Annotated in this window: 447 protein-coding genes, 12 pseudogenes and 1 other annotated feature (2 of these 460 only partly in view); of the genes and pseudogenes, 212 read left to right on the top strand and 247 right to left on the bottom strand. The window is 66.4% G+C overall.

Translation table 11 applies throughout. The features are described 5' to 3' along the window. From K0O64_RS15980 to K0O64_RS15970, 3 genes and pseudogenes are all read right to left on the bottom strand, one after another. Positions 1-443 (bottom strand): IS3 family transposase gene (locus K0O64_RS15980; protein ID WP_096311543.1). Its coding sequence is split into 2 segments (ribosomal slippage): positions 1-152 and positions 152-443, totalling 1,161 coding nucleotides (it extends 717 nt beyond the left edge of the window); the frame shifts between segments, so codons are not numbered across the junction. 68 nt (positions 444-511) lie between these two features. Then, positions 512-1,651: pseudogene (locus K0O64_RS15975) on the bottom strand (IS3 family transposase); the annotation flags it as partial. Then, positions 1,223-1,352, bottom strand: a sequence feature (AL1L pseudoknot). It overlaps the preceding pseudogene by 130 nt. A gap of 351 nt (positions 1,652-2,002) precedes the next feature. Further along, the gene (locus K0O64_RS15970) at positions 2,003-2,653 is read right to left on the bottom strand and encodes an Rv1733c family protein (RefSeq protein WP_217353530.1); all 651 of its coding nucleotides are present in this window, start codon (positions 2,651-2,653) and stop codon (positions 2,003-2,005) included. 665 nt (positions 2,654-3,318) lie between these two features. Between K0O64_RS15970 and K0O64_RS15965 the strand changes: the two genes are divergently transcribed. The 3 genes and pseudogenes from K0O64_RS15965 to K0O64_RS29915 all read left to right on the top strand — a co-directional run. After that, positions 3,319-4,842, top strand: coding sequence for a PucR family transcriptional regulator (locus K0O64_RS15965; protein ID WP_071949798.1), 1,524 nt, complete (start codon positions 3,319-3,321; stop codon positions 4,840-4,842). 177 nt (positions 4,843-5,019) lie between these two features. Further along, the gene (locus tag K0O64_RS15960) at positions 5,020-6,282 is read left to right on the top strand and encodes an NAD(P)/FAD-dependent oxidoreductase (protein ID WP_096311542.1); all 1,263 of its coding nucleotides are present in this window, start codon (positions 5,020-5,022) and stop codon (positions 6,280-6,282) included. Positions 6,283-7,459: 1,177 nt separating this feature from the next. Then, positions 7,460-7,607 (top strand): annotated as a pseudogene (locus K0O64_RS29915) (amino acid dehydrogenase); the annotation flags it as partial. Between the two features lie 1,187 nt (positions 7,608-8,794). On the opposite strand, the gene K0O64_RS15955 reads toward K0O64_RS29915, so the two are convergent. The 3 genes and pseudogenes from K0O64_RS15955 to K0O64_RS15945 all read right to left on the bottom strand — a co-directional run bounded on the left by K0O64_RS15955 (position 8,795) and on the right by K0O64_RS15945 (position 11,432). Beyond that, positions 8,795-9,274 carry a GreA/GreB family elongation factor gene (locus K0O64_RS15955; protein WP_096311541.1) on the bottom strand — a complete coding sequence of 160 codons (480 nt, stop codon included), beginning with the start codon at positions 9,272-9,274 and terminating at the stop codon, positions 8,795-8,797. A 316-nt stretch (positions 9,275-9,590) separates the two neighbouring features. Further along, positions 9,591-10,052 (bottom strand): annotated as a pseudogene (locus K0O64_RS15950) (GreA/GreB family elongation factor); the annotation flags it as partial. A gap of 114 nt (positions 10,053-10,166) precedes the next feature. Then, on the bottom strand, positions 10,167-11,432 hold the full coding sequence (locus K0O64_RS15945) for an NAD(P)/FAD-dependent oxidoreductase (RefSeq protein ID WP_096311540.1): 1,266 nt from the start codon (positions 11,430-11,432) through the stop codon (positions 10,167-10,169). A gap of 1,066 nt (positions 11,433-12,498) precedes the next feature. Here K0O64_RS15945 and K0O64_RS15940 point away from each other — a divergent pair. Continuing rightward, positions 12,499-12,987 (top strand): annotated as a pseudogene (locus tag K0O64_RS15940) (MDR/zinc-dependent alcohol dehydrogenase-like family protein); the annotation flags it as partial. A 3-nt stretch (positions 12,988-12,990) separates the two neighbouring features. Here K0O64_RS15940 and K0O64_RS15935 read toward each other — a convergent pair. Then, positions 12,991-13,737, bottom strand: a complete 747-nt coding sequence (locus K0O64_RS15935; protein WP_096311538.1) for an alpha/beta fold hydrolase — start codon at positions 13,735-13,737, stop codon at positions 12,991-12,993. Positions 13,738-13,854: 117 nt separating this feature from the next. On the opposite strand from K0O64_RS15935, the gene K0O64_RS15930 reads away from it, so the two are divergent. The 3 genes from K0O64_RS15930 to K0O64_RS15920 all read left to right on the top strand — a co-directional run bounded on the left by K0O64_RS15930 (position 13,855) and on the right by K0O64_RS15920 (position 18,491). Next, positions 13,855-15,321, top strand: coding sequence for an acetyl-CoA acetyltransferase (locus K0O64_RS15930; RefSeq protein ID WP_096311537.1), 1,467 nt, complete (start codon positions 13,855-13,857; stop codon positions 15,319-15,321). Between the two features lie 90 nt (positions 15,322-15,411). Next, positions 15,412-17,724: a Rossmann-fold NAD(P)-binding domain-containing protein gene (locus tag K0O64_RS15925; RefSeq protein ID WP_174714129.1), complete on the top strand. Its 2,313-nt coding sequence runs from the start codon at positions 15,412-15,414 to the stop codon at positions 17,722-17,724. A gap of 23 nt (positions 17,725-17,747) precedes the next feature. Then, positions 17,748-18,491 (top strand): SHOCT domain-containing protein, encoded by a 744-nt coding sequence (locus K0O64_RS15920; protein WP_125477444.1) that lies wholly within the window; start codon positions 17,748-17,750, stop codon positions 18,489-18,491. Here K0O64_RS15920 and K0O64_RS15915 read toward each other — a convergent pair. The 6 genes from K0O64_RS15915 to K0O64_RS15890 form a co-directional block, all read right to left on the bottom strand. Beyond that, entirely contained in the window at positions 18,477-19,205 is a 729-nt protein-coding gene (locus K0O64_RS15915; protein WP_096311535.1) for a DUF72 domain-containing protein, read from the bottom strand. The genes K0O64_RS15920 and K0O64_RS15915 overlap by 15 nt on opposite strands. A gap of 3 nt (positions 19,206-19,208) precedes the next feature. Next, on the bottom strand, positions 19,209-19,850 hold the full coding sequence (locus K0O64_RS15910) for an endonuclease (RefSeq protein ID WP_096311534.1): 642 nt from the start codon (positions 19,848-19,850) through the stop codon (positions 19,209-19,211). A gap of 62 nt (positions 19,851-19,912) precedes the next feature. Continuing rightward, a complete protein-coding gene (locus K0O64_RS15905) occupies positions 19,913-20,728 on the bottom strand; it encodes an LLM class F420-dependent oxidoreductase (RefSeq protein ID WP_096311533.1) in 816 nt (271 codons plus the stop codon). 39 nt (positions 20,729-20,767) lie between these two features. Beyond that, a complete protein-coding gene (locus K0O64_RS15900) occupies positions 20,768-21,100 on the bottom strand; it encodes a TfoX/Sxy family protein (RefSeq protein ID WP_096311532.1) in 333 nt (110 codons plus the stop codon). Between the two features lie 57 nt (positions 21,101-21,157). Continuing rightward, entirely contained in the window at positions 21,158-23,479 is a 2,322-nt protein-coding gene (gene lon / locus K0O64_RS15895; protein WP_096311531.1) for an endopeptidase La, read from the bottom strand. 205 nt (positions 23,480-23,684) lie between these two features. Continuing rightward, positions 23,685-24,683 (bottom strand): esterase family protein, encoded by a 999-nt coding sequence (locus tag K0O64_RS15890; protein ID WP_071944355.1) that lies wholly within the window; start codon positions 24,681-24,683, stop codon positions 23,685-23,687. A 224-nt stretch (positions 24,684-24,907) separates the two neighbouring features. Between K0O64_RS15890 and K0O64_RS15885 the strand changes: the two genes are divergently transcribed. Then, positions 24,908-25,324 carry a DUF1810 domain-containing protein gene (locus K0O64_RS15885; protein ID WP_096311530.1) on the top strand — a complete coding sequence of 139 codons (417 nt, stop codon included), beginning with the start codon at positions 24,908-24,910 and terminating at the stop codon, positions 25,322-25,324. Here the strand turns inward: K0O64_RS15885 and K0O64_RS15880 are convergent. The 4 genes from K0O64_RS15880 to K0O64_RS15865 are packed head-to-tail and all read right to left on the bottom strand — an operon-like array spanning position 25,319 to position 29,536. Further along, positions 25,319-26,626, bottom strand: a complete 1,308-nt coding sequence (locus K0O64_RS15880; protein ID WP_096311529.1) for an alpha-amylase family protein — start codon at positions 26,624-26,626, stop codon at positions 25,319-25,321. The genes K0O64_RS15885 and K0O64_RS15880 overlap by 6 nt on opposite strands. Continuing rightward, positions 26,623-27,102: a nucleoside deaminase gene (locus K0O64_RS15875; protein WP_096311528.1), complete on the bottom strand. Its 480-nt coding sequence runs from the start codon at positions 27,100-27,102 to the stop codon at positions 26,623-26,625. Before K0O64_RS15875 ends, K0O64_RS15880 begins: the two co-directional genes overlap by 4 nt. A gap of 11 nt (positions 27,103-27,113) precedes the next feature. After that, entirely contained in the window at positions 27,114-27,830 is a 717-nt protein-coding gene (locus K0O64_RS15870; RefSeq protein WP_225933462.1) for a rhomboid-like protein, read from the bottom strand. Positions 27,831-27,847: 17 nt separating this feature from the next. Next, positions 27,848-29,536 carry a tetratricopeptide repeat protein gene (locus K0O64_RS15865; protein ID WP_096311527.1) on the bottom strand — a complete coding sequence of 563 codons (1,689 nt, stop codon included), beginning with the start codon at positions 29,534-29,536 and terminating at the stop codon, positions 27,848-27,850. Positions 29,537-29,616: 80 nt separating this feature from the next. On the opposite strand from K0O64_RS15865, the gene K0O64_RS15860 reads away from it, so the two are divergent. After that, positions 29,617-29,988, top strand: a complete 372-nt coding sequence (locus K0O64_RS15860) for a cupin domain-containing protein (protein ID WP_425574785.1) — start codon at positions 29,617-29,619, stop codon at positions 29,986-29,988. Here K0O64_RS15860 and K0O64_RS15855 read toward each other — a convergent pair. Further along, entirely contained in the window at positions 29,985-31,568 is a 1,584-nt protein-coding gene (locus tag K0O64_RS15855; RefSeq protein ID WP_071944367.1) for a SulP family inorganic anion transporter, read from the bottom strand. The two genes, K0O64_RS15860 and K0O64_RS15855, sit on opposite strands and share 4 nt — an antisense overlap. Positions 31,569-31,718: 150 nt before the next feature. Here K0O64_RS15855 and K0O64_RS15850 point away from each other — a divergent pair, with 150 nt between their 5' ends. The 4 genes and pseudogenes from K0O64_RS15850 (at position 31,719) to K0O64_RS15835 (ending at position 34,408) form a co-directional block, all read left to right on the top strand. Next, entirely contained in the window at positions 31,719-32,342 is a 624-nt protein-coding gene (locus K0O64_RS15850; protein WP_071944369.1) for a PaaI family thioesterase, read from the top strand. 19 nt (positions 32,343-32,361) lie between these two features. Next, a complete protein-coding gene (locus K0O64_RS15845; RefSeq protein ID WP_071944371.1) occupies positions 32,362-33,072 on the top strand; it encodes an EthD domain-containing protein in 711 nt (236 codons plus the stop codon). After that, positions 33,069-33,512 (top strand): annotated as a pseudogene (locus K0O64_RS15840) (TIGR03618 family F420-dependent PPOX class oxidoreductase). Before K0O64_RS15845 ends, K0O64_RS15840 begins: the two are co-directional and overlap by 4 nt. A 140-nt stretch (positions 33,513-33,652) precedes the next feature. Then, entirely contained in the window at positions 33,653-34,408 is a 756-nt protein-coding gene (locus tag K0O64_RS15835) for an enoyl-CoA hydratase/isomerase family protein (protein ID WP_071944372.1), read from the top strand. A 1-nt stretch (position 34,409) separates the two neighbouring features. Here K0O64_RS15835 and K0O64_RS15830 read toward each other — a convergent pair whose 3' ends face one another. After that, complete coding sequence (locus tag K0O64_RS15830; protein WP_071944374.1) at positions 34,410-34,598, bottom strand: (2Fe-2S)-binding protein; 189 nt, start codon at positions 34,596-34,598, stop codon at positions 34,410-34,412. A gap of 161 nt (positions 34,599-34,759) precedes the next feature. On the opposite strand from K0O64_RS15830, the gene bfr reads away from it, so the two are divergent. Next, positions 34,760-35,239 carry a bacterioferritin gene (gene bfr, locus K0O64_RS15825; RefSeq protein ID WP_071944376.1) on the top strand — a complete coding sequence of 160 codons (480 nt, stop codon included), beginning with the start codon at positions 34,760-34,762 and terminating at the stop codon, positions 35,237-35,239. 1 nt (position 35,240) lies between these two features. On the opposite strand, the gene K0O64_RS15820 is transcribed toward bfr, so the two are convergent. Next, complete coding sequence (locus K0O64_RS15820) at positions 35,241-36,146, bottom strand: FkbM family methyltransferase (protein ID WP_125477443.1); 906 nt, start codon at positions 36,144-36,146, stop codon at positions 35,241-35,243. 81 nt (positions 36,147-36,227) lie between these two features. Between K0O64_RS15820 and K0O64_RS15815 the strand changes: the two genes are divergently transcribed. The 4 genes from K0O64_RS15815 (at position 36,228) to K0O64_RS15800 (ending at position 40,374) form a co-directional block, all read left to right on the top strand. Further along, positions 36,228-36,725: a carboxymuconolactone decarboxylase family protein gene (locus K0O64_RS15815; RefSeq protein WP_071944380.1), complete on the top strand. Its 498-nt coding sequence runs from the start codon at positions 36,228-36,230 to the stop codon at positions 36,723-36,725. Positions 36,726-36,771: 46 nt separating this feature from the next. Continuing rightward, positions 36,772-38,121 carry a type I glutamate--ammonia ligase gene (locus K0O64_RS15810; protein WP_071944382.1) on the top strand — a complete coding sequence of 450 codons (1,350 nt, stop codon included), beginning with the start codon at positions 36,772-36,774 and terminating at the stop codon, positions 38,119-38,121. Further along, a complete protein-coding gene (locus K0O64_RS15805) occupies positions 38,122-39,228 on the top strand; it encodes an amidohydrolase family protein (protein ID WP_071944384.1) in 1,107 nt (368 codons plus the stop codon). It begins immediately after the preceding gene. A gap of 96 nt (positions 39,229-39,324) precedes the next feature. Beyond that, the gene (locus tag K0O64_RS15800; RefSeq protein ID WP_071944386.1) at positions 39,325-40,374 is read left to right on the top strand and encodes a PE-PPE domain-containing protein; all 1,050 of its coding nucleotides are present in this window, start codon (positions 39,325-39,327) and stop codon (positions 40,372-40,374) included. On the opposite strand, the gene K0O64_RS15795 is transcribed toward K0O64_RS15800, so the two are convergent. The 6 genes from K0O64_RS15795 to K0O64_RS15770 all read right to left on the bottom strand — a co-directional run bounded on the left by K0O64_RS15795 (position 40,371) and on the right by K0O64_RS15770 (position 46,012). Beyond that, positions 40,371-41,267 carry a hypothetical protein gene (locus K0O64_RS15795; RefSeq protein ID WP_071944388.1) on the bottom strand — a complete coding sequence of 299 codons (897 nt, stop codon included), beginning with the start codon at positions 41,265-41,267 and terminating at the stop codon, positions 40,371-40,373. The two genes, K0O64_RS15800 and K0O64_RS15795, sit on opposite strands and share 4 nt — an antisense overlap. Before the next feature lie 568 nt (positions 41,268-41,835). Continuing rightward, positions 41,836-42,234: a hypothetical protein gene (locus K0O64_RS15790; RefSeq protein ID WP_071944390.1), complete on the bottom strand. Its 399-nt coding sequence runs from the start codon at positions 42,232-42,234 to the stop codon at positions 41,836-41,838. Positions 42,235-42,299: 65 nt separating this feature from the next. Continuing rightward, a complete protein-coding gene (locus K0O64_RS15785) occupies positions 42,300-42,770 on the bottom strand; it encodes a limonene-1,2-epoxide hydrolase family protein (protein ID WP_071944392.1) in 471 nt (156 codons plus the stop codon). After that, positions 42,760-44,556, bottom strand: a complete 1,797-nt coding sequence (locus K0O64_RS15780) for an N-acyl-D-amino-acid deacylase family protein (protein ID WP_174714128.1) — start codon at positions 44,554-44,556, stop codon at positions 42,760-42,762. Before K0O64_RS15780 ends, K0O64_RS15785 begins: the two co-directional genes overlap by 11 nt. A gap of 66 nt (positions 44,557-44,622) precedes the next feature. Further along, on the bottom strand, positions 44,623-45,510 hold the full coding sequence (locus K0O64_RS15775; protein ID WP_071944396.1) for an SDR family oxidoreductase: 888 nt from the start codon (positions 45,508-45,510) through the stop codon (positions 44,623-44,625). Next, complete coding sequence (locus K0O64_RS15770; protein ID WP_071944398.1) at positions 45,500-46,012, bottom strand: flavin reductase family protein; 513 nt, start codon at positions 46,010-46,012, stop codon at positions 45,500-45,502. Before K0O64_RS15770 ends, K0O64_RS15775 begins: the two co-directional genes overlap by 11 nt. A gap of 67 nt (positions 46,013-46,079) precedes the next feature. Between K0O64_RS15770 and K0O64_RS15765 the strand changes: the two genes are divergently transcribed. Beyond that, complete coding sequence (locus tag K0O64_RS15765) at positions 46,080-46,994, top strand: dienelactone hydrolase family protein (RefSeq protein ID WP_071944400.1); 915 nt, start codon at positions 46,080-46,082, stop codon at positions 46,992-46,994. Here the strand turns inward: K0O64_RS15765 and K0O64_RS15760 are convergent. Continuing rightward, positions 46,991-47,341, bottom strand: a complete 351-nt coding sequence (locus K0O64_RS15760) for a hypothetical protein (protein WP_096311526.1) — start codon at positions 47,339-47,341, stop codon at positions 46,991-46,993. The two genes, K0O64_RS15765 and K0O64_RS15760, sit on opposite strands and share 4 nt — an antisense overlap. Positions 47,342-47,443: 102 nt before the next feature. On the opposite strand from K0O64_RS15760, the gene K0O64_RS15755 reads away from it, so the two are divergent. Continuing rightward, positions 47,444-48,580, top strand: a complete 1,137-nt coding sequence (locus K0O64_RS15755; protein ID WP_071949802.1) for a glycosyltransferase — start codon at positions 47,444-47,446, stop codon at positions 48,578-48,580. A 39-nt stretch (positions 48,581-48,619) separates the two neighbouring features. Next, positions 48,620-49,045: a hypothetical protein gene (locus tag K0O64_RS15750; protein ID WP_083542608.1), complete on the top strand. Its 426-nt coding sequence runs from the start codon at positions 48,620-48,622 to the stop codon at positions 49,043-49,045. Here K0O64_RS15750 and K0O64_RS15745 read toward each other — a convergent pair. Both K0O64_RS15745 and K0O64_RS15740 read right to left on the bottom strand, forming a co-directional pair. Further along, the gene (locus tag K0O64_RS15745; RefSeq protein WP_071944402.1) at positions 48,998-50,308 is read right to left on the bottom strand and encodes a cytochrome P450; all 1,311 of its coding nucleotides are present in this window, start codon (positions 50,306-50,308) and stop codon (positions 48,998-49,000) included. The two genes, K0O64_RS15750 and K0O64_RS15745, sit on opposite strands and share 48 nt — an antisense overlap. Before the next feature lie 41 nt (positions 50,309-50,349). Next, the gene (locus K0O64_RS15740) at positions 50,350-51,630 is read right to left on the bottom strand and encodes a cytochrome P450 (RefSeq protein ID WP_071944404.1); all 1,281 of its coding nucleotides are present in this window, start codon (positions 51,628-51,630) and stop codon (positions 50,350-50,352) included. A 68-nt stretch (positions 51,631-51,698) separates the two neighbouring features. Between K0O64_RS15740 and K0O64_RS15735 the strand changes: the two genes are divergently transcribed. Genes K0O64_RS15735 through K0O64_RS15725 form a run of 3 tightly spaced genes read left to right on the top strand, consistent with a single transcriptional unit; the run spans position 51,699 to position 53,604 of the window. Continuing rightward, the gene (locus tag K0O64_RS15735) at positions 51,699-52,367 is read left to right on the top strand and encodes a YoaK family protein (protein ID WP_071944406.1); all 669 of its coding nucleotides are present in this window, start codon (positions 51,699-51,701) and stop codon (positions 52,365-52,367) included. Then, a complete protein-coding gene (locus tag K0O64_RS15730) occupies positions 52,364-53,386 on the top strand; it encodes a pyridoxal-phosphate dependent enzyme (RefSeq protein ID WP_071944408.1) in 1,023 nt (340 codons plus the stop codon). Before K0O64_RS15735 ends, K0O64_RS15730 begins: the two co-directional genes overlap by 4 nt. Before the next feature lie 29 nt (positions 53,387-53,415). Further along, on the top strand, positions 53,416-53,604 hold the full coding sequence (locus tag K0O64_RS15725; RefSeq protein ID WP_071944410.1) for a hypothetical protein: 189 nt from the start codon (positions 53,416-53,418) through the stop codon (positions 53,602-53,604). A gap of 1 nt (position 53,605) precedes the next feature. On the opposite strand, the gene K0O64_RS15720 is transcribed toward K0O64_RS15725, so the two are convergent. Both K0O64_RS15720 and K0O64_RS15715 read right to left on the bottom strand, forming a co-directional pair. Next, positions 53,606-54,109, bottom strand: coding sequence for a nuclear transport factor 2 family protein (locus K0O64_RS15720; protein WP_071944412.1), 504 nt, complete (start codon positions 54,107-54,109; stop codon positions 53,606-53,608). A gap of 41 nt (positions 54,110-54,150) precedes the next feature. Beyond that, the gene (locus tag K0O64_RS15715; protein ID WP_071944414.1) at positions 54,151-54,606 is read right to left on the bottom strand and encodes an SRPBCC family protein; all 456 of its coding nucleotides are present in this window, start codon (positions 54,604-54,606) and stop codon (positions 54,151-54,153) included. Between K0O64_RS15715 and K0O64_RS15710 the strand changes: the two genes are divergently transcribed. Further along, a complete protein-coding gene (locus K0O64_RS15710; protein ID WP_321189710.1) occupies positions 54,605-55,060 on the top strand; it encodes an SRPBCC family protein in 456 nt (151 codons plus the stop codon). The two genes, K0O64_RS15715 and K0O64_RS15710, sit on opposite strands and share 2 nt — an antisense overlap. Here the strand turns inward: K0O64_RS15710 and K0O64_RS15705 are convergent. Continuing rightward, a complete protein-coding gene (locus K0O64_RS15705; protein WP_071944418.1) occupies positions 55,047-55,871 on the bottom strand; it encodes a polysaccharide deacetylase family protein in 825 nt (274 codons plus the stop codon). The genes K0O64_RS15710 and K0O64_RS15705 overlap by 14 nt on opposite strands. A gap of 135 nt (positions 55,872-56,006) precedes the next feature. Here K0O64_RS15705 and K0O64_RS15700 point away from each other — a divergent pair, with 135 nt between their 5' ends. Both K0O64_RS15700 and K0O64_RS15695 read left to right on the top strand, forming a co-directional pair. After that, complete coding sequence (locus tag K0O64_RS15700; RefSeq protein ID WP_071944421.1) at positions 56,007-56,888, top strand: TIGR03854 family LLM class F420-dependent oxidoreductase; 882 nt, start codon at positions 56,007-56,009, stop codon at positions 56,886-56,888. An 18-nt stretch (positions 56,889-56,906) separates the two neighbouring features. Beyond that, positions 56,907-57,917 (top strand): DUF4331 family protein, encoded by a 1,011-nt coding sequence (locus K0O64_RS15695; RefSeq protein ID WP_071944423.1) that lies wholly within the window; start codon positions 56,907-56,909, stop codon positions 57,915-57,917. Here K0O64_RS15695 and K0O64_RS15690 read toward each other — a convergent pair. Beyond that, positions 57,914-58,480 (bottom strand): chorismate mutase, encoded by a 567-nt coding sequence (locus K0O64_RS15690; RefSeq protein ID WP_071944425.1) that lies wholly within the window; start codon positions 58,478-58,480, stop codon positions 57,914-57,916. The two genes, K0O64_RS15695 and K0O64_RS15690, sit on opposite strands and share 4 nt — an antisense overlap. Positions 58,481-58,536: 56 nt before the next feature. On the opposite strand from K0O64_RS15690, the gene K0O64_RS15685 reads away from it, so the two are divergent. Beyond that, positions 58,537-59,307, top strand: a complete 771-nt coding sequence (locus tag K0O64_RS15685; RefSeq protein WP_071949804.1) for a class I SAM-dependent methyltransferase — start codon at positions 58,537-58,539, stop codon at positions 59,305-59,307. Positions 59,308-59,309: 2 nt separating this feature from the next. On the opposite strand, the gene K0O64_RS15680 is transcribed toward K0O64_RS15685, so the two are convergent. Further along, entirely contained in the window at positions 59,310-60,380 is a 1,071-nt protein-coding gene (locus K0O64_RS15680; protein ID WP_071944429.1) for a S1C family serine protease, read from the bottom strand. A gap of 160 nt (positions 60,381-60,540) precedes the next feature. Between K0O64_RS15680 and K0O64_RS15675 the strand changes: the two genes are divergently transcribed. From K0O64_RS15675 to K0O64_RS15650, 6 genes are all read left to right on the top strand, one after another. After that, entirely contained in the window at positions 60,541-60,780 is a 240-nt protein-coding gene (locus K0O64_RS15675; protein WP_071944433.1) for a hypothetical protein, read from the top strand. Positions 60,781-60,954: 174 nt separating this feature from the next. Further along, on the top strand, positions 60,955-61,809 hold the full coding sequence (locus K0O64_RS15670; protein ID WP_071944435.1) for a cyclopropane mycolic acid synthase family methyltransferase: 855 nt from the start codon (positions 60,955-60,957) through the stop codon (positions 61,807-61,809). 185 nt (positions 61,810-61,994) lie between these two features. After that, a complete protein-coding gene (locus K0O64_RS15665) occupies positions 61,995-62,564 on the top strand; it encodes a lipoprotein LppJ family protein (RefSeq protein ID WP_083542609.1) in 570 nt (189 codons plus the stop codon). A 95-nt stretch (positions 62,565-62,659) separates the two neighbouring features. Then, positions 62,660-63,004: a ferredoxin gene (gene fdxA / locus K0O64_RS15660; RefSeq protein WP_071944438.1), complete on the top strand. Its 345-nt coding sequence runs from the start codon at positions 62,660-62,662 to the stop codon at positions 63,002-63,004. A gap of 70 nt (positions 63,005-63,074) precedes the next feature. Next, positions 63,075-64,430, top strand: coding sequence for a DUF7159 family protein (locus K0O64_RS15655; RefSeq protein WP_434085464.1), 1,356 nt, complete (start codon positions 63,075-63,077; stop codon positions 64,428-64,430). A 150-nt stretch (positions 64,431-64,580) separates the two neighbouring features. Continuing rightward, positions 64,581-65,336 (top strand): L,D-transpeptidase, encoded by a 756-nt coding sequence (locus K0O64_RS15650; RefSeq protein WP_096311524.1) that lies wholly within the window; start codon positions 64,581-64,583, stop codon positions 65,334-65,336. On the opposite strand, the gene K0O64_RS15645 is transcribed toward K0O64_RS15650, so the two are convergent. Further along, positions 65,326-66,012 carry a sterol desaturase family protein gene (locus K0O64_RS15645; RefSeq protein WP_096311523.1) on the bottom strand — a complete coding sequence of 229 codons (687 nt, stop codon included), beginning with the start codon at positions 66,010-66,012 and terminating at the stop codon, positions 65,326-65,328. The genes K0O64_RS15650 and K0O64_RS15645 overlap by 11 nt on opposite strands. Continuing rightward, positions 66,009-66,731 (bottom strand): FadR/GntR family transcriptional regulator, encoded by a 723-nt coding sequence (locus K0O64_RS15640; RefSeq protein WP_071944442.1) that lies wholly within the window; start codon positions 66,729-66,731, stop codon positions 66,009-66,011. The genes K0O64_RS15645 and K0O64_RS15640 overlap by 4 nt, the downstream gene beginning before the upstream one ends. Positions 66,732-67,037: 306 nt before the next feature. Here K0O64_RS15640 and K0O64_RS15635 point away from each other — a divergent pair, with 306 nt between their 5' ends. Then, positions 67,038-68,093 (top strand): IS110 family RNA-guided transposase, encoded by a 1,056-nt coding sequence (locus K0O64_RS15635; RefSeq protein WP_071945967.1) that lies wholly within the window; start codon positions 67,038-67,040, stop codon positions 68,091-68,093. Between the two features lie 66 nt (positions 68,094-68,159). Here the strand turns inward: K0O64_RS15635 and K0O64_RS15630 are convergent, their stop codons facing one another. The 3 genes from K0O64_RS15630 to K0O64_RS15620 all read right to left on the bottom strand — a co-directional run bounded on the left by K0O64_RS15630 (position 68,160) and on the right by K0O64_RS15620 (position 70,858). After that, entirely contained in the window at positions 68,160-68,705 is a 546-nt protein-coding gene (locus K0O64_RS15630; protein WP_096311522.1) for a YceI family protein, read from the bottom strand. 29 nt (positions 68,706-68,734) lie between these two features. Then, on the bottom strand, positions 68,735-69,982 hold the full coding sequence (locus K0O64_RS15625; protein WP_096311521.1) for a cytochrome P450: 1,248 nt from the start codon (positions 69,980-69,982) through the stop codon (positions 68,735-68,737). A gap of 108 nt (positions 69,983-70,090) precedes the next feature. Continuing rightward, complete coding sequence (locus K0O64_RS15620; RefSeq protein ID WP_096311520.1) at positions 70,091-70,858, bottom strand: MmyB family transcriptional regulator; 768 nt, start codon at positions 70,856-70,858, stop codon at positions 70,091-70,093. Between the two features lie 87 nt (positions 70,859-70,945). Here K0O64_RS15620 and K0O64_RS15615 point away from each other — a divergent pair, with 87 nt between their 5' ends. Continuing rightward, positions 70,946-71,233 carry a hypothetical protein gene (locus K0O64_RS15615; protein ID WP_071944449.1) on the top strand — a complete coding sequence of 96 codons (288 nt, stop codon included), beginning with the start codon at positions 70,946-70,948 and terminating at the stop codon, positions 71,231-71,233. 1 nt (position 71,234) lies between these two features. Here K0O64_RS15615 and K0O64_RS15610 read toward each other — a convergent pair whose 3' ends face one another. Both K0O64_RS15610 and K0O64_RS15605 read right to left on the bottom strand, forming a co-directional pair. Then, positions 71,235-71,426 carry a ferredoxin gene (locus K0O64_RS15610; protein ID WP_096311519.1) on the bottom strand — a complete coding sequence of 64 codons (192 nt, stop codon included), beginning with the start codon at positions 71,424-71,426 and terminating at the stop codon, positions 71,235-71,237. Beyond that, the gene (locus K0O64_RS15605; RefSeq protein WP_071944454.1) at positions 71,423-72,703 is read right to left on the bottom strand and encodes a cytochrome P450; all 1,281 of its coding nucleotides are present in this window, start codon (positions 72,701-72,703) and stop codon (positions 71,423-71,425) included. Before K0O64_RS15605 ends, K0O64_RS15610 begins: the two co-directional genes overlap by 4 nt. A 113-nt stretch (positions 72,704-72,816) precedes the next feature. Between K0O64_RS15605 and K0O64_RS15600 the strand changes: the two genes are divergently transcribed. Both K0O64_RS15600 and K0O64_RS15595 read left to right on the top strand, forming a co-directional pair. Continuing rightward, positions 72,817-73,395, top strand: a complete 579-nt coding sequence (locus K0O64_RS15600; RefSeq protein WP_071944456.1) for a TetR/AcrR family transcriptional regulator — start codon at positions 72,817-72,819, stop codon at positions 73,393-73,395. Positions 73,396-73,444: 49 nt separating this feature from the next. After that, complete coding sequence (locus tag K0O64_RS15595) at positions 73,445-74,155, top strand: SDR family NAD(P)-dependent oxidoreductase (protein ID WP_071944462.1); 711 nt, start codon at positions 73,445-73,447, stop codon at positions 74,153-74,155. Here the strand turns inward: K0O64_RS15595 and K0O64_RS15590 are convergent. Beyond that, the gene (locus K0O64_RS15590; RefSeq protein ID WP_096311518.1) at positions 74,152-74,790 is read right to left on the bottom strand and encodes a hypothetical protein; all 639 of its coding nucleotides are present in this window, start codon (positions 74,788-74,790) and stop codon (positions 74,152-74,154) included. The two genes, K0O64_RS15595 and K0O64_RS15590, sit on opposite strands and share 4 nt — an antisense overlap. Before the next feature lie 489 nt (positions 74,791-75,279). On the opposite strand from K0O64_RS15590, the gene K0O64_RS29910 reads away from it, so the two are divergent. Beyond that, entirely contained in the window at positions 75,280-75,531 is a 252-nt protein-coding gene (locus K0O64_RS29910) for a hypothetical protein (protein ID WP_225933461.1), read from the top strand. Here the strand turns inward: K0O64_RS29910 and K0O64_RS15580 are convergent. From K0O64_RS15580 to K0O64_RS15570, 3 genes are read right to left on the bottom strand one after another with little or no spacing between them, the layout of a single operon-like run. Further along, complete coding sequence (locus K0O64_RS15580) at positions 75,493-76,305, bottom strand: ANTAR domain-containing protein (RefSeq protein ID WP_096311517.1); 813 nt, start codon at positions 76,303-76,305, stop codon at positions 75,493-75,495. The two genes, K0O64_RS29910 and K0O64_RS15580, sit on opposite strands and share 39 nt — an antisense overlap. A 10-nt stretch (positions 76,306-76,315) precedes the next feature. Then, positions 76,316-76,627, bottom strand: a complete 312-nt coding sequence (locus K0O64_RS15575; protein WP_071944471.1) for an STAS domain-containing protein — start codon at positions 76,625-76,627, stop codon at positions 76,316-76,318. Then, positions 76,627-76,809 carry a hypothetical protein gene (locus K0O64_RS15570; protein WP_217353529.1) on the bottom strand — a complete coding sequence of 61 codons (183 nt, stop codon included), beginning with the start codon at positions 76,807-76,809 and terminating at the stop codon, positions 76,627-76,629. Before K0O64_RS15570 ends, K0O64_RS15575 begins: the two co-directional genes overlap by 1 nt. Before the next feature lie 214 nt (positions 76,810-77,023). Between K0O64_RS15570 and K0O64_RS15565 the strand changes: the two genes are divergently transcribed. Next, positions 77,024-77,467, top strand: coding sequence for a hypothetical protein (locus K0O64_RS15565; RefSeq protein ID WP_071944472.1), 444 nt, complete (start codon positions 77,024-77,026; stop codon positions 77,465-77,467). Between the two features lie 51 nt (positions 77,468-77,518). Here K0O64_RS15565 and K0O64_RS15560 read toward each other — a convergent pair whose 3' ends face one another. Both K0O64_RS15560 and K0O64_RS15555 read right to left on the bottom strand, forming a co-directional pair. Next, positions 77,519-78,643, bottom strand: coding sequence for a nitronate monooxygenase (locus K0O64_RS15560; RefSeq protein WP_071944474.1), 1,125 nt, complete (start codon positions 78,641-78,643; stop codon positions 77,519-77,521). Between the two features lie 108 nt (positions 78,644-78,751). Then, complete coding sequence (locus K0O64_RS15555; RefSeq protein ID WP_096311516.1) at positions 78,752-79,201, bottom strand: hypothetical protein; 450 nt, start codon at positions 79,199-79,201, stop codon at positions 78,752-78,754. A gap of 75 nt (positions 79,202-79,276) precedes the next feature. On the opposite strand from K0O64_RS15555, the gene K0O64_RS15550 reads away from it, so the two are divergent. Beyond that, positions 79,277-79,573 carry a hypothetical protein gene (locus K0O64_RS15550; protein WP_164520079.1) on the top strand — a complete coding sequence of 99 codons (297 nt, stop codon included), beginning with the start codon at positions 79,277-79,279 and terminating at the stop codon, positions 79,571-79,573. On the opposite strand, the gene K0O64_RS15545 is transcribed toward K0O64_RS15550, so the two are convergent. Together K0O64_RS15545 and K0O64_RS15540 are read right to left on the bottom strand one after the other, a co-directional pair. After that, positions 79,570-79,911, bottom strand: coding sequence for an aminopeptidase (locus K0O64_RS15545; protein WP_096311515.1), 342 nt, complete (start codon positions 79,909-79,911; stop codon positions 79,570-79,572). The two genes, K0O64_RS15550 and K0O64_RS15545, sit on opposite strands and share 4 nt — an antisense overlap. A 150-nt stretch (positions 79,912-80,061) precedes the next feature. Further along, positions 80,062-81,135, bottom strand: a complete 1,074-nt coding sequence (locus K0O64_RS15540; RefSeq protein ID WP_071944482.1) for an NAD(P)H-dependent amine dehydrogenase family protein — start codon at positions 81,133-81,135, stop codon at positions 80,062-80,064. A 107-nt stretch (positions 81,136-81,242) separates the two neighbouring features. On the opposite strand from K0O64_RS15540, the gene K0O64_RS15535 reads away from it, so the two are divergent. Beyond that, positions 81,243-81,986 (top strand): glucose 1-dehydrogenase, encoded by a 744-nt coding sequence (locus tag K0O64_RS15535; RefSeq protein WP_071944484.1) that lies wholly within the window; start codon positions 81,243-81,245, stop codon positions 81,984-81,986. Here K0O64_RS15535 and K0O64_RS15530 read toward each other — a convergent pair. Beyond that, positions 81,983-82,807 carry an HAD family hydrolase gene (locus tag K0O64_RS15530; RefSeq protein ID WP_071944486.1) on the bottom strand — a complete coding sequence of 275 codons (825 nt, stop codon included), beginning with the start codon at positions 82,805-82,807 and terminating at the stop codon, positions 81,983-81,985. The two genes, K0O64_RS15535 and K0O64_RS15530, sit on opposite strands and share 4 nt — an antisense overlap. A 56-nt stretch (positions 82,808-82,863) precedes the next feature. Between K0O64_RS15530 and K0O64_RS15525 the strand changes: the two genes are divergently transcribed. Then, positions 82,864-83,289, top strand: coding sequence for a TIGR03618 family F420-dependent PPOX class oxidoreductase (locus tag K0O64_RS15525; RefSeq protein WP_220045604.1), 426 nt, complete (start codon positions 82,864-82,866; stop codon positions 83,287-83,289). Here the strand turns inward: K0O64_RS15525 and K0O64_RS15520 are convergent. Together K0O64_RS15520 and K0O64_RS15515 are read right to left on the bottom strand one after the other, a co-directional pair. Then, positions 83,286-84,179: a DMT family transporter gene (locus K0O64_RS15520; RefSeq protein ID WP_071944488.1), complete on the bottom strand. Its 894-nt coding sequence runs from the start codon at positions 84,177-84,179 to the stop codon at positions 83,286-83,288. The genes K0O64_RS15525 and K0O64_RS15520 overlap by 4 nt on opposite strands. A gap of 95 nt (positions 84,180-84,274) precedes the next feature. After that, entirely contained in the window at positions 84,275-87,031 is a 2,757-nt protein-coding gene (locus tag K0O64_RS15515; protein WP_225933460.1) for a glycoside hydrolase family 2 protein, read from the bottom strand. 202 nt (positions 87,032-87,233) lie between these two features. Between K0O64_RS15515 and K0O64_RS15510 the strand changes: the two genes are divergently transcribed. Genes K0O64_RS15510 through K0O64_RS15500 form a run of 3 tightly spaced genes read left to right on the top strand, consistent with a single transcriptional unit; the run spans position 87,234 to position 89,662 of the window. Continuing rightward, positions 87,234-87,899, top strand: a complete 666-nt coding sequence (locus K0O64_RS15510; RefSeq protein ID WP_071944490.1) for a GNAT family N-acetyltransferase — start codon at positions 87,234-87,236, stop codon at positions 87,897-87,899. Positions 87,900-87,912: 13 nt separating this feature from the next. After that, positions 87,913-88,377, top strand: a complete 465-nt coding sequence (locus K0O64_RS15505) for a hypothetical protein (protein ID WP_071949809.1) — start codon at positions 87,913-87,915, stop codon at positions 88,375-88,377. A gap of 19 nt (positions 88,378-88,396) precedes the next feature. Further along, the gene (locus tag K0O64_RS15500; RefSeq protein ID WP_071944492.1) at positions 88,397-89,662 is read left to right on the top strand and encodes a competence/damage-inducible protein A; all 1,266 of its coding nucleotides are present in this window, start codon (positions 88,397-88,399) and stop codon (positions 89,660-89,662) included. Here the strand turns inward: K0O64_RS15500 and K0O64_RS15495 are convergent. Next, entirely contained in the window at positions 89,659-89,916 is a 258-nt protein-coding gene (locus tag K0O64_RS15495) for a hypothetical protein (protein ID WP_125477441.1), read from the bottom strand. The genes K0O64_RS15500 and K0O64_RS15495 overlap by 4 nt on opposite strands. Before the next feature lie 544 nt (positions 89,917-90,460). Here K0O64_RS15495 and K0O64_RS15490 point away from each other — a divergent pair. Further along, a complete protein-coding gene (locus K0O64_RS15490) occupies positions 90,461-90,988 on the top strand; it encodes a hypothetical protein (RefSeq protein ID WP_071944498.1) in 528 nt (175 codons plus the stop codon). A gap of 68 nt (positions 90,989-91,056) precedes the next feature. On the opposite strand, the gene K0O64_RS15485 is transcribed toward K0O64_RS15490, so the two are convergent. The 3 genes from K0O64_RS15485 to K0O64_RS15475 all read right to left on the bottom strand — a co-directional run bounded on the left by K0O64_RS15485 (position 91,057) and on the right by K0O64_RS15475 (position 94,006). Next, positions 91,057-91,971: an alpha/beta fold hydrolase gene (locus K0O64_RS15485; RefSeq protein ID WP_071944500.1), complete on the bottom strand. Its 915-nt coding sequence runs from the start codon at positions 91,969-91,971 to the stop codon at positions 91,057-91,059. Positions 91,972-92,033: 62 nt separating this feature from the next. Further along, a complete protein-coding gene (locus tag K0O64_RS15480; protein WP_071944502.1) occupies positions 92,034-93,503 on the bottom strand; it encodes an amidase in 1,470 nt (489 codons plus the stop codon). Between the two features lie 53 nt (positions 93,504-93,556). Further along, positions 93,557-94,006 (bottom strand): hypothetical protein, encoded by a 450-nt coding sequence (locus K0O64_RS15475; protein ID WP_071944504.1) that lies wholly within the window; start codon positions 94,004-94,006, stop codon positions 93,557-93,559. Positions 94,007-94,224: 218 nt separating this feature from the next. Here K0O64_RS15475 and K0O64_RS15470 point away from each other — a divergent pair, with 218 nt between their 5' ends. Next, on the top strand, positions 94,225-94,860 hold the full coding sequence (locus K0O64_RS15470; protein ID WP_220045603.1) for a hypothetical protein: 636 nt from the start codon (positions 94,225-94,227) through the stop codon (positions 94,858-94,860). Between the two features lie 212 nt (positions 94,861-95,072). On the opposite strand, the gene K0O64_RS15465 is transcribed toward K0O64_RS15470, so the two are convergent. Further along, on the bottom strand, positions 95,073-95,906 hold the full coding sequence (locus K0O64_RS15465; RefSeq protein WP_071944507.1) for an AraC family transcriptional regulator: 834 nt from the start codon (positions 95,904-95,906) through the stop codon (positions 95,073-95,075). A gap of 24 nt (positions 95,907-95,930) precedes the next feature. On the opposite strand from K0O64_RS15465, the gene K0O64_RS15460 reads away from it, so the two are divergent. Further along, a complete protein-coding gene (locus tag K0O64_RS15460) occupies positions 95,931-97,193 on the top strand; it encodes an amidohydrolase family protein (RefSeq protein ID WP_071944509.1) in 1,263 nt (420 codons plus the stop codon). 63 nt (positions 97,194-97,256) lie between these two features. Here K0O64_RS15460 and K0O64_RS15455 read toward each other — a convergent pair whose 3' ends face one another. Continuing rightward, a complete protein-coding gene (locus K0O64_RS15455; RefSeq protein ID WP_071949810.1) occupies positions 97,257-98,114 on the bottom strand; it encodes an endonuclease domain-containing protein in 858 nt (285 codons plus the stop codon). A 183-nt stretch (positions 98,115-98,297) separates the two neighbouring features. Between K0O64_RS15455 and K0O64_RS15450 the strand changes: the two genes are divergently transcribed. The 3 genes from K0O64_RS15450 (at position 98,298) to K0O64_RS15440 (ending at position 101,951) form a co-directional block, all read left to right on the top strand. Then, entirely contained in the window at positions 98,298-98,795 is a 498-nt protein-coding gene (locus K0O64_RS15450) for a lipoprotein LpqH (RefSeq protein WP_071944511.1), read from the top strand. Between the two features lie 100 nt (positions 98,796-98,895). Further along, positions 98,896-100,578, top strand: coding sequence for a hypothetical protein (locus K0O64_RS15445; RefSeq protein ID WP_071944513.1), 1,683 nt, complete (start codon positions 98,896-98,898; stop codon positions 100,576-100,578). Further along, entirely contained in the window at positions 100,575-101,951 is a 1,377-nt protein-coding gene (locus tag K0O64_RS15440; protein ID WP_071949811.1) for a CHAT domain-containing protein, read from the top strand. The genes K0O64_RS15445 and K0O64_RS15440 overlap by 4 nt, the downstream gene beginning before the upstream one ends. Positions 101,952-101,956: 5 nt before the next feature. On the opposite strand, the gene K0O64_RS15435 is transcribed toward K0O64_RS15440, so the two are convergent. Further along, positions 101,957-102,616, bottom strand: coding sequence for a hypothetical protein (locus K0O64_RS15435; protein WP_125477440.1), 660 nt, complete (start codon positions 102,614-102,616; stop codon positions 101,957-101,959). Positions 102,617-102,682: 66 nt separating this feature from the next. Here K0O64_RS15435 and K0O64_RS15430 point away from each other — a divergent pair, with 66 nt between their 5' ends. After that, entirely contained in the window at positions 102,683-104,002 is a 1,320-nt protein-coding gene (locus tag K0O64_RS15430; RefSeq protein WP_071944517.1) for a hypothetical protein, read from the top strand. Continuing rightward, entirely contained in the window at positions 103,999-105,129 is a 1,131-nt protein-coding gene (locus K0O64_RS15425; protein ID WP_071944519.1) for a hypothetical protein, read from the top strand. Before K0O64_RS15430 ends, K0O64_RS15425 begins: the two co-directional genes overlap by 4 nt. Here K0O64_RS15425 and speB read toward each other — a convergent pair. Further along, positions 105,126-106,121: an agmatinase gene (gene speB, locus K0O64_RS15420; protein ID WP_071949812.1), complete on the bottom strand. Its 996-nt coding sequence runs from the start codon at positions 106,119-106,121 to the stop codon at positions 105,126-105,128. The two genes, K0O64_RS15425 and speB, sit on opposite strands and share 4 nt — an antisense overlap. A 122-nt stretch (positions 106,122-106,243) precedes the next feature. On the opposite strand from speB, the gene K0O64_RS15415 reads away from it, so the two are divergent. Further along, positions 106,244-106,642, top strand: a complete 399-nt coding sequence (locus K0O64_RS15415) for a nuclear transport factor 2 family protein (RefSeq protein WP_071944521.1) — start codon at positions 106,244-106,246, stop codon at positions 106,640-106,642. Between the two features lie 3 nt (positions 106,643-106,645). On the opposite strand, the gene K0O64_RS15410 is transcribed toward K0O64_RS15415, so the two are convergent. Beyond that, positions 106,646-107,770 carry a GGDEF domain-containing protein gene (locus K0O64_RS15410; protein WP_071944523.1) on the bottom strand — a complete coding sequence of 375 codons (1,125 nt, stop codon included), beginning with the start codon at positions 107,768-107,770 and terminating at the stop codon, positions 106,646-106,648. A gap of 177 nt (positions 107,771-107,947) precedes the next feature. After that, positions 107,948-108,694, bottom strand: coding sequence for a peroxide stress protein YaaA (gene yaaA / locus K0O64_RS15405; protein WP_071944525.1), 747 nt, complete (start codon positions 108,692-108,694; stop codon positions 107,948-107,950). A 127-nt stretch (positions 108,695-108,821) separates the two neighbouring features. On the opposite strand from yaaA, the gene K0O64_RS15400 reads away from it, so the two are divergent. Continuing rightward, positions 108,822-110,102, top strand: a complete 1,281-nt coding sequence (locus K0O64_RS15400) for a sensor domain-containing diguanylate cyclase (protein ID WP_071944527.1) — start codon at positions 108,822-108,824, stop codon at positions 110,100-110,102. 47 nt (positions 110,103-110,149) lie between these two features. Next, a complete protein-coding gene (locus K0O64_RS15395) occupies positions 110,150-110,779 on the top strand; it encodes a nitroreductase family protein (RefSeq protein ID WP_071949813.1) in 630 nt (209 codons plus the stop codon). Here K0O64_RS15395 and K0O64_RS15390 read toward each other — a convergent pair. From K0O64_RS15390 to K0O64_RS15380, 3 genes are read right to left on the bottom strand one after another with little or no spacing between them, the layout of a single operon-like run. Then, on the bottom strand, positions 110,770-111,906 hold the full coding sequence (locus K0O64_RS15390; RefSeq protein ID WP_071944529.1) for an alkaline phosphatase family protein: 1,137 nt from the start codon (positions 111,904-111,906) through the stop codon (positions 110,770-110,772). The genes K0O64_RS15395 and K0O64_RS15390 overlap by 10 nt on opposite strands. A gap of 21 nt (positions 111,907-111,927) precedes the next feature. Beyond that, positions 111,928-112,695 (bottom strand): molybdate ABC transporter substrate-binding protein, encoded by a 768-nt coding sequence (modA, locus tag K0O64_RS15385; protein ID WP_071949814.1) that lies wholly within the window; start codon positions 112,693-112,695, stop codon positions 111,928-111,930. Beyond that, positions 112,695-113,159 carry a TOBE domain-containing protein gene (locus K0O64_RS15380; protein WP_198044365.1) on the bottom strand — a complete coding sequence of 155 codons (465 nt, stop codon included), beginning with the start codon at positions 113,157-113,159 and terminating at the stop codon, positions 112,695-112,697. The genes modA and K0O64_RS15380 overlap by 1 nt, the downstream gene beginning before the upstream one ends. A gap of 56 nt (positions 113,160-113,215) precedes the next feature. Here K0O64_RS15380 and K0O64_RS15375 point away from each other — a divergent pair, with 56 nt between their 5' ends. From K0O64_RS15375 to K0O64_RS15365, 3 genes are all read left to right on the top strand, one after another. Further along, positions 113,216-114,001: a CDP-diacylglycerol diphosphatase gene (locus tag K0O64_RS15375; protein ID WP_083542903.1), complete on the top strand. Its 786-nt coding sequence runs from the start codon at positions 113,216-113,218 to the stop codon at positions 113,999-114,001. Between the two features lie 176 nt (positions 114,002-114,177). After that, on the top strand, positions 114,178-115,296 hold the full coding sequence (locus K0O64_RS15370) for a YeiH family protein (protein WP_071944535.1): 1,119 nt from the start codon (positions 114,178-114,180) through the stop codon (positions 115,294-115,296). Between the two features lie 128 nt (positions 115,297-115,424). Next, positions 115,425-115,775: a hypothetical protein gene (locus tag K0O64_RS15365; protein WP_071944537.1), complete on the top strand. Its 351-nt coding sequence runs from the start codon at positions 115,425-115,427 to the stop codon at positions 115,773-115,775. Here K0O64_RS15365 and K0O64_RS15360 read toward each other — a convergent pair. Continuing rightward, positions 115,757-116,242 (bottom strand): Rv1352/Rv1906c domain-containing protein, encoded by a 486-nt coding sequence (locus K0O64_RS15360; RefSeq protein ID WP_425574787.1) that lies wholly within the window; start codon positions 116,240-116,242, stop codon positions 115,757-115,759. The two genes, K0O64_RS15365 and K0O64_RS15360, sit on opposite strands and share 19 nt — an antisense overlap. A gap of 128 nt (positions 116,243-116,370) precedes the next feature. On the opposite strand from K0O64_RS15360, the gene K0O64_RS15355 reads away from it, so the two are divergent. Then, entirely contained in the window at positions 116,371-117,300 is a 930-nt protein-coding gene (locus K0O64_RS15355; protein ID WP_083542613.1) for a homocysteine S-methyltransferase family protein, read from the top strand. 9 nt (positions 117,301-117,309) lie between these two features. On the opposite strand, the gene K0O64_RS15350 is transcribed toward K0O64_RS15355, so the two are convergent. Both K0O64_RS15350 and K0O64_RS15345 read right to left on the bottom strand, forming a co-directional pair. Then, on the bottom strand, positions 117,310-117,663 hold the full coding sequence (locus tag K0O64_RS15350; protein ID WP_321189709.1) for an STAS domain-containing protein: 354 nt from the start codon (positions 117,661-117,663) through the stop codon (positions 117,310-117,312). Positions 117,664-117,912: 249 nt separating this feature from the next. Further along, positions 117,913-118,875 carry an LLM class flavin-dependent oxidoreductase gene (locus K0O64_RS15345; RefSeq protein ID WP_071944543.1) on the bottom strand — a complete coding sequence of 321 codons (963 nt, stop codon included), beginning with the start codon at positions 118,873-118,875 and terminating at the stop codon, positions 117,913-117,915. Positions 118,876-118,987: 112 nt separating this feature from the next. On the opposite strand from K0O64_RS15345, the gene K0O64_RS15340 reads away from it, so the two are divergent. Then, complete coding sequence (locus K0O64_RS15340; protein WP_071944545.1) at positions 118,988-119,578, top strand: restriction endonuclease; 591 nt, start codon at positions 118,988-118,990, stop codon at positions 119,576-119,578. Here K0O64_RS15340 and K0O64_RS15335 read toward each other — a convergent pair. From K0O64_RS15335 to K0O64_RS15325, 3 genes are read right to left on the bottom strand one after another with little or no spacing between them, the layout of a single operon-like run. Next, complete coding sequence (locus K0O64_RS15335) at positions 119,554-120,798, bottom strand: sulfotransferase family protein (protein ID WP_071944547.1); 1,245 nt, start codon at positions 120,796-120,798, stop codon at positions 119,554-119,556. The two genes, K0O64_RS15340 and K0O64_RS15335, sit on opposite strands and share 25 nt — an antisense overlap. Further along, a complete protein-coding gene (locus K0O64_RS15330; protein ID WP_071944549.1) occupies positions 120,795-121,871 on the bottom strand; it encodes a DUF1214 domain-containing protein in 1,077 nt (358 codons plus the stop codon). The genes K0O64_RS15335 and K0O64_RS15330 overlap by 4 nt, the downstream gene beginning before the upstream one ends. Continuing rightward, positions 121,868-122,491: a TetR/AcrR family transcriptional regulator gene (locus K0O64_RS15325; protein WP_071944551.1), complete on the bottom strand. Its 624-nt coding sequence runs from the start codon at positions 122,489-122,491 to the stop codon at positions 121,868-121,870. Before K0O64_RS15325 ends, K0O64_RS15330 begins: the two co-directional genes overlap by 4 nt. Positions 122,492-122,625: 134 nt before the next feature. Here K0O64_RS15325 and dsbE point away from each other — a divergent pair, with 134 nt between their 5' ends. Genes dsbE through K0O64_RS15310 form a run of 3 tightly spaced genes read left to right on the top strand, consistent with a single transcriptional unit; the run spans position 122,626 to position 124,314 of the window. Beyond that, entirely contained in the window at positions 122,626-123,105 is a 480-nt protein-coding gene (gene dsbE / locus K0O64_RS15320; protein WP_425574788.1) for a disulfide bond-forming protein DsbE, read from the top strand. Between the two features lie 8 nt (positions 123,106-123,113). Continuing rightward, positions 123,114-124,106, top strand: coding sequence for a cytochrome c biogenesis CcdA family protein (locus K0O64_RS15315; protein WP_083542614.1), 993 nt, complete (start codon positions 123,114-123,116; stop codon positions 124,104-124,106). After that, positions 124,015-124,314, top strand: a complete 300-nt coding sequence (locus K0O64_RS15310; RefSeq protein ID WP_396929041.1) for a hypothetical protein — start codon at positions 124,015-124,017, stop codon at positions 124,312-124,314. Before K0O64_RS15315 ends, K0O64_RS15310 begins: the two co-directional genes overlap by 92 nt. Before the next feature lie 82 nt (positions 124,315-124,396). Here K0O64_RS15310 and katG read toward each other — a convergent pair whose 3' ends face one another. The 3 genes from katG to K0O64_RS15295 all read right to left on the bottom strand — a co-directional run bounded on the left by katG (position 124,397) and on the right by K0O64_RS15295 (position 127,406). Then, complete coding sequence (gene katG / locus K0O64_RS15305) at positions 124,397-126,619, bottom strand: catalase/peroxidase HPI (RefSeq protein ID WP_071944557.1); 2,223 nt, start codon at positions 126,617-126,619, stop codon at positions 124,397-124,399. A 51-nt stretch (positions 126,620-126,670) separates the two neighbouring features. Then, the gene (locus K0O64_RS15300; protein ID WP_071944559.1) at positions 126,671-127,111 is read right to left on the bottom strand and encodes a Fur family transcriptional regulator; all 441 of its coding nucleotides are present in this window, start codon (positions 127,109-127,111) and stop codon (positions 126,671-126,673) included. Positions 127,112-127,178: 67 nt separating this feature from the next. After that, positions 127,179-127,406 (bottom strand): hypothetical protein, encoded by a 228-nt coding sequence (locus K0O64_RS15295; RefSeq protein ID WP_125477439.1) that lies wholly within the window; start codon positions 127,404-127,406, stop codon positions 127,179-127,181. A gap of 129 nt (positions 127,407-127,535) precedes the next feature. Here K0O64_RS15295 and K0O64_RS15290 point away from each other — a divergent pair, with 129 nt between their 5' ends. The 4 genes from K0O64_RS15290 (at position 127,536) to K0O64_RS15270 (ending at position 131,135) form a co-directional block, all read left to right on the top strand. Next, positions 127,536-128,423 carry a mycobacterial-type methylenetetrahydrofolate reductase gene (locus tag K0O64_RS15290; RefSeq protein WP_071944563.1) on the top strand — a complete coding sequence of 296 codons (888 nt, stop codon included), beginning with the start codon at positions 127,536-127,538 and terminating at the stop codon, positions 128,421-128,423. 9 nt (positions 128,424-128,432) lie between these two features. After that, positions 128,433-129,389 (top strand): enolase C-terminal domain-like protein, encoded by a 957-nt coding sequence (locus tag K0O64_RS15285; RefSeq protein WP_220045602.1) that lies wholly within the window; start codon positions 128,433-128,435, stop codon positions 129,387-129,389. A gap of 43 nt (positions 129,390-129,432) precedes the next feature. Further along, positions 129,433-129,576 (top strand): hypothetical protein, encoded by a 144-nt coding sequence (locus K0O64_RS15280; protein ID WP_156909752.1) that lies wholly within the window; start codon positions 129,433-129,435, stop codon positions 129,574-129,576. Positions 129,577-129,713: 137 nt separating this feature from the next. Beyond that, positions 129,714-131,135, top strand: coding sequence for a recombinase family protein (locus tag K0O64_RS15270; protein WP_220045601.1), 1,422 nt, complete (start codon positions 129,714-129,716; stop codon positions 131,133-131,135). 1,136 nt (positions 131,136-132,271) lie between these two features. Here K0O64_RS15270 and K0O64_RS15265 read toward each other — a convergent pair. Both K0O64_RS15265 and K0O64_RS15260 read right to left on the bottom strand, forming a co-directional pair. Next, positions 132,272-132,634: a hypothetical protein gene (locus tag K0O64_RS15265; RefSeq protein ID WP_220045600.1), complete on the bottom strand. Its 363-nt coding sequence runs from the start codon at positions 132,632-132,634 to the stop codon at positions 132,272-132,274. Then, positions 132,634-133,857, bottom strand: a complete 1,224-nt coding sequence (locus K0O64_RS15260; protein ID WP_220045599.1) for a phage major capsid protein — start codon at positions 133,855-133,857, stop codon at positions 132,634-132,636. Before K0O64_RS15260 ends, K0O64_RS15265 begins: the two co-directional genes overlap by 1 nt. A 327-nt stretch (positions 133,858-134,184) precedes the next feature. Between K0O64_RS15260 and K0O64_RS15255 the strand changes: the two genes are divergently transcribed. Further along, entirely contained in the window at positions 134,185-137,805 is a 3,621-nt protein-coding gene (locus tag K0O64_RS15255) for a DEAD/DEAH box helicase (protein WP_220045598.1), read from the top strand. A gap of 612 nt (positions 137,806-138,417) precedes the next feature. On the opposite strand, the gene K0O64_RS15250 is transcribed toward K0O64_RS15255, so the two are convergent. The 5 genes from K0O64_RS15250 to K0O64_RS15230 form a co-directional block, all read right to left on the bottom strand. After that, complete coding sequence (locus tag K0O64_RS15250) at positions 138,418-138,597, bottom strand: hypothetical protein (RefSeq protein ID WP_220045597.1); 180 nt, start codon at positions 138,595-138,597, stop codon at positions 138,418-138,420. Then, the gene (locus K0O64_RS15245) at positions 138,598-138,888 is read right to left on the bottom strand and encodes a hypothetical protein (RefSeq protein WP_220045596.1); all 291 of its coding nucleotides are present in this window, start codon (positions 138,886-138,888) and stop codon (positions 138,598-138,600) included. It abuts the gene before it with no gap. A 13-nt stretch (positions 138,889-138,901) separates the two neighbouring features. Then, positions 138,902-139,402 (bottom strand): hypothetical protein, encoded by a 501-nt coding sequence (locus K0O64_RS15240; protein WP_220045595.1) that lies wholly within the window; start codon positions 139,400-139,402, stop codon positions 138,902-138,904. 901 nt (positions 139,403-140,303) lie between these two features. After that, complete coding sequence (locus K0O64_RS15235; protein WP_096311504.1) at positions 140,304-141,284, bottom strand: MOSC domain-containing protein; 981 nt, start codon at positions 141,282-141,284, stop codon at positions 140,304-140,306. Between the two features lie 17 nt (positions 141,285-141,301). Next, complete coding sequence (locus K0O64_RS15230) at positions 141,302-142,300, bottom strand: DUF3533 domain-containing protein (protein WP_225933458.1); 999 nt, start codon at positions 142,298-142,300, stop codon at positions 141,302-141,304. Positions 142,301-142,401: 101 nt separating this feature from the next. Between K0O64_RS15230 and K0O64_RS15225 the strand changes: the two genes are divergently transcribed. From K0O64_RS15225 to K0O64_RS15215, 3 genes are all read left to right on the top strand, one after another. Beyond that, on the top strand, positions 142,402-143,745 hold the full coding sequence (locus K0O64_RS15225) for an aldehyde dehydrogenase family protein (protein WP_225933750.1): 1,344 nt from the start codon (positions 142,402-142,404) through the stop codon (positions 143,743-143,745). A 113-nt stretch (positions 143,746-143,858) separates the two neighbouring features. Then, positions 143,859-145,481, top strand: coding sequence for a cytochrome bc1 complex cytochrome b subunit (qcrB, locus tag K0O64_RS15220; protein WP_096311503.1), 1,623 nt, complete (start codon positions 143,859-143,861; stop codon positions 145,479-145,481). A gap of 34 nt (positions 145,482-145,515) precedes the next feature. Continuing rightward, positions 145,516-146,445: a zinc-dependent alcohol dehydrogenase gene (locus K0O64_RS15215; protein WP_096311502.1), complete on the top strand. Its 930-nt coding sequence runs from the start codon at positions 145,516-145,518 to the stop codon at positions 146,443-146,445. 4 nt (positions 146,446-146,449) lie between these two features. Here K0O64_RS15215 and K0O64_RS15210 read toward each other — a convergent pair whose 3' ends face one another. Continuing rightward, the gene (locus K0O64_RS15210) at positions 146,450-148,972 is read right to left on the bottom strand and encodes a glycogen/starch/alpha-glucan phosphorylase (protein WP_096311501.1); all 2,523 of its coding nucleotides are present in this window, start codon (positions 148,970-148,972) and stop codon (positions 146,450-146,452) included. 132 nt (positions 148,973-149,104) lie between these two features. Between K0O64_RS15210 and K0O64_RS15205 the strand changes: the two genes are divergently transcribed. From K0O64_RS15205 to K0O64_RS15195, 3 genes are all read left to right on the top strand, one after another. After that, positions 149,105-149,653, top strand: a complete 549-nt coding sequence (locus K0O64_RS15205; RefSeq protein ID WP_096312867.1) for a cysteine hydrolase family protein — start codon at positions 149,105-149,107, stop codon at positions 149,651-149,653. 80 nt (positions 149,654-149,733) lie between these two features. Continuing rightward, on the top strand, positions 149,734-150,918 hold the full coding sequence (locus K0O64_RS15200; RefSeq protein ID WP_096311500.1) for an acyl-CoA dehydrogenase family protein: 1,185 nt from the start codon (positions 149,734-149,736) through the stop codon (positions 150,916-150,918). Positions 150,919-150,973: 55 nt separating this feature from the next. Then, positions 150,974-151,321 (top strand): hypothetical protein, encoded by a 348-nt coding sequence (locus tag K0O64_RS15195; RefSeq protein WP_096311499.1) that lies wholly within the window; start codon positions 150,974-150,976, stop codon positions 151,319-151,321. Here K0O64_RS15195 and K0O64_RS15190 read toward each other — a convergent pair. Then, a complete protein-coding gene (locus K0O64_RS15190; RefSeq protein WP_096311498.1) occupies positions 151,318-152,703 on the bottom strand; it encodes an aspartate aminotransferase family protein in 1,386 nt (461 codons plus the stop codon). The two genes, K0O64_RS15195 and K0O64_RS15190, sit on opposite strands and share 4 nt — an antisense overlap. A 17-nt stretch (positions 152,704-152,720) precedes the next feature. Further along, on the bottom strand, positions 152,721-154,238 hold the full coding sequence (locus K0O64_RS15185) for a CoA-acylating methylmalonate-semialdehyde dehydrogenase (RefSeq protein WP_096311497.1): 1,518 nt from the start codon (positions 154,236-154,238) through the stop codon (positions 152,721-152,723). Positions 154,239-154,318: 80 nt separating this feature from the next. Here K0O64_RS15185 and K0O64_RS15180 point away from each other — a divergent pair, with 80 nt between their 5' ends. Continuing rightward, entirely contained in the window at positions 154,319-155,878 is a 1,560-nt protein-coding gene (locus tag K0O64_RS15180) for a PucR family transcriptional regulator (RefSeq protein WP_096311496.1), read from the top strand. Between the two features lie 71 nt (positions 155,879-155,949). Here the strand turns inward: K0O64_RS15180 and K0O64_RS15175 are convergent, their stop codons facing one another. Next, positions 155,950-156,777, bottom strand: coding sequence for a formate/nitrite transporter family protein (locus tag K0O64_RS15175; RefSeq protein ID WP_071944589.1), 828 nt, complete (start codon positions 156,775-156,777; stop codon positions 155,950-155,952). Positions 156,778-156,860: 83 nt separating this feature from the next. On the opposite strand from K0O64_RS15175, the gene K0O64_RS15170 reads away from it, so the two are divergent. Beyond that, complete coding sequence (locus K0O64_RS15170; RefSeq protein WP_071944591.1) at positions 156,861-157,640, top strand: hypothetical protein; 780 nt, start codon at positions 156,861-156,863, stop codon at positions 157,638-157,640. A gap of 230 nt (positions 157,641-157,870) precedes the next feature. Next, positions 157,871-158,356: pseudogene (gene ripD, locus K0O64_RS15165) on the top strand (NlpC/P60 family peptidoglycan-binding protein RipD); the annotation flags it as partial. Between the two features lie 2 nt (positions 158,357-158,358). On the opposite strand, the gene K0O64_RS15160 reads toward ripD, so the two are convergent. The 3 genes from K0O64_RS15160 to K0O64_RS15150 form a co-directional block, all read right to left on the bottom strand. Continuing rightward, on the bottom strand, positions 158,359-159,075 hold the full coding sequence (locus K0O64_RS15160; protein ID WP_217353527.1) for an alpha/beta hydrolase fold domain-containing protein: 717 nt from the start codon (positions 159,073-159,075) through the stop codon (positions 158,359-158,361). A 258-nt stretch (positions 159,076-159,333) separates the two neighbouring features. After that, positions 159,334-159,624, bottom strand: a complete 291-nt coding sequence (locus tag K0O64_RS15155; protein WP_096311494.1) for a DUF4193 domain-containing protein — start codon at positions 159,622-159,624, stop codon at positions 159,334-159,336. A gap of 174 nt (positions 159,625-159,798) precedes the next feature. Continuing rightward, on the bottom strand, positions 159,799-160,584 hold the full coding sequence (locus K0O64_RS15150; RefSeq protein WP_096311493.1) for an acyl-CoA thioesterase: 786 nt from the start codon (positions 160,582-160,584) through the stop codon (positions 159,799-159,801). Between the two features lie 59 nt (positions 160,585-160,643). Here K0O64_RS15150 and K0O64_RS15145 point away from each other — a divergent pair, with 59 nt between their 5' ends. Beyond that, a complete protein-coding gene (locus K0O64_RS15145; protein WP_096311492.1) occupies positions 160,644-162,500 on the top strand; it encodes a fatty acyl-AMP ligase in 1,857 nt (618 codons plus the stop codon). 28 nt (positions 162,501-162,528) lie between these two features. Beyond that, positions 162,529-163,293 carry a transporter substrate-binding domain-containing protein gene (locus K0O64_RS15140; RefSeq protein ID WP_164520077.1) on the top strand — a complete coding sequence of 255 codons (765 nt, stop codon included), beginning with the start codon at positions 162,529-162,531 and terminating at the stop codon, positions 163,291-163,293. 5 nt (positions 163,294-163,298) lie between these two features. Here the strand turns inward: K0O64_RS15140 and K0O64_RS15135 are convergent, their stop codons facing one another. Together K0O64_RS15135 and K0O64_RS15130 are read right to left on the bottom strand one after the other, a co-directional pair. Continuing rightward, positions 163,299-164,072: an enoyl-CoA hydratase/isomerase family protein gene (locus tag K0O64_RS15135; protein ID WP_096311490.1), complete on the bottom strand. Its 774-nt coding sequence runs from the start codon at positions 164,070-164,072 to the stop codon at positions 163,299-163,301. A gap of 495 nt (positions 164,073-164,567) precedes the next feature. Then, positions 164,568-164,774: a hypothetical protein gene (locus K0O64_RS15130; protein ID WP_164520076.1), complete on the bottom strand. Its 207-nt coding sequence runs from the start codon at positions 164,772-164,774 to the stop codon at positions 164,568-164,570. Between the two features lie 22 nt (positions 164,775-164,796). Between K0O64_RS15130 and K0O64_RS15125 the strand changes: the two genes are divergently transcribed. Further along, positions 164,797-166,380 carry a carbohydrate-binding domain-containing protein gene (locus tag K0O64_RS15125; RefSeq protein ID WP_220045593.1) on the top strand — a complete coding sequence of 528 codons (1,584 nt, stop codon included), beginning with the start codon at positions 164,797-164,799 and terminating at the stop codon, positions 166,378-166,380. A 3-nt stretch (positions 166,381-166,383) separates the two neighbouring features. Here K0O64_RS15125 and K0O64_RS15120 read toward each other — a convergent pair whose 3' ends face one another. The 6 genes from K0O64_RS15120 to K0O64_RS15095 form a co-directional block, all read right to left on the bottom strand. Next, positions 166,384-167,217, bottom strand: a complete 834-nt coding sequence (locus tag K0O64_RS15120) for an acyl-CoA thioesterase domain-containing protein (protein ID WP_164520074.1) — start codon at positions 167,215-167,217, stop codon at positions 166,384-166,386. Positions 167,218-167,367: 150 nt separating this feature from the next. Continuing rightward, positions 167,368-167,703 carry a thiocyanate hydrolase gene (locus K0O64_RS15115; RefSeq protein ID WP_096311487.1) on the bottom strand — a complete coding sequence of 112 codons (336 nt, stop codon included), beginning with the start codon at positions 167,701-167,703 and terminating at the stop codon, positions 167,368-167,370. Continuing rightward, positions 167,700-168,410, bottom strand: a complete 711-nt coding sequence (scnC, locus tag K0O64_RS15110; RefSeq protein ID WP_220045592.1) for a thiocyanate hydrolase subunit gamma — start codon at positions 168,408-168,410, stop codon at positions 167,700-167,702. The genes K0O64_RS15115 and scnC overlap by 4 nt, the downstream gene beginning before the upstream one ends. Positions 168,411-168,421: 11 nt before the next feature. Next, the gene (locus K0O64_RS15105; RefSeq protein ID WP_096311485.1) at positions 168,422-169,258 is read right to left on the bottom strand and encodes an SH3-like domain-containing protein; all 837 of its coding nucleotides are present in this window, start codon (positions 169,256-169,258) and stop codon (positions 168,422-168,424) included. A gap of 110 nt (positions 169,259-169,368) precedes the next feature. Then, complete coding sequence (locus tag K0O64_RS15100; protein WP_096312866.1) at positions 169,369-169,869, bottom strand: isoprenylcysteine carboxyl methyltransferase family protein; 501 nt, start codon at positions 169,867-169,869, stop codon at positions 169,369-169,371. 11 nt (positions 169,870-169,880) lie between these two features. Beyond that, positions 169,881-170,987: a type III polyketide synthase gene (locus K0O64_RS15095; protein WP_220045591.1), complete on the bottom strand. Its 1,107-nt coding sequence runs from the start codon at positions 170,985-170,987 to the stop codon at positions 169,881-169,883. A gap of 261 nt (positions 170,988-171,248) precedes the next feature. Between K0O64_RS15095 and K0O64_RS15090 the strand changes: the two genes are divergently transcribed. Then, positions 171,249-171,755, top strand: coding sequence for a DinB family protein (locus K0O64_RS15090; protein ID WP_096311483.1), 507 nt, complete (start codon positions 171,249-171,251; stop codon positions 171,753-171,755). A 12-nt stretch (positions 171,756-171,767) separates the two neighbouring features. Here the strand turns inward: K0O64_RS15090 and K0O64_RS15085 are convergent, their stop codons facing one another. Then, a complete protein-coding gene (locus K0O64_RS15085) occupies positions 171,768-174,113 on the bottom strand; it encodes a Tex family protein (RefSeq protein WP_071944613.1) in 2,346 nt (781 codons plus the stop codon). 119 nt (positions 174,114-174,232) lie between these two features. Here K0O64_RS15085 and K0O64_RS15080 point away from each other — a divergent pair. The 6 genes and pseudogenes from K0O64_RS15080 to K0O64_RS15055 all read left to right on the top strand — a co-directional run bounded on the left by K0O64_RS15080 (position 174,233) and on the right by K0O64_RS15055 (position 177,405). Continuing rightward, positions 174,233-174,658, top strand: a pseudogene (locus tag K0O64_RS15080) (pyridoxamine 5'-phosphate oxidase family protein). Positions 174,659-174,738: 80 nt separating this feature from the next. Then, complete coding sequence (locus K0O64_RS15075; protein WP_071944615.1) at positions 174,739-175,035, top strand: hypothetical protein; 297 nt, start codon at positions 174,739-174,741, stop codon at positions 175,033-175,035. A gap of 173 nt (positions 175,036-175,208) precedes the next feature. Then, positions 175,209-175,823, top strand: a complete 615-nt coding sequence (locus K0O64_RS15070; protein ID WP_156909754.1) for a hypothetical protein — start codon at positions 175,209-175,211, stop codon at positions 175,821-175,823. Between the two features lie 100 nt (positions 175,824-175,923). Further along, positions 175,924-176,190: a hypothetical protein gene (locus tag K0O64_RS15065; protein ID WP_071944617.1), complete on the top strand. Its 267-nt coding sequence runs from the start codon at positions 175,924-175,926 to the stop codon at positions 176,188-176,190. 126 nt (positions 176,191-176,316) lie between these two features. Further along, positions 176,317-176,787: a DUF5078 domain-containing protein gene (locus K0O64_RS15060; protein WP_071944619.1), complete on the top strand. Its 471-nt coding sequence runs from the start codon at positions 176,317-176,319 to the stop codon at positions 176,785-176,787. 90 nt (positions 176,788-176,877) lie between these two features. Next, on the top strand, positions 176,878-177,405 hold the full coding sequence (locus K0O64_RS15055) for a hypothetical protein (protein WP_071944621.1): 528 nt from the start codon (positions 176,878-176,880) through the stop codon (positions 177,403-177,405). Between the two features lie 4 nt (positions 177,406-177,409). Here K0O64_RS15055 and K0O64_RS15050 read toward each other — a convergent pair whose 3' ends face one another. Continuing rightward, a complete protein-coding gene (locus K0O64_RS15050; protein ID WP_174714125.1) occupies positions 177,410-178,030 on the bottom strand; it encodes an FKBP-type peptidyl-prolyl cis-trans isomerase in 621 nt (206 codons plus the stop codon). Positions 178,031-178,410: 380 nt separating this feature from the next. Between K0O64_RS15050 and K0O64_RS15045 the strand changes: the two genes are divergently transcribed. Both K0O64_RS15045 and K0O64_RS15040 read left to right on the top strand, forming a co-directional pair. After that, positions 178,411-179,598: a S1C family serine protease gene (locus K0O64_RS15045; protein WP_425574789.1), complete on the top strand. Its 1,188-nt coding sequence runs from the start codon at positions 178,411-178,413 to the stop codon at positions 179,596-179,598. Between the two features lie 241 nt (positions 179,599-179,839). Beyond that, positions 179,840-180,883, top strand: a complete 1,044-nt coding sequence (locus K0O64_RS15040) for an alpha/beta fold hydrolase (RefSeq protein WP_071944627.1) — start codon at positions 179,840-179,842, stop codon at positions 180,881-180,883. A 19-nt stretch (positions 180,884-180,902) separates the two neighbouring features. Here the strand turns inward: K0O64_RS15040 and K0O64_RS15035 are convergent, their stop codons facing one another. The 4 genes and pseudogenes from K0O64_RS15035 to K0O64_RS15020 form a co-directional block, all read right to left on the bottom strand. Further along, a complete protein-coding gene (locus tag K0O64_RS15035; RefSeq protein ID WP_071949823.1) occupies positions 180,903-182,147 on the bottom strand; it encodes a glycosyltransferase in 1,245 nt (414 codons plus the stop codon). Next, positions 182,138-183,097: a phytoene/squalene synthase family protein gene (locus tag K0O64_RS15030; RefSeq protein WP_071944629.1), complete on the bottom strand. Its 960-nt coding sequence runs from the start codon at positions 183,095-183,097 to the stop codon at positions 182,138-182,140. The genes K0O64_RS15035 and K0O64_RS15030 overlap by 10 nt, the downstream gene beginning before the upstream one ends. Before the next feature lie 7 nt (positions 183,098-183,104). Further along, positions 183,105-184,186 (bottom strand): annotated as a pseudogene (locus K0O64_RS15025) (polyprenyl synthetase family protein). 70 nt (positions 184,187-184,256) lie between these two features. Then, positions 184,257-186,500, bottom strand: a complete 2,244-nt coding sequence (locus K0O64_RS15020; protein WP_225933457.1) for an MMPL family transporter — start codon at positions 186,498-186,500, stop codon at positions 184,257-184,259. A gap of 238 nt (positions 186,501-186,738) precedes the next feature. On the opposite strand from K0O64_RS15020, the gene K0O64_RS15015 reads away from it, so the two are divergent. The 4 genes from K0O64_RS15015 to K0O64_RS15000 all read left to right on the top strand — a co-directional run bounded on the left by K0O64_RS15015 (position 186,739) and on the right by K0O64_RS15000 (position 189,886). Further along, positions 186,739-187,662, top strand: coding sequence for a TIGR03564 family F420-dependent LLM class oxidoreductase (locus K0O64_RS15015; protein ID WP_071949824.1), 924 nt, complete (start codon positions 186,739-186,741; stop codon positions 187,660-187,662). Positions 187,663-187,806: 144 nt separating this feature from the next. Continuing rightward, the gene (locus K0O64_RS15010; protein WP_425574786.1) at positions 187,807-188,583 is read left to right on the top strand and encodes a cutinase family protein; all 777 of its coding nucleotides are present in this window, start codon (positions 187,807-187,809) and stop codon (positions 188,581-188,583) included. A 204-nt stretch (positions 188,584-188,787) separates the two neighbouring features. Beyond that, positions 188,788-189,573 carry an alpha/beta fold hydrolase gene (locus K0O64_RS15005; protein ID WP_096311480.1) on the top strand — a complete coding sequence of 262 codons (786 nt, stop codon included), beginning with the start codon at positions 188,788-188,790 and terminating at the stop codon, positions 189,571-189,573. Between the two features lie 4 nt (positions 189,574-189,577). Continuing rightward, the gene (locus K0O64_RS15000; RefSeq protein ID WP_071944637.1) at positions 189,578-189,886 is read left to right on the top strand and encodes a hypothetical protein; all 309 of its coding nucleotides are present in this window, start codon (positions 189,578-189,580) and stop codon (positions 189,884-189,886) included. Here the strand turns inward: K0O64_RS15000 and K0O64_RS14995 are convergent. Continuing rightward, positions 189,883-191,256 carry an NAD(P)/FAD-dependent oxidoreductase gene (locus tag K0O64_RS14995; RefSeq protein ID WP_096311479.1) on the bottom strand — a complete coding sequence of 458 codons (1,374 nt, stop codon included), beginning with the start codon at positions 191,254-191,256 and terminating at the stop codon, positions 189,883-189,885. The two genes, K0O64_RS15000 and K0O64_RS14995, sit on opposite strands and share 4 nt — an antisense overlap. Positions 191,257-191,427: 171 nt before the next feature. On the opposite strand from K0O64_RS14995, the gene K0O64_RS14990 reads away from it, so the two are divergent. Beyond that, entirely contained in the window at positions 191,428-193,698 is a 2,271-nt protein-coding gene (locus K0O64_RS14990; RefSeq protein WP_096311478.1) for a putative bifunctional diguanylate cyclase/phosphodiesterase, read from the top strand. 41 nt (positions 193,699-193,739) lie between these two features. Here the strand turns inward: K0O64_RS14990 and K0O64_RS14985 are convergent, their stop codons facing one another. The 4 genes from K0O64_RS14985 to K0O64_RS14970 form a co-directional block, all read right to left on the bottom strand. Next, a complete protein-coding gene (locus K0O64_RS14985; protein WP_220045590.1) occupies positions 193,740-194,951 on the bottom strand; it encodes a thiolase family protein in 1,212 nt (403 codons plus the stop codon). Positions 194,952-194,986: 35 nt separating this feature from the next. Continuing rightward, entirely contained in the window at positions 194,987-195,385 is a 399-nt protein-coding gene (locus K0O64_RS14980) for a Zn-ribbon domain-containing OB-fold protein (RefSeq protein WP_071944645.1), read from the bottom strand. Between the two features lie 116 nt (positions 195,386-195,501). Further along, positions 195,502-195,942, bottom strand: coding sequence for a thiol-disulfide oxidoreductase DCC family protein (locus K0O64_RS14975; protein WP_096312865.1), 441 nt, complete (start codon positions 195,940-195,942; stop codon positions 195,502-195,504). A 40-nt stretch (positions 195,943-195,982) separates the two neighbouring features. Beyond that, on the bottom strand, positions 195,983-198,376 hold the full coding sequence (locus K0O64_RS14970) for a putative bifunctional diguanylate cyclase/phosphodiesterase (protein WP_071944647.1): 2,394 nt from the start codon (positions 198,374-198,376) through the stop codon (positions 195,983-195,985). A gap of 211 nt (positions 198,377-198,587) precedes the next feature. On the opposite strand from K0O64_RS14970, the gene K0O64_RS14965 reads away from it, so the two are divergent. Next, a complete protein-coding gene (locus tag K0O64_RS14965) occupies positions 198,588-199,379 on the top strand; it encodes an SDR family oxidoreductase (RefSeq protein WP_071944649.1) in 792 nt (263 codons plus the stop codon). 204 nt (positions 199,380-199,583) lie between these two features. Here the strand turns inward: K0O64_RS14965 and K0O64_RS14960 are convergent, their stop codons facing one another. The 4 genes from K0O64_RS14960 to K0O64_RS14945 form a co-directional block, all read right to left on the bottom strand. After that, positions 199,584-200,153, bottom strand: a complete 570-nt coding sequence (locus tag K0O64_RS14960; RefSeq protein WP_071944651.1) for an HD domain-containing protein — start codon at positions 200,151-200,153, stop codon at positions 199,584-199,586. A 90-nt stretch (positions 200,154-200,243) separates the two neighbouring features. Beyond that, positions 200,244-201,017, bottom strand: a complete 774-nt coding sequence (locus K0O64_RS14955; protein ID WP_071949828.1) for a DUF1906 domain-containing protein — start codon at positions 201,015-201,017, stop codon at positions 200,244-200,246. Positions 201,018-201,134: 117 nt separating this feature from the next. Further along, positions 201,135-202,517 (bottom strand): sodium/glutamate symporter, encoded by a 1,383-nt coding sequence (locus tag K0O64_RS14950; protein WP_071944653.1) that lies wholly within the window; start codon positions 202,515-202,517, stop codon positions 201,135-201,137. Positions 202,518-202,617: 100 nt separating this feature from the next. Then, a complete protein-coding gene (locus tag K0O64_RS14945; protein ID WP_096311477.1) occupies positions 202,618-203,919 on the bottom strand; it encodes a cytochrome P450 in 1,302 nt (433 codons plus the stop codon). A 147-nt stretch (positions 203,920-204,066) separates the two neighbouring features. Here K0O64_RS14945 and K0O64_RS14940 point away from each other — a divergent pair, with 147 nt between their 5' ends. The 5 genes and pseudogenes from K0O64_RS14940 to K0O64_RS14920 all read left to right on the top strand — a co-directional run bounded on the left by K0O64_RS14940 (position 204,067) and on the right by K0O64_RS14920 (position 211,750). After that, a complete protein-coding gene (locus tag K0O64_RS14940) occupies positions 204,067-204,276 on the top strand; it encodes a DUF3072 domain-containing protein (protein ID WP_096311476.1) in 210 nt (69 codons plus the stop codon). Positions 204,277-204,393: 117 nt separating this feature from the next. Next, positions 204,394-206,956: pseudogene (gene nirB / locus K0O64_RS14935) on the top strand (nitrite reductase large subunit NirB). Positions 206,957-207,086: 130 nt separating this feature from the next. Next, positions 207,087-208,490 carry an IS1380 family transposase gene (locus K0O64_RS14930; protein WP_071942689.1) on the top strand — a complete coding sequence of 468 codons (1,404 nt, stop codon included), beginning with the start codon at positions 207,087-207,089 and terminating at the stop codon, positions 208,488-208,490. Positions 208,491-208,982: 492 nt separating this feature from the next. Continuing rightward, positions 208,983-211,427 (top strand): SpoIIE family protein phosphatase, encoded by a 2,445-nt coding sequence (locus K0O64_RS14925; protein ID WP_083542904.1) that lies wholly within the window; start codon positions 208,983-208,985, stop codon positions 211,425-211,427. Continuing rightward, complete coding sequence (locus K0O64_RS14920) at positions 211,427-211,750, top strand: STAS domain-containing protein (protein WP_071944663.1); 324 nt, start codon at positions 211,427-211,429, stop codon at positions 211,748-211,750. The genes K0O64_RS14925 and K0O64_RS14920 overlap by 1 nt, the downstream gene beginning before the upstream one ends. 23 nt (positions 211,751-211,773) lie before the next feature. Here K0O64_RS14920 and K0O64_RS14915 read toward each other — a convergent pair whose 3' ends face one another. After that, complete coding sequence (locus K0O64_RS14915; protein ID WP_071944665.1) at positions 211,774-212,256, bottom strand: SRPBCC family protein; 483 nt, start codon at positions 212,254-212,256, stop codon at positions 211,774-211,776. Positions 212,257-212,319: 63 nt separating this feature from the next. Between K0O64_RS14915 and K0O64_RS14910 the strand changes: the two genes are divergently transcribed. Further along, positions 212,320-213,861, top strand: a complete 1,542-nt coding sequence (locus K0O64_RS14910) for a phospholipase D family protein (RefSeq protein WP_220045589.1) — start codon at positions 212,320-212,322, stop codon at positions 213,859-213,861. Between the two features lies 1 nt (position 213,862). Here the strand turns inward: K0O64_RS14910 and K0O64_RS14905 are convergent, their stop codons facing one another. After that, the gene (locus K0O64_RS14905) at positions 213,863-214,321 is read right to left on the bottom strand and encodes a hypothetical protein (RefSeq protein ID WP_071944669.1); all 459 of its coding nucleotides are present in this window, start codon (positions 214,319-214,321) and stop codon (positions 213,863-213,865) included. 62 nt (positions 214,322-214,383) lie between these two features. Then, positions 214,384-215,118, bottom strand: coding sequence for a polysaccharide deacetylase family protein (locus tag K0O64_RS14900; RefSeq protein ID WP_096311473.1), 735 nt, complete (start codon positions 215,116-215,118; stop codon positions 214,384-214,386). 171 nt (positions 215,119-215,289) lie between these two features. Here K0O64_RS14900 and K0O64_RS14895 point away from each other — a divergent pair, with 171 nt between their 5' ends. Beyond that, on the top strand, positions 215,290-215,598 hold the full coding sequence (locus K0O64_RS14895; RefSeq protein ID WP_125477437.1) for a hypothetical protein: 309 nt from the start codon (positions 215,290-215,292) through the stop codon (positions 215,596-215,598). Between the two features lie 36 nt (positions 215,599-215,634). Here the strand turns inward: K0O64_RS14895 and K0O64_RS14890 are convergent, their stop codons facing one another. Next, on the bottom strand, positions 215,635-216,354 hold the full coding sequence (locus K0O64_RS14890) for a GAP family protein (RefSeq protein WP_071944675.1): 720 nt from the start codon (positions 216,352-216,354) through the stop codon (positions 215,635-215,637). Positions 216,355-216,972: 618 nt separating this feature from the next. Further along, a complete protein-coding gene (locus K0O64_RS14885; RefSeq protein WP_125477436.1) occupies positions 216,973-218,424 on the bottom strand; it encodes a sensor domain-containing diguanylate cyclase in 1,452 nt (483 codons plus the stop codon). Positions 218,425-218,578: 154 nt separating this feature from the next. Here K0O64_RS14885 and K0O64_RS14880 point away from each other — a divergent pair, with 154 nt between their 5' ends. Both K0O64_RS14880 and K0O64_RS14875 read left to right on the top strand, forming a co-directional pair. Then, positions 218,579-218,797, top strand: coding sequence for a three-helix bundle dimerization domain-containing protein (locus tag K0O64_RS14880; protein ID WP_071944677.1), 219 nt, complete (start codon positions 218,579-218,581; stop codon positions 218,795-218,797). 525 nt (positions 218,798-219,322) lie between these two features. Further along, positions 219,323-219,715 carry a nitroreductase family deazaflavin-dependent oxidoreductase gene (locus K0O64_RS14875; protein ID WP_071949832.1) on the top strand — a complete coding sequence of 131 codons (393 nt, stop codon included), beginning with the start codon at positions 219,323-219,325 and terminating at the stop codon, positions 219,713-219,715. 255 nt (positions 219,716-219,970) lie between these two features. Here the strand turns inward: K0O64_RS14875 and K0O64_RS30305 are convergent, their stop codons facing one another. The 6 genes from K0O64_RS30305 to K0O64_RS14845 form a co-directional block, all read right to left on the bottom strand. Next, on the bottom strand, positions 219,971-220,288 hold the full coding sequence (locus K0O64_RS30305; protein WP_081479066.1) for a PASTA domain-containing protein: 318 nt from the start codon (positions 220,286-220,288) through the stop codon (positions 219,971-219,973). A gap of 56 nt (positions 220,289-220,344) precedes the next feature. Continuing rightward, entirely contained in the window at positions 220,345-221,844 is a 1,500-nt protein-coding gene (locus tag K0O64_RS14865) for a site-specific integrase (RefSeq protein WP_005144200.1), read from the bottom strand. Further along, a complete protein-coding gene (locus K0O64_RS14860) occupies positions 221,837-222,172 on the bottom strand; it encodes a helix-turn-helix domain-containing protein (protein WP_005144202.1) in 336 nt (111 codons plus the stop codon). Before K0O64_RS14860 ends, K0O64_RS14865 begins: the two co-directional genes overlap by 8 nt. Next, complete coding sequence (locus K0O64_RS14855) at positions 222,169-222,336, bottom strand: hypothetical protein (RefSeq protein WP_230985998.1); 168 nt, start codon at positions 222,334-222,336, stop codon at positions 222,169-222,171. Before K0O64_RS14855 ends, K0O64_RS14860 begins: the two co-directional genes overlap by 4 nt. A 110-nt stretch (positions 222,337-222,446) precedes the next feature. Then, positions 222,447-223,802 carry an IS256-like element ISMgi5 family transposase gene (locus K0O64_RS14850; RefSeq protein ID WP_220045588.1) on the bottom strand — a complete coding sequence of 452 codons (1,356 nt, stop codon included), beginning with the start codon at positions 223,800-223,802 and terminating at the stop codon, positions 222,447-222,449. 27 nt (positions 223,803-223,829) lie between these two features. Next, positions 223,830-224,768 carry a tyrosine-type recombinase/integrase gene (locus K0O64_RS14845; protein ID WP_225933456.1) on the bottom strand — a complete coding sequence of 313 codons (939 nt, stop codon included), beginning with the start codon at positions 224,766-224,768 and terminating at the stop codon, positions 223,830-223,832. 1,530 nt (positions 224,769-226,298) lie between these two features. Between K0O64_RS14845 and K0O64_RS14840 the strand changes: the two genes are divergently transcribed. Beyond that, positions 226,299-226,706 (top strand): nuclear transport factor 2 family protein, encoded by a 408-nt coding sequence (locus K0O64_RS14840; RefSeq protein WP_071949833.1) that lies wholly within the window; start codon positions 226,299-226,301, stop codon positions 226,704-226,706. On the opposite strand, the gene K0O64_RS14835 is transcribed toward K0O64_RS14840, so the two are convergent. Further along, complete coding sequence (locus K0O64_RS14835; protein WP_071944686.1) at positions 226,703-227,317, bottom strand: TetR/AcrR family transcriptional regulator; 615 nt, start codon at positions 227,315-227,317, stop codon at positions 226,703-226,705. The two genes, K0O64_RS14840 and K0O64_RS14835, sit on opposite strands and share 4 nt — an antisense overlap. Before the next feature lie 112 nt (positions 227,318-227,429). On the opposite strand from K0O64_RS14835, the gene K0O64_RS14830 reads away from it, so the two are divergent. The 6 genes from K0O64_RS14830 (at position 227,430) to K0O64_RS14805 (ending at position 231,586) form a co-directional block, all read left to right on the top strand. Beyond that, complete coding sequence (locus K0O64_RS14830; protein ID WP_071944688.1) at positions 227,430-228,134, top strand: hypothetical protein; 705 nt, start codon at positions 227,430-227,432, stop codon at positions 228,132-228,134. Continuing rightward, positions 228,131-228,883, top strand: a complete 753-nt coding sequence (locus K0O64_RS14825; RefSeq protein ID WP_071944690.1) for a hypothetical protein — start codon at positions 228,131-228,133, stop codon at positions 228,881-228,883. Before K0O64_RS14830 ends, K0O64_RS14825 begins: the two co-directional genes overlap by 4 nt. Beyond that, complete coding sequence (locus K0O64_RS14820) at positions 228,880-229,488, top strand: cytochrome c oxidase subunit 3 family protein (protein WP_071944692.1); 609 nt, start codon at positions 228,880-228,882, stop codon at positions 229,486-229,488. The genes K0O64_RS14825 and K0O64_RS14820 overlap by 4 nt, the downstream gene beginning before the upstream one ends. 4 nt (positions 229,489-229,492) lie before the next feature. Beyond that, positions 229,493-229,771 carry a cytochrome C oxidase subunit IV family protein gene (locus K0O64_RS14815; RefSeq protein WP_071944699.1) on the top strand — a complete coding sequence of 93 codons (279 nt, stop codon included), beginning with the start codon at positions 229,493-229,495 and terminating at the stop codon, positions 229,769-229,771. An 87-nt stretch (positions 229,772-229,858) separates the two neighbouring features. Further along, positions 229,859-230,077, top strand: a complete 219-nt coding sequence (locus K0O64_RS14810) for a hypothetical protein (RefSeq protein WP_071944701.1) — start codon at positions 229,859-229,861, stop codon at positions 230,075-230,077. Positions 230,078-230,458: 381 nt separating this feature from the next. Then, positions 230,459-231,586 carry a sodium:solute symporter family protein gene (locus K0O64_RS14805; protein WP_198044371.1) on the top strand — a complete coding sequence of 376 codons (1,128 nt, stop codon included), beginning with the start codon at positions 230,459-230,461 and terminating at the stop codon, positions 231,584-231,586. On the opposite strand, the gene K0O64_RS14800 is transcribed toward K0O64_RS14805, so the two are convergent. Continuing rightward, the gene (locus K0O64_RS14800; RefSeq protein ID WP_083542619.1) at positions 231,525-231,926 is read right to left on the bottom strand and encodes a DUF1801 domain-containing protein; all 402 of its coding nucleotides are present in this window, start codon (positions 231,924-231,926) and stop codon (positions 231,525-231,527) included. The genes K0O64_RS14805 and K0O64_RS14800 overlap by 62 nt on opposite strands. A gap of 172 nt (positions 231,927-232,098) precedes the next feature. Here K0O64_RS14800 and K0O64_RS14795 point away from each other — a divergent pair, with 172 nt between their 5' ends. Beyond that, entirely contained in the window at positions 232,099-232,284 is a 186-nt protein-coding gene (locus tag K0O64_RS14795) for a long chain fatty acid-CoA synthetase Faa4p (RefSeq protein WP_071944705.1), read from the top strand. 39 nt (positions 232,285-232,323) lie between these two features. Here the strand turns inward: K0O64_RS14795 and K0O64_RS14790 are convergent, their stop codons facing one another. The 5 genes from K0O64_RS14790 to K0O64_RS14770 are packed head-to-tail and all read right to left on the bottom strand — an operon-like array spanning position 232,324 to position 235,811. Then, positions 232,324-232,767, bottom strand: a complete 444-nt coding sequence (locus K0O64_RS14790; protein WP_071944707.1) for a Zn-ribbon domain-containing OB-fold protein — start codon at positions 232,765-232,767, stop codon at positions 232,324-232,326. After that, a complete protein-coding gene (locus tag K0O64_RS14785; RefSeq protein WP_071944710.1) occupies positions 232,764-233,960 on the bottom strand; it encodes a thiolase family protein in 1,197 nt (398 codons plus the stop codon). The genes K0O64_RS14790 and K0O64_RS14785 overlap by 4 nt, the downstream gene beginning before the upstream one ends. Then, positions 233,957-234,706: a potassium channel family protein gene (locus tag K0O64_RS14780; RefSeq protein WP_071949835.1), complete on the bottom strand. Its 750-nt coding sequence runs from the start codon at positions 234,704-234,706 to the stop codon at positions 233,957-233,959. The genes K0O64_RS14785 and K0O64_RS14780 overlap by 4 nt, the downstream gene beginning before the upstream one ends. A gap of 17 nt (positions 234,707-234,723) precedes the next feature. Continuing rightward, positions 234,724-234,960 carry a hypothetical protein gene (locus K0O64_RS14775; RefSeq protein ID WP_071944712.1) on the bottom strand — a complete coding sequence of 79 codons (237 nt, stop codon included), beginning with the start codon at positions 234,958-234,960 and terminating at the stop codon, positions 234,724-234,726. A 2-nt stretch (positions 234,961-234,962) separates the two neighbouring features. Then, positions 234,963-235,811, bottom strand: a complete 849-nt coding sequence (locus K0O64_RS14770) for a sulfurtransferase (protein ID WP_071944714.1) — start codon at positions 235,809-235,811, stop codon at positions 234,963-234,965. A gap of 331 nt (positions 235,812-236,142) precedes the next feature. On the opposite strand from K0O64_RS14770, the gene K0O64_RS14765 reads away from it, so the two are divergent. Continuing rightward, positions 236,143-237,273 (top strand): DmpA family aminopeptidase, encoded by a 1,131-nt coding sequence (locus tag K0O64_RS14765; RefSeq protein ID WP_220046452.1) that lies wholly within the window; start codon positions 236,143-236,145, stop codon positions 237,271-237,273. 2 nt (positions 237,274-237,275) lie between these two features. Here K0O64_RS14765 and K0O64_RS14760 read toward each other — a convergent pair whose 3' ends face one another. After that, positions 237,276-238,088 carry an acyl-CoA thioesterase domain-containing protein gene (locus tag K0O64_RS14760; protein ID WP_071944719.1) on the bottom strand — a complete coding sequence of 271 codons (813 nt, stop codon included), beginning with the start codon at positions 238,086-238,088 and terminating at the stop codon, positions 237,276-237,278. A 64-nt stretch (positions 238,089-238,152) separates the two neighbouring features. Between K0O64_RS14760 and K0O64_RS14755 the strand changes: the two genes are divergently transcribed. After that, positions 238,153-239,601 (top strand): MFS transporter, encoded by a 1,449-nt coding sequence (locus tag K0O64_RS14755; protein WP_071944721.1) that lies wholly within the window; start codon positions 238,153-238,155, stop codon positions 239,599-239,601. On the opposite strand, the gene K0O64_RS14750 is transcribed toward K0O64_RS14755, so the two are convergent. Then, the gene (locus K0O64_RS14750) at positions 239,602-240,468 is read right to left on the bottom strand and encodes an EamA family transporter (RefSeq protein ID WP_071949838.1); all 867 of its coding nucleotides are present in this window, start codon (positions 240,466-240,468) and stop codon (positions 239,602-239,604) included. A 100-nt stretch (positions 240,469-240,568) separates the two neighbouring features. Here K0O64_RS14750 and K0O64_RS14745 point away from each other — a divergent pair, with 100 nt between their 5' ends. From K0O64_RS14745 to K0O64_RS14735, 3 genes are read left to right on the top strand one after another with little or no spacing between them, the layout of a single operon-like run. Continuing rightward, entirely contained in the window at positions 240,569-241,036 is a 468-nt protein-coding gene (locus K0O64_RS14745) for a MarR family winged helix-turn-helix transcriptional regulator (RefSeq protein WP_071944723.1), read from the top strand. Between the two features lie 49 nt (positions 241,037-241,085). Continuing rightward, positions 241,086-242,249 (top strand): sulfotransferase family protein, encoded by a 1,164-nt coding sequence (locus K0O64_RS14740; RefSeq protein WP_071944726.1) that lies wholly within the window; start codon positions 241,086-241,088, stop codon positions 242,247-242,249. Beyond that, positions 242,239-243,546, top strand: coding sequence for a DUF1214 domain-containing protein (locus K0O64_RS14735; protein ID WP_071944728.1), 1,308 nt, complete (start codon positions 242,239-242,241; stop codon positions 243,544-243,546). The genes K0O64_RS14740 and K0O64_RS14735 overlap by 11 nt, the downstream gene beginning before the upstream one ends. Before the next feature lie 5 nt (positions 243,547-243,551). Here the strand turns inward: K0O64_RS14735 and lhgO are convergent, their stop codons facing one another. From lhgO to K0O64_RS14720, 3 genes are read right to left on the bottom strand one after another with little or no spacing between them, the layout of a single operon-like run. Then, entirely contained in the window at positions 243,552-244,754 is a 1,203-nt protein-coding gene (gene lhgO / locus K0O64_RS14730) for an L-2-hydroxyglutarate dehydrogenase (protein ID WP_071944730.1), read from the bottom strand. A 5-nt stretch (positions 244,755-244,759) separates the two neighbouring features. Further along, a complete protein-coding gene (locus K0O64_RS14725; RefSeq protein ID WP_071944732.1) occupies positions 244,760-246,175 on the bottom strand; it encodes a mechanosensitive ion channel domain-containing protein in 1,416 nt (471 codons plus the stop codon). After that, positions 246,175-248,382 (bottom strand): adenylate/guanylate cyclase domain-containing protein, encoded by a 2,208-nt coding sequence (locus tag K0O64_RS14720; RefSeq protein WP_083542908.1) that lies wholly within the window; start codon positions 248,380-248,382, stop codon positions 246,175-246,177. Before K0O64_RS14720 ends, K0O64_RS14725 begins: the two co-directional genes overlap by 1 nt. A 170-nt stretch (positions 248,383-248,552) precedes the next feature. Here K0O64_RS14720 and K0O64_RS14715 point away from each other — a divergent pair, with 170 nt between their 5' ends. After that, a complete protein-coding gene (locus tag K0O64_RS14715; RefSeq protein WP_071944734.1) occupies positions 248,553-249,407 on the top strand; it encodes an alpha/beta fold hydrolase in 855 nt (284 codons plus the stop codon). An 87-nt stretch (positions 249,408-249,494) separates the two neighbouring features. Here K0O64_RS14715 and K0O64_RS14710 read toward each other — a convergent pair whose 3' ends face one another. Then, positions 249,495-251,099 carry a flavin-containing monooxygenase gene (locus K0O64_RS14710; protein ID WP_071944736.1) on the bottom strand — a complete coding sequence of 535 codons (1,605 nt, stop codon included), beginning with the start codon at positions 251,097-251,099 and terminating at the stop codon, positions 249,495-249,497. A gap of 118 nt (positions 251,100-251,217) precedes the next feature. Between K0O64_RS14710 and K0O64_RS14705 the strand changes: the two genes are divergently transcribed. From K0O64_RS14705 to K0O64_RS14695, 3 genes are read left to right on the top strand one after another with little or no spacing between them, the layout of a single operon-like run. Next, a complete protein-coding gene (locus K0O64_RS14705) occupies positions 251,218-252,399 on the top strand; it encodes an acyl-CoA dehydrogenase family protein (RefSeq protein WP_071949842.1) in 1,182 nt (393 codons plus the stop codon). A gap of 14 nt (positions 252,400-252,413) precedes the next feature. Further along, positions 252,414-253,322: a biphenyl-2,3-diol 1,2-dioxygenase gene (gene bphC / locus K0O64_RS14700; RefSeq protein WP_071944738.1), complete on the top strand. Its 909-nt coding sequence runs from the start codon at positions 252,414-252,416 to the stop codon at positions 253,320-253,322. A gap of 1 nt (position 253,323) precedes the next feature. Continuing rightward, a complete protein-coding gene (locus K0O64_RS14695) occupies positions 253,324-254,781 on the top strand; it encodes an FAD-dependent oxidoreductase (protein WP_071944740.1) in 1,458 nt (485 codons plus the stop codon). 15 nt (positions 254,782-254,796) lie between these two features. Here the strand turns inward: K0O64_RS14695 and K0O64_RS14690 are convergent, their stop codons facing one another. From K0O64_RS14690 to K0O64_RS14670, 5 genes are read right to left on the bottom strand one after another with little or no spacing between them, the layout of a single operon-like run. Next, complete coding sequence (locus K0O64_RS14690; RefSeq protein ID WP_071944742.1) at positions 254,797-255,768, bottom strand: NAD-dependent epimerase/dehydratase family protein; 972 nt, start codon at positions 255,766-255,768, stop codon at positions 254,797-254,799. After that, on the bottom strand, positions 255,765-256,616 hold the full coding sequence (locus K0O64_RS14685) for an enoyl-CoA hydratase (RefSeq protein WP_071944744.1): 852 nt from the start codon (positions 256,614-256,616) through the stop codon (positions 255,765-255,767). Before K0O64_RS14685 ends, K0O64_RS14690 begins: the two co-directional genes overlap by 4 nt. Positions 256,617-256,642: 26 nt before the next feature. Next, on the bottom strand, positions 256,643-257,476 hold the full coding sequence (locus K0O64_RS14680) for a mycofactocin-coupled SDR family oxidoreductase (protein WP_071944746.1): 834 nt from the start codon (positions 257,474-257,476) through the stop codon (positions 256,643-256,645). Continuing rightward, positions 257,473-258,276, bottom strand: coding sequence for a mycofactocin-coupled SDR family oxidoreductase (locus tag K0O64_RS14675; RefSeq protein WP_071944749.1), 804 nt, complete (start codon positions 258,274-258,276; stop codon positions 257,473-257,475). Before K0O64_RS14675 ends, K0O64_RS14680 begins: the two co-directional genes overlap by 4 nt. After that, positions 258,277-259,890, bottom strand: coding sequence for a flavin-containing monooxygenase (locus K0O64_RS14670; protein WP_071944751.1), 1,614 nt, complete (start codon positions 259,888-259,890; stop codon positions 258,277-258,279). It lies immediately after the preceding gene. 132 nt (positions 259,891-260,022) lie between these two features. On the opposite strand from K0O64_RS14670, the gene K0O64_RS14665 reads away from it, so the two are divergent. The 6 genes and pseudogenes from K0O64_RS14665 to lipP1 all read left to right on the top strand — a co-directional run bounded on the left by K0O64_RS14665 (position 260,023) and on the right by lipP1 (position 265,964). Continuing rightward, positions 260,023-260,343: a 2Fe-2S iron-sulfur cluster-binding protein gene (locus K0O64_RS14665; RefSeq protein WP_083542621.1), complete on the top strand. Its 321-nt coding sequence runs from the start codon at positions 260,023-260,025 to the stop codon at positions 260,341-260,343. 100 nt (positions 260,344-260,443) lie between these two features. Continuing rightward, a pseudogene (locus tag K0O64_RS14660) lies at positions 260,444-261,629 on the top strand (acyl-CoA dehydrogenase family protein). Positions 261,630-261,637: 8 nt separating this feature from the next. Further along, positions 261,638-262,546 (top strand): biphenyl-2,3-diol 1,2-dioxygenase, encoded by a 909-nt coding sequence (gene bphC, locus K0O64_RS14655; RefSeq protein ID WP_071944753.1) that lies wholly within the window; start codon positions 261,638-261,640, stop codon positions 262,544-262,546. Next, positions 262,543-264,012 (top strand): FAD-dependent oxidoreductase, encoded by a 1,470-nt coding sequence (locus K0O64_RS14650; RefSeq protein WP_096311471.1) that lies wholly within the window; start codon positions 262,543-262,545, stop codon positions 264,010-264,012. Before bphC (K0O64_RS14655) ends, K0O64_RS14650 begins: the two co-directional genes overlap by 4 nt. A 186-nt stretch (positions 264,013-264,198) precedes the next feature. Next, a complete protein-coding gene (locus tag K0O64_RS14645; RefSeq protein ID WP_071944757.1) occupies positions 264,199-265,044 on the top strand; it encodes an IclR family transcriptional regulator in 846 nt (281 codons plus the stop codon). Further along, positions 265,041-265,964: a LipP1 family hormone-sensitive lipase gene (gene lipP1 / locus K0O64_RS14640; RefSeq protein WP_071944759.1), complete on the top strand. Its 924-nt coding sequence runs from the start codon at positions 265,041-265,043 to the stop codon at positions 265,962-265,964. The genes K0O64_RS14645 and lipP1 overlap by 4 nt, the downstream gene beginning before the upstream one ends. Here the strand turns inward: lipP1 and K0O64_RS14635 are convergent. Then, the gene (locus tag K0O64_RS14635; RefSeq protein WP_071944761.1) at positions 265,941-267,179 is read right to left on the bottom strand and encodes an NADH:flavin oxidoreductase; all 1,239 of its coding nucleotides are present in this window, start codon (positions 267,177-267,179) and stop codon (positions 265,941-265,943) included. The genes lipP1 and K0O64_RS14635 overlap by 24 nt on opposite strands. Before the next feature lie 74 nt (positions 267,180-267,253). Here K0O64_RS14635 and K0O64_RS14630 point away from each other — a divergent pair, with 74 nt between their 5' ends. After that, positions 267,254-268,240 (top strand): Dabb family protein, encoded by a 987-nt coding sequence (locus K0O64_RS14630; RefSeq protein ID WP_083542622.1) that lies wholly within the window; start codon positions 267,254-267,256, stop codon positions 268,238-268,240. Positions 268,241-268,254: 14 nt separating this feature from the next. Here the strand turns inward: K0O64_RS14630 and K0O64_RS14625 are convergent, their stop codons facing one another. Together K0O64_RS14625 and K0O64_RS14620 are read right to left on the bottom strand one after the other, a co-directional pair. Continuing rightward, a complete protein-coding gene (locus tag K0O64_RS14625; RefSeq protein WP_071944763.1) occupies positions 268,255-269,142 on the bottom strand; it encodes an SDR family NAD(P)-dependent oxidoreductase in 888 nt (295 codons plus the stop codon). Beyond that, on the bottom strand, positions 269,139-271,064 hold the full coding sequence (locus K0O64_RS14620) for a flavin-containing monooxygenase (RefSeq protein ID WP_071944765.1): 1,926 nt from the start codon (positions 271,062-271,064) through the stop codon (positions 269,139-269,141). The genes K0O64_RS14625 and K0O64_RS14620 overlap by 4 nt, the downstream gene beginning before the upstream one ends. A gap of 101 nt (positions 271,065-271,165) precedes the next feature. On the opposite strand from K0O64_RS14620, the gene K0O64_RS14615 reads away from it, so the two are divergent. From K0O64_RS14615 to K0O64_RS14560, 12 genes are all read left to right on the top strand, one after another. After that, positions 271,166-272,773 carry an acyl-CoA synthetase gene (locus tag K0O64_RS14615; protein ID WP_071944767.1) on the top strand — a complete coding sequence of 536 codons (1,608 nt, stop codon included), beginning with the start codon at positions 271,166-271,168 and terminating at the stop codon, positions 272,771-272,773. Continuing rightward, complete coding sequence (locus tag K0O64_RS14610; RefSeq protein ID WP_071944769.1) at positions 272,766-273,872, top strand: zinc-binding dehydrogenase; 1,107 nt, start codon at positions 272,766-272,768, stop codon at positions 273,870-273,872. The genes K0O64_RS14615 and K0O64_RS14610 overlap by 8 nt, the downstream gene beginning before the upstream one ends. Positions 273,873-273,898: 26 nt before the next feature. Beyond that, a complete protein-coding gene (locus tag K0O64_RS14605; protein WP_071944772.1) occupies positions 273,899-275,323 on the top strand; it encodes an aldehyde dehydrogenase family protein in 1,425 nt (474 codons plus the stop codon). Next, complete coding sequence (locus K0O64_RS14600; RefSeq protein WP_071944774.1) at positions 275,320-276,096, top strand: crotonase/enoyl-CoA hydratase family protein; 777 nt, start codon at positions 275,320-275,322, stop codon at positions 276,094-276,096. The genes K0O64_RS14605 and K0O64_RS14600 overlap by 4 nt, the downstream gene beginning before the upstream one ends. Positions 276,097-276,104: 8 nt before the next feature. Beyond that, positions 276,105-277,247 carry an acyl-CoA dehydrogenase family protein gene (locus tag K0O64_RS14595; protein ID WP_071949846.1) on the top strand — a complete coding sequence of 381 codons (1,143 nt, stop codon included), beginning with the start codon at positions 276,105-276,107 and terminating at the stop codon, positions 277,245-277,247. Further along, positions 277,244-278,308, top strand: coding sequence for an acyl-CoA dehydrogenase family protein (locus K0O64_RS14590; protein WP_071944777.1), 1,065 nt, complete (start codon positions 277,244-277,246; stop codon positions 278,306-278,308). Before K0O64_RS14595 ends, K0O64_RS14590 begins: the two co-directional genes overlap by 4 nt. 71 nt (positions 278,309-278,379) lie before the next feature. Next, on the top strand, positions 278,380-278,865 hold the full coding sequence (locus tag K0O64_RS14585) for a nuclear transport factor 2 family protein (RefSeq protein ID WP_071944779.1): 486 nt from the start codon (positions 278,380-278,382) through the stop codon (positions 278,863-278,865). Then, entirely contained in the window at positions 278,862-279,725 is an 864-nt protein-coding gene (locus tag K0O64_RS14580; protein ID WP_071944781.1) for an SDR family NAD(P)-dependent oxidoreductase, read from the top strand. The genes K0O64_RS14585 and K0O64_RS14580 overlap by 4 nt, the downstream gene beginning before the upstream one ends. 1 nt (position 279,726) lies before the next feature. Then, complete coding sequence (locus tag K0O64_RS14575) at positions 279,727-280,764, top strand: alpha/beta hydrolase (RefSeq protein ID WP_083542623.1); 1,038 nt, start codon at positions 279,727-279,729, stop codon at positions 280,762-280,764. Then, the gene (locus K0O64_RS14570; RefSeq protein WP_071944783.1) at positions 280,751-281,827 is read left to right on the top strand and encodes a hypothetical protein; all 1,077 of its coding nucleotides are present in this window, start codon (positions 280,751-280,753) and stop codon (positions 281,825-281,827) included. The genes K0O64_RS14575 and K0O64_RS14570 overlap by 14 nt, the downstream gene beginning before the upstream one ends. 19 nt (positions 281,828-281,846) lie before the next feature. After that, positions 281,847-282,629: an SDR family NAD(P)-dependent oxidoreductase gene (locus tag K0O64_RS14565; protein ID WP_071944785.1), complete on the top strand. Its 783-nt coding sequence runs from the start codon at positions 281,847-281,849 to the stop codon at positions 282,627-282,629. Between the two features lie 17 nt (positions 282,630-282,646). Beyond that, positions 282,647-283,099: a nuclear transport factor 2 family protein gene (locus K0O64_RS14560; protein WP_071944788.1), complete on the top strand. Its 453-nt coding sequence runs from the start codon at positions 282,647-282,649 to the stop codon at positions 283,097-283,099. Between the two features lie 18 nt (positions 283,100-283,117). Here K0O64_RS14560 and K0O64_RS14555 read toward each other — a convergent pair whose 3' ends face one another. After that, on the bottom strand, positions 283,118-284,050 hold the full coding sequence (locus K0O64_RS14555; RefSeq protein WP_071944790.1) for a hypothetical protein: 933 nt from the start codon (positions 284,048-284,050) through the stop codon (positions 283,118-283,120). A gap of 191 nt (positions 284,051-284,241) precedes the next feature. On the opposite strand from K0O64_RS14555, the gene K0O64_RS14550 reads away from it, so the two are divergent. Continuing rightward, the gene (locus tag K0O64_RS14550) at positions 284,242-284,844 is read left to right on the top strand and encodes a TetR/AcrR family transcriptional regulator (RefSeq protein WP_096311470.1); all 603 of its coding nucleotides are present in this window, start codon (positions 284,242-284,244) and stop codon (positions 284,842-284,844) included. 21 nt (positions 284,845-284,865) lie between these two features. Here the strand turns inward: K0O64_RS14550 and K0O64_RS14545 are convergent, their stop codons facing one another. Both K0O64_RS14545 and K0O64_RS14540 read right to left on the bottom strand, forming a co-directional pair. Continuing rightward, positions 284,866-285,144: a ferredoxin gene (locus tag K0O64_RS14545; RefSeq protein ID WP_071949847.1), complete on the bottom strand. Its 279-nt coding sequence runs from the start codon at positions 285,142-285,144 to the stop codon at positions 284,866-284,868. Next, the gene (locus tag K0O64_RS14540; RefSeq protein ID WP_071944794.1) at positions 285,144-286,292 is read right to left on the bottom strand and encodes a 3-ketosteroid-9-alpha-monooxygenase, oxygenase component; all 1,149 of its coding nucleotides are present in this window, start codon (positions 286,290-286,292) and stop codon (positions 285,144-285,146) included. Before K0O64_RS14540 ends, K0O64_RS14545 begins: the two co-directional genes overlap by 1 nt. Positions 286,293-286,431: 139 nt before the next feature. On the opposite strand from K0O64_RS14540, the gene K0O64_RS14535 reads away from it, so the two are divergent. Beyond that, positions 286,432-288,138, top strand: a complete 1,707-nt coding sequence (locus K0O64_RS14535; protein WP_071944796.1) for a 3-ketosteroid-delta-1-dehydrogenase — start codon at positions 286,432-286,434, stop codon at positions 288,136-288,138. Here the strand turns inward: K0O64_RS14535 and K0O64_RS14530 are convergent. Next, positions 288,135-288,797 (bottom strand): PadR family transcriptional regulator, encoded by a 663-nt coding sequence (locus tag K0O64_RS14530; protein WP_071944797.1) that lies wholly within the window; start codon positions 288,795-288,797, stop codon positions 288,135-288,137. The genes K0O64_RS14535 and K0O64_RS14530 overlap by 4 nt on opposite strands. Before the next feature lie 184 nt (positions 288,798-288,981). On the opposite strand from K0O64_RS14530, the gene K0O64_RS14525 reads away from it, so the two are divergent. Continuing rightward, positions 288,982-289,545, top strand: coding sequence for a PaaI family thioesterase (locus tag K0O64_RS14525; protein ID WP_083542624.1), 564 nt, complete (start codon positions 288,982-288,984; stop codon positions 289,543-289,545). A 117-nt stretch (positions 289,546-289,662) separates the two neighbouring features. Further along, entirely contained in the window at positions 289,663-290,151 is a 489-nt protein-coding gene (locus K0O64_RS14520) for an Rv2253/PknI dimerization domain-containing protein (protein WP_164520073.1), read from the top strand. A gap of 24 nt (positions 290,152-290,175) precedes the next feature. On the opposite strand, the gene K0O64_RS14515 is transcribed toward K0O64_RS14520, so the two are convergent. From K0O64_RS14515 to K0O64_RS14480, 8 genes are read right to left on the bottom strand one after another with little or no spacing between them, the layout of a single operon-like run. Beyond that, positions 290,176-291,696, bottom strand: coding sequence for an MCE family protein (locus K0O64_RS14515; RefSeq protein WP_071944799.1), 1,521 nt, complete (start codon positions 291,694-291,696; stop codon positions 290,176-290,178). Continuing rightward, positions 291,696-292,904, bottom strand: a complete 1,209-nt coding sequence (locus K0O64_RS14510) for an MCE family protein (RefSeq protein ID WP_071944801.1) — start codon at positions 292,902-292,904, stop codon at positions 291,696-291,698. The genes K0O64_RS14515 and K0O64_RS14510 overlap by 1 nt, the downstream gene beginning before the upstream one ends. Beyond that, on the bottom strand, positions 292,901-294,337 hold the full coding sequence (locus K0O64_RS14505; RefSeq protein ID WP_071944803.1) for an MCE family protein: 1,437 nt from the start codon (positions 294,335-294,337) through the stop codon (positions 292,901-292,903). Before K0O64_RS14505 ends, K0O64_RS14510 begins: the two co-directional genes overlap by 4 nt. Further along, a complete protein-coding gene (locus K0O64_RS14500; protein WP_071944805.1) occupies positions 294,334-295,431 on the bottom strand; it encodes an MCE family protein in 1,098 nt (365 codons plus the stop codon). The genes K0O64_RS14505 and K0O64_RS14500 overlap by 4 nt, the downstream gene beginning before the upstream one ends. Next, positions 295,431-296,456, bottom strand: coding sequence for an MCE family protein (locus K0O64_RS14495; RefSeq protein ID WP_071944807.1), 1,026 nt, complete (start codon positions 296,454-296,456; stop codon positions 295,431-295,433). Before K0O64_RS14495 ends, K0O64_RS14500 begins: the two co-directional genes overlap by 1 nt. Further along, complete coding sequence (locus K0O64_RS14490; protein ID WP_096311468.1) at positions 296,453-297,694, bottom strand: MCE family protein; 1,242 nt, start codon at positions 297,692-297,694, stop codon at positions 296,453-296,455. The genes K0O64_RS14495 and K0O64_RS14490 overlap by 4 nt, the downstream gene beginning before the upstream one ends. A 9-nt stretch (positions 297,695-297,703) precedes the next feature. Beyond that, positions 297,704-298,552 carry an MlaE family ABC transporter permease gene (locus K0O64_RS14485; RefSeq protein WP_071942584.1) on the bottom strand — a complete coding sequence of 283 codons (849 nt, stop codon included), beginning with the start codon at positions 298,550-298,552 and terminating at the stop codon, positions 297,704-297,706. Then, positions 298,552-299,358, bottom strand: coding sequence for an MlaE family ABC transporter permease (locus K0O64_RS14480; RefSeq protein ID WP_071949849.1), 807 nt, complete (start codon positions 299,356-299,358; stop codon positions 298,552-298,554). Before K0O64_RS14480 ends, K0O64_RS14485 begins: the two co-directional genes overlap by 1 nt. A 298-nt stretch (positions 299,359-299,656) precedes the next feature. On the opposite strand from K0O64_RS14480, the gene K0O64_RS14475 reads away from it, so the two are divergent. Continuing rightward, positions 299,657-301,219, top strand: a complete 1,563-nt coding sequence (locus K0O64_RS14475) for an FAD-binding protein (RefSeq protein WP_096311467.1) — start codon at positions 299,657-299,659, stop codon at positions 301,217-301,219. On the opposite strand, the gene K0O64_RS14470 is transcribed toward K0O64_RS14475, so the two are convergent. From K0O64_RS14470 to K0O64_RS14430, 9 genes are read right to left on the bottom strand one after another with little or no spacing between them, the layout of a single operon-like run. Beyond that, on the bottom strand, positions 301,206-301,721 hold the full coding sequence (locus K0O64_RS14470) for an Rv2253/PknI dimerization domain-containing protein (RefSeq protein WP_096311466.1): 516 nt from the start codon (positions 301,719-301,721) through the stop codon (positions 301,206-301,208). The genes K0O64_RS14475 and K0O64_RS14470 overlap by 14 nt on opposite strands. A gap of 23 nt (positions 301,722-301,744) precedes the next feature. Continuing rightward, the gene (locus K0O64_RS14465; protein ID WP_071944817.1) at positions 301,745-303,340 is read right to left on the bottom strand and encodes an MCE family protein; all 1,596 of its coding nucleotides are present in this window, start codon (positions 303,338-303,340) and stop codon (positions 301,745-301,747) included. Further along, positions 303,340-304,641, bottom strand: coding sequence for an MCE family protein (locus K0O64_RS14460; RefSeq protein WP_096311465.1), 1,302 nt, complete (start codon positions 304,639-304,641; stop codon positions 303,340-303,342). Before K0O64_RS14460 ends, K0O64_RS14465 begins: the two co-directional genes overlap by 1 nt. Continuing rightward, positions 304,638-306,113, bottom strand: a complete 1,476-nt coding sequence (locus tag K0O64_RS14455; protein ID WP_083542625.1) for an MCE family protein — start codon at positions 306,111-306,113, stop codon at positions 304,638-304,640. Before K0O64_RS14455 ends, K0O64_RS14460 begins: the two co-directional genes overlap by 4 nt. After that, a complete protein-coding gene (locus K0O64_RS14450) occupies positions 306,110-307,207 on the bottom strand; it encodes an MCE family protein (protein WP_071944824.1) in 1,098 nt (365 codons plus the stop codon). The genes K0O64_RS14455 and K0O64_RS14450 overlap by 4 nt, the downstream gene beginning before the upstream one ends. After that, the gene (locus K0O64_RS14445) at positions 307,207-308,232 is read right to left on the bottom strand and encodes an MCE family protein (protein ID WP_071944826.1); all 1,026 of its coding nucleotides are present in this window, start codon (positions 308,230-308,232) and stop codon (positions 307,207-307,209) included. Before K0O64_RS14445 ends, K0O64_RS14450 begins: the two co-directional genes overlap by 1 nt. Beyond that, positions 308,229-309,416 (bottom strand): MCE family protein, encoded by a 1,188-nt coding sequence (locus tag K0O64_RS14440; protein WP_071944828.1) that lies wholly within the window; start codon positions 309,414-309,416, stop codon positions 308,229-308,231. Before K0O64_RS14440 ends, K0O64_RS14445 begins: the two co-directional genes overlap by 4 nt. A gap of 13 nt (positions 309,417-309,429) precedes the next feature. Next, positions 309,430-310,278 carry an MlaE family ABC transporter permease gene (locus K0O64_RS14435; protein ID WP_096311464.1) on the bottom strand — a complete coding sequence of 283 codons (849 nt, stop codon included), beginning with the start codon at positions 310,276-310,278 and terminating at the stop codon, positions 309,430-309,432. Beyond that, positions 310,278-311,084: an MlaE family ABC transporter permease gene (locus K0O64_RS14430; protein WP_096312863.1), complete on the bottom strand. Its 807-nt coding sequence runs from the start codon at positions 311,082-311,084 to the stop codon at positions 310,278-310,280. The genes K0O64_RS14435 and K0O64_RS14430 overlap by 1 nt, the downstream gene beginning before the upstream one ends. A 343-nt stretch (positions 311,085-311,427) precedes the next feature. Between K0O64_RS14430 and K0O64_RS14425 the strand changes: the two genes are divergently transcribed. Further along, positions 311,428-312,234, top strand: a complete 807-nt coding sequence (locus tag K0O64_RS14425; protein WP_096311463.1) for an SDR family NAD(P)-dependent oxidoreductase — start codon at positions 311,428-311,430, stop codon at positions 312,232-312,234. On the opposite strand, the gene K0O64_RS14420 is transcribed toward K0O64_RS14425, so the two are convergent. Continuing rightward, the gene (locus K0O64_RS14420) at positions 312,235-312,819 is read right to left on the bottom strand and encodes a TetR/AcrR family transcriptional regulator (protein ID WP_096311462.1); all 585 of its coding nucleotides are present in this window, start codon (positions 312,817-312,819) and stop codon (positions 312,235-312,237) included. A gap of 65 nt (positions 312,820-312,884) precedes the next feature. Here K0O64_RS14420 and K0O64_RS14415 point away from each other — a divergent pair, with 65 nt between their 5' ends. The 13 genes and pseudogenes from K0O64_RS14415 (at position 312,885) to K0O64_RS14355 (ending at position 324,936) form a co-directional block, all read left to right on the top strand. Next, positions 312,885-314,027, top strand: coding sequence for an acyl-CoA dehydrogenase family protein (locus K0O64_RS14415; protein ID WP_096311461.1), 1,143 nt, complete (start codon positions 312,885-312,887; stop codon positions 314,025-314,027). A gap of 300 nt (positions 314,028-314,327) precedes the next feature. Then, positions 314,328-315,446, top strand: coding sequence for an ABC transporter ATP-binding protein (locus tag K0O64_RS14410; RefSeq protein WP_096311460.1), 1,119 nt, complete (start codon positions 314,328-314,330; stop codon positions 315,444-315,446). 59 nt (positions 315,447-315,505) lie between these two features. Beyond that, a complete protein-coding gene (locus tag K0O64_RS14405) occupies positions 315,506-316,690 on the top strand; it encodes a polyamine ABC transporter substrate-binding protein (RefSeq protein WP_096311459.1) in 1,185 nt (394 codons plus the stop codon). Between the two features lie 4 nt (positions 316,691-316,694). Continuing rightward, the gene (locus K0O64_RS14400; protein ID WP_096311458.1) at positions 316,695-317,570 is read left to right on the top strand and encodes an ABC transporter permease; all 876 of its coding nucleotides are present in this window, start codon (positions 316,695-316,697) and stop codon (positions 317,568-317,570) included. Next, complete coding sequence (locus K0O64_RS14395) at positions 317,567-318,430, top strand: ABC transporter permease (protein WP_071944843.1); 864 nt, start codon at positions 317,567-317,569, stop codon at positions 318,428-318,430. Before K0O64_RS14400 ends, K0O64_RS14395 begins: the two co-directional genes overlap by 4 nt. A gap of 62 nt (positions 318,431-318,492) precedes the next feature. Next, on the top strand, positions 318,493-319,149 hold the full coding sequence (locus K0O64_RS14390; protein ID WP_071944845.1) for a DedA family protein: 657 nt from the start codon (positions 318,493-318,495) through the stop codon (positions 319,147-319,149). Positions 319,150-319,207: 58 nt separating this feature from the next. Then, positions 319,208-319,498 carry a transposase gene (locus K0O64_RS14385; protein WP_096310540.1) on the top strand — a complete coding sequence of 97 codons (291 nt, stop codon included), beginning with the start codon at positions 319,208-319,210 and terminating at the stop codon, positions 319,496-319,498. Continuing rightward, positions 319,495-320,427, top strand: a complete 933-nt coding sequence (locus K0O64_RS14380) for an IS3 family transposase (RefSeq protein WP_096311457.1) — start codon at positions 319,495-319,497, stop codon at positions 320,425-320,427. Before K0O64_RS14385 ends, K0O64_RS14380 begins: the two co-directional genes overlap by 4 nt. Positions 320,428-320,493: 66 nt before the next feature. After that, a complete protein-coding gene (locus K0O64_RS14375) occupies positions 320,494-321,255 on the top strand; it encodes a hypothetical protein (protein WP_425574798.1) in 762 nt (253 codons plus the stop codon). Positions 321,256-321,329: 74 nt separating this feature from the next. Continuing rightward, positions 321,330-322,847 carry an HD domain-containing phosphohydrolase gene (locus K0O64_RS14370; RefSeq protein ID WP_071944849.1) on the top strand — a complete coding sequence of 506 codons (1,518 nt, stop codon included), beginning with the start codon at positions 321,330-321,332 and terminating at the stop codon, positions 322,845-322,847. Between the two features lie 52 nt (positions 322,848-322,899). Further along, positions 322,900-323,724 (top strand): methanethiol S-methyltransferase, encoded by an 825-nt coding sequence (gene mddA, locus K0O64_RS14365; protein ID WP_071949852.1) that lies wholly within the window; start codon positions 322,900-322,902, stop codon positions 323,722-323,724. Positions 323,725-323,734: 10 nt separating this feature from the next. Further along, positions 323,735-324,556, top strand: coding sequence for a DUF1206 domain-containing protein (locus K0O64_RS14360; protein ID WP_096311456.1), 822 nt, complete (start codon positions 323,735-323,737; stop codon positions 324,554-324,556). Between the two features lie 14 nt (positions 324,557-324,570). Beyond that, positions 324,571-324,936: pseudogene (locus K0O64_RS14355) on the top strand (DUF488 domain-containing protein). On the opposite strand, the gene K0O64_RS14350 reads toward K0O64_RS14355, so the two are convergent. Together K0O64_RS14350 and K0O64_RS14345 are read right to left on the bottom strand one after the other, a co-directional pair. Beyond that, on the bottom strand, positions 324,908-325,699 hold the full coding sequence (locus tag K0O64_RS14350; protein ID WP_071944851.1) for a ketosteroid isomerase family protein: 792 nt from the start codon (positions 325,697-325,699) through the stop codon (positions 324,908-324,910). The pseudogene K0O64_RS14355 and the gene K0O64_RS14350 sit on opposite strands and share 29 nt — an antisense overlap. Next, the gene (locus K0O64_RS14345; protein ID WP_071944853.1) at positions 325,699-326,256 is read right to left on the bottom strand and encodes a nicotinamidase; all 558 of its coding nucleotides are present in this window, start codon (positions 326,254-326,256) and stop codon (positions 325,699-325,701) included. Before K0O64_RS14345 ends, K0O64_RS14350 begins: the two co-directional genes overlap by 1 nt. A gap of 57 nt (positions 326,257-326,313) precedes the next feature. Here K0O64_RS14345 and K0O64_RS14340 point away from each other — a divergent pair, with 57 nt between their 5' ends. After that, positions 326,314-329,244: an aminotransferase gene (locus K0O64_RS14340; RefSeq protein WP_071944855.1), complete on the top strand. Its 2,931-nt coding sequence runs from the start codon at positions 326,314-326,316 to the stop codon at positions 329,242-329,244. Between the two features lies 1 nt (position 329,245). Here K0O64_RS14340 and K0O64_RS14335 read toward each other — a convergent pair whose 3' ends face one another. After that, complete coding sequence (locus K0O64_RS14335; protein WP_071944857.1) at positions 329,246-329,956, bottom strand: MBL fold metallo-hydrolase; 711 nt, start codon at positions 329,954-329,956, stop codon at positions 329,246-329,248. Between the two features lie 189 nt (positions 329,957-330,145). On the opposite strand from K0O64_RS14335, the gene manT reads away from it, so the two are divergent. From manT to mmpH, 3 genes are read left to right on the top strand one after another with little or no spacing between them, the layout of a single operon-like run. Next, positions 330,146-331,420 carry an MMP alpha-(1->4)-mannosyltransferase gene (gene manT, locus K0O64_RS14330; protein WP_071949854.1) on the top strand — a complete coding sequence of 425 codons (1,275 nt, stop codon included), beginning with the start codon at positions 330,146-330,148 and terminating at the stop codon, positions 331,418-331,420. Further along, entirely contained in the window at positions 331,414-332,145 is a 732-nt protein-coding gene (locus K0O64_RS14325) for a class I SAM-dependent methyltransferase (RefSeq protein ID WP_071944859.1), read from the top strand. Before manT ends, K0O64_RS14325 begins: the two co-directional genes overlap by 7 nt. Continuing rightward, positions 332,129-333,205, top strand: coding sequence for an MMP endo-(1,4)-3-O-methyl-alpha-D-mannosidase (mmpH, locus tag K0O64_RS14320; RefSeq protein WP_071944861.1), 1,077 nt, complete (start codon positions 332,129-332,131; stop codon positions 333,203-333,205). The genes K0O64_RS14325 and mmpH overlap by 17 nt, the downstream gene beginning before the upstream one ends. Here mmpH and K0O64_RS14315 read toward each other — a convergent pair. Then, complete coding sequence (locus tag K0O64_RS14315; RefSeq protein ID WP_071944863.1) at positions 333,195-333,875, bottom strand: class I SAM-dependent methyltransferase; 681 nt, start codon at positions 333,873-333,875, stop codon at positions 333,195-333,197. The genes mmpH and K0O64_RS14315 overlap by 11 nt on opposite strands. Positions 333,876-333,957: 82 nt before the next feature. Between K0O64_RS14315 and K0O64_RS14310 the strand changes: the two genes are divergently transcribed. The 4 genes from K0O64_RS14310 (at position 333,958) to K0O64_RS14295 (ending at position 336,755) form a co-directional block, all read left to right on the top strand. Continuing rightward, the gene (locus K0O64_RS14310) at positions 333,958-334,530 is read left to right on the top strand and encodes a TetR family transcriptional regulator (protein ID WP_071944865.1); all 573 of its coding nucleotides are present in this window, start codon (positions 333,958-333,960) and stop codon (positions 334,528-334,530) included. A 36-nt stretch (positions 334,531-334,566) separates the two neighbouring features. Beyond that, positions 334,567-335,067, top strand: coding sequence for a DUF6328 family protein (locus tag K0O64_RS14305; RefSeq protein WP_071944867.1), 501 nt, complete (start codon positions 334,567-334,569; stop codon positions 335,065-335,067). A gap of 43 nt (positions 335,068-335,110) precedes the next feature. Further along, complete coding sequence (locus K0O64_RS14300) at positions 335,111-336,028, top strand: DoxX family protein (protein ID WP_071944869.1); 918 nt, start codon at positions 335,111-335,113, stop codon at positions 336,026-336,028. Between the two features lie 88 nt (positions 336,029-336,116). Then, positions 336,117-336,755, top strand: coding sequence for an RDD family protein (locus K0O64_RS14295; RefSeq protein WP_083542626.1), 639 nt, complete (start codon positions 336,117-336,119; stop codon positions 336,753-336,755). A 9-nt stretch (positions 336,756-336,764) separates the two neighbouring features. Here the strand turns inward: K0O64_RS14295 and K0O64_RS14290 are convergent, their stop codons facing one another. Beyond that, positions 336,765-338,201, bottom strand: coding sequence for a GntP family permease (locus K0O64_RS14290; RefSeq protein ID WP_220046451.1), 1,437 nt, complete (start codon positions 338,199-338,201; stop codon positions 336,765-336,767). Positions 338,202-338,206: 5 nt separating this feature from the next. After that, entirely contained in the window at positions 338,207-338,701 is a 495-nt protein-coding gene (locus tag K0O64_RS14285; protein WP_096311453.1) for a gluconokinase, read from the bottom strand. Positions 338,702-338,840: 139 nt separating this feature from the next. On the opposite strand from K0O64_RS14285, the gene K0O64_RS14280 reads away from it, so the two are divergent. Beyond that, on the top strand, positions 338,841-339,548 hold the full coding sequence (locus tag K0O64_RS14280) for a FadR/GntR family transcriptional regulator (protein WP_425574797.1): 708 nt from the start codon (positions 338,841-338,843) through the stop codon (positions 339,546-339,548). Between the two features lie 9 nt (positions 339,549-339,557). Here the strand turns inward: K0O64_RS14280 and K0O64_RS14275 are convergent, their stop codons facing one another. Then, on the bottom strand, positions 339,558-340,091 hold the full coding sequence (locus K0O64_RS14275) for a DUF4333 domain-containing protein (RefSeq protein WP_071944875.1): 534 nt from the start codon (positions 340,089-340,091) through the stop codon (positions 339,558-339,560). 32 nt (positions 340,092-340,123) lie between these two features. Between K0O64_RS14275 and K0O64_RS14270 the strand changes: the two genes are divergently transcribed. Then, positions 340,124-341,011 carry an SCO6745 family protein gene (locus tag K0O64_RS14270; protein WP_220046449.1) on the top strand — a complete coding sequence of 296 codons (888 nt, stop codon included), beginning with the start codon at positions 340,124-340,126 and terminating at the stop codon, positions 341,009-341,011. 1 nt (position 341,012) lies between these two features. Here K0O64_RS14270 and K0O64_RS14265 read toward each other — a convergent pair whose 3' ends face one another. The 4 genes from K0O64_RS14265 to K0O64_RS14250 form a co-directional block, all read right to left on the bottom strand. Beyond that, positions 341,013-341,336 carry a DUF3140 domain-containing protein gene (locus tag K0O64_RS14265; protein ID WP_220046448.1) on the bottom strand — a complete coding sequence of 108 codons (324 nt, stop codon included), beginning with the start codon at positions 341,334-341,336 and terminating at the stop codon, positions 341,013-341,015. A gap of 3 nt (positions 341,337-341,339) precedes the next feature. Beyond that, positions 341,340-341,558 (bottom strand): hypervirulence associated TUDOR domain-containing protein, encoded by a 219-nt coding sequence (locus K0O64_RS14260; protein ID WP_071944881.1) that lies wholly within the window; start codon positions 341,556-341,558, stop codon positions 341,340-341,342. Between the two features lie 394 nt (positions 341,559-341,952). Continuing rightward, positions 341,953-343,938, bottom strand: a complete 1,986-nt coding sequence (locus tag K0O64_RS14255) for a DUF7064 domain-containing protein (protein ID WP_220046447.1) — start codon at positions 343,936-343,938, stop codon at positions 341,953-341,955. Positions 343,939-344,017: 79 nt separating this feature from the next. After that, positions 344,018-345,538 (bottom strand): carboxylesterase/lipase family protein, encoded by a 1,521-nt coding sequence (locus tag K0O64_RS14250; protein ID WP_220046446.1) that lies wholly within the window; start codon positions 345,536-345,538, stop codon positions 344,018-344,020. A 76-nt stretch (positions 345,539-345,614) separates the two neighbouring features. Here K0O64_RS14250 and K0O64_RS14245 point away from each other — a divergent pair, with 76 nt between their 5' ends. Next, the gene (locus K0O64_RS14245) at positions 345,615-346,313 is read left to right on the top strand and encodes a hypothetical protein (RefSeq protein WP_096311451.1); all 699 of its coding nucleotides are present in this window, start codon (positions 345,615-345,617) and stop codon (positions 346,311-346,313) included. Here K0O64_RS14245 and K0O64_RS14240 read toward each other — a convergent pair. The 5 genes from K0O64_RS14240 to K0O64_RS14220 form a co-directional block, all read right to left on the bottom strand. After that, on the bottom strand, positions 346,310-347,236 hold the full coding sequence (locus tag K0O64_RS14240) for a cation diffusion facilitator family transporter (RefSeq protein WP_220046445.1): 927 nt from the start codon (positions 347,234-347,236) through the stop codon (positions 346,310-346,312). The two genes, K0O64_RS14245 and K0O64_RS14240, sit on opposite strands and share 4 nt — an antisense overlap. Beyond that, positions 347,233-347,598: an ArsR/SmtB family transcription factor gene (locus K0O64_RS14235; protein ID WP_096311449.1), complete on the bottom strand. Its 366-nt coding sequence runs from the start codon at positions 347,596-347,598 to the stop codon at positions 347,233-347,235. The genes K0O64_RS14240 and K0O64_RS14235 overlap by 4 nt, the downstream gene beginning before the upstream one ends. A gap of 19 nt (positions 347,599-347,617) precedes the next feature. After that, on the bottom strand, positions 347,618-348,715 hold the full coding sequence (locus K0O64_RS14230; RefSeq protein ID WP_220046444.1) for an LLM class flavin-dependent oxidoreductase: 1,098 nt from the start codon (positions 348,713-348,715) through the stop codon (positions 347,618-347,620). Positions 348,716-348,785: 70 nt separating this feature from the next. Next, positions 348,786-350,402 carry a RecQ family ATP-dependent DNA helicase gene (locus K0O64_RS14225; RefSeq protein WP_220046443.1) on the bottom strand — a complete coding sequence of 539 codons (1,617 nt, stop codon included), beginning with the start codon at positions 350,400-350,402 and terminating at the stop codon, positions 348,786-348,788. A gap of 41 nt (positions 350,403-350,443) precedes the next feature. Next, positions 350,444-350,773: a hypothetical protein gene (locus K0O64_RS14220; RefSeq protein WP_071944897.1), complete on the bottom strand. Its 330-nt coding sequence runs from the start codon at positions 350,771-350,773 to the stop codon at positions 350,444-350,446. Between the two features lie 124 nt (positions 350,774-350,897). Between K0O64_RS14220 and K0O64_RS14215 the strand changes: the two genes are divergently transcribed. Continuing rightward, positions 350,898-351,236 carry an RNA polymerase-binding protein RbpA gene (locus tag K0O64_RS14215; RefSeq protein ID WP_047330568.1) on the top strand — a complete coding sequence of 113 codons (339 nt, stop codon included), beginning with the start codon at positions 350,898-350,900 and terminating at the stop codon, positions 351,234-351,236. Positions 351,237-351,240: 4 nt separating this feature from the next. Here the strand turns inward: K0O64_RS14215 and K0O64_RS14210 are convergent, their stop codons facing one another. From K0O64_RS14210 to cobN, 7 genes are all read right to left on the bottom strand, one after another. After that, positions 351,241-352,014, bottom strand: a complete 774-nt coding sequence (locus K0O64_RS14210) for a polyprenol monophosphomannose synthase (RefSeq protein WP_220046442.1) — start codon at positions 352,012-352,014, stop codon at positions 351,241-351,243. Beyond that, positions 352,011-353,747 carry an apolipoprotein N-acyltransferase gene (gene lnt, locus K0O64_RS14205; RefSeq protein ID WP_220046441.1) on the bottom strand — a complete coding sequence of 579 codons (1,737 nt, stop codon included), beginning with the start codon at positions 353,745-353,747 and terminating at the stop codon, positions 352,011-352,013. Before lnt ends, K0O64_RS14210 begins: the two co-directional genes overlap by 4 nt. Beyond that, on the bottom strand, positions 353,740-355,332 hold the full coding sequence (locus K0O64_RS14200) for an amidohydrolase (RefSeq protein ID WP_096311445.1): 1,593 nt from the start codon (positions 355,330-355,332) through the stop codon (positions 353,740-353,742). The genes lnt and K0O64_RS14200 overlap by 8 nt, the downstream gene beginning before the upstream one ends. A 43-nt stretch (positions 355,333-355,375) precedes the next feature. Beyond that, positions 355,376-355,846, bottom strand: a complete 471-nt coding sequence (locus K0O64_RS14195; protein ID WP_083542909.1) for an FxsA family protein — start codon at positions 355,844-355,846, stop codon at positions 355,376-355,378. 67 nt (positions 355,847-355,913) lie between these two features. Next, complete coding sequence (locus K0O64_RS14190) at positions 355,914-356,312, bottom strand: PPOX class F420-dependent oxidoreductase (RefSeq protein WP_096311444.1); 399 nt, start codon at positions 356,310-356,312, stop codon at positions 355,914-355,916. A 19-nt stretch (positions 356,313-356,331) separates the two neighbouring features. Next, the gene (locus K0O64_RS14185; RefSeq protein ID WP_096311443.1) at positions 356,332-356,730 is read right to left on the bottom strand and encodes a PPOX class F420-dependent oxidoreductase; all 399 of its coding nucleotides are present in this window, start codon (positions 356,728-356,730) and stop codon (positions 356,332-356,334) included. 9 nt (positions 356,731-356,739) lie between these two features. Then, positions 356,740-360,312 (bottom strand): cobaltochelatase subunit CobN, encoded by a 3,573-nt coding sequence (cobN, locus tag K0O64_RS14180; protein ID WP_096311442.1) that lies wholly within the window; start codon positions 360,310-360,312, stop codon positions 356,740-356,742. Positions 360,313-360,408: 96 nt separating this feature from the next. On the opposite strand from cobN, the gene K0O64_RS14175 reads away from it, so the two are divergent. Both K0O64_RS14175 and K0O64_RS14170 read left to right on the top strand, forming a co-directional pair. After that, complete coding sequence (locus K0O64_RS14175; protein ID WP_096311441.1) at positions 360,409-361,344, top strand: TauD/TfdA dioxygenase family protein; 936 nt, start codon at positions 360,409-360,411, stop codon at positions 361,342-361,344. After that, positions 361,310-361,525, top strand: coding sequence for a hypothetical protein (locus K0O64_RS14170; RefSeq protein WP_220046440.1), 216 nt, complete (start codon positions 361,310-361,312; stop codon positions 361,523-361,525). The genes K0O64_RS14175 and K0O64_RS14170 overlap by 35 nt, the downstream gene beginning before the upstream one ends. A 229-nt stretch (positions 361,526-361,754) precedes the next feature. Here the strand turns inward: K0O64_RS14170 and K0O64_RS14165 are convergent. From K0O64_RS14165 to K0O64_RS14145, 5 genes and pseudogenes are all read right to left on the bottom strand, one after another. Continuing rightward, a pseudogene (locus K0O64_RS14165) lies at positions 361,755-362,946 on the bottom strand (DUF58 domain-containing protein). Beyond that, positions 362,943-363,905 (bottom strand): AAA family ATPase, encoded by a 963-nt coding sequence (locus K0O64_RS14160; protein WP_096311439.1) that lies wholly within the window; start codon positions 363,903-363,905, stop codon positions 362,943-362,945. The pseudogene K0O64_RS14165 and the gene K0O64_RS14160 overlap by 4 nt, the downstream one beginning before the upstream one ends. Continuing rightward, positions 363,902-364,378 carry a hypothetical protein gene (locus tag K0O64_RS14155; RefSeq protein WP_096311438.1) on the bottom strand — a complete coding sequence of 159 codons (477 nt, stop codon included), beginning with the start codon at positions 364,376-364,378 and terminating at the stop codon, positions 363,902-363,904. The genes K0O64_RS14160 and K0O64_RS14155 overlap by 4 nt, the downstream gene beginning before the upstream one ends. After that, positions 364,375-365,310, bottom strand: coding sequence for a DUF4129 domain-containing protein (locus tag K0O64_RS14150; RefSeq protein ID WP_225933713.1), 936 nt, complete (start codon positions 365,308-365,310; stop codon positions 364,375-364,377). Before K0O64_RS14150 ends, K0O64_RS14155 begins: the two co-directional genes overlap by 4 nt. Before the next feature lie 23 nt (positions 365,311-365,333). Next, entirely contained in the window at positions 365,334-366,794 is a 1,461-nt protein-coding gene (locus tag K0O64_RS14145) for a flavin-containing monooxygenase (RefSeq protein ID WP_096312860.1), read from the bottom strand. Between the two features lie 30 nt (positions 366,795-366,824). Here K0O64_RS14145 and cobG point away from each other — a divergent pair, with 30 nt between their 5' ends. Next, on the top strand, positions 366,825-367,943 hold the full coding sequence (gene cobG / locus K0O64_RS14140) for a precorrin-3B synthase (RefSeq protein ID WP_096311436.1): 1,119 nt from the start codon (positions 366,825-366,827) through the stop codon (positions 367,941-367,943). Here the strand turns inward: cobG and K0O64_RS14135 are convergent. Continuing rightward, positions 367,898-368,506 (bottom strand): CGNR zinc finger domain-containing protein, encoded by a 609-nt coding sequence (locus tag K0O64_RS14135; protein ID WP_164520072.1) that lies wholly within the window; start codon positions 368,504-368,506, stop codon positions 367,898-367,900. The two genes, cobG and K0O64_RS14135, sit on opposite strands and share 46 nt — an antisense overlap. Positions 368,507-368,569: 63 nt before the next feature. Between K0O64_RS14135 and K0O64_RS14130 the strand changes: the two genes are divergently transcribed. The 4 genes from K0O64_RS14130 (at position 368,570) to K0O64_RS14115 (ending at position 373,018) form a co-directional block, all read left to right on the top strand. After that, positions 368,570-369,469, top strand: a complete 900-nt coding sequence (locus K0O64_RS14130; RefSeq protein ID WP_096311434.1) for a DMT family transporter — start codon at positions 368,570-368,572, stop codon at positions 369,467-369,469. Positions 369,470-369,478: 9 nt separating this feature from the next. Continuing rightward, on the top strand, positions 369,479-370,105 hold the full coding sequence (locus K0O64_RS14125; RefSeq protein ID WP_071944931.1) for a precorrin-8X methylmutase: 627 nt from the start codon (positions 369,479-369,481) through the stop codon (positions 370,103-370,105). Continuing rightward, entirely contained in the window at positions 370,102-371,556 is a 1,455-nt protein-coding gene (locus K0O64_RS14120; protein ID WP_220046439.1) for a precorrin-2 C(20)-methyltransferase, read from the top strand. Before K0O64_RS14125 ends, K0O64_RS14120 begins: the two co-directional genes overlap by 4 nt. 118 nt (positions 371,557-371,674) lie before the next feature. Beyond that, positions 371,675-373,018, top strand: coding sequence for an HNH endonuclease signature motif containing protein (locus tag K0O64_RS14115; RefSeq protein ID WP_220046438.1), 1,344 nt, complete (start codon positions 371,675-371,677; stop codon positions 373,016-373,018). Here the strand turns inward: K0O64_RS14115 and K0O64_RS14110 are convergent. The 4 genes from K0O64_RS14110 to K0O64_RS14095 are packed head-to-tail and all read right to left on the bottom strand — an operon-like array spanning position 372,994 to position 376,437. After that, complete coding sequence (locus tag K0O64_RS14110) at positions 372,994-373,737, bottom strand: cobalt-precorrin-6A reductase (RefSeq protein ID WP_071944937.1); 744 nt, start codon at positions 373,735-373,737, stop codon at positions 372,994-372,996. The two genes, K0O64_RS14115 and K0O64_RS14110, sit on opposite strands and share 25 nt — an antisense overlap. Next, positions 373,737-374,492 carry a precorrin-4 C(11)-methyltransferase gene (cobM, locus tag K0O64_RS14105; RefSeq protein ID WP_071949857.1) on the bottom strand — a complete coding sequence of 252 codons (756 nt, stop codon included), beginning with the start codon at positions 374,490-374,492 and terminating at the stop codon, positions 373,737-373,739. The genes K0O64_RS14110 and cobM overlap by 1 nt, the downstream gene beginning before the upstream one ends. Next, positions 374,489-375,691 carry a precorrin-6y C5,15-methyltransferase (decarboxylating) subunit CbiE gene (gene cbiE, locus K0O64_RS14100; RefSeq protein WP_220046437.1) on the bottom strand — a complete coding sequence of 401 codons (1,203 nt, stop codon included), beginning with the start codon at positions 375,689-375,691 and terminating at the stop codon, positions 374,489-374,491. Before cbiE ends, cobM begins: the two co-directional genes overlap by 4 nt. Beyond that, positions 375,688-376,437 (bottom strand): SDR family NAD(P)-dependent oxidoreductase, encoded by a 750-nt coding sequence (locus K0O64_RS14095; protein WP_220046436.1) that lies wholly within the window; start codon positions 376,435-376,437, stop codon positions 375,688-375,690. The genes cbiE and K0O64_RS14095 overlap by 4 nt, the downstream gene beginning before the upstream one ends. Before the next feature lie 35 nt (positions 376,438-376,472). On the opposite strand from K0O64_RS14095, the gene K0O64_RS14090 reads away from it, so the two are divergent. Beyond that, on the top strand, positions 376,473-376,883 hold the full coding sequence (locus tag K0O64_RS14090) for a F420-dependent biliverdin reductase (protein ID WP_071944940.1): 411 nt from the start codon (positions 376,473-376,475) through the stop codon (positions 376,881-376,883). On the opposite strand, the gene K0O64_RS14085 is transcribed toward K0O64_RS14090, so the two are convergent. Further along, positions 376,880-378,004, bottom strand: coding sequence for a M24 family metallopeptidase (locus K0O64_RS14085; RefSeq protein ID WP_220046435.1), 1,125 nt, complete (start codon positions 378,002-378,004; stop codon positions 376,880-376,882). The genes K0O64_RS14090 and K0O64_RS14085 overlap by 4 nt on opposite strands. 35 nt (positions 378,005-378,039) lie before the next feature. On the opposite strand from K0O64_RS14085, the gene K0O64_RS14080 reads away from it, so the two are divergent. Next, positions 378,040-378,888, top strand: coding sequence for a hypothetical protein (locus K0O64_RS14080; protein WP_071944944.1), 849 nt, complete (start codon positions 378,040-378,042; stop codon positions 378,886-378,888). Here the strand turns inward: K0O64_RS14080 and K0O64_RS14075 are convergent. Next, entirely contained in the window at positions 378,876-379,265 is a 390-nt protein-coding gene (locus K0O64_RS14075; RefSeq protein WP_071944946.1) for a VOC family protein, read from the bottom strand. The genes K0O64_RS14080 and K0O64_RS14075 overlap by 13 nt on opposite strands. A gap of 29 nt (positions 379,266-379,294) precedes the next feature. On the opposite strand from K0O64_RS14075, the gene K0O64_RS14070 reads away from it, so the two are divergent. After that, positions 379,295-380,248 carry a 5'-3' exonuclease gene (locus K0O64_RS14070; RefSeq protein WP_220046434.1) on the top strand — a complete coding sequence of 318 codons (954 nt, stop codon included), beginning with the start codon at positions 379,295-379,297 and terminating at the stop codon, positions 380,246-380,248. A gap of 29 nt (positions 380,249-380,277) precedes the next feature. On the opposite strand, the gene K0O64_RS14065 is transcribed toward K0O64_RS14070, so the two are convergent. The 7 genes from K0O64_RS14065 to pafA are packed head-to-tail and all read right to left on the bottom strand — an operon-like array spanning position 380,278 to position 388,525. After that, a complete protein-coding gene (locus K0O64_RS14065; RefSeq protein ID WP_220046433.1) occupies positions 380,278-381,039 on the bottom strand; it encodes a DUF4333 domain-containing protein in 762 nt (253 codons plus the stop codon). A 56-nt stretch (positions 381,040-381,095) separates the two neighbouring features. Next, on the bottom strand, positions 381,096-383,900 hold the full coding sequence (locus K0O64_RS14060; RefSeq protein ID WP_083542910.1) for a DEAD/DEAH box helicase: 2,805 nt from the start codon (positions 383,898-383,900) through the stop codon (positions 381,096-381,098). After that, positions 383,884-384,819: a twin-arginine translocase subunit TatC gene (gene tatC, locus K0O64_RS14055; RefSeq protein WP_071944952.1), complete on the bottom strand. Its 936-nt coding sequence runs from the start codon at positions 384,817-384,819 to the stop codon at positions 383,884-383,886. Before tatC ends, K0O64_RS14060 begins: the two co-directional genes overlap by 17 nt. Before the next feature lie 45 nt (positions 384,820-384,864). Beyond that, on the bottom strand, positions 384,865-385,128 hold the full coding sequence (gene tatA / locus K0O64_RS14050; protein WP_071949860.1) for a Sec-independent protein translocase subunit TatA: 264 nt from the start codon (positions 385,126-385,128) through the stop codon (positions 384,865-384,867). Positions 385,129-385,157: 29 nt separating this feature from the next. After that, entirely contained in the window at positions 385,158-386,132 is a 975-nt protein-coding gene (locus K0O64_RS14045) for a helix-turn-helix transcriptional regulator (protein WP_220046432.1), read from the bottom strand. After that, positions 386,129-387,118, bottom strand: a complete 990-nt coding sequence (locus tag K0O64_RS14040) for a helix-turn-helix transcriptional regulator (RefSeq protein WP_220046431.1) — start codon at positions 387,116-387,118, stop codon at positions 386,129-386,131. The genes K0O64_RS14045 and K0O64_RS14040 overlap by 4 nt, the downstream gene beginning before the upstream one ends. Before the next feature lie 48 nt (positions 387,119-387,166). Further along, positions 387,167-388,525 carry a Pup--protein ligase gene (gene pafA / locus K0O64_RS14035; RefSeq protein WP_096312858.1) on the bottom strand — a complete coding sequence of 453 codons (1,359 nt, stop codon included), beginning with the start codon at positions 388,523-388,525 and terminating at the stop codon, positions 387,167-387,169. Between the two features lie 116 nt (positions 388,526-388,641). Here pafA and K0O64_RS14030 point away from each other — a divergent pair, with 116 nt between their 5' ends. Both K0O64_RS14030 and K0O64_RS14025 read left to right on the top strand, forming a co-directional pair. Next, entirely contained in the window at positions 388,642-388,914 is a 273-nt protein-coding gene (locus tag K0O64_RS14030) for a DUF7162 family protein (protein WP_071944960.1), read from the top strand. Beyond that, entirely contained in the window at positions 388,911-390,623 is a 1,713-nt protein-coding gene (locus tag K0O64_RS14025) for an alpha/beta hydrolase (protein WP_220046430.1), read from the top strand. Before K0O64_RS14030 ends, K0O64_RS14025 begins: the two co-directional genes overlap by 4 nt. Here K0O64_RS14025 and K0O64_RS14020 read toward each other — a convergent pair. From K0O64_RS14020 to dop, 5 genes are all read right to left on the bottom strand, one after another. Next, positions 390,620-391,600 carry an NAD-dependent epimerase/dehydratase family protein gene (locus K0O64_RS14020; protein WP_225933748.1) on the bottom strand — a complete coding sequence of 327 codons (981 nt, stop codon included), beginning with the start codon at positions 391,598-391,600 and terminating at the stop codon, positions 390,620-390,622. The genes K0O64_RS14025 and K0O64_RS14020 overlap by 4 nt on opposite strands. Continuing rightward, positions 391,597-392,349 (bottom strand): proteasome subunit alpha, encoded by a 753-nt coding sequence (gene prcA, locus K0O64_RS14015; protein ID WP_220046429.1) that lies wholly within the window; start codon positions 392,347-392,349, stop codon positions 391,597-391,599. Before prcA ends, K0O64_RS14020 begins: the two co-directional genes overlap by 4 nt. Continuing rightward, complete coding sequence (prcB, locus tag K0O64_RS14010) at positions 392,350-393,228, bottom strand: proteasome subunit beta (RefSeq protein WP_220046428.1); 879 nt, start codon at positions 393,226-393,228, stop codon at positions 392,350-392,352. Continuing rightward, on the bottom strand, positions 393,225-393,419 hold the full coding sequence (locus K0O64_RS14005) for a ubiquitin-like protein Pup (RefSeq protein ID WP_036337615.1): 195 nt from the start codon (positions 393,417-393,419) through the stop codon (positions 393,225-393,227). The genes prcB and K0O64_RS14005 overlap by 4 nt, the downstream gene beginning before the upstream one ends. Before the next feature lie 71 nt (positions 393,420-393,490). Continuing rightward, positions 393,491-394,999, bottom strand: a complete 1,509-nt coding sequence (dop, locus tag K0O64_RS14000; RefSeq protein WP_220046427.1) for a depupylase/deamidase Dop — start codon at positions 394,997-394,999, stop codon at positions 393,491-393,493. A 102-nt stretch (positions 395,000-395,101) separates the two neighbouring features. Between dop and K0O64_RS13995 the strand changes: the two genes are divergently transcribed. The 4 genes from K0O64_RS13995 (at position 395,102) to K0O64_RS13980 (ending at position 398,450) form a co-directional block, all read left to right on the top strand. After that, entirely contained in the window at positions 395,102-396,247 is a 1,146-nt protein-coding gene (locus tag K0O64_RS13995; protein WP_220046426.1) for a hypothetical protein, read from the top strand. Next, on the top strand, positions 396,244-397,407 hold the full coding sequence (locus tag K0O64_RS13990; RefSeq protein WP_220046425.1) for a hypothetical protein: 1,164 nt from the start codon (positions 396,244-396,246) through the stop codon (positions 397,405-397,407). Before K0O64_RS13995 ends, K0O64_RS13990 begins: the two co-directional genes overlap by 4 nt. Then, a complete protein-coding gene (locus K0O64_RS13985) occupies positions 397,391-398,002 on the top strand; it encodes a hypothetical protein (protein WP_071944975.1) in 612 nt (203 codons plus the stop codon). Before K0O64_RS13990 ends, K0O64_RS13985 begins: the two co-directional genes overlap by 17 nt. Before the next feature lie 157 nt (positions 398,003-398,159). Continuing rightward, a complete protein-coding gene (locus tag K0O64_RS13980; protein ID WP_071944976.1) occupies positions 398,160-398,450 on the top strand; it encodes a DUF732 domain-containing protein in 291 nt (96 codons plus the stop codon). 24 nt (positions 398,451-398,474) lie between these two features. Here K0O64_RS13980 and arc read toward each other — a convergent pair whose 3' ends face one another. Beyond that, complete coding sequence (arc, locus tag K0O64_RS13975; RefSeq protein WP_071944978.1) at positions 398,475-400,280, bottom strand: proteasome ATPase; 1,806 nt, start codon at positions 400,278-400,280, stop codon at positions 398,475-398,477. Between the two features lie 147 nt (positions 400,281-400,427). On the opposite strand from arc, the gene K0O64_RS13970 reads away from it, so the two are divergent. The 3 genes from K0O64_RS13970 to K0O64_RS13960 are packed head-to-tail and all read left to right on the top strand — an operon-like array spanning position 400,428 to position 401,779. Next, complete coding sequence (locus tag K0O64_RS13970) at positions 400,428-400,922, top strand: MTB12 family secreted protein (protein ID WP_220046424.1); 495 nt, start codon at positions 400,428-400,430, stop codon at positions 400,920-400,922. 11 nt (positions 400,923-400,933) lie between these two features. Continuing rightward, positions 400,934-401,482, top strand: coding sequence for a lipoprotein LppK (gene lppK / locus K0O64_RS13965; RefSeq protein WP_220046502.1), 549 nt, complete (start codon positions 400,934-400,936; stop codon positions 401,480-401,482). Continuing rightward, complete coding sequence (locus K0O64_RS13960) at positions 401,483-401,779, top strand: DUF503 domain-containing protein (RefSeq protein WP_071944983.1); 297 nt, start codon at positions 401,483-401,485, stop codon at positions 401,777-401,779. Here K0O64_RS13960 and K0O64_RS13955 read toward each other — a convergent pair. Further along, positions 401,776-402,630: a tRNA (adenine-N1)-methyltransferase gene (locus K0O64_RS13955; RefSeq protein ID WP_071944985.1), complete on the bottom strand. Its 855-nt coding sequence runs from the start codon at positions 402,628-402,630 to the stop codon at positions 401,776-401,778. The genes K0O64_RS13960 and K0O64_RS13955 overlap by 4 nt on opposite strands. A gap of 77 nt (positions 402,631-402,707) precedes the next feature. Between K0O64_RS13955 and K0O64_RS13950 the strand changes: the two genes are divergently transcribed. Then, positions 402,708-403,616, top strand: coding sequence for a RecB family exonuclease (locus K0O64_RS13950; protein WP_071944987.1), 909 nt, complete (start codon positions 402,708-402,710; stop codon positions 403,614-403,616). Here K0O64_RS13950 and K0O64_RS13945 read toward each other — a convergent pair. The 3 genes from K0O64_RS13945 to K0O64_RS13935 are packed head-to-tail and all read right to left on the bottom strand — an operon-like array spanning position 403,508 to position 407,086. Next, on the bottom strand, positions 403,508-405,142 hold the full coding sequence (locus tag K0O64_RS13945; protein ID WP_071944989.1) for a nitric oxide reductase activation protein NorD: 1,635 nt from the start codon (positions 405,140-405,142) through the stop codon (positions 403,508-403,510). The genes K0O64_RS13950 and K0O64_RS13945 overlap by 109 nt on opposite strands. Next, positions 405,135-405,920 carry a CbbQ/NirQ/NorQ/GpvN family protein gene (locus K0O64_RS13940; RefSeq protein WP_071944991.1) on the bottom strand — a complete coding sequence of 262 codons (786 nt, stop codon included), beginning with the start codon at positions 405,918-405,920 and terminating at the stop codon, positions 405,135-405,137. The genes K0O64_RS13945 and K0O64_RS13940 overlap by 8 nt, the downstream gene beginning before the upstream one ends. Further along, positions 405,917-407,086, bottom strand: a complete 1,170-nt coding sequence (locus K0O64_RS13935; protein WP_071944993.1) for a spirocyclase AveC family protein — start codon at positions 407,084-407,086, stop codon at positions 405,917-405,919. Before K0O64_RS13935 ends, K0O64_RS13940 begins: the two co-directional genes overlap by 4 nt. A gap of 70 nt (positions 407,087-407,156) precedes the next feature. Here K0O64_RS13935 and K0O64_RS13930 point away from each other — a divergent pair, with 70 nt between their 5' ends. From K0O64_RS13930 to K0O64_RS13915, 4 genes are read left to right on the top strand one after another with little or no spacing between them, the layout of a single operon-like run. Further along, positions 407,157-407,759, top strand: coding sequence for a TetR/AcrR family transcriptional regulator (locus tag K0O64_RS13930; RefSeq protein ID WP_071944995.1), 603 nt, complete (start codon positions 407,157-407,159; stop codon positions 407,757-407,759). 47 nt (positions 407,760-407,806) lie between these two features. Continuing rightward, entirely contained in the window at positions 407,807-408,121 is a 315-nt protein-coding gene (locus tag K0O64_RS13925) for an ArsR/SmtB family transcription factor (RefSeq protein ID WP_071944997.1), read from the top strand. Further along, on the top strand, positions 408,118-408,624 hold the full coding sequence (locus K0O64_RS13920; RefSeq protein ID WP_071944999.1) for an SRPBCC family protein: 507 nt from the start codon (positions 408,118-408,120) through the stop codon (positions 408,622-408,624). The genes K0O64_RS13925 and K0O64_RS13920 overlap by 4 nt, the downstream gene beginning before the upstream one ends. Then, positions 408,618-409,262 (top strand): flavodoxin family protein, encoded by a 645-nt coding sequence (locus tag K0O64_RS13915; protein WP_071945001.1) that lies wholly within the window; start codon positions 408,618-408,620, stop codon positions 409,260-409,262. Before K0O64_RS13920 ends, K0O64_RS13915 begins: the two co-directional genes overlap by 7 nt. Here the strand turns inward: K0O64_RS13915 and K0O64_RS13910 are convergent. From K0O64_RS13910 to K0O64_RS13875, 8 genes are all read right to left on the bottom strand, one after another. Further along, positions 409,172-410,047, bottom strand: a complete 876-nt coding sequence (locus K0O64_RS13910; RefSeq protein WP_071945003.1) for a helix-turn-helix transcriptional regulator — start codon at positions 410,045-410,047, stop codon at positions 409,172-409,174. The genes K0O64_RS13915 and K0O64_RS13910 overlap by 91 nt on opposite strands. Before the next feature lie 27 nt (positions 410,048-410,074). After that, complete coding sequence (locus K0O64_RS13905) at positions 410,075-410,881, bottom strand: SDR family oxidoreductase (RefSeq protein ID WP_071945005.1); 807 nt, start codon at positions 410,879-410,881, stop codon at positions 410,075-410,077. A gap of 159 nt (positions 410,882-411,040) precedes the next feature. Continuing rightward, on the bottom strand, positions 411,041-412,429 hold the full coding sequence (locus K0O64_RS13900) for a prolipoprotein diacylglyceryl transferase (protein ID WP_071945007.1): 1,389 nt from the start codon (positions 412,427-412,429) through the stop codon (positions 411,041-411,043). After that, on the bottom strand, positions 412,426-413,238 hold the full coding sequence (gene trpA / locus K0O64_RS13895; RefSeq protein ID WP_071945009.1) for a tryptophan synthase subunit alpha: 813 nt from the start codon (positions 413,236-413,238) through the stop codon (positions 412,426-412,428). Before trpA ends, K0O64_RS13900 begins: the two co-directional genes overlap by 4 nt. Then, the gene (gene trpB, locus K0O64_RS13890; protein WP_164520071.1) at positions 413,235-414,473 is read right to left on the bottom strand and encodes a tryptophan synthase subunit beta; all 1,239 of its coding nucleotides are present in this window, start codon (positions 414,471-414,473) and stop codon (positions 413,235-413,237) included. Before trpB ends, trpA begins: the two co-directional genes overlap by 4 nt. 36 nt (positions 414,474-414,509) lie before the next feature. After that, positions 414,510-415,328 carry an indole-3-glycerol phosphate synthase TrpC gene (trpC, locus tag K0O64_RS13885; protein ID WP_071945013.1) on the bottom strand — a complete coding sequence of 273 codons (819 nt, stop codon included), beginning with the start codon at positions 415,326-415,328 and terminating at the stop codon, positions 414,510-414,512. An 81-nt stretch (positions 415,329-415,409) separates the two neighbouring features. Further along, positions 415,410-416,009, bottom strand: a complete 600-nt coding sequence (locus tag K0O64_RS13880; protein WP_071945015.1) for a TIGR02234 family membrane protein — start codon at positions 416,007-416,009, stop codon at positions 415,410-415,412. Beyond that, the gene (locus K0O64_RS13875) at positions 416,009-417,529 is read right to left on the bottom strand and encodes an anthranilate synthase component I (RefSeq protein WP_071949861.1); all 1,521 of its coding nucleotides are present in this window, start codon (positions 417,527-417,529) and stop codon (positions 416,009-416,011) included. The genes K0O64_RS13880 and K0O64_RS13875 overlap by 1 nt, the downstream gene beginning before the upstream one ends. Positions 417,530-417,582: 53 nt before the next feature. On the opposite strand from K0O64_RS13875, the gene K0O64_RS13870 reads away from it, so the two are divergent. Together K0O64_RS13870 and K0O64_RS13865 are read left to right on the top strand one after the other, a co-directional pair. Continuing rightward, the gene (locus K0O64_RS13870) at positions 417,583-418,047 is read left to right on the top strand and encodes a peroxiredoxin (RefSeq protein WP_071945017.1); all 465 of its coding nucleotides are present in this window, start codon (positions 417,583-417,585) and stop codon (positions 418,045-418,047) included. Positions 418,048-418,056: 9 nt separating this feature from the next. Then, positions 418,057-418,845, top strand: coding sequence for an ABC transporter ATP-binding protein (locus tag K0O64_RS13865; protein ID WP_071945019.1), 789 nt, complete (start codon positions 418,057-418,059; stop codon positions 418,843-418,845). On the opposite strand, the gene K0O64_RS13860 is transcribed toward K0O64_RS13865, so the two are convergent. From K0O64_RS13860 to hisD, 10 genes are all read right to left on the bottom strand, one after another. Beyond that, on the bottom strand, positions 418,837-419,448 hold the full coding sequence (locus K0O64_RS13860; protein ID WP_071945021.1) for a TetR/AcrR family transcriptional regulator: 612 nt from the start codon (positions 419,446-419,448) through the stop codon (positions 418,837-418,839). The two genes, K0O64_RS13865 and K0O64_RS13860, sit on opposite strands and share 9 nt — an antisense overlap. Continuing rightward, positions 419,441-420,688, bottom strand: coding sequence for a cytochrome P450 (locus K0O64_RS13855; RefSeq protein ID WP_071949862.1), 1,248 nt, complete (start codon positions 420,686-420,688; stop codon positions 419,441-419,443). Before K0O64_RS13855 ends, K0O64_RS13860 begins: the two co-directional genes overlap by 8 nt. Positions 420,689-420,836: 148 nt before the next feature. Further along, complete coding sequence (gene hisI, locus K0O64_RS13850; protein WP_071945023.1) at positions 420,837-421,184, bottom strand: phosphoribosyl-AMP cyclohydrolase; 348 nt, start codon at positions 421,182-421,184, stop codon at positions 420,837-420,839. 72 nt (positions 421,185-421,256) lie between these two features. Next, positions 421,257-422,030, bottom strand: coding sequence for an imidazole glycerol phosphate synthase subunit HisF (gene hisF / locus K0O64_RS13845; protein ID WP_071945025.1), 774 nt, complete (start codon positions 422,028-422,030; stop codon positions 421,257-421,259). Then, positions 422,030-422,833, bottom strand: coding sequence for an inositol monophosphatase family protein (locus tag K0O64_RS13840; protein WP_071945027.1), 804 nt, complete (start codon positions 422,831-422,833; stop codon positions 422,030-422,032). The genes hisF and K0O64_RS13840 overlap by 1 nt, the downstream gene beginning before the upstream one ends. Next, the gene (gene priA, locus K0O64_RS13835) at positions 422,833-423,567 is read right to left on the bottom strand and encodes a bifunctional 1-(5-phosphoribosyl)-5-((5-phosphoribosylamino)methylideneamino)imidazole-4-carboxamide isomerase/phosphoribosylanthranilate isomerase PriA (protein WP_071945029.1); all 735 of its coding nucleotides are present in this window, start codon (positions 423,565-423,567) and stop codon (positions 422,833-422,835) included. The genes K0O64_RS13840 and priA overlap by 1 nt, the downstream gene beginning before the upstream one ends. Next, positions 423,568-424,200, bottom strand: coding sequence for an imidazole glycerol phosphate synthase subunit HisH (hisH, locus tag K0O64_RS13830; RefSeq protein WP_071945031.1), 633 nt, complete (start codon positions 424,198-424,200; stop codon positions 423,568-423,570). It lies immediately after the preceding gene. Then, positions 424,197-424,805, bottom strand: a complete 609-nt coding sequence (hisB, locus tag K0O64_RS13825; protein ID WP_071945033.1) for an imidazoleglycerol-phosphate dehydratase HisB — start codon at positions 424,803-424,805, stop codon at positions 424,197-424,199. The genes hisH and hisB overlap by 4 nt, the downstream gene beginning before the upstream one ends. Next, positions 424,802-425,929, bottom strand: a complete 1,128-nt coding sequence (locus K0O64_RS13820) for a histidinol-phosphate transaminase (RefSeq protein WP_071949863.1) — start codon at positions 425,927-425,929, stop codon at positions 424,802-424,804. Before K0O64_RS13820 ends, hisB begins: the two co-directional genes overlap by 4 nt. A 5-nt stretch (positions 425,930-425,934) precedes the next feature. Beyond that, a complete protein-coding gene (gene hisD / locus K0O64_RS13815; RefSeq protein WP_071945035.1) occupies positions 425,935-427,263 on the bottom strand; it encodes a histidinol dehydrogenase in 1,329 nt (442 codons plus the stop codon). A gap of 78 nt (positions 427,264-427,341) precedes the next feature. Here hisD and rhtB point away from each other — a divergent pair, with 78 nt between their 5' ends. Further along, a complete protein-coding gene (gene rhtB / locus K0O64_RS13810) occupies positions 427,342-427,977 on the top strand; it encodes a homoserine/homoserine lactone efflux protein (RefSeq protein WP_071945037.1) in 636 nt (211 codons plus the stop codon). Positions 427,978-427,987: 10 nt separating this feature from the next. Next, positions 427,988-428,401, top strand: coding sequence for a nitroreductase family deazaflavin-dependent oxidoreductase (locus tag K0O64_RS13805; protein ID WP_071949864.1), 414 nt, complete (start codon positions 427,988-427,990; stop codon positions 428,399-428,401). A 12-nt stretch (positions 428,402-428,413) separates the two neighbouring features. Here the strand turns inward: K0O64_RS13805 and nadC are convergent, their stop codons facing one another. The 3 genes from nadC to nadA are packed head-to-tail and all read right to left on the bottom strand — an operon-like array spanning position 428,414 to position 431,879. After that, complete coding sequence (nadC, locus tag K0O64_RS13800) at positions 428,414-429,271, bottom strand: carboxylating nicotinate-nucleotide diphosphorylase (RefSeq protein WP_071945039.1); 858 nt, start codon at positions 429,269-429,271, stop codon at positions 428,414-428,416. Further along, a complete protein-coding gene (locus K0O64_RS13795) occupies positions 429,268-430,833 on the bottom strand; it encodes an L-aspartate oxidase (protein ID WP_071945041.1) in 1,566 nt (521 codons plus the stop codon). The genes nadC and K0O64_RS13795 overlap by 4 nt, the downstream gene beginning before the upstream one ends. Beyond that, positions 430,830-431,879 (bottom strand): quinolinate synthase NadA, encoded by a 1,050-nt coding sequence (nadA, locus tag K0O64_RS13790; protein ID WP_071945043.1) that lies wholly within the window; start codon positions 431,877-431,879, stop codon positions 430,830-430,832. The genes K0O64_RS13795 and nadA overlap by 4 nt, the downstream gene beginning before the upstream one ends. A gap of 48 nt (positions 431,880-431,927) precedes the next feature. Between nadA and K0O64_RS13785 the strand changes: the two genes are divergently transcribed. Further along, entirely contained in the window at positions 431,928-432,620 is a 693-nt protein-coding gene (locus tag K0O64_RS13785) for an NUDIX hydrolase (protein ID WP_071945045.1), read from the top strand. Positions 432,621-432,663: 43 nt separating this feature from the next. After that, positions 432,664-433,998, top strand: coding sequence for a lipase family protein (locus K0O64_RS13780; protein WP_071945047.1), 1,335 nt, complete (start codon positions 432,664-432,666; stop codon positions 433,996-433,998). Here the strand turns inward: K0O64_RS13780 and K0O64_RS13775 are convergent. The 3 genes from K0O64_RS13775 to bioB are packed head-to-tail and all read right to left on the bottom strand — an operon-like array spanning position 433,964 to position 435,776. Beyond that, positions 433,964-434,560, bottom strand: a complete 597-nt coding sequence (locus K0O64_RS13775; RefSeq protein ID WP_071945049.1) for a DUF2567 domain-containing protein — start codon at positions 434,558-434,560, stop codon at positions 433,964-433,966. The two genes, K0O64_RS13780 and K0O64_RS13775, sit on opposite strands and share 35 nt — an antisense overlap. After that, entirely contained in the window at positions 434,557-434,784 is a 228-nt protein-coding gene (bsaP, locus tag K0O64_RS13770) for a biotin synthase auxiliary protein BsaP (RefSeq protein WP_096312856.1), read from the bottom strand. Before bsaP ends, K0O64_RS13775 begins: the two co-directional genes overlap by 4 nt. Next, the gene (bioB, locus tag K0O64_RS13765) at positions 434,784-435,776 is read right to left on the bottom strand and encodes a biotin synthase BioB (protein ID WP_174714187.1); all 993 of its coding nucleotides are present in this window, start codon (positions 435,774-435,776) and stop codon (positions 434,784-434,786) included. The genes bsaP and bioB overlap by 1 nt, the downstream gene beginning before the upstream one ends. Positions 435,777-435,847: 71 nt before the next feature. Between bioB and K0O64_RS13760 the strand changes: the two genes are divergently transcribed. Next, positions 435,848-436,426, top strand: coding sequence for a TetR family transcriptional regulator (locus K0O64_RS13760; RefSeq protein WP_071945055.1), 579 nt, complete (start codon positions 435,848-435,850; stop codon positions 436,424-436,426). Further along, the gene (locus tag K0O64_RS13755; protein ID WP_071945057.1) at positions 436,423-436,758 is read left to right on the top strand and encodes an MmcQ/YjbR family DNA-binding protein; all 336 of its coding nucleotides are present in this window, start codon (positions 436,423-436,425) and stop codon (positions 436,756-436,758) included. Before K0O64_RS13760 ends, K0O64_RS13755 begins: the two co-directional genes overlap by 4 nt. Here K0O64_RS13755 and K0O64_RS13750 read toward each other — a convergent pair. The 4 genes from K0O64_RS13750 to K0O64_RS13735 all read right to left on the bottom strand — a co-directional run bounded on the left by K0O64_RS13750 (position 436,751) and on the right by K0O64_RS13735 (position 440,474). Continuing rightward, positions 436,751-437,272, bottom strand: a complete 522-nt coding sequence (locus tag K0O64_RS13750; RefSeq protein ID WP_096311408.1) for a 2'-5' RNA ligase family protein — start codon at positions 437,270-437,272, stop codon at positions 436,751-436,753. The genes K0O64_RS13755 and K0O64_RS13750 overlap by 8 nt on opposite strands. A 1-nt stretch (position 437,273) precedes the next feature. Continuing rightward, positions 437,274-437,951, bottom strand: a complete 678-nt coding sequence (bioD, locus tag K0O64_RS13745; protein WP_096311407.1) for a dethiobiotin synthase — start codon at positions 437,949-437,951, stop codon at positions 437,274-437,276. Then, complete coding sequence (locus K0O64_RS13740; protein WP_096312855.1) at positions 437,948-439,096, bottom strand: 8-amino-7-oxononanoate synthase; 1,149 nt, start codon at positions 439,094-439,096, stop codon at positions 437,948-437,950. The genes bioD and K0O64_RS13740 overlap by 4 nt, the downstream gene beginning before the upstream one ends. Positions 439,097-439,181: 85 nt before the next feature. Then, entirely contained in the window at positions 439,182-440,474 is a 1,293-nt protein-coding gene (locus tag K0O64_RS13735; protein ID WP_096311406.1) for an adenosylmethionine--8-amino-7-oxononanoate transaminase, read from the bottom strand. A 127-nt stretch (positions 440,475-440,601) separates the two neighbouring features. On the opposite strand from K0O64_RS13735, the gene sucT reads away from it, so the two are divergent. The 4 genes from sucT to treZ are packed head-to-tail and all read left to right on the top strand — an operon-like array spanning position 440,602 to position 448,967. Further along, positions 440,602-442,743 (top strand): acetyltransferase SucT, encoded by a 2,142-nt coding sequence (sucT, locus tag K0O64_RS13730; RefSeq protein ID WP_096311405.1) that lies wholly within the window; start codon positions 440,602-440,604, stop codon positions 442,741-442,743. A gap of 41 nt (positions 442,744-442,784) precedes the next feature. Further along, complete coding sequence (gene glgX, locus K0O64_RS13725; RefSeq protein WP_096311404.1) at positions 442,785-444,929, top strand: glycogen debranching protein GlgX; 2,145 nt, start codon at positions 442,785-442,787, stop codon at positions 444,927-444,929. A 17-nt stretch (positions 444,930-444,946) separates the two neighbouring features. Next, positions 444,947-447,250 (top strand): malto-oligosyltrehalose synthase, encoded by a 2,304-nt coding sequence (gene treY / locus K0O64_RS13720; protein WP_096311403.1) that lies wholly within the window; start codon positions 444,947-444,949, stop codon positions 447,248-447,250. Next, complete coding sequence (gene treZ / locus K0O64_RS13715) at positions 447,243-448,967, top strand: malto-oligosyltrehalose trehalohydrolase (RefSeq protein WP_096311402.1); 1,725 nt, start codon at positions 447,243-447,245, stop codon at positions 448,965-448,967. Before treY ends, treZ begins: the two co-directional genes overlap by 8 nt. Here treZ and K0O64_RS13710 read toward each other — a convergent pair. Beyond that, positions 448,964-449,812: an oxidoreductase gene (locus tag K0O64_RS13710; protein WP_096311401.1), complete on the bottom strand. Its 849-nt coding sequence runs from the start codon at positions 449,810-449,812 to the stop codon at positions 448,964-448,966. The two genes, treZ and K0O64_RS13710, sit on opposite strands and share 4 nt — an antisense overlap. Positions 449,813-449,939: 127 nt before the next feature. On the opposite strand from K0O64_RS13710, the gene K0O64_RS13705 reads away from it, so the two are divergent. From K0O64_RS13705 to K0O64_RS13695, 3 genes are all read left to right on the top strand, one after another. Next, positions 449,940-450,773, top strand: coding sequence for a helix-turn-helix transcriptional regulator (locus K0O64_RS13705; protein ID WP_096311400.1), 834 nt, complete (start codon positions 449,940-449,942; stop codon positions 450,771-450,773). A gap of 487 nt (positions 450,774-451,260) precedes the next feature. Next, a complete protein-coding gene (locus tag K0O64_RS13700; RefSeq protein ID WP_217353570.1) occupies positions 451,261-451,527 on the top strand; it encodes a type II toxin-antitoxin system Phd/YefM family antitoxin in 267 nt (88 codons plus the stop codon). Beyond that, complete coding sequence (locus K0O64_RS13695; protein ID WP_217353569.1) at positions 451,527-451,922, top strand: type II toxin-antitoxin system VapC family toxin; 396 nt, start codon at positions 451,527-451,529, stop codon at positions 451,920-451,922. The genes K0O64_RS13700 and K0O64_RS13695 overlap by 1 nt, the downstream gene beginning before the upstream one ends. A gap of 3 nt (positions 451,923-451,925) precedes the next feature. On the opposite strand, the gene ilvA is transcribed toward K0O64_RS13695, so the two are convergent. After that, positions 451,926-452,434, bottom strand: the 3' portion of a protein-coding gene (ilvA, locus tag K0O64_RS13690) for a threonine ammonia-lyase IlvA (protein WP_096311396.1). The gene runs 784 nt beyond the window's last position; only the last 509 of its 1,293 coding nucleotides appear in the window; its start codon lies beyond the right edge, outside the window; its stop codon occupies positions 451,926-451,928.

Genomic DNA, 452,434 nt, shown 5'->3' with positions numbered 1-452,434 from the left:
GTTGATCAGATGCGCATCGTCCCAATCACGCTGTGACACGGGCGCTTTGCGCCATTTGTAGAACGCCTGGGTGGAGAATCCCAGGACCCGGCAGGTCACCGTGACGGGTATCCCGTCGGCGGCAAGGTCAAGGACCAGCGGGTACATCATTTTGGGTTGGCGTCCCGCGACAAGTATCCGACCGCGCGGCGCATCACCTCGGCTTCCTGCTCGAGGAGCTTGATCCGCTTGTGCGCCTCACGCAGCTGCGCTGCTACGTCCTCGCCGGCTGCGGCAGGACCGGGCCGGTCGACACCGTCCTCGCGGTCGGCAATCTTGAGCCAGCGGTGCAGGCAGGCCTCCGAGATCCCGAAGTCCTTCGCGATCTGACGCAACGGCGCCTCACCCTTGCGGGCCACGGCGATGACATCAGCACGGAACTCGGCAGGAAACGGCTTCGGCACGAGATTGATCCTTCCAGCGAGGACGAATCCTCACAGGTCAGGAGTCAACCAAACCGGGGGCAGTCCCCCCAGCTCAGCGTGGCCAGTTCTACGTCCTCGACGGTCTTCCAGGGTCCGGTGCGGGCAGGGCCGTAGATCAGTTCGGCCTTGTAATAGCCGTTGACCGTCTCGGCGAGAGCGTTATCGAAACTGTCTCCGACGGTGCCGATCGAGGGCACGGCCCCGATCTCGGCGAGCCGCTCGCCGTAGCGGATAGAGGTGAACTGCGACCCCGCATCAGAGTGACATCTCAAGCCCAGCAACGTACTTCCCCGCGACCACCGGGCCATCTCCAACGCATCGAGAACCATCGAGGTGCGCATGTTGCTGGCCACTCGCCACCCCACGATCATCCGCGAATGCGCATCGACAATGAAGCACACATACGCCACACCGGCCCAGGTCGGCACGAACGTCAGATCGGTAACCCAGAGCTGGTTGGGCGCGGTTGCGGTGAAGTCGCGCTTGACCAGATCCGGGTGCCGCGGCGCACCCGGAGCGGGCTTGGTCGTGCGGACCTGTTTGCCGCGACGAACCCCTTCGATGCCGGTGGCCCGCATCAAGCGGGCCACCTGATCGCGACCGACGTCGTGGCCGGCCCGGCGGGCGGTTTTCCACAGCTTGCGGGCTCCATAGACGCAGTAATTGTCCTTCCAGAGCTGGCGCAACGCCGGCCCCAGCACAGCGTCACGCTGCGCCCGCACCGATGGCCGGCGGCTCTTGGCGTCGTAGTAGGTGCTCGGGGCCACCTGCAGGCCTGCGCTGCGCAGGACGGTGCAGATGGGCTCGACCGAACGCCTCCCGGTTGGCGTCGATGAAGGCCACTATTTCTTGTGTTGGCGGTCGAGCTCCGCCCCGAAGAAACTCGCCGCACGCTTCAGAATTTCGTTGGCCCGCTTGAGTTCTCGAATCTCTTGCTCGAGTTCTTTCACCTTCGCAGATTCCGTTGTCGTCACACCCGGTGCGTGGCCGTCATCGATGTCGGCCTGGCGCACCCAGGAGCGCACCGATTCCATCCCGTACCCGAGCTGGCGGGCCACCCGCGCCACCGTGCCCTGCTCGGTCCCCAGCTCTTCGCGCAGCGTGCGGACCATACGCACCGCCGCGGCCTTCTCCTCTGAGCTGTAACGGCGCGTCGTGGGCTTCCCGGGCGACTGTTCCTTCGGCATACCTGCATCCTCGTTTCCAAGGTCAGGAGCCTCCAACATTTCCAGGGCGATTCATGGGGCCCACTGTTCTCGTCGTCGATTACCCGCTCTCGATGGTCCCGGGCCGTCACGATAGGGCTTCGAGCAGGGGCGGAAGTTCGATGGACAGTTGGTTGACTCGAGGGCCACCAGCCGCCGTGTACGAAACCGGCAGAGCGCTGCGCGCCGGTTTTAAGCACAATCGGGGACGTGCGATCGGCAATCGCCGGTGTGGTTGCCCGAAGTCCGTAGTGGGGTGCGGGCACGAGTGAGTTCCCTTTGTCGTTGTGCGTGAGATGAATTGGCTCGGTGAGGATGCAGCGGTCGTCTGGTCTAGGGCTGGCCGCTGGGTCCGCCGGGGCGGACCAGGGTATCGATGCCGTGTCGCCAACCGATGGCGCGGATGCGGTTACACACTGCTCGCGTACCGGCCAGGAGAATCGCTGCAGCAGCGGCGACACCTGCCCACAGCGCGACTGCTGCAGTCACAGCATCCAATGCGGCGCGGCTGGTCGGCGTGGGTTTGTCGGCGAGAGCGCCGGTGACGTCGACCCAGATCGCGATGTGGTCCCCGGATTTGCTTGCATTGGGCGCCGTGACTGCGCCTCTGTGCTCGCTGCCGAAAGCCGACCATCGGGCCTGCATGGTGGCATCGCCAGTCCGCGAGATATATTGGGCGGCAGTGTCGTCGGTGATCGTCGCAGTGGTGATGTGACGTGTGTGGGCCTGCTGCGCGTAGACGTCGCGGCGTGAATCGTAAACCGCGGTGCCCACCGCACCGGTAAGGGGCACGGCCAGCAGAGACAGCACGATGGCGAGCGTCAATACCAGTGCCTCGATCCGATCGGTGCCCCGTACCAAGGGATTACGGCTCACCAACTCGAAGACCGACCAGCGTGGCAGACGCATCGTGAAGGTCTCCAGGACGTCGTCAGGTGTCGTCTGGATGCTGATTGGTCGGTCATGCGGACGGGGAGCGGCCATTTAAATCCCCTGTTGGCGAGTCGATTTGGAGTTTGTCGGTGTGAATTGTCGACGCGTGGAAGACACGGGGCTCGCGAGTCCATTTTACGGCCTCAGTGGCCAGCCCCGGTTCGCGACTCTCAGCGATGCGGCGACGGTCCCGCACGACGCGCAACGGTGCGACCGCCGATCGCACTAGCCGATTACGGTCGTCCATGAGGTCTCCTGCACCAATCGCGTCTATTGCTTAACCCGTTCCATCGTGGTGGGAATTAGTGGCTCAGGTGTTGCCCGGCTAAGACAACGCCGCTGCGGTGCTTTGTCGAATCTCGACAGCGGCGCTAGCCACTCGAGTCGATCGTTGGTTACGTGGGCAGCCGGTAACGCACGGCGTTTCGTGCACGCCAAGACACCGATCCGGGCGAGCCCGGTCCGCCCCCGTACTTCGAATTGGTCGCAAGGTCGTTAACTGAGACGATCGGCGCGGTCACCGAGTCGTTGAGCGGCCAGCGCCGGACTGTGTGCAGTGACTAACTAGGTGGCCTTATCGCCTGCCGGGCGGTCATCCCAAGCGTGTCATGACCTGGGATAGCATTGATCGTTCTTACCGGATCGGTGAAGAAGCGTTAGCCGTTCGGCGGTGTCGTTTCCTGATCACGATGATCAGTTCGGGATGGGAGCGGATCGTGATCACTTTAGACCGCTTGGTGAACGTGCTCGGTAGTTACGGGGTGCGCTTGCGTTGGTCGTCGGTGCCCAGGTCCACTGAGCTGAGCAGCGTGGTAATCCACGAGCCGGCCGAGCACCGCACGGTGGTGGGCGATGTGTTGCTGGCCATTGGTGCCGGCTCGATCAGGGAAGCGGTGCGGTGGGCGGCTGCGGCACGTGCGGTCGTGGTGTTGATGCGCGGCGCTGAGGAACCGACCACATTCGACGATGACGTCGAGGCGGGCGCAGTGATGGTAGTCGACGAGGCGGTGTCGTGGAGCGAGTTGGCCGCCGTGGTCTATGGGCTGGTGTTGGAGGGCCGCGAAACAGAATCGGGCCGCGGCCCCACCGATTTGTTCGCACTAGCCGACAGCCTGGCAGAGGCCATCGGCGGTGCGGTCGTCATCCACGATCGACTGTTGCGGGTGTTGGCATATTCCAGGCAACAGCAGCACGCTGACTCAGCACGGATCGCGACCATCTTGGAACGACAAACGCCGGAGCCGTTGCGCGAATTCTTCGCCGCCCGTGGCGTCTTCGCGCATCTAGAGGTTTCTGACGAGCCGTTGTTTGTCGCCGAGGATGCCGAACAAGGCTCGATCGGGCGCATGGTGGTGGCGGTGCGCTCGGGCCGAGAACTCATCGGGTCGGTGTGGGTAGCGTGCCCGGCACCACTGGATGCCGCCGCGGGCACCGCCTTGACAGATGGCGCGCACACGGTGGCCCTGCACGTGTTGCGGTCGCGCGCCAGCGCCGACCTTGAGCGTCAGGTCGAATCCGAACTGGTGATCCGGTTGCTGGAGGGCGCCGCTGATAGCGCCACGCTCGCCAGCAGGTTGGGTATGACACACGGCCGATTGCGGGTGATCGCCCTGCAGGCGTTCGTCGGCGCGGACCGTGATGCGGCCCTGCTGTTGGCTTTCGAGCGTGCCACCACCGGGTTTGGGTGGTCACGGCCGGGCCGTAGCGCTTTGGCCGGCAACACCGTCTACACCTTGCTGCCCGGCGAGCAGTCATCGCTGGCGCGTCAGTGGATCACCGGTTTGCAGGCGGCGTTACCCGAACGAACGACGGTGTGGGCCGGTATCAGCGGTGCCGCCGAGGTGGGCGATCTGGCCGCCGCTCGTCTGGAGGCCGATGAGTGTCTGGCGCTACACGAGGTGTCTTCTCGAGTAACACCCCCCGCATACGACGAGTCCTGGGATGAAATCCTGCTGCAGCGGCTACGTACCGTGGCGCGCTCCGGTCGGACCCCGGACCGGGGACCGGTGGCCGATCTACGCCGTCACGACCGCGCCAACGCCACCGACTACGTGCTCACTTTGCAGGCGTGGCTGGAAGCTCAGGGCGACCCCGCCGAGGCTGGTAAGCGTTTGGAGGTCCACGAAAACACCGTGCGTTACCGCATGCGCAAGATGGCTGAGATCACCAACCTGCCCTTAGATGACCCCCGAAAGCGGCTGGCCATGATGATCGAACTAGCGGCTACCGACACCGCATAGCACTGTCCTTGCGTCGCTGAAAGCCGCGGTCGCGGAATGTAAATCACGATCACCGGACGCGTTGTTGGAGCACGACAACGGTCGACTCCACCGTTGTCGGGTCCCCGCAAGCCCTGCAGCACCCGTCCACGCCAGCATGGAAGTACCAGTCAAGAAGCCTAGGCGTGGAGGTGTGTGATGGTCGGCGGCCAACGGATCGACAGCGGCCCCCGATCGGCGATCGTCGTCGGTGCGGGCATCGTCGGGTTGTCGACAGCGTGGTTCTTACAGGAGCGCGGAGTCGACGTCACCGTCGTGGACTGCGCCGGGGTGGCCGCCGGCGCGTCGGCAGGCACCGCCGGCTGGATCGCCCCGGGCCTAGCGTTGCCGCTGAACTCTCCGGGCGTGCTGCGCCACGGACTGCGGGCCCTCCGCGACCCGACGGCTCCCTTACACATTCCGTTGACCGCCGACATCGGGCGCCGGACCTTCTTCTCACAGTTCCTCAGTCACTGCCAGCGCGAATCGTGGAAACGAGCCCTCCGGGCCAATGTGGCACTCAACGAGGACTGCATCGAGGCTTTCGACGTGCTCATCGCCAACGGTGTCGATGCGCCAGTGACCGACACACCTATCACCGCGTTGTTTAGCAGCACCGAAGAAGCCGACCACGCGCTATGGCAGCTACGCCAGCTCGAAAAAGCCGGGCAGCCAACCGATGTCACCGGTTTGTCGGGTGAGGCCTTACGTGAGCAGGTGCCTCTTGTCTCACCGGCAATCACCGTCGGGCTCAACGTCAACACCCAGCGCGTCATTGACCCGCGCCGATCTGTCGACGCTCTGGGCCGTGCCGTGGCCAGCCGCGGGGCCGCGATGCACAGGCTTGAAATCACCGATGTAGCCAGCTCTCGCAACGGCGTCACGGTGTACTCGCGTCGCAAAGTTTTGGCTGCCGACGCCGCGGTGATCGCCACCGGTGCACGATTGTCGCAGCTGGCGGCCCGCTGGGTGCGAGTGCCGGTACAGGCCGCTCATGGCTACTCGTTTACCGTTCCGGTGCAGCGCCCCCTACCGAGCCCCATCTACCTGCCAAGCGCGCGGGCGGCGTGCACGCCGCACGCAGGCGCCATGCGTGTTTCGGGGACCATGGAATTCCGTCACCCGCACAGCGCCCGCGTTCCATACCGTGTGGAGGCGCTCGTCGCCTCGGTCACGCCCTTTCTATCCGATGTGCGCTGGAGCGAACGCAGCGACGTATGGGTTGGCGCGCACGCCATCACACCCGACGGCCGCGCGCTGATTGGTGAAGTCTCACCGGGGATCTACGTGGCCGGCGGACACGGCATGTGGGGCTTGACGCACGGCCCAATCACCGGCCGGCTGTTGGCCGAACAGATCACCACCGGCAAGCAACCCGAAGCCCTGCGCGAATTCGACCCGCTGCGCCGAACCGGCCACTAGACCTCAGCACGCTAATTGGCTCAACGTGTTCGTAGAGCCGCAGGAGTTGCTTCTGCTGAGCCGCATCGAGTTCCATCGATTGGTGGCGGGCAAGTCCGCGTGCCGTCCGCTGATCTCGATGTTTAGCATCAGTCGAAGCAGCTTATTCACAACGCTCGAGATCTCAAGCGGAGGCTGCCTTGCTGCAAGGGAAACATCGCCGCCGAGGGCGGACTTGTTCAGGACTGGGCTTTGAGGAAATTCGCTGCGCGGCCCGGCGCGCCGTTTTCGAGACGATGGCAACTGGCAGCCCCCGTTCAGGGAGCCTGCGCTTCGTGGCTCACGCCGCTGTGCCGACAGGGCGGCCCAGGATATGACCGAACATGCGACACAACTGACCCGACGGCGTGACGGGACCTGGCCGCACTCAATTCCAGCACCTGGAGAGCGGCGACTCTGAAACCTCAATCCTTCGGCACGAGCAGTCTGGTCAACCAGGAAGCCACGTCAGTCGAGTGATTGTGTCAGCGGCGTCTTGGATGACTCGCACGCGAGTGTACATTTTTTCATTTTGCTATTTATAACGCTCACGTACCGGTAGGAATTCATGCGACCATCAAATGGCGCGGCAGTGACGAGAGCGGTGCAATCAATGGGTTCGCAGCCAGTAGAGTGTTTTTAGAATTGTGCCAACTCTACAAGAAGGCACAAAACTCCAGGGTGAGCGTCAGCCCTTGCGCTTGCGCGCACGCGGTGTCGCTTCTATCACCTTGGCGCGCTTCATAGCCCGACGTTCCTTCAGGGACAGTGCGGGTTTTCGAAGACTTTTTTCCTGCAGATTTATTAGCCATTGTCGCTCCTTTATGCGAAGTGGCAACCACTGGCACCCACCATACGTGAGAAAACATAGAACGCCGCTTGCCTTGTTATTCCCGTAAGCTCCGCACGGCCCGAATTGTCGATGCGGCAACACGACTGCTGTCGCCAGAGAGATTTGTCGGGGATCGCGAAGTCCGATCGTCCGCGAGTTTTTCGGCCCAGCGCAGACCGCTGTGGTATCACCGGCTCATGCCGGTCGCGGAACGCCATCGTGCCCGACACACGCATCGCTCGGCCAGCTCACTACTGGATAGCGACATCTGAGCGGGCCCCGCCGGCGCACCCGAGGAAGTCAGAGCCGTATCCAGCTCAGGCACCGATAACCCCAGACGGTCGCGGCCTCATCGGTGAAATTGCGCGCGGCGTGTATGTGGCGGGCACTACGGGAAGTGGGAACTGGCGCACGGCCCCGTTACGAGCGGGCTCTGGCCGAACGAATCACCACCGGTAAACAACCCGAAGCGTTGGTGCACATTCGATGCGCTGCGCCGACTACTGCGCTAATTCCTCCGCGACCTGGCGAAGGCGTCGTAAACCCGACCCTTACGCGAGTCGATGGGGTCGCCGCCCGCCTCTGACGACACCCAAATCGAAAGGTCCACCAGAATGACCAGCACCCAACACGACTCGATGACGGCACCGTCCGACCTCTACCGGCACACCGAGGGGCTCGCTGCCCTCGCGACGGCGCATCGTGTTTGACGAACCCGTGCACGACGCAGCTATCGCTGAAGACCCACGCGACTGGATTGCCGAACCCGGCATGGTCCTCACTTTCTACTACGACGACATCGACACAGTTCTACTCGCAGGCCGGGGGGCTAGCGTGTTCGACCGATTCGGCGCCGGGACGCGCTCTTATCGGAGAACGCTGGGTCAAACTCGCGTTGAACCTCGGGCTGCTTGCCGGTCGTGATTTGTTCGGCGAGCAGTCGGCCTGTCGCTGGAGCGTGGGCCATTCCCCCGCGTACCGTGGCGGTAGTGGCTATGCCCGGGGCAGACCCCGATGACCCAACTGGCGTCCTGCGGGGTTGGTGGGTGTCAGGTGTGGTCGATGTGGGTTAACGTCATCGGGTGCCTAACGGCGTAGACGCGTTCGCGTTGTCCGTGAACTGCAACGAAGGACGTTTGTCGTCATCAGGGGTCATCGCGCCCGTACAGGATGGAAGCGACGAGCCACACCAGGGCAACGAGGATGAAGATGACCCCCACCGGGTCGACGTCGTCAAACAACATGGGATCGCCGCGTTTTCGTCCGCTTCGTGGCTACTGGAGCTGTGGAGACTGGCGCAGCGCGTTTGTCGTCTTGTTCCTGTGAGTGCACTGCAAGGGGCCGGGCTCGCTCGGTTGTGAGCTTGCCTCGTTGATCGCCGATGTCGAACCCGTGCGGATGGCATCGTCACGCGACGAGACCGGACTCGGGGCGAGTCCGCCGGCGGAGCGCGCGTGATCTTGGTGGATGCGACCGGTTGTGACGGCGCGCGCGGGTCTGATGTGGGCGCCTAGCTCTGGTTCGTCTGCTTCGTGGTCCCGGATCCGGTGGTGGGCTTGGTTCAGTGGGTCATTCGGGGCGATGAGAAAGGGGTTAGTAAGCGACACGTGACTTCCTCTCAATTGCTTCTGGGCGTGATCTTTTGGAGATGCTTTGCGATCTTCAGCGCGCTCCGGGCCGGTTCTGGTCCGCGGTGTGAAGGCCGTAGGGCACTGCTTTGAGCAGCGTGACGGCCAGGGCGGGACCATTGGGCAGTTGGTAGGTGCGACGTTGACCGGCGCGTGCGCCTGCGATCGCGGCGCCCAAAGGGGATTGGATGGAATAGACCGCCATGTCGGCGTATTCGGCACTGTGCACGCCTAAGAGGAATGTGTCGGTGTCGCCGGTGGCGTCGTAGCGGACAGTGACGACCATTCCGGGCTCGGCTATCCCATCGTTGGGGGGGTCCTCGCCGACGATGGCGTGGATCAGCAGGTCATGAAGCTGTTGAATCCGTGTCGCCCACGCGTGTCGGACGGCGGTGGCGTTTTCGTCGGCATCATCAGCGACACCTGCAGAGAACAGGAACTGCAGGGTGCCCAGTTCCTGATTCAACCGCTCATGGGCTTGCGCTGAGATCCACACGCGTGGCGTAGTGGGCATGCTATTTCCTTTTCATATCACGAGCGAGTGGTCACGAATGGTGTTGCTGTACTAGAAGACTCGCTTGCACCTCGACACGGGGTGTTGGATCGCGACGGGCGTGCGGCCCACTTGGTGGGTACGGCGGCCATGCGCCGCTCGGTCCCGGTGACGACCAGATCGTTGCTGAGCGCTCCGACACCCTTCAGGTGGCGGATCGGGCGGCGACACGGGGTGTCGATGTACCCCTGGCCGTGCGCCCGCTGTTCCTCTGAGCGGCCTCCGCTCGCCCAGGGGCGTTGCCTTGCGGCGGGACGGACGGTGACCGAGTCTGATCCGGGGCGTGCATACCGTAGGGCACCGCCGTGAGGAGCGTCACGGGCAGGTTGGCCCCACTAGGGATGGAGTAGGTGCGCTGTTCACCGGAGCGCGCGCCGGCGATCGCGCTGCCCAGCGGTGATTGCATCGAGTACACGTCGACATCGGCGTCTTCGACGCCGCGCACGCCCAACAGGAACGTTTCGATCTCACCGGTGTCGTCGTAGCGCACGGTCAGAACCATTCCCGGTTCGGCGATACCGTCGTCGGGCGGGTCCTCACCGACCACCGCATTGGTCAGCAGATCCTGAATCTGGCGGATGCGTGCTTGTCGCGCTGCGAACTTCGTGACGAGAGGCTGGTCGTTGTCCCTCGAGTCCTCAGCGACTTCGGTGGTGGGGCGTGAACGCAGGGCGGCCAGTTCGGTCTGCAGCCGCGTATAGGCCTCTCGGGTCATCCAAACGGGTTCGGTGCTAGTCATTTTGAGGGATTCCTTTCATTGAAGCGGGGATGTCGTCAGGGGCGGGCCGTCGCAGAGCGCCGCCCCTGACGACTCGAGGGCCCTTGAGGGGCGGGTTCAGGGATTCTGGAGGGGTTAGCGGCCCGTTCGGCGCAGCGGGTCGAATTCGCGCAGTGCTTCGGGTTGCTTGCCGGTCGTGATGTATTCGGCGAGAAGTCGTCCGGTTACCGGGCCATGCGCAAGTCCCCACATGCCGTGGCCGCCGGCGACGTAGACCCCTCGCGACACCTCCCCGATCAGGGATCGGCCGTCGGGCGTGATCGGGCGCGGACCAACCCAGATGTCGTCGCGGTCGGCCCAGCGCACCCCTTCCAACAAGGGCTTGGCAGAGGAGACTATGGCGTCCACCCGCGCTGGTATGGCTGGTTCGTACGGGTCGCGGAACTCCATGGTGCCCGAGACGCGCAACGCGCCTTGGTAGGGCGTGCAGGCCACCCGCACGTCGGGCAGATAGATGGGGCCGGGTATGGGACGGTCGACGGGCACCGTGAATGAGTAGCCGCGGCCGGCCTGCACGGGAACTCGCACCTGGGAGCCCGCCAGCCGGGACAACCACGCGCCGGTGGCGATCACCGCGGTATCGGCGGTCAGCGGCTTGCCGCTGCGCGGATACACCGTGACCCCACTGCCCGAGGACTGCACGTTGCTGACTTCCAGAAGGCATATCGTTGCCCCCCGGTCGACGACCGCGCGGCCCAGGGCGTGCACGAAACGTCCCGGGTCGATGAAGCGCTGGCCGTTGACGCTCAACGCGGCGGTTATCGCCGGTGATGCCAGCGGCACTTGTTCGCGCAACGCCTCACCGGCCAGTGCGGTGACAGACGTTGTCTGCCCGGCGGTTTCGAACGAGTGAAGCTCATGCATCATGCGCTCTGCTGCCTCGGTGTTGCGGAACAGCGCCGTGATCGGCGCGTCGGTCACCGGCGCCTCGACTCCATTGGCGAGGAGTACGTCGAATGCTTCGAGGCTTTCATCGTTGAGCGGCACGTTTGCCCGCACAGCGCGGTTCCACGACGATCGGCGGCAGTTGGCGACGAACTGCATGAGGAACACCCCCAACGCCGAGTCAGCGGTGAGCGGGATGTGCAACGGGGCGGTGGAGTCGAGCAGGGCGCGCAGACCGTAGCGAACCACCGCCGGGGAGTTCAACGGAAGAGTCAGTGCCGGTGCGATCCAGCCTGCGTTGCCCCACGATGCTCCGGCGGCCACGCCAGTGCGATCGAGCACGGTGACATCGACGCCGCGCTCCTGCAGGAACCACGCCGTCGACAATCCGACGATGCCCGCACCGACCACGATGGCCGATCGCGGTCCGCCGTCAAGGCGCTCAACGCTGCCCATCACGTGCCTCCACAGTTGAACTTTGGTTGGTATCTCCATCCTGGCGTGGAGGCGGCCGCTACGTTTGCTCGAACCGGACAATCCGCCGATGCCCGGTTGTGCGTATCCGACAAAGCCGCTTGATAAGTGTGGAATGCGCGCGGGGCCGCTCAATTCAGGTTTCGGTGCGAGCACGTGAGTTGCTGATTATTTTTTCTGACGTATGGTCGGGGCAGGTGGTCGCCACTTCAAATAAAGGAGCGTCAATGGCTGACAAATATCCGGGCAAGAATCTTCGAAAACCCGCACTGTCCATCAGGGAGCGCCGAGCTGCTAAGCGCGCCAAGGCCGTCGAGTCAACGCCGATCAGGCGGAAGCGGAAGGGCTGACGTTAAAAGTGAGTCCTCAAGCTGCCTCGAAGAATACGGCAAGCATTTTCGAAATTGAGCTGTTGATAATGGGTGCAGACTGAATCGATCAGTTGGCTTGCAGAAGTAATTGGGTCTGATGCGAGTGTGCGATGGGATGCAGCGGCAGTCACGAAGCCGCGGCGAGCGACCAGCCGAAGCAGCCTGTAGTGGCGCGTAACGAATGCGGGGTTGCTGTCTGCGGCTGTCGACCGCGTCGATCGACAGCCTGCATCCTCACCAGCCCCGATAGTGAGATGCGCGCGGGCGAGCGCACCGACACGACCGCAGGCTCGCTGATGAGGCTCCCACGGTGGTCACGGCGGATGACCAGGACCTGATCAAGAGGGATGCAGACGCTGCTGCGTCAAGGCCCTCGCGACTCTCTGCCGACGAGGGGCGCCTGGTGATTCTTGAGACACGCGACCGGCTACGACCCAGGCTCGGCACTCGTCATTGATGTCGTCGAGAGTGACCGCGACGCGAGCCCTGCGGCCGGACACCGGAGTCGCGGTGATATCTCGCTTCCAGTAAGCCGATCAAGATCTGGACAACCGTGTGGTTCTCGGATCCGCCACGAAAAACGGAATTGGCGTCCGCCATCTTGAGTGGAATTTTGGAAAGGCGCTGTGAGAGGTGACGGCATCCGCCATGTGAAAGTGGAACCTACACTGGCCCACGACGGATACGGTTTGGAGACAATCGATTACACGACCGTCGAGAGTGTGCATGAGACTCTGCGGGAGATGACCGGCGGGCGTGGCCCGGACGCGTGCATCGACGCGGTCGGTATGGAAGGCCACGGCACCGGTGTCCAACAGCTCTACGACCGGGCCAAGCAACTGCTGCACTTGGAGACCGACCGCGCCAGCGCGCTGCGGCAGGCGATCCTGGCGTGCCGCAAGGGTGGGGTGGTGTCGGTGCTCGGCGTCTACGGCGTGACCGACAAGTTCTCGATGGGCGTCGTCACCAACAAGGGTCTGACCTTCAAGTCGGCCCAGCAGCACGGCCAGCGGTACATGGCGCGGCTGTTCGACTACGTGCAGCAGGGCGATCTCGACCCGGCGAAGCTGATCACCCACGACCTCCCGCTGGAGCAGGGTGTGCAGGCCTACGACATGTTCAAGAACAAGGACGACGGCTGCATCCGGGTGGCCTTGCGGCCGTAGCCGTCAGTCCAGCGAATCCCAGAAGTCGGTCAGCGCCTTGGCTCCGCGCACCGGATCCTGCAGCATCCACCAGTGCCCGAGCCCCTCGAGCACCTCGGTGCGGGCACCGGCCTGCTCGGCCGCGGCGCGTCGCTGCTCATCGGTGCCGACGTAGGTGTCCTCGGTTGCCAGTAATGACAGCCCTGGGCGGGCTGTGGCGTTGGCCAGGAAACGGCCCGCCTCGGCGACCGCGGGCTGCGCGGCAGAGCGGTACAGGGCAAGGATGGCCCGGCCCATCTCGGGTCCTTGCGCCAGCGCCAGTTCGGTGGCGACGGCGGCCGGGATGCCCATCCCGGTCAGCAGGGCGACCCGGTCATCGTGCGAGCTGCCGGCCATCGCCTCGATAGCTTCTTCTCCAGCGCCGGGGGTCTGCCACACCTGAGCCATGTCATGCCAGACGTAATCGGGATGCATCACTCCGACGATGTCGCTGGCCCAGCTGCGCACCAGCTCGGGACGATTCATCACGACATTGAGCACATGACCGCCACCCCAGTCGTGGCCGACGAGGTCGACCGGGGTGTCGAAACCCTCCAGCTCACCGATCAGCCAGTCCCGGTAGGCCACCATGGTCGCCGGGAAATCGTCGGGTAGCGGCGCGCCGAACCCCGGCGGCGACAACCGCACCACATCGTCGCGACCGAGCGCCTCGACCAGCGGGCCCCAGATCACATCGGTTTCCGGATTGCCATGCACCAGAACGACCGTCATGGCGCCATCCTGGCATGACCGTCGGCGCGGCCGAGAACCGCCATCGGACCGGCTGTCGGCCGATGCTAGGTTTTGACAGGCGTCAACAGCCGCCACGACTACAGATAGGGGCCGTCGATGGATCCTCGGACGCCGGTACTGGTCGCGGTGGGACAGATCAACCAGCGCGACGAGGCGCAGATCGAACCCGTCGACCTGATGGCCGCGGCCGCCCGCGAGGCCGCCGGCCCGGCGGTGCTGCAGGCCGTGGACGCCATCCGGGTGGTCAACCTGCTCTCGTGGCGCTACCGCGATCCGGGCTTGTTGCTGGGCCAGCGGATCGGCGCCCGCAATCCGTCGACGTACTACACCGGGGTCGGCGGCAACACCCCGCAATCCCTGGTCAACCAGGCCTGCCTCGACATTCAGCAGGGCCGCGCCGATGTCGTGCTGCTGGCCGGGGGAGAGACGTGGCGTACCCGGAAGCGCTTGCAGGGCAAGGGAATCAAACCCGACTGGACGCGTCAGGGCGAGGACGTCGCCGTGCCGCCGGGCGCCGAGGACGAGGTGCCGATGTCGAGCCCCGCCGAGGAGCGCATCGGCCTGCTGCTGCCGTCGCATGTCTATCCGCTCTTCGAGCAGGCGCTGCGGATCGCGAGCGGCGAGAGCGTCGAGGTCCATCAGCGCCGGATCGCCGAGCTGTGGGCACGGTTCAGCGCGGTGGCCGCGGACAACCCGCAGGCCTGGAGTCGCGAGCCGCGCACCGCCGAGGAGATCGGGCAGGCCGGCCCGGACAATCGGATGATCAGCTGGCCCTATCCGAAGTTGATGAACTCCAACAACATGGTCAACCAGGCCGCCGTCGTCATTCTGTGCTCGGCGGAGAAGGCAGGAGAGTTGCAGATCCCGCGAGATCAGTGGGTGTTCCCCTACGCCGGCACCGACTCGCATGACACTTACGCGGTGGCCGAACGCCACGAGCTGCACCGCTCACCGGCGATCCGCATCGCCGGGCGCCGCGCGCTCGAACTGGCCGGTGTCGGCGTCGACGACCTCGCGCACATCGACGTCTACTCGTGCTTCCCGTCAGCGGTACAGGTGGCTGCCGCCGAACTCGGCCTGTCCACGGACGACCCGAAGCGGCCGTTGACCGTCACCGGCGGTCTGACCTTCGCCGGTGGCCCGTGGAACAACTACGTCATGCACTCGATCGCCACGATGGCCGGCTTGCTGCGCGCCGAACCCGGCGCCTATGGCCTGATCACCGCCAACGGCGGTTTCCTGACCAAGCACAGCTTCGGTGTCTACAGCGCGACCCCGCCGCCGGCCGCGTTCCGCTGGGAGGACGTGCAGCCCGAGGTCGATCGCGAACCCACCCGCACCGCGGTGGTCGAGTGGGAGGGCGAGGGCACGGTCGAGTCCTGGACCACGCCGTTCGACCGCGACGGACGTCCGGAGAAGGCGTTCCTGACGGTGCGGACCACCGAGGACGCCCGCGCGATGGCCGTCATCGACGACGCGGACGCGGCGGCTGTCACCGTGGCCGAGGACATCGCCGGTGCCAAGGTCCGCGTGCATGCCGACGGCCGGGCCAGCCTGTCCTGATCGGCGTCCCCTCGGGAGTCGAAAGGTCGATTTTTTCGTCGCGACCTGCTTATTCTCGTCGCAGTACGACGGGGGAACTAGGGGCGTGGCATGCGGATCTTGCTCACGGAGGTCACCGGAGAGCTAGGTCGCGCCCTCGCCCAGAGCCTGCTGGCAGCCGGTCACGACGTGTACGGCATCGCCGCGTGTCCCCACCGTGACCTCGATCCGGGTGTCGACTTCGTCGGTGCGGCCCTGAGCCACCCGGTTCTGTACCGGTTGGCCGAGCTGGCGGATGTCGTGATTCCCCTGCCCGACGACAGCCACGCGGCGACCCGTCCCGCCGACGTCGCCCGGGTGTGTGACGCGGCAGCCCGCGGTGGTGCGCGGATCGTGTTCCCGTCGTTGTCGCTGCTGGCTCCGCGCAGCTGGCAGCAGGTCGAGGATCTGGTCAGCACCGGCTGGGCGCCGAACCTCGTGGTTCGCATCGCCGCTCCGGTGGGAAGGCAGACCAACGCTCTGGTGTGCCGCTCGGTGGCGGCTCTGCTGAGCGGTGCCGCGACAGGGTCGTTGCATGTGGTGCACATCGACGACCTGATCCGGTTCCTGGTCCTCGCCGTCGCTACCGACCGCACCGGCATCGTCGACCTGGCAGGAGCCGACGTCACCACCGTGGTCTCCGCCAGCCGGCTGCTCGCCGGGGTGGACCCGCACCCCAGGGTCCGCGGCGTGTCGGGTTGGCCGCAGTTGTGCCCGCCGCTCGATCTGAGCCCGCTGCGTACCGAGTGGGACTTCGAATGTGGCTGGGGCGCAAGCGATGCCATTGCCGATACGGTGCGTGGGCTGCAGGGCCGCAAGATCGGCTCGGCCGGTGCGGTCGCCGTCGCCGGACGAATCCCGTTGCCGGTCACCACGGTGCCGCGGGCGGCGGGCGGCGGTGCTGCGCCCGAAGGGCTCGACGGCGAGTTCGACGACCGGATCGACCCGCGCTTCCCGGTATTCGTCGCGAGCCCGCTGAGTGATGCGGGCGCGGGCCCGTTCACGCCGATGTCGCTGGATCTCCACCTGAGCGGGCTGCGACTGGCCGGACGGTCGCTGTCTGCGCTGCTGGAGCTTCGTGACTCGGTCGCGCACGAATGGGAGAGCAGGTTGGTCGCGTCCTTCGGCCACCGGATCTACCTGGGCGCCTCGGCCCTGGCGGCCGCAGAGCCGCGGCTGCCCTCCCGGGCGGCCGCCCTGTCTCGGCGGCTGCGCGCCGCGGGCGATGACGCAACCGCGGGCCCCGGTCTGCTGGCGGCGGTCACCGGTGCGCTCTCGACGACTCGCCTGCTCGCCTCGGCCCGTATGTACAACCGTCATCTGCGGGACTACCGGCACGCCGCCGACGCCGAGCGGCGCGATGTCGCCCTGCTGCGTGACGCCCAGCTCGATGCTCGGATTCGACTGCTGCGCAGTCGAATTCACGAAGGATGGACGTTGACCGCGCTCGCGGTCCTGCTCGCCGAGGTGGCTCCCGCGCACCTCGACGGCGCGGAGCAGATGGTGAGCATCCGCACCGAGATCGACTCGCTGGCGCGCGTGCTGCGTGCGCATCCGTATGCCCGCGCGGCATTGGAGGCCGGCGATATGGCGGCCGCCCGCACCGGCGCCCCGATGCTGGCGAGTGCGTTCGAGGCCGCCCTGGCCCATGTCGGGCATCGCGGGCCGGGCGGCGTCGAACTCGCGACGCGCACGGTTGGCGACCGTCCCGACGCTGTGTTGGCGGCGGCCATCCGGGTGCACGGCTCCGGCTATCACGAAGATCCGACGGTACCCGGCGCGCAGGCCTGCCGGGCGGTGGCATATGACACCACGCTGCGGTTCACCCACCAATTGCGGCTTGCGGTACGGGAATTGGGCCGCCGGCTGATGGCCGCGGACAAGATCGCGGCCCTCGACGACGTCTTCCAGCTCACCGTCGAGGAGGCGCTGGCCGTCCCCGCCGACACACGGCTGCGCATCAAGCGCCGCATCGCCGAGCGCGAGCGGCTGCAGACCCTCCGCCTGCCCGCCGTCATCGACACGGCGTGGGCCCCGGTCGATGCGCCGGACCCGGCACAGGTGGCCGATGAACTGCACGGGACCGGCGTGGTCGCGGGTGTTGCGGAAGGCACGATCCGGGTGGTCGACTCGGCCGCCGACGCGGGCCTCACCGACGATGACATCGCCGTCGTCGCAGGAGCCGACATCGAATCGGTGACCCTGCTGGGCACACCGGCCGCTGTGCTGACCCCGGGCGGGGTGATGCTGGGTGACGCGGCGTTGAGCGTCCCCTGCGTGGCCGGTATCCCGGCGACGTTGCGCAGCGGGATGCGGGTCCGGGTGGATGGTTCGGCTGGGCTGGTCACCGTGCTGGCACCCGCCTGTGACGTGGTGGGAGCGTGACGGGCGTATACCGTGGCCCAGTGATGTGGCGGACGATAGCGGCGCTCTCGGCGTTGTGGTGGGTGCTGATCGTCGCGCCGGCGCTGACCGCCACCCGGCTGCTCGACCATGCCGGTGCCACTTCCGCCGAGGGCGGTGTGCTCGCCGTCTGGCTGGGCGGCTACATCGCGCAGTTCGTTGTGTTCCTGGCGATCTCACGCCGGTCGCCGCGCCCGGCGGTGCTGGGCTGGGTGATCGCCTCGGTAGTGCCGTGGGCCGCTGACTGGACCACGCCGTTGTCGATGTGGTGGCTGGTGCTGTGGACCGCGCTCGTCGTCGGTTATGCCGCATGGTTGGTCGTCGAGGTGTCCCGTGTGGACCAGCTGCGCAGCGGCGGGGTCGCGGCCAGCGGCGTGGTGCTCGAGGTCATCAGGCCGACGTTCAACGTCGTGGTGAACAAGGACGCCAGCCGTCGCGTACTGCGGCTGCGCGTCGAACGGCCCGATGGCACAGCACCTTACGAGGCTCGGGTCACCGCGACGTTCACCCTCGGTGAGCTACCCGAGGCCGACGACCGGCTCGCCGTGCGCGTCGATCCGACCGGGCCGCAGCTGATCGAGCTCGTCGAGGACGAACCCATTGTCCGGGCCGCTCCGCAGCCCGACGACCTGCCGCCCGAGGTGGCCGAACGACTGCAGACCTTGAAGACCATGCGCGACCGTGGCGACCTCACCGACAGCGAATTCGCGACGGCGCGACGGCGTCTGCTGGAGTCATCCGCCGAGTAACTCGCGCAGCCGCAACGCATTACGCACGGCGTGGCCGTGCCCGTCGTTGTTGAAGTAGACCAGCACCCGGCGCTCCTGGTCCTCCCATTCCCGGATCCGGTCGGCCCACCAGCGCAGGTCGTCCTCGGTGTAGTCACCGGCATAGATCGGCGCGGTATCGGGACCGTGCATCCGCACGTAGACCAGGTCGGTGGTGGCGCGCAGCACGCAGGGCATCCCCGGCCCGCTGATCACGACGTAGGCGGCGCGGTAGCGCTCGAGGATCTCGTAGACCGCGGGGGCATCCCAGGTCGGGTGCCGCATCTCGACGGCGACCCGGATCCAGTCGGGGACCAGCGACAGGAAGTGCTCGAGCCTGGCGTCGTCTCGTTCCAGGTCGGGGTGCAGTTGCACCAGCACCGCCTCGCGCTTGTCGCCCAACGCGCGCTGGCAGCGTTCGAGGCGGTCGATCCACGGTTCCGGGTTGTTGAGGCGGCGGTAGTGGCTCAGGCCGCGGTGCACCTTGACCGTCATCGTGAACCCGTCGGGCAGTCGCGTCCGCCAGCCTTCGAAGGTGGCGTCCTTGGGCCACCGGTAGAAGCTGGCGTTGAGTTCGACGGTGTCGAACATTTCGACGTAGCGGGCCAGCCGTTTGGCCACCGGCAGGCCCGGGCGGTACAGCACCGAGTCCCAGTGGTCATAGGACCACCCTGAGGTGCCGATCCGGACGGTCACGGCTCAGCCGGCGATGCGCTGCCGCACGTCGTCGTCCAGGGAAACCCGCACCAGCGCCGCGGCGAGCGGCGCGATCACGCGGCCGGTGAGACTGGCGAGCTTCTCGGGGTCACGGGGGAGTCCGAGTTGCTCGGCGCTGTCGAGGGCGCGCTTGTCGAAGTAGGGCCGTACCCAGGGCCAGACGTCTTGGACCTCGCGCAGGAATATGTCCGATCCGGTGTCGCCGATGCCGGTGAACTGTTTGATCAGCTGCTTGGCGGATCGCACGTCGGGCTTGCTGATGCGGGCCAGGTTGCGCAGATCGTTGCGGTAGTCGTCGTTGACGCGAGTGGCCAGTTCGGTGAGCCGGGACGCCGAACTCTCGTCATAGCGCACATAGTGCGCCCGGGCGAACGCGTCGATCATCGTCTGCCGGTTGGCCGCCAGCACCGCCCGAGGCGTGCGCAACCCGGCCCGGAACAACTCCCTGGCCGCGTGCATCGCGATCGAGGCATCGATCGGCTTGCTGGCCAGCATGCACAGCACCATGAGCTGGAACAGCGGCATCGGAGTGTCCCGCAGGGTGATTCCCGCTTCGGCGGCATACGTCCGGCCCGCGTGCTGGCGCAGTCGCTGTATGAGCCGCCTGGCTTCCGCATCGTCCATCTGCCAGGCGATACCCGCGGAACGAGCTGACGAAACGGGACGTCATTCCGGCGTAAGAGATATCAGCGTTTGGTGTCGCGCCAGTCGACCATTTTCTCGACCGTGCTCAGGTCGTACTTGCCCTCGGACGCGCGGACCTCGGTGTGGAACAAGGTTGCTCCGGCGGCCAGGTAGTCGTCGGCCGACTTCGCACCGGTGAAGAAGGTCGAGCGTTCGATATCGCTGTCGGCACGCCCGAATCCGACGGCCAGCTCGGCGACGCGGGCGCTGGCCTCGCGGTAGGAGTCGATGGGCAGGAAGGTGTGCCAGATGTCGGCGTGGCGCGCGACGGCGGGCAACGTGCGCTTGGGGCCGGATCCACCGATCAGGATCGGGATCTTGCGCAGCGGCGCCGGATGCAGCAGCTGGAATCGGCGCTCGATGCGCAACAGACCCTCATCGAACGCATCAGCCCGCGACTTGACGGTTCCGTAGTCGAAACCGTATGTGGTGTAGTCTTTTTCGTACCATCCGGCACCGACGCCGAGGATGGTCCGGCCGCCGCTGATGTGGTCGACCGTGCGGGCCATGTCCGCGAGCAGATCGGGATTGCGGTAGCCCATGCCCGATACCAGCAGCCCCAGCTCGGCGCGCGTGGTGATTTCGCCCCAGGAGGCCAGCGCGGTCCAGCCTTCGAAGTTGTTCACATCCGGTTGGACTTGGGACAGCACCGGTTTCGCGTCGACGATCGACTCGATGAACGGTGCGTGGAAATGGTCGTAGCCGAAGATGACGTCGACGCCGATCTCCTCGGCATGCAGGACGGCCTGGCGCCACGTGGCGTAGTCAGGGGTGTCGGCTGGCTGGATCTGGACGGCAACGCGGACGGGAAGGGTCATGCACGCGACAAGCAGGGCTCATCGCGATTTATTCCAGGGTCACTTCGCGGGTAGGGATTTCGCGTAGTCGACGCCGCGGGTCACCCAACTCTGCAGCTGACGCTTGGTCCGCACGCCGTCGTCGCCGACGCGGATCCAGCCCCGTGCTTCGCGGCCCGCCATGACCATCGGTTCGGTGTGGTCGCGGGTCAGCAGTTCGGCGGTGTCGTCGGGCGGGACGCGCACCATCAGGCCGCCCTTGCCGCTGGCGCAGGCGGCCATGTTGCCGTTGATCAGGAATGCCAGTCCGCCGAACATCCGCTTTTCTTCGACGCCGTGTTCGCCGGCGAGCAGCTCGCGCAGGCGGTTTGCGAGGTCTTCGTCGTAGGCCATGTAGAGACGGTAATGCCGGCCGCCGACAAAGTGTCGGGGCCGGCATCACGCGTCGGGTCAGGCCGCAGCCGTGGCCGCCTCGGCGGCGGGCTCCAGCGCTTGGGCCACGATGTCGGCGACATCGGTCATCGGCTTCACCGTCAGCGCCTCGAGCACCTCGGCCGGGACGTCGTCCAGGTCGGCCTCGTTGCGCTGCGGGATGAAAACCGTTGCGAGCCCCGCACGTTGGGCGGCCAGCAGCTTCTGCTTGACACCGCCGATCGGCAGCACCCGGCCGTTGAGGGTGACCTCGCCGGTCATCCCGACGTCCGAGCGGACCTGCCGTCCGGTGGCCATGGAGACCACCGCGGTCACCATCGTCACGCCCGCGGACGGACCGTCCTTCGGCACTGCGCCGGCAGGCACGTGCACGTGGATCTTGCGGTTCAGTGCCGCGGGATCCACACCCAGCTGCTCGGCGTGGCTGCGGACGTAGGACAGCGCGATCTGCGCCGACTCCTTCATCACGTCACCCAGCTGACCGGTCAACTGCAGGCTCGGCTCGCCCTCGGTCGACCCGGCTTCGATGTAGAGCACATCGCCGCCCAGTCCCGTCACGGCCAGTCCGGTCGCGACACCCGGCACTGCGGTGCGTTCGGCCGACTCCGGCGTGAAGCGTGGACGGCCAAGGTAGCCAACCAGATCCGGCTCGTCGATCGTCAGCGGGTCCGGGTTGTCCGCCAGCTCGGTGGTCGCCTTGCGCAACGCCTTGGCCAACAGTCGCTCGAACTGCCGCACACCCGGTTCGCGGGTGTAGTCCGCGGCGATCTTGCGCAGCGCCTCGTCGGTGACCGTGACCTCCTCGGGGGTCAGCGCCGCGCGGTCCCGTTGCCGGGGCAGCAGGTAGTCGCGGGCTATGGCCACCTTGTCGTCCTCGGTGTAGCCGTCGAGCTGGATCAGTTCCATGCGGTCCAGCAGCGCCGAGGGGATGTTCTCGATCACGTTGGCGGTCGCCAGGAACACCACATCGGACAGGTCCAGATCCAGCTCCAGATAGTGGTCGCGGAACGTGTGGTTCTGCGCCGGATCCAACACCTCGAGCAGGGCGGCCGACGGGTCGCCGCGGTAGTCCGACCCGACCTTGTCGATCTCGTCGAGCAGCACGACCGGGTTCATCGATCCGGCTTCGCCGATCGCGCGAACGATACGGCCGGGCAGCGCGCCGACGTAGGTACGACGGTGCCCGCGGATCTCCGCCTCATCGCGCACGCCGCCCAGGGCGACGCGAACGAACTTGCGGCCCAACGCCCGTGCGACGCTCTCGCCCAGCGACGTCTTGCCGACACCGGGCGGACCGGCCAGCACCATCACGGCACCGGAGCCGCGGCCGCCGACGACCTGCAGGCCGCGCTGTGCGCGGCGGGTACGCACGGCCAGGTATTCGACGATGCGGTCTTTGACGTCATCCAGTCCGTGGTGGTCGGCATCGAGGATGTCGCGGGCCGCCTTGAGGTCGGTCGAGTCCTCGGTGCGGGTGTTCCACGGCAGGTCCAGCACGGTGTCCAGCCAGGTGCGGATCCAGCCGCCCTCGGGGCTCTGCTCGCTGGAGCGTTCCAGCTTGCCGACCTCGCGCAGCGCGGCCTCGCGGACCTTCTCGGGCAGGTCGGCCGCCTCGATGCGGCCGCGGTAGTCGTCTGAACCGTCGGGCTCGTCCTCGCCGAGCTCCTTGCGAATCGCATTGAGCTGTTGGCGCAGCAGGAATTCCTTCTGCGTCTTCTCCATGCCTTCGCGCACGTCCTGCGAGATCTTGTCGCTGACCTCCACCTCGGCAAGGTGTTCGGCCGTCCAGTCGATCAGCAGCTGCAGGCGGGCGTCCACGTCCTCGGTCTCCAGCAGCTGACGCTTCTGGACGTCGGACAGATACGACGCATAGCCGGCGGTGTCGGCCAGTGCCGACGGGTCGGTCAGCTGGTTGACGGCGTCGACCAGCTGCCAGGCCTCGCGGCGTTGCAGCAGCGCCAGCAGCAGCTTCTTGTATTCGGCGGCCAGCGCCTTGGTGGCCTCGGTGATCTCGCCCTCGGCCACTTCTTCGACGGTGACCCACAGGGCCGCACCGGGACCGGTGGTTCCGGCGCCGATGTGCGCGCGTGTCTCACCGCGCACGACCGCGGCGGCAGCACCGCCGGCGATCCGCCCGACCTGCACGATTGACGCCAATACACCGTATGAGGGGTACCGGTCGTCGAGGCGCGGTGCGATCAGCAGCTTGCCGGAGTCGCTCGCGCGAGCCGCATCGACGGCGGCCCGGGCGGCGTCGTCGAGCGTGATCGGCACCACCATTCCGGGCAAGACGATCGGGTCGCTGATGAACAACACCGGCACAGATTTGGCTTCAGCCATCAATCCTCCAAAGTTCAGTCTGACCGACTCAACCTTGAGTGGTTCCAGTTTGTTCCCCGGCCGTCGGGCGCCGAACGTCACGCTGGAGTCACGCTCAACGCCCAGCGTGACGCAGGAGTGACGCTCGGCGCAGGTGCGCCCACAGACAAAGCAGCGAGCCTGCCGCCGGGGGGTGGCGACAGGCTCGCTGTTGTTCGGGGGTAAATCAGCCAGCGGAAGGAGTGGCTCCCAGAACCCGCTGCATATCCGGGATCATCTGCTGAAGCTGCGCGCCCCAGTAGCCCCAGCTGTGCGTGCCGTTCGCGGGGAAGTTGAACACACCGTTGCGTCCACCAGCCGCGAGGTAGTTGTCCATGAAGGTCTTGTTGGTCCGCAACGTGAAGCCTTCGAGGAACTGAGCGGCCATCAGGTTGCCGCCGCCACCGGAGGTGTCGAGATCCGACGGCGTACCGGTGCCGCAGTAGATCCAGATCCGGGTGTTGTTGGCGACCAGCTGGTTGATGTTGACCATCGGGTCGTTACGCCGCCACGCCGGGTCGGACGACGGACCCCACATGCTCTGCGCGTTGAAGCCGCCCGCGTCGTTCATCGCCAGACCGATCAGCATCGGCCACCAGCCCTCGGAGGGGTTCAGGAAGCCCGACAGCGATGCGGCGTAGACGTACTTCTGCGGGTAGTAGATCGAGTAGGTCAGCGACGCGCTACCGGCCATCGACAGACCGACGACGGCGTTGCCGTTCGGGTTGACGCCGTAGTTGGCGGCCAGGTACGCCGGCAGCTCCTGGGTCATGAACGTTTCCCACTTATAGGTGTAGTTCTGCCCGTTGCCCTGCGACGGCTGGTACCAGTCGGTGTAGAAGCTGGACTGACCGCCGACCGGCATGACCGTCGACAGACCCGAGCCGTACAGCCACTCGAACGCCGGGGTGTTGATGTCCCAGCCGTTGTAGTCGTCCTGAGCGCGCAGGCCGTCGAGCAGGTACACGGCGTGCGGGCCGCCGCCCTGGAACTGGATACGGATATTGCGTCCCATCGCGGCGGACGGGACATCGAGGTAGAGCACCGGCAAGCCGGGCTTGGAGAAGGCGGCCGCGGTCGCCGACCCGCCGACGACACCAATCAGGCCGGGCAGAGCTAGTGCGGCCACGAAGGCTGCGGCCACGCGGCGCAACCAAGTGCCTCGCAACTTATCGACGATCTTCATGACGGAAACCATCACCTTTCGTACGTGTTTCACAGTGGAGAAGTGCTGTGCTCTGGCAGCTAATCACGGTGCGTAGCCCGGACTCGGCACGCGCGGCGGTGTGGCATATCGCGGTTCGCTAACGATCAGGAGACGCGCTGGACTCGGGATGTCCAGCACGCCAACAGCTTTGATCTGGCGTCAATAACGGAAAGGTCACGCGAATGCAACGGTAGAGTCGAGGCATGGACCCGTTCGATCTGCAGCGCTTCGTCGATGCCCAGGACCGCGTCTATGACCAGGTGCTCGCCGAGCTGCGGGCCGGCGCCAAGCGCAGCCACTGGATCTGGTTCATCTTTCCGCAGCTCGCCACACTCGGAAGTAGTTCAACGGCAAAGCGTTTCGGGATCGAATCGCTCGCTGAGGCGCAGGCATACCTGGCGCATCCGCTGCTCGGGACGCGGCTGCGCGAATGTGCCCGGCTGGTCACGGCGATCGACGGCCGCTCGGTCAATGACATCTTCGGCTGGCCCGACAACCTCAAGGTGCGTTCGTCGATGACGCTGTTCGCGCACGCCACCGACGACAACGCCGACTTCCTCGCGGTGCTTGACAAGTTCTATGGCGGGGAGCAGGACGCGCGCACACTCGAGTTGCTATAGCGGCCGCAGCACCAGCCAGCCCTGCGGCGGGACAACCACCTCGTCGACGACCTCGTCCGGCGGCGCCCCCGTGCCACCCACCAGTTGGGCTTGCCCACCTATGAGCGTGGCCACCGGCAGCGACATCGGCGAGTCGTCGATATTGAGCGCGACGATCAGCGCCTCGTCACCGCTGCGGGTCTCGTAGGCGTATCCGCGGTTGTCCAATTGCAGCGCAGTTGTTTTCGCGTCGAACAGCCACGGATTTCGCCGGCGCAGACCGATCAGGTACTGATGCAGATTCCATGTTTCGCGCCCGGCGGCGTCCAGTGGAACCGGCGGAGTGCCGAATTTGGGACGCACCGCGTCGTCGCCGCCGGCCCGTTCTTCCTTGACGCCACGGTATCCGAGTTCGTCACCGGCGTAGACAGCAGGGACGCCGCCGGTGGTGAACAACAGCACCAGCGCGTGCGCCACCTGCTCGGAGCGCTCCAGCTTGCTGGCGATGCGGGTGACGTCATGATTGCCGACGAACGTCAGTGGCGCGAAGCGCGACAGAAAGTCGTTGTGGCGCTGCAGCGCCCAGTCGAGCTCGTGGAAGTTGCCGTCGTTGAGGCTGCTCCAGATCGCCTTCCACAACTCGTACTGCGTCACCGAGTCGACACCGGAGCCGTCGACGAACGCCGCGTAGTCACCGTGGATCACCTCGGCGACGAACCACGCGTCGGGGTGGGCTTCCCGGACTCGGGGGAGCACCTGCGCCCAGAACGACTCCGGCACCGCGTACGCGGCGTCCAGCCGCCATCCGTCGGCGCCCCGGCTCAGCCAGTGGTTCATCACGTCGACGACGTAGTCGACGACAACCGGGCTCTTGTGGTTGAGGGTGACGAGTTCGCTGTGGCCTTCGAAGGTATGGAAGTGGCCGGGCCGGCCACGGAACCACGCCCGGGCGTCGGGGTCGGTGCCTTCGACAGCTCGCCGATAACGCTCGAAATCTGTTCCGACATGGTTGAACACACCGTCGAGCAGCACGCGCAGCCCACGCCGATGCGCTTCGGCGACCAGGTGATCGAAGTCGCCGTCGTCACCAAGCCGGGGGTCGATGCGGTAGTGGTCGGTGGTGTCGTACCCGTGGGTGCGGGAGGCAAACACCGGGCCCAGCGCGATCCCCGAGGTGCCGAGTTCGACCGCGTGGTCGAGCCAGTCGACCAGGCGGCTCAGCCGGTGCTCACCGGGACCGGGTGGGTCGGTGGCCGGGAACGCGCCGACGAAACCCAGCGGATAGACATGCCACCAGATGGCGTGGCGCACCCAGTCGCTCATGGCGCGAACTTCGCGGCGTAGAGAGTCTTCATCTCGTCCTGATACCCAGGAGCGGGGCCGTCGACCGTCAGATGTGGGGCAATCGTGGTGATCGGCAGCGGCGCCACCGGCGGCAGCGGCGCCTGCCACTCGGCCAGCCAGCGAGCCAACTGCTCACCGGCGACGGCAAAAACGATGCGGCCCAAGCCAACCCATGCGTGCGCTGCCGCGCACATCGGGCAGTGCTCGCCGGAGGTGTAGACAGTGGCGGCGACGCGCTGATCGGGGGAGAGGTTGGCTGCAGACCACTGCGCGATCGCCAACTCCGGATGCGCGGTGGCGTCCCCACCGGCCACGTGGTTGTGATCCTCGAACAGGACTGTGCCGTCGGCGTCGACCAGGATCGAGCCGAACGGCTCGTCACCGGCGTTCAGCGCGGTGCGGGCAAGCTCGACGCAGCGGCCGAGCCGGCGGATGTCCTCGTCGTCGAGCGCCACGCTGTCTGAGCTTACGCAACCGGTGTCGGAGGATGCCGGAAGCGCCAAAGGTCCAACAGCCGCATCGGATCCACCGGCGAGCCCGGACGGCCACGGGCCAGCGGATAGCAGGCGAACCCGACGAACAGCGCGACCAGGTGCCCGACCGGGGTGAACGTTGGGGTGATCACCACATTCCCGATGCAGTAGGCGAGCGCGATGAACAGATACAGCCAGCGCCACGGCCGCGCGATGTGGTACGTCAGCAGGCCGACGATGCCAACGGCGAAATAGCTGACCCCGATATCGCGGGCGTTGAGGTACCGCGGTGAGATCAGTGCCTCCTGGATCTGCCAGTACAGGTATCCCTCACTGGCATAGGTGGCGACGATGTGGGCGATCAGCCCGGCGATCACGAAACGCAGATGGCCCAGCCAGCGTTCGGCGGGTGCCAGAAAGAGGCAGAACCCGATCAGATACGGCCACCAGGCTGCGCCGTCGAGCCATAGCAGGCTGGTGATCAGCACGCGGATCGGGTCGGAGGCGAGGTGGTGCAGGTTGGTCGAGTCCTTGCGCAGCAGCTCGAGCAGGTGCCAGCGCGGCAGCAGGTGCTGGGCGATCGTGGTCAGAAACAGCACCGCCAGCCAGCCGAAGGTGATCGGTGCGCTGCCGATGAAATGCACGACCCGGCCGGGCCAGCCGCGCCGCGTCGGAAGGACCGGCGAGGGAGGTTCGAGGCCGTCGTGCACCTGTCGAGATTACTGCCTCAGTGGCAGCAGTCCTGGTTGACAACCTCGACCCGGCACAGGCAGGACGCCAGAATCGGGACGTCGGCGCGGGCTTTGGCCAGCTCCAGCTGGCGGCCGATGATTCCGGCTTCGGCGTCGCGTCCCAGTCGCTGCAGGCATTCGTGGTAGCCGTGCAGGCTCCAGACATTGCCCGGGTGCTGACACGGCCGGCTCAGCGTCGGGTCGAGGCCGAGGTCCGCGGCATACACCGCGGCGGCCTCCTCGACCCGACCCTGTTCGAGCAGCAGCGCGCCGTAGGCGTGCCGCGTGGGCTGCATCCAGCCCCAGGGTTCGTCGTAGGGCAGCGCGTCGTCGAGGGCGATCGCTCGCCGCAGGTGATCGAAGGCCGCCTCGAAATCGCCTTCCCGATAAGCGATCTCGCCGTCGAGCATGGCCGCGGCGACAGCCAGGATGTCGCGGCTGGTGTTGTTGAACAGATACCGCGACTCCGGGACGCGGGCATACTCCGCCGCGAACGCTTCCCGCTCAGCTGCAGCCTGGACCACCTGCCCCTTGGCCGCATGCGCGACACCGCGCCCGTAGTGGATGGTTGCCGTTGTGCTGCAATACAGTTCGGGATCGTCAGGAAGCGGCTCGGCGATCAGCTCGTCCCAGCGGCCGAACCGGATCAGCACATGCACCCGCAGTGGGACGAACGCTTCCAGCCAGTCGGCCATCGGCGGGGACTCGATCGAGAGGAGCTCCGGAGTGAGCTGTCCGGACAGTTCGTCGGCGGCCTGCAGCGCGATCTGCGACTGGCCGGCGAACATCGCCGAATACACGATGAAATGCAGATCGTGTGCTCGGTAGAGCGAGTAGAAGTTCAGCGGTCCGGCGTGGGCGACGAAGCGCCGATCGGCGGCCACCGCAGATTGGTTGGCCAGCACCGAGTCTCGGTAGTTGCCGCACAGCACGTCGATGTGCGACGGCATGTGCTGCAGGTGGCCGGCGTCGGGCACCAGGCCGCGCAACAGGTCGGCGGCAGGCAGCGCATCCTCGGGATGCGCGGACATCTCCATCGCGTGGATGTAGAGGTGCAGCACCCCGGGATGGGCGCGGCCGGCCTCGGTGCGCAGTGCGGCGTCCAACAAAGCCTTCGCCTCCACCGCTCGTGAACCGGGCGCCGGTTCCCCTGTTGCGGTGTCCCACAACGCCCATGCCGTGATGTTCACCAACGCGTCGGCGGCCAGCGCCAGCACGTCCACGTCGTCGGGATACGCCCGCGCCAGCTCCGTCATGGCTTCGGCGTAGGCGACATGCCCCGCGGCCAGCGCGTCCGCGTCAGAAGGATCGTCGGTGGGGAAGCGGGCGGCCAGCGCCGCGATCAAAGCATGCTCGACGACACTGCCGCGGCTCTTGGCGGCGAGCTGCAGTTCCATCCGAGCTCGCGCCAGGGAAGCGGTCAGGTCGACGGGATCGAAGGCCTCCCAACCCTTGTTGTAGTTCGGCCCGATCGCATACGCGATGCCCCACCGGGCGATCGCGAGGTCCGCGTCGAGCGCCAGCGCTCGCTCAAAGCAGGTGATCGCCTCTTCGTGGTTGAAGGCGTACGCCCACACCAGTCCACGGTCGAACCACACCTGCGCTTGCGGTGAGGGGGTGTCGACGGGCCGGTGGTAGCTGCCGAGGTCGTAGTACGGCTCAGTGTCGCCGAGCGGAACCGCCATGCGCTCACCCTAGGGCAGCGCGCCGAGTGCCGATACCGTTGCAACCGACCAGAACGAAAGGGTGCACCGTGATTCGCTGCGTGCGTTTGTTCACCGGACCCGATGGGGGCTCCCACGTCCAGATCGGACGCCTCGATCTCACGTCAGGACGCAACGACGACCTGGTGTCGGCGGCGATGGCCTCGACCCGGGTGACGGCGGAGGAGACCGCCAGCGGTGGGACGCTGGCCTGGCATACCGCGCCGGTGCGTCAGCTCGTCGTGACGCTCGCCGGGACGTTGGTGTTCACCACTCGCGACGGCGAGGAGTTCATCCTGACCCCCGGCGACGTCCTGCTGGCCGAGGACACCGTGGGCTCCGGTCATCAGTGGCGGCTGGTGGGTGAGGACCCGTGGCGGCGGCTCTACGTCGTGCTTGCCGACGGCGCCGAGGTCCCGTTCGTCAGGGACTAGTGCCCGGCGACGATATCGGATTCGTCGACCGTCACCGGCTCCTTCGCGCCAGGCAGCAATGAGTACGCCAGGCACACCACCGCGAAGAACAAATACCCCAGCGCCACTTGAGGATTGGCGGCCCAGGCGATCTCCGGCGCGTGGATCAGGCCGATAAACGACAGCGCCGCGGCCACCACCGACGCCAGCGCGGCGTAGCGGAACTTCTTCTCCAGGATGAACGTCACCATCGTGCCCAGCAGCAGACCCACCAGGATCGCGCCCTCACCAAGGGTCTGCAGTCCGTCGTACACCACGCCGGCGCCGCCGAGGGCATCCATGCCGACCTTGGCCGCCGACGTCCCAGCCGCGTTCAACGCGTTGTCGATCAGCCCGCTGGCCCATTGCGCGAGGTTCGGCAGCAGCGCGGCGACGACCGCAACCGCGTGGAGCCGGGGTACCGCCTGGAAGGCCTGGGCACCGATCAGCAGGCCGATGTAAAGCAGGATCGGCACGATCGCCGGCACCGGCAGCAGCGCGGCCAGCACGCCGAACAACCCGAGGAAGCACAGCAGTCCGATCACCACGCCGCTGGCCAGTGAGTAGCCCGCCCGCCCGCCGGCGTCCTTCCAGCCCGGGTGGCCGATGTAGACCGCGGGCGGGAACGGTGAGCCGAACGCCGATCCGATCACCGCGCCGGCGCCGTCGGCCAGCAACACGCTGCGCAGGTTGTAGTTGTCCCCGGCCGCGGCCGCGCTCTCCACATTGCTCATCGCCTCCGTGAAGTTGTAGACGCCCAACGGAATTGCGGTTCCCAGTAGCGGTGCCAGATGCGACAGACCGGACCACAACAGGTCGAGGCGAAGGTCGGGAATGCCGATCGCGATGTCGGAGACCGCCTTGCTCACATCCGGCGCCGACATGAACCCACCGATCCACCCGATCGCGGTGCCGACCAACAGCGCGACCAGGCCGACCGGAATGTTGCCCGGCAGCTTCACGTCGGTGAAGAAGCCGATCAAGATGATTGCCAAGACCGGAAGGCCGATCCAGGCGGCCTCCCACATCTGCGCGGCGGGTCGCATCGAGATGAACGTGATCGAGATGCCGGCCAGCGTGCCCAGCATCGCCGCGCGGGGGGTGAGCTTGCGAATGTACGGGCCGACGAACCCGCCGATGATGACGATGACGCCGATCATGAACGCCCACGCCAGACCGGACTGCCAGGCCTGAATCGGATCCTTTGTGGCGAGATACACCGGCAGCATGACGACGAACACAACGATGAACATGTGCGGCACGCTCGGCCCGTACGGCAGGGCGGTGACGTCGCCGCGGTTCTCCCGTCGCGCCAACCGGCGCGCCAAGAACGTGTAGTACAGGTTGCCCAGCACCAGGGCCACACCGAGCGCAGGCAGGACGGTGCCCAGTACGTCGTCGGCGGGGAGCTTGACCACGCCGATCATCAGCGTGGTCAGAGTCAGGACGTTGACCAGAATGTTGAAACCCAACCCGAAGAAGGCGTTGAGATCACCGCGGGTCCACCACGGAATCTTCAGCTCGCTCGGCGGTGTCGCGGGCTCGGTGACGTCGGTGCTCATCGGCAGGCCTTTCTGGCGCGTCCGAACGGCATGCGCTAAGAGGATTCTCGACGCTCCCGTTCCATCCAGGGGTCGGTTGTGTGTCATTTTTGTTAGCGCGCGGCGAGACCCTCGTTCGACAGTCGATCGGCGCCATGCTCTAGTGCTGGAGTGCTGGAATTCACCGTCGAGGACCTGTCGGCCGAGGAGATCGAACGGCTGCGGGCGATCTATGAACCGCTGGCCGTCTCGGTGCGGGAGTTGGTCGACGCCACGATCCGCACCGAAGTCGATGCCGACACCGTCGCCGCCGTCAAGGCCGACATCGACGCCGCGACCGCCCGGCTGCGAAGCAACCAGATCGACGGCGCCTTCGGGGTCAAGCGCACCACGTCTGGTCAGAGCATGAGTTGGGGCAATGCCGTGATCGGCCTGCGCAACCCGGTCGCGCCGCCGCTGAGCATCCACCGCGATCCCGACGGTCGGTACTGGTGCGACTTCGATCTCGGTGCGGCCTATGAGGGTCCACCCGGGCATGTTCACGGCGGGGTGTCGGCGCTGGTTCTGGATCACGTGCTGGGGGAGGCGGCCAGCCCGGACGGCAAGCCCCGCTTCACCGGCAGCATCACCGTGCGGTATCCGCGGGCCTGCCCGCTCGGGGCGCTGCATGCCGAAGCTCAGATCACTCGGGTCGACGGCGTGAAAACCTTTGTCTCGGGCTATATCTCCGACGCCGAGGGCATCACGGTGGAAGCTGACGGCGTCTTCATCACTCCGCGCTGGCTGCGCGACTGACTGAGGTAGGTTCGGCGCCATGGAGAAGGTGATAGTCACGCTGCGCACCGCCACCGCCGACGACGAGTGGGCCGAGCAGTTGCGCGGGCCGGTGGCCCAGGAGTTGCTCGCGTTGGGTCTGCCGGGGTTGACGGTCAACGTCCGCGACCGTGACGTCCGCGATTCGATGATGACGTTGACCGTTCTTGATCCGCCGGTGCAGGCGCTGGTCAGTCTGTGGACTCAGCAGTACTACGGCGACCAGATGCTGATGGCGCTCGAGTTGCTCGGCCACTACGCCGAGGAGATCGCCGCCTACCTCGTCACCGAGTCTGCTCCCTTGCCGCCGCCGTCGACTCCACCCGGCGAGCGGTCGCCGGGACTGGCCAACATGGCGCTGCTGCGGCGGCCGGCGGACATGGACGAGGCCACCTGGCTGGCTCGCTGGCACGGCAACCACACACCGGTGGCGATCGCCACGCAATCGACGTTCACCTACGTCCAGAACTACGTGGTGCGCGCGCTCACCGAAGACGCCCCAGTGATCAATGCGATCGTCGAGGAGCATTTCCCCATCGAGGCGGTGGGCAGCCTGCACGCGTTCTTCGGCGCCGCCGACGACGCCGACCTCCAGAGTCGTATGGAGCAAATGGTCGCCAGCACAGCGGCTTTCGGGGCCAACGTCAACATCGACGCGGTGCCCACCAGTCGCTACCTCTTTCGCAGCCCCTTCGTTTCCGAGCAGTCATGACCACCCTGGACGAGGCTGTCGCGCTGGCACGGGCCGACCGAGGTCTGGCGGTGGTGTCGACGGTGCGCGCCGACAACACCATCCAGGCGTCGTTGGTCAACGCCGGGATCGTGCCGCACCCGGCCAGTGGCGAACCGGTGCTGGCGTTTGTCACGTATGGCCGGGTGAAATTGGCGAATCTGCGGGCGCGGCCCGCGGTGACGCTGACGTTCCGCAACGGTTGGCAGTGGGCGTCGGTGGAGGGAACCGCCGAACTCGCCGGGCCGGACGACCGCCCCTCGTAGCTGGAGTCCGCGGACCAGTTGCGGCTGCTGCTGCGCGAGGTGTTCTCCGCGTGCGGTGGCACACATGACGATTGGGACGAATACGACCGGACGATGGTCGAGCAGGGTCGCGTCGCGGTATTGGTCGCGCCGACGCGCGTCTACAGCAACGGCTAGCAACGATTCTGCGCTCAGCGCGCCATCTAGGGCTCATCTCACGCTCTCACCGCAGACTCGATGATGGTCCCGAGCGGCTAGGTCCCATCTGCCGGGCTTTGGCAGCCCGTCACGCGCGACCACCCTCTAGGCTTCGCCGCGTGACGCTCCTCATCGACGACGAGAACCGGGTCCGCACGATCACCCTCAATCGTCCGGATGCCCTCAATGCCTTCAACGAGGCGCTCTATGACGCCACCGCCGAGGCGCTGCTGGCCGCCGCCGACGATCCCGAGGTCGCCGTCGTAATCATCACCGGAGCCGGCCGGGCGTTCAGCGCCGGCCAGGATCTCGGGGACATGCAGGAGCGCATCACCAACCCCGACTTCGTCCAGGGCGCCCACGGATTCCCCGGCCTGATCACCGCGCTGAGCGAGTTCCCCAAGCCGCTGATCTGCGCGGTCAACGGCGTCGGCCTCGGCATCGGCACGACGATCCTGGGTTACGCCGACCTGGCCTTCATGTCCTCGACGGCGCGTCTGAAGTGCCCGTTCACCAGCTTGGGGGTTGCCCCCGAGGCCGCCTCGTCATACCTGTTGCCGCAGTTGATCGGTCGGCAGAATGCGGCGTGGCTGTTGATGTCCTCGGAATGGGTGGATGCCGCCGAAGCATTGCGCATGGGCCTGGTCTGGCGGGTCAGTGAGCCCGACGAGCTCATCGCCGATGCCCGCAGGCACGCCGAAGTGCTTGCGTCCCGGCCGATTTCGAGTCTGATCGCGGTGAAGCAGACGATGACCGAACCGGCCAAACCGGAGATCGCCGCGGCGACGGCGCGGGAGAACGCGTTCTTCGAGAAGTTGATGGGCGCGGCCGCCAACGCCGAGGCGCTGGCGGATTTCCACCGCGGAAAGTCCTGAGTCAGCTCGCTCGCGCTGCGCCGACGGCGGCGAAGTGCTGCTCGATGATGGCCCGCACGGTGCGGCGGCACCGGCCACAATCACCACCCGCGCCGCAGGCCGCGGCGACCTGCTTGGACGTGCACGCCCCGCGGGCCACGGCCTCACTGACCGTGGCGCTGGTCGCCCCCGCGCAGAGGCATACGTACATCAGCGCTTCACTCTCGTCACAGGATGGCGTCGCACACCGGACATATTAGCCGAGACTAACCTTAGTTAGGTACCCCTACAACATGCCGTCCCATTCAGCTGCACAAAGCGGCCGCCGGGAGTGCACTAGGGTGATCTCCGCAGCCAAATTGGGGAGACGTCATGCAAGGTGATCCGGAAGTTCTGCGCCTGCTCAACGAGCAGCTGACCAGCGAACTGACCGCCATCAATCAGTACTTCCTGCATTCCAAGATGCAGGACAACTGGGGCTTCACCGAGCTCGCCAAGCACACCCGGGACGAATCGTTCGACGAGATGCGCCACGCCGAGGCCATCACCGATCGGATCCTGCTCCTCGACGGCCTGCCCAACTACCAGCGGCTCGGCTCGCTTCGCGTCGGGCAGACCCTGCGCGAGCAGTTCGAGAGCGACCTGGCCATCGAGTACGAGGTGGTGGGTCGCCTCAAGCCGGCCATCATTCTGTGCCGCGAGAAGCTCGACTCCACCACGGCCAACCTCTTCGAAGAGATCGTCGCCGACGAGGAACACCACATCGACTACCTCGAGACGCAGCTCGAGCTGATGGACAAACTCGGCGTCGAGCTCTACTCGGCGCAGTGCGTGTCACGCCCGCCGAAGTAACCTACGGCCGGTCTTCGGCCCGCCACGCATAGACCATGCACACCTCGCTCTGCACAGCGCCGTAACGTTCGCGCTCACTGGCGAACCACGACGTCGTGAATCCGCGCGCTTCGAGCATCTCGACGACACGGTCCTTGGTGGCGAAGTACTCCACCTCCAACACCACCTGACGGATCAGGTCCCAGTGTTGGGCTGTGATCCCTTGCAGCACCGCCACTTCGGCGCCCTCGACATCCACCTTCAGCACGTCAATGCGGTCGAGGCGATACTCCTCGATGACCGACGACAGCGGGACCAGCGACACCGTCACGGTCTTGGTCCGGCCCATCCACGCCACGACCGGGCGCACCGCGATGCGGCCGAGTCGGGAAGGAAGCACTCGGATCATTCCGGCGACGTCGCTGACGAACCGGTCCAACCGCTGGCGGGCGAACTCGGCGTCCTGCGTGCTCCACAGGGTGAAGTTGGGGTGGTACTGGAAGATCACCTCGTCGCTGGTGTCGGACAGGCCGCGGTTGATCGCATGGACCGTCAAGGACGCGCCGGGGCGGGCGTCCATCGCGGCGGCGTAGTCGCCCCGATTGGCGGCGGCGGCGTTCGCCGCGAGCACCGAGAAGGTCGTGGGAATCGGCTCGAAGGCGAAGACCTGCGCCTCGCCGCGGCATTGCCGGGCCGCGAACAGCGTGAACATCCCGATGTTCGCACCGGCGTCGACAATCACTGCGCCGGGCCGAAATTCGATGAAATCGCCCTTCGCGTACACCGAGTCCGCGCCGAAGATCTCCGGGTACAGGAAGTTGGTCTCGATCTTCTGCCAGTGGCGGATTCGCATGCCGTTGGGCAGCGTCACCGGCGTACCACCGCTCGGCGGCCCGGCCAGCACGCGCCGGAGCGGAAGAGGGACCATGCGGGCATTGTCCACTAGCCGACTCCGCCGGGAAACTAGAACACGTTCCAGATTCGCGGTTTGCGGCGTACCATCACGCCCATGAGCCGAGTCGGAAACTTCCCCGACGACGACGTCGCGGGCTGGATCGTCAAGTCTCCTGACCTGGGAACGGCCATGGCCGCCTTCTCCCACGCGGTGTACAGCGAGAAGAACCGGCTGCCGATGCGGGTGCGCGAGCTCGCCCGCGCGGTGATCGCACACGACAACGAATGTGTCTTGTGTCAGAACACCCGCGATGCCGACGGCCCGGCCGCCGGTGTCGACGAAGAGCTCTACGACCACGCGCTGGAGTGGAAGACGTGGGAGGGCTACAGCGAGCAGGAGCGCATCGCCGCCGAGTTCGCCCACCGATTCGGCACCGACTGGGCGAAGCTCAAGTACGACGAGGACTTCTGGGATCGCGCCCGTGAGCACTTCTCCGACGAGCTGATGGCCGACCTGACGTTGTCGTGCGCGATGTGGGTCGGCATGGGCCGGATGCTGTCCACCCTGGATATCGGCCAGACCTGCAAGCTGACGCTGCCCAGCCGCGCATAGCGGCTATTCACGGCGGCCCGCGCGCACGGTGGGCACAATAACTTCCATGACCACACCGCTCGCGGGCGCGGCTATCGGCCAACTCGAAGCCGACGGGGTGGATACCGTCGTCGGCACTTTCGTGAGTCCCTCCGGCTTGACACACGCCAAGACTGTGCCGGCCCGCCGACTCAACGCCTTCGCCGATCCGGGGCTGGGCTTCAGCCCTGTCACCCACGGATTCGCCATCGACCGCGCCGGCATCGCCTTCGCGCCCGGGATCAGCGTGGTCGGTGACCAACGGATCCGCATCGACCTCGACACGCTTCGCGTCATCGGCGACGGCCTCGCGTGGGCGCCGGCCTCCTTCTTCGATCAGGACGGCGATCCGATTCCGGCCTGTGCGCGCGGAACGCTCGGGCGTATCGAGGCACGGCTGGCCGAGGCCGGTCTGCGGGCCCAGGTCGGCCACGAGATCGAGTTCCTGCTCGTCGATCCCGACGGCAACCGTCTGCCCGGCAGCCTGTGGGCGCAGTACGGATTGGCCGGCGTGCTGGAATACGAGGGCTTCGTGCGCGACGTGACCGCCGCCGCCGCGTCGGCCGGCGTCGGTATCGAGCAGTTCCATCCCGAGTACGGCATCAACCAATTCGAGATCTCACTGACCCCGAAATCGCCGGTGGCCGCCGCCGATCAGCTGATCTTGGCCCGGATCATCATCAGCCGCGTGGCCCGGAAGTACGGGATGCGGGTGAGCCTGTCCCCGGTACCGTTCGCCGGAAGTGTGGGTTCCGGCGCGCACCAACACTTTTCGCTGCTGCGCGGTGACACCCCGGTGTTCTCCGGTGGCACCGGCGCCGAGGGCATGACCGCCGAAGGGGAGAGCGCCATCGGTGGCGTCGTCTCCGGGTTGCCACAGGCACAGCTGATCCTCTGCGGGTCGATCGTGTCCGGATTGCGGATGCAGCCCGGCAACTGGGCCGGGGCCTTCGCCTGCTGGGGCACCGAGAACCGCGAAGCCGCAGTCCGATTCGTGCGTGGTACGCACGGCAACCCGTATGGCGCCAACGTCGAGGTGAAGGTCGTCGACCCGTCGGCCAACCCCTACTTCGCCACCGCCGCCATCCTCGGCCTGGCACTCGACGGCATCGACAGCGGCACGGCGATACCGCCGGAAACGCTCGTCGACCCGAACACCTTGTCCGAGGACGACCGAAAGGCCGCGGGTACGGTGGCGCTCAGCAGCGACCAGGCCGAGGAGATCGCGGCGCTCGACGGCTCGGCGCGGTTGCGGAGGATCCTCGGGGATCCGGCCGTCGACGTGCTCGTCGCCGTCCGCCGCTACGAGCACGAAATGTATTCACATCTGGACGCCGAAGCGCTGACCGAGAAGTTCCGGATGGCCTGGAGTCTGTGAGTGACAACCGCGGTGGACGACCACATCGCTGATGTGCGGTTGGTGGACAACCACGTACACGGCTTCTGGCTCACGTCCGGTGATCGCAGGCGTTTCGAGAACGGGCTCAACGAGGCGAACACCGAACCGCTGGCCGACTTCGACTCCGGCTTTGACACCCAACTCGGCTTCGCCGTGCGGGCTCATTGCGCGCCGTTGCTCGGCTTACCGGAACATGCTGAGCCACAGAGCTATTGGGAACGTCGCAGCGAGCTGACCGAAGACCAGCTGGCACGGGTCTTCCTGCCCGCCGCCGGCGTCAGCGACTGGCTGGTCGACACCGGGCTGCCGGGTGAGATCGCGGGGTTGCCCGAGATGACGCAGGCATCCGGTGGCGGGGTCGGTGAGATCGTCCGGCTCGAGCAGCTCGCCGAGCAGGCGGCCGCCGCACCGGGTGACTACGCCGACGCGTTCCGCCGAATCCTGCACGAGCGCAGTGCGACTGCGGTTGCCACCAAGACGGTGCTGGCTTACCGGGGTGGCTTCGACGGTGATCTATCCGAGCCGGACCCGCGCGATGTCGCCGAAGCGGCGGCCCGCTGGCGCGACGCCGGGGGAGTCCGGCTGACCGACCGGGTGCTCCTGCGGTTCGGCGTGCACGAAGCGCTGCGGCTGGGCAAGCCGCTGCAATTCCATGTCGGTCTCGGCGACCGCGACTGCAATCTGCACCGAACCAATCCGATGCTGCTGCTGGACTTCCTGCGCCACTCCGGCAGCACGCCGGTCGTGCTCCTGCACTGCTACCCGTACGAGAGGGAAGCCGGCTATCTGGCACAGGCCTTCAACAACGTCTATCTCGACGTCGGTCTGAGCATCAACCATCTCGGCGCTCGCGCGGAGGCATTCATCGGCCGCACGCTGGAATTGGCACCGTTCCGCAAGATCCTGTACTCATCGGATGCCTTCGGCCCTGCCGAGTTGCACTACCTCGGTTCGTTGCTCTGGCGTGCGGGGATGGCCGCCGTCCTCACCGGATTCGTGGCGCGTGACCAGTGGAGCGAAGCCGACGCGATCCGGGTTGTCGACCTCATCGCGCGCGACAACGCCCTGCGCCTCTACGGGCTGTGACGGGAGTTTCGCCACCAGTGTTCATGGCGAAAGTCCCTTCCCCACGCTCCAGCTAATAAGCGAGGCTACGAACGACTCTCAACCCTCGGGGGAACGATGAAGGCGCTCGGCGTGCTGTTGTCTGCGGCATTCGCAGCGCTGGTCGTCGCTTTGGCGCCCTTCGGGCATGCCGACATCGCCATCTGGGTGCCGGGTGCGGGCGCCGCCGGTAGCCCGAACTGGGACGTGATGCGGCGCGTCCCCGCTGGTTACACGCTCGAGCAGCTTGACTATCCCGACGGCTTGTGGCCGTGGACCGGGCTGAACTCCGCGACGGGCGCGCAGTCGATCGCCGCCGGCACGCCGCTACTGGACACCATGATCAGCACCGCGCTTGGGCAGGGCAAGGTCATCGTGATCGGCGAATCTCTGGGTTCCCTGGTTGTCGACGAGGAACTGCGCAAACTCGCCGACGATCCGGCGGCACCGGACCCCTCGCAGCTGCAGTTCATGGTGCTCGCGGACCCGTCTCGAACGGGTGGCTTGTTCTCATACCTGCCCACCGGCAGCCGCGAACTGCTCACCGGCGGTGTCACCGAGCCGGTGCCGGTCACCCCCTACAACATCACCGTCATCAAGCTGCAGTACGACGCGATCGCCAGTTTCCCCGACCGGCCATGGCACCTGCTCGCCGATCTCAACGCGTTGGCCGGGGCGATGGTGTACCACGGCACCGACCACTACGGCAGAGCCGCGCAGATGGTGCTCAACGGTGAGGTGCCGCCCGAGAACATCACCACGAGCACGAATGCCAAGGGCGGCACTACCACCACCTACACCATCCAGCAGGAGCCTGCGCTGACCCACCTGCTGGAACCCTTCTTTCCGAAATCGGTTGCGGTACTGGACAAAATACTGACACCGATGATTGCTCTGGGCTACTCAGAATTGACTCCGGACGCCGGGCCTCATCTCGCCCCGGGAGGCGCGCTGGTCGATCGGAACGGGCAGCCGGTGTTCGACCGCAAGCGCACGGTGAAATCCACCGCAGTCTCGCCGAGAAAGCAGGCGTTGCCGTCCCGCGCGGTGGGGACCGGGGGCAGCCGTCGTGTGGCGGCGAAGTCGACCCCGCCGAGCGCCGGTAGCGACCGACGTCCGGGCCGCTAGCCCCGCGCCTTCGCCGCGCGCTTGGACCCGGCAGTGCCCTTGCCCTTGCCGTTGCCCTTGGCCGGCGCCTTGGCGTGACCGGTCGATGACTTGCCCGCCGAAGTCTTGCTTGCCGACGGGGTGGCACCCTTCTCGGCCACCGGCGCCAGGGTCGCTTTGGCCGCGCTGGCCTTGGGCGCCAGGTGGGGCAGTGCGAGCGTGAAGGTCGCGGGCGGACCCGGCCGGGTCAGCTGCGCCGCGATGGCCTTGGCCGCCTGAAGCAGGTTCTCAACGGTCCCGAAGCCGACGGCGGCGCCGGATAGGAGGCCGCCGGCCGGATCTGCGAATCCGGTTGGGCCGCCGGGGAATCCGTTGAGGAATGCGTCGGTCAACACTGCGGGTGCGCTGATGAAGTCCTCGACCACCGATACGAAATCTCGTGACGAGACCGAGTCGACGACGTTCTGCGCCAGTGCCGCGAAGGCGGACACGGTGGCGTTGATCGGGTAGAGCGGTGCGAGGGCTGCGGACGCCACCGCGATCGGCAGAGCGTTCTGGACGACGTCGTTGACGTTGGCGACCATGTTCTGGATGACCGGCAGCACTCCGCCGATCAGCGGAAGGGCCGGACCGAGCACCAGGCCGAGGCCGGTACTGAAGACTCCGACGATCGCATCACTGACCTGACCGTTTCGCAGCTGGGTGATCGCAGTTTGCAGCGCCGCGGGCAGGGCCTTCAGCTGGTCGGACAGTGCGACTCCCGCGTTGTTGAATGCGTCGCCGAGAATCTGGGCGTTACCCAGGCTGTTGCCCAGCATCGCGGTAAGGATGGGCAACGGATCAGCGGCGATCTCGTTCGCGAGTCCATTGAGGCTGGCCACGGTGTGCGTTACGAGGTTGGTGTAGGCGGTCACAGGATCGACGAGTGCGACCAGACCTACATCTGCATGTGAAATACGCTGTGCTGCAACGTGAGCTGGATCAGATATCGGAGAGATCGGAGTGACGGCGATGGCCGCCGCTCCAAATATGGCCACGCCGGCGGTGGCATAGGGACGGATTGCGGTGTGCATTGGAGCCCCTTTCGAGTCGGGATTGAGCACCGACTAGCAAAGTAACTCCGAAACTTACCCCGAAGTAAGTAGTGCGTGCGTATGCAATCAAATCTGCTTGCGTGTGCAAAAGAGTCACCGTTAACTTAGCTTCGCTGTCTAGTTATCCGGCCGTGATCATCGCGGCGACTCGAGCCATGCCGCGGGCCGTGCGGCCCCGATTTCCGACCCTGATCCGCCGAGTGTTTCCCTTGCTGGCGAGAGGTCATGCGCGAAATAGCCGTGCTCACATCACAATTCGCACTATTGGCGAGATTTGCCCCAGTGAAATGTCACGGCCGCTGTGCCATCGAATTCGCTGGGAACATGCTGTGTGGCAACAGAATCCCGGCCGCGTTTGCCGGGGCCGTCAATAGTGCGGGCAGATTCGTCAGGCCGGCGCGAAGTGCGTCCAGTGCGCCCAGTCGGCCGGTCCGGTGCAGATCAGCGGCACCCCGTAGACCTTGGGCTCCCATTCGTCACCGGCCACCCGCTCCTGTGCGGTGGTGCCGGGTGTGGTGCAGGGCAGTGAGTTGGCCGCCTCGCCGACCAGTGGGCCGGTCGACATCCACACTCCGCTGGCCGCGCAGATGAGGGTGTTCTTCTGGGCGTCGAATCCGAACACGAACCCCGGGCTCGGCGTGCACGGCATCCCGGCGACGACGTTTTGCGCGACGTTGGGCACGCAGCTCGGGGAGTGGCAGGAGGTGGCCGACGCCGGTGCGGCGAGCGGGATCACCGCGCTCAGCAGTCCGGACACCACAACCGACCCGATGACGATCCTGCGCATCCCTGCCTCCTGACGCTGTGCCCTATTCGGCCTGCTCAGACTAGCGGCGCGCGGGCAGCCTGGGGTCAGATCAGCCCGGTCGCGTCGAACATCCACGACATGTCGGCGCTGGCCAGATCCTCGAGCCACGTCGGCGGCGCGAAGCTGGTGAGCCCGTTCATGTCCCAATAGTCCTTCCACAGCGTGATCTTGCCGTCCTGCACCTTGTGCACCGTGACGAAGCGCAGCACTCCCTGCTCACCGGTCTGGAACGTCCACGTCTCGGAGTGCTCGTACATCGTGTCCACGCCGTTGCTCACCAGTACGCCGTCATGGTTCTCGTAGCCGGCCAACGGCTCCAGCCCGATCTTGAGGCGCTTCACGATGTCCTCGGGGCCGCGCGCGGCCGCGATCGGGCCGACGGGCATGTCGACGTAGATGCAGTCGTCGGACAGGAACGTCTTCAAGGTTTCCCAGTCGCGGTTCGACAGCGCCTTCCACATGCCCAGCACGGTCTGGGCGACCTCCGTGGGTACCGCCGAGGTGTCAATTGACATGTGCGAGCTCCGATTCCGTCGTCGTGGTTCCGGGCGCCGGTGTCGTCCGGCCCACCCGCAGGAAACTGCCGGTGCGCTCGGATCCCAGGAGTGGGGTGGGTTCGCCGTCGGGGACCACCGCGCGCCCGCCGATCAGCACCAGCTCGACGGCGTCGTTGTTGCGGTTGACCATTCGGGGCAGGTTGGCGTACTGCTCGACGGGCGCCTCGGCGTAGTCATCGAGGTGGCTGTCCAGGTACTTCGGGTTCACCACCACCAGATCGGCGCGGTCGCCGACGCGGAGGTGGCCGGCGTCGATCTGATACCAGTCGGCCAGCTCGCCGGTCATCCGGTGCACGGCCTGCTCGACGGACATGAACGGGCGTCCCTTGCGCTCGGCGTCGCGCACATGGCGCAGCAGCCGCAGGCCGTACTTGTAGAACGCCATATTGCGCAGGTGCGCACCGGCATCGGAGAAGCCCATCTGGACGCCAGGGTGGCGGGCGAGCTTCTTGAGCACCTCGGGCCGGTGGTTGGAGATCGTGGTGCGCCAGCGCAGCTTGGTGCCGTGCTCGAGGACCAGGTCCAGGAACGCGTCGACCGGGTGCAGTTCACCGCGCTCCATGCCGACCTGGCCGAAGGACTTGCCCACCACGGATTCGTCCGGGCAGGCGACGATCTCGGCGTCGAAGAAGTCGCGGTGCCACACCCGGACCCCGTATTTGCTGTCGTAGTCCTTGCGGAACTGGCGCCGGTACTCCTCGTCGGCCAGCAGGGCGTTGCGTTCGACTTCGTCACGCAGGTGCAGGGCGGCGGCGCCCGACCCGAACTCCTCGAACACCACCAGGTCGATGCCGTCGGCGTACACCTCGAACGGCACCGGCAGATGCTGCCAGCGGAAGTCGCCGCCCAGCTTGTTGGCCGCCTTGGCCAGCGGACCCATGATCCAGATCGCGAACGGGTTGGCCTTGACGTCGGCCGCCGACAGCAGGCTGGTCTTGAGCTTGTCGCGAAGGGCCGGGATCGACTGTGCCACTTGAGAAACCAGGTTCAGCGGATTCTGGATATCGGGCCCGGACTGCAGCACGCGACCACGCTTGCGCAGCAGCGACTTGAGCCGGCGCAGCTCGCGGGGCTTGGCGTACGTGGAGGGGAGGGTCCGCGACCGGCAGGTCTCGCCGTCGATCTTGTCGAACAACAGCTGCTGCGAGGACAGCCCGACGAATCCGGCGTCCAGCGCCTCGGCCAGCATGCGCTCCATCTCGGCCTGCTGACGGGCGTTGGGCCGCACGTCTTTTCGGGTGGCGCGATCCAATCCCATGACGGCGGTGCGCATATCGGAGTGCCCGATGAACGCCGCGATGTTGGGTCCGAGCGGGCGCGACTCCAGGGCCTCGACGTATCCCTCGGCGGTGGTCCACGTCTTAGCGTCGTCGACGGCGGCGATGACGTGCTCACGCGGAATCGCCTCAACCCGCCCGAATAGGTCGCCGGCGTCGCTGCCGTTGACGTGAATCGTGGACAGCGAGCACGAGCCGAGCAGGACGGTGGTGACGCCGTGTCGCACCGACTCGGGCAGCCCCGGGCCACCGAGCACCTCGACGTCGTAGTGCGTGTGCACGTCGACCATCCCCGGCAGCACCCATCTGCCACCCGCCTCGACGACGTCGTCGCAGCCGGTCACGTCGAGTGGACGAAGGCTGACCACCGCGATGCGCCCGTCCTTGATGCCGATGTCACGGATTCCGGATGGGGCGCCCGTGCCGTCGAACCAGCGGCCGTTGCGGATGATCGTGTCGTAGCTCACGAGGCTCAATAGAACCGTTTGCTTGCGCGAGTGTCAACGATTTAGTGGACACTTTTTCGGATCTGTTTACTCCATGCCTGCCCAGGCATCCGGCTGTCGGCCGTCGAGGTCGGTGAACCCGTACTCGCGTGCCAATTCACCCGCCGTCACCGATCGCTGATGCCACCGCGCTCTGTCGCGGTCGGCCGCGATCGAGGCGATTCCACGCCCGACGAAGCGGGGCGATTCCGACTCGGCGAAGCCGGCCGGCGCGTCCGCATCTCGCCAGGTTTCTTCCGTGACGCCGTAGTGCTCGAGCATGATCTCCGAGCGCAACCAGCCGGGCGTGACCGCCACAGCCGTCGCGCCATAGGGCGTCAGCTCGTGCCCGAGCGCGAAGGCCAGCCGGTTGACAGCGGATTTCACGGCGTCATAGAACACCGAGATGCGGTAGTTCGCGGCGTTGTATTCGGCTGTGCCGTCGGTCATTTCGACCAGGAGGCCGCCCGGTTGCTCGACCAGCAACGGCAGCAGGGCATGCGCGGTGATCAGATGGGTGTCGATGCCCAACCGAAGTATCCGCAGTCCGTCGGCGATGTCGAGTTCCCAGATCGGGCGGTCCCACTGCGGCGGCGGCCCCTTGAGGATCTCGGCACCCCAGATGTCGTTGACCAGCACGTCGATGTGGCCGTACTCCGACCGGATTCGGTCGGCCAACGCGGCGACCTGCGCCGGTTCCAAGTGGTCGACCTGGACCGCCACTCCCGTTCCGCCCAGTTCGTCAACCAGGGCTGCGGTTTCTTCGATCGTCTCCGGACGGTCGTAATCGGACCCGCCGCGACCGTTGATGCTGCTGCGGCCGGTGCAGATGACCGTCGCGCCTGCCTCTCCGAGCGCAGCGGCGATCCCGCGGCCTGCACCTCGCGTCGCGCCGGCCACGACAGCGATCCGGCCCGCCAACCGGTCAGGCTTCATGACCGGGTTCAAGGTCTTTGACGTCGGCGAACGTCACCAGATCGCCGAACTGCTCAGGTGCGGCCCCGGCCACCGGCTCGGTCAGGTGCCCGACGTGGTCGCCCAGGTCGAACCGCTCCAGAATGCGCCCGGCGAACCATGCCGCGGCGTCGGAGAGGATCGGCAGGCCGTCGGGCCCCTCCCACCAGTCGCAGCGGCTGAACTTGTCCACCCGGTCGCCGGTCTCGCTGCCGAACAGCCGCGCCAACTCCGTGTGTTCCTTCGCCAGCAGGTGCACGGCCAGATGGGTCGCGCCGTCCGCGGCGACCCGGTAGGTGTGGTTCTTCTTCGAGAGTCCGACCAGAAACCTGGACGGATTGATCGACACCTGGCTGCTGAAACCGACCAGGCAACCCGCGCGCTGATCACCGACCCGGGTCGTCACCACGAACATCGGATAGTCCAGCAGCGCGACGACCTGTTCGAACGCCTCGGACCCGGGTAGTACGTCATGGTCTGCCATGCCTCCCCCTTCCCGTGACGATCATGCCTTCAGCTCACGCTCAACCGGCGGGCGCATACTCGCCTAGGTGACTCCATTACAGCGCTACATCGCCGAAGAGATTGCCACGGATCACGTTGACGGCCTGTTGAGCCGACGCGAAGCGCTGCGACGACTGGCGCTACTGGGTGTCGGCACCGCGGCCGCGAGCGCGCTGATCGCCTCATGCGCCACCGACAAACCGAAGACCGCATCGTCGTCCCCGGCGTCGTCGCCATCGGGACCGACGTCCGCTGCACCGCCGCCGGGAATGGCAGCCGCGCTGCCCACGGCGCCGGTCACCTGGCCTGGCCCGAACGGGCAACTGCAGGGGGCGTGGGCGCAGGCCGCCACCCCGCGCGGCGCGGTGCTGGTGATCCACGAGAACAAGGGCCTCAACGACTGGGTGCGTACCGTCGCGGGCCGGCTGGCCGGGATCGGCTACTCCGCCCTGGCGATCGACCTGCTCTCCGAGGAGGGCGGCACCGCGACATTCACCGACCCGGCCGCCGCGACCGCCGCACTCGGCACCATCGCACCCGAACGCTTCGTCGCCGATCTCAGATCGGGATTGGACGAACTCGCGCGCCGGACGCCCGGCCAGAAGCTTGCCGTCGTGGGCTTCTGCTTCGGCGGCGGACTGGTGTGGCGGCTGCTGGCCGCCGGCGAGCCGCGACTGGCCGCCGCCGTGCCCTTCTACGGTCCGCTGCCCGACTCCCCGAACTTCGCCGGGTCCAAGAACGCGGCGGTGCTCGGCTTGTACGGTGCGCTCGACCAGCGCGTCACGTCCTCGGAGCCGGCCGCCAAGGCGGCGCTGGATCAGGCCGGTCTGGTCAACGATCTCGTCGTCGAACCCGATGCCGATCATGCGTTCTTCAACGACACCGGACCGCGCTACAACCCGATCGCCGCCGCCGACGCGTGGACTCGGGTGCAGGACTGGTTTTCCCGCTACCTCGCCTAGGTGTCCAGCCGGACGGTGACCGTCACCCGGCCGCGTTCGTCGCGGGTGGCGACGGCGTGGCCCGGTCGTTCGGTGCCGCCGAGCAGGATCGTCAGTGGTGCGCCCGCCCCGGTGAAGTTGCGCCACCACGTCTTGCCGTCCGGCATGGCGACCCCGATCAGGATGTCGGAGCCGCGACGGCGGTAGCCGACCGGCAAAGCCACGGTGCGTCCGCTGCGCCGGCCGGTGTAGCGGATCTCGGTCAGCCCGCGCCCGACGATCCGGCCCCATCGCGGCGACGTGATCAGGGCGGTGGCACCGCGATTCACCACACCGGCTGCTGCATGGAACACATCCGAAATCTGCACGTGAGCAACGCTAGCCGACGCGTGGCTGTTCACCGCCTGTTCAGGACGCGGAAGCCCACGGGTCCCCGTACGCACATCGCAGCACGGTCGGATACGGCCATGATGAGGGTCGCGCAGGTCGCGAACTTCTACGGCCCCCGGTCCGGTGGCCTGCGCACGGCGGTCGACCGGCTGGGCGCGGAGTACTGCGCGGCCGGGCACGAGGTCTTTCTGATCGTGCCCGGGTCCACCGCCACCCACACCACGTTGTCGAGCGGAGTCACCCGAATCACAGTGCCCGCCAAGCAGATTCCGTTCACGGCCGGCTATCGCGCGGTGATGCCAGCTCCGGTGACCACACTGCTGGAGCGGTTGGCGCCCGATGCCATCGAGGTGTCGGACCGGTTCACCCTGCGTTCTCTGGGCGGATGGGGTGCACGTCACGGGGTGACCACGGTGATGATCTCCCATGAGCGGCTGGATCGATTGACCGGCCAGGTCATGCCCAAGCGGCTGGCGCGGTGGATCGCCGACACGGCGAATCGCCGGACCGCGGCAAACTACGACACGGTGTTGTGTACCACCAGCTTTGCCCGCGAAGAGTTCGACCGCATCGGCGCCACCAACGTGATGACCGTGCCGCTGGGCGTGGACCTGGACACGTTTCACCCAAACCGGTTCTGCGCGCACACTCGCAACCGTTGGGCCGCTCCGGGCCAGGTGCTGCTGGTGCACTGCGGCCGGCTGTCGGTTGAGAAGCGCGCCGACCGCAGCATCGATGCGCTTGCCGCACTTCGTGATTCGGGTGTCGACGCACGCCTGGTGATCGCCGGTGACGGGCCGATGCGGGCACGACTGCAGCGACAGGCGACACGGCTGCCGGTGGATTTCACCGGCTTCATCGACTCACGCAGCGCCGTTGCCACCCTGCTGGCGTCCGCGGATGTCGCATTGGCGCCCGGCCCACACGAGACCTTCGGCCTGGCCGCCCTCGAGGCGCTGGCCTGTGGCACACCGGCGGTCGTGTCGCGCACCTCCGCATTGACCGAGATCCTGACCTCCGACAGCGGCGCATGCGCCGACAACGACCCGCATGCAATCGCCGCGGCCGTCGCCGGTGTCATGGACCGTCCCGAGCAGCAGCGGCGGTATTGCGCCCGGCGGCGGGCCGAAACCTTCACCTGGCCGCGTTCGGCGGCGGGCATGCTGGCGGCGCTGAGCGGTTTGGGTCACGGCCGCGACGGGAACGCCGTCAATTGACGGTGCCGTATCAGCGGCCCGCTACTGAAGGAGCCGAGCATGGCCTCGAACAATGTCGTCTGGATCGTCATCGCTGTGGTTGTCGCACTGATCGTGATCGGAGCGCTTGTCTGGGTGGGCCGCAAGCGGCAGGTCAGCCGCCGCGTCGCGAAGGCCGACGACATCCGGGAAGAAGTCCGGCAGGATCAGCTCAAGCTGCAGCACCGTGAAGCGGTCGCCGAGGAGACCGCCGCGAAAGCCCGTGCGGCAAAGGCCGAAGCGGACGCGAAGGCCGCCGAGGCCGCCCGCCTGGAGGCCAACGCCGCCAAGCATCGCGAGGACGCGACCGCACACCGCGAAGATCTCGACGAACGCGCCCGGCACGCCGACTCGCTCGACCCGCGGGTCAAGGACGTCAAGGAAGAGGACCGCGCGGAGTCAGTCGCGCGAGGGGATCAGACCGGGCGCGCCGAGGCTGACCGGTAGCTCGGCCCAGCCCCGCAGCACACGAGTGTCGCGGCGGCTGCCGAGGCCGGCCAGTTGCGCCTCGGGGAAGTGGGTGAAGAACCGGCGCAGGCCGACCTCACCCTCGGCCCGCGCCAGGGCCGCCCCGAGGCAGAAGTGCCTGCCGCCGGAAAAGGCAAGGTGCTTACCGGCATTCGGCCGGCCGACGTCGAATCGGTGCGGGTCGTCGAACACCGCCGGGTCGCGGTTGGCGGCCGCCAGATAGATCGCCACCATCTCCCCAGCCCGCACGGTCGCACCCGCCACCTCGGTGTCGCGCAGGGCGATCCGCGCCGACAACTGCACCGGTGACTCCAAGCGAAGGATCTCCTCGACGGCGTTCGGCCACAGCGACGGATCGTCGCGCAGCCGGGCGAGCTGATCGGGGGAGTTCAGCAATAACCGAATTCCGTTGCCCAGCAGATTCACTGTGGTCTCGAAGCCGGCGGCCAGCACCAGACCGGCGACGCCCTGCAGCTCGGTTTCGTCGAGCTGCCTGCCGTCTTCCGACGCGGCGATCAATTGGCTCATCAGATCGTCGCCGGGGTGCTCGCGCAGGTCACGCAGGTGTGCCGACAGCCACCGGTTGAAGCCGGCCAGGCCCTTCTGCACCCGCTGGTATTGCGACCAGGTCAACCCGACGTCCAGGCTCGGGGCGGCGAGCTCGCCGAACTCCAGGATCCGCGGCCGGTCGGCGTCCGGCACACCAAGGATGTCGCCGATGATCGCGACGGGCAGTTGCGAGCTGTACCGCTCGACGATGTCGACGATGCGAGGGCCGTCGGACAAGCCGTCGAGCAGGTCCGCGGCGGTCTCCTCGACCCGGTCGCGCAGCGCGGCCACCGCCCGCGAGGTGAACACCGACGAGACGGTCTTGCGGTAGCGAGTGTGCTCCGGGGGCTCGACGGCCAGCAGCGACGGCGGGCGCAGGGGATGTAGCAGGTCGTCGCGGGTGCGCCGCTCCACCCACTGCAGCGGCTTGGGCAGATTGCCGCCCAGGATGATCACCCGGAAGTCGTCGGAGCGCAGCAGCTCGTGCGATACGGCGTGGTCGAGGGCGAGGTAACCCAACCGGGTGGGGATCATCGGGCCTTGCGGGCGCATCTCGTCGAAGAACGAGACCGGGTCGGTGCGCACCGACGGGTCGAACGCCATGCGGGCCTGGGGGTCGCCGCGTCGGGCCGCCACGCTGGCCGCCGCTCGGATCACGCCGTGCATCACCAACCAGTGCACCCGCTGCTTCATGCTCATCACGCTACGAGTGCTGCGCGGTCCGCGCCACAACGTCAGGCCGGCGTCCAGCTGACCGGCAGCCGCTTGATGCCATGGATGAACGCCGACAGCAGCATCGACGGCTCTTCGGTGACCGCGATGTCGGGCATGCGGCGGTGGAGTTCCTCGAAGACGACGGCGATCTCACGGCGAGCCAGGTTGGCGCCCAGGCAGAAGTGCGCACCACCGCCACCGAACCCGACGTGATGGTTGGGCGTGCGGGTGACGTCGAAGAGCCACGGGTTGGCGAACTTGTCCTCGTCGCGGTTGGCCGAGGCGTACCACATGGTGACCTTGTCGCCCTCGGCCATCTTGACCCCGCTGAGCTCGATGTCACGGGTCACGGTGCGGCGCATGTAGATCACCGGCGACGCCCACCGCACCACCTCCTCGACCGCCGTGTCTTTGACGCTCTCGAAGTCGTTCCACCAGATCTCGCGCTGTTCGGGATAGCGGGTCAGGGCCAGGACACCGTGGCTGATCGCGTTGCGGGTGGTCTCGTTTCCTGCGACCGCCAGCAGGATGAAGAACGAGGCGATCTCGGCCGACGTCAGCCGTTCACCGTCGACCTCGGCGGCCACCAGCGAGGTGGTGAGATCGTCGCGGGGATTGACCCGCCGGTCCTCGGCGAGCGCGGTGGCATACGCCCCGATGTCGAAGGCAACCTTGAGGAACTCGTCGAAATCGGTGGTCAGGTCCGGGTCGCCGAAGCCCAGAATGATGTTGGTCCAGTGGAAGATCCGGTCGTGGTCTTCCTCGGGGATGCCCATCATGTCGCAGATGACCTGCAGCGGCAGCGGTCCGGACAGCTCGGTCACCAGTTCGGCGTTGCCGTCCGGATGGTTGGTGATCATCGCCGAGACAAGTTGTTGCGCACGCTCGCGCACGGACTCCTCGGTGCGGGCCACCACCTTCGGGGTGAAGGCGCTGCGCACGATGTTGCGCAGCCGGGCATGCCGCGGGTCGTCGAGGGCGATCATCGAGCCGAAGTACTCGGCGACCTCCGGGATCTGGTCGCCGATCGTGATGTTCGGGTAGGAGCTGAAGATCTCCGGGTGGCGGCTGGCGTAGAAGACGTCGTCGAGCTTGGTCAGCGCCCAGTGCCCGGGGCCCGGCTCGATGCCTTCGAACTCCACCTCGTGAAAGAACTTGATCGGGGCCTCGCGGCGCAGGGTGGCGAACGCGCCGTCGCGCAGCGAGTCGTCCATGCCCCAGAACTCGAAGGTGCCCAGATTGATGTCCTCGAGGGCCATTTCGGGTGGTGTCTGGCCGTTGATACGTGTGGCGATGCCCATGGCGACGACATTAGAGTCCGCAGCCTGCGCTCGTGATCATTTCGGTATTCAGGCAAGCTTGCTCCACGATGACGCGCACCACGACCACACTGCGGTTCGCCCTACTGCTCACGGCCGCCAACGGCTTCCTGGACGCCTACACCTACCTGGCCCGTGGCGGGGTGTTCGCGAATGTCCAGACGGCCAACGTGATCCTCTTCGCGCTCAACATGAGTCACGGCAAGCTCACCAGTGCGCTGGCACATGTCTGGCCGATCCTGGCCTTCTTCGCCGGAGTCGGCCTGGCTTCCTATCTGAAGTCGGGTCGGGTGGAGCGCTACCTGGCCCATCCGATGCGCTGGACCATGCTGCTGCAGGCCGTCGTGCTCTTCGTCATCGGCTTTGTCCCGGCGACAGTGGCCCACAGCTACGTCACCGTGCCGATCTCCTTCGTCGCGGCGATGCAGATGGGGCTGTTCCGCAATATCGGGGATTTCGTGTACCTGCCGGTGGCCACCACCGGGAACCTGATGCGGCTGGTCGAAGCGGGCTACACCGGTTTCGTGGACCATGATGCGACGGCGCGACAGGCCTTCAGCACCTATGCGTGGCTGACGGTGTTCTTCACCGGCGGCGCGGTGATCGGTGCGTTCGCCACCCGAGCCTGGAGTGTGCACGCGATCTGGATCCCCGCCGCGCTGCTGTTCGTGACGCTGATTCTGTTTGTCATCGACGAGCGCAAGGGAGTCGAGCCGTGAATCTGCCTGCCCTGCAATGCCGTTCGTGTCGACGAGAGTTCGACGTCGCCGAGCTGGTGTGGCGCTGCCCGTGCGGCGGGTTGCTCGACATCGGCGGGCCGTGGCAGGAGGTGATTGATCCCGCCATGGCGCTCGGCGAGGGCAACACCCCGATGATCCCGTCGCAGAGCCTGCCCAACGTCCGGTTCAAGCTCGAATTCCTCAGTCCCACCGCCTCTTTCAAGGATCGCGGAGCGGTGGTGCTGGCCTCGCTGGCCGCGCGACTGGGCGTGAGGAGGGCAGTGGTGGACAGCAGCGGCAACGCCGGTACGGCGGCCGCTGCGTATTTCGCCAGGGCCGGCATCGACTGCGAGGTGCTGGTTCCGGCGTCGACCTCGCCGGAGAAGCTCGCCCAGATCCGGGCGCACGGTGCCACCCTGACTCTGGTGGCGGGCACCCGGGCCGACACCGCCGCTGCCGCGGCGGACATCGCCGGGCAGCCAGGGGTGTTCTACGCCAGCCACGTCTATCACCCGTACTTCATGCACGGCGTGAAGAGCTACGGCTACGAGATCTGGCGGCAGAACGGAAACGCCCTGCCGTCGACGGTCCTGGCCCCGGTCGGCAACGGCACGCTGCTTCTGGGTTGCTACCTGGCATTCACCGAACTCGTCGCCGCCGGACTGGCCGAGCGGATGCCGGCGATCGTCGCGGTCCAAGCCGCCGGCTGCGCGCCGCTGGCGGCCGCGTGGGACGGCAAGGACAGAACGTTCGGGTCCACGGTGGCCGAGGGCATCGCGATCACCGCGCCGCCGCGGGCCGAGCAGATCGTGGCGGCAGTGCAGGCTAGTGGAGGCGCGATCGTCACGGTCGAGGACGACGCGATTATCGCCGGGCGCCGCGCACTGGCGCGGGAAGGGTTGTTCGTGGAGCCGACGGCGGCGGTCTGCTACGCCGCGGCCGCCGGTGATCCCGGTTTGGCCGCCGACGACGTGGTGATCCCGTTGTGCGGCGCGGGTCTCAAGCATCCGGGCGATTGAACTACGCCAGAGCGGGGAAGCAAAGAAGCATGGCAACCTACCGCGTGATCAACCCCAAGGGTGACGTCGTCGACACTAAAGACATCGAGAGCGCCGAGGACGCCCACGCCTGGTTCGTCGACTCCCGGGCCGACGACTCCGAGTTGGGTTGGCGCATGGAGGTCGAACACGACGGGGAATGGAGCTTCTTCGACGACAGCGAAGGCAGCCCCGACTGACTCAGGCCAGGTCCCAGCCCATGTTGCGGGCGAAGGCCACCGCATCATCGGAGACCGTGCCGAGCTTCTTCGACGCCTGGATGTAGCCGCGCACCATCGGCATGAAATTCATCGGGTTGTAGGCGTCTTCCTCGTAGCTCCACAGCCCGTCGCCGGCGTACTTGAGCACCGAGATGTTCGGCTCCTCGTGAATGCTGCCGTCGCCGGGATCGCGCATCCGGTTCTGGAACTCGCAGATCACCCAGCCCTTGTCCACATCGATCGAATGCCAGGTCGACGGGAACCATGGCATCTCGGTGCCGGGAAAAGTGTTCATGGTGTTGACGATCCACGTGCGGATCGCTTCACGGCCTTGGAACGTGCCGTAGGAATGCTCGACGTAGGTGGCGTCCTCGGTGAACTGGTCGGCGAATCGCGACCAGTCCCAGCTGTCGGCGATACCGACGACAACCTGCTTGTGTTCCTCGAACGCCGACTCAATTTCTTCGCGTGACCACCGACCCATCCACCGGTTGTATCAAACAGACCGGCGGCCGTGGCCACGTTTCAGTCGTTCTCGACGACCTTCTTGATCCGTTCCAGCGTGGTGCGCATGTCGCGTTCGTTGCGTCGCTCACGCAGGAATCCGCCGAAAACCTTGAACACCCGCATGAGCGCGGATTTCGGCATCCAAAAGGATTCGGTCACGTCGGTGCCGTCGCCGCTCGGCTCGAGCCGGTAGTGCCAGTTGTTGAGCGCCTTGTCACCGGCCAGCACGGCGAAGCCGAATTCGCGTCCGGGCTCGCATGCGGTGACGCGGCAGGTGGTCCAGTAGACCGGGCCGATCTCGTTGCGGCGCACGTGGCCGCGGAACTTCGCACCCAGTGCCGGCCCGGTGGCGCCTCCGAGCCACTCCGACTCGAACACCTCGGGCGAGAACTCGCCGGTCCTGGTGATGTCGGAGATGACGTTCCAGATCTTGTCGGCCGGTGCGGCCATGTGCACAGTGACGGAGCCTTCCATGACGGTGATCCTAAGCAGCCGCGGCGTAGCAGGTGCATACCTCGGCGCATGCTTGGGAATTCAGCTGCCCATGGTCACGGTGCATCGGCGGATGGCGGTATCGGCGGAGTCGGTCTGGAACGTGCTGACCGATCTGGACGACTGGCCGCGATGGGGGCCGACGATCAGTCGTGCCGAACTCGATGACGGCAGCAGGCAACTCGCGGCGGGCTCGACCGGCCGGGTGTGGGCCACACCCGGAGTCGTCAGCGTGCCGTTCATCGTCACCGAGTTCGACGCGGGACGACGGTGGGCGTGGTCGGTCGGCGGCATATCGGCCACCGCCCATGGCGTCGAGCCGGCGCCGGGCGGCTGCCAGGCCTGGTTCGAGGTGCCGTGGTGGGCCGCGCCCTACACCGTGGTCTGCGCGATTGCGTTGCGGCGCATCGAAAGTCGGGCGGCTAAGCGGAGGTGACGTGCGGGATCTCCGGCTGCAGGAACACGTCGTTGAGGGTGACGGTGCGCAGGTTGCGCGACCGGATGACGTCGACCAGGGCGGGGAAGACGTGCGTGACCGGCGGGTGGTTGAGGTGACCGATGACGATGTTCTGCTGAATGAAGTACTGATCGGCCATCTTCACGATGAAGTCTTCGGCCACCGGCGTGGAGTCGGCCAGCGAGCCCGCCCATAGCGTCGGCACCCGATAACCCAAGTCGGCGGCCACGGCGTCGACGGTGTCGTTGTGGTTGCCGTACGGCGGGCGGAAATACGGTGTGGCGTCGGCGCCGAAGGTGTTGCGCAGGAAGCGGTCGTTGCGCTGCAACTGGTCGGCGACCTGTTCCTTGGTCAGTGTGGTCAGGTCGGGATGCGACCAGGTGTGGTTGCCCAGTTGGATCTGACCGGAATCCACCAGTGGTCGCAGCAGGGCCGCATTGTCCCGCCACGAGTCGTAGACCCCGTTGACGAAGAACGTGAGCCGGATTCCGGTGTCCTTGGCCAGTTGCGTATAGAGCCGCACCACTTCGGAGTTCACCCCGTCGTCGACGGTGAGTGCCAACAGGTCGCCATTGCCGGGAATCTTGGTCAGCTCACCGCCGCCCGGTAACGGGATCCGCGCCGTCGTCGGCGGCGGAGGTAGCAGCGGCGCCGCGCCGATCGGCGGCGGGGGAGCCTTGGCGGCCAGCGGTGCGGGGGCCTGCGACATCGCGATTGCGCTGGATGCCCCGACGAGTCCGGCGGAGGCGAACAACCCGATCACGAATTGGCGGCGGGTTACCTCGGGCACGTCACGATCCTGCGCCTCGAAGTCACATCCGTAACACCCGTCACACCCATAGGCTAAGCTGCGCGACCGCAGAAACCCGGCACATCCGCCCCTGTGTCGCCTGTCCCACCGGGCTACCGTGGCCAGGTGGATGCAGTGAAGATTCGGTTCGGGGTCAGTCTGGGTTTCGGTACCGAAGTCCAGGAACTGCCGCGCATCGTCGATCGCCTGGAGTCGGCGGGGGTCGACTCGATCTGGTTCTCGGAATTGGTCTACACCCCTGCCGTGGATCCGTTCGCCGGGATGGCGTATTCGCTCGGACGAACCAGCCGGCTCAAAGTCGGCACCTCGGTGGCAGTGCTGCCCGGCCGCAACCCGGTCCTGGTCGCCAAGCAGCTGGCGTCGCTGGCCGTCCTGGGCCCCAAGCGGGTATTGCCCGCGTTCGGTCTGCGCCCGGCGTCGAAAGCGGAGTGGGACTTGTTCCCGGTTCCCGACGGCCAGCGCGCCGCGGTGTTCAACGAAGCGCTGGAAGTGTTGCGCGCCTTACTGACTGGCGATGAGATCACGTTCGACGGGCGGTACTTCCAGCTGGCCGGTGTCTCGCTCGGCATCCGCCCGCCGGGCCCGGTCGACATCTGGCTCGGCGGTTCCGCCCCTGCGGCATTCCGCCGGATCGGGCGGCTCGCCGACGGCTGGCTGGGAAGCTTCCTCACACCGGACGAGGCACGCGTCGCGCGGGAGAGCATCGAACGGGCCGCCGCCGAGGCGGGCCGCGCTATCGAACCCGACCATTACGGGCTCAGCCTGGCCGTCGCCGACGGTCACCTGCCCGGCGAGATCGCCGCTGCCGTACGGTCCCGGCGCTCCGATGTGGATCCGGCCGACTTGATCGCCGGGGACTGGTCCCAACTACACCGGCAGCTCGACGGGCTGATCGCCGCGGGGCTGAGCAAGTTCGTCATCCGGCCGGTCGGCGACACACCGGCGGACGAGTTCATCGAACGTTTCATCGACGAGCTGTTGCCCCGGCAGAACTGATCCGGCAAAGTACCGCTGATGTCGAACCATTTCACCGGCCTCAGCCTCGGTCCACCACTGGGCGATCAGCGACTGGATCTGTGTGACCTCTATGCATTTCAGTCCCCGGCCGATGCAAGCCGCACGGTGCTCATCTTAAACGCCAACCCGAACGCCGACGCGCTGCATCCCGAGGCGATCTATCGGCTCGCGGTGGACAGCAATGGAGACCTGCGCAACGACATCGCCTTCAGCTTCGTGTTCTCCGAGCCTGCGGACGGCCGCCAGACCGTGGACGTCTTCAAGGCCGTCGGCGACGAGGCCGAATCGCCGCTTCCCTTGGGCGAGAAGATCTTCGAGGCCGTCGAGGTGTCCTTCGGGCCCACCGCAAACGTCGTGCAGTCGGACGGTTACACCTTCGCCGCCGGTGCGCGCAGCGACGCGTTCTTCTTCGACTTCGACGGCATCAAGAATCTGTTCGACATCACCGGCGGCCGTAACTTCACCGCGCCGCATCTCGGCGGTGAGTCACCGTGGACCGGGGTGGACTCCAACCTCACGGCCAACGTGTTCTCGATCGCCATCGAGCTGCCGACCGCCGAACTGGGCGCCGATCCCGACATCCGGATCTGGGGGCGCTGCAGCCTCAACCGCGACGGCGAGCTGCTGCACGTCGACCGGGCCGGTCACCCGTCGGTGAGTAGCTTCTTCAACACCGACGACACCAAAGAGGAATACAACGCCAGCGAGCCGATCCACGACCGCGAGCGCTGGATCGGACAGTTCATCCATCTGATGGGACACACCGGCGGCTACACCGACGACGAGGCCATCGAGGCGATCGACACCGAGGGCACCCTGCCGGACATGCTGACCTTCAATCCGTCGAAGCCGGCCAAGTACCCGAACGGGCGAACCTTCAAAGACGACGTCATCGACTACCGGCTGGCATTCCTGACCAAGGGCGACTGCCCGCCCAGCGGTCTGGCCCCGCACACCGACACCCTGGACGTGTTCCCGTATCTCGGCAATCCGCACCCGGCGGGTTAGGAGCTGCAGTACGACCGGGTGGCGGCATCCAGCGCCCTGCGGTAGAGATCGTCGAACTGCCGCTGCGCGGCGACGGTGCTCTTGGTCGCGTCCAGTGCGGCACCGCATCCCGGTGAATGCAGCAGCGGCCCCTGCGCGGCGAGCTGCTCGACCATCTCGCGGTTGAGCCCGTCGATGACCGCCCGGGAGGACGCCAGGTCGGGCGCTGTGGTGGGTGCGCCGGCCGGGTCGAACTTCCACCCGGCGAACCTTGCGTACTCGATGGCCTCGGTGGCGTTGATCTGGTTGGTGAAGATCGTGGTGACGTAATCGGTTGCCACGCCGCGTGATTCGGCATCCCTCGACACCGCGTCGAGGACCACCTTGACACGGGCGGGGTCGGTGATCGGTCCGCCGGTGATCCACTTGTTGGCGGCCACCGCGTCGGCGGTCTGCAGGCGCTGCGCCGAGGCGTCGACGAGGTCGTACAACGGTTCGGGCGAATCGGCCAGTGCCGGTGCGGCCGTCGCGACCGCCATCATCGTCATCATCGCTGCGGCGCCGCGCGCCAGGGCATGGGTCATACGACCATCCTTGACGACTATTGCCGCCGATACCGGCATTGACGTTAACTGTGTCGGTGGCGGACTGGAGCGGCCGGGACTACAGCCGGGTCAGCAGCCTGCAGCGCTCGGTCGCCGCCGAGACGCTGGCCGAACTCGTCGTCGACGGCGGCGAGTGGGTGCTCGACATCGGCTGCGGCGACGGCTTCCTCACCCATGAGATCGCCGCCCGTCTACCGCATGGCTTCATCGTCGGCGTGGACGCCTCACCGCGGATGGTCGCGACCGCCGGACATTCCGGCGCATCGGCGCCGGCCGGACCGGTGTTCGCGTGCGCCGACGCGCGGCGGTTGCCGTTCGGCAGAAGCTTCGACATGGTCGTGTCGTTCAATGCGCTGCACTGGGTGGTGCAACTGGGTGAAGCGTTGACCGGCATCGCCGCGGTGCTGCGCCCGCAGGGGCGGGCGCTGATCCAAATGGTCTGCGGCGGAACACGACCCAGCATCGAATCCACCGCCATGGCGGTGGCCGCAGGTGAACGCTGGGCGCACTACTTCGCCGAATTCCCTGCGCCTTTCCTCCATCCCGATCCGGGAGCGTTGCGCGAGCTGGCGCAGAGCTGTGGATTACGGGTCGAGGTGATGACGGTGCGCGACCGCGAATGGGACTTCGGCAGCGTCGAGCAATTCACGGCGTGGTCCGCTGTGGGTTGCACGGCCTGGACTGACCGCCTGCCCGAAACCGAGCGCGCTGCCTTCATCGACGACATGGTCGCCGCCTACCAGCCGGTGGCGGGCCGTCCGGGGCTGTTCCGGTTCATGCAACTGCGCGCCGAACTGCGCGCCTGAGATCAGCCGACCGGCCCCGAGCCGAGAACAATGGGTGCGCTGCGCGGGTTGCCTTCGCGGTCAACCCAGTTCAACGTGATCGTGTCACCGGGATGGTGGGCATCCATGAAGTTGGACAGGTCGGTGGCCGTGTTGATCTGCACGCCGTCCGCCGAGGTGATGACGTCACCGGGCGCCAGGCCGGCGCCACGCGCGGCGGTATCCGGAAGAACTTGGCGCACAACGGCTCCCGATGGTCCACCGGGGGCGGGATCGGCGATGCCGACGCCGATGAAGGCGGTGTCCCCGATGTGTACGCCAGGGCCGCCGCCGGAGCGGATCGCCCCCGCCACACCCATCGCGCGGTCGATCGGGATCGCGAAGCCCTCGCCGCCGCGGACATTGCCCATCCGGTAGGTCAGCGTCGCCGCGACGGTGACGCCGACGACCTGACCGGTGGAGTTCACCAGGGGGCCACCCGAGTCGCCCGGCCGCACGTCGGCCGCCACTCGGATTAGATCGGTGAGTTCCCGTGAGCCGCCGCCCGATTCATCGGATGCGCGCACCGACGCACCCAGCTGCGTGATAGTGCCCGGCGAGAAGCTCGGCGCACCGCCGGCCCCGCCCGCATTGCCGATCGCCGCGATCGGGTCGCCGACGGCCAGGCCCGACGAGGTGCCCACCGACGCGACGGGCAGACCGCCGGCGCCGCGCAACCGCACCAGGGCGATGTCATTGGCGCGGTCGAAGCCGATAACATCGACGGGGTAGGTGCGCCCGTTGGCCAGGCTGGTCGCGGTGATGCTGGTGGCGCCTTCGATGACGTGGTTGTTGGTCAGCACCTCGCCGTTGGGATCCAGGACGATGCCGGTCCCCGCGCCCACGGCGCTCTGATAGTTGAGGGTCGTATTGATGTCGACCAGACCCGGGGTGACCTGTCCCATCACGGCGGACTGATCCAGGGGCGCCAGGGGTGCCGGCGTGAGGTGTGGCGGCGCGGCATGCGCCGGTCCGGAGAGCAGACCGGGCACCAACAAGAGGGCGGCCAGCGTGCTCAGCAGCCGGCGCCCATGACGAGATGGCGTTGCGTCCATGACTCAACTTTGCCCGAAAAGCCGCCGACATAACATTCGGGTGGCCTTTTGGCCGCTCGTGGCGTTGCTGAGCACGGCGCCACTGTTTGGTGCGTCACATTAACGGGCAGTCCGTTCCCAGCATCACGTCCCGACCACCCGACGCGAAGGAACGGAAAAAGTGAGCACTCCGGAACGCTCCGAAGACCACGGTGATCAGCAGGCGGCGAGCGAGAAGCCGGTGCCGGACGACAGCGCGAAGGCCAAAGCTAAAGAAATGATGACGGCTTATGAGGACCGGCCCACCGCGGTGTTGCCCGGATCCGACAACACCGTCACCGGCACCGCCGTCAACGACTGGCTTGACGAGGAAGGACAGCCGAAATTCGGCAACGACGGCGAGTCCGGCAAACCGTCATGACAACCGCCTTTCAGCGTCCTGCCAGGTTTGCTCAAGTGGGGAGTTTGAGCGCAGTCGCGTAGGCTACCCGGGATACGTCACCAGGGGAGTGTGATCGGTCTCGCGGGGGTGGACCGGAGTGCAGACGCCAGAACAGGAATCGATCTCTTGAATACACCCGCGAAATCACCGCAGATGGAGCCGCACTTCGACGATGTGCAGCACCATTACGACCTGTCCGACGACTTCTACCGACTGTTCTTGGACCGGACTCAGACCTACAGCTGTGCCTACTTCGAGCGCGACGATCTGACGCTGGAAGAGGCGCAGATCGCGAAGATCGATTTGTCGCTGGGAAAGCTGGGACTCGAGCCGGGCATGACGTTGCTCGACGTCGGTTGCGGGTGGGGCGCGACGATGATGCGCGCGCTCGAAAAGTATGACGTGAATGTCATCGGCCTGACCCTGAGCAAGAATCAGGCGTTGCACGTCCAGCACCTCTTCGACGATTCGGAGAGCCCTCGGTCCAAGCGGGTTCTGCTGGAGGGTTGGGAGCAGTTCGACGAGAAGGTCGACCGGATCGTCTCGATCGGGGCCTTCGAGCACTTCGGCTACGACCGCTACAACGCGTTTTTCGAAATGGCCTACAACGCGTTGCCCGCCGACGGGGTGATGTTGCTGCACACCATCGTCAAGCCGAGCGACGACGATTTCAATGCGCGCGATCTGCCGATCACCATGCGGCACCTGAAGTTCTTCAAATTCATCATGGACGAGATTTTCCCCGGCGGACAGCTTCCCCAACCGTCGACAGTTATCGACCACGCCACTCGTGCGGGGTTCTCCGTCAACCGGGTCCACCCGCTGCGACTGCACTACGCCCGCACCCTCGAGATCTGGGCCGCCGCGTTGCAGGAGAACGAGGAAGAGGCCGTCGCCCTGCAGTCGCGCGAGGTCTACGACCGTTACATGAAGTATCTGACCGGCTGCGCGGAGTTGTTCCGCGACGGCTATACCGATATCTGCCAGTTCACCCTGGCCAAGGGCTGACACTCGTCAGCCCTCGGCTTCACCCTCCTGGGTGAGGGGCCGAACACCGAGACGTATCCCCCGGCGTACGCCGCATCACGATGTCACGTTTGACGTTATGGGTCGGACCGGGCCCTCGTCGCGGGTAGAAGGCCCGCACCTCATAGGGCCATTAGTCCCTAGCTGGGTGTCACTATGTTGATGTCATGCCCGCCGCGACCGTCCTGCGTTCCCGGCCTGCAGTGCTGCTCATCGCGGCCGCGCTGTCGGTCAGCTTGATTCTGGGGTCGAGTTTCCTTGCGCTGCACCACTTTCGGGACTTGCGTGGCGCGGCGGTCGATCCGGTGGCGCAGCCGCTGAGCGACGAACAGTCCAGAGCGCAGGTGCTCGGGCCTGCGGGGGAGGTCGTCGTAGCCGGCAAACTCAAGAGCGTGAGCGCAAGCTATCTGCTCATGTCGTGCACGAACGCCGACGAGCCGCCGTATCAGGGCGCGATCTACCTCAACTTCGACGTACCCGACGTCTTGGCGACCCCGAAGTACTTCGATGCGATCGCGACGGCGATGACCGCGCGCGGCTGGACTGAAGGGCTGCCGCCCAACCGGCATCCCGGTGGGCGCACGTTCACCCGCGACGGCGTCACCGTCATCTATTTCCGCAACGACGACCGGAGCAACCGGGCGACGATGCAGATCTACGGCGAATGTCGCAATGTCACCGACCACCGCAGAGACACCACCGGCTGGGTGGACGTCACCGCCGCGCTACCGCGCTGAGCTGGGAAAGTCCCGGCGATCGGGGACATTGGTCCCTGAAATCTCGGGCCTTCTACCCGTATCTGCTACGACGGGTTACACATAGAATCGCATCTATGACCTACGTGATCAGCAGTGCGTGTGTCGATGTCAAGCACAAGGCCTGCATGCAGGAATGCCCGGTCGACTGCATCTACGAGGGTGACCGGACGATGTACATCAACCCCGCCGAGTGTGTGGAATGCGGCGCGTGCCGGATCCTCTGCGAGGTTGACGCCATCTACTTCGAGTCCGATCTGCCCGACGAGGAGAAGCGCTTCCTCGCCGACAACGCCGCCTTCTTCACCGAGGTGCTGCCCGGGCGCGACGCCCCGATCGGCAATCCGGGCGGTGCCTGCGAGCTGGGCCCGGTCGGGGTGGACACCCCGATGGTCGCAGCGCTTCCGCAACACTCGGCCTGACCGGCTCCGCACTCCTCGTCGATTCTCGCCGCCGCCCGTTATCGCATCGTCGCCGTAGCGGCACCGAACCGTGCTCATTCGCCGGTATACGCCGGGCGCGGGTAGGCTCCACGGAGATCGAAGACGACCACGCTGTCCCGGTTCGCTTCCGGCGCTCCCAGCGAAGTATCGCGTCAGGCCCCCTGGTGCCTGTCGCGTGCTGTGTGAGCCCGGTGAGGCGTGCACCGAAGAGGAGTGCTTGAAGTTGGAGACCGTCCTAGGGCTGTCGATGACCCCGACCACCGTCGGCCTCGTCCTGGTCGAAGGCGACGGCGTCGAAGGCGCCACGAAGGGCCATGACGCGTTCGAGGTACGCCGCGGCGGGTTCAGCCCCGTGACGACGTCGGAGTTCGTCGCCGAGGCGCTGTCGCGCACACAGGCCATCGCGGACGGCCAGCGCCTGCAGTCCATCGGTGTGACGTGGAGTGATGACGCCTCGGTCGAGGCGTCGCTGCTACTCGACTCGCTCGCCGACTGTGGCTTCGACAACGTGATCCCCATCCGCCTGCCCGAGGCCACCGAGGCGTTCGCACGCGGCATCGGGCAGGTCATCGGATCCGACGTCACCGCGGTGTGCGTCGTCGAGCCTGAGGCCATCGTCGCGCTGATCGTCGACGCCCACGAGGGCGCGGTGCAGACCGCCGTCACCTACGCCCTGGAAACCGACCAGGACCTGATCCACTGGCTCTCCGACATGCTGGGCGCCAGCGAGTGGGAGCCCGACGGCCTGGTGCTCCTCGGTTCGGGCGAGGGGTTGGAGTCGATCGCCCGCCGCCTCGAACAGATCCTGGGGATCCCGGTGTTCGCTCCCGCCGAGGCCGAGCTGGCCCTGGCCCGGGGCGCCGCGCTGGCCTCGGTGAACGGCATCGGGGTCGCCGACGACCCACTGTTCGACCTCCCGGTCCCGCCGCCGGCGCGCCGGCAGGACTCGACCGCGCTGCGCGGTGCGACCGCACTGCTGGCGGGTGGTGTGGTGGCCTTCGTGGTGTCCGCATCGGTGGCGGTCGGCCTCGAGCTGCTGCCCGACCACGGCGCCCGCCCCCAACACCGCGACGTCGTCAACACCGCCGAGACGCCACCGCTGCGGCCGGTCACGGCCCCGGAGGCGCCGGCACCCGCACCGGACGCGCTCTCGAGTGCGGCCGAGCCGTCCCAAACCCAGGCGCCCGAGCCAACCTTCGACAGCGCCCCCGTCGTCGCGATGACGATGAACGTGCCCGCACCGCCGACCGAAGCGCCGCCCGCCGATCTGAACGCCGAGCCGGCGGGCCTGCCGCCGATGGCCGCGGCGCCGCCGCCACCGGCACCCGTCGCCACCGTGCCCCCGGTGAACGAGCCCAAGCAGACGCTACGGCAGCGGATCTGGGAACGTCTGCACGGCGGCTGACGCCCGGTTTTCGCTGAGGATCGGCCATCGCACCCATTCGCCCCGCCCGTCGGGCGCAGTTACGGCATGTCACCGCAGGTTTGGCCGGTGCGGCGATGCGGAACATCTAGACTGTCACTTTGCTGTTCGCCCACGTGAGGACACCGAGCCATGGCCAAAGCAGTTCGACGAGCAATCGCCGCCGCGGGAATCGCGGTGCTTTCACTGGCGGCTTCCGTGCAGACCAGCACGGCGGCGGTCGCCCCTTCCATCGACGGGGCCACTGTCGCCTCCGTCTCGCCCACGAACGGGCAGGTGGTGGGGGTTGCCATGCCGATCACCGTGACGTTCACCAAGCCGATCACCGATCGCTGGGCGGCGCAGCAGTCGATCACGGTGACGACGCCCGCCAATGTGGCCGGCCGCTTCGAGTGGCGCGACGACAAGACCGTTCAGTTCGTGCCCGACCAGTACTGGCCGGCGCACTCCGAGATCACGATGATGGCCGGGGGCATCCCGCGCACCTTCGGCACCGGCTCGATCGTGCTCGGCGTCGCCGACATCTCGGCGCACACGTTCACCGTCAGCATCGACGGGCAGGTGGCCCGCCAGATGCCCGCGTCGATGGGCAAGCCCAGGCACCCAACTCCGGTGGGCAGTTTCACCGCGCTGGAGAAGCAGTCCACCGTGGTGATGGATTCGCGCACGATCGGTATCCCGCTCAGCGATCCGGAGGGTTACAAGCTCACTGTGAACGACGCCGTCCGGGTCACCTGGGGCGGGGTGTACGTGCACTCCGCGCCGTGGTCGGTCGGTTCGCAGGGCTACGCCAATGTCAGCCACGGCTGCATCAACCTGAGCCCGGACAACGCCTCGTGGTATTTCAACCAGGTTCACATCGGGGACCCGATCGTCATCAACGCTTAACTGCGGCAGGGCTTTCCGCGTCGATCGCGTGGAGGTTCTTGGCGGTCGGTGAGGCGGGCACCGTGGCGGGATCGGGGTAGGTGCGCAACACCCGGTCGGCGGTGCCCGGGGTGGTCACCCCGAACCAGTAGTGCTCGTTCTTGAAGTGGTGCAGCCGGTGATCACGCCAGATCACCCGGTACACAGCGGTTTTCGGCTTGTAGTCGGTGTGTACCAGGTAGTGGCACCACTCGTAGAGCAGCCCGAAGGTCAGCATTACGACGAGGAATGTCAGCCCCATGCCGGTGCGGGGGAACAACAGCAGCGCGATCGCCACCGCCGAGGCCACCGCGCCGATCGCGGACTGCAGCGGGATGAACACCAGGTCCACGTCACGCGGTGCGATGTGATGCTCGCGGTGCTTGCGGGCCAGCAGCGGGTCTACGGTGATCCTGCCGACCCGGCGCGGCCGCCAGTGCAGGATGAAGACGTGAATCGTCCACTCCAGGAACGGAAATGCCGCGGCGACCGCGAACGGCACCACCGCATCGGTGAGCTGCCAGTCACCGACGGCAATCCGGGCGATCACGGCCCCGGTCAGCGCCGCGACGAACAGCCACGGGGTGGGATGCCGCCAGAATTCCCGGCCGGCGTCGGCTAGCGTCAGGCCGCGGCGGGTATTGGTCGATGCGCTCATTGTTGATCCTCCAGCGCGGTCAGGGCCGCGACCAACGCGGCGGTGGCGGGTTCCAACAGTGCACGGGCGGCCGTTGCCGCCTCGTCCGGCTCGCCGGCCGCGATGGCGCGAGCCACGCGGCGATAAGCCTGCGTCTGCCCGACCTCGGCGGCCATCAGTGTGGCCAGCGCGGGCAGCGCGGGTTCGTAGGCGGCTCGTAAGGTGTTGAACATCAACCGAAATGCGATGGAGTCGGCGCCGTCGACGACGTGATCCCAGAACGCCAGCGCATGCCGCTGCTGCTCGAGGGGGTCCTCGGCGGACTCCAGCGCCGCGATCGATGATTCGAGCACATCGGCCAGGCCGGCGGGCCGTCGTTGCGCGGCCAGTTCGGCCACCTTGGGACCGTTGTGCAGGCGGGCTTCGAGAATGCTGCGGGCCACCGATACGTCGAGTTGCCCATTGCGCAAAAGCAATTGGGGGAGCAGGTCCAGTCCGGCGTGCCGCCGGAAGTCGCGGACCGTGGTGGCATCACCCTGGCGGACCTCGACCAGACCCGCGGCCGCGACCCGCTTGAGCGCCTCGCGCACAGCGGGCCGGGAAACGCCGAGCACCTCGGCGAGCCTGCGCTCACTGGGCAGCGGCTCCCCGGGCTGCATCTCCCCGCTGAGGACATCGGCGAGGATCTGCTCGAAGACGTCCTCGGGAACGGAACGCCGATTGATCGGCTGCAGTGCCATGGCCCCAGCATGCCCCGGCCTCGGCCAGAGGTCAAGTGGTCAGACCAGTGCTCCCCGCCCAAACCGACTCAGTGTCATCTTTGTGATGCCGCTGTTGCGGTGGTTGGGTTCTTCTCACCTGGTGTGTGTGCTCACAAACCGACTGCCGTCCTGGAGGGGTGTGCGTTGAATCGTTTTGCCGGCATCAGGTGGGAAGGACCGACCGGCGTGACTTGATAGGAGCGTGGCACCGCCCCCACTGAGATGTGTCCAGCCGGCCGGCCCAACCTTCACTCATCCACCTCTTGATGAAAGAAGGCACTGTCCATGGTGGTCATTGGAGCCGATGTACACAAGCGCACCCACACTTTCGTCGCCGTCGATGACGTCGGGCGTGAACTCGGCAGTAAGACGGTTCCAGCAACGACGCCCGGACATACCGCTGCGGTGCAGTGGGGTCGGGAGAACTTCAGTGGCGAGGTGATCTGGGGCATCGAAGACTGCCGCAATCTGTCCGCACGTCTGGAACGTGATCTGCTCTCGGCCGGACAGAAAGTGGTGCGGGTAGCACCGAAGTTGATGGCGCTGCAGCGTGCCGGCGGACGCGCTCGCGGCAAGTCGGATCCCATCGATGCTTTGGCGGTGGCGCGTGCGGTGCTGCGTGAACCCGATCTGCCGGTGGCTGCCCACGACGCGGTTTCACGGGAGTTGAAACTGTTGGTTGATCGCCGCGAAGACCTTGTGGTGCAACGCACCTCGATCGTCAACCGGTTCCTGGGTCGCGTTCATGAACTCGACCCCGCCCACAGCCCGAAGAAGCGTTCCCTGGATCGCGCCAAGACCCAGAAGGCGTTGGCGGACTGGCTGGCCACCCTCGACGGGCTTCTTGCCGAGCTGGCTGCAGACGAGCTGGCCGACATCGTTCGCCTCACCGCCACGATCAACGCACTGACCCAACGGATCGGGACCGCCGTGCAAGCAGTATCTCCGACCTTGTTGGCACTACCAGGCTGTGGTGAACTCACCGCAGCCAAACTGGTCGGCGAATCCGCTGGCATCACCCGCTTCACCAGCGAAGCTGCCTTCGCCCGCCACAACGGCACCGCACCCATTCCCGCCTGGTCGGGCAACACCGCTGGCCGGATGCGTCTCAACCGGACCGGCAACCGCCAACTCAACGCCGCCCTCCACCGCATCGCCATTACCCAAGTCGGCATGACCTCAAGCGCTGGACAGGCCTATTACCGAAAACGACTGGCTGGCGGTGACTCCTCAGCAGAAGCGCTGCGGTGCCTTAAACGACGTCTGAGTCGCACTGTGTTCAACCGACTCCACGCCGACCAAAAATCACGGCATCCAACCAACCACCAGGCCGCCGCTTGACATAGGAGAAATGCATCGCAGCAGAAGTGCGAGAAGAACGCCGCACAACGTCGATCTCGGCGACGGCTATTTCGCGTGGCGCGCCGTGAATCGCAGCGTGACCTCGTCGTCCACCTTCAGCGTCCCCATGAACAGTGAGTACGGCTTGACCCCGAACTGGCTCTGCACCACCGCGGTCGACGTCGTCATCACCCAGGTATCACCCGCGTCCTCAACCGCGAGATCCACCGAGTGCGGCCGCGACGTGCCGTGAATCTCGACGGTGCCATCGAGGCGATAACCCGTCGGGATCGCGCTGATGTCCTCGGCGACGAAGGTGATCGTCGGAAACTTCTTGGCGTCCAGCGACTTCAGCGCGTTCGAGCGGACCACGCCCTTCTCCGGTCCGGTCAACGGCGTGACCCCACCCTCGCCCTTGAGGACCTGCAGCGAGTCGACATCGACCACCAGCCGGGCCGTCGCCGGTTCATCCCCCCGCCACTGGACCTCGGCCTGCCACGAGGCAAAGGCGATCGTCAGGCGATGCCCCATCTTGGCGGCCGGCCCTCCGACACCGGTGAGGATCTGCAGCTCACCTTCGGCCGCGGTCAGTGTCCAGGCAGTTTCCGTCACGCCTCGACTGTATCTGGCTGTCCCGCAAGCTACTTGCCCGCGCTGGCTCCGGTGTAGTCGACCTGCCAGTGCTTGATGCCGTTGAGCCAGCCGGACCGCAACCGCTCCGGCTTGGACAGCGGGGTCAGATCCGGCATGTGATCGGCGATCGCATTGAACATCAGATCGATGGTCATCCTCGCCAGGTTGGCGCCGAGGCAGTAGTGCGCGCCGGTGCCCCCGAAGCCGACATGGGGATTCGGGTCGCGAAGGATGTTGAAGGTGAACGGATCGTCGAACACCTCTTCGTCGAAGTTGGCCGAGCGGTAGGACATCACCACCCGCTGCCCCTTCTTGATCTGCACACCGGAGAGCTCGACGTCTTCCAGAGCGGTCCGCTGGAAGGAGGTCACCGGCGTGGCCCACCGCACGATCTCGTCGACCGCGGTCACCGGACGCTGCGCTTTGTACAGCTCCCACTGGTCCGGGAAATCGGCGAACGCCGTCATACCGTGGGTGATCGAGTTGCGGGTGGTCTCGTTGCCCGCCACCGCAAGCAGGATGACGAAGAAGCCAAACTCGTCGTCGGAAAGCTTGTGCCCGTCGACGTCGGCCTGCACCAGCTTGGTCACCAGATCGTCGCCGGGGTTGGCCGTCCGGTCGGCCGCCATCTGCATCCCGTACATGATCAGCTCACCCGCGGCCCCCTGCGGGTCGTTGCGGTGGAACTCCGGATCCGCTTCGCCGACCATCTGATTGGACCAGTCGAACAGCTTCTTGCGTTCGTCCTGCGGCACGCCCATCAGGTCGGCGATCGCCTGCAGGGGCAGTTCGCACGAGACCTCTTCGACGAAGTCGCCCGACCCCTTCTCGGCGGCGGCCTTGGCGATCGCCTGGGCTCGGTCTCGCAGGTTCTCGCGCAACGTTTCGACCGCTCGCGGTGTGAACGCGCGGGAAACGATCTGGCGTAGGTGGGTATGCCGCGGCGCGTCCATGTTCAGCAGGATGAACTGGCCGGTGTCCTTGTGCGACACCGCCGCGTTGTCCGGATAACGCGGCAGTGCGGTGTTCTCCAGGCTGGAGAACACATCGCTGCGCCGGGAGATCTCCTTCACGTCCTTGTGCTTGCTGACGACCCAGTAGCCCTCGTCGTCGAAACCGCCGACACCCATCGGCTGTTCGTTCCACCAGATCGGCGCGACCCGGCGCAGCTCGGCGAGCTCCTCGACGGGCAGTCGCTCGTTGTTCAGATCAGGATCAGTGAAGTCGAAACCGGGGGGCAGGTTCGGACTGGGCATAAAAGCGCACCTCCATACGACGTCATCTAGTGCCCGGTAATGCATGCCTACACCACGCGTGGAGGCCTCGGTAGAGCTTTCGGAAACTGATAACTGAAACGTGTTCTATTAAGCCTGCGACGTGGGCGCAAGGGCGTCGGCAGTCGCGTCGTCGGCGGGCAGGAACGCCTCGATGCTGAGCTCCGCGGCAGTCAGATCCAGCGCGGTACCGAACGTCGTCACCATCGAGATGAACGTCAGCCGTACTCCGTCGAGTCGGTCGAGCTCCAGCGGCACCGCGACACCACCGAGGTCGGTTGACGCGCCCTCGCCGCCGGGGTAGGACTCCAGCTCGGCCAGCAACTCGGCCGAACCTCCCGCACCGGCCTCCCGACGCAACCGACTCAGCAGATGGTGGCGCCACTGTGCGAGATTGCGGATCCGAGGTGCCAGGCCGTCGGGATGGAGTGCGATCCGCAGCGCGTTCGGCGTCTGCAGCAGATGCGCCGCGACCCCGTCCAGCAGGACGGCGGTGCCCGGATTGATCTGCAGCACATCCCAATTCCGGTTCACCGCCAGGCACGGATACGGGTCGTAGGCGGCGAGTACCCGGTCGACGCCGGCGCGCACGGCTGCCATCCCCGGATCGTCGAAGCCCCGCTCGGCGTAGGCCGGTGCCAGTCCCGCCGCCAGCAGCAGCTGATTCTGCTCGCGCGCTGGTACCGCCAAGGCGTCCGCGAGCCGAAGCACCATCGCACGGCTCGGTGTGGACCGCCCGCTCTCGACGAAGCTCACGTGTCGAGCCGAGACATCGGCCTCCAGGGCGAGGTCGAGTTGGCTGAGCCGACGACGGCGCCGCCAGTCCCGCAAGAGTTCGCCGAACGCTGTATCACCCATCCCGTCAGCATCTCCCAGGCGCGGGGTGCTGTGCCATTACCTTGGAGGTAATTGCATCGCTTACCTCATCGGGGGAGCGTTGAGACCATGACGACGCACAGTGATTCGCATCCGGTTCCGCGCTGGCTCGGCTTCGTCCTCAGGTCCGACCGGGCCGGTTCGGCATGGTTCGTCGGCGCCGGTTTCTTCCTGGCGCCACTGCTGGCCCTGGTGTCACCGTGGCCGGCGCTGACCGTGGCGATCTGGATCGTCGTCGGGCTGTTCGGGCTGTGGCTCGGCCTGCTCGGGGTTGCGATGGCCACTGGGCTGGCGATGGTCATGCGGTCGAATACCGAGATACCCGAGGACTATTGGCGCTCGATCGTGAACTACTGACTCAGTCAGAAAGGATGACGGCGTTCTCCGGGCAGGCGTCGGCGGCCTCGCGGGCACTGTCCTCGAGCCCGGCGGGCACCTCGTCGACGATTGCCTCGGCGTAGCCGTCGTCGGTCATCGCGAAGACGTCCGGGCAGACGGTCGTGCAGACGCCGTGGCCGCGGCAGCGACCGTCGTCAATGCTGGCTTTCATGCGAGATCAAACTCCAGATGCAATTCGGTGAGCCCACGCAGGATGTAGGTCGGCACGTAGTTGTACCGGCGCGCATCGGCGGGGCCGTGGTGCTCCTCGCTGATGCGGATGTCGGTGGTGCGATCCAGCAGCCGCTCGAGCGCCACCCGCGCCTCGGCCCTGGCCAGCGGGGCGCCCGGGCAGGTGTGGATACCGCGGCCAAAGGCAATGTGCTGCCGGGCATTTGACCGCGACGGGTCGAACGTGTTCGGGTCGGTGAAGCGACGCGGGTCGCGGTTGGCCGCGGCCTGCACCACCATCAGCGTCGAGCCGGAGGGGACGTCCACCCCACCGAGGGTGACCGGCTCCTTCGAGAGTCGGAAGTCGCCCTTGACCGGGCTCTCGAAGCGCAGCGCCTCCTCGATGAAGTTGCTCACCTTGGACCGGTCCGCCCGCAGCTGCGCCTGGAACTCGGGGTTGTCACCCAGAATCTGCAGCGCGGCGCTGAGCAGTCGAACGGTGGTCTCCTGGCCCGCCGAGTAGAGGTTGGCCGCCACCCGGGCGACGTCCCCGGGATCGGGAACCGAACCATCGGGGAACGTTGCCGCGGCCATCTCGGACAGCACGTCCCCGCGTGGATTGGCGCGACGGTCCTCGATGTAGGCGCTGAACTTGTCGTAGAGGTATTCCAGCGGGGACTTGGCCAGGCTCTCGCCCTTGACGCTGCCGATGCCGCCGCCGTGGTGCGCGCCGCTCGCCATCTCCCGCACGAACTCGTCGCGGTCGTCGTCGGGAACGCCGAGCAGGTCGGCGATGATCATCAGCGTGAACGGTTGCGCGAAGCCCGAAATCAGCTCGCCGCCGGTGCCGACGAGGTAGCCGTCGAGCGCCCGGTCGACCATCGTCCACATCGCGTCCTCGTTCTCCTTGAGGCGCTTGGGCGTGATCAGCCGCATCAGGAGAGCCCGGTGATCGGTGTGCACCGGCGGATCCAACGCCGGTAACTGGTCGAAGAACGGAAGCTCGTTGCGGTGCTGGGCGATGAGTTCGGCGACGTCGTCGCGGCCCTCGACGGGGACGGGGAAACCGGGGAAGGGGCCGGTCACCGCGATGCAGGACGAGAAGCGGTCGGCATCGCCGGCCACCTCGCTGGCCTCCTCCCAGCCGGTGACCATCCAGACGTTGTGGTGCGGTTCCTTCGAGACCGGGCATCGGGCCTGCAGCGCCTCGAGATAGGGGTACGGATCGGCCACCAGGCCCCGATCCGTAAAGAAGTCGACGGCGTCTACGTCAGTCACTGAGGAAGTCCCTTCACGAATCGATCTGCCATACGATCGGCAAGGAGGATGCTAGTCGATCGTATGGTAGTTTACTAGCCGATCGTAAAGCTGGATTTCGAAGGGAGCCGACGATGAGTGCAGTCGCTGTGGCCGCTTCGACTCCCGACACCCGACAGCGGCTGATCGACGCGGCCATCGCACTGTTCATCCGGCACAGCTTCGCCGGGACCTCGCTGCAGATGATCGCCGACGAGCTCGGGTTCACGAAAGCCGCTATCTACCACCACTTTCGGACTCGCGAACAGCTGTTGACGGCGATCCTCGAGCCGATCATCGACAAGCTGTCCGCAGTGGTCGACGACGCGGAGAAGCAGCGCGGCGTGCATGCTCGCGCCGAGCGGATGCTCAACGGTTACGCCCGGCTGGCCGTCGAGAATCCGATGCTGGTCTCGGTGCTCGCGGCGGATCCGAGCGTGCACACTGTGCTGAAGGCCAACCGCGAGTGGACGCACATGATCTCGCGTCAGATGGCGCTGCTTGCCGACGTCCACCCCGGCCCGGGTGGGCTCATGCGGGCGCAGTTCGTGTTCGCCGGCATCGCCGGGTCGGCCGATCCGAAGCGCCAGGTCGACGACGAATGGCTGCACGGTCAGCTCGTCGACGCCGGCCGGCGCGCGCTGGGGATGCGTGCGCCCCGACGAACGTCCTGACTTCACATCATCGTTCACCAGGCGGTGCGACCGCCGGAAAGGGGAAATTGTGTCCACCTCGAAGACGGCGTTGGTCACCGGTGGCGGTTCGGGAATCGGTGCGGCGGTGGTCAATCGGCTTCGCGCCGACGGCTACAACGTGGCGATCATCGATCTCAATCCGTCCGAGGCCGAGCACTCCTACGTCGCCGATGTCACCGACCGCGCGCAGATCGACGCCGCGCTCGCCGAGATCCACTCGGCGCTGGGGCCGGTCACGATCCTGGTGAACGCCGCGGGTAAGGACAGCTTCCGTCGCTTCCTCGACCTGTCCTTCGAGCAATGGCAGAACATCGTCGACATCAACCTGCACGGCGTGTTCCACACCATCCAGGCCGTCCTGCCCGACATGATCGAGGCCGGCTGGGGCCGCATCGTCAACATCTCCTCGTCGAGCACGCACTCCGGGGTGCCCTACATGTCGGCTTACGTCGCGGCCAAGTCCGGCGTCAACGGTCTGACGAAAAGCCTTGCGCTGGAATACGGTCCGGCCGGTATCACGGTCAACGCCGTGCCGCCGGGCTTCATCGACACCCCGATGCTGCGCAACGCCGAATCGCGCGGCTACATGGGTGACATCCAGGCCACGATCGACGCAACCCCGGTGCGCCGAATGGGCAAGCCCGAGGACATCGCCGCGGCCTGCGCGTTCTTCATCTCCGAGGAAGCCGGCTACATCACGGGCCAGATCCTCGGCGTGAACGGCGGCCGCAACACCTAGCCCGCGGGCTTCGTCGTCGTCGGCGTTGACGTCACGGTGACCGTGGTGGTGCTCACCGTGGTCGTCGCGCTCGCCGACGTGCTCGCGCTGCTCGAGGTGCTGGTCGGGGAGAAGCTGGCCTCCTTGAACTCGATCCACGAGTCCTTGTAGATCACGTCGTCGCCCGAGGAGACCAGGATCTGGGTGGGCGAAACCGCATACGTGACACCGTCATTCGAGGCGACCAGCGTCCCGTCGGAGCTGCGGGTGATCGGCAGGTGCAGGGGAGCGTTGTCGGACAGGCGCACGCCGCGGTACTCGAGGCCGCCGTCGGCTTTCACGCAGATGACCACCAGGGACTTCGAGGTGCGGCCGTAGGCCATCAGCGTCTGGTTCTCGTCGCACCGGGCGCCGGTGTCGACGTAGCCGCGCGAATCGGCCTGGAACGAAGCCGGTGCGCCAGAGGTCGACGTTGACGTCGAGGTGGACGGCGAGGCCGTTGTCGCCGTCGTGGCGGTCGTCGACGACAGGGTGGTGGGCGCCGCCTGCGCGACGGGCAGGGTGTCCGGGGTGCCGGAGGCGCTGACCCCGACCACCAGGCCGACGGCCGCGACAACCCCGCTGACCCCGAGCCATGGCAACAAGTGAGCTGACATGGGTTAAGCGAACCACCTCGGGCGACAATTTCCGCGCTGGTGCGGCGGCGTTTCGGCGATCAATCGTCGGCGCAGGCCCATCACTACGCTCGAGCCCATGGGCGGACAGCGGTTGGTCTTCAGCGGGTACATCGCCGGATTCGGGACCGGCTCCGGTGTGCGCCTGGTCATCGGACACTGGACGCGGTCACCGTTCGGTGCGTTCACCGACGTCATGGTCCAGACCGCGGCCGACGAGCGGGTCCTGCTGGCGCCCAGCGCCGAGGTCGCGGAGTTCGTCGCCGACACCTATCACTTCGACCGCATCGACGTCGGCCCAGTAGCCGCCGTGATGTCCGGCGCCCGGCTCGACGTGACCGCCGGCGAGCTAACCGTCGCCGTCGGCGTCGGCGGACCCGCGCCGCTGGACCGGCTGTTGCGCCTGGTCCCCGGCGGCTGGCCGTCGCGCCGTGGTGGCTCAGCGCGATCGACCCCATCGCCTCGCGGATCGTGCCGGGCGTCCATACCGCGGGTAGCGCGGGGCAGGGGCGGCGCGAGTTCTACGGCGTCCGGCGTTCCCGCCGCATCGTCTCGGTCAGCGGCGCCTTCGGCGGGCGCGACCTCGCCGGGGTGGCCCCATTGCTGCCCGCGGTGGGCTTTGGGTTCTCGTCGGCGCCGCCGGACCCGCAGATCGTCGCCGTCACCACGACCATCGACGAGGGGTCAGCCGGCCGGTTCAGCCGGCGTCGACTCATGGGTTAGCACCGCCCACAACAAGCCTGCGGCCTGCCGCGCCTGATCGTTCGGCACGATGGGCGAGCCCGCCGCGGGCTGTTCGGCCGGTGCACCACTGATGTGTTCCACCAGCGCCACCGCCAGCGAGCGCAGCTTGACGTTGGATTCGTGGCTGGCGCGGCGCAACGTCGCCCACGCGGTGTCGGCGTCGCACATCAGCCGTCCCATGATCGCGCCCTTGGCCTGCTCGATGGCGCCGCGTGACTGCAAAACGGCCAGCATGTCGGCGGTCGCGGTCGCGTCCTCGGCGCCCGCCGACACCATCGCCGCCGAGACCAGCTGCTCGTAGCCGATGAGGGTGGTCACCGTCGTCGCCGTCGACGGCCGGTGCAGCGCGCAGGACAACACGACCGTGCTGTCGGCCTTCCACACGCCGGGCACGGCAACCGCGCCGAGCACCTGCCGCCATGCCGCGCTGTGTTCGGGCACCCGGCTCTCCATGGCCTGAAGACTCAGCTCCGGCCAGCGTTCGTCGGCCCACAAATCCAGGCTCAACACCGGCATCTGATGGACGAATGCGTCGATGACCGGACCACCGAGGCCGGCCAACTGGGCTTCGACGATCTCGCCGCCGTAACCGCGCGCGGCCAGCACCGTCGCCTCTTCCTCGTCGAGGCGCCGGTCATGCACGGTGATCGCCAACCCGATGGCGTCGGGGAGGTCGAGATGGACACGTTCGAGGATCCGGTCGAACAGCTCGTTCTGGGAATCCTCGCGCGGATGGAACTCGGGGACGGGCATGGTGTGCGACTCACTCCTCGGTGATGACGGTGGCCACCCGGTCCAAACCGGAGATGCCGAGCAGGGCCTTGATCGGCCCCTCGGCCGCCACGATCATCGTGAGTTCGGTGGTGGCTGCGACGGCGAACAGGGCTCGCACGGCCGCGCTGTCGCAATAGCTGACCTCGGACAGGTCGACGGTCAGCGGGGTGGATCCGGTGGCAGCCTTGGCCAAGACGTCCTGGAACTGGCCGACGTTGGCAAGATCGATCTCGCCGGCGGCAGCCACCCGCGGTGACTCCACATCGGACCCCACCGTGACCCGGAACTGGGCCTCTGCCATCAGCGCAACTCCTCGAGCATCTCGGTGGCGGTCCCGACGCACAAACGGTAACGACAGTTACTGAGCGATTGTTGCGGATGGTTCCAACCGGACTCGATATTAGGCCGCAACACCGTGCCGAATCCGATTTCAGCAACCGATGCCCGGCCGCCCGCTACACCCACCAGTTCTCCCGTCGTCATCTCCGCCCCCGACGACGTAATCGCCGCGCAGCTTAGCAAGCGTGGATGCGTCCTGAGATGTCAGCTAACGCAAAATTTCCCTACCGTCACATCCGAGACCGACTGGGGCGCCTTTCGTCAGTTCACCGCAGACACATCCGCAACAGCAGTTAGGCTCAGGCCGAGGGCGCCGGGGGCAAGGGGCCCTTCGGGTAGAGACCTAGAGGGTGGATAGATGCTCCGCGAATTCGTCATCGCAGCAGCCGTTGCCGGCACGGCGCTGGCTGTGGCACCAGGTGCCGCAGCCGATGAACCCCACGGCCCGTTCCCGGGCGATCCGCCCGGCATGAGCTACGAGGCCTACCTGAGCGCACCGTGCTATCAGTGGGACCGGTTCGCGTTCGGCCGCGGCCCCGGCGGCGAGCCCTTGCTCTGCCGCTGGATTCCCGGCCAGTCGCCGATCGGCATGGACCGCCCGCCCGAGGGCGTGGGCTTCTGGGTGCTGTCACCCAAGATCTACGGAGTGCAGGCCGTCGGCTCGCCGTGCCCCGGCTCGCAGGCCGCGGCGCAGTCGCCCGACGGACTGCCCATGCTGTGCCTGGGTGCGCAGGGCTGGCAGCCGGGCTCGATGCATTCCGGCGACTGGGGCAACGGCAACGATTTCTACCCGGCCAGCTGACAACGACAGTGCCGCCAGGACATTCATCCTGGCGGCACTGTCGTCTAGGTCCTAGACCGTCGCGTTGAGTTCTTCGAGCCGTCCGGTGGACTCGAGGTATTCCTGCACCCAGCGCTCGATGACCGCCGAGGTCTTTTCGACCTTGGCGAACTGGCCGACCACCTGACCGACCGGGTTGAACGCCACATCAACCGTCTCGTTGGGGTACTTGCTGGTCGCGGCAACCGCCATGCCGGAAACCATGTACTGCAACGGCATTCCCAACGGCTCGGGGTTGCCCTCGGTCTGCCACGCTTCGGTCCAGTCGTTCTTCAGCATCCGGCACGGCTTGCCGGTGAACGAACGGCTGCGCACCGTGTCGCGGCTGCTGGCCTTGATGTAGGCGGCCTGCTGGACGGGGGTGTTCTCGGCTTCCTCGACCATCAGCCACTGCGAACCCGACCAGGCGCCCTGGCAGCCGAGCGCCAGCGCGGCCGCGATCTGCTGGCCGCTGCCGATGCCACCGGCGGCCAACACCGGCCGTGGCGCGACGGCCTTGACGACCTGCGGCCACAGCACGATCGAGCCGACCTCACCGCAGTGCCCGCCGCCCTCGCCGCCCTGGGCGATGATGATGTCGACGTCAGCCTCGGCGTGCTTGAGGGCCTGCGCGGGGGAGCCACACAGCGCGGCGACCTTGCGACCGGCGTCGTGGATGTGCTTGATCATGTCGGCGGGCGGGGTGCCCAGCGCGTTGGCGATCAACGTGCATTTCGGGTGGGTGAGGGCGATCTCGACCTGGGGCGTGGCGGTCGCCTCGGTCCAGCCGAGCAGCTGCAGCGCATTGGAGTCGGCGTCCTCGACCGGCACACCGTGGTCGGCGAGCAACTTCTTCGCGAAGTCGAGGTGCTGCTGCGGAACCATCGACTGCAGCATCTTGGTGAGTTCCTCGGGGGACATGTTGGCGTCCATGCCCTCGTACTTGTTGGGGATCACGATGTCGACACCGTAGGAGTGATCGCCGATGTTCTCGTCGATCCACTTCAGCTCGATCTCGAGCTGCTCGGGGGTGAAGCCCACCGCGCCGAGCACGCCGAAACCGCCGGCCTTGCTGACGGCGACGACGACGTCACGACAGTGGGTGAACGCGAAGATGGGGAACTCGATACCGAGCTCATCGCAGAGGGCAGTGTGCATGGACCGGCTCCTTCAAGCGGGGGCATAACCAGATTGGAACGTGTTCTAGTTTAGTACGTCGCCGATGCGGCAGTACCAGGTATCCACCATCAGCCGCCGGACGAATGCCTATCTGCCCAGCCAAGCCAGCCAGAGCACCAGAAATGCCAGCATGCTTACCGCGCAGACGAGGTGGTCGCGGTAGATCGCGCGGGCCAGCCGGGCCTGTTCGGCGACCGTATCGGTGCGCCGGCCCAGCCGCACCGCATTGGGCACGGTGCGCGTGAGCGCCAGCGTCACCGGCCCACTCGCCAGCAGCGCCGACACGGCGATCAGCCACCCCGGACTGTCTCCGACGAACGCTTCGACGGCCAGCACGCCCAGCAACACGACCATCACCGCCGCGATCAGACGGCCCATCGGCTGCGACGTGGTCGTCGCCCGGCGGTAGTAACCGCCGATCGAGGGCAAGGCCGACTGCTGGTCGCCCCGGATCTGGGTGTCGAAGATCAGATCCATCCACAACACCGCGAGCAGGAAGCCGCTGCATGCGGTCAACAGGCCGGTGAGCAAACCCATCGCACCTCCGCCCGTCAGGAGTACCGTTTGATTGTCTGCTCATCGCCGGGCACGGATCAACGACGGGGGTCCGCCATGGTCGTTTCGGGGCGTCGGACCCGACGCCTGTCAGCCGGAATCGCTGCTGCCGCACTGACTGCGGCGCTCACGCCCGCCGGCATCGCATCGGCGGCCCCCGCTTCGGAGTGCACCAATGGCGTCGTCCCGCTCAACCCGTACGTGGTGAACTGCAACCTGCCACCCCGCAGCGGTCAGGTCATCGGCGCCGCGCCGGATGCGGGGGCGATCATCGCGTGCCGGCACAGCCCGATCTGCCTGTCGTACTACGTGAATTACCCAGGCATGCTGATAGTTCCGGGCTATCGACCCTAGGTTTTGACGCCGCTGCGGCCGCCAACCACCAGCGACCCGCCGGCCACCAGCACGCCGATCACCGTCAGCGGAATCGACCAGGCCCGCCGGGAGGACACCGCCGACTGGCACTGGGCCACGAAGTCAGGGTGCTGGACGATCTGATTGAGGATTGGCACATTGGCGATGACGTTCTTGTCGTTGGCAGCGCGGGCCGCCGACAGGTCTTCGGAAACCGCGTTGCCGCAGCCAATGCTGCCGCCGTTGCCGTCCGACGTGGACACCGGGACCAGTAGCGCGATCACTCCCGCGACCAGCAGCACCGCACCCACCAGAAGGATCAAGCGACGCGTCGCCATAGCCCTGCCTCCTTACGCGTCCGTCGAATCGGTGCGGTAAGTACCCCGGCGGGCATTCGGTCAAACGCGTGCGGCGCTCGGCCGCCGAACGTCACTCAGGCGCCACGTTGGGCGCTCGCCGTCACTCTGGTGTGACGTTCGGGGCGGGCGTCAGGGTTTGGTGAACAGTTCCACCTCGGAGACCAGCGGCAGGTTCAGCGTGGTGCGAATGCCCGGCGGGGCTGCGATCACCGCGGGGATGGCGTTGACGATGCGGCCGGCGGCGCCGGCGATCGCGGCCTGGTTGTGGTCGCCTCTACTGCTGCTGGGGACGATGTCCACCGCGTACGAAGGCTCACCGGTGATTTCAATGCGGTACGAGCCGCCGCCGGCTGCGGGCTGTGGCAAATCCGGACGCAGATCGGGGCGCAACCGGGTGATGTGCTCGATGACGATCGCGGGGTGGCCGTTGACCATTCCGCGGATCTCGAACTGCAGGACGGCCAGGGTGCCCTTGGCGACATGACCGACCGCGATGTCGAAATCCTCTGGCGCGGGTTCGCGTTGGTACGACTCGGTGATCTCGTCGACCTCGATGCCCAGGCCGGCGGCCAGCTGCCGGATCGCCGTGCCCCAGGCGATGCTGAGTACTCCGGGCTGCAGCAGCATCGGGATCTCGTCCATGGAGCGGGCAAAACCCATGTAGTGCATGACTTCTGCGCCGTCGTAGGACGCGTAGTCGTGGATCTCCATGCATCGCACCTGCTCGATGCGCTGACAGGTGCTGGCCAGCGCGAGCGGGATCAGATCGTTGACGAAGCCCGGGTCGACACCGCTGATGAACAAGCTCGAATTACCTTGTCGGGCCGCGTCTTCCACTCTCTGGATGTACTTGTCTGGCATCACGCCCCAGGGGTACTGCAGCAGCCCGGGCGATGATCCGACGACGTTGATCCCTGCCGCCAGGATCTTGCGGACGTCTTCCATAGCCTCGGGCATGCGGGTGTCGCCCATCGCGCAGTACACGGCGCACTCGGGCTCGGTCGCCAGCACCGCGTCGAGGTCTTTGGTGGCCAGGATGCCGGTCTTGACGTCCAGGCCGGCCAGTTCACCCGCGTCCTTGCCCACCTTCTCGTCGGCCGACACGCACAACCCGGTCAGCTCGAAGCCCGGGTTCTCGATCAGCTCGCATAGGGCTATCCGTCCGACGTTTCCGGTGCCGATGTGGGCAACGCGGATGGCCATAAGTTCTCCTCATGCTGGGGTCTGCAGTCGGTTCAGTATGCGCATTCGACGCCGAAACTGGAACAGGTTCTACCTCGCGGCGAGAGCTACCGGTAGCCTGTCGGCTCATGGGACGCGTAGACGACAAAGTAGCCATCATCACTGGTGGCGCACAGGGGATGGGCGCCGCTGACGCGCGGATGCTGGTCGCCGAGGGCGCCAAGGTCGTGATCGGGGACATCCTCGACGACAAGGGCAAGGAACTCGCCGACGAGCTCGGCGACGCCGCGCGCTACGTGCACCTCGACGTCAGCGACGCCGACCAGTGGGCCGCGGCCGTCGACACCGCCGTCACCGAGTTCGGCAAGGTCAACGTGCTGGTGAACAACGCGGGCATCGTCCAGGTCGCGCCGCTGAAGTCGCTCGACGTCGAACGGTGGAAGAAGGTCCTCGACGTCAACCTGACCGGCGCGCTGCTGGGCATCAAGGCGGTGCTGGAGCCGATGAAGGCCGCCGGCGGTGGGTCCATCATCAACGTCTCGTCCATCGAGGGCATGCGCGGCGCCTCGTGGGTGCACAGCTATGTGGCGTCCAAGTGGGGTCTGCGCGGCCTGACGAAATCAGCTGCGCTGGAACTGGCGTCGGACAACATCCGGGTCAACTCGGTGCACCCGGGCTTCATCCGCACGCCGATGACCAAGCACCTGCCCGAGGACATGGTCAGCGCTCCGCTGGGCCGTCCCGGTCAGCCCGAGGAAGTGGCCACCTTCATCGTGTTCCTGGCCAGCGACGAGTCGTCATTCTCCACGGGATCGGAGTACGTCGTCGACGGCGGCCTGATCACCGACGTGCCGCACCGCGCGATGCCTTAACCTCTGCGGCGGGTGCGCAGCGCCAGCGAACCGAACGCCGCGCCCAGGGCCGCGCGCCCCAGCGCGGGGAAGTGTCCGATCGCATTGGCCGCGCTGCTGCGACGGCCGGGGATCGACAACCGCAGCACCGGCCAGTCGTTCGCCGCGGCCTTCGCCGCCAGGCCCGGGCGCGGATTGACCGGGCGCGGATGGCCGACCAGCGTCATCAGGGCGGCGTCTTCGTCGCCGTCGGCGTAGAAATAGCTGCGCGCCAGGTCGATTCCGTTGGCCTCCGAAAACCGTTGCACCGCAGCAGCTTTCTGGCGTCCCCACACGATCGGCTTGGTGATGGTTCCGGTGAGCCTGCCGTTGCCGTCGAGTTCGAAGGTGTTGCAGACGACGTCGGAGATCCCCAGCGCGCGCGCCACCGGCTCGGCGTGGATGGTCAGCGCCGACGAGCTCAACACCACCGTGTGCCCGCGATCGCGGTGCGCGCCGACGATTTCGCGCATCAGCGGATACACTCGCTCGGCGATCTGTTCGGCGTACAGCCGCTCGCCGATCTCGTCGAGATCGGCCAGTGATTCGCCGCGCAGATAACCCGCGGCGCGGATCAGCAGCCGCTCGAACTGCATGCGACCCAACTTGTAGCGCAGCGACGCCTCGATCACGCCGAGCACCTCGCCGAGCCTGGCCTGTCCCCGTCGCACTCGATCACTGGCATGCGCGGTGGCGGTGAACCCGGCCACCAAGGTGCCGTCCAGGTCGAAGAACGCACCGACCGCCGCACCCGGCGGGCTCCCGGCGATCTGCGTGAGCGGATCCGATGACAGCGTCACCACACCATCATGCCGATCTTGTCGGGAATGCCCGGCCTCGTGTGGTGTTGCACACGCACATGAGGCTCAACGATGCGGCACGCGATCTGATCGGCGCCGCCGCCGACGCGACACTGGTCACCCTCAATCCCGACGGCAGCCCGCAGGTGTCGTTGGTGTGGGTGGCGCTGGAATCGGGTGAGGACGGCGACGAACTCGTGGTCGCCAGCCTCGCCGACCGCAAGAAGGTCCGCAACGTGCGTCGTGACGGCCGCGTCGCGCTGACGATCGTGTCGAGCGAGCCGGGCAGTGTGAGGCGCCCGTACCTGACGGTGACCGGGACCGCGCGCGTCGTCGAGTGCGGCGCACCCGAACTGCTGCGGCAGCTCGCCGCGACGATGGTCACCGACGACACCGTGGTGTTCCCGCCCGAGGATGCGCCGCCGGGATACCTCACCCGGATCCGGATCGACGCGGTCGGCGGCATCGGACCCTGGGCGGACTAGCCTTCGCGGGTCTGCGCGGCGGCTTCCAACTCCTCTTCCCAGGCGCCCTCGTCGCGCCCGAGCGCGATCGTTGCCGCGGCCATCGCCCCGACCGCGACGGCCAGGACGACGGCTACCGGCTTGGTCACCGCGAGGTGTTCACCGAGCACCACTTCACCGAACAGCACCGCGATCACCGGCTCGAGCACCAGCATCGCCGGGACCGAGGCGCGCAGCGACCCGGCGTGAAAAGCCGACTGCTGCAGCAGGGTTGCGATGACGCCGACGGCCAGCACGACGTACAGCACCGGTGAGGTGAACAACCGCAGCATGCTGCCCTCGCGCACGACGTGCATGACGAGTTTGGTCAGCACCGCCACCACGCCGAACAGGACTCCAACGCCGACCGCCAGCAGGATCGCCCGCCGCCAGTCCGACAGCCGCAGCGCCACCAGCAGACAACCGGCCACGAACAGCAGGCTGGCGCCGGCCACCACCACGGCCGGCAGGGTCGCGCCGTCGTAGTCGCCGGGCTTCGTGCGAGCCAGCGACACGAACACCGCCAGCGCGAGGGTGAGCACCACGGCCCACATCCACTCGACACGCGACACCCGCCGGTGCGCCAGCCGCGCACTCAGCGGCAGCGCGAACAGCAACGCGGACACCATGAGTGGGGCGACCAGCAGCAGCGAGCCGTACGCCAGCGCGACCGCCTGGAACGCATACCCGGTCACCGCGGACGCGGTGCCCGCCCACCACAGCCGACGGCGCAACAGCGTCGACACCATCGTGGTGCTGACACCCTGATCGCGGGGCACATCCATGGTGGCCCGCTGTCGGACCACGATGCCGATGGCCGCGAACACCGCACCGGCAAGGGCGGCTGCCACGACGAGCGCGTGTTGCAGCAATCTCCGTCCCTTCCAAGGTGTTCCTGCGGTGGCGTCACCACCGAATCTAGGGCACGCATGCATCGGGCGACGTCAGCGACGTCGCACGGCGTGCGTCAGCGAACCTGCACGACCACCGGTGTGCTGTTGTACCCGGTGACCCTGACCCAGGCCGGGGCGGGTCCGGAGTCGGGCACCCGGCCCGTGATCTGGACCGTCTCGCCGGGGAACACGGTCACATAGTTGTCGTCGTACTCGATCGGCAGGATCTCGTCGGCGAGCGGGCCGGTCAGTAGTTCGGCCCGCTCGAAGAAGGCGATCCGCGGCGTCGGGTTGTGCAGGCTGATCGTCACGTCGCGGCCGGCGTGGTCACCGCCGGTGGCAGTGACGTCCAGCGGCACCTTCGGCATGGTGTTCAGCGCGGTCATGTCCGCCCAGCTGACCTGATTGGAGTTGAACGCCGCGTCGTTGGCCGGTGGGCCGACGTCGTCGGCCTGCCGGGACTGCCAGTACACGTTGTCGGCCACGACAGCGCCGGTCGAGTCGAGCAGTTCGCAGCGGACGAAGAACACCGGAGAGTCGGGCGGGCCCGGCGGCAGCGTCATCGCCTGCACCGCGCCGCCCGGGTCGACGGCGATGTCGTCGGCAGCCCGGTCGTCGCGCAGCGCGCCGTTGAGGCCGTAGACACGGACCCGCACGCGCAGGTTCTCCCGGGTGTCCGGTGACTGGTTGACGACGAACACCCTGGCCTGGCGGTGGTTGCCGGTCGCGTACGAGTCGAACACCACCGACAGCGGCTGCAGGCCCTTCTTGGCGCCGTAATACGCGCCGCCGGGACGCAGGTAGTAGTCGAAGATGTTGCCGAAGAACGACGGCCAGTGGCTGTTGAGCATCCAGTAGATCGTCATCTTGTGGCCGTCCCAGCCGTTGGCCGCGAACGACTCGAACTGCGCGCGCGTGGCCTCGTAGTGCGCCAGCTGCGCCTTGTCGGCGAACATCCGCGCGTTGGTGGACGGGCCGTAGCGACGGTCGATCACCCGCTGGACATTGGCCAGCCGCGAGTTCTGCGGATCCGAACCGGCGTGGAAGAACCAGGTGTCGTTGATCGGCCACAGCTTGTCCGGCGGGATGAACTTCTGCAGGCTCGCAAACGGCGGGATGTGTTCGTTGTCGCCCTGTTCGGCCGAGGATCCACGCGCCGCGCCGTACTGCCCGGCGAACCAGTACGACGGTGGACGCCAGGTGTAGGGGCCGGCCATCTGGATGCCGTCCCACACCTGCTGGCCGTCGGCGTCCCGGTTCAGCGACGACACCGTGTCGACGGTGGCGTTCTGCCAGTGCAGGTCGGACAGGATCTGGTGGTACTCGGTCAGCACTTCCTCCGGCGGGCGGCCGTCACTGCCGTTGGCCCAGACGAACACCGACGGATGCGAGCGCAGCATCTCGATCTGCGAGCGCATGCTGTCCTGCGAGACCCGGCGATCCTCGTCGTCCCACTGCTGCCATTTCTCCCACTGGTTGCAGCACATCCAGCCGTACATCAGCGGGATGCCGAGTTCGTCGGCCTGCTCGACGAAGCGCTGCGAGGAGATCTTGGACTCCAGCCTCAGCATGTTCAGCCCGAGGTCTTTGACGTAGCTCAGGATCGCGGCGTCGCGCTCGGGGTCGTACTTGTAGAGCAGGTCCGGCGTGTACGTGGCGCCGCGGACCAGGAAGTTCTTGCCGTTGACCTGGAGGTAGAAGTTGCCACCGGTCCCCAGTTCGGCGAACGAGTCGTCGGAGTCGCGGCCCTGCGTGATCGTGCGGATACCGAACTTCTGCGTCGCCACCTCGGTGGCCTGGCCGTTCTGGACGAACTCCAGCTTGAGGTCATAGAGGTCGGGGCGGCCCATCGTGTAGGGCCACCACAGGTCCGGATGACTGACGACCAGTGCCGGGAAGCGGTCGGGACTCAGCGTCACCTCGCGCTTCTCGCCGGGCATCAGCGTGACCGCGTCGTCGACGTAGATGGGCGCCTTGCCGTCACAGGTGATCGTGGCACGCAACACCCCGCGCACCTTCTCGGTCGAATAATTGTGCAGCGGTGCGTAGACCGTGAGGCGGGCGCTGTCGGTGTCGGGCAGTGGCAGCTCGGTGTTGACCGTGGCGTCGCCGATCGAGACGCGTCCGGATGTCTTGAGGTACACGGGCTTCCAGATGCCGGCGTTGCGGTCCGGCACGAAGGAGTTGCCGTTGGCCGGGTTCTTGTCCGGGCCCTGATAACCCAGGTAGCGCCAGTTGATCCAGTCGTACCAGCTGTCGGCGAGTTCGACGCCGTTGACGTCCTGGATGGCGCGTTCGGGGGTCACCTTGACGGCGAGGGTGTTGGCCTTACCCGGCTGAATCCAGCGGGTGACGTCGAGTTCGTGACTGTTGTACATGCCGACGACCTGCCTGTTGTCGGCGACGCGACGGCCGTTGAGCCACACCTCGGCGCGGTAGTTGATGCCGGGGAAGTCCAGCACGTAGGTCGGGTAGTCGGCCGGCGCCGTGAACGTCGTGCGATACCACCAGTCCTGCTCGTAGAGGTCCTGCGGCACGTTCTGCAGAAGGTTCTTGCCGTAGTAGAGGTTCGGGTAGACACCGTCGTCCTGCAGGGTCTCCAGGACGGTGGCCGGCATCCGGCGCACCGGGTGCCACGCCGCGGCGTCGTAGCCGTTCGTCGAGATTGTCGCGCCATTCGCCGGCAGGCCCTGGGCGGAGGTGAGGCGCCAGCCGTCGGACAGTTCGATGTCCTGGGCGGGATGAGGTTGAGGACCGCCGAACACCCGCAGATCGCCGGCACACAGCAGGAGGAGTAGCACGACGGTCAGCGTCCCGAAGGTCTTCGCCACCGTCCCAAACTCCTCATGTCGAATCCGCGACAGGTCACCCCCGCGCAACCGGTCATCCGCCGCGCGTTCATCTTGGCAGAGCGCTGCGGCAAACGCCGTATCTGTTCTTGTGCAACGCCGCACACCTGAGCCCCACTCCACGTTAGTCGCGGAGTTGCGCGCAGCGGCGCCGAAGTCGGGCCGCCGGATCTACGCTGGGGCCATGACCGACCAAGACCGCGCTGCCACCCGCCGCGAGATTGCCGATGCACTACTCAACGCCCTCGAGCGTCGCCACGAGGTGCTCGACGCGATCGTCGCATCCGATAACCGGGACTCGGCGATCACCAACGTCGCCGCGCTGCTCGGGACGTCACGCCGGGGCACCGAAGCCGTCCTGGGCCTGTCGTTCGATCAGGTGACACGCGATTCCCGCGACCGCATCACCGCCGAACTCCGCGACCTCAACAGCCAGCTGTCCTTCACCCTGGGGGAGCGGCCGGCCAGCATCGACGAAAGCCTGCAACTGCGCCCGTTCTCCGACTCCTCCGATCGCGACATCTTCGCCACCCGCACCCAGGAGGTCGGCGCGGCCGGCGACGGTTCGGGCGCGCCCGCCGGAAACCTCGACGACGAAATCCGTTCGGCGCGTGACCGATTGAGCGCCGAGGAAGCGGCCTGGTTCGTCGCTCTTGACGGCGAGGACAAGGTCGGCCTGGTGTTCGGCGAGTTGGTCGGCGGTGAGGTCAACGTGCGGATCTGGATACATCCCGACCACCGAAAGAAGGGGTACGGCACCGCCGCACTGCGCAAGTCCCGTACGGAGATGGCGGCGGCCTTCCCGGCGGTGCCGCTGGTCGTGCGTGCTCCGGGCGCGGCGCCCCGCTGAGCCGTCGACCGACATGAACATCGCGGTGCAGATCGTCCTGCTGGTGGTCGGCATCGCTGTGGTGCTGGGACTGGTGGCCGGCGTGATCGTGCTGATCTATCGCGGCAAGTACCGCTCCGCGGCCGCGCAACTGGAGAGCGAACTGGCGGTCGAGACCATCGTCCGGCCGTTCGAGAAGGGCAACTACCGGGGCGCCACCGCGCCGGGCTACCCGTCGGTGAAGAACAACGGCCGCATCGCGCTGACCCGGCGGCGACTGGTGTTCCTCACCCTGACCGGTACGACGATCAGCGTTCCGCTGGACGCCATCACCGGACTGCGGCTGGCGAAGGTGTTCAAGGGCAGCGTCGCCGGCGGTTGGACGCATCTGGTGGTGCGCACCGCCGGCGGGGAGATCGGCTTCTACGTCACCGACACCGCGACCTGGCTGCAGGCGCTCGGTGAGGCCACCGGGCTGACGCCCGATCCGGTGGGCTGAGTCAGTAATCTCGCTCGGTATGAGCGTGCGCGCGGGAATCGTGGTCACCGGCACCGAGGTCCTGACGGGGCGCGTCGCGGACCGCAACGGCCCCTGGGTGGCCGACCGGCTGCTGGAACTGGGCGTCGAACTGGCTCACATCACCATCTGCGGTGACCGGCCCGCCGATATCGAAGCGCAGCTGCGCTTCCTGGCCGCCGAGGGCGTCGACCTGATCGTCACCACCGGCGGCCTCGGCCCGACCGCCGACGACATGACTGTCGAAATCGTCGCGCGCTTCTGCGGCCGCGAACTGGCGCTCGATGCGGAGCTGGAAGCCAAGATCGCCGCGATCCTCAAGCATCTGATGGCCCGCTTCACCGGTATCGACTTCGACGCGGTGCGTGCGGCCAACCGTAAACAGGCGATGGTTCCGGTGGGCGCCCACGTCCTCGATCCGGTCGGGACAGCGCCGGGCGTCGTCGTCCCGGGTTCACCGACGGTGTTGGTGTTGCCCGGGCCGCCGCGCGAACTCCAGGCGATGTGGCCGGCCGCCGTTGCCGACGAGGCCTTCCAGCAGGCCATCGCCGGGCGAACCGTCTACAGCCAGGGCACGGTCCGGATGTTCGGGCTGGCCGAGTCCGGGCTGGCTGAGACCCTGCGCGAAGCCGAGAGCCTGCCAGGCTTCGCCGACCTCGAGATCACCACCTGCCTGCGCCGTGGCGAGGTGGAGATGGTCACCCGTTATGAACCGCACAGCGCGCCGGCGTACGCGCAGTTGATGGATCTGATTCGAGCCCGGCACGGCGAGATGGTGTTCTCCGAGGACGGATCGCTCGTTGACGATCAGGTCGCCGGACTGCTGGCGGGGCGGCGCATCGCGACGGCGGAGTCGTGTACGGCCGGCTTGCTGGCGGCACGGCTGACCGACCGGGCCGGGTCGTCGGCCTACGTGGCGGGTGGGGTGGTGGCCTATGCGAATGAGGCGAAGGTGGATGTGCTCGGTGTGGACCGCGCGCTCATCGACTCCTGCGGAGCGGTCTCCCAGGAAGTGGCCGAGGCGATGGCCGCGGGGGCATTACGCCGATTCGGCGCCGACACCGCGGTCGCTATCACCGGTATCGCCGGGCCGGGCGGCGGAACGGAAGCCAAACCGGTAGGCACGGTGTGGTTCTGCGTGATGCTGGGCGACGGCACGACGGTGAGCCGCTCGGTGCGGTTGCCCGGTGAACGCGCAGATATCAGAGAGCGGTCCACCACGGTGGCCATGCACCTATTGCGGCGCACTCTGCTCGGATTGGCTTAAGCCAGACAGCCTTCGGCATCCGCGACGACGAGCTCGTCGGGATTGCACAGCGCGTACATGCGCGCAGCGAGGTCGGCGAGTTCGACGATGATCTCGGCGCGGCCCAGCCCGGCTTCGAGAGCTTCGTCGAGCAGTGTGCCGATATCGCTACGGCGGTTCTCGGCGCCATCGGCGATCACTCCGTCGGCGTGCGAGATTCGCGCGGCCCGGATCATCCGCCAGGCGTAATTGCGTTCTGCGAGTACGTCGTTCATGTCCACACCTTTCGAAGGCGGTGCCATGACGTATCCGTCAATACACCGGCCACCCCCATTACGTCAATCAGCTTGGCGTGTAATGGCCTTCACCCATAGGGACTTCTGGCCCATGACAGTGGGGGAATTAGGCATAAGCACGGGTCAGTTCGGGGCGAAACGCTAACTGACGAACCCGTCGAATTGCCTTAATTCCCGCATTAGCTCACGTACCGTGGGACGGTCCTATTCAGCGCGACCCTGATTTGGGAGAGCCATTCATGCGAAAAGTCATCTTGGGTATTGCGACGACAGCTTTGATCGCCGGTTCACTGTCCGGTGCGGTATCTGCCAATGCCGCATCAACAACCACTCCCACGCCGTACGGCCCGGGGCATTCACCGGTCATCACCGCGCTGGATTGCCGAGGCGGTACCGGGACATGGGTTGTGGCGCGGGCTTTTTCTGGCGTGACGGCTGGCGCGGCTGGGGCTGCTACCCCTGCTGATCGCGCATCGACGAATAACCCGACATTCATTCCTTTCCTGAACGGAAGACCTCGAATATGAACTCTCGTTGTATCGGCGGTCTGACCGCCGCTCTGTTGTCGGCAGGTATGTCGCTCGGCGCCGGTTTGGCATCCGCCGATCCCGGTGACTACACCGTGTTATTGATCGATCCGAATGTGGTGACCGACTCGCTCGCCTACACCGCGGGCCCGCCGACCCTCAATCCCGGCGGCCAACCCGGCGCAATGACTGTCTACACCCATCGCGACGGCCGCACGATCACCGACACCGTCTGGGTGCTGGGCGATCCCGGTGCCGCCGCGGGTGCGATCAGTTCCGCGCAGGCCGCCACGCCGGTGGCCAATCAGAAGTCGGTTGCCGCTCCGGTGGGACAGGGCGGACAGCTGATCACCGGGACATCGCCGGACGGCACGCGATCGCTGAGCATTCTGTACTTCACCGAAGGCAATGCCGCGTCGTCGCTGGAGTTCTCCGGCCCGGTCGCCGACCCGGCACCCAACGATCTGGTGATCGAGTTCGGCCAGAAGCAAGATGCGTTGATCAAGAGCCGACTGGGCGCCTAACCCAGACATCCGATACCCGCGCCGCGCTGGAATCATCCGCGCGGCGCGGGATTGGATTGCGGTGTGGATCAGGCTTTTTCGTCGCGATCCCACAGCTCGAGCATGGTGCGCAGGATGTCCTCGGCCCGGCCCAGACCGGCCAGGTGGCTCTCACCGGATAGCGTGTAGAGCTCCGCGTCGGGCAACTTGGAGACCACGTGCTGCCCGTGCGCGAACGGCACGATGTGGTCCTTGTCGCCGTGCCACCATCGGATCGGCACCTTGACCTCGTCGAGGCGGAATCCCCAGTCCCGGGCGAACACGACGATGTCGGCCAGCGGCGCCGACAGCTGCTTGCGGCTGCCGTTGAGCAGGTCGTCGAGGAACATCGCCTTGAATTCCGGGCGCACCAGCATCTTGCGGTCGCCCTCGGGGGAGATGCCGGCATAGATGTAGAGCGCCGGCTCGGCCACCGGTTTGATCAGCCGGATCAAGCTGACGGCCGCGAGGCGCAGCGGGGCGCCGGCGACCTCGATGATCGGGGCCGCGGCCGCGCCGACCTTCATCAGGCCACCCTTGATGGCTTCGGGCCCGACCGTCGGGGCCACTCCGCCGAGCACGGCGGCGGCCACGATCCGCTCCGGCATCGCGGTCGCGCAGCCCAGTGTGTACGGCCCACCGCCGGACAGTCCGACCACGGCCATCTTGTCGACACCGAGGGTGTCGGCGATGATCGCCAGGTCCTTCGAGAACGCCAGCACGTTTTCGTACTGGTACGGGGTGGACGAGCCGATCCCTGGCCGGTCGACCCCGATGAGCCGAATGTCGTTCTGTTCGGCGAACACTCGCGCTTCGACGGGGATCTGCCGTCGAGCCCCGGGCGTACCGTGCAACCAGAAGACGGCCCGGCCCTGGGCGCAGCCGAATTCGGCGAAACCGATCTGACGGTCCTCCGAGACGGCGATATTGCCTTCCAGCTTGGGACGCGCGATAGCGACAACCATGGGCACAGTGTCTCATGTGCGGACATGACCGCTGCACGGTTCGTCCAAAGCAGCAAAGGCGCTCAGGCCGCGGGCGCGCCCAGCCATCGGGACGGGCGCCGCTGCGCCCATGGAACAGCCTGCTCGAGCTGGGCTGCCAACTGCAGCAGCACCGTTTCCTCGGGCGCCATCAGCTGAACGCCGATGGGCAAGCCGTCCTCGGTGGTCGCCAGGGGTACGGAGATCGCGGCCCAGCCGGTCACGTTCGCCATGGTGGTCCACCCGGTGTGCGCGAACTCGACGTCGAAGAACGCCCGGGTTGTGCCGCGGGGCTGATCGAGAACGCCGTAGTGCGGCGGCGGCGCCAGCAACGTCGGGACGAGCAAAAGGTCGTGGGCGCCCATTCCCGCGACGAAGTGCCGGGTCTGGCTGTGGATGGCTTCGATGGCGTCGGCGTAGTCGACACCGGAGGTGGTGAAACCCTCGCGCATCATCACCCAGCTGCTGGGCTCGAACTCGTCCTCGCGGGGATCGCGGCCGAGGTGGGACCTCGCGAAGTTGTACAGCTGCACGTTGCTGACGTTGTGCAGCACGGCGATCGCGTCGGCGACGGCGTCGGTGTCGAATGACGGCGCTCCCGGTTCCACGTGATGACCGGCCGATTCCAGTGCGCGCCCGGCGGATTCGACGGCGGCCGCGACACGGGGGTCGGTCGGCGGGGCGGCAAAAGGGGAGTGGGTGGCGATCAGGATCCGCTGCGGAGCCGGCGGCTGATCGAGCGCGCGCAGGAACCCCTGGGCGGGCAACGGCGCGTTGTACGGATCGCCCGGCGCACTACCGGTGACCACATCGAGCAGCGCGGCGCTGTCGCGGACCGTGCGGGTCAACGCATGCTCGACCGCCAAACCCTCCAGCAGCTGCCCGGACGGGGCGAACGATGTGCGCGCCCGCCGCGGTTTGAGCCCGACCAGCCCGCAGCACGACGCGGGCACCCGGATCGATCCGGTGCCGTCCCCGCCCGAGGCGGCCGGCACGACGCCGGCGGCCACCGCCGACGCCGACCCGCCGCTGGAACCACCGGGGGTGATGTCCGGCGACCACGGATTGACCGTGCGACCGAACAACGTCGGCTCGGTGGTGCAGTGATTGCCCCATTCCGGGGTGTTGGTCTTGCCGAACACCACCAGGCCGGCCGCCAGATACCGCTCCACGATCCACGCCGTGTACGGCGCGATGTGGTTGCGCAGGGCCTGTGAGCCCATCGCCTCACGGACCCCGGACAGCGAGGCCCCAAGATCCTTGAGCAGGAAGGGAACTCCGGCCACCGGCCCTGCGACCCCGGTGCGCAGCGTGCCCGCCTGGTCGAGGGCGACCGCTTGGTCGCGCCCACGGTCGAACGCGTCGGTGATCACAGCGTTGAGGCCGCGGGCGGCTTCTAACCGGAGGATGGCGGCGTCGAGCAGCCCGGCGGCCGACACCTCTCCGGAAGCGGCAAGCGCCGCCTGTCCCATGGCGTCGAGGTCGGCAAGTTCAGCGGCGAGTGTGGAATCCATTGCCACGGATCCTTGCCGCCCACGGTCGCGCCGGCAACCCGGCGCGCGAATCGTCAGTTACCGCCGGGAGACAGCAGCTCGCTGGACTGGTTCTGCTGAGCTGCGGCTTGCGCGGCGGCCGCATCCTTGGCGGCCTGTTCGTCCTCGGCTGCCTTCTCCGCGCGACCCTCGGGGCTGCCGAGTGAGTTGCCCGACTTGCCGGCCGTGGCGAGCTTGGCATTGCAGTTCAGGTACAGGAGCACCGTGTCGGTGACGGGAGCGAAGTTGTCACCCTTCATCCAGTCGGCCTTCTGCGAGCGGGTGACCACGCAGTCGCCCTGGCTCAGCGAGTCCCCGACAGACGTTGCGATGACGGCCTTCTGTCCAGCGTCGCTGATCGCCTTGGATGCATCCGAATACGACTGTCCGGCGTAGGCGTCAGCGAACGCGACACCCGATCCGAGAGTGAGCGACATCGCAGTGAGCGTGACGACTCCCAAGCCGAGTCGGAAGAGCTTGGTCATTTCGGTTCCTCCACGGCAGATCCCAGCAAAGGCAGCGTCACAAGCGCCGGGACGCGAAGAACTGACAATAAGGCCACTTACTGGCAACTAACTGGGTGACAGCTGGTGGCCTGCTGGTAACCGACGGCGTGCGGGTGGCCCCGGCTTTTTGCCTGCCCGAGTTCCGCCCGTCACTTCGCCGATATCGGCCGGTCGGGCCGGACGGGTTGACTGACACCATGTCTGAGACTGAGACCACGACCGAGTCCGAACCAGTCGACGCCGTCTTGATCGTCGACGGGGAACCGACGCCGCGGACGAACATCGTCATCCGCCACGTCCTCGAGCGCCAGATCGCCGCCGGCCAGGCGCTCAGCAGCCAATTGATCAATGCGACAACACTTCTCACCACCGCCATCGCGCACGCACCCTCCACCTTCGCCGGTGCGATCCAAGACGGTGACACCATCGCGGCGGCCTGGGAGCGCACCGGCACCGGCGTGGCCGACGTCGTCGACGAGGCCCGCGGCCGGCTGCGCGCCGCCGTCGTCAGCTACGTCGGTCACCAGGCAACATTGCCGGTGGCTGTCCTCGGATATGCCGGTGAGGTCGCCGCTTCGGTGGCCTCCGCGCAGGGAACGGTGGCGGGTTCGGCCATCGACGGCGCTTTCGCGGTGGCAACCGCCGCCACCCAGGGTGACGATGTACGTGCGGCGCTGTCACGCAATATCGACGAACTGCGGGCCACCGCGGTGGCCGCCCGAGGCGACATCACCGAATCGGTCAAGCGGGCCGGCCAGGAGGTCCGCGAGGCCGTCGGCGGCGAACTCGAACCACTGGTCGCCGCGATCACCGGTACGGACGAGGATTCTTGACGGACAACGAACTTCAGGTGACAAGCGGCACATTTGCGCGTGTGCCGCGGCAACCAGAGCCCGCCGGCTGGCACAGTGGTGATGTGGCACAAACACGGCGGACACGATCGGGCCCATGGCGACACCCGTTGTCGCTGGGGTTCGAGGCGCACCGCGGCCTGCTGTTGCTGCGTCTGCGGTGGCACGAGCGCAATCACCGGCGCGCGCTCACCTCACACACCGCTACCGGTGACACGCCTTCGGTATGACGACGGGGTTTCGCCGCAGAACTGACTGAAGGCCCGGGTGAACGACCCCACGCTGTCGAAGCCCACCGCGGTGGCGGCCTGCTGCACGCTTTGGGTGGGCGCGGCCAGCAGGGCCATCGCTCGTAACATCCGGGCGTGCAAGAGATAAGTGCGCCAAGGCATTTGCGCTTCGCTCTGGAATTGGCGGCGCAGAGTCCGTTCGGAGACCGCGACCGCCCGGCACACCTCGGCGAGCGTTACCGACTGCAGGTGCTCCTTGGTGTAGGCCATCGCCGCGGCGACCAGGGGATCGTGGGAGCTCGGAAGGCTCAGCGGCGCTTCGTGATCCAGCGCCTCGGCCACCAGGTTGGCCAGCGTGCGGAAGAATGAGTCAGCGGCCTCGTCGTCGGCGGCCCGGTAGATCGGCCACCGCAGCGCGTAGAGCATCATCTCCCGGATCAGCGGGGAGACGGCCAGGATGCGGGCACGGTCACCGGCGGTCGGTATGAGTTCCGGGTCGAACATCACCGCCAGCGTCTTGACGGAGGGATTCATGGTGGCCTGATGTTCCAGGCCGGCCGGAATCCACGCCGCCTGCTGAGGCGGCAGCAGATGGTGCGCCGAGGCCGTCTCGACCTCGACCACGCCGCCGATCGCGTATTCGATCTGGTGCACGTCGTGGAAATGCCAGCCGGTGACGAGCAGCTCGCCCTCGTACAGATAGCTGCCGGCCAGGACCCGGCCACCGCGGCGCAGTTCCACCTGGCCGATGTTGGCCGGTCGAGACAAGTCTCTGGCCGAATGTGCGGAGACGGTCACGATTATCGAGGGTACAACTGTGGCATGAACGTCGACGACCTGATCCTGGTGAGCATCGATGACCATGTCGTGGAGCCCCCCGACATGTTCCTCAACCACGTCCCGGCCAAGTACAAGCCCGAGGCCCCGATCGTCGTCACCGACGACAAGGGCGTCGATCAGTGGATGTACCAGGGCCGGCCGCAGGGCGTCAGCGGGCTCAATGCCGTGGTGTCGTGGCCTGCCGAGGAGTGGGGCCGGGATCCGGCCGGCTTCGCCGAGATGCGCCCGGGCGTGTACGACGTCCACGAGCGGGTGCGCGACATGAACCGCAACGGCATCCTCGCCTCGATGTGCTTCCCCACGTTCACCGGCTTCTCCGCGCGCCACCTGAACATGACGCGTGAGGACGTCACGCTCGTCATGGTGTCGGCCTACAACGACTGGCACATCGACGAATGGGCCGGTTCCTACCCCGACCGGTTCATCCCGATCGCGATCCTCCCGACGTGGACGCCCGAGGGCATGTGCAACGAGATCCGCCGGGTCGCCGCCAAGGGCTGCCGGGCGGTCACCATGCCGGAACTGCCACACCTCGAAGGCCTGCCGAGCTACCACGACGAGGACTACTGGGGCCCGGTATTCCGCACGCTGTCGGAAGAGAACGTGGTGATGTGTCTGCACATCGGCACCGGCTTCGGCGCGATCAGCATGGCCCCCAACGCACCGATCGACAATCTGATCATCCTGGCCACCCAGGTCTCGGCGATGTGCGCTCAGGACCTGTTGTGGGGCCCCGCGATGCGCAACTACCCGGACCTGAAGTTCGCGTTCTCCGAGGGCGGCATCGGGTGGATCCCGTTCTACCTCGACCGCAGCGACCGGCACTACACCAACCAGAAGTGGCTGCGCCGCGACTTCGGGGACAAGATGCCCAGCGACGTGTTCCGGGAGCATTCGCTGGCCTGCTACGTCACCGACAAGACGTCGCTGAAGCTGCGGCACGAGATCGGCATCGACATCATCGCCTGGGAGTGCGACTACCCGCACTCGGACTGCTTCTGGCCGGACGCCCCCGAGCAGGTACTCGCGGAGCTGAATGCCGCAGGCGCGTCGGATTCCGACATCAACAAGATCACCTGGGAGAACTCCTGCCGGTTCTTCGGCTGGGATCCCTTCGCCCGCACCACCCGTGAGGACGCGACGGTCAAGGGCCTGCGCGCCAAGGGCGCCGACGTCGACGTGTCGATCCGCTCGCGCAAGGAGTGGGCCGCCCGCTACGCCGAAAAGCAGCTCACCAAGGCCTAAGTCCCCTTCGCGATCTTCTCGTGCGCCGAGACTGACGCTGCCGTGCAGAAGTGCGGGTAAAGCTCACGCCACCGTCGATCTCGGTGAACTTCGTCGCCGAATCGCTGCTTGCACCCGCCCGATGATGTCGTCAGGGGTGTCTTCGGCGATCACCCGGATGACGATCCAGCCCAATTGCTGAAGACGTCGGATGCGCCGTTGGTCCTTGGCATATTGGCGCCGGTCGGTCCGGTGGTGGTCGCCGTCGTACTCGACGGCGACTTTGATGTCCTCCCACCCCATGTCGAGGACGCCCAGCAGCCGCCATCCGTCCATCACCGGAATCTGAGTGGTCGGCGCGGGAAAGCCCGCGCCTATCAACAGCATCCGCAGCCACGTCTCCTTCGGCGACGCCGCGCCTCCGTCGACAAGCGGAAGGATCGCCTTGAGCTGCCGCACTCCGCGGACGGCCGGATGCAGTTGTACCAGCTTCGTGACCTCGTCGATCGAGTAGAACGTCGCCCATTTCAGCGCGTCGAGCCGGACGAGGGCCTCGTCGAATGCACGGTGGCGACCGAGGTCGAAGGCAGTGCGCACAGGTGTGGTCACCGGCAGTCCCGCCACTGTGGTGACCTCTGCGTCGGCAAGTGTCTCGTTTCGCACGACCAGGCCATCGTGTCGACGTGCGCTAGGAGCGATCAACTCGATCGGCTCGTCGGCGTCGACCCAGCGAGATCCGTGCAATGCCGCCGCCGCGGCTCCAGCGATCACAGCTCGCTTCTTCGACCACAACCATGCCCCCAGCGTGCGGTCGCGTAGCGACGCGTCGAGAGACTTCAGCACGTACACATCGCGATAGATCGGCCGGTACCAGCGGCGTAACTCATGCTCGGTCAGCTGCCCGGTTGATACCGCCTGGCTCCCGATGAACACCCGATCCATCCCTGGATGGTTGCGCATCGCACCGACATGCATCGAGATCGACGTGAACGCGCGAAAGTGCGAGTACACGTCACGCGAACGTCGATCTCGGTGCGAGAAGTTTGGGATCGGTAGCCGCGACCGGAATCTGTACTTCTCTCGTGACGGCGCCACCGAGGCGCTGCACGAGCGAAGGGAACACAGGTGAAGCGAATTCTCGCGGTCGGTGTCGGCGTGATCGGCTGCAGCGTGATGCTGGTTGGCTGCTCCGACAACAACAGCAGCAGCAAGAGCTCGAGCCCGGCAACGGGCGCCGCGCCCACCAGCGTTTCGGTGGCCTCCAGCGGCAAGACGTCGGTGAAGGTCGAGGGCAACGACCTGCAGGGCTTGGATCTGAACTCCGTCACGTGCGTCAAGCAGGGCGGCACGATCAACATCGCCAGTGGCGCGGTGGGGGGTCAGCAGGGCCTCGGCGTGGTCATGAAGGACGGCCAGCCGCCGACTGTGCAGTCCCTCGGGATGGTCGTCGACGGCAACGCACTCGCGGTGAGCGACAACATGGGCGTCAAGACCGGCTCCGCGGACGTCAAGGTCGACGGCACCACCTACACCATCACGGGTGAGGCCGCCGGCGCCGACATGAAGAACCCGATGGCCGGCATGATCACCAAGAAGTTCGAAATCTCCGTCACCTGCAAGTGACGTGATCAACAGCCCGGGCGGGGGGCGGCGGACGTGTCGAGCACGTCCGCCGTCTCGCCGTTACCATCATCGGCGGTTGCGCTCGATTTATGATGCAGCCGTGTCCATTACCGGTGAGCTGCAACGGGCTCGCCAGCTCGCCCTCGCGGCCCAGGAGGAGAAGGCCAAGGACCTCCTGCTGTCGTTGATGCCAGACATCGAACGCGAGGACCGCGACGATCTGGCACTCGAGGTCTTCGCTCAGCTCGGCGAAATCTACCTCACTCGAACGGCTTACGACGGCACCCGCGAATGCCTGCACCGGATCAGCGACTGCCTGGCCAAGTACTCCGGGTCAGGACCGGAGAACGAGCACATGATCGCCCGCTACACCCTGCGGGCTCGCTTCCTGCGCACCGGCTTGGCCGCGGCAGGCGGCGAGCACGAAGAAGCCGCACGGGAACTCGCGGGCCTGCGTGATGACGACGCCGCCGCGCGGTTCGGCGACCTGGAACCCGAGCAGCGCCACCTGGAGACCTTGGCCGGCGTGCTGTGTGCGACGGCGTTGTGCGACGACGACCTTCATGTCCCGGCAGCCGAACTGTGGCAGAACGTCATTCCGGTCGTCGACGGTCTGACGGGCGGAACCGACGAAGCCGACCAGTTGCTCGTCGCGGCCGGTCTGGCCTATGGCAGGTTCTGTGTTGAGACCGGCCGGCTGGACGAAGGGGAGCAGTGGCTGCGCCGTGCGGGTGCCCGGGCCCAGCGCCGGGAGTGGGCATTGTATTGGGCCAGAGCCGAACTCGAGACCGCCGCGGCCATGTGGATGCGCGGTGACCACGAATCGACCGAGCGGCTGGTCGGGTCCGCCTACCCGGTGATCGCCGAGCACTCCCGAGCCCATGACGTCGCCCGCTGCTGGCTCTATTTCGGGTTGACGCGGTTGGGATTCGGCTGGCTGAAGGAGGCCGACGAATCCTGGGGGCACGCCGAGACGCAATGGCGAGAACTCGGACGCCCGCTGTTCGTCCACCGTATCCTGTTGCAGCGCAGCTGGATTTCGGTTTTCCGCGGCCGGTTCGCCGATGCGGTCGAACAGGTGGCGGAGGCGCGCAAGTTCCTCGACAGCTGGCCTAGGTCCAGTTGGTTGCAGTACGCCCGGCTCGACGACCATCTCGGCTCGATCTGGCGGGCCGACGCCTTGGCTGACTTGAACTTCGACGGCCTCGGCGATCCGTCGGACAGCTGGCAGGCCAACAAGGAACGCCAGGTCGCCTCGCAGGGCGTCACGCGTTTCGACACCGGAAGCGAGCGCCACCTCAGTGCGCTGGCGAAGCTGGAAAAGGCCGCCGAAGTCAAGATTCCGGCCGCGCTGGCCGTCGACTCGGTGCGCTACGCCATGACCGACGCCGACGCGCGCTGGCGATGGGCCTCCCAGGTCTCGGCCCGCATGCTGGCCGGCGCGTTCTCGGTGGCCTGGGAGTGGGAGAACGACGCCCTGCTCAGCGAGCTCATTGAATATCATTGTGCACGAGGTACATTCGCCAACGAGCCGCGCGGTGAAGCCGGGGGCTGGGACGCCCCGGCGACGGCGACGGTGCCCGTCGAAACCCTCGACGAGGAGGCGCTTGCCGCGGGCGGATACTCGGTCGACGCCCTGACCCAGACGACGTTGGGTGCGCTTCCGCCGCTGCAGATGGACCCCGATGGTTCGCCGATCCTGGCGCGCTACCGGCTCCTGGCGCAAAACCGCTATGGCCAGGCCGTCACCTCCGCCGCTCCCGTCTGGTCGACGTGGCCATGACCACCACCCTGGTCTTGCGGTTCGCCGACGTCGGGGTGGCGACGTATGCCAGCCTGCGCATCGTCGGCCAACCCGAATGCACGGTGACGTGGGTGGTGCACGAGCCGATCGTGCTGGCCGCCCTCGAGGAGCTCAAAGGTGCCCTGCCCGACCCCGACGGTGACGAGAGCCTGGCCGACGCCCTGGACCGGGCGCTGACCCGAGGCCCGTTCGCCACCACGCAGGGTGAACTGACGCTGGCCTACATCCTGGGTGTGCTGCTGATCGCCGCGCCGGCGTGGCAGCTGCTGGCCGAAGCGGCGGGCAGGAGCGAAGCGACCGGGGAATCGGCAGGTGTCGCCGATCCGCGACCGGTGCTGTTCGTCTCGCCGAGCGCCCGCCTGGCGCGTATCCCGTGGGGGGCGCTGGCGGTCCCGCTGACCGGCCCCAGCCCCGAGGAACTCGTCGCCGCCCGCAAGGAGGCGGTGACCTTCAAAGGCACCACCGCGGCCCGCATTCCGTGGCAGCTCGCCGACATCGACACCGTCACCGAGGGTTTCCGGCTGATGGAGATGGTCGATGTGGTGATGGCGGTGCCGCCCAATATCCTGCATGCCCCGCGCACACCGGCACGGTGGCGCGAACGACAAAGTGCACCAGCGCTTCTCGTGGTCGACCCGCGGGTGCCGGGTCAGCGGCCAGATTCGGCCCTGGGCTCGGTTCTGGGCCGGCCGTCGAGTGAGAGCACGCTGTCCCGCCACTTCGCCGAACTCCTCGCGCACCGTCCGGTGCTGCCCGAGGTCGACGCGCCGGTGGAGCTGTTCCGCCGCAGCGATGCCGACCGCAGCTGGCTGGCCGCGCAGCTCGATCGCGCCCCGAGCCGCATGCTTTACGTCGGGCACGCCAGCGCGGCCGACCGCGCGCACGGCTATGCCGACCGCGCCGCACTACACCTGGCGTGCACGTCCGCGGCAGACGGTGCCGCCGAGCCGGTGGGCGATCACCGCCCGTTGTTGGCGTCCGATCTGATGGCCGCCCAGCTGCCGGTGCCCCCACGGGTGGCCCTGCTCGCGTGTGGCTCCGGCGGGGACTATCAGTTCGACGAGGCGACTGGTCTGGTCGCGGCGATGGTTCTCTGCGGGAGTGAGCTGGTGACCGCAACGCTGTGGTCACTGCCCACCACGGCGGGGTACCGCCGGTTCACCGGGCGCACCGAGGACCCGATGGCCGAAGTCGTCATGGCCGTCGACGACGCCCACGAGGCCGACGACGCGGTGCTGAGCCTGAATCGCTGGCAACGTGAGCAGATGCGGCGGTGGCGTAACGGTGAAACCACCGCCAGCCCGTTGTACTGGGCAGCGGTGGTCACCTTTGCGGTCGGGGGTGCCCGGTGATCGCGTCAGGCCGGGGGCAGGCACACCGCGATCGCGGACTCGTCCTCCGGCAGGTAGTACGTGTCGATGATGCTGCCGGGGGACACCTTGGCCAGCGCGGCCTCGGGCACCAGCGTGACCTCCTGGGCCGGGAACTGACCGCCGCCCGGGCGGGTGACCATCAGATCCAGTTGCACCTCGCGATAGTCCTCGCGATCACGGCCGGTGGCTCGCATGCCGGTCACCACGCTGCAGGAGCGGGTGCCGAACCGGATCAGATCGAGCTGGTCGTGGGTGAGCACGCCCTGACGCAGCAGCGAGTGGTCGGCGGCAGCTCGCACGGCGATGGCATCGTCGGCCAGCGAGAGCTGCTTGCGGCTGGCCGGGTCGAACGACACCAGCACGATGACGCCGGGACGCAGGGCCGAGACCACCGGATCGTCGTGGCCGTGGCACAGGCGTCCGGTGAAGCGCTGACCGGCAACGCTTTCGACCTCGACGACGATCACGGGATCGTCGGCACCGGCCACCATCTGCACGGTGCCGACGCCGATCGAGCGGGGGCAGCGGGTACTGCGGGGGGGCCTGCTTCGCGGCGGCTGCCCGGCGAGGCCGGCGGCGACGATGATCGAGGCGAGTGCGATGGCGGAGACGACGGCGATGGCGCCCAGGAGTGCATCAGACATGGTGAGCAGCGTGCCGACCGTCACCGGCTACCGAACCCAACTTTGCGCTGGCCTTATTCTGTCCGGATGAGCGCCGGCTCGGACACGGTCACAGGAGTCGTCACGTCGCAGCCGCGGCGGGCGGTGATCGACCGTGCGTGGCGGACGATCGGGCCCGGCGTTGCGGTCCTCAGCGGCGACGACGGTGGCCCGTTGCGCCGGACGGTCAAACGCATCATCGACCCGCTCGTGCTGCGGCTGCGCAGCAATCCCGCCTATTCTGCGCCGTTCGTCGACGCCGACATCGCCGCCGAGATGACGGATGTGATCCTCGATCACGCCGACCGGTTGCGTTGGGCCGCAGCGTGGTTCGAGCTGATGAAGCAGGAGCGGCGCCGCCAGCGCATCACCACCGGCAATGCCCAAGACCTTTATTTCCCAGTGTGTTTCGAGCTCGCGGTCACCGACGGGGCGCCCGGCGGCGACGGCCTGCGCACCGCCGCGGACGCGCTGCGTGCCGTTCACGACGACCGCGACCGCACCGCTGTGGAAGTGCTCAACCAGCACCTCGCCTCGCCGCAGGTCGTTGCGCGTCTGTCCGCCCAGTTGGACCGCAGCTGGGCCGACGTGCGGGCCGACGACAGCATCAGCGGACCATTCCTGGCCGGCCTGACCACGGTGCTGGGCCCGGCCGAGGGGCATCGCGCCGGCGTTGCCCGCCAACGGGTGTGGTCGGCACTGATCGCCGACGCGACACCGCACAACCTCGGCGCCCGCGCGCGCACCCAGCCGTCGGCCCTGCCGTGGTCGATCCTGGACCTCGGCCTCACCGCGGCGTTGCCGCTGCAACCACCGTCGTTGTCCGGCGGCCCGGAGCGCGATCGGCCGCTGGACCGCAGCGTGGTCGACCGCGTCCGCGCGACCCTGCGCCGCGCACTGGATCGCGACGAGCTTCCCGACGTTCCGCTGTTGTGTGCCGAGGAGGTCGACCGCGCCTGTGCCCCGTGGGGTCTGCTTGCCGAGGACAAGCAGGCCGCACTGGTCGCCGGCATCGAGGTGGCCTGCCAGCTCGCGCCCCTCGACGAACGTGCCGTGGCCGAGTATCAGCTGGCGGCGGTCATCCAGGCCCGGTTGCGTAAGGAGGCGTACGTATTGCACGCGCGCCGTGTGCTGGCCGGCGCCGAACCGGTGCATCCGCGGCAGCGCCAGGTCGTCGAAGATCTCGCGTGCTTTGCCCGGCCGTACCTGAGCCGGCTGTGGGCGCGGCTGCACGGCCGCGACGTGTGGCAGGAGCCCTGCGACGACGTCGACGATCTGCGAGCCCTGCTGGAAGGGGTCGCGCGATCGGTGAGCCTCGATCACCGCCAGCGAATCAAGGCGATGCTGGAAGTGCAGGTGGCGCAATGAGATTGGTGGCCGATTCCGGACTGTGGCGCATCGGCCCAGCGGTGGCCTCGGTGCCGCTGGTGGCGGTGCTGGAGGTCGACGGCGCGGTGCTGGCCTGGACTGTCGACGAGGCGCCGGACGCCAACGGCGCCCAGATCACGCTGACCGACGCGACCCGGGCTGACTGGCTGTGGCGGGTACTCGGCGAAGACGGCCATCACGCGTTGGCTGCGGCCACCGGGAACCCGCCCGATGAGCGTGCCGGAGTTGACCTTTCCGGCGTCGAGGTACGGCCCGGCGCACTGGACGGGTTGCGCAGGCTCGCCGTCGGACACTGGTTGCGCCGGTGGTGGCCCGCGAGCGTCCGTGACGGCATCAGCGGCCTGGATCCGGCGCTCCTCGACGCCGAGATCGCGCTACTCACGGCGGACGCCGAGGACTTCGTGGCCGACGACAGCATCGACGCCGATATCGGCGCGCTGTTGGCTCCGCACGCCGCGGCCCTGACGCTGCACCTGCTGGTCGGTGACCCACGGGTGGTGGACCTGGTCCGAAAGGTCGTCCGGCTGGCCCAGGATGTCGGCGTCGACGCTCCCGGCTGGGCCGAATTGACCGATACCGTCGAGAACGCGCAACCGCAGCACGCGCCCGCGCACCAGGACGACTATGCGTTGGCAGCCCGCGGCGACGCTGGACCGGTGCCGACCGGGTTGATCGCCCGCGGCGTGGCGCCGATCGCCTGGTCTGCGGTTCCCAGCGGCGTGTTCGACGCCGCCGAGGACACCGTGACGTGGGCGGTGGCCGCCCACGGCGACCAGGTCACCGCGACGCTGCACGCAGCGGTGATCGGGCCTGGCTCGCCGGCCGGTATCCCCGTCGCCCTGCACTGCGGGAACCTCACCGCCACCGGCGAACTCGACGCATCGGGCCGGGCGACGATCGCACTGCACGACGACGCGGACGCCTCGGCGACCGCCGCCGCGGCGTGGGACCAGGACTGGTCGGCGACGACGGTGACCGTGGGTGCGGACGTCGACGAGTCGAACGACGCGCGCCGGCGGGTTCGGCAGTTCGCCCGGCAGCGGCTCGCGCAGCCCGGACCCGACGCGTATCTCGCCGAAATCCTGGCCGCCGAATCCGACTACTAGGCCAGCGGGGACGGCGGCCCGGGCTTGACGTTCGCCGCGTCGCGACGGCGTGCGGCCATCCCGGCCAATGCCTCGAACACCACGCGATGCGCGGCGTTGACCGTCAGTTCGGCGTGGTCGTAGGCCGGGGCGACCTCGACGACGTCGACGCCGGCCACGTCGTGCTCGTAACACAGTTGGCGGACCATCCGCAGCAGGTCGGCGCTGGTGATGCCGCCCGGCTCGGGAGTTCCGGTGCCGGGGGCGTGGGCGGGATCCAGAACATCGATATCGACTGATACATAGAGCTTTTCGGCTTTGTCGAGCGCTTCGGACACCGCCCGTCGCATCACTTCCTTGAAGCCCAGATCCCAGATCTCCTGCATGGTGTGCCAGGTCATGCCTTGTTCTTGCATCCACTCGAACGTGTCCTGGGGCGGCCAGTACCCGCGCAGGCCGACCTGAACGAAATGCGTCCCGGGGACGGCACCGGATTCGATGAGCCGTCGCATCGGGGTGCCGTGACTGGCCAGGTTCCCGTCGATGATGTCGGCGGTGTCGGCGTGGGCGTCGAAATGGACGATGCCGACGTTGCCGTAGCCGTGCACGTCGGCAACCGCGGTGGCTGACGGCCAGGTGATCGAATGGTCGCCGCCGAGGACGACCGGCACGATGCCGCGCGACGCGACGGTGTGCACCCGTTCGCGAATGTTGGCGTGCGACACCTCGGTCAGCCCGTGCGGGCAAAACGCGTCACCGAAATCGACGACCTCGAGCCAGTCGAAGATCTCCAGCCCGAGATCCATGTGGTACGTGCCGGGTTCGTAGGCGGTGGCCCGGATGGCTCGCGGCCCGAACCGAGCACCCGGGCGGTTGGTGGTGGAAATGTCGAACGGCGCCCCGACGATCGCCACGTCCGGCCGCCAGCTGTCCAACTGCTCCGGTTCGGTCAGGAACGGACGATGCCCGAACGAGGCCAGCCCCGCATAGGGCAGATCCAGTTGCCCGGCCATCCCGGGAGGCAGGTCACGCACGGGCTTGTCGTCATGGCCGGAACTCATTGGCCAGACATTACCGCCGCCGGGCCACCGGAGTTAGCCTCGTGGGCAGGGCAATCGAAGAGGAGTTGAGCAGTGTGAGCGCACCGACCGATCGGGCAGAGGTCGCCCGCGCCTTCGCCCAGCACCGGTTCGACGAAGCCCTCCCGCACCTGGCCCGCAACGTGGTGTGGACAATCGTCGGCTACTCGGTGCTCGAGGGCGCCGACGCTGTCGCCACCACGTGCCGCGACACCGCGGGCGGCCTGGCCGCGACCGTCGCCACCTGGGACCGCTGCCTGACGGTCGAACAGGACGACACCGTCGTCGTCGAAGTGCTTGGCAGATACCAGCGCCCGGACGGTGTCACGATCGTCTCGAGCTGTCACATCTGCCAATTCGCGGGAGACGAGATTGCGTCGATCACGTCCTATGGCGTGGAGGTCGACCCGGAATCGGTGGGCGCGCCCGCCGATGTCCGGCGAGCCGGCAGCTGAGCGTCAGAGCAACGGGGTGTCGTAGCCGTCGTTCTCGTCGTCGGAGATGCTCAGGCTCGGGCGCACCACATAGCGGGCTTGATTGCCACCGGCCCGGCGGGCCTCGTACATGGCTGTCGTGGCCAGCGCCACGATCTCGTCGAGGATCTCGCTGGGCGGGTGCTCCACCAGCGGCTGAAGCGGGGTGCTGACGACGCCGATGCTGGCCGTCATCCCGGCCGGTGATGACGCGATCGCACCGCGGATGCGCTCGATCAGTGGGGACGAGTCCGGCGTCGTGAAGCAGTCGGCGACAAAGAATTCCGCCTCGCTGACGTGGCCGAGGATCGCGTCGCGGCGCACCGTCTCACGCAGCGCCTGCCCGGCGGCCACCCGTGCCCGGTTCCCGCCTCGATTGCCGGCGACGGCGACCATCGCCGCGAAGCTGTCGATGTTGACGACGGCGATCACCAGGTAGCGGTCGTCGTCGCGGTTGCGCGATGCCAGCAGCGTCGCGGTCTGCAGATAGAACGCGTCGCGGTTGAGCAGGCCGGTGAGCGGTTCGACGGCGTCGGCCCCGTCCTCGGCCCCGGTCAGCCACACCACCAGCCGGCAGGAGAAGGCCGCGAAAACGTACAGCAGCAGCATCAGCGCGACACCGGCCAGCGCCAGCGGAAGATCGACGCTGGCCATCCGCACGGCCAGGTAGATCAGCGTCGCGACGGCAATCGCCAGGATCATCGCGAGCAGCCGCGGGCCGTGGAAGAGGGCGGCGTAGCCGATGACCAACGCGAACGACGACGCACCCAGCAGTCCGTACAGCGGTTCGACCGGGACGATGGTTCCGACGGGGATGGCCACTGCGGCGATGGCGACCAGCAACGCCGACTCGTTGCGGGTGGGCCAGCGGTGCCGCAACCAGATGAACGTGGACGCGAAGCACAGGACCGATACGCCGATCAGCAGTGGACGGCTGATCGGCCACTGCAGCGTCGCCCCGCTGCCGATCGTGGACAGTGTGATCAGGCCCAGCGTGAACACACTTCCGGCGATCACCCGGGAGGTGTAGGTCTGCGCTCCGCGGGCCGCGAGCACCGCGGTCAGGGAGTAGTACTGGTTCGCCGAACGGGTCGACAACGACAATCGCATCAACCCACCCCTTCGTCATCGCACCGCTGCTGCACGACTCGCCAGCAACGAATTCGCGCTTGCGCCACCGGTGCCGGATACCGAGCCTAGCGAACGCTTTCTGCACTGGCCACCCCTGGTTTTCTCAGATTTTCCGGTGGCGACAATTTCAACGGCGTGGCGAATGGTCGATATAGGTCAGGCGGGGACAACGACGGTCAACTCGTTGCCGGTCCGCTCGACGTGCATCCCGGCCCGGCGGGCGACGGCGGCGACGGCGGCCGCGTCGCCGGGTTCGGACCGCGACGATGCGAGTGCCCGCGCGAACCGGCCCTTGTGCGCCTTGTTGAAATGCGTGACGACAGTGCGGCGCCCATCGGGGTGTTCGGCCAGGACATCGACGCGCACAGCGTCCGGAATTCGGCCCAGTGCGGCGTAGGAACCCGACCGCAGGTCGACGATGAGCTCGTCAGTCGACATCTCGGCCAGGACCGGCTCGAGAACGGGGCGCCACCGAGCGGCGAGCGTCGCGCTGCCCGGAAGCTTCGACGACGCCGACAGCCGGTAGGCCGGGATCAGGTCGTCGGCCCGGAGCACGCCGAACAGGGCGGAGCCGACGGCCAGCCGGGCGCGGGCCCGCGCGGCCGCGGCGCCGCGAAGCGATTCCACGTCCAGGGCGTCGTAGAGCACGCCGGTGTAGCGGGTGATGGCCGGCAGCGTCGGTGAGCTCAGCAGTAAGGCGTTGCGCTCGATCTCGGCGTCTTGTGCCGGGGAGATGCCCAGCGCCGCCCGGCACGCCTCGGGTTCGGCGGCCAGCGTGACGAGTTCGTCGATCAGGGCCCCGCGCAGCGGACCCAGCGCCGGACTGCTGAGATCGTCCAGCCGCAGCGGAGGTCCGTCGCCGCCACTGCGTTTGGTCTCCGACGGCGGAAGCAGCACGATCACGACCGAGAGGCTAGCGGGCAGCGCGGGAAGCCCGTACCGGCCCCCGTCGCGGCGCTGATAAATTTGGCGCCGACGTGTCTTGACACAACAGGACACACATTCTGCAGCTGCACACCGAGGGGTAAAGGTGGCGCCGGCCGAACAGCCGAACCCTGAAGACGAACTACGGCAACTTCGGCAACTCGTCAACCACCTGCCGGGGATTGTCGGCTACTGGGATCGCAATCTGCGCAACGTGATCGCCAATGATGCGTATCTCGGCTACTTCGCGATGGCGCCGCACCAGGTGCACGGCCGCCATATCCGTGAGGTGCTGGGGGAGACCGTGTACGCGTTGAACCTGCCGTACATCATGGGCGCGCTCGCCGGCCGCCCGCAGCTCTTCGAGCGTGAACTGGTCGGCCTCGGCGGAATTCGGCGGCGCACGCTGCTGTCCTACATTCCCGACATCGTCGACGGTGAGGTACTGGGCTTCTACATTCAGGGCACCGATCTCACCGAGGAGGCCGACGCCGAGCGGGCCCTCGACGATGGGCGTCGGCTGTTCGAGATCAGCATGGCCAATGCGCCCTACGGCAAAGCGGTGGTGACCACGACCGGCGAAATGCTGCTCGCCAACCCGGCGCTGTGCGCGCTGATCGGCTACGGCGCAGACGAACTCGTCGGCCGCGATTACCGCGATTTCGTCCACCCCGATGACGTGGCCGCCGGTGAGCAGGAGATGGCCTCGTTGCTGGCCGGGACGGTCACCCAGATCTCGTCGGAGCGCCGCTATGTCCGCCGCGACGGCAGTGTGATTTGGATGCAGCGCAGCGCGGTTCTGGTGCCGGGACGGTTGCCGGGTGCCGAAGACCTGGTGATTGCGCAGTTCCAGGACGTCACCGCCCGTCGGCACGCCGAAGCCGAGCTGGCCCGGCTGGCCGTCACCGATCAGCTCACCGGTCTGTTCAACCGGCGCGCCCTGGTCAGCCGCGTCGCCGAGCACCAGGCCGGTAGGCCGTGGGCTGCGGTCGGTCTGATCTTCATCGACCTGGACGGGTTCAAACACGTCAACGACACCCACGGGCACGCCACCGGTGACGTGGTGCTCGCCGAGGTTGCCCGCCGATTGAGTGACGCTGTCTGCGAACCGAATTCGGCCTACCGTCTCGGCGGCGACGAATTCGTGGTGCTGGTGCCCGACGCCGCGCACGACACCGAGGTGGGCGAACTGGCCGCGGCCGTGCGCTCGGCGCTGACCGGTCGCTACACGGCCGACTCGAGCGAATTCGGCCTGACCGCGTCAGTGGGGTGGACCTGGGGTCACGACGACAACGCGGAGGAATTGATCCGCAAGGCCGATATCGACATGTACCGGCAGAAGGCGCGGCGCGGCCAGTCCGCCGTCCGGGGCAACCCGAACATCTGATAGACCCTCTTGGCGTGAAGGCACTCAGCAGCGATATCTGGGACGTGATGTCGACCGCCAGGGCCATCAGGCGGTTCACCTCCGAGCCGGTCGACGACGCCACGCTGGCCCGCTGCCTGCAGGCCGCGACCTGGGCGCCGTCGGGGGCGAACGCTCAGGGTTGGCGATTTGTCGTTCTGCGCTCGCCGGAGCAGCGGGCGGTGGTTGCCGAAGCCGCGGCCCGCGCGCTGGAGGTCATCGAGCCGGTGTACGGGATGAGCCGTCCCGCGCCCGACGACACCGGCAGGCAGGCCCGCAACAACCGCGCGACGTATGAATTGCACGACCGCGCAGGTGAATTCACCTCAGTGCTGTTCGCTCAGCAACACTATCCGACCGCCTCTGAGCTGCTGCTCGGCGGCTCGATCTTCCCGGCGATGCAGAACTTCCTGTTGGCCGCCCGGGCTCAGGGGCTGGGTGCCTGTCCGACCGGTTGGGCGTCCTACGGCGGTGCGGAGTTGCTGCGGGAAGCGGTCGGCGTGCCCGACGATTGGCTGATCGCCGGGCACGTCGTCGTCGGCTGGCCGCGCGGCAGGCACGGCCCGTTGCGGCGCCGACCGCTGTCAGCCGCGGTCAACCTGGACCGCTGGGATGCGCCGGCCGACGAACTACTGGCCGCCAAGGACGCTCAGCCGTAGGCAAGCAGCAGCGGCACCCGCTGTTCGGCGCTGGTCAACGAACCGTGCTGGCCGATCAGCGCGGACTCCATGGGCTCGGCGGTTCGCCGCACCAGTGCGGCGCGGTCGCGGGTGGCGGCGACGACGTCACCGATGCGGGGCCGCACTCGGTCGTCGACGGCCTCGCCGAACCAGCCGGCCGCGATCGCCTCGTCGCGGGTTACCACCCAGGCACGGTCGGCCAGTCTCGCGCGCCACGTGGCCAGCACGTCGGCGGCCGCGCCGTCGCGGACGTAGACATGCCGAGCCCGTGCCTCGCCACCGATCGCCGCCACACCCTCGAGGAGATCGGGCGCGCTGTCGAGGTCGACGGTGGCTGCGCCGTCGACGGCCACCATGCCGTGATCGGCCACCACCGCGAGCAGACCGCCGGCGGGCAGGCTCTCGACGACGGACTCCACCAGCCGGTCGACCTGTCGCAGTTCCAGTCGCCAGGCCGGCGAACCGGGACCGTAGAGGTGACCCATCAGGTCGAGGTCGCCGTGGTAGCCGTAACAGAAGCCGCCACTCGCGATGGCGCCGCGAACTTCGGCGGCCAGGTCGCCGAGCCCGATCACGCCGACGTAGCGGCCACCGCGCAGCACCGCCCGGGTCAGCCCGGAGCCGGTGAACTCCGCGCCGGAGACCACGCTGACCGCCATGCCCGCTGCGGTCGCGCGCTCGAAAGTCGTTGGCAGTGGCTGGATTTCCTCGGGTACCGCCTGCTCGCGCGCGTCGTCGCCCCACGGATGCGGCCGCCACCGCAAAGCGTTGATGACACCGACCTCGGGTAGCCGGAAGGACAGTCCGACCATGCCGTGGCCACCCGACGGATGGCCGGTGCCCACCGCGGCCAGGCCCGCCGCGGTGGTCGACGGAAACCCGACGTGCAGGCTGCGTCCCCGCAGCCCGGCCAGGACAGGTGCGTCGTCGGCGTAGGCGTCGAGCAGTTCGGCGCCGAGGCCGTCGATCAGCAGGACGCAGGCTCCGGCAACGGGCCCGGGCAGGCTGATCCGCGGCTCGAAGCCGACCACTCCCATCGCGGCCAGGACTGACGGCACCACGTCGGCCAGGTGCGGGGTGTCGGTGTCCACGTGCGGCAGAGTCACGGCTTCGAGCCTGCCATGTCGTCAGGGTTTGCCGAAGCCGGCCTTCGTCAGGATCTCCTGCCCGGTCGGCCCGGTCACCAGGTCGACGAACTTGCCTGCCAGAGCGGGATTTCCGGCGTGGGCGAGAGTGGCGATCGGATAGGTGTTGACCGCGCCGGCCGCCTCGGGGAACGACACCGCCACAACCTTGTCGCCTGCGGCCGCGGTGTCGGTGACGTAGACCAGCCCGGCGTCGGCCTGTCCGCTGGTGACCTTGTTCAGCACGTCGGTCACCGAGGATTCCTCGCTCACCGGGGTCAACTGCACTCCGGATGTGGTCTCCACCGCCCTCGTGGCCGATCCACACGGCACCTGCGGCGCGCACACCACGACGTTGAGGTCGGGCTTGGTCAGGTCGCGAAATGACGTGATGCCCTTGGGGTTTCCGGGGGCGACGGCAATGGTCAGGGTGTTGGTGGCGAAGTTGACCGGCGCTCCGGCGAGCAGACCGGCCTGGCCCGCCTTGTCCATGTTCTTGGTGTCGGCGGAGGCGAAGACGTCGGCGTGCGCGCCCTGGGTCAGCTGGGTCACCAGATCCGAGGATCCCGCGAACGAGAACTCCACGGAGGCGCCGGGGTTGTCCTTGGCGAACTGATCGCCGATTGCGGTGAAGGTCTTCTTCAACGAGGCGGCGGCGAAGACGACGATCTTCTGCCGGCCCGCCGACGTCGACGACGACTGCTGCGACGGGGAACCGCACCCGGCGATGAGCAGCAGCCCGGCGGTCAGCACCGGCACCAGACGTGCGATCACGACTGTCCTGATGTTTCGACGATCACCGTGGTGGCCTTGACGACGGCGACCGCGACGCTGCCCGGTTCGAGGTTCAGCTCGCGGACGGCCTCGCTGCTCATCAGCGAGACGACGGTGAATGGCCCGCATTGCATTTCCACCTGAGCCATCACGGTGTCGGCGACCACCTTGGTGACCAGTCCGGCGAACCGGTTGCGGGCGGAGCTGGCGATCGAAAGCGGATCCTTGGGGGCAGCGGCGGCGGTCTTGCGGGAGTAGGTGGTCAGCGCGGCTCCGTCGACGGTCTTGCGACCGGACTGGTCGCTGCCGGTGGGCAGGCCGCCGTCGTCGATCCAGCGTCGGATGGTGTCATCGCTGACACCGAGTAACTCGGCGGCCTCTCGGATTTGCAGCATCGGCACGGCCGAATGGTAGCCGATAATGGCCGCATCCGCGGTCCCGCACCTAGATTTACGCCGCATATGCGGCACCGGTCCGTCGGCATTGATCAGATGCGGTCGCGTCGTAAGGTGTGGCGGTGCGACACACGCGCGGCAGCGCACTCCTGGCGGCCTTGGCGCTGTGGGTGCTCGCTCCGGCGACCGTCCACGCCGACCCGAACGCCCTGTGGACGATCGTCCACGACCAGTGTGTCGTCGATGTGCAGCAGCACCGCGATCCGGCGCCCTGTTCCCGCGTCGATCTCAGCCGTGGTGAAGACGATGGCTATGCAGTGCTCAAGGACATCGTCGGAGACCGGCAGTATCTGGTGATCCCGACCGCGCGGATCACCGGGATTGAGAGTCCCGTGCTGGTGGATCCCCACGCCACCAACTACTTCGGTGCGGCCTGGCAGGCGCGGTCGTTCGTCGAACAGCGCGCCGGCGGAACGATCCCGCGGGACTGGATGAGCCTGGCGGTCAATTCCGCGGTGGCGCGGTCGCAGAACCAGCTACACATCCACGTCGACTGCCTGCGCGCCGATGTCCACGACGCCCTACGCTCGGCGGCCGGTGCCGTCGGGCCGGGATGGGCACCGCTGCCCATTCCGCTGACCGGTCATACGTATTGGGCGATGGCCGTCGACGGAATCGACTTGGACGCCAACCCGTTTCGTCTTCTCGCCGACGGCCTCGACGGCGCGCGCGACGACTTAGGGCAATACACCGTGGTCGTCGCCGGCCTCACCGGACCGGGCGGGCGGCCCGGGTTCGTCGTCTTGGCCGACCGTGCCGACGACGTGAGCAACGCCGGCGGTGAAGAACTGCAGGATCACGACGCCTGCCCGCCGCCGCTGCCCGCCACGCCCACCACCGCCAAATAGCATCTCGAATCACCGCGAGCGCATTGCTGGTCAGCGCCGCACCGGGTCGCCACCATCGATGGTCGTGACCGAATCCAGACACACCATTGGCGTCGACTGGTGGGCGACGATCGTCGCCGGCGTCTTCGTCGTCCTCGCCGTCGCCGACGTCCTTCCCAAGATCCCGTGGTGACCTCATGACCACAGCCGGCGTCGCAGAGACCTCCGAAGAACAACCGATCTTCACCAGCCGCAACCTGCTGGACTACGTCCCGGGTGTGCTGCTGCTCATCGGCATCGGCCTGCTCGGCAAGTACGCGCAGATCTGGTGGAATGCGCTTGCCAAGAAAGAACATTGGACTGTTCCCGACATCGAGTACGTGCTGTGGGCCATCGTGATCGGCCTGCTGATCACCAATACCGTTGGGCTGCATCGGGTTTTCCGGCCAGGCGTGCAGACTTACGAATTCTGGCTGAAGATCGGCATCGTCGCGCTCGGTGCGCGGTTCGTCCTGGGGGACATCGTCAAGCTGGGCGGCATCTCACTGGTGCAGATCCTGCTGGACATGGCGATCGCGGGCACCATCATCCTGTTGGCCGCCAAGGCTTTCGGGCTGTCCGGCAAGTTGGGCTCGCTGCTGGCCATCGGCACCTCCATCTGCGGGGTGTCGGCCATCGTGGCATCCAAGGGCGCCATCCGAGCGCGCAACTCCGATGTCAGCTACGCGATCGCGGCGATCCTGGCGCTGGGCGCCGTCGCCCTGTTCACGCTGCCACTCATCGGGCACGCGCTCGGACTGTCCAGCCATGAGTTCGGGTTGTGGGCCGGTCTGGCCGTCGACAACACCGCCGAGACCACCGCGACCGGCTACCTGTATTCCGAAGAGGCCGGCAAGCTGGCCGTGCTGGTGAAGTCGGTCCGCAATGCGCTGATCGGGTTCGTCGTGCTGGGCTTCGCACTGTACTGGGCCTCGAAGGGTGAGGCCGACGAGCTGGCCCCCGGATTCGGGGCCAAGGCGAGATTCGTGTGGGACAAGTTCCCGAAGTTCGTGCTGGGCTTCCTGGCGGTGTCGACTCTCGCCACGGCCCACTTGCTGAGCAAGGGACAGATCGCGAACCTGGGCAACGTCTCGAAATGGGCGTTCCTGCTGACGTTCGCGGGCGTCGGGCTCAACACCAACGTCCGCGAACTGGCCCGGACCGGGTGGCGTCCGCTGGTGGTGGCGGTCATCGGTTTGGTCGTGGTGGCCGTGGTGTCGCTCGGCCTGGTCCTATTCACCTCGCGCGTGCTGCATTGGGGGGTGGGCGCGACGTAGGAGGCGTTCACCTGGCGACGGCAGAGATGTCCAGCCGACGCATGGGCGGGTGCCGCAGCGGGAATCCACCATCAGCCGTCAGTTGTGAGCGGCTGCGATCGTGCGCGACGCAGACGAGGAGGTGCGAGGTGGGACTGGATCCGGAACAGCGACAGCAGCGGCAGGTCACGAACGAAGCGGCTGAAGAAGCAGCAGCCCATAGCAACTGGACATACCCGTGGCCTCCGGCCGGTGATGGTGCAGCGCATCCCGCCGGTGAGGGTGACGTGGGCTCATCCAACGCCGGTGGCGACCGGGCCACGGTTGATTCATCGATCCGCACATCTCGTGCCGGCCAGCCGGATCAGCCGGCCGGGCAGCCGTCGCAGTGGACGCGCGTCGTGGTGGCGGCGACGATCGCCGGTTGTGCGGTGCTGCTATGGAAACGGCGTCTGACAGTGCGGCGCCGGCGCGACCTAACTCAGTACGGCGGCAGCTGACCCTGCCCGGATGCGCCGGCCATGCCGTTGAGGGTGTCCAAAGCGTGGCGCAGCTGCAGCTGGGACAGCAGCGGCCCGGCGGGCGCGGGCGGCTGGGCGTCGGTCAGGGTCCACGGCTGGCAGCCGTCGGTCTTGAACGAGACGTCGCCCGGATCGATCTGCACCACGGAGGGCTTCTTGGTGAGCGCGTTGTCCACGTTGGTCTGCCCGTCGGGGCCGCCGGTCCGCTTCCAATAGCAGGCGCCGCCCGCGACCGGGCCCGCCGAGGCGTAGGTGCCCGGGACGATGTCGACGCCGACCTTGTAGACGCCGTCGCTGTCGATGGTGGTCTTGGGTGCGCCGGCCGGTGCGGGCGCCGGCGTCGCGCCGGGGAACTCGGAGGGGGCCGCGGCGGCGACCGGGCCCGGTGCGGGACCGGTGGGTGACGGTGTGGGCGCCGGAGTGGTGGTCGGATCGGCGGCTGCCATCCCGCCGCCGAGGACGCCGGCACTGACGGCCAGCGCGCTGATTGCGATCACATTGGTTATTCGACCCACGTCAACTAGGGTAACCCGGCCGCGGACCCCCTTGGACCGGACTGAGTTAACGTCAGCGGATGCCCAGCTTCAGCGATGCGGTAGCCAGTGGAATGCCGGTGCTCACCGACGGCGGCATCGAGACGCGGATCATGTTCGAGACGTCGATCACGATGAACCCCGACATCCAGGTGGCCGGTTTGGTCGGCGACCCGCAGGGTGAGCCGGCACTGCGCGCGATCTATCAGAGCTATCTCGATGCCGCGGCGGCGACCGGCGTGCCGGTGGTGATCGGCACACCGACGTTTCGCGCGAGCGTCAACCACACCCGACGTGCCGGTCTCGGCGGTATCGAGGCGGTCGAGCGGCTCAACCGTGCCGCGGCCGCCTTTCACCGGCAGCTGCTCGACGGTCATACCGGCCCACCGGCGTGGATCGCCGGGGTCCTCGGCCCGGCGGGCGACGCCTACCTGCCCGCCGAGGCGCCCTCGGCGTCGGCTGCCGACGCCTACCACCGACCGCAGATCGAATCCCTCGCCGGGGCCGGGGTGGACTTCCTGTTCGCGGCCACATTCCCCGCCGTCGACGAAGCGATCGGCGCGGCCAGGGCGATGGAGCGCACCGGCTTGCCGTTCGTCGTGTCCTGGGTGCTCGGCGCCGATACCCGGGTACTGGACGGGACGACGCTGGCCGAGGCCATCCGCCGAGTGGATGACGAAGCGGCACCGACGTACTTCTCACTGTCGTGCATCCACCCCACGGTTGCCGCTCGCGCGCTGGACGCCTGCGGTGACGCGGTCACCCGGATTCGGGAGGTGAAGGCCAACGGCTCGGTGCTGAGCCCCGCCGAGCTGGTGGCACTCGACCACGCAGAGAGCGACCCGCCGACCGAGTTCGCCACGGCCATGAACGACCTACGACGCGATTACGACGTTCCCGTCGTCGGCGGATGTTGTGGCACGACCGACGCGCATATGCGCGCCCTCGGCGAGCTGCTCACCCGCGGGTGAGCGTGGGGATCAGGCAGTCTTGCTCAGCAGGGGGAGCAGCAGCCGGCGACGGTTGAGAACCGCGTCGTCGAACTCGTGCTCGGCCTCGGCGACCGAACCCACGACCGGGAACACGACATCGCTGTCACGGCGCAGCCGACGGTTCACCGCGTCGCTACCGACCACGGCCCATTCCACACCGGCGGCGGTGCAGACGTCGTCGATGTCGCACAGCAACCGGATGGCGTGCGGAGCGAACGAGCTCACCCCGGACAGGTCCAGAACGAACGGCTTCTCGGCGAGCACCAGTCGCTTCGCGCATTCGGTCACCCGGTCGACGTTGACGGAATCGATGCGTCCGCTGACCGCGACAACCGTCGCCATGTGGCGCGAGTGTGCTCGGATATGGGCGCCCTCGTAGTCGACAGCGGGGTTTCCGTATCGCGACGTAAAGCTCGTCATGGGGCGCCTCGTTTCGGTCTTGGTGCGTGTGTGACGGTTGTAGACCGCCTCAACTTGACCCAAACGTTATGCCGCAAATCTAAGGTCACCGGGAGCAGTGGCTAAAACTCTGTTAAGAACCCAACTTTCGCCAGCTAGCACCCAAACGGGCAACGTCGACCGTCGAGGCGGCTAACGCAGCGCCGGCAGAACGTCGTCTGTAAGTAAAGTTACGGACTTCCACGCTTCCTCCACGGGCATGCCTCCGACCAGCGGATGCATCACGATCGGGCCGTAGTTTGCCGTTGCGCGCACTTCGTCGATCAACTGGTCGGGCGTGAGGAATCGGTACCTGCCGGAGGCCCGAACTTCCTCCAGGGTCTGCACTCCCGGCAGATGCATGGACGACCGGGACGGGTCGTCGGACCATGCTCCATACGTGACCGCCTCCCACAGAATGTGGCTACCGAGTTCGGCCCAGGCGCGCTCGGGATCGGAGTGCAGATAGATCATTCCGCGGTTCACCGCGGGCGGCATGAGGACGAACGGGCGCAGGCCCGCTTCTCGGCACAGCTCCGAGTAGTACTCCGCGAGGTCGGGCCGGTGGTCGGGCAGGCTCAGGGGTAGGCCGAACCGCACCGCCCGGCGAACGGTGGCGCGAACACCGCCGCCGACATAGAGCGGAGGGTGCGGCTTGGACCAGGTCCCCGATACGACGCCGGTATCACCGGTCCACGCGGCCAGCATGGTTTCCAGAAGCTCATCCATCAGTTCGCCGCGGCGACCGAAGTCCACCCCGAGCGCCCGGTACTCCTCTTCGCGGTAGCCCAGGCCGACGGTGGTGTGCAGTCGGCCCTGGCTCATGGCGTCGACGAGCGCGATGTCCTCGGCCATCCGGACGGGGTTCCACAACGGCCCGAGCGCGCAGTCGATGCTGGCAAAGATATTGGCCGTGCGGGCCAGGAACATCCCGGCGATCATCACCGGATTGCAGCTCCAACCGTGGCCGGTGACGTGATGTTCGTCGACGCTGATCGCCGCGACGCCGTGCCGGTCGCCGAATTGTGCCAACTCCAATGCGGCGGAAAGCAATTCACCCTGAACGCCGGGATCTCCGCCTGGAGAGGCGAAATTGAACCGGAGAATTGCGAGCATCTGAGCACTGTATGGGTGCGATGACGCCAAACTCGATGCGAACGGGTCACGATTTGGCTGCTGTGCCTCGTCGCTGGAATTGCCTGTCAGGGGGCGCCGCTAGCGTGACGGCGTGCGCGAGGGCTCGGCCGCGGTGACGACGGCGCTGCAGTGGCTGGGGTTGTGGGTGGTCACGACCGCGTTGTTGACGTTGATCGGTGTGCTGAACACGGCCGCGTGGGTGCTGGCCGCGCTGAGTGCGGTCGCGGTCGTGGTGTCTGCCTGGCGCGCCCTGCTGGTCTGGCTCGACCACCGCCGAGATATCCGGCGCGACGCGCTGTACCGGGCCACCGGGCAGGCGGCCGTGGACGCCATGACCGGTGTCGAATTCGAGCACTATGTCGCGGCCGTATTGCGGGGGATCGGCTATACCGTCGAACTGACAAGGGCAACGGGAGATTTCGGCGTCGACCTGATCGCCACCAAGGACGGCACCCGGACCGCGGTGCAATGTAAGCGGCAGAATCGCGTGGTCAACGGCTCCGCGATTCAGCAGGTGGTCGCCGGTGCCGCCGTCCACGACTGCGCGGCGACGATGGTGGTGTCCAACCATCGCTACACCAGAGCCGCCGAACAACTCGCAGAGGTGCACGGCTGCGTGCTGGTCGACCGCACCCGGCTGGCGCGAATGTCCCGGCCTCAGCCGATGAACCGGTCCCGGTAGGGGCGCAGTCGTTCGGCCACCTCACCGGCGTCGAGTCCCACATCGGCCAGGTCGTAGATCACCTCGCCGTAGCGGCCGCGTGGGTGCTCGGCGATGAAGTCGGCCATCGCGGCGCGCACGTCATCCCCGAACGGCTGATCGGCCAGCGTGTAGATGGCCGACAGGGTGCCCTGCTCGTCGGCCATGAAGTCGGTGAACCGCACATCGATCGACTGGCTGGCCGGCAGCACGTCGCGGTCGCGCACGCAGCCGCTGAACAGGTCATCGGCCCGGTCGAACCAATACCGCGCAATCTTGATCGGATCCGGCTCGGCACACGCCATGCGGGACGCGTAGGCGATCATCGTGACCATCGATCGGGTCACTTCGACTGGATCGCGATGCGTCACAACGAAAGTCGCATCCGGGAACGTCGCGTACAGGGTGGGGAACTGCTCGAGGTGCTGCGGTGACTTCAACACCCACCGGGTGCCGCCGCGCAACCACTGCATGGCCTGCAGTTGACGCTTCAGGTAGGCGTACGACGGTCCCTGGTCGTGGGCTTTGTAGTGTGCGGCGAAAGACGGCAGATAGTAGGTGGTTTCGAAGAGCATGCCGGAGATGTCGTTGGCCAACAGCTGGATCTCTTCGTGCGCGTGATCGACGGTCATGTCGTGCATGCGCTTGAATTCCGGCATCGTGGTGTCGATCAACTCGAGTCCTGCCGTGCATCGGTCGCGGCGCGCTTGACCGTCTTCGCCGGGTGCGGGGAAGGGCTCCAGGCTTTCCCAGTAGGGCAGATAGCGCATGTTCGGGTCTGCGGCGATCAGGTTGTGCAGGTGCGTGGTGCCGGTGCGGGGCAGGCCGCAGATGATGATCGGCCGGGCGATCTCGATGTCCTCGATCTCGGGGTGCTCGGCGATCAGGGCCTCCAGCCGCAGCCGGTTCACCAGGTTCCCGACGAGTTGCTCGAAGACGACGGCGACTCCGACGTCGGACAGCCCGGCCTCCTCACGCAGCGACGCGGTCAGGACGTCCAGCCGTTCGCGGAAGCTGTCGTCGCCCCAGCTGTGCAGCCCGGTGCGCTCAGTTGCAGTGGCCAGCAAGGCATCTGAGGTCAGCTCGAGGATCGATCCATAGCCGGCGAGCGCCTCGCGGATTGGCGCAGCGGCGTCGGGGAACACCGGGTGGGCGAGGTCGGTGAACCTGATCGGCTTGGGGCGCTGCACGTCGGTGGTCACGCCGAGACCTCGGCGACGTCGACGACCCGGCAGGTCGGTCGCTTCGGGGTCTCCTCGGGCAGGAACCAGCGCAACCAGATCAGGCCCTTGCTTCGCCCGGCCGTCGACACCCAGTTGGGATGGCCGGGATCGGTGTCGCTGACCACGATTCGCCACGACCCGTCGGGTTCGTAGGTGACGTGCGCACCGTTGATGGTGACCCGTTCGTAGGTGTAATCGTAGGTGTGCAGGAAGGGATTCCACAGGCACAGGTTCCAGAACACGCATTCCGGCGACGTGCCCTCGATCACCAGCGCCTGCCCGGGCTCCAACTCGTAGGCGCCCATCGCGTACGCGGCGTCGCCGGCTGCCCAACCGTAGGTCTGCTGCGGAACCGGGTAGGGCTCGGCGATCTCATTGGCCGGCTCCACTGTGGTGGGGATGAACGAGTACTGCTCGGTGAGCCACGTCCGCGCGGCCCGCAGCCGCCGGATGAGGTCGGCGCGGTCGTCACGTTTGCGGGCGGGCGGATCGATCGCCTCGATCGTCCACTGCACGCGGCGGTCCGTCTCGGGGTTGTTCAGGTAGTCACGGGTCAGCGCGACGACGGCGTCGTGCTCCAGCTTGAGCCAGGCCCCGGGCTGCGGGTCGGGGCTGATCGTGAACTCGAAGTTGCCGTCGTCGTCGAATTCCAGCGAGCGGTCATTCATCGTTCCGACGATGCGATTGCTGTAGTGCCCGTCGTCGGGACCGCCGTAGACGGTGATCGACAGGTAGACCGAGTCACCGCGATTGCCGGTGACCCGGTAGGTACGGGCGGCGTCGATCGGGGCCAGCTGATAGAACGCGTCCGAGTTGTCGCCTCCCCAGCGCTGATAGGGCCCGATGACGTCGACGAATCGCGGGTTGTCCTTGTCTCCCCACACATAGGTGTCGACCGCCACCCGCAGCAGGCTGAACGTCAGCCGATACCCGTCGAGGATGTCGGCCTCGGATAGTGGGGGATCACTCGTCAGGAACTTGCGTTCGAGCGCCCCGAGTTCGTCGAGCAGTTCGTGGAAAGCGGTCGACAATTCGTCGTCTGCCATCGTCATTGCCTTTCTCGTTCCTGCGCACCCTGCATGACCAGGGAGCAGAGCTTGTCGACCAGGTGTTCGGTGTCATCGCGCCCGTCGACGAGCGCGCTGTAGAAGGTGGTGCCGACCAGCACGTTGAACAGGGTGTCGGTGTCGACGTCGGCGCGCACCACCCCTTGTTCAGCGCCCGCGTGGACCAGGTCGGCGAGCTCGGCGCGAATCCTGTCGTCGAGCAATTGCTGTGTGCGGATGTGCAATTCGGAGTCGCGGCGCCGCTCGGCGAGAATGCCCATCGTCGCGGCCTCGACCGCCGGCTCGCGCCAGAACGCGACCGCGCCGCGGATGAACTCGCGCAGATCGGTCTCGAAGTCTCCGGATCGCGGCAATCCGGGTGTGCCGCTGTCGGTTCCGAACGCCGCTTCGAACACCACGTGGGCTTTCGACGGCCAGCGCCGGTAGATCGTCGGGCGGCTGACACCGGCGGCACGGGCGATGGACTCCATGGACACCTGGTCGTAGCCGGCATCGATGAGCAACCGACGGGTGGCCGCCATGATCGCGGAGTCGGTCCGCGGGTCCCGTGGCCGGCCTCGGACCGGTTCCAATCCTGCCGCCACGTCGCGGTCCGGAGCGCTCACGAGAAATTATGTTCCGTTACGTCACGTAAAGTGTCAAGACTGTGACGTCCGGATTGAACCGGTTCACCCACGGGAATCGTGACACCACAATCAGTCCCACCCGACTGCTGCCAGGAGGTCATGTCATGAAACTCATGCGCCGAGCACTCGCCGCGGCCATGGTCGCCCTGACCGTCGGCGTCGCCATGCCTGCCTCGGCACTCGCCGACGACCAACTCGCGTTCACCGGCACCACGCTGAGCGGCGCGCCGTTCAACGGCGCGAGCCTGCAAGGCAAGCCCGCGGTCCTGTGGTTCTGGACACCGTGGTGCCCGTTCTGCAACGCCGAGGCGCCCAACGTCAGCCAGGTGGCCGCCGCCAACCCCAAGGTCACCTTCGTCGGCGTCGCCGCCCGGTCCGACGTCGGCCAGATGCAAGCGTTCGTGTCGAAGTACAACCTGAACTTCACCAACCTCAACGACGCCGACGGATCCATCTGGGCCCGCTTCAACGTGCCCTGGCAGCCGGCGTACGTGTTCGTCCGCCCCGACGGTTCGTCGACGTTCGTGAACAACCCGACCTCGGCCATGTCGGAGCAGGAGCTCAGCGACCGGGTGCGCGCACTGGCGTCCTGAGTCGCGACGTGGACGCGAATCTGACCGGCCTGGCACTGGCCGCCGGGATGGTGGCTGCGCTCAACCCGTGTGGGTTCGCGATGCTGCCGGCCTACCTCACGCTCGTCGTACGCGGCGAGGACGCGGATCCGAGCCGCACCGCCGCGGTGGGGCGTGCGCTCGGGGCGACCGCCGCCATGGCGCTGGGCTTCCTGGCGGTGTTCGGCCTGTTCGGCCTGCTGACGGTCCCGGTGGCCGGCGTCGTCCAGCGTTACCTGCCGTACGCGACGATCGTCATCGGCATCGCCCTTGTCCTGCTTGGCATTTGGTTGTTGTCGGGACGGGAATTGCGGTGGGAGTCGGTCAGCCCGAACTGGCGATGGGCGCCCACGGCTCGACTGGGATCGATGTTCGGCTACGGCGTGGGTTACGCCGTCGCGTCGCTGTCATGCACCATCGGCCCCTTCCTCGCCGTCACCGGTAGCGCCCTGCGCACCGGCTCTGCTGTCGACGCGATACTGGTCTACACCGCATACGCCGCCGGACTGGCCCTGGTGGTCGGCGTGCTCGCGGTCGGGATCGCTTTGACCAGTACGGCTTTGGTGGACCGGCTGCGCCGACTGCTGCCCTACGTCAACCGGATCAGCGGGGTGGTGCTGATCGTGGTCGGGCTCTACGTCAGCTACTACGGCCTCTATGAGGTCCGGTTGTTCAGCGCGCAGGCGGATCCTGTCGATCCGGTGATCGCCGCCGCGGGCCGGCTGCAGGGCGCGGTGGCCGGCTGGGTCTACCGGTCGAACGCCTGGACGTGGGCGGTGGTGCTCGCGCTGTTGGTCGGGGTCGCGTTGTTGCTCCGGCGCCGGCGTGTCCGCCGATATACTCCGCTGCACGTCCCACAAGGGGGAGGAGAAGCGGATGACCCGACATTCGATACGAACCTGGGGAGCGGCCGGCGCGGCCGTGCTCGCCTTGACCGGAGTGCCGGCGGCGATCGTGACGATCCAGCCGGGCGGTCAGGCTAACGCCGACGTGTGCGCCAGCGCCGGCCGGCGGGTGACGGTCAGTGGCTGCGCGAATCTGTCCGATGTGATGGCGCCCTATGTGCCGCCGCCGTCGTACTACGCGCCGATGCCCGAGGACTATCCGCCGCCTCCGCCACCCCCGCCGCCGCCGGTGACCGGCTGCGTGGGGTACAACGGCCGCTGGGTGAGTGCGGGCGGCTGCCGCTAGCTCCGCACATTCGCGAATGTAATTGCGCTACAACGACGAAACCCCGCGGGCGATGCCCGCGGGGTTTCGCTTACCGCTGAGTTCAGGACAGGTCGAACCGGTCGTTGTTGGTGACCTTGACCCACGCCGCGACGAAGTCCTCGACGAACTTGCCGGCGTTGTCGTCCTGGGCGTAGACCTCGACCAGGGCGCGCAGCACCGAGTTCGAGCCGAACACCAGGTCGTTGGCGGTGGCCGTCCACTTGAGCGCACCGGTGGTCCGGTCCGTGCCCTCGTAGACGTTCTCGGCGTTCGCCGACACCTTCCACTCCGTACCCATGTCGAGCAGGTTGGTGAAGAAGTCGGTGGACAGCACGCCGACCCGGTCGGTGAACACGCCGTGCTTGCTGCCGCCGTGGTTGGCGCCCAGCACGCGCAGGCCGCCGAGGAGCACGGTCAGCTCGGGTGCGGTGACACCCAACAGGTAGGCCTTCTCCACCAGCAACTGCTCGAGCGGAGCCTTCTCGCCGGGCCGTACATAGTTACGGAACCCGTCGGCCCGCGGTTCGAGAACCGCGAACGACTCCACGTCGGTCTGCTCCTGGGTGGCGTCGGTCCGCCCCGGTGCGAAGTGCACGTCGATCGCGTAACCGGCCTCCTTGGCCGCCTTCTCGATCGCGGCGTTGCCGCCGAGCACGATCACATCGGCCAGCGAGACGGTCTTGCCGCCGGAGTTGAACTCCTGCTGGATCTTCTCCAGCACCGGCAGCACCTTGGCCAGCTCGGCGGGCTCGTTGGCCTCCCAGTTCTTCTGCGGCTCCAGCCGCAGCCGGGCGCCGTTGCCGCCGCCGCGCTTGTCGGTGTTGCGGTAGCTCGACACCGAGGCCCACGCGGTCTTGACCAGCTGGGGAACTGTGAGCCCGGAGTCCAGGATCTTCGCCTTCAGCTCTGCCGCGTCGGATTCGCTGATCAGCTCGCCCTGCACCGGCGGCACGGGGTCCTGCCACAGCTGGGGCTCGGCCACCCACGGGCCGAGGTAGCGGCTGATCGGACCGAGGTCGCGGTGCAGCAGCTTGTACCAGGCCTTGGCGAACGCCTCGTTGAGTTCCTCCGGGTGATCCAGCCAGCGGCGGGTGATGGCACCGAACTCCGGGTCGACCCGCATCGAGACGTCGGTGACGAGCATCGTCGGCTTGCGGTTGGGGCCACCGAACGGATCGGGGATGATCGCCTCGGCGTCCTTGGCCTGGAACTGCCATGCCCCCGTGGGGCTCTTGACCAGCTCCCACTCGTAGCCGTAGAGGATCTCCAGGTAGGCGTTGCTCCACTTGGTCGGCGTGGTGGTCCACACCACCTCGAGCCCACTGGTGACGGTGTCGCCGGCCTTGCCGGAACCGAACGGGCACTTCCAGCCCAGGCCCTGCTGCTCGATCGGGGCGCCTTCGGGCTCGGGGCCCATGCCCTCGTCCGGGCCGGCGCCGTGGGTCTTGCCCAGCGTGTGGCCACCGACGATCAGCGCTGCGGTCTCCTCGACGTTCATCGCCATCCGGCCGAAGGTTTCCTTGATGTCGATCGCGGCCTTCAGCGGATCCGGATTGCCTTCCGGCCCTTCGGGATTGACGTAGATCAGACCCATGGTGGTGGCGCCGTAGGGCTCCGCCAGGTCGCGTTCACCGGAGTAGCGCTTGTCGGTGCCCAACCATTCGTCTTCCTCGCCGAACAGGATCTCTTCGGGCTCCCACACGTCGGGGCGGCCGAATCCGAAACCGAAGGTCTGGAAGCCGGCCGACTCGAGCGCGACGTTGCCGGCGAACACCAGCAGGTCGGCCCAGGAGATCTTGTTGCCGTACTTCTTCTTCACCGGCCACAGCAGGCGGCGCGCCTTGTCCAGGTTGGCGTTGTCGGGCCAGCTGTTCAGCGGGGCGAAACGCTGCATGCCCTGACCGCCGCCGCCGCGGCCGTCGTAGATGCGGTAGGTGCCCGCGGCGTGCCAGCTCATCCGGATGAACAGGCCGGCGTAGCTGCCGTAGTCGGCGGGCCACCAGTCCTGTGAGGTGTTGATGACCGACAGCACGTCGGCCTTCAGCGCCGCCGGGTCGAGCTTGGCGAACTCCGTCGCGTAGTCGAAGTCGTCACCGAGCGGGTTGGAGTACGGCGAGTGCGGGTGCAGCTTGGAGACGTCGACCTGATCTGGCCACCAGTCCTGATTGGTCCGGGGCGCGTGTGCTTTCGGCGTCGGCGACGGGATCGCCGGGTTCTCGCTCTCGCTGGTCGAGGCGCCCTGGTTCGGGGCCGGGGGGTGGCTTGCGGACGTATCAGAGGACACTGTTTCCCTTTCTCATTGCACACATCATTTTGTTGACTGGGCTGTGATCACTTATGTGATCGCAGGAGGTTCTTTGGCCGAGCAGTCGGGACACAGGCCCCAATAGATGACCTCGGCTTCGTCGAGCACGAAACCGTTGTGCTCAGACGGCGTCAAACACGGTGCGTCCCCGACGGCGCAGTCGACGTCGCCGATGACACCGCACGATCGGCACACCATGTGGTGGTGGTTGTCGCCGACGCGCGCCTCGTAGCGCGCCACCGAGCCGGACGGTTGAATGCGCCGGACCAGACCGGCCGCGGTCAGCGCGGCCAGGACGTCGTAGACCGCTTGGCGAGATACGTCCGGCAGGCCGGTGCGGACGGCTCCGAAGATGGTGTCGGTATCGGCGTGCGGGTGTGAGTGCACGGCGTCCAGGACGGCGATCCGCGGGCGGGTGACCCTCAGCTGCGCTGCCCGCAGCTGGTCGGAGAGATCCGAGACGGAGGTCACGTTTTGATAGTCGTCTCTTTTCTGGAATCGGTCAAGAGTTGATCGCTATCGAATCCTGCGGGCCAGGTCAGGGCTGTTGTGTGGGCGTGTTCCGCGGACGGGCGGTGGGGCTCAACGGCGCGATCGGCGCCGGGCTGAAGCTGTTCGGCCCGGGAATCGTGGCCTTGCTGGTGGGCTGCACCGAGACGCTCCTGGGACTGGGCTCCGGAGCGTTGTTCGTGGATCCGCACGCCGGGAAGGCGATGACACCGACGGCGGCCAGTGCCACCAGCCGAACCGTTCGACTCCCACGCATCGCTGAAAGCTACCGCGTTTCGGTCGAATCAATGCCGCGACCGGGCTATCTGTATGGTGATCGGCGGATCGCGTCCGGCGGCCACCCCGGACCGCACCCGGAACCAGTCGTCTCGTCAGGAGCAGTTTCGTGCCCCTCAACACCGTCGCGCTCGAACTCGTGCCGCCCAACACCGACCGCACGCCGGACGAGATGCTGGAGGAAGCGCGCAAGGTCGTGCAGTTGTCCGCCGAGACCGGTGTGCGGATCGGGCACGTGATGATCCCCGGGATGATCGAAGAGGACAGCGGCCGTCCGATCGAGATGAAGCCCAAGCTCGACGTGCTCGACTATTGGTCGCGCATCTCTCCGGAACTTCCCGGCGTCCGCGGTCTGTGCACCCAGGTGACGGCCTTCATGGACGAGCCGACACTGGTCAGCCGGCTGACCGCTCTGCTGGACGCCGGCATGGAAGGTGTTGCGTTCGTTGGGGTTCCACGGACCATGAACGACGGCGAGGGCGCCGGCGTCGCACCCACCGACGCGTTGACGATTTTCTCCGAGCTCGTCCCGAACCGGGGCGCGATCCTGATTCCGACCCGTGCCGAGGAAGCCGGCCGGTTCGGTTTCAAATGCGGCCGGGGCGCCACCTACGGGATGACGCAGCTGCTGTACTCCGACGCGATCGTCGGCTTCCTGACCGAGTTCGCCGCCACTACCGACTACCGCCCGGAGATCCTGCTGTCGTTCGGGTTCGTGCCCAAGGTCGAGTCCCGGGTCGGCCTGATCAACTGGCTGATCCAGGACCCGGGCAATGCGGCGGTCGCCGCCGAACAGGACTTCGTGCGCACGCTCGCCGAGAGCGAGCCACCCGTCAAGCGCCAGCTGCTGGTCGACCTCTACAAGCGCGTCATCGACGGTGTCGTCGATCTCGGGTTCCCCCTGAGCATCCACTTCGAGGCGACCTACGGAATGTCGCGACCGGCCTTCGACACCTTCGCGGAGATGCTGGCCTACTGGTCGCCGGCCGCCTCCTGAGCGCCGCGCATGAAGGAAATGATCGACTTCGACGGCGCGCCGGTCTTCGCGATTCCGGCCCGCGAGGGCTATCGCGGCTTCCCCGGCTGCGAGGGAATGCTCGTCGAGGGGCCGCAGGGTTGGGGCGAGTTCTGCCCGCCTCGCGACAGCAGTGATCTGGTGGCCGCCCGCTGGCTGACCTCGGCCATCGAGAATGGCACTGTCGGCTGGCCTGATCCGGTCCGCGGCCGGGTGGCCGTATCGGTGGCGGTGCCCGCGGTGACCGCCGAGCAGGCGGGGGAGATCGCCGCAGGCAGCGCCTGCCGTGCCGCCGACGTGGTGGTGACCGGTGAGCCCGACGATGCCGATCGGCTCGCGGCGGTGCGCGCGGCGCTCGGATCCGACGCAGCCGTCCGCTGTGTGGCCGCCCAAGCCTGGGACCTCGACACCGCCGCTGCGGTGATCCCGTGGCTCGACACCGCCGCCGGTGGCCTGGAGTTCGTGCAACAGCCGTGCGCGACGGCGGCGGAACTGGCCATGCTGCGCCGCCAGATCGACGTGCGCGTCGCGGTCGACGTTTCCGACCTCAGCAGCGACGGCTTGACCCTCTCCGAGGTCGCCGACATCGTGGTGCTCGACGCCGCTCCGCTGGGCGGGGCACGCCGGGCATTGCGGTTCGCCGAGAAGTGCAACCTCCCCTTCGTGGTGTCGGGAGTCGGCCAGACCAGCATGGGGTTGGCCGCCGGCCTGGCATTGGCCGGTGCGCTGCCCGAGCTTCCGTTCGCCAGTGGCCTGGCCACCGTCGCGACGCTGGCCGGCGACATCGTGCCCGCGGGTCGCGTGCTGATTTCGGACGACGGTTTCCTGCCGGTGGCGCCCTCGGCCCCGGCGCCCGACCAGCGACGGGTGGCGGAATTCTCGGTCGACGACGCCAGCCGCATCGCATGGTGGCGGCAGCGGCTGCGCACCGCCCGAGAACTCCTGTAAGAAAACTGTTTGATCGCAAGAACCGCCGGGTACAAGCGCGCCGATGACTTCAGAACCGGCGGACCCGCCCATCCCCCCGCAGTCGATGTCCCCGTTCGAGTCGAGGCGAACCACCATCATCGTCCTGTGGACGACCTACGTGGTCGCCGCGATCATCCTGGTTTCGTACTGGGTGTACGCCGCCTAACGGCGCGGGCGCCAGGCCGCGACGGCCAGAACGACGCCGACCAGGACGACGATCGGCCCGAGCACCGACCATGTCGTGGTGTTACTCATCGGGCTTTCGAGTGACACCGACCCCACAAACGGGTCTACGCTGATCACATGGGCAATTACCTCGGGCGGGTGCGGCTCTCGGTCCACACCGATGAATCAACCAGCGTGGAACGCCAGCGCGAAAACATTGAGCAGTGGGCGACGATGCACGGTCACCGTATCGTGGGATGGGCTGAGGACATCGACGTATCGGGCAAGGTCTCGCCGTTCGACACGCCACAGTTCGGGGACTGGCTCAACAATCGTTGGCCGGAGTTTGACGGCATCGTCGCCTGGAGGCTAGACCGCTTGGCCCGCAATATGTTTGGCCTGAATGACCTGTTTCGCTGGGCGCGTGAGCGTGACAAGACTGTCGTCTCAATCACTGAATCCCTAGACCTCTCCACAACGATGGGCCTGGCGATAGCGGGATTCCTCGGGGCGCTGGCGCAGATGGAACTTGAAGCCATATCGACCCGCGTTACCGACTCTCATCGGCATTTGCACAGCGTCGGTCGCTGGGGTCACGGCAAGCCGCCGTACGGCTACCGGGTGGTGAAGAACGGGGATGGTTGCCGCCTGGACATCGACCTGGTGAAGGCCAAGGTTGTGCGCCGCATCGTCGCGGACGTGCTCGATGGTGTGCCGCTCTCTCGTGTGTGCCGCCAACTGGAGACCGAGGGCATACCGCCGCCTCGGCATAAGCCCGGTGGCAGCACACGCTGGAGCCAGAGCGCGACACGCAACATTCTGCGCAACCGCGCCATGCTCGGTGAATACAAGCGTGGTGACCTCGGTCCAGACGGCAAGGCGATCAAGGTCGGACCCGAGTTGATTGACCTGGAGACCTACCAGCGGTTGCAAGCGGCCCTGGACTCCGCCAGCAAGGGTGTCGGCGTTCGCCGTGACGCCTCGCCACTGTCGGGCCTGGTGAAGTGTGCCGAGTGCGGGTCCTCGCTGTGGTTCGACACCAAGATTGTGCGGGGCAAGCAGTACACCTATTACCGGGCGAACCGGGAGTGTGAGCACCCCGTCACGATGCAGGCAGAGTTTCTTGAGCAGGCAGCCGAAACCACCCTGTTGCACTTCTACGGCGACAAGGAAATTCAAGATCGCCAGTGGGTTGCCGGGGAGGACACCGTTACGGCGTTAGCGGACGCTGTACGGCGCTTTGAGGCACTGGCAGAGCAGCTGGGGTCTAACGATTCGCCCACGGCGCGGGGTGTCCTACAGCGCCAGCTAGACGCCGTTACCGCCGAGATGAAAGGGCTAGAGGCCAAGCCTCAGACCGAGGGGCACTGGGCGCAGGTTGGCACGGGCGTGACGTGGGGTCAGCGGTGGCACGGCACCGGCTGGGATGAACGCCGCACGATGCTGCGAGACGCAGGGATTGAGTTCCGCGTCAAGGGTGGGCCAGGCAAGGACCGGGAGGTGTCGATCCCCAAGCGGTTCGACCGTACAGCTGTTGTACGGCAACAGTTTTCGGTATAACGGGAACCAGAGAGGAGATGACATGACATCAAGTACAGGCAGCCAGCACCGGGGCGCTGATCAGCGAGCTAGTCGCACGCTTCTGGGACAAAGTGCTTTTCAAGAACCAGAGGATGAATGCCCGAGACCGGAGGATCGCGGCAGTCATGAACGGCTGAGAGGCCCCGTAGCGCCCACGAAAAGCCCGCCCAGGTCAGATACGGCCTGGGCGGGCTTTCGTTATGAGCGAGGGAGCTTCACGACATCCTCGCGTCCCGTCGCTCTTTCACGCCAGGACAGCCAGGAGTACACCGTTCTTCCAACACCTCAGCGTCGCCGTACGGCTGGCCGTCCACAGGGAAGTCGTCAACGCGCTGCCTGATTGGCCGTCCGCATCTGTGGCAGGTGCCAGCGTTTCGCATTCTCTCAACCATGAACAAAACGCTAGCGCGCCAACCGTGCAACCGCTACAAAAAATTCTAGAAATGAATACCAGCGGAGGGCGCGGTCTCCGTCCGTCTAAAACTGTTCCGCGCCCTCCCTGGCTAATGAGGACCGATTTCTATAAGTATCCAACTCATTTATTGTCGGCCCTGTCCCATCAAAGTTGGTCGCGGAGACGAGTTTTTTAATGGGAAGATAGAACCCCGCAGATGGAATACGAGAAAAAGAGGACCTGCGGGGGAAGTTGAAAAGCCGGGGCGGGTCAGGGAAAAGCCACCCCGGCTGGGGCGCGGCGAGAGAATCGCGCCCCCATCGCCTGAAGCGCAGCCAAGGAGGGGGCGCAGCAATCAGGCGAAGCTGAAAAGTTTTAGAAGGGAGGGAGAAACGTAATCACCCGTCTCTCCCTCCCCCTATGACCGAAGCCTATTCAGGCATTCGTTGTGCCGGTCGCAGTGAACTAAAACACTCACCAGCATTTCCCGCTAAAGGCATGGCGTCCTATACGGCGGGAACCGTTTGTTTCCTACTCTGTAGGAGGTTGCGGCCTGCGACCACGCCTCTTGGACTGATCGTTGGGTGCGGCATTTGCCGCGCCATCGTCGGCCTGGAGTCGGACGAGGGATTGGTTACCCTCGCCGCGTTCAACCAAATCGATGTACGGCTCAATCCCGCCATTGCGTTCGCGGGCCATCCGTTCATCGAAAGGTACGTACCTAGTCTGTGACGCCAATAAAGGCATCGACAGTGCCGCCTGTAATCGCCGTAGAGACCACAGCGCGGAAATACCTAGCCGGAACAGTGCCCGTCTGGTGGTAGACCGTTGACGCGGCGCTGACGGCCAGAGCGGGGCCGATGACGTACCAGTTGGTGCCGTCTAGGCTGCCCTGAATTTCCACATCACCGGCTGAAACTCCGGCACCGGTCACAACGACCAGGTTGGAGTTAGTACGCATGACTGCGCCGTCCAACACTGTGGACGTGGCGTTAGTCGCGCTGGCAGCCCTCAGGGAATGCACCGGGGGCAGGCCCGTGGTGTACGCCTGAATTTCATTACCGAAATCGTCAACGTAGGCCATTAGTGAGCCAGTCCCGTCACGTAGTTGACCGCAGACGGGATAACCGTTGCGAGCGTCAGACGCTCCTCAGCCACGGTTGTGAGAATGTTGGTCACCAGACCGTCATTCACGTATCCCATGTGGGTCTGAATGCCCTCGCGGACCAAAACAGAACCCATCTTGGACGTATCCACCAGGAAGGCATCGCCATCGGTTGCGGCGGTCGTGGTGAGAACGGGAACGCCCCACACCGTAGTGACAGCCTCATGCAACGGATCGCCCACAATGTAACGGCCCTGAGTATCCTTTAGCCTGCGGGTAGCAGACCAAGTAGTCGGGGACATAATGACAATGTTGGGCGTGGCGAAAACGCCGGATTCAATACGCATCTGGTTAATCGCCAATTCGAGCGAGTCGAGGTTAGTCGAGCCAGCGGGGTCGGTAGTCGCATTGTGCGTCAAAATGCCCGACTGGGTAGACCATCCCTGAATGCCGAGATTGCTCGACACGGTGCCGTACAGGACGGCGTGGTTCTCGACAACGGAAATCTTGCGGAAGATCGTATTGACGAGATAGGACCGCCACTGCGGAGCGTCGGCCATAGACTCTGACGATTCATTGAAGTAACCGGCAATCTTCTGCGCGGTAACAACAACCTTGTCCGCAGCGGGATTCCACTGGGGCTTGCTGGTCCCTTCAGCTACAAAGTCAGGAGCACCTGTATCGGACGTGAAATCGTGCTGAAGAAACTGATAGCTCGGGGCGCTGATCGCGGTCACCGGGAGGTGATCAATAATGCGCGCCTCAAAGTATTCGCCAACAATGCCGGGAGCCTGCTGGGCGACCAAGAGGGAATCGACCGTTGAGAAAGTCGTGGTCTTGGTCTGAATATCTTTAGTGCCAATCGAGTAATTGCCCTTATTCTTAATGACAATCTCGTGTGCCTTGTCAACCTCGGTCTTGGGCAGGCCCAGGGGATAAACATCCTTGCCTAGACCTTTAGCGCCCAGCGGCAATTCACCCGTGGCAGCAATTGCAGAGCCGTAGCCCTTGGAGCTGCCTCCTGCGGCGACGACTTTGGCAACACGCTCATCTCGCTGCACTCCAGCCAGTTCGGCTTGTAGCTGCTTAAATTCGGCATCCCATTCGTTTCCCTCGTTGATTGTGAGGTTCTTGGATGCACGTTCTTGCAGTTCATCGAAACGACGCGCAATATCGCGTGCTCGATCTTTGGTTGTATTCACTTGTTATTTTTCTTTCATTGGAAGTGAGTTATTTTCCGACTTCCAAGCGGCCTACGTTTTGCATTCGTAAGCGGGTTGGTTGCATTCTTTGAGTGAATGCGAATCGCGGGTCATCTATTTGGCGGGACGGTTAAACCGTGCGGCCAGATGAGCGGCGATAAAATTTGGGAGCGAGGCCCGAACGCCCAGGCGAACCAATGGTCCGCGTTCGGTAAGCGTTGGGCATAGCGTTAGCGGCCTGGTGAGGATCGGCGGTCTGGTTGACCCGCCCCGCCTTCTGCCGAATTGGTCGGCTTATGTCGCCGGTGTCCTCTAGCATCCGCGACTGTGGGGGCATTCTCGGATTTGGTTAGCCAGCTCGACGCGGACGACCGCATCAAGGGCAGGCAGTTCGAGCGCATCTGCCAGTGGTTTCTGACCAACGACCCGACCTACAAGAGCACCCTCCGCCGTGTGTGGCTCTGGGACGAGTGGGTCGGTCGTTGGGGTGGCGACGCCGGTATAGACCTCGTCGCTGAGGACCTAGACGGTCGGTTGTGGGCGATCCAGGCGAAGGCGTACAAACCAGAGAACGCCGTCACCAAAGCCGATGTTGACAAGTTCCTGTCCGAGTCGTCGAGGGCGGTGTTCTCCTACCGACTACTGATCGCCACCACCGACAAACGGCACCACGTTGCCCGGCGGACGATGGACGACCAGGAGAAGAAGGTCGGTTTCGTTGGGCTGTCCGATCTGCTTACCTCCGAGGTGGACTGGCCCCGCCATCCAAACGACCTTCGCCCATCACGGCCTCCGAAGCCTGCCAGACCGAGGGAACATCAGCGCGAGGCGATCCGCGATGTGATGAAGGGCTTTACGAAGTCGGATCGCGGTCAGCTCATCATGGCGTGCGGAACAGGGAAGACTTTGACCTCTCTCTTCGTTAGGGAGAAGCTCGCCGCCGGGCGGACTCTGGTCCTCGTACCTTCGCTGTCCTTGCTGAAGCAGACGATGCAGGTCTGGCGGGTCAACGCGAAAGTACCGTTCGTCGCGCTGCCAGTTTGCTCTGACGAGACGGTGGGAGCTTCCGACACGGACCCGGCGGTCGGCCATACGAGCGAGCTGGGCGTGCCCGTTACCACCGATCCGTCTGAGATCGCTGCTTTCATGCGACGCCGGTCGGGACCGCTTGTGGTGTTCTCGACCTACCAGTCTTCCCCGCAGATTGCCGCCGCCTTTGCTCTAGGACGTGTGCCCGCGTTCGATCTGGTGGTGGCCGACGAAGCGCACAGGGTCGCGGGGGTCGAATCATCGGATTTCGCAACGGTTCTCGACGCGATGGCGATTAAGGCACAGCGGCGGTTGTTTATGACGGCCACCCCGCGCTACTACACAGGCAGGGTGCTGAAGGCCGCGCAGGAAGCCGACCTTGAAGTCGCCTCTATGGATGACCCCTCCCAATTCGGGAGTGTGTTTTACCGCCTCTCTTTCAGCGAGGCGATCTGCCGTGACCTGCTGACTGACTACCAGGTCGCCGTTGTCGGCGTTGACGATGAGACGTACCTCCGATGGGCGGAGAAGGGAATGCTCCTTACTCGTGATGGAAAGAGGATCACCGACGCACGGACTCTGGCCGGACAGATCGGCCTGGCGAAAGCAATGCGGCGCTACGACCTTCACAAGGTCATCTCGTTCCACTCTCGGGTCAAGCGCTCACGGGAGTTCTCTGCTGAGATGCCCGACGTCATCGCATGGATGCCGGTCCGGCAGCGCCCGAAGGGTGTGCTGTGGTCGCGTCACGCTTCCGGTGAAATGTCCGCCGGTGAGCGCCACGTCCTGCTCCAACAGCTGAGCCGGCTTAACGACGGGGAGCGTGGGCTACTGTCCAATGCCCGTTGCCTCGCTGAAGGTGTGGACGTTCCGACGCTTGACGGTGTTGCGTTCATCGATCCCCGCCGAAGCGAGGTGGACATCGTGCAGGCGGTAGGACGGGCGATCCGGAAGTCGGCGGATAAGCACGTTGGAACCATCGTCATCCCCGTGTTTATCGACACCGACGAGGACCCCGAGATCGCCCTTGAATCATCTGTATTCAAGCCGGTATGGGATGTCATAAAGGCCCTCCGCGCACACGACACTGAACTCGGCGAGCAACTCGACACCCTGCGCCGCGAGATGGGGCGCGGAGGCGGAAGCCCGAAACTCCCTGACAAGATTCACCTCGACCTACCCCTGAAGATCGGGGCTGACTTCGCCACGGCTTTCGAGGTACGTCTCATCGAGCAGACTACGACCCCGTGGGAGCAGTGGTTCGGATTACTCCAATCGTTCGTCAACGACCACGGGCATGCTCGTGTTCCACAGTCCTACAAGGTCAATCGCTACCAGCTCGGTAAGTGGGTCAACAAGCAACGCGCCACGTACGCCAGAGGCAACCTCGATACCGACCGCCAACAACGGCTGCAGAACCTGCCTGGCTGGACATGGGAACCAAAGGCAGACCAGTGGGAGCTGGGTTTCAGTCACCTGCTGCACTTTGTCGAAAATCACGGACACGCCCGTGTCCCGTTGTCCTACACGGCCGATGGCTACCGGCTCGGTACATGGGTCATCAAACAACGCGGCAAGTACTCTGACTGCACCCTTGACGCTGATCGCCAACAGCGATTGCAGGAGCTGCCCGGCTGGACATGGGACACCCTCGTCGATAAGTGGGAGGAGAGTTTCCGTCGACTCGTGGATTATGTCGAGATTCACGGTGACGCCCGCGCCCCAGCGTCCTACACCGTGGATGGCTACGCACTCGGCGCGTGGGTTGTGCATCAACGCTCCAAGCATTCGGAAGGCACCCTTGACGCTGATCGCCAACAGCGATTGCAGGAGCTGGCCGGCTGGACATGGGATCCCTTCGTCGACAGGTGGGAAGAGGGGATCAGCCACCTCCTGCACTTTGTCGAAATTCACGGACACGCCCGTGTGCCGCGATCCCACATCGTCGATGGCTTCCCCCTCGCTACCTGGACGACCACCCAACGTGGAGAGCGCAAAAAAGGCAGGCTTGACGCCGACCGAGAACGCCGACTCATGGAGTTGCCCGGCTGGACTTGGGATCCCGTCGCCGACAGGTGGGAGGAGGGGTTCAGCCGACTCGTTGATTACATGGAACGCCACGGTGATGCCCGAGTCCCACAGTCCTACCTGGTCGACGGCTATAACCTCGGATCGTGGGTCAATACCCAACGCAGCAGGCATAACCAGAAGAGATTGGAGTCGGATCGCGCCCAACGACTCGCCGAATTGCCGGGTTGGGTGTGGAGTGCGAGGGAAGCCAAGTGGGACGAAGGGTTTCAGCACCTCCGTGAGTTCGCGCAGGCTCATCGCAATGTGGCGGTTCCGATTGACTACGAAGCCCACGGATTCAAGTTGAGAAACTGGTTGGTAAATAACCGAGTCAAGTTCGCCAGGCTCAGCCAAGACCGCCAGCGGCGGCTCCAGGCTCTTCCCGGATGGGACAACTACTCCCACGACGTGAAGTGGGAGAAGGGTTTCCAACACCTAATCGCGTATGTGAAAGAACGCGGCGACGCCAAGGTCGAACGCAGCTATGTGGTCGACGGCTACCCGCTCGGAAGCTGGGCGATGACTCAACGGCTTGAGTTCACCAAGGGAAGGCTCGCCAAGGACCGCGTCGAGCGTCTGGCCGCCCTTCCCGGGTGGGACTGGGACCGTCGACGCAGCAAGTGGGAGGAAGGGCATGACCGTCTGGTGGAGTACCTCCAGCGGAACGGATCACCGCCGCCGCAGGGTTATGTCGACGAGACCGGCTACCGACTCGCAGCTTGGGTTAGTCAACAGCGTCATCTCAACCGGACTGGCGAACTTGATCCAGACCGCTGGGAGCGGATGAACAAGCTGAGAGGTTGGGAATGGAATCCGCCGCGTGGAGCAGTGGCGCGGCGACGCCACTAATTAATCGTCAACAGCCGACGCCTCCAGAACATCGGACATGAACGAATTGGCCTCGTTCTTTTATGCAGGACTCCGACCGGCTCCTCCATCGACCGACATGGCATGTGTTCGCTTCTTATGCCAATACGCGCTATCTCTGCAAATCCGAGAACAGAATTCAGAGGCAGGGCCGCGCTTGTTTGTCGGCGTGTAAGCCGCGCCACATTCTTGGCATTTTCTTGGTTGTGACAGTGTAAAACCTTTCCCACATTTGATTAACGCGGTTCTACTTCGACCCCCCCGTCCCGGTCGCCGGGATGGTCGCTCGCCAGCTATTTGCTGGTACCCCTCCCCAAGCAGGTAAATCTACATGTCAATGTTTGCTAGATCATGTTCCATAGGCGCTGGCCAGAGAGTTTGACCGGACAAAGCGCTATCGCAGACGTGGTGGGGGCGGATAAGCGCACGATTGGGCGTGATCTAGCAACTGGGGCAAATGCCCCGGTTGACCCAAACCGCAAGTTCATGGGCCAGGATGGGAAAGGAATGCCTATTTCCGGCTGCAACGCATATAGGGCGAACAGGTCAGCATTTGGTGCGACGGCCCGTCCATTATGGGCACGGAGGGTATCTCTACCGGGCGGGGAAGGTCTGTAGCACTCCCTGCCCACGAGAGAACGCGCTGAGGCGTTCAACTTCCGAATCGGTGAGCAGCAGGAACCTGTTACCGGCGCGAACCAGGATGCGGCCATCGGCCTGGCGGGTGGCGCTCATCATGGCACGGTACTTATCGCTGATGACGGTAGCGGCCATTTAGACAGCTGCTTTCAACTGCTCAAGCGAGATGTCTCCCGCCCGGTATTTCTTTGCAAGGTGCGCCGGAAACATAATCTCGGGCTTCAGTTCCATTGTCGCGGCGAGTAGCTGTAGGCCCATCTCATGTGCCGCCTCGACGGTCATGGGCAGCATGAACGGATCGCAGTATTCAAACTCGGCCACGAGGGACACGCGAGGCGTCCCATCGGCGGCATTACAGGCGTAGACCTGGAAGTCCTTTGCAATGAATTTCTTGATCCGGTTAAGAACGCGATCACTGTAACGCATATTGTAAATCCTTTTAGGCTGCGCCACGCAATCCCTGCTGGCGTTTGAAGTTTATAAATTCGATGTCTTTTGCCGCTTGTACGTCTTCCCACCACTTGAGGTTGTCGGCGCGGCAGTTGGGCACGCCTGGCGCTTTCCACGGGCTGCCGTCGATGTAGTAGGGGCGTGCGGTGCGCCAATTGCCGGGCGGGCGGTCGAAAGCCAGGAGGACAACTTCATCCAACAGGCGAAGTGTGCTGTATTTGTGTGCAGCTGGGCGGCCTGTCGGATCACCAAGGAACCGTATCGGGGCCGCATTCTTGCCCATGTGGGAGTCGTTCATCCACAGGCAGCGCGGGCAGTCCTCGACGCAGCCGGGTGACGGTATGGGGCCGAGGTAGTCGGCGGTCAGATCAACAGTGGGCAGACCGGCCAGCTGGTTGGTGATGGGTTGAATCTTCCAATGGTGTCGCACGATTCCGTCGCTGTTGACTGACCAATTCGGCAGTCCGACTATATCGCGACGTTCGGCCACTTGTTATTTACTTTCATCTCAAATTCCTGTCAATAAGTAATATCAGTTGGTAACGCGGGAGCTGTACTGGGGAACCTTTACGGCTGCGCGTTGCCGTTTTCGATCACGAGGAGCATTGAGGAGAATGAGTTGTCTTGAAATTTTCATTCACCCTGCGTCCCGCAGTTGGTAACCGGGGGAGGAATTTTCCTTCTCCCTGCAAACGCCCTTGCGTTCGCAGTTGGTCACCGCCTCGCCTTGCGGCTCGGTTACAAGCGAGGAATACACCTCACCGACCCGCCTTCCACTTTAATCCCGAGACCCCATTTTGGGTGCATCGCTGCGGGCCTCGAATTTGCATTTCCCCAGGTCGCCGAATTTTGTGTGAGCAACGTCACTATTTACTAGATGCCGACCTGCGACTATAGTGCCGACTCTGCACTGTGCTGCTAGCAGTGCCTCACCTAGCCGCCTCGCCTCGTCGGGCGACAGCAGGAGCGGTCCTACCCGGTCTCCGGTTGCGCTGTTGAAGGTGCTCACCGCTACTTGTGCGGGGCCTGCGGTGCTCAACTCGACCGTCACTGTCGTCTCGTCGTCGTTGCGGTTGAAGGTGTCGATGATCTTCATGAGGGTTCCCCGTGATCGGAGTGCGCGGCCTGGGGTCCTCAAAAGTCGCTCGCTCTTGGCGACTCCGGCGTAACTGCCCCTATCCGGCCTGGCCGACAGCCTACGCCGGTTTTCGGCGGATGTCCCATTTCAGCCAGGGGCAAAATGCCTGATAAGCGTGCTTTTCAGTACAGTTAGGCTGTTGTGAGGTCCCTGTCAAACGGACTGCCCTGCACCGCCCCGAACCCCTGCAGGGTGAACAACAGACCGAACAGCGCGACCAGCACACCGAGGCCGCCGACGACGTGACGCATGGTCAACCCTTCTTTCCACTGGGCATGGCAGCGGACACCGCGCGCATGACCGCCCGTTTCATTGTCGCGGCCCCGGAGCCGGCGGTGGCGCTCAACGCCGTGCGATTCGGCGGATTCAGGTGCAGCACATCGCCTTCGGCGAGCCGACCGGCGCGGATGACGTTGCCGTAGACGCCGAGGCAGCGGCGGGTGTGCGCGGCTATCGTGCGGGTGATCTCTTTGTCCCGCTTGAGTTCGGGCTGCTCATGGGAGGGCATCACGCAACGGATCGTGGGAATCAGCGGTTGCAGCTCGGCGTGTGGGGCATGCAGTTGTCCGCCGCACCAGTCCCATTCCGGGTGTGCCGCCGTACTGGGGGAGTCCACCACGATCGTGGGGCGGAACCGGCGGATGTCGAAGTCGGAGTCGGGCGCCAGCGACGCGAGCGTGGCCAGACTCTGCTCGGTGATGATGTGGACGGGATAGGCGTCGACGTAGGTGCCGACGGGTGTGGCGTAGCGGCTGATCTCGGCAAGCTTGCGCACCGGGAACATCGACAGGTCGGGCAGCGGCTCGTCGTCCTCGAGTCCGAAGATCGTGCGCAGGTCCGTTTTGGTGGCCATCGGTCCGCGGTATTCGTCGCGGCGCTCGAGGGGCGGCAGTGGACGCAGCTCGACCGCGCGGTCGAGATAACGCGAAAGCGCTTGATGCACATCGGGATCCGAGCTGGATACCTCGGTGCCATCCGGGAATCCGATCAGCACCTCGGGTGCGTGGCCGGGCCCGGCGTCCGGCCCCGGGGCGTCTGCGTAGCGCGCCGTCAACCACAGCAGGCCGGGCAGTCGTTTGGCGCTGGTCGTGGCGTCCAGTTCGACGTCGCGCACCGCCCAGGTCCGGTCGGCGTGCAGTCCGAGCTCACCGATCGCGGCCTCGGCCACGCGCTCGCCCTGCATCGACTTCACCGGGTAGCGCCAGATCGAGGTGATGCGGCCGGCGGGAATCATGGATTCAGCCTAGATCGTCACTCCGCCGGTGAACGGTGCAGTGCGCGCGAGGCGACGATCAAAGCGGTCAGGCTGACCACCAGCCAGACGCCGAGCACGATGAACGGCAGCGGCCGCTGGTTGTGCGGAAAGTAGGTCGCCGCGTGGATCGCCGATACGGTCGCGCCGCTGGGCAGCGCGTGGTTGAAGAACGCGAACGGCTGTGGCAGCAGCGACGCCGATACCGCCCCTCCCGAGGACGTGTTGCCCAGCAGGATGAACACCAGCCAGGTCGGGATGATGGCCCATCGGTGGATCAGCACCAACATCGTCGAGTTGAACGCCGCCGCCACCGCGATCTGCAGCGAGATCAGCAGCCACAGTTGAGGGAACGGTGTGCTCAGCGCCTTGAGGACCGGGCCGGTGACCACCGCCAACGCCGCCCCGCCGACGACCGCGAGCACGAGCATGCACAGCAGCCAGCGCCGCAGGGTCAGCGTCTTGACGTTGGCCCGCAGCTGGAACATCGTGATGAAACCCAAAATCGTGGCTGCGATGACGAGATAGAAGGTGGCCAACCCTGCGGGGTCGGACGGCGGCAGCGGGTGTAGATCGACGATCGGCAGGATGAACTGCCCGGGTTGGGTTTGATCCAGCTGGATCAGGGCGCGGGTGCCTGAGGGGTCGCTGGCGCTGGACAGCAACAGCTGCGGCGGGCTCGCGGTGGCGTCGATGGCGGCGGTGATGCGCTGCTGGTTGATCGCGGTGACCGCCTCGTCCCGCGTCGCATATTCGTGGATGTCGAACTCGTTGTTGTTGCTGCGCAACGCCTTTTCGAACGGTGCGGTGGCCGCGGTCGTTCCGACGACTCCGACGGGCAGGTTGCGCGGGGAGGGCCGCCCGAGTGCGACGGTGTAGGCCGCGGCGAAGCTCGATGCCAGGACGATCGCGATGGCGAGGACCGTGGCCACCTTGCGGATCTCCAGCGGGATGCGTCGCAACCCAACCGGGGGAGCGTCCTCCGTCACTGCGCCCACACGCACTCCTCGTCGTTCGATCGCAGCTCAACGTACCGCGGTCGCAGAGATCGGACGTGTCGACGACCGTCTTCGGGGTACCCGGACGCGTGCCGACGACACTGAACGTTCTCGATCCCCGTACCGGCGAGCTCGTCACCGAACTCGCCATGACCGAACCCGCCGGCTGTGCTGAGGCGATACGCCGGGCCCGCGCCGCCGCCCCCGCGTGGGCGCGGACACCGGCTGCCGAACGGGCCGCGGCGATCCACGCGGCGGCGAACGCCGCCCGGGAGGTCGCCGACGAGCTGGCCGCACTCAACGAACGCGAGACCGGCAAGCCGCGCGACGACGCCCGGGGCGGGGTCGACGCCGGTGTGGGCACGTTGATGCAGTACGCCGAGCTCGGCCCGCTGCACGGCGGTCGCAGCCTGCAGGGCCAATGGGCCGCCACCGATCTGATGATTCCCGAGCTGCGCGGTGTGGTGGCGGTGCTGACCCCGTGGAATGATCCGGTGGCGGTGGCCGCAGGTCTGCTGGGCGCCGCGTTGGTCACCGGAAACACGTTGGTGCACAAGCCAAGTGAGCGATGCCCGGCGACCGGTCGGCGATTCGCCGAAGTGATCGCCGCGCAGTTGCCGGACGGCGTGCTGCAGATTGTGGACGGCGACGGCACCGTCGGCGCACAGCTCGCCGGCGCCGAGGATGTCGACGTCGTGGCTCATGTCGGCAGCAGCGTGACGGGTCGTGCGATCGCCCGGATGTGCGCCGAGCGCGGCGCCAAGGCACTGCTGGAAAACGGAGGCAACGACGCGTTGATCGTTGACGCCGGGGTGGACGTCGACTGGGCGGCCGAGCAGACCGCGCAGGGCGCCTTCGCCAACGCCGGTCAGATCTGCGTGTCGGTCGAGCGGGTGTTCGTGGTCGAATCGGTGGCGGGACCGTTCCTCGATACGTTGGTGGCGCAGGCCGCCGCGTGGAGCGAGCGGATCGGCCCGCTGGTCGATGAGCGTCAGCGCGAACTCGTGCACCGTCACGTCACCGACGCCGTCAAGGACGGCGCACGGATTCTGGCCGGCGGTGTCCCACGGGTCGGACCGGGCACCTTCTATCCGCCGACCGTGCTGGCCGACTGCACCCCGGACATGCTGGTGATGAGCGAGGAGACCTTCGGACCTGTCGCGCCGGTCCGCACCGTCACCGACTTCGAGACCGCCCTGGCCGAGGCCGCCGATGACCGGTACGGGCTGGCCGCCACCGTGTTGACCGCCGACATGGGCCACGCTCAAACTGCTTGGCGCAGCTTGCCGGTCGGCACGGTGAAGATCAACGCGGCGTTCGGCGGTGCGCCCGGAGGTGCATCCGAACCACGGCGGGCCAGCGGCAACGGATTCGGGTTCGGCCCCGAACTACTCGACGAGATGACCGCGATGAAGGTGGTGCACTGGTCACCGCCGGGGCCATGAAAATTCTGACGAAAGAATGACCACGCCGCCCGCCGGCCATCCACGGTGGGAACGGCTCCGAAGCACTCGCATCCTCTCGATTGAGTCCGGGTGCAGCTTGCAGGAGCCTCGCAATGAAATCACTGTCCACGCTGGTTGCGTCCCAAGGTGATGCAATCGATTCTCGTTACCACCCGTCGGCCGCGGTCCGACGGCAGTTGAACAAGGTCTTCCCCACCCATTGGTCGTTTCTGCTGGGGGAGATCGCGCTGTACAGCTTCGTCGTCCTGCTGATCACCGGCGTCTATCTGACACTGTTCTTCGACCCGTCGATGAGGGAGGTCACCTACAACGGCGTGTACCAGCCGTTGCGCGGCATCGAGATGTCCCGGGCCTACGCCTCCACCCTCGACATCACGTTCGAGGTTCGCGGTGGCTTGTTCGTCCGCCAGGTCCACCATTGGGCGGCACTGCTTTTCGCTGCGGCGATCATGGTTCACCTCGCCCGAGTCTTCTTCACTGGCGCCTTCCGTCGCCCCCGCGAGGCCAACTGGGTGATCGGCTCGCTGCTGTTGATCTTGGCCATGTTCGAAGGGTTCTTCGGCTACTCGCTGCCGGACGATCTGCTCTCGGGCACTGGTATCCGGGCCGCGTTGTCCTCGATCACACTCGGCATTCCGGTCATCGGAACCTGGCTGCACTGGGCGCTGTTCGGCGGCGACTTCCCGGGTGACGTCCTGATCCCGCGGCTCTACGCCATCCACATTCTGATCTTCCCCGGAATCATGTTGGCGCTCATCGGTCTTCATCTGGCGCTGGTGTGGTTCCAGAAGCACACCCAGTTTCCCGGGCCCGGCCGCACCGAGAAGAACGTGGTAGGTGTGCGAGTCATGCCGGTGTTCGCGGTGAAGTCGGGCGCCTTCTTCGCGATGACGGTCGGCGTCCTGGGCCTGATGGGGGGTCTGCTGCAGATCAACCCGATCTGGCAGATCGGCCCGTATAAGCCCGCCCAGGTCTCAGCCGGTAGCCAGCCCGACTTCTACCTGATGTGGACCGACGGGCTGATCCGCTTGTGGCCGGCGTGGGAGATCTACATCGGCAACCACACGATCCCGGCGGCGGTGGCGGTCGCGGTCCTGATGGGTGTGATCTTCGCGCTGCTCATCGTCTACCCGTGGATCGAGAAGCGGCTCACCGGCGATGACGCACACCACAACCTGCTGCAGCGCCCGCGCGACGCTCCGGTGCGAACGGGCATCGGCGCTATGGCGATCGCGTTCTACATGGTGCTGACCTACAGCGCGATGAACGACATCATCGCCTACAAGTTCCACATCTCGCTGAACGCGACGACCTGGATCGGCCGCATCGCGATGGTGGTGCTGCCGCCGCTGGTCTTCTTCATCACCTACCGCTGGGCTATTGCGTTGCAGCGCAGCGACCGTGAGGTGCTCGAGCACGGCGTCGAGACGGGCATCATCAAGAGGCTGCCGCATGGTGCGTATGTCGAAATACATCAGCCGCTGGGTCCCGTCGGCGCCGACGGTCACCCGGTCGCACTGGAGTACCAGGGCGCACCGGTGCCCAAGCGGATGAACAAGCTCGGTCTCGGCGGCGCACCGGGCCGGGGCAGCTTCCTCACCGCGGACCCGGCCGATGAGGACGCCGCGCTCACCGAAGCAGAGCACGCCGCCGAACGACGGGCGCGCACCGCGCTCGAGGAGCGTCAGGCCATCGAGGCTTCGACGGGCCGCTGACGGCCGCCGATCGGCACCTCTGCACAATCGGCTGATGCGCGCCGTCCGCTCGATTCAGGGGTCAGCCACCGTCGTCGACGTCGAGGAGCCGTCCGGTGACGGGCCGATCCTCGACGTCGCGTCCGCCAGCATCTGCGGCAGTGACCTCGGCATGATGGCGTTCGGGCTGCCGGTCACGATCGGCCACGAGATCGCGGGCACGGTGGATGGACGGTCGTACTGCGTCGAACCGACGCTGGGCTGTGGCGAGTGCGATCAGTGCCGCGGCGGGACGCCTCAGCGGTGCCGGGGGAGCGCGCCGCACGGGCTGCTCGGGGTGGCCTTCGACGGCGGGCTCGCTGATCGGGTCCGGGTGCCCGCCGAATGTCTTGTCCCGCTGCCGGAGGGCCTGCCGGTAACCGACGCCTGCCTGGTGGAACCGCTCGCGGTGTCCTGGCATGCGTTGCGCAAGGTCGACGCCGGGACGTCCGACCGGGTCTTGGTGGTCGGTGGCGGAAGCGTGGGGCTGCTGGCCGTCGCCGCGGCGCACGCCATGGGACTCGACGTCGACCTGCAGGCCCGCCACCCGCATCAGATCGAGGCGGGCCGGCGCCTCGGCGCTGGGACACCGCACGGTGACTACGACGTGATCGTCGAGGCAGTGGGCTCCGACGAGGCGATCGCCGACTGCGTGCGCCAGGCCGTCCCGGGCGGCCGGATTGCGATAGTCGGTGTGTCGCATGGGGATCGAGCGGTTCCCGGCATCCCGTGGATGCTCAAGGAGCTGACGCTCACCGCCTCGATGTGCTATGACCGCAAGCCCGATGCGCGTGAATTCCTCGATGCGGCAGCGGCATTGGCCGCAGATCCGGACATCGCGGCCACGGTGATCACCCACCGGTTCCCGCTGGCCGACGCCGCGCAGGCGTTTCGGGTTGCGGGCGACCGGCGAAGCGGAGCCATCAAGGTCGTGTTGGAGCCCTAGTCGGCTACAGCGTCACCGGCATCGCGCCGACATGCCAGATCTCGTCGGAGTATTCGGCGATCGCGCGATCCGAGGAGAACTTGCCGCTGCGCGCGGCGTTGAGGATCGACATCCGCGACCACGTGTCGGAGTCCTGCCATGCGGCGCTGACCCGCGCCTGGCAGTCCACGTAGGAGCGGTAGTCCGCGAGCACGAGGAACGGGTCGTGGTGCAGCAGGTTGTCGACCAGCGGCCGCAGCACCTCGGTGTCGCCGTGGGTGAAGGTGCCGTCGACGATCAGTTCGAGCACCTCGGCCAGCTCAGGGTCATTCTCGACGAAACTGGTCGGCCGGTAGCCCTCGGCCTTGAGCTGCTCCACCTCGTCGACGGTCAGGCCGAACAGGAAGAAGTTCTCCGGGCCGGCCTCCTCGCGGATTTCGACGTTGGCGCCGTCGAGCGTGCCGACGGTCAGCGCGCCGTTGATCATGAACTTCATGTTGCCGGTGCCGGATGCCTCCTTGCCCGCGGTCGAGATCTGCTCGGACAGGTTGGCCGCCGGGTAGATCAGGTGCGCGTTCTTGACGTTGAAGTTCGGCAGGAACACCACCCGCATGAACCGGTTGACGTCGGGATCGTTGTTGACGGTGGCGCCCACCGCGGTGATCAACCGGATCATTCGCTTGGCGATGAAGTAGCCGGGCGCGGCCTTGCCGCCGAAGATGAAAGCCCGCGGTGCGATCGCGAAGCCCGGGTTGCGCTTGAGCCGGTTGTACAGGGTGATGATGTGCAGCACGTTGAGGTGCTGGCGCTTGTACTCGTGGATGCGCTTGACCTGGACGTCGAACATCCACGTGGGGTCGAGCTCGATGCCGGTCGCGGAGTGTACGTACTCGGCAAGTCGACTCTTGTTGGCGCGCTTCACCTCTCGCCACCGCTCACGAAACGCGGGGTCGTCGGCGTAGGATTCCAGCCGGCGTAGCTGATCCAGGTCGGTCAGCCAGCCGTCGCCGACGGTCTCGTCGAGCAGGGTCCGAAGCCCGGGGTTGGACAGCGCCAGGAAGCGCCGCGGCGTCACACCATTGGTGACATTGCCGAACCGGTCCGGCCACATCTCGTAAAAGTCCTTCAGTACACTGGCTTTCAGCAGTTCGGAGTGCAGCGCGGCCACCCCGTTGACCGCGTGACTACCGACAGTGGCCAGGTGTGCCATCCGCACGCTCTTGCCGCCGTCCTCACCGATGAGCGACATCCGCCGCGCCCGCTCCTCGTCCCCGGGAAACCTGGTGGCCACCTCCTCGAGGAAGCGGTTGTTGATCTCATAGATCATCTCCAGGTGCCGGGGCAGAGACTCGCCGAACATGCCCAGCGGCCAGGTTTCGAGTGCCTCCGGCAGCAGGGTGTGGTTGGTGTAGGCGAACGTCGCGACGGTAATGTCCCAGGCCTCGTCCCAGCCCATGTGGTGTTCGTCGACCAGCAGGCGCATCAGTTCGGCGACCGCGATCGAAGGATGCGTGTCGTTGAGCTGAATGGCCCACTTGTCCGGCAGGGCGCTCAGCGGAAGGCGGGCCCGCTCGGTGTGGATGCGCAGGATGTCCTGCAGTGAGGAGCTGACGAAGAAGTATTGCTGCTGCAGTCGCAGCCGCTTGCCCGCTTCGGGTTCGTCGTTGGGATAGAGGACCTTGGAGATCTTCTCCGAGAGGACCTCGTCCTCGACGGCCTTGTAGAAGTCGCCGGTGTTGAACGCATCCAGTGCGAACGACGACACCGACCGCGCGCTCCAGAGTGTCAACGTGTTGCAGGTGTTGACCCCGTAGCCCTGGATCGGGGTGTCGTACGACACGCCCTTGATCACCCGCCGCGGAATCCAGCGCACCCGGTGGTTGCCTGCGACGTCCTCGTACTGCTCGGTGCGTCCACCCCAGTTGACCAGATAGCTGGCGTCGGGTTTGTCGATCTCCCAAGGGTTTCCGGCCACCAGCCAGTTGTCGGTCTTCTCGACCTGCCAGCCGTCCTGGATCTCCTGATCGAAAATGCCGAACTCGTAACGGATTCCGTACCCGATCGACGGTCGCTGCAGGGTGGCCATCGAGTCGAGATAGCAGGCGGCGAGCCGGCCCAGGCCGCCGTTGCCGAGCCCGGGTTCCTCCTCGCAGGCCAGGATCACATCGAGGTCCTGCCCCAGTGCGGCGAGGGCTTCGCGAGCCTGGCCCTCGATGCGCAGGTTGAGCAGGTTGTTGCCCAGCTGCGGGCCCATCAGGAACTCGGCGGACAGGTAGCACGTCACTTTGGCCGGGCCGTGCAGCAGATCCTGGGTAGTGGCCATCCAGCGCTGCTGCATGCGATCGCGCACGGCCAGGGCGAGTGCGCGGTAGTAGTGCTCGGGGGTCAGCACACTCGGCGGACGGGCGATGGAGTAGGCGAGGTGATCGGCGATCGCCCGGTGCAGCGCGTCGGCCGACAACCCGGTACGGCTGTGCTCGTGCGGCCGTGCGCCGGTCGGGCTCCCGTCATGGTCGACGACTTCGCCTGGCGCATTGCTGACAGTCATTGCGTACTCCTGCTCGGCGGACCGCTTCTCGACCCGTACGGGACCCGCAGTCTGGCATCGCCGTATTTCGGTTTGGCGAGGTCCATGAGTCAGTCCCGTGAACTGTTGCCGCCGCGCCCTACGATCGCGGGCATGACCACATTGGAGAACCGCCCGAACACCGCGCTGCTCGTCATTGACGTGCAGAACGAGGTGGTGGCCCGCGCCCACGACCGGGATCGGATTGTCGCCAGAATCGCCGGTCTGGTCGAGGATGCGCGGGGCGCCGGTGTTCCCGTGGTCTGGGTCCAGCACTCCGACGCCGAACTCATTGCGGGAAGCCAGGAATGGCGCATCGTCGACGAACTGACCCCGGCCGAGACCGAGCCCCTGGTGGCCAAGAACTACGGGGACTCCTTCGAAGACACCACCCTGGAGTCGACGCTCGGCCAGCTGGGGATCGGACACCTGGTGGTGGCCGGCGCGCAGACCGACCAGTGCGTTCGCTCGACGATCCATGGCGGCTTCGCGCGTGGCTACGACGTCACGCTGGTCGCCGACGCCCACACCACCGAGGATCTGTCGCAGTGGGGTGCGCCGTCACCCGAGCAGGTGATCGCCCACACCAACCTCTACTGGTCACATCAGTCGGCGCCGGGTCGTACAGCGCAGACCGTGCAGGCCGGTGACATCGTCTGGTAATCGCTCCCGCCGAACGCCACCGCGCTATACATTCTTTCAAAAGTGTTCACTGCCGCGCGGCACGCAGATCGGAAACCACAATGACGTCGACAGTTCAATCGGAGATCCGGCCGCTCGACGTGGCCCGCGGCATGCGCGACCTGGTGGTGGCCCAGGCCGGCGAGTCCGAACGGCTGCGGACCATCGCCCCGGCCGTCGTCGAGGAGATGTGGGCCAGCGGACTGATGCCGTCGTTCAATCCCGTCGCGGCCGGCGGAGTGGAGCCGTCGTTCACCGAGATGATCGAGACGTGGATCGAGATGGCCTGGCAGGACGGATCGTTCGGCTGGATCGGGATCGCCAACCTGCCGTCGTCGTTCGCTGCCGCGGCCTACCTTCCTGACGAGGGCTTCGCGGAGGTGTTCACCGCGAACGACAACCGCGTCACGATGGGCGGCCAGTTCTTTCCCAACGGCTCGGGTGTCACCGTCGACGGCGGCTACCGCGTGAGCGGTTCGTGGAGTTTCGGGTCGGGCACCGGCCATTCCGAATATGTCTGCGCCGGATTCTTCCCGATGGTGGACGGCCAGCCGGTGATGGGACCCGGGGGACTACCGGACATGCAGGTGGCCGTGATCCCGCGCGACGAGATCGTGTTCAAGGACGGCTGGCATGTCCAGGGCCTCAAGGGAACCGGCTCGTACGATTACGCGGTTGAGGATGTGTTCGTACCGGCCGCGCGGACCTTCCCGCTGTTCTCCAGTACGCCGCACCGGGGCAGCTCGCCGGCCACTCGGATGGGACTGATGCCGGTCACCGCGGCCGGTCACGCGTCGTGGGCACTCGGCGTCGCCAAGAGCATGCTCGACGACGTGGAGGAGTTGGCGGCCACCAAGTTCCGGATGAGCGACATGGCGTCACTGGCCAGCCGGCCCACCTTCCAGAAGGGGCTGGCCCACCACGTCGCCGCCTGGCGGGCGGCGCGGCTGCTGGTGCTCGATGCGTTCGGCACCGCTGAAGCGGCGGTGGCGGCCGGCGAGGAGCTCACCCCCACGTTGCGCGCCGATATGCGCGTGGCGGCGGTGTATGCGACCGACGTGGCGCGCGAGGCCGCCGAGTGGGCGCATCTGGCTGCGGGGACCACCTCGATCCGGGAGGGCAGCCGCCTCGAACGCGCCTTCCGCGATATTTACACCGGCACCCAGCACGCGTTCATCAGCGAGAAGGTGGCCATCGACGTCGCCCAGATCTGGCTCGGCATCATCGAGGATCAGCCGGGGTTGTGACGGCTGGACCATTTCTCTCGCGGTGCCGCTGATGCCGCACTAGGGTCAGAAAGTTATGACCGACTGGTCCGATCCGCGGCTGCCGCGCAACCAGACGAGTAGCCCGCGGCAGCTCAAACGGTTGAGCCGCAACTTCGCCGGGGTCGGTGTCGGGATTCCTCCCGAACGTCTCCAGCAGATCGCCATGGGTCAGGCGGCCACCGAGGACGAGTTCGTCGATGTGACGTTCGCGCTGACCGCGACACAACTCCGCAGCGAACAACGCCGCACCAAAGTCAGCCGCGCCCAACGGAGTTGCGTGCGCGGCGCCATCGTGTTCGCCGCGGTCCTGATCGCCATCAACGTGCTGATGTGCCTGGGTCTGCTGCTGTTCGTGCTGACCCAGCACACCACCCCGTACTAGCCGGTCACGTACCCGTCGGCGACGTCGAGCGCCTTGTCCAGAATGGCCAGGCCCTCGGCGACCTCGGCGTCGCTGATGTTGCAGGCCGGTACCGCGTGGATCCGGTTGAAGTTCGCGAACGGCAGCAGACCACCGGACTTGCAGGCGGCCAGCACCTCGTTCATCGCCGGGCTGGAACCGCCGTAGGGCGCCAGCGGTTCCCGCGTCTGCTGATTCGCCACCAGCTCGATCGCCCAGAACACACCGAGACCGCGCACCTCGCCGACCGACGGGTGACGGGCCGCCAGCTCCCGCAACCCCGGGCCGAGCACCTGCTCACCGAGCCGGGCGGCATTGGCAACCATGCCTTCGTCTTCCATCGCGTTGATCGTCGCGACCGCCGCACCGCACGCCAGCGGGTGTCCCGAATAGGTCAGACCGCCCGGGTAGGCGCGGTCGGCGAAGGTCGAGTAGATCGCGTCGTTGATCGCCACCCCGCCGAGTGGCACATACCCCGACGTCACACCCTTGGCGAACGTCATGAGGTCGGGCACCACGTCAAAGTTCTGGATTGCGAACCACTTTCCGGTCCGGCCGAACCCTGCCATCACCTCGTCGGCGATGAACACGATGCCGTGGCGGTCGCAGATTTCCCGCACGCCGACCATGTACCCGGGCGGTGGCACCATGATGCCTGCCGTGCCCGGAACGGATTCCAGGATGATCGCGGCGATCGAGTCCGCGCCCTCGTGCTGGATCAGCCGCTCCAGGTAGTCCAGCGCGCGCTCCGACTCCTGCTGCTCGTTCTCGGCGAAGAACGAGGAGCGATACAGGAACGGGCCGTTGAAGTGCACGACACCGGAACTGGCGTAGTCGTTGGGGTAGCGCCGCGGGTCGCCGGTCAGGTTGACCGCGGTGTCGGTGCCGCCGTGGTAGGAGCGGTAGCGGGACAGCACCTTGTAGCGCCCGGTGTGCAGGCGCGCCATCCGCACGGCGTGTTCGACGGCGTCGGCGCCACCGTTGGTGAAGAACACCCGGTTCAGGTCACCGGGGGTGCGCTCGGCGATCAGCCGGGCCGCCTCCGAACGGGCGGCGTTCGCGTGCTGCGGCGCGATCGTGCACAGCTTGGCGGCCTGCTCGGCGATCGCGGCCACGACCTTCGGGTGCTGATGACCGATATTGGTGAACACCAGCTGCGAGGAGAAGTCGAGCAGCTTGTTGCCGTCGCCGTCCCAGACGTAGGAGCCCTCCGACGCGACGATAGTCATCGGCTTGATCTGCGCCTGCGCCGACCAGGAGTGGAAGACGTGCGCGCGGTCCAGCTCGTAGGCCCGCGCGGCTTCGGCGCGGGCGGTGTCGAGGTCCTGGCCGCTGGGCAGGATGTGGGAATCGATAGTCGTCATGGATGCCTCTTTCGAGCTCAGGTGTTCTGCGGGAAGCCGAGGTTGATGCCGCCATGAGAGGGATCGAGCCACCGCGTGGTGACTACTTTGCCACGCGTGAAGAAGTGCACGCCCTCGGTGCCGTGGGCATGGGTGTCGCCGAACAGCGAGCTCTTCCAGCCACCGAAGCTGTAGTAGGCGGTCGGCACCGGGATCGGCACGTTGATGCCGACCATGCCGACCTCGACCTCATTCTGGAACCGCCGGGCCGCGCCACCGTCGTTGGTGAAGATCGCGGTGCCGTTGCCGTACGGGTTCGAGTTGATCAGCTCCAGAGCCTCGTCGTAGGAGTCCACCCTTACCACCGAGAGCACCGGGCCGAAGATCTCGTCGGTGTAGACGCTCATTTCGGGGGTGACATTGTCGATCAGGGTGGGGCCCAGCCAGAAGCCGTCTTCATCGCCGTCGACGGCGGTGCCTCGGCCGTCGACCACGATGGTGGCGCCGTCCGCCTCGCCGGCGTCGATGTAGGAGGCGACCTTGTCGCGGTGGGCCTTGGTCACCAGCGGACCCATGTCGGTGTTGCGGGTGCCGTCGCCGATCTTCAATGACGTTGCGCGCTCGGCGATCTTGGCCACCAGCTCGTCGGCGATCGGGCCGACGGCGACGGCGGCCGAGATGGCCATGCAGCGTTCACCGGCCGAGCCGAAGCCGGCGTTGATCATCGCGTCGGCGGCCAGGTCGAGGTCGGCGTCGGGCAGGATCACCGCGTGGTTCTTGGCGCCGCCGAGAGCCTGGACGCGCTTGCCGTGCAAGGTCGCGGTGGAGTAGATGTACTGCGCGATCGGGGTGGAGCCGACGAACGAGACGGCCTTGATGGCCTTGTTGGTCAGCAGTTCGTCGACGGCGACCTTGTCGCCCTGCAGGACGTTGAACACGCCGGCAGGCAGACCCGCCTCGGCCCACAGGTTCGCGATCCACAGCGCGGCCGACGGATCCTTCTCAGAAGGCTTGAGCACCACAGTGTTTCCGGTGGCGATCGCGATGGGGAAGAACCACATGGGCACCATGGCGGGGAAGTTGAACGGGCTGATGACGGCGACCGGGCCGAGCGGCTGGCGGATCGAGGCGACGTCGACGTTGGTCGAGGCGTTCTCGGTCATCCCGCCCTTGAGGAGATGCGGTATGCCGCAGGCGAATTCGACGACTTCCTGACCGCGGGTGACCTCGCCGAGGGCGTCGGAGAGCACTTTGCCGTGCTCGGCGGTGATGATCGCGGCCAGTTCTTCCTTGCGGGCGTTCAGCAGCTCCCGGAATGCGAACAACACCGAGACCCGCTTGGCCAGTGAGGTGTCGCGCCAGGCCGGGAACGCGGCGGCAGCGGCGTCGATCACCGCGCGGGCGTCGGCGACGTCGGCCAGCGCAACCTGACCGGTGACCTGGCCGGTGGCCGGGTTGGTGACGGCGGCCGTCCGGTCGCTGCTGCCGGCGAAGTTCTTGCCGTCGGCCCAGTGGGCGATGGTGCGGACGCGGGTGTTGGGCGCGGTGAGGGTCATACTGCGATTCTGGCGGGCGAAGAACCTGCTCGGAGCCGACAGAGTGTAATCATCAGATGTATGTCTTTTACACTATGTCAATGCAGCTGACGCTCTCCGACATTCTCGAGCTGCCGTCGGTGCAACGGGGCGAGCCGGAGGTGGTGTGCACCGGACCGATGGACCACCCGGTGCGCTGGGTGCATGTCAGCGATCTCGCCGACCTGTCGGGCCTGCTGACCGGCGGCGAACTGGTGCTGACCACCGGTCAGGCGCTGGCCGACCCGGCTCGGCGGGACGCGTACCTGCCGGGGCTGGCCCAGGCCGGCGCGGTCGGCGTGGTGATCGAGCTCGGCCTGCACATCGACCGGCTTCCGGAGTCGGTGCGCGCAGTGGGCGAGGCGCTGTCGCTGCCGGTGATCGTGTTGCACCGGCCGGTGCGCTTCATCGACGTCACCGAAGAGGTACATCGCCGGATCGTCGCCGACCAGTACGCCGAAGTCGCGTACGCCCAGCGGGTGCACGAGGCGTTCACCGCGTTGAGCATGCGCCGCGCCTCGGTCGACCAGATCATCAGTGCGGCTGCGGAAATGCTCGACACCCCGGTGGTGCTGGAGGATCTCAACCGGCAGGTGCTGGCGTTCGACGGGCGGGGTATCGCGGCGGCGGAGCTGCTAACCGAGTGGGAGCGGCGGTCGCGGTTGGCGGGCAGCGATACGTGGACGGCCTGCCCGGTGGGGCCGCACCGCGAGGAGTGGGGCCGGCTGATCGCGCCGCGGGTCGCGGCCGATCAACGCGCGGTGATGACGTTGGAGCGTGCGGCCCAGGCGCTGGCCTTGAATCGGATGGTCGAGCAGAACCGCAGCTCGCTGGAACTGCGGGCGCAGAGCGGCTTGGTCGACGATCTGCGTCGCGGACGGATCACCGACGAGGCCGAGGCCACGGCCCGCGCCCATGCTCTCGGTCTGCGTCCCGCGCTGACCTATGTGCCGATGACGGTGCGGCTACGGGAGAGTCCGGGCGCCGATCAGGTCGTGATCGCTCAGCGTCGGGTGCGCACGCTGGACGCGATCATGCACGCCGTGCGGTCCGCCGGTCATACCGGTCTGGCGGCCACCCGCGACGACGGGCAGATCGACATCGTGCTGGCGCCGCAGCGCACCAGCACCCTCGAGCAGGTGTGCACCGCGATTCGCCAGGCGGTCATTCGCCTCGACGGGGTGAGTGGATGCGCGATCGGGGTCGGGCCGGAGTCCAGCCGTCTGGTCGACGCGGTGGGCGGGCTGCGCGAGGCTGCCCACGTCGCCGAGGTGGCTATCGCGATGCCCTTGCAGGACAAGCCATTTCACCGGGTATCGGACGTCCGTCTACGTGGGTTGCTGTCGCTCATCCGGACCGATTCGCGGGTCCAGGCGTTCGCCGAGACGGAACTGGCCGGACTGCTGGCGCATCGCGCGAAGCACGGCGACGAGGCGTTCGATCTCCTGCGGCGTTTCCTCGAGGCCGGCGGCAACAAGGCCGAATTGGCCAGGACACTGCACATGTCCCGGCCCACGCTGTACGCCCGGCTGGACGCACTCGAGCGCATCGTCGGCCTCGACCTCGACGATGCGGAGTCCCGGACGTCGTTGCATGTGGCGATGCTGATTTTGAGTTCCTAAACTGCGCCGAGACTGCACTTGTTCGCGCACTTACTCGGGAAACGTGTACAACATGTGCAGTTTCGGCGACATCACGCCGACGCGGGGTCCTCGGCGTCGCGGCGCTCGTCCTTCAAGCGTTCCTTGCTGCGCAACAGCCGCAGCAAGGTCACCAGCACCAGCCCGCCGGCGATGTTGCCGACCAGGGTGTACCAGAACCACCCGAGCCAATCGAGATAACCGAACGGTGCTTCGCCGGTGGACAGGGCGCCAAAGATCAACAGCGAGTCCAGGATCGAATGGAACAGCTGGAGCCCGGCCAGCACGAAGGCCCCGGCTACGGCGGCGGCGATCTTGCCGGGCACCGAGTCGGTACCGTGCTGCATACGCGTCATCAGTGTGATCGCCATGCCGCCCAGCACCGCGAGCGCCAGCGTCTGCACCGAGAGCGGCGCACGTACGAAATGCTCTGCGGATTCAATGGTTTGCGCCTCGAGCTTGGGGAACGCCGCGATGATCAGCGCCATGATCACCCAGCCGCCGACGAGGTTGGCCACCAGGGTGCCGCTCCACAGCTTCGCGAGCTGAGCCACGCTGGCCCGCTTGGCGGCCACCGTCGTCACGGGAACCAGGAAGCCTTCGGTGAACAGCTCGCTGCGACCGAGGAGCAGGGCAAGGAACCCGATGGAGAACGCCAGCCCGGCCAGTAGTTGGTTGTGCGTCTCGTGCAGGACGGACAGATACGCGAGCACGCCGATCGCGACCTCAGTGCCTCCGAAGAACCCGGTCACCAACACTTCACGCCAGCTGCGATGCAGACGCTGGCTGCCCTCGTCCACCATCCTGTTGAAGGCGGCTTCGAGTTCGTCCTCGATCGGACTGTCGGACTCGCCCAGTTGGCGCTGGCTCGTTGTACTCACGATTCGGTGTACCCACCCACTTCGCGCCCAACACGGCAAGCCGCTGAGCACTTGCTCAACGCTCGCCCATAGACTGGCCCACCGTGGGCATTCTCGTTGGCTTCGCGCCGTGGATCGTCTATTGGGTACTCGTCGGCAACGTGCCGTTCAAGACGGCCGTGCTGGTCGCGCTCGGTATCGCGGTGATCGGCCTGGTGATGAGCCGCACTCGCAAGGCCGCCAGCCTCACCTTCGAAATCGGTGCTGTCGCAATCTTCTTCGTGCTCACCGTGCTGACCTTTGTGGCGAGCGAGTCGTTCATGGAGCGGTGGATGCAGCCACTGAGCAACGCGGGCATCCTGCTCATCGCCCTGGTCGGCGCTCTCATCGGCAAGCCGTTCGTGCGCGAGTTCGCCGCGGCCGGCCGCTCCGACGAGATCATCAACAGCGAGCTGTTCAGACGGATCACATCGCTGCTGACCTGGATCTGGATCGCCGCCTTCGCCGGTATGACGGTGTCCTCGGCGATCCCACCGATCGTGCAGGGCGACGCAACGATTCTCGACACTGCGACCCCGCTGTCGTTCCTGTGCTACTGGGTGATTCCGTTCGCGCTGTTGGGTCTGGCCGCGCTCGCCTCGCGGATCCTGCCCGACAAGATGGTCCTGTCCGACGACGTGGTGCGTGAGACATCCTTCGTCGCCTACAGCGAAGCCGCGATCGACGAGCTGTACTACCTGGCCCAGGAGCACGCCAACCGCGAAGTCGGTGCGGGCAAGGAGGCCTACGACGTCAAGGTCGGCGGGATGGGCATGACGCTGACCGGAGACGACTCCCGCAAGTCGTGGCCGTCGACGTACCGGGTGCGCGACCGGCGCCGCTGAGCGAGCCTCCCTGCGGCCCCACACCGTTGCTGACGGCATGTCGGCGATCGCAACCAATCGGGCAAGGATGCACACCGCTTTGGACACCGTTGCGTCACGGTTCGGCTAAAGGCCCAGCTCAGGCGGTAACCGCAGCAAGCAGCTGTCACCTATTTGCGGTAGAAAGTGACAGAAGTGACCTCTGTGAAGAGGACGGAGCTTTGCTCAGAGGCGCCCGGAAGGTGGAAACGATGAACAAGCGGTTGTATGCCCTGGCGATCAGCCTGATGATGCTGCTCGCAATCCCCGGCCTGCTCGCCCCGACGGCAACTGCCGCACCGGTGGGCCGGGATCAGTACGTCCAACTGGTGATCCAGCGTGGACTCGCCCAGCGCGGCGTGCCCTACGCGTGGGCCGGCGGTGACATCAACGGACCCACCCTGGGCAAAGGACCGAGCGCGGCCGTCGTCGGCTTCGACGCCTCGGGCTTGATCCAGTACATCTACGCCGGCGTCGGAGCCAAGCTGCCCCGGTCATCGGCCGACATGTACAAAGTGGGCCAGCACGTCACCGCCGACCAGGCGCTGCCGGGTGACCTGATCTTCTACGGACCCGACGGCACGCAGAGCGTCGCGATGTTCTTGGGCAACAACCAGATGCTCGAGGTCACCGACACCGTCGTCGCGGTGTCCGCGGTTCGCGCCAAAGACATGGCGCCGTACCTGGTTCGCGTCATCGCCTAACCGACCCCTGGGGGCGTGCCGTTGATCGCGTCGACGATTCGTCGGCGCGCGGCGCGCCCTTCGGGTATCGGTAGCAGGGGATAGACGTGCACCATGCCCTCGCCCTCGATGACGTCGGCGTCGACCCCGGCCGCCGTAGCCCTGCGGGCCAACAGGTGCGCGTCGGGGTTGAGGATGTCGCGGGTTCCGGTGAAGATCGTCAGCGCCGTCAATCCCGTCAGCTCCGCCGACAACGGGCTGACCAGGGGGTCGTCGATGCTCAACCCACCGCGCCAGTAGCGCACGTACTCGGCGATGCCGGGACGGGACAGCCACGGATCCCGCGGTTCCAGCGCGGGGATCTCGGGGTTGGCCATGGCGGCGTCGAGCGCCGGTGCGATCAGGAATAGCCGGCAGGGCTGCTCAAAACCCTTGTCGCGCAGCAGTATTGCCGAGGACAGGGCGATCTGGCCGCCGGCTGAATCGCCGAGCAGGAAGGTGCGCCGCGACCCCACCAGTGCAATCTCGGCACTGACGAGTTCGGCGACCCGCGGCACCACCTCACCAGCGGTACCCCACGGGATGAGGGGGTAGATCGGAACCCGCACCGCCGTCTGCGTCTCGGCGGCCAGCTGGGCGATCAGCCGCCAGTGCGCCGGCTCGATCTCATTGACCCACCCGCCACCGTGCAGATACAGCGCCCGATGGCGGGCGCGCCCGCCTGCGGGTGACACCGTGTAGATCCCCGGGTCGCTCCGCTCCTGCCCGCCGAATGTAGATCGGCCACCCGTCGTGTCCGGCGCTGACCTCGACATCGTCACGTAGCCGTGGCGGCCCGAAAGGCAGGGGCCGCAACGCTCGCTCGGCGACTCGCTGACGCGCGGCGACAGCGTCGGACAGGGGCTTCCCCCGTCCGGTGGCGCGCAGTATCAGCGGTACCAGTCGGCTAGCCGCACTCGGCATCCGACCATTGTGGCCGACTCAGGCCGGCCTCAGGCGCAGTCGGAGCAGACCATGCTGGTCGCGTCGGCCAGCCGGCTGCGGTGATGCACCAGAAAGCAGCTGGTGCACGTGAACTCGTCCGCCTGCTTGGGGATCACCCGCACCGTGAGTTCTTCGTCGGACAGGTCGGCGCCGGGCAATTCGAAAGAATCGGCGGCCTCGGCCTCGTCAACATCAATCACGGCCGTAGCCGTGTCCTTGCGCCGTCCCGCCAGATCTTCGAGCGACTCTTCCTCAGGCTCGGCCTGGGTACGGCGGGGAGCGTCATAATCAACCGACATGGTCCGTGCCTTTCATTCCTTCCGCATTCGACGTCGCGACAACGCGGTCGAATGCGAGTTTGTTCCCGTAGCCGGTCTCGGCTAAACACCGTTGTTTCGGGCTGTCTCCCCGCTGGCTACTGCCTGGCTGTGGCCTGCGGATTCTTACGCCTTTAAGTACGTAGAAGGCGATGCTCAGGTTCGCCAGAGCGACTCCTGGACGACGCTGGCGATCAGGGTACCGTCATCGCGCTGCAGTGACCCGCGCGCCAATCCGCGCGCGTCGCTGTGAGTCACCGCGACCGCATCGTAGAGATGCCAGTGGTGGGGGTCGCTCGGCCGATGCAGCCACAGCGCGTGGTCGAGGCTGGCGGCACCGCCCGGGCCGGGGAATTCCGGTCCCGGCGGCCGGGCCGTGGACACCATGCCCAGGTCAGAAATGAAGGTCAGGGCGCAGGCCCGCAGCAGGGGATCGTCCTCGACCGGCTCGCGGGTGCGGAACCAGAAGGGCTGAGTGGGCCAGTCGACGCCGCTCTGCCGGCCGGGCGCGATGCGGATGTCGAAGTGATCGGCCCACTCGATCGGCAGCCTTGTGAGAATCGTCGCGTCCGTCAAGGGGACTCGTGGTTCCTGCGGCCGCTGCCAGTCGGTGTTCGTCTCGGGTTGGTGGAACGACGCCAACATCTCGAAGATCGCGGCGCCGTCCTGCACGGCGGTGACGCGGCGGGTGTTGAACGAGCGTCCGTCACGGGTGATCTCGACGGTGAACTCGACGTCGACGCCGATCCGGCCGCCTTTGATGAAGTAGGCGTGCAGGGATTGCGGCAGCCGACCCGGTTCCACGGTGGCGCCCGCGGCCGCGAGCGCCTGCGCGGCGATCAGTCCGCCGAACAGTCGGGACCCGGCACCGTAGGACGCCGAGGCGCGAAACGTGTCTCCGCTGCGGTCGAGTTGGACCAGGTCGGCGATCCAGCTCGGCATGCTCTCCCCGCGTTGTCGTGGTCGAAAATCGCACTCACGATAGTGCATAGACTTCGTCCATGGACCGCGGCCACGTCGACGCACCTGACGGCCTGCTTCGCATCGAGGACTGTCTGGACGCGGACGGCAACGTCGTGTTGCCCCCGGGTGTCACGCTGATCTCGTTGATCGACCGCAATATCGCCAACGTCGGCGATTCCGTTGCGTATCGCTACCTCGACTACAGCCGTTCGGCGGAGCCGGTGGTGTTCGAGCTGACGTGGGCTCAGCTCGGCGTGCGGCTGCGCGCGATCGGCGCGCACATTCAGCGCGCCGCCGCGCGCGGGGACCGGGTCGCGATCTTGGCGCCGCAGGGGTTGGATTACGTCGCGGGGTTCTTCGCCGCGATCAAGGCAGGCACCATTGCGGTGCCGTTGTTCGCGCCCGAATTGCCCGGCCACGCCGAACGTCTCGATACGGCCCTGGGTGATTCCGAACCCACCCTGGTGCTCACGACCGCGGCCACCGCCGACGGGGTGCGTGAGTTTCTGTCGAAGCTGCCGCCGGCCCGGCAGCCGCAGGTTCTGATCATCGACGAGATTCCGGATTCGGCGGCCGACGACTTCGCCCCCGTCCCGATCGACGTCGACGATGTCTCGCATCTGCAGTACACCTCCGGCTCCACGCGCCCGCCGGCCGGCGTGGAGATCACCCACCGCGCCGTCGGCACCAACCTGATCCAGATGATCCTGTCGATCGATCTGCTCAACCGAAACACGCACGGCGTCAGCTGGTTACCGCTCTACCACGACATGGGCTTGTCGATGATCGGCTTCCCGACGGTCTACGGCGGGCATTCCACACTCTTGTCGCCGACCGCCTTCATCCGCAGGCCGCAGCGCTGGATCCGGGCGCTGTCCGACGGGTCCAGCGAAGGCCATGTCGTCACCGCCGCACCGAATTTCGCTTACGAGTGGACCGCACAACGGGGATTGCCCGACGCCGGTGACGATATCGACCTGAGCAATGTGGTGATGATCATCGGTTCCGAACCGGTGAGTGCCGACGCCATCGCCACGTTCTCGGCGGCGTTCGCACCGCATGGTCTGCCGCCGACGGCATTCAAACCCTCGTATGGCATCGCCGAGGCCACCCTGTTCGTCGCGACCATCGCACCGACGGCCGTGCCCACGGTGATTCGGCTGGACCGTGAGAAGTTGGCCGGTGGGGTCGCGAGCGAGGCCTCGGCGGACGACGCCGACGCCGTGATCGGGGTGTCGTGCGGCCAGGTGGCCCGCACACTGTGGGCGGTGATGGTCGACCCGGACACCGGCGAGGAGCTACCCGATAGCCGGATTGGTGAAATCTGGTTGCACGGCAACAACATCGGGCGCGGTTACTGGGGCCAGCCGGGGGAGAGTCAGCGAATCTTCGGCGCCCGGTTGACCCGCCGGCGCGACGGCGGCAGCCACGCCGAGGGTGTGCCCGATGATGCGAACTGGTTGCGCACCGGCGACCTCGGCTTCTATCGCGGGGGTGAGCTGTATGTGACGGGCCGCCTCGCCGACATCGTGACGATCGACGGGCGAACGCTGTATCCGCACGACATCGAGAAGACGGTCGCGGATTCGTCGCCCATCGTTCGGCGCGGATACGTCGCGGCGTTCTGCGTGCCGGCCAACCAGATCGCCGGTGCGACAACACAAGACACCGGTGACCAGCTTGTGGTGATCGCGGAGCGCGCGGCGGGCACCAGCCGCAGCGATCCGACGGCCGCGATCGAGGCCATCCGGTCGGCGGTGAGCCAACGGCACGGCATCGCGGCCGCCGACGTGCGGCTGCTGCCTGCGGGCGCGATCCCGCGCACCACCAGCGGCAAACTCGCCCGGCGGGCCTGCCGTGCCGAATACCTCAGCGGCGTAATGGCAGGGCGGTAAATCCGTGCGGCCGTTGACATTTGGTGCTGTGGCAATCGCTACCGTGATCACCGCGTCCGTCGTCCCGTCGATCGCCTCGGCCGGTGGGCCGGCCACCTTGAAGGTCTGCACCACCGGCGATTACCGGCCATTGACCTACCGCGACCCGGCGACCGGGCGGTACAGCGGAGTCGACATCGACATGGCCACCGACCTGGCCGCACATCTCGGCCGTGAACCGGTGTTCGTGCCCACCAGCTGGTCGGCGCTCGTCGCGGACCTCACGTCGGCCGGAAAGTGCGATATTGCGATGGGCGGCATCACCGACACCCCTGAGCGGCGCCGCGTCGCCGAGGTCAGCAGGCCATACCTGGCCAGTGGCAAGACCCCGCTGGTGACGACGACCAACGCCGGGCGACTGGCGACAATCGAACAGATCAACCAGCCCGGCGTGCGGGTGATCGAGAACAGCGGCGGCACCAACGAGCGCTTCGCCCGCACGAACTTCCCCGATGCGCAGCTCACCATCTGGCCGGACAACACCACGATCTTCGATCAACTCGCGGCCGGCAACGCCGACGTCATGGTCACCGACGCCATCGAAGCCATCTATCAGTCGTCGCTACACCCGCAGTTGGTGGCCCAGCACCCGGAGCAGCCGTTCACCGCGGAGGCCAAGGCCTACCTGCTTCCCAAGGGCAGTCCCCTCCTGGGCCAGACCGACGCCTGGCTGACCGGAGCGCTCGACGATGGCACCTATGCCGGGATCTATGAACGCTGGGTGCACTCACCGGCGCCCGAGCCGCCGGGTTAGGCCGGTCAGCGTCCCTTCCACTGTGGCGTGCGTTTCTCCCGCCAGGCCAGCAGGCCTTCGCCGACGTCCTCGGTGGCACCGGCGACCTTGCGCATCACCTCGCCGAAGCGCACCGACTCGATCCAGCCCATGTCGGCGGTTCGCCACGCCACCTCCTTGGTCGCCCGCTGTGCCAACGGCGCGGCCTCGGTCAGTGTCCTGGCCCATGCCTGCGCCTCCGCCTGCAGGTCCTCGGGTTCGACGAGCTTCCACACCAGCCCGATCTCCTTGGCCCGCTCGGCGCTGATCGGCTTTCCGGTCAGCAGAAGCTCCATGGCGTTGGCCCAGCCGACGCGGTGCGGCAACCGGATGGCGCCGACGATGGTCGGCACGCCCAGTCTCACCTCGGGAAAGCTGAAAGTCGCCTCGGTAGAGGCGATCACGAAGTCGCAGAACAGGACGCCGGTGACTCCGTAGCCGACGCACGGACCATGCACCGCGGCAATCGTGGGCTTGAAAAGCTCCATACCGCTTTCAAAGGAGTTGATGGTCGGCTTCTCCCAGAAGGTTCCGCCGAAGGTGCCCACCGAGCCTTCGCCGTCCTTGAGGTCACCGCCGGCGCAGAAGACGTCACCGGTGGCGGTCAGGATTCCGACCCAGGCCTCCTCCTCATCGCGGAATCGGTCCCATGCCGCGTTGATTTCCTGGCGGAGCGGACCGTTGATGGCATTGCGCGCCTCCGGCCGGTTGAGGGTGATGGTTGCGACGTGCTCTTCCAGCTCATAGGTGACGAGGCTCATTGCTGCACTCTAGTTTCGGACCGCAGCGCACGACGCGTGTGACGCAATCGAAGTTTGCTGAATTCACATGATCATGAATCTTTTCCAGCAAATTGGTGCTGTTTGTATATCGACAGCAATCGCCACTTGTGCGTCAGCAAACTTGCAGGCAAATCACAAAGCGAAAACGCTTTTTCGTTCTAGACAATTATGAGACGCCGCCCCGTGGAATTGGTAATTTTCAAATGCGGCAGCAGAAGCCGGGGTGGGGCAAGGTGTTTCAGACAACGAGGCGCGCGCTCCCCAGCGGCAAGAGTGTTCGGGGGTGAACATGTCAGACGAAGAGTTTCGGCTGAGTTCGCGGCGACTGGTTAACAACGCAAAGTCATATACGGACGCTTGGTCTCAATCGCCATACGTCGGCCGAATCGGTGGGCTGGCGGTCGCTTTGGGTATCGGTTCGGCGATGATGGCGGGCGGCGTCGCTCACGCGGACACGTCGGGCGCCGAGCAATCTCAGGGTTCGGCCACCAAATCGAGCCAAGCCAGCTCAGCTCGCTCGACGCGGCATTCGGCCGCCAGCTCGTCGGCTTCTCGCTCCGGATCGCGAACCTCGCCTAAACCCAGCCCGCGCACAGCAGATGCGGCTCCCGAACCGGCCCTCACCGCCCCGAAAGCCGTGGCAGGCGCGGGCATCAGCGGGTCGACGACGCGGGCAGTCACCGATTCGGTGCAATCGATCAGCGTGTCTACCCCAGTCGTTCTAAAAGAGGTGGCGAGCACCCCGGTCGTGTCGGTCGCTCGCAGCACCGCCAGCCCGGCGGCATCGGTCAACGCGGCCGTCAGTGCGACCCGTGCCGCGCTGGAAAGCCTGCTGAACAACGCGAAGCCGCCGACACTGCCGCCGCCCCAACTGCTGCTGTCTCTGCTTCAAGGGGCACGCAAGGAATTCGAGTCGCTCCTCGGCACGTCGACGGCCAGCGCAGCGACGGCGGCCGTCGCAGGAACCGCCACCAGCGGCACGACCACCGTCGTGATAGAAGGCGAGTCGCTGACCGTCAGTCCCGCCAAAGCCGGCAGCATCTACTCCGACGCCACTGCTTCTGGACGCAAAGCGCTGCTGCTGTCCACGAATTCAACAGCCACAAAGACACTTTCGCTCCCGTCGGCGACGGGACTGGTGATACGTGCCCGGGGCGACCAGTACAACGGTGCTCCGATCATGACGGTGTCAGTCGACGCGGTCGTGGTGGCTACCACACAGGTGTCGGCGACGTCGTGGACCGACTACTCGATCCCCGTGTCGCTATCGGCCGGAACCCACACGATCAGCGTCGCGTTCACCAACGATCTGCGTCAGTCCGCAGCCAAGGACCGCAACCTGCGCATCGACACGATCACCGTGTTGCCGGCGCCCACCTCGACTCCGCCAGCCACGCAGACGCCACCCTACTTCCAGGCGGCCGACTGGTTGTGGAAGCCGATCGTGGCGAATCCTGTCATCGCCGCGAACAGCGCCGCCTGGGTCCAGTACTTGTCCGCCGTGAATGCCCAACACGTGGCCGACCTCTATCAGTACGGTGTCACCCTCGTGACAGCCACGGCGACGACGCCGCGCTATGACGTGACGTTCACCAAACCCTGGGGGAGCGACCCGATGGCCTCCTACACCGTGGCCATTCCACCCGGGCTGAATCTGCCGGCGGGCTCAGACAGGCAGGTCGCCATCCTCGATCCGGTCACGGGGAGGGCATTTGGCCTCTGGCAGGCGAGCTACGACAACACCACCGACACCTGGTCAGCCTCCTGGGGCGGCATGACCGACCTGAGCGGCAATGGCGTCGACCAATCCGGTTCTGCGACGGGGACGAACATCGCCCGGTATGCCGGTGTCATCACAGCGTCGGAATTCAGCGCCGCGGTTTCGGCCAACACCGGAATCAACCATGCGCTGTTCATCTCGAGTGACATCGCCGGCGCACTGTTCACCGGACCGGCCACCAAGTCGGACGGCACCAATATCGCCGGGGTTGCGACCCCGATACCGGAAGGCACCCGGATCCAGCTGGATCCGTCCATCAATGTCGACGCGATTCCCGGCATCTCGGACGCCGAAAAGGTGATTGCGAAAACGCTTCAGACCTACGGCGCCTATGTCGGCGACCAGGGCGGTGCGCGCATGGCGTTCGTCTTCGAAGTAACCCCTGACGCTTCGCCGACGAACCCGGGCGCGGTGTGGACCGGCGCGGGCCTGTCGTGGGACTACTACGACATGGCCGCCATCCCGTGGTCTCAGCTGCGGGTCCTGGCGAACTGGGACGGCTCTTGACCGCTAGCCGCGCGGGCGGGTCGCGGGATTCGCGACCGCGGTGACCATGCTGGTGCCGAAGGCCCCCGAGTCGTCGAAGAGGGTTGCGGTGCCCACCGACACTCCGTTCTCGGCGAACTGGGTGTCGGCCTGCACACCGATGTACACACCGCGCGGAAGCCGTGACAGCGCCACCGTCAGATCGCCGTTGACGTAACCGGTTCCGCCGCCGCCTAGATTCGTCACCAGGTTGGCGGCAGCCTCGGCGACCACCGCCGCGCGGACGAAGGGCGTGGCCGGCAGACCGGCTACCGCGTCAAGGCCGCCGTAATAGGCGCGTGTGCGTCCGGCGATGTACGGTTGTTCGCCCATTGGGCTCCATCCGGTCCCATCGCTGTCCACGTAGAGGGCGCGATCGTCGGCATCGGCGGCACGCGCGACAGACTCTGCGGTATCGCGTTCGGCGATGTCCGGTGCGTGAGATTGCCGGTATTGCAACATGGTTGCGCGGGCGACGATCCAATCATCTTGAATGATGTCGCATTCGGCGGTACGCATCCGGTTGCCGTGCCGGATGAGCCGGGTCTGGACTCCGGTGGGCACCGCGCGTGCCGGCTTGAGCAGATCGAGCGTCAGCCGGGCGGGAAGGTAGCCGGCGGCGCCGTACTTGCGCTCCAGCGTCGAGGCCGCGAGGCCGGCGATCGCTTGACCGCTGAGCAGTCCGTCACTCCAGGAAGCCGCAGCCGATGTGGTGGGCCGGAAGATGCCGGTGCCGTGCTGAACGAAATACGCTGGGCGGATACCGATTGCACTCGAAGCCACCGCCGTGCGCTGGGACAGAGCCATGCCGCTGTTCACCGTTGCCATCCTTTGAGTCAGGGGAGCCGCCGCTTGCTTGACGGCTCACCAGGCAACTATGACTGCGGGCGGCTTCGCGAAATATCCACCGATCGGCTGGATCATCGGATGAACCCGGTGTCCACCGATCGGTGGACGCGGCTGTGCCTGTCAGGCCTCCAGTCTGGCGCGGACTGCGGAAAGTCGTTGCTGCAGTTCGTCTTCGGTGATGACGCCGCGGGCCAGCAGTGAATGTGCCAGCGACACCAGTTGGCTCTCGGGATAGGGAAGGTCGGAGTACACGGTCGCGGACAGGTCGTCTTCTTCGTCGCGGCGTTCCTTGAACGTCGGGACGTCGGCATCGCACGCGGCGTGGTCGAGTGCGTCACACAGTCCATCGAGGCTGGTCTTCCACGGCGGCACCGGGTTCTCCACACCGTATTTGGAAGCCATGACCGGCCAGACCTGATTGCGTTCGACGATCTGGCGCAGCGGGTCGGGGGTCATTCGCCGACCGGATGTACGGCGGGGCGGGTCTCGGTGATGACGTTCGTGGTCACCCCGGGCTTGGGTAGTGCGACACCGATCAGGCAATCGCGGGTGATGATCTCGGTGAGCTGATCCTCGGTCCAGCCCTCGGTGCCCTCGGGGCGCATCGGCATCACCATGAACCGGTGCTTCTGGTTGGAGTCCTGCACCCGTACCTCGACGTCGTCGCCCAGATAGAGGCCGAACTCGGCGAGCACCTGGCGGGGCCAGCGGACCAGTCGCCTGCGGTAGTTGGGGGTGCGATACCACTCAGGGGAGTTGCCCAGAATGGGACGCGGGTAGCAGGAGCACAAGGCGCAGACGATGACGTGGTGGACGGTCGGGGTGTCCTCGAGGATCTGGAAAGCGGTGAAATCGCTGGGGGTGCCGAAGCCGGTCGGCTCCAGCCAGTCGACGCCGACCGCCTTGCTGGCGGTCATCGGCTCGGCGAGGGCGAGTGCTTTGAAGTCGGGGTCCAGCCAGGCACGGGCCACTAGGCGGGCGGCCGGCGTGGGACCGATCTGCTCGGCGAACTCAGTGAAGCGCCGGTGCTCCTCAGCGGTGAAAATGCCTTTCTCGATACACAATTCGCGTAACGCGATCTCGAGTACCTCGAAGTCGGTGATCTCATCGACCATCGGCTTGACGGTGCGGTCGTGGTCGTGGTCGTGGTCGTGGTCTGTCATGTCCGTCCGTTCTACGCGGGCTGGAGCCAGTGTTCGGGAATCTCGGTGCGCAGGCTGTCGCTGGCTGGGCCGTTGAAGTCGTTCCACAACTCAGACATGCGGAATTTGACGACATAGAACCATTCAGGTTTGGCGTCCGGGATGTCCCAGGTCTCGTCCTCCGCGGCGGGGCTTTCGTAGGCCACCGCGTCGATCACACCCGTCGCGCCACGGACGTATTCGGGTGTGCGCGTGTAGAACAGCACCGGAAGTTCGCGGACCACCACGGGGTCACCGACCTTGAACCTCGGCTCTCCGGCCCGGCCCGCATATACCTGCGGATCGCCCTTACCCTGGGCGTGCACGATGTGGCTGTTGCGCTCGACCTGAGATCCGTCGCCTTCGAACTTCGGTTCGGCCTTGAGGGTCTTGCCTTCCAGTCCGCCGGCGTAGCGTTGTTTGACCTCGGCCATCCGTTCGGTGAGTTCGGTGAGCCCGATGTGGTGCTTCTCGATCAGCACCCGTGCCACCGACAGCAGCCAGCGGCCGTAATAGGGGAACCCGAGATAGACGGCCCGCTGGACGTCGACGTTGCCGATGCGCCGCCGCTCCTCCGAGAGCCAGATCCCGCGCCACGCGAGGACCTCGCAGATGACGTAGGTCATGTGCTCCCAGTACTCGTAGTCCTTGTTCTCGTACTTCATCGGAGCGTCGGGTTCGCCGCCGACGTCGTGTACCGGTTTCATGTAGGCGAGGAACCGGGCATGGTCGAGCAGGTCCGGAGTCGGCGCATCCGGCAATTCCGGATAGGCGGACTTGAGGCGCGCCACCAGGGCGAGCTGTTCAGCGCGTTCGGCAGCAGTGCTCATCGAAGGCCCCTTGATGTGGCTGTGCACGACGTCAACGCGTCACAACGTAACACCGGTTAGCTTCGGTGACGACGGAAACGTCGTATCTACGCCAGCGAAAGTGCTTGCGCTCAGGCATATCCCAGCGCCACGTTTTCGGCGCGGATGCGCACCGTAAGCACCAGGGCATTGGCGATGCTGAAGACGATGGCCGTTACCCAGGCTGAGTGGACCAGCGGCAGGGCGGCCACCTCAGCGGTGACTGCCGTGTAGTTCGGGTGATGCAGCCACCGGTATGGCCCACGCTGAACCAGGGGAGCTCCTTTGATCACGATCAGCCGGGGGTTCCAGTGCTTGCCCAGCACCGCTACGCACCACCACCGCACCGCCGTGCTGATCAGCACGACGCCGACCATCGGCCACCCGAGCCAGGGCACGAACGGACGGTCTGTCACCGCCACCTCGGTCACGCACGACAGGAGAAGCAGGCTGTGCATCGTCACCATCACCGGATAATGTCGCTGCCCAAACTCCCTGCCGCCCTGGGCAAATGACCATTTCGCGTTGCGACGCGACACGGCTAATTCGGCGAGACGCTCGATCCCGATCAGCAGAATGAACCAGTAGTACATGTCGGTCTCCTTCACCAGCCGAGCAGCAGCAGTTCGAAAGCGAAGCCCGGACCCATCGCGAGCATCAGCCCCAGCGAGCCCGCGGCGGGGCCGGCGGAGACGGTCCGGTCGAGAACGTCGAGCACCGACGCCGACGAGATGTTGCCGTAGTCGCGCATCGACTGCCAGTTGTGCCGCAGCGCATCGGGTGGCATGGCGATGGCGTTGCTCATCGCGTCGAGCACCTTGGGTCCGCCGGGATGACAGACCCACGTGGCGATGTCGGCTGTGGTCAGCCCGTGGTCGGCGAGGAAGCGGTCGACTTCACCACCGAGATGATCGTCGGCCATCTTCGGGACGTCTCGCGACATGACGAGTTGGAAGCCGCTGGAGCTGACGTTCCAGCCCGTGACGTCGATGGTGTCGGCGAATAACCTGCTGCGCGTGGCCAGTAGCCGTGGACCGGGGTGGAGAGGAAGGCCGGCGGGGACCCGATCGGCTCCGGTCGCGACGATGGCGGCCGCGCCATCGCCGAACAGGCACACGCCGATCAGCGCGGGGATCGACGTGTCGTCACGCTGCAGCGTCAGCGAGCACAGTTCCACCGACAGCAACAGTGCGACGTGGCCAGGAAAACCACGAAGGTAATCGTGAACCCGTGCCAGTCCGGCCGCACCGGCCACGCATCCCAGTCCGAACAGCGGGATGCGTTTGACATCGGGTCGCAACCCGACCGCCGACGCGATCCAAGCGTCGATGGTGGCAACGGCCACTCCGGTACTCGACACGGTCACGATCGCGTCGACCTCCTGCGGGTGCAGGTGCGCAGCCGCCAGTGCGCGGCGCACCGCCTGCTCGCCGAGTTCGACGGCCACCTCGAGGTAGGCCGCATTGGCCTCGGTGAAGTCGGTCAGCTGGGGGTAACGCTCCAGCGGCAACGCCAGATTGCGGTACTCGACGCCGCTGGTTCGCGCGAAGCGCGCAAAGCCGGGCTCGGCGAACGAGGTGAGTTCGGCTGCCACCTCGTCCTGGTTGTAGCGGTGCTCAGTGAACGCCACGGCGGTGCCCGCGACGCGGGGGTCACCACCGCGGCGGATGGCGGCAGAGTTTTCGGATCGGGAAAAAGCGGTATTTGTCATGCGCGCTGTAACGCGCCCGAGAGCCGGAACGAATTCCGCTCGCGGCCATGCGGTGAAATATCGCACAGGTGGGTGATAAAGCGCTGCTAGATCGGTATAACTGCAGCTCAACACGATTTTATTAACCGCGGCGAAGTAACTCATAAAAGCGCGCTGAGAACTCCCAGAAATGTGTCCGAATCTGATATTCAATTGCGCGTCGGCTGCTTATGCGCTGGGAGTGCGCGGTGGGGGTGAACGTTGATCGCCGATACTTCGTGCATGGTTGATCGCGCTAATCCCGGATTCACGACCGACGAGCACACCATGCTGGCGGCCTGGCTGGACTTCTATCGCGCCACTGTGCTGATGAAATGCGAGGGGCTCGACGACGAACAGCTTCGCACCGCCTCGGCCCCGCCGTCGCCACTGACCCTGCTCGGGTTGCTTCAGCATCTGGCGGAGGTGGAACGCAACTGGTTCCGCCGGGTGCTGGCCGGGGAGGCCACCGGCCCGATCTACTCCACCGCGGTCGACGCGTCCGGCCACGACGGGGGCTTCGAGGTGTCCGCCGACTCGTCGTTCCGTGATGCGCTCGCGGTGTGGCAAGACGAAGTGGCACACGCCCGTGCCAACTGTGTCGCTCGGGACGTGACCGATACCTGCCCCTTCATGGGCGCCGAGGTGAGCCTGCGATGGATCTACATCCACATGATCGCGGAGTACGCGCGGCACTGCGGGCAGGCCGACCTGATCCGCGAACGCATCGACGGGGTCACCGGCGTCTAGCCAGACGCTCTGCTAACGGCCGAATCCGGCGTCGCGCAAGGCTTGTGCCATCGAGCCGGACGACCGGTTGGACTCCCGTCGCCCGCCATCGCCGCCGCGCGCAGGCTGGCGGCGGTCCCGGTTGGGCGCCGGGCGGGCGCCGCGCTCGGCGCGCTTGGGCTGATCGCGCTTCGGCGTATCGCCCAGGCGCAGAGTCAGTCCGATGCGCTGGCGTTCGACATCGACGTCAAGCACCTTCACCCGCACCACCTGACCGGATCGCACCACCTCGTGCGGATCGGACACGAACCGGTCGGACATCGCCGAGACGTGCACCAGGCCGTCCTGATGGACACCGACGTCGACGAACGCCCCGAACGCGGCGACGTTGGTGACGACACCTTCGAGCACCATGCCGACCTTGAGGTCGGCGACCTTCTCCACCCCGGCGGCGAAGGTCGCGGTGGAGAACGCCGGCCGCGGATCGCGGCCCGGCTTCTCCAACTCGGCGAGGATGTCGGTCACCGTCGGCACGCCGAATCGGTCATCGGCGAAGTCAGCGGGCCGCAGCGATCGCAGTGAGCGTTCGTTGCCGATCAGCTCGGCCAGCGTGATGCCCGAGCGGTCCAGGATCCGCCGCACCACCGGGTAGGCCTCGGGGTGCACACCCGATGCGTCGAGGGCGTCGTCTCCGTCGCGGATCCGCAGGAAGCCAGCACATTGCTCAAAAGCTTTGGGGCCCAAGCGTGGAACGTCGAGCAGTGCGGTACGGCTGCGGAATGGCCCGGTCTTCTCGCGGTAGGCGACGATCGCCTCGGCCAGCGATTCGGTCACCCCGGACACGCGCGAGAGCAGCGGCACCGACGCCGTGTTGAGATCGACCCCGACAGCGTTGACCGCGTCCTCGACCACCGCGTCGAGGCTGCGGGCGAGGGTGCCCGGGGTGACGTCGTGCTGGTACTGGCCGACCCCGATGGACTTCGGCTCGATCTTCACCAATTCGGCCAACGGATCCTGCAGTCGCCGGGCGATCGACACCGCACCGCGCACCGTGACATCGAGGCTCGGGAGCTCGCGAGCGGCATAGGCCGACGCCGAGTACACCGACGCGCCTGCTTCGCTGACCATCGCCTTGGCCGGGGCGGTCGCGCCAGCGCCGCGGATATCAGCGATGAGCTCGGTGGCCAATGCATCGGTCTCCCGCGATGCGGTGCCGTTGCCGATGGCGATCAACTCGACACCGTGTTTCGCGACGAGTGCGGCCAATGTTGCCTTGGCCGAATCCCATTGGCGCTGAGGCTGATGCGGGTAGATCGCACCGGTCTCGAGAACCTTGCCGGTGGCATCGACCACGGCGACCTTCACGCCGGTTCGGAAACCCGGGTCGAGTCCGAGGGTGGTGCGGGTGCCGGCAGGCGCTGCCAAAAGCAGATCCTTGAGGTTCTTGGCGAATACGGCGACCGCATCCTCCTCGGCGCGTTGACGCAGCCGCATCCGGGCGTCGACCGCGCCGGAGATCATCAGTCGGGTGCGCCACGCCAATCGCACGGTGGTGGCCAGCCATGGGGTGGCCGCCGACTTCGCGCCGAGGTCGACGCCGAGAGCCTGCGCGACCATCACCTCGTAGGCATCGTCGCTGCCGCCGTCGAAGCGCAGCGCGAGTGCTTGTTCCTTCTCGCCACGCATGACTGCCAGCACCCGATGCGACGGCATGTCCTCCAGCCGCTCGCTGAACTCGAAGTAATCCCGAAACTTCTGCGCCGCCGGGCTTTTCGCCGCCTCCTCGGAGAACGGTGCTGTCCGCAGTGCACCCTCGGCCCAGAACTTGGTCCGGATGGCGCCGACCAGTTCGGCGTCCTCGGCTGCTCGCTCGACGAGGATGTGCCGCGCACCGTCGAGCGCTGCGGCGGCGTCGGCGACGTCGGCGCCCAGGAATTCCGCTGCCGCCTCATCCGGGTTGATGGTCGGGTCGGCGAGCAGCCGATCGGCGAGTGGCTCGAGGCCGGCTTCCCGGGCGATCTGAGCCTTGGTGCGCCGCTTGGGTTTGTAGGGCAGGTAGATGTCCTCGACCCGGGACTTGGTGTCCGCGGCCAACAGTGCCGCTTTGAGCTCGTCGGTCAGCTTGCCCTGCTCGTCGATCGACGCCAGCACCGCGGCGCGCCGCTCATCCAGCTCGCGCAGGTAGCGCAGCCGCTCCTCGAGGTCGCGCAGTTGGCCGTCGTCGAGGCTGCCGGTGACTTCCTTGCGGTAGCGGGCGATGAAGGGGACCGTGGCACCCTCGTCGAGCAGCCGGACCGCGGCGGCCACCTGGTTCTCTGCAACGGCGAGTTCTGCAGCAAGACGGGCATTTACAGATTTCAGGGTTGAGCTCGAAGTCACGCGGAGACCCTACCGAACCTCGCCGACATTCCAGCGAACCGATCCTGGGGGTGTTGCGCGAATTCGAGCCGCGCCGCCAGAACAGGAATAGCCGCGCGGAGCGAGGGGTTTGGCGCTATATGCCCAGAGAACTGACTGAGTCCGAGCGGCAGGAGTTCCTGGCCGCCAAGCATGTGGCGGTCATTTCCGTCGCCGCCACCGACGGCCGGCCGCCTGCCAGCGTCCCGATCTGGTACGACTACACGCCCGGCGGCAACATCCGGATCACCACGGGTGCGTCACGGCGCAAGGCGCGGCTGATCAAGCAGAACGGTGCGCTGACACTGGTCGTCTAGAACGAAGAGCCGCCGTATCAATACGTATCGGTGGAAGGGTCGGTCGTCGACGTCACCGAACCCACGCCGCCCGAGGTGGGGGAAGAGATCGCGGTGCGCTACCTGGGCGAGGAGGCGGGCCGCGCGTTCGCTCAGAGCCTCGAAGGCGAGGCGACCGTGCTATTCACCATCCGCCCGGATCGCTGGTTTTCCGTCGACTACTCGGAATGAGTTGGGATCGGTAGGCGAATCCCGGTTCTTTACTTCTCGCATCGACGCCACGAGGCGACGGACAACGAGAGGAAGAACCCATGAAAATCCTGCCGGCCCCCATCGCGCAGCAGATCGATCGCGTCGATCGGCAGTACAGCCTGTACATCGGTATCAGCACCGGCCTGCTCGCGTTCTGGTCGATCTACCGCGTGCTCTGGTCGATCTACCTGGCAGTGACCTACAACTTCATCTTCGGCTCGCTGGTGTTCCCGATCGTGCTGTGGGCAGTGATCGGTGTCGGCGCCGCGGTCGTGTCGCTCGGCTTCTTCACCCGCTATCGCACGGGATCGGCCACCGGCACCGTCGAGAGCAGGCCCGAAACCAATCAGATCTGACCTGCGGCCCCTGGTGCCCCTCGGAATGAGCGGGCACCAGGGGCAACGCTGAAACGGCCCGCGCCGCACCGGCGATAGGAGGGGAGTACACGGGGTTCGCCCCGGTACGCCCCTCGCCGATATGTGCGACGATGCCCCTACGCCGAGGGGCTACAGAGAGGACCGCCGGATTCATGACTGAAGGGCACCGCGCAGCGACAGTCGTCCGCGCCATCCTTACCGCGAGCTTCGCCGTCGGCGCCGCGTTCACCGGGGCCGCCACCGCTGCGGCCGACCCCATGACGCCGACACCCATCCCGGTCCCGGCGGATCCGTCCGCGGTGCCCGCAGGCCAGCCGGTGTCGGTGCCCGTCGATCCCGCGGCCGCCCCGGCGCCCGCACCTCCGCCGCCGGGGGCGCCGCCCTCGGTCCCCGAGATCGCGAACCCGAAGTACGGCTCGAGCAACAGCAACTACGGCAGTGGACCCCTGGGCACTCTGCGGGATATGTGGCACCAGGTCCGCGACCCCTACTACGGGCCCCAAGACGACCCCGAGGCCATCGGCTCCGTCGCGCCGCCACCCGGTGCCGGCGCGCCGCCGCCGCTGCCGCCCGGTTACAAGTCGTATACCGCGCCCGGCTCGGAGGCACCGCCGAGCGAGTTCGGCCCGGGTAAGCCGCCGCCGCCCGGGACTCCCGCGCTGCCGCCGGGCTACTACTCGCTGAACGGGCCCCCGCCGCCCGGATACGAATACAACACGTCCGGTCAGCCGGCTCCGATCACTGCTACGCCCGCGCCCACGCCATAGCGCCTGACACGCCTATCTTCCGGGGTGGGGGATTACTCGCGCGCTGCGCTGGTTATATTTGCTAAGTATCTCGATGACGTCTGAACGTTGGAGTCTGCACATGGCTGTGATCAAAACCGCCCTGTCCGTCGCGGCACTCGCGATCGGGCTGACGATGGGCGCCGCGCCGGCAATCGCGCTCGCAGACCCGCCGCCCCCGGATCAGAACGTCGGCGAGCCGGTCCCGGACTGGGCGCCCCGTAAGCCTGCCGAGGTATGGGCCGGTCATCCGGTGGTGTGGACTCACATGTGGGGTGGCCGCTGGGGGGTCTGGATCAACGACCAGTTCATCACCCTGTCGTCGAACCCCGTCACCAACGGCGGCTGAGCGATTCCTGCCAGCGAGTCTCACTCGTCACATTCGCCATTCAGCAGCGGCCTGGGGTGGATACTGCGATGTGGACCGCTATATAGTTAGTCCGCTTAAGGTTTTGATGATTGGGGCAGGAGAACGATGGCTGGTTTGAAGAGTCGCGCGAAGCTGGCGAGCCTGGCGCTGAGCGCGATGGCGGCGGTAGGAGTCATCTCGGCCGGTCCCGCCGCGGCGGACGCCAGCGACGACTACCCGATCCCGCACCGCATCATCATCACCCAGTGCGACGTCGAGCAGTACATGCAGGCCGCGCGCGATACCAGCCCGGTCTACTTCGAGCGGTACATGATCGACCGCAGCAACCGGCCCGCCGACGTGCAGCAGATCGCATTCGATCGCATCCACTGGTTCTTCTCGCTCGACCCGGTCGCGCGCCGGCAGTACTCCGAAGACACCGCGACCAACGTCTACTACGAGTTCGTCGCGACCCGCTGGGGCAACTGGGCCAAGCTGTTCTTCAACAACAAGGGTGTCGTGGCCAAGGCCACCGACGTCTGCATGAACTACCCGCCCGGTGACATGTCCGTGTGGGACTGGCCCGTAGCCCGGTAGTGCTCGGCTGATCGGCTGACGGCGGTAACGCCGCCGTCAATTCCACCTATATACCGGCATCAACGGTGATGCCCATTACGTAGGTGGACTATGAAGCAAACCCACGCGATTGCGATCGCGGCGCTCGTGGCCTGCACGTCGACGATCTCGGCTCCCATGGTCGCCGCCGATCCTGCGCGAGTCCCCTGTGGGGTGCTCGATCAGATCCGCGAGAGCCTCGACAACGACATCAACGCCGGCATCGGCGGAGTGCGGATCGTCATCAGCTCGCCCTACGCCAGCGGTGCCGCACAACAGCGCGACACCAATGTGAAGCTCGCGATGATCAGCCACGGCGTTCACTACATGGAAGACGTCAACGGCCCGGGAATCGTCCCGGGGCTGGCTCCGGAGCTGGTCGATCTACGCCGGGCAAGCGACGACATGCGAGACGCCGTGAGCGCGCTGTTCGTCGTGTCACCGGGCTACGGATACGGCCTCGGCTACGGGAACTACGGGCCGACGGTGTCCAACGCCTGGCCGCAGCCCTCGACGTGGACCGCAATCGACTACGCCGACCAGAAGAAGGACGACATCTACGCGCTGGTGAACGGGCTGCAGGGCACCTGCGTGCCGTGACCGGCTAGGAGGCGCTGAGGATTTTAATCGCGAAGACCAGCGTGTCGCCCGGCAGGATGCCTGCCCTCGGCTGACCCTGCGGGTAGCCGTCCGCAGAGACCATGGCGACAGCCACCGTGGATCCGACCTTCTGGCCCGCGATGGCCTTCTGGAACCCGGGCACCACGCCGTCGAGCGAGAATTCGGCCGGCTCACCCCGCTGGTAGCTGCTGTCGAAGACGCTGCCGTCGCGGCCGTTGACACCCTCGTAGCAGACCGAGACCGTGGCGGTCGGCGCGACGACCGGTCCGGTGCCGGCTTGCAGGGTCTGCACCTGGGTCGCGTTGACGCTGAACGGCGCGGTGACCGTGACGACCGGGGCCGAGGTATCGGTGGATCCGGTGACCGCGACGCTGCCGGTCGCGCCGGGCAGTGTCCACTCGGGTGCGCCCGGATTGGCCGGCGGCGCGGTCGGGCATGCGTCCGGACCGGCGGCCTGAGTGACCGTCGAGGCGACCGCGGGCGCGGTCGAGGACTTGCTCGCCGACGGCGCAGCGGTATCCGAACCGCAGGCCGCCAGTGTCACGGCAAATGCGGCGGCGCAGGCGCCAAGGGCAACAGCAGAGGGCACGCGGGAGAAGTTCACGCTCTTCACGCTACAGCGATGCGGTCCGACGAAAGTCTTGGCTAGCACCGAACTCATTCTCAGCAAAGCCTCAGACGGTATAGGCAAACTGCTTTCAGGCGCCTGGTGGCGCATAGAGGCCGTGTCACGAGAAAGAGAAGCCGAACGCAATGGACTACAGGTCAGGAAACTCGCCGCAGGAGCGCCACTACCAGTGGCAGCCGAAAGATTCTGTGGAACATTCTAATTCAAGCCAGTGGGGCTCACCCGGATATCAATACGGTTACGGCAATGCCGACACCGCGCAGATGTATCCGCCCCCGCACGGAGCGCGTCCCGGCTATGAGAGACCTGTGTCACAGCAAAAGCCTCGGCAACGAATGAAGGCGCGAGTCGGGATTTTGGTCGGCGGTACCGCTGTGGTTGCCATGATCGCCGGCGCCGCCGGAGCCGTCGCCGTCGTCGACCATTCCGGGCAACCGACAGCCACCGCGCACGCACCGGCCGTTGCCGGAGCTCCGTCGCCCAAGGCGCCGGTCGCCGCCGGCCAGCAGACCAGCGCGGCGCCTGCCGGTTCGGTCGAGCAGGTCTCCGCCAAGGTGCTGCCCAGTGTCGTGAAACTGCAGCTCACCAGCGGTCAGGGGCGCGAGGAAGGGTCCGGAATCATCCTCAGCTCCGACGGGCTGATCTTGACCAACAACCACGTCGTGGCCGCGGCCGCGCAGGCCGCGGGTGACGGGCCGATGGCGACTGAGGGTGGACCCGGCGGCCAGCTGCCCGGCGGCCGCAGCGTCCGGCCGTTCGGTCAGAGCAGCGGCGGCCTGGAAGCGACCGTCACGTTCTCCGACGGCCGCACCGTGCCGTTCACGGTCGTGGGCACCGATCCCGCCGACGACATCGCGGTGGTTCGCGCCCAGAACGTCTCCGGACTCACCCCGATCACCATCGGCTCGTCGAAGGATCTAAAGGTGGGGCAGAACGTCGTGGCCATCGGCTCCCCGCTGGGTCTGCAGGGCACGGTGACCACCGGCATCATCAGCGCTCTGGACCGTCCGGTCGCGACCGGCGACGAGCAGTCCGGTCAGCATTCCGTGATGAGCGCCATCCAGACCGACGCGGCGATCAATCCCGGCAATTCCGGTGGCGCCCTGGTCGATATGAACGGTGATCTGATCGGGGTCAACTCGGCCATCGCGTCCCTTGGCGGCGGCCAGGATTCACAAGCAGCGCAGAGCGGTTCGATCGGGCTCGGGTTCGCGATTCCGGTGGATCAGGCCAAACGCATTGCCGATGAACTGGTTTCGACAGGGACCGTGCAGCATGCCTCGCTCGGGGTGCAGCTCAGCTCCGACGACAGCGCACATGGTGCGATAATCGCCGGCGTCGCGGACGGAAGCCCCGCGGCCACTGCGGGTCTGCCGAAGGGCGCGATCATCACCAAGGTGGACAACAAGGTGATCGACGGCCCGGAGTCGCTCGTTGCGGCCATCCACTCCAAGGCGCCCGGTGACAACGTCACGCTGACCTACGACGACCCGTCGGGGGCGTCGCGCACCGTTGAGGTCACCCTGGGGCAGATGCAGTCCTAGCCGCACAACCACTTTCGAGATAGGCGGCGGCCACGGTCCAGTGGCTGTCGCCCATTTCGGCCGCCGGCAGCGAGTGCGGCAGCCCCCAGCGCGGCAGTAGCGCACCACAGAGGCATACGCCGCACAGCTGGGAGAGTTGCTTACACCGAGATCGCGGGGTGGCCTGCTCACCGGCGCGGGGCTGCAGGCACTGCCGTAAAGATCCCGGCGCAGCCGCCGGTACGTCGTAGGCTCGCAGTCGATGCTCGACAAATCGGAGATCCGCTTCCTGCCGGTCGGCGCGCGTCGTCTGGCGTACGAGGTGCGCGGGGACGGGCCGCCACTGGTCGCGCCGGCGTGGTGGGTGAGCCATCTCGAGCTCGATTGGCAGAACCCTGACGTGCGGCAGTTCTGGGAGGGCGTCGCGCAGGGCCACACCCTGATCCGCTACGACCGGCTCGGCGTAGGGATGTCCGACCGCGAGATGCACGAAGGCGATCTCACTCTCGACGGCGAGGTCGCGATGCTGCGGGCATTGCTCGACGAGCTCGAGCTGGATCGTGTGTCGCTGATCGGCGGGTCATCGGGCAGCTGCACCGCGACCGCTTTTGCCGCCACGTTTCCGGACCGCGTCGACCGGCTTGTGCTGTACGGCTCGTACCCCCATGGCGAGGCGTTGACCGCTCCCGGGGTGGGAGACGCGATCGTGGCGGCGGTGCGCGCACATTGGGGACTCGGTTCGCGGATGCTCAGCGACATCTTCCTCGGCAGCGCCGACGCGACGGAGCACGAACGCTTCGCGCGGTTGCAGCGTGACTCGGCGACCGCCGAAACGGCCGCCGAACTCTTGAGTCTCGTCTACCGGTTCGACGTGCGTGAATATCTTCCGCGTGTCCGCCGGCCGACGACTGTGGTGCATCGCCGGGACGACCGCGCGGTGCCGTACCGGCTCGGGCGAGAGGTCGCCGCCGCTATCTCCGGCGCGACATTCATTCCGCTGCAAGGACAATCGCACTTTCCCTGGCACGGCGACGTCGACTCCGTCGTTCGGGCGTGCCGGCAGGGCCTGGCATCGCACGCACCGCCGGTCCCGGTTGCCGACCCGCGCGAACCCGTCCTGCTGTCCCGTCGTGAGCGCGAGATCCTCGGTTGCGTCGCGCGCGGTCTCGGCGACCGCGAGATCGCCGAGCAGCTCCAGCTGAGCCCGCACACGGTGCACCGCCATGTCGCCAACATCCGCCGCAAGTTGGGGGCCGCCTCGCGCACAGCGGCGGTCGCGCAGGCGGCCCGCCTCGGCCTCGTCTAGCCTCGCGCGGCACTGTCCGTCACGGCGTCCGCAGCGGCCAGCTCTGCAGCAGGCCCGCCAGGCGGTCGGCACCGCGACCCACGCCGCCGGTGGCTTCGAACCCGGCCGCAACCGCGGCGGCACCCTCACCCATCGTCATCGCTTCTTCGACGGCCGACCGCAGACGCTCTTTGGTGAGTCGGCGCGCGGGTAACCGTGTCCCGCACCGCGCGATCTCGACCCGCCGCGCCACCTCGAACTGATCACGCCCGAAAGGCGTTACGGAGACCGGGATTCCACGTGCCAAGGCCTTCTGTGTGATGCCCATTCCGCCGTGGGTGACAACGCAGACCGACCGCTCGAGGATCGCCGAGTGCGCGGTGAATCGCGACAAGGTCACGCCGGGCCGTTGTCGCACATCGACATTGCCGCCACCGGGCAGCGTCGCCACGATGTGTACAGGTAAGCCCTTGAGCCCCTCGATGGCGGCACCGACCAAGACGTTGTCGGCCTGCGCGAGCGACGACGTTGTCACCAGCACGATCGGCGCATCGATGTGGTGCAGCCACGCTTCGTCTTCACTGCTTGGCGGGTCGAAGGCGGCCGGCCCGATAAGTTCGACGTTCGGTCCCCAGTCGGTGTGCGGATACTCGAAGGGCTTGCCCGTGGCGACCAGTAGCAGCGGCGCGCGCCGCAGTAGCTGGTCGGCGTTTCGCACCCTGGGTAGTCCGAGACCGTCTCGCACCGGCGTCATTTCAGCCCGGAACGGCACGTCGAAGATCGCACTGGTCACCATCTGTATGCCGCAATCGCGGACGAAGCCGATCGGGCCCGGTCGCGGTGCGACACCCGCGCCGAACGGCGGGGACCCGGGTGAACGGAGATAGGGGATGAACGGGCTGAGCACCGCCCACGGTCTCGGCGTCGTCTCAGCGGCGGACTGCGCTCCCCAGCTGTTGGCGTCGATCAGACAAATGTCGGGCTGGACGTCGGCCACCGCGTCGCGGAAGTCGTCGACCTCGTACTCGGCACACTGACCGAGTACTCGGACGGTGTTGCCTGCCGCGCGCAGCACACCGCCGGCGGCGGGCCCTGCGCTCTGCAACGCCTCGATACGCGGATCGACGGCGTGAGCGTCGAACCCGAGCTGACGGCACAGCGGCACTCCCGCCGCAAGCGTGCGAACGTGCACCCGGTGCCCACGCGCGGCGAGCTCCGTCAACAGCGCGCAGAACGGAAAGAGATGGCCCAGCGCGGGTGCGGTGTACGCCAGTACTACCGCCATCGCGGCTGGGACCTGTCCCGGATGCGGGCGGCCCACGCCCGTCCGAGGCCGCCTGCGGCGACGACGGCACGCTGCGGTGTGCCCACCGTGGCGCGTTGGGTGAAGATCTCGAAGTCCAGCGCTTCGATCCGCGAGAGGATCTTCGAGTAGAGATTCAGCGCGGTTTCGACGCACGGTCGTGAAATAGGCTGCAGCATAGCGATTCCGGGATACGCCTGTGCGTAAACCTCGCGGGTGCGGGCATGCTGTTCGATCAGCGCCGCACGCACTCGCGCTTCGGTGCGCCGGTTCTCGTGACACCACACCAACAGATCGCGATCGACGCCATGGACGGCGAGTTCGTCGGCGGGCAGATACACCCGTCCGCGCGCGAGGTCCTCGTCGACATCACGCAGGAAGTTGGTGAGCTGGAACGCTTTGCCCAGTGCCGCGGCGTAGGGCGCCGCCTCCTCGCGGGGCACGATCGTGCCCAGAATGGGCAGCATCTGGAAGCCGATGACTTCGGCCGAGCCATACATGTAGCGCTCCAGCGCGCGGCGGTCCGGATAGTCGGTGACGGTCAGATCCATCCGCATCGAAGCCAGGAAGTCGTCGAACAACTCCCAGCCGATGTCGTATCGCCGTGCCGTGTCGACCACCGCCGCCAGAATCGGGTCGTCGTCGCCCGGTTCGTGATCGACCAAACTGGTGAACAACCTGTTCGACAGCGATGTCAGCTCCGAGGTCTGCTGATCGATACTTCGCCCTGCGTCGCGATCGTCGAGGATGTCGTCGGCACGGCGCGCGAACCCATACAGCGCGTGCACCGCAGGTCGCTGGTACGGAGCGAGCAGCCGGGTGGCCAGGAAGAAGGTCTTGCCGTAGCGGGCATTGACCACCCGGCAGCGCCGGTAGGCCTCGCGTAATTCTGGCTGACGCACACCTGCGGCGTCGAGTTCGGAACCGATCATGATCAGCTCAGGCCATCCGCACCGTGCACGCGTGCGCCATACCGACCAAGGCGCCGCGAGGTTGTTCCGGAATATCAAGACCCTCAATGAGATTCAATGCGCGGGTACGCAACTGGGTGATCCGCTCCTCAACCCACTGCACAGCCCCGCTGGCGCGCACCAACGAACGCCAACGCTCTACCGCCGCGTCGTCCAGTTTTCGCAGCGCCATCACCTCGTCGAGCTCGGAACGCACGCCGGCGTCGGCCAATTCGTGCGCCGCCACCAACACGCTGGTCGCTTTGCGTGACTCCATGTCGGTGCACGCCGATTTCCCGGTCAGCTCCGGAGATCCGAACACGCCGAGCACGTCGTCACGCAACTGAAAGGCTTCCCCGATGGCACTACCGTATCCCGACAGCGCTTCGAGGACTGCCGTGTCGCGCCCGCCATTGCTGCGCCGAGCTCCAGGGGCCGCCGGACGGTGTAGTTCCCCGATTTGCGGCGCAACATCTCCAGTACGGCGTCTAGGTTGGGCAGGCCGCCGGAACCGGCCACCAGGTCGGCGAATTGTCCGACCGCCAATTCCACCCGCATATCGTCGTAGCGTGGCCACACGCGAGCCAGGGCGGGCTCGGATACCCCGCTTCGTCGCAGCATCTGTTCGGCCCACACCAGGCACAGGTCGGCCAGCAGCGTCGCTCCCGACTCGCCGAATCGATCGGCGGGCCCGCCGAGGGAGCGGTCGCGGTGCCAGTGCCGTAACCGCACATGCACCGCCGGCATCGCGCGCCGCATGACCGAACCGTCCATGACGTCGTCCTGAATGAGCGCGAACGCGTGGAGTAGCTCCAGGCTGGCGCATGCCCGCAAGGCGGGCTCGTCGGGAGCGGCGCCGCACAACCACCCCAGATACATGAACGTCGAACGCAGGTACTTGCCGCCGTCGACGAACTCCTGGAGTACCTCACCGGCGATGTCGACGCCGGAATGCGCCAGCCGCGGCACGCACTCGGCCCGCACGAAGTTGCCGATGTGGGCGCGCGCGCCCGTGCGTACATCGTCAAGCCAGCGCGGTGCCCGTGCACCCCACGGCTGGACGTGCGTCATCACAGGTGTGCCGGCTCGGTCACCGCTCGTCAACGGCCGATCCCTTCCTCGTCAGAAACCATGCCATCCGTCATTCGGAGTCGACGCCGCCATGGATGGGTTCTTTTTTGACGGATTTGACCGACTCGGTCGGCGGCGGGGGATGGCTGGTCAGGCGGTCATGCCAGCGGGCCAGCCGAGCCGGGGCCCACCAGTTGTGCCGGCCGAGCAGGTGCATGAAGGCGGGCAGGAGCATCATCCGCACCACAGTGGCGTCGAGGACGATGGCCAAGGTCAGTCCGACTCCGAACATCCGCATGAAGGACACCTTCGCGGCGAACAGCGCACCGAAGGAGATGGTCATGATCGCGGCAGCGGCGGTGACCACCCGGCCGGTGTGGGCCAACCCCTGCGCGACGGCTTCGTCATTGGCGTGCCGTGATCGATCGCTGGCCAGCCAGAACTCGCGGATCCGCGCGACGATGAACACCTCGTAGTCCATCGACAGACCGAACGCGATACAAAACAGCAGAATCGGCATGTTGGCGACCAGAGTCCCGGTGACGGTCGTGCCGAGCGCGCCGAGGTGGCCCTCCTGAAACACCCAGACCAGCGCCCCAAACGAGGCCATCAGCGACAGCAAGGTCAGGATCAGCGATTTGATCGGCAACACGACGCTGCCGGTCAGGGCGAACATGACCGCGAACATCACCGCGGCGACGACGCCGAGTACGAGCGGCAACCGCGAGGTGATCGCCGCCAGGCTGTCCTGACTGACCTGGGTGGGACCGGTCAGCCACACGTCGCGGCCGCCGGGGCCGGGCGCCGCGTCGACGGCCCGGAGAGTGTTGACGGCGGAGGGGGAGAACGCCGGTTCAGTGGTGCTCACGGTGAGGAACGCCGCGTCATCGCGGACGCCCGCTGTTCCCGCCGGCGGACCGGCGCGTGCGCCGGCGGCGAACGAGGCTGTCGGCGTGCTGACGTCGGCGACACCGGGCACCCGCGACACGGCTTGGGCGTAGACGTCGATGTCCTGGCTGGATAACCCTCGGGCGTCGGGCAGCACGACCTTGATCGCGTCCTCGGCGTTATCGGAGAAATCGGTGCGCAGCATCTCACCCACGCGGTAAGCCGAGGCCGAACCCGGCAGCACTCGCTCATCGGGCAAACCCCATCGAACGCCCAGGAACGGCAAGCCGAGCGCCAGCAAGGCGGCCGAGCCGGCCACCGCGACTATTCCGGCCCGCCGCGTCATGAATACCGTTGTGCGGTACCAGAATCGGTCGCTCGGCCGCCGGTGTCTGCCCACCGCGTCTCGGACGGTCACCCGACTGCCCATCAACACGATCGCGGCCGGTGTGATTGTCACGGCCGCAAGTGAACACAGCGCCACGGTGGCGACCCCGGCGTAGGCGAACGACTTCAGGAAATACAGCGGGAACAGCGCCAGGGCGGCCATCGCCATCGCCACGGTGAGCGCTGAGAACAGGACTGTTCGTCCGGCGGTCACCATCGTGGTGACCAGGGCGCGGTCGGGCTGTGCGCCGGCCGCGATCTCGTCGCGGTAGCGGCTGAGGAGTAGCAGTGTGTAGTCCACCGCCAACGCGAGGCTCAGGGCCGCACTCAAGCTGAGCGCGAAGACGGACACGTCGGTGAACGACGCGATGATGCGCAGCAGCGCCATCGAGCCCACGATCGAGAACGCCCCGACGGACACCGGCAGCGCCGCGGCGGCCAGGCCTCGGAAGACCCAGATCAGAACGACGAACGTCAGCGGAATCGCAATCGACTCCATGACCACGACGTCGCGTTGCGTCTGGGAATTGATCTGGGAGAACACCATCGCCGAGCCGCCGGCGATCACCTCGATGTCGTGATTCGCGTCGTTGCGGCCGGCCATGACGAGGTCGGTCAGTCGTTGGGCATGCTCGGGTGCTGCGTCCTCGCCGCCGCGAAGAGCCACCGCGACCAGACCTGAGCGGCCGTCTTTACTGATCAACCGACCGGAGAGGGCGGGCGGCGTCGTCCACGGCGAGGCCACTGCCGCAACGGAAGGATCACTGCTCACGCGATCGACAATGGCTTCCCCGACAGCGCGAGCGGCGGCGCTCTGCGCGTTCTGCGGATCGCTCACGACGAACAGCAGTTGCATGTCGCCCTGGCCGAACGTCTCGGTCAAAACATGGGTGGCAGCCGCGGATTCGGCGTGGGAGTCCACAAATCCGCCGGCCTTGAGATTGCCCGCCGCCGACACGCAGATCAGACCGGCCAGCGCCATCACAATTACCGCGCCCGCGACGATCCGACGGGGTGCTGCCAGAGCCAGCAAGGCCATCCGTTGCAGCACAGCGCCTTACCTCGCTTCCGACGCAGCGGCCATGTTCGCCAATCAGCTTGGGGAACCCGGGGAGTCAGGGAATGGGATTGACGCGTTCGTCACCGAGACGTCACGGTTGGCCGAGGCCGTCGGGTGCTTGATGTGCGGAGCCCGCGTGCAGCAGAGTGATGAGCGGATCGGGTCGACGAGCGGATCGGCACGATGACGGACGGTGACGCAGAGGAGCGTGTTGGTGATGCAGATTTCCATGTTCGGGCAACTCAGCGGATCGGGTAGCGGATCTCCGATCGACGCGACGATCGCCAACCTCGCAATGCTGCGCGACGAGGGCTTCGCGCGCGTGTGGATGAGCCAATTGCCTTACGAGCCAGACCTTCTCACGGTGCTCGCGATCGCCCTGCATGAAGTCGACACGATCGAGGTGGCCAGCGGCGTGGTGCCGATTCAGAACCTGCATCCGATGCTGATGGCTCAGCGTGCGCTCACGCTGAGCCTTGCGTCGGGCGGCCGCTTCACGCTCGGGCTGGGGATGACCCATCAAGCGGTCACCGAGGGCATGTGGGGCATCCCGTGGGACAAGCCGGTGCGCAGGCTCAACGAGTACCTCGACGGGCTGTTGCCGCTGCTGGCCGGTGAACCCGCCGATGCGGCAGGGGAGACGGTGACCACCCGCGGCGCCCTGATGATCGCCGGGGCACCTCGACCCGATGTCTATATCGCGGCTCTCGGCCCGCAGTTGCTCAAGATCGCCGGGAAGCGCACGGCCGGCACCTGCACCTGGATGACCGGTCCCAAGACGCTGGCCGAGCATGTCGGCCCGACGCTGCGGCAAGCGGCCGCCGACGCCGGCCGCGAAGGCGCCGTACGGGTTGCCGCGTCATTGCCGATCAGCGTCACCGACGACGTCGACTCGGCTCGCAAGCAGGCGGCCGAACAGTTCGCGCTCTACGGCCAGCTGCCGTCGTATCGGGCGATGCTCGACCGCGAGGGCTACGCCGGCCCGCAGGACGCCGCGATCATCGGCGATGAGGACACCGTCCGCGGCCGCCTCGACGAACTGGCCGCGGCAGGCGTCGACGAGTATGTCGCCGCACCGTTCGATCCGTCGTCCGAGGGCCGGGCGCGAACGCGGGCACTGCTGCGCGCCTACGACGCGTAGGGAGCTCAAACGCCGCACGGGTCGTCACCCATCCCGGCAGACGGATTTCGCACCGGTGAGATAGATCACTTGACATCGGCGGAATCGCAGCTAGGCGGTCCCCGCTTGTAGCAGGCAGAAGCCACTCCAAGGACGGGGACGACCATGATGAACACATCGCTGGCGCGGACGAAGAAGGCCGCTCGAACGGCAGCTTTCGGTACTTTCGCATCGATCGCAGTCGTCGCCGGTTTGTTCGCCGGCCCCGCCGCGACCGCCAATGCCGCCGAGGACTCGTGCGCCGCAGTCGAGGTGGTCTTCGCCCGCGGCACCTTCGAGGCGCCCGGTGTGGGCGCCACCGGGCAGGCCTTCGTCGATGCTCTGACCGCTCGGCTGCCGGGCAAGACAGTTCAGGCCTACGGCGTGAACTACCCGGCGTCGCTCAACTTCGGGCAGGCGGTCGACGGAGTTGCCGACGCCGCCAACAAGATTCAGTCTGTTGCCACGGAGTGCCCGTCGACAAAGATTGTGCTGGGCGGCTATTCCCAGGGCGCTGCGGTGGCGGGATACACGACGTCGAGCACCGTTCCGGCTGGGGTCGCACTGCCGGCCAATCTCTCCGGCCCGCTGCCCGCCTCCGTCGCGTCGCATGTCGCCGCGGTGGCTCTGTTCGGGACTCCCGACGATTGGTTCCTGGGTCTGGCAGACCGCAGCGCGCCCCCGATCGTCATCGGTGACCTGTACGCAGGCAAGACCATTCAGCTTTGCGCCGCAGGCGATCCGGTGTGCTACCCCGGCGGGCTGAACCGTGCTGCGCACAGTTCATACAAGACCAACGGCATGGCCGACCAGGCTGCTGACTTCGTGGCGGGCAAGATCGGCGGCGCCGCCCCGGCCGCGACGCTGGTCCAGGCCGCCGGTGAGGTCGACGCCGGTAACTGACCGACGCTCAGGCGCGGGTGAGCCGAAAATGCGTGGACGTCATCCGGTGGTCGTTGATAGCGTGCGTGCGACCGTGACATCACGCGAGGAGGTGAGACCCATGAACCAACGAACCATGTGGGTGCTCCCACTCGCGTTCACCGTCGAGCGGCAGCGGTAGGTGTCGCCGGGAGCGTCCAAACACGCATCCCGAGAGGCAACACCATGCAATTCATATCTGCGACAACATCATCCGCTATTCTCGAGCGCCATTTCACCCTGGATGGGATCACCGGTGTCCTGTGGTCACCGGCATGCAGAGCGGTCGACTCGCCACTGCTGTTGGCGGGACATAGCGGCGGCATGCACAAGAAAGCACCGGGCCTGGTAGCCACCGCAATGCACGTCGTGGCTTCCTACGGGTTCACAGTGGCCGCGATCGACGCGCCCGGACATGGCGATCGCCCGCGAAATCGCCGCGACCGCCAGTGGGCCGAGGCGATCCACCGGGCTCGCACCGCGGGCGAATCGATTGCCCCGATCGTCATCGACTACACCCGGTCATTGGCGCAGCGGTCGGTTCCGGAGTGGCAACGAACCCTCGACGCCCTGCAGTCGCTGCCCGACATCGGCCGTGACGCACCGGTCGGCTACGCCGGCGTCACGACGGGTAGGGTGATCGGAGTGATGCTGGCAGCAGCCGAATCCCGGATCGTCGCGGCCAGCTTCGGCGGCGGGTTCGTCGACGACAACGTGATCCGGGCTGCCCGTCAGGTGACCATCCCGGTCGATTACCAGATCCCCTGGGATGATGCAGATTTCGATCGTGCGTCGGCGATGGCGCTCTTCGACGCGTTCGGCTCGAAGGAGAAGACCCTCCACGCCTACCCGGGCCGCTATCACCCGATTCCCGAACATCTGCGCGACGAGGCGGCGCGCTTTCTCGCCCGCCACCTCGGGCGCACCGCCACACGCGCGCCGTTTGAATCCGACGGTGACGGGGCAGGCTGACGGCATGAGAAAGATCGTGGGTCGTTCGACCATTCTGACTGCCGCCTGCGCGCCGATCGCGGCAATGGCGATGCTCGCACCAGCCGCCTCCGCCGAACCGCTCGATTGCCAGAACGGTTCGTGGTGGGATCCGGTCGCCAATGTATGTCAGCCGCCGGCCGGACCGGTGCCGCTGGATTGCCAGAACGGCGACTGGTGGGATCCGGTCAGCAACAGCTGCAAGCCACCGTTGGTGCCGCTGCCACCCGACTGCGGGGTCGGCCAGTACTGGAACCCGGTGTCGAATGCCTGCAGACCGCTGGGCCAGGTCTAACCGGCGTTCTGGTCGCGGCGCCTGTTCTCCTGGCTTGCGTGATGGCCCTGATGCACCGCCGACTGCCAGGTGTAGGGCTCCTCGGGATGACCGGAGCCGCCCAGGATGAAGGTGCGATCGCTGCGGTTCGCGCGGGCGATGGAGGCCATCCAGGTTGCGACCGTGCTGAACCGGTTGCGGACGCCGGTCAGGAAGGCGATGTGAATGAAGCCCCACCCCAGCCATCCGATGAGCCCGGTGAGCTTGATCGGGCCGGCCTGCAGCAGGGCGTGGCCGCGGCTGATGTACGCGGCTGACCCGAGGTCGCGATAGCGGAAGTCCTTTCGCGCACTTCGGCCGAGGTCGCGTTTGATGCAGCCGGCCACGTGCAGCCCGCCCTGCATAGCGTTCTCCGCGACGCCGGGCAGCCCGTCCCGGCCCGCGAGATCACCGATGACGAAGACCTCCGGATGCCCGGGCGCCGAGAGGTCGGCGTCGACCGAGATTCGCCCCGACCGGTCGGTCTTGGCGCCCAGCACTTCCGCGGCATGCCGCGCGAACGGTACAGCCTCGACACCGGCCGTCCACAGCACGGTGCGAGTCGCGTAATACCGGTCAGGGCCACCGTCCTTCGAGCTCACTGTCACCCCGTCGCGTCGGACGTCGCTGACGTGCACACCGAAGTGCATTTCCACGCCCAGCCTCTCGAGCTCGCGTGCGGCACGATCGGTCAGCGCGGGCGCGAAGCTCTTGAGCACCCGATCGCCCCCGTCGAACAGCAGGACCCGCGCTTCCTCCGGATCGATGCTGTGGAACTCATTGGCCAGCGCGCGGGTTGCGAGTTCCCTTATCTGCCCGGCCAATTCCACGCCGGTGGGACCGGCGCCCGCCACTGCAAACGTGAGCCACTCGTCGCGTTCCGGGCCGGGCGGCAAGGTCTCGGCAATCTCGAACGCCGCGAAGACTCGGCGACGGATGCTCAACGCATCGTCGAGTGTCTTCATACCCGGGGCCCAGGCGGCGAATTCCTCTTTACCGAAGTAGGACTGGCGCATGCCCGCGGCGATCACCAGATAGTCGTAGTCGAGTTCGTACATCGACTCGTCGGGCCGGCGGGCCGTGACCCGACGTGCTTCGGCGTCGAGTTTGATGGCCTCACCGAGCAGGGTGGTGACGTTGCGATGGTGCGCCAATTCCTCGCGCAGCGACCGGCTGATTTGCCCGATGCTCAGCGTCCCGGTTGCGCATTGGTACAGCAGCGGCTGGAACACATGGCAGGCCGCGCGGTCGAGCAGCGTGACATCCGCATCGACGCGGCCGAGCCGGCGGGCGCAGAACAGTCCACCGAAGCCGCCTCCGATGATGAGCACCTTGGGTCGGTCATCACCCATTCGATTGAACCTCATTAGCGTTGAAGTACCCGCTCGCGAAGCGATGCATACGGGTGCCTGATCAATTTGCCGGCCGAGTGCTTGGCGCACCGAGTTGAGCGATAACGGTCCAGCCGCCACGCTATTCTGCCACGCTATTGGCGGTCAACGCCGCGGGCTGGAGGGGACGCGTTGTCGCTTGGGAGTCGCCGCCTGGGTTGCGGGCTGACTGCCGCCGTGATCGCGGCGGCAGCGATCAACGCGGTCGGCGTATGGGGAGTGTCGACAGCTCTACGGGTGCAATTCGCTCTCGAAGCAATTGTCTGTATTGCCGCACTGGTGGTCGGGTTGGCCGTCATACCCCGGGTGACCGGCCTGTCACGGTGGTGGCGAATGTCCCTGCTCGCGGCGGTGGCAATTTTCCTGGCGGCCGAACTCGGGTGGCAATTGGCGGGCTTTGCCGACCGGCATGCCACGGCGCCATGGCTGAGTGTGGTCGCCTACTTCGTTGGCGCGTTCTTCTTTTCCACGGCGATGGTCCTGCTGATTCGCGCCGGGCGCGATCACGGCTCCCCGGCCAGGGGGCTCACCTGGCGCAAGGTCTTGACCACCGTCCTGGACGGGCTGATAAGCGCACTGTCGTTTTCTCAGTTCATCTACCTGGCTCGTCCGGGTGCCATAGACAGCGCAGCTCTTCCTCGATCGACCAACACCACGGTGGTGCTCGCCATCGCCGCGGTCGAAATGGTGGTGGTGATGATCGCGGTGCTCATCGCGATGTGGTACCCGCCGTACCGGCTGGGCCGCGCCAACTACATGTTGCTCGCCGCCGCAGTCATCACCCTCGTTTCCTCCGACCGGCTGCTGGCCTACCTTCGCAGCGTCGACATGTCGAGCCTGGATCTGTGGATCGGCGCCGGGTTCATCGTCGCGCCGCTGCTGATCGCGTGGAGCCTGCTCGAACTGCCCCCACGGCCCCGCCCGCAGAACGAGTTGCCGACCAACTGGGCCCAATTGACCCTTCCCTACGTCGGATTCATGGGCAGCACGGCGCTCCTCACGTTCCAGGTGATCGTCGGGCGGGGGATCGACGTCTTCTTCGCGACGACCTATCTGGCGCTGGCGTTGCTTGTCGCGACCCGTTACCTGGTCGCGATGCGGATACAGCGGATGTTGACCGAACAGCTCGTCGATGCCAAGCGTCGACTCGCACACCAGGCCCATCATGACGCGCTGACCAACCTGCCCAACCGACTGCTGCTGGCGCAGCGGCTCGACGAGGCGATACGCGATGGGCCGTTCGTCCTGATATTCGTCGACATCGACGACTTCAAAGAGGTCAACGACCGATTCGGGCATGCGGCCGGCGACGAGCTGCTGTGTGCCATCAGCTCCCGCCTCCGCAGCTGCCTCGGGCGCGACGACACGCTCGCGCGCATCGGGGGAGACGAGTTCGCGATCCTCATCGCCGGTGAAGTCGGAACGCCCGAGATCGTCGCCGACCAACTACGCGTCGCGCTGCGCAGCCCGTTCTCGGTCCACGGGACGTCGATCCGGGTGCGGGCGAGCATGGGTCTGGTCAGTCCGGGGCATCACGGCCTGGCCCCGACGTCGGATGATCTGCTACGGCAAGCCGACATCTCGATGTACACGGGCAAGCGGCTGGGCAAGGACACCGCGGTGGTCTACCGGCCGGCGTTCAGTGTGTCGGAGGACTTTCCGACGGCCCTGCGCCAGGCGAAAGGTGGTACACCGCAAGGCTTCCGGCTGAAGTACCAGCCGATCGTCGAGCTACCGCACGGGGCGCCGGTGGCGGTGGAGGCACTCGCGAGGTGGACGACGCCGAGTGGCATGCAGATCCCGCCGCAGACCTTCGTCGCCCTCGCGGAGGCAAACGGGTTGGGCGCGCAGCTGGATGCACTGGTGCTCGATCAGGCCTGCGCCGACGTTCGGGATGCCGGCCTCGATATGGACGTCCATGTCAATATCGGCGCGGCGAGGCTCGGCAGTGCGGGATTCGAGGGTGTCGTCACGCGCACACTCGAGCGCCACGGCCTGCCGGCAGCCCGGTTGGTCCTGGAGATCACCGAGACGGTTCCGATCGTCGACCTGGTCGAGGGGGCGGCCGCCATCAGACGCTTGAATGACCTTGGCATCAGGGTCGCTTTGGACGATTTCGGTGCCGGTTACAACTCGCTGACCTACCTGCACGAGTTGCCGGTGCAGATCGTGAAATTGGACCGGGGCCTCGCGCTGGGCGTCGACCCACGACGCAACCTCACCCTCTACCGGTCGGTCATCGGGCTATGTGAAGCCTTGGGCCTCAACGTGATTGCCGAAGGTATCGAAACCGCCGATCAAGCCGAGACGATCTTCACCGCCGGATGCGGATTGGCGCAGGGCCATCTGTTCGGACGAGCAGCATCGCTGGTCGATATCGGGGTGTCGTCGACCACACGGTAGCCCTCATGGTCGAGCCTCTGTTTGACCTGGGTTCCGCCGACTCAGGCCGCTGACTTCTCTAAGATGTGCACACCGCAGGCTGATCCCAGGCCGATGACATGGGCCAAGCCCACTTTGGCGTTCTCGATCTGCCGGTCACCGGCCTCACCGCGCAGGTGGTGGCAAATCTCCCAAATGTTCGCGATGCCGGTCGCCGCGATCGGATGGCCCTTGGATTGGAGGCCACCGGAAACGTTAACCGGCGTCGAACCGTCACGCCAGGTGGCGCCCGAGTTGAAAAAGTCTGCTGCGCCGCCTTCTTCGCACAGCATCAAGTTGTCGTAGTGGACCAACTCGGCGGTCGCGAAGCAGTCGTGCAGTTCCACCAGGTCGAGGTCCATTGGGCCGACGCCGGCCTGCTCGTAGGCGGTGGCGGCCGCGTTGCGCGTCAGGGTGTTGACATTCGGCAGGACCTGGCAGCCCTCTTCGTACGGATCCGTAGTCAACACCGATGCCGACACCTTCACGGCCCGCCGGCGTTGTTCGGCCGACAGCGTCTTGAGAGTTTCACCGTTGCACACGATCGCGGCCGCCGCGCCGTCGCAGTTGGCCGAGCACATCGGGCGGGTGTTGGGGTAGGCGATCATGACGTCGTTCATGATCTGATCGAGGGTGAAGCGCTTCTGGTACGCGGCCAGCGGATTCAACGTCGAATGCGCATGGTTCTTCTCGCTGATCTTGGCGAACAACTCGAAGCTGGTTCCGCCGTACTTGTGCCCGTATTCGGTGCCGATCTGGGCGAACACGCCGGGCATGGCCTCGGTGCCGATGCGCCCGTCGATCGGCGCAACGGCACCGAAACGGCCTGACGGCTCCCACACCCCGGAGTCGTCTTTCTTTCGGCCACCGGCACCCAGAAGCCCTGCCCCGGAAAGCTTTTCCACTCCGACGGCCATGCCGTAGCGCACTTCGCCGGCCTTGACGGCCATGATCGCGGTGCGTAGAGCGGTGGCTCCGGTGGCGCAGGCGTTGGCGACGTTGTACACCGGGATGCCGGTCTGGCCGACCTGCTTCTGCAGCTGCTGGCCGATGCCGGCGCTGGCGTTCATGAGATTGCCCGCGGCCAGTACGCCGATGTCGGCCATGCTCACGCCGGCGTCCTGCAGCGCCGCCATGGCGGCCTCCGCGGCCAGGTCGACGGTGTCCTTATCGGCTTGCTTGCCGAACTTGGTCATCCGAATACCCAGGATCCAGATCTCGTCGCTGGCACTCATGACATCTCCTTGGAAGCGGTTGCGTGGTGGGGGAGTCAGGCGATGGGCTCGAAGCCGAATCCGATGGCCTCGGTGCCTTCTGTGTCGCTGCCGAGCGAGTACGTGCTCAGGCGCACCTTCATGCCGTCGTGGACGTGTTCGGGGTCGGGCTCGACATTGACGAGATTGGCGCGCACCTGAGTGCCGTCGCAGTCGACGACGGATGCGACGAAGGGAACCGGCACACCAGGCGCGGCGAAGGTGACGATGGTGAACGTGCGCACCGTGCCTTCGGTGGCGACCGGAACCGTCTGGAATTCGGTGGCGAAACACTTCGCGCAAGCATTGCGCCGGTCGAAGAACCGGGCACCGCAGGATGTGCACTTATGCGCCACGAGGTGGGGTTCACCGTCGTCGAGCACCAGGTAATCGACCATCGGAATGCGCTCGGCCATGTGAACCTCCGTTCGTATGTCTCAGTGACGCTAGCGAAGCGATACCGGAGATCAAAGACCGGGTTCGCCAATGCCGCAACGAAAGGTCTCGACGGCTTCGGTTATAAAGACGTCAGTCAGTAGGCCGAGTCGAGGAATCGGCTGCGCACGTCAGCGGTCGGAATGGGGCAGGTGTCGTATCGCCCTCCGACGCGATAGCGCACGGCGGCGAACCTGCCGTAGAGCCAGTCACGCACGGCCGGCGGAATCATGTACGCCGCCAACGTCAATCGCCACCAGCCACCGAGGTATGCCGCAACCTGCAGCAGGGTGCTGGAGCGGACATACACCGCCTCGCCGGGCTCCTCGGGATGACGCACGAAGACGGCGGTATCGAGGCCTGCCAGCTCCGGGTGGCGAGAGATCGTCTCGCGCGCGAAGTCACTGTCCAGCGCGGCGAACCCTAGCGTTCCGCGATGGTCGTATCGAAGAATGGTGCGCACCGCGGCGTTGCACACACCGCACACGCCGTCGTAGAGCAGGACAGGGGCGCTCGGTGGAGTCTGTGTCGGCGTCATCGCCACCTCCTTCGCCGAAGCGATTACCGCCCCTCCATCATCACAAATCACGCCCGGATCGGGCACGGTGTGTTCCCAGAGTCACAGCGTTGCCGCTCATTGGGTCCGAGCCCATGCCCGGGACCTGGCGCTCGTGTTCAGCGGCCAACAGCAACACCTGTTCGGCGGACAGCGGCACACTGAAATAGAAGCCCTGCACCACGTCGCAGCCGAATTCGATGAGACACGTGGCGATTTCAGCATCCTCGACGCCCTCAGCCACGACGATCAAGCCCAGTTCGTGGGCAAGCGTGATCACGGCGCGAACCACGGTCGCCACCCGCGCATCGTCCAAGATCTGGACGACGAGCCGCCGGTCCAGCTTGACCTCGTCGACGGGCAGCTCGCACAGGTACGACAAGGTGGAGTAGCCGGTGCCGAAGTCATCGATGGCAATGCGAATACCGCTGCGGCGCAACTGGTTCAGGACATCGCGGGTGCCCTCCATATTTCCCAGCACCAGATCCTCGGTGATCTCGACGGTCAGCGCACTGGCCGGCAGATCGCGATCGGCCAGCGATCGGCGGATTCGGGCGGGCAGGTGGGGATCGGCCAGCAGCGGTGCCGACATGTTGACCGCCACCGGCAGATGCACTGCCGCCTGATGCCACCCGAGTGCGGCGTCGAGCGCGGTGTTGATCACCAGATCGGTGACCGGCCGCATCAGGCCGTGGTGTCGAACCAAAGGCAGGAATTCGTCCGGACTGAGCAGGCCGCGGCGGTGGTGCGGCCAGCGGATCAAGGCTTCGACGCCCACCATGCGGCCGGTGATGAGGTTGAACTTGGGCTGATAGGCCAACGTGAGCTCAACGGAGTCGATGGCCTCGCGCAATTCACCAAGCAGCTGCTTCGACGCGGCGTCCTCGGGTGACGGCGCACTGTGCAACCGTTGGATCAGACCGTTGTCGGGCGAGTTGTCCAGGTGCAGTTCGTGGGTGTACCGCTGCACACCGGGGGTGCGGGTCTTCTTGGCGGCATACATCGCCGTGTCGGCCCGTTTGACCAAGTCTTCGGCCGTCGCCGCGGGCTCGTCGGGGCCCGCCACCGCCAGCCCGACGCTGGGCCTGATGAACAGCTCCTGACCCTCGATGGTGAAGGGTTTGTCGAAGGACTCCGCGATGCGCTGCGCGATCTGATCGGCGTGCTCGCGCAAGGTGTCGTCGTCGATGAGCACGACGAATTCGTCGCCGCCGAGACGGGCGACGGTGTCGCTGTTACGGACACAACCCAGGATCCGCTCACCGGCCCGGTTCAACAGTTCGTCGCCGGCCGGGTGGCCCAGAGCGTCGTTGACGAGCTTGAAATCGTTGAGGTCCAAGATGATCAGCGCCACCGACCCACGGTCGCGCTCCCGTCGTTGCATCGCCTCCTCGAGACGGTCGGAGAACATCGCGCGGTTGGCCAGGCCGGTGAGCGGGTCCCGCAGCGCCTGTTCGGCGACGGTCGCCAGCAGCCGGCGATTCTCCGTCACCGCCAGGTACTGGCGGCCCAGCACCGCCAGCATCAGCAGCGTTCCCACGGTCCCCACCAGCGGGGTCTGGAAAACGGTCGCCGGCTCGGCAGCGGCGACGATGCCGGCCAGAAGCAGCGGGGCGTAGGGAAACCAGACCGACGCCCAACTCGTCACGTCGGCTCGCGCCTTCGGCAGCCGGACCTCGTCGCGGCTGGAGGTGGCCGCCACCATGATGAGCAGGAGGCCGGCGACCCATCCGACGTCGATCACGCCTCCGCTGGTATACGCATTCTTCGCTGTCAGGTAGGCAAAGCCACTGTCGGCCAGGGCGATGAAGACCAGCGCCAAGGTCAGTGCGTTCAACACCCGGCGTTGGTCATCTGCTGCTCGCAGCCAGGCCAGCGCCGCGATGGTCAGCAATACCACGTCCGAGAGCGGATACGCCAGCGAAATGACCATGGCCAGCGTGCTGTCCGACCCGGCAGAGTAGATCGGGCTCAGGATGGTCACCCAGCTCACCAGGAAGAGTGACCCTGCCACGATCACTCCGTCGAGCAGCGTGCGGGCTCGCGATTGGCCGCTGCCGGCGGGGAAGAGCAGCAGGCCCACGCAGAAACCGAGCGGCATGACCAAATACGCCGCGTCGGCCAGTGAGGGGAACGGCGGCTCCTCGAGAGCGAGCTCGTAGTAGGCCCACAGCAACTCGCCGAGTGCCCAGCCCACCATTCCGATCGTGATGGCGACCCACGCGGCGCGCATTCGCCCATGCACCGCCCGCGCCGCCAGGGCGGTGAAGATGGCTGCAACAACGCCCAGAATCACGAACACGATGTCGTCGATTGCTTCGACGGTGCTGCCCTGCGACCAGCCACTGAAGATCCAGACCACGAAGGCGACGAAGAAGACCGCGGCGCCGATTGCGACACGGGCGGTCTTGGGCATCGCGGCCCCTTCCTGCACCGCCCGGTGGCAGAACTGTCCGGGACGCCTAAAGCCTCAGCAAGAATAGCCGATGCGCAAAGAAGAACCAAAGCAAATCACGGCGATGTTGCACTATAAACTGTCGCGATAGTCACTTCCAGCAACATTTGGTCCCTGGCCTGGCCACCAACCGGGCCGCGCGATCTTCGCCCGGTGCGCTAGACATGTCCCCGTGGACATCGACGGAGCGGTGGCGGTGGTCACCGGAGCGGGTTCGGGCATCGGCAGGGCCATTGCGGCGGCGCTGGCCGCGGCCGGGTGCTCGGTGGTGGTCGGCGACATCGATGCAGACGCGGTCGCCGAGACCGCCGGGTCGATCGGTGGCGTCGGGGTGGCGGCGGACGCCTCGAGCGCCGAGGGTATCGCCGCTCTCCTGGACGCCGCGCGCGGCGCGTACGGACCAGTCGACGTCTACGTCGCCAATGCCGGCATCGCCGGTGAGTCCGGGCTCGGTGACGACGAAGCCGCGTGGGATCGGATCATTGACGTCAACCTGCGCGCTCACATCCGAGCAGCCAAAGCTGTTGTGCCGGAATGGCTTGAGCGCGGCCGCGGATACTTCGTCTCGGTCGCGTCGGCCGCCGGTCTGCTCACCCAGTTGGGCGCGGCGCCCTACAGCGTGACCAAACACGCCGCCGTCGGATTCGCCGAGTGGTTGTCCATCCGCTACGGGGACAAGGGGATCGGGGTGAGCTGCGTGTGCCCGATGGGGGTGGACACGCCGCTCCTGCGCGGCATGGCCGAATCGCCGGACGAAGAGATCCGAGTGGCAGGCGCCTCGGTCACCAGCGCGGGCGCGGTGATCGACCCGGACGCGGTTGCTGCCCTGGTCGTCCAGGCGATCGCCGACGGCACGTTCCTGGTGTTACCGCATCCCGAGGTGCTGACCATGTATCGACAGAAAGGCGCCGACTACGAGCGGTGGATCGCCGGGATGCGCCGCTTCCGGAACAGCTTGGGTTAGCCGCCCGCCGATAACGTTTCGGGCACGACGGGGCGGGGTAACAATGCGCCAACGTCGAAGTAAGCCGGCGTCGGACCGCGAGACGAAGGAAACCTCATGATTCCGTTCATCTGCCCGACCTGCGGGCAACTCGACATCGACAGCCCGGACTGTGCCTCGTGCGCGGCCCCCACCAACCACGAGGCCGCCTGATCCCTGGGGCGGCTACTCCGCGGCGTGCCATGGTTCGCGGGCGAAGACGTCCTCGACCATAGGCCTGAAGAATGCAAGCGGCCGGTGTTCGAAACGTGTGTCGAAGCAGTTCTGGTCGTACTTCTCACAAAATTCCACCGCGTCGCCGAACCACGGATGTCCGCGGTAGCGTTCCCGGGCGTCGCGAACCCCGCCCATGTGCGGCGCGTAGTAATACTGCTGAAATTCTGGATGCACCTTGACGATCCAGGCTGTGCGCTCTGACACGTACGGCGCGATGACGGCGGATGCGAACGCCCCGTGAGCGTGGGGCGCGAACGTGTCGCCGATGTCGTGCAGGAGGGCAGCGACGACATACTCGGCGGTTCGGCCGTCGTCGAAGGCACGAGTCGCTGACTGCAGCGAATGGTCCAGCCGGCTGACCGGGTAGGCCTGCTCACCGTCGGCAAGTGCTTCGACCAAACCCAGGACGCGATCGACCAATCCGGCGTTGTTCGCCGCCTCCGCACGCTCGATGAGGGCATAGTCCTGCGCGGTGCCCTCGGCCATGGTGCGGTAGGTGGCCCGCGTTGGCGCGCTCATGGTCGGCTCCTCTCGGGACGGCGTCCCGATTAACCTAACCGCGGCGTGTTTCGGCCGTATGACGACGAATGCGCGCTGCCGGCCGTCTGGTCAGCGGTGAAGGTTCCACTGGCCGACGTCGGAGGCCAGGGCGTCGTTCACATCGACTTCGAGCCCGCCGACCAGCGGGCCGGGATTGGACGCGGTGCTCACGATGCGCTGATAGAGGACGGCCGCGGGGTGGACTCGATTACCCGACCAGGCCTTGGTCTGCCAGGCCCAGGCGCGGCCAGGAGTGCTGGATCGCCCGATAACTCCGTCGGCGAGGGCCCACTGACATACATCGATACCGCCGTAGACGCCGGTCCGTTGTACGCCGAGCACCGAGTTGATGCCGCGGAACCATTGCAGGGCAACGCGATTCCACGTGTCACGGTCGATGTCCTCGTCGATGGTGAAGAAGACCGGTGCGCTCTGGCCGCCACCGGCCGCGGTGTGCAGCTGCCACGCGGTGCGCGCGTCGGCGATGCCACCCGCGTAGCCGCGCAGGAAGTCCGACGGTGCGGTGCCCCCCGGCTTGCCGTACTGATAGTTGCTGACGATTGCCAGACCTGCGGCGGTCAGAGACTGGGCGTAGGGCAGGGTGATCGGCTTGGCGCCGAACGACGAGCCCGGACGCGATGTCGAGACGTAGTTCACCACTCCTGCGTGGCCGGCAGCGCGGATGTGCTCGGCGGGGATCTGTTTGGCGGCGAAGTCGATCAGCGTAGGAGCCGCGGCGGCCGCTGTGGGCGTGCCGAGACCCAGCGCCGCGGCGCCGAGACCGGCCAGTGCGCCGGCGTAGCGCAGCGCATCACGGCGGGTGACGCGTGTGGAATCGGGCATTTCGTACACCGCGCGATGTTAACGATGTGACTGCTGTAAACGGTGGAACCACGCGGATCGTTGCGCGTTTCAGCCCAAGATGAGTTCGGCCCGTAATCTCCGCGATGGGGGAGAGGCTTATCCAGTTGGTTGTCTGCCCCGCATGACTCCCCACGCGCCGATGACAAGCAGGAGCCCGAAACTCACGGCCGTGAAAGTCGGGAGCCCGAAGTCGGTGATCAGCGGAACCGAGAGAGCAGTGAGAAGCCCGCCGCCGAGGATCGGCTCGTAGATGAGTTGCTTGTATCCGTAATCGTTTGCCGTGCTGGTATTCCTCTGCGGATCGACCATGTCCGCCAACACGAATCCGGTTGCGACGTTTCCCCGTGACTGCCCGAAGTCGGCGACGGTGTGCTCGAACCAATTGCGGCGGTGGAATCGTCGGCCCAGCCAGATCAACGAGACCGCGCTCCACAGCACGCCGATCACCGTGAAGACGATGATCGCCGGGACGTTCGAACCCAGTGCCGCCAACGACATCGTGCCGATCGCGCACACCAGAAGCGCGTCGAGGGCGATCGCGGAAATGCCGTCCACCGCCCGCTTGTCGATGTTGGCGGCCTGCCCGGTCCTGGTCGCCAGCCACTGCACGATGAAGCCACCGATGACGGTGATGGGGAACAGCGGGAGCCTGTCGAAGATCTCTGAGCCGAATTGTCCTGCAACAAACCGCAATCCCCACAGCAATCCGATGGCCAACAGGATCGCGGCGGCGATCAGAGCGAAGGCGAGGACGGTGGCGTGGATGCCGTCGTCGGTGCGATCGCGGTTGTCGGCAGGGGCCACCCGGATGCGGTCGACGTCGTAGTCGTCGCGCGCGGTGAGCGCGACATTGCGTGCCACCGTTACTTTGGGGCTGCGGACCGCCCACCGTACGAGGGCAGAGCCCACTCCGATACCGGTGATCATGCTGATCGTTGCCAGACCCAGGCCGACGTCCACCAACTCCGGAGCCCCGGCGTCGGTGAGCAGTTGGCCCATGCCCGCGATCGTGCCGTGCCCACCGGCGAACGACATTTCGAGCAGCGCTCCCGCCGCAGGCGGTAACCCGAAGACAGGCCCAAGGAGGAAGAGGACCGCAGCGCCGGCCAAAGCGAACTGCCCGAGCGACAGGAACGTGCCGAACAACGCATGCGGGGCGGCGGCATGCCAGAGCTGTCGAGGCTTGGGGAGGGTCTTGCCGATCATGATCGCCCCGAAGACCACGTTGATCAGCAGACCCGGCATGACCCGCCAGATGTCGAGCACTCGGGCGGGAAAGAGCCCGCCTGTGTCAGTGAGATGGCCGAGAACCTGAGGCCCCAGGAGCAACACGAGAAAACCCGCGACGATGCTCGACGGGATGAACAATGCGCGCAGGAAACCGAGGCCCGCGCGGACAATCCAGCCGACTGCGAACATCACGCCGAGGATGACCAGGGACAAGCCAACCGTCTGCGCGTCGGTCAGCCGGTCGATCATCACCAGTCCTTCGTCGAGGTGTTCCTGTCCAACCTACGGCCGCGGGAAGTCGGCGGGGAAAGGGTTTCGACGAATGCTCGTGAGGAATCCTCGTGCGCGGTCAATCCGGCGGGGTCCAGCGGACAGGTAGCCGCTTGATGCCGTGAAGGAATGCCGACGACAGGATGGCCGGTTCCTCGGCGGCGACGATATCGGGGATCTGGTGGTGCAGTTCCTCGAACAGCACGCGGATCTCGCGCCGGGCCAGGTTGGCGCCCAGGCAGAAGTGCGCTCCGCCGCCGCCGTATCCGAAGTGCGGGTTGGGGTTTCGGGTGACGTCGAACAACCACGGGTTGTCGAATTTGGCTTCGTCGCGGTTGGCCGAGTTGTACCACATCGACACCTTGTCGCCGGCTTTCATGCGGACGCCGCCGAGTTCGATGTCTTCGGTCAGATTGCGCCGCATGAAGATCACCGGGCTGGCCCACCGGACGATCTCTTCGACCGCAGTGGCTGCGATGCCGTCGAAGTCGGCCCACCATGTCGCCCGAGCGTCGGGGTATCGACTCAGGGCCACCATGCCGTGGCTGATGGCGTTACGGGTCGTCTCGTTGCCGGCAGCGGACAGCAGCATGAAGAACGAGGCGATCTCCGCGGACGACAGCTGCTCACCGTCGACCTCGGCCGACACCAGGTTCGAGGTCAGGTCATCGGCGGGTTCGGCGCGGCGGGATTCGGCCAACTCGACGCCGTACGCGGCGAGGTCGAGGACCACCTGAATGACCTCGTCGTGGTCGGAGGCCACTTCCTTGTCGCCGATTCCCAATGCGACCGACGTCCAGTGGAAGACCTTCTGTTGGTCGGTTTCCGGGATGCCCATCATGTCGCAGATGATCTGTAGCGGGAACGGCCCCGAAAGGGACTCGACGAAGTCCGCCGTCCCGTCGGGGTGGCTGGCCACCATGTCGCTCACCAATTGCCGAGCCCGCTTTCGCACGCTCTCGTCGATGCGGGCCACCATTTTGGGTGTGAACGCACGATTGACTATCGATCGAAGGCGTTGGTGACGCGGGTCATCGAGGTTGATCATCGAGCCGCTGAATTCGGCGACTGCAGGGTCGATTTCGCTCAACGACACGCTGGTCGGGGTGGAGCTGAACAGGTCCGGGTGCCGACTCGCATGGTGGACATGGTCGTAGGACGTCAGCGCCCAGTGGCCGGGGCCCGCCTCGAATCCGGGCGTCGTGGCTGACTCGGAAAACGCGACGGGCGCTTCGCGACGAAGAGTGGCGAACGCACCGTCGCGGCGGTCGTCGTCCCATCCCCAGAACTCGAGTGAGCCCAGGTCGATGTCGGACAGCGGAATGTCTGGTGGTGGGGTGCCGTTCGTGCGGTGCGCGATACCCAGGTCAATCGTCGCCATGGTGGCCTCCCGGTCAGAGCCTGCCTGCCACATCCATGCTCACGTGCACCGCGTCCACACGTATGAGTAGCGCACTACTTAACTTCTGATGCTGGCCGCAGAACGAGGGTTCGTTTCGAATGGATGTTCGATGGGCACCCGTGTGGGATGACCGAACAATCACAGACCACCAACGACAACCCGGAGAAAGACACGTCTGAATGGGTGACGGGGGACGAGCCGATGACCGGGCCCCAGCGCAGTTATCTGCATACCCTGGCCCGCGAAGCCGATCAAGAACCACCTGAAGATCTGACGAAGGCGCAGGCGTCGGATCTCATCGAGGAGCTCCAGGCCAAAACCGGACGCGGCGACTGACCCGGGGCCACGCTCCGTGCACTCTCACAATCCCGCGGCCCCGGATGTGAGCTGACCGTCATTCCGGTGTCATCGTCCGCGGACATCGCTGCAACATCAGATTTCTACCGTCGCGGAATGGGTTTGGTGCGAAATGTCGTCGTCGTCGGGCACGGAATGGTCGGACACCGGTTCGTCGAAGCGTTGCGTTCCCGGGACTCGAATGGAACCTGGCGAGTAACCATCCTTTCGGAGGAGTCCGACGCGGCGTACGACCGGGTCGGCCTCACCGGTTACACCAGCCACTGGGACCGCGCGCAACTTGCGCTGCCCGGCAATGACTATGCCGACGACGACGCCGTCGTCGTACACCTCGGCGTGGCGGCCCGCGAGATCGACCGAGAAGCCAAGACAGTGACCGCCGCCGACGGGCGAGTTTTCGACTATGACGCGCTGGTATTGGCGACCGGGTCGTACGCCTTCGTGCCGCCCGTCCCGGGACGCGATCTTCCCCAGGTGCACGTCTACCGCACGCTCGACGATCTGGACGCCATCCGACTCAGCGCCCAAGCCGCACTGGCTTCGAGGAATCCGACCGGCGTGGTGATCGGCGGCGGTCTGCTCGGCTTGGAAGCGGCGAACGCCCTGCGCACGTTCGGCCTGACAGCCCACGTGTTGGAGATGTCGCCCCATCTCATGGCGAACCAGCTCGACGAGGCAGGCGGCGCACTGCTGCGCAGGATGATCAAGAACCTCGGCATCGAAGTGCACACGGCGGTGGCCACCACGAGTATCGCCCCGGCGCAACGGCACCGCCCGCTGCGCAAGTCGGAGATCGACGATTCGGTGCGGGTGTCGCTCAATGACGACAGCACGATCGACGCCGGCGTGGTCGTCTTCGCAGCCGGGGTACGCCCTCGTGATGAACTCGCCCGAGCCGCAGGGCTCGACATCGCCCAACGTGGCGGCGTACTCACTGATTTGTCCGGCGTCACAAGCGATCCCGACATCTATGCGATTGGTGAGGTGGCTGCCATCGAGGGGCGCTGCTACGGTTTGGTGGCACCGGGATATGCCACTGCGGAGATCGTCGCTGACCGGTTGCTCGGTGGCGAGGCCGAATTCCCCGGCGCGGACATGTCCACCAAGCTCAAGCTTCTCGGTGTCGATGTGGCCAGCTTCGGTGATGCCCAAGGGCGCACGCCCAATTGCCTCGAGGTCGTGGTCAACGATCCGGTCAAGCAGACCTACGCCAAGCTGGTGCTCTCTGACGACGCGAAAACACTGCTCGGCGGGATCCTGGTCGGTGACGCCTCGGCGTACGCGATGCTGCGTCCGATGGTGGCCAGCGAACTGTCCGGCGACCCGATGGCGTTGATCGCGCCCACGGTTGACGGCGCAGCGCCGGCCCTGGGTGTTGCGGCCCTGCCCCGACATCGCCCAGATCTGTTCGTGCAACAACGTGACCAAAGGCGATCTGAAAGAAGCCATCTGCGGCGGCTGCGAGGACGTTCCGAGCCTCAAGAAGTGCACGCTCGCCGGAACCTCATGCGGATCGTGCGTTCCGTTGCTCAAGCAGCTGCTGGAAGCGGAGGGAGTCGAGCAGTCCAAGGCACTCTGTGAGCACTTCAGTCAGTCGCGTGCCGAGCTCTACGAAATCATCAGTGTCACAAGCATTCGTACATTCTCCGGTCTCATCGAGAAGTTCGGCACCGGCGCAGGGTGCGACATCTGCAAACCCACCGTCGCGTCCATCCTGGCCTCGACCAGCTCGGAGCATGTCCTCGACGGTGAGCAGGCTTCGCTGCAGGATTCCAACGATCACTTCTTGGCCAATATCCAGAAGAACGGCAGCTACTCGGTGGTGCCACGCTCACCCGGCGGCGAGATCACGCCCGAGCAGCTGATCCTGATCGGCGAAATCGCAAGGGACTTCGACCTATACACGAAGATCACCGGCGGCCAACGTATCGACATGTTCGGCGCACGCGTGGACCAACTGCCGGAAATCTGGCGGCGACTGATCGACGGCGGTATGGAGTCCGGTCATGCCTACGGCAAAGCCCTGCGGACCGTGAAGAGCTGCGTCGGCAGCACCTGGTGCCGATACGGTCAGCAGGACTCGGTCGACATGGCGGTGGAGATCGAGAAGCGGTACCGAGGTCTGCGCGCACCGCACAAGATCAAGATGGCGGTGTCCGGCTGCGCCCGTGAGTGCGCTGAGGCCCAGAGCAAGGACGTCGGCGTCATCGCCACTGAGCGAGGCTGGAACCTCTACGTGTGCGGCAACGGTGGGATGTCGCCACGGCATGCGCAGTTGCTCGCAAGTGACCTCGACGACGAGACGCTCATTCGCTACATCGATCGGTTCCTGATGTTCTATATCCGCACCGCCGACCGGCTTCAGCGCACCGCGCCGTGGTTGGAGGCGATGGACGGCGGCCTCGAACACGTGCGTGCGGTCGTCTGCCAGGACTCACTCGGTCTGGCGGACGAGTTCGAGGCGGCGATGGAACGCCACGTGGCCGGCTACGCCTGCGAGTGGAAGGGCGTGCTCGAGGACGAAGAGAAACTCTCGCGGTTCGTGTCCTTCGTCAACGCGCCTGAGGTGGCGGATCCGACGGTTCAGTTCACTAAAACCTCAGGGCGCAAGGTGCCCATCGGGATGCCGACGCTGCGGCACGCGTCCGAGGCCGCGTGACGCACCCTTAGCCTCGATCCACCGATGAAGTGGCTGGTCATCGGGTGTCGGAATGAGGAAAGTGCCCTTTGAGCTGGGATGATTGGTGTTCTCTAGGCATCAATCGAACCAGTTCAGAAAGGCACTTCCGGTGCAAGTGTCCCATAGGTTCGCTGTGTCGTCGGCGGTGTTCGACGATCAGCATCTCGTGTCGTGCGCTGGCCTGGTACCGGTGATGACGTTGGCCGCTCAGACGGGGCTGGCGGAACTGTTGGCCGGTAAGGTTCGCTTCACCTGCGAGCGGATCAAATCGGGTGCGGCTAATCCGGCGCCCAAGCTGACCACGCTGATCGCCGGGATGTGTGCCGGCGCGGACAGTATCGATGACCTCGACCTCGTGCGCTCAGGTGGGATGAAGACCCTCTTCGACGGCGTGTACGCCTCGTCGACAATCGGAACATTGTTGCGGGAGTTCACCTTCGGCCATGCCCGCCAACTCGATGGGGTGCTGCGAGGACACCTGGTCGCCTTGTGTGAGCGTGTGGCGCTGTTACCCGGTGCTCACCAGCGGGCCTTCATTGACATCGACTCCCTGCTGCGCCCGGTCTACGGCCACGCCAAACAAGGCGCCTCCTACGGACACACCAAGATCGCCGGGAAACAGATCCTGCGCAAAGGTCTGTCCCCGTTGATCGCCACCCTGAGCACCGGTGACAGCGCTCCGGTGATCGCCGGAGCGCGACTGCGTGCCGGCAAGGCCAACTCCGGCAGAGGCGCAGCGAGCATGATCGTCGAGGCGGTCGCCACCGCCCGTGCCGCCGGAGTGACCGGAGAAATCCTCGTCCGTGGCGACTCCGCGTACGGCACCGGCACCGTCATCAGAGCCGCCCGACGCGCCGGGGCCCGTTTCTCGGTGGTGCTGAACAAATCGACCACCGTGGCCGCAGCCATCGATTCCATCGACGAGGACGCCTGGATCCCGGTGTCCTACCCTGGTGCAGTCCGCGACCCCGATACCGGCGCCTGGATCTCCGACGCTGAGGTCGCTGAAATCGCCTACACCGCCTTCAGTTCCACCGACCACCCGATCACCGCCCGGTTGATCGTCCGGCGCGTCAAAGACGCCCGCTATCCCGACACTCTGTTCCCGGTGTGGCGGTATCACCCGTTCTTCACCGACACTGACGAACCCGTTGACGCCGCCGATATCACCCATCGCCGCCACGCCGTCATCGAAACCGTCTTCGCCGACCTCATCGACGGACCCCTGGCGCACATGCCCTCAGGACTGTTCGGGGCGAACTCGGCGTGGATCCTGTGCGCGGCGATCGCCCACAACCTGCTGCGCGCCGCCGGAGTGCTCGCCGGCGGCACCCACACCGTGGCCCGTGGTGCCACCCTGCGCCGCAAGATCGTCACCGTCCCCGCCCGACTGACCCGGCCGCAACGCCGACCAGTTTTGCACCTACCCACTCACTGGCCCTGGACTGATCAGTGGCTCACATTGTGGCGCAACACCATCGGCTACAGCCCACCACTACCAGCAACACCCTGACCATTCGGCCGGACAGGCCCCTACCGGAGCACACAGGAAAGCTGGGCAGACCAGCGGCAACCTCCTGCTCACACCCCTACGGAACGAAGAACGGCCCCAACAGACACATCAATCACTCCAGTCCACGGATCGAGGCTTAGCCCTACTGCGCGACGGCGGAACTGCGGCTTGCCGTGCTCGTTGAGTGGCCTCGCCCGAGCCTCCAGAATTTGCCCGGGTTAACATCTGCCGCTCGGGGTAGACGAGTGTCGGGGCGTGCTCGCGTCCGGCGAGACACGCCGCCGCTGCAGCGCCGTGCGGGGAGGTCCTGACGGTTGGCGTCAATTTTCGCGGGCGCGTTGCGAATTGGTGCTCAATTGTCGAGCCTTCTCGGCACTTCAACTACTCCCGGTCGGGCGATAGGTTTAACAAGTGGTTAACGGTGGAGGCGGGTCCGCGTTCACCGGCCCGGTGCATGCAGAGCTCGACGAGCTGGTGGCAGCGCGGGACCGGATGGAGCAACTGGTTCGCCTCATTGTCGAGATCGGCTCCGATCTCGATCTCGATGTCACATTGCGGCGGATTGTCAGCGCGGCGATGGAGCTCACGGGCGCGAAGTATGGCGCGCTCGGTATACGCGCCGCCGACGGAAGCTTGATCTCGTCTGTGCGTGCGGGGATCGACGCAGACACAGCGCGCCGACTGGGCGATCTGACAGTGGGCGCGGGTCTGCGCCTCGGTGACGTACAGGCTTCACCACTGGCCGCTCATCTGCACGGACACGACCCACTGTTGCGGGCCCTGCTATGCCTGCCGATCACCGTGCGTGACAATGATTTCGGCACTTTGTATCTGATGGACGACCGGCCCGAACAGGCATTTTCTCCCATTCACGAGGCTGCGGTCCGGTCGTTGGCTACCGCAGCGGCGGCCGCTATCGACAACGCCCGCCTGTTCGAGCGGGCGCGCGAATCGGCGAAGTGGATGACGGCCAGCCGGGAGATAACGGCTGCGCTTCTCTCCGGTGATCCACAGACCAGGCCGCTGGAGCTCATTGTCAACCGTGCGCTCGAGTTGGCGGATGCCGAGCAGGCGATCCTGCTGGTTCCGGCCGAGCGAGATGTGATCGGTGATGACGCCGACGCCCTCGTCGTGGCGGCGACGGCGGGCAGGTACTCCTCGGAGGTGATTGGCCGGCAGGTGCCGATGGACGGATCCACCACCGGCAGCGTTGCCCGGCGCGGCGTGCCCCTCATTACCGATTCGTTCCAGTACCCGATTGAGGGGTTCACCGATGTCGGTGAGCGCTCGGCGATCGTCATGCCGCTGATCGCCGACGATGTCGTGCTCGGAGTGATTGCTGTCGCGCGTCGACCCCATCAGCCGGCTTTCGACGACGCGTATCTGGACTTGGTCAGTGATTTCGCCAGGCACGCCGCCATTGCGCTGGCGTTGGCTGCGGGGCGTGAGCACGCGCTCAATCAGGAGCTCGCCCAGGCCGACACTGTCGATGGTGCAGTGCTTGCCGCCGCTGAGGAACTGCGCCGACTGTGGCGGGCCCGCCGAGTTCTGACCGTGACTTTTCCGGCCGCGTACGGGGACCCGCATGTGGCTGCGACCGGTGGGGGAGCACGATGGGCCGACCTACCGCCGGCGACCCAACAGCTCCTTGGCTCACTGCGCGATGGGGAGTTCTTGACACCCCACGTTGCGCACACCGGAGCCGCCGGAATCGCGCTGCAGCATCCGGACGGGGTCCTCGTCGTCTGGATCGAGCTCGGTGAGCAGCGACCGTTCACCCTCGAAGACCAGACGCTGTTGACGGTGCTCGCCGGCCGTCTCGGCCAGGGGCTGCAACGCGTGCATCGCGTGGATCAGCAGCGCGAGACTGCGTTGGCGCTGCAACACGCCATTCTCGGACCGTCCGACATACCAAGTGGATTCGCGGTGCGCTACCAAGCCGCCAGCCGTCCGCTGCAGGTGGGCGGAGACTGGTACGACATCGTCTCTCTCGACGACGGCCGCATCGCGCTGGTGGTCGGCGACTGTGTCGGCCACGGCTTGCCGGCCGCCACCGTGATGGGGCAGATCCGCAGCGCCTGCCGTGCGTTGCTCTTCGAGAATCCCAGTCCTGCAGTCGCATTGGCGGCTCTGGATCGTTTCGCGGCTCGATTGCCCGGCGCCCACTGCACCACGGCGGTGTGTGCGGTGCTCACCCCGGACACCGGTGAGCTGGTCTACTCCAGCGCCGGACACCCGCCGCCGATCCTGGTCGCACCAGACGGCACCACCCAGTCGCTCGACGATGGCCACACCATCGCATTGGGAATCCGGCACGATTGGCCCCGCCCCGAAGCGCGCATCACTCTGCCTGCCCGCGCCACCCTCGCGCTGTATACCGACGGGCTGGTCGAACGTCGCAGCACGCCGCTGGAGCACGGTATTACCCGTGCGGTCAGCCTCATTCGCGACGGACAAGCGTCGGTGCTGGACGATCTCGCGGACCAGGTGATGTCCAGCCTGTCGCCACGTGACGGTTATCAGGACGACGTCGTGCTGCTCCTATACCGGCAACCGGCCTCCTTGGAGCTGGAGTTTCCAGCCGACGCCAACCGTCTGGCCGATACCCGTATTGTGCTGCGCGACTGGCTTTCCCGAGCCGGGATGACGCCGCGCCAAGCCATGAACGTGCTCATCGCCACCGGTGAGGCTCTCGCCAACGGTATCGAGCACGGATACCGGGACAGCTCGGATGGCACCATCCGCCTGACCGCCACAGCGCTGGCCGACCGGGTGCAGCTGGCCGTCGTCGACCAGGGGTCGTGGAAGCCCGCGCAACCCGTTGGCGACTCCAACCGCGGCCGTGGCATCACGCTCATGCGAGAGCTCATGGACGACGTCGCCATCACTCGCGACGCCGCCGGAACAGCAATCCACCTATCCGTGAGGATCAACTGATGGCCACACCGCTCACCCTCGACAGCGCGCGCCGCAATGACGGAACGTTCGTCCTGACCGCAGCCGGCGAGATCGATATGAGCAATATCGCGGCGTTCAACGACAGCCTTGCCGCCGCGATCAGTGAGTCCGCAGGAAGCGGAACGGCGCTCACGGTGGACCTCAGTGCCGTGGGATATCTGGACAGCACCGCGATCACCGCGCTGTTCAGCAACGCAGACCACATTGCGATCCTCGCTCACCCCCATCTGATGGACGTGTTCAGCGTCAGTGGTCTGACCGAACTGGTCACCGTCGAAGCTGCGCCGGCGGAGCCGTCCTAGCGTTGTCGGCGGCGGGGAAGACGTTACGTCGACGACCGGGGATAGCCGCGCCGGACCGCGCGGTCGAGGATGCCCAACGTCGCCCGCAATGCCGGCTCGCCGACGATCGGGAAGATCTTGGCGTCACGCCAATGCTGATCGATGTCGGACCAGTCGTAGAACGAGGTGACCGTCGTGCCGTCGTCCGTCGGGTCCAGGCGGTAGCCGTAGACGTGCCCGATGTCCGGCTTCAGTTGGCCGAAGATCGTCCACGCGATCAGCCGGTCCTGCTCGAATTGGGTGATCGACACGGTGACGTCGTACTTGCCCAACGGATAATCGTTGAGCGATTCGCGGTCCATGTGCACAACGAACATGTCGCCTACGGCGCCAACGGGCTGACCGTCGGCGTCCTGCAGCATGCCGGTGGCGTCGATCGCGACGTGGCCTTGTGGATCGCACAGCACTGCGAAGATGTCGGCGGCCGGCGCGGGGATGGTTCGTTGCACCTCGATGCGTTCGCTCACGGTTAGATCCTGGCACGTGCGATTCGCGGTGTAGTCCGAACGCCGAATGGGCACCTCACAGTAGTGAATCTGGCCGAATGGTTCCTGACCGGCGACGAGCGAGGGAACCCCGCCACCCGGCTGCCGGCGTGGTCGGAAGGCAACCGCGCCGAGCCGCTCATTCACGGTGCCACGTACTTCGAACGACTCGCCGTCGAGGTGGAGACGCTGCAAGCAGGCGACTATGTCTTCTTCACCGACTGGCGCGGCGACCCCGACGAGCAGTTGCGCGATGGCGGACCGACGATCCGTGAATTGTTCTGCCACGCCGCACAACGGGGTGTGGTGGTCAAAGGACTGGTGTGGCGATCGCATCTGGACAAGTTCCAGTACAGCGAGGAGGAGAACCAGCATCTGGGGGAGGCGATCGAAGAGGCGGGCGGGGAAGTGCTGTTGGATCAGCGCGTTCGCGTCGGCGGATCGCACCATCAGAAGCTCGTCGTGATTCGCCATCCCGAAACGCCAGAACGAGATATCGCGTTCGCCGGCGGAATCGACCTGTGCCATTCCCGCCGTGACGACGAGTCGCACGAGGGTGACCCGCAGGCCGTGCAAATGGCCAAGAGTTATGGGGACCGGCCGCCATGGCATGACGTGCAGCTGCAGATCCGGGGCCCGGCTGTCGGCGCCCTGGACACCGCTTTCCGCGAACGCTGGAATGATCCGGCACCGCTCGACACGTTGTCACCCGTTGCCTGGGTGATGGACAAGTTGCGCGGCGCTGACCTCTCGCCGGGCACGCTCCCGGAGCAACCACCGGATCCGCCGGCATGCGGACCTCATGCCGTCCAGGTCTTGCGTACCTACCCAGACGCGCACTTCCAGTACGACTTTGCGCCGCACGGGGAGCGCAGCATCGCCCGCGCGTACAACAAAGTGGTGCCCCGGGCCCGGCGACTGATCTACGTCGAGGACCAGTACCTATGGTCGGCGCGGGTGGCCAAGTTGTTCGCCAAAGCCCTGAACGACAACCCCGACCTCCATCTGGTGGCTGTGATTCCCCGTTATCCGGACGTCGACGGTCGACTCCAATTGCCACCGAACCTGGTGGGCCGCTGGCAGGCCATCGCGACCTGCCAGAGCGCAAGTCCTGAGCGGGTCCACATCTTCGACGTCGAGAACTACCGAGGGACGCCGGTGTATGTGCACGCGAAAGTCTGCGTGATCGACGACATCTGGGCATGCGTCGGCAGCGACAACCTCAATCGGCGGTCCTGGACCCATGACAGCGAATTATCCTGTGCCGTCATCGATTCTGAGGGAACCTTCGCCCGCGACCTGCGGCTGCGGCTGCTACGCGAGCACCTGGACCGACCGGCCGACGGCAGCGAGGACGGCAATCTCGTCGACCCGGTCACGGCGATACGCGACATCACCGCCACAGCGGATGCACTGGACGCGTGGTACCGGTCGGGCTGCCACGGGACCCGACCGCCGGGCCGGTTACGGCCGCACAAACCGGAGCGTCTGGGGTGGCCCACCCGACTCTGGGCTGAGCCCCTGTACCGCTTGATCTATGACCCCGACGGGCGCTCGTACCGCGACCGGCTTCGCGGCCGACTGTAGATCAGCAGTCGTTACCTGCCTGCATAAGAACGTTTTTCAGGCGGGGTGCCGGTGAGGCGTGGATGTCGTAACCGGGATTGTCATCGGCCCAGGCGATTTCGTAGCAGTCGCGAAACCCGGCCGCGGTGTCGGCTGGACTGTCTGAGTGTTCTTCCACCCATCCGTCGAGCGAGCTCTTGCAGCCGACGAGATTGACGTTGCCGAACTTGACGGCCGAAGCCGGCTGTCCGGTCGAACCGTCAGCACTGGGTGGGTGGCTGGATCTGTGCCACTCGATCAGATCGCGCACGGCGACCAGGTGGCATGGCTGGTCTGTTGTCGGCGGCAGGGGAGTCGCTCGCGGGACTGCGCTCGACGCGGCCACCGGGCTCGGTGACGGCGCTGCGGCCTCGGGTCCGCTGCACGATACGACGACTAACGGTGCGACCACGGTAATCAGCGTCGACACGATGCGCACCATTCGCCGGAGTCTACGGACAGTGGTTGGGCGCTGCGAGCGGTGTCCCAGGCCGGGCGCGCCGCTTAGCTGAAGACGTCGTTGAGTGTGACGGTCTGCAGACCCCGGCTGTTGATGATGTCGAGCAGTTGCGGGTAGGTGTGCATCACGGGCGGCAGGTTGGCGTGGCTCAGGATGATCTGCTGCGGCTGGAATGACTGCTCGGCGAAGGCGACGAGTTGCCGCTCGTCAACCGGTCTCGAATCGCCGACGGTGCCGCTCCACAGCGTGATCGTGGTGTAGCCCAGGTCGGCGGCAATGCGGTCGGTATCGGCGGTGTGGGCTCCGTACGGCGGACGGAAGTAGGGGGTGCCGTCGGTGCCGAAGGTATTGCGGAGGAAGTCGGCGTTGCGTCGGATCTGATCGGCGACCGCGTCGAGCCTGATCCGGGTGATGTTGGGATGGCTCCACGTGTGATTACCCACCTGGATCTGCCCGGATTCCACCATGGGAGCCAGCAGTGGCGCGTTGACCGACCACGACGTGTTCACGCCGTTGGGAAAGAACGTCAGTCGCACTCCGCTGTCGCGGCAGAACTGGGCGCAGGCGGCCACCACCGCCGAGTTGGTGCCGTCATCGACGGTCAGGGCCAACTGGTTACCCTCGCCGGGCAGCCGGGTCACGATGCCGTGCGGCGCGGGAACCTGTGCGTTGACTGGATGCGTGATGTCGGCCCGCGCCGTCTCTCGACTTGTCGCGGCAGCGGCTAGGACGCCAATTGCGATGGCGCGCAACATAGTGCGCCTGTCGAGCTGCGACACGGCGTGAACGCTATGAGTGCTTCCTTGCGACACGCTGTACGGCAGCTGTCGACTTGGTGGGTACGAGGGCCCTCACATTAGGGCGCTCAAATAACCCTGCGGCTCACTGGTTCTGAGTCCGGTTGCTCCGACCGGTATCGCCACCGAACATGAACAAAAGAGGTACCGACGATGATGTCGAAAGATCAACACCGAGCCGTACAGTCGAACGCCGATAGAGTGAAGATGTGGGCGATGATCGCGGGCATGGGTGCCGTGCTGGCCGCCGCGTCCTACACCGTGATCCATCACGACGCGAGCCTCGGGGGATCGACCGTTCCCGTCGGCGGCGGTGTCGTTGTTGCGGGCGGCAATCACAACAAAACTTTTGCGCCGCCGAGCGCCCCGAATATGAACATGGGCGGCACGGTCACCGAGACGACGCCAACTGACGTACTGCCGGTGGAGAAGGCCGAGCCTGCCATCAGAGGCGCGCACTGATCCGGTGGCCACCGAGTTCGGCAGTGTGCCGGTTTGTCAGCCGGTCGCGAGCAGGTAGATCCCTAGTGCCCCGGCGCCAAAGACGAGGATGTGGCGACGGTAAGTCTGAAGCCAGCTGTACGTCGCGGTCACAATCGATTGCGTCTTCGCGGGCTGTAGCAGATAGCTGAGAAGCAGTAATTCGACAATCGCCAGCATTGCGACGGTGAAGGCGATCGAAGCGCCGACCTGGGCGCTGATCGAGGCGCCCGACGCGTGAATGATGGATATCGCGGCGAGGTATTCAACGGGCGCGGGCCCCTGCGATAGTCCCACGACAAACGAGACCCATGGATTACCGCTTTGCAGCATGCGGCGAGCGCGAACCGCCAAACCTGCCATCGCAGTCGACTTCACCGGCTGTTCCGTCCAATCCGGTTGATCAGCAACGCCTTTCGTTGCATAAGCTGGCTGGCGGATCAGACGGACGGCGCCAACCACAGCGACCAGCAGGGCGATGGCTCCCAGGACAACCTCGGTGTTGCCGTTGGTGAGGTCTGCCAACGAACCAACCACCTTGTTGATGAGGCTGGGCACGATGTCTTTCAGCAAGACTAAGGTCGCCAGGGCGCACGCCAGTCCCACCGCCATGCCGCCGGCCCAGAATGCCACCAGATTGAGGACCGGCCGTGGCCGCGAAGTCAATATCACTGTGATGCCGATGCGGAGTGGGTCTGCCGCGACCGAGAGGCCCAACAGCATCACGATGGCCCACATATGGGCAAACGGTACCCACGGCTTGCCCCAGCGTCAACGCCAGTTAACCCGAGGACACCTTATTTGATTGGGTGAATAACCCCGCTTCCGAATGGTGTCCGAGAGGGTCGTTTCATTCGTCAGCAAACCGATTCACCTCGCAGCTTACTGTGCTAACCTGCCCCGCATAGCAGGATGCGCCGTGCGTTACCACGACTGGTAGGCGGGCGCTGATGGTGGGGATTCGCATAGGCCCGGGGGGGAGGATGCGTGGCAGACAACAAAATTGACGCGCACGTAGAGGTCGCGTGGTCGACTGGACTTGAAGGCTTGTCCGGGCGGGCTGCCTCACATGACGGACTATGTCTCGTTGCGCCGGAAACGGCGCTGGCTAACACATTCTTGGCGCCCTTGTTGGACGCCGAGAGTTCTCGTTATGGGACTTTGTCGGAAATTTCAGCAAACTGCTCTGCTCGGGAGGTACCCACGGTGACCGGCGAGAACTGTCCCTTCGGCAGAATGGTAGACATGGATCGGCTGGAGCTCATCCATGTCTAGGCGAATGCCGGTCATTGCAGCGATTCCGAACTACAACACGGGCGGATATCTGCGCAGGTGATCACCAAGGGCGACGCGCCCCTACGAGGTGACTTGGTTGCGTCCGGCTTTCTTCGCTGTATACATAGCGGCATCAGCACGGGTGATGATGTCCGTCACGGATTCGCCCGGGACAGCCAGTGCCGCACCGATGCTCACCGTCGCATTGATGATGTGGCCGAGGTGATGGATCGGTTCGGCGACGTGCTCGCGGATCTTGTCGGCGAGCGTTGTCAGTACCTCCATACTTTGCACGCCGGGCAGTACGACGAGAATTTCGTCTCCTCCTGCTCGCCCCACAGTGTCGCCCTGGCGTAGGCAGTCACGCACGCGTGCCGCCACGGTCGACAACACGACATCGCCCACGGGATGGCCCCAGGTGTCGTTGATCGCTTTAAAGCGGTCGAGGTCGCAGTACAACAGACCCAGGTGCGCTGCGGGAATCTGGTGATCCCGCAGCGCGGCTTCCAGCCGCGTGATGGTCTCGGCATGATTGACCAGTCCGGTGAGCGTGTCCAGGCGGGCGAGCCGCTGCAGTTCCTCCTGCATCTTGATCAGCTCTTGGTGTTGATGGCGCAGCTGTTGTTCGGATTCGTGGCGCTCAGTGACATCGCGGATCGCCGCCGACACGTGCAGAGTCTCGCCGATACGCAATGGGCTCAGGCTGATGTCGACGGGAAACTCGGAGCTGTCACGACGCAGGCCCCACAAGTCCAGACCACTGCCCATCTGCCGCAATGTCGGCGCGGCGAGAAACCGGGTGCGGTGCCGTCGATGGTCGGCTCGGTACCGGGCCGGCAGCAGCATCTCAATCTCGCTGCCGATCAGCTCTTCACGCTGATAGCCGAACATTCGATCCGTTTGGGCGTTGGCCAGCGTGATACGGCCGTCCGTGCCGATGATGACCATCGCGTCCGGCGCCGCCTCCAACAGGTCGTAGAACATCGAGTGGGCTCGCTGCTGGTCGGCGGCGAGATCGGTGATTACTTCCGTGAATCCTTTGATCGAGCCGTCCGGCAGCCGCAGCGCGCTGATGACGACACCGGCCTGAAAGTGGCCCCCGTCCTTCCGCACGCGCCAACCCTCGGCTTCGAACCGACCCGATTTTTCGGCGGCCGACAACTCACGTTCGGCCACACCGGCCCGCTGATCGTGCTGCGTGTAGGTTCTCGACATCGGGCTGCCGACGATTTCACCCTCTACATAGCCGAACATCAGCTGGGCGCCCGCACTCCATCGCAAGACTCGTCCTGTCGCGTCGAGTGCGACGATCGCGCGATCCAGCACCGCGTCCACCATCACCGCGGCGTCACTCGGGTCAGGGCGTGGGCCAGGTTGCGTCGCAGCGTGAATCACCATCGCGGATGCGCCCCCCGTATGCTCCAGGCCGGTCACGTCGGAGCATAGGGGATCTCGGCCCACAAGAGCCAGCCCGAATAACGTAGTCAGGGCAACTCCTAGCGGTGCTGTCCAGCCGCGACTTGCGGTGACCAATCCTGCTCATCACCAAGAGGTTTGAACCAGCAAATTTAACATTGGGCAGGACCAACGGTGTCGGTCACTCGTGCCGCGAGCTGTGAGTGGATTCACTCCCACCAGAGGACCTTGGTCTCTTTGGCTTCGCCCTGCCCAACGGCAGGCTGGAGTCATGCGCAAGCTAAGCGAAGACGTTGTCATGCATGAGGTGGAAGCCAGGCTGATTCAGCAGTATCCAACTGTTCCTGCGCCCGACGTTGTTGCCGCGGTTGCCGAGGCTCGGAAGTCGTTCGCCAACAGCACCGTTCGTGATTTTGTTCCGGTCCTGATCGAGCGCCGAGTGCGGCGTCTACTCAACGAACGCAGTCACGGCGTCCTGCTCGCCAGCTGACTGGGTCGGCGTGACCGGGCCGGAACTGCCGCCGTCTGAGCCGACAGCCTAGGCTGCGACGTTCCTGTTGTGTTCGGATGAGACCGCGTTCTGGGGTCCTCGCGCCGGAGGAAGTTCGCGGAGATGCTGTACACCCAGAGCACACGGAAGCAGCGCCACGATCACCCGGTTGTGGTCGTCATGGTGCGCTGTGGGCAAAGAGCGTCGCAACGAAGCAGCAGCGGTTTCCGTTCGACTGAGGATTCGGCCGACAACGCCGGTGACGGCGACCGCCGGGTGGCGCGATCCCGTCCGACGTCGAAGCGGCTTGGTGTCGACCTGGTCCTGCGACTCGACAACTAAACATGCACCGGTCGATTCGGCCGGGTTGTCGCCGATCAGAGGGGATTGCGGTCCTTGGTGCTGATCGCGGCCGTTCGCCACATCGCCGTCTGAACATGTCGAGTCAACCTCATCGGACCGTGGCAGTATTTGGGCGTGCGGCAGCCCACGGTGCGCGTGTCCCAACTTGGAGAGGAGTGGCGAATGCCGATTCCGAAGATGGTGGCCCGGCTGAATCGAGTGGGCCTCAATAAGGTCACCCAACATATTGCGCCCTGGGCACCCGGGTTTGGGCTGGTGGTTCACCAGGGTCGCAGTTCTGGGCGAAGCTATACAACCCCTGTCAATGTCTTTCGGACGCCAACCGGAGTACGCATTGCCCTCACCTACGGCGCCGACAGCCAATGGGTGAAGAATGTCGTCGCCGCACAGGGTTGTACGTTGCGAACCCAGGGCCACACGCTAACCCTGTCCGAGCCGCGGATCGTCCACGACCCAGAGCGCACGAGCATCAGACCACTCGAGCGACGGGTACTAGGCATGTTGGCGGTTGACGACTTCCTCGACCTGACCGAGTACCACGAATCAGCCGGATAACGCCGTCGGCGAGGACGGGAAGCACGGAAGTCCCTCGTGCTTGATCTATCGGAGGTCCTCGCAGCAGGACGCGCGGCACACATGCAAGCACGTAGGGGGCAACGCCGACAGACGTCACTGGATATCGGTGTTATCAAGAAGTGTCGAATTCACCCGCGCCTGTGCCTTGTGAGCCTCAAGTCGAGGTCGGCAACTGAAGCGTCGTCGGCTGCGTTGAGGTGTCGCTAGCGTTGCCGTGCCGGCTCGACCATGTCACTAGTTGGTTTGGATTGGTCCGGTGCTAATCGTGAGGATGATTTCATCGCTGAAGGGTGCCGTTGTTCCCTCGGGTGGTTTCGTGGCAACAACACAGTCGGGCGGCACTGTGCTTGAAACGACGTGAGCGCGTCTGGTGTGGGTGAATCCTGCCTGCTGAAGGATGTGTTCGGCTGTGTCGCTTGGCATCCTTCGCACGTTCGGTATCTGGCCGTGGCTTACCGGGTGTGCCGAGCATCCCGCGAGGACCAAGAGTCCCAAGATCAGTAATGTGGCCGATCGTGTCCGCGGATGTCTCCGCTGCTTCTTGTGGCGCATGCGATCTATTTATTCGTGTGCGCGTGTTGCGCGTCAACGCGTTGAGCGCCGGACATTCAGTTGGTTCGAAGATGTGACCTTGGGCGGTTGATGGCGGGGTAGGTGGCCATGGGTACTGCGGCGCGGGCGGCGTGGATGTTCATGACTTGGGTGGAGTAGCCGAGTAGGTCAGCCAGTGAGGCTGCGTCGATTTCTTTGGCGAGGTCATGCAGTGCTGCGTTGCGTGCGGCCGTGATGTCGATCCCCAGACTGCGCAATCGGTGCATGAGTGATTGCTCCGATATATGTTGTCCTGCAGTGTATCCCGGAAACAACCAAGGGGAGCGGTGGTTCATCGTTCGGCTGTTGGCCCGCTGTTCGAGGTGCTGGTGAAATAGGGGGAGTAGCGCCGGTGGGATGGGGGCGGGCACTGCGCCGAGGGCGATGGTGGTCCGTGTGGGAGTTGTGACCACGTCGTCGATGGTGAGGCGGCAGATGTGGTCGAGGGGCGTGCCGAAGAGCATCAGCAGGAGCGCGGCGATTCGGGTGGAGAGGAGGACGTGGTCAGCTTCGATGACGTGTTTGATGAGGTCGAGGTGCTGTCGTGTGGAGGCTAGTGGGGCGGTGCGGGCCACGCGGTAGCGGGTTTTGAACGGTGGTGCGATGCCGGCGCGGGCGCGCCACTGGATGAAGTTGCGGATGGCGGTGCGGGTCGTCGTGCCGTCGCTGAGGTAGGTGTCGAGCTGGCCTTGGGTGAGGTCATCGATGGTGGTGTCGTATTCGGCGAGCAGCCAGGTGAGGAACTTGGCGGCTTCGGTGATTTCTTGTTTGGCGCAACGGGTGGCGTTGTCCATGTTGCGTGTCGGGTCGTTGTTGTCGCGCAGGCGCCGCAGATGATGCCATCGGGCGAATTGTTCGATGGGGGTCGCGATCGTGGGGGTGTCGCGCAGCGTCTGTAGCCGTTGGTCGAGCCACCGTTCGAACCGGGCGAGGTATCGGTCGCCGCGGTCGGGCATCATGCGGTGCGCGATCAGCATTTCGCGTAGGTGCTCGAGTGCCTTCGATGGGGGCATCGCGTCGAAGGCGTCGTGACTCAATGGCAGTTGGCGGGTGCCGATCAGGTTGAGCAGTTCGGCGGTGGCCGGTTGGCGCATCCAGGTGATGATGCTTTCTGGGCGGGGGACTGCGGCGAGTTCGACGATGAGTCGTTTGAGGCGCATGTCGGGTGGCTGGTGCGGGGCGAGGATCTGTTCGAGGTCGGTGGTGACGATGCAGCGGGCGCAGTGTCCGCCGCGCAGCCGCTCGGCTTCGCGGCCGCAGTTGTCGCAGTCGAGGTTGGTGGTGATGCCGGCGCAGTTGCGGCATAGTGCTGCGCCGGTGGCTGTTTGGCCGGGCACGAGTCGCTCGGTGCCGCAGAATGAGCACAGGCCGTAGGTGCGGGCGGCGGTGGTGAAGCACGGTCCGCAGATGGCGCCCTCTGGCCAGTGCACCCGGATCTTGGGTACGAGGTGGTGGCATCGACTGCATTCGATGTCGCCGATGGTGCGGGGGCGTCCGCGGCGGCGGGGTTCAGTCATCGGTGATGATGCGGGCCTTCACCGGCCGGTAGGCGTTGAGCAGGGGAACGTCGCTGGGGGCGTTGACGGCCTTGGTGCGGGATTGGCGGGTGTCGGTGGCGGTGTAGGTGATCAGGTCGCCGGCCTCGATGCCGAAGATGTCACAGAGGGCGACGAGGACCTTGAACGAGATCCGGTCGGGTTCTTGGCCGACGATGCGGTAGATCTGCGATTCGGAGAGCGTGATGCCGCGTTCGCGTAGCGGCGCGACGAGGTCGCGGCTGTTCTTCATCCCGGCGCGGGCCATGAATTCCCTGACCCGCCAGTGGTATTGAATCTCTCGCCTCATCGGGACTCCCGTCGTCTGCTCTCACTCAGGTCGGCCTTGCTGCGGGTCAGCGTTGCGCTGAGGACCCGCTCCAACTCGCGGGCCCGGTAATCGGGGGCGGCCAGGGTGTAAATGGAGGTCGTGGCGGCGTGCTCGTGGCCCAGCTGCAGCTGCACGAAACTCACGTCGTAGCCGTACGCGGTCTGCAGATTGGTCGCATACGAGCGGCGAAGAGCCTGTCAAGTTATCTGTGTAAGTCGCCTATCCGATTCGTCCTGAATGTGTGTTGCTGTGTTTAGAGATAGCGTTCGATGCGGTCTGGGTAGACCAGGCTGAGTTGTTCGAGTGCTTTCTTCCAGTTGGTGACTACCTGTCCTTCCACGAGGCGCCCAGGGGCTGTTCGGCAGAGCTTCTTGCCGCGTTCTTTGGCCCGCTCGGCGGCGCGTTTGTCCTCGATGTTGCAGATCGCCAGCCACAGCAGTTTCACGACCGAGGCGTCGTTGGGGAACTGGCCGCGGTTCTTGATGACCTTGCGCATCTGGTAGTTCAGCGATTCGATCGAGTTCGTCGTGTAGATCACCCGACGCAACTCCGGCGGAAACGCCAGGAACGGGATGAACTGCTCCCAGGCCCGTTCGAAAGCCTTTGTCACCGTGGGGTTCTTCTTGCCCAACTCCGAGGTCGTGAACGCCTGCAATTCGGCGTGGGCGGCATCAGCACTGGGCGCGGTGTAGATCGGCTTCAGTGCTGCGGCTACGGCCTTGCGGTCACCGTAGGACACAAACCGCAAGGCGTTGCGGATCAGGTGCACCACGCACGTCTGAACGGCCGCTTGTGACCAGGTCGCCGCGATCGCCTCCGGGAACCCGGTCAGTCCGTCGCAGCACACGATGAGCACGTCCTTGATGCCGCGATTGGCCAGATCCGAGCACACCGACGCCCAGAACGACGCTCCCTCGGTGGGCTGAACCCAGATGCCCAGGACATGCTTGACGCCGTCCATATCCACGCCCACGGCGATGTGGGCGGCCTTGTTGCGGGTGTGGCCGCCGTCTTTGACCTTCACGATCATCGCGTCGAGGTAGATCACCGGGTACAGCGGTTCCAGCGGCCGGCGCTGCCAGCTGAGTACCTCATCGGAGATCTCGTCGACGATCTTAGAGATCGTCTCATGCGACACCTCGGTGCCAATCGTAGAAGCCAGGTGAAATTGGATGTCGCGCAATGTCATTCCACCGGCGTACAGGGAGATGATCATGTCATCGAGCCCACCGATCCGGCGGGCGCCCTTAGGGACCAGCGTCGGGGTGAACGAGCCGTCGCGGTCTCGTGGAACCTCCAGGGCCACCGGCCCGGCCTCAGACTGCACCGTTTTGGGTGAGTGGCCGTTACGGGCGTTGGGCATCGCCCGCCCGATGGGATCGCCCTTCTCATAGCCCAGATGCTCGGTGAGCTCAGCGGCCAACCCGCGCTCCAGAGCCAGCTTGATCAACCCAGGTAGCAGCCCGCCCTCACCGGTCAGGGCAACCTCGCCGGAGTCGACCTGAGCCAGCAGCTCATCGACGGCACCCGAGGCCCGAAGCGCCTCGGCCATCTCCACTGTGGACCCCGCCTCGACCAGCGATGAATTCACGTCCTTGCCTGTCGTCACGTCCTGCGATCCTTCCGTTAACAGGACTTACACAGACCATTTGACACGCCCGCGGCGAAACGAATGCAGGTCCAGACCTGCGGGAAACCCAAGCTCGTCGATAAGGTCCCGCATCCGCTGCCAGAGGTTGCGTTCGGGCACCAGCCCACCCTTCTCGGTGGGGAACAGGTCGGTGACTGGCTGGCCATAGCGGGGAAGTCCACGCTCGACCCAATCCGCGACCGCCTCTGCAGCCCAGTCGAAGACGGTCAACACGGTGCGCTGCTTGGGCGGCGAGTTGCGCATCGCCTTGCCGTGCCGTATCCGCACCAGACCCCAGTCGCCGAAGAACGGCGCTCGGGCGTTACGGGAGAAGTCGACGAGCTGCAGGTGCCGGACCTCGTTGCGGCGAAGGCCCCAGCCGTAGAGGGTCTTGAACGCCACCGCATCCCGCCACGCCGCCAACGCGCCCTTGCGCCCGGCGTGCAGGATCCGTTCGGGCTCCAGATCTGCCAGGTCGAAGAACTGTTGGAGCTCATCGAGGGTGAAGGGCCGCTTCACCGCCCGCGAGTCATCGACCTGCACGTGTTTGGCCCGGTTGAACTCGGTGATCACCTGACTGAACACCGTGCCAAACAGCCGACCGCAGTGCTCATTCCAGTCGTAGGCAGGATTGGTGGCGTAATCCAGGAACAGTTTCACGTCGGTCTGATAGGCCCGCACCGTGCTATGGGCTCGGTTGAGCACACCGCGCAGATGACCGAAGAAGTCATCAGCATCGGCGGGAGTCCACTGCCAGGGGAATGCGCCCACGAAGTCGGCCATCCGCAGCACCTGAGCATTGCGTCGACGGATCGTCTCGGTGGAGGTGCCCTGAGCCAGCTGCGCACGCCGCCAACCGGTCAGCACATCCTCCAGGAACGCCTCAGGATCCGGACCCGACGCACCCGCCGGCAAGTACACCAGCCGACCCATCGCATCGTCCATCCTGGACCTCCCAATTGAATGCATATTCTGCACTCAGGATGCAGATCATGCAGAGAAACGATGCAGAAACCCAGCTCACGCCAGCGGATCGTCGCCCTGACCACCAGCCGGGGCGCGTCCAAGCCTGCCTACCGGCGGTGTGCCCGAACGAGACGAAACGTGCTCTGCCGCAATATCGCCGACCGCCGGTGGGGGTGTTATCAGAAACTGATCTATTCGCATGCCACGCGAATAACCAACTTACAACTTGACATAATGTGGCTTATCGGCAAAACGTAGACCTGGGCCAAACCCGGGATCCACACGTCAGGCGGTTCTCGTCGCACTCAGTGCATACATTCCATGGACGGCCTTCCTTCCCTGACCGTGTTCGTGGAAACCGCGTTCGTGGAAACACCGACCCCCCCGAGGGCGGCGTCGGCGCTGTACTCGTGGCTGCCGGCGGCACCGTTTCGCTGACGGCGGCCGCCGCCCGCGTCCGGCGCCGGTCGGGACGCTTTGCGACCAAACCAATCCCGCACGCGCACCAGCCTGATAACGCTAATTCGTCACTGTGACGTTTATGCAGGTGTGAACGCGTCTCAGGGTGCGCACCTGGCCGGCCGTCTCGCGCGCAGCCATAGAGCCCACCCAGTCATCGCAAACCCTGCGACGCTCCACGCACCACCACAGTCACCGCCGATGGCGGTCGACACGTCCCCCACACTTCCCCGTGGCAGCCACTAGATACGTCACAGTGACGGAATGAACCGCTCCTCGCCGGCTGCAAGCCACTCGAAGTTATGACCGAATTCCCCACGCCTTCAACGTAGTTCACCAAGTGCGACGAAGGGCGGCCCACTAGAATTCGTCACCGTGGGACGTCGGGGTCACCGTGTACTTGCGGTCGTCCTTACCGCCTTGTCGACGACCGGATTTGGCATTGTCGGCGCCGTCGCATCGACCGGTACCGCCACCGCCGAATGCTTCCAGCGAGGCGGCTACAACCCTCCGCGCTGCACGACGCAGGGCAAAGCCGTTAGTTCCGAACAAGATTCGTCGGACTCGCCGGATAAGGACCAGTCGGAGACCCCTCCGTCCGGCAGTAAGCCGGCAGACTCGGCACTCGATGCCTGCCAAGACCAAAGTGCCATGCCCACCTCGCTCGGATTGCCGACCGCCACGTGCCGTGCCAGCCAGGGCCCGACCAGCCCGCCGGACTCGGGCGTGACGGCCTGTCAGAATCAGAGTGTCATGCCCACTGCGATCGGCCTGCAACCCACCACGTGCCGTGCCAGTCAGGGCCCCAACACGCCACCCGACTCCGGCGTGACCGCCTGCCAGAATCAGAGCGCGATGCCCATCGCGATCGGCCTACAGACCACCACGTGTCGTGCCAGCCAAGGCCCGAACACCCCGCCCGACTCGGGTGTGAACGCGTGTCAGAACCAAAGCGCCATGGCCAATTCGCTCGGTCTTCCACCGGCGGCGTGTCCCCCGAGTGCGCATGGTTGACTCCTGATGAGGAGGTAGTCGAGGAAAGGAGTGCCAGTGTTCAGAGGCCCGATCGAAGATCGCCTTGCCATCCGGGAACGATTCGACAGCTACGGCGACGCCGTCACCCGCCAGGCACTCGACGACTATCTCGACTGCTGGACCGACGACGGTCAACGCTTCGGCAGTGGCGGTGAGTGTCACGGCAGAGACGAACTGCGCACGCACTGGCACGGCATCTGGAAAGCGCTGGCGCAGATGGCGTTCATGACCCAGATCGGTGCCATCGAGGTCGCGGGAACAGCCGCGACCGCACGGTCCTATTGTCTGGAAACGCTGCGCTTCCACGACGGCACGACCCGTCAGCTCATCGGAACCTACGACGACGAACTGCGTCGCGTCGACGGGGTATGGCGATTCAGTGTGCGCCGCTACCGAGTGCTCATCGACGACACCAACGCCTAAGGCCGTAGGCTGCGCAGCGTGCTCTTCACGAACTTCTTGAGCATCACCTCGCGCGCTGGGCCGCCCTCTCGGGCGCTGATGAGTACCGCGTGCAGCCCGATCAGGAAGAACGCGGCGCCGTCGTAGGCCTCGACGTCGTCGTAGAGTTCGCCACGGATGCGGGCACGTTCGATCTCGGCGGCCAACAACACGAAAGTCGGGTGCCTGCTCCACTGTTCGTCCTGGGCGAGCGCCGGTGAAAAATAGAGGCTGATCACATCACGGAATAAGGCTGCACCCCAACGAGTTTCGAGCTCGACTACCAGCCGGATGATTTCCTCAAGCACGGCCGCCAGGTCGTGGCGCGTCTCCAGGAATCGACTCAGCTCCTCACCCAGGAAGTCCTCGTCGCGGCGGATCAACTCGAGCAGGACATGTTCTTTGGTCGGGAAATGAAAATAGAACGTGCTTCGGGCGACGCCCGCGGCTTCGACGATGGCATTGATATCGGCCGAACTCGTCCCGGCCCGCTGAAACTCGACGATGGCGGCATCCAGAACCCGCGCGCGCGTTCGACGACGCTGGGCTTCTCGGCTGGTCGCGGTCTCACGCACCGTCCCATTGTGCAGCATGGACCTCTCTCATTGACAGATGTCACTCAAATGACACTTAATTGGCTGAATCCGGTCGCAGAAGGACCGAGTTCCGTTGTCATCTGTCAGCGAACGTGCTACAAAAAGGTCGATGAACACCAAGGGTCAGCGCATTCTGTTGTGGACCGCTCCGCCAGCCGTGGCGCTGCTCGCCCTGGCCTACCTGTTGTTCCCGGTCTTCTCGCCGCCGCTCTCCCCGACGCTGTCCCCCGAAGACGTGGCGGCGTTTTTCCGAGACAACGCCACCGGCGTTCTCGGCGTTGCGATCCTCTGCAACCTGATTGCCGGTTCGCTGATCCCGCTGTTCGCGGTGACCGCCGTGCAGATCTCCCGGGTCGCCACCTCGAGCGTCGTGCTGACCTACGCCTACATCATCTGTGTCGGCGTCGGGGCGACAGCCTTCATCCTCGCCGACTATTGCTGGGGTATGGCCGCTTTCAGGCCCGACCGCGATCCTCAGCTCGTGAGTCTGCTCAACGACATGGCGTGGTTCTTCTTCATCGCACCGGTCGGCACCATCATCGTGCAGAACCTGTGCTTCGCACTCAGTGTGTACCTCGACGAGCGGCCGGATCCGATCTTCCCGCGCTGGGCGGCGCACTTCAACGTCGCGACCGTCGTGCTTCTCGCTCCGAGTGCCTTCTCGATCCTGGTCAAGACCGGTCCTCTGGCCTGGAACGGCGTCCTGTCATTCACGTTGCGGCTGGTGACATTCGCCGTCTACATCGTGGTGATGTTCGTCGTCCTCCTGCGTGCGGTGAACAACCAGGGCAGCGAGCGGGAAGTGCTCGCGTGACGCGGCGCAGGAACCGCAAGCTCGATCAGTGGATCACCTTCTGGAGTGTGCCGTTCTTCTTCAACATCTTCGGACTGGTGTTCGTGCCGCTGAGCTGGATGATGCCGCCGCGGTCGCCGAGCGCGTCCACGCCGGACATCGTCGCGTTCATGCAGTCGCACAACCTGCTCGTCGCGTGTGTCCTGCTGACGCTGGCCTACGGTCTCGCGCCGGTGTCCAACGCGGTGTATCTCATGCAGATCAAGCGCATGTCGGTCAGTCCCGCGTTCCGCTACACATTGATGACGGGGGCCATCACCGGCGCCATCGTCGGCATGCTGTTCCCGATGTTCTGCTTCGGCCTCGGCGCCTTCCGGCCCGGGTACAGCCCCGCCGTTCTGTCGATGCTCTACGACTTCGGCTATTTGGCGTTCATCGGATCCCTGGGCTGCTTCTGCGTCATGTGGATGGCGTTCGGATTGGCCATCCTCCTGGACACGAACAACGTCCTGCCGAAGTGGCTCGGCTACTACACCGTCTGGCAGTACATGACCGAGTTGATGGCCGCACCGGTCTGGATCAACAGGTCAGGGCCGTTCGCCTGGAACGGCCTGATGACGTTCTGGTTCACGATGGTCCTTTATGTCTCTTGGCAACTCGTGGTCTACACGTGCATCTACCGGTCGATCAAGAAGCAGCCCGAGTCTGAACTCGACAACGCCGATCTCTCGACGGTCGCCACCGATTCGCGCACCGGGGTGACCGCGTGACCGACGTTGCCGAGGGTCGCGCAGACGACCTCAGCGCGTCGCGGCGAGACCCCGTACCCGGGCATGTACCCGGTGACCCGAGCATGTGGTTCTTCGTCATCGGCGATCTGTTCATCTTCGGTCTCTACTTCATCGGCTATATCTACTACCGCGGACAGAATCCCGATCTCTTCCTACGCAGCCAGGCTCGGCTCAATGTGGACATCGGCGCGATCAACACCGTTGTGCTGCTGACCAGTTCGCTGTTCGTGGTTCTGGGCGCCACCGCGGCCCGCGCCGGTAATTCGGCGGAAGCACTGCGCCGCTTCGTCATTGCGCTGGCCCTGGGCGCCGCCTTCCCCGTACTGAAGGCGTTCGAATGGATTCCCGAAATCACCGCCGGTATCACGCCGGGGACCAACCTGTTCTTCATGTTCTACTTCGTGATGACCGGCCTGCACCTGTGCCACGTTCTGCTCGGACTCGTCATCCTCTGCTTCGTGATCCGTAACCTGAAAACCGCAGCGCAGCCGAAGATCTCGTTCGTCGAGACGGGTGCCACATACTGGCACATGGTCGATGTCCTGTGGTTGGTCCTGTTCGCAGCGTTCTACCTGATGAGGTGATCTTGTGACCGCGCTGATCCGCAATTCGCTGACCATCGTATGGGCGCTGCTCACCGCGGTCACCGTCGTGTCGTGGCTGGTGTCCCGTGACGGCGGGGCCGCCCATCAGCTGAATTCGACGGTCACCACCGTCGTGCTGTTGATCGCCGCCGTGAAGGCACAACTGGTGATCTGGCACTTCATGGAGGTTCGGCGTGCGCCGGTGTGGCTCAAAGCGGTCACCAGTGGATGGGTGGTCGTGGTGATCGCTGCGATGCTCGGCGTGTACTTCGCCGGCGGATAGTGTCGCCGAGCCGGCTGTTGATCCGGAATGCCGACAATTAGTTCGGCACATGGTGCTTCCCGGCACATCAGCTGCAATGCTGGGCACATGCGCGACATCCTGCGTGGCCGGTGGTCGCTGCTGTGGCTGCTGGCCCCGGTGGCGCTGTTTCTCGCGCCACTCCCCTTCGTCAACCATCCCTACCTCCTCGGGCCGTGGCTGTTGGGTGCAACCGTGCTCACTCCGCTGTTCGTCTACCTGGCCGCCCGCAGTGATCCGGTGTTCCGCCACCACTCGTCGGCCCGAGACGAGCACGAAAGCCGGTGAACGCCGCCGTCTCGGTTTCGGTGCTGGCTGCGTTCCTGGTGGCCACGGTTGTCCTGGGCGTCGCGGCGCGCACCCGCGGCTCGAAGACCCGCGACCTGGTGGACTGGTCGATCGGCGGGCGCAGCCTGGGTCTGCTGCTGACCCTGGTGCTGATGGCCGGTGAGACCTACACCAGCTTCAGCTACCTCGGTGCCGCGGGGTGGTCGTATACCCATGGGCTTTCGGCGCTGTACGTGGTGGCCTACCTGTCGATCGGGATGGCCATCAGCTACCTGATCGCACCGCTGCTGTGGAACTACGCCCACGCTCACAACCTGGTCGGGCTCAGCGACATCGTCGCCCACCGGTTCGCCGCCCCCCTGGCTCGGTGCGGTGGTAGCAGTGCTGGCGACGGTGTTCGTGCTGCCGTACATCCAGTTGCAGATCACCGGCCTTGGAGTCGTGGTCGCCACGGTCAGCTATGGCACGATCGGCCTGTCGCTGGCGTATCTGCTGGCGTTCGTCATCTCCGAATCGTTCATCGTCCTCAGCGGATTACGGGGCAGCGCGTGGGTCTCGGTACTCAAAGACGTCCTGGCCGTGCTCACCCTGGTCTTCGTCTTCGTCTACATCCCGCTGCACTACTTCGGCTCCTATTCCGCTCTGCTGCAACGCATCACCGACGACCACCGCGCCTGGCTGACGCTGCCGGGTCCGACCAGCCACACCCTCGGCGTGGGCTGGTTCATCTCGACGGCCATCCTCAACGGCGTGGTGTTCACCGTCTTCCCGACGCAGATCGCCGGGTTCCTCGGCGCGCGAAATGCTCAGGCACTGCGCAGGAATGCCATCATCCTGCCCTTCTACCAGGTGTTGTTGTTCGTGCCGGTGATCCTCGGGCTGGCCGCACTGTTCGTGGTGCCGGGACTCAAAGACTCCAATCTCGCGCTCTTCGAGATGATCAGGACCGAAGTGCCCCCATGGTTGCTCGGTGTGATCGGAGCGGCCGGTGCGCTCTCGGCAATCGTGCCGATGGCGATGTTTATGCTCGTCATCGGAACCATGTGGGGCCGTTCGGTTTTGGGAATCCACCCGCGAACCGCGCCGCGGCAGCGCGAACTTGCCCAGGCGGTGGCCCTACTGGCCGGCGTTGCGGCGCTACTGATGACCTACACCTGGCCGAACGCTCTGGTTCGGCTGTCGCTGGTGTCGTATGAGGGTATGGCGCAGTTGATGCCGGCCGTGTTGGTGGCGCTGGTGTGGCGGAAGGTATCTGCCACAGCGGTCGTCGCCGGGCTGGCGGTCGGTGTGAGCGCAGTCTGCTGGCTGGTCTTCACCGATCACGACCCCGTCCACGGCATCAACGCGGGGCTGGTGGCGCTGGCCGGCAATGTCGTCGTTTTGGTCGCAATCAGCCTGATCCGGCCCGCGGCAACGCCCCGTGACAGGCTGGCGCAACCGGAATCGGCTAGCCGCGTTTACCCGACCGCGACTTCGCCGACATGTTCAGTTCAATCGCCGCCTGAATGAGGTCCGCCAGCACCTCTTCGTCGATGACATCGCCCTCGTGAAAATCGATCGCCCGCCGGGTGTTTCCCTCGAGACTGGAATTGAACAATCCCGACGGATCCGGCAGCGACGCACCCTTGGCGAACGTCATCTTGACCGCGGCCTTATATGTCTCACCCGTGCAGATCATTCCGGCGTGGGACCACACCGGAACACCGCGCCACTTCCACTCCTCCACCACGTCCGGATCGGCACGTTTGATCACGGCACGGATCTGCGCGAGCGTCTCGCCGCGCCAATCGTCGATCTCGGCAATCCGGGCATCGATCCGTTGCGAAGCGGTGAGGTTGTCGTCAGCCATCTGTCCATCATGGTCACCAGTGCCGCGATTTTGTATTCCGGGTCACAGAGAGTATCTTTTCCCGCGGCCCAGAATCGTTTCGGAAAGCTTGAAGATGCGTACTCATTACAGAACTCGCGGCTTCTCCACTCGACCGCAACGGGGTCTTCGCACCCATCATGTCCTTCGGCCGATGGCCGGCCAGTGCTTCGAAATCGACATTCGGTTCGAGAGCAACCGCTGGCTGATTCGCATCCCGGAAATCAACGATGCGACCGAGGCGACCACACGGGACAAAGTCGAATTGGCCGCCCGCGAGTGCATCGCCACCCGCACCGGCATCCCCATCGGCTACATCTCCGTCTGGGCTCGCGACTGACCCGAATCCCGTTGCCTGGCAACGGGATAACTTAGCCCGTCAGTGAGTCACGGGCCGGAACAACGGTATCCACACCCGGGTGTCTTCCTCTCCCGAGAGCCCGGTCCAGTCTTCGAAGAAGACATCCACCTCGAGCCCGATCCGCATGTCCGCCGGCTCGACATCCACGACATTGCTGATCAGCCGAACGCCCGGCTCCTCAGCAATTTCCACCATCGCCACGATGTAGGGCGGCTCGAATCCGGGAATCCAGGGCTGCCGGTCGACGCTGAATGCCGCGACCGTCCCCCGCCCGGACACCTTCTCCGGGCCGACATCGGTACTGCGACAGCGCCAGCACGCCGGTCCGGGTGGGTGGAAGAAATGTCCGCAGGCACGGCAGCGGCTGATCAGGAGATTTCCCTCGCGTCCACCGGTCCAGAACGCTTGCGATTCGGGGGTTGGGCTGGGCGCGAGCCGCAGATCCGGGCGTTGATAGCTCATCGGCTGCTCACCAACATCGAACCCGCGACGGGTCCGCCGCCGACGCCGACCGCGACGACTTCCGGGGTGCGCGGAGCCTGGCGTTCACCGCCTTCTCCCCACAGCTGCACGCACGCCTCGTGCAGGAAGCCCATACCGTGCAGGCGTCCGCCCGACAGCTGACCGCCGCTGGTGTTCAACGGCAACTCGCCGTCGAGCGCGATCCGCTCACCGCCGGCGATGAATTCGCCGACCCGGCCGTGCTCGCAGAATCCCAGCGCCTCCAACCACATCACGGTCAGAAAGCTGAAGCCGTCATACAACTGGGCCATGTCGACATCACCCGGTCGCAGTTCGGTGTGCTCCCACAACGTGGCGGCCGAGTCGTGGGCGGCCATCGTGGTCAGGTCGAAACGTTGTTCCCACGTTGGTCTTTCGAACATGCCCGGGCCGACGGATTCGACCGTCAGCGGGTGGCGAGGCAATCCGCCGCAGGCATCCCGACGGGAGACGATGACCGCGGTGGCGCCGTCGCAGGGCACATCACAGTCGTACAGGCACAACGGTTCCGAGATCATCCGCGCGGACAGATAGTCCTCCATCGTCAGTGGGTCGCGGTACACGGCATCGGGGTTGCGACCCGCATTGCGCCGGGCGTTCAGCGCGATCGCACCGAGTTGCTCACGGGTGAGCCCGAAGTCGTGCATGTACCGCTGCGCCGGCATCGCCAGCCAGTTGGCCGCCGACAGCGCGCCGAACGGCGCCGTCCATTCCATCTGCGGCGGCAGCTTCCCGCCGCCGCCGAGCAAGACCGAGGCGTGGCCGCCGCCGGCGTGCTGCGCCGCGGTCGACTCCCACACCGACCGGAACACCACCACATGGTTGGCCAAGCCGAGGGTGACGGCCATACAGGCTTCGATCACCGGTCCGATCTGACCCGCGGTCTCCAGCCCGGACATGTACCACCTGCTGCGTAGGCCCAGGGCGGTCCGCACGTCGGTGACGTTGGCCCCGGAAAAGCCCGGGTTGCCGGCCACCGCACCCGGATAGCTGGCGATGCCGTCCACGTCGTCGACATCGAGCCCGGCGTCGGCGATCGCCCGCAACACGGCTTCGATGGTCAGTTCCAGCCCGGTGCGGCCCAGGCGGCGCCCCACCTGCGACTTTCCCGCACCGGTGATGACAGCCTTGCCGTCGAACGGCCCGCGGGTCACCGGCTCCTCCCCTCGGTCTGCGCGGCCACGAGGTCCGCGAGCCGGGACACCTCGGCCTGCAGACTTTCGATATGCGCAACGGTGGCGGCTTGCTGGGCGCTGTCCTCCGCCGATACCCGTTGCACGATCCAGCTGGCGATGGTGGCAGTGATGGCACCGACCATGCTGATCCCGCCAATCATGAGCAGCGCAGCGACGATCCGCCCCAGCACCGTCACCGGATAGAGGTCGCCGTAACCGACGGTGGTGATGGTGGTGACCGACCACCAGATCGCGTCGCCGAAGCTCGTGATGTTGGCGCCGGGCGCGGGACGTTCGACCTGGAGCACCGCCAGTGAGGCGGCGTAGACCAACAGGACCGCGCTGAACGCGGTGTAGACCACCACGCGGCCGCGGATCGCGTCGCCGATGGCGCGCTGCAGGGCACCCACGAGCGCGACGAGGCGCAGCAACAGGAGCGGACCCATCAACGGCAACACGACGACGACGAGATCGAGCAGGTGGCGGACGAACCACCGGGTCCGATGCTCGGCCAGCACCAGACGCGCGACATAGTCGACGAGGAAGGGCAGATACAGCACGAACAGCAGCCCGTGAATGATGTGCTGGTTCAAGCCCTGTGGTTGCGCCAGCACCTTGACCGAGAACAGCGCAAGGAAGATCGCGGCGCAGGCCGCCAGCGGCCACTCTGCCAGCCCCTCCCAGCGCTGCTGTCGCGACGCGGGGTCCGTCGTCTCGTCAGCCATCTCACGATCGACGATCGTCACGATGTCGGGGTCTCCTCCTGCTTGTGCGTAACCTGGCGGGCTCGCATGGTCTGGTCGGTCAGGCCCAGTGCGATCAGCACGTCGATCGCAGTGATCACCAGGCCCCAGTAGTACATCCACCGGATTGTCGGGTCGGGTTGGGCGGCGAAGTACACGACCAGAAAGATCGGCCCGACGATGCCGAACACGAAGCACATCGCCTGAACCTTCAGGTACACCAGGAACGTCTCCATCGTCACTGCTCGCCGCGGGCGACGGGCCGATCCGGATCGGAGCTCCACTGCGACCAGGATCCTGGGAACAGGGCCGCGTCGCGGCCCGCGGCGGTCAACGCGGCGACGGTCACCGCCGCGGTGATCCCCGATCCGCAGTAGACGCCGATCGGATCGCCGGGTTCGATACCGCGGTCGGTCAGCAGGCCGGCCAGGGCGGCGTCATCGAGAAACGTTTCCTGCCCGCTGAGCAGCGTCGTGCTCGGAAGGTTGCGCGCGCCGGGGATGTGCCCGGCGACGGCGTCAACCGGTTCCACGTCGCCGCGGAACCGTTCCGGCGCTCGGGCGTCGAGCAGCGGGCCGTTGCCGACCTCGTCGATGGTCAGGGTTGGCAGCGCGCCGGCATACAGATCCTCGTGGGCCACCGTCACGTCGCCCGGCGCCGGATCCACCGGACCGGCTTCGACCGGTCCGCCTGCTGCCTTCCACGACGACCAGCCTCCGTCGAGGATGCGGACGTCCGTGATTCCCGCGGCCGTCAGCACCCACCAGGCCCGCGCCGATCCCGCCCGGTTCCAGTCGTCGTAGACGACGACCGGGCGCCCGTCACGAACACCCCAGCGTCGTGCGGCGGCCTGCACCGCCGACCCCGACGGAAGCGGGTGGCGGCCGCGGTCTGGCACGGTGTGGTCGGTCAACTCGTCGTCGAGCGACACGTACACCGCGCCGGGCACATGCCCGCGCACGTACTGCTCTCGGCCGTCCGGTTCGCTCAAGGTCCAGCGCACGTCGAGCACGGTGACCGGGTCACCGGCCGCCAACCGGTCGGCCAACGCGTCAGCGGTGATCAGCACGTCAGCGCGCCCCGTCATCGAGTCTCCGTTCGTCGTCAGCCGGCACCGATGATCATGCCCGGCGCGCCCGCTGAGGCGGGCATCAGGTGATCAACCTGAGAGGAACCTGAAATCGAGTAGTGCACTACGCGTGCGCACGCCGATATCCGCCCGATAACTTGGCTTCAACATCGGACGAAACACGGATTCCGCCCGGGGGGCGCCGGAATCGCCTGATGGCTCGCAACACGGCTTTGGGGGGTGTGGTGCGAGCACCAGGCGGCGCTGGGGAAGGTGTGACAACCTTCCCCGGCGCCCGTGGTCTTTCTCGGCACCTCTCCGCCCCGTAGCCGACGGTAGGGTCGGCCGGGTGACGTCTCCAGCGGCATTCACCACCGACGGCCGACCGCGCGCCCGCGGACTCGACATCCCTCTTACCGGCGAACCGGGGCCACTCAACGCGATCACCGACGTGCCCGGTGTCGAGGTCGGTGTCACCACCCTGGTGGCCGGTGACGCGGTCCGCACCGGCGTCACGGCGATCCTGCCCCGCGGGCGGGCCGGACTCGGCCGGCCCTGCGCGGCGGGGTGGTTCTCCCTCAACGGCAACGGCGAGATGACCGGCACCACCTGGATCGAGGAGTCCGGTGCCTTCAATCTGCCTGTGCTGCTGTCGAATACGCATGCCGTTGGTTCCTGCCATACGGGCGTGATCTCCTGGGTCAACCGCGTCGACCCGGTCCTGGCACGGCAATGGTTGTTGCCGGTGTGCGCCGAAACCTGGGATGGCTACCTCAACGACATCAACGGCGCCCATGTGCGACCGGAGCATGCCGAAGCAGCCCTGGACAATGCCACCGGGGGCCCGGTGGCGGAAGGCTCTGTCGGCGGCGGTACCGGGATGAACTGCTATGACCTCAAGGGCGGCAACGGAACCGCGTCTCGGCTTGTGCGCTACGGAAGCCACACCTTCACGGTGGGCGCGTTCGTGCAGGCGAATTTCGGTGCGCGCCATGAACTCACCGTGGCCGGGCGGCACGTCGGCCAGCGCCTGGACGTCGAGAATCCGCTCGACGGCGACTGGTTCGAGCGTGATCTCAACCGGCCGCCGCCCGGCGCCGGTTCGGTGATCGCGGTGATCGCGACCGATGCGCCGCTGCTACCCGGACAGTGCAAGGCACTCGCCCGTCGGGTTCCCTTGGGGCTGGCCCGTACCGGCACCACCGGTAGCCACTTCTCCGGAGACATCTTCCTGGCCTTCTCCACCGCTGACGCACCGGATCTCGCCAGCCGCTTCCCCATCGGCCCGGTCCGCGACGACGAGTTCGGCCACGTGAGGTTCCTGCCGTGGGGCCGGATGGATGAGCTCTACGCCGCCGTCGTGCACAGCGTCGAGGAGGCGGTGCTCAACGCACTCGTGGTCAACGCCGACATGGTCGGCCGCGACGGGCATCGATCCCCCGCGGTACCGCACGACCAGCTGCGCGCGCTGCTGCTCTAGAGTCAGACGCTCAACGTCGGGATCGAATCGGGTGCGCTGAAGTCGATCTGAGCTGCCGGGTTCGCGATCGCGGTGACCAGACCGGTGCCGAACGGGCCGACACTGTCGAACAGTGTCCCGGTGCCCACCGAGATGCCGTCCGACACCCAATGTGAATCACCTTGCACACCAATGTGTTCCGACTCCGGCAGCCGGGACAAAGCAACGGTCAGATCGCCGTTGATGTAGCCGATGCCCTTGGTGCCCAGGTTGCTGACCAGACTGGTGGCCTCGGCGACGACGACCGTCCGGACAAACGGGGTGATGTCGTGACCGGCGACCACGTCGATCGGGCTGTGATAGACGCGTTTACGTGAGGTGTTCTGGTGCGCTCCCCCGTCGGCGCGCCATCCGACGTCGTCGCTGCCGATGAAGAACCCGTGCTGCTCGCCATCCGATGGCGGGGTGAATTCGGCGTGAGCGAACCATTCGTCGCCCGGCGGAGGCTCGGACAGCCGGTACTGCACCAGCGTCGCCCGCGCGACGATCACGTCGCCCTGCATGACATCGCACTCGGAATTGCGGATGCGGCGACCGTCGCGAATCAGCCGCGAACGCACCGTGGTTGGCACCCGTCGAGCCGCCTTGAACAGGTCGACCGTGAGCCGCGCGGGCAGGAACTCGGGCAGTCCGAACCGCTGCTCGAGATTGAACGCGGCCAGGCTGACCACCGCGGGCCCGTTAAGCATGTCGTCGCCCCAGCGGCTTCGGGCGTTCTCCGTCGGGTGGAACATGCCGTCGGGATCGGAAATGAAATGCGCCGGTCGGGTGCCCATCCGGGCATCCTCGCACAACGGACTCCGGTGTCAGCCATCGGTTCTTAGACGACATAATCAACGGGTGTCAGATCTTGAGACGCAGGGCATCGGCTATCGCAGGCCGGGGCTTCTCGTCGCCACCCTGAGCGTCGTCGCGCTGACGGTGGCCGTCCTGCAGACCGGAGTCGTGCCGGTCCTCGGCGTGATGGCTCGGCAACTGCATGCCTCCCCGGTCGACGTCAGCTGGGCGGTGACGGCGAATCTGCTCGCCGCGGCCGCCACCACGCCGCTCATCGGCCGGCTGGCCGACCTGTACAGCAAGAAGCGGGTGCTGCTGGCCGTCCTCGCGATCGTGCTCGCCGGCTCGTTACTCGCCGCGCTGACATCGTCACTCCCCCTGCTGATCACCGCGCGGGTGTTGCAGGGCGCGTCGTACTCGCTCTACCCCATCGGGGTGTCCATCCTGCGGGAGGAGTTGCCTGCGGACCGGCTGATGCGCGCGATGGCGGTGCTGTCCGGTTCCCTCGGCTTCGGCGGCGGTATGGGCCTGGTGGTCACCGGCCTGCTGATGCGCGGCGACGCCGGCTATCACCGGGTGTTCTGGCTGACGACGATCTTCACCGTTGCGGTGATCGTCGCGGTGCTGGCGGTTCTGCCGACCCGGCCCCGAAGTTCCGACGGGACGGTGGACTGGGCCGGCGCGGCGGGGCTCGCGCTGGGCCTGTCCGCGGTCCTGCTGGCGATCACCCAGGGCCACGGCTGGGGCTGGATCTCGCCCGCCACGATCGGCTGCCTCGGCGCCGGACTGGCGCTGCTGACGGCGTGGTGGCGGTGGGAACGCCGCAGCGCCCACCCGCTGGTGTCGACGGCGATGCTGTCCCGACGCCCAATCCTGTTGACCAACCTCGCCACGATCCTGGTCGGAATGGGCCTGTACTTCGCGTTCCTGGGCCTCACCGACTTCGTCGAGGCGCCGGCGGGCAGCGGCTACGGCTTCGCGGCGACCGTGCTTGGCGCCAGCGTCATCTTCCTGCTGCCGGGCGCACTGGCCGGCTTCCTCACCGCGGTGGCCAGCGGCCGCTACATCGACCGCTTCGGCGCCCGCGCGGTACTGATCGTCGGTGCGGCCGCCGGGGTGCTCGGATTCGTCCTGCTGGCCGTCCTGCACGACGAGCCGTGGCAGGTGATCATGGCCGGCGTCCTGGCCAACGCCTACATCAGCCTGGCCTACGGCGCACTGCCCGCCCTGGTCGTGCGCGAGGTCGACGCCGACGAAACCGGTGTCGCCACAAGCATGAACGCGATCGCGCGCACCGTGGGCAGCTCGATCGCGGCCGCGATCGTCGCGGTGCTGCTGGGCCGCTCCCAACACGGCCACACCCCGGAAAGCAGCTTCACCATCATCTTCGCCCTCGGTGCGATCACCGCCGCCGCCGCGATGGTGTTGATCGCCGTGACCCGGCCCCGGCTGCGGACCGCCTCCGTCGACGACGTCGCCGAGTCCCGCGCGATGAACCACGAGTGGGGCTGACTACCCGGGCTGAACGGAAGCCGGTGCGTCGCGCACCCCCCGGTGGGCGGCGCCGATCCCGGCGACCACGACGAACGCGATCCCGGCGATCGCGGCCGCGTTGGGCACCTGATGCAGGACGAGAAATCCGATCAGCAACGCCAGCGCGGGTTCCAGACTCATCAACGTGCCGAACGCCGCGGCGTTCAGGCGACGCAGCGCCAGCAGTTCGAGGATGAACGGCACGATCGGCAGCAGCAGCGCCAACCCGAGGCCGATGAGGATCATGTCCGGAGTCATCCGTGGCAGCACGGCCGCGCCGACCGTCGCCGTGCCGACTACGGCGGCTACCGGCATCGAGACCCCCAGACCCTGAAGTCCACTCACCCGGTCGCCGACGCGCTGGGTCAGCAGGATGTAGGCCGCCCAGCAGACCGCCGCACCCAGCGCGAAGCCCACGCCGACGGCGTCGATGTCGCCCTGCCAGGGTTGGGTCAACGCCAGGACGCCGACGGCGGCCAGCGCCGGCCACACCCAGCGAGCGCGGCCGCTTCCACTGACCACCGCCACCCCGAGCGGTCCGAGGAACTCCAGCGCGCTGGCCGTGCCCATGGGGATGCGGGCCAACGCCGCCATGAACAGCATTGTGATCAGGGCCGTCACGATCCCGAGCGGCACGCAAATTTCGAAGGTGGCACGGGTGAAGTCGGCCCGCCGCGGCCGAACCACCACCAGGAACAGGACGCCGGCCCAGGCCAGGCGCAACCACGCGGCCCCTTCGGCCCCGATCCGGTCGATCAGATCGACCGCGAGCGCGAGGCCGAGTTGAACGCTGGTCATCGACCCCACGGCCATGGCGGCACCGACACGCGCCGGATGTGCGGTCATGGTGGGCATTCAACGACACCCGTCGCATCCTGATGCCAGCGGGCTGGTATCAACGTTGCTGACACCCCATAAAAAGCGGACACCGTGGAACGGACGCGCTGTGACTTCTTCGCCGAAGGACGCCTCGCTCGACTCGATCAGTCGAACGCTGGCCCAGGTCGTGCGCCTGACCAGCAGCCGGTCCCTGTTCGCTCGTCAGGCCGCCGCCGCCGGCGTCGGCCTGACCCAACCGTCGTATGCGCTGCTTCGAGCACTGATCGACAACGGCCCGCTCGCCATGGGTGCCCTCGCGCGCAGTACCCACATGGACATGGGAATGGCGACACGTCAGGTCACCTCCTTGGTGGACGCGGGCCTCGTCACGCGAAACCCGGACCCGGCCGATCTGCGAGTCGCCCTCGTGACCGTCACCTCGCAGGGACGACGCGTCGCCGGGAAGCTGCTCGGCGTACGCATCGGCCACCTCCAAAGGGCGCTGGCGGACTGGACGGAAGCCGAACTCGATCAGTTCGATCGGCTCCTGACCCGATTCGTCGCCGACTCCCTTGCCACCCCGATCGACGACTGAACCACTCCGTTTGCTTGACTTTGTCAATCTTTCGCTCCTACTCTCGACCATGGCCGGGGCACGGTTCTACTTCGACGTGGGCAACTACGTCACGATGCTGCGACTCGTGCGCGCCGAGCCCGACCGTGGCCGTCGACGAAAACTGCTCGCCGCGTTCCTGATCGGCGTTCCGGCGATGGCGGCGATCCACGCCATCTGCTTCGCGTTGGATCCGCTGCTGTTCCCCTCGCTGCGGCGCACCGAGGTCCGCGAACCGGTCTTCTGCGTCGGGCATGCCCGCAGCGGCACCACCTATCTGCATCGCCTGATGGCGCGCGACGACCAGTTCAGCGTGGTCCTGATGTACGAGATGTTCTTCCCCTCACTGCTGGAGAAGCGGCTGCTGCGGCTGCTGTTCCGTGCCGACGAGGTGCTATTCGGAAAGCGGCTGCGACACAGGATCGACGCGATCGAAGAACGCGCCTTCGCCGAGACCAACGACATGCACCGCACCGGCTTCTTCGCCGCGGAAGAAGATGACTTCCTGCTCACGTGGTCGCTGGGGTCCGGATTCTGGATCGTGCTGTTCCCCTACCTGGGTCAACTGGACTTCTACCACGTCGACAGGTGGAGTGAACGCAAGCGCCGCCGGCTGATGACGTTCTACGCAGAATGCGTCCGACGCCAAGTGGCCCTCAACGGCGGCCGGACCCACCTGAGCAAGAACCCCACCTTCTGCGGGCGCGTGGAATCACTCATCGAAACCTTCCCCGACGCGAAATTCATTGTGCCCATGCGGAATCCGTACGAGACCATCCCGAGCCTGCTCAAGATGCTGCAAACCACCTGGCAACTACAGGGCCGCGACGAGCGGTTGATCCTGGAATCGATCCGAATCCTGGCCGACCAGTCCTTCGACTCCTACTGTCATCCGCTCGACGTGCTGGCCCGTCACCCCGAGATCCGCTCGTGTGTGGTCGATTATCGCGATCTGGTCGGCGAGCCTGCGGCCACCATGCGGCGGGTCTACGACGAGCTCGACCTCGATCTGCCACCGGATGTGGCCGCAGCCATCAGCGCCTCGCGCGGGCAGGGCCACGAGACCACCCACCGGTACAGCCTCGAGGAGTTCGGTCTGGATCCGCAGGCGATCCACGTCCGGCTCGCACCCCTTTTCGACCAGTTCGGCTGGTCGAACGAAGGACACGAAGGAGAGCACGCAGGTGTCAACTGATCACGGTGCCGGCGAGCTGCGTGCCGCCTGGGACGACCTCACTGCTGCCCTGAACCGCGCCCGCGACGCCGTGGACTCCGAGGAGCTGCACGCTCCCCCGCCCAGCGAACGCGGCCTGGCCGAGGGTTACCGCTACCTCCTCGGATTCACCTTCGCCGCGATCGAGCGGGCTTTCTTCGAACACCCCGAATTCCCCTATTTTCGGCGCGCCATCCAGCCGACCGACAAGGCCACCATCGACAACGCCGACGCGCTGTACCTGTCGGCGGCCATCGACGGCGATCAGACGTACCGCATCCGTGGCCGGGTGCTCGCGCAGGCGCCGCAGTACATGATCTTCGAGACCCACACCGCATACGCCGGGGACTCGGGCAGCCTGATGGAACTGAGCCCAGCCCATCGCATGATCACCGGGTCGCTGGACAGCAGCGAGTTGCGCATCGAGAGCGACGGGCAGTTCGAGATCCTCGTCGGTCCGCAAGCCCCAACCGGGTTCACCGGCAATTTCCTGCCTAGCCGGGTCACCGAAACCGGCTCATGGACAGCGCAATACCTCATCGTGCGGGTGCTGTTCCACGACTGGGCCCACGAGTACTGCCCCGACTTGCACATCGAGCAGATCGGTCAGGAAGGACGGCATCCCAGGGCCATCGACGCCGCGGATGCCGCCAGCCGGATGCGTCGTGCCGGTTCGATCGTCGAGAACCAGATGAAGTTCTGGAACGAGTTCTACGACGTGATCTTGGAGGCGCACGGCGATCGTAACGGCGACGGCGCAACATTCATGCCGCGCAACGGATTGAACGCACCTGCTCGCGCCAACCTGGCCACCGGTGGCGGGCAGAACACGAACGTCTACTCCGGTGGGGTGTTCGACCTCGAGCCGGACGAGGCACTGCTGATCGAGACGAGCGTCCCGGTGCAACCCGCCTACAGCGGGTTCCACCTGAGCAACCTGTGGGGTGAATCGCTCGACTACGCCAATCACCAATCCAGTCTCAACGGCTTCCAGGCCGAACCGGATGACGACGGCATCGTCCGCTACGTCGTCGCCGCAGGCGATCCGGGCGTACCCAACTGGCTGGACACCACCGGGCTGCGGAAGGGCTTCCTCAGCTTCCGCTGGACCTACGCCCAGGATCCCGAGCAGCTCCCCGAAATCTCGGTCAGCACAGTCCCGTTGGCTGACGTGCGCAGCCGCATGCCCGCCACCACGCGGACGGTAACGCCCGACGAGCGGGCCGCGCAGATCGCGATCCGGCAGGCGCACGTGCAGCGCAGGTACCGCCAGTACTGACTCGTCTAGCCGGTGACGCGGTCGACCAGTTCGCGGGCCAGTGCGAACGCCGACGTGGCCGCCGGGGACGGCGCATTGCGCACATGGGAGATGCGACCGTCGCGGGAGATCACGAAATCGTCGACCAGCGAGCCGTCGCGGCCGACGGCTTGCGCTCGGACACCCGCGTGTGAACTGCCGTCCAGATCAGTCGGCGTCAGCCCGGGCATGTAGCGGGCGGCGGCGGTGACGAACGCCTTGCGGCTGGCCGCCATCCGGATCTCGTCGAGCCCCACCCGCCAGTAGCGGTGCGCCACCCGCCAGGTGCCCGGCCAGGTCAGCGTCTCCCACGAGTCGCGAACACTCAACCGCCGCAACGAATACGCGTCGCGGGCAGCCACCATCATGGCGGTGGGTCCGAGTGTCACATCGCCGGTGATGTGCTTGGTGATGTGCACACCGAGGAACGGCAGGTCCGGGTTGGGCACCGGATAGATCATCCCGTTCAGGCGCGGTGACAGCGTGGGTTTGAGTCCGAGGTAGGCCCCGCGGAACGGGACGATCTGCGGATCTCGCGGCGCCCCCGCACGTCGGGCGAGGCGGTCGGCCCACAGTCCGGCACAGGCGATCACCGTGCCGGCACGCAGCGGGCCGCCGGCGGTGTGGACAACCGGATTCTCTCCGCCGTCGATCGCGGTCACCGCGGTGCCGAACCGCACCGAGACCCCCGCGGCCGTCAGTTCATCGACCAGGGTGGTGGCCACGGCGGGGTAATCGACGATGCCGGTGTTGGGCGCATGAAGTGCTTGCAGCCCAACGGCATTGGGCTCGATCTCGGCGATCTCCTCGGGGCCAATGCGACGCAGACCCGGCACGGCGTTGGCGATACCGCGCTCTTCGAGATCGTCGAGGCGACCGAGCTCAGCGGGCGATACCGCGACGATCAGTTTGCCGCACCGTTCATGCTTGATCGCGTTGTGCTCGCAGTACTCGTACATCAGCCGCGCACCTTCGACGCACAGCCTGGCCTTCAGCGATCCGGGTTGGTAGTAGATGCCGCCATGGATCACTCCGGAGTTGTGGCCAGTCTGGTGGCGCGCCGGCGCGGCTTCGCGTTCCAGGACGGCGACCGAATCATCGGGGCGGCGCCACATCCACTCTCGGGCCACGGCCAGGCCGACGATGCCGGCGCCGACGACCACGAGGTCGTACCGATCGGCAGAACCCATGGCGCTCAATCGATATCGACGTCAGTGGCCTGGTCGACCGCTCGCAGCACGTGTTCGCGGCGTTCCTCGATCGTCCGGCCCAGTTCTTGCAGCAGCAGCGGATTGCGCTGCACCAGGTCGGCGACCGTGTCGCGAGGTAGGTACACCACCGCGACCTCGCCGACCGCGTAGGCGCTTCCGAGCACGGGCTGCCGGGTCAGCGTGGACTGGCCGAGGAACGAGCCCTCGTCCTGGGTCCAGGCCATCACTTGCGAACCATCTTCGAGATGCGCGTTCATCTGCACGGTGCCCGACAGGACGAACATCATCCCGCTCGGAACCTCACCGGCGCGCTGCATGCGTTCGCCATCACCGTAGCGCTCAATCCTGGCGTGCTCGACCAAATCCTCGTGCTCGTCGCGGCGCAACTTCAAGACCGGACCGACGACCTTGTTGAAGCTTTCGGAAACTCTCTCTGGAGTGGAGAATTCGTCGTCGGTCTCGTCGAGGTGCAGCCCTTCGCGCCGGGCGGCATACCAGATCCAGCGCCGGAATGTGGCTTTGGCCTTTCCGTCCTCCGCGGGTGACTTCAGCGGAATTTTCGTGCGGTACTCCATACCGCCGATCGGGACCGTCTTGGGCGCGCGGTCCGGATCGCATTGGGGCAGCTCGGCTGCCGCGCGAGTGAGCATGTCGCACACCCGGTCTGGCGGATCGTCGTGGGCGAAGACGACGTCCACCTCGCACGTGTGCTGGCCTTCGGGGCGACTGAGGTTGGTGAACGATGCGCTGGCGAGCACGGAGTTCGGGGTGATCTGCAGACCGGTCCCCGTCTCGAGATGTGTGGCGCGCCAGTTCACCTCGACGACACGGCCTTTGGCCTGCGGGGTCTCGATCCAATCCCCCAGTTTGAACGGCTGCTCGAAGAGCATCAGCAGCCCGGAAATGATCTGGCCGACCGAATTCTGCAGAGTCAGGCCGACGACGATCGAGGTAATGCCCAGCGCGGTGAACAGACCCTTGACGTTGGCGCCCCAGATGTAGGCGAAGATCATCGCCACCCCGACCGCGATCAGGACGAAACGCAGAACGTCGAGGAAGATCGACGGCATCCGCTTACGCCAGGACCCGTCCGGTGCGCTCTGAAACAGCGCCGCATTGATGCCCGAGAGCATCAGCACCAGAACCACGAACGCCGCAAGGGTCGCGACGACCCGCACCGACGTGGCGTGCGGCGGAATCTGATTGGCCTCCAGCATCAACAGCAGTAGTGCGATGAGCGGAAGAAGGTAGTTGCGCAGAATCGTCACGGGCCGCAGCAAAGCGCCCTGCTTGCGTTGCAGCGCGTGCTGCCACTCGGTCAGCGCCACCAATCCCAGCGGAAGGCCGAAAGCGATGCCGACCGCCCAGTAGAACCATGCCGAGGAGAACACGTTGGCCATCAGTGACGCTCCGCGAGCCGCCAGATCGGATTCGCCTCACCGTCGACCGAGACGCTACCCGCAGAATCGAACTGCATCGTCTCCTGCAGCACCTCGTAGACATGGGAGGTGACGTAGATTCCGGGTTGTGGCGAGCCATCTTTGATCTGATGTGCGAGGTTCACCACTGCGCCCCACATGTCGTAGACGACCGACGGGCGCCCGAGCAGCCCGCTACTGACCATGCCGGTGTCGATGCCGGCGCGCAGCTGCAGGTCGTTGCCCGTCTCAGCGTTGAACCGCTCGACGATCCGCTGGCATTCCATGGCGAAGTCCACGGTCCGGCGCACGTTGTCCAACCGCGGCACAATCAGCCCACAGCTCGCGAGATAGCCGTTGCGCACGGTGTGGACGGTTTCCATGCCGAAATTCTCTGCGGCGGCGTCGATCTGCCGGATCAGCTCGTTGACCAACGCCAGCGATGCGTCGGTGGCCAGCTCGGCCTGTAGGCGATCGAGGCCGATGAGGTCGGCGAAGATGACGGTGACGTTCTGGTGCTCGACGGCGATGATCTCCTCGCCCTGCTTGAACCGCTCGGCCAGCGCATCGGGCATCAGCGACCGCAGCAGTTCGTCGTTCTCCTTGCGCTGCTGATTGATCAGGTCTTCCTTGACCGTCAGACTGCGGCCCATCTCGTTGAACGCGACTGTCAGATCTCCGATTTCGTCGCGACTGTCGACCGGGATGGCCACGTTGTAGTCGCCGGCACTGATCCGCTGGGCGCCAGCTTCCAGCCGCCTGATCGGACGCACGAAGATCTGGGCCAGCGATATGGCCAGCAGGCACACCACGAACACGATGCCGGTGGTGACCAGCACGACGGTCTTGGTGAACGCTGTCTCGCGGGCGAACGCCTCTGCGGTGGTCACTTTCGCGACGATGGACCAGTGCAGTTCCGAGTCTTTGATCACCAGAGGCGCATAGGCCTGCAAGGTCTCCTGACCGAGATAGTCCTTGGTGATGACGGTTCCGGTCTCCCCCTTCTGGGCGTTGAGGGTCGCCGCGGACGTCATTTTCTGGATCAGTGTGGTGCCACCCTGACGGATCGCCATATCGGCGACGTCGGGAGGCGTGCCTGCTTCCACGACAGCGGACTTGTACTGCTGCGGATCCTCCAGGAACAGACGCGAATCCGACCGCATCAGGTCGTCCGGCCCACCGAGGACCGTCTCCCCCGTCTCGCCCATTCCGGCCTGCTGCCACTGCTTGTCGAACGTCATCAGCCGGTTGATCTTGGTGATCGGAAACTGCAGTGCCAGCACTCCTTCGGCGCGACCGTTCTTGAGTAGCGGCGCCACCATCCATGCCGTCGGCTGCATTTCAGCGGGCTGGTAGAACTCGAAGTCGGTGAAGCCGACGTAGTCGATCTGGTTGGCCGACATCGCTTTCAGGTACGCCTGGCGAAGTTTGGATCCGGAGTAGGGCCCGTCCAGGATGTTGGTTCCGAGATCGACGTCCTTGTAGGCGCTGTAGACGACATTGCCGCGACCGTCGAGCAACAGCGCGTCCTCGAAATCGAAGCGCGTCACGATCTGCCGGAAGAAGTCCTGGAAGCGTGCATTGGCGGCCGACCACATGCTTCCGTCGCGGGCGTCGTTGATGGTGATCGCGTTGTCGTCGTCCTTCCGCAGCGCGGTGTAGTTCGCCTGCAGATACCGCTCGGGGTTGGTCGTCGGCAGCAGTGCGGCCGCGTCGAGCTTCGTCCCGCTGTATTGCTCGACCTCTTTGATGAACGTGTTGTTGTAGTAGTCGGTGATGGTCTGAGATTGCGCGGGAGTGATCTGCACGGTCGACAGCTGATCGAATCCGGCGGTGAACTCCTCCAGAGCGGTCTGGGTGCTGACCCCCTGGGTGTAGGTGATCAGCGAATTCCTCAAGTCCGAGATCTGGTTGGTGAGCGCTCGGGTTTGCGATCCCCGGACCTCGGTGAGGCGGCTGAACACCGCTTCCCGAATCGAGGCGCGGCCCGCCTTGAAGGCGATGCCCCCGATCACCGCGGACGCCAGCACGGTGCAGAGCACCATCATCAGGATGAGCTTCGACAGGATGCTCACGTGCGCGAGCAGTCGGCGGCGCCGGAAGCGATCGAGACGGTTCCGCGGCCGGCCGGCCTGCGGCGTTCGGTCGATGTCGGCCTCGGCAGCGTCTTGTTCAGACACTTGCGTCATAGGCATCCCTTCGCCCGGCACGGCCTGAAAGGCACGTGTCAGGAGAGCAGAGTACCGCAATCTGTGACCAATGGGGCTGATGTGGCCGATGATGTAGTGATCCTGGCCGCGGTCCGGCCAGCGGTACAGCTGGTTGCCACACCGGCGACCACGATGGTCGGATAGCACCCGTGGACACGACTTACGAAGGCACCAAGCGCGAGATCTCCACCGAGAAGGGCGTTCTGCGCTACCACGAGGCCGGCGAGGGCCCCACCCTGTTGCTCTTGCACGGTTCCGGCCCGGGTGTCACCGGCTGGCGCAACTTCCGCGGCAACCTGGCCTTCTTCGCCGAGCGCTACCGCTGCCTGGTGCTGGAGTTCCCGGGCTTCGGGGTGAGCCACGACTTCGGCGGCCACCCGATGCTGGATGCCCAGGCCGCGGTGCCGGCCTTCGTCGACGCGCTGGGCCTGGAGAAGGTCGACGTGATCGGCAACTCGATGGGCGGCGGAGTCGGCATCAACTTCGCGATCAATCACCGCGACCGGATCGGCAAGCTGGTCACCATCGGTGGTATCGGCACGAACATCTTCAGCTCGGGCCCCAGTGAGGGCATCCGGTTGCTGCAGGAGTTCACCGAAGACCCCACCCGGCAGCGCCTCATCGACTGGCTCAACTCGATGGTCTACGACCCGGCCCTGGTGACCGAGGAGCTCATCGAGGAACGTTTCGCGCTGGCCACCGATCCCGAGACGCTCGAGAGTGCGCGCCGGATGTACGGCAAGGCGGCGTTCGCGGCGATGACGAAGATGATGCGCAACGCGGACTTCCCGCTGCCCTGGGCGATCATGCACAAGGTCAAGGCCCCGACACTGCTGACGTGGGGGCGTGACGACCGGGTGAGCCCACTGGATATGGCGCTGATCCCGATGCGCACCATCCCCAATGCCGAGTTGCACGTGTTCCCCAACTGCGGGCACTGGGTGATGATCGAGGCCAAGCAGGCGTTCGAGAGCGCGGTGATGAGCTTCCTGCAACGGGACTGACGGCGCGGATGTGCGCCCGACTGTGGGTGTCGTGCACAGATTTCGATCGCTTTTCGTGCATAGCCCCCACAGTCGGCGGCTGACCGCTCAGGGCGCCTTGATCAGGTCGAAACCCTTGTATCCGGCCGCGGCGACCTCGGCGCAGATGTCGTTGTACGCCCCGAAGCCGCCGATGAAGAGCATGAAAACCCGTGGCTTCCCAAGCACATTGGCGCCCAGATACCAGGAGTTCGCTTTCGGGAAGAGCGTGGTTGCCGCCCGCTGGTTGAGTTCGGCGAGCCAATGCTCCACCGCGTCCGGTGTCGCCTCGATGCCGACGTATCCGTGCGTGTCGAGATAAGCGATGGCATCGGCGATCCAGTCGACGTGCGCCTCGGCGTGCAACACCATGTTGGCGAGCACGGCCGGGGCCCCAGGGCCGGTGACCACGAACAGGTTCGGGAAGCCATCGTCACCCAGGCCGAGGTAGCTGCGCGGGCCGTCGGCCCAGTCGTCGCGTAACAGCTCTCCCCCACGCCCGACGATGTCGATCTTGCCCAGTGCGCCGGTGAGCGCGTCGAATCCGGTGGCGAACACGATCGCATCGAGATCCACGTGCTGTTCGGAAGTGTTGATACCGGTCTCGTCGATCGACACGATCGGCGTGCGGCGGACGCTGATCAACGTGACGTTGGGCCGATTGAACGTTTGAAAGTAGTTGGAGTCAGTGCAGATTCGCTTGGTCCCGATCGGGTGATCGTCGGGGATCAACAGATCGGCGACATCCGGGTCGTCGATGACCGCCCGCACCTTCTCCTCCCAGAACCGGCGTGCCTCGTCGTTGGCGGCCTGATCGATGAGTTGATCGGGGAACGTCTTGGAAAACAGCACACCGCCGAGGCGCCAACGCTTCTCGAACGCTTCCCGCCGTTCTTTCTCGGATACCTCGAACGTCAGTGTGGTGGTGCCGACATACGGCGAGCCGCCGCCGCTGCGGAACGAGACTCGGCGGCGCTCGGCATAGGTCGCCTTGACCTCGGCCACCTGCTCGGCGGTCAGGGGTGTGTTGCCGGCCGGGATGCTGTAGTTCGGGGTGCGCTGGAAGACGTACAGGTGCTCGGCCTGTTCGGCGAAGATCGGAATCGATTGGATCCCAGACGAACCCGTGCCGATCACCGCCACCCGCTTGCCGGTGAAGTCCACGCCCTCGTGGGGCCAGTGCGCGGTGTGGTAGGTCTCGCCCGCGAAGCGATCCAGGCCGTCGAACGCGGGCGTGATGGCTGCCGAGAGGGCTCCGGTCGCCATCACCACGAACCGCGCAGTTGTCATCCGGTCGTCGTCGGTGGTGACCGTCCAGCGCAGCGTCGCCTCGTCGAGGACCGCCGAGGTCACCCGGGTGTTGAACGTGATGTCGGAACGCAGGTCGAGCTTGTCGGTGACCCAGTTCAGATAGGCCAGGATCTCGGTCTGGGTGGCGTACTTCTCGGTCCACGTCCATTCTTGCTGCAACTCGTCGGAGAACGAGTAGCTGTAATCGACACTCTCGACGTCACACCGGGCGCCTGGATATCGGTTGAAATACCAGGTGCCGCCCACCTCGGGCGCCGCCTCGAAAACGCGAACCGACAACCCCTGGTTACGGAACTTGTGCAGCGCGTACAGCCCGGCGAAACCGGCGCCGACCACCACCACGTCGACCTCACGTGCGCTCATGTTCTGCAGCGTAGGTCGAAATTCTTACGTAGCCCCGCTCATCGAGACATTGGCCGATACGGACCGCCTCGCGGGTTCAGGATGGAGCCAACAGCCCAGAACTGGACAAGGATGCATGATGACCGCTTCGGTGCTCGACAAGACGATGGAGCTCGCCGACCAGCTGCGTGAGCAGGCCGTACAGGCCGAGAAGATCGGCAAGCTCACCGATGAGACCGTCAAGGCGATGAAGGAGGCCGGCCACATCCGGCTACTCCAGCCGGCCAAGCACGGCGGCCTGGAGGTGCACCCGCGTGAGTTCGCCGAAACCGTGATGGCCTTGGCCGCCTTGGACCCGGCCGCCGGCTGGATCAACGGTGTCGTCGGTGTGCATCCCTATCAGCTGGCCTACGCCGACCCGCGGGTGGCAGAGGAGATCTGGGCCGACGACGTCGACACCTGGGTCGCCTCGCCCTACGCCCCGCAGGGCATCGCCAGACCGGTCGACGGCGGCTACATCTTCAACGGCAGATGGCAGTTCAGCTCCGGGACCGACCATTGCGACTGGATCTTCCTGGGCGCCATCAAGAGCGACGCCGACGGCAAGGTGCAGATGCCGCCGCAGATGCTGCACATGATCCTGCCGCGCAAGGACTACGAGATCGTCGAGGATTCCTGGGATGTCGTCGGGCTGCGCGGCACCGGCTCGAAAGACGTGATCGTCAAGGACGCCTTCGTCCCCGAGTACCGCGTGATGGATGCGTTCAAGGTCATGGACGGCACCGCGCAGCGTGAAGCGGGAATGACCGACACCCTCTACCTGATGCCGTGGTCGACGATGTTCCCGCTGGGCATCTCCTCGGCCACCATCGGCATCTGCGAAGGGGCGCTGGCCGCACACCTGGATTACCAACGCGAGCGGGTCAGTGCCGCAGGCACCGCAATCAAGGACGACCACTACGTGATGTACGCGATCGGCGAGGCCGCGGCCGACATCAACGCCGCTCGCCAAGAGATCCTGGCCAACGTCGACCGGATCTACGACATGGTGGACTCCGGCAAGGAGGTCTCGTTCGAAGACCGCGCCGCCGGACGGCGCACCCAGGTACGTGCGGTGTGGCGTGCCGTCAGCGCGGTGGACGAGATCTTTGCTCGCTCCGGCGGCAACGCGATGCGGATGGACAAGCCGCTGCAGCGGTACTGGCGTGATGCACACACCGGCATGGCACACGCAATCCACGTGCCCGGCACGGTGTATCACGCGTCGGCGTTGAGTTCGTTCGGTGTCGATCCGCAGGGTCCGCTGCGGGCGATGATCTGACGGGGAGCGCATCGGTGAGCCTCCTCAAAAGCCTCGGCTACGTCACCATCCACACCGCCGACATCGAGCGCTGGCGCCAATTCGCCTTCGGTGTCCTGGGTTTCGCCGAAGGCAAGGGGCCTGACCCGTCGGCGCTGTACCTGCGGATGGACGAGCGCGCCGCCCGGATCATCGTCGTTCCCGGCGACGGTGATCGGATCAACACCGTCGGCTGGGAGGTCCGCGATCACGCCGCCCTCGAGCAGATGAAAGCGATCCTTGACGGCGCCGGGGTGGCCTACAAGCAGCTGTCGCAATCGGAGGCCGACGACCGGCGCGTCGAGGAGGTCGTGGCATTCGACGACCCGGCAGGCACCCACCTGGAGGTGTTCCACGGCGCGGTGCTCGACCACAGCCCGGTGATCACCCCCTTCGGGGCGCGGTTCGTCACCGGCGACCAGGGATTGGGTCACGTGGTCTTGCCCGCCATGGACGCACCCGGCCTGTTCGACTTCTACACCGACGTCTTGGGTTTCGTGTCCCGTGGCGCCTTCCGCGTGCCGCTGCCCAAGGAGTTCGGCCCGATCCGGATCCGCTTCCTGGGGATCAACGAGCGCCACCACAGCCTGGCGATCGCCCCGGCCATGCACCAGCGCGATCCCGGCCTGATCCACATGATGGTCGAAGTCGACAGCCTGGACGCGGTCGGCGAGGCGCTGGACCGCATCGCCGCCCAAGAATTCCAGCTGTCCTCCACATTGGGCCGCCACACCAACGACAAGATGGTGTCGTTCTACGTCCGCGCACCCGGCGACTGGGACATCGAGTTCGGCACCGGCGGCCTGCGGATCGACGAAAACCATTACACCGCAGAGGAAATTACCGCCGACAGCTACTGGGGCCACAAGTGGGTCGGCGACCTGCCCGCCGCGATGCGTCCCTGACATGACCGAGGTCCGCCCGGTCCCGGCCGCCTCGGTGGCGAACTGGGACCACGAGGCCGACGTCGTCGCCGTTGGCTTCGGCGTCGCGGGCGCTGCCGCGGCGGTCGAGGCCGCAGGAGCCGGCGCCGACGTTCTGGTGCTCGAGCGGGCCGGAGCCTGGGGCGGCGCCGCGGCGCTGGCCGGCGGATTCATCTACCTGGGTGGCGGCACGGCTCTGCAAAAGGCCTGTGGTTTCACCGATTCTCCGGAGAACATGGCGGCCTTTCTCGACGCCGCCATGGGCCCCGGTGCGGACTCCGACCGCATCGCCGACTACGCCGAGGGCAGCGTCGAGCACTTCGAGTGGTTGGTGCGCTGCGGGGTTCCGTTCAAACCGGAGTTCTTCGGCGAGCCGGGCTGGGAGCCGCTGGGCGACCAGGGCCTGATGTACAGCGGCGGCGAGGACGCGTACCCGTTCAATACCATTGCCGAACCCGCTCCCCGCGGACATGTGCCGCAGATGCAGAACAAGAAGCAGGGCCAGGCCAGCGCCGGGTTCATGCTGATGAAGCCGTTGGTGGAGACCGCGACCGACCGTGGTGTGCGCTCGCTTTACGACGTTCGCGTGCATTCACTTGTCGTCGAATCCGACGGGCGGGTCGTCGGGATCACCGCCCGCCAGTACGGCACCGATATCGCGGTGCGGGCGCGCCGTGGCGTCGTATTGGGCACCGGAAGCTTCGCCTACAACGAATCGATGATGGCCCGATTCACCCCTCGGATCGCCGGCAGGCCGATCTCGGCGGTGGAACAGCATGACGGACAGGGCATTCGGATGGCGCAGGCGCTCGGCGCGGACCTCGCGCACACCGATGCCACCGAGGTCGCATTCGTGGTCGATCCGCAGCAGCTGGTGCGCGGCATTCTGGTCAATGCGCGCGGGCAGCGCTACGTCGCCGAGGACACCTATCCGGGCCGCGCCGGTCAGCTCACGCTCTACCACCAGAACGACACGGCGTATCTGATCCTCGACGAAGCGGCCCAGGAGGAAGCCTTGGCCTCGCAGACGCCGAAGCTGATTCTGCGCAAGCCGAAGTGGGTGTGCGAAACGGTCGCCGAACTCGAGGCCGAGATGGGCCTTCCCCCTGGAAGCCTGCAGGACACGGTGGCGCGCTACAACGAGGGCGCGGCCCGCGGTGAGGATCCGCTGCTGCACAAGAAGGCTCGGTGGTTGCGGCCGATCGGCAGCCCGGTGGGCGCCATCGACCTACGGCACGCTACCGGCGGATTCCCGCTCGGCGGATTGCGCACCAGCCTCGATGCCGAGGTGCTGCACGTCAGTGGCGAGTCGATCCCGGGCCTGTACGCGGCCGGACGCTGCACGGCGGGTCTGGCGGCATGGGGTTATGCCAGCGGTATCTCGTTGGGCGACGGCAGTTTCTACGGCCGCCGTGCGGGGCGCGCCGCCGCTCGGGGGTAGGCATCGACGAACAGATCAGGCGAATGTCGCAATGATCGCCTCCCGCGGTGAGCGCCATGTCAGGCCGAGCTCAGCGAGGGTCTGGCGGTCATCGGTCGGGATCGCGGCCGTAATCAATTGTGCCGCTTCGTGACTGAATCCCGAACTGACCGGGAGAACACTGCCGGCCAGATCCGCGATGCGGCCCAGCGTGCGAAATACTCGCGGGCTCATCGGAATTCGTTTGATCTTCCGACCCGACCCTGCCTCGAGCGCGGAGATCATCTCATCGAAGCTCAGGAACGTACCGCCACATAGGTAGCGCTTCGGCCCCTGCCCCGGACGCATCAACGCGCAGTGGACGTCGGCAACATCGCGTACGTCGATCATCATCATGCCCGCGTTGCGCACACGAGGCGCCACACCACCGTTGACGATCGCCGCCCAACCCTGCTCGGTGACACCGGGCGAGGTCCAGAATGACGGGCCGACAACGCTGGATGGGTAAGTCACCACAACGGGGGCGCCGTCCTGCTGCATCCGGCGGGCTGCCCGCTCGGCATACGACTTCGTCCTCGCGTACGCCGACTTGCCCTGCGCCGTCGGGCTGTCCGGCGTGATCACCGGGCCCGGAGGTGGAAAGAGCGCACTGTAGCTGCTGACCAACACGATGGGATCGAGTCCGCGCGCACAGGCCTGCTGCAGGATCGCTTCGGCGGCGTGGGCGTTGATTTCCCACATGAGCTTCTCCCGGCGGTCGTCGGTACCGACCACTCCCGCCGCGTTCACCACGGCCTCGCTGTCAGCCAGCAATGCGGCGACCTGGGTGGGCTCGCGCACGTCACCGCGATGGACCGTCACACTGCCCAAATCCGAGAATCGGCGCAGCAGATCCGGATTGTCCCAGCCCGGCTCGGCCAGGAGCGAGACGCTGTGTCCGGCGGCGAGCAGTCCACGCACCAGGTGCGCGCCCAGATAACCGGTTCCCCCGGTGACAGCGACTTTCACTTACCCGGATCCGATGCCATGGCCTTCGCGTCAAGACCGCCCAGGGAGTCCTGACCGACCTCCGCGTTGTGTGCGTGGGCGAAGTGATGCAGCCCGAACACCGCATCCATCCCGTTGCGCAAGCCCATCTGGTCTTCGCACTGGTTGACTGCGCGCTTGGCCAGTGCGAGACCGAATCTCGGCATGGTCGCGATGCGTTCGGCCATCTCGAGTGTCACGGCGCGGAGTTCTGCGCGCGGCACGACCCGGTTGACCATCCCGATCTCGTAGGCACGTTGTGCACCGAACTTGTCCGCGGTGAACAGCATCTCCTTGGCGAAACGTGACCCCACGATCCAGGGGTGCGCGAAATACTCGACACCCGGGATACCCATACGCACAACAGGATCAGAGAAGAAGGCGTCGTCAGAGGCGATAATCATGTCGCAGACCCACGCCAGCATCAGGCCACCGGCGATGCAGGCACCGTGCACCATCGCGATGGTGGGCTTGGGAATCTCCCGCCACCGTCGGCACATCCCGAGATAGACCTCGACTTCCCGGGCGTAGCGCATGTCCCCGCCCTCTTTGTCGACGTGGTCCCACCACAGCGCCGCCTTGTTGTCGTACGACACATGGTGATCGCGGTCGGGTGTGCCGATGTCATGGCCGGCGCTGAAATGGTCACCGTTGCCGGCCAGCACGATCACGTGAACATCGCCGTCTTCGACGGCACGCTGGAACGCGGCGTCCAGCGCATAGGTCATGACCGAATTCTGGGCGTTGCGGTAGCGGGGTCTGTTCATCGTGACCAGCGCGGTCCCGCCGATGACTTCGTAGGTCACCACCTCAGTGTCGAGTGCAGTCATCTCAGGCCTTTCGAAAGCCGCTGTGCCTAGCGCTGAGTACTGCCGGCGTCTACCGGAAGGCTAACCGAGGTGATGTAGCGCGCCTCGTCGGAGGCCAGGAACAAGCTGGCATTGGCGACGTCATGTGGGTCCACCCACGGCACGGGGAGCATGTTCATCGTGGTCGCGGCCTCGGCGAATTCGTCCCGGGTCGGCGGCCGGCCCAGGTCGGGCCGGAACGCGCTGCTCACCACGTCGTTCTGGATCATCGGCGTATCGACATTGGTCGGGTGCACAGTGTTGACGCGGATACTGTGCGGGGCCAAATCCTGTGCCAGACTGCGCATCAGACCGACCACACCGTGCTTGGCCGCGGTGTAGTGAGCGACGCCGACCAGTCCCCGCAACCCGGCGATCGAACTGACCAACACCATCGAGCCTGCCCCGCGGTCGATCAGGTGGGGAACCGTGGCCGCGCAGGTGTGCCACACTCCGGTCAGGTTGACGTCGAGCATTGTGCACCAGGTCGATTCGTCCATCTCCATGGCGAGACTTCGGGAGGTGATACCCGCCGTGGCGCAGACAATGTCGAGTCCGCCGAACTCGGCAGCCCCCCGGTCGACGCTCACGCGCAACGCCTCGAGATCGCGCACGTCGACGATGTCGGTGATGATGCGACCACCGACGTCCTCGACCAGGCGTGCGGTCTCGTCGAGATCAGCCGGGAGGCTGGGGGGCACGTGCACGGAATCCACAGGGCCACAGAGGTCGATGCCAATGACGTGCGCGCCCTCCTGCGCGAAGCGCACCGCCTGTGCGCGGCCGATGCCGCGAGCCGCGCCGGTGATGAAGGCCGTCTTGCCCGCCAGTCGGCCGTTCATGTCGTCTTCTGGGTCAGGCCGGCGTCGACCACCAGCTGGGTTCCGGTGATGTAGCGGGCCTGATCCGATGCCAGGAAGACGGCGGCGTTCGCCACGTCAACGGGCTCGACCCAGGGCACCGGAAGCAGATTGCGAGCGGCGAGGACCTCGACGGCGTCGGCTTCGGTGGGGTTGTCGAGATCCGGCCGCAGCCGCTTGTACGTCGCCGGGTTGCGCACCATCGGTGTCGCCACCGGCCCCGGGTGGACGGTGTTGACCCGAATGCTTCTGGGACCCAGTTCGTTGGCCAGAGTGCGGGCCAGACCAACGACGGCATGTTTGGTCGCGGTGTAATGGGCGGTGCCGGCGGTGCCGCGTATTCCGTTGGTGGAGCTGATGATCACAACCGAGCCACCGTCGGGACCGATGTGCGGAACTCCTGCCCGGACCGTGTGCCAGACGCCGGTGAGGTTGACGTCGATGGTGCGCTGCCACTCCTGCGGGCTGATCTGCCACGCGGGCCCACCCGGAGTGTGGATACCGGCGTTGGCCACGACGATGTCCACTCGGCCCAACTGCTCGGCGCCCGCATCGACCGCCGCGGTGACCTCAGCGAGGACGGTGACGTCGGCGATTCCGATGACGGCTCGCCTGCCCCGCCGGGAGACCTGCTCGGCCGTCTCGCGCAAATCCTCGGCGGCCTCGGCGTGGTCGAGCATGATGACATCGGCGCCAGCGTCGGCAAAGCGCTCACAATGCACGCGCCCGGTGCCTCGTCCCGCGCCGGTCACCAGGACGACCTTGTCCCTCAGTGCGGGCATTCACGGCGCCTTGAGCAGATCGAAACCCTTGTATCCCGCTGCGGCCACCTCGTTGCAGATGTCGAGATAGGTGGCGAAGCCACCGATGAAGAGCATGAAGGTCCGCGGCTTGCCAGGGACATTGGCACCCATGTACCACGAGTTGGCCTTGGTGAACAACGTGCCTTCGGCGCGTCGCGCACACTCCGCGATCCAGCCGTCGACGGCATCGGCGGTTGGTTCGATCGCGCTGTAACCGTGATCGCCGAGGTATGTGATGGCGTCGGCGATCCAATTCACATGCGCTTCGGCATGTAAGACCATGTTCGCCAGAACTGCGGGCGCTCCGGGGCCCGATACCAGGAAGAGGTTGGGGAAGCCGTCGGTGCCCAACCCGAGGTAGGTTCGCGGTCCGTCACCCCAGTCCTCGACCAACCGCTGGCCACCGCGGCCGACGATGTCGACCTTGGCGAGTGCACCGGTCAACGCGTCGAAGCCGGTGGCAAGCACCAGCGCATCGATCTCGAAGTGCGCTGCCGAGGTGTTGATGCCCGTGTCATCGATCGACTCGATCGGTGTGTTCCGAACGCTGATCAGCGTGACGTTGGGCCGGTTGAATGTCTGAAAATAGTTGGAGTCAGTGCAGATTCGCTTGGTCCCGATCGGATGGTCATCGGGGATGAGCAGATCGGCGAGGTCGGGATCGTCGATGACGGCTCGGATCTTCTCCTCGTAGAACTTTCGGGCTTCGTCGTTGGCCTCCAGAGAGACCATCTGATCGGTGAACGTTTTGGAGAACAGCACTCCCCCGAGTTCCCAGCGTTTCTCGAACGCCGCCCGACGCTCCTCCGGGCTCGCCTCCATCGTCAACTTCGGATGCGCAACATGCGGCGATCCACCACCGCTGCGCCACGATCTCTCGCGTCGCTGCGTGTAATTCGCCTTGATGTCGGCGATCTCATCGGCCGTCAACGGTCGGTTGCCTGCCGGCACGCTGTAGTTCGGCGTGCGCTGGAACACGTAGAGCTGTTCAGCTTGGTCGGCGATGATCGGAATCGACTGGACGCCCGACGATCCGGTGCCAATCACTGCGACGCGCTTGCCGGTAAAATTTACGCCGGCGTGCGGCCAGTGTGCGGTGTGATACACCTCGCCGCGAAAGTTACTCAAGCCCTTGAAGTCCGGCGTCAACGCCGCGGACAGCGGGCCGGTGGCCATGACGAGGAACCGGGCCTCCACTGTCTCCTGGGCGTCAGTGGTCACCGTCCATCGCAAGGTCCGTTCGTCGAGAACCGCACCGGTGACCCGAGTGTCGAACGTGATATCGCGGCGCAGGTCGAGCTTGTCGGCGACCCAGGTTATGTAGGCCAAGATCTCGGTCTGGGTCGCGTACTTCTCGGTCCAGGTCCATTCCTGCTGCAACTCATCGGAGAACGAGTAGCAGTAGTCCACACTCTCAACGTCGCAGCGCGCACCGGGATAGCGGTTGAAGTACCAGGTGCCGCCGACATCCGGTGCCCCCTCGAACACCCGCACCGACAACCCCTGTGAGCGGAACTTGTGCAGGGCGTAGAGTCCCGCGAACCCGGCACCCACCACGATGACGTCGACACTGGTATTCGGTGTACTACTCACGCGCTGGACGGTAAGCGGTCAGCGCCGGGGTGCTGCGTGGGCTTCCCGGTCAACGGACGCCCATATTTGACGTCCCGGCCATCGGACCCCTCCGGTGCGCGCCGACATCGCGTCCCGCGAGAATCGGTGCTCATGACCGAACCCGAACCCGGCACTACGGCAACAGATCTCGATGACGCCGACGCCGCCATCGTTCGAGTGGACCTCTACGGAACGACACACCGTTTTCGTTGGCCCCGAGACGCCACGCTCGTCGACACCATGATCGCTGCCGGGATTGATGTCCCGCACTCCTGCAAGGAAGGTCATTGCGGCTCCTGCGCAGCGACCACGGTGACCGGGGAAGTTCACATGGCCGGCTGCGACATCCTCGAAGCCGACGATCTCGCCGACGGGGTGATTCTGAGCTGTCAGGCGCGGCCGGTGTCCGACGACCTGCACATCGAATTCTGAACACGATGAACAGCGGCTTTCCGCTGACCGGGAATCGTCACCGCCGCACGTTCAGGAGCGGTACACGATCGACGACAGTGAGCGACGATAGGACCACATCATGACCGAGCGGGTAATCGACCACATCCGACAGATCGCGGATCAAATGCGTGACCAAGGTGCCGAGGCGGAGAAGATCGGCAAACTCACCGACCATACGGTCAAACTCATGAAGTCGGCGGGCAACATTCGACTGCTGCAGCCGAAGGCCCACGGCGGCTTGGAGGTGCATCCCCGAGAATTCGCCGAGACCGTCATGGCGACCGCCGCACTCGATCCGTCCGCCGGCTGGATCAACGGCGTCGTGGGCGTGCACCCCTATCAACTGGCCTACGCCGACCCCAGGGTGGCGGCCGAGATCTGGGCCGACGATGTCGACACCTGGGTGGCTTCGCCCTACGCGCCGCAGGGTGTCGCCACCCCAGTCTACGGCGGATACATCTTCAACGGCAGGTGGCAATTCAGCTTCAACGGCAGGTGGCAATTCAGCTCGGGCACCGACCACTGTGACTGGATCTTCTTGGGCGCGATGCTCGGCGACACCGACGGCAAGCCCCTGATGCCCCCACAGATGCTGCACATGATCCTGCCTCGCAAGGACTATCAAATCGTCGAGGACTCGTGGAACGTCGTCGGCCTGCGCGGCACCGGTTCGAAGGACGTCATCGTCAAGGACGCATTCGTGCCGTCCTACCGGACGATGGATGCGACCAAGGTGATGGATGGCACCGCTCAGCGTGAAGCGGGCATGGCCGAGACCCTGTATCTCATGCCATGGTCGACGATGTTCCCGCTCGGAATCAGTGCCGCCACCATCGGTATCGCCGAAGGTGCACTGGCCGCCGCGCTGGACTACCAGCGGCGTTGCGGTCAAGGACGATCCCTACGTCATGTACGCCATCGGTGAGGCCGCGGCCGACATCAACGCCGCCCGACAGGAATTGCTCGCCAACGCCGACCGCATCTACGACATGGTCGACGCGGGCAAGGAGGTGTCGTTCGAGGACCGCGCAGCGGGCCGGCGCACCCAAGTGCGTGCGGTGTGGCGCGCCGTATCAGCTGTCGATAAGATTTTCGCGCGCTGTGGCGGCAATGCCGCCCGGATGGACAAGCCGCTGCAACGGTATTGGCGTGATGTGCACGTCGGCCAGGCACACGCCATCCACGTGCCCGGGACCGTCTATCACGCGTCGGCCCTGAGCTCGCTGGGCGTGGATCCGCAGGGTCCGCTTCGGGCGATGATCTGAGGAATCCCATGAGTCTGATCAAAGGTCTGGGCTACGTCACCGTAGCTGCGTCCGATATCGACCGCTGGCGACATTTCGCCTTCGACGTCCTCGGCTTTGCCCACGGCAAGGGGTCCGATGCCTCAGCGCTGTACTTGCGGATGGACGAGCGTGCCGCCCGCATCATTGTCGTGCCCGGCGACGTGGACAAAATCGTCACGGTCGGATGGGAAGTGCGTGACCACGTCGCACTCGAAGAGCTCCTGGCGGGATTGGATGCCGCCGGTGTGCCCTTCAAGCGACTGACGCAAGAAGAGGCTGATGCCCGACGCGTCGAGGAAGTCATCGCCTTTGAGGATCCGGCGGGGACCTCGCTGGAGGTCTTCCACGGCGCGGTTCTCGACCACTCGCCCGTGATAACTCCTTTCGGGGCGCGATTCGTCACCGGCACGCAGGGTTTGGGACACGTGGTGCTTCCGGCCCTCGATGTCGACGGCGTCTTTACCTTCTACACCGAAGTGCTGGGTTTCACATCGCGCGGTGCGTTCCGGGTCCCGGTGCCGCCCGAATTCGGACCGGTGCGCGTGCGGTTCATGGGCGTGAACCAACGCCATCACAGCCTGGCGATCTGCCCCGCGCAGACCGTTCGCGATCCCGGCTTGATCCATCTGATGGTCGAAGTCGACTCGCTCGACGCAGTGGGTCAGGCCCTAGATCGGGTCAACGCCGAGGGCTTTCAGCTATCGTCGACGCTGGGTCGGCACACCAACGACAAGATGGTGTCGTTCTACGTGCGCGCGCCTGGTGATTGGGATATCGAATTCGGCACCGAAGGGATGCGCGTCGACGAGATGTACTACACCGCAGAGGAAATCACCGCCGACAGCTATTGGGGCCATCAATGGGTGTCTGACCTTCCGGCGGCCATGCGCCCATGACCGCCGAGGATGACGTCCACCCGGTCGCCGCGTCGTCGATCGACAACTGGGATCACGAGGCCGATGTGGTCATCGTCGGCTACGGCATCGCGGGTGCCGCAGCCGCGGTGGAAGCAGCGCGCTCTGGCGCCGACGTGCTGGTGCTCGAACGCACCGGATCGTGGGGCGGTGCGGCGGCGATGGCCGGTGGTTTCATCTACCTCGGCGGCGGTACGCCGATCCAAAAGGCCTGTGGTTTCGATGATTCGCCGCAAAATATGGCGGCATTTCTCAACGTGGCGATGGGGCCGGGGGCCGACGAGGAGCGCATCGCCGACTACTGCCAGGGCAGCCTCGCCCACTTCGACTGGCTGACGGAGTGTGGGGTTCCGTTCAAGCCCGAGTTCTGGGGTGAGCCCGGCTGGGAGCCGCCGGGCGACCAGGGTCTGATGTTCACCGGCGGCGAGAACGCCTACCCGTTCAACACGATCGCTGAGCCCGCGCCACGCGGACACATTCCGCAGATGACCGGGAAGGTAGCCGGCGAGAAGAGCGGTGGCTTCATGTTGATGAAGCCACTGGTCGAGACCGCGACGTCGCTCGGTGTGCGAGCCGTCTATGACGTGCGGGCACAGACTCTGATCGTCGAATCCGATGGTCGGGTGGCCGGCGTGGTGGCGCGGCAGTACGGCCAGACGGTGCGGGTGCGCGCCCGTCGCGGGGTCATGCTGGCCGCGGGCAGCTTCGCCTACAGCGAGTCGATGGTCAAACAGTTCGCACCGGCGATCGCCGGACGCCCCGCCGCGTCGATCGAACAACACGACGGCCGTGCGATCCGGATGGCGCAGGCGCTCGGCGCGGACCTCGCGCACATGGATGCCACCGAGGTGGCGTTCCTGATCGATCCGCAACAGACGGTGCGGGGCGTCCTGGTCAACGGCTTCGGCCAGCGATACGTGCCCGAGGACATGTACTCCGGCCGCATCGGCCAGTTGACGCTGTACCGGCAGGACGACACCGCGTATCTGATCATCGACGGCGACGCACAAGAGGAAGCGATGGCGGCGACGTCGGCCACCCCCTTCCTCAAGCGGCCCGCGACGTGGGTGTGCGACACGGTCGCCGAACTGGAGGCCGAGATCGGTCTGCCGGTCGGCTCCCTGCAGGCGACGATCGGCGCCTACAACGAGGCGGCCGTGCGCGGCGAGGATCCGTTGCTGCACAAGAAGCCCGAGTGGATCAAGCCGGTCGGGACTCCGGTCGGCGCCATCGACCTGCGTGCCAGCTGCGGTGGTTTCACCCTCGGCGGTCTGATGACCTCATTGGACGGCGAAGTCATCCACGTGAGCGGAGAGCCGATTCCCGGACTGTTCGCCGCGGGGCGCTGCACCGCAGGGCTGGCGGCCTGGGGCTACGCCAGCGGTATCTCACTCGGTGACGGCAGCTTCTACGGCCGACGCGCGGGTCGTGCGGCCTCGATCGCGTAGCCCGGCCAGACCCGATTTTCCCTCCGCCTCGCGGTGCTCCAGTGCTGCTGCACGGCCCGCGAGGCCTTGTGGTGACCGCCAACTTCCTACGGCGTTTCATGTGACAGCGCGCACAGCGCTGTGCTAAAACTATATTACTAATAGTCATATGCCTGGTTGGCATGCCGCTAAAGCTAGGAGGCCCTCATGACAATGGCTGTCGAGAAGGCGAGCGAGACGCCGAGCGCCGTCATCGACCGGATTTCGCTGGTGCTGGACGCTTTCGACGGCCCGGGCCGACTGACGCTCGCGCAGATCGTGCGCCGAACGGGCCTGCCGCGGTCGTCCGCGCACCGCATGCTCGAGCGCCTCGTCGCGTTGCGCTGGCTGCGCCGCGACGGCCGCGACTACGAACTCGGGATGCGGCTGGTCGAGTTGGGATCGCTGGCGCTGCACCAGGACCGCATTCACCGGGCCGCCATCCCGTTGCTGCGTGACCTGCACCGAGCCACCGGTTTGGTTGTGCACCTCGCGGTCCTGGACGGATCCGATGTGGTCTATCTGGAAAAGATCGGCGATCACATGGGCGGCGCGATTCCCACCCGGGTGGGTGGTCGTCAGCCGGCACACTGTACGGCTGTGGGAAAGGCGATCCTGGCCGATAACCACATCACGGAGGTCGACCTCACCGACCGCAAGACCCGGTTCTCGATCGCAACGACGCCCCAGCTGGTCGCGGAGTTGGCGAAGATTCGCGCGCACGGCGTGGCCTTCGAACGCGAGGAATCGCTGCCCGGCTTCGGCTGCGTGGCGGCCCCCATCGGCCCGGCCGGTCAAGCGGTGGCCGCGGTCTCGGTCTGCGGACCGATGAGCCGGATGGCGTTCGACAGCCGACTGGTCGCGCCGGTAAGAATGACGGCGATGGGTATCTGGCGTAGCGCTGAGGACGGCGCCGACCGTGTTGCGCCGACACTGCAGTCCCTGCGCCCGCTGCGGGTCGGCCCCACTCCCCGGCCCATGGGACGGGATTCGGCATCGCTGCAGCCGGCGTGACTCTCGATCCTCAGATCGCAGGCCTGATCGAAACCCTGGACTCGGGGTTTCCGCCCGTGCACACGATGACCGGAGCCGAAGCGCGCGCCGCGATCCGCGCCCGTTTTGTGCCGAATCCGAACCCCGAACCGGTTTTCCACGTCGCCGATCGCCAGATCGATGTCGCGGGTGGACGCGTGGGCGTCCGAATCTACCGGCCTGAGTCCAGTGAGCCACTGCCCATACTCGTGTATGCCCACGGTGGCGGGTTTGTGTTCTGCGACCTCGACAGCCACGACGGGTTGTGCCGCAACCTCGCCAATTCGATTCCCGCCGTGGTGGTCTCGGTCGGCTACCGACTGGCCCCCGAGCACAGGTGGCCCACCGCTGCCGAAGACGTCTGCGCCGCCACCCTGTGGGCGGCGGCGCATGCCGCTGAACTCGGCGGCGATCCCAGTCGGATCGCGGTCGGTGGGGACAGCGCAGGCGGCAACCTCGCCGCGGTCACTACTTTGATGGCCCGGGATCGTGACTCGGTGGACATCGCCGCGCAGTTGCTGCTGTATCCGGTGATGGCCGCGGACTTCGACACCGAGTCCTACCGGCGTTACGGCCGCGGCTACTACAACCCGCGCCCGGCGCTTCAGTGGTATTGGGATCAATACGTGCCGGCGGTCGAGGACCGTCGGCATCCGTACGCCTCGCCACTGCAGGCGGATCTGACCGGTCTGCCGCCGGCTGTCGTCGTGTTGGCCGGCCACGATCCGCTGCGCGACGAAGGATTCGCCTACGCAGATGCTCTGGCGGCGGCGGGGACGCCGACAACGCGGTGTTCATTCGAGGGCGGCATCCACGGTTTCATGACGATGCCGATGCTCGACCTGGCCCACCGGGCCCGTCGGGAGGCCGCCCGCTCGTTAGGTGAGCTGCTCCGACGCTGACGGCACTGCCGCGCCGTAGCGTTGCAGTGGGTCGAGCACACAGTGCGTGCGGCCGAAGACCGTCACCATGCACTTGTTGTTGTGGTTGCATCGGCTACGCGAATCCGGTTGGGAAATCATCGAATTGACCCGGTCAGGCTCACGCAGCAGCGCCCGCCCCATCGCGAAGAAGTCAAACCCCTCGGCCCGCCCCGTCTCCAGATGCTCGCGCTCGGTGATGCCACCCAGCAGGATGAGCTTGGTATTGCGCATGAGCGGCACGAATTGGCGCGCGGCATCCAGCATGTACAGGTCCTGGTACGGATACACACCCATCGTCCGCTTACCGAACAGCCGAACAGCGGGACGCAGCGCGGGCGGCATGACCCCGGCGAACTCCTTGACCGGTACGTCTCCCCGGAACAGGTACATCGGCTTGTACACCGACGAACCCTGGGTAAGTTCCAACGCATCCAGGGTGGCGTCCGAGTCGAGAAGCTGCGCGGTGCGTAGTGCCTCGTCGATCCAAATGCTGCCGGGCAGGCCGTCATCCATGTCGAGTTTGGCGATCACCGCGATCTGGTTGCCCGTCACTTCACGAACATGCTGGGCTATTTCGCGGACCAGCCGCGAACGGTTGTCGATACTGCCGCCGTAGGCATCTTTTCGCCGATTGATGAGCGGACTGAGGAACGAACTCGGCAGATAGAGATGGCCAAAATGGAGCTCGACCGCATCGAATCCGGCGTCGACTGCCACCTGCGCGGCGGCCCCGAACTGCTTGATGACGGTGCGGATTTCCTCGACTGTGATGGCTCGGCAGTACGCCATGGACGTGGGATTGACGAATCGACTGGGAGCCACAGCCGTAACGCCGGTGAGCTTACGTGGTGCCACCACGCCGGCATGTCCGAGTTGCGCCGATATCGCTGACCCGGCTCCGTGTACGGCGTCGGTGAGTCTGCGCAGGCCGGGAAGCGCCGCGTTGCTCATCACGATCTGACCCGGCGCGCTGGCACCCTGGGGCGACACGCAACAGTAGGCGACTGTCGTCATGCCGACACCGCCCTCGGCGAACGTGAGGTGGAACGCGATCAAGTCATCGGTGACCTCACCTCGTGGCGAGCGTCCCTCGGAGGTGGCGGCCTTGATCACTCGGTTGCGCAGGGTTACCGGGCCAAGGCGCGCCGGACTGAACACATCGCTCACCGGATCACGATCGCGCCCGCGCCACATGCGGTCAACGGTGGTTTCCCGTTGGCCGGGAGCCGCTGCGGATCACCGCGGCCACGGACCGTAGCGTCGCGACCATGGCCGAGGTGTTCATCGTCGACCGCGTGGTCACCGCCCCGGGTTGCGCACAGACTTTCATCGACTCCTACCTGTCCGGCTACGCTCCCGGCGCCCGGGACCGAGGCATGGAGTTGCGCGATGTCTTGGTGAGCCCGCCGATCTTGTTCGACGACCGCCCCAACGTCGTCACGATCACCTGGTCGTTGCCCAGCCCCCAAGCCTGGTGGCAGATGACCTGGCAGGGTCGGCCCGATCCGACGGTCGCACGCTGGTGGGACGGCATCTCAGAGCTCGTGGTCGAGCGCAGCCGCAGCGTCGCGACGCGCAGCCAGGATATCGACCGCACCGAGAGCCCGGCGCCGATGCCGGAGTCGCGCGGCGGGAGCCCGACGGTGGGTGTCACTCGGTTGCTGGATGTTGCCGAGCATGAACGCGGACGGGTGCTGAGCGCACTGCGAAAGGCCGCCGAAACCGCCGGGTCGCTGCGGTCACTGGTTGAACCGACGGAACCAGGCTCACGCAACGGCGGTGACATCCTGGTCCACCTTCGGTTCCCAGACCTCGATGCCTGGGCCCGAAGCGATTTCGACGATGCATTGCGCGATCCGGCGATCACCAACGTCAACGGCGTGACGTATCGGGGAACTCCCCTGTGTCGTGGTGCCGGCTCGGTGTACCGAGCGTTGCTCCTGCGGGTACCGCCAGAGGTTCCCGCGGAACAGGTCAGCGCATTCGAACAAGAACTGGCGATGATGCCCAGGTATGTGTCCACCATCCAGGCATGGCAACTGAGCCGAGTCGATGAGGCGATCGGGAGGACTGGCTGGACTCACGTCTTCGAGCAGGAGTTCACCGATGTGGACGGATTGATGGGCCCCTACCTGATGCATCCCGTCCACTGGGCTGTGGTGGATCGTTGGTTCGATCCCGAGACAACCGACATGATCGTCCGAGACCGCGTGTGTCACAGCTTCTGCCGGATCGACGGCCCCGTCCTGAGTTGAAGCCCGGCAGCTCTTCAGATCCCGGCGGGCAGAATGTTCGGGTTTGCGGTCGCCGGTGGTTCCAGTGGCGGCAAGGCGGTGAGCCCGTCCAGCGAATACACCGGAAGACCTTGCGACCACGGGTAATGCAAACTGAAGGCCACCAATCCCGTTCGCTGTTCGGCCGGCAGGTGGCACATCGCCAAGACGGTCTCGGCCAGGTATTCGACCGGCTCGGTGGGAAAACTGTCCGGAATCAGGGACGACGCACCAGGCGTACGCACCGCGGTCGACGGGCCAACACAATTCACCGCGATGTTGGCGTCGAGCAACTCGGCCGCGACGCCTTGGGTGAACCGGTGCAACGCGGCCTTGCAGGACGCGTAGATCACGTCGCCCGCGGTCTTGTTGTAGTCACGGTACGGCCGAGCCGGTGCCACTCCGGTGACCGAGCCGATGTTGACGATCCAACCGGCCCCCTGCCGACGCATGTGGGGCACTGCGGCTTTGGTCAAGACGAACGGTGTTTTCAGGTAGTGCTCGACGGTTCGGTCGAACGTCTCCAGGGACATGCTCTCGACCACTGAATAGTCGGCGAATCCTGCGTTGTTGACCACGATGTCGATACGGCCGGTACGGTCCACCACCGCGTCCACCAATCCGTCACGCGCTGCCGGGTCTTCCAGGTCGGCGGCGAGACCGAAAGCTTGCCCGCCAGCCTCTTCGATCAGTCCGATGGTCTCCTCGATGGTGCCGGGTAGAGCCTCGGTGTTACCGGACCGCAGCGAGGGCGACGGGGTGTAGGCCCGGGCAGTGACCGCGACGGTGGCGCCCTCGGCGGCAAGTCGCTGAGCGATCGCCCGCCCGATCCCACGGCTGCTTCCGGTTACCAATGCCGTCTTCCCGGCAAGGATCTGGCTCATTGCAGGACGAAATCCTCTTCGACGGGAGCCCGGTGCTGCTGCCACAGGTCGACCAGTCGGTACGGGGTGGCGACGACGACGCGACCCGATTCCGACCGGTAGTAGGTGTGGGCGTTCGGGGTGTGGCACCACACGGTGCGTTGCATCGCCTCGTCGATACCGGCGACATACTCTTCAAACGCGCGCTCGGTCACTTCGATCGTCCTCGCGCCGCGTAAAGCCATGAGCTGCAAGCACTCCAGGATAAAGTGGGCAAGGACCTCCATGGAGAAGTTGGCGCCCGCTCCGTGTCCGGGGCTGTAGTTGGGGGCCGATGTGATGAACAGATTCGGAAATCCTGGAACGGTTCCGCCACGATAGGCGCGGGGACTGTCCCCCCACTCCCCCGCCAACGTCTTGCCGCCCCGGCCGCGAATGTCGACGGTGGACAAGAAGTCGAGATGGTATCCGGTGGCGTAGATGATGACGTCGAGGTCGATCTGGCGACCGTCGGCGGTCACAATCCCGTCGGCGTTCACCTCGGCGGGTTCACTGGCTTCGACGTCGACATGCTCGCGGGTCAGCGCGGCGTAATAGCCACCGGGATCGCGAATGATGCGCTTGCCATAGGGTGCGAAGTCGGGTGTGACCTTGCGGGCCAATTCCGTTCCGGCCCCGAACATGCGGTCGATGTAGTCCAAGCACATCTGCAGCAAGACATCGTTGGCCGGGGAGATCGACAGGTGCGTCTTCGACCACTCGGGGTCCTGCAGGATGATCGGATAGTTGTTGTCGGCGGTGCCCCAGTACGACTTGAGCCGGTGCCACATGGCATAGAACGGCAGCACCCGGCCCAGATAGCGCCGGTGCTCGGGCACCTCATCGGAGAGGCGCTTGCGGGGTGCCACCCAGTGCGGCTGCCGTTGAAACACCGTGAGGTGTTCGACTTCGCCAACGCAGGCGTCGACGATCTGCACGGCGGTACACCCAGCCCCGATGACGGCCACCCTCTTGCCGGTCAGGTCGAGTGTGGGGACCCACTGGGCTGAGTGAATACTGGTTCCGGCGAACGTTTCTCGGCCCTTGAGGTCCGGAAAGCGGGGCCGGTTGAGGTACCCGGCCGCGGTGACGACGACGCTGGCATAGTCGACGCTTCGGACGCCGTCGGCGGCGCGGGAGTGGATCTGCCACTGCTGGCGTTGCTCGTCCCACCACAGCGCTTCCACTTCAGTACCGAACCGGATGTGGCGGCGCAGGTCGTGTTTGTCGGCCAGGGCCACCAGATAGGCCTGGTATTCGGTACCTTCGGGGTAGTAGTTCGACCAGTCCGGGTTCACTTCCCGAGACAGCGAGTAGTACGCCGACGGCGTGTCCACGCCGATGCCCGGGTATGTCGTGGTCAGCCACGTGCCACCGACCTCATCGTTGCGGTCGTAGATCTCGAAGTGCACCCCCTCTTCCGCCGCGGCCAGTGCGACCGCAATGCCGGCAATACCGGCACCGATGATCGCCATCGTCGTCGTCGAGGGAATCGGCGTCGTCCGGGGCAACGTGGGTTGAGAGGGTCGGAAGCCACCCTGCTCGAGCAGCAGATCCACCTGTTCGTCGTCGACGTCGGTGCCCAGCGCGATCGGCAGCAGCGTGGCGAACAGCCCACGATCGTCGGCGGCGATCGCTCCCGCCGGCCGGGGCCGACCGAGCGCGGCGATGATCTCGTCGGCCAGCGCAGCCGCGGTGGCGGGGTCGGTGGTTCCCGCTCGCTCCGGCGGGTCCGGGACGTGGTCGATCTTGCCCGCGTACCGGTCCACGACCGATGCGTCACCCGTCATCTGGGCGAGTACCGCAACCAGAACGCCGGGGTCTGCCTGACGCAGATGCGCCCGCAGAACAGCCGGATCCGGTGCGCTGTCAGCCGATGACGACGATTCAGTGGTAACGGTCATGCGTCGAGTATCGAACGCAGTCGCCACCCGCCACGCCCGCCTGTCTACTGAGCGGGAGACGAACCACCACTCCCGCGCTCGACCTGCCTACCCTGCGGCTCATGCACTCTGAGGACCTCGCCGCGGTCATCGCGCGTGCCCGCAGTCACAGCCTGGGTGACATCCCGCGCCGTTCGGCACGCAAGCAACCGGACAAGACCGCCATCATCGACGGTGACGTGGTGCTCAGCTTCGCCGACTTCGACCGCCTGGTGGACCGCGCCGCCGCAGCCTTCCACGACAACGGATTGCGACCGGGCGATCGGGTCGCGCTGTTGGCGCACAATTGCTGGCAGTACGCGGTACTGGCCTTCGCCACCGCGCGCGCCGGCGTGGTGCTCGTGCCGATCAACTTCATGCTCACCGCCGAAGAGATCGCCTACATCCTCGGGCACAGCAAGGCCACCGCGTTCCTCGTCGAGGCCGACCTGGTGCCCGTCGCCGAGCAGGCGATGGCGCTCAGTCCGACGGTGACCACGAAGGTTGCGTTGATACCCGATGGACAATCCCCGCATGCCGGTTGGTCGGATTTCGCCGACTGGCTGGCCACGACCAGCCCGGCACCCGATGTCCGCGTCGACGACGACCAGCTGCTGCGGGTGATGTACACCAGCGGTACAGAGTCGCGGCCCAAAGGGGTCATGCACAGCAGCCGCAGCCTGATGTGGCAATACATCAGCACCATCGTGGCCGGCTCCATGTCCGGCGATGACATCGAGGTCCACTCCCTGCCGCTGTATCACTGTGCGCAGTTGGACAACTTTCTGGCCACCGACATCTATCTCGGCGCCACCAGCATCATCGTGCCCCGACCGGATCCCGAGCTGGTTCTGCGCGCCATCGAACGCTACGGCGTCACCAATTACTTTGCCCCACCGACTGTCTGGATCAGTCTGCTCCGCAGCCCGGTGTTCGACGAGGTGGATTTGTCGAGTCTCCGCAAGGGCTATTACGGAGCGTCACCGATGCCCACCGAGATCCTGTACGAGATGAGACAGCGGCTACCCAACCTCCGATTGTGGAACTTCTACGGTCAGACCGAAATGGCTCCCCTGGCCTCCGCGTTGGGACCCGACGAGCAGGATGCACATGCCGGGGCAGCGGGGCGGCCGGTCGTCAATGTCGAAACCGCCATCCTCGACGAGGCGGATAATCCCGTCACCGTCGGGACGGTGGGCGAAATCGCCCACCGCAGTCCACATTTGATGCTCGGCTACCTCGATGCCGAGACGACCACGGCCCAGGCCTTCTCCGGCGGCTGGTTCCACTCGGGAGATCTGGGTTTCTACGATGAGCACGGTCTGCTCCATGTCGTGGACCGCAAGAAAGACATGATCAAGACCGGGGGCGAGAACGTCGCCAGCCGCGAGGTCGAGGAAGTTCTCTACCGGCATAGCGGAATCGAAGAAGTGGCCGTGTTCGGCCTACCGCATCCGGTGTGGGTGGAGGCCGTCGTCGCCGCGGTGGTCGTTCGTGCCGGCGCCGCTCTGACCGAAGATGACGTCCTGCGCCATTGTCGCGACCACCTCGCCGGATTCAAGACGCCCAAACAGGTGTTCTTCGTCGACTCTCTGCCGAAGAACCCCAGCGGAAAGCTGCTCAAACGCGATCTGCGCCAGCGGTTCAGCGTCGAACTCACCGAAACCGAAAGGGATTCCCCACGTGTATGAGGGCCGCATCGCGCGCTTTGATGAACCCGGCAAGCCGTTCGAAATCCAGACGGTCAGCCTTCCCGAGGTAGGCCCGGGCGAAATCCTGGTCCGAGTTCTGCGCGCGAATATCTGTGGATCCGATGTCCACGCCTGGCACGGCACGTTCGCGACGCGAGGTCTGGGCGGCCAGCTGCCGACGGTTCTCGGTCATGAAATGGTGGGTGCCGTCGCCGCGCTGGGCTCGGGGGTATCGACCGACTCCAGCGGCAAATCACTGACCGAGGGCGCCCGAGTGGTGTTTCCGTACTTCTACAGCTGTCACACCTGCAGGAATTGCCTGGCCGGGCGACGCAATGCTTGTCTGAACCTGAAGATGGCGATGTTGGGGCGCGCGGACGAGCCGCCTTACTTCGTCGGAGGTTACGGCGACTACTACCTGCTGCCCGCCGGTGCGGTTGTCTACTCGGTTCCCGACACTGTGAGCGACGACATCGCCGCCGGCGCGAATTGCGCTCTATCGCAGGTGATGTACGGACTGGAACGTGTCGATCTGCAGCTCGGCGAGCATGTTGTAGTGCAGGGCGCAGGAGCCCTGGGGCTGTACGCGATCGCCGTCGCCAAAGCCCGCGGTGCCGCCAATGTCATCGCTATCGACGGAGTCTCCGAGCGGCTCGATCTCGCAACAGCGTTCGGCGCCGACACCGTGCTCGACCTCAACGAGATCAGCACACCGAAAGATCGCGCGAAAGCGGTGCGTGGGTTGACCGACGGCCACGGCGCCGATGTGGTGGTCGAAGTCGTAGGACACCCCTCCGCCATCGAGGAGGGTCTGCAGATGCTCGGGCAGTTCGGCCGCTACGTCGAGATCGGCAACATCAATGTGGGCCAGACCTTCTCATTCGATCCGTCGCGTTTCGTGTTCTCCAACAAGACCATGGTCGGAGTCTCCCTGTATGACCCGGCAGTGCTCTCCCGCGCCTTGACATTCCTCGACCGCCATCAGCACTCGCTGCCATTCGAGCGGCTCGCTGCAGCGTCCTACGCACTCGACGACATCAACGATGCGTTCGCCGCTGCCGACGGCAAGCGGGACATCCGGGCCAGCTTGATTCCCTGACCATCACGACCGCAGGAGAAATCGCTTTGTCAACCTACGAGCACCCCACGCTGTTCATCGACGGCCGCTGGGTAGAACCGGCCGGCAGCGGCGTGATCGATGTCATCGACCCCGCAACCGAGAAGGTGATCGGTCACGTGCCCAACGGAGCCGCCGCCGATGTCGAGGCGGCGGTCCAAGCAGCACGCCGCGCGTTCGACCCGCTGATCAGCGTGAGCGAACGTCGTGATCGCCTCCACCGCGTGATCGACGCGATGGAGAAACGTCTGCCCGACATTGCCCATCTCATCACCGCCGAGATGGGCGCCCCGGTGCGCATCGCCGAGACGGTTCAGACCCAGGTTCCGTTGGCAGTGGCCAAGGCGTTCGCCGACGCACTGGATGGCTTTGCCTTCGAGGAGCGCATCGGCAATTCCCTGGTGCTGCGGGAGCCGTACGGGGTGGTCGGTGCCATCACACCGTGGAACTACCCGCTGTACCAGGTGGTCGCAAAGGTCCTACCCGCCATCGCCGCGGGCTGCACCGTTGTGCTCAAGCCCAGCAACGACGCGCCCCTGTCGGTGTTCGCCTTCATGCAAGCGTGTGAAGAGGCCGGGTTGCCCCCCGGCGTCATCAACATCGTGTCAGGGCCGGGTCAGGTCATCGGTGAACTCTTGGCGTCTCACCCTGACGTCGACTTTGTGTCCTTCACCGGGTCCACCGGCGTCGGAGCGCGGGTCGGCGAACTGGCCGGGCGCTCGATCAAGAAGGTCGCCCTCGAGCTGGGCGGCAAATCCGCCAACGTGATCCTCGACGGCGCGGACGTGGCGACCGCCGTGAAGGTCGGAGTCGGCAATGCGTTTCTCAACGGCGGCCAGACCTGCATGGCGTGGACGCGGATGCTGGTGCCGCACAAGCATTACGGCGAGGCGCTGGAGCAGATCGAAACCGCGGTCTCCCGTTACACCGCGGGTGACCCCTGGGATCCCGCCACCCGCATCGGTCCATCCGCCTCGCGCGCTCAGTTCAACACCGTGCGCGGCTTCATCGAGCGCGCCGCCCACGAGGGCGCTCGGCTGTTGACCGGCGGCGCCGACCCTGTCCGCGACAAGGGATTCTTCCTCGCCCCAACCGTTTTCGTCGACGTCGACCCAGAATCCGAACTCGGTCAGGAAGAGGTGTTCGGCCCGGTCCTGGCGGTCATCCCCTATACCGACACCGACGATGCGCTGCGCATCGCCAACGGAACTCCCTACGGACTGTCGGGTGCGGTGTGGGCCGCCGACGACGAGACCGCGATCGCGTTCGCGCGCCAAGTACAGACCGGCCAACTCGACATCAATGGCGGGCCCTACAACCCAGCCGCACCGTTCGGCGGATACAAGAAGTCCGGCATCGGGCGGGAACTGGGACGGTTCGGGCTGGAGGAATATCTGCAGACGAAGTCCCTACAGCTGCGGGCGGGCGCATGAGTTCACCATTGGACGTCAATACACAAGGTGCAGTTCAGGTCTGGACCATCACCTTGCCGGAGGTCGGCAACGCCATCACCGACCCGGCCGTCATCGCTGCATTCGAGCAGGCTGTCGATGCGGCGAACCGTGACACTGCCGTCTGTGCGATCGTGCTGACCGGAGCCGGCAAGATCTTCTCCGCAGGCGGCAACGTCAAAGACATGGCCGACGGCCGTGGCATGTTCGGCTTGAGCGCGATCGACCAACGGCGCGCCTATGTGGACAGTATCCAGCGGATACCGCGAGCGCTTGCCCGTCTCGAAGTGCCGCTGATCGCGGCGGTCAACGGTGCGGCCGTCGGTGCCGGCTGCGACCTGGCGATGATGTGCGACATTCGCATCGCCTCCGAACGCGCATCGTTCGCCGAAAGCTTCGTCCAGCTCGGCCTGATCCCCGGCGATGGCGGAACCTGGTTCCTGCCGCGTGCGATCGGGTACGCCCGGGCCGCGGAGTTGACCTTCACCGGTGATCGCATCGATGCGCGCACCGCACTCGAATGGGGCTTGGTCAGCCGTGTCGTGGCACACGATGACCTGCTGGCCGAAGCACGGGCGTTGGCAGAACACATCGCGGTGAACCCCCCGCACGCCCTGCGGATGGCGAAACGGCTTCTGCAAGAATCCATCTCCGGCTCCCTGGAATCCACCCTGGCAATGGCCGCGGCGATGCAGCCGTTGGCTCACCACGACTCTGAGCATCAGCGCCGGATCGCGAAGTGGAGGACGACGTGACGACTGCGATGCCCCGCCTGGTACCACCGGTCAGCAACGACGCCTCCTCGCACGCACTACGGATGGAAGTGCGGGCTTTCCTGGCGCAGCAACTGGCCGCCGGCGCGTTCCGGCCGTCCATCGACTCGTGGTTGTGCGGCTGGGATGAGGGCTTCACCTCGGCGTTGGCCGAGCGTGGCTGGCTGGGCATGACCGTCCCCCGGCAATACGGCGGCCACGGTCGTTCCTTTCACGAGCGCTTCGTCGTCACCGAGGAGTTGCTGGCTGCGGGCGCTCCGGTCGCGGCACATTGGATCGCCGACCGGCAGATCGTGCCAGCGCTACTCAAATACGGTACGGAGCAACAAAAGTCACACTTCCTGCCACGCATCGTCTCCGGTGAGTGTTTCTTCGCGATCGGGATGAGTGAACCGGATTCCGGATCCGACCTCGCCAGCGTGCGGACCCGGGCAACCCAGGTCGACGGTGGCTGGTCGCTGACCGGCACCAAGGTCTGGACGTCCGGAGCTCACCGTGCGCACGCGTTCATCGTGCTCACCCGGACTTCCGCCGCGGACCCTGCGCACCGCCACGCCGGACTGAGCCAATTCATTGTCGACTTGCACGCTCCCGGCGTGGACGTCCGTCCTATCGTCTCGATGAACGGCGGCCACCATTTCAACGAGGTCATCCTCTCCGACGTCTTCGTCCCTGACGCAATGCTCTTCGGGGAGATCGGGCAAGGGTGGACGCAGGTCACCTCAGAGTTGAGTTTCGAACGCAGTGGCCCGGAACGCTTCCTGTCCACGTTCCCCCTGCTCGCGCACGCGGTGGAGATCACGGGCAAACGGCGGGGACCGGGTGACCCCGAGCTGGGGCGGCTGGTGGCTCGCATCGCCGGCCTTCACCATATGTCGACGGCAGTGGCGGGCGCCTTGCAACGCGGAGAGAGCTGCGATGTGGCGGCCTCCGTCGTCAAGGTGATGGGCACGACCGTCGAAGGTGACATCGCCGACTTCGCTGACCTCGAAACCGGCGACAGCACAACAGAATCCGCGGAGTGGCTGCGGCTGATCGCCGAAGCCGTCGACCAGCGTCCCGGCTTCACACTGCGCGGCGGAACCAACGAAGTGTTACGCGGCGTGATCGCACGCGGATTGGGCATTCGATGACCACAACCCACCTTTCGACCACCGCGGCCCCCGCGGTCGACCCCGACCTCGCCGCCATGATGGATGCTGTTTTCGCCGACCACCAGCGCAGCGGACCCTCACACTCGACCGGTGGACGGGCTGCTCTGGACCGCACCCTGTGGCACCGTCTTGATTCCCTCGGGTTGGCGCGGCTGACCGGATCAGAGAAGTCAGGCGGCAGTGGGGCGGGCTGGCATGAGGCCGCGGTGCTGCTGACTGCCGCGGCACGCCATGGCATTCGCACTCCCGTCGGCGAACACGACTTGCTGGCGTGCTGGCTGCTGGAGACCCTCGGCCGGCCCGTCGGCGGTGCCATCCGCACAGTGCAGCTACCGGGGCGCGACGGCGGGCATGATGCACCGGTTCCCTGGGCTGCCGAGGTCGACCGGATCGTGGTGGTGTGGTGGACCGGTGACGAGTATCGCCTTGCCGACGTCGAGTCCGCCGCGCTGTCCCTCGTTCAGGGTGCCAATTTGGTCGGCGAGCCCCGCGACACGGTTCGTGCGGACCTCGCGGCGACAGAGGGAGAACCTGTCAGCGAAGCGCTCGTGGGACGGCTGAAGCGCAGGGCGGCGCTGATGCGGTCGATCCAGGTGTGCGCGGTACTGGAGCGCGCAGTTGAGCTGTCCATCGAGCACGTGTCCGCCCGGGTGCAGTTCGGGCGCCCCCTGGCCAAGTTCCAGGCCATCCAGAACCTCATCTCGGATGCCGCTGCCGAGGCCGCGCTCGCCCGCGTCGCCACCGAGGCGGCACTCGACGTGGCCGTCGCAACAGACTGGGACTCGGCGAACCTCGACTTCCTCATCGCCACCTCGCGTTCCTGCGCCGGCCACGCAGCGTCGGTGGTGACGCGAAATGCTCACCAGGTCCACGGGGCGATCGGCACAACTCGGGAACATCGATTGCACGAATTCACCCGTGCAGCGCTGGCGTGGCGAGCCGAATATGGGTCCGTGCGCCACTGGGACGAGCAGATCGCCGCCGCCGCAACCGCTGCGGGACCCGAGGGATTGTGGGCGCTGATCGCCGATAGTCGCTGACCCGGCCTCGGTGTTCCACTCAACGGTCATCGGCGGTGTAACTCGCGCCACATGCCGGTTGACTTCTCGTCATGAGCAACGAGATCGCCTTGTCCGAGGTCCAGGAGTTCATCGCGGGATTCTGGTATCACTACGACCAGGGCCACTTCGACGAGGTGGACGCCCGCATCGGCGACGAGATGGACTATCTGAGCCGCTCGGACTCCGGGAAATGCCCTTTCGAGCATCTGCTGGCGGCCGAACTCCACGGCGGCGAGCAAACCCGCGCGTGGCTCAGGGAGCACCGCAACGAGAACCCTTACCCGTGCCGCCACCACGCGACCAACATCTTCCGCACCGGTGTCGACGGTGACGTGACGTCGGTCCGGTTCTATCTGTTCGTCAATCAGATCACCAACAACGTTCCGTTCGCCGTATCCAGCGGTGTCGTCGACGCCGGCATCCGACGCTCGAACGACGGCCTCGTGTTCACCTCGATGACGGTGGTCCTCGACGCCGAGGATTCCGTGCCGCTCGCGCAACACACCGCCAACACCTCCGCCAGCACGTCCGCGTGAGCGCACGCGAGACCTTCGGCGGTGGGGTCGCCGTCATCACCGGTGCCGGCGCCGGAATCGGTGCGGGCTTGGCTCGTCAGGCCAGCCGGCTGGGCATGACTGTGGTCCTGGCAGACGTCGACGGTGCAGCAGTGGCGTCGCTCCGCGAAGAACTCACTGCGGCAGGCGGATCGGCGGTCGACGTGGTCTGCGACGTGCGCGACGCCGCTGCGGTGGAGGAGTTGGCCGACACGGTCTATCGCGATCTCGGCAATGTGCGCCTGCTGGTGAACAACGCCGGTGTCGAACAATTCGGCTATCTGTGGGACACCCCCGTCGCCAACTGGCAGCGGGTCGTCGACATCAACATCAGTGGCGTCTTCCACGGGATTCGGGCGTTCCTGCCCAGGATGATGGCCACTGATGCTCCTGCGTGGGTGTGGAATCTGTCCTCGATCGGCGGCGTCGCGGTGGTTCCTCTGCAGGCGCCCTACATCATGAGTAAGCATGCCGTGCTGGCACTGACCGAGTGCCTGCACCTCGAGGTCCAGTCCGCCGGTCATGATCACCACGTGCACGTGCAGGCAGTCCTGCCAGGTGCGGTGGTATCCAACATCTTTGAGTCCGCAGGCGGGGTGAACTCCGGTGACGCCGGCGCCGCCGAGGCCCAGCGAACCGCCATGCTGGACATCAAGGCCGAGGCCATGGATCCGATCGCCGCCGCCGAAGTGGTGTTCGAACAGGCCGCTGAAGGAAGGTTCTACCTCCTGACCCAGCCTGATTATGTTGGGTCGGCGATGGCGGAGCGGGCCCGTGTGTTGACCAACCAAGAGACGCCGCGGTTACGTACCCAGCGCCGATTCGACCCCGCCCAGAACTGACATGCTTCCCCCACTGGATCCGGACGCCGCAGATCGCGTCGCCGCTCTCGGTGAGCTGCCCCCGATGCGCAGCCGAGGACTGGCCGCAGTGCGGGCCGGCCTCGAATCCGCGCCGCTGCCCGACATGCCACCAATGGCGGCGATCGACGATCTGACCGCGGCGGGCCCGGCAGGACCGATCCCGCTGCGGCTTTATCGGCCCACCACCGAGGCCTTCCCTCCGGTACTCGTCTACCTGCACGGCGGCGGCCTGGTGATGGGCAGCAACCACTCGTTCCAACCCCTGGCACGCGAGCTGGCCCACGCCAGCGGTGCCGCGGTGGTATCGGTCGACTACCGACTGGCACCCGAGTCGCCGCCACCGGCCCAGTTCGACGACGCGTACGCCGCGACCGAATGGGTTGCGGCGCAGGCAGATACCCTCGTCTTGGACGCGGGCCGACTCGCGGTGGTCGGTGATAGCGCAGGTGGATCGCTGGCTGCCGCTGTTGCATTGGCGGCCCGGGATCACGGTGGACCCAAGATCACCGCACAAGTGCTGCTCTACCCCGGCCTGGACCGGGACATGGGCACGACGTCGATCACCTCGATGCCGGATGCGCCGATGCTGCGCCACGACGACATCCTGTACATGCACGAATTGGTAGATCAGGGGGCGGGGGCGCCGCGGGATCCCTACCAAATCCCGGCCTATGCAAGCGATCTGCGCGACCTGCCGCCCGCCATCGTGGTCACCGGGGAGTGCGACCCGATCCGGGATTGGGGCGAACGCTACGCGTGCCGACTGCGGGATGCCGGCGTGCAGACGACGCTCACGCGTTACCCGGGCATGTACCACGGCTTCCTGATGCGCTCTGATGCCACCGCGCGAGGTCGCTTGGCGATCGCGGAGATCGGTGCCCTGCTGCGCGCGAAGTTTCGTCATCTCGGTACCGACAGCGGGTCTCCCAGTCAACGGACGGTCGTCGGATCGTGCGAGGAGACACCCACCACAATCGACTACCTCACCACCGAAGGAGATCGTCATGCTGACCGATGAGCAGCGTCTGGAACTGTCCGACATCCTGCGTCCGGTGGCCCCGCCCCGCGAGCTCACCGACATCTACACCACTGATCAACGCAGGCGGCTACTCGATGTCGTCCATGACGAGGGGCCGTGGAAGCTCATCATCGCCCAGCACTTCGCCTCCGCCGACGAACTGATGGCCACCATGAGCGGCGCGTTTCCCGAGGGATTCACGCCCTCGTTGGACCTGTTCCTGACTCCGACCTTCCGCGGTTATCTCGCCAACTACGGGACCGTTCTCTACCCCGAATTGCACGACTGCTTCTACAACGCCGACTTCATCGGGCACGCAAAGAGCTACTGGAACGCGCAGTACGCCAAGCCGGAGATGATGCTGTTCAACATCAACGGGCCGTGCGCCAACCGCGACCCCGGTCACCTCGACTCCCCCAGCTTCCGCGGCGTCCGCCACGAGAACGCCCCGACCTGGCTGTGCAGCGTCATGGGGAAGTCCGGGCTGTTCACCGATTACCTGATCAAGATGGCCCAGGTCATCACCTGGTTCTCCCTCGACGAGAAATCCGGGTTCACCTACTGGCCGGACGGCCCGCTCAAGGCTCCCGCCCGGGTCCTGCCACCGATCAACAACCGCGGCGTGGTTGTGCAGAACGAGATGATGGTGCATCGCGGGGAAGCCAATGGTCCACTGGAGCAACAGGTTCCGGCCGGATTGGCATTCGACACCGTCTTCACCGGTGACCCCACCGACCGCGATCACTGGCTGTTGAAGAACGGTGAGGATGTCATCGCTCGCCACCACACCGACGAACTGAGGTTCCTGGTTCACTGGTCCGCAGAAGTCTTCACTGACTTCGACGAGCTCAAGAAGAACATGGATGGAACCGACGACATCACGATCGAACGCGCGATCGGCATGATGGTCGATGACCTCAAAGCCAAGGGCATCACACTCGACGTGCCGAGCGAGCCGCTGCACGATCCTGCGTTCATCGGAGCGCTCAATGCCGCCTACGATCTCGGCGGACCGGCGATCTACCCGGACGAGGCGCCCGTCAGCGCGTTCCAATTCGCCTGAGCAGTAAAGGGATTATCTGATGGAACGCTTCTCCGATCGGCGCGCGATCGTCACCGGCGCCGGATCAGGTATCGGCGCCGCCACCGTAGCCCGTCTGCTCGACGAGGGCGCGGCCGTCGCGGCGTTCGATGTCTCCGCGGCCGGCCTGGCGGCAACCACCGCCGCCGCCGAGGAGGCCGGAACGGCCAAGCGCCTCACCACAGCGGTGGTCGACGTCTCGGTTGAAGACGAGGTCATCGCCGCGGTGGATGCGGCGGTGACGGAGATGGGCGGCCTGGAGGCGCTGATCAACGTCGCTGCCATTCAGACGTGTTCGCATACCCACGAAACCAGTGTGGACGAGTGGAACCGCACATTGGCGGTCAACCTCACCGGAACGTTCCTCATGACCCGGCAAGCGCTGCCCGCGCTGCTGCAGTCGGGCCGTGGTGTCGTGGTGAACTTCACCTCCACCGCCGCGACGTTCGCTCACCCGTACATGGCGGCATACGCGGCGAGCAAGGGCGGGATACTCAGCTTCACGCACTCGTTGGCGTTGGAATACGCCAAGCAGGGGTTGCGCGCGGTCAACATCCAACCGGGCGGTGTGTCAACCGCGTTGGCCAACAGCACCTTGGACAAGATGCCCGAAGGATACGACCTTGGCCTATGGGCCAAACAGACTCCGCTGCTCCACGGCAACGACAGCGAGATCCTGGGTGACCCGAGTGCTGTCGCATCGGTCATCGCCATGGTTGCGTCCGACGACGGTGCGTTCATCACCGGCACTGAGATCCGAGTGGATGGCGGCGCGCACGCCTGACTGACAAGATCGCCGGCATGGATATCGATTCGCTCACGCTCTTGCTCGATGAACGAGCCATCGAGCGCGCGCTCATCGCGTTCGCGCGGGCGATGGATGAACGCGACTGGTCATCGATGGAGCGCATCCTCGCCGACGACGCCGAAGGAGATTTCGGAACCGGACGTGTGGTGGGGCGCTCCGCTGTCATCAACCTCGTCCGCGGTTATCTGGACACCTGCGGAGTCACCCAGCACCTGCTTGGCAACGTTGTGATCGACGTTTCGGGTGATCGGGCAGTCAGCCGGGCTTACATCCGCGACGTCCATCTCGACTCAACCAATGATCCAGCGACACGCATGTACACACTCGGCGACTACCGCGATGCTTGGCGGCGGACAGCTGACGGATCGTGGAGTCTGATCGAGCGGGTGAAGATCAATCGCGGATTTGTTGGCACGCTCGAAGTGTTCGAGGGGAAGTCATCCTGAATCCGCGGCGCAACCACATCATTCCGATACCGTCACGTCCATAAGCGGAATTCGCTTCATGGCAGTCGCTCGCGGATCCGGCGCTGCCGCGGCCGCCGCGTGGTTTTCCTCGCCGCGCGTGTAGGTCCACACGCAGAACGGTTCGCCCTTCGCGAACTTGAAATCCCTGGGCGGCAGATTGATTGAGAGCTTGCAGCCCGGGAAGAACGGCGCGCTGATGCGTTGTTCGAATGTGCAGTTCATCCACGCCCGCGCCGGCGGGTATAGGCCCTCGTCGGTGTATTTCTGAAGCACCTCGCAGCGGCGCATGTTGAGCACCACATGATCGGGGTTGTAGACGATGTACTCGCCGCCGTAGCCCAGGGTGCCGTCGATGCTCAGAACCGCGAGCTTGAGGAAGTCCACCACGTGCACGGGCTTGATCTTGAAGACCTTCGCCAGCTTTGGGTACTGGTAGTCGATGATCAGCTGGTACATGTCCGGCAGGCCGAGCCAAACCTCTTCCTCGGGGATGATCTTGGTCCACTGGTCGATGAAGTAGTTGTGTCCCTTGAGGTACTGGTCCCAGTACGTCTTGATGAGGCGGATCAACGCCGGCTTGGTCAAGTCCTCGGTCTGAACGTCGAACGGAATAGCCTGGTATTGGGCATCTTTCCAATCCCAACCGGGGGGTGCGATGAACCGCCCCATGGGCATGACCTGTCGCATTCCTGCTCTCGACACCTCGGCCGCCACATCCATGGCCGCGTTGATACCGACCTTCTCCGAGTAGATCTTCACGTGGGCGTACGGCATGAAGTTCAAGACGTCTTCGAACACGCGGGCCAAGTCCGCGAGGAAGTCGCGAGAGAAGTCGCCGATGTTGCCGACCTTGCCCATGAAGTCGTGGGTGTAGTCCTCATAGTTCAGGTCCTCGGCGGCGGTGTCGGGTTCCTCGGTAGCGGTTGACACGTGATCCTCCTGATGGCTCGCAAACTTGTCAGATCCAGCCGATGTGTCAGAATCTGACTAGTACGTTAGAGGCGGTGCAACGGACATCACTGCGCGCTTCCCGGTCAGCGGGAGGCCGCCTCGTTTGTCGGGCGAGCACACGAGATCGCGGCGGTTACGATGAACAGGCTGGTCAGACAAGGGGTGACAGCATGGCATTGACCGGTAAGCCGGCCACACTGACCGAACGGCGCGCCGAGGAGTTGCGGCTCGAAGTCGCCGTGGCGGCCCGGGACATCTTCCTTGCCGACGGATCGTTTTCCGCCACCGTCGAGCGAATCTGTGAGGCCGTCGGCATCGCGCCGCGCACGTTCCACCGCCACTTCCCCGTCAAGGAAGACGTGATCCTGCCACTCTTCGGCAAGTTCGGCAGCCTGAGCATTCACGTGCTCGCCGATGCGGAGGCAGGCAGCGACCCTGTCGAAGTACTGGTGCAGGCCTTCGGCACAGAAGTCCCGAAGCGCGGCCAATTCGAAGTCGACCGTGCGTTCATGGCGTTGGTGCTCAGCGACCCACAGTACCGGCTGCGTTGGCTGGACTGGGGTCAGGACCTCATCGGGCCGATCACCGATTTCCTCGATGCTCGGTTCGACCTCGGAACTGACTCCTTTTCCCGAGAGTTGCCCGCTCAGCTGGTAATTCAGGCGTGTAGGCATGCATACGTGCACTGGGTCGAACACGGCGACTTCGCCGGCCTGCAATCCGCACTACGTATCGCGATGGAGATGATCGTCGGTTCGCTCAGAGAAAAATAGCGCTGCGGTGCGCGGCGTCGGTCAGAGGGCGGTGTCGAGAACGGGAACCATCCCCGACTTCACGGCATCGACGATCGAACCATTGAGGGCCGAGCATGCCAGGAAGAGACCGCGCCCGCCATTCGCCGCTAATTGTGCTGCGCTACAACGCTCTTCACACCGGCTCAGCGCGGGGCCGGTCCATTGCACACTGGTCTGGTTCCAGCTGCTTTTGCGCACCTCGACGCCGGCGCCGCAACGCGCGCACGTCACGGGAACCATCGGCGCATCGTCGAGACGATTGTCCTGACGAACTGCCATCATCCCCCCACTGATTCGGACGCTGCCGCGCGCGCGGCGATGTTCGCGTCCACTTCCTTCATCCACGCCTCGGTAGGCCGGGTCGTGTCGAGTTCGAACTCGAAACGGTCCACCATGTCCGGCGTGACGTCAGCGACATCGACATAAAACTGCTCGTACCAGCGCCGCAGTTGATACACCGGGCCGTCCTCTTCGACCAGGAGCGGGTTGTCGATCCGAGTCTTGTTGCGCCAGATCTCGACATCTTGCTCAAAGCCCATCTTGACGAAGTCCCCGAGCCCGATTGCCGTTTGCATGGCGAGGTCGTCTGGCAGTTCGGCCGATTTCTTCACGATGATTCCGTATTGCAACACAAAGGAATTGGCGTCGATCGGATAGTGGCAGTTGATCAAGACGGTGTGGTGGTCGACGTTGGTGTAGTGGTAGGTCAAATCGTCGATCATGAACGATGGTCCGTAATAGGACGCCACCGATGTCGTTCCCAACATCTGGGTTTCACCGGGCTCCCCGATGTCTGGCCGGCCCGCGCTGTTCATGTATTGGGTCGCCACGTGGCCCTCGAAGATGTTCTTGAAATGGGTGGGCAGCGATCCGTGGATGTAGAAGAAGTGCGCCATATCGACAACGTTGTCGATGATCTCGCGGCAATTCGTGTTCACCACGGTCGTGTACCAATGCCAGTCCGTCCAGTCGTCGCTGGTGGCACCCTCGATGCGGGGGATCGTGACATCGGCTGGCGGCGCTTTGCGCTCGGGGTCATTCCAGACGAACAGCATCCCGTCCTGTTGCAAGGTCGGCCACGACGCGGTGCGCGCCAACCGCGGGGTGCGCTTGCTGTAGGGCACGGACTTGCACCGGCCGTCGCCACCCCACCGCCAGTCGTGGAACGGGCAGGCGATCTCGTTGCCTTTCACCGTTCCCTGGGAGAGGTCGCCGCCCATGTGCCTGCAGTAGCCATCGAGCACATTGACGGCACCGTCCTCGCTGCGGAACACCACCAGCTTCTGGCCGAAAGCGTTGATCTGGTGCGGCTTCCCGTCTGCGAAATCGCGGATCAGCCCCAGGCAGTGCCATCCCCGGGCAAAGCGGGTGGGTACCGACCCCGCCTCGATCAAGCGAATGTCGTCGGCCTCGGCGTGCGTCGTCATCTTAAGTCCGTCCTTCATCGATGGATCCGCGGGCTGATGTCACCATTCAACTTCGCAGATACGCCGCGCGAAGGTCCGCGTTCCGCTCAAAGGGAGGCAGGATTCCGAATCTGCGGCTGCAGATCTATCGTCGAAAATCGTGATCCCGACCAGCCATAACACCGTCCCCGCCGGGTTGACCATCGCCAACACCGAAGTGGACCTCCTCGTCGTGGGGTCGGGCACCGGGCTCGCCGCCGCCCTGGCCGCCCACGAACAGGGCTTGTCGGTCCTCGTCGTGGAGAAGTCTTCGCACGTCGGCGGGTCAACTGCGCGGTCCGGTGGGGCGCTCTGGCTGCCCGCCAGCCCGGTCATCGCCGAATGCGGCGGGGTCGATACCGCGACCCGAGCGCAAACGTACCTCGACTCGGTCGTCGCCGGCTCCGCACCACAAGAGCGCTCGGCGGCGTATGTGAAGAATCTGCCGGCAACCGTTGAGATGCTTCGCCGCACGACGCCGATGAAACTGTTTTGGGCCAAGGAATACTCCGACTACCACCCTGAAGCGCCGGGCGGATCGGCGGCCGGACGGACATGCGAGTGTCGACCGCTGAACACGTCGATCCTCGGCGACTACTTGCCCGACCTCCGTCCGGGAATCATGGAGGTCAGCATTCCGATGCCGACGACCGGCGCGGACTACCGCTGGATGAACCTCATGAGCCGGGTACCCCGCAAGGGGTTGCCCACCATTCTCAAGCGGCTCGCGCAGGGAGTTGGCGGGCTCGCTCTGGGGAGGCGCTACGCCGCCGGGGGCCAAGCCTTGGCCGCCGGTCTGTTCGCCGGTGCGATTCGTGCCGGAGTTCCGATCTGGCTCGGCACCGCACTGAAGGAGCTGACCACCGATGGCGACCGCGTCACCGGCGCCGTGCTCGAGCACTCGGGCACCAGCGTTACCGTCGTCGTACGACGCGGCGTCGTCCTCGCCGCGGGCGGATTCGATCACAGCATGGACATGCGGTGGAAGTTCCAATCCGAATCCCTCGGCCGAAATCTCAGTCTCGGTGCGGAATCCAATACCGGTGACGCGATCCGCATCGGTCAGGACATCGGCGCGGACATCGCGCTGATGGACCAGTCATGGTGGTTCCCTGCTGTCGCTCCCCTGCCGGATGCGGCTCCTGCGGTCATGTTGGCTGAGCGGTCGCTGCCCGGGTCGTTCATCGTCGACCAGAATGGCCGGCGGTTCGCCAATGAATCGGCCGACTACATGAGCTTCGGTCAGCGTGTCCTGCAGCTGGAAGCCGCGGGGACGCCGGTGGAAAACATGTGGATCGTCTTCGATCAGCAATACCGCAACAGCTACGTCTTCGCTGCTGAACTGTTCCCGCGGATGCCGATCCCCCAGACCTGGTATGACGCTGGAATCGCCGTTCGCGCAGACGATTTCAACGAGCTGGCCACCAAGATGGGGGTGCCCGCCGACGACTTCTCCGCGACGGTGGCCCGTTTCAACGAGAATGCGTTCGCCGGCGAGGATCCCGACTTCGAGCGCGGCCGCAGCGCATACGACCGCTACTATGGCGATCCCACCATCACCCCGAACCCGAATTTGCGGCCACTGGTCAAGGGGCCGTTCTACGCGGTGAAGATGGTGTTGAGTGATCTCGGTACCTGCGGTGGTTTACGCGCCGACGACCGGGCCCGTGTGCTTCGCGAAGACGGCACCGTGATCGGTGGTTTGTACGCCATCGGCAATACGGCGGCCAACGCGTTCGGGAACACCTATCCCGGCGCGGGGGCGACCATCGCCCAAGGCCTGGTGTACGGCTATATCGCCGCACAAGACGCCGCGGCGCGGACCTAAGACTCTTCGGCGTCGGCCTTGCGTTCGATCTCGTACCAGTAAGCCGGGTCTGGCCACGGAATCTTCGCGCCTTCACCAACTTTCGGGAATTTCGCCTCAGCTTCATCGAGATCCTTGATCAGTCTCAATGTGAGTTCCCGCTCGGATGCGTAGTAGCGTTCCGCCCATTCCAGCGCGATTTTGGCATAGGCCCAGGATGGATCCGCGGCGGCCCATCGTGCTTCCTTGGCCGCGTCGCGTTGCATGTCGTCGATGTAGGCGATGTGATCCTGCAGCATCTGCTTGAGCGAGGCCGGGTCGCTCAGGTGGCCCAACGTCACCCGCAGGATCGCCGGGTGCTTGAGCGATGGTGCCTCCACGGGGGCTTCGCGCGCCCAGCGGGTGACGGCCGCCATGCCGGCTTCGGTGATCTTGTAGAGGCGACGGTTACGGGGGCCGGCGCCATCGACTCGTGAGGTGAGCAGCCCCATCTTTTCGAGCTTTTTCAGTTCGGAATAGATCTGGCTGAATGCCGGGCTGCCGTAGTAGTAGCGCATGCTCCAGCTGATCCACTTGCGGATGTCATAACCCGACAGCTCGGTCTCATACGACAGCATCCCGAGCAGCGCCCAAGCCGTCGCCGACAGCGACGGCTGGGACTGGGGCTCGGGTTCAGTCACGAAGAAAGGGTATCAACCCAGGTCACCGGATTGCGCCTTCCGACCGCTGGTCGGGACGCCGCCTTGCGCGACGATCCTCGCCGCTAGGACCCTAGAGGTGCAGGCCGGCCAATCCGACCGACTCAGGCAAGACGGAGATATGAACAACGAGACACGAGTCGTCGACGTGTAATGCGGCGAAGCTGTGTTCGCGCCCCTGACACGGTCGGTCCAGCAGCTCATCGATGCCACGATCCGCACCGAAGTCGATGAAGACACGGTCGTTGAAGCTCGTGCGCTCATCGAGAGAGCCACTGAACTGCTCGCCGCTCAGCAGATCTCCGGCTCATTCGGTGTGCAGCCGACAACTGACGGAGGCACGGTCGCGTGGGGCAACGTCGCCATCGGCCTCCGTAATCCGGTCGCTCCCCCACTGGTCCTACACGACGATGCGGACGGCTCGGTCTATACCGACATAGACCTCGGTGCTGCCTATGAAGGCCCTCCAGGACACGTCCACGGCGGGGTATGCGCTCTGATCCTCGACCACATGCTCGGCGCAACCGCACATCAACCCGGAAACCCCGCTTTCACCGGGACGCTCACCGTTCGTTACGTGCGACCCACTCGCCTCGGCCGCATTCACACCGAAGCTCGGGTGGAGCGTCACGAGGGCATCAAGACGTTTGCCGTGGGCCATATCGCCGACGCCGACGGCGTGGTCACCGTTGAGGCGCATGGTGTGTTCATCCGCCCGGGCGCCCGTTGAGCGGACCATAGCGAGAACTCGGCGCGTGGGCGGTGTTAGCTTCGCGCAAACCTGGACCTGAGGTCACACCGAACCGGCGTTGAGGAGTGAATGATGCGTGGATTGCGCTCTGTCACAATGTGGTTGGCAGCCGTCGGCGTGCTGCCATGCGTCAGTGTCCCGAGCTCCGCCCACGCAGCCGATGAGTGGGGCCTCAACGGCACCTTCACCGCCACGTCCAATGGCGAATGGGCGAGGACCAACGATGTCTTCCATGACGAGAAATCGGTGCGATCCAACTGGGCCATCGCCACCCAATGCAGCTACCCCACCGAGTGCACCGGCACGGTAACCAGCGACGCGGGCTGGTCTGCGCCGATCTATCAGACGGGTGGAATGTGGTATGTCAAACGGACCGTGGACAATTGGGAACCGTGCCCCGACGGAACATCAGCCGACGGACTCCAGGTGTTCTGGTTCCAACCCATGACACCCGGCGGTGACGCCGGTGACCCCGACTCCACCACGCTGCTCGGCGAAGACCAAACGACCGGGCCCAGCGGGGCCTGCGGACGCAGCCTCGCCCTGTTCGTGAATATGCCGTTCAAACTCGTCAAACAGCACTGACGAGACACCGGCGCGAGCGGAGGCTCATGTGGTCGGCAGCAATTCCTTCCACGACCGGGTGCCGCCTGGCGCAACCAAATCGGATTGCTGGAACACCGCACCCTCCGGTGTGACGTATTGACCCGTCTTCGGGTTGTACCGGGTGACGGCCACCGATGGTCCAGGCCCCGCGGCGGGAGTGAATGCGCTGGGCGCGACCGGCGATGCTCCGCCGGCGGGCGCCGGTGCCGGCGGCGGAGCCGGAGTGCCCTGCAACGGGCCGAAGATGTTGTCTTGGAAACTCGTTCGGTCGTCGGGCGGGATCCCCTGCGCGATCAGGTTCGGATCGATCGGGTATGCACCGGTCGCATGCTGGCGCATGGCCAGCGGCTCGTAAGGCTGGTCGCTGTTGCAGATCTCCACCGTGGGAGCGCGCTTGCCCGGCTTGCCCATGCACGGGTAGTTGCGGGCGCCGCGAACACCGATGGGTGAGTCCTGCGGCAGCTTGCAGTAGAGCCCGTCCGGGGTGTCGACGTCCGACAAATCCTCAGGGGACCGCCACGAGCTCGGCGGTAGGAATCCCACGCTGCAGGCGGGTGGATCGTTCATCACGACAGTGAAGTCACCAAGTGACATGCCGGTGGGATTGCGCGGTCCGCCGCCCATCGACTGGGTGGCGGCAATATCAGGTGGCAGCAACACCAGCAACTGTTCCAGAGAAGCGTGATACGTGACGGCGACCTGACTGATGGTGGTGAGGTTGGCCAAAAGTACCGGCAGAGTTGGCTTTATCTGGTTGAGCAGTCGGGAAGCCTCATCGGCTGCGCCTGGCCCATTCGCCAACAATCCCCGCACCTGCGGATCGTTGTCCGCCAGTTGTCCGGCGACGCCGGCGACACTGTGTGCCCACGTCCGGATGGCATCGGTGGAGGCAAGCTGGCCATCCAGCAGCGGGCGGCCGTCGTCGACCAAGGTGCGGAGCCGGTCGGCCGAGCCGTTGAAGTCAGCGGCGAGCCGCGAGGACGAATCCATCAGCGTGCTCAAATCGTCGGCTGATCCGTTCAATCCCTCGTATGAATTGTCCAGCAGGTCTCCAAGTCGCTGTTTGGGAATGCTTTTCAGAAGCTCACTGGCTTGATCGAGCATCGGCCCGACCGCCTGCGGAACGGTGACATTGCTCGCCGCAATCACCGATCCGTCCCGGAGGTAGGGGCCTGAGGCACTGCGGGGTACCAGGTCCACGTACTGCTCCCCGACCGCCGAGACACTGAGGACCCGTGCCTGGACATCGGCGGGTACCTGCGGTGAGGTGTCGAGCGTCAATGTGGCCTCGGCACCTTGTTCAGTGGCTTGCACGTCAGTGACCTTGCCAAGCTGAACGCCGCGGTAGGTCACGTTCGAAAACCGGTATAGGCCGCCCGTTTCCGGCATCTTCAGCTTCACCGTCATCTTGCCGATGCCCAGCAGTGTCGGAACCTGCAGATACACCAAGAACATGACCGTGACCGACACGATCGAGGCAATCGTGAAGATGATCAGCTGATTGCGGATAAAACGCGTCAACATCACTGACCACCCTCGTCGTGCGGTGCCGCTTGCGGATTGGGACCCGGCGCAGGCACGGGATCCACCAACGGCGGGATCGGCGCAACGTCGGCCGGTTTGGGCGTCAGTGGCGCGTTGAGCGGATCGTAGGTGTAGGTCGCATACCACGGATCGCCCGGCGCGGGAACCAGTTTGGCGCCCTCCTGACCCCACCGGGTGCCCAGGAACAGGGTGCGCTTGAGCCGCGGGATGGTGAAGTCGAAGACGATGAACTGGTTCATGTAGTCACCACGGATGGCCCGGTCGATGAAGTTCTGCGTATACGGGAACGTCGTGGCATAGGCCAACACGGTGTCGAGTTTGGGACCCACATCGGCCAGGGAGCGCAATGTGGGTTCGAGGTTCTTCAGGTCGCGCACCAGGTCGGCCTGCGTATCGGAGATCAGGCCGGTGGCCAGATCACTGAAGGTGCGGAACTTTTCCAGCGCCGTGGTGATCTTCGGCTGCTCCTTGATCAGGACCTCCAACGCCGGCGGGATGCGTTTGAGCGCCTCGGTGAGCACGTCACGCTGGCCCGCGAACACATCGGCCAGACGATTCAATGAGGCGATGGAGGCATTGATGCTGTCCCGTTGAGCGGCCAGCATCCCGACGAAGTCGTTGAGCCGGCCCAGCAAGTCTCGGATCTGGTCCTGCCGGCCGTTGAGCGCGGTATTGAATTCGTGCACGATGTCGCCGATCTGGCCAAGGCCACCGCCGTTCACGACCACCGAGAGGGCCGAGAGCGTCTGCTCGGTCGAGGGGTAGGTCGACGAGCGGTTGAGGCCGAGTGTGGCACCCGGCTGCAGGCTGCCGGCCGGCGCCTGGCCGAGTGGCGGATTCAGGGCCAGATGCATCGACCCCAACAAACTGGTCTGCCCGACCACAGCCACCGCATTGGCCGGCACGACGACACCGGGATTGACCGACACCTCGACGTCGGCATGGCCGTCACGCGCCCGCATCTTGCCGACGCTCCCGACGACGACGTCACCGATGAGCACCGGTGAATTCGATTCCAGCGTGCCGACGTTGGCGAGCTCCACGTGATACGTGGCCGCTCCCGATCCGCGGCCAGCGGTGCCAGGAAGAGGCTGTGAATTGAGCCCGCCGAACGCGCACCCGCTCACGCTCACTGCCACACACGATGTCACCACCGCGAGCCGGCGCAGCGAATGATCTCGAATCATGATGATGGCGCTCCTTCAGCCGGGAGCAACATGCCCTGCAGGTTCGACGGAGGCGGCGCGGCGGGCGAGGACACGACACCGGGCGGCACCGGGGCGCCTGGGTACAGAGCCGGCTGCGGATCGGCGGGAAGACCATTGGGCGCATACGATCCCGCCGGGCCCGCCGGGGTGCCCCATCCCGGCGGTGCGGGAACGTCGCCGTTGTATCCGGTGTAGGCCGACACGCTCGGCGGGATCTCGGCAGGCGGGACCGACGCGCCCGAACCCCCGGGTGCCAGTTGCGGCTCGGAGTACACCAAGTTCTCCGGACTCGGCGACTTGCCCAGATAGGCGTTGAACGGGAACGGCAGATAATTGAAGTTCAGCAGCCGCAGTGCCGGCCCAAGGTACTGCGCGCACAATTTACCGGTCTCCGATGCGGTCGCATTGCTGACCGCACCAATTGCTGAGCAGATCACCTGGACCGGGTTGGAGAAGTTGGCCAAGGCGAACGCGCCGATACCGCTGCCGGTGTCGGGGTTGTAGATGTTGTAGCTGTTGCCGATCGCGTTGGGCGCCACGTGTAGCACGTTCTCCAACGTGGTCTTGTTGTCGGCGACCTTGCGAGTGACATCACCCAGTCGCTGAATCTGTTCGGCGGTTTGGTCGCGGCTGCCTGCGATGAAACGTTGGACGTCGACCACAGCGCCGGACAGATCGGTCAGTGCGGCGTCCAGATCCGAGCGGCTGCCGTCCACGACGCTGCTCACACTGGCCAGCCGATTCTGGAACTGGACAATCTGGGTGTTGCTGTCGCGCAGTGCGGTGACAAACGTCTGGAGGTTCTTGATGATGTCGGCGATGTTGCCGCTGCGGTTGGCCAGGACGCGGCTGATGCCGGCAAGCTGCGCGATGGTCTGCCGCAGCTTGTCGCCATTGCCGTCGAGTGCCGTGGCCGCAGTGTCGATGAAGCGCGCCACCGACGAGCTCGACGCGTCATTGGCCGGGCCCAGGTCGGTGGCCAGGCGCATGAGCTGGGTCTTGACCTCGTCCCACTCCACCGGAATCGCAGTGCGGTCCAAGCCGATCACCGCGCCGTTCGCCATGGTGGGGCCGCTCCCCCGGTAGGACGGCGCAAGTTGGACGAAGCGGGCACCGACGAGGTTCTGGGCGACGATGATCGCCTTGCCGTCCGCCGGGATCGACACTCCGTGATCGACGTCGAGTACGACTCTGGCCTGGTTCGGTTCGGCCTCAATCGATCTGATCGTGCCGACTTTCACGCCCGACACACGGACGTCATCGCCGGGATAGATCGCGGTCGCGCTGGTGAAATATGCGGTGATCGTTGTCGGCTTGGCAAGCGAGTGGCGAATCAGCACCGCGACGCCGGCGACCAGCAGCACCGCCAGCAGCAGCGCCGTGGCGACCTTGACTCGTGTGGGTGATGTCATGGCTGTCCCCATCGCTGGCCGGGCTGAGGTATTCCGTTGCGGGGGAACGGGAATTCCGCCCTGGGTCCAGCATTGTCGGATGGCTGGCCCGCATCGGTGCCGCGCCGGAAGCCCAGCGCATAGTCCAAGAAGGGCTGCAGGGTTTGGGCCGGCAGCAGATTGCCGACGAACGCGTTGTAGTAGAAGCCGTTGTTGACGGCCTCGGCCTGGGTCAACTGATACTTCGCCAACCCGTTGAGCGCCTTGACAATATTGTCGTTGTTCTTCTGCAGCATGGCAGTCACCGAATTGATCTTCTCCAGCGCCGGGGCCAGCGTCTTCTCGTTGTCGTGCACCAGCCCGCTGATCTGTTTGGACAGCGCGGAGGTGTTGGTCAGCAGATTCACCAGGGCGTAGCGCCGTTGATCCAGCACCTCGAACAGGTCATTGGCATTGAGAAGTAGGGTGTTCACCTGCTCACTGCGCTGCGAGAGAACACCGGTCACCTTCGAGGCGCTGTCGAGCAATCCCGCCAGCGAGTCATTGCGTTCGTTCAACATCCGCGACAGTGCGCTCACACCATCAAAAGTCGGACCCAGCTGCGGGGTGACGCGGTCCAGAGTGTCCGACAACGTATCCAAAGCCTGATTCAACGTCGCGGTGTTCGTGTCGGCGGTATTGGCGGTGAAATCGTTCACCGAATCGGTGAGCGAGTAGGGCGATCCGGTGCGTGACAGCGGAATGACGTCAGAGGACCGCAACTTTCCAGCTCCGCTGGGCTCGAGCGTCAACACTCGCTGACCCAGCAGCGTTCCGGTGCGGATGTGCGCGGTTGTCTCCGAGCCCAGTCGCACCGTGCCGTTGACCATGAAGGTCACCAGGGCGTCGCCACGCATCAACGACACCTCCGAGACAGTGCCGACCTTGATGCCGGCGACAACGACATCGTTGCCCGCTGTCAGACCGGCCGCCTCGGCGAACACCGCCTGATGCCGAATCGCACTGGCCCACGTCATCATCCGCTCGGGTTGCAATCCGACGACGATGACGAGAATGATCAGGACGAGGCCGATGAAGCCCGACCGTATCAGCGAGGATCCACGGTATTTGAGCATTACGGCTCGGCGCACCTTCCAGTGTGTTGGATGATCCAAGGGAAGTAGGCGGTCTGGCCCTGTAGATCGGTGACTCGCACGGACAAGCCACATAGATACTGATTGAGCCAGCTCCCATATGCGCCCAGTCGCACCAGCTTTCGGTAATTGGCGGGTGCTTTCTGCAACGCAAGATCCACCCGGGCTTTGTCCTGGTCGAGCAGCGGTGCCAGGCGGCCCAGCTGGTTGATGCTGCCACTCAACGGTGGTCGCGCCTGGGTCAGCAGGTCCGCAAGCGAGGCGGTGCCGGTATCCAGAGCGGAGATGGCCTCTCCGATGGGGTCTTTGTCGGCGGCCAGGCCACTGATCAGCTTTTCCAGCTTATCGAGGGTTCCCGAGAACCTCTCTCCGTCTTTACTGATCGTGGCGACGACGGTGTTGAGGTTGTCGATCAATTGCTGCACGGTCTTACCGTTGTCAGCCAGCGCGCTGGTGAATGATGATGTCCGGGCGAACAACGATTCGATATTGCCGTCCTGACCTTGCAGGATCTGGATCAGCGAGTTGGTGAGCGCGTTGACGTCCTGCGGATTCAGTCCCTGGACAACGGGTTTCAGGCCACTCAGTAGAAGGTCGAGATCCAGCGCAGGCTCGGTGCGGTCCAGCGGTATCCGCGAGCCCGGCGGCTGAACCTTCCCCGATCCAGGACTGATCAGCAGTTCCAGGTAGCGGTCACCGACCAGGTTGAGGTACCGGACGACCGCTGTGGTCCCCGACGTCAGCACGACATCCCGGTCGGCATCAAACGTGACGACCACCTTGTTGTCGACCTGCAGCGCGACATCACTGACGGTGCCGACGCGGACTCCGGCCACCCGAACCGAATCGCCCGATTTCAAGCGCGACGCGTCGGCGAACAGGGCCGAGTATGTGTTCGTCGACCCGCTGCGGAACTGACCGAAGATCGCAAACAGGGCTCCCGTCAACAACATCATGACGACGCCGAAAATGCTGATCTTGACGATCGTCTTCGACAGGCCCGTCATCCTGGCATCCCGATCTGTGTGGAGTTACGTGGCGGCCCGTCGATCGGTCCGAACAGAGCCTGCTTGAGCCCGTCTGAGTTGAGCAGGATTCCCTGGTTGCCGTACTGGGCCTGGTTGGCGCCGATATCGGTCACCACATAGGGAGGCCGTTGCTCAAAACCCACCGCCGGCAGGTCGGCGCACTGAGGGCCACCCTTGGCCGCGACTTTGGGGAGGTTGGCGGGATACCGGTAACGCTCGCGGCCCAGAAAGAATGAGTCGAGCAGCATGACACCCGGTTGCGCGGTGCCCGGCCCAGTGGCCAACGGAATCATGCCCTGTAGCCCACAGGTGATGGCCGCGTTGTAGCTGCTGGTCAAGTCCAGGGTGGGGACCAGCAGATGGACCAGATCGGTCAGCGGTTGCCGGTTCTCGGTCAAGACCTCAGTGCCGATGTCGGCGAGGCCGATCGCGCTGATGAGCAACGTGTCGAGATTCTCTTCCTGGTCGACGATGGTGTCGCTGATCTTCGTCGCGCTGCTGACGGTCTTCACCAGGTCAGGCGCGACGTCCGCATAGGCGTCGAATACCTCTGGGGCGGTGGCGATCTCGTGATTGATCGTGTCCAGGCTGGGGTTGATCTTGGCCAGTGCCTCATCGAGATCAACCAGGGTTTGGCCGAACTTGTCGCCGCGTCCACTCAGCGATTTGGCGATCGCTCCCAGCGTCTGGTTGATCTTGACGGGATCGATCTCGGACAGCACCGAGACCAACTGCTCGAAGACGGTATTGATCTCGACGGTGACGTGTTTACCGTTGATGACCTGTCCCGATTGCACACGCTCGGCGGACGGGTTTGCGGGCGTGCGTAGCTCGACGAATTTCGCCCCGAAGACCGTCGATGAGGTGATGTCGGCGTTGACGTTGGCGGGGATGATGCGCACCTTGGCCGGATCGATTGCCAGATGCAGGGCGGCCTTGCCATCGGGCAGCGAGTCGATGGAGGCCACCGTGCCGACTTGGGCACCGTGAAGTTTGACCCGGGCGTCGGGGTTCATCACCAGGCCGGCGCGGTCGGAGATCACGGTCACCGGAACGGTTTTGGTGAAGTCGCCACGAAACAATCCAGCGGCGACCGCGACGATCACCACGAGGGTCAGAACCGTCAGGCCGCCGGCAAGTGGTCTCGCGTAGTGGCGCACGGCGTGGGTTTTGGTTTCTGATCGGTCGGCCGGACCCGGACCGAGATTGCGTGTCACGTCATCTCCCTATCCGGACAGGTTGAAGTTGCCGTTGGAGCCGTAGATGGCCAGGGATACCAGCAGGGTGACCGAGACGACCACGATCAGGGAGGTGCGCACAGCGTTGCCGACGGCGACGCCGACTCCAGACGGTCCGCCGGTGGCGAAGTAGCCGAAGTAGGTGTGGATCAACAGGATCGTGATGGCCATCAACACCGCTTGCAGGAAGCTCCAGAGCAGATCGATGGGGTTGAGGAAGGTGTTGAAGTAGTGGTCATACAGGCCGCCGGACTGGCCGAAGAGCACCACCGTCGTGAACTGGCTGGCGACGAAGGACAGGATGACGGCGATCGAGTACAGCGGGGTGATCGCGACCATGCCGGCCACAATCCGGGTAGAGACCAAATATTCGACCGGGGGGATACCCATGGATTCCAGGGCATCGATCTCCTCGTTGATCCGCATCGCGCCGAGCTGGGCGGTGACGCCGGCGCCGAAGGTGGCCGCCAACCCGATCCCCGCCACCACCGGTGCGGAAATGCGCACGTTGATGAAGGCGGCCAAAAAGCCGGTCAACGCTTCGATCCCGATATTGCCCAGCGATGAGTAGCCCTGCACGGCCAGGGTTCCGCCCGCAGCCAGGGTGAGGAAGCCGACGATCACGACGGTGCCGCCGATCATCGCCAACGTGCCCGCGCCCATCGAGATCTCGGCGATCAACCGGATGATCTCTTTGCGGAAATGGATCGTTGCGTGGGGGGTGCCGGCGATCGCCCGGCCATAAAAGATGGTGTGGTCCCCGATCCGGCCGAAGGTGCCCAGGGGGCGGCGGACCTGGCGGGCCAAGCGGGGATACAACGCCTGTAGTGATGCCATCAGCGGGCGCTCATCCGGATACCGATCGCGGTCACCACCACGTTGACCACGAACAACGCCATAAACGCGTACACCACCGTCTCATTGACCGCGTTGCCCACGGCTTTGGCGCCGCCGCCGGTGATGGTCAACCCGCGATAGCAGGCCACCAGTCCGGCAATCAACCCGAACAGGGCGGCCTTGACACAGGAGATGATGACCTCGGGCACCCCGGTCAACAAGGTGATGCCCGCGGCGAACGCCCCCGGATTGACATCCTGGACGAACACGGAGAACACATAACCGCCCAGGATCCCGATGATCACCACCAACGAATTCAACAGAAGCGCAACCAAACCCGAGGCCAGCATCCGTGGGGTCACCAGGCGTTGCACCGGATTGATGCCCAACACCTCCATCGCGTCGATCTCCTCGCGGATCGTGCGCGACCCCAAATCGGCACACATCGCCGTCGCCCCCGCACCGGCCACGATCAACACCGTCACCAACGGACCCACCTGGGTCACCGCACCAAAGGCGGCACCGGCCCCCGACAAATCAGCAGCACCCAACTCCCGCAACAAAATATTGAGCGTGAAGCTCACCAACACCGTGAACGGAATCGCCACCAACAACGTCGGCGCCAACGACACCCGCGCCACAAACCACGACTGCTCCAAAAACTCCCGCCACTGAAACGGCTTGCGAAACACAAACCGCACCGCATCAGCCGACATCGCAAACAAACCACCAATAGCCTGCATCGGCCCGGACACCCCAGTCAGAGCGATCCCCGGCGACCAACGATCTGATGTGCGATTCGTCATGGGTGTCTGCAGCGTCATGGGACGAGCGATCCGCAACCTGGTGCCGCTACAACCCCGGCCAGGACACGGTTGGACCGCATGTCTACGAGGAACTGAATTCCGACAAAGGAATTCATGGATCGGTTGGCTCCAGGTGTGATCTCACGGTGGGTGAGTGCACCGCACAATGTGCTCACCGCCGCATCCGCTTCCCAGTCAGCGGGAGACATGTGGTCCGCAAGTCTCCCCGCTCACCGGGAGTGGTCGTTGCTTCCTGCCGGTCCACCGGTCACAGTGGTGCCAGCGACAAAGGAGGCCGATGAGCACGCAGGACACCTCGTTCGACGAGACCGTCGACGTCATTGTGGCCGGCTCCGGCGGGGGCGTCACCGGCGCTTACACCGCAGCCCGCGAGGGCTTGTCGGTGGCACTGGTGGAGTCGACGGACAAGTTCGGCGGCACAACCGCCTATTCGGGCGGCGGCGGCATGTGGTTTCCGTGCAACCCGGTGCTGCAACGAGCCGGCAGCGACGACACGATCGAGAAGGCGCTGAACTACTTTCACGCCGTCATCGGTGAGCGCACCCCACGGGACCTGCAGGAGACCTATATCCGGCGCGGACCGGGCCTCATCGAATACCTCGAGGCCGACGCCGAGAACTTCAGCTTCAGCGTGCTGCCCTGGCCGGACTACTACGGCAAGGCCCCCGACTCGCGGGGCGACGGACTGCGCCACATCGTCGCCAACCCGATTCGCGGTGAAAAGCTCGGCCCCAACGCCGGTTTCGTGCGCGGGCCACTCGACCACGACCGGCTCGGTGCACCCGCTCCGGACAAACTTTTCGGTGGGCGCGCACTGATCGGCCGGTTTTTGGCCGCGCTGGCCGACTACCCGGACGCTGCGCTGTACCGCAACGCGCAGCTGACCGATCTGATCACCGACGACGGTCGGGTGGTCGGTGCCGTTGTGCAACGCGACGGCAGTGAGGTGCGGATCGGCGCCCGACGTGGAGTGCTCTTGGCCGCAGGCGGATTCGAGCACAATCCGGAGCTACGGCGGTCCTACGGCGTGCCGGGTGACGCTCGCGACACGATGGGCGGGCCCGGCAGCACGGGCGCGGCGCTGCAGGCCGCGATCCGGATCGGTGCGGCCACCGACCTGATGGACCAGGCGTGGTGGTCGCCGGGGCTCACCCACCCCGACGGTCGTTCGGCGTTCGCGCTGTGGTTCACCGGTGGCATTTTCGTCAATCAGGGCGGACAGCGGTTCGTCAACGAGTCGGCTGCCTACGACCGGATCGGACGGGAGATCATCGCCGAGATGCAGGCGGGCCGGCTCGAGACCCCCTTCTGGATGGTCTACGACAACCGCGATGGCGAAGTTCCCCCGGTGAAGGCGACCAACGTCTCGATGGTCGACACCGAAAGCTACCGCGCTGCCGGATTATGGCGCAGTGCAAGCACCCTGGCCGAACTGGCCGACGCGATCGGCGTGCCCGCCGACGCGTTGGAGAAGACGGTCGCCCGCTACAACGAGATGGTCGCCGCAGGCGTCGACACCGATTTCGGCCGCGGCGACGAAGCCTACGACCGGGCGTTCTCCGGCGGTGAATCACCGATGGTGCCGATCGATACGCCACCGTTCCATGCGGCCGCCTTCGGCCTGTCCGATCTCGGCACCAAGGGCGGCCTGCGCACCGATACGCACGCGCGGGTGCTCGACGAAAGCGGCCGGCCGATCCCGGGCCTGTACGCGGCGGGCAACACCATGGCCGCGGTCAGCGGGATGACCTACCCGGGCGGCGGAAACCCGATCGGTGCGTCAATGCTGTTCAGCCACTTGGCTGCACTCGATATGGCCGGTGACGTCAGGTCAGCTTGATCAGCTTGAACGGCATGTTGATGAAGAGTGCGAGGCTGCGGCCGCAGGCACCGGGCTGGCCGGTGGTCGAGTCCTGACCGACCAACATGGTGGAGGTCGGGTCGGTCTGGTCACCGCCGGGTGAGGACCCGTGAAACCGAATCACCTGTAGCCCAGGGGCAGTGGTCCCGTCCTGGCACGGCATCCAGTCCTCGATGACGCGTTTGACGCGCCAGTCCCCGCCGGTCTGATAGATCGGTGCCGTCCATCCGGCGTCGCTGCTGACGGTGCCGGTGCACTCGGTGGGATAGCTGCACGTCGACGAGATCGTCCAGATGCTGCGCACGCTGCGTTCGTCGTGGAAGACATCGTTGCTGGTGGCCCACTCACCGTTGGACGTCGCCTGGTAGGTGCCGTTGAGCGCCCACTTCTCGTTGGCGGACGCGGTGGCCGGATTCAGCACACCGGCGAACACCGCAGCGGTCAGCGCCCCGACGCTGATCAGCGTTCGTGACGTACGCATGTGGCCTCTCCCCTCACCTGTGCTCATGTCGTCGGCAGCAGATCCTTCCACGACATATCCCCGTTCACGTTGGTCAGACTGGTCTGCTGGCCGGCGTGGCCGTCCGGCGTGGCGTAGTGACCCGTCGCGGGGTCATAGGTGGCGATTGCGACCGACGGGCCCCCGCCCGAGCCGGGCGTGAAAGCGCTCGGCGCGACGGCCGGGCCGCCACCCTGGTCGGTCGGCGCGATATCCGGAACACCATAGGGCTTGAGGGTTGCCGGTTCGGGCGGTATCGGTGTTCCGGCGGGCGCGGGCACCGGTCCCGGCGGCAGCGGCGTGCCCTGCAGCGGTCCGTAGATGTGGTCCTGGAACGTCGTGCGGTCGTCGGGCGGGATGCCTTGGGCAATCAGGTTCGGGTCGATCGGGTATGGACCGGTGGCATGCTGCCGCATGGCCAGCGGCTCGAACGGCTTGTCGCTGTCACAGATTTCGACGGTGGGTGCGCGCTTGCCGGGCACATCCTGACACGGATAGTTGCGGGCGCCGCGGACGGCGATCGGCGAATCCTGTGGCAGCTTGCAGTAGAGGCCGTCCGGTGTGTCGATGACCGAGGTGTCCTCCGGCGAGCGCCACTGCGACGGCGGCAGGAAGCCGACCGTGCACGCCGGCGGATCGCTGATCGTCAGCGTGAAGTCGCCCAGCGTCATACCGGTCGGGTTGTTCAACGGTGAGCCGACGGCCTGGATCGAGCCGACGTACGGCGGCAGCAGCACCAGCAGCTGTTCGAGACCCTTGTTGTAGGTCACGCCGATCTGCCCCACCGTCTGAAGGCTGGCCAACAGGATCGGCAGCGTCGGCTTGACCTGCGTGAAGAGTGCGGACGCCTCATCGGCGGCACCCGGGCCATTGGCCAGGATGGCACGCCACTGCGGGTCGTTGGTGTTCAGCTGATCGGTGATCCCGGCCAGGCTGTGCGCCCACGTGCGGATCGAGTCGGCCGACGCCAGCTGACCGTCCAACAGCGGGCGGCTGTCCTCGAGCAGGGTGTGGGTCTGATCGGCGGTGGCGTTGAAATCGGCGGCGAGCCGTGACGCGGAGTCGTTCAACGTGGTGAGGTCGTCACCGGCGCCATTGAGGGCCTGGTAGGTGCTGTTCAGCAGATCCGGGATCCGTTGAGTGGGAATGCTCTTCAGCAGAGCGTTCGTCTGGTCCAGCACGGGACCGACCGCTTGCGGGACGGTGGCGTTCTTGACCGGGATTACCGAACCGTCCTGCAGATACGGCCCGGAATCGGTGTGCGGCACCAGATCCACGTACTGCTCGCCCACTGCCGACACGCTGAGCACCCGAGCCTGCAGGTCGGCAGGCACCTTCGGATCGCTGGCCAGCGACAGCGTGGCCACGGCGCCGGTTCGTGTCGGCACCACCTCGGTGACCTTGCCCAGTTGCACGCCGCGGTAGGTGACGTTCGAGAATTGGTAGAGGCCACCGGTTCTCGGCAGTTCGAGCTTGACCGTGATCCGGCCGATGCCCAGCAGGGTGGGGGCCTGCATGTACACCACCACCATGACGGCGATACCGACGATCGACGCAATGGTGAAGATGATCAGCTGATTACGGACAAAACGCGTCAGCATCAGTTACCCCCGTCCTGTGGCGCTGACCCCGGTGCTGGTCCGGGCAACGGCCCGGTGGCCGGACCTGGCAGCGGACCGGTGCCCACCCCCGGTGCCGGCTGCGTCGCGTTCGTCAACGACGCCTGCCCGGGCACAGGCGCGGGACCGGGGCCGAACTCCTGCGACACGTCGGCCACCTGGGTGGGTGGCGGTGCGGGGCTGAACGGAGCGTTCAGCGGATCGTAGGTATAGGTCGCATACCACGGATCACCGGGCGCGGGAACCAGTTTGGCGTTCTCATCGCCCCAGCGGGTGCCGAGCATCAAGGTCTTCTTCAACCGGGGCACGGTCAAGTCGAAGATGATGAACTGGTTCAGATAGTCGCCGCGGATCGCCCGGTCGATGACCTGCTGGGTGTACGGGAACGTCGGGAAGTACGCCAGCGCGGTGTCCAGCTTCGGCCCGACGTCGGCCAGAGACTTCAGCGTCGGCTCGAGGTTCTGAAGGTTGCGTACCAGGTCGGTCTTGGTGTCGTTGACCAGACCGGTGGCCAGGTTGGAGAAATCCCGGAACTTCTCCAGGGCCGTCACGATGCGGGGACGCTCCTTGACCAGGACATCGAGGGCAGGCGGAATCCGGTTCAGCGCGTCGGTGAGGACTTGCTGCTGACCGGCGAACGTACCCGCCAGCCGGTTCAGCGAATTGACCGCCTCGTTGATGCTGTCGCGCTGGGTGGCCAGCAGGCCGACGAAATCGTTGAGCCGCGTGAGCAAGTCACGAATCTGGTCGGTCCTGCCGTTCAGTGCGGCACTGAACTCGTGGATGATGTCGCCGATCTGGCCCAGTCCGCCGCCGTTCACGACCACCGAGAGCGCCGAGAGCGTCTGCTCGGTAGACGGATAGGTCGACGAGCGGTTGAGGCCGAGCGTGGCACCGGGTTGCAGGACGCCACTCGGTGCCTGGCCCAGCGGCGGGTTGAGCGCCAGGTGCATCGATCCCAACAGGCTGGTCTGGCCCACCGACGCGACCGCGTTCGCGGGGATCACGGTGCCGGGCTGGACCGATACCTCGACGTCGGCGTGCCAGTCGTTGACGGTCATGTCGCCCACACTGCCGACCACGACGTCACCGACCATCACCGGTGAATTCGATTCCAGCTGACCGACATTGGCGATCTCGATGTGATAGGTGGTCGAGCCCTTGCCATGGCCGACCGTTCCCGGCAGCGGCAGGGAGTTCAGCCCACCGAAACTGCAGCCGGTCGCCGTGACCGCGACGCATGACGCGGTGATCACCAGGCGCCGCACCGAACCTCTGGTCATGATGGCGGATTCCCTTCGGCGGCAGCCGGAGGTGGAGGTGGTGGCGCCGCCTCGGCCGGCAGCAGCATGCCCTGCAGGTTCGACGGAGGCTGGGCGGCCGGTCCGACCGGAACACCCGGCGGGACCGGTGCACCCGGGAAAAGAGCGGGCGACGGATCGGCGGGCAATCCATTGGGTGCATACGCCCCGTGATAGGTGTTCGGCGGTCCGCCCCAACCTGCCGGTCCGGGCACGTCACCGTTGTATCCGGTGTACGCCGACACCGCAGGCGGAATCTCATAGCCCGGCGGGGTCCCGCCGGAGCCGCCCGGGGCCAGACCGGGCTCGCTGTAGATCAGCTTGTCCGGGCTGGTCGACTTGCCCAGATAGGCGTTGAACGGGAACGGCAGGTAGTTGAAGTTGAGCAACCGCAGGGCCGGCCCGAGGTACTGCGCGCACAACTTCCCTGTCTCCGGCGCGGTGGCGTTCTGCACGGCACCGATCGCCGAGCAGATGACCTGCAGCGGGTTGGAGAAGTTGGCCAGCGCGAATCCGCCCATCGCGCTCTGGGAATCGGGGTTATAGATGTTGTAGGCGTTACCGAGTGCATTGGGCGCCACGTGAATCAGGTTCTCGACCACCAGCTTGTTGTCGGCCAGGTTCTTCGTGACGCTGCTCAGCCGCTGGATCTGTTCGGCGGTCTGGTTGCGGGTACCGGCGATGAACCGCTGCACGTCGACGACCGCACTCGACAGGTTGGTCAGCGCTCCGTCCAGGTCGGACCGGCTGCCGTCGACCACGCTCGACAGCGAGGCCAACCGATCCTGGAACTGGACGATCTGAGTGTTGCTGTCGCGCAACGCGGTAACGAAGATCTGCAGGTTCTTGATGGTGTCGACGATGTTGCCGCTGCCGTCGGCCAGCACCTTGCTGACCCCCGAGAGCTGCTTGATGGTGTCCCGCAGCTTCTCGCCGTTGCCGTCGAGCGCGTTGGCCGCGCTGTCGATGAAGCGGCCGACCGAGGTGGTCTGCCCTTCAGTGGCGGGGCCGAGATCGGTGGCCAGGCGCATCAGCTCGGTCTTGATCTGGTCCCATTCGACCGGGATTGCGGTGCGGTCCAGCCCGATCACCGCACCGTCGGCCATTGTCGGGCCCTTGTCCTCATAGGGCGGGGTCAGCTGAACATAGCGGGCGCCCACCAGGTTCTGCGCGACGATCACCGCCTCGGCGTTCGCGGGGATCGGAACGTCCCGGTCGACCGCCATCACGATCTTGGCCTTGGTGCCCTGGGCCTCGATGGAATCGATGGTGCCGACCTTCACGCCGGCGACCCGCACTTCGTCACCGGCGTAGATCGCGGTGGCACTGGTGAAGTACGCCGTGATCGTGTTGGGCTTGAAGAACGCCTGGCGCACCAGCAGCGCGATCCCGCCGACGATCAATACGGCCAGCACCGCGGACACGACGACTGTCAGCCGCCTGCGAGACTTCATGGCTGCCCCCATCGCTCATAAGGCTGCGGTATTCCGTTGTACGGGAACGGGATCTCCGCACGCGGTCCGGCATTGTCGGACGGCTGGCCCGCATCGGTGCCGCGCCGGAAGCCCAGCGCGTAGTCGAAGAAGGGCTGCAGTGTCTGCGCCGGGTTCAGGTTGGCGACGAAGGCGTTGTAGTAGAAGCCTCCGTTGACCGCTTCGGCCTGCGTCAGCTGGAACTTGGCCAGACCCTTCATGGCCGCGGTGATGTTGGCGTTGTTCTTCTCCAGCATCGCGGTGACCGAATTGAGCTTCTCCAGGGCCGGTGCCAGTTCCTTCTCGTTGTCCGCCACGATTCCGCTGAGCTGCCTGGACAGTGCCGAGGTGCTGGCCAAGAGGTTCGCGATCGCGTAGCGGCGCTGCGACAGAACGCCGATCAGGTCGTTGGCGTTGAGCAGCAGGGTGTTCACCTGTGCGCTGCGTTGCGAGAGGATCCCGGTGACGTTCGCCGCGCTCTTGAGCAGGTTGCTCAGGGATTCGTTGCGCTCGTTGATCATCCGCGACAACTTGCTGATCCCGTCGAACGTCGGGCCTAGCTGCGGGCTGATCCGATCCAGGGTGTCCGACAAGGTGTCCAGCGAGTGGTTGATCGCCGCGGTATCGGTGTCTGCGGTGTTGCCCGCGAAATCCTGCAGCGACTGGGTCAGCGAGTAGGGCGACCCGGTACGCGACACCGGAATGACGTCGTCAGACCGAAGCGATCCCTTGCCGTTGGACTCCAACGTCAAAATCCGTTGTCCCAGAAGCGTTCCGGTGCGGATATGCGCTTCGGTGTCGGCGCCGAGCCGAACCGAACCGTTGACCATGAAGGTCACCAGCGCCTTGCCGTGCTGCAGAGACACGTCCGAGACGGAGCCGACCTTGACTCCGGATACCTTGACGTCATTACCGGGCTGCAGGCCGCCGGCCTCGGTGAACAGCGCCTGATGCCGGATCGACGTGGCAAGCGACGCCAGCCGTTCGGGCTGTAGCCCGACCGTGATGACGAGCACGATCAGGACGAGGCCGATAAAGCCCGCCTTGATCAGCGAGGACCCACGATATTTGAGCATTAGGGCTCCGCGCACCTTCCAGTGTGTTGGATGATCCAGGGGAAGTAGGCGGTGCGGCCCTGCAGGTCGCTGACACGCAACGACAAGCCACACAGGTACTGGTTGATCCAGCTGCCGTAGGACCCGAGTCGCACCACCTTGCGGTAGTTCGCCGGCGCCTTCTGGATCGAGATGTCGAGCAGCTCCTTGTCCTGATCAAGCAGCGGAGCCAGCCGGCCCAGCTGGTCGATGGTGCCGTTCAGCGGTGCGCGCGACTGGTTGAGCAGATCGGTCAGCGACGCGGTGCCGTTGTCCAGAGCGGTGATCGACTCACCGATCGGGTCTTTGTCATTGGCCAGTTCAGTGACCAGCTTCTGCAGCTTGTCGACGGCGCCGGAGAACTTGTCGCCGTCCTTGCTGATCGTGGTGATCACCGTGTTGAGGTTGTCGATCAGCTGCTGCACGGTCTGGCCGTTGTCGGCCAGCGTGCTGGTGAACGACTGCGTCTTGGCGAACAGCGAATCGATGTTGCCGTCCTGACCCTGGAGGATCTGGATCAGCGAGTTGGTGAGCGCGTTGACGTCCTGCGGATTCAGGCCCTGGACAACGGGTTTCAGGCCACCCAGCAGCAGGTCGAGGTCAAGTGCCGGCTCGGTGCGGTCGAGCGGGATCCGGCTGCCCGGCGGCTGGATCTTCGCCGATCCAGGACTGTCGACGAGCTCGAGGTAGCGGTCCCCGACCAGGTTGAGGTAACGCACCGTCGCCTTGGTGCCGGATGTGAGCACGATCTTGCGGTCGGCGTCGAAGTCGACGACCACCTTGTTGTCGGGTTGCAGCGCGACATCAGTGACAGTGCCGACGCGAACACCGGCCACCCGCACCGAATCCCCGGACTTCAGGCTCGAGGCGTCGGCGAACACCGCCGAGTAGCTGTTGTCCGAACCGGACCGGTACTGGCCGAAGATCGCGAACAGCGATGCGGTCAGCAGAATCATCACCACGCCGAAGATGCCGACCTTGAGAAGCGTCTTCCACAGCGCGGTCATCCCGGTTGTCCGATCTGTGCGGAGTTGCGCGGCGGGCCGTCCAGCGGGCCGAACAGCGCCTGCTTGAGTGCGTCGGAGTTCAGCAGGATGCCCTGGTTGCCATACTGCGCCGGGTTCGCGCCGATATCGGTGACGACGAACGGCGGGCTGGTCTCGAACGGCACCTTCGGCATGTCGGTGCACTGCGGACCACCGGTCGCCGCGACCTTCGGCAGGTTGGCCGGGTAGCGGTACCGCTCACGGCCGAGGAAGAACGACTGCAGCAGAACGGCTCCCGGCAACGGCAGGCCCGGGCCGGTGGCCAGCGGAATCAGGCCGCCGATACCGCAGGTGAGCGCTGGGTTGTACTTGTTGAGCAGATCGGTGGTGGGTACCAGCAGGTGCACCACATTGGCCAGCGGCTCCCGGTTTTCGCTGAGCACCTCGGTTCCGATGTCGGCCAGACCGATGGCGCTGACCAGCAGCGTGTCGAGGTTCTGCTCCTGGTCGACGATCGTGTCGCTGATCTTCGCCGAGTTCTTGACGGTGTCCAGCAGATCGCCGGAAGCATCGCCGTAGGCGTCGAACACCTTGGGCGCTACTGCCAATTCATGGTTCAGCGTGTCCAGGCTGGGGTTGATCTTGGCCAGCGCGCTATCGAGATCGACGAGGGTTTGACCGAACTTGTCGCCGCGGCCGTCCACCGACTTGGCGATCGCGCCCAACGTCTGGTTGAGCTTGGCGGGCTCGATTTGGTTGAGCACCGTAACCAGCTGCTGGAACACGGTGTTGATCTCGACGGTGACGTGCTTGCCGCTGATCACCTGCCCGGCCTGGATGGACTTCGCCGACGGATCCTGCGGCGGGTTCAGCTCGACGAACTTCGACCCGAACACCGTCGAGGAGGTGATGTCGGCGCTGACGTTGGCCGGAATGTCGTTCACCCGCGCCGGATTGATCGCCAGGTGCAGCGCAGCGGTGCCGTCCGGCAGCAACTCGATGGACGAGACCTTGCCGACCGGGGCCCCGTTGAGCTTGACCTTGGCATCCGGATACATCACGAGACCGGCGCGCTGCGAGATCACGGTCACCGGAACGGTTTTGGTGAAGCTGTCCTGGAACAACCCCACCGCCAGCGCAATGATCGCGGCAATGATCACCACGGTCGCCAAACCGGCGATCGGGCGCGCGATACCTGATTTCATCTCCGCACCTCGACTATCCGGACAGGTTGAAGTTGCCGTTGGAGCCGTAGATGGCTAGGGATACCAGCAGGGTGACGGAGACGACCACGATGAGGGAGGTGCGGACGGCGTTGCCGACGGCGACGCCGACTCCGGAGGGTCCGCCGGTGGCGAAGTAGCCGAAGTAGGTGTGGATCAACAGGATCGTGATGGCCATCAACACCGCTTGCAGAAACGACCAGAGCAGGTCGATGGGGTTGAGGAATGTGTTGAAGTAGTGGTCATACAACCCGCCGGACTGGCCGAACAGCACCACCGTCGTGAACTGGCTGGCGACGAAGGACAGGATGACGGCGATCGAGTACAGCGGGGTGATGGCGACCATGCCCGCCACAATCCGGGTACTGACGAGGTATTCGACCGGGGGGATGCCCATGGATTCCAGGGCGTCGATTTCCTCGTTGATCCGCATCGCCCCGAGTTGAGCGGTGACGCCGGCGCCGAAGGTGGCGGCCAATCCGATCCCCGCCACCACCGGTGCTGAGATGCGCACGTTGATGAAGGCGGCCAGGAAGCCGGTCAATGCTTCGATCCCGATATTGCCGAGGCTGCTGTAGCCCTGTACGGCCAGGGTGCCGCCGGCGGCGAGGGTGAGGAAGCCGACGATGACGACGGTGCCGCCGATCATGGCCAGGGTGCCCGCCCCCATCGAGATTTCGGCGATCAGCCGGATGATCTCTTTGCGGAAATGGATCGTCGCATGCGGGGTGCCGGCGATCGCCCGGCCGTAGAAGATGGTGTGGTCCCCGATCCGCCCGAACGTGCCCAGCGGGCGGCGGACCTGACGGGCGATCCGCGGATACAACGCCTGCAGTGATGCCATCAGCGGGCGCTCATCCGGATACCGATCGCGGTCACCACGACGTTGACCACGAACAACGCCATAAACGCGTACACCACCGTCTCATTGACCGCATTGCCTACGGCTTTGGCGCCGCCGCCGGTGATCGTCAACCCGCGATAGCAGGCCACCAGCCCGGCAATAAGACCGAACAGGGCGGCCTTGACACAGGAGATGATGACCTCGGGCACCCCGGTCAACAACGTGATGCCGGCGGCGAACGCCCCCGGATTGACGTCCTGGACGAACACGGAGAACACATAGCCGCCCAGGATCCCGATGATCACCACCAACGAATTCAACAGAAGCGCAACCAAACCCGAGGCCAGCATCCGTGGGGTCACCAGGCGTTGCACCGGGTTGATGCCCAACACCTCCATGGCGTCGATCTCCTCGCGGATCGTGCGTGACCCCAGATCGGCACACATCGCCGTCGCGCCGGCACCGGCGACGATCAACACCGTCACCAACGGGCCGACCTGGGTCACCGCACCAAAGGCGGCCCCGGCCCCCGACAGATCAGCAGCACCCAACTCCCGCAACAAAATATTGAGGGTGAAGCTCACCAACACCGTGAACGGGATCGCCACCAACAACGTCGGCGCCAACGACACCCGCGCCACAAACCACGACTGCTCCAAAAACTCCCGCCACTGAAACGGCTTGCGAAACACAAACCGCACAGCATCGGCCGACATCGCAAACAAACCACCAATGGCCTGCATCGGCCCGGACACTCCGTTCAGAGCGATCCCTGGCGACCAACGATCTGATGTGCGATTCGTCATGGGTGTCTGCGAAACCTCCAACGTCGTCGTGGTCATCAGCCCAGCGTCATGGCACAAACCGGTCCAAAACTGGAACGTGTTTCAACGACGCCAACGCAGATTAGTGCACTTACCGCTCGCACGGTAGCGAATCTCGGCAATCGAGACCTGTGACTGGTGTTGTCGATGTTTCTCGGCTTTTGTTCGAGACGAGTCGGCCTCGAGTGTCTCGTTTCACAGCTCCGCCGTCGGTTTGGCGTCCAGAGCGAGGATTCCGTTCAGCGGGATCGCCCCTGCGCGGAACGGATCACGACCCACAATGTTCGAGGCCCCATCACCGCACTGAAACAGGAGCTGACCCGTCATGGCGAGCTTGCAGCGTTACTCCGATCGTCGCGTGCTGATCACCGGCGGTGGTTCCGGTATCGGCCAGGCCTGCGTGTTGCGCATCCTCGACGAGGGTGGTCGTGTGGCGGCCGCCGACATCAGTGAGTCCGGCCTCAAGGACACGGTCGCCAAAGCGGGTGACGCCGCGAGCAGGCTGACCACGGTGGTCGTCGATGTGGGCTCCGAGGATTCAGTGAAAGCCGGTGTCGGCGAGGCGATTTCGACACTCGGTGGTCTCGACACACTGGTGAACGTGGCCGGCATCTTGCGCTCGGACCATTTCCTGGACACCACGCTGGCGGCCTTCGAGCAGGTTCTGCGGGTGAATCTGGTCGGCACATTCCTAGTGACCCGCGAGGCGATTTCCGCGCTCAAGGAGGGCAACGCCCCCGCCGTCGTGAACTTCAGCTCGACCTCGGCGGCCTTCGCCCACCCCTACATGTCGGCGTACGCCGCGTCCAAGGGTGGCGTTCAGGCGATGACGCACGCCCTGGCGGCCGAGTTCGCCAAGACCGGCATTCGGTTCAACTCGGTGCAGCCCGGCTCGATCTCCTCGGGCATGACCGACGGCACCGGCGAATCGAAGCAGAGCGTCGGTCCGGGACTGCCCGAGGACGTCGACTACAGCCTCTTCGGCCGGGTCGCGCCGCTGCTCCCCCTGCCCAAGGGCGAGATCTTCGCCAAGCCGGATGCGGTCGCCAATGTGGTCGCGATGCTGGGCAGCGCGGACGCCTACTTCGTCTCGGGCACCGAGGTCCGCATCGACGGCGGCGCGCACATGTGATCAGGCGTTGATGCCTGCGGTCAGGATGGCGGCCAGTTCGCGGTACGCCGCCGCGTCGTCGAGACCGGTTGTGGACCGAACCGTCCCCTGCTGAATGCGGACCATCGTGGCCGCTGCCAGATCGGCGGCAAACGCCGCGTGTACATCCCGAAATTCTTGGGCGGCAACGCCTTCGGCGATCAGCTCGCTGACCCGACGGGCGGCGATCGTGGTGTTCTGCTCATAGACCGCCCGAGCGGGGGCGAAGGCGCCCAGGTCGGTCATGAACCGCTCCGATGCGACTTCGAGCGCGGCACCGACGGCGGTGAGGTAGGCGGTGATGCGTTCTCGCGCCCCGCTCGCCGCGGAAACCCGCTGCTCGACATCGTCGGTGGCCCGCCGAAAGAAGTGGACGGTGACGGCGTGGACCAACTGCTCTTTACTGCCGGCGAGCGTGTACAGCGTGCCCTTCGAACAGCGCAGCCGGGCGGCGATGTCGTCGAGGGTCAGGTGAGCGAACCCCTCGGCGAGGAACAGCGTCAGGAGCGCGTCGAACAATTCGCCGCGGCGCCGCGTCCCGAAGGTCGGGGCGGTGGGGGTAGTCATTCATGGAATAGTACTGACTAACGTAACTCAGTACTATTTCTGGTACCGATCGAGAGGTCTCACCCATGCCCGTCGACCGCCTTCTCCCCGACCAGGACGCCGCGGACCTCATCGCGCTGACCCGGGACATCTGCGACAAGATGCTCAGCCCGATCGTCGACCGGCATGAGCGCAACGAGACCTATCCCGAGGGCGTCTTCGCCCAGCTCGGCGCGGCCGGATTGCTGAGCCTGCCGCAGCCGGAGGAATGGGGTGGCGGCGGCCAGTCGTTCGAGGTCTATCTCCAGGTCCTGGAGGAGATCGCCGTGCGCTGGGCCGCGGTCGCGGTGGCCGTCAGCGTGCACAGCCTGTCGTGCCACCCGCTGTTGATGTTCGGCACCGATGAGCAGCGCGCGCGGTGGCTGCCGGGCATGCTGTCCGGCGAGCAGATCGGCGCGTACAGCTTGTCCGAGCCGCAGGCCGGCTCCGATGCCGCCGCGCTGCAGTGCAAAGCCACCCCTACCGACGGCGGATACCTCATCAACGGTTCCAAGGCCTGGATCACCCATGGCGGACGCGCGGACTTCTACAACCTCTTCGCCCGCACCGGCGAAGGGTCTCGCGGCATTTCCTGCTTCCTGATTCCGGCGGATCAACCCGGCCTCAGCTTCGGAAAGCCCGAGGAGAAGATGGGCCTGGCCGCGGTTCCGACCACGTCGGCGTTCTATGACAACGCACTGGTGGACCCCGAGCGCCGGATCGGCGCCGAGGGCCAGGGTCTAGGAATCGCGTTCAGCGCGCTGGACTCGGGGCGACTGGGCATCGCAGCCGTCGCCGTCGGCATCGCGCAGGCCGCCCTCGATGAGGCCTGCGCCTACGCCAACGAAAGAACCACGTTCGGCCGCAAGATCATCGACCATCAGGGGCTGGGGTTCCTGCTCGCCGACATGGCCACCGCGGTGGCCAGCGCCCGGGCCACTTACCTGGATGCCGCCCGTCGTCGCGACGCCGGCCGCCCCTACTCGCAGCAGGCCAGCGTCGCCAAGCTGGTGGCCACCGATGCGGCGATGAAGGTGACCACCGACGCCGTCCAGGTTCTCGGCGGTGTCGGCTACACCCGCGACTACCGCGCGGAGCGCTTCATGCGCGAAGCCAAGATCACCCAGATCTTCGAAGGAACCAACCAAATCCAGCGACTGGTTATCGCGCGGGGGCTCACGACCACCTGAAACGGGGTTACGATCCGTCCCATTGACGGCCTCCAGCCACCCGGGCCCGTGCTGCCGTTCAATCGAAAGCCGTGCCCCAGACGGGGGCTGTACGAGCGATTCCATCGAAGAATTCATATTTCGTTGCGGAATCGGTTGCGAAGAGCACGCAAATCCGCAATCGTTTAGGGGCGGAGTCGACAGGTCGCAACTCGTCGGCCCGCGGACGAAGGAGGACGGGCCCTGACCGACACCGGCGCCACCGCCACCCAGCAGACCCCCGGACACACCGGACCCCGGCGCACCAGCGGCGCGCCGGTCATCGAAATCGATCACGTCGTCAAGCGCTTCGAGGACTACGTCGCCGTCGCTGACGCCGACTTCTCGATCGGTGCGGGCGAGTTCTTCTCCATGCTCGGCCCCTCCGGCTGCGGAAAGACCACCACCCTGCGCATGATTGCGGGCTTCGAACAGCCCACCGAGGGCGCGATTCGGCTCGAGGGCGTCGACGTATCCCGCGTGCCCCCGCACAAGCGCAACGTCAACACCGTCTTCCAGCATTACGCGCTGTTCCCGCACATGACGGTGTGGGACAACGTGGCGTATGGCCCACGCAGTCAGAAGAAGGACAAGGCGGCGGTGAAGAAGAGTGTCGACGAGATGCTCGAGGTCGTCCGCCTCACCGACTTCGCCCAGCGCAAGCCCGCCCAGCTCTCCGGCGGTCAGCAGCAGCGCGTCGCGCTGGCCCGGGCCCTGGTCAACTACCCCAGCGCACTGCTGCTCGACGAACCGCTCGGCGCCCTGGACCTCAAACTGCGCCATGTCATGCAGTTCGAACTCAAGCGCATCCAGCGCGAGGTCGGCATCACGTTCGTCTACGTGACGCACGACCAGGAGGAAGCGCTCACGATGAGCGACCGGATCGCGGTCATGAACGCAGGCAACGTCGAACAGATCGGCACCCCGACCGATATCTACGACCGTCCGTCGACGGTGTTCGTCGCCGGCTTCATCGGCCAGGCCAACCTGTGGCACGGCCGCCAGACCGGTCGCGTCAACCGCGATTTCGTCGAGGTCGAGGTGCTGGGCACCAAGCTCAAGGCGAAGCCCGGGGACACCACGATCGAGCCCGGCGGTCAGGCCACCCTGATGGTTCGGCCCGAGCGGGTCCGGGTGTCGATAGATCAGCCGACCGGTGACGTCGCGACGGTCGGCGCCAAGGTCGTCGACCTGACCTTCCAAGGGCCGGTGCTGCGTCTATCGATGGCGGTGGCCGACGGCTCCCCGATCGTCGCCCACGTCGGACCGGAGCAGAACCTGCCGATGCTGCGGCCCGGCGACGACGTCCACGTGGCCTGGGCTCCCGACGCGTCGCTGGTGTTGCCTGCGGCGGACATCCCGACCACCGAAGACCTCGAAGAGATGCTCGATGACTCGTAGAAGAACCGATCCCCGCGCTTAGTCCCCCGACCTTCCCCCTACGAAAGGCATTACGGCACATGGCCACAGAGATCGACCCTCGGATCCTTGCCTCGAACGCGTCCCGGCGCCGGTTCATCGGTGGCGGTGCCGCCGCCGCAGCCGCGCTGGTCCTCGGACCTTCCTTCCTCGCAGCGTGTAGCAAGTCCGACAACAAGAGCAGCTCGAGCGGCCCGGCGACCCCATCAGATGACGGCTCCCCGGCCACCGGAAAGCTGCGCATCTCGAACTGGCCGCTGTACATGGCCGACGGTTTCGTCGCGGCGTTCCAGACCGCGACCGGGCTGACCGTCGATTACAAAGAGGACTTCAACGACAACGAGGAGTGGTTCGCCAAGAACAAGGAACCGTTGTCACGCAAGCAGGACATCGGCGCCGATCTGGTGGTGCCCACCCAGTTCCTGGCAGCCCGGCTCAACGGGCTCGGCTGGCTCAACGGGATCAGCGAAAGCCGTTGGACCAACAAGAAAAACATGCGTCCCGACCTGCTCAACGCCAAGGCCGATCCAGGCCGCAAGTTCAGTGCGCCCTATATGTCGGGCATGGTCGGTCTGGCCTACAACCGCGCCGCGACCAACCGCGACATCACCAAGATCGACGACCTCTGGGATCCGGCGTTCCGGGGCAAGGTCAGCCTGCTCGCCGATACTCAGGACGGCCTCGGCATGATCATGCTCTCGCAGGGCAACTCGGTTGAGGACCCGAACATCGATGCCGTCAACAAGGCCGTCGCACTGATCAAACAGCAGAAGGACGCCGGTCAGATCCGCCGGTTTACCGGCAATGACTATGCCGATGACCTGGCATCGGGCAATGTCGTTATCGCCCAAGCCTATTCGGGCGATGTGGTACAGCTGCAGAAGGACAACCCGGACCTGAAGTTCGTGGTGCCCGCCTCCGGCGGCACGACGTTCATCGACACGATGGTGATTCCCTACACCACCCAGAACCAGAAGGCCGCCGAGGCGTGGATCAACTACGTCTACGACCGGGCCAACTACGCCAAGTTGATCGCGCACACCCAGTACGTCCCGGTGTTGACGGATATGACCGACGAGCTCAACAAGATCGACCCGGCCCTGGCCGCCAACCCGCTGGTCAACCCGTCGAAGGCCACCCTGGACAGCCTCAAGACCTGGGCTGCGCTGACCGACCAGCAGACGGACGAGTTCAACAAGGCCTACGCGACCGTCACCGGCGAGTGACGCGATGGCAGGAGTAGCCAGTAGCAATCGGCAGCGGAGCAAGCTCGCGCCCTACCTGATGATCTTGCCCGCCCTCGCGTATCTCGGGGTCTTCTACGTCGTTCCGTTCGTCTCGCTGCTGCGGACGTCGTTGTCGACCATGGGTGGCTCGATCTATCTGCCCGAACTCACCTTCGCATGGGATTTCGGCAACTACGGCGAGGCGCTCAGCGAGTACCGCGAGCAGATCCTGCGGTCATTCGGTTACGCGCTGACCGCGACCGTGCTGTGCCTGCTGTTGGCTTTCCCGCTGGCCTACGTGATCGCCTTCAAGGCGGGGCGGTACAAGAACCTTCTGCTGGGCCTGGTGATCCTGCCGTTCTTCGTGACGTTCCTGATCCGAACCCTGGCGTGGAAAACGATCCTCGCCGACGACGGCTGGGTGGTCCACACATTGGGTTCGGTCGGGCTGCTGCCGTCGGAGGGGCGTCTGCTCTCCACCGGCTGGGCTGTCATCGGCGGGCTGACCTACAACTGGATCATCTTCATGATCCTGCCGCTGTATGTCAGCCTCGAGAAGATCGACGCCCGTCTGCTGGAGGCGTCCCGAGACCTGTACGCCTCCAACCGCAGGATGTTCGGCAAAGTGATCATGCCGCTGGCGATGCCCGGCGTCCTGGCCGGCAGCATGCTGGTGTTCATCCCGTCGGTCGGCGACTTCATCAACGCCGACTACCTGGGCAGCACTCAGACCAGAATGATCGGCAACGTCATCCAGAAGCAGTTCCTGGTGGTCAAGGACTACCCGGCGGCCGCCGCACTGAGCTTCGTGTTGATGGCGCTGATCCTGGTCGGGGTGCTGATCTATACGCGGGCCCTCGGCACTGAGGACCTGGTATGACCACCGAGGCTGGGGCGGCGATCGCGCAGACCATCGACCACGGCGGACTTGCCAAGCCGGGCCGCAATATTCGGGGGAATTTCAAGCTCGGCGATGTGGCCCTGCGGATCATCGCCGGCCTGGTGCTCTGCTATCTGTTCCTGCCGATCCTGGTGATCGTTATCTTCTCGTTCAACAAGCCGGCCGGGAAGTTCAACTACACCTGGCAGGGCTTCACGCTGGACAACTGGGCCGACCCGTTCAAATACCCGGCCCTGACCGAAGCGCTGAAGCTGAGCCTGAACGTCGCCGCGGTGTCGACCCTGATCGCCGGAGTCCTCGGCACGTTGGTCGCGATCGCCCTTGTGCGGCAACGGTTTCGTGGTAGCAAGGCGGTAGACACCTTCCTGGTGCTGCCGCTGACCTCGCCCGAGGTCGTCATGGGCGCCTCGCTGCTCACCCTGTTCCTCGACCTGGGCTGGGCCACCGGATACACCACGATCGTGATCGCGCACGTCGCGTTCGAGATCAGCTTCATCGCGATGACGGTGCGGGCGCGGATCCGTGGCTTCGACTGGACACTCGAGGACGCCTCACTGGATTTGGGCGCCGGGCCGACCCGGACGTTCTTCCGGGTGACGTTGCCGCTGATCGTGCCGGGCATCGTCGCGGCCGCGATGTTGTCGTTCGCGCTGTCGTTGGACGACTTCATCATCACCTATTTCGTCAGCGGCTCGACGGTGACGTACCCGCTGTATGTGAACGCGGCGGTGAAAGCCGCTGTGCCGCCTCAGATCAACGTGCTGGCCACTGCGATCCTGGTGATCAGCCTGATCTTGCTGGGCGTCGGCACTTTGTACCGGCGCAAGCGCGACACCTGAGATCGACACGCGAACCAGCCGGTTCGCTCCGGTAATCGCCGTGGATACGGCATCCTTGGCGGGTGACGGTCGACGCGATACTGGAATCCATCCCACCGCTGGCGGTGTACCTGATCGTCGGTCTGATCATCGGTCTGGAAAGTCTCGGCATTCCCCTGCCGGGCGAGATCGCCTTGGTCAGTGCGGCGTTGCTGGCTTCGCGGCACACTCTGGACATCAGCCCGTTGTGGGTCGGCGCGGCCGCCACGATCGGCGCCATCATCGGCGACTCGATCGGATACTCGATCGGCCGCCGGTACGGCATGGGGCTGTTCGAACGGCTCGGTAAGCGGTTTCCGAAACACTTCGGTCCCGGTCATGTGGCCTTGGCCAAGCAGCTGTTCGCCCGCTGGGGGGTGTGGGCGGTGTTCTTCGGGCGCTTCATCGCGCTGCTGCGGATCCTCGCCGGGCCCTTGGCCGGCGCATTGCGGATGCGCTACGGGCGCTTCCTGGCCGCCAACGCATCCGGTGCGGTCTGCTGGGCCGGCGGCACCACCGCGGTGGTCTACTACCTCGGCTTGGCGGCCGAGAAGTGGTTGTCGCGATTTTCCTGGGTCGCACTGGTCGTCGCGATCATCGTCGGTATCGGGATGACGTTGCTGTTGCGGGAACGGACGAGAAATCTGATCGCCCAGCTCGAGGACGAACACGACTGGGAAACACTGCGCAAGCACGACTGAAATGGGGCAGCTGTGAACTTCCCCCGAGACCGTGGAGGCATCAACAATAGGGATCGAGATGCCAGAGAAACGGAAGAAGTACGACCGGGAGTTCCGTGAGGGTGCTGTCCGGATCGTCGAGGAGACGGGCAAGCCGATCGCGGCGGTCGCGCGTGATCTGGGGGTACACGAGGGCACGCTGGGCAACTGGGTCGCGCGGGCGCGGGAAGCCCGTGAAGGCCGCGGTGAGCTGACCCGCGACGACCTCGACGAGCTCAAGCGCCTGCGCAGCGAGGTCGCGGAGTTGCGGATGGAGCGTGATGTCCTCAAGCGATCCGTGGTCCTGTGGGTGAAGGAGGCGACGAAGTGAGTGTGGCCCGCTTCATCGCCGACCAGAGGACCAAATACCGTGTGCCTCATACATTTACCTGCACATTGTTGGGTGTCGGCGTGTCCTGGTTCTACAAGTGGATCGGCCGTGCGGAGTCGGTTGATGGGGTGCATACCGATACTGATCGGCGCCGTGTCGAGATCGACGATGCGGTCAAGGCAGCGTTCGGGAAGGCCAGGGGACTGCACGGTTCGCCGCGACTGGTGGCTGACCTGCGCGATCTCGGATGGACGGTGTCGGAGAAGACGGTGGCCGACTCGATGCGCCGCCAGGGCCTGGTCGCGCGCCGTATCAAGCGCTGTGGCGGGCTGACCCGCCAGGACAAGACCGCACCGAAATTCCCCGACCTGCTCAAACGGGACTTCGCCGCCGCCGCGGCGAACTGCAAATGGGTGGGTGATATGACCGAGATCCCGACCGAATCCGGGAAGCTGTATCTGGCCACCGTGATCGACCTCTACAGCCGCCGGCTACTCGGTGCGGCGATGGGCCTGCACCCCGACGCCGAGCTGGCGTGCGCGGCCATCCAGATGGCCGTGACAGCCCGCGGTGGCCGTCAGGCGATTTGGCGCGACGACGAGTCGCAGCGGGTCATATTCCACACCGACCGTGGGAGCACCTATACCGCCAAGAGCTTCACGAGGGTGTGTCGGCGGTTGGGTATCCGGCAGTCGATGGGCCGGGTTGGGTCGTGTTTCGACAATGCCGCCGCGGAGGCGTTCTTCTCCTCGCTGGAGTGGGAAGTGCTGTCCCGCAATACCTTCCGTGATACTATCCAGGCGCAGGCTGTGGTCATCGACTGGTGCTACACCTTCTACAACCACCAACGCCGGCACAGTTCGGCAGACGGGTTATCGCCCGTCAACTACGAGATCAGGGAATCCAAGACCGAGCCGGAAGCGGCATAGGAAACCCTCCACGATTTCGGGGGAAGCACAGCTGCCCCATGCCCAGAGCCGGTGTGGAACGCCAGCATTGACCCCATGAACACACCACAACGCGCAGTGAGCGCGATCGCAGACCATCCGACCCTGCCTTCGGGCACCGACGATCGGGTGAGCGGCTTCGGCATCATGGGCCTGCCGTTCGACACCGGACACTATCTGGCGTACCGGGATTTTCCGGCGTCCTCCTTCTCCCCCGCGTACCGCTCGGTGTGGCACCGCGACCCGGCTGATCGATGGACGTTCTACGCCACCACGCCTGCCGAGCAAAGCTGCTCGCGCTACTTCAGTTCGGCCACAACGGTTCCCGCGGTGGAGTGCGACATCACGACCACGTGGACCGACCCCTGGTCTCTTGTGATCACGATTCCCGGGCTGCTGCGCTGGACGGTCGGCATGAGCAGCACACCGGTCACCCGCGCCGTCAGCATGCTCGGCCGCGCCATGCCCGAATGGGCCTGGGGCAATGTGCCGGTGCTCGCGGGTATGGGCCGGATCGCCGGGCCGCTGCTGCGAACGGGCGGGATGCGACTGGCCGGCACCGCGCCGAACGGTCAGAACTTCCGCGTCGCCCCGCGCCAGGTCTGGGCCGTCCGCCGCTCGCGAGCGGTGCTTGACGGTGTCAGCCTCGGCACCGTGGCCCCGCTGGCCAGCCAGAGCCGGTTGGCCGACTTCCGCCTGCCGCAGCGTGGCCTGTGCGTGATCGGCACCGCTCGGTTCGACAGCTTCGATCCGCAACGCCATGCCGCGGCGTGGCAGACCGCGCCAAGAGAACCCGTCAACGCGTGTTAGGGAGCACAATCGAGCGCGTGGCAGCACCGAGGACCCCGACCGGTCCCCCGTCACGAGCACCCAGCCGGGCCGAGATGCTGGCGGCCCTGTCGGTGGCGATCGACCTCGGCCTCGGCCAGCCCGCCGAGCACATGCTGCGGTCCGCCCTGATCGGAACCAGGATCGCCGATCGGCTGGGCCTGGACGCATCCCAGCGCGATTGCGTGTACTACACCACCCTGGTGATGTGGATCGGCTGTCACGCCGACTCGCACGAGTTCGCGAACTGGTTCGGCGACGACATCTCGGTGCGTCGCGACGCCTATCACGTCGATTGGGCCGGGCTGCCCTACTACCGCTTCCTGGTTGCGAACGTCGGCCGCGGTGAACCGATCACCCAGCGGCTGACGTCGATCGCGACGCTGTTCATCAACGCCCGCGGCAACATGTCCGCCCTGATCCACTCGCACTGCACGTCGGCGGCGCTGCTGGCCGACCGCATGGGTCTGGGTGCCGGCGTGCAGAACGCGCTGGGGTTCAGCTTCGAACGCTACGACGGAAGCGGGATGCCCGGCGGGGTCGGTGGTGCCGAGATCCCGATCGAGATGCGGGTGGCCCAGCTCGCCGATATGGCCGAGGTGCACCATCGCACGGGCGGGGTGGGCGCCGCCGTCGACATGGCCAGGCAACGCAGCGGCAAGCAGTTCGACCCGGATGTGGTGGACGCCTTCGCAGCAGACGCGGACGCGATTCTGGCCGGGCCGCCGGCGGGTGAGGTCTGGGAGGCTGCGCTCTCGTGCGCGCCCGATCGCCACGAGCCGTTGCAGCAGCAATCCTTCGACGAACTGCTGATCGCGCTTGGCGACTTTGTGGACTTGAAATGTCCTTTCACACTTGGTCATTCACGTGCGGTGGCGCAATTGGCGGGTGATGCCGCCGAGGCGGTCGGCCTGGCCGCCGATACGGTGACGTTGGTCCGCCGAGCCGGCCACGTCCACGATCTCGGCCGTATCGGTGTCTCCAATCAGGTGTGGTCCAAGCCCGCGACATTGTCCGCGGCGGAGTTCGAACACATGCGGCTGCATCCCTACCTCACCACCCGCATCCTGAGCCGGATCGACGGGCTCGAACCCGTCGCCCAGATCGCCGGGAACCACCACGAATGCATCAACGGAACCGGCTACCCGCGCAGCCTGCCCGGCGCCGCACTCGGCATGCCCGACCGGGTACTGGCCGCAACCGTCGCCTACCAATCGGCTTTGGAGCCAAGGCCATACCGCTCCGCACTGGATCCGGACGCGGCGGCCCGGCGGATCCGCGACCGCGTTCGCGCCGGCGAACTCGACGACGTCGCCGGCGAGGCCGTTCTGCAGGCGGCGGGGCATCGGAGCCGACGCTCGGCCACCCGACCCGACGGCCTCACCCCGCGCGAGATCGAGGTGCTGCGCCTGGTGGCGCAGGGTGCGTCGAACAAGGAGATCGCTGCCGCACTGGTGATCAGCGAGAAGACCGCCCGCAATCATGTCGAACGGACCTACGCCAAGATCGGGGTGTCCAATCGGATCGGTGCGAGCATGTACGCACTGCGTCACGGGCTCACCGAACCGGTGTAGTTGAGGCGGATGCCCCATGATTGCGGCGCCCTTGCCGACGAGCATCATGGATATGACACACAATCCGTCGTCCGCGCACACGCGGACTCGCCGCATCCTCGTCGTGGCCTACGGGGTCGCGAGCTATCTCGTCTTCCTGGTCGCCTTCTGCTACGCCGTCGTCTTCGTCGGGGGCATCCTCGTGCCACGGACGGTCGATCACGGTATCGACGGCGCCTCGTTCGCCGTGGCGCTGGTGATCAACACCCTGCTGCTCGGGCTGTTCGCCGTCCAACACAGCGTGATGGCCAGGCCCGCCTTCAAACGGTGGTGGACGCGCTTCGTGCCGCCCGCCATCGAACGCAGCACCTACGTCCTGCTGGCCAGTCTCGTTCTGCTGCTGCTCTATTGGCAGTGGCGCACGATGCCGGCCGTGATCTGGCAGGTCGATCAGCCTGCGGCCCGGGTGCTGCTGTGGACGCTGTTCGCGGCGGGCTGGGCCACCGTCCTGGCCGCCACCTTCATGATCGATCACTTTGAGCTGTTCGGCCTGCGGCAGGTGTTCGCGGCCTGGCGCGGCTCTCCCCGGCGAGAGACCGGTTTCCGGGCCACCCTGCTATACCGGCTGGTGCGCCACCCACTGATGCTGGGCTTCCTGGTCGCCTTCTGGGCCACGCCCGAGATGACCGCGGGGCACCTGCTGTTCGCGATCGGTACGACGGGCTACATCCTGATCGCTATCCAGATCGAGGAGCGGGACCTCGTGGCCGAGCTCGGCGCGAGCTACCAGGCCTACCGGAACAGCGTGCCGATGCTGGTTCCCGGCATGCGTCCACGGCGGTCATGCCCGGTGACGGGCGCCACGACGGATGGTTTTTCCGGCGCTGCGCACGGGTAACTCAATTTTCGTGGCCGACAACGCGATGAACGGTGCTGTGCGAGCAGCCACGAACAGCAGACCCTTCGAGTTGGCCGCCAGGGCGGGATACAGCATCAGCGGTGTCCTGCACCTGCTGATCGCCTACATCATCGTCCGACTTCCATTCGGCTCGGCCGGAAACGCCGACCAGTCCGGTGCACTGGCAACGCTGGCGGCCCAGCCCGGTGGTGCGGTGGCCCTCTGGCTGGTCGCCGGTGGCCTGGTCGCCATGGCCCTGTGGAGGGGTGCCGAGACGATCCTCGGCTCGCATCCGAGCGAGCCGGGGCGCGAGCACGACGGTCCCTACGACGTCTTCGATCGGATCAAGTCGGGCGGTCTGGCCCTCATCTACGCCGGCATCGCACTGGCCGCGGTGAAGTTCGCCGACGGCGGTGGCGAGTCCAGCAGCCAGCGCAATACCGGTCTCACCGCCCAGTTGCTCCAAACCAGTTGGGGAAAAGCGCTTCTGCTGATCGCAGCCGCGGTGATCATTGGCATCGGCGGCTACCACGTCTACAAAGGGATCTCGACCAAGTTCGAGGAGGACCTGACGGTCAGCGGTGGCGGCCCGTTGATCACGCCGCTGGGCATCGCCGGATACACCGCGAAGGGCATCGTGCTCGGTGGCGCGGGTGTGCTTCTGATCATCGCGACGCTGACCACCGACCCGTCCAAGGGCGCCGGGCTGGACGCCGCGGTCAAGAGTATGGGCGAGGCACCATTCGGCAGGGTGCTGCTCATCGCGGCAGCGGCCGGTTTCGCCGCCTATGGTGCGTATTGCTTTGTCCTCGCGCGCTTCTCGCGGATGTAGTGGACTCCAGCGCGATGGCAGTACGGCTCGGGCGGATCTACGACGAACCCGCGCCCGCCGACGGCGCCCGAGTTCTCGTGGACCGGCTTTGGCCACGCGGTATGAGCAAGGAGCGCGCGCAACTGCAGCACTAGTGCAAGGCCGTCGCTCCGTCGACGGAACTACGCACTTGGTATAACCACGATCCGGCGCTGTTCGACGAGTTCGCTCAGCGCTACCGCGCAGAGCTCGATGAGCCCGAGCGCGCGGCCGCATTCCAGGAGTTGTGTCGGCTCGACGAACGCGGAACGCTCACATTGCTGACTGCCACGAGGGACGTCGCACGTAGTGAGGCGGCTGTTCTGGCCGATCTCATTCGGCGAAATAACGCACCCGGGTGATGTCGCCGCCGGCGTTGCCGAGCTCAGCGATCAGGACTCCCGCTCGCGCGCCGCTGCGCGACGCGGTGATCGACGAACCCGCGGCGATCACCTTGGTCCACGATGCGCCGGCCAGCTCCTCGCTGAAAGCCCCGAACTTCAGTGGGTTTCGTTCGCCACGGGTGATCAGCGCACCGGACCCGAGCGCCCGCCACGCCCGCAACTGGTCGCCGGCGGCCACCGCGTCGAGGAAGCCGCGCACTGTCCGCTTACCCCGGAATCGGGCACCGCGGAATCCGGAGGCGAATCCCAACGATCCGCGCCATCCCTGATTGCGGATCAGCGCGCGGCTCAATTCCAGCGCCTGCGGACCCGCGGCCGCCCCATTACGGGCGAACTGCACCATCATCGCGGGCAGTTCCCAGTAGGCGCGCAGCCGTTCGATACGCCACGCGTCGTCGATCTCGCGGAGGTCGTACCGCAATACGGCTGGGATTCGCATCGTCACCGCCGGCCCCATCCCGACCTCCAGGACGACATCGCGAATGACCGTTGTGTCCGAGACGATGTCGGCTTCGTGATGAAAGACGATCTCGCGCGGGGCGATGAACGTGTCGTAGAACCGCCCGATCTGTTGCGGCCCGACGTGCGGCCGCGATCCGACCGGGTCTTCGACCCGGCCGTCGTCGGTGAACAATCCGACCCAGCCGGCGCGGTCGTGGTCGGCCGCCATCAGCGGGGACCGGTCGACCACATCGATGAGTGCCGAGCGGGACGCGGTCATCAGACGTTGTGCACCAGTTCGACCCCGCGACCACGCATCTCGTCCAGGGCCTCAGCGGTCGAAGTGGGTGCCACCCCGGCCGTAAGGTCAACCAGCACACGGGTTTTGAACCCGTTACGAGTGGCGTCGGCCGCGCTTTGGCGCACACAGTAGTCGGTGGCGATGCCGACGATGTCGACTTCGTCGACTCCTCGGGCGCGAAGCCAGTCGGCCAGCGGGGTGTGGTCGACCACACCTTCGAAGCCGCTGTAGGCCGCGGTGTACGCGCCCTTGTGGAACACCGCCTCGATCGGCGCGGTATTGAGGTCGGGGTGGAAGTCGGCGCCGGATGTGCCTGCCACGCAGTGCCGTGGCCACGAGTCGACGTAGTCGGGCTCGTCGGCGAAATGGCCGCCCGGGTCGAGGTGATAGTCCTTGGTCGCCACCACGTGGTCGTACCCATGGTCACTGGCCAGCAACGCGTTGATGGCCTGCACCACCGCGCCGGCTCCGACCACGGCCAGCGACCCGCCCTCGCAGAAATCGTTCTGTACGTCGACGATGATCAACGCCCGCATCTGCCCACCGTATCTACAGATCCGAAGCTGTCTACCCGCAGTACAGTTCGTAGCGATATGACACTGTTCGACTTTTTCCGAGCCGAGGAGCTGCCGGTGCCGGCGATCACCCCGGCGCAGGCTCATGACATCGTCACGACCCACTTCGGGATCGACGCCGAGGTATCGGCGCTGGGCAGCCAGCAGGACGCCAACTTTCTGCTGAGCGACACCGGCGGCGCCCCGATCGGGGTGCTCAAGATCGCGAACCCGGCGTTCTCCCGCGTCGAGATCGAGGCCCAAGACGCCGCCGCGGCGCACCTGAGCCGGGCCGGGCGCGACGTGCGTGCGGCGACGAATGTCTCGCTCGACGGTGTCGATCCGATCGCCGAGGTGCGCGGCGACGACGGCGTGGTGCTGTACGCCCGGATCATCCGGCACCTCGACGGCGGCGCGTTGAGCGGCGAGCAGTACCTCCCCCCGGTCCGGGTTGCGGCGCTGGGCGCCCTGGCCGGCCGGGCGGTTCAGGCGCTCGCCGACTTCGAGCACCCCGGCGTCGACCGGGTGCTGCAGTGGGACCTGCGCCACGCCCAGCGCACCGTCGAGGCGCTTGCCGGGCACTTCACCGATCCCGCCCGCCGGGAGGCCGTCGAGACCGCGTCGGCCGCGGCCTGGCAGGTGGTCGCCGACCTCGCCGAGGACCTGCCGGTCCAGGTGATCCACGGGGACATCACCGACGACAACGTGGTGTGCGGTCCGCCCGCGGCCGGTCAGTTACCCGACGGTGTCATCGACCTCGGTGACCTCACCCGGTCGTGGACGGTGGGCGAGTTGGCGATCGCGATCTCCTCGCTGCTGCGCCACGAAGGCGGCGAGCCCGTCGCCACCCTGCCCGCCATCGCGGCCTTCCACGCGGTGCGTCCTCTCGCCGCGGCTGAGCTCGAGGCACTGTGGCCGCTGGTGGTGCTGCGGGCGGCGGTGCTCGTGGTCAGCGGCATCCATCAGGTGACGCTCGACGCCGACAACACCTATGCCGCGGACGCGCTGGACTCCGAGTGGCGGATCTTCGAACGGGCCGTCGACGTGCCCGCCGAGGTCATGACCGCGACGATCCGCGCGGCGCTCGGAGCGGCCGAGACCGTCGAGCCGGTGCCGGTGGAGGCCGCCCTGATCCCCGGCCTGGCACCCGCGTCGGTGGCGCGGCTGGATCTGTCCTCGGAGTCCGACGCGATGGATGCCGGCCGGTGGCTGGTCGCCGACTACGAGGACGACCTGGCGGTCAAGGCGCTGGTGGCCGGAGCCGGTGCGGTCGTGACCACGTTCGGTCAGCCCCGCCTCACCCGCTCGGTGCCCCTGCGTCCGCAGTCCACGGCAACCGTCGGCACCGGCATGGACGTGTGGGTCGGCGCACCCACGCCGATCACCGCACCGTGGGCGGGTGTGGTCGATGCCGTCGGTGACGACACCGTCACAGTCACCGGCACCGCCGGAACGGTGCAGGTGCGCGGAGCGGTGCGTATCGACGACACCGTCCAGCCGGGCCACACCGTCGCGGCGGGCGCGGCGCTGGGCAGCGTCGAGGGCCATGCCTGGATCCAGTGGCGTACCCGACCCGACGTCGTGGTCCCCGACTTCGTCCGAGCCGAGTACGCCGCCGGCTGGCTGAGCCTGGTCATGGATCCGAGCCGGCTGCTGGGGTTGCCCGCACCGGCCCCGGCGGCCGACGACAGCGAGGCGCTGTGGCGCCGTCGCGCAGATTCCTTCGCCACGGTCCAGGAGCACTACTACCTCAACCCGCCCCGCATCGAGCGCGGCTGGCGCGAGCACATGGTGGCCACCGATGCCCGCAGCTACCTCGATATGGTCAACAACGTCGCGATCCTTGGCCACGGCCATCCGGTGCTCGCCGACGCCGTCGCGCGCCAGTGGCGGCGACTCAACACCAACTCGCGGTTCAACTACGGCGCGGTCGTGGCGCTCTCGGAGCGGCTGGCCGCCACTCTGCCCGCCCCGCTGGACACGGTGTTCCTGGTGAACTCCGGTTCGGAGGCCGGTGATCTTGCGCTGCGGTTGGCGATGGCCACGACCGGGCGCCACGACGTGGTGTCGATGGCCGAGGCCTACCACGGGTGGACCTACGCCACCGACGCGGTGTCGACGTCGGTGGCCGACAATCCGAACGCACTGGCCACCCGGCCGGGCTGGGTGCACACGGTGCCCTCGCCCAACGCCTACCGCGGCGAGTATCGCGGCGCGGACGCGCAGCGCTATGCGCCTGAGGCGGTCGAGATCATCGAAAGCCTTGCAGCTCAAGGAAATCCGCCAGCGGCATTCATCTGCGAGCCGTTCTACGGCAACGCAGGAGGGATGGCGCTGCCGGACGGTTACCTCAAGGCCGTCTACGCCGCAGTGCGCGCCGCGGGCGGGCTGGCCATCGCCGACGAGGTGCAGGTCGGCTACGGCCGAACCGGCCGGTGGTTCTGGAGCTTTCAGCAGCAGGACGTCATTCCCGACATCGTCACCGTCGCCAAGGCGATGGGCAACGGCCAGCCGCTCGGTGCGGTCATCACCACCCGCGAGATCGCCGAGCGATACCGCACTCAGGGCTACTTCTTCTCCTCCGCCGGGGGCAGCCCGGTCTCGTGCGTGGTCGGCCTGACGGTGCTCGACCTGCTGGAGAAGGAGGGCCTGCAGTCCAACGCGCTGACCGTCGGCGACCACCTGCGGGCACGCATCGAGGAGCTAGCGACCCGCCACCAATTGATCGGCACGGTGCACGGCAGCGGGCTCTACATGGGTGTCGAGCTGGTCCGCGATCGGGAGACCCTGGAACCCGCCGTCTCCGAGACCGCCGCGATCTGCGAGCGGCTGCTCTCCCTCGGTGTCATCGTGCAGCCGACCGGGGACCGGCAGAACGTGCTGAAGGTCAAGCCGCCGATGTGCATCACCCGCGAGTCGGCCGACTACTTCGTCGACATGCTCGACCGAGTGCTGTCCACCGGCTGGTGAATCAGCTCTCCCGACGGGCTGCCAGCCAGTCCCGCTGAGCCCGCACGAACCCCGCATCCACCACCGCGCCGTGGCCGGGCACGTACCGGGCGTCGTCGCCGCCCAGTTCGAGTAGCCGGTCCAGGGCGAGCGGCCACGCCGATAGGTCGGATTCGGCATTGATGGCCGGCTCCGCGGATTCTTCGACCAGGTCGCCGCAGAAGACGACCGGCGTCTCGTCGGCGCCGATGGGCGGCACGACAACGACCAGGTCATGGTCGGTATGGCCTGGTCCGGGTAGTTCCAGGTGCACGCTGCGGCCACCGAGGTCGAGGTTGGCGACCGTGACGACATGGTCGGGCGCGCGGACTCCGGCAATCGCCCGGTCCAGTCGTTCCGGGTCGGTCCCGTACTGCAGGGCGTGGGCCCGAACCGCGTCGATTCCGGTGGTCAGCGCGCGGGCCACTGCCGCAGGCGAATACAGGACGGCCGTACCGAAACCGGCCGAGCCGAGAATGTGGTCGAAGTGGTGGTGGGTCATCACGAGGTCGGTCACTGCGGCACCGGTGAGTTCGACGACATCGTCGGCGATCCGCGCTGCTTCGGAAAGTGTTGTACCGCAATCAATCAGCAAAGTCCGGCGGTCGCCGCGCACCACCCCCACCGTGACGTCGAGGAAGGGCAGCCGGCAGCGGTGTACGCCCTCGGCGAGGGTTTCCCAGTGGAGGTGCATCACAGGAAAGATAGCCCCTGGCCTACGGTGGTAGCGGGCACTTACGTTGCACTGTGTAGCTAAGCGAATTATAGTCCAGACACATGTCCAGACAGTTCGCTGACCGTGTCCGGTTACATACACGATGACATATGCGAGCTCGGCGGGTAACCCGGCCGTATCGGTCATGGACGTTGCAGGAGCGTGAAGATGCGGATTGCGTTGCTGTCCTACCGCAGCAAAACCCACTGTGGCGGGCAGGGCGTCTACGTCCGGCACCTCAGCCGCGGACTGGTCGAACTCGGCCATGACGTCGAGGTGTTCTCCGGCCAGCCCTACCCCGAGATCCTCGATCCCCGGGTTCGGCTGACCAAGGTCCCCAGCCTGGACCTCTACCGCGAACCCGACCCGTTCCGGGTGCCGCGGCCCAGCGAGATCCGCGACCGCTTCGACGCCCTCGAGCTGGCCACCATGTGGACCTCTGGCTTCCCCGAACCTCGCACCTTCAGCCTGCGCGCCGCCCGCCTGCTCGCCGCACGCCTCGACGAGTTCGACGTCGTCCACGACAACCAGTGCCTGGGCACCGGCCTGCTGCGCATCGCCGACATGGGTCTCCCCGTCGTCGCGACCGTGCACCATCCGATCACCAAGGACCGAGTGCTCGATCTGGCCGCCGCCAAGTGGTGGCGAAAGCCGTTGGTGCACAGGTGGTATGGCTTTGCGCAGATGCAGAAGAAGGTCGCCCGCAGCATTCCCGACCTGCTGACGGTGTCCTCGTCGTCGGCCACCGACATCGCCGACGACTTCGGCGTCAGCCCCCAGCAGCTGCGGGTCGTGCCACTCGGCGTGGACACCGAACTGTTCAAGCCGTCGGACCTGCCGCGCGTCCCTGGCCGCATCATCGCCATCTCGAGCGCCGACCGGCCGCTGAAGGGCATCGGGCACCTGCTGCACGCCGTCGCCAGGCTGCGCACCGAACATGACCTCGAGCTGCAGCTGGTGGCCAAGCTCGAGCCGAACGGGCCGACCGAGAAGCTCATCGCCGAACTGGGTATCAGCGATATCGTGCACACCTCCAGCGGACTGTCCGACGAGGAACTCGCCGGCTTGTTCGCCTCGGCCGAAATCGCCTGCATCCCCTCGTTGTACGAGGGTTTCTCGCTGCCCGCGGTGGAAGCCATGGCCAGCGGTACACCAATCGTGGCCAGCCGTGCCGGTGCGCTGCCCGAAGTTCTGGGACCGGACGGCGAATGCGCCGACCTGGTGACGCCGGGCGACGTCAAGGAACTGACCGCTGCGCTCGGCCGCCTGCTGGAATCGCCGGCTCGACGCCAGTGGCTCGGCACCGCTGGCCGGCGCCGGGCGCTCGACGTGTTCAGCTGGGAGTCGGTTGCCGCGCAGACCGTACGGGTCTACGAGCAAGCCATCGCCCGCACCGGGCGACGCATCACCACCACTGTCGAGGCGGTGGACGAATCATGCTGACCGTCGACTACGACCGGCTCGCTGTCGGACCGGGAACCAAATTCATCGATGTCGGTGCCGGCGCCGGACGGCACAGCTTCGAGGCCTACCGGCGTGGTGCCGATGTCATCGCCTTCGACATGGACGCTGAAGGACTGGCCGACGTCGACACCCTGCTGCAGGCGATGGGTGAGGCCGGCGAGGCACCCGCATCGGCCAAGGCACAGGTCGTGGTCGGCGATGCGCTGGCGCTGCCCTACCCGGACGGCGAGTTCGACGTCGTCGTCGCTTCGGAGATCCTCGAGCACGTCCCCGAAGACGACGCCGCCATCGCCGAACTGATCCGCGTCCTCAAGCCGGGCGGCAAACTCGCGGTGACCGTGCCGCGCTGGCTGCCCGAGAAGATCTGCTGGATCCTGTCCGACGAATACCACGCCAACGAGGGTGGCCATATCCGGATTTACAAGGCCGACGAACTACGCGACAAGCTCGTTCGCGGCGGCCTCACGTTCACTCACCTGCATCACGCGCATGCCCTGCACTCGCCGTTCTGGTGGCTCAAATGCGCTGTGGGCGTGGAGAAGCCGAATCACCCGGCGGTCAAGGTCTATCACCAGCTGCTGGTGTGGGACATGATGTCGCGCCCCGCGCTCACGCGGGTGGCCGAGTCCGCGCTCAATCCGCTGGTCGGTAAGAGTGTGGCCCTCTATTTCGAGAAGCCGATCACGAATGACACGCTGGTCTGATCTCGAGGGCGTGCCCGGCGTAGCCGGCGTCCTCACGCCGCAGCAATGCCGCCAGACGGCGGAATCCATTGCGGCCGTGCAGGAATCCTCGGGCGAGATCCCGTGGTCGGAGATCGGCCACACCGACGTGTGGGATCATGTCGAGTGCGCGATGGCCCTGACCACCGCCGGCCTCCTCGAACCCGCCCAGGCCGCCTACGAATGGTGCCGCCGCGAGCAGCGCGCCGACGGCTCCTGGCCCATTCAGTATCGCCGCGGCGTGATCGAGGATGCCAACAGCGACAGCAACTTCTGTGCCTACATCGCGGCCGGCGTCTGGCACCACTATCTGGTGACCGGTGATCGGCGGTTCGCCGAGCACATGTGGCCGACCGTGCGCGCCGGTATCGAGTTCGTCCTGGGCTTGCAGGCCGTCACCGGTGAAATCTATTGGGCGCAGGGACCGTCCGGCGTGCTCGACGAAGCCCTGCTGACTGGCTGCGCGAGCGTGTACCACAGCATCCGCTGCGCGCTGGCGCTCGCCGATCGGATGGACGATCCGCAGCCGGAATGGGAAGTGGCACTGGGACGGCTGGGTCACGCCATCGCCGACCACCCCGACGCCTTCACCGAGAAGCCGCACCACTCGATGGACTGGTACTACCCCATCCTCGGCGGCGCGATGAGCGGCGAGCAGGCACGCGCCCGAATCGCCGGCCGGTGGGATGAATTCGTGGTCGACGGGCTGGGAATCCGCTGCGTCGATGATCGGCCGTGGGTGACGGGCGCCGAGACCTGTGAGTTCGTCATGGCGCTGGACGCCATGGGCGATCGGCAGCGGGCCCTGACCCAATTCGCCGCCATGCAGCACCTGCGCGAGAAGGACGGTTCCTACTGGACCGGCCTGGTTTTCGCCGACGGCAAGCGTTGGCCGGTGGAACGGACCACCTGGACCGCGGCGGCGGTGATCCTGGCCGCCGATGCGCTGTCGTCGACCACCGGTGGCAGCGGCATCTTCCGTTCCGCCGACCTGCCCCGCGGGCTCGAGGGCGACTACGACTGTGAATGCGTCAGGCGCTGACCGGATCCTGCCCGGCAGCCCCGGAGGTGCGTTCGAGCACCCGCAGCGATCCCGTGCAGCCGACCTCGGTGAAGTGACCGGATTCGATTGCGCGGCAATAGATGTTGTACGGCGGGCGGCCGCCGTCGCGCGGGTCCGGGAAGACGTCGTGGATGATCAGCGTGCCGCCGGGGGCAACCCACTTGGCCCAGCCGTCGAAGTCCTGCTGGGCGGCGTTCTCGCTGTGCCCGCCATCGATGAACAGAAGATTCAGGGGCGTGCGCCAGCCGCGGGCGACGACCGGCGACTTGCCGACGACCGCGACGATCGTGTCGTCGAGGTCGGCGGCGTCCAGTGTGCGACGGAAGGTGGGCAGTGTGTCGAAGCGGCCGCTGACCGGATCGACCATCGAGGTGTCGTGGAACTCCCAGCCGGCCTGATGTTCCTCGGAGCCGTGATGATGGTCGACCGTGTACAGCACACTGCCCGTCGCCGCGGCGGCCGCACCCAGCATCACGGTGGACTTGCCGCAGTAGGTGCCGATCTCGACCGCCACGCCCCGATCCAGGTATCGCATGGCCGCGTCGTACAGCGCGCGTCCTTCGTCGGCGGGCATGAAGCCCACGACCTGCTCCGCCAATTCGAAAAGGCGGGAAGTTTGCGCGGCGGCGGTAGTGTCGGTGCGGCTCATGTTCCGAACCTAACCCGTACGCGTGGTCGATGGCCAGCGCGCACCTTGTCGGTGCAGGTCGGTTGTAGTAGCGTCCGGACATGTGTCTGATCCGGTAGCTCGGGAATCGACGCGACGCCGGTTGACAGCTAAGCAGGCAGCTACGGTCGACCGCTTGGGCCGCGCCGCGGTCGAGGTGCTGAGCCGCGAAGGATTCTCGGGCCTGACGATTCGGATGGTGGCCGCCGAGGCGGGGGTCGGGGCAGCTACCGCCTACACCTACTTCTCGTCCAAGGAGCATCTGGTGGCCGAGGTGTTCTGGCGACGGCTGGCCTCGACACCGGCGCCACCTGACGACTCCCCCGACCCGGTCGATCGCGTGGTCGGCGTGCTTCGGCACATCGCACTGCTGGTCGCCGACGAACCGGAACTCGCCGGCGCGGTCACCACCGCGCTGCTGGGCAAGGACCCCGACGTCGAACATCTTCGCTTCCGCATCGGCCGCGAGATCCATCAGCGGCTGAGCACTGCGCTTGGGACACACTGTGATTCGGACGTCATCGAGTCGCTCGAGCAGCTCTATGCCGGCGCCCTCGTGCGGGCCGGCATGGGATACGCGTCCTACACCGAGATCGCCAGCCGGCTCGAGGCGTCGGCACGTCTCCTGCTGACCTGACGTTTCAACCCGTCGTGGCCCGGGCATGACCACCAGGTGGATGTCGACCATCCTGAGTCCGACCAGAGGTGGAACGCAGCGGCCCGTTCCGAGACCGAGGCTGAGCGGCTGGACCGCAATTGGTCCAACCTTCTCCAGGAGCTTCGCGTCACGCAGACCGGCGTTCAGTTGCTCACCGGCTTCCTGCTGACGCTGCCCTTCCAGAACCGGTTCACGACCTTGAGTTCCGAGCTTCGTGCGGTGTACCTGGCCACCGTCATCTGCTCGCTCGCGGCGACGGTCCTGCTGGTCGCACCGGTCGGCATGCATCGACTGCTGTTCCGCAGGCACAAGCTGCGTCCCCTGGTGGCGATCGCGCATCGATTCGCGTTCTGCGGGCTTCTCCTGCTGGGTGCAGCGCTGACCGGCGTCGCGATCGTGGTGTTCGGGACGGTATTGGGCGAAGATGCCGGAGTGCTCGCCGGCATCGTGACCGCCGCCGTGATGCTGGCTGCCTGGGTGGCGTTTCCGTTGTGGATGCGCCGCCTCGACAGCTGAGGCCACGGGTTTGACCGCGCAGCCGGTAGGGAACACCCGCGCCATGTTGATTCGCAGAGTTGCCCGGCCCATGTTGGCGGCGGTGTTCATCGGTCAAGGAATCGAAGCCCTGAAAAGCCCCAAACCGGCGGCCGAAGCCGCCCGCCCAACTCTCGAAGGCCTGCAGAAGCTGCCGGAGCCCGTCAGCGCCAATGTGCCCAACGACCCCGAGACGCTGGCGAAGATCACCGCCGCGGTCCAGATCGGTGGCGGAGTGCTGCTGGCATCCGGCCGGCTGCCCCGAATCGCGTCAGCCGCGTTGGCCGCCACCGTGATTCCGGCCAACCTCGGCGCGCACATGTTCTGGGATGAGCCCGACCAACAGCTCAAGGCCGAGAAGCGCCGCGCGTTCCTGACCGATCTGAGCCTGCTCGGCGGACTGATCATCGCCTCGGCCGACACCGCCGGGAAGCCGTCGCTCGGCTGGCGTGGGCGCCGCGCGGCCCGCAAGGTCAGCGATGCCGTTTCGGGAAGCCTGCCCGGGTCGAGTCACAGCCTGCTGGACAACGATCTGCTGGATCGGGTCGGTCCCAAGGTCGGCCATGGCCTTCAGGTGGGCGCCGAGCGCGGCCGTGAGCTGGCCTTGACCGCCGGCGAGCGCGCTGCTCCGCTGCTGGAGACTGCCCGCAAGCGTGGCGCCGAGCTCGCCGAGATCGCCCGCGAACGGGGTGCGGAGCTGGCCGACGTTGCCAGTGAGCGCGGCGCCGAATTCGCGGAGATCGCCCGTAAGCGCGGAGCCGACCTGGCCGATGTGGCCAGTGAGCGTGGTGCGGAGCTGGCCGAGGTCGCCCGGAAGCGCAGTGCGGACTTCGTCGACGTCGCCCGGGACCAGGGCGGTGAATTGGTCGACACCACGCGCGCCCGGGCCAAGAAGGCGAACAAGAAAGCCAAGAAGGAAGCGAAGAAGCTCTCTCAGCGCTGACTTTCGGATCACGCCACCGCGAAGCCTCTGCTGTACCCGGCCCGGAGGGTAGATTGAGCCGGACTGATTTCAGCGGGAGGAGCGAGCAATGACCACCGGTGACAACGATCCCAACGCCTACGGCCCGCCCGGCGGCTATCCCCCGCCGCCTCCGACGGGTCAGCCGGGGAGCTATCCCCCGCCGCCGTCGGGTTATCCCCCGCCGCCACCCGGTCAGCCCGGCGGGTATGCGCCGCCGCCACCCCCGCAGGATCCCTACGGTCAGCACGGTTATGGCGGTGGCTACCCGCCGCCGGTGCCGGCTGGTGGCCAGCCGGGCGGGCTCGGGTTGCGGTTCGCCGCGCGGTTCATCGACGGCATCATCGTGGCCATTGTGTCCTTCGTGCTCGCCCTGCTTCTCCACGCAACGAGCAATATCCTTGTGACTGGCCTGTTTTCGGGTGTCTTGACGTTCGTCTACTTCGTGGCGTTCGAGGTGACGCAGGGCTGGACGCCGGGCAAGAAGATCCTCGGCCTGTCCGTCCATGGCCCCGGTGGCGCGCCGAAGCCGGACGTCCAGCAGTCGGCGATCCGCAACTCGTTCACGCTGCTGTCGGTGATTCCGTACATCGGCGGCCTGCTGGCCGTGATCGCCTACATCGTGATCGCGGTGACCATCAACGGCAGCCCGACCAAGCAGGGCAAGCACGACGAGCTCGCAGGCGGAACGCAGGTCGTCAAGAACTGAGCGCCACGCTCAGATCACCAGGCCGAGCAGCAGCACGACGATCAGGCCGGTCACTGACAGCACTGTCTCCATCAGTGACCAGGTCTTGATCGTCTGCCCAACGCTGATCCGGAAATACTGGTTCACCAACCAGAATCCGGCGTCGTTGACGTGGGAGAAGAACAGCGAACCGGCTCCCACGGCCAGCACCACCAGTGACACCTGACCGCTGCTGAGGCCTTGGACCAGTTCGAGCACCAGCGCGGAGGCCGTGATCGTCGCGACCGTCGCCGAGCCGGTCGCCAGGCGGATCAGCACTGCCAGCACCCAGGCCAGGATGACCACTGAGATGTGCACGTCCTTGGCCCAGTCGGCCAGCAGGGTGCCGATCCCGCTGTCGACCAGAACCTGCTTGAACCCGCCGCCCGCGGCGACGATCAGGATGATCCCGGCGACCGGCGGCAGGCCCGATTCGACGCACTTCATCACGTCGGCGCGCGACATGCCCGCGCCCCTGCCCAAGGTGAAGATGCCGACGATGACCGCGATCAGCAGCGCGACCAGCGGGGTGCCCAGCACGTCGAAAGTGATTCGGAACCATTGATTCTCGTCGTCGATGAAGATGTCGACGAGCGCTTTGCCGAGCATCAGCACGACAGGCAGCAGCACGCTGAACAGCGTCACCCCGAACGACGGGCGGCGGTTGCCGCGGTTCTCGTCGGGAATCACCTCGCCTTCCGGACCCGCCTCGCGCAACGCGGCCGCACCGGAGGTGAATGTGTCGGGTGCTTCGACGACAACCCAGCGTCCGGCCAGCTTGCCGAACAGCGGGCCGGCGACGATGATCGTCGGAATCGCAACGGCCACACCGAGAGCCAGCGTCAGGCCGAGGTCGGCGTGCAGGAGGTCGATCGCGGTAAGCGGACCCGGGTGCGGCGGCACGAAACCGTGCATCGCGGAAAGACCTGCCAGCGCGGGGATTCCGACGGTGATCAGCGAGAGCTGCGAGCGGCGCGACACCAGGTAGATCACCGGCATCAACAGGACCAGACCGATCTCGAAGAACATCGGCAGACCGATGATCGCACCCACCAACGCCATCGCCCACGGCAGTGCCCTTGGCGAAGCGTGGCCGACGATGGTGTCGACGATCTCGTCGGCGCCCCCGGAATCGGCCAGGAGTTTGGCGAACATGGCACCCAGGGCGATCAGGATGCCGACTCCGGCGGCGGTGGAACCGAAGCCGTCGCTGAACGACTTGAGCACCTTCTCGAGGTTCTCGCCCGCGACGATGCCGACGGTCAGGGCGCCGAAGATCAACGACAGGAAGGGATGCAGGTGCACCACGGTGATCAGGACGACGATCACGGCGATACCGGCGAGGAAGGCCAGGATGAGCTGCCACCCCGGCGCGACCGGGGTCGCCAGTTTGGGTGCTTCGGCCAGGATGGCGGTATAGGTGTTCATCGGCGTCACTTTCCTGATGTACGGGATACGTAGCTGTCGACGATCGAATCGATGCTCTGATCGACATCGATGCTGATGCCTTCTTCATCGGCATCGAGGGGTTCCAGGGTGTCGAATTGCGAGGCCAGCAGGGTCGCCGGCATGAAATGGCCTGGCCTACTTGCCTGCCGGCGCGCGATGACCTCGGCGGTGCCGCGCAGATGCAGGAACCTGACACCGGCACAGTGCCGCCGCAGCTGATCGCGATACTTGCGCTTGAGCGCCGAACAGCTCATCACGCCACCGTCTGCGTGTGCGGCCAGCCACTCCCCGATGGACTCCAGCCACGGGTAGCGGTCGTCATCGTCGAGCGGGTGGCCGGCGGTCATCTTGGCGATGTTGGCCGGCGGGTGGAAGTCGTCGGCGTCGGCGAAGGGCACGCGCAGACGTTGCGCAAGCGCCGCGCCGACGGTTGATTTCCCCGAGCCGGACACCCCCATGACGACGACGGGTGAGGTCATGCTTGCGTCTACCCTGCTGTTCGGCATGTCACACAGCATCCATCAATAGTCATACGATTGCAATACCAAATCGTGATCAATCTGTTTATATCGCCGCATGCACCAGATATGACAACATGTATGGGTGTCTACCGAGCCAATGGTCAGCGAGCTGCACAGCAGCGTGCTGACCGCGCTCGGTGAGGCCATCGTCTCCGGGCGCTATCAGACGGGGCATGTGTTGACCCTCGACGGTGTCAGCGCCGACTACGGTGTCTCGCGTTCGGTGGCCCGGGAGGCCATCCGGGTGCTGGAGTCCATGCGGATGGTCGCTCCGCGCCGTCGCGTCGGCATTACGATTCAGCCGTCGAGCAAGTGGAATGTGTTCGACCCCAGGGTGATTCGCTGGCGGTTGGATGTCGGCGACCGGTCCGCACAGTTGATGTCGCTGTCGGAGTTACGCCGCGGATTCGAACCGGCCGCAGCCGCACTGGCCGCGCGACGGGCCGATCCGCATCAGTGTCGGATCATGGCGGCTGCCGTGTCCGACATGGTGGTGCACGGCCGCTCCGGCGATTTGGAGTCGTACCTGTTGGCGGACAAGATCTTTCACCGGACCTTGCTGGAGGCCAGCGGTAACGAGATGTTTCGCGCGCTCAACGATGTGGTCGCCGAGGTACTCGGCGGGCGGACGCACCGCGGCATGATGCCCGATCGGCCCAACCCCGCCGCGATCGAACTGCACGATGAGGTGGCACGCGCGATTCGGATGCGCGACGAGGCCGGTGCCGAGCGCGCGATGCGGGCGATCATCGACGAATCGGCTGCCGCGCTCGCGGGTGACCTGTCGGCTCAGCCGGGAAATTAGCCTGCGACGCTAGGACGCTTCCGGCTGCACGTGGAAGTACATCATCAAACCTTCGACCTTGGTCACCGTCACGAGCTGCCGCCTCGTCTCACCGTCGGCCGTGACGTCACAGTGTGCCTCCGCGCCCTGCTTTCCCTCCAGGCCGCCATCGCAGTCGGCCGAATCGACAGTGACTTTTGCCGACTCCGACACCGTCTTCGCCACCAGCTTGTCCAGCTGCTCCTTCGATGCGGCAGGAATCATGCTGTAGCTGACCTTCTCGCCGTCGATCTTGGTCGCGGTCACGATGACGTCGAAGCTGTCGGCACCGTTCAACAACAACTCGCAGCGGGTGGTCTTGCCGACAACGCCCGGCAGATTCTCCTTGCACGTCACTGTTTGCGGCTTCTCGCCGGCCTGTTGCAGCCGTTGGGTGATGTCTTTCTCGAGATCTGTTCTCGACACGGACAGACCGCCGGTACTGGCGTGGAAAGAACACCCGCTCAGCGCAGCCGCCGTGAGGCCGACGGCTGCCAACGTGGCGCCAACCCGGGTCGAGAGCATCGAAGCAAGATACCAAGTGGTTGACTGTCGAAGTGAGCAGAACTCCCGCACTGGCACGCCGCTTCTTCGATCGCTTTGAACCGGTTTACGGCATCACGTACTTCGCACCGGGTGTCCGAACTGCGTTCGACGCCATGGGATTCGTCGGTTTCTGGCGAGGTTACTTCGCCGGCCGTGCCGCACCGCTGGGTCAGGTGCCGGTGGAGGTCGTGACAGCGATCTTCTACAACTTCTCCGCCGAACGCGTCGGCAAGGCGATACCGGCGATCTGGGACATCGCCACCCCCGCCGAGATGGTGCGGGTGCGCCAGGAGACCGCGGTCGCGGCGCTGCAGGGCTACGGCTTGAGCGATGACACCCCGGGAGTCGCAGAGGCAGCCGAACTGGCCGGCCTGGCGGCACGGGGCGCACCGCTGGACGGCCGGCCACTGTTCGCGGCGAATCTCGCGCTGCCCTGGCCCGACGGTCCGCTGGCGTCTTTGTGGCACGCGGCGACGCTGCTCCGCGAGCACCGGGGCGACGCCCATGTCGCGGTCCTGGTGAGCGAGGGCATCAGCGGGCGCGAGGCGAATGTCTTCCATGTCGCCGCCGGGGCGGTTCCTGCCGATTTCATCAAGCGCAGCCGCGACTACTCCGACGAAGAGTGGGACTCGTGTGTGCGAGCTCTTGCCGAGCGCGGATTGCTCACTGACACAGGCACTCTCACCGACGCCGGTCGGGCAGTCAAGGACCACGTCGAATCGCGCACCGACACCCTGGCGCTATCGGCACTGGACGCCCTCGACGACGCCGCCGTCGAGCGATTGTTCCTGGCGCTCACGCCGATCACCCGACAGGTCATCGCCGGCGGTGACTTGCCCGCGGCGACGCCGATGGCGCTGCGCCGCGACGAGCTCGACGACAACTCCGCGCGGCTGTAGCTCACTTCGTCGGGTCGTGACCCCAGTTCATCAGTGAATAGCGCCACTTCGAATCGGTGATGTCGCCGTCCGGGCGCTGAGCGAGATGCCGCTTGGCATAACCGACGACCTTGCGCATGTGGGCGTGGTCGTCGTCGCTGAGGTCCGACTTGCGGGTCCGCAGGATCTTCACAATCCGTCGGCCGCTCTCATGTCCGGTCGACTCCGAGGCGCCGGACTTCTGGCCCACCGCTCTCGACTCGTCGGTGTCAAGCCATTTCTCGAGCTCGGCGGCCGTCATGTTGACAACTGTGCCGAACTCGTCGGCGGTATCGTCGTCCGCCATCGTCTAGCTCGACTTACGGTGCAGCGCTTCGGGTTTGTGCACAGCATCGTTGCCGCTCTTGTCGCTGCGGACCCGGTACTGCGGGTCGTCCTTCGAGGCGCGCACCGTCCGCTTGGCCGCCGTGGTGTCCGAGGTGATCTTCTCCTCCACCGTGCCTTCGGCGGTGCTGCCGTGGGTCTGCCAAGTGACCTTGTCACCCTTGTGGAAATCGTCTTTGCCCATGCCCGCGCGTACCCGCGCCGTGCCGCACCTAACCGGTCGCGGCGCAGCCGTAAGAACTCAACTGCGAGAAAAGGACTTTGGTCATCATTTGCACGACCTCTGCCGTGCTCGGTCACGTGCCCGCCGATCTACGGTTGACAGTGAGCAGATAAGCCAAGAGGAGGCAGGAGACCAGTGGACATCTGGAGCGTGTGGACCGTCATCGGTAAGACCGTTGCCGCCCTTGACTGGATGTGGTTCTTTCTCATCGCCTCGGCCGTGGTCAGCGCGGCGATCGGCATCGGGAGTTGGTTGACAGCGAGTGCGCCACGGCGGCCTCGATCAGCACAGCGGCGACGTGTGACAGCGGAGCCCGACGAATCGCACGACCGGTTCCGATCAGCGGCTTAACCTGTCACAGGTTGCGGTTCCACTCCACCCAACCCGAACCGGTCCTGCCGTCCGCCGTCTCGACGGTGACCCACGCCCGCGGAAAGAAACTGACCTGACCCTCCGGAGCCACCAACCGAACGGGCGCGTGACCGCGGACGTCGACGGTCGTCTGGACCGGGCCGGGAAGGTAGTCGATCGTGGTGGTCATCGGTAATCCATTGTCGGAGAACGTCGCTTCGGCAGTCACCGTCGTCGTCTCGGTGACCGGCTCGCCGGCACGCTGGATATAGCCGACACTGATCGGGTCCATCCCGGGGATCCGGAGGTCGACGCCGTGCAGGTGGGTGCCGTCGTCGAGGTGCAGTGCGCTCCAGACCCAGTCCATGCTCCACCAGTCGCGCACCCCGTGGGAGTGGTCGCGCTGTCCGGGAACCGCCTCGAGCTGGTGGACCCGTCCGTCGATGCTGACGGTTCCGGTGACCGTGCACGGTATCTCGTAGCGCGTGGTGATGCGATACGCATACGGTGTGCCCGCCGTCGTCCAGGTGAGGTCGATGGCCAACTCGACGGGCCGGCCCGGCTCGCCGCGCAACAGCGCCGACGGATCGTCGTATTCCTGTGCGGTACCGCGCGCCTCGACACGGTAGGTCTGCAGCGGCGTGATGGCGCCGTGACGCAATTCGGCACCATCGGCCCGCGCCACCGCCGGATCGGCGGGTAACGGCGCCTCGAAGTCGACCAGGGCGACCGTGGGCATGTCGGGACCGCACACCAGCGCGTTGATCCACGCCACGTTCTGATTGGGCACCAGCCCGAGCCGCAGCCAGCCGCCGACGCCCTGTGCCGGATCGGCGAAGTCCCAGTACCAGCTTTCGTTCCAGAGCGGCTCATCACCGGGTTGATGGGCGCCCTCGTCGGCCGGGTCGGGCGTCAACGCGGCCACCGCGGCGGGCGGCGGCAGGATGTCGAGTGCGCCGGTGTCCAGGACATGGCTGGTGTGCCGATCCAGCATGGTCAGAAACATCCCGTCACCGCGCTCGGTCCGCTCCACGAGCATCGACGAGACCACCGCCATCATCACGCCCGCGAAGCTTTGATGACGGACACCCTCGCGGACCTGGTCTGCGGTGATCGCCGAATCAGGGCCGAGCCCTTGGTGATACGCACGCAGCAGCTCGTCGTAGTGGGCCCGGCGATCCTCGATGGTGAGCGCGCAGCCGATGAAATAGGCCACGTCGGTCATGGCCGGGCCCCAGGTGACGGTCTGCCAGTCCACCACGGTGAGGTCACGTTTGGAGCCGGGGCGACCGAACAGCATGTTGTCCAGCCGGTAGTCGCCGTGCACCAGGCCTTTGATCCGCTCCGGCACCGATTCGTCGGCCATGTAGGCGTCGAAGCTGGCGACCAATCGTTCGCACACGAGTCGTTGGTCGGGGGTGATCGCATCGCCGTACCGGTCGGCGAAGCCGGACCACAGCTGGCCGACGAGGGCCTGGTTCAGCGGGGCCGCCCGAACGAGCCATTCGGCCTCGGCCAGACTCTCGCTGCCGATCACGGGGGCATGCAGACGGCCGAGTTCGGTCAACGCCAGGGTGGCGTCGGCGATTGTGGCACCGCGGATTTCGTTGCCGACCTCGGCGGGGGCCGCGTCGTCGAGGAGCAGCGTGAAAATGCCCGTCTGCGGGTCATAGGAGGTGTGGTAGCACTCGGCGATCGGACCGCCGAGCCGTGGCGCCACGTCGGAGTAGAACTTGACCTCGCGCTCGTACAGCCCCAGCGCGAGCCCGGTCTGCCTGCTCGTCGGATCCGTGGCGGCGACCTTCAGGACCACCGAGGCGGGGCCGGCGGCGCCGTCGTCGTAGGTCAGTCCGATCCGATAACACTCGCTCATCTGCCCGGTGCCGATGCGGTCGACGGTGAACCCTGTCACCGGAACTCCGAGGGTGGCGGCCAGCCACTCGGCGGTCAGGTCACTCGGGCGTTCGATGACGATGTCGTTGGTCTGCACGCGACCAACCTAAGACAAGTCCCCGGCACCCCGGAAGGTTTTCCCGCCATTTCTTGACGGGTGTCAATTGAGTTCCGGGCTAGCGGCCGGCCAACGAGAAGCCCGCCCACGCCTCGCGCCGATGGGGATGCGGGTCGTAGTCGACGCGGGTGTGCCGGTCGAACACCAGCACCGGACGCTCCGACTCCGTGTAGCGGGGCCAATCCTCCCCCGGCACACCGGCGCGGCCGAAATGGCGCCACCGGTTCTGCACGTCGCGGCTCACCCGCAGCGCCGAACGGCGGTCCATGGCCGCGGTCAGCGCCGAGCCGAATCGCGTGCGGTAGATGTCGAAGACGGCCAGCAATTCGGTGGCATGCGTGGCCCCGAGACCGGACCAGTGCAGGGTGCGCGGCGCATAGTCGTAGCGATACACGTACGTGGGTGCATGCGGGCTGTGCGCTTCGGCGATCTGCCAGGCGGCCGTGCCGAACGCGAAGTCGCCACCGAGTTGCACACAGGCCTCCGGACGCGGATAGCCCGGGTAAGCGGCGGTGATACGTTGTCGCGCTTCGGGTTCCGTGCCGGCCAGCAGTCGCTCGATGGCCGACTCGGTGGTCGGTAGCAGCTTCATGAACCGGGTGAACAGTTTGCCTTCGTCGGCGTTGGTGCCCACGATCAGCGGCACCTTGTGGGCGGCGCCCCGCCGCATGGCTGCCACCGGGTCGTCGGGCAGGACGTCGTCACCGTAGGTCGGCCCGAGCGAGAACGCCCCGTCCATCTCGGTCATGCTCTCGGTGAGCAGTGTGTCCAGCGCGACGACCAGATCCCGTGGGCGGGCCCGCATCAGAGTTTCGGCGGCATCGTCACCGCCGGCGCCGAGCAGCTTGGCGAACTTGCCCGCGATCGTGGCCGCGGTCTCCGGTCCGCTCACCAGCCCAGACGCGGGGCTCTCGGAAATGGCTTGGGCGAAAAGACCTTCCGCTTCGGGAACGGCCAGCAGGGTCGCGACGGCATGGGCGCCGGCGCTCTCACCGAAGATCGTCACGTTGCCGGGGTCGCCACCGAACGCACCGATGTTGTCGCGCACCCAGCGCAGGGCCATGACGAGGTCGCGCAGGAACAGATTGCTGTCAATCGGGGTGTCCGGCGTGGACAGCGAGGAGAGGTCCACGCAGCCGAGAGCGCCGAGGCGGTAGTTCACCGAGACATAGACGCACCCGCGACGGGCCAGTGCGGCACCGTCATAGAGCGGGGTGGCCGAGCTGCCCATGAGGTAACCGCCGCCGTGGATGAAGAACATCACCGGCAACGGCGCGCGGTCCGGCTCGGTGCCCGACCACTGCGGCGTGACGACGTTGAGAGTCAGGCAGTCTTCGCCCATCGGCTGGTACTTGCCCACTCCCAACATCGTGTAGCGGCGCTGCTGAGGTGCACAGTTGGCGAAGCCGTGGCAGTACCGGACGCCACGCCACGGCTGCGGGGGCTGAGGCGCGCGGAAGCGCAACGCACCTACCGGCGGGCGGGCGTACGGGATGGAACGCCACCTGTTGACCCCGTTGCGGACGAACCCCTCGACGATGCCGCTGCGCGTGGTGGCGCGGACGGTGTGTTCGTGCATCACTCGACGGTAGCGAACATTTCGGGTCTCGACGCGCCTGACAAGCGCAACGGCTGTCGCCCGCTAGCCTGTCGGGATGCGGATCGCCGTGCTGCTCACCGCGTCGCTGCTGGTCGCGGGATGTTCGGGCGCGACCGGCGGTCAGGCGCGTCAGACCCAGCTGACACCGATCACCCCGTCGCGCACGGCCACGTCGTCATCCGCTCCCACGTCAGCCACCTCGTCGACGACCGCCACGTCAGCGGTGCCGGCACCGGTGGCCGGGGTCCCGATCGCCGAGGCGATCGCGTGGATCGAGGCGGCCCCGCCGATCGACGCCGCGCAGTACCACATCGCACTGCGCGGCAGCGTCACCACCGAACTCGGCGATGATGTGGCCTTCACGACCCCGAGCGGGACGAACTGCATGACCGACGCCAAACACGGCTCCCCCGCGCTGGCTTGCCTGGTGGAGCTGACGAATCCGCCGCCACGGCCGGCGGATACCTACGGCCAGTGGAAGGGCGGCTGGGTCGACTTCGACGGTTCCACGATCCAGGTCGGCTCCGCGCACGGCGACCCTGGCCGCTTCGCATACGGCCAGGGCCGCGAATTGCCTTACGACGTCTCACTGTCGTTCGGCAACTACCGCTGCCGCACCGATTCCAGCGCCCTGTTGTGTGTGAACTACGCCCGTCAGTCGGCAGTGCGGCTCGCCGCCGACGGTGTCGACGCGTTCGCCTGTGCCCGGCAGGTCACGCCACCGGCCGGAATCGGTGTGCAGTACGTCTGTTAGTGCGCGTGCGCCGGATAGGCGTGCACCACCGCGGTATCCAGTTTCGGAATGGCATGAGTGAGCGCGTGTTCGGCGTGATGCGCCAGGTCGTGCGCCTGCCGGAGGCTGAGCTGCGGGTCGACGTCGAGTTCGACGTCGGCATCGAGGCGAAGGCCTATCCAGCGCATCCGAACCCGTTGCACGCCAATGACTCCCGGCTGGTGTTCGAGGGTGTGGTAGGCGGTGTCGACCAGCGCGGGGTCGACGCTGTCGAGCAGGCGCGCGAAGACATCACGGGCCGCGACGACCATCACGACCAGGATCGCCGCCGCGATGATCAGGCCGATGATCGGGTCGGCGGCCGGGAACCCAAGGGCCACACCGACTGCGCCGAGGACCACCGCCAGCGATGTCAGTCCGTCTGCGCGAGCGTGCATCCCGTCGGCGCGCAACGCGGCTGAGCCGATCCGTCGTCCGACGCGGATCCGGTAGACGGCGACGATCTCGTTGCCGACGAATCCGGCCAGCCCGGCCGCGGCCACCCAGCCGATGTGGGACACCGGTACCGGATGAAGCAGCCGGTCGATGGCCTGTACCGCCGCGACGACGGCCGATACCGCGATCACGGCGACGACGAACAAGCCCGCGAGGTCCTCGGCCCGCCCGAGGCCGTAGGTGTAGCGGCGGGTCGCACTGCGGCGACTCAGCGAGAAGGCGATCCACAACGGAATGGCGGTCAGCGCGTCGGAGAAGTTGTGAATCGTATCTGCCAGTAGCGCAACCGAACCCGATGTGACGACGATCGCGACCTGAAGAAGAGCGGTGATGCCGAGCGCGATCAGGCTGATCTTGACGGCACGGATTCCGGCGGCGCTGTCGCGCAGCGCAGTGTCGACCCGGCCGGCATGGTCGTGAGTGTGGCCATGGTCGTGGTCGTGCTTCATGACGCGCTCTCCCGGCTCGGCAGTTCTCGGACGCCGCGATGGTGGGCGGGTGTGCCGCCCGCGGCGTGCTCGGCGTTGTAGACCGCGTCTGCGACGAGTTGGCGCACATGGTCGTTCTCCAGGCGGTAGAACACCTGGGTGCCTTCCCGGCGGGTCCGGACGAGGCGGGCCATGCGGAGCTTGGCGAGGTGCTGCGACACCGAGGGAGCCGGCTTGCCGACACGTTCGGCGAGATCGTTGACGCTCAGCTCGCCGTCGATCAGCGCCCAGAGCAGTTGCACGCGGGTGGCGTCAGCCAGCATGCGGAAGACCTCGACGACCAGAAGCGCGTGGTCCTCCGCAAGCTGTCTATCTGCATTCATACGCAGATAGTAGCGGATGCTAGGCGGCGAGAACGCCCTTGGCCCGCAAGATCGGAAGCACGCCCTCGGCGAACCAGTACGCCTCTTCCAGGTGCGGGTAGCCCGACAGGATGAACTCGTCGAACCCGACGGTGTGGTACTCCCAGATCAGGTTGGCCACCTCCTCGTGGCTGCCGACCAGGGCGGTGCCGGCGCCGCCGCGAACCAGGCCAACACCCGCCCACAAGTTCGGGTAGATCTCCAGCTTGTCGGTCCGGCCCCCGTGCAGCGCGGTCATCCGGCGCTGCCCTTCGGACTCCGACGTGGCGTGAAGCCTGGTCGCCTCCTCGATCTGAGCCGGCGTCAGCTCGTTGACCAGTTCCTCGGCGACCGCCCACGCCGCCGCTGAGGTATCGCGGGTGATGGTGTGCAACCGGATTCCGAACCGCAGGGTCCGACCGCGCGCCTCGGCCAGTTCGCGAACCCTGTCGATCTTGGCCTTCGCCGCCTGGGGCGGCTCGCCCCAGGTGAGATAGACGTCGACGTGCTCGGCGGCGATAGGCAACGCCGCCGCTGACGAGCCGCCAAAATAGAACTCCGGCAACGGGTTCGGGGGCTCCGACACCCGCCCGTCACGGATCTTGTAGTACTCGCCGTCGAAGTCGAACGAGTCGCTGCCCCACACCGACTTCACGATCGTCAAGAACTCACCGGTCCGCGCGTAGCGCTCGTCGTGGTCCAGCCAGTCACCGAAGCGCTGCTGCTCGCTGTCGTCGCCGCCACTGACCACGTTGAGCAAGAGGCGTCCGTCGGAGAACCGCTGCAACGTCGCGGCCTGCTGGGCGGCCAACGTCGGGGGTATCAGCCCGGGCCGGAAGGCAACCAAGAACTTCAACCGCTCGGTCTCGGCCAGCAGCGCCGACGCGGTCAACCACGCGTCCTCGCACCAGGTTCCGGTCGGCGTCAGCACTCCCTCGAAACCCAACCGGTCGGCGGCCCTGGCCACTTCGGCCAGATACCGACGGCTCGGCGGGCGGTATCCGTCGGGAACGATGTGGTGCGACGACGCATGCGACGCCCCGACGATCGACCGGCTGTCGCCGTTGGTGGGCAGGAACCAGAAAAACTTCGCAGGCACGCCCAACGACCTTAGAAACCACCGGCCGCCCGGTTAAGGGTTTGCGTCGTGGTGACCAAAAGGGCCGCCGTCATCGGCGGGTCAGCACCCCGGAATGCTCGATGGACTCCAGCAGCAGTGTGCGATAGCCGAATTCGTCGAACAGGACGGTGATCCGGTCGTCCTCGGCGCCCATCACCACCCCGGAACCCCACTCCCGATGCTCGACCGGCGTCTGCACTGCCCAGCGGTCCGTGGCGGGCGGCTCGTCGTCGACGACGCCGGAGGCACAGTTGTCGCAATTGCCGCACGGCTCGGGCAACGGCTCCCCGAAATAGCCCAGCAGGAACTGACGACGACACTCCCGCGTCTCGGCATATCCGCGCATCATCTCGACACGAGTGCGGTCGATGCGTTCGTTGCGCTCGACGATCTCGACAGCCCGGTGCACCGCCTCCTCGACTCCGATACTGCTGCTGCGGGTGAAACCATCCCGCGTCGAGCAGACCAGTTCCGCCTCCTCGAGCAGGTTGAGGGCATTGGTCACCCGCGGCCCCCGCACTGCGAGCCGGGTACGCAAGTCGCCCAACCGTTTCGGAGCCCGGCGATCCAGATCCGCATAGACCCGTGCCAGCAGCTCCTCGTCGGGCCGGTTGGTGGTGAAGAACCGGGCCAGGCCCAGATCCTCCGGCCGGTAGAACAGCGCCGCCGTCGCCGGTTTCCCGTCGCGACCGGCGCGCCCGATCTGCTGGTAGTACGTGTCCATGGAGTCCGGGATCGAGGCGTGCACGACGGTGCGTACGTCGGCCTTGTCGATGCCCATCCCGAACGCCGACGTCGCCACCACCACGTCCACACCGTGGTCGGCCCGGAACAGCTCGTGGACCTCGTCGCGTTGCGCGCGCGACAAACCGGCATGGTAGGCGCGAGCAGTGACGCCGAACGAATTCAATTGCGCGGCATATGTTTCAGTGTCCTTGCGGGTCGCGGTGTACAGCAGGGCAGGCCGTTCGACCGTCAGCATCCTGGCCAGTACCGCATCGCGCTTGTCGTCGTCGGCGACGTAGTGGGACACCTCGAGGCCGATGTTGGGCCGGTCGAACCCGCTGGCGATCACCAGCGGATCGCGCAAGCGCAGATGCTCGACGATCTCGCGGCGCACCACCGGCGAGGCGGTGGCGGTCAGCGCGACGACCGGCGGGCCGCCGAACCTTGCGATGCTGTCGGCGATCCGGAGATAGCTCGGCCGGAAGTCGTGACCCCACGCCGAGACACAGTGCGCTTCGTCGACGACCACCAACGAAATGTCCATCTGGGCCAACGCGGTGAGGACGTCATCGTTGGTGAGCTGTTCGGGCGCGAGGAACACGTATTCGGCTGCGTGCTCGCGAACCGCCTGCCAATTCCGCGCGATGTCGTGACTGCCCAGTTGCGAGTTGATGGCCACCGCCTCGGGGGCTTCAGTGGACGCCAGCCCGCTGATCTGGTCGCGTTGCAGTGCGATCAGCGGTGAGACGACCAGCGTGGCGCCGTCGATGAGCACGGCGGGCACCTGGTAGATCGCCGACTTGCCGGAGCCGGTCGCCATCACCGCCAGCACGTCGCGGCCGGCGAGCACCGCCTCCATCGCCTCGAGTTGAGCGGGCCGCAACTCCGGCCACCGGAACATGTCTTTGGCAACCCGCTGCAGCTCCGTCCGCCGGCTCATCCGCTGCCACTACCCCGCCACGACGTGGTCAATCGGCGGCGTCAGCGCCAGCCGTCGGCGGCCTTGGCGGCCCGGACCAGCGCGTCGCACAGTTCCCGCAGTTCGGATGTGGCCGCACCCTCGTCGACTGCGGTGGCGACGTCCTCGGCGGCACACCGCACCTGGAAGACCCGGTCGGACAGTTCGGCGGCCTCGTCGGCCGAGAGCACCACGGCGTCTTCGGGGATCGCGCTGCCTTTGACCAATGCGCGCTGCTCGTATGCGCGCTGCCGGCAGGACTGGCGGCAGTACTGCCTGCGCCGGCCCATCCCGGCGTCGGCCACCTCGCGTCCACACCACCGGCACGGCTGAGAGCGGGAACGACGCGTCACGCCATGTGACTGTAGACGGCCTCGTGCAGTGATCCCGGTATCATGGTTGGTCGAGTCGGGAACCGCAGAGAGTTGTCTTGCGTTGACTACCCGGACTTCATAGAGCGCTTGAGGAGAGTTGACGATGGCTGATCGTGTTTTGAGAGGTAGCCGCCTCGGAGCCGTGAGCTACGAGACGGACCGCAACCACGACCTGGCGCCGCGTCAGATTGCGCGGTACCGCACCGAGAACGGCGAGGAATTCGAGGTTCCGTTCGCCGACGACGCCGAGATCCCCGGCACCTGGCCCTGCAAGAACGGCCTGGAAGGCACCCTGATCGACGGCGACCTGCCGGAACCGAAGAAGGTGAAGCCGCCGCGCACCCACTGGGACATGCTGCTGGAGCGCCGCTCGATCGAGGAGCTCGAGGAGCTGCTCAAGGAGCGCATGGACCTCATCAAGTCCAAGCGTCGCGGCAGCTGATCTCCTAGCGGACGACGCCGCGGGCGCGATCGATGCGCCCGCCGATGCCCCACTGGGCGACCTTGACCATCGCTTCGCGAATGTTCGAGCCGCTCATCTTCGACACCCCGAGTTCGCGCTCGCGGAACGTGATCGGCACCTCGGTGACGGTGAAACCGGCGTTGATCGTGCGCCAGGTCAGATCGATCTGGAAGCAGTAGCCCTTGGAGTCGACCGCTGACAGGTCGATCTTCTCCAGCACCTCGCGCCGGTACGCGCGATAGCCGGCGGTGATGTCGTGGATACCGACGCCGAGCAGCACGCGCGAATACGTGTTGGCGGTCTTCGACAGCACCAACCGCCGGTAGGGCCAGTTGCGGACGGTGCCGCCCTGGACGTAGCGGGAGCCGATCGCCAGGTCCGCGCCGTTGTCGATGGCGTCCAGGAGCCGGTAGAGCTGCTCGGGAGCGTGGCTGCCGTCGGCGTCCATTTCGACGAGCACGTTGTACTGGCGGCTCAGTCCCCAGGCGAAGCCCGCCAGATAGGCGGCGCCGAGGCCGTCCTTGGCGTTGCGGTGCATCACGTGCACCCGGTCGGTGTCGGCCAGGGACAGTTCGTCGGCGAGCTCACCGGTGCCGTCGGGGCTGCCGTCGTCGACGATCAGCACGTGCACCTCGGGACAGGCCTTGTGTACCCGGCCCACGATCAGCGGCAGGTTCTCCAGCTCATTGAACGTCGGAATGATCACCAGGGTGCGCTGGCTGGGGCGCTCGGCGCCCGGATTGCCCCGGTCGGTCATGACTCTCCTTTGTCGTGCTGCCCGGCCAGGGCGGAAGATGATTCGCCCTGCTCCGGCGTGGTGTCGCCGTCGTCGTCGCCCCCGGACATGCTGTCTGCGTCCCGTTCCGGCCGCCTGCGGCGCAACGGGCGCATGAACCAACCATTGTGCAGTATGGCCCCGATCACGACCGCAACGGCGGCTGCGACCAGCACCCCTTGGATCAACGGCCCCCATCGGGTGGCCGGGGTTTCGCTGGTTTTGAGCCGCACGGTCATGTCGAGGTAGGCCGGCGAGAAGAACTGGGTGCGGGCCAGCTCGGCGCCGTCGGGGGCGATCACCGCGCTGATCCCGACCGTGCCGGCCACGACCACGTAGCGGTCGTGCTCGACGGCGCGGGCGCGGGCGAACGCCAGCAGTTGCTCGCTCATGTTCTGGTCGAACGTCGCGTTGTTGGTGGGGACGGCCAACAGCTGTGCCCCGTTGCGGACCGACTCGCGCAACGCCCGGTCGAAGATGACCTCCCAGCAGGTGGCCACCCCGACCGGAACTCCGGCCGCATGCACGACACCAGAGCCGTTGCCGGGGACGAAATAGCCGGCGCGGTCGGCGAAGGAGGACAGGTGCCGGAAGAACCCTCGCCACGGCAGGTACTCGCCGAACGGTTGGATGATCTGCTTGTCGTGGCGCTCCCCCGGTCCGTTCACCGGATCCCAGACGACGACGGTGTTCGATGCCGTGGGGTTGTCCGGCGTCCAGTCCGGGCGGGCGACGACGGCGCCGACGAGGATCGGTGCGCCGATGGCCTGCGCGGCCACGCTGATCTGCTGGGCGGCGTCGGGATTGGTCATCGGATCGATGTCCGACGAGTTCTCCGGCCAGATCACGAACTGCGGCTGCGGTGCCCTGCCCGCGCGCACATCGTCGGCCAGCTGCACGGTTTGGCGCACGTGGTTGTCCAGCACCGCACGACGCTGACTGTTGAAGTCCAGCCCCAATCGCGGCACGCTGCCCTGGATCGCGGCGACCGTGACCGTCGGCTCGTTGCCTGCACCGCCTGCCGCGCGGCGCACCTGCGGTGCGGCGACCGCGGTGGTCAGCAGCACGGCGGTGATGCACAGCCCGGGCAGCAGTAGGCCGGACAGTGACACGTGCGCGGCTGGCTTGGCCGGCCCACTGTGCCGCCACCAGCGGGCGATCTCGAAGACCAGCGCGGCCAAAGAGGTGCCCAGCAGGGCGACGGCGAACGACAGCAGCGGAACGCCGCCGAGCTGCACCAGGGACAGGAACGGGCCGGTAGTTTGCCCGAATCCGACTATCCCCCAAGGGAATCCACCGAAAGGCACGGTGGATTTCAGCCATTCCTGGGCCGACCACACCAGGGCGAACCACAGCGGCCAGCCGGGAACGCGACGCACCGCGACGGCCAGCCAGCCGAACAGCGCCGGGAACAGCGCCTCCATCGTCGCCAGCGCCAGCCACGGCACCGGGCCGACCAGACCGCTGATCCAGGGAATCAGCGGGATGTAAAAGGCCAACCCGAACAGGAAGCCGTACCCCAGGCCGCCGGCCGCCGTCGTCTTCGGATGCACCAGCACCCAGCTCAACAGCGCGAAGCTCACGACGGCCGACCACCACCAGCCGATCGGCGGGAAACTGATGCACAGCAGCAGGCCCGCGGTCACCGCGACCAGCAGCCGGAACAGCCGCGGCGGCAGTGCGGTGCGCGCCCAGTTCAGCAGCCGGCTACCCATGAAGCACGGCACCCCGGTGCACGGTCTGACGGCAGCGCGGCAACGGATCGCCGGGCGCCAGTCGCGGCAGCGCGGGCACCCGCGACCGCGGATCGGTGGACCAGCGCTGGACGCTGTCGGCCGGGGCGGCCACATCCAGCTGGCCCGCCTCCCACACCGCGTACGACGCCGGCGCGCCCGGCACCAGGGTGCCGCTGATGCCGTCGCGCACCCCACCGGCCCGCCAGGCACCCCGGGTCGCAGCGGCGAACGCCGCTCGTACCGAGATCGAACTTCCGTGCGTGTGGTGGTGGCTGGCCGCGCGTACTGTCGCCCAGGGATCGATGCTGGTCACCGGGGCATCTGAGCCGAACGCCAAGGGCACGCCTGCCGATGCTAATAGCGAGAACGGGTTCAGCGAAGCGGCTCGATCAACACCGAGTCGGCGGGCGTACATGCCGTCGCGACCGCCCCACAGCGCGTCGAAGTTGGGCTGCATGCTGGCGGCCACTCCGGCCTGGCCGAGCGTGGCGGCCTGCTCGGCGCTCACCATCTCGAGATGCTCCAGCCGATGGCCGCAGCGGGCCACCGCGGGTGCCCCGAACCGTTCGACGAGCCGGGCCACGGCATCGACGACGGCCGTCACCGCCGCGTCGCCGATCACGTGGAAGCCCGCCGTCACGCCCGCATCGGTGCAGGCGAACAGGTGATCGGCGATCGCGTCGGCGTCCAGGTAGCAGTTGCCGGTGCAGTTGGGGGCGTCGGCGTACGGCTGGCACAGCCAGGCGGTATGTGAGCCCAGTGCGCCGTCGACGAACAGGTCACCGGCCAGCCCGCTGGCGCCGGTCGTGTCGATGAGCGCCCTGGCCTGCGCGGCGCTGGATACCGCTTCACCCCAGTAGCCGACGACCTCGACGCCGTGATCGGTGGCCCGCAGCTCCTGCCAGTCGTCGGGTCCACCGATCTGGGGTCCGGCGCATTCGTGAACGGCGACGATGCCGGCCCCCGCGACCGCATCCAGGGCGGCGAGCCGGGCGTCGGAACGCTGCCGGGCGGTCAAGAGGCGGCGCGCCTCCCCGCGGACCAGGTGGTGGGCATCGGCCGACAGCGGGCTGTGCGGGTGGTAGCCGGCGACGGCAGGAAGCCCGGGAACCAGGTCACGCAGGCCCGTCGATGCGACAGCGGAGTGGACGTCGACGCGGGCCAGGTAGGCGGGCACCGCGCCGACGACGGCGTCGAGTTCTTCCGTGCTGGGCGCCTCGTCTCGGGCCCAGCCGGTGTCGTCCCAGCCGTGCGCCCAGATCGGCTGGCCGGGATGGGCCGCGGTGTGTTCGGCAACCAGGTTCAGACAGTGCTGCCTGGAGGTCGCACCGGTCAGGTCCAGGCCGGTCATCAGGAGCCCGGTCGAGGTCAGATGGATGTGACTGTCGACGAACGCGGGTGCCACGAAGGCGCCGTCGAGGTCGACGACCTGCGCGTCGCCGAACTGCGACCGGCCGACCTCGTCGCTGCCTAACCAGGCGACGACGCCGTCGCGGACCGCCATCGCGGTCGCGTCCGGGTGCGACGGGCTGTGAATGCGGCCGCCCAGCAGCAGTGTGGTCACGGTGAGTCAGTCTCCCCCGCCGAAGCGAGCGAGCCGAAGAGGGTCAGTACCGGCGGACGATGTTGGCGTCGTGGACGGGTCCCTGAACCTGGTCCTCGACGACCTCGCCGTCGATGTAATCGCCGCGACCGGGGTAACCGGCGGGAGCAGTCAGGTTGATGACGGTGACCCGGCGGGCGATGCCGCGGGTGAGAAGCATGCCGGCCAACGGGCGGACCACGCTGCGGGTCGGGGGCAGCAGCATCAGCGCGCCGATCGCGGTGCTGACGATGCCGGGGATGAACATCAGGACCGTGCCGAGCGCGACGAGCATGCTGTCGGCGACGGCGCCCTGCGGGTCGGTCCGGGTGCGCTGCAGCTTGAGGATTTGCTTCTTGACCTGCGAGCCGGCCAGCGCGACACCGATCACCGAGCTGGCCAGCAGGATCAGCAGGGTCCAGCCGATGCCGACCGACCAGGTCAGGGCGGCCAAGACCGCAAGCTCGACCACGGCGTAGAGCAAGAACGTCCGCATCACCATGTAGTGGCAACGAGCCGCGAACCGGCCTGGTTCCGGTAGGCCTGATAAGACCCTGTGATTTCTATTGCGGGGTGATCTCGAGAGCGACGTGCACCTTGTCGATGCCGCCGCGGACCAGGCTGTGCAGATAGAACCACCAGGAGTGCTGCCAGTAGCGGCGCAACACCTTGTTGTAGACGCCGCGGGTCTCGGAGTCCGGCAGCACCCGGGCGGTCGCCTCGACCGCCGGACCCTTCGGCTTTCCGAGCGAATGGGATTCGGCGATGGTGACTCGCGGCGTGTTGCGGATCCGCTTGACCTTCCACGAGACCCGGTCGGTGATCACCAGCAGCCGGTCGCCGTCGGGCACGCCCCAGATCGCCGTCGGCTTGGGAGTGCCGTCCTTGGTGAATGTGGTGAGAAGCAGGTATTTCGCCTGGGCGACGTCGTGGAAGGTGGGCTGCGCCACCGAATTGGCCATGCGTCCCTGTTCCCGCTGGCTAGTTTTTTGAAGCGTCGGCTGCCCGCAGTTCCAGACCCACGTTGCGGGTGCTTCCACCGCGCAGCTTGGAGAAGAAGTTGAAGACCTTGCCGAGCAGCCCGTAGCGCTTGCCGATCGCGGTGTAGACCCGCTCGATCTGCTGGGCGTCGTCGAGGATCGTCGCGACGGCGTCCACCGGTTCACCCTTGACCTTGCCACCGCGGTCGCACACCGCCACGGTCACCCGCGGGGTGTTGCGGATGCGCTTGACCTTCCAGGAATCCTTACCCGTGATCACCAGCGCGCGGTCGCCGTCTGGGGCGATCCAGATCGGCGTCGGCTTGGGCCTGCCGTCCTTGGTGAACGTCGTCAGCGACACGTACTCGGCCTTGATCACGTCGGCGAAGCTGGGAGCCATCGCATCAACTTAGCGCGCCTCGAGGTCGCCCTCAGTCTCCAAGAGAACCTGTCGCACTTTGTTCAGGGTTTCCGGATCCGGGTTCTCCCACATGCCGCGCCCGACCGCCTCGAGTAGCCGTTCGGACATCCCGTGCAGCGCCCACGGATTGGACTCGTTCATGAACTTGCGGTTCTCCGGGTCCAGCACGTAGGACTCGGTGAGCTGCTCGTACATCCAGTCCGCCATCACCCCGGCGGTGGCGTCGTAGCCGAACAGGTAGTCCACCGTCGCGGCCATTTCGAAGGCGCCCTTGTAGCCGTGCTTGCGCATCGCGGCCATCCAGCGAGGGTTGACCACCCGCGCGCGGAAGACGCGGGTGGTCTCCTCGGACAGCGTGCGGGTACGCACGGCATCGGGGCGGGTGTTGTCGCCGATGTAGGCGGCCGGCGCCTTCCCGGTCAGCGCCCGCACGGTCGCGACCATGCCGCCGTGGTACTGGAAGTAGTCGTCGGAGTCGGCGATGTCGTGCTCGCGGGAGTCGGTGTTCTTGGCGGCCACCACGATTCGGCGGTACTGGGTGGACATGTCGTCGGCGGCAGGCCTGCCGTCGAGTTCGCGGCCGTAGGCGAATCCGCCCCAGGCGGTGTACACCTCGGCCAGGTCGGCATCGTCGCGCCAGTTGCGGCTGTCGATCAGCTGCAACAGGCCGGCTCCGTAGGTGCCCGGCTTGGAGCCGAAAATCCGTGTGGTAGCGCGTCTTTCGTCGCCATGATCGGCCAGGTCGACCTGGGCGTGGGCGCGGACGTAGTTCTGTTCGGCCGGTTCGTCGAGGCCGGCGACCATGCGCACCGCGTCGTCGAGCATGGTGACGACATGAGGGAAGGCATCGCGGAAGAATCCCGAGATGCGTACGGTCACATCGATCCGGGGCCGTCCCAGCTCGGCGAGCGTGATGGCCTCCAGGTCGACGACGCGCCGAGACGCATCGTCCCACACCGGCCGGACACCCAGCAGCGCAAGGACTTCGGCGATGTCGTCACCCGAGGTACGCATCGCCGAGGTGCCCCACACCGAAAGTCCGACCGATCGCGGCCAGTCGCCGTGGTCGGTGCGGTAGCGCTCTAGCAGCGAATCGGCCATCGCCACACCGGTTTCCCAAGCAAGTCGGGACGGGACGGCCTTGGGGTCGACGGAGTAGAAGTTGCGGCCGGTGGGCAGCACGTTGACCAGACCGCGCAGCGGCGAGCCCGACGGTCCGGCCGGGATGAAGCGGCCGTCAAGGGCGCGCAGCACCTGCTCAATCTCGGCGGCGGTGCCGGCCAACCGCGGCACCACTTCGGTGGCCGCGAACCGCAGGATCGCCGCGACACCGTCGTCGTCGGTCAGTTCCCCGACGCGGTCGGCGTCCCAGCCGGTGGCCTGCAGACCCGCCAGCAGCGCGCGGGCCTGCTGTTCGGCCGCGTCGACGTCCACCCGGTCGGCGCTGCCGTCTTCGGCCAGGCCGAGAGCCTGACGCAGACCCGGCAGATGCTGCTCGCCGCCGAACAGCTGCCGGGCCCGCAGGATCGCCAGCACCAGGTCGAGTTCGGCCTCGCCCGCCGGCGCGGCACCGAGGATGTGCAGACCGTCGCGGATCTGGACGTCCTTGATCTCGCAGAGCCAGCCGTCGACGTGCAGCAGCATGTCGTCGAACGAGTCGTCCTCGGGCCGTTCGGCCAGGCCCAGATCGTGGTCCATCTTGGCCGCACGCATCAGCGTCCAGATCTGCTGGCGGATCGCGGGCAGCTTGCCCGGGTCGAGCGCCGCGATGTTGGCGTGCTCGTCGAGCAGCTGTTCCAGCCGGGCGATGTCGCCGTAGCTCTCCGCGCGCGCCATCGGCGGAATGAGGTGATCGACCAGGGTGGCGTGCGCGCGGCGCTTGGCCTGGGTGCCCTCCCCCGGGTCATTGACGAGGAACGGGTAGATCAGCGGCAGATCACCGAGTGCGGCGTCGGTTCCGCAGGCCGCCGACATGCCAACGGTCTTGCCGGGCAACCATTCCAGGTTGCCGTGCTTGCCGAGGTGGACGGCGGCGTGCGCGCCGAACCCGTGTCGCAGCCACAGGTAGGTGGCCAGGTAGTGGTGGCTCGGCGGCAGATCGGGGTCGTGATAGATCGCGACCGGGTTCTCCCCAAATCCGCGCGGCGGCTGGACCAAAATCACGATGTTCCCGGATTGGATTGCGGCGACGACGATTTCGCCATCGGGATTCTGGCTGCGGTCGACGAACAGCTCACCGGGCGGCGGGCCCCAATGGGCGACCATCGCTTCGGTCAGTTCGTCCGGCAACGCGGCGAACCACTCCCGGTACTGCGCGGCCGGGATACGAATCGGGTTGCCCGCCAACTGCCCGTCGGTCACCCAGTCGGGGTCCTGCCCGCCGCGTTCGATGAGCGCATGCATCAGCGCGTCACCGTCGGAAGCGTCGACGCCGGGGATGTCGCCGATGCGGTAGCCGGCGTCGCGCAACGCGTGTAGCAGCGCGACGGCGCTGGCCGGGGTGTCGAGTCCGACGGCGTTGCCGATCCGGGAGTGCTTGGTCGGGTACGCCGAAAACACCAGAGCCAGCCGCTTCTCGGCAGGTGCGACCCGGCGCAGGGTGGCGTACTTGACCGCCAGGCCTGCCACCCGCGCGCACCGCTCGGGGTCCGGCACGTAGGAGATGAGGCCGTCGGAGTCGATCTCCTTGAACGAGAACGGAACCGTGATGATCCGGCCGTCGAATTCCGGCACCGCCACCTGGGTGGCGACGTCCAACGGGCTCAGGCCGTCGTCGTTGTCGGCCCAGGTCGCCCGTGAGCTCGTCAGACACAGCCCCTGCAGGATCGGGACATCCAGCGCGGCAAGGTGTTTGACGTTCCAGTTGTCGTCGTCGTGGCCGGCGCCCGCGGTGGCCGGACGAGCCCCGCCGGCCGCCAGCACGGTGACGACCATGGCATCGGCGGTGCCGAGCAACTCCAGCAGTTCGGCTTCGGGCGTGCGCAAGGACGTGCAGTACACCGGAAGCGCCCGCCCGCCGGCCTCTTCGATCGCGGTCGACAGCGCCTCGATGTAGGCGGTGTTGCCCGCCAGCTGCTGAGCCCGGTAGTACAGCACGGCGACCGTCGGCCCGTCGGACGCCGCACTCGTCCGCTCCAGCACACCCCAGGCGGGGGTGGCCGAGGGCGGGTTGAAGCCGAAGCCGGTCATCAGCAGGGTGTCGGACAGGAATGAATGGAGATTCCGCATATTTTCTGTCCCACCCTGGGCCAGATAGATGTGCGTCTGCACGGCGATGCCGGCGGGCACCGTGGAGCGTTCCATCAGATCGGCGTCGGGGGCCTGCTCGCCGCTGACCACGATGGTCGGGCGCCCGCTGGCCACCACCGCGTCGATACCGTCCTGCCAGGCCCGGTAGCCGCCGAGGATCCGCACGACCACCAGATCGGCGCCCTCGAGCAGCTCGGCCAGCTCACCGTCGATAAGCCGGGCCGGGTTGGCCCACCGATAGTCCGCGCCGCTGGCACGGGCGGTGATCAGGTCGGTGTCCGACGTCGACAGCAACAACACGGTGGTAGACACCCACCATTCGTACCGTACGGCGGCGTTCGCGCCCTATTCGGATCGTGGCTAGCGCAAGGATGTACGCCACGCCCGTACGCCGAGACCATCGACTCCATGGCCTTCTCCCTCGACGTTTCCAAGCTGGGCGCCGATATCGGCGCGGTTGTCTACGGCGTGCGGCTCGGCGGTGACCTGCACCGCGACATCGTCGCCGCCATCCGTGCCGCACTGCTCGAACACAAGGTGATCTTCTTCCGCGATCAGCACCACCTCGAGGACGACGAGCAGATCGCGCTGGCCCGCCTGTTCGGTGTGCCGACGATCGCCCATCCGACGGTGACCTCGCGCGGCGAGACGGTGCTGCCGATCGATTCGCGCTTCGATCGGGCGAACTCCTGGCATTCCGATGTGACGTTCGTCGACCGGGTGCCCAAGGCGTCGCTGTTGCGCGCGGTGACCCTGCCCGCCTACGGCGGCAGCACGGTGTTCGCCAACACCGAAGCGGCCTATGACCGGTTGCCACCGGCGTTGAAGGCGCTCGCCGAGAACCTGTGGGCCACCCACACCAACGTGTACGACTATGCGGGCGGGCAGGCCGAGCATGCCGTCAGCGACGAAACCCGGCAATACCGGGCCGAATTCGAGTCCTCGTATTACGAGACCGAGCATCCGGTGGTGCGGGTCCATCCCGAGACGGGCCGACGAGTGCTGCTGCTCGGCCATTTCGTCAAACGCTTCGTCGGATTGGGCAGCAGCGAGTCGGCCAGCCTGTTCACCGTGTTGCAGAACCGGATCACCCGGCTGGAGAACACGGTTCGGTGGAACTGGCAGCTCGGCGACATCGCGGTGTGGGACAACCGCGCCACCCAGCACTACGGCGTCGCCGACTATGACGACCAGTTCCGCTTCCTGAGCCGGGTGACGCTGGCCGGCGATGTGCCGGTCGATGTGCACGGCCGGCCCAGCCGTGTGGTGGTCGGCGACGCGTCGCACTATTCGGACGTGGTGTCCCCGGATGTGGTTGCCACAACACCGGTTCTGGCCGCCTGAGGCGATATCGACGAACGGGCTCAACGCGACACCGACGGCGGCGACGACGGCGACCGGGGCAAGAAGCGGCAGCCAGGGCAGGCCGGCGGGGACCACGGTGGCCAGGGCTCCGACGATCGCGAAGCCGGCGATCCCGACCGCCGTCGCCCGGGTGAGCGTGGCGTACGTCAACACCAGATAGGCCGCTGCGCACACCCCCGAGGTCGCGGCCAGCATCGGATGCGGCTCGGTCAGCGCGACGACGCACACCACCGCCAGGACCGCCGCGGACGCAGCGGCCCGCACAAACAGCCCGGCAAGAATCGCGATGAACGCCACCGCCGCCGCGATCAGCCCGCGATGGTCGGCCCCGACCGCCGCCGCTGCGGTCATCGCCACCCCGAACAGTGCGGCCACGAGCCGCTGCGACGTCATGACGACCGCCTGCCCCGGTCGGGCACCAGGCTCATCGCCTGATCGAGGGTGATCCCGGTCGGCCAGGACACCACGTCGACACCGATCACTTTCATGTCGCGGTACATCGACGAGCGCTGCAACGCCCACATCCACCGCCACCACGGTGTGCCCCCGTTTGGACAGGTCGATCAGAGCGAGTGCGAACTCGGTGTCGAGCAATGTCGAGAACGCGACGACGACCGCACCCGGCGGGACGGCCGCCCGGGGCGCCAATGTGCCTGCGGTGTCCTGGTATTCGCTGCCGACCCCGAGGGCCGCGTCGAGCACCCGGTAGAACTGGCGCCGGCCGATGTCGGCGCCTAGCCAGCGGGGCCGACGGCCGCCGAGCCCGACGATGCCGGCCCGGTCCCCGTTGCGCAGCGCGGTCTGCACCACCTGCGTCGCGCCGCGCAGCGACCGTTCGGTGGCCGCGGTGGCAGGGCCCGCGGGTTGGGCGCTCATGTCGACGAGCACCACGACGTCGGCGGCCCGGTCGGTGAGCCGTTCGGTGACGTGCAGGCTGCCGCGGCGGGCGCTGACCGCCCAGTTCACCGCACGCAACTGGTCGCCGGGCAGGTAGGGACGGATGTCGGCGAATTCGACACCCGGACCGATGTGTCGGGTCAGGTGGGTGCCGAGGCGGTCGGGCAGTTCGGTGCGCGGCAGGCCGGTCGGTTGCGGAGGCGCCACCGGGAAGACGAACAGGTCGGCGGCGTCGACGGTGCCGGTCCCGCTGATCAGACCGCCCGCCGCGTCGAGCCGCACCCGGACCCGCAGCGGGTAGCGGCCCCACCGCTGCGCCTGCGCGGCGACCGTGATGCGGCGCCGGTCGGCCGCGATCGTCTCGGTGTGCAAGCCGGGAACCGCCTCGAGTTCCAATGTTGCGCCGGAGGCGCGATCGGTCAGTTCTGCGCTGAGCTGCTCGCGTTCGTTCTCGAAGCACCGCGTCATGGCCGGCTCGCCGGTCACCGACACCGTCGTCGGCTTGCGCTGCCAGCCGATCGAGGCCAGCACCCCGAGCATCGGCGCCGCGAATGCGATCAGCTGCCAGCGCGAGGCGATCACCGCGACGGCCAGCGCCACACCGACGCAGGTGGCGATGGCCCGCGTCAATGCCGATGCGCGCCAATGCAATACGGCATCGACGGAGCGGGTGCCGTCCGTCATTGCCCGCGCGCCCGGGGCACCGGCAGCCGTCGCAGCAGTTGCTCGACAACGTCGGATCCGTGCACGCTGCGCACCCACATCTCCGGCCGCAGGCTGATCCGGTGAGCGATCGCCGGGACCGCCAGCGTCTTGACGTCCTCGGGGATGACGTAGTCCCGGCCGGACACCAGCGCACGGGCACGGGCCAGCTGGACCAGGTCGAGTTCGGCGCGGGGGCTGGCGCCGACTGCGACCTGCGGGTGACTGCGGGTGGCCGTCGCCAGCGACACCACGTAGTGCAGGACGTCGTCGTGCACGGACACCTGCTCGACGGATTCCCGCATCGCCAGGAGACTCTCGGCGTCCACCACCTGATTGACGGTTGCCTCGGCCGATCCACGCTCCAGACGGCGGCGCAGCATCGACGCTTCCTCGGTCTCGGAGAGGTACTTCAGCGCGACCTTGACCGCGAACCGATCCAGTTGTGCTTCCGGCAGCGGGTAGGTGCCCTCGTATTCGATCGGGTTGTCGGTGGCCAGCACGATGAACGGCGCGGGCAGCCGGTGGGTTTGGCCGTCGATGCTGACTTGGCGTTCGGCCATCGCCTCCAGCAGCGCGGCCTGAGTCTTGGGCGGCGTGCGGTTGATCTCGTCGGCCATCAGCAGGTTGGTGAAGATCGGGCCGGGCCGAAACTCGAATCTGCCCGACTGCATGTCGTAGATCGTCGAGACGAGCAGGTCGGCGGGCAGCAGATCCGGGGTGAACTGCACGCGGGTGAAGCGCAGGCCGAGCGCCGCCGCGAACGACCGTGCGATCAACGTCTTGCCCATGCCCGGCAGATCTTCGATCAGCACGTGCCCGCCGGCCAGCACCGTGGTCAGAATCAGCGTGAGCGCGGCGCGTTTCCCGACCACGGCCCGCTCGATCTCGTCGAGCACCGCTTCGCACTGAGCTGTCATCGCGGGGGCGGGCATCGTCATAGGTTTTCCATCCGTCGCAGGATTTCCTCGAGCGTGGCGTACCCCGGTCCGGGCTCACGTCCCCGTGTCCGCACGATGTTGTTGGGGTCCACCCAGCCCCAGAGGTCGTCGCCGAACACGATGTGTCCGGTCGCCTGTAACGCAGTCGGATCGCGCTGCCGGGTGGCGAGCACGAATTCGCGCGCGAGTCGGGGACGCAGATGCCGGTCCCAGTCTTCCCTGGTCGAATCCGCCCACTGGACCGTCGATTCGGTGCGGGATCGCCAGCGCAGCAACGCTTCCGCCGGATCGTCGGTGATTCCGTCGGTCGCCGGACGGCGCTGTGCCGCATCGAAGGTCAGGCGGGTGGCGAGCAGGAACACCGCGAGTGCGAGCCCGGCCGCCGGCAGAACCCAGTGCCGCGCGCCAAGAACCAGCGCGAGCACTTCCGCCCCCGCGACCAGAACCAGCCCGCCAGCCACCAGCCGGATCACACCCGGCTCCGCAGCTCGTCGAGAACCAGGCGAAGGGCCCGTTCGACGGTCTCCCGATGTCCCTCGTTCATCACGTGCGTGGAGAACCGCGCCTCGGCGAACAGCGTCACGAGTTCGGTTGCGCTGTCGGCATGAATCGCCTCGTGCTCGACGGCACGCGCCAGCACCTCCGACGGGGTGTCGGACTCCTGCGGGGCGGCGCCGGGGGCGTTGGCCAGTGCGTGTTCCATTGCCGCGTAACACGCGATGATGGCCTCCCGGGGTTCACGGCTGAGGTCGCCGACCTCGGCCAGACCCCGCTCGGCCGCCAGGGCGAGGGATCCCGGGCCCTGCGGCGCGGGATCGGTCGGGCCGCCGTCGTCGGCTGTCGGTTCCGGCTCCAGTCGGCGGCGTTCGCGCACCCGCAGCAGGACCGCCCCGACCAGCATCACGACCAGCAGGGCCGCGAAACTGACCATGAGATACCAGAAGACCGGGTCAGTGGCGTCCGGCTCGGGTGCGGGTGGGCGCGGGGCGCCGGGTTGGCCGGGCGGTGCGGTGCCGGTCGGCGCCGCTCCGGGCTGAGCCGGTGGCGGACCGCCCACCAGCTGCGGTAGGCGCAGCTGCGCGAACAGTGCGGCCATCAACAGCCAGGCCAGGATGGCGCCGGCGATCACCAACACGAAACGCCAGCTCTGTCGCACTCCGACCCCACCACCGCCGCCGGGCACCTGCGAGCGCGCGGCTTGCGTGGCGCGCTGCGGATCACGCAGCCTGGCCACGATCGACACGAGCACCACCAGCAGGCAGGCCACCACGAGAGTGAGCAGTCCGAGCAGGCTGCCGGTGCTGTCGCCCGGTTTCGGCCGCTCGGTCGGCTGGGCACCGGGTAACCGCCCCCGCACGGCGATCCCGAGCAGCAGGACCAGCGCCACCAGTGCGGTGACCCGCACTCTCGCTTGCCTGGTCCCGCCCATCAGTGACCGGTTCGGACCTCGAAGTCGGCGACCACCGGTCCGCGCAGCAGTTCCCGGTGCCTGCCCGGGTGCCAGGGGAAGACCTCGGGCAGGCCGTCTTTGCCGATGTACCAGCTGTTGCATCCGCTGGCCCAGATCGTTTGGGGCAGAGCAGCTTTGATGTCCTCGTTGTAGGTCTTCGTGGCCCCCTCGGTGGGCGCGGCGCTGGCCACCCGTCCCGCGCGGATCTGCTCGATCCACCACATCGCGTAGTCGGCCTGATCCTCGGCGACCGGTACCAGCGATTGGTTCGCGATCGGCGAGTGCGGACCCATCAGCATGAACAGATTCGGGAAGCCGGGTACCGCGATCGATCGGTAGGCATGCGGCCCGTCGGCCCACACCTCATCGAGGGTCGTGCCGTTCTCGCCGACGATCGACATCGGCCGCACGTAGGCGCGGGCGTCGAACCCCGTCGCGAACACCAGGACATCGACCTCATGCAGCGTGCCGTCTGTTGTCACGACGCCCCGCGGCTCGATGTGGTCGATCGCATCGCTGACCACCTCGACGCCCGGCTTCTGGATCGACCGGTAGTAGTGCCCGGAGATGATCAGGCGCTTGCACATGGCCTGATAGTCCGGGGTCAGCTTGCGCCGCAGGGTTCGGTCCCGCACCGAGAGCCGCAGATTGAGCCGGCACATGGTGTGGAAGTAGGTTCGCGCGGGACCGGGCTGAATCGGTGCGCGGCCGTAGATCGTGGAGATGAGCCGTGACCAGAATGCGTATCCCGGTCGAGCGAGCGCGGGAAATCTGCGGATCGTCTCGCGACGCAGCCGGGTGAAACGCAGATTCGGGAACGGCAGCACCCACTGCGCTGTTCGCTGAAAGACCTTGAGCTGCGTGACTTTTCCGCCGAGCTCGGCGACGATCTGGACTCCGGTGGAGCCGGTTCCGATCAGGCCGATCCGCTTGTCCCGCAGGTCAACCGAATGATCCCATCGGGCGGAGTGAAAAGCCGGTCCCGCGAAGCTCTCCCGGCCCGGAATCTCGGCCACGCGCGGCACCCGCAGGAATCCCGTCGCGGTGACGAGTACGTCGTATTCGTCCTCCCCGGAGTCGGTGCTCACGCGCCATCGACCGTCGCAGTACCGGGCGGCGGTCACCTCGGTGCCGAAACGAATGTGACGGCGGAGGCCGCGTTCGTCGGCGACCCGGCGTAGATACTGCTGAATCTCGCCGCCCGGCGGCAGCATCCGCGACCACTCGGAGTTCGGAAAGAACGAGTAGCTGTAAAACGGCGATGGGATGTCGCAGTGCAGTCCGGGATAGGTGTTGTCCCGCCAGGTTCCACCGACATCGGCGGCCTGCTCGTAGACGACGAACGAGTCGATGCCGGCATCTTGAAGCTTCATGGCCATACACAGGCCGGACATGCCCGCGCCGATGATTCCCACCCGCGGTGTGGCAGCCGTCGCCATGGCCCGAACATACGCCCGTACGGTGGACGGGTGAAGCGTTTGCGCGACGACGACGCCTGCCCCGGTGCCCTGCAGGTGCACCAGGCGGCCGACGGCGCGCTTGCCCGGTTGCGGTTGCCCGGCGGAATGATCGCGGCCGGCCAACTGGAAGTGCTGGCGCACACGGCCACCGAGTTCGGCAACGGCACGCTGGAACTCACGGTGCGGGGCAATCTGCAGCTGCGTGGGGTGCGGGACGCGGCGGCCGTCGCCGAGGCCGCGGCCGCCGCGGGCCTGCTGCCGTCACCCACCCACGAACGGGTGCGCAACATCGTCGCCTCACCGCTGTCCGGCCGGGTCGCTGGACTGGCCGATGTACGGCCCTGGGTCAGCGAGTTGGACGCCGCCATCCGGGCCGATCCGGAGTTGCAGCGGCTGCCCGGCAGGTTCCTGTTCGGGATCGACGACGGTCGCGGCGACATCTCCGGGCTGGGCGCCGACGCCGGTGTGCACGTGCACGCCGACGGGGTGGCCCTGCTGCTGGCCGGCCGTGACACCGGCATCCGGCTAGGCGGCGACGATGTGGTGCCGACACTGATCACGATTGCACGCCGCTTCGTCGATATTCGCGGAAAGGCCTGGCGGATAGCCGAATTGGACGATCTTTCGCCGTTGCTGACGGGTTTCGCGGTGAGCGCCGTCCCGGCAGCGGAGTATCCGCCGGTGCTGCGCCCGCCGGTCGGTTGGATCACGCAGGACGACGGGCGGGTGGCGCTGGGGGCGGCCATCCCCCTCGGTGTGCTGCAGGCCCGGCAGGCCGAGTTCGTCGCGGCCGTCGACGCGCCGGTGGTCATCACGCCGTGGCGCTCACTGCTGGTATGCGACCTTGACGAGGGCGTCGCCGATACCGCGCTACGGGTGCTGGCCCCGATGGGGTTGGTGTTCGACGAGAACTCACCGTGGCTGGACATCAGCGCCTGCGTGGGCAGCCCAGGGTGTGAGAAGTCGCTAGCCGACGTGCGCGCCGAGGCCACCCGAATCGCTACGGAGGAAGATGCGCGGCTGCCCAGCGGCCACGTTCACTACGTGGGCTGCGAACGGGCGTGCGGCAGCCCTCCAGCAGGTCAGGTGTTCGTCGCGACACCGGAGGGGTTCCGGGAACGCTCGTAGTGGCGCCGAACTCGCGCGCGATTGCCACAGTCGGCGGTGCTGCACCAACGGCGGTTTCCGCGCCGGCTCGTGTCGAGGAACAACCAGCCGCAGGCGGCGTCACCGCACGCCTTGATGGCTTCGGGCGTGACCGACTGCCACAGGTCCACCGCCGCCACGACGATGCGATCGATCGGCGTGTGCAGGGTGAGCTCACGTTCCGTCCACATCACCGCACCACCACACTCGCGCAGGTGCCGTCGACGTGCCGTCCGGGCGAACGCGTCGCTGATGACGTCACACTCGGCTGCTGTCGCGCCGACGGTCCAGACCGAGTGCAACGCCTCGCGAATCCGCTTGGCGTCGCGGAGCGCCCGACTGGCGGCAGCGGAACTCTCGGCGCACTGCGTGAGCAAATGCCGTGCTTCGGCCGGGTCGACGACACCGGCGTGTATCGCCCAGCCCACCAGATCTCGATAGCTCTGCAGGTGGTCGACAACGCGTGATGAATCACCGCGCCACGCGACGGTGTTGACGAAGTCCACAGCGATGTGGCCCCCGCGCAATTCGAGCTCTCCCTCCATGCCAAACATGCTAATGGGTTTTGACCTCTTTACCTATTAGGTAGGTCTGGGTACGCAACTGACATGCCGCTGCCGACAACCCACATTCAGATCGTGGATCCCCGCATCGGATTGGCGGTCGGAGCGCTGTGCGTTGCGTCGTCCGCCGTCTTCCTTGACCTCGCCGACACCACCGCGGCAACCGCGAGCACAGGCAGATGCCTGCTGGCGCTGCCCGTGATCGGCGCACTCGCGATCCGCGAAAGACGTTGCGCCGGAGCGCTTTCTCGGTCGGGAATTCTATCGGACACATGCTGTGGAGCGCTGTTCGCCGGTGACATGCTGTGGTGGACGGAAGCGATCCGTGAAATTGGTGCCGGATTGTCAACGGTTCTCGTCAACACCCAGGTACTGCTCGTGCCGCTACTGGCCTGGATGGTGGACCGTGAAAGGATCGAGCGGCGATTCCTCATGGCACTGCCGGTCATGCTGACCGGTGTGGTGCTGACCGGTGGGCTGGTCGGTCATGCCGGCCACGGAGACGCCGGCCGCGGAACGGTGCACGCGATCGCCGCGGCGCTCTGCTACTCGGGGTTCTTGTTCCTCCTGCGCCGGGGCGGCAAGGAGGGGCTTCCGGTCCAGACCTACGCGGTGGTGCTGGTGACCGCGGCCGCGACCGCCGCTGCCGCAGGGCAATGGTGGGGTGGGCTGGACACCACGCCGTCGCGGCCGACGATCGGCTGGCTGATCCTCGTCACGCTGACCGGACAGCTGGTGGGCTGGCTATTGGTGGCCAAGCTCTCGCCGAAGGTCGGCAGCGAAACCAGTTCGGTGCTGCTGCTGCTCACCCCGGTCGGGGCACTGATCGGCGGCATGGTGATCCTCGGCGAACGCCCGACAGGTCTGCAGCTGGTTGGGTGTGCGCTGGTGATCGTCGCGGCATACGCGGTGGTCGCACACCGTCACCGTGAAAGCGGGCCGTAGTGTGATCGCGTGCTCGACTACATTCGCGACGCCGCCGAGATCTATCGGCAGTCGTTTGCGACGATTCGCGCCGAAGCCGATCTGACGCCGTTTCCCGAAGATGTCGCGCGTGTGGTCGTCCGGCTGATCCACACCTGCGGGCAGGTGGACGTGGCCGAGCACGTGGCCTTCACGCCCGGTGTGGTCGCCGCAACGCATGCCGCCCTGGTGGCCGGGGCGCCGATCCTGTGCGACTCGTCGATGGTCGCGGCCGGGATCACCGCCGCCCGACTGCCCGCAGGCAATGAAGTCGTGTCGCTGGTGGCCGATCCACGGGCGCCCGAGCTGGCTCAACGGACCGGGAACACCCGGTCGGCCGCCGGGGTTGAGCTGTGGGCCGACCGGCTGGCCGGGGCTGTCGTCGCGATCGGCAACGCCCCCACTGCCCTGTTCCGGCTGCTGGAACTCATCGACGACGGCGTGCCCGGCCCGGTGTCGGTACTGGGCGGACCAGTGGGGTTCGTCGGCTCGGCGCAGTCCAAGCAGGAACTGATCGACCGGCCCCGGGGCATGGAGTACCTCGTGGTGACGGGACGCCGGGGCGGCAGCGCGATGGCAGCGGCCGCCGTGAATGCGATTGCGAGTGAGCGGGAATGACGGGTGTGTTGTACGGCGTCGGCCTGGGCCCGGGTGATCCGGAGCTGGTGACGGTCAAGGCCGCCCGCATCATCGGCGCGGCCGACGTCGTCGCCTATCACAGCGCTCGGCACGGACGCAGCATCGCGCGGCGCATCGCCGAGCCGTATCTGCGCGACGGCCAGATCGAGGAGCACCTCGTCTACCCGGTCACCACCGAGACCACCGAACATCCCGGCGGCTATGCCGGCGCGATGGAGGACTTCTACCGCGAGGCCGCCGAGCGGATCGCCGCTCACCTGGACGCCGGGCGTGATGTCGCGCTGCTCGCCGAGGGTGATCCACTGTTCTACAGCTCATACATGCATATGCACACCAGGCTGACCGAGCGGTTCAGCGCAGTGATCATCCCGGGCGTGACGTCGGTGAGCGCCGCCTCGGCAGCCATCTCCACTCCGTTGGTGACCGGTGACGAGGTGCTCTCAGTGCTGCCCGGCACCATGCCGGTACGCGAGTTGGCCCGCCGCCTCGCCGACGCTGACGCCGCGGTGGTGATGAAGCTGGGCCGCACGTATCCGCATGTGCGCGAGGCGCTTTCGATGGCAGGCCGCCTGGACGAGGCGTTCTACGTCGAGCGGGCGAGCACCGACGCACAGCGGGTGCTGCCGGCCGGCGAGGTCGACGACGAGACCGTGCCGTACTTCTCCCTGGCGATCCTGCCGGGTGGCGAGCGCGCGAAGCCCGTCACCGGCGGCGTGACGGTGGTGGGCCTGGGCCCGGGCGACGTGGACTGGATGACTCCGCAGAGTCGCACCGAGCTGGCCGCCGCCACCGACCTGATCGGCTATGGCCCGTATCTGGACCGGGTGCCGACACGGCCCGGGCAGCGTCGTCATCCCAGTGACAACACCGACGAACCCGCCCGCGCGCGGCTGGCCTGTGAGCTGGCCGAGCAGGGACATGCGGTCGCGGTGGTCTCCTCGGGCGATCCCGGTGTGTTCGCGATGGCCACCGCGGTGCTCGAGGAAGCCAAGCAGTGGCCGAACGTGCCGGTGCGGGTGATCCCGGCGATGACGGCCGCCCAAGCCGTCGCCAGCCGGGTCGGCGCGCCGCTGGGTCACGACTATGCGGTGATCTCGCTGTCGGATCGGCTCAAGCCGTGGGACATCATCGCGTCGCGGCTCTCGGCCGCCGCCGAGGCGGATCTGGTGCTGGCGATCTACAACCCGGCGTCGAAGAGCCGCACCTGGCAGGTCGCCGCGATGCGCGAGCTGCTGCTCGAGCACCGCGAGCCGGGCACGCCGGTGGTGATCGGCCGGGACGTATCCGGTCCGCACGAGTCGGTGACGGTCGTGCGCCTGGGTGATCTGGACCCGGCCGACGTGGACATGCGCTGCCTGCTGATCGTCGGGTCATCGCAGACCCAGTGGTACGGCGACACGGTGTTCACGCTCCGGCGCTACCCGAGCTGACGCCCGACTCGCTCGCTCGCACAGGGCTTTTCAAGCCTCAAAATTTTCTTTGGGCTCTGTGGTCACACTGGCCACAAGTGGGGCGATTCTGTCGGGGTATCGAACTAATGTTCGATACATGTTGGACGCGCTGGACGACGTACTGACCGCCTGGGACAAGGTGGCGGCGTTGCCGGCGGTCGACATGGCAGCACCCGAGCTGTTGCTCGCGCTCGAACGAGTCGAGCGGCTGCGCCGGCTGCTGCCCGCGGTCGAACACACGGTCCTGACACAGCTGCAATCCCAAACCACTCCCATCGCCGTGGGCGCCAAATCCTGGCGAACTGTACTCACCCACCGGCTCGGCATCAGCAGCACCGACGCCACCCGCCGACTGACTGACGCTGCCGAGCTGGGACCGCGGCAATCCCTTATCGGAGAACCGCTTTCACCGGCCCTGCCTGCGACTGCCGCCGCGCAAGCTCGTGGAGAAATCGGCGCCGACCACGTAGCCGTGATCCGGTCCTTCATGGACCATCTCCCCGCAGCGGTCGACGGGGCAACGCGCGAGCATGCCGAAGCTCAGCTGGGCGGCCTGGCTGGCGGGCTCACTCCGGAAGCACTGCGCAAACTCGCTCATCAGCTGATGGCCATGATCAACCAGGACGGCAGCCTCGACGACGAACGCGACCAGGCCCGCAAACGCGGGATCACCGTCGGGCCACAGCAAGTCGACGGGATGAGCAGGATCTCCGGCTGGGCGGATCCGGAATTGCGGGCGGCTCTGGATGCCGCCAATGCGAAGCTCGCCGGGCCGGGTTACTGCAACCCCGACGATGAAACACCCTGCGTGGACGGCACACCGAGCGAACAACAGATCACCAGAGACATGCGCTCGGCCGCCCAACGCACCCACGATGCACTCAAGACGGTGTGTTTGGCGATGCTCTCGTCGGGTCAGCTCGGTCAGCACAACGGGTTGCCTGTCACCATCGTCGTTACCACCACGCTCGAGCAGCTGACGTCTGCCGCCGGGCTGGCGCATACCGGTGGTGGCACCTACCTGCCCATGCCGACGGTCATCCGGATGGCTGCCCGTGCGCACCCCTATTTGACGGTGTTCGAGTCACCGCGAGAGATCAAGCTCTACTACGGGCGCACCCGGCGTACCGCCTCTCCCGGACAACGGCTCGCGCTCTACGCCATTGACAGGGGCTGCGCGAAACCCGACTGCACCGCACCCGCTTACCACACCCAAGTCCACCATGCCGTCCGCGACTTCGCCGACGGCGGCAACACCGACATCAACGAACTCACCTTGGCCTGCGGCTGCGATAACCGCATGGTCAACACCGGGCCCGCCGGCTGGACCACACGAAAACGTCGACGGGACAACAGAACCGAATGGATACCACCACCGCACCTCGATCGCGGGCAATCCCGGGTGAACTACTTCCATCACCCGGAGGAGCTGCTCTGCTGAAGGCGTGCCACCCAGGCGACGGCCTCGTCGACGCTGCCCACCGCGGTCACCCGCGCGGGCAGTGGCGGCCGGTCGATCATCACCACCGTCACGCCCAGGTCATGCGCGGCTTGCAGCTTGGCCTCGGTCAGCGCTCCCCCGCTGTTCTTGGTCACCAGCACGTCGATCTTGTTGTCCCGCAACAGTGTGTACTCATCGTCATAGCCGTACGGCCCGCGGGACAGCAGCACCTCGTGATTGCGCGGCAGCACCTCCGCATCGGGCGGCGTCACGACCCTTATCAGGAACCACGCGTCGCTGTCGGTGAACGGCTTGACCCCGGAGCGGCCGGTGGTAAGGAACACTCGTGAAAAGCCTTGCGCCGAGACGAACTCAGCGGCCTCGATGTCGGAGGCCACCCGCACCGCATCGGTAGCGTCCCAGGCGGGGCGGGACAGTACCAGGTGCGGTAGATCGAGTTCAACGCACACCTGCGCGGCGTGTGCAGTCATGGTGGCGGCGAACGGGTGGGTGGCGTCAACGACGGCATCGATGTCGTTGTCGCGCAGCCACTGTCGCAGGCCGTCCACTCCGCCGAAGCCGCCGATGCGGACCGGACCGACCGGCAGCGCAGGATCGGGCACCCGGCCGGCGAGCGAACTGACGATCTCCTGGCCCGGGTGCAACCGTGCCGCCAGCGCCCGCGCCTCCCCCGTGCCGCCGAGCAGCAGGATGCGCATCAGTGCTGGCTGCCGCGGGTGCGGCCCGACGAGTACAGGTAACTGTCGGTAAACCCTTCGGCGGCAAGCACATCACCGACGATGATCACCGCGGTCTTGGTGATGCCGGCGTCGTGCATCTTCTCGGCGATGTCGCCCAGCGTGCCACGCAGCACCACTTCCCGTGGCCAGCTCGCGAAGGCCACCACCGCGACGGGCGTATCGGCGCGGTAGCCACCGTCGCGGAGCTGCGGCACAATCGCGTCGATTCGGTGCGCGGCCAGGTGCAACACCAGCGTCGATCCCGGCTTACTGAGCGTGATCAGGTCTTCACCCTCGGGCATCGCAGTCGACAGAGTGGACACCCGGCTCAGCGTGACGGTCTGCGCCACCCCGGGCACAGTCAGCTCTCGGCCGAGCGCCGCGGCGGCAGCCGCGAATGCCGGGACGCCGGGCACGATGTCGTAGGCGATGCCGAGTGCGTCGAGGTGCCGGCACTGCTCGGCCAGCGCGCTGTAGATCGCGGGATCACCGGAGTGCAACCGCGCCACGTCCAGGCCGGCGGCATCGGCAGCGACGAGCTCGGCGATGATCTGCTCGAGTGTCAGCGGGCCGGTGTCGACGACCCTGGCATCGGCGGGACACAGCGCCAACAGATCGTCGGGCATGATCGAGCCGGCATACAGGCAGACCGGGCACTGTTGCAGCAGTCGCTGGCCGCGCACGGTGATCAGATCGGCCGCACCCGGGCCGGCGCCGATGAAGTAGACGGTCACTGCTTGGTCACCACCCACTGGGTGATGGGCCGTGCAGGGCGCCAGCTGGCGAAGCCGCCCAGGGGCTCGGCCTCGTAGTGCTGGAATTTCCGCAGCTCACCACCGAGCCGTGAATACCATTGGACAAGAAGCGCTTCGGATTCGAGGGTGACCGCGTTGGCGACGAGCCTTCCACCGACCGGTAGGTGTTCCCAACAGGCCTCCAGCAGACCAGGGCTGGTGAGGCCGCCGCCGATGAAGATGGCTGACGGGCGGGCCACCCCGTCGACGCCGCCGTCACTTAGCCGGGTGTCGCCAAATGCTTCGGGCGCTTCGCCGTGCACCTCGATATCGACGACATGCGAGACCGCATTGAGTCCAACGAACATACGGCGATGCTCATCGCGCTCGAACGCGACGGCGGTGCAGTCGGGCCACGCGCGGCACCACTCGACCGAGATGCTGCCCGATCCGGCACCGACATCCCATAGTCGCTCACCTGGTTTGGGCGCGAGTGCCGCCAGGGTCGCCAAGCGAATGGGTTGTTTGGTGATCTGCCCGTCGTTGGTGAACGCGGTGTCGGGCAGCAGCCATACCGGGTCCTCGGGGAGATAGCGGATCGCGATCACGTGGAGGTCGTCTATGTCAGACGGCGGATCGTCAGCCCATTTCGTTGCGGTGCCGTCGTGGCGGCGTTCAGCCGCGCCGCCGAGTTGCTCAAGGACAATGAGCTCAGAATCGCCGCGGCCGTGGTTGTGCAGCTCGATGGCCACGGCTCGCACGTCAGGTGCGCCGCTGGACAACACCACCGCCTGACCACCGCGGCGCACCGCCGCCCGCGGCTGTGCGGTCATCAAACTGATCACCTCGGTGTCCTGCACCGACCAGCCGAGCCGAGCGCACGCCAGCGTCACACTCGACACATGCGGCATCACCCGCACCCGGTCGGCGCCGCACAGGCGAATCAGCGAGGATCCGACCCCGTGCAACATCGGGTCGCCACTGGCCACCACGTGCACGTCACCGTCGAAGTCGCGTACTGCCTGCAGTCCACCCAGAAACGGCTTACCCCATTCCCGGCGCTCGGCGGTGACCGACTCGTCGAGCAGATCGAGCTGCCGCTGAGCGCCGTAAATGACTGCCGCCCGGCGTAATTCGGCGCTGGACGCCGGCGCCAGCCCTGCCATGCCGTCGGCGCCGATCCCCACCACAGTGATCATCGCGGCAACCTCCGCCACACAGACCTGGGCGTCATCCGGAATGCGAACGCCAACAACCGAAGTGGCGCGGGCACCCACACCTCGCTGCGCCCCTTGCGCAACGCGCGGGCCGCCGCGTCGGCCACCTTCGCCGGTGTACTCGACAGCGGCGCGGGATCCATGCCCTCGGTCATCCGGCCGATCACGAACCCCGGCCGCACGAGCAACAGCCGCACCCCGGTCCCGTGCAGTGCATCGGCCAGTCCCGACGCAAAGGCGTCCAGGCCGGCTTTGGCCGAGCCGTAAACATAGTTCGCGCGGCGCGCCCGCACTCCGGCGATCGAGGAGAACACCACGAGCGCTCCCCGGTCGGCCGCGCGCATCGCAGAAGACAGGTGGGTCAGGAGGCTGATCTGTGCGACGTAGTCGGTCTGCACCACCGCAATGGCGTGCGCGGCGTAGGCTTCGGCGCGGGTCTGATCGCCCAGGATCCCGAAGGCCAATACTGCCGTGCCGATCGGACCGTGCTCGGCCACCAGCCGCTGGACCAGCGGGCCATGCAACCCCATTTCGTCGGCGTCGAACTCGACGGTGTGCACCGCCGTCGCTCCAGCCATCCGCACCGCGCTGACCTGCTCGTCGAGCTGATCCGCGCGCCGCGCCGCCAGCACCACGGTCACTCCCGGCGCCAACCGCTGAGCCAGTTCGACGCCGATCTCGCTGCGGCCGCCGAGAATCACGACCGGACCGGCCCCCGTGTCATCCACGGCTGCGATTATCCACTGCAGTAGCGTGGACCCCGATGGCGAACTCAACGACCCGACTGACCAGCGATGCGCTGGCATTCCTCACCGAACGCCACCTCGCGATGCTCACGACACTGCGCGCCGACAACTCACCGCACGTGGTGGCGGTCGGCTTCACCTTCGATCCCAAGACCCATATCGCCCGGGTGATCACCAGCGACGGCTCACAGAAGGCGATCAACGCCGAGCGATCCGGCGTGGGGGTGCTGTCCCAGGTCGACGGCGCCCGGTGGCTGTCGTTGGAGGGCCAGGCCAGCGTCAACCGCGATCCGGCCGCGGTCCGCGACGCCGAACTCCGCTACGCCCAGCGCTACCGCACACCACGCGTCAACCCGAAGCGCGTCGTCATCGAGGTGCACATCACCCGCGTGCTCGGCTCCTCCGGCCTGCTCGACCACAAGAGCTAAACCGGCACCACCGTCAACCCGTGCGGGCCGGCGTTGATCGGCTCCGCCCCGTCAGCGGTGACGATCACGATGTCCTCGATGCGGGCGCCCCAGCGGCCCGGGAAGTAGATGCCCGGCTCCACCGAGAACGCCATGCCCTCGGCCAGCGGCAAGTCGTTGCCCGCCACGATGTAGGGCTCCTCGTGGACCGACAGCCCGATCCCGTGCCCGGTGCGGTGGACGAAGTACTCGGCCAGCCCGGCTTCGGCCAGCACGTCGCGGGCGGCGGCGTCGACCTGCTCGGCCGTCACACCGGGTCGCACGAATTCGACAGCGGCGGCCTGCGCGCGCTGCAACACCGCATACTGCTCGGCGATCTCGGCGCTCGGTTCGCCGAGGCTGTAGGTGCGGGTGCAGTCGGAGTTGTACCCGGGCGCATACGGGCCGCCGATGTCGACGACGACGATGTCCCCGGCCTGCAGAACCCGATCGGACTGTTCGTGATGCGGGTCGGCGCCGTGCGGACCGGACCCGACGATGATGAATGCCACCTCTGAATGGCCCTCGGCGACAATGGCTTTGGCGATGTCGCCGGCCACGTCGGCTTCGGTGCGGCCCGGCACCAGAAACTCCGGCACCCGGGCATGCACTCGGTCGATCGCGGCACCGGCCTTGCGCAGCGCGTCGATCTCGGCCGGGTCCTTGATCATCCGCAACGATCGCAGCACATCGGTGGCGAGCACCGGAACCGCGCCGAGGCGTTCGGCCAGCGGCAGCAGATGCAGCGCCGGCATCGAATCGGTCACCGCGATGCGCGCATGACCGCCGAGCGCAACTGCCACCAGATCGTACGGATCGTCACCGTCCACCCAATCCTGGACGTTCAGGCCGAGTTCGACGATGGCGGAGTCCTTCAGCGATGCCAGTTCCAACCGCGGCACCACCACGGTCGGCGCGCCGGTTGCCGGAATCACCAACGCGGTCAGCCGCTCGAAGGTCTGCGCCGCGGAGCCGACGAGGTAGCGCAGGTCGTATCCCGGGGTGATCACCAATCCGGCCACCCCGGCGTCGGAGGCCGCCGCTGCGGCGGCGGAGAGCCGGCGGGCATACACGTCACTGCTGAATCGGCTGGCGGCGCTCATGCCAGCCACGCTAGCGGCAGGCATACGATGACGCGATGCTGCGCGACATCCGTGAGCTCGCCGACGACCCCGCGGCCTACGCCGCCGAACTCAACCGGCGCTGGGGCGGGCTACTCAGCTATCGCTATCTGGGCCGCAGTTACTCGTCGATGGACGTCGGCGCCCAGGACACCGTGGCGATCCGACACGATATGCGCAACCCGGCAGGCGGCCTGTACCTGGCGGTGCTGGGCATCGTCTCCCCCGACAGCGGGCTGGTCTCCGACCTCGAGGCAGTGCCCAATCCGGTGATCCACTCCATCCAGGTCGTCGACCCCGGCCACGGCGTTCGCCGCATCGAGATCCAGTCCGAGGACCTCAAGCGGGGCAGGCAGATGGCCTACAGCCGATCGCGAATCGTCGACGCCGACAACCCCTCTCGCGTGCTCGCGCTCAACGAGGGCCAGGGCGTCAGCATCGGCGTTCCGCCCGAGGGCCTGGGCAAGATGGAGCTCAACCCGATCGAGGTCGTTGACTCTCCCGACCTCCCGCCGCTGTGGCAGGTGTTCGGCGCCACTCGCCGCCCCGACGGCAGGTGGGCGATGCCGGAGCTGTCGGTCGAGGTGGCCTCCCCGGACGCCGCGCTGCACGTCGGGCCCCAGTTCGTGCTGTTGGAGACCGCAGCGCTTGACGCGGCGGCCGCCGTCGCGGGCACCGACCGACTGCAGGGACTCAGTTCGCACGTGATGTTCCTGGCGCGCGGCAAGGTTGGGCCGTTCCGCGCCGACACCGAGCCGATCCGCGGCGCGGACGGCGCCATCGCGGTGCGCGTCACGGTGCACGACGAGGGCGCCGGCGACAAGGCGATCACCACGGGTTCGTACCTGTTCCGCTACGACGGATAGCTGGCGATCTCGACCAGGTTTCCCTCGGGGTCGCGGCAGTAGTAGGACGTCATCGCGCCGAGCGCACCGGTTTTCGGGACCGGTCCCTCGGTGATCGGCACCCCTTCGTCGCGCAGATGCGCCGCGACGTCGTCAGGCGATGCGGTGGTGATAAAACACAGATCCAGCGAGCCGGGTGAATCCACCACTCCCGTCGGCCAGTTCGACGCTCCGGTGGGCCGCAGGTTGAGTTTCTGATCGCCGAAACGCAGCGCAACCCGGTTTCCCGAAAACACCTCGCGGCGCATGCCGAGCACGCGGACGTACCAGTCGGCGACGGTCTCCACGTCGCGGCAATTGAGCACCACGTGGTCGATCCGCTCGATGGCCAACGACATACTCCGACGCTACTGGCAGGATGGCTCGCATGTCTGCACCGGTGTTGCTGCTCGACGGCGCGAGCATGTGGTTTCGTTCGTTCTTCGGGGTGCCCTCGTCGATCACCGCGCCTGACGGCAGGCCGGTCAACGCCGTGCGCGGCTTTCTGGACAGTGTGGCCACGCTGATCACCCGGGAACGCCCTGGGCGGCTGGTGGTGTGCCTGGACCTGGACTGGCGCCCGCAGTTCCGGGTCGATGCGATCCCGTCGTACAAGGCGCACCGGGTCGCCGAGGAAATGCCAAGCGGTGAAACGGATCTGGAAGAGGTCCCCGACGAGCTGAGCCATCAGGTCGAGATGATCATGGAGCTACTCGACGCGTTCGGCATCGCCACCGCGGGCGCCGAAGGCTATGAGGCCGACGATGTGCTGGGAACCCTGGCCGCCGCCGAGCAACGTGATCCCGTCGTCGTGGTCAGCGGTGACCGCGATCTGCTGCAGTTGGTGGGCGACGACCCGGTCGCGGTACGAGTGCTGTATCTGGGTCGCGGACTGTCGAACGCGACGATGTTCGGGCCGACCGAGGTCGCCGAGAAGTATGGCGTGCCGGTGCACCGGGCGGGCACCGCCTACGCGGAATTGGCTCTGCTGCGCGGTGATCCGTCCGACGGCCTGCCCGGGGTGCCGGGTGTCGGCGAGAAGACGGCGGCCACCCTGCTGTCGCAATACGGTTCGCTCGAAGACATCCTGGCCGCCGCGCACGACCCGAAATCGAAGCTGTCCAAGGCTTTTCGCAGCAAGATCCTCGCGGCGACCGACTACATCGAGGCCGCCGGTCCGGTCGTCCTGGTGGCCCGCGACGCACCGGTGGAGTTCAGCACCGACCACGACCGCCTACCGTTGGCAGCAGCCGACCCGTCGCGCGTCGCGGAACTGGCCCACGCCTACGGCGTCGGTTCGTCGATCGGGCGCCTGCAGAAAGCCTTGGACGCGCTCGACTAGCTACTCAGGCGCATGACGCCGCCGAGCGGCTACTTCGGCCGGCCGACCTCGTAGGTGCCCTTGTCGTCCTGGAACGTCACCGTCACCTGGCGCTTGGTGCCGTCGATGCTCACCTCGCAGGTGAACGTGTCACCCTTCTTGACCGTCGGGTTCTGACCGTTGTTGCACTTGACGTCCTTGACGTTCTTCGCGCCGTAGCCGTTGGTCTCGTCGGTGAGGATGTTCTGCACGCCCTGCTGGGCCTTGCCGATGTCGAGCTTGGTCGTCACGAAGAAGCCGGGCTTCCAGAAGCCCAACACCAGCACGACGGCCACGACGATCGCGGCCAGCACGCCGATGACGGTGAACAGCACCGCTGAGGACTTCTTGGCGGCGTCGTCGCCGGGCTGCGAGTATTGCGCGTACTGCCCGGGCTGGTTCGGGTCACCCGGGTACTGGCCTGGCTGCTGCGGGTATTGACCGGTCTGCGGGTACTGGCCGTACTGCGGCTGCCCGTACTGCGGGTACTGCTGCGGCTGACCCGGCTGCCCGTAGGTGGCCGGGTTGTACTCGGTCGGCTGCTGGTAGGGCTGCTGCGGGTACTGCTGCCCCGGCTGCTGGCCGTACTGCGGGTACTGCTGCGGCGTGTAGGCGGGCGGCTGCCAGGCCGGCGGTTGCTCACCGGACGGCTGCTGCCACGCCGGGGTCTCGCTGCCGGTGGGCTGCTGCTCGGAGCCGGAGGCAGGCTGATCCTGACCTTGCCCGGGCTGAGCCTGCCAGGGATTAGGTTCAGATCCCTGCGGTCCGCTCATCGTCTCTCCTTGATCTGGTAGCGATTCGCCGCCCCCACCGTAGCGTTTGCATGAGCCTACCCGCCATCAACAGCGACGACGCCGCGCCGGATGTCGTCGATGGCGCGTTTCGCAGTCTTGCGCAGCCCGGCTTCCGGGCCGGCATTACGGACCTGGTCGAGCAGATCGAGCACTTGGCGGCACCACCGGACGAAATCGCCCGCAGGCAGCGGCGTACCGGCACCGGCAACGTCGGAGGCGTCCAGGGCCGCCGCGAGGTCGCCGGTCGTTGCCCAGCGGTACATGGCGGCGACGAAGCCCTCGTCGGGCTCGCGGGTTGGGCTGATCCGGTGGCGGTTCTCGTCGGCGCGCAACTGCCCCGACATCCGGCGCATCTCGACCAGTGCTCGGCGCACGTTGGCGGTCGGCATCTCGATCGCGTGGTGCGGGGTGGGGCCGTCGCTGCCCCGGGCCTCGAACACCACCGCCGACAGCGCGGCGGCCAGCTCAGCCGGGGCCAGTCCCTTCCAGACACCCTTGCGCAGGCATTCGGCGACCAGCAGATCGCTCTCGTTGTAGATACGGGCGAGCAGACGGCCGTCGGCCGTCACCGCGGGCTGGCCGTCGTCATCGACCGCGATGAATCCGCGTTCGGTCAGCAATCCCACGATCCGGTCGAAGGTCCGCGCGAGCGAGTTCGTCGCCGCACTGACCTTCTTGCGGATCTGGTCGTTGTCGCGCTCGACCCGCAGAAAGCGCTCGCCGATGCGGACTTTCGCTTCCCGGTCGGCGATGGCGTGCGCGGAATGCTTGCGCATCGACTCCCGCAAGGTCAGCAGTTCGGGATCGATATCGGGGGCGTCCTCGGCGTCGCCGCGCCGTTTCCGGGTCGACGGCACCCGCAGCCCGGACGCCGCCGACAGCAGCGCCGACGCCAGGTCACGGCGTACCCGCGGCTGCCGGTGCTCGACGCGTTTCGGCAACGTCATCGACCCGATCGCGGCGGCCGCCCCGGCGAAATCTGCCGAGGAAACCCTTCCCGCCCAACGGTTTTCGGTCAGCACCAGCGGACGCGGATCGGACGTCTCGTTGGCCGCCTCCAACACCACGGCCAGGCCGCCCCGGCGGCCCTGTGTGATGTTGATGATGTCACCGCGCCGCAGCGCCGCCAACGCATCGGTGGTCGCCTGCCTGCGCTGTAACCGCGAGGCCCGCGACTGGGCCCGCTCCCGCTCGCTGATCTTGGCGCGCAGCCGCACGTACTCGATCATCGGGGGCTCCGCGTCGGGATGCTTGCGGCGGTTCCAGCCCAGCTCCCCGGCGATATCGTCGAGCATCTTCTCGCCGCGCTCGACTCCCCGCACCAGACCCACGACCGACCGATCGGCCTGATACTGCGCGAAGGACCGCTCCAACAGCTGGTGGGCCTGTTCCGGGCCCATTTGGTTCACCAGGTTGATCGTCATGTTGTACGACGGCGCGAACGAGCTCCGCAGCGGGAAGGTCCGCGTGGACGCCAGGCCGGCGACCTCGGCGGGTTCGACGTCCGGATGCCACAGCACGACGGCGTGGCCCTCGATGTCGATGCCGCGCCGCCCCGCACGCCCGGTCAGCTGGGTGTACTCCCCCGGGGTCAGCGGCATGTGCTGTTCGCCGTTGAATTTGACCAGCTTCTCCAGCACCACCGTGCGGGCCGGCATGTTGATGCCCAGCGCCAGCGTCTCGGTCGCGAACACCGCCTTGACCAGGCCGGCGGTAAACAGCTCCTCGACGGTGTGCCGGAAGATCGGCAGCATCCCGGCGTGGTGGGCGGCCAACCCTCTCAAAAGACCCTCGCGCCATTCGTAATAGTCCAGCACCGCCAGGTCCGCGTCGGCGAGATCGCCGCAGCGCCGGTCGATCACCTCGGCGATCCGCACCCGGTCCTCGTCGCTGGTCAGCCGCAGCGGACTGCGCAGGCACTGCTTGACCGCGGCGTCGCAGCCGGCGCGGGAGAAGATGAACGTGATCGCCGGCAGGAGTCCCTCGCGGTCCAGTGAGGCGATCACATCGGGCCGCGATGGCGGGCGGTACAGACCCGACCCACCGTAGCGGCGCGACGGCCCACGGCGACGGGGTTCCCAGTCGGTCAGCCGTTCGGCCTCGCGCCGGTGCGCGATATGGCGGATCAGGTCCGGGTCGACCAGATGCTGCTTGCCTTCCCGGTCGTAGTCGAACAGATCGAACAGTCGCTTGCCCACCAGCACGTGCTGCCACAACGGAACCGGCCGGTGCTCGTCGACGACGACGGTGGTGTCACCCCGCACGGTCTGGATCCACCCGCCGAACTCCTCGGCATTGCTCACCGTCGCCGACAGGCTGACCAGTCGCACGTCGTCGGGCAGGTGAAGAATGACTTCCTCCCACACCGCGCCGCGCATCCGGTCGGCCAGGAAGTGCACCTCGTCCATCACCACGTGCGAAAGCCCGTGCAAGGCATCAGAACCGGCGTACAGCATGTTGCGCAGCACCTCGGTGGTCATCACCACCACGGGCGCGTCACCGTTGACCGACTGGTCGCCGGTCAGCAATCCGATGTTCTCCGCGCCGTAGCGGCGCACCAGATCGTTGTGCTTCTGGTTGCTCAGCGCCTTGATCGGCGTGGTGTAGAAGCACTTTCGACCGGCTGCAAGCGCCAGGTGCACGGCGAATTCGCCGACCACCGTCTTGCCCGCGCCGGTCGGGGCGCACACCAGCACCCCATGGCCGCGCTCGAGGGCCTCACACGCCTGCACCTGGAACGGATCGAGCCGGAACGTCAGCAGCTCCGTGAACTGCTGAAGCTGCTTCCCCGGGTCGCTGCGCTCCTGCCCGCCGGAAGGCTGGCTAGGTGATGTCGTCATGCTGTGCCGCATACGTCGCCGGGGCGGCCACCGGTTCGGGCGCCTCGATGGGCGCTGCCTGCTCGTCGGGGATTTCGGCCTGCGCCTCGCGCTTGGCCTTGCGTCGGTCGTGCACCCGGGCGATCTGGATGGCGAACTCCAGCAGCAACGTGAGCGCGAGGCCGAGCGCCAGCATCGAGAACGGGTCCGACCCGGGCGTGGCGAAGGCGGCGAACACGAACACCCCGAAGATCAGGCCGCGGCGCCAGGACTTGAGCTTCGCATACGACAGCACGCCGATCAGGTTCAGCATGATGATCAGCAACGGGAATTCGAAACTGACGCCGAAGATCAGCAGCAGGTTGATCAGGAACCCGAAGTACTGGTCGCCGGAGAGCGCGGTCACCTGGACGTCGCTGCCGACCGTCAGCAGGAAGTGCAGGGCCTTGGACAGCACGAAGTACGCCAGCACCGTGCCCGCGACGAACAGGAGCGCGGCGAAGAAGACGAACACCGACGCGAAGCGCCGCTCGTTGCGGTACAGGCCGGGGGTGATGAACGCCCACAACTGATACAGCCACACCGGGCAGGCCAGCACGATGCCGGCGGTCAGACCAACCTTGAGCCGCAACATGAACTGGTCGAACGGCGCGGTGGCCAGCAACCGGCAGCCACCGTCGGCACTGATGTCGGCGCGCGCCGACTGCGGCAGCGAGCAGTACGGCTCGCGCAGCCATTCACCCAGGCTCTCCAGACCGAGGAACCCGTGGCTGTACCAGAGGAATCCGACGACCGTGGTCAGCGCGACGGCACCCATCGCGATCAGCAGGCGGTATCGCAGCTCCCGGATGTGGTCGACGAGAGACATCGTCCCGTCCGGGTTGACGCGGCTACGGCGTTGTCGAGGATCCAGCCGCGACAGAAGTTTAGGGGTGCGCACGGCAGCGGCTAACTACGGGCGTGTGGACGCCCCTGAGTCGTCGGTTCAGGCCGGTTTGGCGTCGGTGTGGCTCTGGGCCGGCGGAGTCACCGGGGCCTCGACGCGCTCGGACTGCACCTGAGTTGGCGGCTGCGCGGGCGTGACGGGAGTGTCCGTCTTGTGCTCGCTCTGCAGCTCCTTGACCTCTGACTTGAAGATTCGCATCGACTTGCCCAGCGAGCGGGCGGCATCAGGCAACCTCTTCGACCCGAAGAGCAGCACGACCACCGCGATGAGAATCAGCCAGTGCCACGGTTGTAGAGCACCCAATTTGGTCACCTCCAGAAGTTGCTTCGATGCTACCGCAGGTCCAGCTCGCCGTAGGCGTCCAACGCCGCGGCCGCACCCTCGCGCACCCGGGTCACCAGCGAGTCCGGGCCCAGAACCCGGACCTCGGCGCCGAATCCGAGCAACAGGCGACACATCCACTCCTCGGAGGCGTACGTCATCGAGGCCTTGCGGTAGCCGTCGGGCAGCTCCTCGAGGATGCGCATCGGGTAGTACTCGAGCATCCACGATGCCGTCGGCGCCAGCAGCAGCGTCGCCGCCGGGAGCGACGGGTCGGCATCGAACAGCGACGTGTCCGGCGGCGCCTGCACCGCCGGTTCCGGCGGGATAGCGGCCTGGTCGAGCACCGTTGCCTCCACGATCCGGTCCAGCCGGAACAACCGCACCCCCTCGGCGTCGCGGGCCCAGGCGTGCAGATAGCTGTGGTCGCCGACCAGCAGCACCCGGATCGGGTCCACCACGCGGCTGGTCAGGGTGTCACGGGAGGCGGAGTAGTACTCGATGTTCAGGGCGCGGCCGTCGCGGACTGCGGCCCGCACCGCCGCGGCGGTGTCGCTCTCAATGGGCGCTCGCTCCTCCACCGCGGCCACCGCGTGGGTGTGATCGTGGCCGACGGTGCCCGCCGCCGACTCGATCTTCGCGATCGCCGACAGCGCGGCCTGCGGATCGACGACACCCGGGATGTCGACCAGCGCCCGCAGGGCCACCAGCAGCCCGGTCGCCTCCGGCGAGGTCAGCCGCAGCGGCTCATCCATGCCCGCGGAGAACGTGACCTTGATCGAGTCGCCGGAGAACTCGAAGTCGATCAGGTCGCCGGGTCCGTAGCCGGGCAGGCCGCACATCCAGAGCTGATCGAGATCCTGCTGGAGTTGCTTACGAGTCACGCCCAGATCGGCGGCGGCCTCGTCGTAGGTGATGCTCGGATTCGCCTTGAGGTAGGGCACCATATTGAGCAGCCGCACCAGGCGCGTCGAAACGGGGGTCATGCTTGCACCCCCGCGTGGGCTCGCAACCTCGCGAGGACGTCGTCGCGCAAGGCGGCCGGCTCCAGGATCAACGCATCGGCCCCGTACCCGGCGACCTCGCGGGCGAGCCGGTCGCGGGTGCCGATGTCGATCTCGATCACCTCGCCGCTGCGCCCGCCGATGGTGCGGCTACCCGTCGATTTCCCGTTGCGCCGCAATGACATTGCTTTTCCGTCGGCAACCCACACCGATGCCTGCACCCCGCTGGGTGCTTCGCCGATGGCCCGGTCGACGATCGCCCGCAGGTCGACACCGTCCGGCCGGGTGACCGATCCGGGCGCCCCAACGGTTTTAATGTCGGCACCGATGCGCGAGAGCCGAAACGTTCTGGTGGCGTTGCGATCCCGATCGTGTCCGACCAGGTACCAGCGGCCCCGGTCGGTGATCACCCCCCACGGCTCCACCGTGCGGACGGTGTAGGGGTCGGTGGGCAGCGATCGGTGCCGGAACTGCACGGGCTGACCGGAATCGATGGCGGACAACAGGTTTCCCAGGACGTCCTCCGAGCCGCGCAAGCCGGGCGGCCCCGAGGCGGTGGTGATCGCGACGGCGGCATCGGGATCGACGTCGACGCCGGCGGCCCGCAGCTTCAGCAGCGCGCCCTGGGTGGCGGTGATCAGCTCCGGCGACTCCCACAGCTGAGTCGCGATCGCGACCGCGCCCGCCTCCTCGTCGGTCAGTTCGATATCGGGCAGCGCGTAGGCGTCGCGGTTGATCCGGTACCCCTCGGTCGGGTCGAACGACGACACCCGTCCGGTCTCCAGCGGAATGCCCAGATCGCGCAACTCGTTCTTGTCACGCTCGAACATGCGGGAAAACGCCTCATCGCTGGGGCTCTCGGCGTAGCCGGCCACGCTCGCGCGGATGCGGTCCGCGGTGATATAGCCGTGCGTGGACAGCAGCGCGATGACGAGGTTCATCAACCGCTCGACTTTGGATGTCGCCACTCGGAAAACCTTAGCGGGAAACGACGCGCCGCCCTTGCGGCGCGCTCGTCACATGCTCGCGATGAGCCGCTTCACCCGCTCGTCGACCGAGCGGAACGGGTCCTTGCACAGCACGGTGCGCTGGGCCTGGTCGTTGAGCTTGAGGTGCACCCAGTCGACGGTAAAATCGCGGCCGGCCTCCTGGGCGGCGCTGATGAACTCACCGCGCAGCTTGGCCCGGGTGGTCTGCGGCGGGGTGTCCACCGCGGCCTCGATCTCTTCGTCGGTGGTGATCCGGGTCGCCAGGCCCTTGCGCTGCAGCAGGTCGAACACGCCGCGGCCACGCTTGATGTCGTGGTAGGCCAGGTCGAGCTGGCTGATCTTCGGGTCGGACAGCTCCATGCTGTAGCGGTCCTGGTAGCGCTGGAACAGCTTGCGCTTGATCACCCAGTCGATCTCGGTGTCCACCTTCGCGAAGTCCTGGCTCTCGACCGCGTCGAGCTGACGGCCCCACAGGTCGACCACCTGGTCGATCTGGGTGTTCGGCTCACGGGTCTGCAGGTACTCCACCGCGCGGGCGTAGTACTCGCGCTGAATGTCCAGGGCGCTGGCCTGCCGGCCGCCCGCCAGCCGTACCGGACGGCGTCCGGTCAGGTCGTGGCTGACCTCCCGGATGGCACGAATCGGGTTGTCCAGCGAGAAGTCCCGGAACGCGACCCCGGCCTCGATCATCTCCAGCACCAGCGAGGCGGTGCCGACCTTGAGCATGGTCGTCGCTTCGCACATGTTGGAGTCGCCGACGATCACGTGCAGCCGGCGGTACTTCTCGGCATCGGCGTGCGGTTCGTCGCGGGTATTGATGATCGGGCGCGAGCGGGTGGTGGCGCTCGAGACGCCTTCCCAGATGTGCTCGGCTCGCTGGGACAGGCAGAAGGTGGCCGCCTTGGGCGTCTGCAACACCTTGCCCGCACCGCAGATCAGTTGGCGGGTGACCAGGAACGGCAGCAGCACATCGGAGATCCGGGAGAACTCGCCGGCGCGCACGATGAGGTAGTTCTCGTGGCAGCCGTAGGAGTTTCCGGCGGAGTCGGTGTTGTTCTTGAACAGGTAGATGTCCCCGCCGATGCCTTCGTCGGCCAGTCGCTGCTCAGCGTCGATGAGCAGGTCTTCGAGCACCCGTTCACCGGCGCGGTCATGTGTGACCAGCTGCGTCAGGTTGTCGCACTCGGCGGTGGCGTACTCCGGGTGGCTTCCCACGTCGAGGTACAGGCGCGCGCCGTTGCGCAGGAACACGTTCGAGCTGCGGCCCCACGACACCACCCGGCGGAACAGGTACCGGGCGACCTCGTCGGGACTGAGCCGACGATGGCCGTGGAACGTGCAGGTGACACCGAATTCGGTTTCGATGCCCATGATTCTCCGCTGCACGACACCGAGCCTACTGGTTGCGCTGCGCCAGTGGTGGGCAAGCAGGCGGCGAAACACGTTCAAAATCCCTGTGGATTGCCGAATATCCGCTCGCGCCGACCGTGTCAGCATGAGCCGTGACCGAGCGCGTCGTCGTCGATTCCGCAGCGGTGGGCGCGCTGGTGGACCGACTGACACGCACCGCAGCCGAGCTCGGCGGTGTCGCGATCCCGGGCATCGACGCGATGCCCGGTTCTGCGCTGGGCGCGTCGACCGCACCGGCGCGCGTCGCTGCTGAAGTGCACCGACTCGACCTGGCCCTGCAGGATTGGGTTTGCTCGGTCCGCCGGTCGGTGCACGAACTCGGTGCCGCCGATGACGTCGCCGCGGGCCAGCTCGGGCAGCGATGAGCCGGCCGACGGTTTCGCAGGTGTCCACTTGGCGACCGCAGGCACTCCTCGAACTGGCCGGCGCGTGGGACGACGCAGCCGGGCGGTTGCAAGCGCAGGCGGACGCTGTTGACGATTCGGTGACGCACAGCTCGGGCGTGTTCGCCGGTTCGGCCGCCGGCGCCGCCCGAGAGGCGATCGGCCCGACCGCCGCGGGCCTGCGTGGAGTGTGCCGGGCCTTGATCCTGGCCGCGGCTGAGGCTCGGGATGCCGCCGATGTCATCACTCGTGGACGTGACCGGGTCCTGGCGGTGGTGGCCGACGCCCGCGACGAAGGATGTGCCGTCGGCGATGACGGGACGGTTGCTCCGCCGTCTGCACCGTCGGCGCTGCTGGTGGCCTGCAGCGGTGGATCGGATTCGGTCGCCCACACAATGCTCGACGTGCGCGCGGCCGAACTGACTCGCGTTCTGCAGGGCGCGTTGTCATCGCTCGGGGCGGCCGACGCCGAGGCCGCGGCGGCGATCGATGCGGCATTCGACACCGCAATTCCCGGGGCGGCGCCGGTTCGGCCGGCAGGACTCACCGGAAGCTCCGTCGGCGACTGGCCGCACATGAGCCAGGTCAGCATCAACGCCTCGATCGCGGGGATGTCTGACTCCGAGCGCCGTCGGCTCGTCGAGAGCAGGCCCCAGGAGGTGGGCAACACCGATGGCATCCCCTGGGAGATGCGCATCGCGGCCAACCGGATCAACATCGCCAACGCGATACTCGACGAACGCCGCCGCATCGATGTGCCCGACGACGTGAAGTTGCGCGCCGCGGTCGCGCCCACGTTGGAACCGGCTGACGCCGAACGACTTTGGGCAACTCTGCACGCCGATCCGGCGATGCGTGCCTCGGCTGTCTCGGCGTACGACCGGGACGCACGGGACCGCATCGCCTACTACGAAAGTCTGCTCGCCGACGTTCCCGATTCCCTGGACCGCGACGGTCGGGTGCCGCGCCAGATCTTGGCGTTCGACCCGCAGCGGCAGTCGTTCATCGAGTTGTCGGGTGACCTGAGGCGAGCGCACGCCCTCGCGGTGCTGGTTCCCGGGCTCAACACCACCTTCGAGGGAGCGAACGACGATGTCGCCACCGCGCGACGCTTCGTGGCCGGGTCGACGGGAGACATCGCGATGATCACCTATCTCGGTGGGCCGTTCCCGACCGGTCAACTGGCCGCCGGCGTGGCCGACGCCGCCGATCCTCGCTATGCCCTGCACATGGCGCCGCGACTGGTGGCGTTCAGCGAAGACGTTGACCGCCGGGCCGGATCGATGCCGGTGACCTACCTCGGCCACTCCTATGGCGGGTCGATCCTGGGTAGCGCCGAGCATCTCGGGCTGACCGCCGATCGAGTGATCTATGTCGAGGCTGCGGGTGCCGGTGTTGGCGTGTGGGATACGTCGGATTGGCACAACCGCAACCCCGACGTTCTGCGGTTCTCCCTCACCGCACCGGGCGATCCGATCGGTCTCGTCCAAGGCATCCCGAGGGGCCCGCACGGCGCGGACCCCGACGGGCTGCCCGGCGTGATTCCGCTGGCGCCCGGACGCCGCCTCGGCGGCAGACCGATGGGTGGCCTGTCGTCACACAGCGACGTGCTCAACGAGCCGTCCGATGCCTGGCGCAACATCGTGGCCGTGATCACCGGCGACCGCGAGCACATTCGGGTGGCGGGTTAGCCGCGCGCCTGCTCGACAAAAAACCGTGCCGCCCTGCGGATCGACTCCTCGACAGGCTCGGGGTGCCAGCCCAATTCACGTTCGGCCTTGCCGTGGTCCAGCGGCGACATCAACTGCGCCATCCGCAATCCCACCACGGCGAACGGCAGGTCTCGGCGCAACAACTTCGACGCGAGATCGTTGGCATGGGCGGCGGCATACAGCACCGGCATCGGGATCTTGATCCGCGGACGCGCCACCCCGACGGCATCGGCGGCGATCTCGTGTACCGCCCGGGTGCTGAGGTAACGATCGGAGATGATGTAGCGCTCCCCCGGCCGGCCATGCTGAGCCGCCAGAAGCATTGCGCGCGCGGCGTCTTCGATACCGACGACCTCGGAGGAGAAGTCGAGATAGAACGGGAACCGGCCGGCGGCGACCTGCGCGATGAGGGAACCATGCGGCGTCGGCTGCCAGTCACCGGGCCCGTAGGTGGTCGAGATGCACATCGCGACGGCGGGCAGCCCCTTGTCACGGGCATAGCGCAACACCAGATCCTCGGCTTGCACGCGAGCCTCGATGTACGGGCCACCGCCGGTCCAATTGTGCGGATCGTCCTCGGTGACCGGGCGACTGTCACTGACCGCCAAAGTGCCCGTGGTGCTGGTGAATACGAACTTCGTGAGGTTGGCCTCGACGGCAGCGTCGAGCACGTGCCGCAGTCCTTCGACGTTGGTGCGGAACAACGGTGCCGGGTCGCGCAACCACATCCGCGCATCGACCACGCAGTAGTACACGACGTCGCAACCGCTCATGGCCGCGCGCAGGGCGTCGTCGTCGAACACGTCGCCGTAGTGCCGTTCGACGTCGAGATCGTCGATCGCCTTCGTCGAGCTGGTCTTGCGCAGCATCACCCGCACGTTCGCGCCACTGGCCACCAGTTGGCGCGTCACATGCGAGCCGAGGAACCCGCTGGCGCCGATGACGAGCTGCGTCAGGAGCTTTCCTCCGCGGCAGGCTCGGTCTTCGGCAGCAGCGCTTCCAACGCCGAGCCGGTGATGCGCCGGAATGCCCGTCGCGGCCGCTTGGCGTCGAGGATCGCCACCTCGAGGGTGGAGGGGCCGAGCACCCGTGGCTCAGCCGACGACGTCCCGCTGCCGCCGGTGCCGTTGATGCCGGCCCGCAGTGCCTCGACGGCGATACCGACCGCGTCGCCGAGTGTGGCGTTCTCGGAGTAGGACTCCTTGAGCGCGGCGATGATCGGATCGGTGGTGCCGCCCATGGCGACGTAATGCGGCTCGTCGGCGATCGAGCCGTCATAGGTGATGCGGTAGAGCTCAGGGGCTTTCGTCTCGCCGTAGTGGGCCACCTCGGCCACACAAAGCTCCACCTCGTAGGGCTTGGCCTGCTCGGTGAAGATCGTGCCGAGGGTCTGCGCGTACACGTTGGCGAGCTGACGACCGGTCACATCGCGACGGTCGTAGGCGTAGCCGCGGGTGTCGGCGAACTGGATTCCGCCGCGGCGCAGGTTGTCGAACTCGTTGAACCGGCCCACCGCCGCGAAGCCGACCCGGTCGTACAGCTCGCTGATCTTCTGCAGCGAGCGCGACGGATTCTCCGCGACGAACAGCACACCGGAGTCGTAGGCGAGCACGACCACACTGCGCCCACGGGCAATGCCCTTGCGCGCGAGCTCGGAACGCTCACGCATCGCCTGCTCAGGCGAGATGAAATATGGGAAGCTCACTTAGTCCACCCGAGGTGCTTCGTTGCTGGGTCCCGTGCCGGGACCGAATGTGTTTGTCCTGGAACGACTCTCGATAACCTCACGTGCGAGCGCCGAGATCCGCTGCTCGGTCACCTCGGCGGCGCCTTCGGCCTCGATGGTGACGGCGGTCGGGAAGATGCCGCGCACCAGATCGGGGCCGCCGGTCGCCGAGTCGTCGTCGGCCGCGTCATAGAGGGCCTCGACCGCCGCCCGCAACGCCGAATCCGCGTCGGTCACACCGGAATAGAGCTTCTTCAGCGACGACCTGGCGAACAGCGAGCCGGAGCCGACCGAGTGATAACCCTCATCCTCGATGTTCCAGCCGCCGGCCGCGTCGAACGAGACGATCCGCCCGGCCGCTTCCGGATTCGCATCATCGAGGTCGTAACCCACCAACAGCGGGAGTGCCACGAATCCCTGCAGTGCCGCACCGAGATTGCCGCGCACCATGGTGGAGAGCCGGTTCACCTTGCCGGGGAACGTCAGCGGGACGCCCTCGACCTTCTCGTAGTGCTCCAACTCGACGGCGTAGAGGCGGGCGAATTCGACGGCGATCGCCGCGGTGCCCGCGATGCCGGTGGCCGTGTAGTCGTCGGTGATGTACACCTTCTGCACGTCGCGGCTCGCGATCATGTTGCCCTGGGTGGCACGGCGATCACCGGCGATCAGCACACCGCCCGGGTAGCGCAGCGCGACGATCGTGGTGCCGTGCGGCAGTGCGTCACCCGGCAGCGCACCGCTCCCACCGGCGCCGGTGGGCAGTAGGTGCGGGGCTTCGCGCCGCAGATGATCAGAGAACGAAGACAGATCGGTCAGGGGTGAACTGGTGGCCAGGCGATCAGAGAACGGCCAGGTCACTGTCCGCCCTTTTGGACGTATGCGCGCACGAAGTCCTCAGCGTTCTCTTCCAGGACGTCATCGATCTCGTCCAGCAGATCGTCGGTCTCCTCAGCGAGCTTGTCGCGACGCTCTTGCCCGCCGGCACCGGTGCTGCCGAGGTCGTCATCCTCGCCGCCACCGCCGCCACGCTTGGTCTGCTCTTGAGCCATCGCTGCCTCCTGCTCGTGATGCGTTCTTCCACACTACCGGTCGAGACCGGTATTGCTCGGTCTAACGAACGTCAGGTCGTCAGTTGTTCCACGAGTTGCACTGCGCTGTCGACCGAATCGAGCAGCGCGCCCACATGCGCTTTGCTGCCGCGCAGCGGCTCGAGGGTCGGGATCCGCACCAGTGAATCGCCGCCCAGATCGAAGATCACCGAGTCCCAACTGGCCGCCGCGATATCGGCGCCGAAGCGTCGCAGACACTCGCCGCGGAAGTACGCCCTGGTATCGGTCGGCGGGTTGTCGACGGCGTCGAGCACCTGCTGTTCGGTGACCAGACGCTTCATCGAACCGCGTGCCACCAACCGGTTGTACAGGCCCTTGTCGAGCCGGACATCGGAGTACTGCAGATCGACCAGATGCAGGCGCGGTGCCGACCAGCCGAGGTTCTCGCGCTGCCGAAAGCCCTCCAGGAGGCGCAGCTTGGCCGGCCAGTCGAGCAGCTCGGCGCATTCCATTGGATCGCGTTCCAGCAGGTCAAGGATTTGCGCCCAGGTCTCGACGACCTGCGAGGCACTCGGATCCGGGTCGCGGGCGTCGACCAGCTTGGCCACCCGGTCCAGGTAGATCCGCTGGATGGCCAGCGCGGTCAATTCCCGGCCATCGGCGAGTGCCACCGTCGCACGCAGCGACGGATCCCGGCTGATGACGTGGACGGCGTGCACCGGCCGCGCCAGCGCCAGATCCGAAAGATCGAGGCCGAATTTCGGGCCTTCCTCGATCAGGTCCAGGACCAGCGACGTCGTGCCCACCTTGAGATACGTCGACGTTTCGGCGAGATTCGCGTCCCCGATGATGACGTGCAGACGGCGGTACTTGTCAGCGTCGGCGTGCGGCTCGTCGCGGGTGTTGATGATGCCGCGCTTGAGAGTGGTCTCCAGGCCGACCTCGACCTCGATGTAGTCGGCACGCTGGGACAGCTGAAAGCCCGGTTCGTCACCGGACGGCCCGATGCCGACCCGACCCGAACCGGTCACGACCTGGCGCGACACCATGAACGGCGTCAGCCCCGAGATCACCGCCGAGAACGGCGTCTGACGGCTCATCAGGTAGTTCTCGTGCGACCCGTAGGACGCACCCTTGCCGTCGACGTTGTTCTTGTACAGCTGCAGCTTGGCCGCGCCGGGCACGCTGGCCACATGCCGCGCCGCGGCCTCCATGACGCGTTCGCCAGCCTTGTCCCAGATCACGGCGTCCATCGGGTCGGTGACCTCGGGTGCCGAGTACTCCGGGTGCGCGTGGTCGACATAGAGCCGCGCCCCGTTGGTGAGGATCATGTTCGCCGCGCCGACCTCGTCGGCGTCGACGATCGGTGGCGGGCCCGAGGAGCGGCTGAGGTCGAATCCGCGCGCGTCTCGCAGCGGCGACTCCACCTCGTAGTCCCACCGGGTCCGCTTGGCCCGCTGGATGCCGGCGGCCGCGGCGTAGGCCAGCACAGCCTGCGTGGAGGTCAGGATCGGATTGGCGGTCGGATCGGACGGCGAAGAGATGCCGTACTCGACCTCGGTTCCGATGATCCTTTGCATGGGCGCCAGCCTAGCGGGGTGTGTTGCGCGCCTGCCGCGTGGACGGTCCCACTTCCGGCTACTGTGACCTGACTCGAAAGCCCACATCGGAGCCGCGCAACGATGACATCACCGGACCGCTACGCCGAAGAGCGCTGGTTTCTGGTTCGAGGTCTTCCCGCGGTGGTACGGCGCGGAACCCTGCTGCGGCGGGTGTGGGGCCGGTCGGCCCCCGCGCTCGCGGGAGTGGCGGTCTTCGCCGCGAACTCCATCCTGGTGGTGACGCTGTCGGGCAAACACACCATCGACATCGACGGCAGGCCGACGGTGGCCGAAGGTTTCCTCCTGGCGCTGGTCGTGCTGGTGTTGCCGGTGGCGGCGCTGGTGGGCTGGCTGGTGTCGCGGATCGACAGCCCGCTTCGGCGCGTCGTGGCGGCCAATGTCGCGCTGGCGGTGACCATCCTCGGGTGCGTCTTCGGCGGTCCGAGTCCACGGATCACGGTGAACCTGGCGATGGCGGCGATCGCCATCGCGGCGATTGTGGTCGCGACGGCGTCGGGCATCGGATCGATCGCGGGTTGGGCCGCGCGGGACACGATGTCGAACCTGGCGTTGGCCAGCGGCATGTTCGTCCGCGCGCTGCCGGTGGTGCTGCTGACCTTTCTGGTCTTCTTCAACACCTACGTCTGGTTGATGGCCGCGATCGTCAGCCGCGGACGACTATGGCTGGCCATCGGATTCCTGTTCGCGATCGCCGCCGCGTTCCTGGTGTCGAGCACCCTGGAACGAGTCCGCCCGATCCTGGACGAAACCGAAGCCGCCCCCGAGGACGCCGAGCGACTGGCCGGCACGCCGTTCGAGGGAATTGCCGACGAGCCCGGCGTCGACCCGCTGTCCCATCCCGAACGGGCCAACGTGGTGTTCGTCGTCGCGGCCTCTCAGGTGGGCCAGGTGCTGACGGTCGCGCTGGCCACCGGAGCGATCTTCTTCGTGCTCGGGCTGATCGTGCTGAGTCCGCCGTTGTTGGCCTCGTGGACCCGCGACAGCGGGAGCAACGACGGTCACATCCTCGGCATGACGCTGCCGGTCCCCGACCCGCTGATCCAGACGACGATGATGCTCACCGCCATCACGTTCATGTATCTGGCGGCAAAGGCGGTGACCGACAAGGAGTATCGCGCGCAGTTCCTCGATCCGTTGTTGGACAACCTGCGCCTGACCTTGGTCGCCCGCGACCGGTACCGCCAGTCGAGGCAGGCTCGGCCATGACCGCGCCTACCAGACGCGATGTCCAGGAGTGGTTCCTGAACCGCGGTCTGCCCCTGGTCCTCACGCGACGGGTGCGCTCGCGACGGTTGATCGCCCGATCGGCGCCGGTGGTCAGCGGGATCGGCGCGCTGATCGCACTGACGGCCCTGATCGCCGATTTCAGTGATGGACACGCCGACATCGGCACCGTGCTGCGGCTGGGCATCATGGCCGCCGTGCTGACCGCGGCGCCGTTCGTGCTGTACGTCCTGCACCAGGCTGGCACCACCCGCAGCGAGGCCGGCCGTCGCACTGCGGCGCTGCTTGTGATGGCGTTGTTCGTGATCGGCTTCCCGCTCGTCGACCGCGGCTGGACGGGGCTGACAGCGGCCGAGGTCGCCGGGTTCGGGATCGTCGCGTTGGTCGCGGTGTGGCTGACATATCTGGGTATCGGGTCAATTGTCCTGTGGGCCTTCCGATTTGCCTGGGTGCAGTTCGGTGCGCTCGGAACGCTGATGAGCCGCGCGCTGCCGCTTCTGATGCTGACCGTGGTGGTGTACTTCACCGGTGAGCTGTGGCAGTTGTCCGCTCGGATGACGCGCGAACGGCTCTGGCAGACAATCGGTTTCCTGGCCCTGGTGGCACTGCTGTTCATGGTCGTGACCATTCGCGACGAGGTGCAGGCGCTACGCGAGGACCGCTCGGGCCGACGCGACACCGCTGCGCTGCTCGACGGCACTCCCCTGGCGACGGGCACCGAGCCGGCTCGCACGCCGCTGTCGCTGGCCGAACAGGTCAACGTCGTCGCGGTCATGGTGGTCGCCCAAGCGATCCAGGTGGTGTTCTTCACCACCGGGTTGTTCGCGTTCTTCCTGGCGCTGGGCACAATCGCGATTCCTGACGACGTCACCGTGCTGTGGTCGGCCGAGCAGTCCTGTCCCGTCGGCCAACCGCCTTGCGCCGGAACATGGTTCGGCATCCACGTGCCGATCCCCCAGACCGTGGTGCACACTTCATTGTTCGTGGCGGTGCTGTCCGGGCTGTACTTCACCGTCAGCACCAGCGTGGACCCGCTCTACCGGCAGCGGTTCTTCGACCCGCTGGTCGCCGACGTCGCCGTGAGCCTGGCCGGCCGCGACGCGTATCTGGAGATGGAGGCAAACCATGACCGAGCGGCCTGATGTGTTCGACAAGCGCTACGGGGAGATCCTGCTGGTCACCCCCGGCGCAGATGGGCCCGAAGCGACCGTCTACAACAGCTTTCCGCTCAATGACTGCCCCGCGGAGCTGTGGAACAAGCTCGACGCCGAGGCGATCGCCAAGGACAACGGTGCCGTCGCCGCCCTTCTCAACGGGCCGCGCTACTGGTTGATGAGCAGCATCGAGAAAGCCGCGACCGCCCAGCAGGAGATCAAGACCTTCGGCGGCATCGACATGATTCGGCAGGCCACGGTCAAGCTGTCGTCCATGAGCCCAGCGCCGTACACAGTCAACCGAGTGGATCGCAAAGCCGTGTTCACCTTCGACGCCGGCCGGCCGGTGTTCGAACTAGTGGACCCGCAGGGGCAGCGCTGGGTCATGCAGACCTACAGCCAGATCGTGGACCCGGCCCTCACTCTCGCGAGCCTGCCCGACCTGGCCGAGCGCCTGGATGTGCCCGACGGGTGGCGCTACGAAACGCGCACACTCACCGAGCCGCTGAGCGTGGACACCACCACCCAGGACGCCCACGTGACCCAAGACAATTTCAGCAACAGCTACTCGTTGCAGATTTAAGGCGCTGAGCGCCTCATTCACCCCGATAGTCCCATCTGTAACAAACTGACGCGCGCGACGATAACGCTGCAGTAAGGCTCACCTTCGCCATACACTGCGGCCATATGGCGCCGCCGGATCCGGCAGAGGTGCGCACATCGGGGCGAAAGGAAACACCATGAAGAAACTCGTGATCACCAGCATCGCGGCGGCAGGACTCGGGTTGGCGCTCGCGTCACCGGCGTATGCGGATCAGGACTCCTTCATCACGACACTGGCCAACGACGGCTGGCACGGACCGGTCGCGACGGCGGTGGCACTGGGCCAGCACATCTGCAGCGATATCGCCGCGGGCGTGCCGCAGGCCACCACGCTGCAGACCATCTCGGACAACACCACCGACGGCGTGGAGCCGAAGGACGCGGCGTTCTTCTACAGCGCCGCCGCCTCGCAGCTCTGCGGGCACTGACGACCCGACCCTGGGCCGGTACCGCTACAGGTACTGGCCCAGGTTCGATTCGGTGTCGATGGCCCGGCTGGCGCTGCTGCTCTTGCCGGTGACGAGCGTGCGGATGTAGACGATCCGCTCGCCCTTCTTGCCCGAGATCCGCGCCCAGTCATCCGGATTCGTGGTGTTGGGCAGGTCCTCGTTCTCGGCGAACTCGTCGACGATCGAATCGAGCAGGTGCTGGATCCGCAGACCCTTCTGCCCGGTCTCCAGCACCGACTTGATCGCGTACTTCTTGGCCCGGTCGACCACGTTCTGGATCATCGCGCCGGAGTTGAAGTCCTTGAAGTACATGACTTCTTTGTCGCCGTTGGCGTAGGTGACTTCCAAGAACCGGTTGTCATCGATCTCGGCGTACATCCGGTCGACGACCTTCTCGATCATCGCCCTGATGCACTGTCCGCGATCGCCGCCGAACTCGGCCAGATCATCAGCGTTCACCGGCAGCTCTTCAGTGAGGTACTTGCTGAAGATGTCCTGTGCCGCTTCGGCATCCGGCCGCTCGATCTTGATCTTGACGTCCAGACGGCCGGGCCGCAGGATTGCCGGGTCGATCATGTCCTCGCGGTTGGAGGCGCCGATCACGATGACGTTCTCCAGCCCCTCCACACCGTCGATCTCCGACAGCAGCTGGGGCACGACCGTCGTCTCCACATCGGAGCTCACACCGGTGCCGCGGGTGCGGAAGATCGAGTCCATCTCGTCGAAGAACACGATGACCGGCGTTCCCTCAGAAGCCTTTTCGCGGGCGCGCTGGAAAATCAGCCGGATGTGGCGTTCGGTCTCGCCGACGAACTTGTTCAGCAGCTCCGGACCCTTGATGTTGAGGAAGTACGACTTCGCCTCACGAGCGTCGTCGCCGCGGACCTCGGCCATCTTCTTCGCCAGCGAATTGGCAACGGCCTTGGCGATCAAGGTTTTACCGCAACCGGGCGGCCCGTAGAGCAGCACGCCTTTCGGCGGCCGCAGCGCGTACTCGCGGTACAGCTCCTTGTGCAGGAACGGCAGCTCGACGGCGTCGCGGATCTGCTCGATCTGACGAGTCAGACCGCCGATGTCGCTGTAGGCGACGTCGGGCACCTCTTCGAGCACCAGGTCCTCGACCTCGGCCTTGGGAATGCGCTCGAACGCGTAGCCGGCCTTGGTGTCCACCAGCAGCGAATCGCCGGGGCGTAGCTTTCGCGGGCGCAGGTCGTCATCGTCGAGTTCCTCGGCGACGTCGGCGGGCAGGTCCTCGATGGCCACCAGCGGTTCGGCCAGCCAGACGATGCGCTCCTCGTCGGCATGCCCGACGACCAGTGCGCGGTGCCCGTCGGCGAGGATCTCGCGCAGCGTGCTGATCTCGCCGACCGACTCGTACGTACCGGCCTCCACGACGGTCAGCGCCTCGTTGAGGCGCAGCGTCTGGCCCTTCTTGAGCGACTTTACGTCGATGTTGGGCGAGCACGTCAAGCGCATCTTGCGGCCGGAGGTGAACACATCGACGGTGTCATCCTCGTGGGAGCCGAGCAGCACGCCGTATCCGCTCGGCGGCTGACCGAGGCGGTCAACCTCCTCGCGCAGCGCGAGCAATTGCTGACGGGCCTCCTTGAGGGTGTCCATCAGTTTCGCGTTGCGCGACGCGAGAGAGTCGATCCGCGCCTCGAGCTGGTGTACATCACGAGCACTGCGGGCGCCGCCTTGCGCCATGGCATTCTCCAGCTGATCGCGGAGTACCGCCGCCTCACGCCGCAGCTCTTCCAGCTCGGCGGCGTCTTCGCCGGACAGCTGGGGTTCTTGTGCCTCACTCATGTTGCGCTCCTCTCCCACACCGAGAGTTGGTGCGGTGGATACCTCAACGCTACCGGCCCAACCCCGATCATGTGCGTGCGGGGAATTTCGACACACTGGCAACACTGTTAATCTTTCTAATGAGTCGGGCCGATCGAGAGGACAGCCGTGACCCTGAAACTCCTAGCCACGGGCGTTGCCGCCGCAGCGATCGTCGGCGGCGTTGCCGCCGGTGTGACGTCGGTTGCATTCAGCTCGCCGGTGCCCGCACCGGCCGTGCAGCCCGTCGTCTTCGGCGCACCGATGCCGCAGACGCCGGCGCCAGAGCTCCAGAGCCAGCTCGTTGCCACGCTCAACGGCCTCCAGGGCGGGGGCTCGTTCTCCGGCAACAAAGGCTCGTACATCCAGTTCGGCCTGGGCCGGTTCGAGGGCATCGCCGCCGACCGTGCGTTCAACAACGCCTCGGCCAAGGGCCTGCTGCCGCTGAGCTTCAACATCGCCGACATCGACCAGGAAGGCCCGACCGCGACGGCCAACGTCACGGCCACCGCGCCCAACGGTCAGACCGCCACCCAGAGCATCCAGTTCGTGGAGGGCCCCAGCCCGAGCGGATGGCAGCTGACCAAGCAGTCGGCGCTGTCGCTGATGCAAGGAGCCGGCTGAGCCAGCCCGGGATGCGACACCCGTTCTTCGTAGGTCTGAGCGCCGCCACAATCGTGGCGGCGCTCAGCCTCTCGGGGTGTTCTGACCACGCAGAGCCGAAGTCAACTCAGAGTCCGTTCCAACAGTCGTCGAGCCCACTGGCGCCGCCCGCGTCCAACGCGGCCCCGCTGCCTGCGCCCGACACGCTGACCGCTGTGCTCTACCGGCTCGCCGACCCGGCGGTCAAAGGCGCCGACAAGCTTCAGCTCGTCGAGTCGACCACGCCTGGCGATGCCGCGACCATCGACAAGTTCGCCGCGGCACTGCGCGACGGCGGCTTCACGCCGCTGACCTTCACCGCTACCGAAATCCGGTGGTCGGACCGTCGACCCGACGACGCGCTGGCGTCGATCAACGTCACCACCTCCAATCCGGCCAACCCGGGCAACTTCACGTTCCCGATGGAGTTCCGTCAGGACAAGGGCAACTGGCAGCTGTCCCGCGAGACGGCCGATATGCTCCTGGCCTTCGGCAATGCCCGTGGCGGCGCCGGCGCGGCGAGCCCGACCCCCACACCCTGAATGTGGATCGGCTGGCTGGAATTCGACGTCCTGCTCGGTGACGTCCACTCGCTGAAAGAAAAGCGGGCCGTCGTGCGCCCGATCGTCGCCGAACTACGGCGGCGCTTCATGATTTCGGCGGCCGAGACCGGTTCAGCGGATCTGTATCGGCGTTCCGGCATCGGGGTGTCCGTGGTGGCCGGCGACCGCGCCCACGTCGTCGAGGTGCTCGATGCCGCCGAACGGTTGGTGGCGGGCCGTCCCGAGATCGAGCTGCTGTCGGTGCGGCGCGGGCTGCACCGCAGCGACGACGATTAGACCTGCTGACGCTTGCGGCGCAGCGGGGTCGGGGTGACCGTGCCGGGAGCCAGCCGGCGTGCCGAAATCAGGAACGCGGTGTGGCCGCGCATGTTGTGCTGCGGGCGCACCGCCAAACCGACGACATTCCAACCGCGCTGCAGCGTCTCCCACGTCCTCGGCTCGGTCCAGCACTGCTGTTCGCGCAGCGCCTCCACCGTCTTCGACAGCTGGGTCACGGTGGCCACGTACACCATCAGCACGCCGCCGGGGATCAGCAGCCGGGCGACGGTGTCCAGGACGTCCCAGGGCGACAGCATGTCGAGGACGACGCGGTCGACGGAGGCTTCGTCGAGGTCGGAGTCGACGAGGTCGCCGATGATCAGCCTCCAGTTGTCCGGGTCCTGCCCGAAGAACGTTTCGACATTGCGCTTGGCGTGCACGGCGTGGTCATCGCGCACCTCATAGGAGATGACCTCGCCGCCCGGGCCGACCGCCCGCAGCAGCGAGCACGTCAGCGCACCGGAACCCGCACCGGCCTCCAGGACCCGCGCGCCCGGGAAGATGTCGCCCTCGTGGACGATCTGGGCGGCATCCTTGGGGTAAATGACCTGGGCGCCGCGCGGCATCGACAGCACGTAGTCGATGAGCAGCGGCCGCAACACCAGAAACGCGTCGCCGCTGGTGGACTTGACCACGCTGCCTTCCGGCAAGCCGATCACCGTGTCGTGTTCGATGGCCCCGCGGTGGGTGTGGAACTCACTTCCCGGGTTCAGGATCATCGTGTAGTGCCGGCCCTTGGCGTCGGTGAGCTGAACGCGGTCCCCGACGACGAAGGGACCGGTCCGGCGCGGGGCGGGATCGTCGGTCACAGCCGTTCAGCCTGCCATAGCGGACTCGCCGCGCCGCGTACCGTCGCCTTGTCGGCACACCGTCTTAGGCTGCAGTTATGTCTGATCAGGGGCTGCAGGCGCCGCGACCCGCGCTGTCGCCGTCGCGGGCCGCGGACTTCAAGCAGTGCCCGCTGCTCTATCGCTTCCGTGCCATCGATCGACTGCCCGAGCCGCCGTCGACCGCTCAGCTGCGCGGTTCTGTGGTGCATGCCGCCCTCGAGCAGCTCTACGGCATGCCGGCAGCCGAGCGTGGGCCGGACACCGCCTTGTCTTTGGTCGACCCGGCCTGGGAGAAGGTGCTGGCCGAACATCCAGACTTCGCGGACGATTTCACCGACGAGCAACGAACTCAGCTTCTGGCCGAAGCGCGCAAGCTGCTCACCGGTTACTACCGGCTGGAAGATCCGACCCGGTTCGATCCCCAGAGTTGCGAGCAGCGCATCGAGGTCGAGCTTGCCGACGGCACCCTGCTGCGCGGTTTCGTCGACCGGATTGACGTCGCGGGCACCGGTGAGCTCCGTGTCGTCGACTACAAGACGGGCAAGGCGCCGCCTGCGGCCAGGGCGCTGGCCGAGTTCAAGGCGATGTTCCAGATGAAGTTTTACGCCGTCGCGCTGCTGCGTTCGCGTGATGTGCTGGCCAGCCGGTTGCGGCTGATCTATCTGGCCGACGGCCAGCTGTTGGACTACACCCCCGCGCTCGACGAGCTGCTGCGCTTCGAGAAGATCCTGATGGCGATCTGGCGGGCTATCCAATCTGCCGGTGCCACAGGCGATTTCCGGGCCAACCCGTCGCGGCTGTGCGACTGGTGCAGCCATCGCGCGCTGTGTCCGGCGTACGGCGGCACACCGCCGACCTACCCCGGTTGGCCGGAGGATCTCGGCGCGGCCAATTCGCGCAGCGAGGACAGGAACAACTCGTCCATGCGCGGACTGACGTCGCTCAACGCCGGCGCGCTCGCATAACCGGCCGCGCCGAAGACCCGGTCGAGGGTGCCGGTCGCGGTGACGGCTCCGATCGAAAGGCACAGACACGCAATGCCATCGGCGCGTAACTCGGCTAGCGCGCGGTGCGCATCGGCCTCGGCGTATCTGCCTTCGTAACCGTCGTCGTACGGGAATCCATCTGACAGCACGACAAGCAGCCGGCTCGGCGTGCCCGCATCACGCTTCAGGATGTCTCCCGCACCCCGGACTGCGGCACCGAGTCGGGTATACCCGGAGGGCTGCAACTGGTTTACGCGGGCGCGGCTGGTGATGCCGAAGCGTTGATCGAACGTCTTGATCGCCGGCAGGTGGACAGCGTGGCGCCCGTGGGATCGGAACGCGTAGACCGCAACACGATCACCGAGATCCTCCAGTGTCGCCGCCAGAGTGGCCGCCGCACGCCGCTGGTGTTCGTGCACGGCGCGACCTTCGGTGTCGGCGTCGTTGGCCGATCCGGAAGCGTCGAGCAGGATCAGCACACCCAGCTCTCGGGCGATCTTGCGCCGTTCGGTGTAGACGTGCTCGGGAGGCGAATTGCCCGAACGGGTTTCGGCCACGAAGTCGATCAGGGCGTCAGTGTCGAGCTCGTCGCCGTCAGCGCGGCGGCGCATCACCCGGTGCGCCAGGCCGACGCGAGCCAGCCGCTGCCGGAGCACTGGGTCGTCGGGCACGGTACCGGCGGATGCATCGGCCGGTACCGTCATCGGGTAGTCGATCACGCGGCACCAGTCGGGGCGATAGCGGCCGGCGAAGACATCCCATTCGGGATGCAGGGCGCCGGCGATGCCGACGGTCGCGCCGGGGCGGCCGGCGTCGGTGAACGCGATAGGACTCGATACCGGTCGGGCCTGCGGTGCCGCACTGCGGGCGCGTCGCACGGTGTGTACGGGAACCTCGGCACCCGCTTCGTCGTCGCTTTCGGATCGGGATCCGCCGAAGACCTTGCGGAGGAAGTCCGAGAGCATCGTCGAGTTGAGCACCGGGTTGTGAAAGAGCTTGAGAAGCTTGCTTTCTTCAGATGTCTCGTCGCTCTCATCGGCGTCGTCGGGCAGGTCGCGCAGGTCCTCGGCGGTAGCCGCCGCACCGGAAGCCTGCGGTGTCCGTAACAGGCGGGCGGGTCTGATGACGCCGAACCAGGCCGGCGGATCGGCGATCGCGGTTCGCCCGCGTGCCACGGACAACGATTCCGCAGGGCTGATGGTGAGCGGCGTCGGGTCGCTGCCCAGGACCCGGCGCCCCTCCACGGCGAGGTAGCGTCGCGCCAAGGTCCGCCGCCCCCGCAGCGCCCTGACGAGTTCTGGACTGAGGCTGCCCGCCGCGAGCAACATGGCCTGCAGGCACACTTCACGTCGATGATCGTCGACGGAGCCGTCGGCGCTCACGAAGATGACCCGCCCGTCGGTGTAGGCGGCCTCACCGGGCGCGGCCTCGGCGATGTCGAGCGACCGCCGTGCCAGATGCGTCGCGAGCAGCCGAAAGCGTTGCGGGGCAGCCACATTACTCACGGTTCGGCAGTACCGCGTCGGCCAGCTCGCCGAGGGCGCTTACCAGGTCAGGATCGTCAGACAGCACCCTGACCACGGCCGCACGGACGGCACTGCGCAGGCTGAGTCCCTCGGCGACGAGACCGCCGGCGAGAATCAGCAGCCGGGTCGACGCCGCCTCCCGCAGCGGTGAGCCGTCGAGGTCCCGGATCGCGCGCCCGAGGGTGACCAACGCCCGTGCGGTGTCGGCGTCGATTCCCGCCTCGCAAGCGACGATGTCGGTTTCGATATCGGCGGGCGGGAAGTCGAGTTCTATTGCGACGAACCGCTGTCGGGTCGATTCCTTGATGCTCTTCAGCACGCTTTGATAGCCCGGGTTGTAGGAGATCACGAGTTGAAACCCGGGTGCAGCCGGCACGCTGGTGCCGAGCCGGTCGACCGGGAGTTCACGACGGTGGTCGGCGAGCGGATGGATGACCACGGTGGTGTCTTGCCGAGCCTCGACGATCTCGTCGAGATAGCAGATACTCCCCTGCCGAACGGCACGCGTGAGCGGTCCGTCCACCCAGACCGTCTTACCGCCCTTGAGCAGGAACCGGCCGACGAGATCGGCCGACGTCATATCCTCATGGCCGGCGACGGTGACCAACTCGCGGCCGAGTTGGTTGGCCATCGCCTCGACGAATCTGGTTTTGCCGCAACCGGTGGGTCCTTTGAGAAGCACAGGCAGTCCGCGCCGAGCCGCCGCGTGGAAGACCTCGACTTCGTCGCCGACCGGTCGGTAGAACGGGGTGCTCACTTACCGGGCTCGAACGGAACGACCGGTGGCAGCGTTGCCCCCTCGGGCAGTACCAGCTTGCCGTTGACATCGATGAAGCCGGACCGTTTCGTCGGTACCGGAATGACCGGATCCGGGCACGGGGTGTCGGTGCCGTCGCCGCAGATGCCCCCGTTGAAGTACGAGCGCTTCTGGTGATCGGCCGGCCACGGATCGGAGTGCATGGCGAACCATTGCGCGGGCAGGTTGTAGAAGACGAAGAAGCATGCGCTGACCGCGCCGAAGATCGCGAGGAAGCGGACGAACTGCTGCCGGGCGAAGCCACCGCGCACCTGGTCAAGTCCGCGCTCGACGACGGTGCGGCCTCGGTCGTCGGTGAAGAAACGCAGACAGCTCAGGGCTGTCATCACACCGCCCCACATCAGCCCCTCGTAGATGGGCCACTGATGATAGGTGCCGGCGAAGACCGAAACTGATTGGATGGCACCGGGATACGTATAGAGCCCGAACGGAAGCATGAAGCAGGCTTCCATGACGAAGTCGAGGACGATGGCGGCCGCATAGGTGATCAGAATCAACCGCAGGTTGCTCATGTGCGGCCAGCGCGACTTCAGTCGGCGCATGAACCAGCACCCGGCAATGGCAAGCAGCAACACCATTCCGTAGCCGGTTGCGTTGATCAGCAAGGGTTCTGCGACTTGGCGGCCGGGCGATTCGGGTGACACCCACCCGGGGATGTGCGACGACCACGAACCGCGATTCCACAACCAGGTGTTGTAGGTGCACCACGTGTTGAGATAGTTCAGCAGCGGGTCTTGGAAAAAGAAGAGCGCGCACGAGATCAGCAGCAGTCCGTCCAGGGTGATCCGGCGCTCACGAACCCACGGTCGGATCAGGAACCACCAGATGGCTGCCGGTAATCCGACGCACATCAGTGCGCCGTTGGCGGTCAGGAAAATCTTCATGTAAGTCGGCGGGTCGCTGGGGCCGGCCGGCACGCGCACGAAGTACGGGCCGATCACCCATCGGATCCAGACGTAGAGCTGCAGGACCAGAAGTACGCCGCCGACGGCTGCCCACACCTTGACCGTCGTACCCGACGGGCGATGCGCGTCGCCGAGCGTCGCGGCGTCCGGTGCCGGCTCGACGACGGTGGCGGATTTTCTCGTGCGGGAAGCATCGCTCACGCGGCCAAAATATACCCACGGGTATCTCAGTGTCCATTGAGTACCTCAGATTCTGTGGCAGACTTCTGCCATGGCGGAGCGATGGACACGTGAGCGGCGACTCGAGCACACCCGCTCGTTGCTGCTCGACGCCGCCGAGGATGTGTTTGCCGAAAAGGGTTTCCTGGCAGCCAAACTCGATGACATCGCCCATGCCGCCGGCTACACGAAGGGCGCCATCTACAAACACTTCGCCACCAAAGAGGACCTTTTCCTGGCGGTCAGCGACCGGTACTGGCGGCGTTATTTCGACAACTTCGCCGAGGTGATGGCGTCGGCGAAGTCGGTCACGGCGCAAGAGTTCGACGATATCGCAGCGCGCTGGCGCCAGCTGAGCAGAGACCGCGGCGCTGAGCACGCGGCGTTGGGGCATGAGTTCACGCTGTACCTTCTCCGGAATCCGGAGGCGCGGGAACGGGTGGCCGCGAAGCGATCAGAGGTGGTCGAGAAGCTCAGCGAATTCATCGTCAAGGGCATCGACCGTCTCGGCGGGACACTGCTGATCCCGCCGTTGACCTTCGCACAAGTGCTGATCGCCACCAGCGACTCGGTGATTCTGGGCAGCGAGCTCGACGACGTGGACCTTTACCGCCCCATCGTGGAGATGTACACCTCGGCGATCAAGCTGCCCTAGCTTTATATAGCCTTACGCCTATATAGATGCGGTGCAATACTCGAGACGTGGACGTCTTCGAGGCGATCGCCGAACCGAACCGCCGAATCCTGTTGGACACGTTGGCCGCCGGGGACCGCACCGCGGGCGAACTCGTTGCGGCGCTGCCGGATTTGACCCAGCCGTCGGTGTCGCGGCACTTGCGCATCCTGCGCGAGGTCGGCCTGGTCGAGGTGCGTCCAGACGCGCAGCGGCGGATCTATGCATTACGTGCCGATGGACTCGTGGCGATTGACAGCTGGATCGAGCAGTACCGCCAGTTCTGGACCGGTCATCTCGACGCACTTGAGCGCCACCTGAACAAGAGCAAGGAGAATTCATGATCAGCCGCGAGGGCCAACTCAGTATCGAAAACGACCGGGCGATACTCACTTTCGAGCGACGGCTCCCCCACCCCATCGAGCGGGTGTGGGCCGCGATCACCGATCCCGCCGAGCGCGGGCAGTGGATGGGCGCCACGTCCATCGATGCGCGTGAGGGCGGGACGATCGAGATGACGCCGGCCGCACCGCCGATTCCGGCCGAACGGAAGCGGATGACCGGCCGGATTCTGGTTTGGGATCCGCCGCATGTTTTCGAGCACGAGTGGAACCAGCGGATCGTCGAGCCCGGCGTCGTGCGGTACGAGCTGTCGCCCGACGGGGAAGGAACGCTGCTGCGATTCAGCCATCGTGGCCTGGGGGTGCGCAACGCCAACGGTTTTCGACCAGGCACGCATGCTTACCTCGATCGGCTCGAAGCTCACCTGGCCGGGACGGAGATTCCCGACTGGCAGCAGCGCTACCGCGAGGTGGCCGACAGCGCATACGGAGGACAAGCATGGTGACACCTCAGGTTGTGGTGGCCTACCACTCGGGCTTCGGCCACACCGCGACGTTGGCCCAAGCTGTCGGTCGTGGCGCCGAGACCGCCGAGGCCCACGTTCGACTGATCGCGGTCGACACCGTCGGTGACGACGACTGGCCGGTGCTCGATGGCGCCGACGCGATCATCTTCGGTTGCCCGACCTATATGGGCAACGTGTCGGCCGGGTTCCAGGCGTTCGCTGAACGCACGGGCCGACGCTGCATGGAGGGCACGTGGCGCGACAAGGTCGGTGCCGGATTCACCAACTCCGGATCGAAGGCCGGCGACAAGCTGCAGACGCTCAGCGCGTTGGCGGTGTTCGCCGCGCAGCATCACATGCACTGGGTCAACCTCGGCCTGACCGCAGGGTGGAACACCAGCGCCGCAAGCGAATTCGAGCTCAACCGACTCGGCTTCTGGCTCGGAGCCGGCGCCTCCACCGATGTCGACGCCGATCCGCAAGCGGTGCACGAGGCCGATGTACGCACGTGCGAACACCTCGGCCGTCGAGTCACCGCGGTGACGCGTCAACTGCTGGCCGGCCGAGCCTCAGTGGCCGCCCACGATGCCAGGAGCGCCATATTGTCAGCGGTCGATGTGTCAGGTGGTGCGGTGTAGACGGTCAGGTGCAGGCCGGGATCGGCCGGCAGTTCCAATGACTCGACATCCAAATCAAGTCGACCCACGACCGGATGATGCATCCGCTTGCGGCCGGATCGATGGAGCCGGACGTCCTGGGATGCCCACCGCTGCCGGAACAGCTCACTGCGCGTTGACAATTCGCCGACCAGCGCGATGAGACCCTCGTCGTGTGGATTGCGACCGGCCTCCATGCGCAGTTTCGCAGCCACGTCACCGGCGATGTGGTCGTAGTCGACGAAGAATGCTTCGGCCGCCTCGGGGTCCAGGTAAACGAACCGCGCGGTGTTTGCGGGCCGTCGCGGGTCGGACAGCACTGGTGAGAACAGCGCTCGAGCAAGCGAATTCGTCGCGAGGACGTCATAACGCCCGTTACAGATCCAGGCCGGCGCGTCCGAGATGGCGTCGAGCACCTGCTGCAATGTCGAGCGCAGCACCCCGGTAGGCCTGGGCCGACGAGCCCCTGTGGGCGCCCCGGACTGGCGCGCGAGGTGGAACAGGTGGTCGCGCTCGGCTTCGTCGAGTCTCAGCGCAGAAGCCAACGCCTCGAGTACACCGTCGGAGCTACCGGCGAGGCTGCCGCGCTCCATGCGCACGTAGTAGTCGACGGATATCCTCGCCAACAGCGCTACCTCCTCGCGACGCAGGCCTTTGACCCGACGGTGACCGCCGTAAGCCGGCAGGCCCGCCTGCTCAGGTGTGATGCGGGCGCGACGCGAGCTGAGAAACTCCCGGATGTCGGCGCGCAGATCCATCGTGGTCATCACTTCACCGTAGGCCTGAGCCGACAGTTAGGGGGTGCCCGATGCAGTCGTCGCGATGCCGCCGTCCACCGGGATGATGGCGCCAGTGAGGTAGGACGCGGCTCGGCTGGCGAGAAACACGGCAACACCAGCCATGTCGTCGTCGCGGCCGAGCCGGCGCAGAGGGGCCGTTGCCGCGATCGTGTCGCCCACGACCTCGAGTGTCGACGCCATCATCTGCGACGGGAAGGGTCCCGGCGCTACCGCGTTCACCGTGACGTGCTGCGGGCCCAGCTCTCTGGCAAGCACTCTGGTGAGTTGGTGCAGGGCCGCTTTGCTGCTGGCGTAGGAGTAATTGGGCGACTGCGCGACGTGGATGGCGGCGATACTGCCGATGTTGATGATCCGCGCAGGATCATCGGCTGTGCCTGCCGCGCGGAGTGCGGGAAGTAGCGACTGCACCAGCCAGAACGGCGACTTGAGGTTGAGGTCGATCACGGCGTCCCACGCCTCGTCCGGGAATGTTTCCAGCGGCTCGCGCCACATCGCTCCCGCGTTGTTGACGAGGATGTCCAGGCGTTGGAAGTCGGCCGTGACGTGATCAGCGAGCCGCCGACACTCGTCGTGCTTGGACAGGTCGGCCGGATATGCGTGGACCGTGCCGAATTCAGACAGTTCGTGCTGTGCCTGCGCACACGCGTCGGCATTGCGAGAGCTGACGACGATGCGTGCGCCCGCCTGGAGGAGGCCGCGTGCGATCATCATGCCGATACCCTTGGTGCCGCCAGTGACGAGCGCGTACTTTCCGCTCAGGTCGAAAAGTTCTGCGTGCGTGGTGAATCGGCTGTTTGCCATTGGTCTCCGTCTCTGTTTGTCGCGGGCCGACTCAACCAGATTGACAGGCGTTCGACACGACTGGGAGACCGTGGCGATACAGGTACTGCGAGAGCCACCTAGAACGGGCCATAGGGCTACGACAGTTTTGATCCGCTCAGCGGATGCGCGCCGAAGAGGTCAGTCGCGGTGGACTTCGACGCCCCACAGCACGCGGCGCACCACGGTGCGGAATCCACGGGTCTGGGCGGGCGGTGCTGTCACAGCGATAGTGTCGGGCTCGGGCTCTGCTTCGGGCTCGGGCTCGACCTCAGCCGTTGGCTGCGGTTCGGCCTCAGGCTCGGGCTCGACCTCAGGCTCCGGCTCGGCCTCAGGCTCCGGCTCGGCTTCGGGCTCGGCCTCAGCCTCCGGCTCGGCCTCGGCCTCAGCTTCGGGCTCCGCTTCAGCCTCAGCCTCAGGCTCGGGCTCAGCTTCGGGCTCGACCTCAGCCTCGGGCTCCGCTTCCGGCCCGGCCTCGGCCTTAGCCTCCGGCTCGGGCTCTGCCTCAGCCTCGGCCGTATCACCAACAGCCGCGGCATCTTCGGAGTCGTGCTCAGCGGCCACGGCCGCGGCGGCGGTGATTCCGCCGCCGGTGGCGACGGCCACCAGATCCTCGGCCATCTTCTCGGCAGGCGACTCCTCGTCGGGCGCCTCGGTCGCGTGCGTGCCGCCGAGCGTGGCCGGATCCTCACGGCCCTTGGGCGCCAACAGGATGTACACGATCGCGCCGATGAACACGAACACCGACGTGAACGAGTTCACCCGGATACCCGCGATATGAGTGGCGGTGTCGTCGCGCAGCAACTCGACCCAGAACCGGCCGACGCAGTACGCCGCCACATACGCCGCGAACAGGCGCCCGTGACCGATCTTGAACCGCCGGTCGATCCAGAGCAAGAAGACGAACACCGCGACGTTCCACAACAACTCGTAGAGGAACGTCGGCTGCACCACACCGGCGACCTGTCCGGTCGACACCCCGTCGAGGGAATGCACGTCGACCATCCCGGACGAGTCCCGCCGGTAAAAGATCTCCATGCCCCACGGCACTGTCGTCTCGCGGCCGTAGAGCTCCTGATTGAAGTAGTTGCCGAGCCGGCCGATCGCCTGGGCCAGAACAATGCCCGGCGCAATCGCATCACCGAACGCCGGCAACGGAATCCCCCTGCGCCGGCAGGCAATCCATGCGCCGACCCCGCCAAGGGCGACCGCACCCCAGATGCCGAGGCCACCATCCCAGATCCGCAGTGCCGCCCCGATACCTGCGCCACCCTCGGCGAAATAGGTCCGCCAGTCAGTCATCAGGTGATAGAGCCGGCCACCGATTAGACCGAACGGCACGGCCCACAGCGCGATGTCGTAGATGACACCGCGCTCACCACCACGCGCCGCCCAACGTCGGTCGCCGATCACCAGCGCGGCGATAATCCCGGCGATGATGCACAGTGCGTAGGCCCGAATCGGGACCGGGCCCAGATGCCACACACCTTGCGGCGGGCTCGGGAAATAGGCCAAGACGGTTGTCGTCACGAAGCAGACACCTTCTGTCGCACACCCACGGCCAGCTCCTCGGTCAGCGTCCGCACCGCCGCCAACCCGTCGGTCAGCGCCGACACCAGAGCCGAACCCACAATGACCCCGTCGGCGAAGGCCGCGATCTCGGCGGCCTGCTCACGTGAGCGCACACCAAGACCGACCCCGACGGGGATATCCGAGACTACCTTGACCCGTGCGACCAGTTCCGGTGCGGCGCTGGACACGACGTCACGGGCACCGGTGACACCCATGGTCGACGCCGCATAGACGAACCCCCGCGAGGCTTCCACGGTTTTCGTCAGCCGCTCCGGGGTCGACGACGGCGCCACCAGAAAGATGCGATCCAGGTCGTACGTCTCGGCGGCAGCCAGCCACTCGTCGGCCTCGTCGGGAATCAGGTCCGGAGTGATCATGCCCAATCCCCCGGCGGCCGCCAGGTCGCGCGACCACGCGTCAATCCCGTAGTGCAGCATCAGGTTCCAATACGTCATCACCACCGCGTGACCGCCGGCGGCGCTGATCGCCTCCACCGCGCGCAGCGTGTCGCGAACCCGGACACCGCCCTGCAACGCTGCCTCGGTCGCGGTCGCGATGACCGGGCCATCCATCCCCGGGTCGGAATACGGAACACCGACTTCGACGATGTCGCAACCCGATTCGACCAGCGCGACCAGGGCGTCGATCGAGACGTCAACGGACGGATAACCGGTCGGCAGGTAGCCGATCAACGCAGCCCGACCCTCGTCGTGGCACGTCGCGAAGACCGAACCCAGCCGGCCCGACTGGCTGTGCTGGACCGTCATGAGGCTCCCGGGCCGGACCCGTCGAACAGCCCGAACCACTTGGCCGCCGTCTCCACATCCTTGTCCCCGCGGCCGGACAGGTTGACCAGGATGATCGAATGGGGCCCCAGCTCAGCCGCCAGCTTCACCGCGCCCGCCACCGCGTGCGCGGATTCGATGGCCGGGATGATGCCCTCCAATCGGCACAGCAGCCGGAACGCGTCCATGGCCTCGGTGTCGGTGATCGGCTGGTACTCGGTGCGACCGATGTCCTTGAGGAACGCATGCTCGGGCCCGACGCCCGGATAGTCCAAACCTGCTGAGATCGAATGCGACTCGATGGTCTGGCCGTCCTGGTCCTGCAGCAGGTACGAGTACGAGCCCTGGAATGCACCGGGCGTTCCACCGGTGAAAGTCGCTGCGTGCCTACCGGTTTCGACGCCGTCGCCGGCCGCTTCGAATCCGACGAGCCGCACCGACGTGTCATCGATGAAGGGGTGGAAGATGCCGATCGCGTTGGAACCGCCACCCACGCACGCGGCAATCGCGTCAGGCAGCCGGCCGGCCTGTGCCAGCATCTGCGCCCGGGCTTCCAGGCCGATGATGCGCTGGAAATCGCGCACCATCATCGGGAACGGGTGCGGGCCGGCCGCGGTGCCGAAGCAGTAGTAGGTCCGATCGGCGTTGGTGACCCAGTCGCGGAAAGCGTCGTTGATGGCGTCCTTGAGTGTCTTGGATCCCGACTCCACCGACACCACCTCGGCGCCGAGCAGTCGCATCCGCGCCACGTTGAGCGCCTGGCGCGCGGTGTCCACCGCGCCCATGTAGATCACGCACTCCAGGCCCAGCAGCGCGCATGCCGTCGCGGTCGCGACCCCGTGCTGGCCGGCGCCGGTCTCGGCGATGACCCGAGTCTTGCCCATCTGCTTGGCCAGCAGCGCCTGTCCGAGCACGTTGTTGATCTTGTGCGAACCGGTGTGGTTGAGGTCTTCGCGCTTGAGGAAGATCCGCGCTCCGCCCAGGTGCTCGCTCAACCGGACCGCTTCGTAGAGCGGCGACGGCCGTCCGGCGTAGTGGGTCTGCAGGTTGTCGAGGCGATCGAGAAATTCCTGGTCGGTCCGGGCCTTTTCGTAGGCGGCCGTCACTTCCTCGATCACGGCCATCAGTGCCTCGGCCACATAGCGTCCACCGAAGACCCCGAAGTGGCCGCGGGCGTCGGGCTCATGCGCGGTCGGCTCGGCGACGGCCGCACTCATGCGCGGCACGTTCGGAGTGGAGAGATCAGCCACGACTCAGCGAGCTGGCTTCGGGCAGGAGGGATGAGCTCCCGCGGTGACCAGGTCAGCGACGGCGCTGCGCGGATCCCCGCTGGTGACCAAGCCCTCGCCGACGAGCACCGCGTCGGCCCCGGCGCCGGCGTAGGCCAGCAGGTCACCGGTCCCCCGCACGCCGGATTCGGCGACCCGGATGATGTCGGACGGCAACCCCGGGGCGATCCGCGCGAAGCAGTCCCGGTCCACCTGCAGGGTCTTGAGGTCGCGGGCATTCACACCGATCACCTTGGCCCCGGCCTCCAGAGCCCGGCTGGCCTCTTCTTCGGTGTGCACCTCCACCAACGCCGTCATGCCGAGGGACTCGGTGCGCTCCAGCAGCGACTCCAAGGCCGGCTGCTCGAGTGCGGCCACGATCAGCAGCAGCATGTCGGCACCGTGTGCCCTGGCCTCGTGGATCTGGTAAGGCCGGACGATAAAGTCCTTGCGCAGCACCGGAATTCGTACCGCAGAGCGCACCGCGTCCAGGTCCGCCAAGGAGCCGTCGAATCGGCGCTCCTCGGTCAGCACACTGATCACCCGGGCGCCGCCGCTCTCATACGCGCGAGCCAGCTCGGCGGGGTCGGCGATGTTGGCGAGTTCACCCCGGGAAGGACTGGCGCGCTTGACTTCGGCGATCACGGCGATACCCGGCGCCCGCAGCGCGGCCAGCACGTTCAACGGAGCCGGCGCCGCCTCGGCAGCGGCCTTGACCTCATCGAGGCTCACGATCGCCTCGCGGGCGGCAACGTCTTCGCGCACTCCCTCGATGATGGAGTCGAGCACGGTTGCCGAACTCATGGCTGCCGGATCCCTTCTCACGCCGTGGCGATGTGGCTTAAGTCGTCTTGTGAAGGGTAGTCGTATCGAGCCGCGCATTCGTCACCGACCCTCGGTGTCGGTGCGGCGATCTGTGGGATCGACACCTTCGTCGAGCGCATCCCACATCCCCCGCTCCGACACCCCCGGCTCGGCCTCCTCGTTGCGCGCAGCGCTGCGGCGAACCGCCGGTGCGGCGTATTTGGCCGTGGCCTGCCGCCCGGTGGCCGCCGAGCGCATCAGTAGCACCGCGGCGACCAGCGCACACGCCGCGGCGCCGATGGTCAGCCCGGCGCCGACATAGTGCCGGTCGCTGGCCACCAGCGTTGCCACCGGGAACTGGGCGAGTTCGGCGGCACGGGGGCCGACGTCGGGGGTGACGATCAGGCTGACGCCGAGATAGCCGAGCAGCAGGGTCACCACCGCCACGAGCACCGCGACCGCCCGCAGACCCCATCCCCGCACCGCCAGCCCGGCCACCGCCGCGGCCAGCAGCAGCACCGCCAACGGCAGCAGCGCGTTGGACCAGCTGGCTCCCGTCAGCGTCACGGTCTTGGGTTGACCGAGGCCGTCGAACGACGTCGCCGACACCCACACCATCCGCGACGCCACCCAGAGCAGCACCGCCGAGACCACCAGCAACAGCTGTCCGATGCGGATCATCACGGCGCGCCCAGCGTCTCGGCGGCGGCGATCGCGCTCAGCACCGCCTTGGCCTTGTTGGCGGACTCGTTGTACTCGTAGGGACCGTTGGAGTCGGCCACCACACCGCCACCGGCCTGCACGTAGGCGGTGCCCTTGCTCATCAGCGCGGTGCGGATGGCGATGGCAAAGTCCGCATTGCCGGCGAAGTCCAGGTATCCGACGACGCCGCCGTACAGGCCGCGGCGGGTCTTCTCAACCCCTTCGATCAGTTCCATCGCCCGCACCTTCGGCGCCCCGGTGAGGGTGCCGGCCGGGAAGCAGGCCGTCACCGCGTCCAGCGCCGTGCGGCCGTCGGCGAGCAGCCCGGTGACCGTCGAGACGATGTGCATGACGTGGCTGTACCGCTCGATGTGGCTGTAATCCTCCACGCGCACCGTGCCCGGGACGCACACCCGGCCAAGATCGTTGCGGCCGAGATCGACCAGCATCAGATGCTCCGAGCGTTCCTTCTCATCGGCCAGCAGCTCCTTCTCCAGCAGCTGGTCTTCCTCCTCGGTCTGACCACGCCACCGGGTCCCGGCGATCGGATGCGTGGTGGCCCAGCCGTCCTTGACCGTCACCAAAGATTCCGGGCTGGAGCCGACGATCGAAAAGGCCGTTCCCCCAGTCTCATCGGGCACGTGCATGAGGTACATGTACGGGCTGGGATTGGTCACCCGCAGCATCCGGTACACGTCGATCGGGTCGACGGCGGTATCGATCTCGAAGCGCTGCGACGGCACCACCTGGAACGCCTCGCCGGCCTCGATCTCCTTGACCAGCCGCTCGACGATCTCGCTGTACTCCTCCATCGTGCGCTGCGAGCGGTGCCGGGGCTGCGGTCGCGAGAACGTCGCCACCGTCGACGACAGCGACTGGCTCAGCGCCGTGGTCATCACGTCGAGGCGCGCGACGGCGTCGTCGTAGGCCCAGTCCACGCGGTCGTCGGTGCCGTTCCAGTTCACCGCGTTGGCGATCAGGGTGATGGTGCCCTCGTGATGATCGACGGCGGCCAGATCGGTGGCGAGCAACAGCAGCATGTCGGGCAACCCGAGATCGTCGACGACCAATTCCGGCAGTCGCTCCAGGCGCCGGACGAAGTCGTAGGCGAAGAACCCGACCATCCCGCTCGACAGCGGCGGCATGCCGGCGAGCGACTCGGTGGACAGCAGCGCCATCGTCTCGTGCAGCGCCGTGAGCGGATCGCCGCCCGTCGGGGCGTCCTGCGGAGTGGCGCCCAGCCAGACGGCCTCGCCGTCACGCACGGTCAGCGCGGACGGCGCACCCGCCCCGATGAACGACCATCGCGACCACGAGCGGCCGTTCTCGGCGGACTCGAGCAGGAAGGTTCCGGGGCGGTTGGCTGCCAGTTTCCGGTAGGCCGACAGGGGTGTCTCGCTGTCAGCGAGCACCTTGCGGATCACCGGCACCACGCGATGTTCGGCGGCCAGCGCCCGGAACTCCTCGCGCGTGGTGGTGGCGGCGAGGTTGGATTGCACGGATACATCCTCCCAGACCCGCCGAGCCCATTTGACCGGCGTAGCCTGCACCCATGAAACGTGGAGACCGGGTTGCGGACTTCGAACTGCCGGACCAGACCGGCACGGTGCGCTCCCTGACTGAGCTGCTGGCCGACGGACCGATCGTGCTGTTCTTCTACCCCGCCGCGATGACGCCCGGGTGCACCAAGGAAGCGTGCCATTTCCGCGACCTCGCCTCCGAGTTCGCCGCGCTGGGCGCGAGCCGGGTGGGCATCAGCACCGACGCCGTCGAGAAGCAGGCCCGGTTCGCCGACTCGCAGAGTTTCGACTACCCGCTGCTGTCGGATGCCGACGGTGCGGTGGCCACCGCGTTCGGGGTCAAGCGCGGGCTGCTGGGCAAGCTGATGCCGGTCAAGCGGACGACGTTCGTCATCGACACCGATCGCACGGTGCTCGAGGTCATCGCCAGCGAGCTCAACATGGACAGCCACGCCGATAAGGCGCTGGAGGTGCTGCGTCAGCGCCAGAAGGCCTGACCGCGCATTGTGAATCCGGTTCTGCAACTCGACGATGTGACGTTTCGCCGCAACGGCAAACAGATCATCGACGGCATCTCACTCACGGTTCAGCGGGGCGAGCACTGGGCACTGTTGGGCCCCAACGGCGCCGGCAAGAGCACCCTGCTCGGGTTCTGCGCCGCGGTGACGTTCCCCACCACCGGCACGGTGACGGTGCTCGGCGGTCGGATGGGGCGCACCGATCTGGCCACGCTGCGCCGATTAATCGGGCACGTGAATCCGCGTCACCGCCTTCAATATTCGCTCACGGTGCGTGAGGTCGTGCTGACCGGTATCACCGCCACCATTGACCTTCCCATGCGTTGGACGCCGAGCCCCGCGGAGGCCGAGCACGCCGACGCGATGATCGCCGCGGTGGGCATGACCGGCAAGGCCGATGAGGTGTGGCCGACGCTGTCACAGGGTGAACGGGGCCGCACTCTCATTGCGCGGGCACTGGTTTCGGAGCCCGAACTGCTGCTGTTGGACGAGCCGACGACCGGGCTTGATGTTGCGGCGCGTGAGCAGCTGCTGCAAACCATCGACGATCTTGACCGGATCCACCCCGACGTGGCGTCGATCCTGGTGACCCATCACCTCGAAGAGCTGCCGACCACCACCACGCATGCGCTGCTGATCGCCGACGGCCGGACCGTGGCCAGCGGGCCTGCGCGCGAAACCATCTCGACCGACAACGTCACCGCCGCGTTCTCGCATCCGATCGAGGTCGGCTACCACGAGGGCCGCTGGAGCGCGCGGGCCAAATCGCTACAGTGACGCCATCCGCGGGTAGAGGATCGCTGGACCGAGCCAGCGTCTGAGGAAACGACGCAGTTCGGTTCCGTCTTGCCCGGGTTGCCGGGGATCGGTCAGCAGCGATTGCACGGTGCGCGCCGTCATTTCACACAGATCTCGGAGTGCCGAGGCATCGAAACCGTGCAGTTCCCAGTCCACATCGAAGCGGTGAAAGACCGACAAGCAGAACGTGATCGCCGTGTCCGATGTCAGTGAGGTGACGGCGTCGCCCTCATATCGGCGGGTGAGCAGATTCTCCAGCTGCGGATCGCCGCCGAGGTTCTCGATCCCGAACGACACGCTCTCGACAACGGCTGAAACCGGGTCGTTGAGGCCGCGGACGTGTTCGACGACCTGGTCGATGAATCCGTCGACGGCACGCATCGAGCTGGCAATGAGCAGCGCGTCGGCATTCGGGAAATAGCGGTACACCGTCTGGCGCGTGACACCGAGCTTGCGAGCGACGTCGGCAAGCCGGATCGCCGGACCCTGTTCGGCCACCACTTCGTCGACCGCGTCGAGGATTCGGGCAATCGCCTCCTCGTCTGAGGCGGGCGTCACCCCCGCCCAGCCGCGACTACGCATTGGCCCCCGCAAGCATGTCGACGTCGAAGGTGATGGGAAGTGTTGTTGGACCGGTCATTCCCAGCACGGATTTCCATGGGGCCGGGCCGACGCGCTGCGGCGCGGACAGGCGCCGGGTGAGCACGACGAGGGCTTCGGCCAGTTCCCGGCGTGCGAGATTGGCCCCGAGGCAGTAGTGGGCACCGCCGCCGAAGGTCAGGATCGGTGGCACGTTTGTACGCGAGATGTCGAAGCGGTCGGCATCCTCATAGATCGCGGGATCGCGGTTGGCGGCAAAGGAGTTCGCGAAGACGAAGGTCCCGGCGGGAAACAGATAACCGCCGAACTCGGCATCCTCCACGGCTGCTCGCGGCACGATGCAGGCCGCGGGCGAGTGGCGCATGCTTTCGTCGACGGCCTGCATCCCGAGTTCCGGTTGCTCACCCAGCTTCGCCCACTGATCCGGATGCTCGCAGAGCACCTGTACCGACGCCGCCAGTTGGTTTCGTGTGGTGTCGGTCCCCGCCATCAAGAAGCCGGCGACCAGCCCTCGGAGCTCCTCCAGATTCAGCTTCTCGCCGTCACTTTCCGCGCGAATGAGTTCTGACAGCAGGTCGTCGGTCAGGTTGTCTCGGCGGGCGGCGACCATGTCGTCGACGTAGGCATCGAGCTCGCCCCACGCGCGCATGATCGCGGACTCGTCGAAGTTCGCATCAGGCTGGAAATTGAAGGCCTTGAAGATCTCCTCGGTCCAATCCGAGAACAGCTGCCAATCCTCGCGAGGCGCGCCGATCAGGGCGCAGATGATCGGGGTGGGATAGGGACGGGCGATGTCGGTGACGACGTCGCAGCGCCCGGCGTCCATGACTCGATCGATCAGTCTGTTGACGACCTCCTGGATCGTGTCGGAAAGACGCGACGTGGCACGGGGAGTGAACGCCTTGGACACCAGTTTGCGCAGCCGGACATGTGGCGCGCCTTCCAAACCCAGGAGGCTGGTCGTCAGCTTGTCGTACAGCGGACCCGACGTGATGCCCTGCGCCGCCAGGGTGATACCCGGCGGCAGTCGGAACCTGTTGTCGCGCAGTATCTCCCGGGCCAACTCGTAGGACAGGATCTCCGGGCCGAGAGGCCCGATGGCGATCGGCGCGCGCGATTGCGCGCTGCGCAGGTCATCGAGGATGTCCTGCGGCGTCGCGGTGAGGTCATAACTGATCGTCGGCAGGTCAGCGTCGAAGACGTTGGGAGCGTGCACGGGCATGGGAGTCTCCTTCAGCACGGACATCTATGCCCCGAGTGTATGACCACTAATGACGGAGGTCAACGAGAACGCCGCAATTAGACCATACCGGCACGGTGGCCCCCGCAATGGTCATACATTTTCTTGGGATGCGTCTAGAAGACGGTGCTCAGCTCTCGGGCCCGAGCAACTGGTCGGCGTCGAAGCAGCTGTGATCACCGGTGTGGCATGCCCCGCCGACCTGGTCCACTTCCAGCAGCACCGCGTCGCCGTCGCAGTCCAGGCGCACCGAGTGCACATGCTGGGTGTGCCCGGAGGTCGCGCCCTTGACCCAGTACTCCCCCCGCGACCGCGAGTAATAAGTGGCTTCGCGGGTCTCCAGCGTGCGGGCCAGCGCCTCGTCGTCCATCCACGCCACCATCAGCACGTCACCGGTGCCGCGTTCCTGGGCGATCGCGGCGAACAGGCCGTTGGCATCGCGCTTGAGCCGCTTGGCGATATCCGGGTCGAGGCTCATCGCACGCCACCCCGATTCGTCCTCTTCGCTGCGCTCATCGGACTCCCCCCCGATTCGTCCTCTTCGCTGCGCTCATCGGACGGTGATCCCTTCGCGTGCCATCGCCGCCTTCACCTCACCGATCGTCAGTTCGCCGAAGTGGAAGACGCTGGCCGCCAGCACCGCGTCCGCCCCCGCCTCCACGGCGGGCGCGAAGTCGTCCACCGCGCCGGCGCCCCCGCTGGCGATCACCGGGACCGTGACGGCCTTGCGGACCGCACGCAGCATCGCCAGGTCGAAACCGGCCTTGGTGCCGTCGGCATCCATCGAGTTCAGCAGGATCTCGCCGACGCCCAATTCTGCCCCGCGCCTGGCCCATTCGACCGCATCGATCCCGGTCCCCTGCCGACCACCGTGGGTCGTGACCTCCCAGCCGGACGGGGTGCTCGTCGATCCCGCGGGCACCGTGCGGGCGTCCACCGACAACACGATGCACTGCGAGCCGAACTGCCGCGACAATTCGGCCAGCAGTTCCGGGCGCGCGATCGCGGCGGTGTTCACCGAGACCTTGTCGGCCCCGGCCCGCAGCAGCATGTCGACGTCCTCCACCGAGCGCACACCGCCGCCGACGGTGAGCGGGATGAAGACCTGTTCGGCGGTGCGGCGCACCACATCCAGCATGGTCGCGCGACCCGACGAGGACGCCGTGACGTCCAGGAAGGTCAGCTCGTCGGCGCCCTCGGCGTCATAGACGGCCGCCAGCTCGACGGGATCGCCTGCGTCGCGCAGGTTCTCGAAGTTGACACCTTTGACCACCCGCCCGGCGTCGACGTCCAGGCAGGGAATCACACGCACCGCAACGTCCATCAGAGGTAGTTCTCCGGCGGTCCGACCCGGTCGAGGATCTCCATGACGTGCTCGTGCACGCCGGGCGCGGCGGCCAACGCGGCCCGCGACGACGGCGTCCACTGCTCACCGGACAGGTCGGTGACGATCCCGCCCGCGGCGCGGACCAGCGCCACCCCCGCGGCGTGGTCCCAGATGTGGTCGCCGAAACTGATTGCCGCGCCCATGATTCCGGACGACACGAACGCGATATCGATACCGGTGGCGCCGTGCATCCGCAGCTTGCTGCAGACCCGGCTCAAGTTCTCCAGCACGGCCAGCCGATAACGGCCGGGGAACCGCCCCCGCCAGTCGACGTTGAACGTGCCGATGCCGATGACGCACTGACCGATCTCGCCGTGCCCGATCGGCGGTTGCGCTTCGCCGTTGTAGTACACCGGACCGCCGGCCACCGCGCTGTAGCGCTGATCGGTGAACGGCAGCCAGGTCAGCCCGGCGACGGGCTCGCCGTTGTGCAGCAGCCCCAGCAGGATCGCGGCCATCGGCGATCCCGCTGCGTAGTTGAAGGTGCCGTCGATCGGGTCGAGCACCCATACCAGCTCGGAATCGATGGGTGCACCGCCGAATTCCTCGCCATGCACGCCGATGCCGGTCGTCGACTCCAAGGCCTGAACGACCTGGCGTTCGATGGCCAGGTCGACCTCGGTGGCGAAATCGTTGCCCTTCTTCTGCACGGCCGAGTCGGCTCGGTGCCCGGCGATGAACGGCTTGGACGCCTCGTCCAGAATCGCGGCCGCCTGGGCCACCAGCGTGTCGAGGTCCACTACCGACTCACCGCGGCGAGCGCCTCCGGCAGCGTGAATCGGCCGGCGTAGAGCGCCTTTCCGACGATCGCGCCTTCTACGCCGCTGTCGGTCAGCGTCGCGATCGCGCGCAGGTCGTCCAGGCTCGACACTCCCCCGGAGGCGATCACCGGCGCGTCGGTGCACTCGGCGACACCCTCGAGCAGGTCGAGATTGGGTCCAGTGAGCGTGCCGTCCTTGGTGACGTCGGTGACGACGAACCGCGAACAGCCCTCACTATCGAGGCGCTCCAGCACATGCCACAGGTCGCCGCCGTCGGTCTCCCAGCCGCGGCCACGCAGCCGGTGCTCGCCCTCCACGACCTGCACGTCGAGACCGACGGCCACCTTGTCGCCGTACTCGGCGATTGCGGCGGCACACCACAGCGGGTTTTCCAGCGCAGCCGTGCCGATGTTCACGCGAGTACAGCCGGTGGCCAGCGCGGCTTTGAGCGACTCGTCATCGCGAATGCCGCCGGACAGTTCGACTTTCACGTCGAGCGCACCGACCACTTCGGCCAGCAGCTCACGGTTGGAGCCGCGGCCGAACGCGGCGTCGAGATCCACCAGGTGAATCCATTCGGCGCCGTCGCGCTGCCAGGTCAGCGCGGCGTCCAGCGCCGAGCCGTACTCGGTCTCGCTGCCGGCCTTACCTTGCAGGAGACGGACCGCCTTACCGTCGACCACGTCGACGGCGGGCAACAAAATCAGTGGCACTTACAGCCCCTCAACCCAATTGGTGAGCAGCGCCGCACCGGCGTCGCCGCTCTTTTCCGGATGAAATTGTGTCGCTGACAGCGGCCCGTCCTCGACGGCGGCCAGAAACCGCACATGGTGACTGGCCCAGGTCAGCTTCGCCTCAGGTGCACCCTCCCACTTCTGTGCGGCGTAGGAGTGCACGAAGTAGAACCGGGTGTCGGCGTCCAAGCCTTTGAACAGCACGCTGTCCGGTGCCGCTTCGACGACGTTCCAGCCCATGTGCGGGATCACCGGCGCATCGAGTCGGGTCACCGAACCCGGCCACTGTCCGCACCCTTGCGATTCGACCCCGAACTCCACGCCGTGGGCGAACAGGATCTGCATCCCCACGCACACACCGAGCACGGGACGGCCCGCGGCCACCCGGTCGGCGATGATGCGGTCGCCGCCGATCCCGCGCAGGCCGGTCATGCACGCCTCGAAGGCGCCGACCCCGGGCACGACCAGGCCGTCGGCGTTCAACGCGCGCTGCGCGTCAGCGGTCACCTCGACGTCTGCCCCGGTGCGCTCCAGCGCTCGTTGCGCCGAGCGCAGGTTGCCTGAACCGTAGTCGAGGACGACCACATCCTTCTTGCGGGAAACCGGTGTCACAGTGAGCCTTTGGTGGACGGCACGCCGGAGACCCGGGGATCGGGCTCGACGGCCTGGCGCAACGCGCGGGCCACCGCCTTGTATTCCGCCTCGGTGATGTGGTGCGGGTCGCGGCCGTAGAGAGTGCGGACGTGCAGCGAGATGCGGGCATTGAACGCCAGCGACTCGAACACGTGCCGGTTCACGACCGTGTGGTACGGGACGCTCGAGCCGGCAATGGTGAAGTCGACCATGTAGTCGGGTTCGCCGGTGTGCACGAAGTAGGGGCGGCCGGAGACGTCGACCGCGGCGTGGGCCAGCGTCTCGTCCATCGGGATGAAGGCGTCGCCGAATCGGCGGATCCCCTTCTTGTCGCCGAGCGCCTGCCCCAGCGCGGTGCCCAGAACGATCGCGGTGTCCTCGATGGTGTGGTGGCCTTCGATGTCGACATCGCCCTTGGCGGTGATCGCCAGATCAAAGCTCGCATGGGTGCCCAGCGCGGTCAGCATGTGGTCGAAGAACGGCACACCGGTATGCACGCTGACGTCACCGGTGCCGTCGAGGTCGAGTTCGACGACGATGTCGGACTCGCGGGTCTTGCGCTCGACCTTTGCGGTGCGGCTCATGGTGCTCCTATGTGGGCCAGTTCGGAGGCGGCCAGCCGTGCACTGGCGGCCAGGAAGGCGTCATTCTCGTCGGCCAATCCGATTGTGGTGCGCAAATATCCGGGAATGCCGACATCACGAATCAGGACGCCGTCGTCGAGGTAGTGCTGCCAGGCCTTCGCCGCGTTGGCGAATTCGCCGAACAAGACGAAGTTGGCGTCGCTGGGGATGACGCGGAATCCGTACTCGCTCAGTGCGGCACTGACCCGTTCCCGTTCAGCGATCAGCGTGGCGACGCTGCCCAGCGTGTCGTCGGCGTGGCGCAGCGCGGCGCGCGCGGCGGCCTGGGTGACCACCGAGAGGTGATACGGCAGCCGGACCAACAGGACGGCATCGATGATCGCCGGGGCAGCGATCAGGTAACCGAGCCGGCCGCCGGCGAACGCGAACGCCTTGCTCATGGTGCGGCTGACGATCAGCCGGGACGGGTACTCCTCGATCAACGCGATCGCGCTGGGCTGGCTGGAGAACTCACCGTAGGCCTCGTCGACGATCAGGATGCCGTGGCGCATGACGTCAAGTAGCCGTCGCAGGTCCTCCAGCGGAACGCTCTGTCCCGACGGGTTGTTCGGGCTCGCGATGAACACCACATCGGGGTCACGGGCGGCGATGACGGTCGCCGCGGTGTCGACATCGAGGGTGAAGTCAGCCGCGCGTACCGATTCGATCCACTCGGTCTGGGTTCCGTTCGAGATGATCGGGTGCATCGAGTAGGACGGCACGAAACCGATCGCGCTTCGGCCCGGGCCGCCGAACGCCTGCAGCAGCTGCTGCAGGATTTCGTTGGATCCGTTTGCCGCCCAGAGGTTCTCGGTACCCACCTCGACGCCGGTTTGAGCCCGCAGGTAGGCGGCCAGATCGGCGCGCAGCGCTACGGCGTCACGGTCGGGGTAACGGTGCAGGTCGGCGGCGGCCGCCGCCACCGAGCGGGTGACGTCGTCGACGAGAGCTTTACTCGGCGGGTGGGGGTTCTCGTTCGTGTTCAGCCGCACCGGCACATCGAGCTGCGGTGCACCATACGGAGATTTACCGCGCAGGTCATCGCGCAGCGGCAGATCAGCCAGCGTCACACCGGCTCCGGGGATGTTCGTCACCGTTCGAACCTCCGGCGGACCGCTTCCCCGTGGGCCGGCAGGTCCTCTGCCTTGGCGAGGGTGATCACATGACCGGCAACGTCTTTGAGCGCCGCCTCGGTGTAGTCGACGACGTGGATGCCGCGCAGGAAGGTCTGTACCGACAGGCCGCTGGAGTGCCGGGCACAGCCCGCGGTCGGCAACACGTGGTTCGACCCGGCGCAGTAGTCGCCGAGGCTGACCGGCGACCAGGGCCCGACGAAGATCGCCCCGGCCGCGCGGATCCGGCCGGCCACCTCATTGGCGTCGGCGGTCTGGATCTCCAAATGTTCTGCGGCGTAAGCATTCACGACCTGCACGCCGGTGTCGACATCGTCGACCAGCACGATGCCAGACTGCCGCCCACGCAACGCCTCGGTGACCCGCTCGCGATGCTTGGTGGTTTCCAGCTGCACGGCCAGCTCGGCTTCGGTGGCCTCGGCCAGCTCGGTGCTGTCGGTCACCAGCACGCTGGCGGCCATCACATCGTGCTCGGCCTGGCTGATCAGATCGGCGGCGATGTGCACCGGGTCGGCGGTGTGGTCGGCCAGGATCGCGATCTCGGTGGGTCCGGCCTCGGCGTCGATCCCGATCTGCGAACGGCAGATCCGCTTGGCTGCCGTGACGTAGATGTTGCCCGGACCGGTGACCATGTCGACCGGTGCCAGCTCGGCACCGTCGGTGTCGGTGCCGCCGTAGGCCAGCAGTGCGACGGCCTGCGCACCGCCGACGGCCCAGACCTCGTCGACACCGAGCAGCGCGGCCGCCGCCAGAATCGTCGGGTGCGGCAGGCCTCCATGGTCGGCCTGCGGCGGACTGGCGATCACCAGCGAGTCGACACCGGCGGTCTGGGCGGGCACCACGTTCATCACGACGCTCGACGGATAGACGGCGTTGCCGCCCGGTACGTAGAGGCCCACCCGCTCCACGGGGACCCAGCGTTCGGTGACCGAGGCGCCGGAGTCGAACAAGGTGGTGGTGTCGGTGCGGCGCTGGTCGGCGTGCACGGCGCGGGTGCGATCGATCGCCACCTCCAGCGCGGTGCGCACATCGGCAGGCAGCGCGGCCAGTGCATCGGCCAGTGCGGCGACCGGAACGCGCACGGTGTCGGGACGCACACCGTCGAACTTCTCGCCGTACTCCAAAGCCGCGACCGCGCCGCGCTCGGCGATATCGTCGACGATCGGCCGGACCTTGGGGACCACGGCGTCGACGTCCACGCCGCCGCGGGGCAGCGCCGCACGCAGCGACGCGGCGGTGAGCGCGCGGCCGCGCAGGTCGATCCGGTTCATGGCGAAGCTGGTCATCGCTTCAATTGTCCCCGATCGATGCACCCGAATAAAAATCGATTGAGTACACGTCGCGATGGCCCGGATACTGCGGTTATGCAATGGGAGCTGTGGCTGGCGTTCGTCGGCGCCGCAATCGCCATCAGTGTGTCGCCCGGGGCGGGCGCGATCCAGTCCATGGCGACCGGTCTGACGCACGGTCTGCGGCGCGGCTATTGGAGCATCACCGGACTGGAGATCGGCCTGATGCTGCAACTCGCGGCCGTCGCGGTCGGACTGGGCGCGGCAGTGGCGCAGTCGGTGGTCGCGTTCACCGTGATCAAGTGGATCGGCGTGGTCTACCTCATCTATCTCGCCGTCCGCCAATGGCGGAGCAAGCCCTTTGACCTCGGCGAACAACTCAGCGCCGAAATCAGTGCCGGCCGGCTCAATCTGCTGGTCCGCGGCTGTCTGGTCAACGTCACCAACCCGAAGGGCCTGGTGTTCCTGCTGGCGGTGCTCCCCCAATTCCTCGTTCCCACGGCCCCGCTGCTGCCGCAGTACCTGGCGATCGGCGCGACGATGGTGGTCGTCGACCTGGTGGTGATGGGCGCCTACACCGGGCTCGCGGCCCGGCTCCTGGGCTGGCTGCGCACACCACGCCAGCAACGGGCCATGAACCGCACGTTCTCCGGCCTGTTCGCGGCCGCGGCGGTGGTGCTGTCCCTGGTGCGCCGGGGCGCGGCCGCCTAACGTGGGCGCCATGTCGACCAAGGATCACCCGAACAACGCCCCCGGCGTGCCGATGCGGTTCCCCGTCTGGTTCGAGAAATTCCAGATCAAGTACTTCAATCCGGCCGTGAAGCCGCTGGCCAAGTACATGCCGGGCATGTCGGTCATCAAGCACCGCGGCCGCACCTCGGGCAAGCAGTACGAAACCGTCGTCTCGGCCTATCGCAAGGGCGACACCCTGGCCATCCTGCTGGCGCACGGCAAGACCAACTGGGTCAAGAACATCCTGGCCGCCGGCGAGGCCGACATCCACCACAAGCGCCAGGATCTGCACCTGGTGAACCCGCGGGTGGTGCCGGCGGGCACCGACAACCCCTCACTGCCGGGCATCGCCCGCAATGGGGTCAAACGCGGCGTCGGCGCGTTCGTCGCCGATATCGCCTGAGTCAGACCTCGGTCAGAGGTCCAGACCGACGTCGAGGACCCGCACCGAGTGAGTCAACGCACCGACGGCCAAGTAGTCCACCCCGGTCCCGGCGTATTCGCCGGCGGTGTCCAGGCTCAGGCCGCCCGACGACTCCAGCAGCACACCCGGTGCGTTCGCGTTGCGACGCTGGACGGCGATTTGGGTCTGCCACACCGGGAAGTTGTCGAGCAGGATCAGCTGCACGTCCTCGGCGAGCACCTCGTCGAGCTGTTCGAGGGTGTCGACCTCGACCTCGCAGGGCAGGTCCGGCGCCGCGGATCGAACCGCCCGCAGGGCGGCGACGACCGAGCCGGCGGCCGCGACGTGGTTGTCCTTGATCAGCGCGGCATCGCCGAGGCCCATTCGGTGGTTGACGCCGCCACCGACACGCACCGCGTATTTCTGCAGTGCCCGCAGGCCCGGCAGGGTCTTGCGGGTGTCGCGGATCTTGGCGTTGGTGCCCTCGACCGCGTCGACCCACGCCGCGGTGGCGGTCGCGATGCCGGACAGGTGGCACACGAGGTTGAGCAGCGTCCGTTCGGCGGTCAGCAGGCCGCGGGTCTGTGCCTGCACCCGCAGCAGCGCCGCACCGGCTTCCAGCCGGGTGCCGTCGTCCACCCGGTCCACGACCTGGTAGCCGTTCGCGCCGAGCACCTCGTCGAGAACCAGTAGCGCCACGTCGATTCCAGCGGCGACACCGGGTTCGCGCGACACCAGCGATGCCGAGGTGGTGGCGTCGTCGGGCACGGTGGCCAACGTGGTGATGTCGGGGCCGTAACGCAGGTCCTCGTCGAGCCCACGGCGGATCGTGATGCGAGCTTCGGCGAGCTCGTCGTCGGTGAGCTTCATCGCAGGCAGGCCGCCGCGTGGTCGCCGTGCAGCGTGCGGCTGAAGGCTTGTGCGGGATCGGGTTCGGGGTGATCGCCGCGGTGGTGGCAGCCGCGGGATTCGGTGCGCGCCAACGCCGCTGCCGCCACCGCGCGGGCGGTCGTGGTGAGTGCGACGTCCTCAGCGGCCGCGCGGGTGGTCATCCGCCTGGGTTTGGCCTCGGCGAGGGTGTCGGTGAGGCGCTGCAGTCCGGCACCGTCGCGGACCACCGAGGCGAATTCGGTCATCGCGGTCTGCAGTACCCGCCGATCGAGCGCATTGTGTTGCTGCTCTTGCGCTTTGGCCACCGGCGCACCGACGTTGCGGGCGTGCTCGACGGCCGCTTGGCCGGCACGGCCGCCGACGACAAGGCCTTCCAGCAGACTGTTGGAGGCCAGCCGGTTGGCGCCGTGCATGCCGGTGCGAGCGACCTCGCCGGCGGCCAGCAGCCCCGGCAGCTCGGTACGACCGTGGACGTCGGTAGCCACCCCACCGCAGCTGTAGTGCGCACCGGGCACAACCGGGATCGGTTCACTGGTGGGGTCGATCCCGGCGGCGCGGCAGGCCGCGGTCACCGTCGGGAAGCGTCGGGCGAAGTTCTGGATGCCACGCGCGTCCAAATACACACACTCGTCACCGCTTTCGCGCAGCCTGGCCTCGATGGCCGCGGCCACGACGTCGCGGGGCGCCAGATCGCCCAGCGGATGCACACCGGCGGTGACCGACTGACCGCGGGCGTCGCGCAGGACCGCACCCTCACCGCGCAGCGCCTCGGTGATCAGCGGTCGACGCCCGGTGCCGTCGCGGTCGAACAACATCGTCGGATGGAACTGGACGAATTCGATGTCGGTGACACCGACGCCGGCCCAGAGGGCCAGCGCGATGCCGTCGCCGGTGGAGCCTTCCGGGTTGGTCGTCGCCCGGTAGAGGTGACCCAGCCCGCCGGTGGCGAGGATGACCGACGGGGCGTGCACGATGCCGATGCCGTCCGCATTGCGGACCAGGACGCCGGTGACCGCCGTCCCGTCGCTGAGGATCTGCAGCGCAACGTGATTGCGCCGGATGTCCAAGGTGGCGGCCGCGTGGTCGAGTGCGCGCTGCACCTCGGCGCCCGTGGCATCGCCGCCGGCGTGGATGATGCGGCGGCGCGAGTGACCGCCTTCACGGGTGAGTGCCCATTGGCCGGGAGCGCTCTCGTCGAACCGGGCGCCGTCGTCAACCAGGTCGGCCACCGCGCGGTAGCCGTCGGCGACGATCGAGCGCACCGCATCGGGATCGCACAACCCGGCGCCGGCGGCCAGGGTGTCACGGACGTGCGCGTCCACGGAGTCGTCGGTGTGCGGTAGCACCACCGCGATCCCGCCCTGTGCGTAGAACGTCGCGGTGTCGGGCGCCTTGCTCAAAACGACTGTACGACAGCCCTTTCGGTGCGCGGCCAGCGCCGCGGCCAAACCGGCGACGCCCGTGCCGATCACCACGACATCGGCGCGCTGCTGCCAGTCCACACCTGCGGCGCCGGCACCGCAGGCGAAGGAGCGGGTCATTCGCCGCCGCCGGGCTGACCGATCTCGATCATCCGCTGCACGCTGGTGCGGGCCAGCCGGGCGGTCTCGGGATCGACGTCCACCTCGTCGGCGCCGTCGACCAGGCAGCGCAGCAAGGCGGCCGGGGTGATCATCTTCATGTACTTGCAGGACGCCCGATCGTTGACGGCCTGGAAGTCGATACCCGGTGCGGCACGGCGCAATTGGTGCAGCATGCCGACCTCGGTCGCGACCAGCACCTGCTTGGCGTGCGATGCCTTGGCTGCGTCGAGCATGCCGCCGGTGGACAGGATCTTGACCCGGTCCGACGGGAAGGCGCCTTCGCCGGCGAGGTACAGAGCCGAGGTGGCACAACCGCATTCGGGGTGCACGAACAGCTCCGCGTCGGGGTGAGTGCGGGCCTGGTCGGCCAGCTCATCGCCGTTGATGCCCGCGTGCACGTGGCACTCACCGGCCCACACGTGAAGATTCGTCCGGCCGGTCATCCGGCGCACGTGTGCGCCGAGGAACTGGTCCGGGCAGAACAGCACCTCGCGGTCGGCGGGGATGGAGGCCACCACCTCGACGGCATTGGAGGAGGTGCAGCAGATGTCGGTGAGTGCCTTCACCGCGGCCGTGGTGTTGACGTAGGACACCACAACGGCACCGGGGTGCTCGTCCTTCCAGGCCTGCAACTCCTCAGCGGTGATGGAGTCGGCCAGCGAGCAGCCCGCGCGCTGGTCGGGGATCAGCACCGTCTTCTCGGGGCTCAGGATCTTGGCGGTCTCGGCCATAAAGTGCACGCCGCAGAACACGATGGTCTCTTCGGCGGCCTCGGCGGCGATTCGCGACAGCGCCAGCGAGTCACCGACATGGTCGGCGACATCCTGAATGGCCGGTAGCTGGTAGTTGTGCGCCAGGATGGTCGCGTTGCGCAAGGTGGCCAACCGGCGGATCTCAGCGGCCCATTCCTCGTCACCGTTCACGCCGGTGTAACCCCCGGGCCCGTCGGTGATGCGGTCGACGAGTCCGTTATCGACGGCGTCTGCACGATCCAAGACGGTCATTTCCGCCTCCTGTCTCGCTTTCGAGGTTTTCGACTTACAATCGAAAACGTGCCTCATACTAGCACCGAACACGAAGTGCTTGCCGTCGTATTCCAGGTTGGCGACGCACACTCCCGTAAACCCGCCCTTAACGTGCTGTTATGGCAGCGCGCCCTGGAGCCCGAGCGTGGCAAATGGTCACTGCCCGGCGGCCGCCTTCGCGCCGACGAGGATCTGACGAGTTCGGTACGCCGTCAGCTTGCCGAGAAGGTCGACGTGCGCGAGATCGCTCATCTTGAACAGCTCGCTGTCTTCTCCGACCCGGGACGGGCGCCTGGTGTTCGCACGATCGCGTCGACATTCCTCGGCCTGGTGCCCTCGGTCGCCTCCCCCGAACTTCCCCCGGACACCCGCTGGCATCCGGTCAGCGACCTGCCGGAGATGGCCTTCGACCACCGCCCGATGGTGGAGTACGCGCGAACCCGACTGGTCGCCAAGCTCTCCTACACGAATATCGGATTTGCGCTGACGCCAAAGGAATTCGCGCTTTCGACGTTGCGCGACATCTACGGAGCCGCCCTCGGCTACCAGGTCGACGCCACGAATCTGCAGCGCGTGCTGGCCCGTCGCGGCGTCATCACACCGACCGGGACGACGGCACATCCCGGCCGCAGCGGCGGGCGTCCGGCAGCGCTGTATCGCTTCACCGACTCGCAGTTGAGGGTGACCGACGAGTTTGCCGCGTTGCGCCCTCCCGGGTGAGTCGGCTGGCTTCTTAGACCCTTCTTAAGGTAAAAAGGGTGGGATGCATCCGGTGAGCACAGGGGCGCCGAGCCCCGAATGGATCGGCCGCGCCCCGCACGAGGAGCTCGAGCGTGGTGCGCATCCCCTGTTGCCGAGTGACGATCCCTTCTACGAACCGCCTGCCGGCTTCGAGCACGCCGAACCCGGCACCGTGCTGCGTTCACGCGACGTCCAGCTGGGTTTTCTCGGACTGATCCCGCAGCGGGTGCGGGCCACCCAGCTGCTGTACCGCACCACGGACCACAACGGTTTGCCCCAGGCCACCGTCACCACCGTGCTCATCCCGACCGGTCACACCCCCGACCAGGTCCGCAACATCGTCTCCTACCAGTGCGCCATCGACGCCGTGGCTTCGCGCTGCTTCCCGTCGTACGCCATGCGCCGGCATGCCAAGGCCGTCGGCTCACTGCCCCAGTTGGAGTATCTGCTCGTCGCGGCCGCGCTGGCCGAGGGCTGGGTGGTGTCCGTTCCGGACCACGAGGGTCCGGCCGGCATCTGGGGTGCACCCTATGAACCCGGCTACGCCGTCCTGGACGGTTTGCGGGCCGCGCTCGGTTTCGAGCGGTTCGGCCTCGCCGCGGACAGCCAGATCGGGCTGTGGGGCTACTCCGGCGGCGGATTGGCCAGCGCGTGGGCGGCCGAGATGCACGAGGACTACGCGCCTGAGCTCAACCTTGTCGGTGCCGTTCTCGGCTCGCCGGTCGGCGACCTGGGCCACACGTTCCGCAAGCTCAACGGCTCCTACCTGGCTGCGTTGCCCGCGCTGGTGGTGTCCGCACTGGCCAAGACCTACCCGGATCTGAACCGCGTCATCGAGCAGAACGCCACCGAAGAAGGACTGGCGCTGTTACGGCGGCTGGAAAAAATGACGACCGCGGAGGCCGTCATCCGGTTGTTCCGCACCGACTTCGACGACCTGGTGCACCCGCCGCTGGAAGAGATCCTGGCGACGCCCGAGGTGCAATACGTCTTCGACAACATCAAACTGGGCAAGGCCGTGCCCGACCTTCCGGTGCTGATCGTCCAGGCCGTGCACGACTCGGTGATCGATGTCGACGATATCGACGACCTGGTGCACACCTACTCGGCCGGCGGCGCGCGGGTGACCTACCACCGCGACATGTTCAGCGAGCACATGCTGCTGCACCCGATGTCGGCGCCGATGACGTTGCGCTGGTTGACCGATCGGTTCGCCCAGCGCCCGATCGACGAGCACATCGTGCGGACCAAGTGGCCGACGCTGCTCAACCCGATGACCTACGCGGGCATGATGCGCCTGGGCGGAATCGTCGCCCGGGTTGTCACCGGCGGCCGGGTTCCGTTCCGCCCGCTGTAACCAGCACGCGTTCCATCGGCGGTAAAGCCCCGAGATCGTCACGCGGGGTGGCCACCGCCAGCAAGGCATACGTCAGCGCTGCGATCGCGGCCGGGAACAGCAGCGTCGTCGCGATCTGCAGCGGGCCGTGGGCGAAGAACACCGGCGGGGCCTCGGAATAGTAGAAGATCCGATGCTCCGGGCTCACCGGCGCGGTGTCGAACGGCACCGGCCCGTAGTGCCAACGCACCAGCAGCGCACCGACTCCGGCGGCGGCACCGGCGGAGGCCACCGACCCCATCCACAGCGCCGTCGCCAGCAGCGGGCCGCGATGAATGCGCCACTGCCACACCAGGACTGCGGCGACAATCGCCATCGAGGTCAGCAGGCCGACGAGCAACGCCGCCGACACGAACAGGTGATCGGATTCGCTGCCGAGGTAGGTCTGCACCCGTTGACCGGAGCGGGTCAGCGCGATCACCCCGTGCGCCGACGGCGCCAGCAGTGCCCACACCGCACCGACCACCGCGCCGGCCAGCGTCAGGCCCAGGAAGACAGTGAGAGCTGCCTTCTGCCGCTTCACTTTTGGGCCTCGAGATCATGGGAGTCGACCCGGCCGTGCCGCGAGCACTTGGCCCACCACCCGTCCGGTCGTACCTGGACCACCATCCGGCGCCCGCACTCCGCGCAGAAGCGGGGCGGTTCGAGCCCCAGCTGCGCCGCGGTGGGGACCGCGCTGCCCGCTGGCTCCCCGGTATAGACGTTGTAGATCCCGGCACTCACCGGTGCGGGCAACTGTTCGACCATCACAGGCTGGCGTTGAGGGCCTTGATCGGCATCTGCAGATCTTCGAGCAGCTCGAGATCCGACTCGGCCGGACGGCCCAGTGTGGTCAGGTAATTCCCGACGATGACGGCGTTGATGCCGCCGAGGATGCCCTGCTTGGCGCCCAGGTCGCCGAGCGTGATCTCGCGACCGCCGGCGAACCGCAGCATCGTGCGCGGCAGTGCGAGACGGAATGCGGCCACGGCCTTGAGTGCCTCCGACGCGGGCAGCACCTCCAGGTCACCGAACGGGGTACCGGGTCGCGGGTTGAGGAAGTTCAGCGGCACCTCATGCGGGTCGAGTTCGGCCAGATTGGCGGCGAATTCGGCACGCTGCTCGAGCGTCTCACCCATACCGAGGATGCCGCCGCAGCACACCTCCATGCCGGCCTCGCGGACCATCTCCAGCGTGCCCCACCGCTCTTCCCACGAGTGCGTGGTGACGACGTTCGGGAAGTACGACTGCGCGGTTTCCAGGTTGTGGTTGTAGCGGTGGACACCCATCTCCTTGAGACGATCCACCTGGTCCTGCGTGAGCATGCCCAGCGAGCAGGCGATCTGAATGTCGACCTCGTTGCGGATGGCCTCGATGCCTGCGGCCACCTGCGCCAGCAGGCGCTCGTCGGGACCGCGCACAGCGGCGACGATGCAGAACTCGGTGGCACCGGACTTGGCGGTCTGCTTGGCTGCCTCGACCAGGCTCGGGATGTCCAGCCAGGCGCTACGCACCGGCGAAGCGAACAGACCGGACTGCGAGCAGAAGTGGCAATCCTCCGGGCAGCCACCGGTTTTCAGGCTGATGATGCCTTCGACCTCGACCTCGGGTCCGCACCACTTCATCCGGACCTCGTGGGCCAGGGCCAGGAGTTCTTCGAGATGGTCGTCGGACAGCTGCAGGACTTCGAGCACCTGATCGCGATTCAGACCTTCGCCGCGCTCGAGCACCTGCTCGCGTGCCAGTGCCAATACGTCCACCGCTGCCTGCGTCACCGGCTCGTCCTCCTCGGTACTGCGAACTTGAACAGTGGTCAGGCTAGGCTACCGGTGTGCAGCTCCACAAACGCGACGTGGTCGACGCGGCGACGACATTGCTGGACAACTACGGCATGGCGGATTTGTCGATGCGGCGGCTGGCCCGCGAGCTTGCGGTCTCCCCCGGCGCGCTGTACTGGCACTTCGCCAACAAGCAGCAGCTGCTCGGCGCGGTGGCCGACCGCATCCTGGCCAATGTCGACGACGTGTCGGCCGACTGGGGCGTACGCGTCGCGGCGATCTGCGGCCAGTTGCGCGATGCCTTGCTCTCCCACACCGACGGCGCCGAGCTGGTATCGGCCAGCTTCGCCGCCGGCCAGTCCGAGGCGATGGCCCAAATCCTGTCGTGGCTGGCCGATGCGGCCGCCGTCGCCGGTGTCGATTCGGCGCACGCCGCGACCGCCGCCCGCACCGTCCTCTATTACGTGCTGGGCTTCACCGCCGACGAGCAGTCCCGACTGCAGTGGGATGCCGCCGGCGCCGACCTGCCCGATGAACAATCCGTCCTCGGCGCCGATCCCGGACGGCGATTCGACTTCGGGGTGCAGCTGCTGGTCGACGGAATCGCGGCACGACGGATCCTGCCGGTGTGATCACCGTCGACCAGGTGCGACCGATCGCGCTTGCGTTGCCGCGGGCCTACGAAACCGTTGTCCGCGACCGCATCACGTTCCGGGCCGGACGACTGGTGTTTGCGGCGTTCTCCCGCGACGAGACCGTGATGGGTGTGGGCTTCCCCAAGGAGGAACGCGAGGCAATGGTGGCGGCCGAACCGGAGAAGTTCCTGCTGCCGCGCACATCGGACATGCGCTACAACTGGATCCACGTCCGGCTGGACGCGGTCGACCTCGACGAGGTTCGCGAGCTGGTGATCGACGGCTGGAAGATGTGCGTACCGAAAAGTATTGCAGCGCAGATCAACTGATCAAGACGTGTTCGGTCCGAGCATCGCTGTCCCAGCGGCGCAGGCCGACAATCCCTGCCTCTATGTCGGAGCTGATCCCCGCTCTGGCGAGCGCTTCACCGATCTGCGCTGGCGTCAAGCGGCGGCCCAGCGTGACATGCGGGGTCCAGTGGCCGGGTGCGCTGTGGGAGAAGAGATTCCAGACGTATGGCTGGCACAGCTCGTAGATCCGGCGATGCAGGGCCAGCACTGCCTCTGACGGGATGACGAGCCGTGCCAAAGTCAGCCGGCCGCCGCCGAAAACCACTGGCGCGCCCAGCGTGGTGGGTAGCGGGAAGAGGTCGTCTAGTTCCGCCAGCCCGGTGTCCACGTCGGGTGATATGCGCTCCGCAGCGATCAGGGTGATGTGCGGTCGGTTGGTATCCGAGCGGACTCTCTGCTGGCTGGGCAGACCCGCCTCATCCAGGGCGCGCCATAATTCTCGGACGGCGGCGTCGGCGCGATCGTCGAGGAGCAACTCGATCGAATGTGCCATCTCAGATCAGGCCGGCGACCCAGTCCGGGTCGAATGCGCGGGAGCTGAACAACGCGAAGTCGTTCGGCGACACCGCGGCCACCCCGGCCGGCAGTGCGGCCCGCACCGGAGCCAACTGGGCCAGCGCCTCGCGGTTGGACTTCTCCGCGGGGCCGGGCTGTGCCGGCCAGGCACCGATCACCAGACCGGCACACGAAAGGCCTTTGGCGGCGAGCCCTTCCAAGGTCAGGGCGGTGTGATTCAGTGTGCCGAGACCGGGCTCGACGACGACGAGCACCGGAGCGGCCAGCTCGACCGCGAGATCGCGTAGCGTCGCGCCGTCGGCAGTCAGCTCCACCAGCAAGCCGCCCGCTCCCTCGACCAGCGTGAGTCGCCCGGGGCGGTCCACCCCGCGCACGGCGCTCAACAACTCTTCGGTGCTGGGCAAGGGCAGGCCGGCGCGCTCGGCGGCCGCCACCGGTGCCAGCGGCTCCGGGTAGCGGGCGACACCGACCAGTTCGGTGACGCCGGAAAGCCGGCCGACCTCGGCCAGATCGTCGTCACCGTCGGCCGTGCCGGTCTGCACGGGCTTGCACACCGCGACGTCCCGCTCGGCGACCCGGGCGTGGCAGGCCAGCGCCGCCGTCACGACGGTCTTTCCCACTCCGGTCCCGGTGCCGGTGATGACCAGGACGCTCATCTCGGCCGCGCCGCCAATACCGACGTCAGGACCTGGCGCGCGGTATCCATCTCATCGTCGGTCAGCGACGCCCGCGCGGTCAGCCGCAACCGCGAGGTCCCCGCGGGCACCGTCGGCGGCCGGAAGCAGCCCACCCGAACCCCGGCATCCAGGCATGCGGTCGCCGCGGCCACCGCGATTTCCGGGTCGCCGAGAATGACTGAGACGACGGCAGATTCGGGCTTCTCGGGTACGTCGCACATTTGTGCCAATTCCCGCGCCCGGTCAATCACGGCGGTGGCCCGCTGCGGCTCGGCGGCCAGCACGGTGAGCGCGGCCAATGCGGCGCCGACAGGGGCGGGCGCCAGCCCGGTGTCGAAGATCATCGTCCGCGCGGCATCGATGAGGTGGTCGCGCACGGCAGCTGGGCCGAGCACCGCGCCGCCCTGGCTGCCCAGTGACTTCGACATGGTCGTCGTCATGATCACGTCGGGTGACCCCGCCAGGCCGGCCTCGTGGATCAGGCCGCGGCCGCCGACACCGCGCACCCCGAGCCCGTGCGCCTCGTCGACCAGCAGCAGTGCCCCGTGTTTGCGGCAGACCTCGTGCAGTCGGCGCAGCGGCGCCAGCGCGCCGTCGGTGCTGAACACCGACTCGGTGATGACCAGTGCCCGGTCTTCGTCGCGGCCGGCCAGTGCGGCCTCGACCGCGTCGACATCGAGGTGCGGCGCAACGACGACGCGGGCCCGGGACAGTCGGCAGGCGTCGACGAGGGAGGCGTGGGACAGGGCGTCGGACACGATCAGCGAACCTGGGCCGGACAGCGCAACGGTGGCGCCGATGTTGGCGGTGTAGCCGGAGGAGAACACCAGCGCGGCCTCGGCGCCGACGAAATCGGCCAGCGCGCTTTCGAATTCCTCGTGCAGTTCGGTGTTGCCGGTGACCAGCCGGGAGCCGGTGGATCCGGCACCCCAGGTGCGCAGCGCGGCCACCCCGCCGTCGATGACCGCGGGATGTTGCGACAGGCCCAGGTAGTCGTTGGAGGCCAGGTCCAGTTCGGTGGCCACCGCCGGCCGCGTTCGCAGGGATCGGCGCAGGCCGGCCTCCCGGCGCTGCTGCTCGACGGTGTCGAGCCAGGCCAGTGGGGACAGACCGACGCGTGTCACGGGCACTCCTCCGACGCTACTTGAACACCGTTCAGGTTAGCGTGACGAAGAGCACCGAGGCACGAGGGGTGAGGAGTCGCGTCATTTAACCCAGTGCACGGGCAACGGCGACCATCGCCGAGGTGATCTGGTCTACCTCGGCGGGGGTGCAGATAAACGGCGGCATCGCGTAGATGAGGTTGCGGAAGGGCCGCAGCCAGACACCGTTGTCCAGGGCGACCGGGGTCGCGACGGTGAGGTCGACCGGCTCGCGCGTCTCGATCACCCCGATCGCACCGAGGACCCGGACGTCGGCGACCGACGGCAGCGCCCGCGCCGGCTCCAGCCCTTCGGCCAGCCCGGCGCCGATCTCGGCGACCCGGGCGCGCCAATCCTGCGCGAGCAGCAGTTCCACCGAGGCCACCGACACCGCGCACGCCAGTGCATTGGCCATGAAGGTCGGGCCGTGCATCAGCGCGCCCGCCTCGCTGCCGCTGATCGTGCGCGCGATGTCGAGCGTGCACAGCGTCGCCGCCAGGGTGACGTATCCCCCGGTCAGCGCCTTGCCAACGCACATGATGTCTGGGCTGACCTCGGCGTGGTCGGCGGCGAACAATTCCCCGGTACGCCCGAAACCGGAGGCGATCTCGTCGAAGATCAGCAGCACACCCGCGCGGTCGCACATCGCCCGCAGGTCGGTCAGATAGCGGGGGTCGTGGAAGCGCATCCCGCCCGCGCCCTGAACCACTGGTTCGACGATGACGGCGGCGAGTTCCTCGGCATGCTCGAGAAGCTGCGCCTCGAAGGCCGCGATGTAGGCGGGGTCGTAGTCGCCCGGCACCGGCGGGGCGAACACCTGCGGCGCCAACACGTCTGTCCACAGCGAGTGCATGCCGCCGTCGGGATCGCAGACGCTCATCGGGGTGAACGTGTCGCCGTGATATCCGCCACGCCAGGTCATCAGCTTGCGCTTGCCGAAGCGGCCCGCGCTGCGGAAATACTGCAGCGCCATCTTCACCGCGACTTCGACGGCCACCGACCCGGAGTCGGAGAAGAACACGGTGTCCAAACCCGCAGGGGTGATGTCGACCAGCAGCTGCGCCAGGCGCGCCGCCGGCTCATGCGTGAGCCCGCCGAACATCACGTGGTTCATCACCGACAATTGGCGGCTCAGCGCCGCGTCGAGCACCGGGTGGCCGTGCCCGTGCACCGCCGTCCACCAGGAAGCCATCGCATCGATCGCCCGGATCTCGGTGCCGTCGCGCACCAGAGTCAGCCACGCGCCGTCGGCACGGGTGGCAACCACCGGCGCCATGGCCTCGGCGCCGATCGTGCTGTACGGGTGCCAGATGTGCGCGGCGTCGATCTCGCTGATCTGTTGGGGGGTCAACGCCGACACGCTGTGTGAGCCTAGTCCAGCTCGGTCACCACCCCTGCAGCCGTTTGCTCAACGGAATCCGTAGCTCCGACGCGCGGTTCGCTGCGGATGAGAAGAATACCCGGGTTGGGTAGATTGAGTTCCGATCATGTTGACCCTCAGCCCGACCCGCCCGCCCGTGATGGGCTCGCGAAAATCGGGGTTCTACCGCCACGATCTCGACGGCCTTCGGGGGTTGGCGATCGCGCTCGTGGCGGTGTTTCACGTCTGGTTCGGGCGTGTGTCGGGCGGCGTCGACGTCTTCCTGGTGCTGTCCGGCTTCTTCTTCGGCGGCTCCCTGTTGCGCACTGCCCTGGATCCCGACTCTTCGCTGTCGCCCTGGCCAGAGATCCGCCGACTGGTTCGCAGACTGCTGCCCGCACTTGTCGTCGTGCTTGCCGCCGGCGCGGTTCTGACCATCCTCATACAACCCCAGACCCGCTGGGAAACCTTTGCTGACCAGAGCCTGGCAAGCCTGGCGTACTACCAGAACTGGGAGCTGTCGGCGACGGAGTCGAACTACCTGCGGGCCGGTGAGGCGGTCAGCCCACTGCAGCACATCTGGTCGATGTCTGTTCAGGGACAGTTCTACCTGTCGTTCCTCATTCTTATTTTCGCGTTCGCATATTTGCTGAGACGTCGCCTTGGTGCGCGTCTGCGCGGCACGTTCGTGGCTTTGCTGGCTGTGCTCACCATCGCGTCATTCAGCTTTGCCGCCGTCCTGCACGTCACTGATCAGACGGCCAACTACTACAACAGCTTCGCCCGCGCGTGGGAGCTGCTGCTGGGCGTGCTCGTCGGGGCGGCGGTGCCCTACATCCGGTGGCCGATGTGGTTTCGCTCCGTGGCCGCCACGGTCGGGCTGGCGGCGATCGTTTCGTGTGGCGCACTGATCGACGGGGTCCGCGAGTTTCCCGGCCCATGGGCGCTGGTGCCGGTCGGGGCGACCGTGCTGATGATCCTGGCCGCGGCGAACCGCCACGCGCGGCCGTCGACCGCCGACCGGCTGCCGCTGCCCAACCGGCTGCTGTCGTCCGCCCCGCTGGTCACCCTGGGCACGATGGCGTACTCGCTCTATCTGTGGCATTGGCCGCTGCTGATCTTCTGGCTCGCCTCGACCGACGGAAGCCGGGCCGGGTTCGTGGACGGTGCCGTCATCCTCGCGATCTCCGGCGTGCTGGCCTACCTCACGATGCGGTTCATCGAGGAACCGCTGCGGTTCCGGCGCGGCGCGACGGCGCCGGTGACACCGCAGCCCAGCATCCCTTGGCGCACCCGCCTGCGCCGGCCGACGATCGCGCTGGGCACCACCGTCGCGATGCTCGGCGTGGCCCTCACCGCGACGTCATTCACCTGGCGAGAGCACGTGACGGTGCAGCGCTCGCACGGCAAGGAGCTGGTGACGCTGTCGACCGTGGGCTACCCGGGAGCACGCGCGCTGACCGAACACGCTCGCGTCCCGAAGCTGCCGATGCGACCCACGGTGCTCGAGGCCAAGAACGACCTGCCCGAGTCCACCAACGACGGCTGTATCAGTGATTTCGACAACGTCGGCGTCATCAACTGCACCTACGGCGACCTGTCCGCGACCAGAACCATCGCGCTGGCCGGCGGGTCGCACGCCGAGCACTGGATCACCGCCCTCGACGCGCTGGCCAAGACGCATCACTTCAAGGTCGTCACCTACCTGAAGATGGGTTGTCCGCTGACCACCGAGCAGGAGCCGCTCGTGATGGGCGATAACCGGCCCTACCCGAACTGCCACGAGTGGAACGAGCGGGTGATGGCCAAACTGATCAGCGACCGCCCCAGTTTCGTGTTCACGACCTCGACGCGGCCGTGGAACATCAAGCCCGGCGACGTCATGCCCGCCACCTATATCGGGATCTGGCAAACCTTGTCGGACAACAACATTCCGATCCTGGCCATGCGGGACACACCGTGGCTGGTGCGCAACGGCGAGCCGTTCTTCCCGACAGACTGCCTGGCCAAGGGTGGCGATGCGGAGTCCTGCGGAATCAAACGATCCGAGGTGCTCTCCGATCGCAACCAGACCCTGGATTTTCTTCCGATCTTCCCGCTGATGCGGGTCCTCGACCTCAGCGATGCGGTGTGCCGTCGCGACGTGTGCCGCGCGGTCGAAGGAAATGTTCTCGTCTACCACGACTCTCATCACATCTCCGCGACGTACATGCGCACGCTGATCCCGGAGCTGGGCAGGCAACTGGGGGCGGCCACCGGTTGGTGGTGACAACTTGCGCATCATGCGCGCCACGTCGATAAGGTTTGAACATGGCGTCGAGCGAACCTGCGCTGGTCACAGTGTGGCCGGGCACTCCGTACCCGCTTGGGGCCACCTATGACGGCGCGGGCACGAATTTCTCGGTGTTCTCCGAGGTCGCCGACTCCGTCGAGCTCTGCCTGATCGCCAAAGACGGCACCGAGACCCGCATCGAGCTCGACGAAGTCGACGGTTTCGTGTGGCATGCCTACCTGCCGACGATCACTCCCGGGCAGCGTTACGGCTTCCGGGTGCACGGCCCGTGGGATCCCGCGGCCGGCCACCGATGCGACCCCAGCAAGCTTCTGCTCGACCCCTACGGCAAGTCGTTCCACGGCGACTTCGACTTCGGGCAGGCGCTGTATTCCTATGACCTCGGCGCCGAAGATTTGGCGTCCGGTGGAACCCCACCGATGGTCGACTCACTCGGCCACACCATGACCAGCGTGGTGATCAACCCGTTCTTCCAATGGGGTTCCGACCATCCGCCGCGGACGCCGTACCACGAGACGATCATCTACGAGGCGCACGTCAAGGGCATGACCCAGACGCACCCGGGCATTCCCGAGGAGCTGCGCGGCACGTATGCCGGGCTGGGACACCCGGTGATCATCGAGCACCTCAAGAATCTGAACGTGACGGCCATCGAGTTGATGCCGGTGCACCAGTTCATGCACGACCACCGTCTGCTGGACCTCGGACTGCGAAACTACTGGGGCTACAACACTTTCGGCTTCTTCGCCCCGCACTACCAGTACGCGGCCAACCAGCACGCCGGGGGCGCGGTGGCCGAGTTCAAGACGATGGTGCGCTCGTTCCACGACGCGGGCATCGAGGTGATCCTCGACGTCGTCTACAACCACACCGCCGAAGGCAACCACCTGGGCCCGACGGTCAACTTCCGCGGTATCGACAATGCCGCCTACTACCGGCTGCTCGATGACGACAAGCGCTTCTACAAGGACTTCACCGGCACCGGCAACAGTCTCAATGCCCGGCATCCGCACACCCTGCAGCTGATCATGGACTCGCTGCGGTACTGGGTGCTGGAGATGCACGTCGACGGGTTCCGCTTCGATCTGGCCTCGACCCTGGCGCGGGAGTTCTACGACGTCGACCGGCTTTCCGCGTTTTTCGACCTGGTGCAGCAGGACCCGGTCATCAGCCAGGTCAAGTTGATCGCCGAGCCGTGGGACGTCGGCGAGGGCGGCTACCAGGTCGGCAACTTTCCGGGGCTATGGACCGAGTGGAACGGCAAGTACCGCGACACCGTTCGCGACTACTGGCGCGGAGAGCCCGCCACGCTGGGTGAGTTCGCTTCCCGGCTGACCGGGTCGTCGGATCTGTACGAGGCGACGGGCCGCCGGCCGAGCGCGAGTATCAACTTCGTCACCTGCCACGACGGCTTCACGCTGGCCGATCTGGTGTCCTACAACGAGAAACACAACGAAGCCAACGGTGAAGACAACCGCGACGGCGAAAGTCACAACCGGTCGTGGAACTGCGGTGTGGAGGGGCCCACCGACGACCCCGAGATCCTGGCGCTGCGGCATCAGCAGATGCGCAACATCCTGGTCACCCTGATGCTCTCGCAGGGCACCCCGATGATCGCGCACGGCGACGAGATAGGCCGCACCCAGCAGGGCAACAACAATGTCTACTGCCAGGATTCGGCACTGTCGTGGATGGACTGGAGTCTCACCGAGACCAACGCAGACCTGCTGGAGTTCACCAAGAAGGTGACCGCACTGCGCAAGGCGCATCCGGTGTTTCGCCGGCGCCGGTTCTTTGACGGTGAGCCGCTGCGCACCGGCGATCAGGTCCGCGACATCGCCTGGTTGACCACCGCGGGCACGGAGATGACGCACGACGACTGGGTTTCCGGCTTCAAGTTCGTAGGCGTGTTCCTCAACGGCGAAGCAATCCCGGAACCGAACGCGCGCGGGGAGCGGGTGGTCGACGACTCGTTTCTGCTGTGCTTCAACGCCCACAAGAAGGCAATAGAGTTCACCGTTCCCGACAGTGAATACGCGCAGGCGTGGAGCGCCGTTCTGGACACCTCGGCCGCCACCGGCACCACGGACGTGGTGGTGAAAGCGGGCGAAACGATCAGTGTTCCATCTCGCTCGGTTTTGGTGCTTCAAAAGACTGCCTAGCGGGAACAGGCTCAGCTATGGCTTACCCGGTGCTGTCCACCTACCGCCTGCAACTGCGTGGCGCTTCGGCGGGCGACGCGTTCACTTTCGCCGATGCCGAGAAACTCCTCGACTATTTCGACTCACTCGGCGTCTCGCACCTCTACCTGTCCCCCATCCTGACCGCGGCGCCGGGGTCCACACACGGCTACGACGTCACCGACCCGACGACGGTGTCCGAGGAGCTGGGTGGGGCCGACGGGTTGGCCCGGCTCGCCGAGGCGGCCAAGGCGCGCGGGCTGGGACTGGTGATCGACATCGTTCCCAACCACGTCGGAGTGGACCAGCCGCAGCGCAACCCGTGGTGGTGGGATGTACTCAAGCACGGGCGGGAGTCGCCGTACGCGACGTACTTCGACATCGATTGGTCGGCCGACCCGGAGGGCCGAATCCTGTTGCCGGTCTTGGGTTCTGACGGTGACGTCGCGGACCTGACGGTGGACGGCGACGTGCTGCGGCTCGGCGACCTGGCGTTCCCGATCGCGCCCGGCACCGGTGACGGGTCCGGGGCCGAAGTGCACGATCGCCAGGCCTACAAGCTGATCGGCTGGCGCAACGGGGTGTGCGGCTACCGCAGGTTCTTCTCGATCACGTCGCTGGCGGGTCTGCGCCAGGAGGACCGGGTGGTGTTCGAGAAATCCCACGCCGAGGTGGCCCGCTGGTTCACCGAGGGCCTGGTCGACGGTGTGCGCATCGATCATCCCGACGGTCTGACCGACCCGACGGGCTACCTGCGCTGGCTGCGCGAACTGACCGGGCCGCAGGCCTGGATCGTGATCGAGAAGATCCTCGGCGTCGACGAGCCGCTGGACCCGTCGCTGCCCATCGACGGCACCACAGGTTACGACGTACTGCGCGAGGTGGGCGGAATTTTCGTCGACCCGACCGGCGCCGAGGCGCTGACCGAACTGGTCGACGCCAACGGCTTCGACTACGCCGGGGCGCCGGAACTGCTGCGGCAGTTGAAGATCGGTGCGGCAACCGAAACTCTAGCCAGCGAGCTGGCCCGACTGCGCCGCTCGATCGTGGCGGCGGTGGGCGCCGACCACCCGCAGCTGCCGGACGCGGTGGCGGCCCTGCTGACACATGTCGGTGTGTACCGGTCGGATTACCTCAACCTGTCGGCGGTGCTGTCTACCGCGATCGCGCACACCGTCGCCGCCCACCCCGAGCTGGCCGAGCCTCTGGAGCTCGTCTCGGCGGCGCTGGCGAGTGACTCAGCTGAGCCCGGTGCGCGGCTGCAGCAGCTGTGCGGGGCGATGACAGCGAAGTCGGTCGAGGACTGCTACTTCTATCGTGATGCGCGGCTGGTGTCGCTCAACGAGGTCGGTGGCGAGCCGGAGCGGTTCGGCGTCAGCGCAGCCGAGTTCCATCGCAGTGCGGCGGTCCGCGGGCGGCTGTGGCCGAAGTCGATGACCACTCTGTCCACCCACGACACCAAACGCGGCGAGGACGTGCGGGCACGCATCGGGGTGCTGTCGCAGGTGCCGTCGCTGTGGGCGGAGTTCGTGGGCAGCTGGCAGACCAGTACACCGGCACCGGACGCCGCGACGGCGTTGTTCCTGCTGCAGAACATCTTCGGCGTGTGGCCGGCCGACGGGCTGATCACCGACGAGCTGCGCACCCGCCTGCATGCCTACACCGAGAAGGCGATTCGCGAAGCCGGCTGGCACACCTCATGGAACGATCCGGACACCGAGTTCGAGGACGGCGTGCACGCCTGGGTCGACGCGATTCTGGACGGTCCGGTGGCCACCGAGATGACCGGCGTGGTGGTCCAGCTCAAGCCGCACGCACACAGCGATGCCCTCGGCCAGAAGCTGCTGGCGCTGACGGTCCCCGGCATCCCCGACGTCTATCAGGGCACGGAGCTGTGGGAAGACAGCCTCGTCGACCCCGACAACCGCAGGCCGGTCGACTACTCGAAGCGCAGTGCCGAATTGGAGCGCCTGTCGCACAGCAAGATTCGCGTGGTGCACGCCGCGCTGCAGGCCCGGCGTGACCGTCCGGAGACATTCCTGTCCGGCGACTACCGCCCGGTGCTCGCCACCGGCGTGGCCGCACCCCATATCGTGGCGTTCCAACGAGGCGTCGACGTGCTGGTCGCGGTCACCCGCTGGACCGTCCGCCTGCACCATGACGGCTGGGGCGACACGGTTTTGCCGCTGCCGGAGGGGGTGTGGACCGACCGGCTGACGGGTGCGCGCTGGAGCGGGCCGACACCGGCCGGTGACCTGTTCGCGGAGCTTCCCGTCGTCCTGTTGGAGAGATCAGATGCCTGAATTCGCGGTGTGGGCACCGCTTCCCAAACTGGTGCGCGTCGAGGTCGACGGAGCGCTGCATGACATGACCGTCGACGACGACGGGTGGTGGCGTGCCGACGTCGACTCGGCCTCGGACGCCCGGTACGGATTCGTCCTCGATGACGACCCGGCGGTACTGCCCGATCCGCGCTCGCCGCGCCAGCCCGACGGAGTGCACGAGCGGTCACAGCTGTGGGACGCCTCGGCAGCACAGTGGTCAGATCGGCAGTGGGCGGGCCGCTCGATCGAGGGCGCGGTGATCTACGAATTGCACACCGGCACGTTCACGCCGGCCGGCACGTTCGAGGCCGCGATCGAGAAGCTGGACTACCTGGTGGATCTCGGCGTCGACTTCGTCCAGCTGATGCCCGTCAACGCCTTCAACGGCGACCACGGCTGGGGATACGACGGGGTGCTGTGGTACGCGGTCCACGAACCCTATGGCGGCCCAGACGGTTTGGTGCGCCTCATCGACGCCGCGCACAACCGCGGACTCGGGGTGCTGATCGATGCGGTGTTCAACCACCTCGGCCCGTCGGGCAACTATCTGCCGAAATACGGGCCGTACCTGTCGTCGGTGAGCAACCCGTGGGGCGAAGGCATCAACCTCGCGGGCCCGGATGCCGACGAGGTGCGGCGTTACATCATCGACTGCGCGCTGCGCTGGATGCGCGACTTCCACGCCGACGGCCTTCGCCTGGATGCGGTGCACGCGCTGGTCGACAACACCGCGATTCACATTCTCGAGGAGATGGCGGCCGAAACCGACGCTCTCTCAGCGGTTCTGGGCCGTCCGCTGTCACTGATCGCCGAGAGCGACCTCAACGATCCACGGCTGATCACACCTCGCGACCGCGGCGGGTACGGTCTGACCGCGCAGTGGGACGACGACATCCATCACGCCATCCACACCGCGGTGTCCGGTGAGCGGCAGGGCTATTACGCCGATTTCGGCTCGATGGCCGCGCTGGCGACCACCCTGCAGAACGGCTACTTCCACGCGGGTACCTACTCCTCGTTCCGGCATCGCAGACATGGCAGGCCGCTGGACAAGACGCTGATCCCGGCGACCCGGTTGACGGCGTACACCTGCACCCACGACCAGGTCGGCAATCGCGCCACCGGTGACCGGCCTTCGCAGAACCTCGACTACGGCCAGCTCGCCATCAAAGCCGCGCTGGCGCTCGGATCCCCCTACACGGCAATGCTTTTCATGGGTGAGGAATGGGCGGCGTCAAGCCCGTTCCAGTTCTTCAGCTCGCACACCGAACCCGAGCTGGCCAAGGCGACCGCGGAGGGTCGCAAGGCCGAATTCGCCGACCACGGCTGGGATGCCGACGACATCCCCGACCCGCAGGACCCGCAGACCTTCCTCCGCTCGAAGCTGAAGTGGGACGAGGTCGACGAGGGCAGGCACGCCGAGCTGCTGGCGTTCTACCGGGGGCTGATCGCGTTGCGCCGCGACGAGCCGGACATGGCCGATCCGTGGCTGGCGCATCTGGTGGTCGACTACGACGAGGACGAACGCTGGATCGTGTTGCGGCGCGGCCGCATCGCGATCGCCTGCAACCTCAGCGAGCAGCCGGTCAGCGTGCCGGTGACCGGTGAGGTCGTGCTGGCCTGGGGCGATCCCGACGTCGGCGCCCACGGCACCGCGTTGCCGGGCCACTCGGTGGTGGTGACGCGCGCGGCCTAGGTCTGCGCGGGTTTCTGCTCGAAGTCCGCGGACAAGGCGATGCCTTTCCAGGCCTCGAGATCACGGCTGGTCTGTTCGAGCTTGGCGGCGATGCTCTCGACCGCGTTGGCGCCCAGCTGGATCCGTTCGGGCAGGTCGTCACGGCCTGCCAGGTCCACGATGATCTCGGCGGCCTTGCGTGGGTCACCAGCCTGCGCCTGATTGTTGTCGGTGGCCCACACGCGAGCCGCGCCACCACTGGCCTCGTAGTCGTCGATCTCCTTCTCGGCGATGTGCAGACTGCTGCCGTCGAGGAAGTCGGTCCGGAACGGACCCGGTTCCACGGCGACCACCGTGATCCCCAGCGGCGCCAGCTCGAGCCGCATGGCCTCCGACAGGCCCTCCAACGCGAATTTCGTCGCGCTGTAGATGCCCCACCCCGCCCAGGCCACGACACCGCCGACCGACGAGATGTTGATGACGGTGCCACACCGTTGATCCCGCATGTGCGGCAACACCTCTCGGGTGACGGCCAGCAGACCGAACACGTTGACGTCGAAGGCGGCCCGCGCCTCGGCATCGGAGGTCTCCTCGATGGCGCCGACCAGTCCGCGGCCGGCGTTGTTCACCAGCGCATCGATCCGGCCGAACCTGGAGATCGCCGACGCAACGGCGGCAGTGATCTGCTCGGGGCGATGAACGTCGAGTTCCACGGCGAGCAGCCGGTCCCCCGCGGTTGGCAGTGCGTCCAGCACGGCCTGCGGGTTGCGGGCGGAGGCGACGACGCTGTCACCGCGTTCGAGTGCGACCTTGGCAATCTCGAGGCCGAATCCGCGCGAGGCGCCGGTGATGAACCAGACAGTCATGGGGTGTCCTTTCGTCAAGGTTGGCTACGTCAGACTCAACGCGGCCGGCGGCGCGTTCATCGCGGTTATCGCGCCCTGCTGTTCCTAGGACTGCCAGTCCTGGTTTCACATGCCGATAATGGGGACCATGGGTTCGGCGGGAGAGCTGCGGGAATTTCTGACGTCACGTCGTGCCCGGTTGTCCCCCGCCGACGTCGGTCTCCGCGCCGGGAGCGGGCGGCGGGTGAGCGGGTTGCGCCGCGAGGAACTCGCCATGCTCGCCGGCGTCAGCGCCGACTACTACGCGCGTTTGGAACAGGGGCGTGCCCGCAACGTCTCCGACTCCGTGCTCACCGCCGTGGCCGACGCGCTGCGGCTGGACGACGTGGAGCGCAAGCACCTGATCGAGTTGGTTCGGCCGGCCAAAGCCGACGGGTCGGTCGCCGCGCCGATTCGTGCCCGAGCTGCGCTGAGATCGATGATCCATGCGTTGGATCCGACGCCGGCGATGCTCTACGGCCCTCGCCTTGAAGTGCTCGCGGTCAACCGGATGGCGGTGCTGTTGTTCGACGACTTCGACGCGATGCCGGTCGCCGAACGCAACATGATCCGGTGGATGTTCCTCAATCCTAAAGCCCGCCAGGTGTATCCCGATTGGCCGGAGATCGCCGCCCAGCTGGTGGCTATCTTGCGTCTGGCCGCCGGCCGCGACGCCGAGGACAAGCTCGTGGCTGAACTGGTCAACGATGTGTCAGCGCGCTCCGACGACTTTGCGAAGTGCTGGGCGGACTACCGGGTGTTCCAGCACACCCACGGCCCAAAGCGGTATCGGCACGACAAAGTCGGAACCATGACGCTCAACTACGAAACACTCGTTCCACCAACCGATCCCGATCTGCGCGTCATCCTCTACACCGCCGATGTCGGCTCGCCGTCGGCGGCCAAGCTGGCGGAGCTGAGCAGGCGGGACGCGGCGGAGTAAGGCTGTGGATAGCGGAATTCCCCGCGGCACAAGACGGTGCACCATACGGCGGTATGACGGACTTACTACCGATCCCCCCGACGGAGACCGCGACCGACCCCATTCATTCGCCTGCAGACCTGCGCGAGCGGTGGCGGGCGTTGATGGGGCCGCTCGGATTCGGCGAGAGACTGCTGTGGATCGGCATCGTCGGACCAGACCGGCGGATGATCAAGACGCTGACCCAGATGCCTATCGGACGTGCCCCCGACCGTGCCGTGCTCAGCGAATTGCTCGCAGGAATGATGATGATTGCTCGGGAGTCCGCTCCCGGAAGCACTTTGGCGATGCTGCTGACCAGACCGGGGTCCGACGGCATCAGCGCTGAGGATCGGCGATGGTCGGAGGTAATAGCCCACATTGCCCGCGAACAGAACGTATCCCTAGAAGCTCTTTTCCGGGCGAACGATCGAAGTCTCCTACCGCTTTAAGTGCTACCATGTGCTACATGGAGCGCATCGGGCTGCGAGAGCTGCGCCAGCATGCGAGCCAGTATGTCGACCGAGCAGCCGGCGGCGAATCCATCGAAATCACCGTGCGTGGGCGACTGGTAGCCATGCTGGTGCCCGCTGGTGAGGGAACCTGGGACGACCTGATTGTGCGCGGCGAGGTGCTACCGGCTCCGTCGCGCCTGAATCTGCTCGACGAACCGGCGCGGGACTACGGTTTCGACGCATCAGAATCCTTGCGTCGACTTCGGGACCACGAGCGTTGATGCAGGTTTACCTCGACACCTCCGCTTTGATGAAACTCGTGGTCCTCGAGCCCGAAACACCAGCACTACGAACGTATTTGACACAGTATCCCGACGATGTCCGGTTCACCGCGGCACTGTCGCGTACCGAGCTGCTCAGGGCAGTCCGGCGCAGCGGCTCGTATGAGCTTGCCGCACAAGCTCACCGACTGCTGGGCCGACTCGACTTGGTTGCAATGACTACCCGGCTGCTCGACGAAGCCGGCACAATCGGACCGCCCGAGCTGAGGACGCTGGACGCGATCCACTTGGCGGCCGCGCGTACCGCGCCTGCGTTGCGGAGCCTTGTCACATACGACCTCCGGCTTGCCGCGGCCGCCGAGGCCGTAGGCGTCACAGTCGCGACCCCGCAATAACGCTTAGGTCAGATACCGGTACGCCGGTGAACCCGGCTCCAGCGGCTCCACATGCAGGCCGGAGGCATCCATGCGCGCCCGCAGCCCGTCCAGGCCCGCGGCCGAGCCGAGCTCGATACCGACCAGCGCCTCACCGGTCTCGCGGTTGTTGCGCTTGACGTACTCGAACAGGGTGATGTCGTCGTTCGGCCCGAGGATCTCGTCGAGGAACCGGCGCAGTGCGCCCGGCTCCTGCGGGAAGTCGACCAGGAAATAGTGCTTGAGCCCGAGGTGCACCAGCGACCGCTCGAGCACCTCGCCGTAGCGCGACACGTCGTTGTTGCCGCCGGAGATCAGGCACACCACCGTCGACCCCGGTTCCACGCCGGCCTCCAGCAGCCCGGCCACCGACAGCGCCCCGGCGGGCTCGGCGATGATGCCCTCGTTCTGGTAGAGGTCGAGCATCGCCGTGCAGACCGCGCCCTCGTCGACCGTCGTCACCGACACCATGTCGCCGGCCGCGGCCAGTGCCT

Source organism: Mycolicibacterium pallens (assembly GCF_019456675.1).
GTDB classification, from domain to species: domain Bacteria; phylum Actinomycetota; class Actinomycetes; order Mycobacteriales; family Mycobacteriaceae; genus Mycobacterium; species Mycobacterium crocinum.
Note: the sequence above shows the minus strand (reverse complement) of the source record. Positions and strands in the feature narration are given on the sequence as shown.

Excerpts from the sequence above, each read along its gene's own strand:
- K0O64_RS14440 (WP_071944828.1), bottom strand. The coding sequence starts at position 309,416 with ATGAAATCAGGTATCGCGCGCCCGATCGCCGGTTTGGCGACCGTGGTG.
- K0O64_RS15075 (WP_071944615.1), top strand. The coding sequence starts at position 174,739 with ATGAAAATCCTGCCGGCCCCCATCGCGCAGCAGATCGATCGCGTCGAT.
- K0O64_RS15195 (WP_096311499.1), top strand. The coding sequence starts at position 150,974 with ATGACCGACTGGTCCGATCCGCGGCTGCCGCGCAACCAGACGAGTAGC.
- K0O64_RS15395 (WP_071949813.1), top strand. The coding sequence starts at position 110,150 with ATGTCGACCGCCAGGGCCATCAGGCGGTTCACCTCCGAGCCGGTCGAC.
- K0O64_RS15715 (WP_071944414.1), bottom strand. The coding sequence starts at position 54,606 with ATGGAAGGCTCCGTCACTGTGCACATGGCCGCACCGGCCGACAAGATC.
- K0O64_RS15030 (WP_071944629.1), bottom strand. The coding sequence starts at position 183,097 with ATGATCGGTTCCGAACTCGACGCCGCAGGTGTGCGTCAGCCAGAATTA.
- K0O64_RS14665 (WP_083542621.1), top strand. The coding sequence starts at position 260,023 with ATGACCGAACCCGAACCCGGCACTACGGCAACAGATCTCGATGACGCC.
- K0O64_RS13750 (WP_096311408.1), bottom strand. The coding sequence starts at position 437,272 with ATGGCACATTCGATCGAGTTGCTCCTCGACGATCGCGCCGACGCCGCC.
- K0O64_RS14135 (WP_164520072.1), bottom strand. The coding sequence starts at position 368,506 with ATGGAGGGAGAGCTCGAATTGCGCGGGGGCCACATCGCTGTGGACTTC.
- K0O64_RS13995 (WP_220046426.1), top strand. The coding sequence starts at position 395,102 with ATGACATCACCGGACCGCTACGCCGAAGAGCGCTGGTTTCTGGTTCGA.
- K0O64_RS15495 (WP_125477441.1), bottom strand. The coding sequence starts at position 89,916 with ATGAACGACGTACTCGCAGAACGCAATTACGCCTGGCGGATGATCCGG.
- K0O64_RS13985 (WP_071944975.1), top strand. The coding sequence starts at position 397,391 with ATGACCGAGCGGCCTGATGTGTTCGACAAGCGCTACGGGGAGATCCTG.
- rhtB (WP_071945037.1), top strand. The coding sequence starts at position 427,342 with ATGCAATGGGAGCTGTGGCTGGCGTTCGTCGGCGCCGCAATCGCCATC.
- K0O64_RS14345 (WP_071944853.1), bottom strand. The coding sequence starts at position 326,256 with ATGCGGGCGTTGATCATCGTCGACGTACAGAACGATTTCTGCGAGGGC.
- K0O64_RS15135 (WP_096311490.1), bottom strand. The coding sequence starts at position 164,072 with ATGAGCCTCGTCACCTATGAGCTGGAAGAGCACGTCGCAACCATCACC.
- K0O64_RS15910 (WP_096311534.1), bottom strand. The coding sequence starts at position 19,850 with ATGGACGATGCGGAAGCCAGGCGGCTCATACAGCGACTGCGCCAGCAC.
- K0O64_RS14185 (WP_096311443.1), bottom strand. The coding sequence starts at position 356,730 with ATGGCTCCCAGCTTCGCCGACGTGATCAAGGCCGAGTACGTGTCGCTG.
- K0O64_RS14995 (WP_096311479.1), bottom strand. The coding sequence starts at position 191,256 with ATGGGTGATGACCGACCCAAGGTGCTCATCATCGGAGGCGGCTTCGGT.
- K0O64_RS15740 (WP_071944404.1), bottom strand. The coding sequence starts at position 51,630 with ATGGGCATCGCCACACGTATCAACGGCCAGACACCACCCGAAATGGCC.
- K0O64_RS14265 (WP_220046448.1), bottom strand. The coding sequence starts at position 341,336 with ATGGCGGACGACGATACCGCCGACGAGTTCGGCACAGTTGTCAACATG.
- K0O64_RS13910 (WP_071945003.1), bottom strand. The coding sequence starts at position 410,047 with ATGACCACGATGGATCTGCGCGCCGACATCCGGGAGTTTCTCAGCTCG.
- K0O64_RS14325 (WP_071944859.1), top strand. The coding sequence starts at position 331,414 with ATGCTGACCGTCGACTACGACCGGCTCGCTGTCGGACCGGGAACCAAA.
- K0O64_RS14240 (WP_220046445.1), bottom strand. The coding sequence starts at position 347,236 with ATGAAGCACGACCACGACCATGGCCACACTCACGACCATGCCGGCCGG.
- K0O64_RS15380 (WP_198044365.1), bottom strand. The coding sequence starts at position 113,159 with ATGCGGCGTAAATCTAGGTGCGGGACCGCGGATGCGGCCATTATCGGC.
- K0O64_RS14425 (WP_096311463.1), top strand. The coding sequence starts at position 311,428 with ATGGCGAGCTTGCAGCGTTACTCCGATCGTCGCGTGCTGATCACCGGC.
- K0O64_RS15070 (WP_156909754.1), top strand. The coding sequence starts at position 175,209 with ATGACTGAAGGGCACCGCGCAGCGACAGTCGTCCGCGCCATCCTTACC.
- K0O64_RS15665 (WP_083542609.1), top strand. The coding sequence starts at position 61,995 with ATGCCCGCCGCGACCGTCCTGCGTTCCCGGCCTGCAGTGCTGCTCATC.
- K0O64_RS15815 (WP_071944380.1), top strand. The coding sequence starts at position 36,228 with ATGAGCCGAGTCGGAAACTTCCCCGACGACGACGTCGCGGGCTGGATC.
- K0O64_RS14600 (WP_071944774.1), top strand. The coding sequence starts at position 275,320 with ATGAGTTCACCATTGGACGTCAATACACAAGGTGCAGTTCAGGTCTGG.
- K0O64_RS15575 (WP_071944471.1), bottom strand. The coding sequence starts at position 76,627 with ATGGCAGAGGCCCAGTTCCGGGTCACGGTGGGGTCCGATGTGGAGTCA.
- K0O64_RS15295 (WP_125477439.1), bottom strand. The coding sequence starts at position 127,406 with ATGCGTGGGAGTCGAACGGTTCGGCTGGTGGCACTGGCCGCCGTCGGT.
- K0O64_RS14615 (WP_071944767.1), top strand. The coding sequence starts at position 271,166 with ATGCACTCTGAGGACCTCGCCGCGGTCATCGCGCGTGCCCGCAGTCAC.
- K0O64_RS15830 (WP_071944374.1), bottom strand. The coding sequence starts at position 34,598 with ATGTACGTATGCCTCTGCGCGGGGGCGACCAGCGCCACGGTCAGTGAG.
- K0O64_RS14795 (WP_071944705.1), top strand. The coding sequence starts at position 232,099 with ATGGCCGGCCAGTGCTTCGAAATCGACATTCGGTTCGAGAGCAACCGC.
- K0O64_RS14065 (WP_220046433.1), bottom strand. The coding sequence starts at position 381,039 with ATGAGCGGACCGCAGGGATCTGAACCTAATCCCTGGCAGGCTCAGCCC.
- K0O64_RS14340 (WP_071944855.1), top strand. The coding sequence starts at position 326,314 with ATGACACTGTTCGACTTTTTCCGAGCCGAGGAGCTGCCGGTGCCGGCG.
- K0O64_RS15680 (WP_071944429.1), bottom strand. The coding sequence starts at position 60,380 with ATGGACGCAACGCCATCTCGTCATGGGCGCCGGCTGCTGAGCACGCTG.
- K0O64_RS13880 (WP_071945015.1), bottom strand. The coding sequence starts at position 416,009 with ATGATCCGCATCGGACAGCTGTTGCTGGTGGTCTCGGCGGTGCTGCTC.
- K0O64_RS14890 (WP_071944675.1), bottom strand. The coding sequence starts at position 216,354 with ATGTGGGCCATCGTGATGCTGTTGGGCCTCTCGGTCGCGGCAGACCCA.
- K0O64_RS15535 (WP_071944484.1), top strand. The coding sequence starts at position 81,243 with ATGGGACGCGTAGACGACAAAGTAGCCATCATCACTGGTGGCGCACAG.
- K0O64_RS13860 (WP_071945021.1), bottom strand. The coding sequence starts at position 419,448 with ATGCGTAGTCGCGGCTGGGCGGGGGTGACGCCCGCCTCAGACGAGGAG.
- K0O64_RS15410 (WP_071944523.1), bottom strand. The coding sequence starts at position 107,770 with ATGCGATTGTCGTTGTCGACCCGTTCGGCGAACCAGTACTACTCCCTG.
- bsaP (WP_096312856.1), bottom strand. The coding sequence starts at position 434,784 with ATGGTCGAACAGTTGCCCGCACCGGTGAGTGCCGGGATCTACAACGTC.
- K0O64_RS15100 (WP_096312866.1), bottom strand. The coding sequence starts at position 169,869 with ATGTACTACTGGTTCATTCTGCTGATCGGGATCGAGCGTCTCGCCGAA.
- dsbE (WP_425574788.1), top strand. The coding sequence starts at position 122,626 with ATGCGCCGAGCACTCGCCGCGGCCATGGTCGCCCTGACCGTCGGCGTC.
- K0O64_RS15720 (WP_071944412.1), bottom strand. The coding sequence starts at position 54,109 with ATGGGTCGGTGGTCACGCGAAGAAATTGAGTCGGCGTTCGAGGAACAC.
- K0O64_RS14710 (WP_071944736.1), bottom strand. The coding sequence starts at position 251,099 with ATGAGCGCACGTGAGGTCGACGTGGTGGTGGTCGGCGCCGGTTTCGCC.
- K0O64_RS15560 (WP_071944474.1), bottom strand. The coding sequence starts at position 78,643 with ATGCACACTGCCCTCTGCGATGAGCTCGGTATCGAGTTCCCCATCTTC.
- K0O64_RS15270 (WP_220045601.1), top strand. The coding sequence starts at position 129,714 with ATGGGCAATTACCTCGGGCGGGTGCGGCTCTCGGTCCACACCGATGAA.
- K0O64_RS30305 (WP_081479066.1), bottom strand. The coding sequence starts at position 220,288 with ATGCGCCACAAGAAGCAGCGGAGACATCCGCGGACACGATCGGCCACA.
- bfr (WP_071944376.1), top strand. The coding sequence starts at position 34,760 with ATGCAAGGTGATCCGGAAGTTCTGCGCCTGCTCAACGAGCAGCTGACC.
- K0O64_RS14595 (WP_071949846.1), top strand. The coding sequence starts at position 276,105 with ATGCCCCGCCTGGTACCACCGGTCAGCAACGACGCCTCCTCGCACGCA.
- K0O64_RS15580 (WP_096311517.1), bottom strand. The coding sequence starts at position 76,305 with ATGCCCGTCCCCGAGTTCCATCCGCGCGAGGATTCCCAGAACGAGCTG.
- K0O64_RS14680 (WP_071944746.1), bottom strand. The coding sequence starts at position 257,476 with ATGAACGGCCGACTGGCGGGCAAGACGGCCTTCATCACCGGCGCGGCT.
- K0O64_RS15200 (WP_096311500.1), top strand. The coding sequence starts at position 149,734 with ATGACGTCGACAGTTCAATCGGAGATCCGGCCGCTCGACGTGGCCCGC.
- K0O64_RS15725 (WP_071944410.1), top strand. The coding sequence starts at position 53,416 with ATGGCAACCTACCGCGTGATCAACCCCAAGGGTGACGTCGTCGACACT.
- K0O64_RS14170 (WP_220046440.1), top strand. The coding sequence starts at position 361,310 with ATGTGGTTGCCACAACACCGGTTCTGGCCGCCTGAGGCGATATCGACG.
- K0O64_RS14620 (WP_071944765.1), bottom strand. The coding sequence starts at position 271,064 with ATGACCGTTACCACTGAATCGTCGTCATCGGCTGACAGCGCACCGGAT.
- K0O64_RS14920 (WP_071944663.1), top strand. The coding sequence starts at position 211,427 with ATGGCCACACCGCTCACCCTCGACAGCGCGCGCCGCAATGACGGAACG.
- K0O64_RS13920 (WP_071944999.1), top strand. The coding sequence starts at position 408,118 with ATGATCAGCCGCGAGGGCCAACTCAGTATCGAAAACGACCGGGCGATA.
- K0O64_RS15920 (WP_125477444.1), top strand. The coding sequence starts at position 17,748 with ATGTGGCGGACGATAGCGGCGCTCTCGGCGTTGTGGTGGGTGCTGATC.
- K0O64_RS14695 (WP_071944740.1), top strand. The coding sequence starts at position 253,324 with ATGACCGAGGTCCGCCCGGTCCCGGCCGCCTCGGTGGCGAACTGGGAC.
- K0O64_RS15960 (WP_096311542.1), top strand. The coding sequence starts at position 5,020 with ATGGTCGGCGGCCAACGGATCGACAGCGGCCCCCGATCGGCGATCGTC.
- K0O64_RS14070 (WP_220046434.1), top strand. The coding sequence starts at position 379,295 with ATGTCTGCACCGGTGTTGCTGCTCGACGGCGCGAGCATGTGGTTTCGT.
- K0O64_RS14650 (WP_096311471.1), top strand. The coding sequence starts at position 262,543 with ATGACCGCCGAGGATGACGTCCACCCGGTCGCCGCGTCGTCGATCGAC.
- K0O64_RS14335 (WP_071944857.1), bottom strand. The coding sequence starts at position 329,956 with ATGCACCTCCACTGGGAAACCCTCGCCGAGGGCGTACACCGCTGCCGG.
- K0O64_RS15565 (WP_071944472.1), top strand. The coding sequence starts at position 77,024 with ATGCTCCGCGAATTCGTCATCGCAGCAGCCGTTGCCGGCACGGCGCTG.
- K0O64_RS13695 (WP_217353569.1), top strand. The coding sequence starts at position 451,527 with ATGCAGGTTTACCTCGACACCTCCGCTTTGATGAAACTCGTGGTCCTC.
- K0O64_RS14235 (WP_096311449.1), bottom strand. The coding sequence starts at position 347,598 with ATGAATGCAGATAGACAGCTTGCGGAGGACCACGCGCTTCTGGTCGTC.
- K0O64_RS14510 (WP_071944801.1), bottom strand. The coding sequence starts at position 292,904 with ATGATTCGAGATCATTCGCTGCGCCGGCTCGCGGTGGTGACATCGTGT.
- K0O64_RS15750 (WP_083542608.1), top strand. The coding sequence starts at position 48,620 with ATGGCCTCGAACAATGTCGTCTGGATCGTCATCGCTGTGGTTGTCGCA.
- nadA (WP_071945043.1), bottom strand. The coding sequence starts at position 431,879 with ATGACCGTCTTGGATCGTGCAGACGCCGTCGATAACGGACTCGTCGAC.
- K0O64_RS14420 (WP_096311462.1), bottom strand. The coding sequence starts at position 312,819 with ATGACTACCCCCACCGCCCCGACCTTCGGGACGCGGCGCCGCGGCGAA.
- K0O64_RS15460 (WP_071944509.1), top strand. The coding sequence starts at position 95,931 with ATGAACGTCGACGACCTGATCCTGGTGAGCATCGATGACCATGTCGTG.
- K0O64_RS15570 (WP_217353529.1), bottom strand. The coding sequence starts at position 76,809 with ATGACGACGGGAGAACTGGTGGGTGTAGCGGGCGGCCGGGCATCGGTT.
- K0O64_RS14775 (WP_071944712.1), bottom strand. The coding sequence starts at position 234,960 with ATGGAGACGTTCCTGGTGTACCTGAAGGTTCAGGCGATGTGCTTCGTG.
- sucT (WP_096311405.1), top strand. The coding sequence starts at position 440,602 with ATGTTGACCCTCAGCCCGACCCGCCCGCCCGTGATGGGCTCGCGAAAA.
- K0O64_RS14115 (WP_220046438.1), top strand. The coding sequence starts at position 371,675 with ATGTTGGACGCGCTGGACGACGTACTGACCGCCTGGGACAAGGTGGCG.
- K0O64_RS15425 (WP_071944519.1), top strand. The coding sequence starts at position 103,999 with ATGAGATTGGTGGCCGATTCCGGACTGTGGCGCATCGGCCCAGCGGTG.
- mddA (WP_071949852.1), top strand. The coding sequence starts at position 322,900 with ATGACACACAATCCGTCGTCCGCGCACACGCGGACTCGCCGCATCCTC.
- K0O64_RS14215 (WP_047330568.1), top strand. The coding sequence starts at position 350,898 with ATGGCTGATCGTGTTTTGAGAGGTAGCCGCCTCGGAGCCGTGAGCTAC.
- K0O64_RS15590 (WP_096311518.1), bottom strand. The coding sequence starts at position 74,790 with ATGTCAGCTCACTTGTTGCCATGGCTCGGGGTCAGCGGGGTTGTCGCG.
- K0O64_RS14630 (WP_083542622.1), top strand. The coding sequence starts at position 267,254 with ATGGCCGAGGTGTTCATCGTCGACCGCGTGGTCACCGCCCCGGGTTGC.
- K0O64_RS14955 (WP_071949828.1), bottom strand. The coding sequence starts at position 201,017 with ATGCCCGATTCCACACGCGTCACCCGCCGTGATGCGCTGCGCTACGCC.
- K0O64_RS13710 (WP_096311401.1), bottom strand. The coding sequence starts at position 449,812 with ATGACTGTCTGGTTCATCACCGGCGCCTCGCGCGGATTCGGCCTCGAG.
- K0O64_RS14830 (WP_071944688.1), top strand. The coding sequence starts at position 227,430 with ATGAACACCAAGGGTCAGCGCATTCTGTTGTGGACCGCTCCGCCAGCC.
- K0O64_RS14465 (WP_071944817.1), bottom strand. The coding sequence starts at position 303,340 with ATGCTGACGCGTTTTGTCCGTAATCAGCTGATCATCTTCACCATTGCG.
- K0O64_RS15615 (WP_071944449.1), top strand. The coding sequence starts at position 70,946 with ATGACGACGCACAGTGATTCGCATCCGGTTCCGCGCTGGCTCGGCTTC.
- K0O64_RS14835 (WP_071944686.1), bottom strand. The coding sequence starts at position 227,317 with ATGCTGCACAATGGGACGGTGCGTGAGACCGCGACCAGCCGAGAAGCC.
- K0O64_RS14250 (WP_220046446.1), bottom strand. The coding sequence starts at position 345,538 with ATGCACGAACACACCGTCCGCGCCACCACGCGCAGCGGCATCGTCGAG.
- hisI (WP_071945023.1), bottom strand. The coding sequence starts at position 421,184 with ATGAGCCTCGACCCGGATATCGCCAAGCGGCTCAAGCGCGATGCCAAC.
- K0O64_RS15345 (WP_071944543.1), bottom strand. The coding sequence starts at position 118,875 with ATGCTCGCAATTCTCCGGTTCAATTTCGCCTCTCCAGGCGGAGATCCC.
- K0O64_RS13930 (WP_071944995.1), top strand. The coding sequence starts at position 407,157 with ATGGCGGAGCGATGGACACGTGAGCGGCGACTCGAGCACACCCGCTCG.
- K0O64_RS15930 (WP_096311537.1), top strand. The coding sequence starts at position 13,855 with ATGGATCCTCGGACGCCGGTACTGGTCGCGGTGGGACAGATCAACCAG.
- K0O64_RS14675 (WP_071944749.1), bottom strand. The coding sequence starts at position 258,276 with ATGCCCGCACTGAGGGACAAGGTCGTCCTGGTGACCGGCGCGGGACGA.
- K0O64_RS14685 (WP_071944744.1), bottom strand. The coding sequence starts at position 256,616 with ATGACTGCACTCGACACTGAGGTGGTGACCTACGAAGTCATCGGCGGG.
- K0O64_RS14160 (WP_096311439.1), bottom strand. The coding sequence starts at position 363,905 with ATGACGATGCCCGCCCCCGCGATGACAGCTCAGTGCGAAGCGGTGCTC.
- K0O64_RS14985 (WP_220045590.1), bottom strand. The coding sequence starts at position 194,951 with ATGAGTGCCAGCGACGAGATCTGGATCCTGGGTATTCGGATGACCAAG.
- K0O64_RS14430 (WP_096312863.1), bottom strand. The coding sequence starts at position 311,084 with ATGACGAATCGCACATCAGATCGTTGGTCGCCAGGGATCGCTCTGAAC.
- K0O64_RS14405 (WP_096311459.1), top strand. The coding sequence starts at position 315,506 with ATGGCCACAGAGATCGACCCTCGGATCCTTGCCTCGAACGCGTCCCGG.
- K0O64_RS15550 (WP_164520079.1), top strand. The coding sequence starts at position 79,277 with ATGGTCGTTTCGGGGCGTCGGACCCGACGCCTGTCAGCCGGAATCGCT.
- K0O64_RS14300 (WP_071944869.1), top strand. The coding sequence starts at position 335,111 with ATGTTGATTCGCAGAGTTGCCCGGCCCATGTTGGCGGCGGTGTTCATC.
- K0O64_RS14400 (WP_096311458.1), top strand. The coding sequence starts at position 316,695 with ATGGCAGGAGTAGCCAGTAGCAATCGGCAGCGGAGCAAGCTCGCGCCC.
- K0O64_RS15330 (WP_071944549.1), bottom strand. The coding sequence starts at position 121,871 with ATGACGATGGCAGACGACGAATTGTCGACCGCTTTCCACGAACTGCTC.
- K0O64_RS14110 (WP_071944937.1), bottom strand. The coding sequence starts at position 373,737 with ATGCGCATCCTGCTGCTCGGCGGCACGGGGGAGGCGCGGGCGCTGGCG.
- K0O64_RS14845 (WP_225933456.1), bottom strand. The coding sequence starts at position 224,768 with ATGGACGATGCGATGGGTCGGCTGGTGTACTTGCCGGCGGGTGCGTCG.
- glgX (WP_096311404.1), top strand. The coding sequence starts at position 442,785 with ATGGCGTCGAGCGAACCTGCGCTGGTCACAGTGTGGCCGGGCACTCCG.
- K0O64_RS15245 (WP_220045596.1), bottom strand. The coding sequence starts at position 138,888 with ATGCGTTACAGTGATCGCGTTCTTAACCGGATCAAGAAATTCATTGCA.
- K0O64_RS14290 (WP_220046451.1), bottom strand. The coding sequence starts at position 338,201 with ATGAACACCTATACCGCCATCCTGGCCGAAGCACCCAAACTGGCGACC.
- K0O64_RS15710 (WP_321189710.1), top strand. The coding sequence starts at position 54,605 with ATGACGGTGATCCTAAGCAGCCGCGGCGTAGCAGGTGCATACCTCGGC.
- K0O64_RS14940 (WP_096311476.1), top strand. The coding sequence starts at position 204,067 with ATGACCGAACAATCACAGACCACCAACGACAACCCGGAGAAAGACACG.
- K0O64_RS14005 (WP_036337615.1), bottom strand. The coding sequence starts at position 393,419 with ATGGCTCAAGAGCAGACCAAGCGTGGCGGCGGTGGCGGCGAGGATGAC.
- speB (WP_071949812.1), bottom strand. The coding sequence starts at position 106,121 with ATGGCCGGGCAACTGGATCTGCCCTATGCGGGGCTGGCCTCGTTCGGG.
- manT (WP_071949854.1), top strand. The coding sequence starts at position 330,146 with ATGCGGATTGCGTTGCTGTCCTACCGCAGCAAAACCCACTGTGGCGGG.
- K0O64_RS15180 (WP_096311496.1), top strand. The coding sequence starts at position 154,319 with ATGCAGCTGACGCTCTCCGACATTCTCGAGCTGCCGTCGGTGCAACGG.
- K0O64_RS14080 (WP_071944944.1), top strand. The coding sequence starts at position 378,040 with ATGCTGCGCGACATCCGTGAGCTCGCCGACGACCCCGCGGCCTACGCC.
- K0O64_RS13805 (WP_071949864.1), top strand. The coding sequence starts at position 427,988 with ATGTCGACCAAGGATCACCCGAACAACGCCCCCGGCGTGCCGATGCGG.
- K0O64_RS14260 (WP_071944881.1), bottom strand. The coding sequence starts at position 341,558 with ATGGGCAAAGACGATTTCCACAAGGGTGACAAGGTCACTTGGCAGACC.
- K0O64_RS14865 (WP_005144200.1), bottom strand. The coding sequence starts at position 221,844 with ATGACTGAACCCCGCCGCCGCGGACGCCCCCGCACCATCGGCGACATC.
- K0O64_RS14190 (WP_096311444.1), bottom strand. The coding sequence starts at position 356,312 with ATGGCCAATTCGGTGGCGCAGCCCACCTTCCACGACGTCGCCCAGGCG.
- K0O64_RS14750 (WP_071949838.1), bottom strand. The coding sequence starts at position 240,468 with ATGACCGCACATCCGGCGCGTGTCGGTGCCGCCATGGCCGTGGGGTCG.
- K0O64_RS14455 (WP_083542625.1), bottom strand. The coding sequence starts at position 306,113 with ATGAAGTCTCGCAGGCGGCTGACAGTCGTCGTGTCCGCGGTGCTGGCC.
- K0O64_RS15735 (WP_071944406.1), top strand. The coding sequence starts at position 51,699 with ATGACGCGCACCACGACCACACTGCGGTTCGCCCTACTGCTCACGGCC.
- K0O64_RS14285 (WP_096311453.1), bottom strand. The coding sequence starts at position 338,701 with ATGACCTCACCCGTCGTCGTCATGGGGGTGTCCGGCTCGGGGAAATCA.
- K0O64_RS14880 (WP_071944677.1), top strand. The coding sequence starts at position 218,579 with ATGCGCAAGCTAAGCGAAGACGTTGTCATGCATGAGGTGGAAGCCAGG.
- K0O64_RS14575 (WP_083542623.1), top strand. The coding sequence starts at position 279,727 with ATGCTTCCCCCACTGGATCCGGACGCCGCAGATCGCGTCGCCGCTCTC.
- K0O64_RS14500 (WP_071944805.1), bottom strand. The coding sequence starts at position 295,431 with ATGCTCAAATACCGTGGATCCTCGCTGATACGGTCGGGCTTCATCGGC.
- K0O64_RS15035 (WP_071949823.1), bottom strand. The coding sequence starts at position 182,147 with ATGGCGGTAGTACTGGCGTACACCGCACCCGCGCTGGGCCATCTCTTT.
- K0O64_RS14245 (WP_096311451.1), top strand. The coding sequence starts at position 345,615 with ATGCGGATCGCCGTGCTGCTCACCGCGTCGCTGCTGGTCGCGGGATGT.
- K0O64_RS15635 (WP_071945967.1), top strand. The coding sequence starts at position 67,038 with ATGGTGGTCATTGGAGCCGATGTACACAAGCGCACCCACACTTTCGTC.
- K0O64_RS14225 (WP_220046443.1), bottom strand. The coding sequence starts at position 350,402 with ATGAGCCGGCGGACGGAGCTGCAGCGGGTTGCCAAAGACATGTTCCGG.
- K0O64_RS13905 (WP_071945005.1), bottom strand. The coding sequence starts at position 410,881 with ATGGCAAACAGCCGATTCACCACGCACGCAGAACTTTTCGACCTGAGC.
- K0O64_RS15525 (WP_220045604.1), top strand. The coding sequence starts at position 82,864 with ATGAGGCTCAACGATGCGGCACGCGATCTGATCGGCGCCGCCGCCGAC.
- mmpH (WP_071944861.1), top strand. The coding sequence starts at position 332,129 with ATGACACGCTGGTCTGATCTCGAGGGCGTGCCCGGCGTAGCCGGCGTC.
- K0O64_RS14475 (WP_096311467.1), top strand. The coding sequence starts at position 299,657 with ATGAGCACGCAGGACACCTCGTTCGACGAGACCGTCGACGTCATTGTG.
- K0O64_RS14860 (WP_005144202.1), bottom strand. The coding sequence starts at position 222,172 with ATGAGGCGAGAGATTCAATACCACTGGCGGGTCAGGGAATTCATGGCC.
- K0O64_RS14045 (WP_220046432.1), bottom strand. The coding sequence starts at position 386,132 with ATGACCCCCGTTTCGACGCGCCTGGTGCGGCTGCTCAATATGGTGCCC.
- treZ (WP_096311402.1), top strand. The coding sequence starts at position 447,243 with ATGCCTGAATTCGCGGTGTGGGCACCGCTTCCCAAACTGGTGCGCGTC.
- lnt (WP_220046441.1), bottom strand. The coding sequence starts at position 353,747 with ATGGGTAGCCGGCTGCTGAACTGGGCGCGCACCGCACTGCCGCCGCGG.
- K0O64_RS15645 (WP_096311523.1), bottom strand. The coding sequence starts at position 66,012 with ATGAGCGCATCGACCAATACCCGCCGCGGCCTGACGCTAGCCGACGCC.
- K0O64_RS13980 (WP_071944976.1), top strand. The coding sequence starts at position 398,160 with ATGAAGAAACTCGTGATCACCAGCATCGCGGCGGCAGGACTCGGGTTG.
- K0O64_RS14770 (WP_071944714.1), bottom strand. The coding sequence starts at position 235,811 with ATGACGGGGCGCGCTGACGTGCTGATCACCGCTGACGCGTTGGCCGAC.
- K0O64_RS14585 (WP_071944779.1), top strand. The coding sequence starts at position 278,380 with ATGAGCAACGAGATCGCCTTGTCCGAGGTCCAGGAGTTCATCGCGGGA.
- K0O64_RS14415 (WP_096311461.1), top strand. The coding sequence starts at position 312,885 with ATGCCCGTCGACCGCCTTCTCCCCGACCAGGACGCCGCGGACCTCATC.
- K0O64_RS15500 (WP_071944492.1), top strand. The coding sequence starts at position 88,397 with ATGAGCGTGCGCGCGGGAATCGTGGTCACCGGCACCGAGGTCCTGACG.
- K0O64_RS13990 (WP_220046425.1), top strand. The coding sequence starts at position 396,244 with ATGACCGCGCCTACCAGACGCGATGTCCAGGAGTGGTTCCTGAACCGC.
- K0O64_RS15620 (WP_096311520.1), bottom strand. The coding sequence starts at position 70,858 with ATGGGTGATACAGCGTTCGGCGAACTCTTGCGGGACTGGCGGCGCCGT.
- K0O64_RS15925 (WP_174714129.1), top strand. The coding sequence starts at position 15,412 with ATGCGGATCTTGCTCACGGAGGTCACCGGAGAGCTAGGTCGCGCCCTC.
- K0O64_RS14895 (WP_125477437.1), top strand. The coding sequence starts at position 215,290 with ATGATGTCGAAAGATCAACACCGAGCCGTACAGTCGAACGCCGATAGA.
- K0O64_RS15370 (WP_071944535.1), top strand. The coding sequence starts at position 114,178 with ATGACCACAGCCGGCGTCGCAGAGACCTCCGAAGAACAACCGATCTTC.
- K0O64_RS15670 (WP_071944435.1), top strand. The coding sequence starts at position 60,955 with ATGGAGCCGCACTTCGACGATGTGCAGCACCATTACGACCTGTCCGAC.
- K0O64_RS14720 (WP_083542908.1), bottom strand. The coding sequence starts at position 248,382 with ATGACGCAAGTGTCTGAACAAGACGCTGCCGAGGCCGACATCGACCGA.
- bphC (WP_071944753.1), top strand. The coding sequence starts at position 261,638 with ATGAGTCTGATCAAAGGTCTGGGCTACGTCACCGTAGCTGCGTCCGAT.
- dop (WP_220046427.1), bottom strand. The coding sequence starts at position 394,999 with ATGCAAAGGATCATCGGAACCGAGGTCGAGTACGGCATCTCTTCGCCG.
- K0O64_RS13950 (WP_071944987.1), top strand. The coding sequence starts at position 402,708 with ATGTCTGATCAGGGGCTGCAGGCGCCGCGACCCGCGCTGTCGCCGTCG.
- K0O64_RS14280 (WP_425574797.1), top strand. The coding sequence starts at position 338,841 with ATGGTCAGCGAGCTGCACAGCAGCGTGCTGACCGCGCTCGGTGAGGCC.
- trpB (WP_164520071.1), bottom strand. The coding sequence starts at position 414,473 with ATGAGTGCGGCCGTCGCCGAGCCGACCGCGCATGAGCCCGACGCCCGC.
- K0O64_RS15625 (WP_096311521.1), bottom strand. The coding sequence starts at position 69,982 with ATGCCCAGTCCGAACCTGCCCCCCGGTTTCGACTTCACTGATCCTGAT.
- K0O64_RS15905 (WP_096311533.1), bottom strand. The coding sequence starts at position 20,728 with ATGACCCTTCCCGTCCGCGTTGCCGTCCAGATCCAGCCAGCCGACACC.
- K0O64_RS14515 (WP_071944799.1), bottom strand. The coding sequence starts at position 291,696 with ATGTTGACGCGTTTTATCCGCAATCAGCTGATCATCTTCACGATTGCC.
- K0O64_RS13960 (WP_071944983.1), top strand. The coding sequence starts at position 401,483 with ATGTGGATCGGCTGGCTGGAATTCGACGTCCTGCTCGGTGACGTCCAC.
- K0O64_RS14975 (WP_096312865.1), bottom strand. The coding sequence starts at position 195,942 with ATGACGCCGACACAGACTCCACCGAGCGCCCCTGTCCTGCTCTACGAC.
- K0O64_RS15435 (WP_125477440.1), bottom strand. The coding sequence starts at position 102,616 with ATGTCTGATGCACTCCTGGGCGCCATCGCCGTCGTCTCCGCCATCGCA.
- K0O64_RS13705 (WP_096311400.1), top strand. The coding sequence starts at position 449,940 with ATGGGTTCGGCGGGAGAGCTGCGGGAATTTCTGACGTCACGTCGTGCC.
- K0O64_RS14315 (WP_071944863.1), bottom strand. The coding sequence starts at position 333,875 with ATGAGCCGCACCGACACTACCGCCGCCGCGCAAACTTCCCGCCTTTTC.
- K0O64_RS14495 (WP_071944807.1), bottom strand. The coding sequence starts at position 296,456 with ATGACGGGCCTGTCGAAGACGATCGTCAAGATCAGCATTTTCGGCGTC.
- K0O64_RS15800 (WP_071944386.1), top strand. The coding sequence starts at position 39,325 with ATGAAGGCGCTCGGCGTGCTGTTGTCTGCGGCATTCGCAGCGCTGGTC.
- K0O64_RS14175 (WP_096311441.1), top strand. The coding sequence starts at position 360,409 with ATGGCCTTCTCCCTCGACGTTTCCAAGCTGGGCGCCGATATCGGCGCG.
- K0O64_RS14625 (WP_071944763.1), bottom strand. The coding sequence starts at position 269,142 with ATGAGCCAGATCCTTGCCGGGAAGACGGCATTGGTAACCGGAAGCAGC.
- K0O64_RS15185 (WP_096311497.1), bottom strand. The coding sequence starts at position 154,238 with ATGACCCTCACCGCGCCCAACACCCGCGTCCGCACCATCGCCCACTGG.
- K0O64_RS14905 (WP_071944669.1), bottom strand. The coding sequence starts at position 214,321 with ATGGTGCGCATCGTGTCGACGCTGATTACCGTGGTCGCACCGTTAGTC.
- K0O64_RS15890 (WP_071944355.1), bottom strand. The coding sequence starts at position 24,683 with ATGAAGATCGTCGATAAGTTGCGAGGCACTTGGTTGCGCCGCGTGGCC.
- K0O64_RS15885 (WP_096311530.1), top strand. The coding sequence starts at position 24,908 with ATGGACCCGTTCGATCTGCAGCGCTTCGTCGATGCCCAGGACCGCGTC.
- K0O64_RS15820 (WP_125477443.1), bottom strand. The coding sequence starts at position 36,146 with ATGGTCCCTCTTCCGCTCCGGCGCGTGCTGGCCGGGCCGCCGAGCGGT.
- K0O64_RS15010 (WP_425574786.1), top strand. The coding sequence starts at position 187,807 with ATGATGAACACATCGCTGGCGCGGACGAAGAAGGCCGCTCGAACGGCA.
- cbiE (WP_220046437.1), bottom strand. The coding sequence starts at position 375,691 with ATGATCACTGTGGTGGGGATCGGCGCCGACGGCATGGCAGGGCTGGCG.
- K0O64_RS14060 (WP_083542910.1), bottom strand. The coding sequence starts at position 383,900 with ATGACGACATCACCTAGCCAGCCTTCCGGCGGGCAGGAGCGCAGCGAC.
- K0O64_RS14565 (WP_071944785.1), top strand. The coding sequence starts at position 281,847 with ATGGAACGCTTCTCCGATCGGCGCGCGATCGTCACCGGCGCCGGATCA.
- K0O64_RS13795 (WP_071945041.1), bottom strand. The coding sequence starts at position 430,833 with ATGACCCGCTCCTTCGCCTGCGGTGCCGGCGCCGCAGGTGTGGACTGG.
- K0O64_RS14130 (WP_096311434.1), top strand. The coding sequence starts at position 368,570 with ATGCCGCTGCCGACAACCCACATTCAGATCGTGGATCCCCGCATCGGA.
- K0O64_RS15280 (WP_156909752.1), top strand. The coding sequence starts at position 129,433 with ATGACTTCAGAACCGGCGGACCCGCCCATCCCCCCGCAGTCGATGTCC.
- K0O64_RS15205 (WP_096312867.1), top strand. The coding sequence starts at position 149,105 with ATGACCACATTGGAGAACCGCCCGAACACCGCGCTGCTCGTCATTGAC.
- K0O64_RS15005 (WP_096311480.1), top strand. The coding sequence starts at position 188,788 with ATGCAATTCATATCTGCGACAACATCATCCGCTATTCTCGAGCGCCAT.
- K0O64_RS14120 (WP_220046439.1), top strand. The coding sequence starts at position 370,102 with ATGACGGGTGTGTTGTACGGCGTCGGCCTGGGCCCGGGTGATCCGGAG.
- K0O64_RS14570 (WP_071944783.1), top strand. The coding sequence starts at position 280,751 with ATGCTGACCGATGAGCAGCGTCTGGAACTGTCCGACATCCTGCGTCCG.
- K0O64_RS15145 (WP_096311492.1), top strand. The coding sequence starts at position 160,644 with ATGGACCGCGGCCACGTCGACGCACCTGACGGCCTGCTTCGCATCGAG.
- K0O64_RS15430 (WP_071944517.1), top strand. The coding sequence starts at position 102,683 with ATGAGCGCCGGCTCGGACACGGTCACAGGAGTCGTCACGTCGCAGCCG.
- K0O64_RS15855 (WP_071944367.1), bottom strand. The coding sequence starts at position 31,568 with ATGAGCACCGACGTCACCGAGCCCGCGACACCGCCGAGCGAGCTGAAG.
- hisF (WP_071945025.1), bottom strand. The coding sequence starts at position 422,030 with ATGGACGTTGCGGTGCGTGTGATTCCCTGCCTGGACGTCGACGCCGGG.
- K0O64_RS15190 (WP_096311498.1), bottom strand. The coding sequence starts at position 152,703 with ATGACGACTATCGATTCCCACATCCTGCCCAGCGGCCAGGACCTCGAC.
- K0O64_RS15485 (WP_071944500.1), bottom strand. The coding sequence starts at position 91,971 with ATGGTTGTCGCTATCGCGCGTCCCAAGCTGGAAGGCAATATCGCCGTC.
- K0O64_RS15150 (WP_096311493.1), bottom strand. The coding sequence starts at position 160,584 with ATGCCGAGCTGGATCGCCGACCTGGTCCAACTCGACCGCAGCGGAGAC.
- K0O64_RS15770 (WP_071944398.1), bottom strand. The coding sequence starts at position 46,012 with ATGGCAGACCATGACGTACTACCCGGGTCCGAGGCGTTCGAACAGGTC.
- K0O64_RS14275 (WP_071944875.1), bottom strand. The coding sequence starts at position 340,091 with ATGCTCTCGACCCGGGTTGGCGCCACGTTGGCAGCCGTCGGCCTCACG.
- K0O64_RS14385 (WP_096310540.1), top strand. The coding sequence starts at position 319,208 with ATGCCAGAGAAACGGAAGAAGTACGACCGGGAGTTCCGTGAGGGTGCT.
- K0O64_RS14545 (WP_071949847.1), bottom strand. The coding sequence starts at position 285,144 with ATGGCAGTTCGTCAGGACAATCGTCTCGACGATGCGCCGATGGTTCCC.
- K0O64_RS15970 (WP_217353530.1), bottom strand. The coding sequence starts at position 2,653 with ATGGCCGCTCCCCGTCCGCATGACCGACCAATCAGCATCCAGACGACA.
- K0O64_RS15880 (WP_096311529.1), bottom strand. The coding sequence starts at position 26,626 with ATGAGCGACTGGGTGCGCCACGCCATCTGGTGGCATGTCTATCCGCTG.
- K0O64_RS14505 (WP_071944803.1), bottom strand. The coding sequence starts at position 294,337 with ATGACATCACCCACACGAGTCAAGGTCGCCACGGCGCTGCTGCTGGCG.
- K0O64_RS14645 (WP_071944757.1), top strand. The coding sequence starts at position 264,199 with ATGACAATGGCTGTCGAGAAGGCGAGCGAGACGCCGAGCGCCGTCATC.
- fdxA (WP_071944438.1), top strand. The coding sequence starts at position 62,660 with ATGACCTACGTGATCAGCAGTGCGTGTGTCGATGTCAAGCACAAGGCC.
- K0O64_RS15210 (WP_096311501.1), bottom strand. The coding sequence starts at position 148,972 with ATGACTGTCAGCAATGCGCCAGGCGAAGTCGTCGACCATGACGGGAGC.
- K0O64_RS15610 (WP_096311519.1), bottom strand. The coding sequence starts at position 71,426 with ATGAAAGCCAGCATTGACGACGGTCGCTGCCGCGGCCACGGCGTCTGC.
- K0O64_RS14370 (WP_071944849.1), top strand. The coding sequence starts at position 321,330 with ATGCTGGCGGCCCTGTCGGTGGCGATCGACCTCGGCCTCGGCCAGCCC.
- K0O64_RS15115 (WP_096311487.1), bottom strand. The coding sequence starts at position 167,703 with ATGACCCCCGACCCGCTGCGCCAGATCGTCGAACGCAATCAGGTCTGG.
- K0O64_RS15955 (WP_096311541.1), bottom strand. The coding sequence starts at position 9,274 with ATGCCCACTACGCCACGCGTGTGGATCTCAGCGCAAGCCCATGAGCGG.
- K0O64_RS14435 (WP_096311464.1), bottom strand. The coding sequence starts at position 310,278 with ATGGCATCACTGCAGGCGTTGTATCCGCGGATCGCCCGTCAGGTCCGC.
- K0O64_RS15215 (WP_096311502.1), top strand. The coding sequence starts at position 145,516 with ATGCGCGCCGTCCGCTCGATTCAGGGGTCAGCCACCGTCGTCGACGTC.
- hisB (WP_071945033.1), bottom strand. The coding sequence starts at position 424,805 with ATGAGCCGCACCGCAAAGGTCGAGCGCAAGACCCGCGAGTCCGACATC.
- K0O64_RS14560 (WP_071944788.1), top strand. The coding sequence starts at position 282,647 with ATGGATATCGATTCGCTCACGCTCTTGCTCGATGAACGAGCCATCGAG.
- K0O64_RS15000 (WP_071944637.1), top strand. The coding sequence starts at position 189,578 with ATGAGAAAGATCGTGGGTCGTTCGACCATTCTGACTGCCGCCTGCGCG.
- K0O64_RS15640 (WP_071944442.1), bottom strand. The coding sequence starts at position 66,731 with ATGGCACTGCAGCCGATCAATCGGCGTTCCGTTCCCGAGGACGTCTTC.
- K0O64_RS15355 (WP_083542613.1), top strand. The coding sequence starts at position 116,371 with ATGCCCAGCTTCAGCGATGCGGTAGCCAGTGGAATGCCGGTGCTCACC.
- trpC (WP_071945013.1), bottom strand. The coding sequence starts at position 415,328 with ATGAGTTCGGCAACCGTGCTCGACTCCATCATCGAGGGAGTGCGCGAA.
- K0O64_RS15690 (WP_071944425.1), bottom strand. The coding sequence starts at position 58,480 with ATGACCCATGCCCTGGCGCGCGGCGCCGCAGCGATGATGACGATGATG.
- K0O64_RS15555 (WP_096311516.1), bottom strand. The coding sequence starts at position 79,201 with ATGGGTTTGCTCACCGGCCTGTTGACCGCATGCAGCGGCTTCCTGCTC.
- K0O64_RS15945 (WP_096311540.1), bottom strand. The coding sequence starts at position 11,432 with ATGGGCAGCGTTGAGCGCCTTGACGGCGGACCGCGATCGGCCATCGTG.
- K0O64_RS15285 (WP_220045602.1), top strand. The coding sequence starts at position 128,433 with ATGAAGGAAATGATCGACTTCGACGGCGCGCCGGTCTTCGCGATTCCG.
- K0O64_RS15865 (WP_096311527.1), bottom strand. The coding sequence starts at position 29,536 with ATGGCGGTTCCGCTCGGCGACACTGAGCCGTACTACGACCTCGGCAGC.
- K0O64_RS15785 (WP_071944392.1), bottom strand. The coding sequence starts at position 42,770 with ATGTCAATTGACACCTCGGCGGTACCCACGGAGGTCGCCCAGACCGTG.
- K0O64_RS13855 (WP_071949862.1), bottom strand. The coding sequence starts at position 420,688 with ATGCCCGTGCACGCTCCCAACGTCTTCGACGCTGACCTGCCGACGATC.
- K0O64_RS14945 (WP_096311477.1), bottom strand. The coding sequence starts at position 203,919 with ATGGCGACGATTGACCTGGGTATCGCGCACCGCACGAACGGCACCCCA.
- K0O64_RS15090 (WP_096311483.1), top strand. The coding sequence starts at position 171,249 with ATGGTTGATCGCGCTAATCCCGGATTCACGACCGACGAGCACACCATG.
- K0O64_RS15505 (WP_071949809.1), top strand. The coding sequence starts at position 87,913 with ATGAACATCGCGGTGCAGATCGTCCTGCTGGTGGTCGGCATCGCTGTG.
- K0O64_RS14790 (WP_071944707.1), bottom strand. The coding sequence starts at position 232,767 with ATGAGCTATCAACGCCCGGATCTGCGGCTCGCGCCCAGCCCAACCCCC.
- K0O64_RS15480 (WP_071944502.1), bottom strand. The coding sequence starts at position 93,503 with ATGGATTCCACACTCGCCGCTGAACTTGCCGACCTCGACGCCATGGGA.
- K0O64_RS14725 (WP_071944732.1), bottom strand. The coding sequence starts at position 246,175 with ATGGCCAACGTGTTCTCCTCGGCATGGTTCTACTGGGCGGTCGGCATC.
- K0O64_RS14210 (WP_220046442.1), bottom strand. The coding sequence starts at position 352,014 with ATGACCGACCGGGGCAATCCGGGCGCCGAGCGCCCCAGCCAGCGCACC.
- K0O64_RS13780 (WP_071945047.1), top strand. The coding sequence starts at position 432,664 with ATGCATCCGGTGAGCACAGGGGCGCCGAGCCCCGAATGGATCGGCCGC.
- K0O64_RS15755 (WP_071949802.1), top strand. The coding sequence starts at position 47,444 with ATGAGGGTCGCGCAGGTCGCGAACTTCTACGGCCCCCGGTCCGGTGGC.
- lon (WP_096311531.1), bottom strand. The coding sequence starts at position 23,479 with ATGGCTGAAGCCAAATCTGTGCCGGTGTTGTTCATCAGCGACCCGATC.
- K0O64_RS15845 (WP_071944371.1), top strand. The coding sequence starts at position 32,362 with ATGGAGAAGGTGATAGTCACGCTGCGCACCGCCACCGCCGACGACGAG.
- K0O64_RS14540 (WP_071944794.1), bottom strand. The coding sequence starts at position 286,292 with ATGACGACGCACGCCGAGGCCGACGACATTCGCTTGATCGAGGCGGGG.
- K0O64_RS15040 (WP_071944627.1), top strand. The coding sequence starts at position 179,840 with ATGCTCGACAAATCGGAGATCCGCTTCCTGCCGGTCGGCGCGCGTCGT.
- K0O64_RS14970 (WP_071944647.1), bottom strand. The coding sequence starts at position 198,376 with ATGCCCAAGACCGCCCGTGTCGCAATCGGCGCCGCGGTCTTCTTCGTC.
- K0O64_RS15600 (WP_071944456.1), top strand. The coding sequence starts at position 72,817 with ATGAGTGCAGTCGCTGTGGCCGCTTCGACTCCCGACACCCGACAGCGG.
- K0O64_RS14090 (WP_071944940.1), top strand. The coding sequence starts at position 376,473 with ATGGCGAACTCAACGACCCGACTGACCAGCGATGCGCTGGCATTCCTC.
- K0O64_RS15350 (WP_321189709.1), bottom strand. The coding sequence starts at position 117,663 with ATGGCGACGGTTGTCGCGGTCAGCGGACGCATCGATTCCGTCAACGTC.
- lppK (WP_220046502.1), top strand. The coding sequence starts at position 400,934 with ATGCGACACCCGTTCTTCGTAGGTCTGAGCGCCGCCACAATCGTGGCG.
- K0O64_RS14635 (WP_071944761.1), bottom strand. The coding sequence starts at position 267,179 with ATGTGGCGCGGGCGCGATCGTGATCCGGTGAGCGATGTGTTCAGTCCG.
- K0O64_RS14480 (WP_071949849.1), bottom strand. The coding sequence starts at position 299,358 with ATGACGAATCGCACATCAGATCGTTGGTCGCCGGGGATCGCTCTGACT.
- K0O64_RS15475 (WP_071944504.1), bottom strand. The coding sequence starts at position 94,006 with ATGACCAAGCTCTTCCGACTCGGCTTGGGAGTCGTCACGCTCACTGCG.
- K0O64_RS14520 (WP_164520073.1), top strand. The coding sequence starts at position 289,663 with ATGTGGTTGGCAGCCGTCGGCGTGCTGCCATGCGTCAGTGTCCCGAGC.
- K0O64_RS15060 (WP_071944619.1), top strand. The coding sequence starts at position 176,317 with ATGGCTGGTTTGAAGAGTCGCGCGAAGCTGGCGAGCCTGGCGCTGAGC.
- K0O64_RS15935 (WP_096311538.1), bottom strand. The coding sequence starts at position 13,737 with ATGACGGTCGTTCTGGTGCATGGCAATCCGGAAACCGATGTGATCTGG.
- K0O64_RS14760 (WP_071944719.1), bottom strand. The coding sequence starts at position 238,088 with ATGGGCACCCGACCGGCGCATTTCATTTCCGATCCCGACGGCATGTTC.
- treY (WP_096311403.1), top strand. The coding sequence starts at position 444,947 with ATGGCTTACCCGGTGCTGTCCACCTACCGCCTGCAACTGCGTGGCGCT.
- hisD (WP_071945035.1), bottom strand. The coding sequence starts at position 427,263 with ATGACCAGCTTCGCCATGAACCGGATCGACCTGCGCGGCCGCGCGCTC.
- K0O64_RS14025 (WP_220046430.1), top strand. The coding sequence starts at position 388,911 with ATGAGCCGGCCGACGGTTTCGCAGGTGTCCACTTGGCGACCGCAGGCA.
- K0O64_RS14195 (WP_083542909.1), bottom strand. The coding sequence starts at position 355,846 with ATGCGGACGTTCTTGCTCTACGCCGTGGTCGAGCTTGCGGTCTTGGCC.
- K0O64_RS15510 (WP_071944490.1), top strand. The coding sequence starts at position 87,234 with ATGACCGACCAAGACCGCGCTGCCACCCGCCGCGAGATTGCCGATGCA.
- K0O64_RS14075 (WP_071944946.1), bottom strand. The coding sequence starts at position 379,265 with ATGTCGTTGGCCATCGAGCGGATCGACCACGTGGTGCTCAATTGCCGC.
- trpA (WP_071945009.1), bottom strand. The coding sequence starts at position 413,238 with ATGACGGTCCAGCACAGCCAGTCGGGCCGGCTGGGTTCGGTCTTCGCG.
- K0O64_RS15900 (WP_096311532.1), bottom strand. The coding sequence starts at position 21,100 with ATGGCCTACGACGAAGACCTCGCAAACCGCCTGCGCGAGCTGCTCGCC.
- K0O64_RS14445 (WP_071944826.1), bottom strand. The coding sequence starts at position 308,232 with ATGACCGCGCTGTGGAAGACGCTTCTCAAGGTCGGCATCTTCGGCGTG.
- K0O64_RS15155 (WP_096311494.1), bottom strand. The coding sequence starts at position 159,624 with ATGTCGGTTGATTATGACGCTCCCCGCCGTACCCAGGCCGAGCCTGAG.
- scnC (WP_220045592.1), bottom strand. The coding sequence starts at position 168,410 with ATGACAGACCACGACCACGACCACGACCACGACCGCACCGTCAAGCCG.
- K0O64_RS14085 (WP_220046435.1), bottom strand. The coding sequence starts at position 378,004 with ATGAGCGCCGCCAGCCGATTCAGCAGTGACGTGTATGCCCGCCGGCTC.
- K0O64_RS15360 (WP_425574787.1), bottom strand. The coding sequence starts at position 116,242 with ATGGCAGCCGCCGATCCGACCACCACTCCGGCGCCCACACCGTCACCC.
- K0O64_RS14810 (WP_071944701.1), top strand. The coding sequence starts at position 229,859 with ATGCGCGACATCCTGCGTGGCCGGTGGTCGCTGCTGTGGCTGCTGGCC.
- K0O64_RS14295 (WP_083542626.1), top strand. The coding sequence starts at position 336,117 with ATGACCACCGGTGACAACGATCCCAACGCCTACGGCCCGCCCGGCGGC.
- K0O64_RS13700 (WP_217353570.1), top strand. The coding sequence starts at position 451,261 with ATGGAGCGCATCGGGCTGCGAGAGCTGCGCCAGCATGCGAGCCAGTAT.
- K0O64_RS15065 (WP_071944617.1), top strand. The coding sequence starts at position 175,924 with ATGGCTGTGATCAAAACCGCCCTGTCCGTCGCGGCACTCGCGATCGGG.
- K0O64_RS14395 (WP_071944843.1), top strand. The coding sequence starts at position 317,567 with ATGACCACCGAGGCTGGGGCGGCGATCGCGCAGACCATCGACCACGGC.
- lhgO (WP_071944730.1), bottom strand. The coding sequence starts at position 244,754 with ATGGGTTCTGCCGATCGGTACGACCTCGTGGTCGTCGGCGCCGGCATC.
- K0O64_RS15490 (WP_071944498.1), top strand. The coding sequence starts at position 90,461 with ATGAACTCTCGTTGTATCGGCGGTCTGACCGCCGCTCTGTTGTCGGCA.
- K0O64_RS15015 (WP_071949824.1), top strand. The coding sequence starts at position 186,739 with ATGCAGATTTCCATGTTCGGGCAACTCAGCGGATCGGGTAGCGGATCT.
- K0O64_RS14780 (WP_071949835.1), bottom strand. The coding sequence starts at position 234,706 with ATGGCTGACGAGACGACGGACCCCGCGTCGCGACAGCAGCGCTGGGAG.
- K0O64_RS14800 (WP_083542619.1), bottom strand. The coding sequence starts at position 231,926 with ATGGCTGACGACAACCTCACCGCTTCGCAACGGATCGATGCCCGGATT.
- K0O64_RS15470 (WP_220045603.1), top strand. The coding sequence starts at position 94,225 with ATGTCTGAGACTGAGACCACGACCGAGTCCGAACCAGTCGACGCCGTC.
- bioD (WP_096311407.1), bottom strand. The coding sequence starts at position 437,951 with ATGAGCGTCCTGGTCATCACCGGCACCGGGACCGGAGTGGGAAAGACC.
- K0O64_RS14705 (WP_071949842.1), top strand. The coding sequence starts at position 251,218 with ATGACCGCTTCGGTGCTCGACAAGACGATGGAGCTCGCCGACCAGCTG.
- K0O64_RS14350 (WP_071944851.1), bottom strand. The coding sequence starts at position 325,699 with ATGACCGCGTCCCGCTCGGCACTCATCGATGTGGTCGACCGGTCCCCG.
- K0O64_RS14980 (WP_071944645.1), bottom strand. The coding sequence starts at position 195,385 with ATGGCCGAGCGCATTCCGATGGTCGATTACCTGGTGCTCGACGACGGT.
- arc (WP_071944978.1), bottom strand. The coding sequence starts at position 400,280 with ATGAGTGAGGCACAAGAACCCCAGCTGTCCGGCGAAGACGCCGCCGAG.
- K0O64_RS14740 (WP_071944726.1), top strand. The coding sequence starts at position 241,086 with ATGGCCGGGGCACGGTTCTACTTCGACGTGGGCAACTACGTCACGATG.
- K0O64_RS15095 (WP_220045591.1), bottom strand. The coding sequence starts at position 170,987 with ATGACAAATACCGCTTTTTCCCGATCCGAAAACTCTGCCGCCATCCGC.
- nadC (WP_071945039.1), bottom strand. The coding sequence starts at position 429,271 with ATGAAGCTCACCGACGACGAGCTCGCCGAAGCTCGCATCACGATCCGC.
- K0O64_RS15775 (WP_071944396.1), bottom strand. The coding sequence starts at position 45,510 with ATGAAGCCTGACCGGTTGGCGGGCCGGATCGCTGTCGTGGCCGGCGCG.
- K0O64_RS15455 (WP_071949810.1), bottom strand. The coding sequence starts at position 98,114 with ATGGATCGGGTGTTCATCGGGAGCCAGGCGGTATCAACCGGGCAGCTG.
- K0O64_RS15545 (WP_096311515.1), bottom strand. The coding sequence starts at position 79,911 with ATGGCGACGCGTCGCTTGATCCTTCTGGTGGGTGCGGTGCTGCTGGTC.
- K0O64_RS14550 (WP_096311470.1), top strand. The coding sequence starts at position 284,242 with ATGGCATTGACCGGTAAGCCGGCCACACTGACCGAACGGCGCGCCGAG.
- K0O64_RS15695 (WP_071944423.1), top strand. The coding sequence starts at position 56,907 with ATGTCGAACCATTTCACCGGCCTCAGCCTCGGTCCACCACTGGGCGAT.
- K0O64_RS15650 (WP_096311524.1), top strand. The coding sequence starts at position 64,581 with ATGGCCAAAGCAGTTCGACGAGCAATCGCCGCCGCGGGAATCGCGGTG.
- K0O64_RS15810 (WP_071944382.1), top strand. The coding sequence starts at position 36,772 with ATGACCACACCGCTCGCGGGCGCGGCTATCGGCCAACTCGAAGCCGAC.
- K0O64_RS14960 (WP_071944651.1), bottom strand. The coding sequence starts at position 200,153 with ATGAGCGCGCCAACGCGGGCCACCTACCGCACCATGGCCGAGGGCACC.
- K0O64_RS15105 (WP_096311485.1), bottom strand. The coding sequence starts at position 169,258 with ATGAGCACTGCTGCCGAACGCGCTGAACAGCTCGCCCTGGTGGCGCGC.
- K0O64_RS15440 (WP_071949811.1), top strand. The coding sequence starts at position 100,575 with ATGACCACCACCCTGGTCTTGCGGTTCGCCGACGTCGGGGTGGCGACG.
- K0O64_RS14460 (WP_096311465.1), bottom strand. The coding sequence starts at position 304,641 with ATGACCAGAGGTTCGGTGCGGCGCCTGGTGATCACCGCGTCATGCGTC.
- K0O64_RS14450 (WP_071944824.1), bottom strand. The coding sequence starts at position 307,207 with ATGCTCAAATATCGTGGGTCCTCGCTGATCAAGGCGGGCTTTATCGGC.
- K0O64_RS14145 (WP_096312860.1), bottom strand. The coding sequence starts at position 366,794 with ATGGCGACGGCTGCCACACCGCGGGTGGGAATCATCGGCGCGGGCATG.
- K0O64_RS15540 (WP_071944482.1), bottom strand. The coding sequence starts at position 81,135 with ATGGCCATCCGCGTTGCCCACATCGGCACCGGAAACGTCGGACGGATA.
- K0O64_RS15265 (WP_220045600.1), bottom strand. The coding sequence starts at position 132,634 with ATGGCCTACGTTGACGATTTCGGTAATGAAATTCAGGCGTACACCACG.
- K0O64_RS15235 (WP_096311504.1), bottom strand. The coding sequence starts at position 141,284 with ATGATTCCCGCCGGCCGCATCACCTCGATCTGGCGCTACCCGGTGAAG.
- K0O64_RS15055 (WP_071944621.1), top strand. The coding sequence starts at position 176,878 with ATGAAGCAAACCCACGCGATTGCGATCGCGGCGCTCGTGGCCTGCACG.
- K0O64_RS14875 (WP_071949832.1), top strand. The coding sequence starts at position 219,323 with ATGCCGATTCCGAAGATGGTGGCCCGGCTGAATCGAGTGGGCCTCAAT.
- K0O64_RS14485 (WP_071942584.1), bottom strand. The coding sequence starts at position 298,552 with ATGGCATCACTACAGGCGTTGTATCCCCGCTTGGCCCGCCAGGTCCGC.
- K0O64_RS13915 (WP_071945001.1), top strand. The coding sequence starts at position 408,618 with ATGGTGACACCTCAGGTTGTGGTGGCCTACCACTCGGGCTTCGGCCAC.
- K0O64_RS14590 (WP_071944777.1), top strand. The coding sequence starts at position 277,244 with ATGACCACAACCCACCTTTCGACCACCGCGGCCCCCGCGGTCGACCCC.
- qcrB (WP_096311503.1), top strand. The coding sequence starts at position 143,859 with ATGAAATCACTGTCCACGCTGGTTGCGTCCCAAGGTGATGCAATCGAT.
- K0O64_RS15745 (WP_071944402.1), bottom strand. The coding sequence starts at position 50,308 with ATGAAGCAGCGGGTGCACTGGTTGGTGATGCACGGCGTGATCCGAGCG.
- K0O64_RS15020 (WP_225933457.1), bottom strand. The coding sequence starts at position 186,500 with ATGGCCTTGCTGGCTCTGGCAGCACCCCGTCGGATCGTCGCGGGCGCG.
- K0O64_RS15790 (WP_071944390.1), bottom strand. The coding sequence starts at position 42,234 with ATGCGCAGGATCGTCATCGGGTCGGTTGTGGTGTCCGGACTGCTGAGC.
- K0O64_RS14470 (WP_096311466.1), bottom strand. The coding sequence starts at position 301,721 with ATGCGTACGTCACGAACGCTGATCAGCGTCGGGGCGCTGACCGCTGCG.
- K0O64_RS14925 (WP_083542904.1), top strand. The coding sequence starts at position 208,983 with ATGGAGCAACTGGTTCGCCTCATTGTCGAGATCGGCTCCGATCTCGAT.
- K0O64_RS14950 (WP_071944653.1), bottom strand. The coding sequence starts at position 202,517 with ATGATCGACCGGCTGACCGACGCGCAGACGGTTGGCTTGTCCCTGGTC.
- K0O64_RS13870 (WP_071945017.1), top strand. The coding sequence starts at position 417,583 with ATGAAACGTGGAGACCGGGTTGCGGACTTCGAACTGCCGGACCAGACC.
- K0O64_RS15250 (WP_220045597.1), bottom strand. The coding sequence starts at position 138,597 with ATGGCCGCTACCGTCATCAGCGATAAGTACCGTGCCATGATGAGCGCC.